We start from the raw sequence: 458,216 nt of genomic DNA on the forward strand, positions 1-458,216 counted from the left end.
TCGGCGTCTCGGACATCAGCCTCATCGGCCAGACCCTGGAGGTCGGTGCCCGCGGCGTGGGCGGAGCTGTCGCGTTCGTCGTCGTCGCCACACTCATGCTCGTCGCCTCCTGGCAGGTCGGCCTGCTGGTGCTGATCGCGGTGCCGGCCATCCTCTTCGTCACCACCCGCCTGGCCCGCACCCTGCGCAGCAGACAGAGCCGGCTCCGCACCCAGCAGCGCGAGCTCACCGACCAGGCCGTCGACATCGTGCGAGGACTGCGGGTCCTGCGCGGGATCGGCGGCGAGGAGCTGTTCAGCGGCCGGTACCGTGACGGATCGCAGCGCCTCCGGTCCGTCGCGCTGAAACAGGCGCGGGCCTCGGCGTTCCTGGGGGCGGCCAGAACGTTCCTGCCGAGCCTGCTGCTCGCAGGAGTGGTCGCCCTGGCAGCGGAGCTGGTGCTGACCGAGCAGCTGAGCGCCGGGCAGATGGTGGCCTTCTACGGGTACGCCACGTATCTGGTGGTGCCCATCAACCGGATCACCTTCGCCGTCTCCAAGGCCATGCAGGGCCATGTGGCCGCCGCGAACGTCATCCGGCTGCTCCGGACGGAGCCCGACGTCGGGCCGGGCCCCGAATCGGGTGCGGTGCCGGGCACCGGCGTCCTGGCCGACCCCGACTCCGGCCTGCGGGTACCCGCAGGCGGCCTGACCGCCGTCGTGTGCTCCGCGGGCGAATCGGCGGCACTGGCCGACCGGTTGGGGCGCTACGTCGAGTCCGGCGCGACGTACGCCGGGCAGCCGCTGGCCGGCCTTCCGCTGGCCGGGGTGCGCGAGCGGATCCTCGTCACCACAGCGGACGAGCACCTGTTCGCCGGCGCGCTGCGCCGCGAGCTGAATCCGGCCGGCAGGCCGGACGGCTCCGGCTCCGACGACCAGTTGTGGGCAGCCGTCGACGCGGCCGCCGCCCGGGACATCGTCGAGGCGATGCCCGAGCGGCTGGACACCCAGGTGGCCGCGGGCGGCCGGGAGTTCTCCGGCGGCCAGCAGCAGCGCCTGCGGCTGGCCCGCGCGCTGATGGCCGATCCGGAAGTACTGGTCCTGGTCGACCCGACCAGCGCTGTCGACGCGAACACGGAGAGCAGAATGGCCGAGGGGATGGAGCGCCTGCGCCGGGGCCGGGCCACCGTTGTGTTCACGACGAGCGTCCTGCTGCTGCACCGGGCCGATCACGTGGTGCTGGTCCTCGACGGAACGGTGGCGGCCGAGGGCTCCCACGAGTCGCTGATGGCGGACGCGCGCTACCGGTCCCTGGTCGAGCGCTGGACGGCCGCCGTATGAGCGCGCTGCCCGTCGCCACGAGCCGTGAACTCCGCGCGTATGTGCGGCGCGCCGTCCTGACCAACCGCGCCGAGTTCGGCCTGGTGATCGCCCTGCAGGGGTGCTCCGCGGCGAGCGGGCTGTTCGCCCCGTGGCTGCTCGGCACCCTGGTCGCGGACGTGACCCAGGGCAAGGACACGGTGGAACGCCTGGTCCTGCTGATCCTCGGCTGCCTGGCCGGCGAGGCCGTGCTGGTACGTCTCGCGGGGTACGCCGCCGCCGCGCTCGGCGAGAAGATCCTCGCCGCACTGCGCGAGGAATTCGTGACGGACCTGCTCGCCCTGCCGCCGGAGGTCGTCGAGGACGCGGACAGCGGTGACCTGATCACCCGGACGACCCGGGACGTCGACCTGCTCTCCAACGCCATCCGTGCCGCGATCCCGGCGACCCTGACCTCGATCGGCATCCTCGGGTTCACCCTCGGTGCCCTGGCGCTGATCAGCCCGGTCCTGCTGCTGCCGTGCCTGGTCTCGGTCCCGGTGTTGTTCGGCGCGGCCCGCTGGTACCTGCGACGGGCGCACCAGGGGTATCTGCTCCAGGCCGCCTCCTACTCGCGGCTGACCGAGAGCCTGGCGGAGACCGTCGAGGGCGCCCGTACGGTCGACGGGCTGCGGCTGACCGCCCGCCGGATGGACCAGCTCAACGAGGACATCGCCCGCGCCTATGCCGCCGAACGCCACACCCTGCGGCTGCGCAATGTCTTCCTCCCGCTGTGCGACGCCAGTTACGCCCTGCCGGTGGCCGCGATGCTGATCATCGGCGGCTCGCTCTATCTGCACGGAGTGGTGTCCCTGGCCGCCGTCACCGCCGGCACGCTGTACGCCTCGCAGCTGCTCAACCCGGTGGACCAGCTGATGTACTGGCTGGACGAGCTCCAGCAGGCGGGCGCCGCGCTGGCCCGGCTGCTGGGTCTCGCGCGGTTCAGGGAAGCCCCCTCCGTACCGGCGCCCCGGACGCCGGCCGCGGCTCCGTCGGACGGGCAGGGCGGTGCCCCGCCGCGGGACATCGAGGTACGGGATCTGCGCTACGCCTACCAGCCGGAGCAGGAGGTGCTGCGCGGCATCGACCTGACCATCGGGCAGGGCGAATGGCTCGCCGTCGTCGGGCCATCGGGCGCCGGCAAGTCGACGCTGGCCAAGCTGCTGGCCGGTATCTACCGACCGCCCACCGGCGGCATCACCGTGGGCGGCCGGGACATCGCCGGCCTGACCCCCGCCGAGCGGCGCGGCACGGTGGCGCTGGTGACCCAGGAGCACCACGTCTTCCGTGGCACGCTGCGCGACAACCTGACCATCGCGCGACCGGACGCGGGAGACGACGAGATGGCGGCCGCCCTGAGTGCGGTCGACGCGTGGGACTGGGCCGAGGCGATGGGCGTGGACACCGCGGTCGGTCCCGGGGGACAGGCGCTGGACCCGGCGAAGGTACAGCAACTGGCCCTGGCCCGGCTCATCCTGGCGAGTCCGGACGTCCTGATCCTGGACGAGGCGACCTCACTGCTCAATCCGTCGGCCGCGCGGCACCTGGAACGCTCGCTGGCCGCCGTCACGAGCGGCCGCACCGTGATCGCCGTGGTGCACCGGCTGCACACCGCCCGGGACGCCGACCGGATCGCGGTTCTCGACGACGGCCGGATCACCGAATTCGGCCCCCACGAGGAGCTGCTCGCCAAGAACGGCGCCTATGCGGGGCTGTGGCGCGCCTGGCAGGGATAGAGGGCGCGCCTGGCAGGGACAGAGCATGCCGGTGACCGCCCGTCCGCCGGCCGGGGGAGCGGTGTCACCGCGCCGGGCCGGCCGGCGGCCCGGCGTCGCCCGTCGGCCCGATCCGGTGTCCCGTCGCGGCCAGCCCTTCCGTGACGGCCTCGGTGAAGGCCGCCACCGCCTCGTTGTGCCGCTGCGCCACCCACACCACTGAGGTCAGCCAGGCCAGCGCCCGGCTGGTGACCGGGCGCCAGACGAGGCCGTCGGGCAGCTGGGTCGCCGGGCTCTCGTTGAGATGGATTCCGCGCCCGGCCAGCACCAGCCCATGGACGAATCCCGGGTTGCGCGCATGCCGGATCGCCCCGGGCAGGAACCCCTCGTCCCGGCAGACGGCGAGCATGTGGTCGTAGAGACCGGGCGCCATCTCCCGGGGAAAGATGATCAGCGGGGACCCGTCCAGGTCCCTCAGCCGTACGGGGCCCTGCGGGCCTGCCGCCGCCGGATGGGCGGCGGGCAGCACCACGCCCAGCTCGCGCCGGGCCACCGGGCCCGACTCCAGGCCCACGGTGTCGGCGGGGTGCCGTACCACCGCCACGTCCAGCTTGTCCGACCGCAGCCGCGAGAGCTGTTCGTCGGTGGTCAGCTCGTGCAGGTCGAGCAGTACGTCCGGAATCCGGCCGGCGAAGGCGGCCGTCAGCGTCGGCAGCGCCACCGGGTGGGTGTCCGGCGGGAATCCGGCCCGCAGCACCCCCGCCTCGCCGGGCCTGATCCGGCGCATGGCCTCGCGTGCCGTGGCCACCCCGGACAGCACCGGCCGTACGTGCTCCAGCAGGAGGGCGCCCGCCTCGGTGAGCCGCACATGGGGACGGGACCGGTCGAACAGCTGCACCCCCAGCTCGTGTTCCAGATCGCGGATGCGCTGGGACAGCGGCGGCTGGGCCATGTGCAGACGGCTCGCGGCCCGGCCGAAGTGCAGCTCCTCTGCCAGCACGGCGAAATAGTGCAGATGGCGTAGCTCCATGGCAGGACCATATCGCTGCGATATCGACGCAGGTCGTTATTGGTCTTGGCCCACGGACGCCTCCGGCTGCTTGCATGAGTGCCACGGACGCCCCGGCCCACGGGGTGGGCCGAACCGAACACTCCCCGGTCGGTGCAGCCCCTTCAGCGGGCTGTGCTGTCGCGCGCCGGGGAGGGCGACGGCGCGTTCCCCGCCTCTTCGTGCCGGGTGCGCGCCTCCTGAAGAAAGGGTTTCTCATGACGCAGACCGGTACCGACCACCACGGGGTTCTCGTCACCCGTCACCCGCTCCCCGGCGCTGACGGGGGCAGGGCCTACGTCGGCGAAGTGGCCCTCGACCGGCCCGCCAAGCTCAATGCCTGGACCGCGGAAGTACGTGCGGCTCTGGTGGCCGCACTCGGTGCCTTCGGCGAGGACCAGGACTGCCGGGCCGTCGTACTCACCGGCTCGGGGAACGCCTTCTGCGCCGGACAGGACCTCAGCGAGACCGCGGCCATCACCCCCGGGGACCACGCGGCCGCCGAAGAGTGGATCGACGACTTCGGCCGGCTCTACCGGGCCGTGCGCAACCTCGACAAGCCGACCGTCGCCGCCGTCAACGGCGTCGCCGCCGGGTCCGGCTTCCAGTACGCCCTGCTCGCGGATCTGCGGATCGGGCACAGCGGCATCAGGATGGGCCAGCCCGAAGTGCTCTCCGGCATTCCCAGCATCACCGGGATCTGGGCCATGTGGGACATCCTCGGCAGGGCGAAGACCACGGAGTTCGCCCTCACCGGCCGGCTGGTCGACGGCGTCGAGGCACACCGGCTGGGCCTGCTCACCCGGCTGGTCGACGTCGAGGGCGCCGATGCCGCCGCCGCGGGCGAGGCCGTGAAGGCGGAGGCCCGCGCGGAGGCGGCCCGCCTCGCCGAACTGCCGCCGGGCGCCGTGGCCCTCACCAAGGGCCGTATCCGTGAACTCGACGAAGCCGCCCTGGACCAGTCGATCAGCGCGGCCAAGAAGGTGCACGTCGCGGCCTACGCGACGGGGGAGCCGCAGCGCGAGATGGCCGCCTTCCTGGCAGGCAGGCGCCGCTGACGCCCGCCACGGCACGGCACGGCCGGACGGTATCCCGGCCACCCGCGCCCCGCATCCGCACCCGGGAGCGCTCCGGGACGGGCCGCGCCGCCCGCCCCGTAACGAAGAGAGGAACGACCCCGCATGACCACCCACGTCACGCCGCCGCCCAGCGCGCTCGCCGAGGGCGACCGCGTCTACCAGGGCCTGCTCGACGCCCACCGGTGGGACGTCCCCGCCCGCTACAACATGGCCGCCGATGTCGCCGACCGGCACCCGGGCGACCGGCTCGCCCTCATCTACGAGGACCACACCGGCCGGCGCGACGAGGTGACCTGGAAGCAGGTACAGGACCGCTCCCGCCAGGTGGCCGCCCATCTGCACCGCCTCGGGGTCCGCAAGGGCGACCGGGTGGCGGTCCTGCTGCCGCAGCGCCCCGACACCCCGGCCACCTACCTCGGAGTGCTGCGCACAGGAGCGGTACTGGTCACCATGTCCCTGCTGTGGGCGGACGATCCCATCCGCTACCGGCTGGCCGACTCCGGCACCGCGGTCCTGATCACCGAGGCGGACGCCGTCCACCGGGCCGGGGACTTCACCGGCACCCTCGTCGACGTCGACGATCCCGCGATCGGCGCGCTGCCCCCGGAGTTCGAGACCGCGGACACCGCGGCCGACGACCCCGCGCTGATCTTCTACACCTCCGGTACGACCGGCGCCGCCAAGGGAATCGTGCACGCCCACCGGACGCTGCTCGGCCACAACGAATTCCAGTTCTGCCACGGTCTGGCCACCGGCGACGTGTTCTACGGCGCGGGGGACTGGGCCTGGTCCATGGCCAAGCTGATGGGCCCGCTGCGGGCGGGTGCCGTCCACTACGTGCACCGCCCCGCGGCGGGCTTCGACGCGGCCGCGCTACTCTCCGGCATGTCCCGCAACAACGTCACCACCGCCCTCGTGAACCCCACGCTGCTGCGCAAGGTGATGCAGGACGTCCCCGACGCGGGCAGCCGCTATCCCCAGGCACTGCGTGTGGTGTGCAGCTCCAACGAGCCCCTCACATCGGACCTCATCGACTGGTTCGAGGACCAGTTCGGGGTGACGCTCCTGGACTACTACGGCTCCACCGAGTCGTACCCGCTGCTCGGGAACTTCCCCGGCGTCCCGGTCAAGCCGGGTTCCATGGGGCGTCCGCTGCCCGGCTGGCAGGTGGCACTCCTGGACGCCGAAGGCAAGGAGGTCCCGGCCGGCGAGACCGGCGAGATCGCCCTGCGGGCCCGCTCCAACCCGCAGTACCCGCTCGGCTACTGGAACAGGCCAGAGGCGAGCGCCGACACCTTCGGCGGCGACTGGTACCGCACCAAGGACCAGGCGCACCAGGACGAGGACGGCTATTTCTGGTTCCTGGGCCGCACTGACGACGTGATCAAGACCTCCGGCTACCGGGTCGGCCCGTACGAGGTCGAGGCGGCCCTGCGCAACCATCCCGCCGTGTCCGACGCGGGTGTGGCGGGCGTTCCCGACCCGGTGCGCGGCCAGGCGGTCAAGGCCTGGATCGAGCTGGCCGAAGGCCACTCGGCGAGCCCCGGCCTGGCGCGTGAGATCACCGAGCACGTCCGCGACAGTTATTCACGCTTCGCGTACCCCCGCAGCATCGAGTTCGTCGAGCGCCTGCCGCGTTCGGCGACCGGCAAGATCCAACGGGCCCGGCTGCGGGACCTGGACAGCGGCTCCGGGCAGCGAGCCGACGCCAACGCGGCCGCCGGGTGATCCGACCCGGCCCGAACAGAAGGAGGAAGGTGTCCATGACGACGCATCAGGCACCGGTACCGCAGGCGGCCACGGAGGCCGGACCTCCCGGGGGGCCGCCGGGACCGGCCGCGCGTGCGACCCGCCGCAGGGTGACGGCCGCCACGGCCATCGGCAACTTCGTCGAATGGTTCGACTCCGGTGCCTACGCCGTCATGTCGGCGACCATCGCAGGACTGTTCTTTCCGCAGTACGACAAGTCGGCGGCGCTGATGGCCACTTGGGCGATTTTTGCCGCCGGGTTCATCGCCCGGCCGCTGGGTGCCGCCTTCTTCGGGCGCTACGGCGACCGGATCGGCCGCAACCGGATGCTCGCCCTGAGTGTGCTGTGCATGAGCGGCTCGACCTTCCTCATCGGCCTGCTGCCCGGATACTCGTCCGCGGGGATCGCCGCTCCGCTGCTCCTGCTGCTGTTCCGTTCGGTGCAGGGGTTCTCGACCGGCGGTGAGTACACCGGAGCGTCCTCCTTCCTCATGGAGTACGCGCCGGACGGCCGCCGGGCCCGGTACGCGAGCGCCGTACCCCTGACCGTGGGTGTCGCCTCGGTGGCCGGTTCGCTGGCCGGGCTGCTGATCATCGACTCGCTCAGCGAGAGCGCACTGGACAGCTGGGGCTGGCGGCTGCCGTTCCTGCTCGCGGGACCGCTCGGACTGATCGGGCTGTATCTGCGCAGCAGACTGGAGGACACCCCGGTCTTCCGGTCGATGGAGCGGAACGACACGGTCCGCAAGGCGCCCCTGCGGGACGCCCTGCGGATCTGCCGCCGGCAGGTTCTGACGCTCTTCGGCTACAGCATCACCAACGCGGTCGGCTACTACCTGATGAGCAGCTACCTGATCTCGTACATGTCCGAGGAGGTGGGTTACAGCAAGTCGGACGCGATGCTCACCAGCGTCATCGCCATGCTCGCCTACTGCCTGGCCTGCCCGCTGATGGCCGCCGCTAGCGACCGCTGGGGACGGAAGCCGATGCTGCTGGTGGCGTGTGTGGGGTTCGTCGTGACCACACTTCCGGCGTTCTGGCTGATCGGCACCGGGCTGACGGGGGCCGTCGTGGGGGCGTCCGTGCTCGCCGTACTGGTGGCGGTCATCGGTACGTCGAACGTCCCGGCCATGGTCGAGATGTTCCCCGGCCAGCTGCGCTCCAGCGGCTCGGCCATGGGGTACACGGCGGCGTACGTCCTGTTCGGCGGCACCGCGCCGTTCGCCGCCACCGGTCTTGTCTCCCTCATGGGTACGCCGCTCGCGCCGGGCTACTACCTGATGGTGCTGGCAGTCGTCTCCGCTCTGGTGGTCGTCTTCGCCCTGCGGGAGACCGTCCACCTCCCGCTGAACCGCACGACGGTGCTGGAGAGCTGACCGCGGACCCGGCGGGGAGCCGTGGCAGCACGGGCAGCGGCAGGCCCGGCCCCCGTGGCCGGGCCTGCCGCGAACTCGCCACCGAAGGCGTCAACCGCCCCCGCTAGGGGCGTCCGCCCGGCGTGCCTGCCGACGTCAGGATGCGGTGGATCAGCCGGGCGCCCGCCCGTGCCGTGCGGCGGTCGACGTCGAGGCCCGGGTTCAGCTCGGCGACATCGACCAGCAGGGGAGCACCGGCGGCGGCGACTCGTGCGCAGACATGCTCGATGATCTCCATCTGCACGCCGTAGGCGGCCGGGGCGCTGACCCCGGGAGCCGTGCTGGCGGGCAGCACGTCGAGGTCGATGCTCAGATGGGCGACGTCGCAGCTCGCCAGGAACGCGTCGACGAACCCGTCGATGCGCGGCAGGTCGAACATGCGGCATCGGGTGTCCGGCAGGTACCGCACGCCGAGCTGGTCCGCGGTGCGGAACAACCGCTCGGTGTTGCTCGGCTGGCTCACGCCGAGCACCCAGTAGTTGAGCTTCTCACCGCGCTGCTGCTCACCGTGTGCCATCTGCAGGAACGGTGTGCCGGAGCTGGGCTGTACGTCGTCGCGCAGGTCGAAGTGCGCGTCGAGGTTGAGAACCCCGAGGCGGCCGCCCTCGCGCACCGCGCGCGTACCGGTCAGCCCGAGGTAACTGCCGTAGGCCACCTCGTGGCCGCCGCCGAGCACCACCACCGGATGGCCGCTGTCGATGAGCGGGGTGATCACCTGGCCCAGGCGGTGCTGCCCCTCTTCGAGGTGGCCGTCGGCCACCTCGACGTCGCCGAGGTCCACGGCCCGCATCGGCCTCGGGAGCGCCATGGGCGCGAGGGCGGCGCGCAGTTCACGCGGTCCGCCGGCCGCGCCCTGGCGGCCCTTGTTCCGGCGGACACCCTCGTCGCTGCGGAAGCCGACGAACGCCACGTCGCCCGGTTCCGCGTGCTCGGCGCCGAGGCCGACCACATGGTGCCAGCGCAGGTTGTCGGCCCCGGGGCCGTCGTCACGCCCCGTCCAGGGTCCGGGTGCCACGTCCGTCATCGACGGAGGTGTGTGGGTGGCTGTCATCGGTCGTCGCCCTCGGTCATCGGAATGCGCACACCGCGGTCGCGTGCCACGTCGGCTGCGTGGTCGTAGCCCGCGTCCACGTGGCGGATGACGCCCATACCGGGGTCGTTGGTCAGCACCCGGGACAGCTTCTGGGCGGCGAGTTCGGTGCCGTCGGCGATGCAGACCTGGCCCGCGTGGATGGAGCGGCCCATGCCGACGCCCCCACCGTGGTGGATGGAGACCCAGGACGCGCCGGACGATGTGTTCACCAGGGCGTTGAGCAGCGGCCAGTCGGCGATGGCGTCGGAGCCGTCGAGCATGGCCTCGGTCTCGCGGTACGGCGAGGCGACGGAGCCGGAGTCGAGGTGATCACGGCCGATGGCAACCGGGGCGGACAGTTCCCCGGAGGCGACCATCTCGTTGAACCGCAGGCCGGCGCGGTGGCGTTCGCCGTAACCGAGCCAGCAGATGCGGGCGGGCAGGCCCTCGAAGGAGACGCGCTCACCGGCCATCTTGATCCAGCGGTGCAGGTGCTCGTTCTCCGGGAACAGCTCCATGATGGCCTTGTCGGTGGCCTCGATGTCCTTGGGGTCGCCGGACAGGGCGGCCCAGCGGAAGGGGCCGAGGCCCTCCTCGAACAGCGGGCGGATGTGCGCCGGGACGAAGCCGGGGAAGTCGAAGGCGCGCGCGTAGCCGGCCTTGCGGGCCTCGTCGCGGATGGAGTTGCCGTAGTCGAAGACCTCGGCGCCGGCGTCGAGGAAGCCGACCATGGCCTCGACGTGCTTGGCCATGGAGGCACGGGAGCGCTCGGTGAAGTCGGCCGGGTCCTTGGCCGCCTGCTCGTGCCACTCCGCCATGCTCACGCCGACCGGGAGGTAGGCCAGCGGGTCGTGCGCGGAGGTCTGGTCGGTGACGATGTCGATGGGCGCGCCGCGCTTGAGCAGCTCCGGGAACACCTCGGCCGCGTTGCCCGCCAGGCCGATGGAGAGCGGTTTGCGGGCGTCGCGGGCCTCGGTGGCGAGGCGGAGCGCGTGGTCGAGGTCGTCGGCGGCAACGTCGAGGTAGCGGCGGTCGATACGGCGCTCGATACGGGTGGGGTCGACGTCGACACAGATCGCGACGCCGTCGTTCATCGTCACGGCGAGCGGCTGGGCGCCGCCCATGCCGCCGAGACCGGCGGTCAGGGTGATCGTCCCGGCCAGGCTGCCGCCGAACTTCTTGCGGGCGACCGCGCCGAACGTCTCATAGGTGCCCTGCAGGATGCCCTGGCTGCCGATGTAGATCCAGGAACCGGCCGTCATCTGGCCGTACATGGTCAGGCCGCGGGCCTCCAGGGAGCGGAACTCCTCCCAGTTGGCCCAGTCGCCGACCAGGTTGGAGTTGGCGATGAGCACGCGCGGCGCCCACTCGCTGGTGCGCATGACGCCGACGGGCTTGCCCGACTGCACCAGCATCGTCTCGTCGTCCTTGAGCGTCTTCAGGGTGCGGACGATGGCGTCGTAGGCGGGCCAGTTGCGGGCGGCCTTGCCGGTGCCGCCGTAGACGACCAGGTTCTCCGGGTGCTCGGCGACCTCGGGGTCGAGGTTGTTCATGAGCATGCGCAGAGCGCCTTCCTGCTGCCAGCCGAGGCAGGTCAGGTCGGTGCCGCGCGGCGCCTGGATCGTACGGGGGCCGGCCTCCGGAGTAACGCTGGTCATGGTGCCTCCTGGGGAAGGGTCTGGAGTGGGGCGCCGGTGGTGACGTACCGGCGTGTTCTCCCATGACAGGCGGCGGGCGGGGCGGGGACCAGCCCTCCCGCCCCGGATTCTCGGATCCGAGAACGGGAACCCGGCTCACCTATAATTTCTGCGGCGGGGCATACGGGGGCGGACCGGTGACAGGGATGGTGAGCGGCTTGACCGTGAGCGCTGCGGGCCTGGCCCGTCTCTACGGGGAGCGCTCGGCCGGCGCCGCCCCGGCGTACCAGCGGATCAAGGACCTGGTGGCGGAGCAGATCCGCAGCGGACGCTGGCGGGAGGGCGACGCACTGCCGTCGGAGAGCCAGTTCGTCGCCTCGCTCGGGCTGTCCCGGATGACGGTCAACCGCGCGCTGCGCGAGCTGGCGGCGCAGGGGCTGATCCGGCGGGTCATGGGCGTCGGCAGTTTCGTGGCCCTGGCCAAGGGCAGTTCGGGCCTTGTCGAGGTGCAGGACATCGCCGAGGAGGTCCGCCGGCGGGGCCACCGCTACGACGCACGGGTGCTGTCGGTCCGCGACGAGTCCGCCGATGCCAGGGCCGGCGCCGAGCTCGGAGTCGCCGCGGGGCGGCCGGTGTTCCACTCCCGGGTCGTGCACAGCGAGAACGGCGTGGTCATCCAGCTGGAGGACCGCTACGTCAACCCGGCCTTCGCCCCGGGGTACTTGGAGCAGGACTTCACCGAGCGGACCCCGTTCGCCTTCCTCTCCGACGTCGCCCCGCTCGACCGCGGGGAGCACATGGTGGAGGCGGTGCTGCCCAATGCCGAGGAGTGCGCCCTGCTCGGCGTCGCCGCATCGGAGCCCTGCCTGCTCATACACCGCCGCACCTGGTCGCGGGGCGCCCTGGTGAGCATCGCGCGGCTGCTGCACCCCGGCTCGCGCTACCGGCTCAAGGGCGCCTTCGAGCCGGAGTGACCCCGTCCGGCCCCCGGCCGGGAATCCCCGTACGCGGCGCCGCCTTCGGGCCGTCGGGCGTCCGGCCGGAGAGGGCGGAGGTCAGCCGGGACGCGCCCTGCTGGAGAACGTCCCGCACATGGTCGGGCCCGTGCGGGCTGTGGTGTGTGTGCCAGGTGCTGCTGAGCGCCGCGACCGGACGCCCGTGGTGGTCGAAGGCCGCCACCCCCAGCGAGCGGAAGCCCCTGGAGACCAGCTCGGTCTCCTCCGACCAGCCCCGCTCCCGGTCCCGGGCCAGCAGGCCCAGCAGCTCCGCCTGCGACCGCGGCCCCTTGCCCGTACGGGTGATGAGGTCGCCCGGCCGCGGGAAGAGCGCCCGCACCTGCGCCTCGGTGGAGTGGGCGAGGATGGCCCGGCCGTTGGCCGTGAGATGGGCCGGCAGCCGGACACCGATATCGGTGACGAGGTGGACGTCCACATCGCCGGAACGGCCTGTCGGCGGAAGCTCCTTGAGCAGATAGACCGTCTCGGCGCCGTGCAGGATGCCGAGGTGCACGGTCTGGCCGAGCCGGGCGGCGAGGGTGTGCAGAACAGGTCGGGCGAGCCGCTCTAGGGGCTCGTGGCGCAGATAGGCGGAGCCGATCTCGAAGGCGGCCATGCCGAGGCCGTACGCCTGCTCCTTCGGGAGATAGGTGACGAATCCGCGCTCGGCCAGCACCGCGAGGATGTGGTAGGCGGAGGAGCGCGGGATGTCCATGTCGCGGGCGATGGCGGCGGTCTTCACCGGTCCCGGGCGCCCGGCCAGGTACACCAGGATGTCCAGCGCGCGGCCGACCGCGGGCGATGTGCTCGACGCCGGGCCTTGTGCGGCCCCCTGTTCACTCACTGGATCACCTCTTGACATCACCTGTATATACAGGAATATACAGGGTGCTCCCCGCGGTGCGTGGCGCTCAAGGCCACGAAGAGCCCCCACTCCGCCGTGCCTCCCCCAGCGCCCGCATCCCCCCATCACCACTGGTCCCAAGGGAGGACACAGTTGGCTACCGAAAAGGCGACGCTGAGCCGAGGACTCAACTCTCGGCACATACGCTTCATCGCACTGGGTTCGGCGATCGGCACCGGACTCTTCTACGGGTCCTCCGAATCCATCAAAGCAGCCGGGCCGGCCGTACTCCTGGCCTATCTGATCGGCGGCGCCGCCGTCTTCCTCGTTCTGCGGTCACTCGGCGAGATGGCGGTACGCGCCCCGTGCGCCGGCTCCTTCGGCGAGTACGCCACGAAGCATCTCGGCCCGCTCGCCGGCTTCACCACCGGATGGACCTACGCCTTCGAGATGGTCATCGTCTGTATCGCGGACATCACCGCGGTCGGCGTCTACATGGGCTTCTGGTTCCCCGGTGTGCCGCGCTGGATCTGGGTGCTGGCCGCCGTCCTCGTCATCGGCGCGCTCAATCTCGTCAGCGTCAAGGTCTTCGGTGAGCTGGAGTTCTGGCTGTCCCTGGTGAAGATCATCGCCATCATCGCGATGATCCTCGGAGGCATTGCGGTGATCGCCTTCGGCCTCGGCAGCGGGAGCGCCCACGTCGGCGTCTCGAATCTCTGGGACAACGGCGGCTTCTTCGCCCACGGCGCCCACGGCTTCGTCGTCTCCTTCGCCGTGGTCATGTTCGCCTTCGGCGGCACGGAGATCATCGGTGTCACGGCGGGAGAGGCCGACTCCCCGGAGAAGACCATCCCGAGCGCGGTCAACTCCATCCCCGTGCGCATCATCCTCTTCTACGTACTGACCCTCGCCGTCATCATGTCCGTCAACCCCTGGCAGCACGTCGGCACATCGGGCAGCCCCTTCGTCCAGATCTTCACCGGCGTCGGCCTCAAGTCCGCCGCCACCGTGCTGAACGCCGTCGTCCTCACCGCGGCCCTCTCGGCGATCAACAGCGACATCTTCGCCGCCGGCCGCATGATGTTCGGCCTGGCGGAGCGCGGGCAGGGCCCCGCGGTCATGCGCCGGCTCAGCCGCAACGGCGTGCCGTGGGTGACCACCCTCATCATGATCGGAGCGCTGCTCCTCGGCGTACTGATGAACTACCTGATGCCGGGCAAGATCTTCCTGATCATCTCCTCGATCGCCACCTTCGCCACGGTCTGGGTGTGGCTGATGATCCTGCTGACCCAGGTGAAGGCGCGACGGGACATGCCCCGCGAGGAGCAGGCCGCCCTGAAGTTCCCCGTCCCCTGGTGGCCGTACGGGCAGATCGCCGCCATCGTCTTCATGGTCGGCGTGCTGGTGGTGCTCGGCTTCTACGGGAGCACCCGCGTCGCCCTGGTCGTCGGCGTCGTGTGGCTGGCGCTGCTCGCGGGCGTCCACCACTTCTGGGTGGGCCCGCGCCTCGCCGCCCGGCCGAGCCCGGACGCGGAGGGGGCGCCCGAGCCGGAGACCGTCCCGGCCGGGCAGCGGTAGCCGAACGGCAACGCCAGGTGTCCGGGATCCCAGACCTCATGATGTCTGGGATCCCGGACACATCTGTCTCGCCACCTGTCGCATCCGCCTCTGACATGCGGCTTCATGGAAGACATGAACATTGTTGTAGGTATCGGCCCGATCTCCGCCGAAGATGTTGTCTCCGTCGCACGCCACGACGCCCGCGTCGAGCTCTCCGCGGAAGCCCTCAAGGAGATCGCACGCAGCCGCGAGGTGATCGAGGGCCTCGCCGACGACGTGATCCCGCACTACGGCGTCTCCACCGGCTTCGGCGCCCTGGCGACCCGCCACATCCCCACCGAACTGCGCGCCCAGCTCCAGCGGAGCCTGGTGCGTTCGCACGCCGCCGGTTCCGGCCCGGAGGTGGAGCGCGAGGTGGTGCGTGCCCTCGTCCTGCTGCGGCTGTCCACGCTGGCCACCGGCCGTACGGGCGTGCGCACGGAGACCGCCGAGGCATACGCGGCGCTGCTCAACGCCGGCATTACCCCGGTCGTCCACGAATACGGCTCCCTCGGCTGCTCCGGTGACCTCGCGCCGCTGGCGCACTGCGCGCTCGCCGTCATGGGCGAGGGCGAGGTGCGGGACGCGGCGGGCGTACGCAAACCGGCCGGCGAGGCGCTCGCCGAGGCGGGCCTCACCCCGGTCACGCTGCACGAGAAGGAGGGCCTCGCCCTCATCAACGGCACCGACGGCATGCTCGGCATGCTCGTACTGGCCGCACACGACCTGCGGAAGCTGCTGCGCACCGCCGACATCGCCGCCGCGATGAGCGTCGAGGGCCAGCTCGGCACCGACGCCGTCTTCGCCGCCGACCTCCAGGCGCTGCGCCCGCACCCGGGCCAGGCCGACAGCGCGGCGAACCTGCGCGCGCTGATGGCCGACTCCGGCATCGTCGCCAGCCACCGCGGCCCGGAGTGCACCCGTGTGCAGGACGCCTACTCCCTGCGCTGCTCCCCGCAGGTGCACGGCGCGGCCCGCGACACCCTCGCCCACGCCGAGACCGTCGCCTCCCGCGAGCTCGCCAGCGCCATCGACAACCCGGTGGTGACCCACGACGGCCGGGTGGAGTCCAACGGCAACTTCCACGGCGCACCCGTCGCGGCTGTCCTGGACTTCCTCGCCATCTCCGCCGCCGACGTGGCCTCCGTCTCCGAGCGGCGCACCGACCGCTTCCTCGACGTGTCCCGCAACCACGGTCTGAACCCGTTCCTCGCCGACGACCCCGGCGTCGACTCCGGCCACATGATCGCGCAGTACACGCAGGCGGCGATCGTCTCCGAGCTCAAGCGGCTGGCCGCGCCCGCCTCGGTCGACTCCATCCCCTCCAGCGCCATGCAGGAGGACCACGTCTCGATGGGCTGGTCCGCCGCCCGCAAGCTGCGCCGCGCCGTCGACGGGCTCACCCGCGTCCTCGCCGTCGAGATCTACACCGCTGCCCGCGCGCTCGACCTCCGGGCACCGCTGACCCCGGCGCCCGGCACGGGCGCGGTGCTCAGCGCCCTGCGCGAGACCGTCGAGGGCCCCGGCCCCGACCGCTGGCTCGCCCCCGAGATCGAGGCGGCCGTGCGCTATGTCGCCGACGGCGCCGCTGTGGCCGCCGCCGAGTCGGCAGTCGGCCCGCTCAGCTGACAGCGGCCGGCCGGTCCGGTCCGTACGGCCGCTGCCGTACGACCGGACCGGCCGGCACACATACGGAGGGCCGGCGCGCCCGGTGGTGCTCAAACCCCGCGGGCCGGCCCTTCCTCCACGTTCCGTGGTGCCTCCAGCACGCCGCCCACCCGACGGGTCAACTCCCGGGCGGTACGGGAGACATGGCCCGCGATCCGCTCCCGCTCCTCCGGGCCCACGGCGGCGCCGGGGAAGGTGACAGCGACGCCCGCGATCGGGTGAGCGCTGTGGTCGAGCACGGCGGCGGCGACGGAGGAGAAGCCGCGGGTGACCTCCCCCTCCTCCGTCGCGTAACCGCGACGCCGCACCTCGACCAGCAGGTTGCCGAGCGCCGACAGCGAGTTCGGCCCGGTCTCGTTACGGGAGACGAACGCCGAGGCGTCGGGGAAGAGCGCACGCACCTGCGCCCGGGACAGCCGCGCCAGGACGGCCCGGCCGCTGGCGGTGAGGTGGGCCGGAAGCCGCACCCCCACATCGCTGACCAGCGGCGCCCGGCCCGGCGCGCGCTCCTCGATCACGTACAGGACCTCGCGCCCGTGCAGCAGCGCGAGGTGCGCGTTGTGCCCGGTGCGGTCGACGAGCTGCGCGAGCGGCAGCCGGGCCAGCCGCTCGAAGGGCGCCTGCCTGCTGTAGCCCGATGCGAGCTCGAAGGCGCTGACCCCCAGCCCGTAACGGCGCTCCTCCGGCAGGTGGATGACGAAGTCCTCGCGGGCGAGAGTGTCGAGCAGGTGGTACGTCGTGGACCGGGGCAGCCCGACGTCGCGGCTGATGGCGGCGGCGGGCACCGGGCCGGCCTGACGTGCGAGATAGCGCAGGACAGCGAGCACCTGGGCGGCAGCGGGCACAGTGGACATGCCGCGAGCGTACGCGCGCCGCGCGCCCCCGACGTGGACACCACCGCCACAAGTCTCGAATCCCAGACAGTAGGTACTCTGCCGCCGTGGCGGGACGGCCTCCGCCTGGGGCTTCATGGACACATGGCACATGCGACCACAACCCTCGTCACCAACATCGGCAGCCTCGTGACGAACGACCCCTCGCTCGGTGCCGGCCCCCTGGGTCTGCTCCGCGACGCCGCCGTCCTGATCGAGGGCACGGACATCGCCTGGGTCGGGCCCGCCGGCACGGCGCCGGCGGCGGAACACCGCGTCGACGCACAGGGGCGCGCCGTCATCCCCGGCTTCGTCGACTCGCACAACCACCTGATCTTCGCGGGCGACCGTACCGAGGAGTTCAACGCCCGTATGTCGGGCCGCTCCTACAGCGCCGGCGGTATCCGCACCACCGTCGCCGCCACCCGCGAGGCGAGCGACGACGAGCTGAGCTCCAATCTCGCCCGCCACGTCGCCGAGGCGCTCCGCCAGGGAACAACCACGCTGGAGACGAAGTCCGGTTACGGCCTGACCCCCGAGCAGGAGGCCCGCGCGCTGCGGCTGGCGAAGGAGTACACGGACGAGGTGACGTATCTGGGTGCGCACATCGTCGCGCCCGAGTACGCCGAAGACCCCGCAGGCTACGTCGATCTGGTCACCGGCCCGATGCTGGATGCGTGCGCCCCGTACGCCCGCTGGATCGACGTCTTCTGCGAGAAGGGCGCCTTCGACGACGACCAGGCCCGCGCGATCCTCACCGCGGGCATGGCCAAGGGCCTCATCCCCCGGGTCCATGCCAACCAGCTCTCCCAGGGGCCCGGCGTTCAGCTCGCCGTCGAACTGGGAGCGGCATCGGCCGACCACTGCACCCACCTGACCGACGCCGACGTCGATGCCCTCGCCCACGGCACCACCGTCGCCACACTGCTGCCCGGCTGCGAGTTCTCCACCCGCGCCACCTACCCCGACGCCCGGCGGCTCCTCGACGCCGGCGCCACCGTCGCCCTGTCCACCGACTGCAACCCCGGCTCCTCCTTCACCAGCTCCATGCCCTTCTGCATCGCCATCGCCGTACGCGAGATGGGCATGACCCCCGACGAAGCCCTCTGGGCCGCCACCGCCGGGGGAGCCCGGGCCCTGCGCCGCGACGACATCGGCCGCCTCGCACCCGGCGCCCGCGCCGACCTCGCCCTCCTCGACGCCCCCTCCCACGTCCACCTCGCCTACCGGCCCGGCGTACCCCTGGTCTCCGCCGTCTGGCAGGCGGGCCGACGCCATACGGACACCGTGTGAGCGGCAGACCGCGGCGAGCCGCACGACCTCACCCGAAGGGAACCACTCAGATGGGCGACAAGGCAGCCGACGCGGCAGCCGTGAACGCCGTTACGTACGCGGGGGATTCACCGGCCGCCGGCCGGCCGGACCCCGATCCGCTGACCGCGACCGTCCACAACAGCGTCCGCCAGCTGCGCGCCGACGCCTGGAGCTCGCTGGGCGAACTCACGCACCGGCCGTCCGGCGAACACGATGCCGCGCGTCTGGAGGAGCTCTTCGAGCTGCTCACCCCGATCGAGAACTGCTGGGCCTTCCCCGGCAAGGCCGGCCTCGCCGAACTGCGCCGGCTGCACGAGACGGGCGACCACCGGAGGCTGTCACAGCGCGCGGAGGAGCTGAACCGGGCGCTGAGCACCGACTCGTACCACTATGCCCCCTCCTCTCCGACACCGGCCGACGGGCCGGCGGAGGCCGACGACACAGCGGGGTACGACCCGGGCGCGGCGACATCGAAGCCGTACTTCGAGGTCCTGGTCGTCGGTGAACTCGACGACGACGAGGAACGGGCACTGCGCGAGGAACTGCGCCGGCAGCGCCGTGACGAGGACGAGTTCGTCTACAGCCTCGTCATCGCCCCCAGCTTCGAGGACGCGGTGGTCACCGCGCTGGTCAACTCCAGCGTGCAGGCCGTCGTCATCCGCCACCGCTTCGCCGACCGGTCCGCGCACGACCTGCAGGTGCTGCGGCGCTTCTTCGAGGGCGACGCCGGGCAGCACATCCCGTGCGGCCGACAGCCCGAGCAGCGGGCGCAGTTGCTCGGCGACCGGCTGCTGGCACTGCGGCCGGAGCTGGACCTCTATCTGATGACGGAGGCATCGGTGGAGCGGACCGCGGGTTCGCTCAGCCGCCGTTTCGCGCGGGTCTTCCACGCCCGCGAGGGCCTCCTCGAACTGCACCTGTCCATCCTGCACGGCATCGGCGAGCGGTACCGCGCGCCCTTCTTCAACGCGCTGCGGGCCCACAGCCGACGGCCCTCCGGCGTCTTCCACGCCCTGCCCATCTCGCGCGGCACCTCCGTGGTCACCTCCCACTGGATCCCGGACATGGCCCGGTTCTACGGACTGAACATCCTGCTCGCCGAGACCTCGGCCACCTCCGGCGGCCTGGACTCGCTCCTGGAGCCGACCGGACCGCTGCGTGAGGCCCAGGACCTGGCGGCCCGTGCGTTCGGCGCGCGCCAGACGTACTTCGTCACCAACGGCACCTCCACCGCCAACAAGGTCGTGGTCCAGGCCCTGGTCCGGCCGGGCGACGTCGTGCTCGTGGACCGCAACTGCCACAAGTCCCACCACTACGGGCTGATGCTGGCCGGTGCCCACGTCGTCTACCTCGACGCGTATCCGCTCGACCAGTACGGCATGTACGGCGCCGTACCGATCGAAGAGATCAAGCGGAAGCTGCTGATGCTGCGCCGCGAGGGCCTGCTGGACCGCGTCAAGCTGCTCCTGCTCACCAACTGCACCTTCGACGGAATCGTCTACAACCCCTCCCGGGTGATGGAGGAGTGTCTGGCCCTCAAGCCGGACCTGGCGTTCCTCTGGGACGAGGCGTGGTTCGCCTTCGCCCGCTTCCACCCCGTCTACCGGCGGCGCACCGCGATGGCCGCGGCCCGGGAGCTGACCGACCGCTACCGAGGCGCTGACTACGCGGAGCGGTACGCCGCACACCGCCGGGAGTTGGGGGAGGAACCGGACGACGCGACCCTGCTCGGCAACCGGCTGATGCCTGACCCGGACACCGTGCGGGTCAGGGTGTACGCCACCCAGTCCACGCACAAGACGCTCACGTCACTGCGCCAGGGGTCGATGATCCACGTCTTCGACCAGGAGTTCCGGCACAAGGTGGCGGAGACCTTCCGCGAGGCGTACATGACGCACACCTCGACCTCGCCCAACTACCAGATACTCGCCTCCCTCGACCTCGGCCGCAGACAGGCCGTGCTGGAGGGTTTCGAACTGGTCCAGAAGCAGCTGGAGCAGGCGGGGGTGCTGCGGGACGCGATCGACCAGCATCCGCTGCTCAGCCGCTACTTGCACTTCCTCACCACACCCGAGCTGATCCCCGCCCCGTTCCGTTCCTCCGGTGTGGAGCAGCCCCTGCGGACCGGGCTGGCCCGCATGTCCGCCGCCTGGCAGGAAGACGAGTTCGTCCTCGATCCCACCCGGGCGACGCTGCACATCGGCCGCACCGGGATCGACGGCGACACCTTCAAGCACGAGCACCTCATGGACCGTTACGGCGTACAGGTCAACAAGACCACCCGTAACACACTGCTGTTCATGACCACGATCGGCACCACGCGCAGCGCGGTCGCCTATCTCATCGAGGTCCTCGTGAAGATAGTCGAGGAACTCAGGGAGAACATCGAGGAGATGAACCCGCGCGAACGGGCCGTGCACCACAGGCGGAGAGCCGCTCTCAATGACCGGTCCGCCGCCCTGCCGGACTTCAGCGAGTTCCACGCCGCCTTCCGCCCGGGTGTGCACACCCCGGAGGGCGACCTGCGCACCGCGTTCTTCCTGGCCTACGACGACACGCAGTGCGAATACCTGCCGTCGCACGAGGTCGGCGAGGCCGTCGCCGGGGGCCGCGAGGTCGTCTCGGCCACCTTCGTCACCCCCTACCCTCCGGGCTTCCCCGTGCTGGTACCCGGACAGGTGATCAACGAAGCGGTGCTGCGGTACATGGAAGCCCTCGACACCCGTGAGATTCACGGATACTGGCCCGACACCGGGTACCGGGTCTTCACCGAATCCGCGTTGAAGGAACAGACCGCGCGTCCCGGTCACTTGACGACGGGCGGGGCCGGATCAACGGCAGCAGACACAGGCACAAGAGGAAGTGAACGAGCGTGACCAGAGAGTTCAGCGTGCTCCGGGCGCACGACCGGCCGGTGACCCCCTGGAAGAACGGCGGCGGCATCACCCGCGAGGTCGCCGCAGGACCTGCCGGGGCCGGACTGGACGACTTCTCCTGGCGGGTGAGCCTGGCCGAGGTCGGGCAGGGGGGACCGTTCTCCGCCTTCACCGGTGTCGACCGGGTCATCACCCTCGTGGAGGGGCCGGGGATGGAACTCACGGTCGACGGGGCCCCGCACACGATCGCCGCCCCCAACCAGCCCTTCGCCTTTCCGGGGGACGCGACCACCACCTGCCGGCTGCTCGGCGGTCCCCTCGTCGATTTCAACGTCATGACGCGGCGCACCGAGGCCACGGCGCAGGTCCGCGTGACCCATGAAGGCTTCTCCCTCGCCCCCCGCCGTGGAGAGCTGGTCCTCGTGATCGCCCTGATGGGTACGGCGACCTTCGAGGAGCCGGGTGTGACCCTCGACCGGCTGGACGCGGCCGTGTTCTCCGGCCAGGACGTCGGCGCGGTGCGCGTCGAAGGGGCGGCGGCGATCGTCACCCTCACCGCGGTCTCCGGTTCACCCGGCCTGTGACCGGTGGGGTACGAGGGCCTGAGGCGGTCCGCCGGCCGGCCGGGGCGCACATCCGACGGTGGGACGGCGGCGCCTGATGCATCCGGCGGGGGGCGATACAGCAGTGCCGGCACCCCAGCGCGCTGAAATACCCAACCCGGTCGCCACCCGGCTGCGGCAGTTGATGGAGGGCTGCCGGCTGACCCCCGCCCAGGGGCGCATCGCGCAGAGCATGCTGCGCCGCCCGGCCGAGGTGCCGTTCCTCTCCAGCGTCGCGCTGGCCGGGCTGGCGGGCGTCAGCCAGCCGTCCGTCACCCGGTTCGCCGTAGCTCTGGGCTTCGACGGCTACCCGGCCCTGCGCCGCCACCTGCGGGAGGTCGCCACCGCCGGGCCGGGGCCGGGTGTCGCCGAGGCGAACGCCTACCAGAAGCTGGTCCAGGCCGAGATCGACAACCTGCGCGGTCTGACCACCGCTCTCGCCGACCCGGCGTCCGTCGTCCGCGCGGGCCGGCTGCTCGCCGCCTCTGACCCGCTGCCGGTTCTGGGTCTGCGGGCCGCCGCCGCCCAGGCCGGCGACTTCGCCTGCATCGCTCGTACGGTGCACCCCGACATCAGGCTGCTCGACGAGGGCGGAACAGCGCTCACCGACCGCATCGGCGCCGCCGTGCGGGCCGGCGCATCAGCCCTGCTGTGCTTCGCCACGCCCGGGCACCCGCGCGAGGTCGTCGACGCCCTGGCCTACGCGCGAGGGGCCGGACTGACCATCGTCACCGTGACCGACAGCTCCTCAGCTCCGGTCGCCCCCCACACCGACCTCCTCCTGCCCGCCCCCGGCACGGCGCACCGGCTCGGTACCGTCTGCGCCCCTGTGCTGCTCGGCCGCGTCCTGCTGCAGGCCACCTGCCACGCACTCCCCGGCGGCCGGGCCGGCCCGGCCTGAACGCAGACGGACGCGGGTGAGGTCTTCGACCGGACCGTGCTGACGCCTCAGCCGTTGGCGAGGGCCTTCACGCGGGCGAGCTTCCCGTTGAACCGGTCGTGGTCACCGACCGCCGCTCCCTTGGAGGTGTACTGCCAGATGGTCTGGACCTTCCAGCCCGCAGGCAGGACTCCGACGGACGAACCGTAGTGCGGCACCCACAGCGGATTGGTCTTGCCGAAACCGGAGTTGTTCCCTGTGCAGGACTTCCACCAGTTGGTGGAGGTGTACACGACGACATCCCGGCTGGTCTTCGCCTTGTAGGTCCTGGAAAAGTCCCTGATCCAGTTGACCATGCCCTGGTGGCTCAGTCCGTAGCAGGAGGAGCCGTAGGGGTTGTACTCCAGATCCAGAGCGCCGGGCAGGGTCTTGCCGTCCTTGGACCAGCCGCCGCCGTGAGCGAGGAAGTACTTGGCCTGGGTGGCGCCGCTGGAGGTGTTGGGAGTGGCGAAATGGTAGGCGCCCCGGATGATGCCGGCTCTGTACGACCCGTTGTACTGCTGGGTGAAGGACGGGTTCTTGTAGCTGGTCGACTCCGTCGCCTTGACGTAGGCGAAACGCACGCCGGAGTTCCGCAGCGGGGCCCATGCGACGTTGTGCTGATAGCTGCTGACGTCGACACCCTCCGTGCCCCAGGCGGCGGTGAGGGCGACGCCGCTCCTGCTGGTGTCCTCATGTCTGAGGATCTGGGAGCCGGCGAAGTCATCCCCGGGGTGAGAGGGCTCGGGGACGCCGGTGGCGGCGCCTGCGGTACTGGACAACACGAGAGCCAGGGCCGGGATACCCACGGCCAGAGCGGCCAGGACTGTCGACATCTGGCGAGGTGTGGCGGGCACAGACATGAGACGCCTCCAAGGGTCGACCCCAGCCTGCGCGGAGTTCGGGGAACACACCGTGAGGGCGCGCGGAGGGCGCTGGTCATGTCACCCGAAAGGCCGTACCGCGGACGGTGGCCGACGCCCGGAACGGCGGAGGGAACGCGGTGCGACGTGGTGCAGGGGCGGAGACGGAACACCGCCCGCTGCGCCGCACGCGGCCGACGGCGCCCGGGGTGACCGTGCCGGAACCGTCGGAACCAGCACGATGAGACCCCGTCGGCCACGAGGGCTCACAGCACCTAACAGGAGGCCGTCACGAGGAAGTTGCGCGGAACATACGGCTTCGCCCGGGGCTGCACCTGGTAGGGCCAGCGTTGCTCGCCGGCCCCTGGCTCGCCTGGCTGCAGGACCTCCACCGGCTTCCAGCCACTGTCTTCCAGGAGCCCCTCGGGGTCGTCCGTGCCGAATCGCCAGGCGGTTCCGCTCTCACGCATCTCCCGGAAGAAACCCTGCGCCGCGGGGTTGCGCAGCGCCCATTCCCCCAGGATGTCGACGGCCAGAACGCTTCCGGGAGCCGAGACCGCGCGGAAGCGCCGCAGCAACCGCTCCACCTCCGGCCTCTCGAGAAAGAACAGCAGCGCCTCGGGGACCCACAGGACCGGTGCGCGCGGGTCGAACCCCGCGTCCAGGAGCGCCGGTTCCCAGTCCTGGGCGAGGTCCACCGCGACCGGCACGCGACGCACCGCGGGCTCGGCACTCAGCTCGTCGAGACGCTCCTGCTTGGCGTCGAGCAGGTCCCCGTGGTCGAGTTCGTACACCACGGCGTCCCGGGGCCAGGGGAGGCGGAAGGCGCGGGTGTCGAGACCGCAGGCGACCAGCGCCACCTGACGGACCTCCCCGTCACGGCAGGCGGCCTCGATCGCCCGGTCGAGATAGTGCGTGCGGATCGCGACGAAGTCGACGAGCCCGCCGGCCGGATGCTGCTCCAGTAAGTCGAACCCGTGGCGGCCCGCCAACGGGCGGGCGTGCGGATCCTGGAACAGCGCGTCCGTACGTTCGGATTCAAGCGCCCGGGCCGCCGCGGTCCACTGCGCTGTATGGGATACGGGTCGCACATCTCCTCCAAAGTCGGTGTGTCACGCTGCCGGGCGCTTGCGGAACATCGCGTGCAAGGTCATGGTCATCGTCTCCGTGCCGTCGTCCCTGACGAGGGCACAGTGGTTGTGCACGGTGCCGCAGCCCGGCCTGGTGAGCGAGAGGCTGCTTCCCGTGACGGTGATCGAGGCTGTGAACCTCTCGCCGGGCCGCACGGGCCGGAGCCAGCGCAGCTGATCGACTCCTGGTGAGCCCTCCGCCGCACTGTCGGCGAGTACGACCTCCACGTAACGCCTCATGAAGGCGGACGCCGTGTGCCATCCACTCGCCACCAGGCCGCCGAAGAGGGAGTCGCGACCGCCGCCGCTGAGGTGGTAGGGCTGCGGGTCGAACTGCTCCGCGAAGCGCACGATCTCCGCCTCGGTGAGTTCGATCGTCCCCAGAGCGTGGTGCTGCCCCGTGACGAAGTCGTCCCAGTACCTCATGGGCCACCGCCCTCGCTGCCGGGCGTGGGATTCATCGCGGCTCCAGGAATCGCTTCTCTATGTTGTCCAGAGTCCTGAAGTCGTCCACCGCCAGACTCTCCGGGTCGTACTGCCGGCCGGTCTCCTGCTCCACGAGGAAGAGGAACTCCGTGAGCGCGAGCGAGTCGAGTACGCGGTTCTCGATCAGGTCGAAGTCACGTGGGATCTCCGCCAGTTCGGGTTTGCGCCGGAGCAGCCAGTCGGTGATCACTGTGAGCTGTGACGAGGCGGGTTCGGGCATGGGGGTCTCCTCCGTAGAAGGTCTGCGGGGTGCGGCTCGGCCGGCCACACACGGGTACCGGCAGTGGACTACCGGTGCAGGGACGCTGTCGCGAACGCGACCGCGTAGTCGCCGTCGTGGCTCGTACTGAGCGCGACGCGGCCGAGACCGATGGATGCGGCCAGCTCGGCGGCCTTGCCGCGCAGAGCGGGTTCCAGGGCACCCGAGGGTGACCTGCGGATTTCGATGTCGAGCCACGGAAGGATCGTGCTCCCTTCGTGGAACAGCTTGAAGACGGCCTCCTTGGCCGCGATGCGACCTGCCACGGCGTGATAGGAGACGTCGCCCCTTCCCCCGCCGCTGTCGTGGAACTCGCGGGGCGTGAGCAGCCGGTGGAGCAGGTCCTGGCCGCAGCGGTCGACCATGCTCCGCACTCTGGCGATCGAGACCAGATCGGTGCCGATCCGGTCACACACGGGCCGCGCTCCCCGGCGCCGGCAGAGCGGGCAGCGACGCGTGCGCGGCCACGAGGTTGTCGCACACGGCCTGCCAGTCGCCCCGATGCCGCCTGCCCAGTGCGTGCAGCCATCGTTCGTACCCCCACCCGACACAGCTGGTGAAGGCGGACTCGCCGGTCGCCGCCAGCCGGATCGCGCAGCGCTCGCCGAAGAAGTTGCGGTGCAGATTGACCGAGGCGAGAGCCAGGCCGTCGTGGACGAACTCCTCCTTGACGGGAGAGAGTTTCTGCATGAGTGCGCGTGGGCCGCTCAGGTCGAAGAAGGGGTCTCCAGCGGCCTCGCGTTCCACCGGAATACCGAGCGCGGCGGCGAGTTCCACCGTCACGGCGGAGTGCCGGGCGAGCGTCTCGCGGACGTGCTCGGGGCTGCCGATGGCAACGATCTCCCGCATCTGGAAGCTGCGCAGCCGGCGCAGACCGTCGTACTCGTGCTCGTTGCGGAAGCAGCGGCCGAACGCTGTGACTGTGAGGTCCTCGGCCAACTCCGTTCCGGTATGGGCGAGATACACGCCGAAGCACACGCTGGAGGGCAGCAGCCACTGCGCGGGGGCGAGTGCCCCGGCCGGAATCGCCTCGCCGGTGTCGTGCACCGTGGACCGGCACTGCGGGACGATCTCCGTGGCGGGCGTGGCCAGGTGCGGAAAGTTGACGAGGATGTCCAGACGCTCGGCGTCCGGCACGGACAGCAGGGGCGGTGGGGTGAGCTCCTGTGCCCCGCAGGCGTGCGCCCAGTCGAGGAAGACGGCGTCGAGAAGCCTGAGAGCGCGGGTCTGTCCGGTGTCGAGGGTGGCAAGCCCGGTGGAAGTGGTGGTGCCGGGTGTGGGGGTGCCGGCGGAACTCATGGGGTGTCGTACCTCCTCAGTGCGGTCGGCCGACGAGCGGCAGTCGGTCACACGGCTTGGATGGTCTGGTCCTGGAAGATGCCGACCTTGGTCAGGAAGGTGAGCGGCCGCCGCAGGTAGCGCCTCTCCGCCTGCCTGCGGGTCTCGTCCCGCAGGATCCGGCTCCGCAGCGCCAGGGGTTCGGCCAGCCCCGCGTCCCGGTAGGCGGCGGGGCTGTACAACGACTGGACACACCAGGTCACATAGCGCTTGAGGTACTGCTCCAGCCGGGCGCACTCCTGGGCCGTCGCCTCGTCACGGACCCGGCTGTAGAGCACCTCGACCAGCTGCCGGCCGAAGGCTATGTGCCGTGACTCGTCCTTGTGGTGCACCCGGTTGACCTGGCGAACCGTCTCGGGGAGCGATGCGTCCTCAGCCATACGCTCGTTGAAGTAGTCGACGATCTCCTCGAAGATCAGGATCTTGGCGAAGACGAGGAAGTTCTCCGTGGTCCGGTCCGCCGGGTCCTGCGTCTTGAGGCCGGGGAGCGCGTACACCCGGCCGCCGTATCGACGGCAGAACTCCGCGAAGAACCAGGCGTGTTCATTCTCCTCGCCGATGAAGTGATGCAGAAAGTCGGTGAACTCCTCGAAGCCGGGGGCATACAGCCGGCTCGTCACCTCGGTGAGCAGTTCGCGAATGCCGTGCACGTTGACGCTGTAGAAGTTGATGCTCTCCCACTTGGCCAGCCGCAGCAGCTGTTCGCGGCTGAGCTCGTTCATCACCTCCGTACCGGAGACGGACAGCAGATCCTCACTCATCCACAGCTCGTCCTCGGGCAGAGTCTGCGGCCAGGAGAAGAGCCGGTAGGGGTTGTAGTAGTCCTCCGTCGCCATGCGCGAGAGGCGACCCGTGAGCTCGATGAGCCGTTGTTCAGAGTTCTTGTTGCGTAGATGCTGCAACGTTCCTCCCTGGGGCTTCGCCTGGGTTCCTGCCGCACCACCTAATTGCTTTCCAGACCTGTCAGTCAAGGGCTTTGCGGAACATTGCGTATCGACAAAACACGAGGTCACCGAGGGTGAGTGCGCTCCCAGTGCGGGCGGCGCGCGGTGCGGAACGGGTTGACTGACCTGTAAGACAACTCTACGGTGAGCAGCATGGACAGGAGGGAAGATGGGAGCTGCACCCGACGCGCGTGCCCACTCCGAGAACCCGTCATCGGAGACCGACAGCACTCGGACGGGCGGTCACGCATCACTGAGTGTTGCCTTGGGGCTGGCCGCCGGTCCCGCCGTGGGGCTGGGGCTCGCCCGGTTCGGATACGGCTTGATCCTGCCACCCATGCGAGCGGCTCTGCACTGGGACTACAGCGTGGCCGGGGCTCTCAACACGGCTAACGCCGCTGGGTACTTGGCTGGATCTGTCGGTGTCGTGGGGCTGCGCCGGCGCTTCAGCGACCGCACGTTGTTCCTCGTGGGCATCGTCGGCACGGTCTGCTCCCTCGCCGCGTCGGCCTGGGGCAGTGCTGTGGTCGTGGCGCTCGCCCTGAGGGCCCTGTCCGGGATCTTCCCGGCCGTCAGTCTGGTGGCCGGTGCGGCCCTTCTCGCCGAGGCGACGCGCGGAGCACCGCAGGGCCGTTCGGCCGTCCTGCTCGGTGTGTACTTCGGGGGCGGCGGTCTCGGTGTCGCGGCGAGCGGACTGCTCATCCCCGCCGTACTGGACGCCTCGGGTACCGACGGATGGCGGTTCGCCTGGGCCACCTGTGCCGCTCTCGGCGCACTGCTTCTCCTCTGCGCGCTCCCGGCCGTCCGTGCTCTGAAAGGCAGCGCAGGCCAGGGCGATGCGTGGCGCCGCCCCGCGGGCGCACCCTGGCCGGTCCGCTCCATCGGTCCGATCCTGGCCGCCTACGGGCTCTACGGCGTCGGCTACATCACCTATATGACCTTCATCGTCGCGCTCCTCCAGGAACGGGGCGCGGGACCGGGCGATGTCACCGTGTTCTGGGTGCTGCTGGGACTCGCCGCGGTGGGCGGGGGGTTCGCCTGGGGCCCGGTACTGGGCCGCCTCTCCAGCGGCCACGGACTGGCCGTCGTCCTCCTGTTCGGCCTCGTGGGCACGGTGATCCCGTTGCTGTCCTCGTCGACCGTGGCCTGGGTGCTGTCCTCGGCGGCCTTCGGGGTCTCCTTCCTCTCCGTGATCACCGCCGCGACCGCCGGCGCACGCCGGGTCCTGGGGCCGCACCTGCTGCCGGGAGCCGTCTCCGGGCTCACGATCGCCATGGCGTCGGGCCAGTGCGTGGGCCCCGTGCTCGCGGGTCTTCTCTCCGATCACGCCGGCGGCATCCGCTCCGCGCTCTGGCTCGGGGCCGGTCTTCTCGCGGCGGCGGTGCTCGCCGGTGCGGCACAGGATCTGCTTCCGGATCGCCGGGCATTCGCCGAAATTGACAGGTCGGTTAAATAGAGGCCATGGGAGCACATAGCAACTACGGCAAGGGCCGGGACCGGCTGGTCGCGGCGGCCGCCGAGCTGTTCTACGCCCAGGGCGTCACCGCGAGCGGCGTGGACATGGTGGTCGCATCGGCGGGCGTATCGAAGCCGACCTTGTACGCGCATTTCCGTTCCAAGGACGAGCTGATCGCTGCCGCGCTGGAGTGGCAGCACCGGCAGCGCCGATCGCAGGTGGAGGCCGTGTTCGCGGCCTCGTCGAGCGATCCCGTCCAGCAGGTCCTGGAGCACTTCGACTGGCTCGCCCAATGGCACGAGTCGAACGGCTGCCGAGGATGCGCATTCCTCAACGCCGCCCCCGAACTCGTCGGCCCGCAGCACGAAAAGGCCCGCCTGATCGTCCAGCAGCACAAGCGCTGGTGGCGCGGCCGCTTCGAGCACCTGCTCGCCGAGGCGGGTCTGGCAGAACCGGAACGCGTGGCAGACGAAGTCCTGCTCCTCTTCGAGGGCGCCAGCGCACGGGTCGCCGTCGAACAGACCACGGAACCGGTCCGCACCGCCCGGCGCATGGCGGAGGACCTGCTCGCCCGACTCGGCTGACGCGGCGAACGGTGGGGGCGATCGAGGTCCCGGATGGCGGAGAGAACGTGGTGCGGAGCCGTCACAGAACCACCACCGAGCGTACCGGGGTGATGAGGACGTGCCGGCAGGCCCTCGACACGGGTCAGTTCGTAGGCGGCCCCCTCCACACACCCGCCGGAGACCGACCCGATGGCTGTGCCGTCGGAGTCGACGGTAAGGGCCGCACCGGGCCGGCGGGGCGCGCTGCCGCTGGTCGCCACCACCGTGGCGACGGCGAAGTCGCGACCCTGCTCACACCACCTGTCGAGCTCTCCGGCGATGTCCAGCATGGGGGGCAGGTCTCCCTTACGGATTCCGGGCCCGGTGAGCGCCCGCCCCGGGCGTCGGCAGGTGTTCGCCGCGAACGTTGCTGAAGACCGCCTCAACACTGAACGGGCAGGGTCTACCGGCCACTTCCGTGACCGGGGCCGGCTCCTGGGGTGATGCTGGACAGCGACATGCCCATGGTCTCCGGCGCCCAGACCAGGGTCACCAGCCAGCCGAGCGCCGATATGCCGGCGCCGGCCAACAGCACGGTGGCCGAGCCACCGTGAAGCAGCGCGGAGGGCAGGAGGTACGTACCGGCCGCCGAGCCGATCCGGCTCACGGCAGTGCCGACGCCGACAGCGGTGGCGCGGACCTCGGTCGGGAACAGCTCGTTGGGGTACACCAGCGCGAGGAAGCCGGATGCTCCGTTGACGAGGGCGAATACCGCGAGCCCCAGGAAGAGGCCGATCGGGCCGATGCCCGGAATGACGGCCGGCAGTACGAGGGCCACCGTGATGACGGCGAACGACCAGAGCAGCAGCGCTCGGCGGCCGATCTTCTCTATCAGCCAGAGGCCGGGGAAACTGCCCACGACGAACAGCATCATGATGACGATGGATCCGCCGTAGAGGTTCGCGTCGCCGGTCATGCCGAAGGAGGAGAGCAGGTCCGGGGCGAAGATGTAGACGGCGAAGAGCGGTATGACCTGCGCGGTCCAGAACCCGGACACAAACATCGTCCGGGTGAGATAGGGCTTGCGGAAGATCGTGCCGAACGAGGTGGTGACAGCTGGTTCGTCGGGAAGGTGACTCACGTCGTACTGAGAGCCGTAGACCTTCTTGATCGCGGTGTTGGCCTCCTCGACCCGCCCCTTGCTGAGCAGCCACCGTGCGGACTCCGGCGTACCGACGCGCAGCAACAGCGTGACCACGGCGAAGACCGCCGGGCTGGCCAGCAGCCAGCGCCATGTGTCGGGTCCGAGGCCGTGCAGCAGGAATCCGACCGCGTACGCCGCCGCAGCCCCAATAGTCCAGAAGACGAGCGCCAGTCCGAGCAGCCTGCCCCGATGGCGCCGTGGCAGATACTCGGCGAGCAGGGCGGTCGCGATCGGGTAGTCGGCCCCGATGGCCACGCCCGCCACGAAGCGCAGTGCGATGAGCCACCACGCAGTCGGCGCGAACGCCGACCCGACCGAGGCCACCGCAAGGACGACGAGATCCGCGACGTACATGAATTTCCGGCCGACCAGATCGGTCAGATAGCCGAAGACCAGCCCGCCGATGAACACGCCGATCAGACTTGCGGCGCCGACGAGCCCGATGGCGACACCCGACAGGTGCAGTGCGGGCTTCGCTGTGAGGAGGGCGATACCGATGATCGTGAGGGCGTATCCGTCGATGAAGGGCCCGCCGCTCGAATAGGCGGTCAGTTTCTTGTGGAACGACGTCAGTGGTGCGTCGTCTATCAGGTGAGCCTGAGCAGTGGATGTCACAGGTAACCCTCTCTGCCAGTCTGCCAGTCGGGAATTGGGCCCCGGCTCGACGAGGTGAGAGCCGGGGCCCAAAAGGAACGTGGGCACGGCAGGACCAGCGAGTGCCGCTGCTGCCGGCGATCGATGAGTTGGAGGCAGCCGGCTCACCGCCTGGTGATGGGCCTAGAAAGGTGCGTCGCCCCTCAGCGTCACGCGGTGCATCTTGCGGTAGTGGGGGTGGTAGTCGCCGACGGCGTAGTGCTGCACCGCCCGGTTGTCCCAGATCGCGATCGCGTTCGGGTCCCACCGGAAGCGGACTTGGAACTCCGGGACGCGAGCGAGCCCCACGAGGTAGCGCAGCAGTGATTCGCTCAGCTGATGGTCGACACCGGCGATCCTTGTCGCGTAGAGCTCGTTCACGTACACGAGCTTGCGTCCCGTTTCGGGGTGTGTCCGCACCACCGGGTGCCGTCGAGGGCGGTACTTCTCCCGCGTCTCGGCGTACCGCTTCTCCCCGTCCTCACCGGAACGCACGTGGTCGCTGAGCTCCCGCTCCCAGTCATGCACCGCCTCAAGCGGATCGATCAGGCTCTTCACGTTCTCCGGCAGGGAGTCGTAGGCCGCCGTCATGCTCGCCCACAGGGTGTCGCCGCCACAGGGGGGCACTTCCTGTGAGTGCAGGCACGTAGCGGCGTTCGGCGTCGCCTGCCAGGTCAGGTCGGAGTGCCAGACGTCTGTTCCGGAGGCGCGGCCCCTGGATTCAAGGACCTCGATGTATTGATTGTCGGGAAGCGAGGGGAAGAACGCGCTCACCTCCTGCGGTTCACCGAAGATCCGGGCGAACCTCAGCTGGTCATCCGGATCGATCAGCTGGTCGCGCAGAAACACCACTTCACGCTCCAGAAGCGTCTGTCGCAGCTCCTCCTGGCATTTCGGCGACAGCTCATCCCGCAGGTCGAGCCCGTGGATGACACCACCGATTGCCGGAGTGAGCGACTCAAGTTTGAACTCCGTGGGATTTACGGATTCCATTGCGCAAATTCCTTTCTTGCCTCATTCGGGAGTGCAGTGAGGGAGATCAGCGTTCTGGGTGGTCAGGATGGGATTCGTCCAGGCGGCGAACTGCGGCCTGTTCACCGGCCGGAGCTGTCAATCCGAGCTGTCAGTCCGAGCTGTCAATCCGCAGGGGAAACCGGCGGTGCCGAGTGGACCGGACCTCAGGCCGCGGAACATGGCGCCGGCCTCGCCCTCCCCTAGGTAGCTAAGGGGTTAACTATCTCGGTGGAGAGTTTTTATCAGCAAGCGACAAGCCCCACAAGGGGGCTGTCGCACCGAAAAACCTCCGTCACCCCGGCAGGGGATCCCACCGGCACCGCCTGCTGGGTCGAGCGCTCCTGGGCCGAACGTCCCCGAGGCCGGCCGATCCGGTGGACCTGTGGCAGGAGTGCCGAGGGGAGTGGCTCTCCCGGGGGTCGCGCCGGTGCGGGATCCGGCCGGCGGCGAAGCCATTTCCAAAACATTAAGCGCATGATATTCTAGCGCTTAAGTAAATGTTTATGCTGGTCAGCGCCTTGTGGCGCCCTGGTTTCACTCACCTCTCGCTGATTTTCGAACCACCACGGTTGGACACACAACAGGAGGAGGGCTTCAAACATGCGCCAACAGGTCGGTGGCGCCGGACTGCTCGCGCCGACACAGGCGGCACTCCCACCCTTTCGCCTGTGCAGACCGAAGACACTCGACGAGGCGCGGCGGCTGCTCCTGGACAACCCTGACGCGACTCTCGCCGCTGGTTGCACGGACTTGGTCGCCGCGGTCCGTGAAGGGTGCTCCCCGAGCACACTCATCTCACTGCGGGGAATCGATGAGTTGCGCACCGCCGAGCAGCGTGCCGGAGAGCTCCACCTCGGTGGGTTGCTGACCCACCACGATGGTTCCCGGCATCCAGCAGTCAACCGGGTGCTGCCCATGCTCGGTGCGGCCTGGTCGAGCATCGCCACAGTCCGTATCCGCTTCCGGGCGACGGTGGGCGGAAACATCATGGCGCGCCGCCACCGGTACGAGATGGCCGTGATCCTGGGCGCCCTCGAAACACAGTTGCTGTTCTCCGGGCCGGCGGGGGAGTGGCGCTGCCGCGTCGACGAATTCGTTGACGGCCCCACGGCCGGACCCGCCCTGCTGCACCACCTCGTGGTCGACACCGAGTCACTGCACACATTCCACTACGACCGCTCGCTGCGCCCGCTGACCACGGTGGCGCTCGCGGTCCGGCGCACGGGTGGCGGGCTCCGCCTGACAGCTGTCGCCGGATCGGAGTATCGCCGGCCGGCCCTGCTCCGCGCCGAGATCGCGGGCGACCGGATGACTGCCGCCGACCGGGCCGATCTCGCCCACGACATGGCAGCCCAACTGCCGGAGCGGGCCGGGGACTACGCCGGCAGCATCGAATATCGCCGAAGGGTCGTCGAAGTTCTCCTGCGACGTCAGCTCACGCCCGGACCGGAGTCAATATCATGAGCAGCGGTACTCAACCGATCGAGAGCGTCGGCCCTGGTGAGGACGTCCGGGTCGCATTCATGCTCAACGGCCAGCAGCGCGACGTCGAAGTGCCCACCAGCACAGTCCTGTTGACGATGCTGCGCCGGGACCTGAACCTGACCGGTGTGCGCGGCTCCTGCGAGCGAGGCGTGTGTGGCGTGTGCACTGTCCTGGTGGACGACCGGCCCGTCGCATCGTGTTCACTGTTCGCCTTCGATGTTGATGGAACCAGCGTGGAGACCATCGAGGGCCAGCAGGACGGTGACCATCTGAGCCCGGTCCAGCAGGCATTCTCCGAGTGCGGCGGTTTCCAGTGCGGTTACTGCACACCCGGGATGATCCTGCTCACCACCGCGCTGCTGCGGACCAACGCGAAGCCGGACCGTGAAGAGGTACGGCAGTGGATCGGTTCGAACATCTGCCGCTGCACCGGCTACGAGATGATCCTGGAGGCGGTCGAGCGGGCCGGCGAGCTGGTGCGGGACCGCGACGAAGAGGACAACTTGTGAGCGGCATCGTTGGACGGGACGAACCTCGCCGGGACGCGTTGGCGAAGGTGACCGGCAGGGCGCGGTACGGGTACGACGTCAGCATGGCGGGAATGCTGCACGCCAAGGTGCTGCGCAGCCCGCACGCTCATGCGCGGGTGGTGTCGGTGGACACCACCAAGGCCGAGAACCTTGCGGGCGTACACGCCGTGCTCACCAGGGACCACCTGGACGGACTCGACCCGATGTGCGGCGCGTATGTGAAGGACCAGCCGTTCGTGGCGCTGGACACCGTCCGCCATGTCGGCGAGGTGGTGGCCGCCGTCGCCGCTCTGGATGAGCACACCGCGCTCGCCGCCCTGGATCTCATCGAGGTCGAGTACGAGAAACTGCCTGACGTTGCGTCAGTTCTGGACGCCCGCCACGATGAGGCGCCCGAACTCTTCCCGACCGCCCCGTCGGCCTTCGTCCCGCAGTACGGTCCGGGTGCTGTCGCCGCTGTGCGTACCGCGCGCAATGTCAGCTTCGAGTACCGCTACACCACGGGGCCGGCCGATGTGTGGCGCGAGTGCGACCACGTCTTCACCGACACCTTCACCTTCTCCCGGATGCAGCACATGCATCTTGAGCCGTTCGTCAGCGTCGCGGTCGCGCCGGGTGACCGGGTGGAAGTGTGGACGAGCACCCAGGAGCCGTTTCAGCTCCGCCAGGAGCTCGCCCGCATATTCAAGGTCCCGGACAATACCGTGCAGGTGCACGCCGAGTTGCTCGGTGGTGGCTTCGGAGCCAAGACCAACTGCCGCACCGAGCCCATTGCCATCCGCCTGTCCCAACTCAGCGGTGGGCGCCCGGTCCGGTACTGCCTGACGACGGAAGAAGCCTTTCTGACTGTCAGTCAGCACGAGGCGGTCCTGACGTTGACGACGGGGCTGGCGGCCGACGGCACGTTCCTGGCGCGCAAGAGCGAAGTACTTCTCAATGCTGGTGCCTATTCCGACTACAGCCCGCTGGTGGCCGAGAAGGCCGGTTATCGGATGCCGGGAAGCTACCGCTGGCGTCATATCGACACGGTGTGCCAGACCATCATGACCAACACCGTGCCGGCCGGCGCCTTCCGCGGATTCGGTGGTACGCAGGCGACCTGGGCCAATGAGCGGCAGCTGGACCTCATAGCGGCCCGGCTGGACATGGACCCCCTCGATCTCAGACTGAAGAACGTCCTCGACCTGGGTGAGAGGAGCGTGCCGGGCGAAACTCCCCTCGACAGCGACCTCGCATGGGGGCTGGGCCTGGTGGCCGACGCGATCGGCTACCGCGAGCGCGCCCACATCGACAACAGAGGTATGGGGATCGCGCTGACCTGCAAGGACGGTGGCGGCATGAACAAGGTGAGCGAGGCCCGGCTCACCATTGACGCTTTCGGCAATGTCTCTCTGCGATCCGCGCTGATCGAGATGGGCCAGGGAGGACAGAGCGCACTCACCCAGATCGTCGCCGATGTCCTGGGGACGGATCCGGGCAAGGTCACGTTCGCCCCTGTCGACACCGACCACTCACCGTTCGATTCGGGGACACACTCGTCCTCCGGAATCGCAGTGATGGGCCGAGCGGTCGAGCAGGCGGCGGAGCAGGCGCGGCGCAAGGTCCTCGACTTCGCGGCCACGGAGCTGAGGCTCCCGGCCCAAGAGCTGGAGCTGCGGAACTGGGAGGTGGTGGCCAGGGGGGAGGCGTATCCGCTCACCCCGCTGATCCGCCGGGCCTTCGACGGTACCGATGACGAGTTCACCGCCGATGGCTACTACAGGGCGGACTCCTCGGCAGAGTCACCTTTCGAGACGCCCTGCGCTTTCTGGGAGGTCGCCTGGGCGGCGGCCGAGGTCATGGTGGACCCGGAGACCGGGAAAGTGGAACTCCTCCAACTCGTGATCAGCGGGGACGCCGGGAAAGTGATCAATGCCCTGGGGGCGCGGGGGCAGGACGAGGGCGCGGCGGTCATGGGCATCGGACAGGCCCTCTTCGAAGAGCTGCGCTACGAGGGGAGTGAACTGCTCAACGGTGAAGCACTGGACTACCGCGTGCCCATGGCCGATGACATGCCGCGCTCGTTCATCTCCATCACCCAGGAACAAGGCCATGGATCAGGTCCTTTCGGCTCCAAGGGCCTCGGCGAGGGCGGAATGCTGCCCGTGCCGCCGGCCATCGCCGCCGCGATAGCCGACGCCGTCGGAGCGCAGATCACCGGCCTCCCCATGAGCCCCGAGCGAGTGCTCACCGCCATCGACGCCGCCCGCGCACACGACTCCAGGCCATGACGGTCCGGGTGCCGGGGGAGGGGGAAACCGCCCGCGTGTGGGCGGGTGTCGGCGAGGAGCGGTGTCCAGCCGTTTTCCTGGATTCCGGCAGTGAGCGGGCAAACGGTTTGGGGGGTGTTGATGGGGAACGGGGGCATGGTACTCAGCCAGCTGATGGCCGAAGGAGCCCCCCGTGAGACCGCGGATCCTGAGCGGCATGTTTGCATATGTTCATGATCATTAATGCATCGGAAGCAGATGAACCGCGGACGTACGTGGACCACATCCTGGAGCACTGGCACCAGGACGAGGAAGCCGAGGCGCTCGTCCAGGGTGCGCAGCGGCTGACCCGGGGAGAGGCCCGGCGGCGGCTGTTCCGGCTGGGGCACGCGCTGCGCCGCCAGGGGCTCGCGCCCGGCGACGGAGTGGGGCTGTTCCTGGCGAACCGGGTGGACTCCGTCCTGGTGCAGCTCGCGGTGCACCTCATCGGCTGCCGCGTCGTGTTCCTGCCGCCGGAGCCGGGCCCCGGCGAGCTCGCCGCGCTGGTCGAGCAGTCCCGGGCGCGCGCCGTGGTCACCGACCCGCTCTTCGCGCAGCGGGCCGCCGATGCGGCAGGCCGCAGCGTCCACGCCCCCGTGCTGCTCAGCCTCGGGCCCTGCGAGCAGCGGTGCACGGATCTGCTGGCGCTGGAGGCCGAGTGCCCGGCGGTGCGCCCCGACGGCGTGCCCGCGCCGGGCCCGGACGAGGCCGTGACCGTCCTCTACACCGGCGGCACCCTGGGCCGTCCCAAGCTCGCCGCGCACAGCCACCGGCTCTATGACGCGCTGGTGGACCTGGTGCAGGGCGCCCCGCGGGACTCCCGGCCGGCTGTCTTCCCGAATACGGATCCGGGCACGGGGCGAGTGCTCGCCTCCACGCTGCTCACTCACGGCAGCGGCCACCTCATGACAGTCCAGGCGCTGGTGACGGGGTCCACCCTCGTCGTACTGCCCGAGTTCGAAGCGGGCGCGGCGCTGGCGGTGCTGCGTGAGGAGCGGATCACCGCCACCATGTTCGTACCGCCGATGCTCTACGCGCTTCTCGACCACCCGGAGTGCGAGCCGGACGCCCTCCCCGCACTGCGGCGGATCGTCGTCGGAGGCGCGGCCTCGTCGCCCAGCCGGCTGCAGCAGGCGGTGAAGGTCTTCGGGCCCGTGCTCAGCCAGGGCTACGGGCAGTCCGAGGCGCTCGGTATCGCTGCGTTCGGTGCGGAGGATCTCGCGTCGGAGGGAGCCCAGCGGCCCGAGCTCTGGAGCAGCTGCGGTCGCCCGATTTCCGACACCGAGATCGAGATCCGTGGTGAGGACAGCGCGGTGGCGCTGCCCTCCGGGCAGGTCGGTGAGGTGTGTGTCCGGGGCGAGACGGTGATGCTCGGCTACTACGAGGACCCGGAGCGCACCGCCGAGGCGCTGCACGACGGGTGGCTGCGTACCGGGGACTTGGGCTACCTCGACGCCGAGGGGTACCTCTATCTCGTCGATCGGGCCAAGGACATCATCGTCACCGGCAGCACCAGCGACAACGTCTACTCCCGGGTCCTGGAGGACTTCCTGCTCACGCTGCCCGGTGTGCGCAACGCGGCGGCGCTGGGCGTCCCCGACGAGGAATACGGGGAGGCCGTACAGATCTTCCTGGCCACCGCCGAGGGCGCCGACATCGACCCGGACAAGGTCGGCGCCTCGGTGACCGCCGAGTTGGGAGAGCTGTACACGCCCCGGAGGACGGTCCTGCTGGACCAGCTGCCGACGACCAAGGTGGGCAAGGTGGACAAGAAGGCGCTGCGCGCCGCGTGGACGAGCGCCACCCTGGACACCACGCCGTAGGCGCCGCGATGGGCGACCAGCCGGCCTGATGTGCCCGGCGCTGCGCGAGCCCGGTGGTGCGGCCCGAAATGCTGCGGTCCATAACGCGTGAGTCGCTGCCGGCCCGGGTTCCTGCACTGGGCTGGTTGGTCCCATGCGATGGCATGCTTCCGCGGTCCGCCGCAGTATTGCCCGCACAACGCTCCCCGGTGCTACCGGCCCCGGGCTGTCAGGTCTCTCGGCAAGGACTGACGATGCAAGACCGGCTGGCACTGAATCCACTGTTGGGCCCCGTCCTCGGTCCGCCTCGCAGATCGTCGGGGCATTCACGTTGGCTGCTGGCCGTCGCGGCAGCCTTCACCGTCGTTCAGCTGATCGTGGTGGTACCGGGCTCGGGGCTGGGCTGGGACGAGGCGGTCTACGTCAGCCAGGTCGGCGGGAACGCCCCGCCCGCGTTCTTCAGCGCACCTCGAGCACGGGGCATCTCCTACCTCGTGGCACCAGTGGCCTCCTGGACGGCATCGACCACGGCGATCCGCGTCTACCTGGCCCTGCTGTCGGGCAGCGCGTTCTACGTCTGCCTGTGGATCTGGCGCAAGGTGCTGACCACAGCGGTGCTTGCCTGTGCCGGTGCGTTGTTCGCCACCCTGTGGATCACCCTGTACTACGGCCCCGAGGTGATGCCCAATCTGTGGTGTGCCTTCGGGGCCCTGGCTGCCGTCGGCTGCGTCCTGCGGGCCATCGGACGCGCGGGTGACCGGGCAGCCGTGGTCGGCGCCGGGGTCGCGGTGGCGGTTGTCGGGGTCATGCGCCCTGCCGATGGTGTGTGGCTCGCCCTGCCGCTGGCCGCGTCGACCCTGCTGGTGCCGGGCCGGCGACGACCGGCGGTGTTCGCCGCGATCGTCGGTGGCCTGGTGATCGGCGCAGCCCCCTGGGTGATCGAGGCGTACCTGCACTACGGGGGATTGAGTGCCCGGCTGCACCGTGCCAGCGAGATCCAGGGCGGGCTGGGCTGGAATGTGGCTGTGGACGACCAGGTGCGGACTCTGGCGGGGCGTTCGCTGTGCAGACCGTGCAACGTTCCCTGGAGGTATCCGCTCACGGCGGCTTGGTGGTTTGCGCTGCCGGTGGTTGTTGTCGGGGGCATCGTGGCGGCGTTTCGCGCGCACCGGGGCTCCGCGGCCCTGCTGGCCACCGTGACCGCGGCATCGATGGCAGTGCCGTACCTGTTCTTCATCGACTATGCGGCGCCCCGCTTCCTGCTTCCCGCCTACGCGCTCCTGGCCCTCCCCGCGGGCGAATGCGGCGTCTTCCTGCTCTCCGGCGTGCGGCTCGCTCCACGGCCGGTGACCGCCGCCGTGCTCGCCCTGGTTCTGGCGGGTCACCTCTCCATCCAGCTCGGGGTGCTTGCCCGTATGACGGCCGTCAACCGCTCCATGCGGGCCCACTACACGGCGGTCGCCGCCGGGCTGCACCGGCTGGGCGTGCGCCCGCCCTGCATGGTCACTGGGTACATGGCTGTCCCGATCGCCTACTACGCGGGCTGTTCCTCACGTCAGCCGAGCGGTCACGACGCCAGCATCACACCGGATGGGATCAGAGCCGCCCAGCGCGACATGCCGGTCGCGGTCATCGTGGCCGACAGCCACGTTCCACCACCCCGTTACGCGCGATCCTGGCGACCGGTGAGCCTTCCGGATGAGCGCGGCCGGCCTGCCTACCGCGTCTACCTGCCGCCCGGCTCCGCCGGCTCCGTCACGAGCAAGGACGCAACGCGCCGGCTTCCAACTCCTCCGGAAAAGAGGTCTCTTGGCGTGACTGGCGTCAGAACCATTTCTCGTGAACATTCGTGCACCCACCGGTCTCCAGGTGCTGCCCAAAATGCCGGACAAACGCTGCTGTTGAAAGTGGACGAAGCCACTGCTCGGGCAACGACGTCGATGTTCTGCTGGACGGACCCGCCTTCCTGACGGCCGACAGGTTCACGGTCGGGGAGCAGTCCTGTACGGATGTCTCCGACGGGAACGAGGGCAGGCCGCGTTCGGCTGTGGACGGCCTTCCCTCGCCCCTCTTGCGTCAACTCAGCGTGCCGACACCGCTGCCGGTTTCGGGAGCGTGCAGCCCGCGGCCGCGAGGTTGAGCTTGTTGCCCGTCGTGAAGCAGGCGGGGATGCCGTAGGTCTCTTCCGCGTATCCGATCCCCTTGCGGACGGTGACGGCCCCCTGCTCGTTCACCTCGCAGGGGTTGTCGAGGGTGCAGCTCTCACCGCTCTCGTTGATGGTGTTGTTGATCGCCGTGATCTGCCCGGTCGTCGTGTCGATGACCGGGGAACCCGAGGTGCCCCCGATGACCTGGCACTGCGGGGTGTAGCGGACGGAGTCCTTCCATGTCCACTGGTCTTCCTTCAGGCGGTACGCGAATCCGTCGACGGAGCAGGAGTAGACCCGCTTCCAGTATCCGGAGACCACGTTGATCGCGTGCCCCTGCACCGGGTGGGCCGAGGACAGCGTCAGTGGCCCGATGCCGGTGGACTGCTGTATCTGCGCGTAGGTCTTGGTCAGTTGGTACAGCGTGACGTCCGTGTCGGTCATCGTCGAGTAGACGACCTTGTTCGCCTTGAGTGTTCCGGCGGTGCCGGCCGAGGCGTTGAGCAGCGTGAAGCTACGGGTGGACGACTGGTCGGTGATGACCTGACCCGCGCTGGGGAAGCCGGTTTCGAGGCAGTGACCGTTGGTCATGACCAGACCCGGGTCCGTCGCCTGCGAGTTCGGCATGCGGACCAGGGAGCCCGAACAGTTGCTGAGTGCCACGGTGCCGGCGAAGGAGGCGGCTCTCACCGAGGCGTGCGCACTGTCAGGGTGCACGGCGGCCGTTGCGGCAGTGGGGGTTGCCCCGCCTGCGTGGTCGGGTGCTGCGGCTGCCGCGCCCGCGGTACCTGCCAAGGTGGCGGCACCGAGGGTGACAGCGGTGAGGGTGGCGAGGAGAGGCTTGCGCATGGTGGTGGTCGGTCCTCTCGGTTCGGCCCCGGGAGCCCTGTGGCCCCCGGACGGCGAAGGGTGACCGCATTGTCGGCGTACAGACAACGCCTCCGCTACCCCACCGCCCCGTCCTGACTCTTTCTGCCCCCTTGACGGCCACCGTGACGGGACTCTGTTTCCTGGGTCTGAGCACTGGAACAGGCAGCCCCGGCGCCCCTGTCCGGCTCGGCTGCCCGATGGTCGCGGTGCGCCCGGAGGCGAGCAACCGCCGCCCCGGCCGCCCTGGACGGGCCCGGATTCCCTGGATCGATGGCCACCGTCGAAGGGCGTCGCGCTGGAAGCCTGAGAGCCCGTCGTGGTCCTGGCTCGGTGGCTCGGACACTCGTCGCAGGTGATCACCCTTGGTTACTATGCTCACTTCATGCCGGAAGCCGGAAGCCGGAAGCCGGAAGCCGGAAGCCGGAAGCCGGAAGCCGGAAGCCGGCGGCCAGGGGCGCGGCGCCACCGACGGTCTGCTGGGGGAGCGGGGAGACCGGCCCGCCGGCCGAAGCTCCCCAGATTCTCCCCAGCGCCGTCGGCCGGTGATTCCTGCCTCTGCGCACCGGAGAGGTCGTCCGTGGATTGCATGACTGAAGAGATAGGTGGCCTGGGAAAGTGTTGGAAGAAGTCGTGGCGACCCGCTACGTCACGCCTCTGCGTGAGGGCGGATCGCTCCCCGGGATCGTCGAGGCCGACGACCTCGGTACGTACGTCATGAAGTTCACCGGGGCCGGGCAGGGCCGCAAGACGCTCGTGGCCGAGGTCATCTGCGGTCAGCTCGGCCGCAGGCTCGGGCTGCGTGTGCCGGAGCTCGTACAGATGCAGCTGGACCCCGTCATCGGGCTGTCCGAGCCCGACCAGGAGGTGCAGGAGCTGCTGAAGGCCAGCGGCGGGCTGAACCTCGGGATGGACTACCTGCCGGGATCGCTCGGCTTCGACCCGCTCGCCTACCAGGTCGGCCCCGAGGAGGCCGGGCGGATCGTCTGGTTCGACGCGGTGATCAACAACGTCGACCGCTCCTGGCGCAACCCCAACATGCTTGTCTGGCACGGCGATCTCTGGCTCATCGACCACGGCGCCACCATGATCTGGCACCACAACTGGCCCTCCGCGAAGAACTACGGCAGTAAGCCGTACGACGCGTCCGACCACGTCCTGGCGACCTTCGCCCCCGACGTGGCGTCCGCCGCCGCCGAGCTGGCGCCGCTGGTCACCGAGGAGCTGCTCACCGAGGTCGCCGCCGACGTACCGGAAGCCTGGCTGGAGGAGGAGGCCGGCTTCGGCACCACCGATGAGCTGCGGCGTGCATATGTGGAGGTCCTGCTGGAGCGGGCCGCATCCGTGCACACCCGGATCACGTTCGGGCCGCAGACCCCCACCGGGCCGTCCCGTGCACCGGGCTGGCTCTCCGAGCGCCTCGCGCCCCCCGCGCGGCAGCAGGACGAGAAGAAGGACGGCACCCGATGACCGGGCGTGATCCCGCTCACCGGGATGTCTACGAGTACGCGCTGGTGCGGGTGGTGCCGCGGGTCGAACGCGGCGAGATGTTCAACGCGGGGGTCCTGGTCTACTGCCGGGCCAGATCGTTCGTCGTCGCCCGTACGCATCTGGACGAGGCGAAACTGAGGATGCTCGACCCGCACGCCGACGTCGTCGGGGTACGCGCCGCGCTGCGCGCTGTCGAAGGGGTCTGCCACGGCGGTGATGCGGCCGGCCAGGCAGGGCCCGACGACGCGGGGCGCCGGTTCCGCTGGCTGATCGCCCCCCGTTCGACGGTCGTACAGCCCGGTCCTGTGCACACCGGGCTCACCACCGACCCGGCCGCCGAGGCCGACCGGCTGCTCGGGTTGCTGGTGCGCTGAGGGGGTGGCACCCGGTGTGACGTTCACTGCTGAACCCGTGTGCCGTTGACACCGGGTGCCAGGCCTTCTAGCGTCTCGTCTGCTGAAGGTACTAAGCGGTTGCTCAGTGATCGAGGGCCGCGATCCGAGGGCGAGGAGAGCCAGTATGTCCACCACCGAGCAGCGCGTTGCCATCGTGACCGGGGCCGCGCGCGGCATTGGCGCAGCCACCGCCGTCCGTCTGGCGGCGGAAGGCCGCGCTGTCGCCGTACTCGACCTCGACGAGGCGGCCTGCAAGGACACCGTCGAGCAGATCACCTCCGCGGGCGGCCGCGCCATCGCCGTGAGCTGTGATGTCTCGGACAGCGCCCAGGTCGAAGCGGCGGTTGCCCGGGTCGCGGCCGAGCTCGGCGCCCCGACGATCCTCGTCAACAACGCCGGTGTCCTCCGCGACAACCTGCTCTTCAAGATGAGCGAGTCCGACTGGGACATGGTCATGAACGTCCACCTCAAGGGCGCGTTCCTGATGTCCAAGGCCGTCCAGAAGCACATGGTGGACGCCAAGTTCGGCCGGATCGTCAGCCTGTCGTCCAGCTCGGCGCTGGGCAACCGCGGTCAGGCGAACTACTCCGCGGTCAAGGCCGGTCTGCAGGGCTTCACGAAGACGCTCGCCAAGGAACTCGGCAAGTTCGGCGTCACCGCCAACGCCGTCGCTCCGGGCTTCATCGTCACCGAGATGACCGCGCAGACCGCGGCGCGCGTCGGGATGGGCTTCGAGGAGTTCCAGGCCGCCGCCGCCACCCAGATCCCGGTGCAGCGTGTCGGCAGGCCCGAGGACATCGCCAACGCCATCGCCTTCTTCACCGGCGAGGACGCGGGATTCGTGTCCGGGCAGGTCATGTACGTCGCCGGCGGCCCGCTCAACTGATCAGGCAATCTGGGGAATCACGGGAATCACAAGGGAATCAACGGACATGACTGCACAGGACAGCGGGAAGGTCGCGCTGATCACCGGCGCGAGCCGTGGTATCGGATACGGCATCGCCGAGGCGTTCATCGCCCGCGGCGACCGGGTCTGCATCACCGGCCGCAATGAGGACGCGCTCAAGGCGGCGGTGGAGCGGCTCGGCGCCGACCGGGCGATCGGCGTCGCGGGCAAGGCCCATGACGAGGCGCACCAGGCGACGGCCGTCGAGCGGGTCATGGAGACGTTCGGCAGGGTCGACCACCTGGTCAACAACGCCGGTACCAACCCGGTGTTCGGCCCGATGGCCGAGCTGGACCTGAACGTGGCGCGCAAGGTCTACGAGACCAACGTCATCTCGGCGCTCGGCTTCGCCCAGCAGACCTGGAAGGCGTGGCAGAAGGAGAACGGAGGCGCGATCGTGAACATCGCGTCCATCGCCGGTATCTCCGCCTCGCCGTTCATCGGCGCGTACGGCATGAGCAAGGCCGCGATGGTCAACCTCACGCTCCAGCTGGCGCACGAGTTCGCCCCGGTCGTCCGGGTCAACGCCATCGCGCCCGCCGTGGTGAAGACCAAGTTCGCCGTGGCGCTGTACGAGGGCCGCGAGGAGGAGGCGGCCGCCCAGTACCCGATGGGCAGGCTCGGAATGCCCGCGGACATCGGGGGCGCCGCCGCGTTCCTCACGTCCGACCAGTCGGCCTGGGTCACCGGTCAGACCCTGGTGCTCGACGGCGGGATGTTCCTCAACGCCGGCGTCTGAGTCCCGGTCCCGTCCGGGCCTCCACCCTGAGCCCCGGAGCTCCGCCCGCGGAGCCGCTCACCGCACGGCCCCGGACATCCGTCCGGGGCCGTTGTCAGTGGTCGCCGGTAGGTTCTGTGATGAAGAACGATTCGCACACCGGAGGTTGTTGACGTGACCGGAACCGACATGCTGCCCGCATCCTGGAGCGGCGTCCTCGGCGATGAGCTGGAGAAGCCCTACTTCAAGGAGCTCACGGCGTTCGTCGAGGAGGAGCGGGCCAAGGGGCCGGTCTACCCGCCGCGCGACGAGGTCTTCGCCGCGCTGGACGCCACGCCGTACGACAGGGTGAAGGTGCTGATCCTCGGCCAGGACCCGTACCACGGCGAGGGCCAGGGCCACGGTCTCTGCTTCTCGGTGCGCCCGGGCGTCCGGACGCCGCCCTCCCTGCGGAACATCTACAAGGAGATGAAGGAGGAGCTCGGCCACCCGGTCCCGGACAACGGCTATCTGATGCCGTGGGCCGAGCAGGGCGTCCTCCTGCTCAACGCGGTGCTCACGGTGCGCGCGTCGGAGGCCAACTCGCACAAGGGCAAGGGCTGGGAGAGGTTCACGGACGCGGTGATCAGCGCGGTGGCCTCGCGCCCCGACCCCGCGGTCTTCGTCCTCTGGGGCAACTACGCGCAGAAGAAGCTGCCGCTGATCGACGAGGAGCGCCATGTGGTGGTGAAGGGCGCACACCCCTCGCCGCTCTCCGCGAAGAAGTTCTTCGGCTCGCGGCCCTTCACGCAGATCGACAAGGCGGTCGCCGGGCAGGGCCACGAGCCGATCGACTGGCGGATCCCCGACCTGGGCTGACGGGGATCACCGGAGGTTGCGGCTAGCGTCGGTGGTACGCCGGGACGAACCGGACATCCGTGTGTGTGCGGCTACAGGAGGCAGCGGTGACGGAGTCGCAGCGGGAGACGTCGGGGGACGTCGTCATGGGCAGGATCGGCCAAGTGATCATGCTGCTGCACGGAGGCGACCGGGAGGAGGCCCGCAACCGGTTCGCCGGGCTGTGGGACGAGATCGGCGAGTCCGGCGACGCGCTGCACCGCTGCACCCTCGCGCACTACATGGCGGACACCCAGGACGACCCCGAGGACGAGCTGCTCTGGGATCTGCGGGCGCTGGCCGCGGCCGAGGGCCTGGATGACGAGCGTGTCGGCCGCCACGATGCCGCGGCCGCCGTCCGCGGCTTCTATCCCTCCCTGCACCTCAACCTCGCGGCCGACTACCTGAAGCTGGAGCGCAGAGAGGCCGCGCGCGTGCATCTGGGGCGCGCGCGGTCCGCGACGGGTGAACTGGCCGACGACGGTTACGGGGACGGCGTACGGGCGGCGATCGAGCGGTTGGAGTGGCGGCTGGGGGAGGGGTGAGGGGGGAAGGGGGCGAGGGGGTAGCCGTGACCGGTGCGGGCCGGTTGAGGTGGCCCGTGCGTCACCGGCCGTGCGTCACCGGCCGTACGTCTGGTGGCAGATCCGCGCCTGGGGGCTGTCCTGCGGCCAGCCCCCGTAGCCCTCACCGAGCGCGCAGACGTCGGCCTTGGCGCCGGACGGGTGGGCCGCGTGCTTCGGATGCCGAGGCGGGGCCGGCTGCGCCGGGTGGGCACGGCGGGGGCGCGCCGTACGGGGGCGTGCGGGCCGGACCGTGTGGCGGGCCGGTGCCGGGTTCGCACCGGGACCGCGGCCCGGCCCGGCTTCGCCGCCCGGGCGGTGTGCGGGCGGGTGGTGCGCGGGCGGGTGGTGTGCGGACGGGGCGGCGGCCCGGTGGCCGGACCCCGTCCCGGGAGGCACGGTCTCCAGCGCCTCGACCGGGGGCCCCTGCACGATCTGCGGGCCGGTGTGCTGCGCGTGGTGACCGGGCGTCCGGGACGGTCCGGGTGAGGGCGGGGGCGCCGGAGGGACGGCCACACAGCCGGAAGCCGCCGAGACGGCTGCGCCCAGCAGGGCCAGCGTGATGATCTTCGTTCGGTGCACCCGCCCAACTCTGCTGCCCGCAGGGGCTGTTCCGGGTACCGGAAGCGCGGATTGGCCCCGCACGGGTGAGCGCGGTCAGTCGCCGGTGACGCCGTCGATCCGCTCCCGGAGCAGATCCGCGTGGCCGTTGTGGCGGGCGTACTCCTCGATCATATGCGTGTAGATCCACCGCAGACTGAAATGCTCGCCCCGCCGGCCGAGCCCCTTGGAGAGGTCGTCCAGCGAGTAGCGGGCCGCCACCTCGCGGGCGTAGGCGATCTCCCGCTGCCAGGTGCCGTACGCCTCGTCCCAGGTGTCCGCATCGGTGAGGTGGAACTCCCCGTCCGGGTCCTCCTCGGTGTAGTAGAGCGGCGGGGTGTCCTCGCCCTCCATTACCTCGCGGAACCAGCCCCGTTCCACCTCGACCATATGCCGTACGAGCCCGAGCAGGGACAGCTCCGAAGGCGGCACCGCTGCCTCGTGCAACTGCTTCTCGTCGAGTCCGGCGCACTTGTGGGCCAGGGTGGCGCGGTGGTAGTCCAGCCACCCTTCGAGCATGGTGCGTTCGTCGGCCCTGAGTGGTGGTTCCTGGCGTTCCTGTGTCGTCATGCGGAGCATCATCACCCACGGGTCGGCGGCCCCGCTACGCGATATCCGTGCCCGGCTCCGACGGCCGCGCCCATCTGCCGCGCGCGGCCGGGGTCGCGGTCGGCGGGGGGCTTTCACCTCCATCTCGGGGCGGAGCTGGAGGACGAGCATGAAGCGCGGGGTGTGTTACTTCGGGGCAACCTTGCCGCCGCGGGTACGGCAGGTGCCACCGGCGGGCACCTCGCATGTGGGGCAGCCGAACTGTTCGACGGCGGCGGCCGGTTCGACGGGCTGGGGCTTGCCGCAGGCTCCCGTATCGTCTCCCGATATCGGAGTACGTCACGTACGGCTGTGCCGCCGAGGGAGTGGGCCATGAGCAAGCCACCGACCGCCGCCGGGATGCCGGACGAACTTCAGCGGCGGCTCGGGGTGTCCGACGCCGTGGTGATCGGCCTGGGATCGATGATCGGCGCGGGGATCTTCGCCGCTCTGGCTCCGGCCACGCACGCCGCCGGGTCCGGGCTGCTGACCGGCCTGGCGCTGGCCGCCGTGGTCGCTTTCTGCAACGCCACCTCCTCGGCCCGGCTCGCGGCCCGCTACCCGGCCTCCGGCGGCACCTACGTCTACGGCCGCGAACGCCTCGGTGACTTCTGGGGCTATCTGGCCGGGTGGTCCTTCGTGGTCGGCAAGACCGCCTCCTGCGCGGCGATGGCGCTCACGGTCGGCTCGTACGTCCGGCCGGGCCAGGCGCACGCGGTCGCGGTCGCCGCGGTGGTGGCGCTGACCGTGGTGAACTACACCGGGGTGCAGAAGTCTGCGCTCCTGACCCGGGTGATCGTGGCCGTGGTCCTGGCAGTGCTCGCCGCGGTGGTGGTCGCTGCCCTCACCTCCGCCACGGCGGACGCGGCTCGCCTCGAGGTCGGCGCGGATGCCACGGCCGGCGGGGTGCTCCAGGCGGCGGGCCTGCTGTTCTTCGCGTTCGCCGGGTACGCGCGGATCGCCACCCTCGGCGAGGAGGTCCGCGACCCCGCGCGCACCATCCCCCGGGCCATCCCTCTCGCGCTGGGTATCACCCTGGTCGTCTACGCCGTCGTCGCCGTCGCGGCGCTGGCGGTTCTCGGCCCCGATGGGCTGGCGCAGGCTGCGGCCCCGCTGTCGGATGCGGTCCGGGCGGCGGGCGTGGGCCGGCTGGTCCCCGTCGTGCGGGTGGGCGCCGCCGTGGCCGCGCTCGGCTCGCTGCTCGCGCTGATCCTCGGGGTCTCCCGCACCACCCTGGCGATGGCCCGGGACCGGCACCTGCCGCACGCCTTGGCCGCCGTCCACCCCCGGTTCAAGGTGCCGCACCGCGCCGAGCTGCTGGTGGGCGCCGTGGTCGCGGTGCTCGCCGCGACGGCGGACGTGCGCGGGGCGATCGGCTTCTCCTCCTTCGGCGTGCTGGCGTACTACGCCGTCGCCAACGCCTCCGCCTGGACGCTCACTGAGAACGAGGGACGGCCGAACCGGCTGGTCCCGGCCGTGGGGCTGGCCGGATGCCTGGTGCTGGCCTTCGCCCTGCCCGTGTCCTCGGTGGTCTCGGGGGCCGCGGTGCTGGCCTTCGGCGCCGCCGCCTACGGGGTCCGCCGCGCCGTGACCGCGAGCAGGGCGTAACCCGCGCGGCTGCCGCTACGGGGCGTCGTCGCCGAGGACTTCGCGGGCCAGCTCCTTGAGGGCCCTGCGGTCCTCGGTCAGGGCTTGCTTTCTGGCTTTCGTCACCTTGCAGACACGCCGAGTGCGGCCGTCGACCACCCGCTGCTCGGAGACCAGCAGCCCGTCGGTCTCCAGCTGGTGCAGCGTCGGGTACAGGGTGCCGGGGCTGATCTGGTAGCCGTGGCGGGCCAGTTCCTCGGTCATCCACGCGCCGTGGATCTCCTTCTCGGCCGCGTGGCGCAGGATGTGCAGCCGCACCGCGCCCCGCTGGAACCCCGGCACCCTGGCCCCACCTCCGGCAGTGACGAAACCGATATCGGCATCCGATGCTACGCCGGCGCCGGATGCCGCCCCGGCCAGCCGGTGTGACGGACACCCCGCCCGCCGGGCCGCCAGGGGCGGTCGGCCGACCACGCTGCGCAGCGCACCGGCGGTGGCCGTGCGCACCGCGCTGATCAGTACGTTCTCCCTGCTGGGGCCCCATCTGGTGCTGCGCTCCTTCGCGGACATCGCGGGCTGGCGGCCGCCGCAGCGCACGTATGCTGCCCAGGCACACGGCACCGGGAACGGCACCGAGCAACAGGACAGGCCGGTCAGCAGCCGGCCGCCGGAGCGACAGATCCACAGAGCGACACATCGACAGACGGACAGATCGACAGACGGAGAGGGAGGCCCCTGTGAAGGTCGGCTGCATCGGGCTCGGGGACATCGCGCAGAAGGCGTATCTGCCGGTACTGACGACCCTGCCCGGGATCGAACTGCATCTCCAGACCCGGACCCCGGCGACCCTCACCCGTACCGCCGAGACCTTCCACATCCCGGCGGACCGGTGCCACACCGACCTGGACTCCCTGCTTGCGCAGGACCTTGACGCCGCGTTCGTCCATGCGCCGACCGGTGTGCACCCCGAGATCGTGAGCCGGCTGCTCAGGGCGGGCGTGCCGACGTATGTCGACAAGCCGCTCTCGTACGAACTCGCCGAGTCCGAGCGGCTGGTGGCCCTCGCCGAGGACCGCGGTGTGAGCCTCGCCGTCGGCTTCAACCGGCGGCTGGCGCCGGGCTATGCCCAGTGCGCCGACCATCCCCGTGACCTGATCCTGATGCAGAAGAACCGGACGGACCTCGCGGAGGACCCGCGCACCCTGGTGCTCGACGACTTCATCCACGTCGTCGACACCCTGCGCTTCCTGGCGCCGGGCCCGGTCGAGCACATCGACGTGCGGGCCCGGATCCGTGCGGGGCTGATGCACCATGTGGTGCTCCACCTCTCCGGTGACGGTTTCTCCGCGATCGGCTCGATGAACCGGGTGAGCGGCTCCACCGAGGAGATCCTCGAAGTCTCGGGCCACGGCACCAAGCGACAGGTCGTCAATCTCGCGGAGACCATCGACCACAAGGGGCAGCCGACGGTCCGCCGCCGCGGCGACTGGGTACCGGTGGCCCGCCAGCGCGGCATCGAGCAGTGCGTGCTGGGCTTCCTCGACGCGGTGGCGGCGGGCAAGCTGCTCAGCGCCAGGGACGCCCTGCTGACCCATGAACTCTGCGAGCGTGTGGTCCTGCGGGCTCAGGCGCAGGCCGTCTGACCGAGCGCAGCCCTTCGACGGCGCACAGCACGGCCAGCACGGCCAGGGCGCCGTGGACCGGCCAGTCGCCGAACCTGACGTAGAGCGTCGTGCCGTGGGCCAGCGGGATGTCGTACACCTGCGCGGTGCTGCGGCCGGTTCCCAGCAGGGGGCCGACCCGGTCGCCTCCGGGCCCGTACACCGCGCTCACCCCGGTGAGCGTGGCGTGCACCATGGGACGGCCGGTCTCGGCCGCCCGCAGCGCGGCCAGCGACGCGTGCTGCTCGGGCGCCCAGCTGTGCTGGAACGACGAGGTCGACGACTGGGCCACCAGGAGCTGCGAGCCGTCCCTCGTCAGCTGCCTGCTCATGTCGGGGAACGCCGTCTCGAAGCAGATCAGCGGTCCCACCAGGAGCCCGTGGGGCAGCTTCATGACGACCTGGTGCGTGCCGTGCCTGCGGTCCTCGCCCGCGGCCCGCCCCACCGATGTCGCCCAGCCGAGCAGCGAACGCGCCGGGATGTACTCGCCGAACGGAACCAGCCGCATCTTGTCGTAGCGGTCGCCGGTCAGCCCGGCAGGACCGACGAGTACGGAACTCTTGTAGATGCCCGGTGCGTCGGACCGTCTGGCATCCACATTGACCAGGATGTCCGCGCCGGTCTCCCGGGACAGCCGGGCGATACGCGCCGTCAGATCCGGGCGCGCCGCCAGATCCTGGCCGACGCTGCTCTCGCCCCACACCACCAGATCGACATGGCGGCCCGCCAGCTGCCGGGTCAGCGCCTCACTGCGGGCGAAGCGGGCGTTGATACCCGGTACGACTCCGGGCTGGACGACCGCGATCCGGGTGCCGCCCGATGTCTCGGGGCGCGGCGCCCACATCCAGACGGCCCCGGTGAGGACGGCGCACGCCAGCACCCCGGCCACCGCCGTCGTACGGGCCGACTCGACCACCAGCAGCGCCACGACTCCGGTGTTGACCGCCACCACGAGGAGGCTCACCAGCCAGACTCCGCCCACCGATGCGAGCCGCAGCGCCGGTGCGACCTGCCACTGGCTGGAGCCCAGCAGTCCCCAGGGGCCGCCGAGCCCCTGCCAGGACCTCACCAGCTCGGCCATCAGCCATCCGGAGGGGAGCACGACCAGAGCGGCCGCCACCCGCGCGGCGCTCGCCGCCCCGCCCAGCATCCAGCGGACCAGCCACCCCCACGGCGCCCAGAGCAGCCCGAGCAGCGCGGCCAGCACCACGATGAAGACATTGAGGCTGGGAATCAGCCAGTGGTGCACGGCGATCATGAACCCGGTTCCGCCGAGCCAGCCGTCCAGGGCGGCCCGCCGCCCGGTGGGCGCCGCGCGTACCAGCAGCATCCAGGGCACCAGGGCCACATAGGCGAACCACCAGAGGGACGGCGCCGGGAAGGCGAACATCGGCAGCCCCCCGGCCAGCAGCGCCGCGGCCCCCCGCCACCAGGGCGAGTGACCGGCCCTGCGCAACCAGGGCGGGTGACCGGCCCTGCGCAGTCGCCCCAGCGGAATCCGCATCCAGCGCCTCCTCGCTCCCGCCCGGTGAGCAGCCTCGTGCAGACAGTCTCCGCCGAGTTGTCGCTTCCCACAGTGTGGGGGAGCGCGACGGCTACCGACAGTGCGCCCGCACGCGCACGGCGTGTCAGATCCCGCCGGGCACGCGCCGCCACTTCTCCTGTACGACGACGCCGAGCAGCCGCCAGCCGCTCTCCGTACGCACCAGGCTGAAGGCGTAGCGGCCGCCCGAGACGAAGTCCGGCGCGGCCGGTCCCGCGGCGCCGCCGGAAGCGCTGTCGGCACCCGGACCACCAGCTCCATCGGCACCCGCACCGTCGGACGGCCGGGACTTCAGCCGCATCGGGTTGAGGTAGTCGGCCTGGAGCTCCGCCCGGTCTCCCGGGTAGCCGCCCAGATCCTGGAGCCGCAGCCGCCGGTTGACGATCAGGTGCTGGCGTACCGGAAAGAGCCGCATCATCTCCGCGAGCCAGTCGGCGACCTCTGCCGCGGGCCCCTCGACCCCGCCGGCCGCGCGGTAGTCGGCCCGGCCGTCCGGTGCGAACAGGGCCCGGTAGTCGGCCCATTGGCCGTCGTCCACGGCCACCGCGTATCCGGTGATCAGTTCGTCGATGTCCAGCCGGTCCATCACGGTAGCGAGTTCCACGCGCTGAGTCATCGGCCCAGTCTCCGGCACCCGGTGCCCCGGGCCAAGGGGTCTGCAGGACCGCCCCGGCCACCCCGCACGGGACCCGACCGGCCGCACCGGTGGACAGCCCGCTCGACATCCCACGCCGGACCCGGGGAGAGTGACGCGGATGACTGTACGTATCGAACGCAACGGCCCCGTCACCACCGTCGTGCTCGCACGGCCCGAGGCGCGCAACGCCGTCGACGGCCCCACCGCTCTCGCGCTGGCCGACGCCTTCCGCGCTTTCGACGCCGACCCAGGACGCGGCGGTCGCCGTGCTCTGGGGCGAAGGGGGCACCTTCTGCGCGGGTGCCGACCTGAAGGCCGTCGGCACCCCGCGCGGCAACAACGTCACCGCCACCGTCGGCGCAGGGGACGGCCCGATGGGGCCGACCCGGATGCGGCTCGGGAAGCCGGTGATCGCCGCCGTCTCCGGTCACGCGGTGGCCGGTGGACTGGAACTCGCGCTCTGGTGCGATCTGCGGGTGGCCGAAGAGGACGCCGTGTTCGGGGTGTTCTGCCGGCGCTGGGGCGTACCGCTGATCGACGGCGGGACCGTACGGCTGCCCCGGCTCATCGGTGAGAGCCGGGCGATGGACCTGGTGCTGACCGGCCGCCCGGTCGGCGCGGCCGAGGCACACGCGATCGGACTGGCCAACCGGGTGGTGCCCGCCGGCACCGCACGTGCGGCTGCCGAGGAACTCGCCGCGTCCATCGCCGCGTTCCCGCAGACCTGCCTGTGCGAGGACCGCCTGGCGCTGCTGGAGCAGGGCGGTCTGTCCGAGGACGACGCGCTGGCGGGCGAACTGAGGCATGGCCGGATCTCGCTCACGCAGATGCAGCGCGGAGTGGATGAGTTCGCCGCCGGCGCGGGAAGGCACGGATCGTTCGGCCCACCGCCCGGTGTGTGACGCGCGGGTGACGGGCCCGCACCTCGCACGGACGGCCAGTCGCTGACCTGGCCGCACGTCACCCGCTGGCAGTTTGCCGCCATGGCGCCTATCCGCCAGCCCATTCGCCCCACGGCCGCCGCGAGCGCCCCGAGACTCTTCGCAGTGCCCGGGACACCACCCCCGTCAGCCCGGGCCCCGGAGAGAGGGGCACCATGACCAGAGCACCTGCGTGGCGGAGAGCCAGATGGCTCTCCGCCGGACTCGCGCTCGCACTGCTCCCGGCAGGCCAGGCGCTCGCGATGACGGGGGCGGGCAAGAGCCCCGTGCCGTCCCGCACCGCGCCGCCGTCCGCCACCGCCCACGCGACACACACCGTCACGCTGATCACCGGCGACCGGGTGACCGTCACCGACCTCGGCGGCGGCAACAGCACGGTCTCCGTCGAACGCCCGAAGGGCGCGACCGGAGCCGTCCGCAGCCAGACGTCCAACGGCCGGGTCACCGTGCTGCCCGACGAGGCCCTGCCGTACCTCCGCTCGGGCGTCCTCGACAAGCGGCTCTTCGACGTCACCGGCCTGGTCGAGCAGGGCCTCGGTACGGCCAAGGACAAGGCCGGCGATCTGCCGCTGATCGTCACGTACGGCAAGGGCGTCCGCAGCGCCGCACCGAGCGGCGCCACGACCGTCCGGTCCCTGCCGAGCATCGGCGGCGCCGCCGTACGGGCGGCCACATCCGGCACCTTCTGGAAGTCGCTCACCGACTCCCGTACCCGGCAGGCCGGTTCGTTCGCCGACGGGGTCGGGAAGGTCTGGCTCGACGGCAAGGTCAAGGCCGACATGGCCGAGAGCAACGCGCAGATCGGCACCCCCGCCGCCTGGCAGGCCGGACTCACCGGCAAGGGCGTCAAGGTCGCCGTCCTGGACACCGGTGTGGACGCCGACCACCCCGACCTCAAGGGCCGGATCAGCGCGTCCAAGTCCTTCATCGCCGGTGAGGACACCACCGACCGCAACGGCCACGGCACCCACACCACGTCGACCGTGGGCGGCAGCGGGGCCGCGTCCGACGGCAAGGAGAAGGGCGTCGCGCCGGACGCCGACCTGGCCGTCGGCAAGGTGCTCTCCGACGAGGGCTCCGGCACCGACTCCCAGATCATCGCGGGCATGGAGTGGGCCGCCAAGGACATCCACGCCAAGATCATCAGCATGAGCCTGGGCTCCCAGGAGGCCAGCGACGGCACCGACCCCATGGCGGAGGCCGTCAACACCCTCTCCAAGGACACCGGCGCCCTCTTCGTGATCGCCGCGGGCAACACCGGCGCCCCCACCTCCATAGGCTCGCCCGGCGCGGCCGACTCGGCGCTCACCATCGGCGCGGTGGACTCCGCCGACCAGCCCGCGTACTTCACCAGCCAGGGCCCGCGGCTCGGCGACAACGCACTCAAGCCCGACCTGTCCGCGCCCGGCGTGGACATCCTGGCCGCCCGCTCGCAGTACGCCGCCGAGGGCAGCGGCCCGTACCAGACGATGAGCGGTACGTCGATGGCCACCCCGCACGTCGCGGGCGTCGCCGCGCTGCTCGCCCAGAAGCACCCCGACTGGACCGGGCAGCAGCTCAAGGACGCGCTGATGTCGACGTCGAAGACGCTGCCCGACTCGGTGTACACGCTGGGCGCGGGCCGGGTCGACGTCCCCGCGGCCACCACCGCGAGCATCACCGCGACCGGCAGCGCCGACCTCGGCTTCTACGCCTGGCCGTACGCGGACGACAAGCCGGTCACCCGCACGGTGACCTACGCCAACTCGTCCGACGCGCCGGTGACTCTGGCGCTCGCCGCCGACGGAGCAGCCGACGGCGTCGTCAAGCTCGCCGACACGAGCCTGACCGTGCCCGCGCACTCCACCGCGCAGACCACCGTCACCGGCGACGGCGCCAACGCGCCCGTCGGCAACACCTCGGGGCAGATCACCGCGAGCGTCGGCGGCAAGGTTGTCGCCCACACCGCCTTCGGCCTGGTCAAGGAGGAGGAGCGGTACAACCTCACCATCCATGTGAAGGACCGGGACGGCGCACCGGCCGCCGCCGACCTCGCCGTAAAGGAACTGGCCGAGGGAACCGACCCGTTCAACGCGTCCGTCGGTGAATCCGGCACCCTCACCCTGCGGGTGAAGCCCGGCACCTACTCCGTGGCGTCGTTCCTCGACGTACGCGGCGCCAAGGGCAAGGACTCGCTCGGCCTCGGCTTCCTCACCGACCCGCAGATCGTTGTGGACGGCAACCGTGAGATCACTCTCGACGGACGCCAGTTGCACCAGATCACGGCTCAGGTGCCCCGGCGCACCGAGAGCCGGCAGCTGCTGATGGAGTTCGACCGCAAGGCGAACGGGGCCGACTTCGGCGGCGCCGTACAGGTGCCCATCACCTACGACAGCATCTTCGCCGCGCCCACCAAGAAGGTCACCGACGGGACCTTCGAATACCGCACCGTCTGGCGCCTCGGCAAGCCCCTGCTCGAAGCGGCCGCGGGCGGCAAGCAGATCAGTGACACCGTCGTACAGGCCGGCTCCACCGTCCTCGAAGGCAGCCACCGGGTCGGCATCGCCGACCTCGGGACCGGCACTGCGGCCAAGTACCAGGGCAAGGACGTACGCGGCAAGGCCGTCCTGGTCCGCGCCACGGCCGGCGTCACCCCGCAGCAGCTCACCGCAGCGGCGTTGCAGGCCGGAGCGGTCTCGCTCTTCGTCACCGACGACGCGCCGGGGCGGCTGAGCAACTGGTTCGGCGCGGACGACGGCTCGGACACGCCCCTCCAGGTGGCGTCCGTGAACGCGGCCGACGGCGCCCTGCTGGCCGCCACCGCACGCCGCCACGGCACGGTGGACCTCACCGGCACCCGCTACACGCCCTATGTCTACGACCTCTCCGACGGTCACCCCGGTGCGGTCCCGAATGACCTGACGTACAAGCCGGGCAAGAAGGATCTCGCCACCCTGGACACCGAGTTCTACGCCGCCAAGCCTGTCGACGGCGGCGAGTTCCGCTACTCGGTCACCGATACCTTCCCGGTCGGCTTCGGATTCGCGGAGCGCATGCACTACCCGGCCAAGCGCACCGACTACGTCAGCACCAGCACGGGCCAGACCTGGATGCAGTCCGTCACCGCCGGCCCGGACTCGTCGCTGGAGGAGCGCAGCGGCCTGGTCGCGTACAAGGGCGGCAGCCGCAGCGGACTCGACTGGTTCAAGCCCGTGCTGCACCCGTGGCTCGGCACCGGACTCGGCTGGGGGCAGCAGCGCGCCGGCAACGACCTCCAGTTCAACACCCCGGGCTGGGGCGACTCAGGCCCCGACCACACCGGATTCGGCGACGTGTGGAACGACACGTCCATGACCCAGACCACCGATGTGTACGCGAACGGGGTCCAGGTCGACCACAAGACCAGCTCCGGCGCCTACGCCTGGGACGCAGACCCGGCCGAGACCACGTACAAGGTGGTCACCGACACCACGCGGGACCCGGCCACCTGGGTGCTGTCCACCAAGGGCCACTCCGAGTGGACCTTCAAGTCGGCCGAGACACCGGCCGACCACTACACCTACCTTCCGCTGCTCAACCTGGGCTTCGACGTGAACACCGACTCCGCCGGTGACGTCCGCGCCGGGCACACCCTGCCCGTCTCCATCAGCGCCGAGTACATCAAGGGCGCCGCGGACACCGGGACGATCAAGTCGGGGGCGCTGGAGGTCTCCTACGACGACGGCAAGACCTGGACATCCGTCGGGCTCAGCACGGCACACGGCGAATCCGCCGTCTGGAAGGGCTCGCTGCAGGTGCCCAAGGACGCCGGATACATCTCGCTGCGTGCCTCCGCCACCGACGACCGGGGCGGCTCGGTGAAGCAGGAGATCATCCGCGCGGTGGGGGTGAAGTAGGAGTGGGGGGCAAGCAGGAGTAGGGGTGAAGTAGCAGAAACAGCACATCTCCGGACCCTCAGGTCCGGACCGGGAGCCCGGTACGGCGCAGGCCGTACCGGGCTCCCGCACGGACCGGAGAGTCCAAGGTCACAGTGGTTCTCCCAACTGCACACCTGGCCCCCTCGCCTAGCATCTGAGCATGACGGTCCTGCCCGACAACGGGTTCCCCCTGGCCGCCGGATTCCCGCATGCGACCCATGAGCAGTGGCAGCGCCTTGTGGAAGGTGTACTGCGCAAATCGGGTAAGGATGTCCCGGGTACGGCGGCGGAAGCAGCGCTCTCCACCGAACTGGACGACGGGCTGGTGGTCCAGCCGCTCTACACCGCGCCGGACGGCGGCGGCGGTGAGCAGTCCGGGACCACCGCGTCCACAGAGCTCCCGGGGTTCGCCCCGTTCACCCGCGGCAGCACTCCGGCCGGCCGTGTGGCCGGTGGCTGGGACGTACGGCAGCGGCACAGCCGGCCCGACGCCTCGCGCACCAACGCGGCCGTGCTCGCGGACCTGGAGAACGGTGTCTCCTCCGTATGGCTCACCGTGGGCGATGCGGGTGTCCCGGTGCCGGGTATCGGCGCGGCTCTCGAAGGCGTCCATCTCGACCTGGCGCCGGTCGTCCTCGACGCGGGCGCCGAATTCGACGGCGCGGCAAGGGAGTTGCTGCGGCTCCTCGACGAGCGCGGCGTCGCCCCCGACGCGGCGCTCGGCGTCCTCGGCGCTGATCCGCTCGGCCACGCGGCCCGTACCGGTGCGTACGACGCCGTGGCCCGGCACACCGCGCAGGCCGTCGCACTGGCCGAGCTGTGCCACCAGCGGTACCCGCAGCTGCGGGCGCTCGTCGTGGACGCGCTGCCGTACCACTCGGCGGGCGGCTCGGCGGCCCAGGAGCTGGGCTGTTCGCTCGCCACCGCGGTGGCGTACCTCCGCGCGCTCACCGCGGCCGGACTCGACGTCGGAGCGGCCTGCGGACAGCTGGAATTCCGGTACGCGGCCACCGCCGACCAGTTCCTGACGATCGCGAAGCTGCGCGCCGCACGCCGCCTCTGGGCCCGGGTGGCCGAGGCGAGCGGCGCCCCGGCGGCCGGGGCGCAGCACCAGCACGCGGTGACGTCCCCGGTGATGATGGCGCGGCGCGACCCGTGGGTGAACATGCTGCGTACGACGGTCGCCTGCCTGGCGGCCGGTACGGGCGGCGCGGACGCGGTGACCGTCCTGCCCTTCGACCACACGCTTGGCCTGCCGGACGACTTCGCCCGCCGTATCGCCCGCAACACGTCGACGATCCTGGTCGAGGAGTCCCATCTGGCACGGGTGATCGACCCCGCGGGCGGCTCCTGGTACGTGGAGCGGCTCACCGACGAACTGGCGCAGGCGGCCTGGGAGTGGTTCCAGGAGATCGAACGCGCCGGGGGCCAGGAGCAGGCCCTGCGGTCCGGGCTGATCGCCGGACGGCTGGCGGCCACCTGGGAGCGGCGCAGCGAGAAGCTGGCCGGACGGAGCGAACCGGTCACCGGCGTCAGCGAGTTCCCTCAGCTGGTCGAGCGCGCCGTCGTCAGGGACCCCGCACCCGCCGGTCCCGGCGGCGGCCTTCCGGTGGTCCACCGCGACGACGCCTTCGAAGCGCTGCGGGCCCGCTCGGACGCCCATCTGGCCGCGACCGGGGCCCGCCCCCGGGTGTTCCTGGCCGCACTCGGCCCCGCCGCCGCGCACACCGCGCGGGCCACCTTCGCCGCCAACCTCTTCCAGGCGGGCGGCATCGAACCGGTCCACGGCCCGGTGCCGGGCGAACCCGGTACGGCCGCCGCGGCGTTCGCGGACGCGGGCACCACCCTGGCCTGCATCTGTTCCAGCGACGCCGTCTACGCCGAACAGGCGCCGGAGACCGCCGGCGCGCTGAAGGCAGCCGGAGCGCGGCAGGTGTTCCTCGCCGGCCGCCCCGGAGACCGGCGCGACGCGTATCTGGCCGCCGGGGTGGACGAGTTCGTCTTCGCCGGAGGAGACGTGGTGGCCGTGCTGACCTCCGTCCTCGACCGTATGGGAGTGGCGTAATGCAGATCCCGGACTTCACCGAGATCGAACTGGGGCCGGGTGCCTCCGCAGGGTCCACCGACGAGCAGTGGCGGGCGGCGGTGAAGGAGAGCACCGGCCACAGCGTCGACGACCTGGTGTGGCAGACCCCCGAGGGCATCCCCGTCAAACCCCTGTACACGGGCCAGGACACCGAGGGGCTCGACTTCCTCGGCACCTACCCGGGGATCGCGCCGTATCTGCGCGGCCCGTACCCGACGATGTACGTCAACCAGCCCTGGACGATCCGTCAGTACGCCGGATTCTCCACCGCCGAGGAGTCGAACGCCTTCTACCGCCGCAACCTGGCGGCCGGTCAGAAGGGCCTCTCGGTCGCCTTCGACCTGCCGACGCACCGCGGTTACGACAGCGACCACCCGCGCGTCACCGGCGATGTCGGCATGGCGGGCGTCGCGATCGACTCGATCTACGACATGCGGCAGCTCTTCGACGGCATCCCGCTGGACAAGATGTCCGTGTCCATGACGATGAACGGAGCGGTGCTGCCCGTACTGGCGCTGTACATCGTCGCCGCCGAGGAGCAGGGCGTACCGCCGGAGAAGCTCGCAGGGACCATCCAGAACGACATCCTCAAGGAGTTCATGGTCCGCAACACCTACATCTATCCGCCGAAGCCCTCCATGCGGATCATCTCCGACATCTTCGCCTACACCTCGCAGAAGATGCCGCGCTACAACTCCATCTCCATCTCCGGCTACCACATCCAGGAAGCGGGCGCGACAGCCGATCTGGAGCTCGCCTACACGCTGGCCGACGGCGTGGAGTACCTGCGGGCCGGTATCGCAGCCGGTATGGACGTCGACGCCTTCGCGCCGAGGCTCTCCTTCTTCTGGGCGATCGGCATGAACTTCTTCATGGAGATCGCGAAGCTGCGCGCGGCCCGGCTGCTCTGGGCCAGGCTGGTCAAGGAGTTCGAGCCGAAGAACGCCAAGTCCCTCTCGCTGCGGACCCATTCGCAGACCTCCGGCTGGTCGCTCACCGCGCAGGACGTCTTCAACAACGTGACCCGCACCTGTGTCGAGGCGATGGCCGCGACCCAGGGCCACACCCAGTCGCTGCACACCAACGCACTCGACGAGGCGCTGGCCCTGCCGACCGACTTCTCCGCCCGGATCGCGCGCAACACCCAGCTGCTGCTCCAGCAGGAGTCGGGCACCTGCCGGGTCATCGACCCGTGGGGCGGCAGCGCGTACGTCGAGAAGCTCACGCACGATCTGGCGCAGCGCGCCTGGCAGCACATCGAGGAGGTCGAGGCGGCCGGCGGCATGGCGCAGGCCATCGACGCGGGCATCCCCAAGCTCCGGGTGGAGGAGGCGGCCGCCCGCACCCAGGCCCGTATCGACTCAGGGCGCCAGCCCGTCGTCGGCGTCAACAAGTACCGGGTGGAGACCGATGAGGAGATCGACGTCCTCAAGGTCGACAACTCCTCGGTGCGCACCCAGCAGGTCGCCAAGCTGAAGCGGCTGCGCGAGGAGCGCGACGAAGCGGCCTGTCAGGAGGCACTGCGGGCGCTGACCGACGCCGCGGGCCGCGACCCCGGGCCGGACCTGGACGGCAATCTGCTGGCGCTCGCGGTCGACGCCGCGCGGGCGATGGCCACCGTCGGCGAGATCTCCGACGCCCTGGAGAAGGTGTACGGGCGGCACGCGGGGCAGATCCGTACGATCTCCGGTGTGTACCGGACCGAGGCAGGGGAGTCGCCCTCCGTGGAGCGGACGCGCCGGCTGGTGGACTCCTTCGAGGAGGCCGAGGGGCGCCGTCCGCGCATCCTGGTCGCCAAAATGGGCCAGGACGGCCACGACCGCGGCCAGAAGGTGATCGCCACCGCCTTCGCCGACCTGGGCTTCGACGTGGACGTCGGCCCGCTCTTCCAGACGCCGGGCGAGGTGGCACGGCAGGCCGTCGAAGCGGATGTGCACATCGTCGGAGTCTCCTCGCTCGCCGCGGGACACCTCACGCTCGTCCCCGCGCTCCGGGAGGAGCTGGCGGCGGAGGGCCGGGAGGACATCATGATCGTCGTCGGCGGGGTCATCCCGCCCCAGGACATCCCGGCCCTGCACGAGGCAGGCGCCGCCGCGGTCTTCCCGCCGGGCACCGTGATCCCGGACGCGGCCTACGACCTGGTGGTACGGCTCGCCTCCGCACTCGGGCACGAGCTGTAGGGCCTGGCCGATGGCACCGCACATCGATCCGGACCGCTATGCCCAGGGCGTCATCGACGGGTCACGGGCCACCGTCGCACGGGCGATCACGCTGGTGGAGTCGTCCCGGGCGGACCACCGGGCCCTCGCCCAGCAGCTCCTGACCGCGCTGCTCCCGCACTCCGGGAAAGCGCGCCGGATCGGGATCAGCGGGGTGCCCGGCGTCGGGAAGTCCACCTTCATCGACGCCTTCGGCACCCTGCTCACGGGCATGGGCCACCGGGTGGCGGTGCTCGCCGTCGACCCCTCGTCCAGCAGGACCGGCGGCTCCATCCTGGGTGACAAGACCCGGATGGAGCGGCTGGCCGTGGACCCGGCGGCCTACGTCAGGCCCTCACCGACCGCGGGCACCCTCGGCGGGGTGGCCCGCGCCACCCGGGAGGCCATGGTCGTGGTGGAAGCGGCCGGGTACGACGTCGTCCTCGTGGAGACCGTCGGGGTCGGCCAGTCCGAGACCGCCGTGTCGGACATGGTGGACTCCTTTCTGCTGCTCACCCTGGCCCGCACCGGCGACCAGCTGCAGGGCATCAAGAAGGGCGTCCTTGAGCTGGCCGACGTCATCGCCGTCAACAAGGCGGACGGCCCGCACGAACGCGACGCGCGCTCGGCCGCGCGCGAACTCGCGGGCGCGCTGCGGCTGATGCACCCGGCCGACGCCGCGTGGACCCCGCCGGTGCTCAGCTGCAGCGCCCGGGAGTCCCTCGGTCTCGACACCGTGTGGGAACGGCTCGAACAGCACCGCAAGGTCCTGGACGCGTCCGGCCGGCTGGCTGCCAAACGGCGTGACCAGCAGGTCGACTGGGCCTGGACGATGGTCCGCGACGGGCTGCTCAAGGAACTGCACGACCACCCGGACGTCAGACGGCTCGCCCCGCTGCTCGAACAGGAGCTGCGCGGCGGCACGTTGACGCCGACCCTCGCCGCCGAGCGGATCCTCGGCGCGTTCCGGGGGGCGTCACCCGGCTGAGTCGCTGCCGGGCCGGGATGCCGTTGCTCACCACCTGCTGCTCACCATCTGCTGCTCACCAGGTGGTGAGCAGCAGGTGGTTGACGAGCAGGGCGAGCACCGCCTGCGACGTCAGCCAGCGGCGCCGGTCCGTGGCCGGGAGCAGAGCCGCCGCGGGGAGCAACCAGAGCGCGAAGGGAATCCAGATGCGCTCCGTCTCCGCTTTGCTCATGCCCGACAGATCGGCGATGAGCAGCGCGAGCAGGACAGCCAGGGCGAGCACCCCGAGCCGGTCGGTGGCGCCGTCCCGCGTCCCGCGCCAGCGGCGTACCGCACCCGGGAGCGAGGCCACCGCCCGCCGCAGCCCGGCCACGGACGCAAGCCCGGTGATGATCACGGCGCAGGCGAGGTTGCCCCAGACCCAGTAACTCTGCGGCCGGTCGCCTCCCACGCCCTGGTAGTAGCGCTCCACCAGCAGGCCGTACGCCTCCCACCAGTTGAAGCCCACGAGCGTGAACGCGAGGGCGACGAGCGCCACTCCGGCCAGCGCGGGCGCCAGCGGCCGGGCAGTGCGGGCGAGGAGGAGGACCGCGAGGGCCGGGACCGCGAAGAGGGTCAGCCCGTACGAGAGATAGAGGGCCCAGCCGAAGAGCAGTCCCGCCGCCAGTGCGACGAGTGCGGGGGCACGGACCGTACGGGTGGCCGCCAGGGCGAGCAGGGCGACCGCCCAGGCGGCGACCGCCGCGAAGTAGCCGTCGGCCGACGTCCCGATCCAGACGGCGGCCGGTGCCAGGACGAGGAAGGGCGCCGCCCTGCGCGCGGTCCGCTCGTCGGTCAGGGCGCGCAGGGCCACCAGTACGGCGACCGCCGCCGATCCGCCGACCGTGATGCACCAGACGCCGGCCCAGCCACCGCCGCCGAGGCCGATCCGGTCCAGCCAGACGAAGGTCAGCGTGGCACCCGGCGGATGTCCGGCCACATGCGCGGGCCAGTTGTGCGGCTGTCCGATCAGGATGTGCTGGTCGAAGTCCCGCAGCGTCGGTCCCATGTGCGCGAACCGGTCGATGGCACTGAGGTACTCGTTCCGGTTGATGAGCCGGTTCGCGACGCCCCGCTGCCAGCCGTCCACCAGGGCCAGCGACCAGATCCAGGCCATCGACGCGCCGTAGACCACTGGCGTCAGCGTCCGCCAGGACAGCCGGGCGGCGAGCACCGGCCCGTAGACGATCACTCCGGCCGCGACGGCGAGAGCAGCGGGAGTGCCAGGACCCGCATGCGGGAACCAGGCGGCCAGCAGCGGCGGCCACGCCACGTGCAGGGTGCCGTCGGCGTTCTGGATGACGGTGCCGATGACGGCGGCCGCGGCGACGAGCAGTGCTGCGGCGACGGCGGCGATGACATCGGGCCGCCGTCCCCGGCGCGCCGGGGACACGGGCTCGGCGGACTTCTCGGCAAGGGGGGCGGGGGCTGTCACAGGCCCACGCTAGGCCGCCGGGCGGCGGGAAACCCCGAGGCGAAGCCGTCCGTCACCGAACCGTCAGATCAGTCCGCCGGTCGACACCGGAACATGGCCGGCACGGCGTACGTCTGCGGGATCCTGGCCGCCCTGGCCGCCCTGGCCGGCGCGGCGGACCGTCCGGAGAGCGGCCGGTTCCCTGCGCCGATCGCCGAGTGCGGCATTTGGGGCATATCGTGGGAGAGGTAAACGACTCGGGCACTAGGGGGTCGTAATGGTGGCAGCACTTCTGACCGCGATAGTGGTGATCCTCTGTCTCGCCGCTGTGTACGGAATCTCGGCGGCGCGCGTGGTCAAGCAATTCGAACGAGGTGTGGTCTTCCGGTTCGGCCGGCTGCGCGAATCCGAACGGCTGCCGGGTTTCACCACGGTGATCCCGGGCGTCGACCGGCTGCACAAGGTGAATCTGCAGATCGTGACCATGCCGGTCCCGGCCCAGGAGGGCATCACACGGGACAACGTGACGGTACGGGTCGACGCCGTCGTCTACTTCAAGGTGGTCAACGCGGCCGACGCGGTCATCGCCGTCGAGGACTACCGGTTCGCGGTCTCGCAGATGGCGCAGACCTCGCTTCGCTCGATCATCGGCAAGAGCGATCTGGATGATCTGCTGTCGAACCGCGAGAAGCTGAACCAGGGCTTGGAGCTGATGATCGACAGCCCGGCCATCGGCTGGGGCGTCCAGATCGACCGGGTGGAGATCAAGGACGTGTCGCTGCCCGAGACGATGAAACGGTCGATGGCACGGCAGGCGGAGGCGGCCAGGGAGCGGCGGGCCCGCGTCATCAACGCGGATGCCGAGCTCCAGGCGTCGAAGAAACTCGCCCAGGCCGCCGAAGTGATGTCCGAGCACCCGGCCGCCCTCCAGCTCCGGCTGCTGCAGACGGTGGCCGAGGTCGCGTCCGAGAAGAACTCCACGCTGGTCCTGCCGTTCCCGGTGGAGCTGCTCCGGTTCCTGGAACGGGCACAGCGCTTCCAGCAGATGCCGGGGGCGGTGCCCGATGGGGAGACCGGCACGGCGGAGCCCGGTACCTCCGCGGCCGAGGCGGTGGAGGCCGCCGTACCCGGGCTCTCCGCCGAAGAGATCGAGGCGGCGAAGGTGGACCTGTCGACGCTCGGAATCCCGCTGCCGGGGCTGGAGGCGCTGGAGCAGTCCGGGTCGGCGGAGCCAGGCCCGTCCGGGGAAGAGGATCCCGGGATGTCATCGGAAGCCGGTCCCGGCCGCTCCGCGGACGCGGGGACCGAGCCGCCCGGAGAGCCGCCCGACGGTCCGGAGAAGGAGTCAGGCACCGAGAAGTGAATCGGTACGTGAACCGGCAGGTGAACCGGTGAGGGACCGAGCCTGCCGGTTCAGTACCGCCCGGTCCGGTCCGTACTGAAGCCGCGCCGTGCTGCGGCACGGAGACTGCCGCCTCAGCCCCCGGCCGGACCCGCGTCCGGGCTCAGTACGCCCGTACCGACCAGGACGAACAGGGCGGCACCCAGGAGGATCCGGTAGACCACGAACGGCATGAAGCTCTTCGACGAGATGAACTTCATGAACCACGCGATGACCGCGTACCCCACCGCGAACGCCACGACCGTCGCGAGCAGCGTCGGCCCCCACGCCGTCCCACCGCTCCCGGCCGCGTCCTTGAGCTCGAAGGCCCCCGAGGCGAGGACCGCGGGGATCGCCAGCAGGAACGAGTACCGGGCGGCAGCCTCACGGGTGTAGCCCATGAGCAGGCCGCCGCTGATCGTGGCGCCCGAGCGGGAGACGCCCGGCACCAGCGCGAGCGCCTGGCACAGCCCGTAGACCAGCCCGTCCCGGACGGTCAGCTCCTGAAGTGACCTGCGCTCCCGGCCCGCTCTGTGCCTGCCGCCGCTCTCGTCGCGGTCGGCCAGCCGGTCGGCCGCGCCCAGCACGAGGCCCATCCCGATCAGGGTGCAGGCGATGACCCGCAGGTCCCGGAAGGACGTGTCGATCTGGTCCTTCAGCAGGATCCCCAGCACACCGATCGGGATCGTCCCGACGATGACGAGCCAGCCCATCCGGGCGTCGTGGTCGCCGCGCAGCGAGCGGTCGGTGAGCGAGCGGAACCACGCCGAGACGATCCTGGCGATGTCCTTGCGGAAGTAGATGATGACCGCGGCCTCGGTGCCTATCTGGGTGATGGCCGTGAAGGCCGCGCCCGCGTCGGGCCAGCCCGCGAAGGCCGAGGCCAGCCGCAGATGGGCGCTGGAGGACACGGGCAGAAACTCGGTCAGCCCCTGCACGAATCCGAGGACGAACGATTCGAACCAAGACATGGGTGGAGGCCGTCCAAAGGATCAAGGGGCTGATGCGCAAGGAACGTAACCGCCGCAGGTGTACGGCCGGTGACCCTCGCGCGTACGGCCGCCCAACTGCCCCCACCGCGGCCCTCGCCACGCTCCCGGACGGTGTCAGTGGCCGCGCAGCCGGTGCCGCTTGCGCCAGCCGATCCACGCCGCGCCCGCCCCGGACACCACGATGAAGCCCATCGAGACCAGGAACGCCGGTGAGGTGGGCGACGACGCCCGGCTGCCCGCCACCACATACGCCGCCGTGTTCGGGACCGACCCGAGCCCGGTGGCCAGCAGGAACGGCAGCCACCCCATCCGGGACACCGCGGCGCAGTAGTTGGCGGCGGCGAACGGCACCCCTGGGAAGAGCCGCAGTGCGAGCATCGAACGGAAGCCGTGCCTGCTCAACTGCCCGTCGGCCGCCGTCAGCCAGCGCCCGCGCAGCATCGGCCGCAGCGCGCTCTGCCCGAGCAGCCGGCCGAGACCGAAGGAGACACCGGCCCCCAGCACCGTCCCGGCGACGGCCGCGCCCAGGCCGGCCTGGCTGCCGAAGAGGGCGCCCGCCGCGAGATTCAGCAGCGGCCGGGGTACGAAGGCAGCCGTGCACGCGCCGTACGCGGCGGAGAACAGCACGACGGCCGAGACACCGCTGAGTTGCGGCGGCCAGCCCGCCGCGAGCAGCCGCTGCGGCTGGAAGAGGAGCATCAGCGTCGCCGCGGCCACCAGGAGCACCACGAGCAGGGAGAGCCGGGACCACGGCGAGGCAAGTGCTCTGACGCAGCGCGCGGTCAGGCCGGCGGAGGGTCGGGCAGCGGGCTCCAGCATCCCGGGAGACTAACCGACACCCGGGTGTGATCGTCGTAATGGCTCCGGCCTTCCCGGCGGCCCGGGGCGCTCCGCGGCTGCTCACGGCCCGTCACGGATCTCCGCACGGGCGGGAAAACCGGTCGACGTACCGGCGGCCCCGGGGGATCATCAGGGCATGTTCCGGTACGCCTTCCTCGCAGCGCCGTCCGCAGTCGCGGACGCGCCGAAGGCTGCCGGTCTCCCCGATCCCATCGCACTTGTCACAACGGCCGTGCACGGTACCGCGGTTGATGCAGCGCCGCTCGGCGGCGCCCGAAGCTGACCCTTCCCGGATTGTCCGGCGGACCCCGCAGGGGGAGGGTCGGCCGGCTCCGGGGGTCCCGCCACACTTCGGTGTTCTCCGAATTTCGCGAGGAAGAAAAAAGCCATGCCCAAGACGGCATACGTGCGTACCAAGCCCCACCTCAACATCGGCACCATGGGCCACGTCGACCACGGCAAGACCACCCTGACCGCCGCCATCACCAAGGTGCTCAGCGACCGCGCGGACAGCAGTACCTCCTTCGTCTCCTTCGACCGGATCGACCGGGCGCCGGAGGAGGCCCAGCGCGGCATCACCATCAACATCACGCATGTGGAGTACGAGACCGACACCCGCCACTACGCCCACGTCGACATGCCGGGACACGCGGACTACATCAAGAACATGGTCACCGGCGCCGCCCAGCTCGACGGGGCGATCCTCGTCGTCTCCGCGCTCGACGGGGTCATGCCGCAGACCGCCGAGCACGTCCTGCTGGCCCGCCAGGTCGGCGTCGACCACATCGTCGTCGCCCTCAACAAGGCGGACGCGGGGGACGAGGAGCTGACCGACCTGGTCGAGCTGGAGGTCCGCGAACTGCTCTCCGCCCACGGGTACGGCGGGGACGCGGCCCCGGTCGTACGGGTGTCGGGGCTGAAGGCGCTGGAGGGCGACCCGCGCTGGACGGCCTCGGTCGAGGCGCTGCTCGACGCCGTGGACACCTACGTCCCGATGCCCGAGCGGTACACCGACGCGCCGTTCCTGCTCCCGGTGGAGAACGTGCTCACCATCACCGGGCGCGGCACGGTCGTCACCGGCGCCGTCGAGCGCGGCAGGATCCGCGTCGGCGACCGGGTGCAGCTGCTGGGCGCCGGAACGGGCCCGGCCGGCACGGTCGTCACCGGCCTGGAGACCTTCGGCAAGCCGATGACGGAGGCCGAGGCGGGCGACAACGTGGCGCTGCTGCTGCGCGGGGTGCCACGCGACGCGGTGCGCCGTGGCGATGTGGTGGCGGCGCCGGACAGCGTCACACCGCGACGCCGGTTCACCGCGCGGGTGTACGTCCTGTCGGCGGCCGAGGGCGGCCGGACCACCCCGGTCTCCACCGGGTACCGGCCGCAGTTCTACATCCGTACCGCGGACGTGGTCGGTGATGTCGACCTCGGGGGGCTCGCGGTGGCCCGCCCCGGCGAGACGGTCACCATGACCGTCGGACTCGGCCGTGACGTGCCGCTGGAGCCGGGCCTCGGCTTCGCCGTCCGCGAGGGCGGCCGCACGGTCGGCGCCGGCACCGTCACCGAGGTCATCGGCGACGGGTCGTAACCGGCCTGTCCGAGGGCCGGGACGGGTGGTATCCGGCCCGTCCCGGCGCCCGCCTCCCGTACGCGGCGGGAGACGGGCGCCGGGCGCCGGGCGCGGACGGCACAATGGGACGGTGAACGAGGCGATACCGGTGATCCGGGACGTGGACCAGGGCACCGCGAGACTGCTGCCCGACGTCGACCGGGAGCGGGCCTGGCTGCTCACGGTCGACGGCGCGCCCCAGTCGTATGTGGACCTGGACGACCCGGAGTACCTGGAGTTCGAGTACGCACGCAGGCTCGGCCACGTGGTGGACTGCGCGGCCGGCCCCGGGGACCCGCTCGACGTCGTGCACCTCGGCGGGGGAGCGCTCACGCTGCCCCGCTACGTGGCGGCGCTCCGGCCGGGATCGCGGCAGGAGGTGGTGGAGGCGGACAGGGGGCTGCTCGCCCTGGTCGCCGAAGAACTGCCGCTGCCGCACGGCTCGGGGATCACCGTGCACGCCATGGACGCGCGTGCCTGGCTGGAGGGCAGGCCCGCGGCGTCCGCCGACGTACTGATCGCCGATGTCTTCGGCGGTTCCCGGGTGCCCGCCCACCTCACATCCGTCGAGTACGCGCGGTCGGCCGCCCGGGTGCTGCGCGACGGCGGGGTCTACGCGGCGAACCTCGCGGACGGCGCGCCGTTCGGCTTCCTGCGCACCCAACTCGCCGGTTTCTCCCAGGTGTTCGCCGAGGTCGCGCTCATCGCCGAGCCGGCCGTGCTGCGCGGCCGGCGCTTCGGCAACGCGGTCCTCGTCGCCTCGAACACCGAGCTGGACACCGCGGCGCTGAGCCGTCGTACGGCCTCGGACGCCTTTCCGGCGCGGGTCGAGCACGGAGCCCCGCTGGCCCGGTTCACCGGTGGCGCCCGGCCGGTCACGGACGCGGAAGCGGTCGCCTCACCCGAGCCGCCCGACGGAGCTTTCAGCATCGGCTGACGGCCCGGCGCCCGGTACGCGCTCCGGGGCGAGGACACCGGCAGCCGTATCCGTCGCGGCCGTGCCCGGAGCCGCGGGGCCGGCGGCTGCCCCGTCCGCAGCTGTCCGGCGCGTCAGATTCCGTACACCGGGCACACACAGCACCGCGGCCGTCAGCAGGACCACGAGCCCCGCGCACCCCCACAGCGACGCGGTCCGTCCGAACGCCTGCTCCGCGGGGCCCGCCAGCGCCGTGGCCAGCGGGAGCATCGCGAGTGAGCCGAGCCAGTCGTAGGCGGAGACCCGGGAGAACTTGTCCTCCGGTATCTCCTGGTGCAGCGCGGTCATCCAGGAGACGCCGAACGTCTCGACCAGTACGCCGCTGAAGAACATCACACAGACCAGGGCGGCGAACGGGACCGGCACGGCGAGAGCAGCCGACGGCAGCGCCAGCGGAAAGACGCACAGCGTCCCGGTCAGCAGCAGCCGGCGTGGTTTCCAGCGCGTCATGATCAGCGCCCCGCCGACCGTGCCCGCGCCGAAGGCGGCGAGTGACAGCCCCCAGGGGCCCGCGCCGCCCAGCGAATCCCGTGCGACCAGCGGCCCGTACACCGCCTCCGCGGCGCCGATGACCGCGTTGACCACGGCGAACTGCAGAATGATGCTCCACAGCCAGGGCCGTCCGGTGACCTCGCGCCAGCCCTCCCGTAGATCGGCGAGCATCCCGCCGCCCGGTGCGCGCGGCGCGATATGGCTGACGTCGAGGAAGGCCCGGAGCGACCCGGCGACGGCGAAGGCCGCCGCGTCGACGGCGAGCACCCAGCCCGGTCCGATGGCGGCGATCAGCGCCCCGCCCAGCGCGGCGCCGCCGATTCCCGCGCCCTGCATGGCCATCCGGTAGAACGCGAAGGCCCGGCCTGCCTCCTCGCCCCGGACGGTGGACAGCAGCATTCCCTCGGAGGCGGGCGAGAAGAACGCCTGGCCCGTGCCGCACAGCGCGGTGAGCACCATCATCTGCCAGAGCGGCGGGTGGCCGGTCAGGACCAGGACGGCGAAGGCGGCCTGGGAGACGCAGTTCAGGCCGTTGGCCGCGACCATCACCCGGTGGCGCGGCAGCCGGTCGGCCAGCGCTCCGCCGATGAGCAGGAAGAGGACGAGCGGCAGGGTGCGGGCCGCCGCGAGCAGGCCCACGTCGCTGCTGTCGCCACCCGTGTCCAGCACCGCGAACGCCGAAGCGATCAGGGCTCCGTTGCTGCCCAGACTCGTCACCACGGCGGCCGCCGTGAGCAGGGTGTAGTTACGCCCGGCCCACGAGGGGCGGCGGGAGTGCGGAGGGGCGGTGGCAGCAGACGTCACTCTGGGACTATCGCTGCCGCCGCCCCTCCATGCCAAACGCATTCGCGACACCGATCCGCCGAAAACTGGGCGCAATCAGGCGGATTGGGTCAGATCGGGTCGGGCTGGGTCGGATTCCGTCAGGAACCGGGCCTCAGCCGGCGCTCGCGCCGGTGGGCTTGCCTGCCAGCCGTACCGTGCTGAGGATCTTGTCGACCGTCGACTGGGGGATGGCCCCGGGGACGCCGGTGCTGTTGTAGAGCGAGAACGCCACGAAGTCGCCCGCGGAGTTCTTGAATCCGAAGGTGATGGCCTGGCCGTCGGTGGTGCACTTGGACTTCTTCGGCACGCCGGTCGCCCAGGCGCGGGCGAGGCTGCCCGTGACCCCGGACTTGGTCGTGTACGGCTTCGCCTTGGAGGTCTTCACCAGCTTCTTGTTCGGCTGGGTGTACGCGCCGTAGACCCACCAGGGCACCTGCTTCTCGGCGACGTCCTTGGTGCTCGTGGCGCCGTCCGCTCCCTTGGTCCCCGCGCCGCCGAGCCCGGTGTCCTCCGTGTAGCCGTCCTTGTCGGAGTCCTCCGTGCACCACTTCGACTTGTAGAACGCGGGCGCCGACTGGCCGATCAGTGTCTTGCCCTTGTCGTCCTCGAAGCCGCTGAACATGCCGGAGGACGCCACTTCCCAGTCCGGCGGCACGTCGAAGGCGGTGCCCCACTTCGGGTTCACGACGACCTTCCATCCGGCGACGACCGGCTTGGGTCCGTCGCCGCCGGCGCGCGGGTTGGGCGCGGGCGCCGGGTTCTTCTGGTCCGTGGACACGGAGGGGGACGGCGACTTGGCGGCCTGGACCGTACCGCCCTTGCCGCCGTCGTCCTTGAACACGACCACACCGGTGATCACCGCGGCGGCGACGACCGCCGTCGCGGAGATGATCGCGATGATCGTCGTCTTCTTCTTGTCCTCGGGCGAGCGGGGCGCGCCGGGCGGCGTTCCCACCGCGTACTGAGGCACCGTCGGCTGCTGGTACGGACTGGGCTGCTGGTAACCCTGCGGGGCTCCCTGCTGCGGAGGTCCTGGCTGAGGTTGTCCCTGCTGATAAGGGTTCGGCTGCTGGTACCCCGGCTGCTGATAGGGATTCGGATTCTGGTCCTGCGGGTTCTGCTCGCCCCCGGGCGGCTGCTGTCCTGGCCACATGGCGAGTAACCATAGAGGTGACAGGGCCACGTCGCTACGGCCGCCCCCGTCCCGGGATGGCCAAGTGACCTACTCGCGGGTAACCTCCCGTTCCATGACCGCAGACCAGATGTCCGCAGGCGAGCTGCTCGCTGCCACCGTGCCCATGGCGAGGACCCTCAACCTCGACTTCATCGAGACGACGCCGGAGCGGGCCGTCGTCCGGCTGCCGGACCAGGCCGACTTCCACAACCACGTCGGCGGCCCGCACGCGGGCGCCATGTTCACCCTCGCGGAGTCGGCGAGCGGCGCGATCGTCATCGCCGCGTTCGGCGAGCAGATGACGCGTGCCGTGCCGCTCGCGGTGCGCGCCGAGATCGACTACCGGAAGCTCGCGATGGGCGACGTCACCGCGACCGCCACGCTGGGCCGCCCGGTGGCCGATGTGGTGGCGGAGCTGGACGCGGGGGAGCGCCCCGAGTTCCCGGTCCACATCGCGATCCGGCGAGCGGACGAGGCGGTCACCGGTGAGATGACGGTGGTCTGGACCCTGCGTCCGAACTCCTGACTGTCCAGCTGCTGACTTGCTGAGGTGCCGGCTGCCGGTTCCTGGTCCCGGCTTCCCGTGTACGAGGCGCCCCCGCGCGGCGGGGGCGCCTTCCGCTGTTCGCGACCGCTGCCGGGCGAGCGGGTAGGCTTCCAGACAGGCGGCGCGGGGGGCGCGCCCCCCGGCAGATCACGGGTACTTCGAAGGGCAGGGGCCGGCGTTGCACGTCCAGGCATGGCTGGAGACGATTCCGGCGATAAGTATCTATCTGCTGGTCGCGGTGGTCATCGGGGTGGAGAGCCTCGGGATCCCACTGCCGGGCGAGATCGTCCTGGTCAGCGCCGCCCTGCTGGCCTCTCAGCAGGGCCATATCGACCCGCTCGTCCTGGGCATCTGCGCTTCGGGCGGCGCGATCATCGGAGACTCGATCGGGTACGCCATCGGGCGCAAGGGCGGACGCCCGCTGATCGCCTGGCTCGGCCGCAGATTCCCCGGACACTTCAGCGGGGCCAACATCGCCATGGCGGAGCGGTCCTTCGAGAAGTGGGGCATGTGGGCGGTGTTCTTCGGCCGTTTCATCGCCCTGCTCCGGATCTTCGCCGGGCCGCTGGCCGGCGTACTGCACATGCCGTACTGGAAGTTCCTCACCGCCAACGCACTCGGCGGCATCCTGTGGGCCGGCGGCACGACCGCCGCCGTCTACTACGTCGGCATCGTCGCCGAGTCGTGGTTCAAGAACTTCTCGTACGCGGGCCTGGCCGTGGCCGCCGTGATCGGCGTGGCCTCGATGCTCATCATCAAGAACCGGGCGAAGAAGGCGCACGCCAAGGCCCAGGCGGCTGCCGAGACGCCGGAATCCGTACCCGCCGACTGAACCGCGGGCCCGCACGGGGTCACGTACGGCAGCGGTTCAGCGGTTAGCAGCAGCTCAGCGGTCCGGCTGCCGCTCCGGACAGTGGATGACCTCGCAGTCGTCGAGAGTCACCATGCCCTCGGTGATCAGCTCATCGAGCTGGGGCAGGAACGCCCGGACCCTGTCGGCGGTGTCCACGATCACCACGGCCACCGGCAGATCCTCGCTCAGCGACAGCAGCCGCTGGGTGTGGATCAGTGACGAGGCGCCGAAGCCCTCGATGCCACGGAAGACACTCGCACCCGCCAGCCCGGCGCGGTGGGCCCGGTGCACGATCTCCGAGTACACCGGCTTGTGGTGCCAGAGGTCGGATTCCCCGACGAAGATGGTCGCCCGCAGGGCGGCGGTACCGCTCGGCCCGGTCATGTCTGCCTCCACGCCACTGCACGGCGTGACACCCACACCGCGCTCCACACCGCTGCGAGAGCCGCGAGCAGTGTCAGTCCGAGATACGCCAGGCCGGTACGGGCGTGGCCGCCGTCCACCAGCCGCTGGACGTCCACCGCGACGGTGGAGAACGTGGTGAATCCGCCGAGCACCCCGGTGCCGAAGAACGGGCGCACCAGCCGGTGCGCCGCCCACACATCGGTGATCACCACCATGAACACCCCGATCACGGCGCACCCCACGACGTTCACCAGCAGGGTCGTCCAGGGGAAACCGCCGGCCGCGGTGGGCCAGAGGAGCGCGGCGCCGTACCGGGCCGACGCTCCGGCGACGCCACCGAGTGACACCACCGCCAGAACCGGCCATGGGCCGAGCAGCGGGCCGCGGCGCCGCGCACGCCGTGCGGCGGGCAGCGGCGGCGTACCGCCCGGGCCCGGTCCGGGCGGCTGATCCACTGTGCGGTCCGCACCCATGGACATCCGTCTCCTGGTCGCAGGGCTCCCGCGCACGGCACGGCTGCGCTTTCAGGCTAGCCTCGGGCGGCCGGGCCCCGCCATCCGGACGTGACGGGTTCAGCCCACGTCGCGGTGGCTCTTGACCAGCTCCAGATACATCGCCGCGTTGAGCTTGATGCCCTCGCGCTCCTCGTCGGTCAGCTCGCGCTTGACCTTCGCCGGGATCCCCGCGACCAGCGAGCCCGGCGGGACCCGCATCCCCTGCGGGACGAGGGCCTGGGCGGCGATCAGTGAACCGGCGCCGATGTGTGCGCCGTTGAGGACCGTGGCACCCATCCCGACGAGTACGTCATCCTCCACCGTGCATCCGTGCAGCACCGCGTTGTGTCCCACGGACACCCGCTCGCCGACCGTGACCGGGAATCCCGGGTCGACGTGCACGGTGCAGTTGTCCTGGATGTTGCTGTCGGCGCCGACCACGATCGGCCCGCAGTCGGCCCGCAGCACCGTGTGGTACCAGACGCTGGAACCGGCGGCCAGCGTCACATCGCCGATGACGACGGATGTCGGCGCCGTGAAGGACTGCGGGTCGATCACCGGCTCCCGGCCGCCGACACCGCTGATCAAGGACTGCTCCGCCACTGCTGTCTCCTTGCTTCCCGCATCGCTTCCCGCATCGCTTCCCGCGTTACCGGGACCCGGGGATTGCTCCGTGTGGTGCGCGCCGCGCCCTCCGGCACCGTAAGCGACGCTGGGTCGAAGATCACAGCCCGCCCCTCTGATCGCCGCCCGGCCCGCTGAGTACGGTGTGGGGGTGGCCCGGAACAGAAACACGTTCTCATCGCTGACATCCCGTGCGCTGCACGCCGGATGGCAGTGGGTGCAGCGGGCGGGCGCGGTGACGGCGGAGCGGCCGGGGAAGCTGCGTTTCCGCCGGATCGGCACCGGAACGAGACTCGCCTTTCCGCAGGGCGCCGTCTTCGGCGAACCCTGGATCGAGCTGGGCGACCACTGCATCATCGGCGAACAGGTCACGCTCACGGCCGGGATGATGCCCGATCTGGACCTCGGTCCCGAGCCGATCCTGACGCTGGGCGACGGTGTCGTGCTCGGGCGCGGCAGCCATGTGATCGCCGACACCAAGGTCACCGTCGGATCGGACACCTACTGCGGCCCGTACGTCTACATCACGTCCACGAACCACAGTTACGACGATCCGCACGAGCCCGTCGGCAAACAGTGGCCGCGGACCGAGCCCGTGGTCATCGGGCCCGGATGCTGGCTCGGGACCGGCGCGGTCATCCTGCCGGGGGCCCGGCTCGGCCGCAATGTCGTGGTCGCCGCCGGCGCGGTGGTACGCGGCGAGGTGCCCGACCACGCGGTGGTCGCCGGAGCGCCCGCGCGGATCGTACGGAGCTGGGACGCGGAGAACGGGTGGCAGCCCCCACTGCGTACACCCGCCCCCGTGCCCATCCCGGAAGGCGTCACCCCGGAGCAGCTGCTCGCCCTCGGCAGCCTGGAGCCCGACGCTTCCTGACCGCCCGGGCTTCCCGCAGCTCTCCGTCAGCCGGTCGCGAGCAGTACCGTCCCCACCAGCGCGAGTCCCGCACCCGCGGCCTGCACCGCGCGCAGCCGCTCCTTGAGGAAACCGCGCGCGGCGAGCGCCGTGATCACCGGGTAGAGGGAGGCCAGTACGGCGGCGACGGTGACCGGCCCCGAGTGGGCCGCGAGCGAGTAGGTGCCGTTGGCCGCCACATCGGCGAGGCCGACGAAGGCGAGCGCCGGCAGCGACCGCAGGATCAGCCCCGCCCCGCCGCCCTCGGGCAGTGCCCGCGCCCCCCGCCGCACCGAGACGTACAGGGCGGTCCCGCCGACCGCCACATTGGCGACGCGCTGGACGAACAGCGCGAGGAAGAGGCCGGTGACGGTGGTGGACGCCTCGGAGATCAGGGACATCACCGTGCCGAAGCCCACGGCGGCGACCAGCGTCAGCGCGACGGCCTGCCGCTGCACCGGCGCTCCGCGCAGCTCGGGCCCGCCCGCGAGCACCACGCCCGCGACGGCCACGGCGATCCCGGCGAACTGCGGCAGGCCGGGCCGTTCACCGAGCACAAGACCGACGCCGACCGGGACGACGACGCCGAGTGAGCCGAGCGGTGAGACCACGCCCATCGGCCCGAGTGCGAGGGCCTTGTAGAAGCTGAGCATCGCCACCGGCCCCACCACGCCGGCCGCCACGGCGAACCAGAGCTGCGGGCCGGACTCGCTCCAGCCGCCGGTGGCCACCACGATCGAGCCGAGCACCACCACGGCCACCGACTGCGAGACGACGACCACCGTCAGGGCGGGTATCCGCCGGGTGAGGAGTCCGCCGCCGAAGTCGGCCAGCCCCCAGAGCAGGCTGGTCGCCAGGGCGAAGAGGGCAGTCATCAGGGCCTCGCAGTACAGTGCGGTGAATCGGTGGGTGCACCACACGGTAGTGCAAGATATTGAACTCTGTCATCCAAGATAATGGATGGCCAGGACGATGGACGGAATGTGTCGGACTTCGACCAGCTCACGCAGTCGCTCGCCCGGAACCTCAAGCGCTGGCGCGGCGAGCGGGGTTTCACACTCGACGCGCTGGCGGCCCGGGCGGGGGTCAGCCGGGGAATGATCATCCAGATCGAACAGGCCCGGACGAACCCCAGCGTCGGCACCACGGTGAAGCTCGCGGACGCCCTCGGGGTCAGCATCACCACGCTCCTCGACTACGAGCAGGGACCGCAGGTCAGAATCGTCCCGGCCGACCAGGCGGTCCGTATGTGGGGGACGGAGGCGGGCAGCCACACGGTCCTGCTCGTCGGCGACGAGACGCGCGGGCCGCTGGAGATGTGGGGCTGGCGGCTGATGCCCGGTGACGGCAGCGCATCGGACGCGCACCCGCCGGGGACGGTGGAGCTGCTCCATGTCACCGCCGGTGAACTCACACTGGTCGCCGACGGGGTGGCGCACTCCGTACCGGCCGGGACCTCGGCGACCTTCGAGGCCAATGTGGAGCACGCCTACCGCAACGAGGGCACGGAGCCGGTCGAGATGACGATGGCGGTCTCCATCCCGCCGGTCGGCCGACAGCGCCCGTAGTCCGGCCGCCGGTGGTCGCAGCGGTGGTCCGGCCTGCTGTTCCCGGGCGGGGCGGGCGTGCGGCTGCCCCGAACCGGGGTACGGGCGGCGGCTGTTAGCGTGAGCCGTATGCGCGCCCCCATCGGTACTTTCGAAGACGTCCGCCACGCCCAGGACTGCCTGGACCTGCTCACCGCACCGGTCGCCGACGCGGTGCGGAACTGGCAGGGGGACGTCCCGGTCCAGGACCTGATCTACGTGGACAGCGACCCGGCGATCGCCGACACCGCTGCCTTCGTGGCGCACTACGGTCCGGAGCTGCTCGATGTCTCGGCGAACTGTGTCGTCGTCGCGGGCAAGCGCGGCGGAGAGACCTCGCTCGCCGCTTGCCTGGTGCTCTCGCGTACCCGCCTCGACGTGAACGGCGCCGTCCGCAAGCAACTCGGCGCGCGCAAGGCGTCGTTCGCGCCCATGGACACGGCCACCGGCGAGACCGGCATGGAGTACGGCGGGGTCACCCCGGTCGGGCTGCCCGCCGCCTGGCCGCTGCTCGTGGACTCCGCCGTCGTGGACCTGGAATGGGTGCTGGTCGGCAGCGGCAGCCGCAGGGGCAAGCTGATCCTTCCCGGCAAGGCGTTCGCCGGGCTGCCCGGCGCGGTCGTCATCGAGGGGCTGGGCGGCTGAGGCGGCCGGGACCTCTTGCGGTCCCGCCCTGCCCCAGACGAAAGGCCCTGGGCACGTCAGCCCAGAGCAGGGATCTCTATGGCCGGGCAACGGTCCATGACCATGTCACGTCCGGCCTCCCGCACCCGCCCGAACGCCGCCTCGTCGACCACCCCGAGCTGGAACCAGACGGCCTTGGCGCCGATGGCCACCGCCTCGTCGGCGACCGCGCCCGCCAGACCGCTGTTGACGAAGACATCGACGACGTCGACCGGGAACGGGATGTCCGAGAGCGTCGCGTACCCCTGCTCGCCGTGGACCGTCTCCGCCTTGGGATGGACCGGCACGACCCGCTTGCCGAAACGCTGGAGCACTCCGGCCACGCCGTACGCCGACCGCCCCCTGTTGTTCGAGAGACCCACCACCGCCCAGGTGTCGCCGGTCGTGGTGAGGATCTTGCGGATGGTGTCCGTGTCTGCGTACATGACAGGACAACGGCGTACCGGCCAGGACTGTTCCCGCAGGGCCGCATAGGCTGGCCCGATGCAGGAGCAGTACCGGACAGTCGCCCGTGAGGGCGTGCACGAGACCGAGGTCAACAGGTCGCGCTTCATCTGCGCACTGGCGCCCGCCGCGACCGAGGAGGAGGCGCAGGCCTTCCTCGCACGCATCCGCAGGGAGCACCCCGGCGCGTCCCACAACTGCTTCGCGTACGTCATCGGGGCCGACGCCTCCGTCCAGAAGGCGGGCGACGACGGTGAGCCCGGCGGGACCGCCGGTGTGCCGATGCTCCAGATGCTGCTGCGACGCGAGGTGCGGTACGCCGTCGCCGTCGTCACCCGCTACTTCGGCGGGGTGAAGCTGGGGGCGGGCGGGCTGATCCGGGCCTACGGCGGAGCTGTCGGAGAGGCCCTGGACGAGCTGGGCACCGTCGTCAGACAGCGCTACCGGCTGGCCACGGTCACCGTCGACCACCAGCGCGCGGGCAAGCTGGAGAACGACCTGCGGGCCACCGGCCGCGTCGTGCGCGAGGTCCGCTACGCGGAGGCGGTGACGATCGGCATCGCGCTGCCGGACGCGGATGTCCCGAGCTTCCGGGCCTGGCTCGCCGACAGTACGGCCGGGGCCGCATCGCTGGAACTGGGCAGCGAGGCGTACGGCGACATCTGAAACCGGTGGCAGCTGAAACAGCCGACATCGGAATCAGCCGACATCCCTGTGTGCCGCTGTGCGGCGGTGACCAAGTCACCGGACCGCGCCTCAGCAGTGTGTCCTGAATACCTATGAGCTACCCAGCAGTACCCCGCACCGTTGAGGAACAGCGTCAAGCACGGCTGTCCCGTGCCGGGAGACGAGATGGGGTAGATCAATGTCTGGTGTTGCCCTGTACGCGCAAGACATGCAGAGAGAGGCGCACGCATCCCTCCACGCCGGAGCCCAGGAGGAAGTGCTCACCGAACTGTGCTCGGTGCTCTTCGCGTCCCTGCCGCGGCGCGACCAGCGCAGGCGGGGTGTGGAGTACGTACGCGGCCTCCTGGCAGCCGAGGGACGCAAATCGATCCGGAACATGGCCGCGCTGACCGGTGGTGCGACCACCGAACAGGGGCTGCACCACTTCATCAGCAGTTCCACGTGGGACTGGGCGGAGGTGCGCGGGCAGCTCGCCCGGTACCTGGCGCGGGTTGCGCTCCCCAGTGCGTGGGTCGTGCGGCCGATGATCATTCCGAAGGCCGGAGAGCACTCCGTCGGTGTCGACCGGCGGTACTTCCCCGCCTTCGGCCAGGTTCTCAACGCCCAGCAGGCTTTCGGGGTCTGGGCGGCGTCCGACCGGATGAGCAGCCCGGTCAACTGGCGGCTGCACCTGTCAGGGGCGTGGCTCGACGACGGGCAACGCCGGATCAGGGCTTCGATTCCCGAATCGCTGAGTCCGGAGGAGACGCTGGGCGAGTGCGCGATCGAGGTATGCCGCGAACTGGTGGCAGAACCCGGGCTGCCCCGTCTCCCGGTGGTGCTGGACGCACGCGAGGCGGACGCCGTCACCACGGTCCGGCAACTGCGCGCCGCGGGACTGCCGTTCCTGATCAGGGTGAGCGGCACCCAGCCGCTGATCGCGGCGGGCGCGCCGGCGCAGGCCCGGCGCAGCGAGCTCCCCGCGCACCAGATCATGGGCGCGGCCAAGGAGTTACGGCGCCAGGCCGCCTGGACCGACCACGGCCCGGCGGCCATGATGCGGACGAGCCTGGTCGCGGCCCTGCGCGTCGGACTGCCCTCCCGCGCCTCCCGATTCGGGGCTCCTGAGCAAGTCGGTGACGGGCGCGGTCTGTTGCTGCTCGGTGAGTGGAGGGACAGCGGACGCTGGCCCAGCGGGCTCTGGCTCACCGACCTGACCGACGCGCCCCCGGGCGCGCTGCTGCGGCTGAGCAAGCTGATCGGCCGGGTCGACCGCGACTGCGCCGAGATCGCCGATCAGGTGGGTGTCCGGGACTACGCGGGGCGCTCCTTCGGCGGCTGGCACCGGCATCTCACGCTGGCCTCGGCCGCCCATGCGATCACCGTCGTGGCCGGCGCGGCAGAACGGGAGTCCCGGGCTTCGTGACGTCGCGCGCCCGCCGCCGCGGCGGGCGCCAGACGTCCGGGCTCGCGGGAACGGCGGCGGCAGACGAGAGCCCCCCGCCCCGCAGGGCATGGCGGATACGGGAGAGGCGCAGGGCCAGTTGCACCTCGAACGCCCGCTCCGGCTGCTGCCAGCCGGCACCGAGCAGTTCGCCTATGCGCTCCAGCCGCCGGGTGACCGTATTGGGGTGCACGTGCAGCCGTTCGGCCGCGTACGTCGGGCTGGAGCCCGTCTCGAAGTACGCCTCCAGGGTGGGGACCAGTGCGGTGAGGCGCAGCCGGTCGTAGTCGGCCACCGGTCCGATCGTGGCGTCGATGAACGCGCCGACATCGTGACTGCCCGACAGGAGCACGCCGAGGCCGCCCAGTTCGCGCGGGGATGCGGCACGGCCGGTGGCTCCGAGTGAGGTCATCGCGTCGAGGCAGCGCCTGGCCTCCTGGTGGGCACCGGTGACCGGCAGGGCTTCGGTCACCGGGCCGGCCGCTGCCACCGTCACGCGCCGGTCGAGGAGCGGGGACAGCTCGGCGTGGACGGCACGGGCCGCGGCTCCCGCCTCGTTGCCCGGGAGCAGGAGTACGACGGAGCCCTCGCGCATACTCATGAGCCCGTTCACACGCTGTGTGTACGAGACCGCCCAGGAGCTCAGCTCCCTCCCGAATGCCCGCTCGGGGCGGGCGATGACCACGATGTGCGGCTTGTCCAGGTCGATGCCGCAGCGGCGGGCGCGCGCCTCCAGAAGATGGGAGGGGGGCCCGGAGAGCGCCAGCAGGTCGTCCAGGAGACTGTGCCGGATCCGTCCGTGGGCGCCGGCGCTCCGGCCCGCTTCCAGGAGCAGCGCGATGGCGGTGAACCGCGCGCCCAGCCCCAGTAACCGCTCGTCGAACTCGGTGAGCCGGTGCCCCGGGAACATGAGCAGGGTGCCGAGGTGCTCCTCACCCGCGACGATCGGTGCGGCCCAGGAGCCGTCGGCCAGCGCGACGGGTTCACCGGCGGCCCGCGCCTCCGGCGTGGCGGGAGACGGCGGTGCGGTAAGGGACGGTGCGGTAAGGGACGTTGCAGCAGAGGACGCGGCAGAAGGGCGAGCGGTCCCACCGAAGTCCGGCCGCTCGTCCGGCGGCTCACCGGCCGTGGCCAGGAAAGTGCCGTCCAGGGCGTGCACCCGCACCGCTCCGTCCAGCCGTCGGGCCAGCTCCGCGAGGAGGGGCTGCGGACCTCCGCCGTTCAGTACCAGTGCGGTGAACCGGCTCTGCGTCTCGCTCAGTTCGCGTTCCAGACGGAGAGCGGGCCCCTCCGGAGCCGTGGCCCTGGCCGCGTCGAGCAGGCGCGCCCTCTCGATGGCCGCGCCCGCGAGGTCTCCCAGCGAGCTCATCAGCGAGATCTCGTCGGCGCTGAAGTGCCGCACGTTCCGGGCAGCGGCGCAGAGAGCGCCGACCGGCCGCGCGCCCTGGCTCAGCGGCACCGCCACGATCGCGCGCAGTCCCTCGGCCCCCGCCACCTCGTCGAAGGCCGGGTGGTGGCAGAACCGTTTGTCGGCCGGGTAGTCGGGCGTCCAGAACGGGGCGGAGCTGACGAGGGCCTCACCGACCGGCCCGGTGCCGGCCGGCAGCCGCAGGCCGACCGTCCTGGTCGATGTGTGCCCGTCGGAGCTGCGGACGTGCACGAACCCCTGCTCCCCGGCCGGGAAGCTCACGAAGGCCAGGTCGAGGCCGAGCAGCAGACGTGCCCGGCGTGTGACGACTCTGAGGACGGCGTCCAGTTCCTGGGCCGTGGCGAGCTCGCGTGCGGTGTCGACGAGGGCGGACAGTCCCATCTCCCGCTGCTGACGCCGTCCCGACTGTGCGTGGATCCGCAGAGCCAGCCCCCTGGCCCGCTTCAGCGCATCCCGCCTCGCGTCGGCGACACCTCCCTCCAGGGCTCGCGTCACCAGTTCTTCCACCTGCTCGACCGGTGCCTCTTCGGCCAGTAACTCCAGCACGGCGAGCACGTCGGATCCCACCCTGATCTGCGACAAGTTGCTCCCTTTGTCATGTTCTCGCAGCTGCGTTCCCCTTTGCGCAGCCCCTCGGAACCTACGCAGCCGACCTAACAGAGTCAACAGTTTGTTGAACGATGGAGGGAGGTGCGAACGGGGCGCGGCACGGCGGACACCCGGCCCCCGGCGCCCGCCGAGTCCGCGCGGGGAACCTGATGGAGTACCCGCCACTTGACGGATTGCGCCGACGGTCCTTGGCGGGTGCTTCGTCCGCGCCACAGGATCGGGGCAGTGCGAAGCGGGCCTGCGCCTCCCGGCCGGCCGGGCCCCCGTGCGCCTTGTTCATCCACTGAGGGAGAGCGCCATGTTGAACGTCGCCGTGGTCTATTACTCGTCAACCGGGAACGTGCACCGGCTGGCCGATGCGGCAGCCGACTCCGCGAGGAAAGCGGGCGCCGAGGTGCGCCTGCGCCGGGTGGCGGAAGTGTTTCCGCAGTCGCAGGTCGCGGCGAACGACGCCTGGGCCGCACATCTGGAGGCCACCCGTGAGATACCCCCGGCCACCCTGGACGACCTGGAGTGGGCGGACGCGGTCCTCTTCGGCACGCCGACCCGATTCGGCCTCCCCGCCGCGCAGTTGAAGCAGTTCCTCGACACGACCGTGGGGCTGTCGCTCCAGGGCAAGCTGGTGAACAAGGTCGTCTCCTCGTTCACCTCATCGGCAGCCGGGCACAGCGGGCAGGAGAGCACCATCCTCGCGCTGAACAACACCTACTACCACTGGGGCGCGATCATCGTGCCGACCGGCGCGGTGGACCCGGTCCTGTCCACTCCGGGCAACGGCAACCCGTACGGGGTCAGCAGCGTCTCCGGCAACCGGCCCGGCCACGTCGGCGAGGAGAACCTCGCGGCCATGGAGTTCCACGCCCGCCGGGTCGCCGGGATCGCTGCCGCCCTCAAACGGGGCCTCCGGACCGGCTGACGTCTCCGCCGCCGTACAGACCGCGTCAGTGGGCGGCACAGCCCGCGTCAGCACGCACACCATCACAGGAGGTCCGACCCATGGAGAGAAAGATCGCCCTGGTCACGGGGGCAGCCGGCGGAATCGGTGCAGCCGTGGTCCGGGCACTGGGGGAGCGTGGTGCCCGGATCGCCGCAGTCGACCGGGACGGCGACCGCCTCCGGCGCACGGTGGACGGTCTCGTCGCGGAAGGGCACCACGTCGACGGGTTCGTCTGCGACGTGACAAGCAGCCAGAACGTCGAATCGACGGTCGAGCGGGTCGAGGCCGAGCTGGGGCCCGTGGACCATCTCGTCAACGCGGCCGGTGTGCTGCGCCTCGGGGAAGCCCGGAGCCTCACCGACGAGGACTGGGTGTCGACCTTCGCGGTCAACACCACCGGTGTCTTCCACATGTGCCGTGCGGTCGCCAACCGGATGGTCCCCCGCTCGCGCGGCGGCATCGTCACCGTCGCGTCGAACGCGGCCGGCACCCCCCGTACGGACATGGCCGCGTACGCCGCGTCGAAGGCGGCGGCGTCCATGTTCACCAAGAGCCTCGGCCTGGAACTGGCGCGGTACGGCATCCGCTGCAACGTGGTCGCGCCCGGCTCGACCGACACCCCGATGCTCACCTCGATGTGGCAGGACGAGAGCGGGCCCAGGGGCACCATCGAAGGCCGGCCCGAAGCCTTCCGGGTGGGCATCCCGCTCGGCAGGCTGGCCCGTCCGTCGAACATCGCCGACGCCGTCGTCTTCCTCCTCTCGGACCAGTCCTCGCACATCACCCTGCACGACCTGACGGTCGACGGGGGTGCCGCACTCGGTGTCTGACCGCCTCACTGACCCCAACCAGCGGAGAAGGATCTTGCCCGGCATACCCCGTATTGAGCCCTACCCGATGCCGACGTCGGCCGAGCTGCCCGCCAATGTCGCGGAGTGGACCGCCGACCCGGAGCGGGCCGTGCTGCTCGTTCATGACATGCAACGGTACTTCCTGCAGCCCCTGCCCGCCGCTCTGCGCGACGAACTCGTCAGCAACGCGGCGGCGTTGCGGGACCGGTGTGCGGCGCTCGGCGTCCCCGTGGCCTACACGGCCCAGCCCGGCGGCATGACCGCGGAACAGCGCGGCCTGCTCGCCGACTTCTGGGGACCCGGCATGCGCACCGCCCCCGCGGACCGGGCCGTCGTCGAGCCGCTGGCCCCGGTCCCCGGCGACTGGGTGTTCACCAAGTGGCGCTACAGCGCCTTCTTCCGCTCCGACCTGCTGAAGCACATGCGCGAGGCCGGCCGCGACCAGCTGATCATCTGTGGCGTGTACGCACACGTCGGTGTGCTCATGACCGCCGTCGACGCGTTCACCAACGACATCCAGACCCTCCTGGTCGCGGACGCCGTCGCCGACTTCTCCGCGGAACAGCACCGACAGGCCGTCGAGTACGCGGCGAGCCACTGTGCGATGGCGGTCACGACCAAGGAAGTCCTGCTGTGACCGGAACCCGACAGCGCGCCCCTCTGCCGCAGGGCCACCCCGACCTGCTCGGACGGGTGCTCGGCGACCGGCCGCCGCCGTTCGCGCTGCTCCACCGTCCCACGGTGTCGGGCCGGGAAACGCTCGACGTCCTGCTCGGTGAGGTCTCGACGCCCGCCACGCTCGCGGAGATCCCGCTGCCGGACGAGGCTGCCCGGCCGGGTGCTCCCCGGCACGAGATGCTGGTCCTCGTCCCCTACCGCCAGATCGCCGAGCGCGGCTTCGCCTGCGCCGACGACGGCGCGCCGCTGATCGCCATGACCGTCGCCGACCAGGCGACCACTACGGTCACCGATGCGCTGTCCCGGATTCCGGACACCGCCATCGAGCTGGCCGACGGGCACTTCGACATCGACGACGACACCTATGCCGACACCGTCCGCCGGGTGATCGCCGACGAGATCGGCCAGGGCGCTGGGGCCAACTTCGTCCTCAAGCGCACGTTCGTGGCCGACATCACCGGCTATACGCCACGCAGTGCGCTCACCCTCTTCCGGCGGTTGCTGCTGGGGGAGTCGGGCGCGTACTGGACGTTCATCGTCCACACCGGGACACGTACGTTCGTCGGTGCCACACCCGAGTGCCATGTCAGCCTGCGCGACGGAACCGCCGTGATGAACCCCGTCAGCGGCACCTACCGCTACCCGCCGTCGGGGCCCACCCTCCCCGGCGTGCTGGAGTTCCTCGCCGACCGCAAGGAGGCCGACGAGCTCTACATGGTCGTCGACGAGGAACTGAAGATGATGGCCCGGATCTGTGAGAAGGGCGGCCGGGTGACAGGCCCCCACCTCAAGGAGATGGCGCGCCTCGCGCACACCGAGTACGTCATCGAGGGCCGCAGCACCAGGGATCCGCGCGAGATCCTGCGCGAGACGATGTTCGCGCCCACGGTCACGGGCAGCCCGCTGGAGAACGCCTGCCGGGTCATCCACACGTACGAGCCGCAGGGCCGCGGCTACTACAGCGGGGTCGTCGCGCTCATCGGGCAGGACGGGGCCGGTGCCCGTGCCCTCGACTCCGCGATCCTCATCCGTACCGCCGACATCGGCGCGGAGGGACGGGTGAACATCAGCGTCGGCGCGACGCTCGTACGCCACTCCGACCCGGCTTCCGAAGTGGCGGAGACCCGGGCCAAAGCCGCAGGGCTGCTCGCGGCGCTGCAGGCCGACGCACCGACGACGCTGGCGTCGCACCCACAGGTGCGGGCGGCGCTGGAACGGCGCAACACCACCATCGCCGGCTTCTGGCTCGCCGGCGGAGGGACGGACCCGGCCCGCGGCCCCGTCGCGGACGCGGCGGACGACGCGCCGTCCGGCAGGGGCCGCAAGGTGCTCGTCGTCGACGCGGAGGACACCTTCACAGCGATGCTCGCCCACCAACTCCGGTCGGTGGGGCTCTCCGTGACGGTGCGGCGTTTCGACGAGCCGTACAGCCTCGACGGCTGGGACCTCGTCATCATGGGGCCGGGCCCCGGGTCCCCGCACGACAACGGCCATCCGAAGATCGCCCACCTGCGGGCGGCGATACGGACCCTGCTCGCCGAGCGGCGGCCCTTCCTCGCCGTCTGCCTCAGCCACCAACTCCTCAGCCGCGAGACGGGCTTCGAGGTGGTCCGCCGGGCCACCCCGAACCAGGGCGTGCAGCACGAGATCGATTTCTTCGGCGTCCGGGAGCGGGCCGGCTTCTACAACACCTTCGCCGCGGTCTCCTCCCACGACAAGGTCGACTGCGGTGCGGCCGGGATCGTGGAGGTGAGCCGTGACACCCGCACGGGCGAGGTGTACGGCCTGCGCGGCACCCACTTCGCCTCGATGCAGTTCCACCCCGAGTCCCTGCTCACCCAGGACGGCGTACGCATCCTGGAACGGCTCATGGCGGAGGTGCTGAACACATGAGCGCCGCGGACGCGATCACACCCGGCCCGACGGCATGTGCCGTACCCGCCCGGACGACGGACTCCGCACCGGTTCCTGTACCCGGGACCGCGCCGGCGGTGTCGTCTTCCCCAGCCCACCACCCATCTGTGCAGCCGCAGTCGAAGCCGAGGACATCCTGATGTTACGGATACCTTCCAGCAACAACGGCCTCTATCTCGGATCGGTGCCCGAGTCGGCCGCCGCGAAGAATGGCGGCACACTGATCACGCTCGACCACGACATGGTCACCCTTCCCCGCGTCGGTCGCACGCTGACCGTCGCCGAACTCGCCGAGCACGTCGACGACATGGCGGGCCGCCTGTGGGCCGCCGGGGTCCGGCCCAGCGAACACGTCGCCATCCATCTGAGCCCCGGGTTCGACATCTACGTGCTGGCGACGGCGGCGGCCCGTATCGGCGCCGTGCCGGTCATGCTGTCACCGGCTCTGGAGGGCGAGAGCGTCGCCGCGCTGCTCGAACGACTGGACCGGCCGCATCTGCTCACCGACCCGACGAAGCTGGACGGGACACTGTCCGGCTTCCCGGTCGCCGACCTCACCGACCGCGTCATCGTCACCACCGGCTCCCGGCCGGACGCCGTGTCCCTGGCCGGGCTGGCCGGGGCGCCGCGGCAGCGGCCCGTCAAGCTCCACCCCGACCAGCCCGCGCTGATGACGCACACCTCCGGCACCACAGGGCTGCCGAAGCTCGTCGTGCACTCCGCGCGCACCCTGCGCGGCCGGTACCGCCCGCAGGAGCGGCTCGCCTCCTTCGTCCACCGGCGCGAGACCGTGGCCATCCATGTGTCGTACGTGCACTCGCGGATGTATCTGGCGCTCGCCGTACTTCTGCCCCGGGCCATGCCGCTGGTCATCATGAACGACTCGGAGCCCGCCGGGGTCGCGGAGCTCTTCGCCGAGACCCGGCCCGGGTTCATCGAAACCCATCCGAACTCCTTCATGGAGTGGGAAGAACTCGTCGACCACCCGCGCAGACCGCTCGCCAACGTCCGTTATTTCAGCAGCACGTTCGACGCGATCCACCCGAGCACCATGGACCGGCTGCTGCGGGCGTCGGAACGCCGCTCGCCGCTGTTCTTCCAGATCTACGGCCAGAGCGAGTGCGGCCCGCTGGTGGGCCGCGGCTACACCCGGAAGAACGCGCACAAGGCCGACGGCCGGTGCCTTGGGTTCGCCATGCCCGGCGTGACGAACTTCCGGCTGGTGAGCCGCAACGGCGCCCGGCCGTCCCGGGACACCCCGGGGTACATCGAGGTGAGCACCGGCGGCCGCGCCCTGACCTACTTCGGGGAACGGGAGCGCTTCGAGCAGCAGGTGCGCGGCAGTTGGTGGCGCGGCGGCGATGTCGGGTACCGCTCCAGGTTCGGCTGCCTCCATCTGCTGGACCGTGAGGTCGACGTCATCCCGACCATCCACAGCACCCTTGAGGTGGAGGACACCCTGCTCGGCCGGCTGGAGGAGCTGACCGAACTCGTCGTGGTGGCGGGCCCGCGCCAGGAGCCCGTCCCGGTCGTGTGCACCAGGGACGACCGCCCGCTGGAAGCCGAACGGTGGCGCTCGGCGGTGGCCGATCTCGCGCCGATGGCAGCTCCGGTCCAGATGCCGCTGACGGAGCTGCCCCGTACGGCCACCATGAAGATCAAGCGCATCGAACTGTCCCAGTGGCTGAGGTCGCAGGAGGGCCCGGAATCGTGACAGAGCAGATGACCGGGGCCGACGGCCGGCCCCCCGCGGCGGACTTCGACGTGCTCGTGGTCGGCGCCGGACCGAGCGGGCTGATGGCGGCCTGCGAGCTGCTGCGGCGCGGGGTCCGGGTGCGCCTCATCGACCGGGCGCCGCAGCCCGTGCGGGCCCCGAAGGCCCTGTCGCTGTGGCCACGGGCGCTCGACATCCTGGAGGACGTGGGGCTGTACGAGGAGATCCGGCGGAGTTCCACGCGGATCGACGCCTTCAGCTACTTCTCCGAGCGCAGGCTGCTCGCCTCCTTCGGCTTCACCGAGGACCTGGCATCCCGGATCCTCCCGCAGTACGAGACCGAACAGGCACTCACCGGGCGGCTGGAGAGCCTCGGCGGCAAACCCGAACGCGGCGTACGGCTGCTGGCCCTCGACGACGTCGACCACTCCGGGGACATCGGGGCGACCGACGGTGTCACCGCCGTACTCGAGCATGCCGACGGTGGAGTGGAACGCGTCAGGGCGCCGTTCGTCATCGGGGCCGACGGAGCGGGCAGCTCGGTGCGCGGCCAGCTCGGCATCGGCTTCGACGGCAGCACATACGAAATGGCCTTCGCGCTGGTCGACACCCGTATCGAGGGCGACCTTCCGCCGGACGAGATCAGCTACTACCAGTCCCCGGCGGGGACGCTCGTGATCGTGCCGATGCCGGACGGTGTCTTCCGCTTCCTGTCCGTCATGCCCGGCGGCCAGGAGGTGAGCGCGCCCATGATGCAGGCCGTACTCGACGAACGGGGGCCGCGCGGGGTGCGGATCACCGAACCGGTCTGGCAGACGGTCTTCCGGGTCCATGCCCGGCACGCCACCGACTTCCAGCGCGGACGCGTCTTCCTCATGGGCGACGCGGCGCATGTGCACAGCCCGGCGGGCGGCCAGGGCATGAACAACGGGCTCCAGGACGCCAACAACCTCGGCTGGAAACTGGCTTCGGTGATCCAGGGCCGGGCGCCGGGTTCACTGCTGCGGAGTTACGGCCCGGAGCGCTCGGAAGCGACCCGCCGCATCGTCCGTGACACCGATCTCCAGACCCGGGCGTGGATGGTCGAGAGCCAGGTGCGCATCCGGGCCCGCGACGCCGCTTTCCGGCTGCTCGACAGGTCCGGCGCGGTGTCCCGGCTGTACGCACCCGTGATGGCCGGCCGGCGCCTGGCCTATACGCCGGCCCGCGACACCCAGTACCCGGCCCGCCGGTCGGGCTGTCCGCCGCGGACCCGCCTTCCCGGCGGTCTGAAGGTCGGCGCGGTCTTTCCCCGGGAGCGGGCGGTGCCCCTCGGTATCTCGGGCCCGGACGTGGACCCGTCGGCCTGGGCCCTGGCCGTCATCGCGCCCCGGGACGGTTCCGCCTGGCTGACCGAGCTCGGGCACCTGGCCGCCCGGTGGCCGCTGGTGCGCGTGGTGCGGATGTCGCGCGCGGATGTGGCGACGCACGGCGGCTGCGGCAGGCCGGGCTACTACCTCGTCCGTCCGGACGGGCACATCGCGGCTCATGGCCACGAGCGGGACCTGAACCGGCTGGAGGCCGAACTGGGTTCCGCGCTGCTGCCGCGACCCTGAGCATCTCCTGTCCGACGCAAGGCCGTTGGGGTTGCGTCGTCGTATCGCGGACATTTAATATCCGGGATATGAGGATGCATGAGGGCGTCGAATGGGCGCTGCACAGTTGCCTCAACCTGGCGTGGGCGGGGGACGAGCGGGCGATCACCGCTGCCCGGCTCGCGGCGTACCACGACCTGCCCGCCGCCTACCTCAACAAGCAGCTGCAAGCGCTGGCCCGGGCGGGCATCGTGTCGTCCGCTCCGGGCCCGCGGGGCGGGTTCCGGCTGGCCCGCAGGCCCGAGGACGTCACCCTGATGGATGTGGTGGCGGCGATCGAGGGGCCGGACCAGGCCTTCCGCTGTACCGAGATCCGGCAGCAGGGGCCGGGTGCGGGGATGCCGGACAACTACGGCGATCCGTGCACCGTCTCGCGGGCCATGCGCAGGGCCGAACTCGCCTGGCGCCAGGAGCTCGCGGGCCAGACCCTCGCGGACGTCAAGGCCACGGCCGAGCGCACCGCCCCCGGTGTGCCCGCCCGCGTACGCCGCTGGTTCGCCGACTCCCGCGTCTGAACCCGCACCGCCCCCGGGGCGGCGGCGGGAAGACCTGCACAGCAATTCTGGACATTTTTTATCCTGATACCCAAGGGGTTCAACCATGAGTGCTCAGCTTCAACTCGACTGTTTCTGCGAGGTGTTGCCCCGGTGGACGGCAGATCCGCGACCACTGCGGCAGGGAATCGGGGGCACTCCGTGACGGACCTCGAATCTCCGGTGTCCACCACCACTACGGACAGGTCGCCGCTGAAGGGGTGGCTCGCGGTCTCCGCCGTCACCCTGGGAATCTTCGCCCTGATGACGTCGGAACTGCTGCCGGTCGGCCTGCTCACGCCGGTCGGATCCGAGCTGAACGTGTCCGAGGGGACGGCCGGACTGATGGTGACGGTGCCCGGCCTGGTGGCCGCGGTATCGGCGCCGCTGATCACCGTCGCCGCCGGCCGGCTGGACCGCCGGTGGGTGCTGGCCGTACTGGTCGCCCTGGTCGGCGTGGCCAACCTGGCCGGCGCCTTCGCCCCGAACTTCGCCACCCTGCTCATCGCCCGCCTCTTCATCGGTGTGAGCGTCGGCGGCTTCTGGGCGATCGCGGGCGGCCTCGCCCTGCGGCTTGTCCCGGAGAAGCATGTCCCCCGGGCCATGTCGATCATCTTCGGCGGTGTCTCGACCGCATCCGTTCTCGGGGTGCCCACCGGTACCCTGCTCGGTGACATGAGCGGCTGGCGCACCGCGTTCGCCTCGGTCGGGGCGCTCGGCCTGGCAGCGCTGGTCTGCCTGGTCCTCATGGTCCCGCCGCTGCCGGCCACCCGGACGATCACCATGGCCGAACTGCCCGCGCTGCTCCGCGCCAACGCGGCGATCCGTATCGGCGTACTGGCCACTTTCCTGCTCATCACCGGCCACTTCATCGCGTACACCTTCGTCCGCCCGGTCCTCCAGGACATCTCCGGCTTCGACGGCGACATGACCAGCTCGCTGCTGCTCATCTACGGAGTGGCGGGCATCCTCGGCAACTTCGTGGCCGGCTCCCGGGCCGCTACGAACGTCCGGCGGACCCTGTTCGTCATCGCCGTCGTGCTGACGGCCGCGATGGTGCTCATCCCCGTCCTCGGCACCGGACACATCGGAGGGCTCATCCTCCTGGTGGTCTGGGGCCTCGGGTACGGAGGGGTCTCGGTGAGCCTGCAGACCTGGATGCTCAAGGCCGCGCCGGAGGCGGGCGAGGCCGCCTCGTCCCTCTTCGTCATGATGTTCAACCTGTCGATCGCCCTCGGCGCACTGATCGGCGGCCGTGTCGTGGACGGATCGACGGCCGGTGTGCTGTGGCTCGGAGGCGCCCTCGTCCTCCTGACCGCGGTGGCCGTGGGCGCGTCCAGGAAGGCGCAACTCGCCTGAGAGCGTGCGCCGTCGGGGCCCAGCGGGATCCGGTCCGGCACCCGCACCCCTCCATGAACCGCCGCGTTGCGCCGACCGTTCTCGGCGCAACGCGGCCCCGGCTCACGGGTCATCGCGGTGGGGTACCCGGGGGTGACGGCCCGGCTACACGACTACTCCCACGAGGTCGATGTCGGTGGTGACCGGGCGTACCGCTGCCGGGACATGAGCGACCGGGGGCAGCGCGAGTACGGCGCGGGCGATCTCGTCGGAGTCGCCCAGGGTCACCGAGTCCACTCCGGGCCGGATGCCGGCCGCGGTCACCCAGTGCACGGACTCGGTGGGAACCCCGTAGGCGAACCGGCGCGGGTGGGCGTGGCCCTGAGGGCCGAGGACGTGGTAGGGCCGCGGGGTCACGGCGAGCCCCCCGGTCTCGTAACCGCCCTCCTGGCCGCCCGGGATGCGGTACGTGGTGCACTGGCCGGTGTTCAGCAGATGCCGCAGCAGCGGATCGGCGGTGCGGCGCAGATCGGGCTCCGGCAGCCGGGCCTCGATCAGTATCTGCGCCCGCACCGGAGGGCCGGGCACGAGAGTGGAGTCGGCGACGAAGGCCGGGTTGCCCGTGTCGATGCGGATACGGGTGCCCGGGCCCGTGAGCTCCAGGATGCCCGCTTCGATGAGCGCGCCCATCTCCTCGATACGGGAGGCCGGCGGGCCGATGGAGAGGTAGGCGTTCAGGGGGGTGTACCAGCCTTCGAGGTCGTCCCGGTGCGAGTCGCCGTGCAGGCCCCCGTGGTCGACCGCCAGCCGGACCTCGTTCCGCAGGTCCCGCAGGACGTCCAGCGCGGCCTTGAGCGGGCCGCTGACGTTGCCGGCTCTCGCCTGCCGCACGTCCCGGGCCAGATACTCCAGCAGCCAGGACCGGAACGCGTCGCGATCGGCGAAGACCCGGTCCCCGTAGGGCTTGGTGAGCCGTTCCCAGCTCCAGCGGTCGGCGGCCCCGATACGCCAGGCGTCCAGCAGCGCCGCCGGGTCCTGCCCCAGCGGGAGGGCCAGGTACTGCTCGGTGAAGGGCTCGCGGTCCGCGCCCCGCCCCCTGGCCTCCAGCAGGGTGCCGTAGTACACGCTCTCGACTTCCCGGGAGATGACCGGCCACAGCTCAGCGGCGAAGCGGACCCCGCCGGACCCGGCCGGCCTGCTGCGGAGTCCGTCGATCAGTGCCGGGGTCAGGAGCCTGGGGAAGTACCGTCCGAACGCGCCCTTCTCGTTCTCCCCGCGGGCCTGGTACGGAACCCCGCGGCGCGAACTCGCGTACAGCAGCGGTTCCTGTCCCGAAGGCCGGTAGACCAGGCGCCCGCCCTCCCGGCCGAACGTCCCTCCGCGCCCGGCGGTGAACAGCGCCATGTGGTCGAAGAAGTTGAGGCCCAGACCTCGCAGCAGCACCGGGCGGCCCGGCTGGATCCCGCTGAGGTCGAGGTCCGCCGGGTTGGCGGGGGTGATGTAGGTGAGGTGGTGGATACGGGCGAGACTTGCCGTCCGCTCCTCCTGCGGGGTGAGACGGGCCGAGACATGGCCGAGCGCGAGAACGATGGCGTCCAGGTGGTCGAGTCTCGTACCGTCTTCGAGCCGGACGCCCTGCGGCCCGCCGGGAACGCCGTGTGTGTCGGCCATGGCGACCGCACGCGACCGGTGCACCCGGACCGTCACATGGGCCGGCGCGTGGGCGGCCATATGACGGAACCGGTCGGCCAGATAACTGCCGTAGAAGGCACGGGTCGGATACGTGTCGGGTCCCAGCCCCCGGGCCTCGGTGAGGGCCGCCGCGTCGATGACGTCCGGCGCCTCCCCGCCACCGTCGCCGGCCGGGGCCCGGACCAGCTCCTGGGCCCACTCGTAAAGGCTGGGGCCCGGCTCGACCGGCCCCTCGATCTGTGAACTGTCGTCCGTGTAGACGGTTATCTGTGAGGCCACGGTGTTCATCAGGAGGTGGCGGGACTGTTCGGTACGCCATACGGCGCCGGCGCCCGGAGTGGCCGGGTCGACGACGTGCACGGTCACCGACGGGTGCGACGGGGACTGCCGCTCGTTGGCACACAGCCGCTCCAGCACGGACAGTCCGCGGGGGCCGGCGCCGACGACACAGACTTCGATACGGCTGCTGCTCATAACGGGCGCTCCGCTCTCGGTTGGCCGATGAAGATCAGTGGGGTGGACCGCGGGGTGGTCATGCTTCCGCCCGGCGGGGGGCTCGTACGGCCGGGTCCTGGCCGGGGGCTCGTACGGCTGGGTCCTGGCCGGGGGCGGGCAGTGCGTCCGCCGAATCGAAGGACCGGGCGCCGTGCATCCAGGCCACCCGGTCGTGCAGTCCGGTCGCCGACAGGGAGGACAGCAGCGCGTTCCTCGCACGGGCCGCCTCCCCGGCCGGATGCCACAACTGCGTGCTCCGGCGGGCGAGAAGCTGGATCTGCGCGGTCCGGTCGCGCCGTTCGGCGTTGTACTTCTCGAACCGTGCGGGGAACTCATCGGCGGGGACGCCGAGCATCCCGCCGAGCAGCACGGCGTCCTCCAGTGCCTGGCAGGCGCCCTGGGCCGCGTAGTGCAGCATCGGATGCGCGGCGTCCCCCAGCAGGGCCACCCGCCCGTCCGTCCAGTCGCGCACCGGTTCACGGTCCACGAGCACCCAGGACCTCCAGTCCTCGCCCAACTCAAGGAGCCGGTGCGGGACTTCACCCAGGTCCGTGAACTCGCGGCGTACACGCTCCCGTGTCACGGACACACCGGCGAACGCCGTCGTCGCTCCGTCGTCACGGCTGGCGGCGAGATTGAGGTACTTCCCGCCGGCGATCGGATAGTGCACGAAGTGGCAGCCGGGACCGGCCCACCAGGTCACGGTGGGGGAGCGGAGTTCCTCGGGTACGCGGGTCATCTCGATGACGGCCCGGTAGACGGTGAGTCCGGAGACGACCGGCGCTCCGTCGCCGACGAGTTGCCCGCGCACCGCCGAGTGAATGCCGTCGGCGCCGATCAGTCCGTCCGCGCGGATGCGCCGGCCGTCGTCGAGGACGGCCGTCGCGCTCGCCCCGTCCTGTTCGTAGCCGGCGACGCCGCTGCCGCTGCGCAGTGCGACCCCACCGTGACGGCGGCACGCGTCCAGCAGCAGGCCGTGCAGTTCGGCCCGGTGCACGACGACGTACGGATTGCCGAAGCGGCGCCGGTACTCCCCGGTGAGCGGCATACTCGCCACGTGCTCACCGGTGACCCCGTCCATGAACCGCAGAGCGTCCATCCGTACGGCCGTCTCCCGGACAGCGTCCCCCAGACCGAGGCGGTCGAGGGCGTGCAGGCCGTTGGGCGCCAGCTGGATACCGGCGCCGATCTCGGCGAAGCGATCGGCCCGTTCGAGAACCAGGACCTGATGTCCCTGCCCGGCGACGGCGAGTGCGGCGGCCAGTCCGCCGATGCCGCCGCCGACGACCACTGTCTTCGTCATCCTGCTCCCTCCGCGCTCCGTCACGGGTGCTGTCCCTCCGCTGAGAGGAGCCGCGCGAGCTCAAGCCTCTTGATCTTGGTGGTGGCCGTCTGTGGCAGATCTCCCAGACGCTGGTGCACGGGCGCGGCCATCGGCGGCAGGTCTACCGCCGCGGCGTCCCACGCCGCCGCGTCCAGCGGTCTGTCGTCCTTGGTGCAGACGACGGGCACCGCTGTGCCGTCCGCGCCGCGCACGATGACGACCTCGTTCAGCTCCGCCAGCCTGCCGAGCAGGGTGTCCTCGGCGGCCAGGGTGCTGCCGAACCCCTCGATCAGATCCACCTCCCGGTCGAGGAGGTGGACGCATCCCCACCTCGTGCGGTAGCCGACGTCGCCCATCCGCCACCATCCGCCGTCGGAGACCTGCTGCTCATAGCGGTCGTGCTCGCCGAGATAGGTCACGATGCGGCCGTGGCTGCGCACCTCGATGTAACCCGGGCTGGACTCCGACGGCGGCCTGCCGTCACGGCTCACGACACGGGCCTCCGTCATACCGGGGAACGGCATTCCGACGCAGCGCCCGTCCGCATCCGGATGCCGCCGCCGGGTGAACGCGCGCACCACCGCCGGTCCCACCTCGCTCTGTCCGTAGAGCTGGCCGAAGACCGGGGCCGTACGCCGCGTCGCCTGCAGCAGCCGGCGCACGGTCCGGGGGTGAATGGCGTCGAAGGTGCTGCTGAAGAGTTTGACGTTCGCCAGTGGCTCACGCGGGTCGTCGGCCAACTGCTCCCACTCCATGAAGGAGTTGGGGTGTGCCTCCAGGACGCCGGGGCGGATACGGGCGAAGAGATCGCCCACCCGCCGTACGTCGGAATCGGCGAGCACGGCCATCGGGAATCCGCGCATCAGCGAGATGGCGAGCGCGGTGAAGAGCCGGGAGTGCACGAACGACACATGCAGGGCGATGGTCTCGCGCCTGACCAGGATGGGCGCGACGGCCAGCAACTGGGGCCGGTACCTCGCCTGCAGGCTGTGGCCCGTATGGACGGCGAGCTTCGGGGTACCGGTGGTCCCCGAGGTGTGGGTGATGAGTGCCGGGCGCTCGGGAGGCAGGGTCACCGGGGCGACGCGGCCGACTCCCGCCAGCGAGGTCAGGGAGACGGCCCGGTCGTGGTCTCCGGTGGTGAGCAGTACCCGCTCGGCCAGCTCGAAGACCGTGTCCGGCAGCTCCTTCGCGAGCTTGTCCGGGTCGGTCACCAGGAAGGGGCTGCCCACCCGCCGGACCAGTTCCGCGACCGTCGTGCCGTCCAGCGCGGGGGACAGGAGCACGGGTACGGCGCCGATGCGCGCCACCGCACAGGCGAGGAGGATGATGTCGAACCCGTCGGACTTGTGGACGACCACTTTCTGACCGGGGCGTACCCGCGCGGCCCACAGCCGGGAGGCGAAGTCGTCGACGATGTCCGCCACCTCGGCGACGGTCATCCGCAGACCTGCCGAAGGCGCGATGCCGAGTTCGTGGTCGAGAATCAGAATATTCGCCGGATGCCGGGCCGCCGCCCGCTCGAAAAGCGTCCCCAGCCGGAATCCGCGATTTCCTGCGCGTTGTAGAAGCATGCCGCCAAGCTCTCGTCGGTGGACATAGGAATCCGGCCGCCGCACGCTGGTCACCGCTTCGGCCGGAGAGTTCAGGAGGCTGGTGCGGTGCTGTTCAGCCCCTGTCGACAACGGCCTTGACGCGGTCGAGTGTGGCGGCCAGATCGCCCTTCACCTTGGTGCCCCATTCGGTGAAGAACCGCCGCTTCTCCTGCTCGTCCATATCCGCGACAATGCCGCGGATTCCTTCGGTCGCCTGGTCCATACGGAAATGGTGAGTGAGGGTGCAACCGCCCTCCGCAGGCTCGATGTCGAAACCCCAGACGCTCTGTTGCCGGTTCCCAGCGGTGTCGCGCATGGCCCAGCGGAACGTCAGACCGGGGTCGGCGGCGACGACTTCGGACTGGGTGATCCACTTTCCCCGTACGACAGGTGCCCAGGAAACGACACTCTCGTCGCGCAGGTTCTCCCCGCGGAAAACGGCGCCGACCGTGGCCGGTTCACCGGAGACCCATTCGCCTCCCAGACATTCCGGGCTCCATTCGCCACTGCGCGGCAGATCGCTGACGATCGCGTACACAGCGTCCGGTGCTGCGGAAAGGTCTATGCGGACGCGGAGTTCGAAGAGCGGCGATTCATTACTGGTGTCTCGGTCCATGCCCGGAAGCTTGCAGATGCCCCATGTCGCAGGTCAAAGGCCGGGGTGCGGGTCCGTCAAGTCGCCCCGCCCGGCACCGTCCCGCGCCCTCATTCCGCACTGAGGTCCCGGGCGAAGTGGTGGGCCGAGATCACCATGCGGTGGGAGTGGTAGAAGCGGTGGGCTCCGTGATTGGCGACCCCCGAGTCGAGTTCGATCCGGGTGCAGCCGGCCCGCCGGGCCCGCGCCTCCAGTTCCTCCATCAGCAGACTTCCGACGCCGCCCGACCGCACTTGGGGATCGGTGACCAGATCGTCGACGAACAGCAGACGGCCGCGGCTCGTCAGCAGCGTCCGGTGAGTCGCCACGCCCACGCACCGCCCGTCCGGGGTGTAGGCAGCGGTGAAGACGAGACCCTGCCGGTGGGCCTCCGCGGCGAAGGCCGTGAATGCCGCTTCGGTGAGATCGGGTCGCAACGTCCGCAGGAGGGGCCCTATCCCGGTCTGCATGGCTGCCTGTCCGGGCACGATGTCAGCTGTTGTCAGGTTCATACCGGCAGCCTATGACCCGGCCGCCGGGCCGTCGGAGTGTCTGCCGATGCTCGCCTCACCGGCCGCGGGAGCGAGTTGACGAACATCGGTTGCGGTTCGTGGCGGCCCGCGTCGGCCGTGTCAGGATGCTGAACCATGCGCGCCGCCTACATAGAACAGCTCGGCACCCCGGACGTCATCCGCTACGGCGAGCTGCCGCCGCCCCTGCCGGGCCCCACCGACGTACTCATCGATGTGCTCGCCACCACGGTCAATCCGGTGGACACCTTCGTCCGCTCGGGAGCCTTCCCCACGCCCGTCGACTTCCCGTTCGTGATCGGCCGGGATCTGGTCGGCAGGGTCTCCGCGCTCTCCTCTCCCTCCGCGACCGGTTCGGAAGCACCGGGCTTCGCGGTGGGCGACCTGGTGTGGAGCAACAGTCTCGGCCACGGAGGCCGGCAGGGGGCCGCGGCCGAGCAGGCCGTGGTGGCGGCCGACCGGCTCTACCGCCTCCCGGACGGGGTCGACCCGTACGAGGCGGTGGCCCTGGTCCACCCCGCCGCCACGGCCGCTCTCGCCCTGTTCACCCACGGCAGGATCCGCGCCGGTGAGACGGTCCTCGTCGCGGGCGGGGCCGGGAACGTCGGGAGCGCGCTGGTGGTCCTGGCCGTCCGGGCGGGTGCCCGGGTCGTCGCCACCGCCGGCGCGCGCGACGCCGAGTACTGCCGCTCGCTCGGAGCCTCGGAGGTACTGGACTACCGGGACCCCGACCTCTTCGGGCGCATCCGGGCTGCCACGCCGCAGGGCGTGGACCTCTACCTCGACACCGCGGGCGAGAACGACCTGACGAACGCCGTCGGCCTGCTGGCCCGCCGCGGCAGGATCGTACTGCTGGCAGGGGCCGGGTCCCGTCCTGTGCTGCCGGCGGGACCGCTCTACATGAACGACTGCTCGGTGGTCGGATTCGTCATCTCCCATGCGACAGCGGCGGAGCTGGCCGAGGTAGCCGTCACCGTCAACAGCTTCCTGAGCGATGCCCGCCTGCGCCCCCGCGCCATCGAGACGCTTCCGCTGAGCTCCGCCGCGGATACCCACCGCCGGATGGAGGCCGGCCGGCTCCACGGCAGAAGGGTCGTTCTCCGCCCGGACCACTGACGGCCTCCTTGGCGGCATCGCCCCGGCACCGGTGGCCCCGGCCGCCCGGCGCGGTGTCAGTAGAGTTCGATGACGAGCTTGTCGGACGCGGCTCTGGAGACACACAGGGCGATCTGGGTGTCCGATGCCTTGTCGGCTGCGGACAGGCAGTTGTCGCGGTGCTCGGGCGTTCCCTCCAGGACTCCGGAGACGCATGAGCCGCAGATGCCTTCCTCGCAGGACTTGAAGACCTCTATCCCGTTCTCCTCCAGTACCGAGAGGATCGACCGGCCCGCGGGTACCTCCCACTCCTCGCCGGTGACCAGTCCGACGGTGAAGGGCTGGTCGCCACTGGTGTCGATCGCCGCCGCCGTGAAGTTCTCGACGTGGACGTGATCGGCGCCGACCCGGGGTGCGAACACGGCGGATACCTGGTCCATGAAACCCTGCGGCCCGCACGTGTAGACGTGTGATCCGGGCGTTGCCGCGGCGGCCGGCTCCGCCAGGACGGCGGGCTGTCCGGCACGGGGCACACCCGGTTTCATGTGGACCCGGTCCCGGAACTCCGCCCGGTTCTCCAGCAGTTCGGCGAAGCACGCTTCCTCGCGGCTGTGTGCGAAGTAGTACAGCTGGAACTCCGCGCCACGGCGGTGCAGTTCGTACGCCATGCTCAGCAGCGGCGTGATGCCGATGCCGCCTGCTACGAGAATGTGCTGGTCGGCGTCGTCCGCGAGCGTGAGCAGGTTGCGGGGCTCACCGACTTCGAGCAGATCTCCCACGGCGACATGGTGCAGGGCTTCGGAGCCGCCGCGTGACGGAGATTCCCGCTTCACCGCGATCAGCAGGGACGCCGGGTCGTCCGGCGGACCGCACAGGGAGTACTGGCGCAGCACACCCGTCGGGCCCCTCACGTCGATGTGTGCACCGGCCCGGTACGGGGTGAACGGCACGCCGTCCGCGCGGGCCAGGCGAAGGGAACGGATCCGCGGGGTCTCCGACGCGACGGCGGAGACCCGGACCCTGATGGTCACAGCAGGAACCCGGAAGCCGGCACAGCGTCCTCGCTGTCCACCAGGCGGACGACCTTCCGCGCGATCCGGTCACCGTGATCCGACAGCCGGACGCGATGGGTGACTTCCCCGGCCCACAGGTCGTGCCTGCCGCGCTTGTAGGCGACGAGGACCTGCGCCGAGCGCAGCGTCACCTCGTCGTCGCCGGCTTCCTCGACCACGAAGCGGGACACGGTGCGGACGGTGCGGGCGGAGTCGACCGCGGCTATCGCGTAGCCCTCCGTCATCCGGGTCACGCGCATCTGCCGCATGCGCGCGTCGTCGTAGACCATGTTGAGGCTGTTGGCGAAGTCCACGGTCCGCGCATCGATCGGGATGATGTACAGGCCGTCGGCGCTGTAGAGGTCCTGCCATTCCCCGTACTGCTTCCGGTCGAGGAGGTCGGCCTCGCGCCAGACCAGTTGGATCGCCCGGATCACCCGGGAATCGGTGAGTCCGGCCGCCGGGCCGACGGAGTTCAGGAGGGTCTCAGTCATCGCTCATCATCCGCTTCCACTTGTTGTAGGCCGCGCGCATGCCGGTCTCGTCGGTGACATGGGAGGTGGGCCAGCCCTCGGGGCTCGCGTTCTCGCGTGCCAGACCCCGGTTGACCAGGATCGGCATGTCGGGGGCGGCCTGTGCGCCGCGCTGGACCCGGTCCCAGCCCTCGGCGTCGTCAGGGGTGCCGAAGCCGAACGGGCCCTGGAAGTGCTCGTGGATGCGCAGACGTTCACGATTGACCGGGTCCACGGTCCCGGCCGGGCCGTCCGGTCCGATGGCCACGTGCTCGATGATGGTTTCGTCGGCGGAGACGGGGCGCAGCACGCGGAGGAACGAGTTCGACATCGACACGTTCGGGAAGAGGTTCAGGTTGAAGCCGGTGCCGTGCACGGCGCGCACCAGCTTGCGGATCGCGGCGTCGTCGAGGCCGGCTTCCCCGAGCTCCGTGACGAGAGTGGCGAAGCGGGCCTGGAGCGGCTCACTGCCGTCGTCGGCGTCGAGGTCGGAGTGCCCGGGCACCATCTGCATGACGCTGTGCCCGTTGCCCAGATCGTGGGTGACCGCGGACGGGTCGGTCATGAAGGACATCATGTCCGCTGTCTCCGCGTCGACCGAGGCCATCCAGGACCGGTGCACGATCGGGAAGTGGTACCCGTCGGTGGTGTTCTCCAGCTGGATCTTCCAGTTGCCCCGGAACTTGAACCGATGCGTGCCGAGGACCTTGACCGGGTAGCCGCCGCCCTGCTTCATGAAGCGGTCGATCCACACCAGCACATCGCCGAGGAAGTCCTCCAGCGGCTCGATGGAGTCGTCGAGGGTGGCGAACACCATGCCGCCGTACGATTCGGTGCGCAGCTTGCGCAGTGACAGCTCGCCTTTCTCCAGGACGCCTTCGTAGCCTTCCGGGTACGGGATGCCGCGGAGCTTGCCGTCCAGGCCGTAGGACCAGGCGTGGTAGGGGCAGGTGAAGCCGTTGGCGTGCCCGGTGCGCTTCTCGCACAGACTGGCGCCGCGGTGCCGGCAGCGGTTGAGCAGGGTGTTGATGGTGCCCTTGCGGTCCTTGGCCACGATGACCGGCTGCCGCCCCACGTACGTGGACTTGAAGCTGCCGGCCTTCGGCAGTTCGCTCTCGTGGGCGACCCAGACCCAGGTCCGCTCGAAGATCCTCGTCATCTCCAGCTCGAAGAGCTGGGGGTCGGTGTACATCCGTCCCGCGACACCGTCCTCGGTCACGAGGTCGCCCGGCGGCAGATCACGGACATTGTCCGGTGTGAAATCGACTGGCATGGGAGTGTTCTCCAGGTTCGGGGGAGAGGGCTCGGTCGCGGGGAGCGTGGTGCTCCTTCCCTGTCGGTGCACCTGACGCTAAGCAAGCGCCGACCCCCGGCCAATTGGGAAAGGCATCGCCAGGCATAGGGGATTTCTTCAGCCAGGGCCCGAACGGCGCTCGCGGCAACGTGCCGACCGCACCGACCGCGAGGGTGCGCGGACCGGCTTCGGAGTAGGGGAAATCCTCAACGGCGCCGGAGTAAGTCTCGATACCGCTCGCGGTGCACGGCGCTCTACCGTCGAGGCATCCGGGGATGCCCCGGAGCGCCCAGGTCCCGGCAGGAGGAACGGTGGCAGAGAAACTCACCCAGCTGACCCCGACGCAGAGGCTGTTCCGCGATGCGATGGCCAATCTCTCCGCAGGAGTCAATATCGTCACCACGGACGGTCCCGGCGGTCGTGCCGGGATCACCGTGAGCGCGGTGTGCTCCGTCACGGACACACCGCCCACCATGCTCGTCTGCGTCAACCGGTCGAGCCGCAGTCACGACGTCTTCCGCGCCAACGAACACCTCTGCATCAACGTGCTCGGAACGGAACACGAAGACGTCGCCATGGCGTTCGCGGGCCGAGTACCGGCGGAGCAGCGGTTCACCGTGACCGGCGACGTGTGGGACCACTCCCACGGGGTGCCGGTGCTGCGCCGATCCGCCGCGTCGATTCTCGGACGTGTCACCGGGACCGTGGAACGCGGTTCGCACACGGTGATGTTCGTCCAGGTGGACCAGGTCGTCCCCGGACAGGACGGCGAGGGCAGCCTCGTCTACTACCGGCGCCGGTTCCACCCCGTGCCCACGCCGATGAGCGCGTGACGGGCGGAACGTGATGGAGAAGGACGCCACGTGCATGACGCTCACCTGCTACACCGACACCTTCAACTACGGCTGGCGACACGTGGATCTCTTCACCCACGACGCGGCCGGCCGCGAGCTCGACTGGGTCCACTGGACCGTGCCCGCCGACGGCCCGGAAGCCGCCGACGAAGCGACTCGCAGGGTGGAGCCGACGCTGCGCCGCACCACCGGATGGCGCCACAGTGTGAGCGCGGCGGGCATGGACTACTGGGAGGCCGATGCGGAGTGGAACGAGCAATGAACCTGTACGCACCCTGGTCCCTGCGGGCACTGGTCAAGGACCTGGCCACCGGCGCCACCAGCCCCCAGGCAGCTCTCGACCGGGCGTGCGCCCGGATCGCGGCGACCGAGTCCGATCTCGCCGCGTGGGTCGTCCGGGACCCCACACCGGATCTGTGCACGTCCGGCGGCGTGCTGGGCGGCGTACCGCTCGGCGTCAAGGACATCATCGACGTCGCGGGACTTCCCACGCGGTGCGGTTCCGCGCTGCGGGCCGGCACCGCACCCGCCCGGGCCGACGCGTCGATCGTCCGGGCGTGGCGCCGGGCCGGAGCCGTCGTCCTCGGGAAGACCGTCACCACGGAATTCGCGTTCTTCGCCCCCGGCCCCACGGACAACCCTGCCGCGCCGGGGCACACGCCGGGGGGCTCCTCCAGCGGCTCGGCAGCGGCTGTCGCCGCCGGCCAGGTGCCCCTCGCCATCGGCTCGCAGACCGCGGGCTCCGTCACCCGCCCCGCCGCGTACTGCGGTGTGGCCTCCCTGGTGCTGACCCACGGCCGGCTCCCCCTCGACGGAGTGGTCGGGCTCAGTCCCAGCCTGGACAGTCACGGTGTCTACGCCGCGTCCGCCGCCGACCTCGCGCTCGCATGGACGGCGCTCGACGGCGGCAGCCCCGCAGTCCCGCCCGGACGTCCGCCGCGTCTGCTGCTGTGGTCGGCCGAACCGCTCGGCGTGGTCGACGGAGGAATGCGCCATGCCCTGGACACGCTCCGCAGGCAACTCACCGACGGTGGAGCCGTGGTGGACGACTTTCCCGAGGAACGTCTCGTCGCCGAGGTCACCGCGGCGCATCCCGTCGTCATGGCATACGAGGCGGCGCGTGAGCGCGCCGATGAGCTTGCCGCTGCCGACCGGCTCAGCGAACCCCTGGCCGGACTCCTCCGCTCCGGGGAGCGGACGGCGGATGCCGAGTACCAGGCCGCCAGGAAGATGGTGGAGACCGCACGTGCGCGCATCGCCGAACTCCTGACGTCGTACGACGCGATCGTGGGCCCCGCCGCGCCGGGTTCCGCCCCCGAGGGGCTGTCGGCCACCGGAGATCCCGTCCTGAGCCGTGCCTGGCAGGCATGGGGCCTTCCTGTCGTGGCCATCCCCGGGCTGCGTGACGCCGACGGGCTGCCGCTCGGCATCCAGGCCGTCGGCCGTGCACGGGACGAAGGCGGCCTGCTCGCCCACGCCGCGTGGATCGAACGCCGGCTGGCCTGACAGGAGCCGCCGGACCCCGCATCACACGAAGCCGTGCGCCGATTCATCAGAAGGAGATGAGCCATGACCGACCAGGAGACGATCGCCGAACTCGCGCGACGCGTCGGCACGCTGGAGGCCGAGGCCGACATCCGCAGACTCCAGGCCCGCTACATGTTCCTGTGCGACACGCCGTGCCCCGAGTACGGCGTGCACGACGACGCTCGGCGCATCGACTTGATCATGGAGCTGTACGCTGAGGACGCCGTCTGGGAAGGCGTGGGCGAGTACTACGACAACCAGTTCGGCCGAGCTGAGGGACACGCGGCCGTACGGCGTCATTTCGAGGCGTTCTGGGGGCGGAAGAAGGACCCGGACCTGGTGCTCAACGCCCACTATCTGGCGTCGGAACAGATCCACGTCACCGGTGGCACGGCCACCGGTCAATGGATCCACCTGCAACCGTGGCTCTACTCCGACGGCACCGCGCTGCTCCGCTCCAGCAGGCTCAACAACACCTTCCGGCGGGTGCACGGGGCTTGGCAGATCACCCGTACCCGGACGGAGAACGTCTTCATCGCACCGTTGACCAAGGACTTCGCCCAGGACTTTCCCTCGGCGTCGGCACTGATGCGACCCTGACCTGCGCCCTTTCGGGAAACACCGTTGACGGCTTTCCACACTCGCGAGTAGGCGTCCTATCGTCTCGGTCTCCGATATGCAAGACCTTTACTCGACGCATCTTCGGTGAAACATTGCGGAAACACCCAGCCGCCCGGAAGCGAGGAACCATGACCGCGACTGCGTTCACCCCGAACAGTGACGGGGGACGGTCCCGAGCGGGTGGTGCGGCACGTGAGCCGGCCGACCTCGTCTATGTTCTGGACGACGACCAGCAGCTGTGCCTGTCGCTCGCCTGGTTGCTGGAGTCGGTGAACATCAGCACGGCGTGCTACACCGACGCGGAGGCATTCCTCGACGCCTTCGACCCCGAGCGCCCCGCCTGCCTGGTGCTCGATGTCCGTATGCCGGGCACGGGCGGGTTCCGGGTGCAGGAACTGCTCAACTCCCAGGAGTCCGTGCTGCCCGTCGTCTTCGTGTCGGCGCACGGCGACATCGCCATGTCCGTCAGGGCGCTGCAGCAGGGGGCCGTCGACTTCCTGGAGAAGCCGTACGACCCCCAGCGCATGCTCGAAGTCGTGCAGGGAGCACTGCGAACGGCGAGCGAGCGCTATGCGCGGCGGGCCGGCCGCCGGGCCGTCGAGGAGAGACTCTCCCAGCTGAGCCCTCGCGAGGGCGAGATACTCCGGCGGGTCATCGCCGGAGAGCCGAGCAAGACGATCGCCAAGGCACTCGGCATCAGCCTCAAGACGGTGGACGCCCACCGGGCCAAGATCCGGGAGAAGACCTCGGCGGACACCCTGGGCTCCCTCATCGGCGACATGATGCGCTGCGGGCTCGACCAGTCCACGGTGTGACGACCCGTGCCGCACCCACACCGAACGGCGGGCCCCGCTCACGTGTCTCCCTTCGAGCCGGCGGACTCGGCGCTTCTGTTCGCCGCGATCGACCACTGTGTGCTCGTCCATGACGCGCAGACCAAGAACATCCTCTGGGCCAACCCGGCGGCCTGCACGGCGCTCGGCTTCACCCTCGACGAGCTGATCCCGCTGAAGGCCCCGGACATGAGCTCCGGGGCCCGCCCGTACCGGCGGGAAATCGGGCTGGCGTGGCTCCAGCGCGCTGTCGACGAGGGCGTCAGCACCGTGGAGTGGTGCTACCGGTCGAAGGACGGGCACGACATCTGGAGCGAGGCGCGCGCCGTGCGAGTGGACCTGGCGCGCGGGCCGGTCGTCATGGTCCAGTTCCGCGACATCGCGGAGGAGAAGGCCACGCGCCGGGACCTGAGCCGCACCGAGGGGCGGCTCCAGGCATTTCTGCGCAACCTCGACGAGGGCATCGTCGTACTCGACGACGGAGGGCGCGTGCTCTTCGCCAGTGAGTCCGCAGGCAACCTGCTCGGCCGTGAGCCGGCAGCCCTCGCGGCCGCCGACTTCGCAGCCTTCCTGGCACCGGACTCGGCGGCTGTGCTCCAGGAGCTGCTCGCCACTTCGGGGCGCGGAGGCCAACCCACCGATGCGCGCTACCGGTTGTCCGTATCAGGTGCGCAGGACACCCTCGACCGCTGGTTCGCGGTCCGCTGCCAGTACATCGACATCCAGCACGACCTCCGGGGTCTGCTGCTCCTCTTCCATGACATCACGGCCACGGTGCGCGCCGAGGAGGAGCACCGCCGTGATGCGCAGTACCTCAATCACCTGGCCCGGTACAACGCCATGGGCGACATGGCCATGGCCATCGCGCACGAGGTCAGCCAGCCCATCTCCGCCGCGCACAATTTCGTGGCAGGCGTGCGGAGCCGCCTCGACCGGGACGGATCGGCCGGCCCTCAGCTCAACTGGGGACTCGATGCGGCCACACGCCAACTGGATCGCGCCGCGCAGATACTCCAGAGCCTTCGCGCCTACGTCGTACGGCTCGAACAGTCGCAGCAGCGCGTCGACCTGAACGACATCATCGCCGACTGCGCCTATTTCATCGACGTACGCGCCCGCCAGCACGCGGTGTCCCTGCGCTGGGAACGAACGGACGATCCGCTCCCCGTGCACTGCGAGAAGGTCCTGATCGGTCAGGTCGTGATGAACCTGGCGTTCAACGCCATCGAGGAGATGTCCCGTTGGCGCGCCGAAGAACGGTCGGTGGAGATCAGAACGGGCCGGCACGGCGACTTCGCCGAGGTCTGTGTCGTGGATACGGGGAAAGGGCTGTCCGACCTGCACGTCGACCGGATCTTCGACGGAGCGTTCAGCTCGAAGGGCAATGGCCACGGAATCGGTCTCGCCCTCAGCCACCGCATCATCACCCGGCACGGCGGAGAGATCGAGGCCGCCGACAATACGCGCCGCGGGGCGACCTTCCGCTTCCGGCTGCCGCTGGCCGACACGGACCAGCAGTGATGGTGCGAATGGGGGAAATCCCCAACACGGCACGCCTGATTCCCAATTGAGCCGCGCGGCGACCGGGCATAGCTTACGGGTGAGGCGAAGCGAAGGAGTCGCCCCGGCCGTTGTCGGAGGATTTTTATGACGCATACGCTGGACAATGTCAGGCCATCGGCTGCTCCGGTGGAGAAGCCGAACGAAGAGATATTCGACAACCTCCTTGAATTGGTGGCGCAGCGGCGCGACGAATTCGACGAGAAGCGGCATGTTCCCCGGGATGTGATCTCCGAGTTCAAGAGGGCGGGGATCTACCGGGCGAGTGCACCACGCCGGTTCGGCGGTGAACCACTCCCTCCGGCCCGCTTTCTCCGGCTGATCGAGCGGATCTCCGCCGTCGACGCATCCGCGGGGTGGGTCGCGAGCTTCGGCTCGTCCTTGGTCTATCTTGCCGCGCTTCCCCTGGACACCCAGGCGGAGCTGTACGCGAACGGCCCCGATGTGGCCTTCGCAGGCGGGCTGTTCCCCGTCCAGCAGGCCGAGTCCGTCGCCGGCGGCCACAAGATCTCCGGGTGTTGGAAGTTCGCCAGCGGCTGCCTGGGTGCGGACGTGCTGGGTGTGGGGATCAAGACCGGTGAGGACCGGGGAGGCCCGCCACGCACGGCGGTGCTACGACGCGACCAGGTTCGGATCGTCGAGAACTGGAACGTCATCGGCATGCGGGGGACCGGCAGCCACGACCTGGCTGTCGACGGCGTGGTGGTCCCCGAGGAGTGGACGTTCGTCCGCGGCGGAACACCCACCGTCGATGAACCGCTCTACCGCTACCCGGCGGTTCCCTACGCCGCGCAGGTGCTGGCGGTGGTCGGCCTCGGCGTGGCCCGCGCAGCCCTCGACCAGGTGATCGCCGAGGGCGGGCGGGCAAGTTACACGGGTGGGCCCATGGCCGCCGACCGTGCCTCCTACCGCATCTCCGCCGGGCAGGCGGAGGCCCAACTCCGTTCGGTGCGTGCCTTCTTCTACGACACCACCGAGGAGGTGTGGCAGACCGTCGAGCGCGGCGACATCCCGACCCCGCAGCAGGCCAGCCTCCTGCGCCTTGCCTCGGCACACGTGGCCAAGACCTCCTTCGAGGTCGTCCGCTCCGCCTATCAGCTTGCCGGGATCCGAGCCATCGCCGACGGCAGCACCATGCAGCGCTATCTCAGGGATGCCTCAGTGGTGCCTCAGCACGCGTTCCTCCAGGAGGGCATGTACGACGGCGCAGGAGCTGTCCTCATGGGCGCCCAGCCCTTCCCCGGATACCTCTGACCTCCCCAGCCACTCGTCTCCCCGGCATCCCGACCCATCACCGCCCGGAAAGGCACGATCGACATGTCTGCCACCCCTGACGCCGCCCTGCGCGTTCTCTTCTGCATCGGCGTGAACCAGAACTTCTTCGACCTCCCGACAGGGCAGCACAAGACGGTGTGGGACGGCACCGTGAACATGCTCACGCAGTTGCACGAGATGCCCGGAGTCGACGTGCTCGGCACGATGGACGACGACCAGCACATGGTCGGTCCGTCCGATTCCTGGCCGTGGACCTGCTATGTACTCGCCGATGTCGCGGACCAGGCCACGGTCGCCGATGCCTGCAATCTCTTCCGCACCGTCCAGGTCGGTGAGTACGGACTGTGGCGCTATATGAAGATCGAGGCCCGCGTCGGCCGCCCGCTGCCGGACGTGACGCGATGAAGCCCGGGACAGCCGGCGCGAGTGCCGACGACCGCACCCGTCAGGTGGCGCTGGTCACCGGTGCGGCGGGCGGACTTGGCGGGTGCATCGCCACCCGCCTTCACGACCGTGGCTTCCGGGTCGCCCTGACCGATCTGGACGCCGGCGCGGCCGTCGCAGCGGCGTCCGCACTGGACCCCACGGGCGGGAGGGCCGTCGGACTGGGCCTTGACGTCCGCGACAAGGATGCCTTCCGCAGCGTGCTCGACCAGCTGGTCGAGCGGTGGGGCGCCGTTCACGTACTGGTGAACAACGCGGGACACTCCAAGGTCGAGGCGCTGATGGACATCACGCCGGAGAGCTTCTCCGGCGTGGTCGGCACGAACCTCAACGGCACGTTCTACGGATGCCAGGTGTTCGGCCACTACTTCGCCGAGCGCGGCTATGGACGCATCGTCAACATCGCTTCTCTCGCCGGCCAGAACGGTGGCACGGCGACGGGCGCGCACTATGCCGCGGCCAAGGGCGGCGTCGCCACCCTGACCAAGGTCTTCGCCCGCGACCTGAGCCCGAAGGGAGTGACGGTCAACGCCATTTCACCCGGCCCACAGGACCTTCCCGTCGTGCACCGGACCGTCGATCCGGAGAAACTGGCGCAGACCGAGGCCATGATTCCGGTGGGGCGACTGGGACGTCCGGAGTTCATCGCGGACATGGCCGTGCTGCTGTCATCGGAGCACGCGGACACGGTCACCGGCGCGTGCTGGGACGCCAACGGCGGCCTCTACATGCGGTGACGCACAACAGAGTTCATCCTCTGCGGCGCCGGCCTCGGCTCCGCCCTCAACGGCGCCGCCGTCCGGCCCTTCCCGACAGGACCGAAGGAGCCTCATGAAGATCGTCCGTGTGGAGGCCATCCCCTTCGCCATCCCGTACGCCAAGCCCTTGCGGTTCGCCAGCGGTGAAGTGCGCACCGCCGACCATGTGTTGGTCCGCGTGCACACCGACGAAGGCATCGTCGGAAGGGCCGAGGCGCCGCCGCGTCCGTACACCTACGGTGAGACCCAGGAGTCCATCGTCGTGGTCATCGACAAGATCTTCGCGTCGCAGATCCTGGGCCTGACGGCCCTGGAACGCGAAGTCGTGCACGAGCGCCTCGACCGGACCGTCGGCAACCCCGCGGCCAAGTCGGCCATCGACATGGCGTTGTGGGACATCGTCGGCCAAGCCGCGGGCATGCCGGTGTCGGGGCTGCTCGGCGGATATACCGACCGCATGAAGGTCTGCCACATGGTCGGATTCGCCCCCGCCGCGGAGATGGTCGCCGAGGCGGAGCGGATCCGCGACCTGCACGGCATCACCACGTTCAAGATCAAGGTCGGACGCCGGCCGTACGGTGACGATGTCGCGGCCTGCCGCGCACTGCGCGACACGCTGGGACCGGACGCCGACCTGTACGTCGACGGCAATCGAGGCTGGTCGCCCTCCGAGTCCGCGCGCGCACTGCGCGCGATGGACGACCTCGACCTGCTGTTCGCCGAAGAACTCTGCCCGGCGGACGACGTGCTGGGGCGGCGATGGCTCGTGGAACGCTGTCCCGTCCCGTTCATCGCGGATGAGAGCGTGACCCGCGCCGCCGAAGTGACCCGCGAACTGCTCGCGGGCTCGGCAACCGCCATCAGCATCAAGACCGCTCGCACCGGTTTCACCGCTTCCCAGCGCGTGCTGCACGAGTGCGAGGCGCTGGGTGTGGAGGTTGTGATGGGCAATCAGATCGACGGTCAGATCGGCACCTTGTGCACGGCTGCTTTCGGAGCCGCCCATCGCACCACCGCGCGCCACGCCGGGGAACTGTCGAACTTCCTCGACATGACCGACGACCTGCTGACCGAGCCACTGACCATCGAGGACGGCACGCTGCGCGTCCGGGACGGCCATGGACTCGGCATCGACATCGACCCGGAGAAGCTCGCCCGCTACCGGCGGGACCGCTGAACCGTCACTCCGCAACGACACGGACAGGGACGCATCGCCATGACACAGACCGACACGGACACGGCCACAGGCACAGGCACAGGCACAGGCACAGGCACAGGCACAGACACGGCCACAGCCACCGCCGCGGCCTCCGGAGCCGCCGCCACCGAGCAGTTCCGCGGCCGCCGGAGCAGCGGGACCCCGGGGGCCGACACCCAGCGGGTCGACACCCTGGTCACCGAACTGCTCACCGCCACCCACGACATCATCCGCCGCCACGAGGTGACGTACGAGGAGTACAACGCCCTCAAGGCATGGCTGATCCAGGTCGGCGAGGACGGCGAGTGGCCCCTGTTCCTGGACGTGTGGGTGGAGCACGTCGTCGAGGAAGTCGCCGGGAAGACCCGCGAGGGCAGCGAGGGGACCATCGAGGGGCCCTACTACGTGCCGGACGCTCCCGCGCTTCCCGCCGATGCGACCCTGCCCATGCGGAAGGACGAGGCGGGCATCCCGCTGCTCTTCCAGGGGCGGGTCACCAGTGTGGACGGGAGTCCTCTCAGTGCGGCCAGGGTGGAGATCTGGCAGGCCGACGGTGCCGGCTACTACTCGCAGTTCGCACCGAACCTCCCCCAGTGGAACCTGCGGGGCACGGTGATCGCCGACGAGTCCGGCTCCTTCAGGATCCACACCATCCAGCCCGCGCCTTACCGGATCCCGACCGACGGAGCCTGCGGCAGCCTCCTGACCGCGGCGGGCTGGCACCCCTGGCGCCCGGCTCACCTGCACCTGAAGGTGTCCGCCCCGGGGCACCAACTCGTCACCACACAGCTGTACTTCAGGGACGGCGAGTACGTCGACGACGACATCGCCTCCGCGGTCAAGCCCGCGCTGATCCTCGACCCGAAGCCCAGCGGCTCCGGCAACGACCACGAAGTCACCTACGACTTCGTCCTCGACAGGGCGTGATGCATCGTGTTGTTCGCCGTGCGCATGGACGTGAACATTCCCCGGGACCTGGATCCGGATGAGCGAGCGAGCCTGGTGGCCCGCGAGAAGGCGTACTGTCACGACCTGCAGAAGTCGGGGGAGTGGGTCCATATCTGGCGATGCGTCGGCCAGTACGCCAACATCAGCGTCTTCGATGTCGCCGACAACGAGGCCCTGCACCGCCTGCTGTGGGATCTGCCCCTCTTCCCCTACATGAAGACCGACGTCACGCCACTCGCTCAGCACCCTTCCGACCTGGCTGCCGAAGAGGTGCGCGGGTGAGAGACAAAGTGGTGGCCACCGCCGCCGAAGCGGTGGCCGACGTGACCGACGGGGCCTCGCTCGCCGTCGGCGGATTCGGCCTGAGCGGTGTGCCGAACGTACTGATCAGAGCAGTGCACGAACAGGGCACGGGCGACCTCTCCATCGTGTCCAACAACTGTGGCGCCCTGGATTCGGGACTCGCGGTGCTGCTCGCGGCGGGCCGCATCACCCGGGTCACCGGCTCCTACATCGGCGCGAACAAGGAGTTCGCCCGGCAGTACCTGGCCGGTGAGATCGAGGTCGAGATGATCCCGCAGGGCACCCTCGCCGAGCGGCTGCGCGCGGGCGGCGCGGGCATCCCGGCCTTCTACACCCCTGCCGGTGTGGGCACTCAGGTCGCCGAGGGCGGGCTGCCCTGGCGCTACGACGGCACCGGGGGCGTGGCCGTGGCCTCACCGCCGAAGGAGGTCCGCGCGTTCGACGACGTCGAGTACGTCCTGGAGCGCGCCATCCGTACGGACTTCGCGCTGGTGCGAGCCGCGAAGGGCGACCGGCACGGCAACCTTGTCTTCAACAAGTCGTCCCGGAACTTCAACCCCCTTGCCGCACAGGCCGGCCGGATCACCATCGCCGAGGTGGAGGAACTGGTGGAGCCCGGCGAGATCGAGCCGGACGCGGTGCATCTTCCGGGTGTCTTCGTACAGAGGGTGGTCGCCCTCACCCGGGAGCAGGCCGCGGACAAGGGAATCGAGAAGCGGACGGTGAATCCCTGATGGCGTGGACCCGTGAACAGATGGCTGCCCGCGCCGCCCGTGAACTGCGCGACGGCCAGTACGTGAACCTGGGTATCGGCCTGCCCACGCTCATCCCCAACTACCTGCCGGCCCATGTGGAGGTGATCCTGGAGTCGGAGAACGGCATCCTGGGCACCGGCCCCTACCCGGCGGAGGACGCTGTCGACCCGGACCTGATCAACGCCGGCAAGGAAACCGTCACGGTCGTGCCAGGAGCCTCGTTCTTCGACTCGGCGCTGTCGTTCGGCATGATCCGAGGTGGCCACATAGACGTCGCCGTGCTCGGCGCCATGCAGGTCTCCGCCCGCGGCGACCTGGCGAACTGGGCCGTGCCCGGCAAGATGATCACCGGCATCGGCGGCGCCATGGACCTGGTGCACGGCGCACGCAGGGTGCTGGTCACCATGACGCACACCGCGAAGGACGGTTCGCCGAAACTGGTCGAGGAGTGCTCATTGCCGTTGACCGGCAAGAGCTGCGTGGACCGGATCATCACCGACCTCGCCGTGCTCGACGTGACGGAACACGGCATGGAGCTGGTCGGGACGGCGCCGGACGTGACCGCCGACGAGGTCGTCGCCAGGACCGCCGCGCACGTGCGCGTGCCCGAGGCGGCCAAGTGAAGGACGTCCACGCCGTCGACGCCGTGCGCACCCGCGCGGGTCACTACCAGGAGATCACTTGCCCAACGACTGCCCCATGCTCGACCACGACATCGCTCGCCTACGACATCGCTGGCCCGGCCGACGGGCCCCTGCTGGTCCTCGGGCCGTCCCTCGGCACCTCCCGGCTCATATGGGACGCACACAGCGACTTCCTGAACGAGCAATTCCGCGTGCTCCGCTACGACCTGCCGGGGCACGGTGGTTCACCGACCGCCGCACTCGGGCACCCGGTTCCCGGCACCACGACCGTGGCGAGGCTCGCCGATTCGGTGCTCGAACTCGTCGACCAAGTGGGCGGGGACACCTTCGCGTATGCGGGAATCTCCTTGGGCGGAGCGGTCGGGACCCAGCTCGCGCTCGCGTACCCCAACCGCATTACCGCGCTCGGCTTGATCTGCACCTCCGCCCATTTCGGAGGCCGGACCGCATGGCGGGAGAGAGCCGCCCTGGTGCGCCGGAGCGGCATGGCGCCGTTGGCGGAGAGCAGCCCCTCCCGCTGGTTCGCCGAACCCGCCACAGCTGATTCGCCCCTCGGGCGGTCGCTCCTGGACTCCCTGACAAGGGTGGAGCCCGACGGATACGCCGCCTGCTGCGACATGCTCGCGACGTTCGACCTGCGGACGGACCTGCACACCGTGACGGCACCCACCTGGGTGCTCGGTGGCACACGAGATGTGGCCACACCGGTCGTACACGCCCGTGAACTCGCCGACAGCATCCCGCGAGCCGGCCTACGGATCGCGGACTGCGCGCATCTGGCCCTGGAGGCACCGGAGGCGGTCGGGGCACTGCTCCGCCATCTGCGTACGGCGGCGGCCGGACCACCGCCCGATTGCGGAGAGTGACTCCGAGGGTCGGGGTGCGCGGGCCTTCTGCGACACACCTGCTCCATTGCAGGCCGATGCCACTGCGGATATTTGCGACAGTTCCCTGTTGGGGCGGGCGGTGCACCGCAACCCGTGGTGGATCGGCGCCACAGAGGCGCTAGCGTGGTGGCTGCTGACCAGGGGGCGGTGCTGGTCGGTGCTGGTTCACTGGGGTTGTCAGGAGGAAACGTGCAGGTCAGAGCGGTTTCATGAGAATTCTGCACACATCGGACTGGCACCTCGGCCGCTCCTTCCACCGAGTCGGACTGCTCGAAGCCCAGGCCGCGTACCTCGACCACCTGGTGGCGACCGTACGGGAGCACGAGGTGGACGCGGTCCTGGTGGCGGGGGACGTCTACGACAGGGCGGTGCCCCCGCTCGCCGCGGTGGAGCTCTTCGACCGTGCGCTGCACCGGCTCGCCGAAGCGGGCGTCGCGACGGTGATGATCTCGGGCAACCATGACTCGGCCCGCAGGCTCGGAGTGGGCGCGGGTCTCATCCGGCTGGCCGGAATACATCTGCGGACCGATCCGGCGGGCTGCGCCACTCCGGTGCTCCTCTCCGACGCGTACGGCGATGTGGCGCTCTACGGGCTGCCCTATCTGGAACCGGCCCTGGTACGCGACGAGTTGAAGGCAGCCAGGGCCGGGCACGAAGCCGTGCTGACCGCGGCGATGGACCGGGTGCACGCGGACCTCGCGGTACGGGCCCCCGGCACCCGCTCCGTGGTCCTCGCCCATGCCTTCGTCGCCGGGGGAGAACCCAGCGACAGTGAGCGCGACATCACCGTCGGCGGGGTGGCCGCCGTACCGGCCGGGGTCTTCTCCGGCGTCGACTATGTCGCGCTCGGCCATCTGCACGGCAGCCAGACCCTCACCGAGCGGGTCCGCTACTCGGGCTCCCCGCTCGCGTACTCCTTCTCCGAGGCCGCCCACCGCAAGACGATGTGGCTGATCGACCTCGGCCCCGCCGGGGAGATCGCCGCCGAGCGGATCGACTGCCCCGTCCCCCGGCGGCTCGCCAGGATCCGGGGCCGGCTCGACGCACTGCTGGAGGATCCGGCGCTGGAGCGGCACGAGGAGTCCTGGGTGGAGGCCACCCTCACCGACCCGGTGCGGCCGGCCGAGCCGATGGCCCGGCTGAGTGCGCGCTTCCCGCACATGCTCAGCCTGGTATTCGAACCGGACCGGAACACCGGGGACCCGCTCGCCTCCTACGCCCAGCGCCTCAAGGGACGCACCGACCAGCAGATCGCGGAGGACTTCGTGGCGCATGTACGGGGCGGTGCAGGACCCGACGCGGCGGAGCGCGGAGTGCTCTCCGGAGCCATCGACGACGTCCGGGTGGACGACGGGGCGAACGAGGTGGCGCGATGAGGCTGCACACCCTGCGCATCGCCGCCTTCGGCCCCTTCGCCGCACGCCAGGAAGTCGACTTCGACTCCCTGTCCGAAGCCGGGCTCTTCCTCCTCCACGGACCGACCGGCGCGGGGAAGACGTCGGTCCTCGACGCCGTGTGCTACGCGCTCTACGGAGCGGTACCCGGCGCGCGGCAGGGCCCCGGGACCACCCTGCGCAGCGACCACGCCCCGGTGGACGAGCCTACCGAGGTCTCGCTGGAACTGAGCGTCGGCGACCGACGTCTGGAGGTCACCCGGCTGCCCGCACAGCCGCGCCCCAAGAAGCGGGGCGACGGCTTCGTCACGGAGAAGGCGCAGAGCAGACTGCGCGAGTACGACCGGCTGACCGGCAGCTGGCGCTCGCTGAGCAAGTCCCACCAGGAGATCGGCGAGGAGATCACCCAGCTCATCGGGATGAGCAGGGAGCAGTTCTGCCAGGTGGTGCTGCTGCCGCAGGGCGACTTCGCCCGTTTTCTGCGGGCGGATGCCGAGCCGCGCGGAAAGCTCCTCGGCAGGCTCTTCGACACCCGGCGCTTCGCCGCCGTCGAGGAGCGTCTCGCCGCGCTGCGCCGGGCCGCCGAGACACAGGTGCTCGCCGGCGACGAACGGCTGCTGACCCTCGCCCACCGGATGGCCGAGGCCGCGGGCGACGCGGCCGACGACTGGCCGCTGCCCGGCGACCGGCCGGGTGAACCGGGCCTGGCCGAGGCCGTCCTGCAGTGGGCCGCGGTGGCGCGCTGCGGAGCCCGTGAACGGCTCGACATCGCGCAGGCGACCCTGTCCGCAGCGGAGAGCCGGCAGGCCGCGGCCCGGACCGCCGTGGAGGACCAGCGCGAACTGGCCAGGCTCCAGGAGCGGTTCGAGCAGACGCGCCGCCGCGCCGACGAGCTGGCGAGCCGCCGTGGCGAGCGCGAGGAGGTACGCGCCCGGCTGGACGGAGCGCGCCGGGCCGAACGGGTCGCCGACGCGCTGACGCGGCGCGACGAAGCGGCCCAGGAGCACCGCGAGGCGGTCGGCACCCGGGAGCGCGCCCGGCGCGAGCTTCCCGCCGAGCTGGCCGAAGCGGGCGCCGACCAGCTCCACGCCCTGGAGCGCAGGCTCCGCCAGGACCTCGGTGCGCTGGACGCGGCGCGCCGGGCCGAGCGGAGAAGCGCGGAGATCACCGCCGAGCGCGCGGGCCTGGACCGCCAGGCGCACGCCGACGACGAGCTGATCCGCGAGGCGGCCGGCTGGCTGGCCGACTGGGACGCCGTCCTGCGCCGCTGTCAGGACCGTATCGACGCCGCGCAGGAGGCCGCGACCCGTGCCGAGCAGCTGGCAGGACAGCTCGACCCGGCCCGCCGACGGCTGGAGGCGGCGCGCGCCCGCGACCGGCTCACCACCGAAGCGGCGGCAGCGGAGGGACGGCTGAGCGCGGCGCGCGAGCGGGCGAACGCCGCGCACGAGACCTGGCTCGACCTGCGCGAGCGCCGTCTGCGTGGAGTCGCGGCCGAGCTGGCGGCCGGGCTGCGGGACGGCGAGCCCTGCGCGGTGTGCGGCGCGGCCGAGCACCCGGCGCCCGCCCGCCCCGGGGCGGGCCATGTGGACCGCGCCGCGGAGGAGGCGGCGTACGAGACGTACACGCGCGCCGACGAGGAACGTGCCGAAGCGGAGCGCGCTCTCGGCGCCGTCCGTGAGACGGTCGCGGAAGCGCGCGCGGGGGCGGGCAGCGCCACCACCGGTGAACTCGCCGACCTGGTCGACCAGTTGCAGCGTGACCATGCCGAGGCCCACCGTACGGCCGCCGGGATGCACGCCGCCCGGGAGGAGCGCGGCCGGGCCGAGCGCGAACACACTGAGCGGACCGCCGCCCAGCAGCAGGCCGAACGCCGCTCCGCCGCCCGTACCTCGCAGCGCGAGGCCCTGGAGCGGGAGCAGTCCGCGATCGAGGAGGAGCTGGTACGGGCACGCGGCGGCGCGGGCAGCGTCGCCGAACACGCCACGCTGCTTGAGCACCGGCTGCGGTTCCTGGACCGGGCGGCCGAAGCCGTACGCGCGGTCGACACCACCGCCCAGCGCCTCAAGGAGGCCGACGACCGGCTCGCCGACGCCGCCTTCCGGGCCGGGTTCGACACCCCGCAGGCGGCCGCCGCCGAACTGACCGGCGACAGTGAACAGCGCCGCCTGCAGCAGCGCCTCGACGCCTGGCAGGCCGAGGAGGCCGCGCTCGCCGAGCGCCTCGCCGAGCAGGACGCGGCCGAAGCCGCCGGTCGCCCGGCGGCCGATCCCGGCGCCGCCCTGGCGGAGTTCGGCACCGCGGAGCGCGCCTTCCTGGAGGCGTCGTCCGTACTGGACGCCGCGGCCAAGCGCCGCACCGCGCTCCGGCGCCTCTCCGAGCAGGCCACCGACGAGCTCACCGGCCTCGGTCCGCTGCGCGCCGAGTACGACAGAGTGGCCCGCCTCGCCACGCTCACCGCCGGGACATCGGCCGACAACGAACGCAAGATGCGCCTGGAGTCGTACGTCCTGGCCGCCCGCCTGGAGCAGGTCGCCGCAGCGGCCACCGTCCGGCTGCAGACCATGTCGGCCGGGCGCTACACCCTGGTCCACTCCGATGCGAGAGCGGGCGGCCGGGGCCGCTCCGGGCTCGGGCTGCACGTCCTGGACTCCTGGACGGGGCGGGAGCGCGACACCGCGACGCTGTCCGGGGGCGAGACGTTCTTCGCGTCACTGGCCCTCGCGCTGGGCCTGGCCGACGTCGTCACCGACGAAGCGGGCGGCATACGGCTGGACACGCTCTTCATCGACGAGGGCTTCGGAAGCCTGGACGACCAGACGCTGGACGACGTGCTCGATGTCCTGGACTCCCTGCGCGAACGGGACCGCAGCGTCGGCATCGTCAGCCATGTCGGCGATCTGCGCCGCCGCATCCCGGCCCAGCTGGAGGTCGTCAAGGAGCAGAGCGGCTCGGCGGTCAGGCACCACTCGACCGGGCGCTGACCCTCCGTACGAAGCAGCTGTTCAGAAGCAGGCGACGATGAGAGAGCGGCGACCGCCGGGCCCGCGCATCCCGCGGGCCCGGCCGCCGCCGTACCGTGCCGGACGCCCCGCGCCGGCAGACGTGTTCCTACAGCTTCGAGATCTCGTCCACCAGGTCGTCAAGCCCCAGCGACCCCTGCGACAGCGCGGCCATGTGCCATGCCTTGGCGTCGAACGAGTCGCCGTGCGCCTTGCGGGCGTTCTCCCGGCCCAGCAGCCAGGCGCGCTCGCCCAGCTTGTACCCGATGGCCTGGCCCGGCATCGACAGATAGCGGATGAGCTCGCTCTCCACGAACTCCGCGGGCCGCCCGCTGTGGTTCCCGAAGAACTCCTGCGCCAGCTCCGGCGTCCAGCGCTCGCCCGGGTGGAACGGCGAATCGGCCGGAATCTCCAGTTCCAGGTGCATGCCGATGTCCACGATCACCCGGCAGGCGCGCATCATCTGCGCGTCCAGATATCCGAGCCTGCGCTCCGCGTCAGGCAGGAAGCCCAGCTCGTCCATGAGGCGCTCGGCGTAGAGCGCCCAGCCCTCCGCGTTGGCGCTGACCATGCCGACACTCGCCTGGTAGCGGGAGAGCTGGTCCGAGACGTGCACCCACTGCGCCAGCTGGAGATGGTGCCCGGGCACCCCCTCGTGGTACCAGGTGGAGACCAGGTCGTACACCGGGAAGCGGGTCTCGCCCATGGTCGGCAGCCAGGTGCAGCCGGGCCGCGAGAAGTCCTCGGACGGCGGTGTGTAGTACGGAGCGGCGGCGCCGCCGGGCGGTGCGATCCGGGACTCGACCTTCCGTACCCGCTCGGCGAGTTCGAAGTGGGTGCCGTCGAGCGCGTCCATCGCCTCCGACATCAGCCCCTGGAGCCACTTCTGGACCTCGTCCACGCCCTCGATGTGGGTGCCGTGCTCATCCAGGTGCGCCAGCGCCTCCCAGGGACTGGCCCCCGGCAGGATCTTCCCGGCCTCGGTCCTCATCTCGGCCAGCAGCCGGTGGTATTCGGACCAGCCGTACGCGTACGCCTCGTCCAGATCCAGGTCGGTGCCGTTGAAGTAGCGTGACCAGCGGGCGTACCGCTCGCGGCCGACCGTGTCCGGCGCGTCCTCGACCGCCGGCGCGTAGACATCACGCATCCAGTCGCGCAGCGAGGCCACCGCAGCGGTCGCGGAACGGGCCGCGGAGTCCAGCTCCTTGCGCAGCGAATCCGGGCCCGCGGCGGCGAACTCCTCGAACCAGCCGGTGCCTTCGCCGCCGGAGCCGGCCCACTCCGTGAGCTGGTCGATGAAGGTCTCGGTGGGGCGCGGACCGCCGAGCAGCCCCCGTTCCAGCCCGAGGGCCAGGGACTCGCGGTACCCGTCGAGCGCGGCGGGCACGCCGCCGAGTCGCTCGGCCACGGCCGCCCAGTCCTCGTCGGTCTCCGTGGGCGTCACGGTGAACACCTCGCGCACGGCATGGGCCGGGGAGTGGATGTTACTGACGGCGCGCAGCGCCTCATCGGCCTCATGGACGGCCAGTTCGGCGTTGAGCCGCTCGCGCAGCAGCCTGCCGCACCGCCGCTCGACGTCGCTGTCCCCGCCCGGCCGGCGCTCCGCCGCGTCGAGTTCGGCCAGGGTCGTCCGCGCGAGCGCGGCGAGGGCGGCCTGCCCGGCGGGGGAGAAGTCGGGGAGGCCGCCGGAGCTCTCGCGCACTCCGAGATAGGTGCCGGTGATCGGGTCGAGAGCGATCAGGGAGTCGACGTAGGCGTCGGCGACCTGACGGGGCAGCGGGCTGGTGAGAGTCTGTGACATGCGGACATCTTCGTACGGCGGGGAGTTCCGCGCCATCACGTTCCGGATCGTCACTCTCCGGGCTCTTGCTCTCCGGGCCCGTGCTCCCCGGAGCCGCTCACCCCGGAGGCAGCAGCGGTCCGCAGTCCCACTGCTGGAAGATCAGCCGCGTCTCCACCCGGGCGACCTCGCGGTGGGCCGTGAACTCATCCAGAACCAGGCGCTGCAAATCCGCGGTGTCCGCCACCGCCACATGCACCAGGTAGTCGTCCGGCCCCGCCAGATGGAAGACGGCCCTCGACTCGGGCAGCCTCCTGATCCGCTCCACGAACGGGCCGACCAGCTCCCGGCGGTGCGGCCGCACCTGCACCGAGAGCAGCGCTTCCAGGCCCCGCCCCAGTTTCGCCGGGTCGAGCCGCAGCTGATGGCCCAGCACCACTCCGGAGCGGCGCAGCCGGGCCACCCGGTCGAGGCAGGTCGACGCGGCCACCCCGACCTCGGCAGCCAGCTCCCGGTAGGTGGTCCGGGCATCGTTCTGCAGGAGGCGGAGCAGATGCAGATCGACCGGGTCGAGTACGACGGATTCGGCCATCAGCCGAACGTAACACGGGATGTGGCCTGAACTGCCCGGTAGGTGTTCAGGGTTCCCGCATGGAATCCGATGCCTCGACCACATCCAGGGCCCTGGCCACCGAAGCGGTGCACGCCGGACGCGAAGACCTCGCCGGTCTCGGCCTGCACGCCGTCCCGATCGATCTGTCGACCACGTACCCCTCGTACGACAGCAGGCAGGAGGCGGCCAGGATCGACGAGTTCGCCGCCACCGGGGCCCGCCCGCAGGGGCCGCCGGTCTACGCCAGGCTCGACAACCCCACTACCGCGCGCTTCGAGACGGCGCTCGCCCGGCTGGAGGGGGCCGCGAGCGCGGTGGGCTTCGCCAGCGGCATGGCCGCGCTCAGCGCGGTGCTGCTCGCCCGTGCGAGCCAGGGGCTGCGCCATGTCGTCGCGGTCCGCCCGCTGTACGGGTGCAGCGACCATCTGCTCAGCGCGGGGCTGCTCGGTACGGAGGTGACCTGGACCGACCCGGCGGGCGTTGCCGACGCGATCCGTCCGGAGACCGGCCTGGTGATGGTCGAGACGCCCGCCAACCCGACCCTCGCCGAGATCGACATCCGGGCGCTGGCGCACTCCTGCGGCTCGGTGCCGCTGCTCGTCGACAGCACCTTCGCGACCCCGGTCCTCCAGCGGCCGCTGGAACACGGGGCGCGGATCGTCCTGCACAGCGCGACGAAGTATCTGGGCGGGCACGGCGACGTACTGGCCGGGGTGGTGGCCTGCGACGAGGAGTTCGCACGGGTGCTGCGGCAGCTGCGGTTCGCGACGGGCGGTGTCCTGCACCCGCTGTCGGGGTATCTGCTGCTGCGCGGTCTCTCGACCCTGCCGGTGAGGATGCGGGCCGCCGCCGGGACGGCCGCTGAGCTCTCCCGCAGGCTGGCCGCCGACTCGAGGGTCGCGGCGGTCCACTATCCGAAGCTGGGCGGCGCCATGGTGGCCTTCGAGGTGCACGGCGATCCGCACCGGGTGATCGCCGGCGTACGGCTGATCACCCCGGCCGTCAGCCTCGGCAGCGTCGACACCCTCATCCAGCACCCCGCCTCCATCAGCCACCGCATTGTGGCCGAGGGAGACCGGCGGTCCGCAGGCGTGAGCGAGCAGCTGCTGCGGATGTCGGTGGGCCTGGAGGACGTGGACGACCTCTGGGCGGACCTGGACGGGGCACTCAGAGGCCGTTCTGCTCGCCCGGACCGTACGGCAGTTCATGCGGAAGGCCGTACGGCAGGTCCTGCGCCGGACGGGAGTGCGCGGGTGCCGTCGCCAGCCGTGCGGTGATCACCAGAGTGCCTTCCTCGATCTGGTAGTCGAGGGGCAGCCCGAGGCCGCGCATCGCCGCCACCATCCCGGTGTTGGACGCCTGCGTTACCGCGTACACGCTCTCGCACCCGGTCTCCTCGGCCAGCGCCACCAGCCGGCCGAGCAGCTCGGAGCCGATGCCGCGGCGCTGCCAGGCGTCCTCGACGAGCAGCGCGACCTCGGTCTCGTCGCCGTCCCACAGGAGGTGGCCGAGGCCGACGATGCGCCCCGAAGCGGTCTGCACGGCGAGGGTGCGGCCGAAGCGGGGGCTCAGCAGATGGCCGAGGTAGCGGTCCGCGTCGCCGACCGGGCCGTGGTAGCGCAGGCCGAGGGTCCGGTCGGTGCACCGGTCGTGCATCGCCCTGGCCGCCTGCGCGTCGTCGGGCCCGGCCCTGCGCACGCTGATCTCGTTGCCCTCGGGGAGGGTGAAGACATCCCTGCTGCGGGGCATCCGCGGGCCGAGGCGGGCGTCGAGTTCGATGAGGGCCCTGGCGCGGGCGAACTCCGTCGGGGTGAACGGCAGATGGGGCCGCTCGACGGTGATCGTGCCGCCGGACGGGTCGCGCAGCCGCATCACCCGCTCCTCAAGGACGCCGTCCGCGGGCGTCGGCTCCTCGTCGGGTGAGCCGCCGGCCGGCACCGCGGGCAGCGAGTGGATGGTGCAGCGGCCGAGCAACTGGCGCAGTGCCAGCGGGAGTTCGGCCGCGTCCAGAGCGGTGCGGGTGGCGAGGCCCAGGACGCGGGTCGGTGCGTCGACCAGGTCGTGGGCGTCCGCGCGCTCGATCCAGGTGTCGTGCCCGCCTGCCGCCGCGACCTCGTGGCCGAGCTGCCTGGACTGGAAGGCGGCGGGGGCGCGCAGCAGGAACTCGTCGACCGTGCCTTCGGCGAGCGGGTGGGTCTGGAGCGTCAGGATGTCGACCTGGTGGCGGGCCAGCGCCGTGCACAGCGCGGCCAGGCTGCCGGGCTCGTCCCGTACGGTCGTACGCATCCGCCACAGCACGGTCTCGGACCGCGCCATTCCGTTCGCGTCGCTGTCGCTGGTGTCGCTGTGCACGTGCTCGTCGCGGGGCGCGGCGGGCGTGCCGGACGCGTCGCTCGCGCCGGACTGTCCGGGCGGCCGTCCGGACGGTGGCGCGTGGCTGTGGCGCTGGGCCCACCAGAGGTGGAACGCGGCCGTGCCGGTGAGCGCCACCGCGGCGGCGACCAGGAGGAAGGGCCCGTCGGGCCCGTGCGCGACGAGATTGGCTACGGCGTCGGCGACAGCGACGGCGGTGAACAGGGCAGCCAGTTCGATGAGGTCCCGGCGCCAGTGGTGCGGGCGACGGGCGCTCTTCGCGGGATTCACATCGGTCATGCCCTCACTGTGACCGAGCGGTGTTGCCTGATCACGAACACCCTGTGACTGATGGGTTAAGTGTGATTTTGGTTGATTGATAACTTTTTCCCGCCGGAAAAGACGCGAAGCGTCCGGTCCGGTGCCCCATGGTGATGCAGTTGCCATTGCACGTACCCCCTCACCCCAAGTGAACCGACACGGGCCTCAATTGGTTCCTGCCAGCAGCCGGATACCGTGCTCGATCTCCGACGGCGCCAGATGCGCGTATCCGAGCACCAGACGTACGACGTCGTCCCGGGGCCTGGCGGTTCCGTAGTAGGAGAGCGGACGCACGGCGGCCCCCGCCCGGGCCGCCCGCTCCAGGAACCGGTCCTCCGGGCCGTGAGCCTCCGGCAGTCGCGCGATGACATGCAGTCCGGCGGCGATCCCGCTGACCGCGGACCCCGGGAAGTGCTCGGCGAGAGCCCTGACCAGGGCGTCCCGCCGCTCCCGGTAGGCGCGCTGGCAGCGCCGCAACTGACGGTCGTAACCGCCACCCCTGATGAACTCGGCCAGCAGCGCCTGGTCGATGGCGGGATTGCCGAGATCCATGGTGCGCTTGCGCGCGACGATCTCGTCGGTCACCCACTCCGGAGCGACCAGCCAGCCCAGCCGCAGGCCGGGCGCGAGGGACTTGCTCACCGAGCCGGTGTACGCCACCCGGTCGGCGTCGAGCCCCTGGAGCGCCCCGACCGGCGCGCGGTCGTAACGGAAGTCCCCGTCGTAGTCGTCCTCGATGACCAGCCCGTCCACCGAGCGTGCCCAGTCGAGGAGTTCGGAGCGGCGGGCCGGGGTGCAGGCGATGCCGGTGGGGAACTGGTGGGCGGGAGTGGTGACCACGGCGCGCACTCCGCTCGCGGCGAGTGGGCCCGGAGCAGGCCCTTCCGCGTCGAGCGGCAGCGCCACGGTACGCAGACCGGCGGCGGCGAAGAGGGCCGTGTGCTCGGGACTGCCGGGATCCTCCACGCCGACGGCGCGCACACCGCGCGCGTGGAGCACGAGGCCGAGCAGAGTGGTCGCCTGCGCGACACCGGAACAGACCACCAGGCGCTCCGGATCCGCCACCACTCCACGACGCCGGGTGAGCAGCTCGGCCAGTGCCCCGCGCAACTCGGGGAGGCCGCGCGGATCCGGGTAGCCGAGCGCGTGGTGCGGCAGCCTCGTCAGTACGGACCGGTGGGCGGCGCCCCAGGCGGCGCGCGGGAAGAGCGAGAGATCAGGTGTCCCCGGGCGGAAGTCCACCAGTACGCCGGGCGCGCGCGGCGCCAGGTCCCGCACGCCGCTCGCCGAGGGGCGCACGGCGCCGCCCACCCAGGTACCCGCACCCCGGCCGGCGCGCAGATACCCCTCAGCGGTCAGCTGCTCGTACGCCTCGGTGACCAGACCGCGCGAGACACCGAGGTCGGCTGCGAGCGCACGGCTGGACGGCAGCCGGGTCCCGGCCGGAAGCCGCCCGGCCCGGACCGCGGTGCGCAGGGCCTCCTGCAGCTGACGGCCACGGCGCCGGGGCGGCGCGGCCGTGACCGGCAGCAGCAGTTCCCAGGCCGGTGAACCGGCGGGGGGATACGCGGCCGTACCCGGCGGGGCGGCGTCGGCGGCGTCCGGCGGATTGGTCCCCGATAGCGTCATACGAGTGGACCCTAATACGGGCCACCGGCCGCTCTAGCGTCGTCCGTATGACGTCAACTCCCGTACGGGGTGCGCTTCTCGCGGCGCTCGCCTGTGTCCTGGTCGGTGGTTCGTTCACGGCCAACAGCGTGCTCGGCGACTACCCGTACGCGGGCGGTCAGGCCCTGCGGTACGCGCTGGCAGCCCTGTTGCTCCTGCCGCTGCTGGGGCGGGGCGGCGTGACGCGGCTGCGGGCACTCGGCGCGGGGCAGTGGGGGCGTCTCGCTCTGCTCGCCGCCGTCGGGATGGTCGGTTTCAACCTGGCGGTGCTGGCAGCGGAACGGACCGCTGAACCCGCAGTCCCCGGTGTCTTCGTCGGCTGCGCGCCGGTCGTCGTCGCGGTGCTCGTGCCGCTGGCCGGGGGGCGCCGCCCGGCCCGGCCGGTTCTGCTGGGCGCTCTGCTGGTGGCCGCGGGCGCCTTCGCGGTCCAGGGCTGGGGCCGCACCGACGCCATGGGGATCGGCTGCTCGGCGGGTGCGCTCGCGGGGGAGGTGGGCTTCGCTGTCCTCGCCCCTCCGGTGCTGTGGCACCTCGGTCCGAAGCTGCTGTCCGCCACGGTGTGCGCGGTCGCGGCCGTCGAATCCGCCGGGATCGGCATCGCCGTGGACGGAACCCGTTTCGTACGGGCGCCGGACACCGCGGAGGCGATGGCGCTCGGCTGGCAGGCGGTCGTGGTCACCGTCATCGGGTTCGTCTGCTGGTACAGCGGGATGCAGCGGATCGGCGCCGAGCGGGCCACCCTGTTCTCGGGCCTGATCCCCGTGGCCGCCGCGCTGACCGCGCCCCTGGTCGGCGCCGGGGGCTACGGCGCCGCGCAGGCGGGGGGCAGCGCTCTGGTCGCGGTGGGCGTGACCCTCGGATCCGGGGCGGCCGGACGCCGCTCAGCGGCTGGTGTCGAGGATGACGCGGGCCACCAGGGCGGGGTCGTCGTTCATCGGGACATGGCCGCAGCCGGGCAGCCGCACCAGCCGGGCGCCGGGGATGGTGTGCTTGGCCCGGATGCCCTGGCGGCGCAGCAGGATGCGGTCCTTCGTGCCCCAGGCCACGGTGACGGGTACGGCGCTGACCTCGGATGTGAAGAGCACGTCCCGGCCGGCGGCGAGGGTTTCGTCGAAGCCGGTCGCGCCACGCAGCGCTTGGGTCTCCGCGACGACGGCCTCCGGTGAACGGCGGCCCGGCCGGGCGTAGATGGTGCCGGTGAGGGCCGCCCGTCCGGCCGTCGAGCGCGACAGCCGCTCGACCACCGGGGGCGGCAGCAGCCGGGCACCCTGCCGCATCGCCGTCAGGGTCGAGAACGCGTAGCGCCGCTCGCCCGGCGTCCAGAATCCGGCCGGTGAGAGGGCGGTGACCGACCGTACGAGCCTCCTGCTGCCCAGCTCCAGCGCGAGCAGACCGCCCAGCGAGTTCCCCGCCACATGGGGCCGTTCGGCGCCGAGCGCCTCGCACATCGCGCCGAGTACGGGCACGACCGACGCGAGGTCGTACGGCACGCCTGCGGGCAGCGCGGGCGAGGCGCCGAACCCGGGCAGGTCGACGGCGATCACCTCGCGCTCGGCGGCCAGGATGTGCACCACGGGATCCCACGCCTGCCGGTGGTGGCCAATACCGTGCAGGAGCAGGAGCGGAGCGCCGGCTCCGGTGCGCTCGTACGCCACCGAGACCGGCTGCTGCCCCGTCGGAGTGTCGATCGTGAAGGAGACCTGGGCGGTCATGCGGCTGCTCCCTGGGGTGGGGGTCCCTGAGGGCAGGAACCGGCACTTAGACGTTGCGTCAGTAAGAATTACCCTTCAGTAGCTTGTACTTCAAGGGGGTGGCGCGAAAACGGGGTGGCGCGAGAGGGGAAGGGTGGTGCGGAGTGGATCCGGTCCCTTCCGGCGATTCCTTCTGGACACCGGAGGGCCGGTCGGCTGGGATGGGGGAGTGGCGATCGACACGGCAACCGACCTTTTCGAAGAACACCGCTCCGTACTGACGGGTGTGGCGTACCGGATGCTCGGCCGGGTCGCCGACGCCGAGGACGTCGTACAGGAGGCTTGGCTCCGCTGGTCGGCGGCCGACCGCGGGGATGTGCGCGAGCCGCGTGCCTTCCTCGTCCGCGTCACGACCCGGCTGGCGCTAGACCGGCTTCGGCATGTGCAGTCGCGGCGCGAGGCGTACGTGGGGCCGTGGCTGCCCGAGCCGCTGGCCACGGACTTCGGCGCGGCCGTTCCCGACACCGCGGAGCAGGCGGTGCTCGCCGAGTCCGTCTCGTTCGCCGTGCTGGTGGTGCTGGAATCGCTCTCTCCGCTGGAGCGCGCGGTGTTCGTGCTGCGGGAGGCCTTCGGATTCCCGTACGCGGAGATCGCCGTCGTACTCGATCGCGGCGAGGCGGCCGTGCGCCAGCTCGCCGGTCGCGCCCGGCGCCATGTGGAGGAGCGCAAGCCGCGGTACGACGTCGATCCGGCCGAACGCCGAGATCTGACCGAACGGTTCCTGGCGGCGGCCTCGGGCGGGAACCTGGACGAGCTGCTGGCCCTGCTCACGCCCGGAGTGCGCCTGGTGGGGGACAGCGGCGGCAAGTCCAAGGCGCCGCTGCGCGTCATCGAGAGCGCGGACAAGGTGGGCCGTTTCCTGTTCGGTGTCGCCGAGAAGGGCGTCGAGGACGCCGAGTTCCGCATCAGGGAGCTCAACGGGGCCCCGGCGATCGTCGTCCTCTCGGGCGGCACTGTGGACACCGTGGTGCAGGCGGAGATCAAGGACGGCCTGATCGCCGAGATCTACGTCGTGCGCAATCCTGACAAGCTCCTGCTGCTCTCCACGGAGTAGAGCTCTCCGACACCGCTGATCCGGGGCGCGCCCGCTTGTCCGGGGTGTGCCCTTGCTCGTTGGGTGTGCCCTCGGCCCTGGACGCCGTGCGCCGTCCGCGCCGCGGCGGCTCTTTGCTGTGCGCGGGCTCATTGCTCTGCGCGGACGTGCGGTTCCGGCTCCTCACTTCCGGCTGCCCGGCGCCGGTTGGCGTAAGTGGCCGCCGACCGATAACTTCCCGTGAACGCTCTGCGTCATGACTCGACTCCTCTCCGCTATCGGGTGAGGATTGGTCTTGACCAAGAAGGGGTGCCGTCCTACTCTCGCAGAGTTAGTGCAGGAACCTTTAATAAATAAGGGCACAGAAAAGCCGCCGGGCATACGGCGATTGCGGAGGATCAGGGTGGGGACCACGCAGCTGGAATCGGTGCCGGAGCCGAAGTACTGGCACCTCAAGACCGTGCTCACTGAGGCGCTGGACTCGGAGTTCGCGGTCGGGGAGATCCTTCCCAACGAGCGTGAACTGGCCGCTCGTTTCGGTGTCGCGCGCGCCACGCTGCGTCAGGCGCTGGAACAGCTGGAGCTGGAAGGGCGTCTGCAGCGCCGCCGGGGGGTGGGCACCACAGTCGCCCCGCCGCGCGTTGGTGTCGATGTGTCGACTTCGCAGCAGACCTGGCCCGGTGCGCCGGACGACGCCTGGCAGCCCGTCGAATGCGGCAGCGCCGCTCCGCCGGCCGCCGTGGCCCGGCTGCTCGACGCGGACAGCGACGACGCGGTGCACACCGTACGCAGGATCCGGATGACGCAGGGCCAGTCCGTCGCCACCGAGCTGGTGTACGTACCGGTCGCCTCCGTGCCCGAACTGTCCGCCATAGAAGCCCCGTCGGGCCCGGCGCGTGCCCGCGCCGTCCTGCGTGAGCTCCAGCATCTCGACCTCGACGGCCAGGACCGCGCGGTCGAACTGGGTTCGGCCCGCGCCGACGACGCCAAGGAACTCGACCGGTTGCCCGGTGCTCCCGTGCTCGTCGTCACCACCCGGTACATCGCGGGCGGCAGGACGGTCGCGGTGTCGGTGGCCACCTACCGGGCGGACACCTGCCGGCTCACCTTCGGTGACTCGGGCGACCTGGAGATCAGCGACCAGCTGCCCGGCGGCAAGAAGGCGTCCTGACCCGGACGTCCCTCGTCCGGGCCGAGGCGGCCGCCCCCCAGTCGCTGCCCATGCTTCCGGTGCAAGAGTGACGGGTCCTGGCGCCGCGTTGGTGGTGTTACGGGTCCTGCCGCCGCGATGGTGCGACGGGTTCGGTCGCCGCGATGGTGCGACGGGTTCGGTCGCCGCGACGGTATGACGGGTTCGGTCGCCACGATGGTGTGACGGGTTCGGTCGCCACGATGGTGTGTGACGGGACCCGTCGCCACGATCAGCGGCGGGCCGTCACCGTGCCTTCCACGGCGAAGAGTTCCTCCTCCACGTGGTCGAGCGCCAGCCGCAGCGCACCGGTCGCCACCGCGGCCTCACCGAGCACGGACAGCGCGACCCGGGGCGGGCGCAGGCAGTAACGCGCCAACTCGCCCCGCAGCGGCTCCAGTACCCCGTCGAGCCCGGCCGCCCAGCCGCCGATCACCACGAGCTCGGGGTCGAGCGCCAGCACCAGCGCCGCCACATCGTGGACCAGCCGCTGAATGAACCGCTCCACGGCGGCCCGGGCCCGGGTGTCGCCCTCCTTGGCATGGGTGAACACCTCGGCGACCGCGTGCTCGTCGAGCGGGTGGAGCGGCTCGTCGGTCGTGGAGAGCAGCTTCTCGGGCCTGACTCCGCGGCCCAGCAGATGCAGCGCCCCGATCTCGCCCGCCGCGCCGCCGAAACCGCGGTGCAGCCGCCCGCCGATCAGCGAACCCGCCCCAGGACTCAGCCCGGCGAGTACGAAGACGATGTCGTCGGAATCGGTCGCGGCACCCTTCCAGTGCTCGGCCACGGCCGCCGCGTTGGCGTCGTTCTCGACAAGGACCGGGCAGCGGAACGACCGCCGCAGCCGCTCGCCCAGCGCGAGCCCGGTCCACTCCGGAAGCGCGGTGCCCAGCCGGACCGTGCCGTCGGCCTCCACGATTCCCGGGCTGCCCACGCCGACCGCGCGCAGCGTGCTGCGCGCGACTCCGGCCCGGCGCAGCACATCGGCCACCGTGCTCCGTACCCGCTCGAGGCGCTCGTCAGCGGACGCCGTCTCCGGCACCTCGCGGGAGCCGGAGCCGATGATCTCCCCGTCGAGGCCGGAGAGCAGGGCGGCGACCCGGTGCGGTCCGATCTCGATACCGAGCAGATGCCCGGCCTCCGCACGGAAACGGAACCGTCGCGCCGGACGCCCCTGCCGCCGGGTCTCGCCCTCCGCCTCCGGAGCGTCCTCGACGACCAGTCCGGCCGCCATCAGGCCTTCGATCACGCCTTCGACCGTCGGGCGCGAAAGGCCGGTGATACGGGTGAGATCCGTCAGGGTCGGGAACACCTCGCCGCGCAGTGCGTGCAGCACCACGGAGGAGTTGATCCGTCGCAGCAACGAGGGATCCCCGCCGGTCAGCTGCCCCAACGTCTGTCCTCCCAGCTCAGCTCGTGCGTGTGTGCCGGATGGTACCGGGTGACAGGTCGGGCGGCGAGCGGCTGCCGGACCGGTGGGTCAGGCGGGCGCGACGAACCCCGACTCGTATGCGGCAATCACCGCTTGAGTACGGTCGCGAGCCCCCAGCTTCGCCAGCACCGCGCTGACGTGGGACTTCACCGTCTCGGCGCCGATGATCAGCTGCGCCGCGATCTCGGCGTTCGACAGGCCGCGTGCCATCAGCCGGAGCACTGCGGCTTCCCGTTCGGTGAGAGCCGCCCGGTCCAGCGCTTGTCGCGCAGCCTTGTTCCCGTACTCGGCGGCGAGCGCTCGAACCGCTGCTGGGAAGAGCAGCGACTCTCCCTCGGCGACCAACCGCACCGCGTGGACGATCTCGGCCGGCCGGGCCCGCTTCAGCAGGAACCCGTCCGCACCCGCGCGCAGCGCCTGATAGACGTACTCGTCGTTCTCGAAAGTCGTCACGACCAGGATCTTCGGCGGCGGCTGAACGGTCCGCAGCACTGCTTGGGTGGCCGCGATGCCGTCCAGCAGGGGCATCCGCACATCCATCGCCACCACGTCGGGGCGCAACTGGCGCACCAGCGGCACCACGGCCGCACCGTCAGCGGCCTCGCCCACCACCTGAATGTCGCCCTGGGCCTCAAGTACGGCGCGCAAGCCGGCACGTACGAGAGGTTCGTCGTCGACAAGCAGCACAGAGATCGGCACCCGGTCAGCCTAAGCCGTCGAGCGGCAATCGCGCATATACCCTCCAATCGCCCCCCTGCGGACCCGTCTCCGCCGTACCGCCGAGCAGCGCCGCGCGCTCCCGTATGCCACGCAACCCGCTCCCTCCATGGGGCCGTCCAACCGAACCGTTCAGCGGATTGGTCACCTCCAGATTCAGCTGCCCGGCAACGACAGAGATCCGTACCCGCACCGGCACGGGACCGGAGTGACGCAGCACGTTGGTCAACGCCTCCTGCAGCATGCGGTACCCCTCGCGTGAGATCGGACCGGGCACCAGCTCGACCGGACCACTCACCTCGGCATCCACTTTCGCGCCCGAGCTGCGCGCCGACTCCAGAAGCCGGTCCGCCTCGCTGAGCGACGGGCGCTGCCCCAGCGGGGTCGCCGACTCGCGCAGGATGAGCAGCACCCGCTCCAGATCTTCCAATGCCTCCCGCCCCGTCTCCTCGATGGCGGCCAGTGCCCGGTCGGTGAAGGCCGGGTCGTTCGCGGCCCGCGCCGCGCCTGCCTGCACCACGGCCACGGTGAGGGCGTGACCAATGGAGTCGTGCAACTCCCTTGCGATGCGGTTTCGTTCGAGGAGTTGCTCCGTACGCTCCTCCAGCGCGGTGAGGCGCTGTCCCTGAGAAGGGCCGAGCAGCAGGCGGGCGACGGTTGTGATCAGTGCGCCGGAAGCGACCACACAGACCGGTATCGCCACGATCGGCAGTGGTGCGAGAAGGGCGCCCCACCAGGGCGCGGCGTCGAACAGCCGGCGCGCAAGATAGATCAACTGCACGGGAGCGAGCGCCCCCAGGACGGTGGAGGCCAGCCGCGCTTCGAGCCACAACACGGTACGCCAGCGGTCCGCCCAGGTCAGAGACGGAGTGACCGAGATGGATGCTTCGGGCCGCCCCCGCTCGCCAGGCGTGAGCAGCAACTGGGCCTGCAGCGCCTCCTCCAGCCGGACGGCAGGGATCAGCCCGAGCGGAATGACCAGGAACACCGGCAGGTAGAACTGCTTCATATCGATGAACAGCCACACGGCGACGAACGCGAGTGGGACGCAGGCATGCAGCCATCGTGTGTAGGTGACCGGACGCAGCAGGGGCCGAATGAGGCGGAACATGCCGTAATCGTGCCAGCCGGTCACGCTCCGGCGGCTCCCCCGCACGGGGGAGCCGGTCCCCCCGGCCGGGGGAAGTCATGGACGGCGGGCCACCGGGAAGGTGGAGCCATGACCAGTATCGAAGTCTGCGAACTCACCAAGGATTACGGCTCGAACCGGGCAGTGGACGGGCTCTCGTTCACCGTCCTGCCCGGTCGGGTCACCGGCTTCCTCGGGCCCAACGGCGCGGGCAAGTCCACGACCATGCGACTGGTCCTCGGTCTTGACCGCCCTTCATCAGGCGCTGCCACCATCGGTGGCCGGCGGTATGCGGACGCCGCGGAGCCGCTGCGGCTGGCCGGCGCGCTCCTCGACGCGAACGCCGTGCACGGCGCGCGCACCGCACGCGATCACCTGCTGGCTCTGGCTGCCGCCCACCGCATGGGGCGACGGCGGGTGGACGAAGTGCTGGAGGAGGCGGGTATCGCGAGCGTCGCTGTCCATCGGATCAGGACGTTCTCGCTGGGCATGCGGCAGCGACTGGGGGTGGCCGCTGCCCTGTTGGGGGATCCGTCCGTGCTGATGCTGGACGAACCGTCGAACGGCCTGGACCCCGAGGGGATCATCTGGATACGGGAGCTGATGCGCAGATTCGCAGCGGAGGGAAGGACTGTGTTCGTGTCCAGCCATCTCATGAACGAGACAGCTTCCTTCGCGGACCATCTCGTGGTCCTGGGCAAGGGCCGGCTTCTCGCGGACACCCCGATGCGGAAATTTATCGACTCGCGGATCCGGCCACGGGTTCGGCTGCGGAGCACCAGTGGCGAGCGACTGCGATCCCTGCTGCTCCGGAAGGGCCTCATCCCGGTCGAACGCGATGACGGCAGCTGGGTCGTCGAGGGCGCGAGTGCCGAGGGCATCGGTCGTGCCGCAGCCGAGGAGGGCATCACGATTCTTGAACTCGCTACCGAGCAGGCCACGTTGGAAGAGGCATATCTCGACCTCACCGTCGGCGAGACGCAATTCTCGGCCCGCTCCGCGTCTCTTACTCCGGGGGTATGAGTCATGACGTTCTCCGCCGTGCTCCACGCGGAATGGATCAAGATCCGCTCGGTGCGCGCCCTCGGAAGTGCGCTACTGGCAGTCTTCTTCGCGACAGTCGTCTTCTCGCTCCTCGGCAGCGCGACCATCGGCCACGAGGACGCCGGCAAGCCCGGTTTCGATCCGGTCCTCGCCTTGTTCTTCGGCCTCAACTTCGGTCAGATCGCCGCCATCTGCTTCGGGGCTACAGCTGTCACCAGTGAGTACGGAAGCGGCGCCATCCGTACCTCACTCACCGCTGTGCCGCGCAGAGGCCTCTTCTACGCGGCGAAACTCTCCGTCATCGGCGTACTTGCCTGTGCGGTCGGCCTGATGACGGGCCTTGCCTGCTTCCTCGGAGGGCAGACTCTCATCGGTGCTCCCGGGGGTGGAGTCGGTGAGCCCGGTGGGCTGCGCGCCGCAGTGGGCTGTGCCCTGTATCTGACACTGATCACGCTGTTCGCCGCAGGCCTGGCAGTGGTACTTCGGAGCGGCCCCGCCGTCATGGGGATCCTCATACCCTTCCTGCTCCTGGTGTCGTTCGTGATCGGTGACGTGAATCACGGCGCGGGTCTCGGCGATTTCCTGCCGGACCGGGCCGGGCAGCAGGTCCTGCTCCAGCACCCGACCGGATCGTTGGGGCCGTGGAGCGGACTCGCTGTCACCGCGGGCTGGGCGGCTGCCGCGGTGAGCGCCGGCTGGGCGGCGTTGCGCCGGCGTGACGTCTGACGGCCCCGGCGGCCAACTGTCAGTGGCGGAGGGTTTACTGAGGTGATGACCACCGCTCAGTACGTCGCCACCATCGACCGGCTGCGGACCCTTGCGTTCCCCGCGCGGCGCGGATGGTCGGACACCGGACCGGGCGGCCCCGGGTACCACCTCGCAGCTCTGATCACCCGCGACCCGCTCCTGGGAGGCGACGACGCCGCCGCTCCGGAGGTACAGGCGGAGGACCAGTTCGGGGCCGAGTACGAGGCCCTTGTGGCCGTGCTCGACGCGCGGTGGGGCGAGGCGCGGATGTTCAGCCTCTGGAGCATGCTGACCCGCCGTATGGCAGGGGAGGATATACCGGAGCCCTGGGACGAGTTGTGCACCACCATGTCGGCCCTCCACCTCTGGAGGGCGGAGGGCCGCTGGATCGCCATCGGTGCCGTTCAGGGGAGCCAGGAGCAGGAGGTCCAGTTGATCGCAGCGGTGACCGACGTGGATCCGCCGTAGCTCGCGGCGCCCAGCCCGTGGGGTCCTGCCGGGTGCCGGGCGCCCGGTGCCACGGTGCCAGGAGGTTGCCTTTGGGCGGCTTTGGTGGTGTGCGGCCCGGTGCGCCCGGATCCCCGCCGGTTACGGCGCGGACTCGGACGTGGCTTGTGCGGGCGCGGTCTATGCAGGTGTGGGCGGTGCGGGCGCGGTCTGTGCAGGCGTGAGCTGTGCGGCTTCGCGCAGTCTGCCGTACTCCTCGGCCATCGTCGCCGCGGTCCAGTGGGCGTTGAGGCCGCTCGGGTTGGGCAGTGCCCAGATCCGGGTGGAGCCGATCGTCCGCGTCTGCGGTCCGATCCGCGCCTTGGGTTCACCGAACGCCGTGCGGTAGGCGGTGACCCCCACGACGGCGAGCCAGCGCGGCCTGAGCCTCTCCACCTTGGCCGTCAGAATGCGCCCGCCCTCGCGGTACTCCTCGGCGCTCAGCTCATCGGCGCGGGCCGATGCCCGTGCCACCACATTGGTGATGCCGAGGCCGAGCGCGAGCAGTTCGTCCTGCTCCGAAGGGGCCAGCCTGCGGGGCGTGAATCCGGACAGGTGCAGCACCGGCCAGAAACGGTTCCCGGGCCGGGCGAAGTGATGGCCGGTCGCGGCCGTCATCAGGCCGGGGTTGATCCCGCAGAACAGCACGTTCAAGCCCTCCGCGACCACATCGGGGACGATGCGGTCGCGGGCGGCTTCGAGCTCTTCGGGCTTCACCGGCGGGTCAGAGAATCGAGCCGGGGGCGTAGGCGGCGGCCTCCGGGTGCTGCTTGGAGACCTCCTCGATCCGCGAGACCACCGCGGCCACCTGGGCACCCGCAGCGCCGGTGAAAGAGAGCTTGTCGGCCATCAGCGCGTCCAGCTGCGCCCGGTCGAGGGGCATCCGCTCGTCGGCCGCCAGCTTGTCCAGTAGCTCGTTGCGCTCAGCACCCTGCTCACGCATGGCGAGCGCGGACGCCACCGCGTGCTCCTTGATGACCTCGTGCGCCACCTCGCGGCCGACGCCCGCCCGTACGGCACCCATCAGCACCTTGGTGGTGGCCAGGAACGGCAGATAGCGGTCCAGTTCGCGAGCGACCACCGCCGGGAACGCGCCGAACTCGTCGAGCACCGTCAGGAAGGTCTCCAGCAGCCCGTCGAAGGCGAAGAACGCGTCGGGCAGGGCGACGCGGCGGACGACCGAGCACGACACATCGCCCTCGTTCCACTGGTCACCGGCCAGTTCGCCGGTCATCGACGCGTAACCGCGCAGGATCACCATCAGGCCGTTGACGCGCTCGCAGGAGCGGGTGTTCATCTTGTGCGGCATCGCGGACGAGCCGACCTGTCCCGGCTTGAACCCCTCGGTGACCAGCTCGTGCCCGGCCATCAGCCGGATCGTCCTGGCCAGGGACGAGGGTGCGCCGGCCAGCTGTACGAGCGCGGTCACCACGTCGTAGTCGAGCGAGCGGGGGTACACCTGGCCGACCGATGTGAAGGCGTGCGCGAAGCCGAGGTGCCCCGCGATGCGCTGTTCCAGCTCGGCCAGCTTCGACTCGTCACCGCCCAGCAGGTCGAGCATGTCCTGTGCGGTGCCGACCGGGCCCTTGATCCCGCGCAGCGGGTAACGCCCCAGCAGGTCCTCAAGACGTCCGTACGCCACCAGCAGCTCGTCCGCGGTCGTCGCGAAGCGCTTGCCGAGTGTCGTCGCCTGCGCGGCCACGTTGTGCGAACGCCCGGCCATCACCAGCTCCGCGTGCTCACCGGCCAGCCTGCCGAGGCGCGCGAGCACGGCGACGGTCCGGTCGCGCATCAGCTCCAGCGAGAGCCGGATCTGGAGCTGCTCGACGTTCTCGGTGAGGTCGCGCGACGTCATGCCCTTGTGGATCTGCTCATGCCCCGCCAGGGCGTTGAACTCCTCGATCCGCGCCTTCACGTCGTGCCGCGTGACCTTCTCCCGCTCGGCGATCGACGCCAGGTCCACCTGGTCGAGCACCCGCTCGTAGTCGGCGACCGCGGTCCCGGGCACCTCGATCCCGAGGTCCTGCTGGGCACGCAGTACCGCCAGCCAGAGCTGTCGCTCCAGCCTGACCTTCTGCTCGGGGGACCAGAGGACAGCGAGCTCCGTGGAGGCGTAGCGGCCGGCCAGAACGTTGGGGATGCGAGGCTTTGCAGTCACGTGAAGTGATTCTACTGGCGGTTCCTGCAGGTCCGTGCCCCGGATCTCTTTGTGCATTGCTACGGCGTTCGGATCGGGTCACCGTGTTCGAATATGTGTTCGGGTATTCTGTGCGGTATGGCTGTCCACCTGCAGAGTTCCCTCTTCGACCAGGGCGACGCGACCGCTCTGCGCCCGCTGGGCGGTGTCCACCGCAGCCACTTGGGTCAGGGCGCCTGGACCGATGTACTGCCGCAGTGGCTCACCGGGGCGGACGAGCTCTTCGACGTACTGGCGCGGGACGTCCCCTGGCACGCGGAACAGCGCGTCATGTACGAGCGGGTGGTGGAGGTACCGAGACTGCTGTCGTTCTTCGGTGCTGACGACCCCCTGCCGCATCCGGTGCTCGACGAGGCCCGTGACGCACTCGGGGCGCACTACGCGGAGGAGCTCGGAGAGCCCTTCACCACCGCCGGACTGTGCTTCTACCGCGACGGACGGGACGGCGTCGCCTGGCACGGGGACACCATCGGCCGCGGCAGCCGGGAGGACACGATGGTCGCGATCCTCTCGCTCGGCGCTCCCCGGAGCCTGACGCTCCGGCCGCGCGGCGGGGGCAGCACCGTCCGTACACCGCTCGGGCACGGCGACCTCATCGTGATGGGCGGCAGCTGCCAGCGCACCTGGGAGCACGCGATTCTCAAGACGGCCAAGCCTGTGGGGCCGCGCATCAGCGTTCAGTTCCGCCCGCGCGGGGTGCGCTGAGCCGCACGCCGATGAGCGTACGGAGGCCTTCACGGCCGGTCCGCACCGTGCGGTCCCGGTCCGCACCTGGTCCGCGGTGTGCCGCCCCGCCCCGGACCGCCCCGCACCGGTCCGCACCGGGACACGACGGCGGAAAACGGGTACGGATACTCCGCCTTCGCCCAGTCTCATCCACCGGCCCGGAGTCCCGCCATGCTGCTTCATGAACTCGCCGCCACCTCCCGCGCCGTCGGTTCGGAATCCGCCAGGAACGTGAAGACCGCCCTGCTGGCCGAGTACTTCGAAAGCCTGGGACCGGACGATCTGCCGGCGGCGGTGGCGCTGCTCTCCGGCGAGTCCCGGCGGATGCGGATCGGGGTCGGCCCCGCGGCTCTGCGCGACCTTCCGGAGCCCGCGGCCGGTCCGTCGCTCGGTGTGCGGGAGACGCAGGACATCCTGGCCGCGCTGGCCGCCGTACACGGCCCGGGTTCGCGTGACGAACGGAGCGCCCTGCTCCAGGGGCTGTTCTCCCGGGCCACCGCTTCGGAGCAGTCCTTTCTCGGCGCCGTCCTCGTCGGCGAACTGCGGCAGGGCGCACTCGACTCCGTGGTCGCGGACGCGGTGGCGAAGGCCGCGGGGGTGGCGGCGGCGGACGTCCGGCGGGCCCTGATGTTCCGCGGCTCCGCCCGTGCCGTGGCTGCTGCCGCCCTGACGGGCGGGCAGGAGGCGCTGCGGGCCTTCGGTCTGGAGCTGGGCAGGCCGGTGCGGCCGATGCTCGCCGCGGGGGCGCCCGATGTCGCCGCGGCCCTCGAGCGGGTGCGGCCCGCCGCTCTGGAGTGGAAGCTGGACGGTATCCGGGTCCAGGTCCACCGGAACGGCGGCGACGTGGCCGTCTTCACCCGGAGCCTGGACGACATCACGTCGCGGGTGCCCGAAGTGGTCGAGTCCGCAAGGGAGTTGCCGGTGCACTCGGCGGTGCTCGACGGGGAGGCCATCGCGCTGGGACCGGACGGACGCCCCCTGCCCTTCCAGGTGACGGCCGCCCGTACCGCTTCGCGGCAGGATCCGGCCCGGCTGCGCGCCGAAGTGCCGTTGCGGGTGTACTTCTTCGACCTGCTGCACCGCGACGGCGCCGACCTCATCGACCTGCCCGCACGGACCCGCTGGGAGGCACTGGATGCGGTGGTGCCCGCTGAACTGCGCGTTCCGCGTACGGTCACCGGCGAGCCCGCCGAGGCCGAGCGGTTCTTCGCGGACGCCGTCGCGCAGGGGCAGGAGGGCGTGGTGGTCAAGGATCCCGCAGCGCCGTACGCGGCGGGGCGCCGAGGAGCCGGGTGGATCAAGGTGAAGCCCCGGCACACGCTGGACCTGGTGGTGACGGCGGCGGAGTGGGGGCACGGCAGGCGGCAGGGCGTGCTCAGTAATCTCCATCTCGCCGCTCGCGGGGAGGAGGGGGATCCCGGACCGTGGGTGATGCTGGGCAAGACCTTCAAGGGCCTCACCGACGAACTGCTGGCCTGGCAGACCCGCGAACTGCTGGCGCGCGAGGTGAGCCGGGACGGATATGTCGTACGGGTCCGGCCTGAACTGGTGGTGGAGGTGGCGTTCGACGGGCTGCAGCGAAGCCCGCGCTATCCGGCCGGTCTCGCCCTGCGCTTCGCACGCGTCCTGCGGTACCGCGAGGACAAGGGCCCCGCCGACGCGGACACCGTTTCCGCGGTCCGCGCGCTCGTCCCGGTCGCCCTGTGACCGGCGTACGCCACCCCTGCGCCTGCAACACCCCCGCGCCTAAGAACTCCTAACGAAATGATCTTCGAGGCGGTTGGATCACTACCGGACTGACGATCCGGGGGTGTGTGGTGGCTCGACCGAAGCCGTGGGAAGTAGATGACGAGTTGTGGGCGGTGGTCGAACCGCTACTGCCCAGGGTTGAGCGTCGGGCGCGTCATCCGGGACGCAAGCGGCATCCGGACCGGCTGGTGTTCCAGGGCATCCTGTTCGTCCTGCACACCGGGATCGCCTGGGAACACCTGCCGCAGGAGCTCGGCTTCGGGTCGGGCATGACCTGCTGGCGCCGCCTGGACGAGTGGGCCGAGGCCGGGGTGTGGCCCCGGCTCCACAAAGGCCTCCTTGCCAAGCTCCGCGGCGCGAACGCCCTGGATTTCTCTCGTGCTGCGGTCGACGGCTCCCATATCCGGGCGTTAAAGGGGGGAGCCAAGACGGGACGAAGTCCCGTCGACCGGGGCAGGACGGGCAGCAAGCATCACCTGATCACGGACGCCACGGGCATCCCGCTCGCCGCAACCTTGACCGGCGGTAATCGCAACGACGTTACCCAACTCATCCCACTCCTCCAGGCCGTGCCGCCTGTGTGCGGCAAGCGCGGCCGACCCCGGCGCCGCCCCGACGTGGTGCTGGGAGACCGCGGCTACGATCACGACAAGTACCGCCGACTCGTCTGGGACCTCGGCGTGAAGCCGCTGATCTCCCGCCGTGGCACCGAGCACGGTTCCGGCTTTGGCACCCAACGCTGGGTCGTGGAGCGCGCGTTCGCCCACCTGCACTGGTTCCGCCGCCTGCGGATCCGCTGGGAGATACGCGACGACATCCACGAAGCCTTCCTCACCCTCGGATGCGCACTCATCTGCTGGCGACGCCTGCAGGCATCACGGTAGGAAGTCTCAGGTGATGTCGTCGACAAGAGCCTCAAGGCGGCGCTCTCCGTCGCGGGTGTGCGCGCCGGCGGCCAGTGCAGCCTTGGCGAGACGGGCTGCAGCGGGCTCACTGAAGAGTCCGCTGAGGAGCTCGTTGGCCTTCCGCAGGCCGTGATTGGTCGACTCGACCGCGGTGTCGACCGCTTCGGTCGCTGCGCGGGCGACGCCGGGCGGCAGATCGGCGATGCGGGCGGCGATGGTGTCGACGACGTGGTCGAGGTCGGTGTCCGGCACGGCCCGGTTCACCCATCCGATCCGTTCCGCGGTCGCGGCATCGATCAGCTGCCCGCCAAGAATGATCTCCAGGGCGCGCGCGCGACCCACGAGGCCGGGCAGATATGCGGTGCCTCCCGCGCCCGGGATGATTCCCAGCCGGCACTCCATCTGGGCCATTCCGGCGCGCTCGAGCGATGCGAACCGCATGTCCATCGCGGACAGCAGTTCCGCACCGCCGCCGCGTGCCAGTCCGCGCAGCTTGGCGATGGTGAGCTGCGGCAGCGACCGGATGCGTTCGTGGAGCCGCATCATCGGGTTGAGGGACTGGTCCTGTTCGGGCGCGATGGGGAGGTCAACGAATGTCGCGGGGTCGTCGGCGGTCGTCATGTCGCCGTGCGCGACGAAGAAGTCCGGGTCCGCACTGTCAAAAACGATCACCCGGATGTCGCGGTCGCCGGACATGGCGTCCGCGAACCGGTCCAGGTCCGTCATCAGCGCGGCATCGAGCAGGTTGATGGGGGGGTTGTCGATCACGACGTGCGCCACGCCGCTGCTGAGAGAGATCTTTAGGGTCGAGTACGCGTCAGTCATGGTTCCCGCTTCGTCGTCAGAGCAGCTAGGTATATGACATATATCTAGTAGCGCCAGTACACTTCAACGAAATCAGGTATCGCGAAGGAGACCGACGTGCCCGAAGTGGAGCTCAACGGCGACGGCCGACAACTGCTCGACCAACTCTTCGACAAGTGGTCCTTGCTGGTACTGGCCGCGTTGTGCGACCGCCCCCGACGCTTCAACGAACTCCGACAGCACATACCCGCCATCACGCCGAAGTCACTGGTCGCATGCCTGCGACGACTGGAGCGCAACGGCATGGTCGAGCGAACGGTCGTGGCCACGGAACCGGTGGCGGTCGAATACTGCATCAGCCCCCTGGGCCGGACCCTTCGCCCCCCTTTGCACGCCGTACTGGAATGGACCGTCGAGCACCTCGGCGCGGTCGAAGCCGCCCGCTGTCACTACGACGGGCGACATGTGGAGAAGTGACATCCCGGCATGTCTCGCGCAAGACAGCGCCGGAACTCCCAACTGGTCATGCCGAGCCGCTCACTGTGTACGACCGGACCCGTACGAACGGCCAGTGTCCAGGACGAACCCGCATGCTCTCGGTCCTTGTCGCGACTTCCAAGGCGAACTGCTGCTCGGCTGCCACTGTCGCCCGAAGGCATTCCGTTAGGAGCTCTAAGACACGTCCGGTGCCGCCTCCAGCCGTCGCCAGCCGGTTACCGGGCCGGGGGCTCCGTCGTCCGCGGGCGTGATCCAGAACGCCCTTCCGCTGTCGGGGCAGAACTGGGCTCCGCTGCGCCCGTCACCCGATGAGCGTCCCGTCAGCCGACGCCCTATCCACGGCACCAGATGCTCGCGCGCGAACCGCAGGTCGCTGCTCCGCCGCGCCGTCCACCGGGCCGCCGATGCCGGGGGCAGCGGCGCCCGCCAGTCGTCCTCCGGCGCCAGTCCCAGCGTCTGCCATACCGCCTCGGCCACCCGCCGGTGGCCCTCGGCCGTCAGATGCAGCCGGTCCACATCCCACAGCCGCTGATCCCCGAGCACCGGAGCACCGTAGAGGTCGACGACCAGCGCGCCGTGCCGCGCGGCCAGGTCGTCGATGAAGGTGAACAGCTCCTCCATGCGCGGGCGGAAGCGTTCCATCACCGGTCCGTTCCGGCCCGGGCTGCGCATCAGCACCAGCTGCCCGCAGGCGGGAGCCAGCCGCCCTGCCGCCTCCTCCAGCCGCCCGCGCACCATCCCCATGTCGCACTTGGGGCGCAGGGTGTCGTTGAGCCCACCGACCAGCGTCACCACATCGGGCCGCAGCTCCGCAGCCGCTGCCGCCTGCTCGTCGGCGATCTGGCCGATGAGTTTTCCGCGTACGGCGAGATTCGCGTACCGGAAGCCGGGGGTCCGTGCGGCCAGGCGCGCGGCGAGCAGGTCGGCCCAGCCGCGGTACGAGCCGTCGGGCAGGGCGTCCGACATTCCCTCGGTGAAGGAGTCGCCGACCGCGACCAGACTGGTGTAGGAGGCATTCAATTTCATCGCCGGGCGATCGTACCGCGACGCGCCGCTGCCTCCCGGGGGATCTCCGAGCGGATCTCCAAGGGGATCTCCCCGGGGTGGCGGCGGCTCGCGGTCAGTCGCCGGTTCCGGCCGGCGCCGTCGGCCGCCCGACCAGTTCCCGCAGCACGTCCTCCATCGTGACCAGACCGGCGAGTGTGCCGTCGTCGGCCATCACCGCCGCCAGGTGAGTACGGCTGCGGCGCATCGCCGTCAGTACGTCGTCCAGCGGGCTGGCGGCACGCACCCGGGCGATGGCCCGCATCGCGGAGACCGTGAACGGCAGATCGCGCGGCAGTGCGTCCAGCGCGTCCTTGACGTGCAGATAGCCCAGGATCCGCCGGTTGTCGTCGACCACCGGGAAGCGTGAGAAGCCGGATTCGACCGACAGCTGTTCCAGCTTCTCCGGAGTCGTTCCGAGGCGTGCGTAGACCACCTGTTCCAGCGGTACGACCACATCGCGCACCGGCCTCCGGCCCAGCTCCAGGGCGTCGTGCAGCCGCTCGCTCGCCCGGTCGTCGAGCAGTCCGGCAGCCGAGGCGTCTGTCACCAGGCGGGACAGCTCGTCGTCCGTGAAGGTCGCCGCCACCTCGCTCTTCGCCTCGACCCGCAACAGCTTCAGCAGTGCGTTGGCGAAGGAGTTGATCGCGAAGATCACCGGACGCAGCGCACGCGCCAGCGCGACCAGCGGAGGGCCGAGCAGCAGAGCCGCCCGTACCGGTCCGGCCAGGGCGATGTTCTTCGGGACCATCTCGCCGAAGAGCATGTGCAGATACGTGGCCACGACGAGGCTGATGACGAACGAGAGCGGGTGGATCAGCCCGCCGGGCATCCCGACGGTGTGGAAGACCGGCTCCAGCAGATGGGCGATGGCCGGCTCGGCGACCACACCGAGCACCAGCGTGCAGAGCGTGATGCCGAGCTGCGCCGCCGCCATCAGCGCCGCCAGATGCTCCAGCCCCCACAGCACACTCCGCGCCCGCCGGTCGCCCTCCTCCGCCGCCGGTTCGATCTGGCTTCGCCGGACGGAGATCAGGGCGAACTCGCCGCCGACGAAGAAGGCGTTGACGACCAGCGTCAGCAGCCCGATGAACAGCTGGACCACAGTCATCGCGAGTCCTCTTCGTCGTCCTTGCCGACTGCCTTGCCGTCTGTCCTGCCGGCCGGCCTGCCGTCTGTGCCGTCGTCATCGCCACCGGCCGTCACCGGCGCGTGCAGCAGCAGCCGGGCGGCGCGCCGCCCGCTCGCGTCCACCACATCGATCCGCCAGCCGGCCACTTCGACGCTGTCGCCCTCGGCCGGGATACGCCCCAGCTCGGTGGCGACCAGACCCGCCAGCGTCTCGTACGGGCCTTCGGCCACCCGCAGGCCGATCGACTCCAGCTGGTCGGTCCTGGCTGCCCCCTCGACCGAGTAGACCGGCCGGCCGTCCGCGTCCTCACCCGCGCCGGCGAGATCGGGCGTCTCGTGCGGGTCGTGCTCGTCGCGTACCTCGCCGACGACCTCCTCGACGATGTCCTCCAGCGTGACGACACCGGCCGTGCCGCCGTACTCGTCGATCACGACGGACATCGTGCGCTTGCCGTACATCCGGTCGAGCAGCCGGTCCACCGTCAGGGTCTCCGGTACGAGCAGGGGCTCGCGGAGCAGCTCGGAGACGGGGAAGCGCGGCCTGCGCGCCACCGGGAGCGCCAGTACGTCCTTGATGTCGGCGACACCGACGACCTGGTCGAGGCTGCCCCGGTAGACCGGGAAGCGCGACAGGCCGGTGGCGCGGGTGGCGTTGGCGACGTCCTCCGCGCTGGCCTGCACGTCGAGCGCCACCACCTGGACCCTGGGGGTCATCACGTTCTCGGCGGTCAGATCCGCCAGGTTGAGCGTGCGGACGAACCTTTCTGCGGTGTCCTCCTCCAGCGCACCGGCCTTTGCCGAGTGCCGCGCCAGCGCTACCAGCTCCTGGGGCGAGCGGGCCGAGGCCAGCTCCTCCGTCGGTTCCATGCCGAGCCGGCGCAGCAGCCGGTTGGCGGTGTTGTTGAGATGGCTGATCAGCGGGCGGAAAACGGCGCTGAAGTACCGCTGGGGGGTGGCCACCACCTTGGCCACGGCCAGCGGGGAGGAGATCGCCCAGTTCTTCGGCACCAGCTCACCGACCACCATCAGGAAGACGGTGGAGAGGGCGGTACCGATCACCAGGCCCAGCGATGAGGCCGCACCGGACGGGAGGCCCATCGACTCGATGGGCCCGCGCAGCAGCTTCCCGATCGACGGCTCGGCGAGCATCCCGATGACCAGGTTGGTGACGGTGATGCCGAGCTGGGCGCCGGACAGCTGGAAGGTGAGGCCGCGCACCGCCCGCAGCGCGCTCGCCGCGCCGCGCTCCCCCCGTTCCGCGGCCGCTTCGAGTTCGCTGCGCTCGACGGTCGTGAGCGAGAACTCCGCCGCCACAAAGGCCGAGCAGGCCAGCGAGAGCAGCAGCGCCACGATGAGCAGAAGTACTTCGGTCATCGGTTCACCTCCGTCCCATGATCGGCCAGGGAGTGGGGGAGTGCGCGATGTCGGCTGCTGAGATGTCGGCTACTGGGGGGCTCGCCCATGGGCGGAGGCTCACACCTTCCGGTCGGTGGTACGGCGGACAGTCATCGTAAAGGAAAGGCAAAGGGCCGGTCGTGACGAGCCCGGCCGGCCGCTTTCACCTCTGCTTGCTCCGGTGCCCGGTCCGGCTGACCGCAACCGCCCGGCGGTCCTGTCCGTGGCTACAGCGGCTTGACCCACCGTCGCCAGTGGTCCTCGCGATGGTAGCCAGCCGCCGCCCAGGTGCGGTGGGCCCGTTCGTTGTCCTGCAGGACCATGGCGTCGCCCCGCCGCCCGCCCAGGGCGGCGAATCGCTGCTCCGCCGACTCCAGGAGGGCGGTGGCGATGCCCTGCCGGCGGCGGTCCGGGTGTACGGCGAGTCGGTAGAGCGAGCAGCGCCATCCGTCGAAGCCGGCTATCACGGTCCCCACGAGGAGACCGTCGCGCTCCGCGATCTGGAGGGCTCCGGGGTCCCGGGTGACGAGGCGGGCCACTCCGTCGTGGTCGTCGCTGACGCTTGTTCCTTCCGCGGCGAGCCGCCAGAACCGCAGTACGGCTTCGATGTCCGAGAGGGTGGCGCAGCGGATGTGAAGATCGCTCATGGGGCGAGCCAACCAGAACGCCCGGCCGCCGGGCGAGCGGTTTCGCGACGAGCGGGCCGGACTGTACGGCTGGCTCAGGGCGCCTCGTGGCGGCAGCAGTCCCGGCGCAGCCCTTGCCGGTGCTAGCGCTTGCGCGCTAGCGTGGTCGCGTGGCCAAAACTCAGCTGAACGTCCGCGTGGACGAAGCGACCGCCGAAGCGGCGCGGCAGCGCGCCCTCCAGCGCGGAGTGAGCGTGAACCGCTACATCGAGGAGCTGGTCAACCAGGACGCGGGCGAGGTGGGGCACACCTTCGTCGAGGCGGCCGCCGACTTCATGAAGCAGTACGCGTCGGTGTTCGCGGACGAGTCCGCCGCGGAGGGCAAGCGCCGCAAAGGCAGCCGTTGAATCTCAAGATCGATCTGGCCTGGCTGCTCATGGTCGCCGAGCACCGGACCCCCGGGGACCCGCCCGTCATCGACTGGGGCGCGCTGGTGGCCGCCGTCAGCCGGCACGATGCGGAGGTGTTCGGGGTCCCCGTCTACAGCGACCCGTACGCACGTGCCGCCGCCCTGCTGCAACTACTGCTCCACGTACCGGCGTTGGAGCACTCCAACGCGATGTTCGCCTCGGCTGTCGCCTACGGCTATCTCGTCGCCTGCGGGCTGAAGATCGTCACATCGCCCGAGCAGGTCAGAGACCTGGCGCAGCTGGTGAAGCAGGACAAGGCGGATGTCCGGACCATCGCGGACGAACTGCGCCAGTGGAGCCTGTGAGACCTGTGAGCCGCCTCTGGATCCATCGGGTGCGGTAGGGAGTCAGCAGTGTCCACCGCTGGGCGCCGCAGGGGCCGTCCGCAGTGTCCACCGCGCTGAGCCTCATGGAGCGACCGAGGGATCCGGCCGCCTCGCCCTGCCCAGTACGCAGGGCGAGGAAGGCAGTCGCAGACCCTTCTCCGGTACGTTCAGCCGCCGGTAGGCGCCGAGTTCGAAACCCGCCGCTTCGATCGCGGCCAGGGTGTCCCGCGCCGTGTGACAGCCGCCGAAGAGCAGCGGCCAGACCGTATGGTCCAGGGCCCGCTGGGTTGTGGCCATCGCATGTCCCTGGCCCAGACCGTGCTCGAAGAACCGCAGTTCACCGCCCGGCCGCAGCACACGCCTGATCTCGGCGAGCGCCTGGGGCAAATCGCGTACGGTGCACAGCACCAGCGACGCCACCGCCGCGTCGAACGTCCCGTCCGGCACGGGAAGAGCCTCCGCCGTCCCCGGCATCACGTCCACCGGGACAGCGGCGTCCATCGCGGACCGCACCGCCAACTGCCGCAGGGTGCGCTCCGGTTCGAGGGCCACCACCTCCGAGACCGCTGCCGGATAGTGGGCGAAGTTCAGCCCGTTTCCCGCGCCGATCTCGATCACACGGCCGGAGAGGCCCGCGAGCAGTTCGGCGCGGTGGGCCGCCACCCCCGCCGTGCGGTCGGCGTTGACACTGAACCGGGCGTAGAAACGGGCGAACAGCGGATGGTGCACGGTGTCGCTCGGGATCTTGCTGCTGCGCAGCGGCATCGCGGTTCTCCTCCGGCGGACGGGACGGCAGGGGTACACGGTGATGGTCTCCCCGCCCGCCCCGCTCATGCCCCGGATGGCCCGGCGCACTCCGGGAGCCGCGGAAGATTCCCGGCAGCGTAGCGGACAGCCGCGTCAGCTTGGCGGTGAGCCCGAAGCGGTGCCCCGGATCCCGCCCAGGCCGGGTGCCAGCCAGCTTCGCGCCCGGTCCCGGAAGACGGCCGGCGCCAGCCGGCCCGCACCCTCCGGCACCACGCCGACCAGCGGAGCCCCGGCGACCTCCGGGAGATCCAGCAGATTGCACCGAGCGTCCAGACCGGGTTCGGCAGGCCAGCTGCCGATCACGACACCAGCACAGTCCAGCCGCCGGGCGCGCAGCGCCTCGGCGGTCAGCGCGGTCGCGTTGAGCGTGCCGAGACCGGCGGGGGCGACCACCAGCACCGGCGCCCCCAGCAGCCGGGCCGCGTCCGCGAGTGTGCCGCCCTCGTCGTCGAACCGTACGAGCAGCCCGCCCGCGCCCTCGACCAGCACCAGATCGTGTTCGGTGGCCAGCTTCTGCGCGGCGTCCGCCACGTCCTGCGGACCCAGCGGGGCGAGCCCGGCTCGCCGGGCGGCCGTGGCAGGGGCCAACGGGTCCGGGAACCGCGCCAGTTCGACCGCGGTCACTGCTCCGGCCAGCCGTGCCACCTCGGCCGCGTCGCCGTGCTCGCCGGGCAGCAGCCCGGTCTGTGCGGGTTTCAGCACGGCGACGGACCGGCCGCGCGCGGCGGCCGCCACCGCGGCGGTCACCACCGTCTTGCCGATCTCCGTGCCGGTCCCCGTCACCACGAGAATCGTCATGTCATGCCTCCCTCGCCACCGCGCACACCGCACGGCAGATCCGTGCCACGTCCTGATCGCCGGTGACGTACGGCGGCATCGTGTAGACGAGATCGCGGAACGGCCGCAGCCAGACGCCCTCGCGTACGGCCGCCCGGGTCGCCGCCGCCATGTCCACCTCGTGGTCAAGCTGGACGACTCCGATCGCGCCGAGCACCCGGACATCCCGGACACCCGGCAGCTCCGCCGCCCCGGACAGACCGTCCAGGAGGGCCGTCTCCAGGCGTTTGACCTCCCATTCCCAGTCCTGCCCGAGCAGCAGCCCGACCGAGGCGCAGGCCACCGCGGCGGCCAGCGGATTGCCCATGAACGTCGGCCCGTGCGCCAGCACCGGAACCTCGCCCCGCCCGATGCCCTCGGCGACCCGCGAGGTGCAGAGCGTCGCCGCCATCGTCAGATAGCCCCCGGTCAAGGCCTTGCCCACACACATCACGTCCGGCGAGACCCCGGCGTGGTCCGCCGCGAAGAGTGTGCCCGTACGGCCGAAGCCGGTGGCGATCTCGTCGAAGACCAGCAGCACCCCGTGCGCGTCGCACGCCTCGCGGAGCACCCCCAGATACGCGGGGGAGTGGAAGCGCATCCCGCCCGCGCCCTGGACCACCGGCTCCACGATCACCGCTGCCAGTTCGTCCGCATGACGGCCGATCAGCTCATGGAGGTGGTCGGCGTACCCCTGCTCGTACTCCGCGGGAGGCGCGTCCGCGAAGACCTGCCGCGGCAGCACCCCCGACCACAGGTCGTGCATCCCGCCCTCGGGGTCGCACACCGACATGGGCTGCCAGGTGTCCCCGTGGTAGCCGCCCCGCCAGGTCAGCAGCCGCTGCTTGGCGGGACGGCCCACGGAACGCCAGTACTGTAGGCACATCTTGACGGCGACCTCGACCGACACCGAACCCGAGTCGGAGAGGAACACATGCTGGAGCGGTTCCGGGGTGATCTCCACCAGCTTCGCCGCGAGCCGGACGGCGGGCTCATGGGTGAGCCCGCCGAACATCACATGGCTCATCCGGTCCAGCTGGCCGCGCGCGGCCTCGTTCAGTACCGGATGGTTGTAGCCGTGGATCGCCGACCACCAGGACGACATGCCGTCCACCAGCTCACCCGCACCGGCGACCCGCAGCCGGACACCTGACGCCGACTCGACGAGCAGCGGCTCCTGGCGCCCCGGCATCGGTCCGTACGGGTGCCAGACATGGCGCCGGTCCAGGTCGAGCAGCTCGGCGGAGTCAGGCATTGGGCGCGAGATCCGTTCCGGCTCCCCTGCGGCGTACCGACACCAGACCCTCGCGGTGTTCGGGCAGCGTCGTCGTGTCCGAGCCCTCCACCTCGAATCCGGCATCCGCGATCATGTCCAGGTCGGTCCGGCCCGCCTGGCCCTCACTCGTCAGATAGTCGCCGAGGAAGATGGAGTTGACGAGGTGCAGGGCGAGCGGCTGCAGGGAGCGCAGATGCACCTCGCGTCCGCCGGCCAGCCGTACTTCCGCGTCCGGGCAGACGAACCGCACCATGGCCAGGATGCGCAGACAGCGCTGCGGGGTCAGATGCCACTCCCCGGCCAGCGGGGTGCCCTCCATGGGGATCAGGAAGTTCACCGGCACCGAGTCGGGGTCGAGTGCGCGCAGCGCGAAGACCACGTCGACCAGGTCGGCGTCGCTCTCACCCATCCCGGCGATCAGCCCCGAGCAGGCCGAAAGACCGGCGGCCTGGGCGTGCTGGACCGTATCGACCCGGTCGGAGAAGTCGTGGGTGGTGCAGATGTCGGCGTAGGTGGCCTCGGACGTGTTGAGGTTGTGGTTGTACGCGTCGGCGCCCGCCGCCCGCAGCCGCTCCGCCTGGCCGTCCTTGAGCAGCCCGAGGCAGGCGCACACCTCGATGTCCTCGTTCTGCTCCTTGATCGCCTCGATCGTCTCCGATACGCGGTCGACATCGCGGTCCGTCGGCCCGCGGCCGCTGGCGACCAGACAGACCCGCTTCGCTCCGCCCGCCACTCCGGCCGCAGCCGCCTTCGACGCCTCGTCCGGTTTCAGCCAGGTGTACTTGAGGATCTCCGCCTTGGAGCCCAGCCGCTGCGAGCAGTACGAGCAGTCCTCCGGGCAGAGGCCCGATTTGAGATTGACGAGATAGTTGAGCTTCACCCGCCGCCCGTACCACTTGCGGCGCACCTTTCCGGCTGCCGCCACCACGTCGAGCAGTTCGTCGTCGCTCGTCGCCAGCACGGCGAGCGCCTCTTCACGGGTCGGCAGTTCGCGCCGCAGCCCCTTGTCCACCAGCGTGTTCAGCAGGTCCATAGAGGTGATCCTGGCCTACCGCACCGCCTCCGGCCAAGGAGGAACCGAACAACACAGCCGACCAGGGGTGTGTGTATTGCCACACCCTGACCCCGCATCGCCCCGGCTAGGGTCTGTGAACTGCCTACAAAAAGGGACCGACCATGACTCCAGCCGTGCCCCGCGAGCCCTTCGACTGGACCGACGCCGCCGCGCGCCGCCGGGCGGACGCCGGGCTGGTGCGCGCGCTCCGGCCGCGCGCCGCGTCCGCGGATGTGCTGGACCTCGCGAGCAACGACTACCTGGGGCTGAGCCACCGGGACGTGATCACCGGAGCCGCGGCCGATTCGGCCCGTCGCTGGGGCGCGGGCGCCACCGGGTCCCGGCTGGTCACCGGCTCCACCGCGCTCCACGCCGAACTGGAGCGGGAGCTGGCGCGGTTCAGCGGTTTCGAGGCGGCACTGGTCTTCTCGTCCGGGTACGCGGCCAACCTCGCCGTGCTCACCGCGCTGACCGGCCCTGACTCGCTGATCGTCTCGGACGCCGCCAACCACGCCTCGATCATCGACGGCTGCCGGCTCTCCAGGGCGGCGACCGAAGTCGTCCCGCACAGCGATCCCGATGCCGTCGCCAAGGCGCTCGACGCGTATGGCGGCGGCCGCGCCGTCGCGGTCACCGACTCGGTCTTCTCGGTCGACGGCGACGCCGCGCCGCTGCCGGAACTGGCCGCGGTCTGCCGTACGTACGGAGCGGCGCTGATCACCGACGACGCGCACGGCTTCGGCGTGCTCGGCGACGGCGGACGCGGCGCCGTGCACGCGGCGGGACTCGCGGGCGCTCCCGACGTGGTCTCCACGGTCACCCTGTCCAAGTCGCTCGGCAGTCAGGGCGGCGCGGTGCTCGGGCCCGCCCGGGTCATCGACCATCTGGTCAACGAGGCACGCACGTTCATCTTCGACACCGGCCTGGCGCCCGCGGCGGTGGGCGCCGCGCTGGCGAGCCTGCGGCTGCTGCGGGACGAGCCCCTGCTCGCCGGCCGTACCCGTACGGTGGCGCACACTCTGTACGCACGTCTGACCGCGGGCGGACTCAGCGCGGTACGCCCGCAGGCCGCCGTCGTCTCCGTCCTCGCGCCCTCGCCCGGGCAGGCGGTGCGCTGGGCGGCCGACTGCCGTGCGGCGGGTCTTGTGGTCGGCTGCTTCCGTCCGCCGTCGGTACCGGACGGCATCTCACGGCTGCGGCTCACCGCACGCGCCGACCTGACGGACGAACAGATCGAGTGGGCGGTGGACACGGTGCTGCGGACCGCGCCCACCTGTTGACGGGTATCCGTTACCGCAGCCTGTTAACCGCAGCCTGTTAACCGCTGCCCGTTACCCGCTGCCCGCTCGATTCGCCGGTCAACGGCTCCCCGCGTCGGGCACCGAGGCCAGGAAGCAGCTCCAGGCGCCCGCTCCGAAGAGCAGCGCCGGGTGGTTCACGCGCTTGGAGTCACGGACGGCCAGCAGACCGCCGTCGAGTAACGCGGCCTCGACGCAGTTGTTCATCCCGGTGCTGCGGCTGCTGCGCCGCCACCGCGCGCCGTACAGAGAAGTACTGGAAGGGACGTTCGCAGGACGTGCGGACATGGTGCCTCCCTAGACGCCGTCACCGATCACGGCGATGAGATCCAACGATTGCTGCTGCGGAAGGGCGCGCGCCTGGATCCTGCGGAACGCGGCGCTGTACGCCTTGAGTTCTTCTTTCCGTTCCAGATAACGACTACTCATCAAATGGTCAAGAACGACCACATCCAGATCAATGATGTTCGAAAAAGAGAAGATAGTGAAAGATCCGGTGAGTCCGAGGTGCCCTCCGGCGGCGAACGGCATGACCTGCAACCGCACATGAGGCAGCCGGGCGACCTCCTGTACATGCCGTAACTGCTCCGCCATCACCCCGCGCCCACCGATCCGCCGGTGCAGGGCCGCCTCATCGACGACCGCGCTCAGCTCCAGCGGCGGATCCGCGTCCAGCACCCGCTGCCGGGCCAGCCGCACATCGACCAGTGAGTCCACGGTCCGGGCCGGCAGCCCGTCGAGCGAGGCCCGGGTGACCGCCTTCGCGTAGCCGGGCGTCTGCAGCAGACCGGGCATCACCGACGTCTCGAAGGTGTGCGCCGTGCACGCCTGGGACTCCAGCCTGATGAAGTCCCGGTACTGGGCGGGCAGCAGACGCCGGTAGCTGTGCCACCAGCCGGCGCTCTCGTCGGCCCCCGCGCCGCACAGCGCCTCCAGGAGTTCGCGCTGCGCCGTGTCCCGCACACCGTACGCATGGAGCAACAGGGCTACGTCGGACGGCTTCACACCACTGCGCCCGGTCTCGATCCTGCTCACCTTCGACTGATGCCAGCCGGCGAGCCGGGCCGCTGCCGCGCTGGTCAGACCTGCCAGGACACGCAGTCTGCGCAGCTCGGCACCGAGTTTGACGCGGCGCACCTCGGGGCTGCTCCGCACCGCGTTCTCCCTCCGGTCGGCCGTTTCTGCAAACGTGCCATCCCGGCCGTCAAATACGGTCTTCCGTCGCAGAGTTCATCACTTTGAGCGACAGATATATGCACATCTTTGTGGATGGCCCGTGCTGCGGTCACTATGAGTGTCACGCTCGCACGAAGCGCCACCTGAGGCCGTCTCGAAGTGCATCCGTCACGAGATCCGCGCCGGCAGCGGTGGGAAAGGGACAGGCCGTCATGGCAGACCACCAGGAAGCTTCAGTCACCCTGCCGAGCGAGCCGGCTTCGGTACCGGCCGCCCGGACGTTCGTGGCCCGTGTGCTCACCGGATGGGGGCTGCCTCCCGACGCGGAGCTGGCGGACACCATCCGGCTGATCGTCTCGGAGCTCGCGACCAACGCGGTGCAGCACACCTTCGGCACGTCCCCCACTTTCACGGTGCAGGCCGTCCTGGACCGGGACGAGCGGCTGTGCGTCGGCGTCACCGACAGCCATCCGCGCTGGCCGCAGCGGCTGCCCGCGGCGGTGCAGCAGGACAACGGCCGGGGCATGGTCATCATCCGCTGGCTGGCGGCCGAGAACGGCGGGCGGCTGTCGGTCACCCCGACGCGGGACGGCGGCAAGACCGTCTGGATCGCCCTGCCCTGGACCGCCGCGGTCCAGGGCTGAACGAACCCGCGGCCGACGACTCCCGGCGGCTTCAGCCCACCCGGCCGTACCAGACGCTGTGGGTCCAGATCCTCTCCAGCCTGACCACGGCGCCGGTCTTGGGGGCGTGCCAGATCTTCCCGTGCCCCGCGTAGATGCCGACGTGGTAGACGCTCCGGCCGTAGTGGAAGAACACCAGGTCGCCCCGGTGCCGGGCCCAGGCCGGGATATGGCTTACGCGGTTGTACTGCGCCTGGGCGGTGCGGGGCAGCTGTTTGCCCACCTGTTTGTACGAGTAGAGCGTCAGGCCCGAGCAGTCGAACCGGGATGGCCCTGTCGCCCCCCACTGATAGGGCGAACCCCTTTTGGAGGCCGCGATCTGCACGGCCTGGGAGGCGTGCGCGGCGGCCTGTGCCTCCGCGGTCGCGCCCGGTGCCAGCGAGGTCCCCGCGACAGCGGCGAGGGCGAGGGCCGAAGCTGTTCCGGCCCGGGTGAGAAGAGACGGGACATGAATCTGCGCAGTCATGCGCAACCCTTCGCAAACCGCCTGTGAAGGATGACCTGTCGGGTTCGGGCCGGCGAAGTTGCCCGGCCGCCCGGCAGGATGACCGACTGATCAAGTCGGCCGTCCCACCAGGCGGCTTCACCCCGAGGAGCGACGTCGCTGTCGCCCCGGACTGCCTGGGTCCTCCACTCCTGCCGATCCACTCGTGTCGACCAGACATCCGGGAGCGGCGGCAGGACTCGGCGTCCGCCCGGACCGCCCCGCCGTGGTGGCGGGGGCTTGTCGTCTCCCGGATCTTCACCCATGGCACGGTGGATTCCCGGCGTACGCGCCGATTTGTGATGCTTCGGGGTCACTGGCCTGTTCGAGTGGATGCCACCGGAACCGGACCAGGGGATTCTGTCGGCGCACGGCCCTCACCTGGGGCGCAGCAGGGGTCCCGGGCGGAGTGCCGGTCCGAAGTGCAACTCGGTGCGGCCACTGGATCTCCGCGTGTCTACGCCTTCCGGGGGGCGCCCATCGGTGTACCGGCAACCGCCCGAAAGCCGGATCCGCGCCGGTTTTCCCCCTGTGGGGATCTCTGTGCGGATGCCGCGCGAAGGTGTCATGGCCCGGATGCCGGTGATGTCGGCACGTCCGCACCAGGGTTGACGCACCGTCGGCCTCGTCGTGCGCCCTGAGGGGGCTGGGTCACCCGTAATCGGCAACGCGGGGCGGAGTGGCCCGAGTTCACCGGCGTCCGGCCAACTTGACCGCCCCCGTCCCCCCGTTGGGCGCGAGGGGATCCGCGCGCGTTGCACCGCTCACCGGGACCGGTCTCTCCGCATTTCGGGTTGGCAAAGAACGCCCATGCGGCCTGTTGTCAGGGACCGTTCACAAGAAAGGATCCCCGGTACGTACTGGAGAGCGCCGGACGAACGGCGCTTCGCACAGGGGGAGGTACCACGTGAGACGCACCGCAGTGCTCGGCTCGGCCGGCGCTCTGGCCGCGGCGACTCTCATAGCCGGCGCCATGGCAGCGCCGTCGGCCACCGCCGACGGCCGCGGCCACGCCGGCCCGGAGGCGCACGGTGTGGCCGTCGCCGCCGCTCGGGCGGCGACGGCCGGGATCGACTGGCAGGACTGTCCTGCGGACTGGGCGCTCGCGAAGCCCATCCAGTGCGGCTGGGTGACCGTGCCGGTCGACTACGCACACCCGGATGGCCGGACGATCAAGCTCGCGGTGGACCGGGCTCTGAGCACCGGCACCGCGTCGCAGCGGCAGGGCTCCCTCGTCTACAACCCCGGTGGCCCCGGCGCTTCGGGTATGCGCTTCCCCGCCAGGTCCACCACCGGGAGCGCGCTCTGGGTCAACACCGCCAAGGCGTACGACTTCGTGGGCTTCGACCCGCGCGGCGTGGGCCACTCGGCGCCGGTCTCCTGCATGGACCCGCAGAAGTACGTCAGCGCCCCCAAGGCCGATCCGGTCCCGGACAGTGCGGCCGACAAGCAGGTCCAGCGCAAGCTCGCAGCGCAGTACGCGGACGGCTGCGAGCAGCGCAGCGGTGCGATGCTGCCGTATCTGACCACGCCGAACACGGCGCGCGACCTCGACGTCATCAGGGCGGCGCTCGGCGAGAAGAAGCTCAACTACCTGGGAGTCTCCTACGGCACCTATCTCGGCGCCGTGTACGGAACGCTCTTCCCGGGCCATGTCCGCCGGATGATCGTGGACAGTGTGGTCGACCCGAAGCAGTCGAACATCTGGTACGAGGCCAACCTCAACCAGGACGTCGCCTTCCAGGGCCGCTGGAACGACTGGCAGAACTGGGTCGCCGCCAACGACGCCGCCTTCCACATCGGGAAGACGGCAGCCGCCGTCGAACAGCAGTGGGTGAAGCTGCGCGCCACAGCGAAGAAGCATCCGATCGGCGGGGTCGTGGGCCCCGCCGAACTGCTCGGGTTCTTCCAGAACGCGCCGTACTACGACTCCTCCTGGGTACCGGTCGCCAAGGCCTGGAGCCAGTACCTCGCCGGTGATCCGAAGCCGCTGATCGATGCCGCAGGGCCCGATATGGCGGACACCGCGGGCAACATCTCCGCGGAGAACGGCACAGCCGTCTACACGTCGGTCGAGTGCGCCGACGCCAAGTGGCCGACCGACTGGCGGACATGGGACCGGGACAACACCCGGCTCAACAAGGACAACCCGTTCCTCACCTGGTCCAACGCCTGGATGAACCTGCCGTGCGCCACCTGGCCCGCGAAGCAGCAGACCCCGGTGAACGTCCACACGGGCAAGGGGCTCCCGCCCGTACTGATCGTGCAGTCGACCCGTGACGCGGCCACGCCGTTCCAGGGCGCCGTCGACCTGCACCAGCGCTTCAAGGGCTCCCGCCTCATCATCGAGAAGGGCGCCGGATCGCACGGGGTGACCGGTCTGGTCAACCCGTGCATCAACACCCGGGTGGACAGTTATCTGCTCACCGGCAGCACCGACCGCCACGATGTGACGTGCACCCCGCACGCCACACCGACGCCGTAACAGCCCACGCTGGGGGACCGCTTGGTCAGCGGTTCCCCAGCCAGGCGTCCTCCGCCACGTAGTCGAAGAGATCGAGATGCGGGTCGTAGGTCTTCGCCATCGCGGGGAAGGCCTCGCGCCAGTCCCTGTCCCGGAGCCGGCCGGTGATCCACTCCACGGTCGCGGGCAGCGAATCGGCGTACCCGGTCACCGGGCGGTAGCCCAGCTCCCGCTCGGCGGCCGACATGTCGTACACCACGGGGTGGTCGACGCCCCATGGGGTCATGCCCCGTTCGGAGCGCCCCTCGACCAGCACCAACCGGCTCTGTACGCCCAGGATTTCGTCGATGGCCGTACTGATTTCGGCGACCGTCGGCGCCTCGGGGTCCCCGCCGTTCAGCACCCGCGCCCCCGGGCGCAGCGCGGCCAGCCGGATCATCTCGGCGAGGTTGGAGACATGCACCGGTTGGAAGCGGCTCCGCCCGCCGTGGGCCAGGATCCGCACCGGGCGGCCGTCGAGCGCGCGCTTGACGAAGTACAGCTCACGCGGTGACCGGCCGTGCGGACCGTGGATCGCGCCGGCGCGCACCAGCGTCACGGGCAGGGCCTCGGCTGCCGCCAGCAGCTCCCGCTCCAGCGCCACCTTGCGGGTGCCGTACGTGGCCGGGCCCGGCTCGACCGTGAGGTGGCTCTCGGGGATCGGCACCGGAAAGCGCGGGAAGCCGTCCGGCTCGTCCTGGGTATCGAAGCTGCGCCCATCGGCGTCGGCGTACACCGCGCCGCTGGATATCACCACCGCCGATCCGATCCGGTCCGCGAGGCCGGTCAGCTGCCGGGCGTGGTCCGCTCCGTACGCGACCATGTCGACCAGCACGTCACAGCCGTCGCCCAGGGCCGCCGCCAGCTCGCCGTCACCGTCCCGGTCGACGCGCACCGTACGCACGTCATCGGGCCAGCTGTCGTCGCGGCCCGCCCCGCGCGAAGCGGCCCGCACCTCCCATCCGTCCGAGACGAGCGCGCGCACCGCCGCGCGCCCGATCTGCCCTGTGGCTCCGAGTACGAAAACGCTTCCCCTGCTGCTCATGCCACCGACGCTACGGCCCGTGCTCAGGTCCGGGCCAGACGGTTCTGCCCACAGCCGATCCGGTGTCAGTGCGGCTTCCTCGGTGGTTTCTTCGCCTGTGCTGCCTTCACATCCGCGGCGTACGCGTCGACGTACTCCTGGCCGGAGAGCCCGAGGACCGCGTACATGATCTCGTCGGTGACGGCCCGCAGTGCCACCTTCTCGTTCTCCAGCCCCTCGTAGCGGCTGAAGTCCAGTGGCTTCCCGAAGCGGATCGTCACCCGCCTGATCTTCGGCATCCGCTGGCCGGGCGGCTGGATCTCGAAGGTGCCCACCATGGCGCACGGCACCACCGGAACCCGGCCCTTGACGGCCATCACGGCGACCCCGACCTTGCCCTTGTAGAGCCTGCCGTCGTGCGAGCGGGTGCCCTCCGGATAGATCCCCAGCAGTTCACCCCTGCCGAGCACGCCGAGCCCCTCGCGGACCGCGGCCTTGCCCGCTTCCCGGCCCGACCGGTCCACCGGGATCTGGCCGATGCTGCGGAAGAAGGCAGCCGTCAGCCGTCCCTTGATGCCCGGCCCGGTGAAGTACTCCTGCTTGGCGAGGAAGGTGATGCGCCGGCTCAGGACGACCGGCATCAGGAAATGGTCGGAGAAGGACAGATGGTTGCCCGCGATGATCGCGGCGCCATCCTCCGGGATGTGTTCGAGCCCTTCGATCCTCGGCCGGAACAGCAGCCTCAGCAGGGGCCCGAGCAGGGCATATTTCAGGACGTAGTAGAACAATCGCGGTACCGCCTCCCCGTCGCCCCGTGCCGACGCACAGTAGCCGCCGCACCGCCCGCTGCGAAACCCGTGCGGGCCTGTTCCGGACCTGTACTGCGCCTGTTCCAGGCATGTTTCGGGCTTCCCGGGCCTGCCCCCGTCCGGTCCTGGCCGGGCCCCGGCGGCAGGCCGTCCGGGAGCGGGGATCCGCGTCCGTACGGGTGGCCGGGCGGCGTGGTGGCTTGCCGGCGGGCCCGGTGGCCGGGTGCTCTGGCCTCCCACCCTCGTACCGAGTTCCAGGAGGCCCGGATGCGCCCCCGTACGATGCCCGCCGCAGCGGCCCTGCTCGCCTTCGCCGCGGCTGTGCCCGCGCAGGCCGCCGCAACGCCGCCCATCCGCCCGGCCGGACTCGTCCTCACCGTCGCTTCGCCGTCGCACCCCGACCGGGACCGCAGCGTACTGCTCCGGTGCGCACCGGAGGGGAGCGACGGCTCGCACCCGGACGCCGCAGCGGCCTGCCGGGCACTCGACCGGGCGGGCGGCAGTTTCGACCGCCTCGACGGGGAGCCCCGGCCCTGCACCCGGCAGTCCGACCCGGTCACGGTCACCGTCGGCGGGACCTGGGGTGGCCGCCCCACCCACTGGGACCGGACGTTCGCCAACGCCTGTTCGCTCGACGCGGCGACCGGCCCGGTCTTCCGCTTCTGAGCGGCTCGCCGGCCGGGCCGGTCAGCCGCTGCCGCGCGACGCGATCATGCCGACGGTCACGAGCCCCAGCACCACCCAGCCGAACCACAGCCAGCCGTTGCTGCCGAGCACAACCGTGTATCCCGTCACCGTGACCAGGGCTCCCACGGTGATGACACCCATCGCTTTCACAGAACCGGGCATGGCCCTCCTCCTCGGGGGTGGAGGGCCATCGTCGCCCGGCAGGGGCCTTCTCCGCTACTGGCCGCGTGCCTGGAGTGACGCCAGGTAGGCGTTGTAGGCCGCCAGTTCCTTGTCGCCGTTGCGGTCCTCGGCCCGGTCGGAGCGTCGTGAGACGCGCTGCTCGGAGCTGTACCACTGGAAGACCAGGGCGATCAGAACCAGCACGGACGGGATCTCGCTGAACGCCCAGGCGATACCGCCCGCGGCCTCCTGGTCGGAGAGCGCGTCGATCCCCAGCGAGACGGAAGGGTGCTTGTACACCTGCACCATCGGTTCGCTCGCCATCATCAGGGCGATGCCGAAGAACGCGTGGAAGGGCATCCCGGCGAAGAGCTCCAGCATCCGCATGATGTAGCCCGGCCGGTGCGGGCCCGGGTCGATGCCCATGATCGGCCAGAAGAAGACCAGACCCACGAAGAGGAAGTGCACCATCATCGCGATGTGCCCGGTCCTCGAACCCATCAGGAAGTCGAAGAGCGGCGTGAAGTACAGGCCGTAGAGGCTGGCGATGAACAGCGGGATGGTGAAGGCGGGATGCGTGATGACCCGCATGTAGCGGCTCTGGAGCAGCATCAGCAGCACCTCCCGCGGCCCCTTGCGGTTGCCCCGGCCCGCGACGGGCAGTGCGCGCAGGGCCAGCGTCACCGGCGCACCGAGCAGCAGCAGGATGGGGGAGAGCATGCTGATGATCATGTGCTGCACCATGTGCACGCTGAACATGACCATGCCGTAGTCGTTCAGCTTGGTGCACATCGTCAGACCGACGGTCAGCACCCCGACGGTGAAGAGCACGATCCGGTGGATTGGCCAGCTGTCGCCGCGCCGGCGCAGCCGCACCACGCCCCAGCCGTACAGCGCGAGCCCCGCCAGACAGCCGATCAGGAAGAACGGGTCCGCGGAGAACCCCAGCCCCCGTCCCAGCGTGAACGGCGGCAGATCCATGGTCATGCCGCCCATGGGCATGCCGTGCCCGCTGTGGTCCATCCACTCACTCCTGATTCGTGCCCGATGTCCGCACCAGCGTAGAACTGCCCCCGACCGCAGCTGCGGCCGGGGGCAGTTCGTACTGTATCGGGCGAATGGGGAACGCTCAGAGGACGCACTCGGCTTCGGCGTACCGCTCGGCGGGCACGGTCTTGAGGGTCTCCACGGCCTGGGCGAGCGGCACCATGGTGATCTCCGTGCCGTGCAGGGCGGTCAGCATGCCGAACGCGCCGCGGTGCGCGGCCTCCACGGCGTGCCAGCCGAACCGGGTGGCCAGGACGCGGTCGTACGCGGTGGGGGTGCCGCCGCGCTGCACATGACCGAGTATCACCGGACGGGCCTCCTTGCCGAGGCGCTGCTCCAGCTCGATGGAGAGCTGCCTGGCGACACCGGCGAACCGCTCGTGGCCGTACATGTCCTTGGCGCCCACGTCGAAACTCATCGAGCCCTCGCGCGGCTTCGCACCCTCGGCGACCACCACGATCGCGAACTTCTTGCCCGCCGAGAAGCGCCGCCCGACCAGCTCGGTGAGCTCATCGATGTCGAAGGGACGCTCCGGCACGACGATGGCGTGCGCGCCCGCGGCCATGCCCGAGTGCAGCGCGATCCAGCCGGTGTGGCGCCCCATGACCTCCACGATCAGCACCCGCTGGTGCGATTCGGCGGTGGTCTTCAGCCGGTCGAGCGCATCGGTCGCGACCCCGACGGCCGTGTCGAAGCCGAAGGTGACATCGGTCGACGCGATGTCGTTGTCGATGGTCTTCGGCACGCCCACTATCGGCAGCCCGGCCTCGGAGAGGAGGTGCGCCGCCTTCAGCGTGCCCTCGCCGCCGATCGGGATGATCGCGTCGAGCCCCAGGTCGGCGACATGGCCCCGGGCGCGCTCCACACCGTCGCGCAGATGCGCGGGCTGCACCCGCGAGGAGCCGAGGATCGTGCCGCCGCGCGCCAGAATGCCGCCCACCGCGTCGAGGTCGAGCTTGCGGTAGTCGCACTCGAGCAGGCCCTTCCATCCGTCGTGGAAGCCGATGACCTCGTCGCCGTGGTCGACGACGGCGCGGTGCACGACCGAGCGGATGACGGCGTTCAGGCCGGGGCAGTCGCCGCCGGAGGTGAGCACACCAATTCGCATTGCCCGACTTACCTTTGCAACGTGGGCTTGTGACCGGACCACGTCGTCCGGGCTGGATCCCCGTCAGCCTACCGGCGGAGGGTGACAGGGACGTAGCGGGCGTCCGCCTGCTGGACGCCGCTCAGATGTACGTATCGGGCCTCATGCGGGCTGTGTCGCCGCCGCGATCCGCTCGGTCCGCAGCGCCTCGTACCAGCGGTCGTCGGTCGGAGGCAGCGCGTTGACGTCCAGGGCCAGCTTGAGCAGCAGGTCGGCGATCTGCGGGTTGCGGGCCAGTACCGGGCCGTGCATGTACGTGCCGAAGACGGTGTCGTTGTACGCGCCCTCGGTGCCGTCGCCTGTGCCGTTCCCCCGGCCGAGCTGGACGCGGGCGAACGGGCGGGCCGTCGGGCCGAGATGGGTGATGCCCTGGTGGTTCTCGAAGCCGGTCAGCGGCGGCAGGCCCAGCCGCTGGTCGATGTCGCCGTACACGTCGCCGACGCAGCGGTCGCCCTCGCCGCGGGTGGAGATCACGTCGAGGAGCCCCAGGCCCGGTTCGCGCTCGCCGAGGTCGTTGATGAACTCGTGGCCGAGGATCTGGTAACCGGCGCAGACCGAGAAGATGATCGCGCCGTTGGAGGCCGCCCTGCTGAGGCCGCCGTCCCTGCGCAGCCGCTCGGAGGCCAGCCGCTGCGGGCGGTCCTCGCCGCCGCCGATCAGATAGATGTCACCGGATGTCGGCACCGGCTGGTCGCTGCGCACGTCGATACGGGTCACGTCGAGGCCGCGCTGGCGGGCCCGGCGCTCCACGACCAGGGCGTTGCCCTGGTCGCCGTAGGTGCTCAGCAGGTCCGGGTAGACCCACACCAGGCGCAGGCTGTTGTCGCTCATCATCGTTTCCTCTGAGGTCAGTTGCCGACGCGGCGGCGCACGTCCTGGAACGCGGTGTAGTTGGCGATCAGTTCGATCCGGCCGGGCGGCGCGTACTGGACCGCCTCGTCCACGGTCTCGCAGACCTGGAACTGGAGACCGGCCACTTCGAGCCGTACCGCGAGGTCCAGCTTGCGGTCGCCGATGACGAAGATCGGGTGGCCCGCGAGCCGGGTGTAGTCGACGTCCCAGAGCCAGGAGGTGTCCGTGCCGTCGGCGCCGCGGGCGTTGACGGCGAGGATCACCGGCGTGGGCGGCGGGTCGATCAGCGAGAACGTCTCCAGCCAGCCCGCCGGGTTCTTGGCGAGCAGCAGCCGCACCTCGCGGTTGAGGAACGACACCACGTCGTAGCGCCCGGCGACCGCCTGCACCCCGTACATCCGCTCCAGGGCGACCTGCGGCGGAACCCCGAAGGTGGCCGCGACGGCCGCCGACGTCGTCGCGTTCGCCTTGTTCGCCCGGCCCGGCAGCTGGAGGTGGATCGGCCAGGCGGAGCCGTGCGGGTCGAGGACGTAGTCGCCGGAGAGCGCCCAACTGGGCGCCGGACGGCGGAAACCGCAGTCCGCGCAGAACCACTCGTCGTTCGGCCACTGGAGCACACCGCCGCAGGACGGGCACGACCAGGCGTCGTCCTTCCACTCCTGGCCGGCCGCGACCCAGACCACGGTGGGGGAGGACGAAGCTGCCCACACGACGAGCGGGTCGTCGGCGTTGGCGATGACCACGGCCTTCGTCCCGGCCAGCCCCTCGCGCCACCTCTCGGCCAGCATGCGGGTCTCGCCCGCCCGGTCGAGCTGGTCCCGGGAGAGATTCAGCAGGGCGATCGCCTTGGGCGTCGTGTCGCGTGCGACCCCGGCGAGGTACTTCTCGTCGACCTCGATCACGCCGAAGCGCGCGTCGGAACCGCCGGCCAGCGCGGAGGTGATGCCCGCCGGCATGTTGGCGCCCAGGGCGTTCGACACGACAGGTCCCGCGGCCCGCAGCGCCTCGGCGATGAGCCGGGTCGTGGTCGTCTTGCCGTTCGTCGCCGAGACCAGGATCACGTCCAGATGCTGGGCGAGACGCCCGAGCAGGTCGGGGTCCAGCCTCAGCGCGACCTTGCCGCCGATCACCGATCCGCTGCCGCGCCCCGCGGCGCGCGATACCGCTGCCGCGGCCTTGCCTGCCGTCACGGCCAGCTTGGCCCGCGGCGACAGCGGCTCCGTGTTGCCGTCCATCGTCCTAGATCCTCCTTGCGTCGGCGCGGGGCTCAGCCTATCGAGATCCGGCCGTGCGCCCGACCTCGGCACCGCCGGGGGAGCGCCGTTCCGGTGGGAACGTACGCTTGCCGCCATGCGAAACCGCCCGATCCCCGGCAGTTCCGGAGCCGTGCGGACGATGAGTCCGCACGGCGATCCCGTGCTGCACGCGCCCTGCGAGCCCGTGGCCGCCTTCGACGCCTCGCTCGCCCGGCTCGTCGAGGACATGTTCGCGACGATGTACGCCGCACGGGGTGTCGGCCTCGCTGCGAACCAGATCGGTGTCGGGCTGCGGGTCTTCGTCTACGACTGCCCGGACGACGAGGACGTCCGCCATCTCGGGCACCTGGTCAACCCCCGGCTGGTGGAGGCGGACGGCGTCACCGTTCGCGGCGCCGAGGGCTGTCTCTCGCTGCCCGGCGTCGAGGCGGGCACCCCGCGCTTCGACCATGCCGTCGTGGAGGGCTTCTCCGTGACCGGCGAGCCGGTCACGGTCAGCGGTACCGGATTCTTCGCACGCTGTCTCCAGCACGAGTGCGACCACCTCGAAGGGCTGATGTACACGGACCGGCTGTCGGGCCTGCGCCGCGGCAGGGCGCTGCGGGCAGCCCGTAAAGCCGAACGGGCCCGCCAGGCCCCGCAGGTCCGCTAGGCCCCGCAGGTTCAGAAGCCCGGTCCGCCCACGCGGTCGGTGGCCAGGGAGAGCCTGCCCCAGAGGAGGTCGGCGAGACTGCTGACCAACTGCTCCCGGGAGCAGGGGCGTTCGCCCAGCCACCAGTCGCCCGCAGCATGCATCATCCCGACGATGCCATGGCCCCAGACCCGGGCCAGCTGTTCGCTGTCCGGCCCGAGGTCGACTCGTTCGGCGATGACTTTGGCCAGTTCCTCGCCGAGCCTGCGCAGCAGTGGCGCGGAGTGCAGCCCCACGTCGAAGGCCTGCTCGGGCTGCTGGCTGTCGTCGGCCGGGTGCATCAGGAAGCGGTAGACCTGCGGTCTGGCCTCGATCGCCGCGAGATAGGTGTCCAGCGTGGCCTCGACGCGCTCGCGGCGCCCGGCCGGAGCGTCCAGCGCGGCCCGCAGCGCGCTCAGCAGCGCGTCGGTGTGGCGCTTGGCGAGTGCCCGGTAGAGGCCGCCCTTGTCGCCGAAGTGCCGGTAGAGGATGGGCTTGGTGATCCCGGCCTCGGCGGCGATGGCGTTCATGGACGCCTTCGGGCCGTCCCGCAGCACGACCCGGTCGGCCGCCTCCAGCAGTTCCCGGCGGCGGCTGTGTGCCGACCGCTGCTGTGCGGTCTGTGCGGCCTGTGTGGTCCCCATGAGTAACTCTTCCCCACCCTGCGATTCTCGCTCTGTGACACGGACCCGTACTGCGTCCGCCGACTGATCCGGCCCCCGCCGAAAACGTAACACCCGGCCGGGGGCGCGCGCCGGGGGCGATCGTGGAGGTTGACAGGTTCTACTTGCCAGTAACAGACTGCGGTTACCGCAAGTAACAAACCGATGGAACGCAGTGCTGGAGGGGACATGGCCGAGTTCACGCTCGAACTCAACGATGACCAGAAGGAGGTCCGCGACTGGATCCACGGATTCGCCGCGGACGTCATCCGCCCGGCTGCCGCCGAGTGGGACGAGCGTGAGGAGACGCCCTGGCCGGTGATCCAGGAGGCCGCCAAGGTCGGCATCTACTCGCTCGACTTCTACGCCCAGCAGTTCTTCGACCCGACCGGCCTCGGTATCCCCATGGCCATGGAGGAGCTCTTCTGGGGCGACGCGGGCATCGCGCTGTCGATCGTCGGTACGGGCCTGGCCGCCGTCGGTGTCCTCGCCAACGGCACCGAGGAGCAGATCGGCACCTGGATCCCACAGATGTACGGCGACGCCGTCGACGTCAAGGTCGCGGCCTTCTGCTCGTCCGAGCCCGACGCCGGTTCGGACGTCGCGGCGATGCGGACCCGCGCGGTGTACGACGCGGCCAAGGACGAGTGGGTGCTGAACGGCACCAAGACCTGGGCGACCAACGGCGGCATCGCCAATGTCCATGTCGTGGTCGCCGTGGTCGACCCCGACGCCGGCTCCAAGGGGCACGCCTCGTTCATCGTCCCGCCGGGGACGCCGGGCCTCACGCAGGGCCAGAAGTTCAAGAAGCACGGCATCCGCGCCTCCCACACGGCCGAGGTCGTCCTCGAGGACGTCCGGGTGCCCGGCCACTGCCTGCTCGGCGGCAAGGAGAAGCTCGACGAGCGGCTGGCCCGCGCCCGGGAGCGCGCGAAGCAGGGCGGCGGCGAGCGTGTGAAGAACGCGGCGATGGCCACCTTCGAGGCCTCCCGCCCCGCGGTCGGCGCCATGGCGGTCGGCACCGCACGGGCCGCGTACGAGGTCGCGCTGGACTACGCGAAGACCCGCAGCCAGTTCGGCCGCCCGATCATCGACAACCAGGGCGTCGCCTTCCAGCTCGCCGACATGCGGACGCAGATCGACGCGGCCCGCCTGCTGGTCTGGCGCGCCTCCTGGATGGCATCGGCGAACAAGCCGTTCACCGCGGCCGAAGGCTCCATGTCCAAGCTGTACGCGAGCGAGACGGCCAAGAAGGTCACGGCCCAGGCCATCCAGATCCTCGGGGGCAACGGTTACACCCGTGAGTACCCGGTCGAGCGGATGCACCGCGATGCCGCGATCTACACCATCTTCGAGGGCACCAGCGAGATCCAGCGCCTGGTGATCGCCCGGACCCTGTCGGGCATGCCGATCCGCTGATCCGGCCCGGCCCGGCACACCTGACGGGCCGGACACCCGCATGACCGGCCGGACATCCGAACAGGCCCGCGGGGGTACGCCTCCGCGGGCCTGTTCGGATGTCCGGCCGGTCAGTCAGGTGTGTCAGGCCGGGAGCTGTGCCTCGATGGCCGCCACGACCTCCGGGGCCTCCGGCTCGGTACGCGGGCGGATCCGGGAGACGACCTCGCCCGTCGGGGAGATCAGGAACTTCTCGAAGTTCCACTGGACGTCCCCGGCCTCACCGGCTCCGTCGGCCACCTGCGTCAGCTCCGCGTACAGCGGATGCCGCCCGGCGCCGTTGACGTCGGTCTTCTCCAGCATCGGGAACGTCACGCCGTAGGTGGCCGAGCAGAAGGTCTGGATCTCGTCGGCGCTGCCCGGCTCCTGGCCGGCGAACTGGTTGCAGGGCACGCCGATCACGGCGAAGCCGCGCTCCCCGTACTGCTGCTGAAGCTTTTCGAGACCGGCGTACTGCGGGGTGAGGCCGCACTTGGACGCCACGTTCACCAGCAGCACCGCCTTGCCCCGGTAGTCGGCCAGGGATGTCGCGTCGCCGGTCAGGGTGCGCAGGGGGATGTCGTACAGGCTCATCGCCAGCTCCTGTCGTAGGTCAGTGGTACGTACTGTTCCAGAGACCTGCGGACGCCCGGGCGACGGCCCCGGCCTGCGGCCTTCCGCCGCCTCAGGCCGGCCCGCCCTGCCTGCGTGCCCGGCGCCGTGCGACCAGCAGAGCGCCGGCCAGCGCGGCGGCGGCCACCCCGCCCGCGAAGATGAACGCCGTCCAGCCCGAGACCGAGATGTGCGAGGTCTGCGACGCCGCGACCGGGGGTGTGTGCCCGGCCGGCGCCGGAGTGGCGGCGGGCGCCGAGGGGTGCGCCGGGCGGACGCCGGGCAGCACGCTCACCGGGGTCGCGGTGGGCGAGGTGGCGAACCCCCAGTCCAGCAGGGACCGCGTCTCGTTGTAGGCGTCGTTCGGCTGGCCCGACTGCGGGTTCATCACGGTCACCAGGAGGGTGCGCCCGTTCCGCTGGGCGGCGGTGACCAGGGTGTTGCCCGCTTGGGTCGTGTACCCGTTCTTCACCCCGAGCAGGCCGGGGTACTGCGCGACACCGTGCGACCCCACCAGCAGCCGGTTGGTGTTCTGGATCCCGAACGCGCCGGAGCCGCCCGAGGCCGGGAACCGGGCCGTCCTGGTCGAGGCGAACCGCCGGAACTCCGGATTCTCCATTCCCGCACGGGCGATCACGGACAGGTCGTACGCGGAGGAGTGCTGCCCCGGGGTGTCGTATCCGTCGGCGGACTTCACCACGGTGTCCCGCAACCCGATCCGGCGGGCGGTGTCCTGCATCTCCTTGATAGTGGCCGGCAGGCCGCCGTTCATCATCGCGAGGGTGTGCACCGCGTCATTGCCCGACGCCAGGAACACACCGCGCCACAGATCGGCGACCGTGTACCGGGTGCCCTCCTTCACCCCGACCATGCTGCTCCCCGGCTGGAGCCCGGTGATGTCGGTCTCCGCCACCCGGTGCACCTCGTTCGGCGGGAACTTGGGCAGCACGGTCAGCGCGAAGAGCGTCTTGAGCGTGCTGGCCGGCGGGAGGGGCCGGTGCGCGTCCCTGGCCGCCAGCACCTTGCCGGTCCGCAGGTCGGTCACCATCCACGACAGGGCTGTCGCCGCCGGCGGTCTGGCGGCTCCGGGGGAGACCTGGACGCCGCTGCCGTACAGCGCGGACTGCCCGCTGTGCGCGGCCGGTTCCGGCGTGGGCAGGCTGTCGGCCCGCGCGGCCGACGAGAGAGAGGCGAGTACCAGTGCGGGCAGGGAAACGGCCACAGCCGCACGGATCCTGACAGAACACCACATCGCTTGTGACATGATCATACCGTAGGAGAAGTCCGGAATGTCCGCTCCATGGCTTAGCCCGACCGGACCGGGCCCGGGGGCCCGGTCAGGCGCCGAGCCTGCGGAACAGTCCCTCCTGCACGACCGAGACCAGCAGATTCCCCGCGCGGTCGAAGATCCGGCCGCGGGCCAGCCCCCGGCCGCCCGTCGCGATAGGTGACTCCTGGTCGTAGAGGAACCACTCGTCCGCACGGAACGGGCGGTGGAACCACATGGCGTGGTCCAGCGAGGCCATGTCGAATCCGCGCGGCCCCCACAGCGGCTCCACCGGGATACGGACCGCGTCCAGCAGTGTCATGTCGCTGGCGTAGGTGAGCGCGCACGTGTGGATCAGCTGGTCGTCGCCGAGCGGGCCGACCGCCCGCATCCACACCGCGCTGCGCGGATCGGCGCCCTTGATCTCGTCGGGGGTCCAGCGCAGCCGGTCCACGTAACGGATCTCGAAGGGCTGCCTGCGGGCCATCCGCTCCAGCGCCTCGGGCAGCTTGCCCAGGTGCTCACGGATCTCGTCGGAGATCGTCGGCAGCGACTCGGGGTCCGGGACGTCGCGGGCCGGCGCCTGGTGCTCGATGCTGCCCTCCTCCGGCCGGTGGAAGGACGCCGTCAGGTTGAAAATGGTACGGCCCTGCTGGACCGCCGTCACCCGGCGGGTGGTGAAGGAGCGGCCGTCCCTGACCCGTTCCACCTGGTAGACGATCGGCACCCCCGGCCTGCCGGGACGCAGGAAGTACGCGTGCAGCGAGTGGACCGGCCGCTCGCCGTCGGTGGTACGGCCCGCCGCCACCAGGGCCTGCCCGGCGACCTGCCCGCCGAACACCCGCTGCAGGGACTCGTGCGGGCTGCGGCCGCGGAAGATGTCGACCTCGATCTGCTCCAGGTCGAGCAGGTCGATCAGCTTCTCGGTGGGGTTCGTCATACGGTGCCCTCCCAGGTCACGGCGGATTCCCCGGTCACAGCGGATTCCCAGGTCACAGTGGTTTCCCGGCTCACAGCTGGCCGACGGCGGTGACGCGGACGACCGCGCGGCCCTCCTCGTCGGAGGCCGCGAGATCCACCTCCGCGCTGATGCCCCAGTCGTGGTCGCCGTTCGGGTCGGCGAAGATCTGCCGCACGCGCCACAGCCCGTGCGAGGTGTTCTCCTCGTCCGCCTCGATGATCAGCAGCTTGGGGCCGCGGGCGTCCGGCCCCGTGCCCAGGTCGTCGTACTCGTCCCAGTAGGCGTCCATCGCCTCGCCCCAGGCGTCCTCGTCCCAGCCCGCGTCGCCGTCCAGCTCGCCGAGCGCGGCCACGTTGTCCAGCGCCGCCAGCTCCACCCGGCGGAACATGGCATTGCGCACGAGCACCCGGAAGGCCCGGGCGTTGGCGGTGACCGGCTTGACCTGGTCGGCCCGCTCGGCGGCCTGCTCCGCGGTCTCCACCTCCGGGTTGGCCAGCTGTTCCCACTCGTCGAGCAGGCTGGAGTCCACCTGGCGGACCAGCTCGCCCAGCCAGGCGATGAGGTCCTGGAGGTCCTCGGACTTCAGGTCGTCCGGGATGGTGTGGTCGAGCGCCTTGTACGCGCCCGCGAGGTACCGCAGCACGATCCCCTCGGTGCGCGCGAGCTCGTAGTGCGAGGTGAACTCGGTGAAGGTCATGGCCCGTTCGTACATGTCACGGATGACCGACTTCGGCGACACCGGGTGGTCGCCGACCCACGGGTGGCTCGTGCGGTAGACGTTGTACGCGTGCACCAGCAGCTCTTCGAGCGGCTTGGGGTACGTGACCTCCTGGAGCCGCTCCATGCGCTCCTCGTACTCCATCCCGTCGGCCTTCATCTGGCCGATCGCCTCGCCGCGCGCCTTGTTCTGCTGGGCGGCGAGGATCTGCCGCGGGTCGTCCAGCGTCGACTCGACCACCGAGACCATGTCCAGTGCGTACGAGGGGGACTCGGCGTCCAGCAGGTCGAACGCGGCCAGCGCGAACGTGGACAGCGGCTGGTTGAGCGCGAAGTCCTGCTGGAGATCGACGGTGAGACGGATGATGCGGCCCTCGGCGTCCGGTGCGTCCAGCTGCTCCACCACACCGCCGTCGAGCAGCGAGCGGTAGATCGCGATGGCGCGGCGGATGTGCCGCAGCTGCGCCTTGCGCGGCTCGTGGTTGTCCTCCAGGAGGTGGCGCATCGCCTTGAACGCGTTGCCCGGCCGGGCGATCACCGACAGCAGCATGGTGTGGGTGACCCGGAACCGCGAGGTCAGGGGCTCGGGATCGGCGGCGATCAGCTTCTCGAAGGTGGTGTCGCTCCAGGCGATGAAGCCTTCCGGCGCCTTCTTGCGGACCACCTTGCGGCGCTTCTTCGGGTCATCGCCCGCCTTGGCGAGCGCCTTCTCGTTCTCGACGACGTGCTCGGGTGCCTGCGCGACGACGAAGCCCGCCGTGTCGAACCCGGCCCGGCCGGCGCGGCCCGCGATCTGGTGGAACTCCCGGGCGCGGAGCGTGCGGACACGAGTCCCGTCGTACTTCGTCAGCGCCGTGAACAGCACTGTGCGGATGGGGACGTTGACTCCCACGCCCAGGGTGTCCGTGCCGCAGATGACCTTCAACAGGCCCGCCTGGGCCAGCTTCTCGACCAGCCGGCGGTACTTGGGGAGCATGCCGGCGTGGTGGACGCCGATGCCATGGCGCACATAACGCGAGAGGTTCTGGCCGAACTTGGTGGTGAAGCGGAAGTTGCCGATGAGATCGGCGATCCGGTCCTTCTCCTCCCGGCTGCACATGTTGATGCTCATCAGCGACTGCGCGCGCTCGACCGCCGCGGCCTGGGTGAAGTGCACGATGTAGACGGGCGACTGCTTGGTTTCGAGCAGTTCGGTCAGCGTCTCGGTGATCGGGGTCCGCCGGTACTCGTACGAGAGCGGGACCGGGCGGCTCGCGGAGCGGACCACGGAGGTCGGCAGGCCGGTGCGCCGCGTCAGGTCCTCCTCGAACCGGGAGACGTCACCGAGGGTCGCGGACATCAGGATGAACTGCGCCTGCGGTAGTTCCAGGATCGGGATCTGCCACGCCCAGCCCCGGTCGGGCTCCGCGTAGAAGTGGAACTCGTCCATCACGACCTGGCCGATGTCGGCGTACTTGCCGTCGCGCAGCGCGATCGAGGCCAGCACCTCCGCCGTGCAGCAGATGACCGGGGCGTCCGCGTTCACCGACGCGTCGCCGGTGAGCATGCCGACGTTCTCGGTGCCGAAGAGCTTGCACAGGTCGAAGAACTTCTCCGAGACCAGGGCCTTGATCGGCGCGGTGTAGAAGGTGACCTTGTCGTTGGCCAGCGCGGTGAAGTGCGCACCGGCCGCCACCAGGCTCTTTCCGGAGCCGGTGGGGGTCGAGAGGATCACGTTGGCCCCGGACACCACCTCGATCAGCGCTTCCTCCTGAGCCGGATAGAGCGTGATGCCCTGACCCTCCGCCCACGACGAGAAGGCCTCGAAGAGAGCATCGGGATCGGCGGTCGTGGGGAGCTGATCGATAAGGGTCACGCCTCCATCTTGCCTGCCTTACCCCCTCAAGGGGGAACCGGCTGCCCACGCGAAGATCACGAGCGATACGCTTCCCTCTCGAACAGTCCTCAACTGGGCTTAGGCACAACGGAAAACGGGGCGGAACTAACCATGATGGGACCGGCGCACTCGCTGTCAGGAGCAGCAGCCTGGCTGGGGGTGGGGGCGGCGGCGACCGCGTACGGGCATCCGATGCCGTGGCCGGTCCTCGTCATCGGAGCGCTGATCTGCGCCGGGGCGGCGCTGGCACCTGACCTCGATCACAAGGCCGCGACCATATCCAACGCGTTCGGCCCGCTGTCGCACGGGCTGTGTGCGCTCGTGGACGCGCTCGCGACCGTTGTGTACAAGGCGACGAGGGGCAAGGGCGACGCCCGCAAGGGCGGCGGCCACCGCACCCTCACACACACCGGGGTGTGGGCGGTCCTGCTCGGCTGCGGAGCCTCCGCCCTGGCGATCTACGGCGGTCGCTGGGCCGTCCTCGGCATCCTCTTCGTCCATGTGGTGCTCGCCATCGAGGGACTGCTCTGGCGGGCCTCACGCCCGTCCAGCAGCACCGTTCTGGTGTGGCTGCTGGGTGCTGCCGGTGCGTGGATCCTGGCCCAGATCCTGGCGGAGCCGGGCAACGGCTCGGACTGGTTCTTCACCGGCCCCGGCCACAACTACATGTGGCTTGGCCTGCCGATCCTCCTGGGCGCCCTGATCCATGACATCGGTGACGCCATCACGGTCTCGGGCTGCCCGATCTTCTGGCCGCTACCGCTCGGCCGCAAGCACTGGCGCCATGTGGGCCCGCCCAAGTTCATGAGGTTCCGCGCGGGCAGCTGGGTGGAGCTCAAGGTGCTGATGCCGGTGTTCATGGTGGTGGGCGGAGTCAGCTGCGTGTTCGCGCTCGGCGTCGTCTGAGCGAGCCGTGGGACGAGGGCTGTGACCTGCGGGCCGTGACGCGCGGGCTGTGACCGGGGCCGGAGGCTTCGCCGCCCCCGGCCCCCGCGCTCACCCGTGCCAGGACCGCCACAGCGCCGCGTACGCGCCGTCCGCCGCGACCAGCTCGTCATGGCTGCCCAGCTCGCTGATACGGCCCTCTTCGACCACCGCGATCACATCCGCGTCGTGCGCGGTGTGCAGCCGGTGCGCGATCGCCACCACGGTGCGCCCGTCGAGCACCCGGGCGAGCGAACGCTCCAGATGGCGGGCCGCCCGCGGGTCCAGCAGCGATGTCGCCTCGTCCAGCACCAGGGTGTGCGGATCGGCGAGCACCAGCCGGGCCAGCGCGATCTGCTGGGCCTGCGCCGGGGTGAGGGCCAGACCGCCCGAGCCGACCTCGGTGTCCAGTTCCCCGTCCAGAGCGGCGGCCCAGTCGTCCGCGCCGACCGCGCCGAGCGCCGCCCACAGCTCCGCGTCGTCCGCGCCCGCCCTGGCCAGCAGCAGATTGTCGCGCAGGGAGCCCACGAAGACGTGGTGCTCCTGATTGACCAGTGCGACATGTTCACGTACCCGCTCCGCGGGCATCCTCGACAGTTCCGCGCCGCCCAGCGTGACCTCGCCGGTGCGCGGCGCGTAGATCCCGGCCAGCAGCCGGCCCAGCGTGGACTTGCCCGCGCCGGACGGCCCGACCAGCGCCATCCGGGTGCCGGGAGCCACCTCCAGCGTCACCCGGTGCAGTACGTCGGCACCCTCCCGGTACCCGAAGTGCACCGCGTCGGCGCGCACCGCACGCCCGTCCGGGCCGATCGCCCCGTCACCCGCGTCCGGCTCGATCTCGCGCACCCCCACGAGCCGGGCCAAGGACACCTGGGCGACCTGGAGTTCGTCGTACCAGCGCAGGATGAGACCGACCGGATCGACCATCATCTGGGCGAGGAGCGCCCCCGTGGTGAGCTGGCCGACGCTGATCCAGCCCTGGAGCACGAAGACGCCGCCGAGCATCAGCACCGCGCCGAGGATGGTCACATAGGTGACGTTGATGACCGGGAAGAGGACCGACCGGAGCCAGAGCGTGTACCGCTCCCAGCTGGTCCACTCCCTGACTCGCTGCTCGGAGAGCGCCACCCGGCGTCCGCCGAGGCGGTGCGCCTCGATGGTCCTGCCCGCGTCCACGGTCTCGGCCAGCATCGCGGCGACCGCCGCGTATCCGGCGGCCTCCGAACGGTAGGCGGACGGCGCCCGCTTGAAGTACCAGCGGCACCCGGCCACCAGCACCGGCAGCGCGACCAGCACGGAGAGCGCGAGGGGCGGCGCGGTCACGGCCAGCGCGCCGATCAGCAGCCCCGCCCACACCACGCCGATCGCCAGCTGGGGCACCGCCTCGCGCATCGCGTTCGCGAGCCGGTCGATGTCGGTGGTGATACGCGAGAGCAGGTCACCGGTACCGGCCCGTTCCAGTACGCCGGGCGGCAGCGCGACCGACCGTACGAGGTAGTCCTCGCGGAGGTCGGCCAGCATCTCCTCGCCCAGCATCGCGCCGCGCAGCCCCACCAGCCGTACGAAAAGGGTCTGGACGGCCAGGGCGACGGCGAACACCACCGCGACACGGCCGAGATGGAGGTCGTGCCTGCCGTTCGACAGGTCCTCGACGAGACCGCCCAGGAGGTACGGGCCGACCAGCGAGGCGATCACCGCGATGGCGTTGGCCCCGATGAGCACGGCGAACGCCCGCCGGTGGCGGCCCAGCAGCTCGCGTACGTACGTCCGTACCGTCGTGGGCGTGCCGACCGGCAGTGTGGTCGCCGTCTCCGGTGCCGCCGGGTCGTGGGCCGGGGGCGCAACGCCGATCATGCCGACTCCTCGATGTCTGCGAAAGCTTGCGGGGCGGTGGGGGCAGCCGGGGCGGTGGAGGCGGCACCGGGCGATGTGTCCGCTCCGTCATCCGCTCCTTCGTCGGGATTGCGGGTGACGACCGCGCGGTACCGCACGTCGCCGTGGAGCAGTTCGCGGTGCGGTCCGGACGCGGCGACAGCACCCTCGTGCACGAAGATCACCCGGTCGGCGTGGTCGAGCAGCAGCGGCGACGAGGCGAAGACCACGGTCGTACGGCCTGAACGCAGCTCTTTCACACCCCGCGCGACCCGCGCCTCGGTGTGCGAGTCGACGGCCGACGTCGGCTCGTCGAGCACCAGCACCTCCGGGTCGGTCACCAGCGAACGCGCCAGGGCAAGTCGCTGCCGCTGCCCTCCGGAGAGCGACCGGCCGCGTTCGGTGATCCTGGTCCGCAGGGGATCGCCGCCCGGTTCGACGGCGGCCTGCGCCAGCGCCTGCAGGACGTCCGCGCACTGCGCGGCGGCCAGCGCCTCCGCGGCGGGCACCTGGCCGGACGACGGCACGTCGAGCAGCTCGCTCAGGGTGCCGGACAGCAGCACCGGGTCCTTGTCCTGGACCAGGACGGCCGTACGGGCCGTGTCCAACGGCAGATCGTCGAGCGCGACCCCGCCGAGCAGGACCGATGGCAGCTTCCCCGCGTCCTCCGCGGTGGCATGACCGCCGAGCCGTTCGGCCAGCGCGCCGGCGGCGTCCGGATCGCCGCACACCACGGCGGTGAACTCACCGGCCGACGCCAGCAGTCCGGTCACCGGGTCGTAGAGATCACCGTCCGGAGTCTCCGTGCTCACCGCTGTGCGGGCGGTCTCACGACCGGCCGTCTCCTCGTACGCGGTCCGTTCGAGCGCCAGTACCCGCGCCGCGCGTTTCGCCGAAGGACGGGAGAACGAGTACGCCATGGCGATCTCCTGGAAGTGCCGCAGCGGGAAGAGCAGCAGCGTCACCGCGCTGTACACGGTGACCAGCCGGCCGACCTCGATCCGTCCTTCTGCGGCCAGCCGGGCGCCGTAACAGACCACGCCGATCAGCAGCAGCCCCGGCAGCAGCACCTGGATGCCCGAGATCAGCGCCCACATACGGGCGCTGCGCACGGCGGCCCGGCGCACTTCCTGGGATGCGCCGCGGTACCGGCTGAGGAACAGCTCCTCACCGCCGATGCCACGCAGTACCCGCAGCCCCGCCACGGTGTCGGCCGCCAGCTCGGTGGCCCGGCCCGCCTTCTCCCGCTGGACATCGGCCCGCGCGGTGGCGGTGGACAGCAACGGCAGGACGGCCAGCGCCAGTACGGGCATCGCGAGCGCCACGACGATGCCCAGCGAGGGCAGATACAGCACCAGCCCGGCACAGATGACGACCAGTACGGTCGCGGCGGCGAGGAAGCGCGAGAGGGCCTCGACGAACCAGCCGATCTTCTCCACGTCCCCGGTGGACACCGCGACGACCTCACCCGCCGCGACCCGCCGGGTCAGTGCCGAACCCAGCTCGGCGGTCTTGCGGGCGAGCAACTGCTGGACACGGGCCGCAGCGGTGATCCAGTTGGTGACCGCTGTCCGGTGCAGCATGGTGTCGCCGACCGCGATCACCGCGCCGAGAAGCGCGATCAGCCCGCCGGAGAGGGCGAGCCGGCCGCCGGAGCGGTCCACCACCGCCTGGACGGCGAGGCCGACCGCCAGCGGCAGTCCGGCGATCCCGCACTGGTGCAACAGCCCCCAGGCGAGCGACCGGCACTGACCGCCGAGCTGGTTGCGGCCGAGCCAGTAGAGGAAACGGGGACCTGACCGTACGTCGGGATCGCCTGGATCTGGATAGGGAAGATCGCGAATCTGCATGGGATCCCAGAAGTCGAAGAGGGGCTCAAACCGTGCAAGGTTCGCGCTCCACCACGCTTCGGGGCAATCGATTTTCCGGCCGGGGGACCCGAACGCGACGCGATCGTGGAGACCGCGCCGCGCCGCCGCTCCGGCTCAGCCGCGCCGGGCCGGTCCGGCGCCGGGGCGGGTGGCCCGCTCCAGCTCCAGGAGTACGGAGTAGTAGTCGCGCCCCGTCGCACGGTCCATACCGACCTCGCACATCCGGTTCGCCGAGAGGTACGCGTCGAAGCTCCGGGAGTTGACCTCGGCCGCCTCCGGCGCCGTCGCGGCGGCGGTGAGCTCCTTGTGGAGCATCCCGCGGTCCCCGGCGAAGGCGCAGCAGCCGAGGCTGTCGGGGACGACGACCTCGTCGGCGCAGGCCTCGGCGACGGCCCTCAACTGCGGCTCGTCGCCCAGGTGCTGCATGGAGCAGGTGGGGTGGAGCACGGCGGAGCCGGTCTTGCGGAGCACGGTGAGACGGGGGAGGAGCTCGTCGGCGGCCCAGACCACGGAGTCGACGATCGTCAGCTCCTTGTGCAGCTCACGGTTGTCGTCGGTGAGGTAGGGGACCACCTCATGGGCGATGCCCAGGGTGCAGGACGAAGCGTCCACGACCAGCGGGTACTTGCCGCCACCCGTCCAGCCCCAGGCGGCCTCGACGATGCGGTTGGCCATCACCGTGTTGCCCTCGTCGTACCCCTTGGAGTGCCAGATCGTGGCGCAGCAGGTACCCGCCACATTGTCCGGAATCCACACGGGCCGTCCGGCCCGCTCGGCGAGTGCCACGACGGCCTGGGGGAGCGAGGGCCCCTGGAATCCGGCCGGTTCACCGAAGATCCGGTTGACGCAGGCCGGGTAGTAGACGGCGGTCGAGCCCTTGCGGGAGGTACGCGGGAGTTTGCGGGCGGCCGCCCCCGGGAGTTGTGGCAGCCACTCCGGTACCAGGTCGGGGCGGACGGCCCTGCGGGCGAGGCCGGTGACGGACTCGAGCAGCCGGTCGCTGATCCGGTCCGCCGCGCCGACCGCGAGCCGCGTCGCCGCCTCGACCGTCTTGAAGTTCCGTGCGGTCAGCGCGGCCACCCGTTCCTCGCGCGGGGTGTGCCGCCGGTGGCGGAAGTCCTTCATCATCGCGCCGGTGTCGATCCCCACCGGGCAGGCGAGCTTGCAGGTGGAATCGCCCGCGCAGGTGTCCACCGCGTCATATCCGTACGCGTCCAGCAGGCTCTCCTCGACCGGGGAGCCGGGCGACTGACGCATCATCTCGCGGCGCAGCACGATCCGCTGGCGCGGTGTCGTCGTCAGATCGTGGCTGGGGCAGGTGGGTTCGCAGAATCCGCACTCGATGCAGGGGTCGGCGATCAGCTCCACCTTGGGGATGGTCTTGAGCCCGCGCAGATGGGCCTCGGGGTCACGGTCCAGGACGATACGGGGCGCGAGCACCCCTTCGGGGTCGATGACCTGCTTGATCCGCCACATCAACTCCGTGGCCCTCGGGCCCCATTCGAGTTCGAGGAAGGGTGCGATGTTCCGGCCGGTGGCGTGCTCGGCCTTGAGCGAGCCGTCGAAACGCCCGACCGTCAGCCGGCAGAACTCGTCCATGAAGGCGGCATAGCGCGCGACGTCCTCGGGCAGCCCCGCGTCGAAGGCGAGCAGGAAGTGCAGATTCCCGTGGGCCGCGTGACCGGCCACGGCGGCGTCGAAGCCGTGCCGGGTCTGCAGTTCGAGCAGCGCCGTGCAGGCGTCGGCGAGCTTCGACGGCGGTACGGCGAAGTCCTCGGTGATCAGCGTCGTGCCGGACGGCCGGGCGCCGCCGACCGCGGTGACGAACGCCTTGCGCGCCTTCCAGTACCCGGCGATGGTCTTCGGATCACGGGTGAACGCATTGGTCACCGAGGCGACGGGCGCCACCAGTTCAAGACCGGCGACGGCCTCGGCCGCCACCCGCTCGTACGCCTCCCTGCCCTCCTCGTCCGGCGCCCGGAACTCGACCAGCAGCGCCGCCGTCTCCTTGGGCAGCGCGGCCCAGTCGGCAGGGACCCCCGCCACGCTCACCGAGGCGCGCAGCGTGTTGCCGTCCATCAGCTCGACGGCCAGGGCCCCGGCCTCGTTGAAGACCGGGACCGCGGCGGCCGCCGCCCGGAGGGTCGGGAAGAAGAGCAGCGCGGTGGAGAGCTTGCGGTCCAGCGGCAGGGTGTCGAAGACGACCTCGGAGATGAAACCGAAGGTGCCCTCGGAGCCGACCATCAGTCCGCGCAGGATCTCGACGGGGGTGGCGCCGTCCAGGAAGGCGTCGAGGCGGTAGCCGTTGGTGTTCTTGATCTCGTACTTGGACCGGATCCGGGCGGTCAGCTCCGCGTCCGCCTCGATCTCCGCCTTGACCGCGAGCAGCCCCGCGCACAGGCCGGGCTCGGCGGCGGCGAGAACGTCGTCGGCGGCCGGGTCGGCGGTGTCGACCACGGTGCCGCCCGGCAGTACGAAGGTCAATGAGGCGAGCGTGCGGTAGGAGTTGCGGGTGGTGCCCGCCGTCATACCGGACGCGTTGTTGGCGACGACACCGCCGAGGGTGCAGGCGATGGCGCTGGCCGGGTCGGGGCCCAGGACGCGGCCGTGCCGGGCGAGCGTCGCGTTGGCGCGGACGACGGTGGTGCCCGGCTGGATGCGGGCCCGTGCGCCGTCGTCCATGACCTCGATGCCGGACCAGTGGCGGCGGACGTCGACGAGGATGTCCTCGCCCTGCGCCTGCCCGTTCAGCGAGGTGCCCGCTGCCCGGAAGACGACCTGGCGGCCGTTGTCCCTCGCGTACGAGAGCACGGCCGAGATGTCGTCGATGTCCTCGGCGACCACCACGACCTGGGGGACGAAGCGGTACGGGCTGGCGTCGGACGCGTACCGCACGAGGTCGGAGACCTTCGAGAGCACCTTCTCCTCGCCCAGCAGTGCGGCCAGATCGCCGCGCAGCGGCTCGGGGGTCCCGGTCGACCGGGTGTCGGGCACCCGGTCGGGGGCCGGCGCCCTCTTCGTACGCGGTCGGAGAGCGCCGGGCTTCGGGTCGAGCAGCGGCATGGGCGGGGAGCCTCCTCGGCTGGAACGGCTACAAACGGCTGGCTGGAACGGCTGGACGGCAGGAGAGCTGTACGGGGCGGTGGCCGGGCGGGGCCGATGGGAGCGCGGGCGGCGGGTCAGGGACGGTGGTCGCCGGGGCCGTCCAGCAGGGCGGACAGCAGCTCGCCGAGCACGTCGCGCTGGTCGGCGGCCAGTGGGGCGAGGATCTCCTCAGCGGCCCGGCGGCGCGCGGCGCGCAGCGCGCGCAGGGTGGCCCGGCCGCTGTCCGTCAGCTCGATCCGCACCACCCGGCGGTTGCTCGGATCGGGCACCCGGCGGACGCTGCCGCCCTCCTCCAGGGCGTCGACGAGGCTGGTCACGGCGCGCGGCACCACTTCGAGCCGTTGGGCCAGGTCGGCCATGCGCGGCGGCTCGGCGCAGTGCGCGACCGTACGCAGCAGACGGGACTGGGCGGGGGTGATGCCGACCGGCTCCAGATGCTGCTTGTGGATCCGGTGGAGCCTGCGGGTCAGCCGGAGGAGCTGTTCGGCCAGCAGGCCGTCGGCGTCGGGGGCACCGGAGGGTGATGACATGCGGGGAACAATATCAGGACCATGTGCATTGTGAGCATAGGTAACAGTGCACTATGCTCTACGGACCGCGTGCTCTACGGACCGCGCGCTCCAAGAGCTGCCGTGTTCTACGGACTGCGGTGCTCTGTGAACTGCCGAGTCACTACCGAAGGAGCTCATGAAACCCGAACGCCCCGACTGGACGCCCCCACCCCGTGGGGACGGGCGGCCGCCCGCCGAAGTGCGGCGTATCGTCCGGCTCTTCCGCCCGTACCGCGGGCGCCTGGCGCTCGTCGGACTGCTGGTCTGCGCTTCGTCGCTGGTCTCGGTCGCCTCGCCGTTCATGCTGCGGGCGATCCTCGACACCGCGATCCCGCAGGGCCGCACCGGTCTGCTGAGCCTGCTCGCCCTGGGCATGATCGCCACCGCCGTCGTGAACAGCGTCTTCGGAGTGCTCCAGACCCTGATCTCGACCACGGTCGGCCAGCGCGTCATGCACGATCTGCGTACCGCCGTCTACGCCCAGCTGCAGCGGATGCCGCTCGCGTTCTTCACCCGGACACGCACCGGTGAGGTCCAGTCCCGTATCGCCAACGACATCGGCGGTATGCAGGCGACGGTCACCTCCACCGCGACCTCCCTGGTCTCCAACCTCACGGCCGTCATCGCCACGGTCGTCGCCATGGTCGCCCTCGACTGGCGGCTGACGATCGTGTCGCTCCTGCTGCTCCCGGTGTTCGTCTGGATCAGCCGCCGGGTCGGCCGCGAGCGCAAGAAGATCACCACCGAGCGGCAGAAGCAGATGGCGGTGATGGCCGCCACGGTCACCGAGTCGCTGTCGGTCAGCGGCATCCTGCTCGGGCGCACCATGGGCCGCTCCGACTCGCTCACCCAGGGTTTCGCCTCGGAGTCCGAACGGCTCGTCGACCTCGAAGTGCGCTCCAGCATGGCCGGACGGTGGCGGATGTCGACCATCGGCATCGTGATGGCCGCGATGCCGGCCGTCATCTACTGGGCGGCCGGTCTGGCGCTCCAGGAGGGCGGGCCCCAGGTCTCCATCGGCACGCTTGTCGCGTTCGTCTCGCTCCAGCAGGGTCTCTTCCGCCCGGCGGTCAGCCTGCTGTCGACCGGTGTGGACATGCAGACGTCGATCGCCCTCTTCCAGCGGATCTTCGAGTACCTCGATCTGCCGGTGGACATCACGGAACCCGAGAACCCCGTCCCGCTGGACCCGGTCCGTGGCGAAGTGCGCTTCGAGCACGTCGACTTCGGCTATGACGAGACGAGCGGGCCCACTCTGGAGGCCATCGACATCGCGGTGCCGGCGGGCGGCAGTCTGGCGGTCGTCGGCCCCACGGGTTCGGGCAAGTCCACCCTCAGCTATCTGGTGCCACGGCTGTACGACGTGACCGGCGGACAGGTCACGCTGGACGGTGTCGACGTGCGCGACCTCGACTTCGCCACGCTGGCGCGGGCCGTCGGTGTCGTCTCGCAGGAGACCTATCTCTTCCATGCGTCGGTCGCCGACAACCTGCGCTTCGCCAAGCCGGACGCCACCGACGCCCAGCTCGAAGAAGCGGCCAGGGCCGCACAGATCCACGAGCACATCGCCTCGCTGCCCGACGGGTACCGGACACTGGTCGGCGAGCGCGGATACCGCTTCTCGGGCGGCGAGAAACAGCGCCTGGCGCTGGCCCGTACGATCCTGCGCGACCCGCCGGTCCTGATTCTGGACGAAGCCACCAGCGCCCTGGACACCCGCACCGAACACGCCGTGCAGCAGGCCATCGACGGCCTGTCCGCGGGCCGCACCACCATCACCATCGCGCACCGGCTCTCCACGGTCAGGGACGCCGACCAGATCGTGGTGCTGGACGGCGGCCGGGTCGCCGAGCGCGGGACGCATGACGAACTGCTCGCTCTGGACGGCCGGTACGCCGCACTGGTCCGCAGGGACGGCGAGCTGACCCCGACCGTCTGACGCCAGGCGCCGGCACGCGACACGACAGCGCCGCCGCTCCCGTGGGACGGGAAGCGACGGCGCCGGTCGGAACGAGTGTCAGACGAGCCAACCCACGAAGTGGACGATGCCGGCGAGCAGGTCGGTGAGGAAGTTCATGGTGGTGCGTTCTCCTTGTGCATGGTTCATCAGTGGGACTGCGCAGTCGCGGTCTGCAGCCCGTCGCTTGCGCACAGTAAGCATGTTGCTTCGCGGGGTGGCCGGGCAAGCGAATCCGGTGCGACCACACGTTCCAGCGAACACCCGCTCCCCTGTTCGTGTGTTCGTCAACTCGCTGCCGTGTCAGGCGCCTTACGCGCCGACGGGAACGGGGGCCTCGGAGCGTTCCAGCAGCCGCCGGATGTCCCGGACCGCCGAGCGTCCCGCCCGGTTGGCGCCGATGGTGGAGGCCGAAGGCCCGTAACCGAGCAGATGGATCCGCTCGTCCCGGACCGCGCGTGTGCCGTCGAGCCGGATGCCGCCGCCCGGCTCACGGAGTCTCAGGGGTGACAGGTGGTCGATGGCGGCCCGGAACCCGGTGGCCCAGAGGATGGTGTCCGCGGCCACGGTGCGACCGCCGTCCCAGGCGACCCCGGCCGGGGTGATCCGGTCGAACATGGGCAGCCGATCGAGAACGCCCCGGTCGCGGGCTGCCCGGATCGCGTCGTTCAGCGGCAGCCCGGTCACCGAGACGACACTCTGCGGCGGCAGCCCCCGCCGTACGCGCTCGTCGACCATCGCCACCGCTCGCCGGCCCCACTCCTCGGTGAACGGCCCGTCCCTGAACACCGGCGGGCGCCGCGTCACCCAGGTCGTCCCGGCGGCGACGCCGGCGATCTCCATCAGATGCTGGGTGCCGGAGGCCCCGCCCCCGACGACCACGACCCGCTGCCCGGCGAACTCCTGTGGGCCGCGGTACCCCGAGGTGTGCAACTGCCGTCCCTGGAAGGTCTCCTGGCCCGGGTAGCGCGGCCAGAAGGGCCGGTCCCAGGTGCCGGTGGAGCTGATCACCGCACGGGCGGCCCAGACACCCTGCGACGTCTCGACGAGCAGCCGTCCGCCGTCGCCCTCGCGTACCGCGGTGACCTCGACGGGCCGGCGCACCAGAAGCCCGAAGGCCTCCTCGTACGCCGTGAAATACTCGCCCACCACCTCCGACGAGGGCCGGTCCCCGTCGGCGTCACCCAGCTCCATGCCGGGCAGCGAGTGCATGCCGTGCACCTTGCCGTACGTCAGCGAGGGCCAGCGGAACTGCCAGGCGCCACCCGGCCGCGGGGCGTGGTCCAGCACGACGAAATCCCGCCCGGGAGCCAGCCCGGCACGCCGCAGATGGTAGGCGCCGGACAGGCCCGCCTGCCCGGCGCCGATGACCACCACATCCACTGCGCGTACCCCGGAATCGTTCACGTTTCATCCAACAGCTCCGGCTTCCGGGATCTTCCCGCACTGGCCCCACGCGGACAGGACCCGCACGGGCAGGCACGCTCGCCCCGCGCGCGAGAGGATGGGACGCATGTCCGACACCACCTTCACGACGCGCATCGTGCACATCAGGACGGGCGACCGCGAGACCGTCACGGATCTGACGGGGGAGTGCGAGAACTTCCTCCGCGAGGCGGCGGCGGGCAGCGACGGCCTGCTCAACGTCTTCGTACCGCACGCGACGGCCGGTATCGCCGTCCTGGAAACCGGCGCGGGAAGCGACGACGACCTCATCGCGGCCCTGCACGGACTGCTGCCGGCGGACGACCGCTGGCAGCACAGACACGGCACCCCCGGCCACGGCAGAGACCACGTGGTACCGGCGCTGGTGGCACCGCACGCGACGCTTCCGGTGATCGGGGGGCGGCTGGCACTGGGGACGTGGCAGTCGGTGTGCTTGGTGGACACGAACGTCGACAATGCGGACCGCGAGGTCCGACTGAGCTTCCTGGGCTGACCCGGATCGCTCCCAGGGGCCGCGCTGCGGGCCGGTCTTGGGGGAAACCCCTGGAGCTCCGGGAACCGCTCCGTCGCCGCATCCTCGCTGGGGGCAGCCCGCAGGCACCAGAAGTACGCACCGCTCACGAGCAGCCACCCGACAGGCTCTACGGGCTGTCAGCCCGGGCCACGCTCCGTTCGGACCGTGCCCGCACAGGTCGGGCACAGCCCGCGGTACGTGATGTCGGCCGCCGTCACCGTGAAACCGAACCGCTCCGTGTCGGGCAGGTCGCCGAGCGGGGAATGGGTCGGATGGACGTCGCGGATGGTGCCGCAGCCGGAGCAGACCAGATGCTGGTGCGGATGACGGGCGTTGGGGTCGTACCGCTTGGCGCGCCCGCCGGTGGTGACTTCCATGACCTCGCCGAGGGAGACCATCTCGCCCAAGGTGTTGTAGACCGTCGCACGGGATATCTCGGGCAGCAGGCGAACGGCCCGGATCTGTACCTCGTCGGCGGTGAGGTGCACATGGTCGCCGTCGAGGACCTCCGCGACGACCCGCCGCTGCGCGGTCATCCGCCAGCCCCGCCCGCGCAGTCGCTCCACCAGGTCGCTCATCGCGGTCCACCTCTTCCGGTCGCACGGGCCCCGCAGCCGGACCGCCTTGCGGCCGGTCACCGAACTGGCGTACTTCTTGACTTGGACTGAGTCCATTGTAGGATATCTTCCGGCACTGGCCAAGGGAACGGACACTCTCGACGGAGGAGCCGAACACGAGATGGACCACCGCGGGCGGTCCGGCTGCGGCCGGCATGGTGCCTTCTCGCGTACGACACTCGTCGTTTCCGTCCGACCTGGTCACTCCGGTGCGTGCCCCGGCGCGCAGCTGGGTGTCTGATGTCCGGGAAGTCCCGGCCGCACTGCCACCGTCCACACATTCCCCAGCACCGCGATCCGCGCCGGTCCGGAAGGAATTCCATGACTGAGAACCACGACGCCATAGTCACCGATCCGAAGGCCGAGGAGGCGGGTGGGTGCCCGGTCGTGCACACGGCCCGTGCCCCGCACCCGACTCAGGGCGGCGGCAACCGGCAGTGGTGGCCGGAGCGGCTCAACCTGAAGATCCTCGCCAAGAACCAGCCCGTCGCCAACCCGCTCGGCGGGGAGTTCGACTACGCCGAGGCATTCAAGACCCTTGACCTGCCGGCTGTGAAACAGGACATCGCCGAGGTCCTGAGCACCTCGCAGGAGTGGTGGCCGGCCGACTTCGGGCACTACGGGCCGCTCATCATCCGCATGGCGTGGCACAGCGCGGGCACCTACCGCATCAGCGACGGCCGTGGTGGCGCGGGCGCCGGACAGCAGCGGTTCGCGCCGCTCAACAGCTGGCCGGACAACGTCAACCTCGACAAGGCCCGCCGTCTGCTGTGGCCGGTGAAGAAGAAGTACGGCCAGAGCCTGTCCTGGGCCGACCTGCTGATCCTCGCGGGCAACGTCGCCCTGGAGTCGATGGGGTTCGAGACCTTCGGCTTCGCCGGTGGCCGCGCGGACGTCTGGGAGGCCGAGGACGACGTGTACTGGGGCCCGGAGACCACCTGGCTCGGCGATGAGCGCTACACCGGTGACCGCGAGCTGGAAGAACCGCTCGGCGCCGTGCAGATGGGCCTCATCTACGTCAACCCCGAGGGCCCGAACGGCAATCCGGACCCGCTGGCCTCGGCCCGCGACATCCGCGAGACGTTCCGCCGTATGGCGATGAACGACGAGGAGACCGTCGCCCTCATCGCCGGCGGCCACACCTTCGGCAAGACCCATGGCGCCGGCCCCGCCGACCACGTGGGCGACGACCTGGAGGCGGCGGGCCTGGAGGAGCAGGGCCTCGGCTGGCGGAACACCTTCGGCACCGGCAAGGGCGCCGACACGATCACCTCGGGCCTGGAGGTGACCTGGACCAGCACCCCGACGCGCTGGAGCAACGGCTTCTTCGACAACCTCTTCGGCTACGAATGGGAGTTGACCCAGAGCCCGGCCGGCGCCAACCAGTGGACGCCCAAGGACGGAGCGGGCGCCGGTACCGTCCCGCACGCCCACGACGCCGCCAAGAAGATCGCGCCGTCGATGCTGACCACCGACCTCGCGCTGCGCTTCGACCCGGTCTACGAGCCGATCTCCCGCCGCTTCCACGAGAACCCGGCGGAGTTCGCGGACGCCTTCGCCCGGGCCTGGTACAAGCTCACCCACCGCGACATGGGCCCCAAGTCGCTCTACCTGGGCGCCGAGGTCCCGGCGGAGACCCTGCTCTGGCAGGACCCGCTGCCGGAGGCCGAGGGCGAGCCGCTCACCGCCGAGGACATCACGGCGCTCAAGGAGAAGGTCCTGGCTTCCGGCCTGAGCGTGGCGGACCTGGTCTTCACCGCCTGGGCCTCGGCCTCGACCTTCCGCGGCAGCGACAAGCGCGGCGGCGCCAACGGCGCCCGGATCCGCCTGGAGCCGCAGCGCGGCTGGGAGGTCAACGACCCGGAGCGGCTGGCCTCGGTGCTGCGCACTCTGGAGGAGGTCCGGGCGGACGTCAACTCGGGCCCGCGGAAGGTCTCGCTCGCCGACCTCATCGTGCTCGGCGGCACCGCCGCGGTCGAGAAGGCCGCCCGTGACGGGGGCCACTCCGTCGAGGTCGGCTTCACCCCGGGCCGCGTCGACGCGACGGAAGAGCACACCGACGCCGAGTCGTTCGCCGCGCTGGAGCCGGCCGCCGACGGCTTCCGTAACCACCTCGGCAAGGGCAACCGCCTGCCCGAGGAGTTCCTGCTCGTCGACCGGGCCAACCTGCTCACGCTGAGCGCTCCCGAGATGACCGCCCTCGTCGGCGGCCTGCGGGTGCTGGGCGCGAACACGGGGCAGTCCACGGCGGGTGTCCTCACCGCTACCCCCGGCGTGCTGACGAACGACTTCTTCGTCAACCTGCTCGACCTGGACACCACGTGGCGTCCGGCCACCGACGGCGGCAAGGGCTACGAGGCCGTCGACGCGTCGGGCAAGGTCGTCTGGACCGGTACCCGGGCCGACCTCGTCTTCGGTTCCAACTCCGAACTGCGGGCGGTCGCCGAGGTGTACGCGAGCGACGACGCGAAGGAGAAGTTCGTGCGCGACTTCGCCGCCGCCTGGACCAAGGTGATGGACCTGGACCGCTACGACGTCGCCTGATCCGTACGTCGCTCGATCCGTACGTTGCTTGATCCGTACGTCGTTTGAGTCGTACGTCGATTGATCCGTACGACGTCGTCCGGTCCGCCGGACGGCGCCCCGGCCCGTCGCCCCGCTGTCACAGTGGGGCGACGGGCCGGAGGCATGGCAGCCCACCGCGCGACTCCCTCACGGACTCTGGTCATCGCCTGCGTCGTCGCCAGGTACCCCGTGTTCGAGGAAGAGGTCGGCGAGGTCGAGGCTCACTTCCTCGATGCCGTCCTCCAGGGCCTGTTCGGTCCAGATGACCTTGCCGGTCGGGATGTACCGGGTGCCCCAGTGCTGCGCGAGTCTGGCCACCAGGAACAGTCCGCGGCCGCCCTCGTCGGTGGTCTTCGCCTGGCGCAGGTGTGGGGACGTGCTGGAACCGTCCGAGACCTCGCAGACCAGGGTGCGGTCACGCAGCAGGCGTACCCGTACCGGAGGCGTGCCGTACCGGATGGCGTTGGTGATCAGCTCCGACAGGATGAGTTCGGTGGTGAACGCGATCTCGTCCAGGCCCCAGTCCGTCAGCTGCCGGCTGGCATCGGCACGCACCGAGGCGACCGCCGCCGGATCGGACGGTACGTCCCAGTCGGCCACTTGCTCCGGGCCCAGGAGACGGGTGCGGGCCACCAGCAGCGCGACATCGTCGCTGGGCCGCGGCAGCGGGACGGAGTCGATGACCGCCTGGCAGGTCTGCTCCGGACTCCGCCCGGGGTGCCCGGTCAGGGCTTCCCGCAGCAGGTCAAGACCCACGTCGATGTCACGGTCGCGGTCTTCCACGAGCCCGTCGGTGTACAGCACCAGCCGGCTGCCCTCGGCAAGAGTCAGCTCGGCGGTTTCGAACGGCTGGCCACCGAGTCCCAGCGGTGGGGAGAGAGGCACATCCGGGAACGCGACCCTGCCGTCCGGATGTACGAGCGCGGGCCCGAGGTGGCCCGCCCGGGCCACGGAACAGCGGCCGGCCACCGGGTCATAAACGGCATACAGGCAGGTCGCTCCGGTCACGGCCGGCCATTCGTCCCCGGCGCCCTCGTCGGCATCGATCCTGACGACCAACTCGTCCAGGTAGGCCAGCAGTTCGTCGGGCGCCAGGTCCAGGGCGGAGAAGTTGTGCACCGCGGTCCGCAGCCGGCCCATGGTGGCCGCGGCGTGCAGCCCGTGCCCGACCACATCGCCCACCACCAGGGCCACCCGGGCGCCGGGCAGGGGGATGACGTCGAACCAGTCCCCGCCCACGCCGGCCTGCGCGGGCAGGTAGCGGTGGGCGACCTCCACCGCCGTCTGCCCGGACGGACCGCGCGGCAGCAGGCTGCGCTGCAGAGTGACGGCCACGGCGTGTTCCCGGGTGAAGCGACGGGCGTTGTCCACGCATACGGCTGCCCTGGCGGCCAGCTCCTCGGCGAAGGACAGATCGTCCGCCTCGAACGGCTGCACCTGCTCCGAGCGCCAGAAGCAGGCCCTGCCCAGCACCGTCCCGCGGGCCAGCAGCGGCACCGCGATCAGCGAGTGGAGGCCGTGGTCGAGGATTCTCTCCGCCCGCTGGGGATCGTGGGTCCGCCAGCCGCGCTCGGCACGCAGGTCGGCGATCAGGCCCCCGCGGTCCGAGGCCGGCGCCGCCGGCTGCTCTGCCCCGGGAATCAACTGCACCACATCGCCGACCTGGGCCACCGGTGCATCGGCCCGCACTCCCCGCAGGGCCACCCGGTGCATCTCCGCCCTCGCCCACCCCAGCTCTTCCCCCTGCACCACGGCATCGGCCAGGTCGACGGTGACGAGGTCCGCGAACCGCGGCATCGTCACCTCCGCCAGTTCCTCGGCCGTGCGCACCGCGTCCAGGGTGGTCCCGATCCGTACCCCCGCCTCGTACAGCAATGTCAGCCGCCCCCGTGCCAACTCCGCCCGCCCTGTCAGTGCCGCGAGCTCCGTGGTGTCCCGCAGGGTCGCCACATACATCGCCGGCCGCCCCCCGCCGTCCGCCGCCGGACGCACATTGACGCCCAGCAGCCGGTCTCCCGCCCGGTGCACCTCGTCGCTCGCCGGCCGCAGCGAGCCGAGCAGCTCCGCCACCCCGGCCGCCAGCCCCAAGTCCGCGATCTGGCGCCCCTCCGCGTCCGCCGGCAGCTCCAGCAGCCGCCGCGCCTCGTCGTTGGCCAGCAGCAGCCGTCCGTCCTGGTCGACGATCACCACGCCCTCCCGCACCGCGTGCAGCACCGCGTCGTGGTGCTCGTACATCCGCGTCATCTCCGCGGGCCCCAGTCCGTGGGTCTGCCGCCGCAGCCGCCGCGACACCAGCAGCGAGCTGCCCGCCGCCAGCAGCAGTACCCCCGCCGCCGCGGCCAGCAGCACCGGCAGGTGACTGTTCACCTCGTTCTGCACCTTCGACACCGTGATCGCGACCGACACCAGGGCGACGACTCTGCCGTGGGGTCCGGTGACGGGGGCGATCGAGTCCACGGCGAGGCCCCGGCTCGCGCTGAAGGTGCGGGTAAAGGCTCCGTGGGAGATGGCTGACTTGTACGGGCCGAGGACGTGCTTGCCGATCAGCTTCGTGTCGGGATGGGTGTAGCGGACCCCTTTCGTGCTGAACACCACGACGAGGTCGACGCCGGTCGACTTGCGGACCTCCTCGGCGCGCGGCTGCAGGATCGCGGTCGGGTGGGCGCTGGTCGCCGCCGCTGCCGTTCCGGGTGCCTCAGCAAAGGCCTGGGCCACACTGAGCGTGCGGTGGCGGGCGTCCCGCGTGCCGTTGCTGTGGGCCTGCAGTACCAGCGCCACCACCGCGGCCGCGATCAGCACCGCCGCGACGATCACCTGCAGGACGAACATCTGGCCCGCGACGCTGCGTAGACCCGGCAGAGAGCTGCGGCGCCCCCGCGAGGACCCGAAAGACGCCTTGCGCTCATCCATGGGCCGGTCCTGCCGATCGTTTTTTCGAGTACCCGGAAGGAATCGTCCGTCGGGGTGGCGACCCGCGGACGGAACAACAATAAGACCAAGAATCAACCGAAATGTTCTCTTGCTCGATGACTTGGCCGACTGGCCACCGAGCGGGCCGCCCCGCGCCGATCAGCAACCCCGTAACGCGGTCGTGGGTCTGCCGGCCCAGGGCGGAACACCCGTCTGCCCTGCTCGGCAGCCGGGCCGGACATGCCGGGGTGCGGGGTGGGTCGCAGAATGTGAGGGCGGGCCGTCTCCCTTTCGTCAGCCGCCCGCAACGGAGGCAAGGAGCCGGCATGTGCTCGCTGCAGGACCCCTCGGCCGGGAAGCCGGAGAGCCGCCCGGGGGAGGGGCATGCGGCCGGTGACGCAGACGAGTATGAGGTCGACGAAGAGGTGCAGCACGCACTCGACCGGCTCACTCTCCTCATCAACGCCGCCGAGGCCCTCGCCAGCACCCTCGACACGGACACGGGAATCCGGCGGCTCTGCCGCACCCTCGTTCCCGGTCTCGCCGACTGGTGCGCCGTCGACCTGCTGGACGGGGACGGACGGCTGCGCCGTGTGGCCGTCGAACACCGGGAGGCCGAAACGGAGGCCCCCGGCATGTACGAGGGGCTTCTGCCGTCGGACGAGGGATCCGAGGCCGGCTGGGCTCGTGCGTTGCGAGGTGTGGGGCCCGTGCTGCTCACGGACTTCCACCTGCCGCGGGGGACCGAGGACCGGCCGCTCGCGCGCGAGCTCGAACTCTTCCAGAGGCTGGCGACCGACACGGCGGTGGTCGCTCCCCTGAGAGCACGGCGGCAGGTCTTCGGAGTGCTGACCCTGGCACGTACCCGCCGCGAGGTGCCGCTGACGGATGACAGTCTCCCGCTCGTCGAGGACCTCGCACACCGGGTGGCCCTGGCCATCGACAACGCGCGCCTGCACTCGGAGGTGCAGCACACGGCGGAGCGCCTGCAACGCTCGCTGCTGCCCGACCTGCCCGTCCACGGGCCGCTCCAACTGGCCGCCCGCTATCAGTCGGCAGTGACCACCGCGAGGGTCGGGGGCGACTGGTACGACGCGTTCGTACTGCCCGAGGGCGCCCTGGCGCTGATCATCGGGGACATCGCGGGGCACGACCTGCGTGCGGCGATCATGATGAGTCAGACCCGCAACGTGCTCCGGGGCATCGCCTGCGATCGCAAGGAGCCGCCGGGCAAGATCCTGGCGAGGCTGGACGCCGCTCACCAGATCCTGTCCCCGCATCAGACTCTGACCTGCGTCTACGGGCTGGTCGAGAAAACGGCGCCCGACGAGTTCTGGCAGTTTCACTATGCGGTGGCGGGCCATCCCGCGCCGCTGTTGGTGACCCGCGAGGGGGAGACCCGCTTCCTCGACGGCGGCCGGAGCATGCTGCTGGGGATGGATCCCGAAGAGCACCGCCCGGGGGCCATCGAACGGCTGCCGGCCGAATCCACCCTGCTGCTGTACACGGACGGCCTCATCGAGCGCCGGGACGAAGGGCTGGACCGCGGCCTGGCCCGTCTCCGCCAGCACGCCGCGGCCCTCGCAAGGAAGCCGCTTGAGGCGTTCTGCGACGAACTGCTCAGTGGTCTGGCGGGTGACGGCACCGACGACGTCGCGATGATCGCGGTTCGCACGGGCCCGCCGAAGACGGGGCCCGCGCTGGCGGTTCCGTGAGGCAGCCACCGGCCGGCCGTTCGTGATCCGCGCCCCCGGCGCCGTGCCCAGCAGGAGCGTTCCCATCGTCCAGTTGTGGAGCGGTGAGGCGTGCTGCCGGACCGCCATGCAGATCAGGAACCGCTCGTCCCGGAGCGGCGGAACGGACCGGGCTGTCCAGCGGGGTGCTGAGGTGCGCCACGCTCTCCTGACGGGGCCGTGCCGGTGGTACCAGGCATGGCGGGAAGCTCTGAATGGTGGTTCACTTCTTTCATGGCCTACCGCAAGACCGGCGCCGAAATCGATCGGCTCGCAGCCGCCAGAGAGCACCTCGTCACGTGTGCCACCTCGGTGGTCACGGAAGTGGGCTGGTCACAGGCGTCGGTGACCGCTGTCGCCGATGCGGCGGGAATCGCGGCCGGTTCGGTGTACCAGCACTTCCCGTCCAAAGGGGCGCTCGCCGTCGAGGTGTTCCGACGAGCCGCAGGCCGCGAGGTCGACGTCCTCGGCGAGGTGCTCCAGGGGCCGGGGACGCCCGCCGAACGGCTCAGCCGGGGCGTCGGGGTCTTCGCCCGCCGTGCCCTGGAGAACCGCGGACTGGCATACGCGCTGCTCGCCGCACCGGCCGAACCGGCGGTCGGGGCCGAGCGCCTCGACTTCCGGCGCCGCTACCGGGCGCTGTTCGCCGAAGTCGTCCACCAGGGCATCGCGAACGGCCTGCTGCCCGCGCAGAACGGCGAGATCACCGCGGCCGCGCTCACCGGGGCGGTCGGCGAGGTGCTCGTCGACCCGCTCGGCACCCACGACGGGAAGGCCACCGAGGAACTCCTCGCCGAACTCACCGCCATGGCGTTGCGCTGCGCGGGCGTCCCCGCCGAGGTGCAGCAGCCCTGACCCGATCGTGCAAGCCCGCACCCGGAGGAAACCCGTGTCGACGACCGCCGCTCCCCGCAGCCGCCCCACCGCCCCGACCCACGAAGTGACCAATCAGCCACCACCGCTGGCCGGCCACGACGCCGCCCAGGACGCCGTGTTGCTGGAAGGCATGTGCCGTGAGGGTGCGTCGTGGCACACCGAGGACCTCCATGACCTCGGCCGCCTCGTCACGGGCGAGGAAGCACAGGACTGGGCCGACCAGGCCAATCGCCACGAACCCGTGCTGCGCACACACGACCGCTACGGCAACCGCATCGACGAGGTGGAGTTCCACCCCGCCTACCACCACCTGATGGACGCCTCGGTGGGGGCCGGGCTGGCCGGCGCTGCGTGGGCCGACGAGCGGCCGGGCGCCCATGTGGCCCGCGCCGCCGGCTTCATGCTGATGTCGATGGTGGAGCCGGGACACCTCTGCCCGGTCTCCATGACGTACGCGGTGGTCCCCGCGCTGCGCCACGCTCCCGGCCTCGCCGCCACGTACGAGCCCCTGCTCACCAGCCGGGTCTACGATCCCGGCCTGCGGACCCCCACCGGCAAGCGAGGGCTGCTCGCAGGGATGGGCATGACGGAGAAGCAGGGCGGCACCGACGTGCGCGCCAACACCACATCGGCCACCGAAGAGCCCGACGGGACCTGGCGGTTGCGCGGTCACAAGTGGTTCACCAGCGCGCCGATGAACGACCTCTTCCTCGTGCTCGCGCAGGCCCCCGGCGGTCTCTCCTGCTTCCTCGTGCCGCGCGTGCTGCCGGACGGCAGCCGCAACACCTTCCGCATCCAGCGGCTCAAGGACAAACTCGGCAACCGTGCCAACGCCAGCAGCGAGCCCGAGTTCGACGACACGGTGGCCTGGCTCGTCGGCCCCGAGGGCAAGGGCGTACGCACCATCATCGACATGGTGACCTCGACGCGCCTCGACTGCGTACTCGGATCCGCGGCGGGCACCCGCGCCGCGCTCGCCCAGGCCGCCCACCATGTGCGCCACCGCGCGGTGTTCGGCGCGAAACTGATCGACCAGCCTCTGATGCGCAATGTGATCGGCGACCTCGCGGTGGAGTCCGAGGCCGCCACCACACTCGCCCTGCGCCTCGCCGGGGCGGCCGACCGGGCCCAGCGCGGCGACGCCCGGGAGCGTGCGTTCCTGCGACTCGCCACGGCCGTCGGCAAGTACTGGGTGTGCAAACGGCAGCCCGCCGCGGTCGCCGAGGCGCTGGAATGCCTCGGTGGCAACGGATATGACGAGGCGTCCGGTATGCCGCGCCTCTACCGCGAGGCCCCGCTCAACGGCATCTGGGAGGGCTCGGGCAACGTCAACGCCCTTGACATGCTGCGGGCGCTGGCGCGCGAGACCGAGTCCGTCGACGCCTTCCGTGCCGAGATCGAGGCGGCATCGGGCGCCGACCGCCGACTGGATGCCGCCTGGCAGGAGCTGCGCGGCGAACTCGTCCTCACCGAGGACGCCCCGCTGCGGGCCCGCCGTCTCATCGAACGCGCGGCGCTCGTGCTCCAGGGGGCGCTCCTCGTACGGCACGCGCCGCCCGCCGTCGCCGACGCCTTCTGCGCGTCCCGGCTGGCCGGGGACCGGGGGCTGGCGTTCGGGACCCTCCCGCCGGACACGGATCTCGGGGGAGTGCTGGAGCGTCTCCCCGTCTGACGGCGGGTGTCGCGAGGCCGTACGGCGGGCGCCGGCCGTGGCTACGGCGGACGCCGGCCGTGGCCGGATTCAGGGGAGTTGCCCGTTGGAGTGAACGCAGCGGGTCAAACCTCGGCGGGCAGGGATACCGAAGCCGGATGAGGGCGTGCGGAGTCTCGCCGGCCACGCCTGTCGCTTCTGCTGCCCTCTGTGGCTCAGCACGTCACATCGCTACTTTCGGTGGTGAGTTGATTGCACACGGAGACGATCCACGTCGGTGGTGCGACAGCGGAACCGGAGGACAAGCATGAAGCTGTACCAGAAGTGGGCTGCGGGAATGGGCGCTCTCGCGATCAGCGCCGGACTCGTGTCGAGCACGGCCACCACGGCGGCAGCCAGTGACGCAGTGAGCCCCACGCCCCGGTCGGTCGTCGCCCAGCAGCTCACCCTCAGACTCGCCGACGACCCCGGTCAGGTTGCCAACGTACGCGGCGGGTCCACGGAAAACGGTGCCCCTGTCATCCAGTACCCCTGGTCCGGCAAGGCCAACGAGCGCTGGGAAGCGGACTCCGCCCTCGGCGGCTACTACCGGTTCAAGTCCGTCGGCAGCGGCAAGTGCCTCAACGTCAGGGGCGGCGGGAGCGAAAACGGCGCCCAGGTCATTCAGTACACCTGCGGAAACAGCGACAACGAACTGTGGAAGTTCGTTCCCAAGGGCATCGGCTACCAAGTCGTCGTCAAGTCCAGCGGCAAGTGCCTGAACGTCAGGGGCGGCGTCGGCGTCGGAAACGACCTGATCCAGTACGAGTGCACCCCACGGGGAGTGGCCAACGACGTCTGGCTGCCGGTCTGGGAACCCCACACCATCTGATCGCACGGCAGGGTGCCGCGCCCCCCGGGCCGGGACACGGCTGCTCACGCCATGCCGGCAGGGCGTAGGAGACCCGGTGGCCCCGACGCCGGTGAGGCATCGGGGCCACCAGCTGACGAAGGCTCAATGAGCCGTCACCCGGTCAGCAGGGGCCGACGGCGACGACGGCGACGAGCCCGGCCAGGTCTCCCTCGCGGCGGTTCCCTCCCGGCCGTTCAGTACCGCTCGCGCCGCCTCCTGCGGCGGCGGTTGTAGACAAGCAGGGCCCCGGCGAGGAGGCCGATCACGAACATGATCAGCAGCGCCGCGTACAAGGGCATGGTGACGACGGGAACCAGCAGCCGGATCTTCACTTCCCGGGTGTTCTCGGCGATGAGGACGATCGCGACCGCGGTCAGCAGCAGGGCGAGGATACGCGTAGGCGTCAGGGCCTGGCGCCACCGTGAACCACGGTTGGTCGCGGCGTCCGGTGCGTCTGGAGCCTGGTGTCCGCTCATCTCTCCAGAATCGGCCCCCGGATTGCGTGACGCCGCTCCGGGCTGCGCCATTCGGGTGACAGGCGGCCTGTGCCCGCGCATCGGTGCAGCTCACGGTTCCGGGCGACGCGTCCGACGGTCCGCCCCTCCGATGGGCTACCCCCGCTCGTGACGCCTCGCCCACGGGCCGAGGGTGGGCAGCACCGGCCGTACCAGGTGTGCGGCCCGCCGTATCCACGCCCCGCCAGGGAGGCCGTTGTATCCGTGTCACACCCCGGCACGCTGGTCCTGATCACGGCCGCCGCAGTGCTCGCTCCGCTGCTGGCAAGCGCGGCGGCCCGACGCCTCGCCGTCCCGCTCGTCATTTTCGAGATCGCGCTCGGCATCGTCATCGGCCCGGACGCCCTTGACTGGGCGCATTCGGACCAGGCCATCGACACCCTGTCGAACCTGGGGCTGTCCATGCTGATCTTCCTCGCCGGCTACGAGATCGACTTCGCGGCGGTGCGAGGCAGGACCCTGAACCGGGCTGCGGGAGCCTGGCTGGCCTCGCTGGCCGTCGCCATCGCGGTGGCCTTCCTGCTCAGCGGTGACGACGTGTTCAAGGCGTTCGTGATCGGCACGTCGCTGACCAGCACAGCTCTGGGCACAGTCCTGCCGATGCTCAAGGACGAGGGGGACCTGCACGGCCGCTTCGGCGCGGTGGTGACGGCCTTCGGAGCGGTGGGCGAGTTCGGCCCGGTCGTCGCCATCGCTCTGCTGCTGAGCGGCCGCAAACCCGGGGTGTCGGCCGCCCTTCTGATCGTCTTCGCGGCTGTCACGGCCGCGGCCATCGTCTGGGCGCTGCGGCCCAGGCGCCCCTGGTTCTCCCGCTTGATCGACAAGACCTTGCACAACAGTGCCCAGTTCGCAGTGCGCTTCGTCATGTTCCTGCTGGCGGGCATGCTGGGCCTCGCATCGGCATTCGGACTCGACGTCCTGCTGGGCGCGTTCGCGGCAGGCATCCTGGCCCGCCTGGTGCTGTACGGCGCCGCCCCCGACAGCAGCGCCGAGGTCCTGGGCAAGGTGGAGGCCATGGGCTTCGGATTCCTGGTGCCGCTGTTCTACGTGGTGACCGGCATCAACTTCGACCTCCACGCCCTGCTCCACGACGCCCGCTCGCTGGCGTTGCTGCCGGTCTTCCTGCTCCTGTTCCTCCTCCTGCGGGGCGGGCCCGTATACCTGCTCGCACCCCGCGACCTGGACCGCGGCGACAGGAGCGCGCTCACCCTGTTCGCGGCGACCTGCCTCCCCCTTGTCGTCGCCATCACCACCATCGGCGTCAGCCAGAAGATCGTGGACTCGGCCGTGGCGGCGGCTCTGGTCGGCGCCGCGATGGTCTCGGTGCTGGTATTCCCGCTGCTGGCCAGGCGCATTCGCGTCGGCGGTCGCGACCGAGCACCGTCGGGCTCCCGGACCGCAGAGGAGTCGGAGGCGTGGTAACGAGGGTGCCGGCAGCCGATGTTGAGGTGTGGAAGTTGATGCGTCGGCGTCACCCAGATCGACGGGAACGGAAGTGGCGCCGTACTTCTCGCACAGTGCGGCGAGCTCAGGCGCCCGCGGGCCTCACGCCGGGGACGGGCTGCCGGAGCGGCCTCATAGAAGCGGAAGAAGAGCCTCGAGTGCGGGGTTGTCGTTGCTTTTGCGCCACACGTAGTCGAGCTCAACGGGCTGCGGCTGGGCGGGCAGGTGCAGCAGCCGGTAGACGACACCCTGGTGCTGCATGGTCATCGCGGCCTCGGGGACCAGGGCGATGCCCCAGCCGGTGTTGACCAGGGCCAGGATGTTGTGGACCTGGCTGAGGTACTGGGTGAACACCGGCCGTACCCCTCCGGTGCGGAACGTGGTGAGCAGCAGTTCGTGAAAGTAGCGGGCCTCGATGGGGGGAGTACATCAGGAAGTCCTGACCGTCGAAGTCCGCCAGTTCGATGGGTCCGTCGACAGCTGCCAGCGGGTGGGCGGCGGGCAGCGCGGCCACCAGACCCTCCCGGACGGCGGTGCGTGCGGCCAGGTCGTTGCCGACTGCCGACGGGCGGATCAGACCGAGGTCCAGGGAGCCCTCGCTGAGAGCTTCCAACTGGTCGCGGGTGACCAGCTCGTGCAGCAGTATCTCCACCCCTGGCAGCGAACTGCGGGCGATGTCGAGGAGTTCACCGAGCGCGGAGTAGGCGCTCGCGGCGGTGAAGCCGACGGCGATCGCGCCCGTCTCTCCGGTCGGTACCCGGCGCACGGCGAGGGTGGCACGCTCGGCCTGGCGCACGATACGACGCGCCTCCGAGAGGAAGGCCCGGCCTGCGGGCGTCAGCCGCACCGTTCGGTTGGTGCGGTCCAGCAGCCTCACACCCAGGTCGTTCTCCAGCAGCTGGATCTGCCGGCTCAACGGCGGCTGGGTCATACTCAGTCGCTCCGCGGCACGGGTGAAGTGCAGCTCCTCCGCCACGGCCACGAAACACGACAGCTGAGTCAATGTGAACAATGATGCTCTCCTTGAATGGTCACATCCAAAACTTATGTTGGACGTGGATCAATCGCGCCCGTAGCGTTCGAATCCTGACGGTCAGACGTCGCCTTCCCGCTCCCGGACCCCTCGCTGACACATGTCCGGGCCGGCGTGCGGCCCTGTCCTCCACGCCCGCACCCTCCCCACCGCGCCGACCCAGGGACACGAAGTGGCGACCACGACGAACACGACAACTCACGCCGCACACACCGCACATGCCGCCCACGCCGCGGGTGAAGCCACCCTCGACCGCATCGCCTGGCTGCGTCTTTCTTCGGTGACCCTGCCGCTGGCCACGCCGATCAGTGACGCGAAGGTTCTGACCGGCCGCCAGAAGCCGATGACGGAGGTCGCCTTCCTCTTCGTGGAGGTCACCACTGAGCAGGGGCACGAGGGCATCGGCTTCAGCTACTCCAAGCGAGCGGGCGGCCCTGGCCAGTTCGCCCACGCCCGGGAGATCGCCGAGACCCTGCTCGGTGAGGACCCCAGCGACATCGGCAAGATCTGGACCAAGCTCGTGTGGGCCGGAGCGTCAGTGGGCCGCAGCGGACTGGCCACCCAGGCGATCGCAGCCTTCGACGTCGCCCTGTGGGACCTCAAGGCCAAGCGGGCCGGTCTGCCGCTGGCCAAGCTGCTCGGTGCCCATCGCGACTCCGTACGCTGCTACAACACCTCCGGCGGCTTCCTGCACACGCCGACCGGGCAGGTCCTGGACAACGCCACCTCATCCCTGGACAGCGGCATCGGCGGCATCAAGATCAAGGTCGGTCACCCCGACGGCACATACGACCTGGCCCGTCTCACCGCGGTGCGCGAGCACATCGGCGACGACGTGCCGCTCATGGCCGACGCCAACCAGCAGTGGGACCGGCCCACCGCGCAGCGCATGGGCCGCGCCATGGAAAAGTTCAACCTGGTCTGGATCGAGGAGCCGCTCGACGCCTACGACGCCCAGGGCCACGCCGCGCTCGCCGCTTCCCTGGACACCCCCGTGGCCACCGGCGAGATGCTGGCCAGCGTCGCCGAGCATGTCGAGCTGATCCGGCACAACGCCGCCGATGTCATCCAGCCCGACGCACCCCGCATCGGCGGTATCACCCAGTTCCTCAAGCTCGCCGCTCTCGCCGAGCACCACCAGCTGCAGCTCGCACCGCACTTCGCGATGGAGATTCATCTCCACCTCGCCGCCGCCTACCCGATCGAACCCTGGGTGGAGCACTTCGACTGGCTGGAGCCGCTGTTCAACGAGCACCTGGAGATCCGGGACGGACGCATGTACGTCTCTGCCCGTCCCGGCCTCGGCTTCACGCTCAGCGATCAGGCCCGGGCCTGGACGATCGCCGAGCACGAGGTCGGCGCCCGCCCCTGAGCCCGACCTGCAGAGGCGGCCGCCCACCGCCGAGACGTGCACGCTGCCCTGCCGGCGTGCACCACCGGAAAACGCAGAGAGTGAGAGGTGACCGACAGAGCGTCGGCATTGTCTGCTCCGGGGCGGCTGCGAGGTGCCGCGACTGTGAGCCTGCCCATAGGACCTATGTCATGTACGAGGCATGGCAGTAGGGCTGTGGAAAGCGTGGCGGATCGCGCACCAGGGCCGTCCACGCCGCTCCGGGCCCGCGCTACGTACACAGGTAGTAACGGGCCTCATTGCCCCTGCCTTCCAGCGGCGCTAACCATGGTCCGAGTCCCGGGGAGCTGAGTGCCGGACCGGTCGGGCCCCGCCCGCCACCGCTGCTCCGCCCACGACACGTAGCTGCATTCCGCTGTCGCCGGCCCCCGCGGCCTCCTACGACATCCCCGGACGAAGAGGTACCCCCGTATGCCCGCCATCACCCCTGGCGCCGGCAGCAGGACAGCAAGCCGAAGGACTGATAGCTGATGGCGTACGAGAGTGGGAACGCGATACCCGGCCCGGACGCCCCAGGGCCCGCCGGCCCCGAGCCGGCCGGTGACGGGCCGCCCGGACGGCGGCGCCCGCGTCGCAGGGCGCTGCGGATCACCGCCTGGGCCGCCCTCGGCGTACTGGCGGTGGGAGGAGCAGGCGCGGCCTACCTGTGGTCGCACCTCAACGGCAACGTCAAGGGCGTCGACATCAACGCCGCCCTCGGAAAGGACCGGCCCAGCGACGCGCACAACGGCGCGATGAACATTCTTCTCCTCGGGTCCGACTCGCGGGCGGGGACGAACGGCGCGTACGGAAAGGGCATCAGCGGCGCCCGGTCCGACACGACGATGGTTCTCCACGTCGACAAGTCCCACAAGAAGGCGAGCGTCGTCAGCATTCCGCGGGACACGATGATGGAGCGCCCCGCGTGCCCGAAGCCGCACGGCGGCACCGTGCCCGGCGCGCACCAGGCGATGTTCAACGAGTCCTACGAGGTGGGTGGCCCCGGCTGCACCGTGAAGACGGTCGAGAAGATGTCCGGTGTCCGCATGGACCACTATGTCGAAGTCGACTTCAACGGTTTCAAGAAGCTCATCGACCAGCTCGGTGGTGTGAACATCACGACCAGCCAGGCGATCGACGACAACGACAGCCACCTCAAGCTGTCCGCCGGCAAGCACACGCTCAAGGGCGAGCAGGCACTCGGTCTCGTACGGACCCGGCACGGTGTGGGCGACGGCAGTGACCTCGGCCGTATCCAGCTCCAGCAGGCGTTCATCAAGGCCCTGACCGAAAAGGTCGACAACATCGGCCTGCTCGGCAACCCGGCCAAGCTCTACGACCTCGCCGACACCGCGACCCGGACCGTCAGCGCCGACTCCGGGCTGGCGTCCGCGAACAAGCTGCTGGGTCTGGCCAAGGACCTCAAGGGCATCAGCCCGAAGAACATGAACATGGTCACGATGCCGGTGGCCTACGACCCTCAGGCCCCGGACCGGGTCCTGCCCCTCACCAAGGCATCCCAGCAGGTCTGGAAGGCGCTGCGGGACGACAAGCCGATACCGAAGTCCGCCGTGCAGAACTCGGTGGGCGACAAGGGCAAGTCGCCGGTCACCGCGAGCGCTTGACGTCGGCCGCCCCGGGGAGAAGGTTCTTCCTCGCTTCTCCTCCAGGGCCGGAAGCAGTGCGGTTCTCTCACTGCTTCCGGCCCGGCACACCGCCCCTTCGGGGCACGCGCTCAAGCGGGCGCCGGCGGTCTGCGCACCCGACGTCCAGGCAGTGGTCCCCGACCACCGTCACCGGAAGGCATCGGCGTTCTCCGAAGCCCACTGCTGAAACGCACGGGCCGGCGTTCCGGTGACCTGTGAGACCGTGTCGCGCACCATCAGCAACTCGTCGTTCACGTCTCCGCCCATGACGCGAGCACCGCGTCCGTGGCCTCGGCTCCCCATGCCGGGGCCATTTTGCGTGTGGGCCTCCTGGCGGCTGATCTCGGCGAAGGACACCTCCCGGCCCAGTCGAGGAAGCCGCGCGTCACTCCACCGCGGAAGCCAGGCTGAGTACAGGCGCGGCCTGGTCGGTGAGCTGGTGCAGTTGGTTGAGCTCGTTGAGGTGGTTCAAGCCGGCCAGCTGGTCCTTCACCTTCGGGAGCCGGGCCGCGTACGGCGCGGGGATACCGGTCGTGGCGATGGCGTCGAGCTCGCCGATGGGATTCAGCTTCGAGCCGGCCCGGCCGGAGGCGTCAGCGGCGTGTGCTGACGACATGGCAAGGCACGGGAGAGCGGCAGCGAGAGCAAGACATGCGGCAATTCGTCGTGTTGTGGTCATACATGTGCAAACGCGCCGAGGGGTCGATGGACACGGCGCATTCCTGCGCCTGGTGGCCGGGCCTCGTTCCTGGATCCATCTGGATCTATAAATCAGATCGCCTGCAACGGAAACATCTGTTGGACAGAATTTCCGGCACGCCTGAGGATTTCCCGTGCGGTAGCACAGTCAACGCGACAGGGATGAACTACCGCCTGAGTGGAGGCTGAAGTGCCAAGTGAAGAGACCGAAGTAGTCATCGTCGGGGCCGGCCAGGCGGGCGTGGCGATGAGTGAGCACCTGGGAGCCTGCGGCGTACCGCACATCGTCCTGGAGCGGCACCGGATCGCCGAGCGGTGGCGCTCGGAGCGGTGGGACTCCCTGGTCGCGAACGGGCCTGCGTGGCACGACCGGTTCCCGGGGCTGGAGTTCTCCGACGTCGCCCCCGATGCCTTCGCCTCGAAGGAGCAGGTCGCGGACTACTTCGCTGCGTACGCCGAGAAGATCGGTGCCCCGATCCGGTGCGGTGTCGAGGTGAACTCGGTGCGGAAGCACACCGGTCGGCCCGGCTTCCAGGTCGAGACGTCGGAGGGCTCCATCAACGCGCGCTTCGTCGTGGCTGCGACCGGACCGTTCCAGCGGCCCGTGATCCCGCCCATCGTCCCCGACGGCGCCGTCCCCGTACAGATTCATTCCAGCGGGTACCGCAATCCGGAGCAGCTGCCCGATGGCGCGGTCCTCGTGGTCGGGGCCGGCTCCTCGGGGGTGCAGATCGCCGACGAGCTGCGTCAGTCGGGTCGCCGGGTCTACCTCTCCGTCGGACCCCACGACCGTCCGCCGCGCGAGTACCGCGGCCGTGACTTCTGCTGGTGGCTCGGTGTGCTCGGGCTCTGGGACGCCGAGACGCCTCCCCAGGGCGCCGCACATGTCACCATCGCGGTCAGCGGCGCCCGGGGCGGCCACACCGTGGACTTCCGTGCCCTGGCCGGCACTGGCATCGAGCTCGTCGGCCTGACCGCGTCCTGCGACGACGGCGTACTGCGCTTCGCGCCGGATCTCGCCACGAACATAGCCGTCGGCGACGCCAAGTACCTCGCGCTCATCCAGGCGGCCGACGAGTACGTCGAACGCAATGGGCTCGACCTCCCCGAGGAGCCGGAGGCCCACGTCCTGGGCCCGGACCCGGAATGCGTGACCGACCCGCTCCTGGAGCTCGACCTGACTGATGCCGGTGTCACCTCGATCGTCTGGGCGACCGGCTTCGCCACCGACTACAGCTGGCTCGACGTCGACGCTTTCGACGAGAACGGCCGACCGGACCAGCGACGAGGAGTGTCCTCCGAACCCGGCGTCTACTTCGTGGGCCTGCCCTGGCTGTCCCGCCGCGGGTCGAGCTTCATCTGGGGCGTCTGGCACGACGCCAGGTACATCGCCGACCACATCGCGATCCAGCGGGGCTACCTCGCGTACAGCACCACCACCGACCGGTCCGGCGCCGTGCCGGCGACCCAGCAGAACTGAGGAGCAGACGATGACCTCCACGAGCGAGAGCCGCCCGGTGCGGGCCCCGATCACCGCGGGCGGCCACACCCGGATCAGGCCGTTCAACACCCGCGACACCTATCCCGAGCAGAACCTCGACAACGACCTCTGTCAGGCCGTCGTGGCCGGCAACACCGTCTATGTCCGGGGCCAGATCGGTCAGGACCTCGACACCAGCGAATCGGTCGGTATCGGTGACGCCGGGGCCCAGGCCGAGCAGGCGATGGCCAACATCAAGATGCTGCTCGAAGAGGCGGGCAGCCGTATGGAACATCTCGTCAAACTGACGATCTATCTGGTCGACCCGCGCTACCGCGAGGCCGTCTACCGCACGGTGGGCCGCTGGACCAAGGGTGTGCACCCGATCTCCACCGGCCTGGTGGTGTCCGCCCTGGCCCGTGCCGAGTGGCTGTGCGAGATCGACGCGGTCGCGGTGATCCCGGAGGGGGACCGGTCATGACCTTCTCCCTGGTGGCCCGTGACGGCGAGCGGTTCGGTATCGCGGTCAGCTCGTCGAGCCCGGCGGTCGCGGCCCGCGTCGCCCACCTGAAACCCGGCATCGGTGCGGCGGCTTCGCAGAACGTCACCGATCCCACCCTCGGTACGAGTCTGCTGGCCGGGCTCGCCGAACACGGCGACGCGCAGCGCGCCCTGACCGGCGTCACGGGCGCGGCGCGCAACGCGAAGACCATCGGCTACCGGCAGTTGACGGTGCTCGGCCGCTCAGGCCCCGGGTTCGCGTACAGCGGTTCGGGGACGCTGGGCACGTACGCGTCGGCCACCGCGGACGGTGCGGTCGCGGCGGGCAACATGCTGTCCGGCGAGCACATCCCGCAGGTACTTCTCGATGCGTACGCGGCGGCCTCCGGCGAGCTGGAAGAGCGCCTGATCGCCGCCCTGCGTGCCGCCGTCGCGGCCGGCGGGGAGGAGGGGCCGGTGCACTCGGCAGGCCTGGCGGTCGTCGCGGACGTGGACTGGCGGGTGACCGACCTGCGCGTGGACTGGGCCGACGACCCCGTCGACCGGCTCGCCGGACTCCTCGACGTCTGGCTGCCGCAGCGCGACGACTACGTGCGGCGCGGACTCGACCCGCAGGCCGCGCCCTCGTACGGCGTCCTGGGCGACCTGTGACGGGCGCGCTCAAAGCGGCCGCCAGGCGCCAGGTCGACCGCCACGCCGACGAGCTGATCGGTCTCTCCGAGCGGCTGCACGCCGACCCGGAGACGGCCTGGGAGGAGCACCGGGCCGCCGCCGCCGTACCGGAACTGCTCGACCGCGCCGGATTCGACGTCACCTCGTCCTACCTGGGCCTGGAGACCGCGTTCCTGGCACGGTTCGGCAGCGGGCCCACCCGGATCGCGCTGTGCGCCGAGTACGACGCGCTGCCCGGCCTCGGCCACGCGTGCGGGCACAACCTCATCGCGGCGAGCTCCGTCGGCGCCGCGCTCGGCCTGGCCTCTGTCGCCGACGACGCCGGCCTCACCGTGGAGGTCTACGGCACACCCGCCGAAGAGGGCGGCGGCGGCAAGATCGAGATGCTCGACCGGGGCGCCTTCGCCGGAGTGGACCTCGCCATGATGGTGCACCCGGCGCCGGTCGACGTCGCCGAGGCCCGCCCGTTCGCGGTCACCCACTCCAAGGTCTCCTACACAGGGAAGTCCGCCCACGCCGCGGCCTACCCCGAGGCCGGGGTCAACGCGGCTGACGCCTTCACCGTGGCCCAGGTAGCGATCGGGCTGCTGCGGCAGCAACTGCCGCCATCGGCCCGGGTGCACGGCGTGGTGACCCATGCAGGGGACGCGCCGAACGCCATCCCGGAGCGGGCCGCCGGCCGATGGTACGTACGCGCGGAGACGCTCGCCGAACTGGCCGAGCTGGAACCACGCGTCATGCGGGCCTTCGAAGCGGGTGCCCTCGCGACGGGCTGCGAGCTGGTGATCGAGCCGGAGAGCAAGCCGTACGCGGAGTTCCGCACGGACGAGACCGCTCTCGGGCACTACCGGGCGAACGCCCTCGCGCTGGGGCGCGAGTTCGCGCCGCCCGGCCAGGCGGCGCGGATGAACCGCGCATCCACCGACATGGGCAACGTGTCGCAAGTGGTGCCGGCCATCCACCCCTACATCGGCATCGGATCGCTGCCCGCCACCAACCATCAGCACGAGTTCGCGGCGTTCTGCGTGGGCGGAACGGCCCAGCGAGCCCTGCTCGACGCGGCGACCGCGCTGGCCTGGACCGGCCTGGACCGAAGCGGCACGGCCGGGGGAGCGATGGCGTGACAGGAGCGGCCGCCGCCGTGGGCACACGGACCGATCGCGTGCTGTGGACGGTCCCGGGCGCCATCCCGCCCGGGTCCGGCCCGGCCGCTTCCCTCATCGACCGGTTCGACGGGGTGTGCCGCCGTGGCTGTCAGCCGCTGCCCGCCGCAGCCCGGCGCCGCGCCGGCACCCTCGGCGTACCGGCCGGACCAGTCCCGCCTCCCTGACCGGCCCGCCCGCGCTCCGACGGCGCCCGCTGTCGGCACCCGCCGTCGGAACCCGCAACAGCTCAGCTTCTCCCCCCATCCCCAAGGAGGCGTGTATGTCCACCCGTAACACCGGCGCCACGACGACCGAGGTCGACGCGGCCACCGATGTGGTCGCACTGCGCAGGAACGTTGCAGCCGGAGCCATCGGCGTGTTCGTGCACTGGTTCGACTGGGCTGCCTACGCCTACCTCGCAGGCACCGTCGCGACCGTGTTCTTCCCGGCCGAGGACAAGACCACCGGACTGCTCGCCGTGTTCGGCGTGTTCGCCGTGTCGTTCGGCATCCGGCCGATCGGCGCCATGGTCTTCGGACCGCTCGGCGACCGGATCGGCCGCAAACGCACCTTGTCGCTGGTCATCTTCATGATGTCCGGCGCCACCCTGACGATCGGCCTGCTTCCCGGTTACGGGACGATCGGAGTCGCCGCACCGGTGCTCCTGCTGGTCCTGCGCCTGGTGCAGGGCTTCGCCGCGGGCGGCGAGTTCGGCAGCGCGGCGAGCTTCCTCGCCGAGAGCGCCCCGCGGCGCCGTCGCGGATTCGGGGTCAGCTGGCTGGAGGTCGGCTCCCTGCTGGGCTTCCTCGCCGGCTCGTTCGTCTTCCTGCTGCTGTCGACGGGGCTCGACGACAGCCAGCTGTCGTCGTGGGGCTGGCGCATCCCCTTCCTCATCGCCGCGCCCCTGGGCGTCATCGGCTTCATCATCCGCAACAAGATCGAGGACACCCCCGAGTACCGGGCGCTCGAAGCCAACGACACCGTCCCGCGCAGCCCCGTACGCGAACTGCTCCGTACCGAGAAGCGGCAACTGCTCCAGGCGGCGGGCCTCATGACCGCCATGCACGTGCCCTTCTACATCGTGCTGACCTACCTGGTGACGTACGAGACAGACCACCTGGGGCAGTCGTCCGGCGACGCCGCCCTGCTGTCCACGGCGATCTCGCTGCTGGGGCTGGTGTTCGTCCCGGTGTTCGGCCTGCTGTCGGACCGGGTGGGACGTAAACCGGTCTTCGTCGGAGCGACGGTAGCCCTGCTGGTCCTCGCCGTCCCCGCGTTCCTCCTGATGCGGACCGGGCTCGTCGGAACCTGGGTGGCGGGTCTCGTGCTCGGTGTGATCCTGGCGGCGATTCTCGGCACCTACGCGGTGTGGTCGGCGGAGATCTTCCCCACCCGCACCCGCCAGAGCGGTCTGTCCATCGCCTACAACATCACCGCCGCGCTCTTCGCCGGCACGGTGCCCTATCTGATGACCGTGCTCATCTCCGCGACCGGCAGCACCCTGCTGCCCGGCTTCTATCTGATGGTGTTCGCCGTGGGCGGCCTCGTCGCCGCGCTCTCCCTCCGGGAGACAGCCGGCTCCGCCATGCTGCGCCCCGAGGACGTGTCCGACCCCGTATCCGATGACGTGTCCGGTCCCGCACCCGAGGACGTGCCCGTGCCGGCCACCGAGCGTCGCTAGAGGCTCTCGTACGAGGCCGGGTACGGACACACGATCGCCAGGCGCGAGGTCCACAGAGGGCGCGAGGTTCACACATGACGTCACCGGTGGGCTTCACTCTCGTCCAGCTCCGCTATTTCCTCGTCGCCGCCGAGTGCGGCTCGATGACGGCGGCGTCGGCCGAGCTGCATATCGCGCAGTCCGCGGTGTCCGCCGCCATCCACCATCTGGAAAGCGACCTGCGGTCACAGCTGTTCATCCGCCGGCGCGGCCGCGGGCTGGTCCTGACACCGGCGGGGGAGAGGCTCCGGCACCAGGCGCGCGAGTTACTGGCCCGTGCGCGTGAGGTGGCGGGGGAGGCGCGCGGCAGCGGGCAGATCCTGTCGGGGCCGGTGAGCGTCGGATGCTTCATCACGCTGGCCCCGTACTACCTGCCCGCCCTGTTCAGCGACTGCACCAGCCGGTACCCGGGGATCGAGATCGACGTCGTGGAGGCCGAGGCCGAACACCTGCTCCAGGCACTGCGCGCGGAACGCATCGACTTCGCCCTCACCTACGGCCTCGGCCTGTCCGCCGATCTCGAAGTGCGCGGAGAGACGATCGCCCGCGTCCCGGCCCATGTCATCGTCCCGGCCGGCCATCGCCTGGCCGGCCAGACGAAGGTGGACTTGACCGAACTGGCCGCTGAGCCCCTGGTGTTGCTCGATCTGCCGTACAGCCGGGACTACTTCCGTGCGCTCGTGGCGGCCACCGGCACCGCGCCCGACGTGCGGTACCGCACCCGGAGCTACGAGACCGTCCGCTCCATGGTGGCCAGAGGCCTCGGCTACTCGGTGCTGAACCAGCGTCCGGCGACCAGAGAGACATACGGCGGCGGCGAGGTGGTGGAGTTGGAGCTGAGTGAGCGATACCCACCGCTGGAACTCAAGCTGGCGACGGTGCAGGGCGTGACGCAGACCGCCCGCGCCCGGGCCGTCATGGAGACGGTGCGGGAGATGGCGGCCAGAGGCACCCCGGCACTCTGACGTTCCTCAGCGACGGTTGTCCCCGTTCCGTCCGTGATGCCCACGGCGGACAGAAGTACGGGAGGACAGCAGCATGGGAGGTCAGACGTACCGGAGGACAGGAGCACGCCCGCCCACCACCGGACTTCGCCGGTCCCCGTCCCAACGGCCGTCTACTGTACGGACACGCCGCGCTGCCGGTCGCGGCCTCCTGAGGAGGATTCCTGTGTCATCGCCCTGCGATCCCCAGCACGCTCCCGTCGGCGATGTGGGTGTGGCCCTCATGATGATCGACTCCCGGCTCCGAGGCATCCACGAGGGAAAGTCCGGGACCGACCCCGAACAACAGGCGCTGATCGACGAGTTCACCGCGTCCCTGGGCCCCAAGGGAGCCGATGACGTACTGGACGGCGCGTGCACCCTCATTCTCATGTTCATGACCTGGCTGCGGAAGGCGCACGAGGAACAGGACAAGGACGTCATCGAGTACGTGGTGCCCAACCTCGTTGCCACGATGCGCATGATGCCCAGGAGCGTCCGACCCGAGGCCATCCCCACCATGGCCGGCCTCGTCATCGCCGCGGGCACCGGACTGAGCCCCAGCCTGTGGCGCCAACAGTACGGATACTGGACACGGGAGGAGATGACCCCCCTCGAAGTCACCGCCTTCCTGCTCGCGGAGCACATCAACCGCATCACCGACGACCCCGACTTCGCCACCCGCTTGATCACCGAAGCTCTGTCCAGTGCGGACGAAGCCTGACGAGCCGGGGCGGCCGGCGGTGCGTCGCCGGCCATGGAGATGGTCCTATCCCGCCCCGGGGAAGGCCTGTTCGGTCCAGATGGTCTTGCCGGAGCGGGTGTAGCGCGTTCCCCACCTCTGGACGAGCTGCGCGACGATGAACAGGCCGCGCCCGCCTTCGTCGTCCTCGCCGCTGTGGCGCAGATGCGGTGAGGTGTGGCCCGTGTCCGCGACCTCGCACAGGAGCGTCCGGTCGCGGATGAGGCGTACTTGGAGCGGTCCGTCGGCGTATCTGACCGCGTTGGTCACCAGCTCGCTGACGATGAGCTCGGTCGTGAACGACAACGCGTCGAGGCCCCAGTGGTGCAGTTGTCCGGTGGCCAGCTCCCGGGCGTGGCCCGCGGCGGACGGTTCTGCGGGCAGTTCCCATTCGATGACCTGCGAGGCGTGGAGTTCGCGGGTGCGGACGAGCAGCAGGGCGGTGTCGTCGGCCGTTGTTCCGCCCGGCAGGAGTTCTGCCACAGCCCGGTCGCAGAGTTCTTCGAGCGACGCGCCGCGGTCGCGGAGTACACGTCCCAGGGTGTCGAGCCCCCGGTCGATATCGCGGTCCCGGGCCTCGACCAGGCCGTCGGTGAAGAGGGCCAGCAGACTGCCCTCCGGCAGCTCGATCTCCATGGACTCGAACGGCAGGCCGCCGAGGCCCAGCGGCGGGCCTGCCGGCAGCTCCGGGAAGGACAGCCGGCCGTCCGGGTCGACGACAGCCGGCGGCAGATGCCCGGCCCTGGCCATCACACAGCGCCGCGAGACCGGGTCGTAGACCGCGTAGAGACAGGTCGCCCCGGTGGTCACATCGGTGTACGAGCGGTCGGATGTGGCCGGCTCGCCCCACTGTTCCTCAGCCGACTGCCCCACCAGGTCGTCGAGCCGGGACAGCAGCTCGACAGGATCCAGGTCCAGCTGGGCGAAGGCACGTACGGTCGTACGCAGCCGTCCCATGGCGGCGGCTGCCTGCAGGCCGTGGCCGACGACGTCCCCGACCACGAGTCCGACCCGGGTTCCGGACAGGGGGATGACGTCGAACCAGTCACCGCCGACCCCTGTCACGTCGTCCGCGGGGAGGTAGCGGTAGGCCAGGCCGACCGCTGACTGCTCCGGCACGTGTTGCGGCAGCAACTGGCGCTGGAGGGCCAGGGCGGCGGTGCGTTCACGGGCGAAGCGGCGGGCGTTGTCGATGGACACCGCTGTACGGGCGACCAACTCGTGGGCCAGCGCCACTTCGCCGCTGTCGAAGGGGGCCGAACTGCTGTCGCGGATGAAGGTGACGAGCCCCAGCATGCTGCTCTCGGTGCGCAGCGGCACGACCAGGGTCGTGTCCTCGAGTACGAGCCCGCCGGATGCGAGGCTGCGGTCCTGCGGCGAACCGGGCCGGTACGCGACGGGTGCGTGGTCCACGAGGGGAGGGGGAGGCGGCTGCTGTCCTGGCTGCTGCTGTTCCGGTTTCCCCCGGCCGGCTTCCCCGGCAGGGCGGCGGGCGACCCGCACCAGCGATATCGCCGCCGAGTCGCTGGTGGCCGGCACCTCGCCTTCCAGTACCGCCCTCGGCAGGTCGACCGTGACCGTGGCGGCGAACTCCGGTACCGCGACCTCGGTGATCTTCTCGGCAGTGGCCGGCACATCGAGGGCGGTGCCGATGCCGCGGCCCGCCTCGACGAGCAGGGCCAGCCGCCGCTGGGCCCTGTAGCGATCGGAGATGTCGAATGCGTCCTCGCACACTCCGAACACATGTCCGTTGGCGTCCTGGAGCCGGTAGTAGGCGCAGGACCAGAGGTGGTCGGTTTCCGGGTCGCTGGGCGGCCGGCCCAGGAAGTGCAGGTCCAGAAATGGCTCTCCGGTGTCCAGTACTTGATGCATGACCGCGTCGAGAGTGGGCGGGTGCCCCTTGGACACGAATACTCCCTCGGAGTACAGCTCGTCGGCCCGAAAGCCGCGGAACTCGGCGAACGGTCGTCCGATCTCCCGTTCGTACGCCGCGTTGCACCAGGTCAGACGGAGATCGGTGTCGTAGATGGCCAGCCCGACAGGTGACTGGGTGGTCAGTCCGTGCAACAGGGCCAGCTGGGATTCCCACTGCCGGAGATCCTTCAGTTCCGTCGCGACGAGGACGCGCTCCGCCGTGCCTGCGCCGGACAGGGGACACACCGCGGTGGCGACGATCAGCTCACGCCCGTCACGGTGCCGGGCGACGCGGATCTCGTTTCCGCGCAGCTGGGGAGGGAGGGGACGCGCGGGGGGCACCGGGCCGGGTGACAGGAACGCATTCAGGGGCCGGCCGAGGATCTCGTGCGGCTGGTATCCGAGGAGCTGCTCCGCCGCGGAGCTCCATCCGATGACCGTGTCCTGGGCGTCGACGACCGCCGTGGCCGCCCTGGTGATGTCGAGGGGACCACTGAAGTCGGTACTCTGCTCGGTGTTCCATGCAGTCATGGCGCCACACCAGCCCCGTTCATCCCCTACAGAATCCGCTCTCCCCGGGGCAGGCACAACCGCGGGTGACCACCGGCCCGCGCCGACGTGCTCGTGCAGCGGACCGAGCTGCGGCGGTGGACCGGCAAGAATGAGCTGCACGGACGAGCCCGCCGAGCCTCCAGAGCCCGCTGAGCCCGCCCGGCCGCCGCACCCCGCTCGGTGCGGGGTGGGCGGTAGCCGGGGGCGGTGCGGCAGGCGTCGGGTGTCAGCCCTGCCCGTATTTATTCTCAAGGGTTGACTAAAAAGTTGGCGGACTCGTACGGTGCCGATCGGCGGCCGGCCGGTCCCGAACGCCCCGGCGCCGTGCACACTGCCCATCCTGGAGACGCCCATGGCAAGCCGTGATCCGCTGCACCCGAACATTCTGGTCATCCTCAGCGACGATCAGGGCCATTGGGCGCTGGGCTGCGCGGGCAACGACGAGATCATCACCCCCCGGCTCGACGCACTCGCCGCCGGAGGCACCCGCCTGGAGAACTTCTTCTGCACCTCCCCGGTCTGCTCTCCCGCGAGGGCCAGCCTGTTCACCGGTCAGATCCCGTCCCGCCACGGGGTGCACGACTGGCTCTCCGGCGGCCACGCGGGGGAGGACGGTGTCGACTTCCTGGCAGGTCAGCGCCTGTTCACCGACGACCTGGCCGCAGCCGGGTACCGTCTGGCGCTGTCCGGCAAGTGGCATCTCGGCGCGAACGACCGGCCCCGGCCCGGTTTCACCCACTGGTACTCCCACGAAAGCGGCGGCAGCCCGTATCACGGTGCACCCATGTACCGCGACGGCGTACCGGCCCCGGCCGAGGGCTACCTCACCGACCTGCTCGCGGACGATGCCGTGGCCTGTGTGCGGGCCGAGGCCGGCAGTGACGACCCTTTCTATCTCTCTCTGCACTTCACTGCGCCGCACAAGCCCTGGAAGGGCCAGCACCCGCCGGACATCGAGGATCTGTACGCCGGCTGCGCCTTCGACAGCTGCCCGCAGGAGCCGCCGCATCCCTGGCAGCCGCTGGTCGACGGGGTGCCTGTCGGGGGCGAACCCGATGTACGGGCCGCCCTCGTCGGCTACTTCGCCTCGGTCACCGCCATGGACGCCGGCATCGGGAGGGTGCTCGACACGCTGGCCGAACAGGGGCTCACCGACAGCACGCTCGTCGTCTTCTCCAGCGACAACGGGTTCAACTGCGGCCACCACGGCATCTGGGGCAAGGGCAACGGCACCTTCCCGCAGAACATGTACGACAGTTCGGTCAAGGTTCCCGCGATCATCTCGCAACCGGGGCGGATCGCAGCGGGTCAGGTGCGCCAGGAGCTGCTGTCCGCCTACGACTTCGCGGCAACGCTCCTGGAGTGCGCCGGCCTGGACCCCGAGCCGTACGAACAGGGACCCGGCAACTCCTTCGCGGGTCTGCTCCTCGGCGACGGAGCACAGCGGTCCGGAGCACAGCGGTCCGGAGTGCGACGGTCCGCACCGTCCCGGCCTGTGGTGGTCTACGACGAATACGGGCCGGTACGCATGATCCGCACCACGGACTGGAAGTACGTCCACCGCTACCCGTACGGCCCGCATGAGCTCTACCACCTCGCCGAGGACCCGGGCGAGCGCTTCAATCTGGCCGAAACCCCGGCCCATCGCGAGCAAATCACGGCTCTGCGGCGCCAGTTGGACGCCTGGTTTCTGGAGCACGGGGAACCTGAACGGGACGGGAGCCGCCTCCCGGTCACCGGGGCGGGGCAGTCCGCGCCGCTGGACGGCGACCCGGCGGGAGCGTTCGACGCCCCGGACTGGCAGCTGCGGTATCCGCCGCTCAGCCCGCTCTGAACGGAGACCGTGCTGTTCGTGAACCCGGCCGGACCCGCCCGCAACGCGCTCTGCCGGTGCACCGGGAACACCCCGGTCACCGACTTCGCCGGGTACGACTTCTCGTACCTGAGGTCTCTCGTACCCGAGGTCTCTCGTATCTGAGGTCAGCGGGCAGGCCCGGGGCAACCGGACTCAGGCCGGTTCGGGTGCGCTCGTCTTGATGATCCCGAAGACGCCGCCCTGCGGGTCCTGCACCAGCGCCATCCGGCCCGCCATCATGTCGAACGGCGGCGTGAGGACGTTGCCGCCGGCCCGTACCAGCGCGTCGACCGTGCTGTCGGTGTCGTCGACGGCGAAGTACGTCAGCCAGTGCGAGGACACGTCCGGGCGCGGGCCCTCCATTTTCGCGAGGCCCTGCATACCGCCGACCATACGGCCGTCCACCGACAGCGCGAAGTAGTCCGGTGCGCCCTCCATGGGGGCGGCTTTGACCCCCAGCACCTTGGCGTAGAAGGGGGAGGCGGCGGCCGGGTCGGTGGTGTTGACCTCGTTCCAGATGACCGCACCCGGTTCGTTGACGATTCCGGCGCCGGGGAAGTCCCGGGCCTGCCACAGACCGAAGGCGGCGCCTGTCGGGTCGCTCGCGACGGCCATCCGGCCGAGCGTGAGCACGTCCATGGCGCTCATCGTCACCTGACCTCCGTTGTCCGTGATCGCCCTCTCGGCGGCACTCACGTCGGTGGTGGCGAGGTAGGTGGTCCAAGCGGCCGGGGGTGCCGGGTCGGGTTTGCTGCCGTCCGGGTTCATCGCGGTCATGATCCCGGCGACCGGCTTACCGTTCAGCGTGCAGACGGCGTATCCCCCGGTCTCGGGCGAGCCGGCCTCTCCCTGCCAGCCGAACAGGTCACGGTAGAAATCGAGAGCAGCCTGCTGGTCGGGGACCAGGAGATCGACCCAGCAGGGGGTGCCGGGTGTGTACGGACTGGTGACATCGGGCATGACGATCCTCCGTGGTGGTGGTGTTCCACCGCTATCCCTGCCCTGGCCGGGACCACCGCGACGTGGGAACTCGGGAACATCACCCGACCGTGGACCGGGGCGCCATCGGGCTCGCCGGCACGGTTCCGCTCTCATCCTGCCCGGTCGGCGGCGCCCGCACGGCCCTCGTACCCACGGGTACGGCCCCGGCCCGTCCGGGCCGGGGCCGGAGCTCCGGCAGAGCTGCGCCGTGCTCTCGGTCCGACGCGGTCAGGCCGTGCCGGAGCTCTTGAGGAAGTCGGCGTCGAAGGCCTTCTCGATGCCGCTGACCACTGCGGAGTCACTGACGATCAGGCCGAGTTCGCGGTTGTGGTTCAGCGAGTTGTCGGAGAAGTTCTCCGAGCCGGCGAACACCTTCGCGGAGGACGTGCCGTAGTCGGCGACGATCGCCTTGGCATGGATGTAGTAGCCGGTGGAACTCGTGTAGGTGGTCACCTTGCCACCCGCGGCTGTGACCTCCTGCAGCTCCTTGCTGTACTTCGAGGACTGGTTCTCCGCGACGACGCGAACGGTGACGCCGCGCTTCGCGTCAGCGACGACCGCGTTCACCAGGGCGGAGTCACCGAATTCCTCCTCCTGGACATCGAGGCTGCTCTTCGCCCCCGTAACCAGGGCCAGCAGATGGCTCTGCGAGTCGGTGGGCGACCAGACCAGGTCGGTGCCGTCGGACGGGGTCACCGAGGTCTTCGCGTAGTCGGCGTCGAAGACCTTCTCGATCGCCGCGACGTCGGCCTGGTCGGTGTCGAAGACGCCGTAGTCACGCGAGGTCGAGTAGTACGTCGTGTCGAAGTTTCCGGTGCTGATGTACGACGTGGCGCCGTCGACCGTGATCGTCTTCTGGTGGGTGTAGACGTACGCCGACGACGAGTACGTGACCCCGGCCCCGGCCGCGGAGAGCGCCTTGTAGGCGGCGGCGTCGATGGACGCGTGCTGGGAGTCGAAGACCACGCGGACCTTCACCCCTGCCTTCTGCTCCTTCACCAGATCGTTGACGAGGGTGGTGTCGCGCAGCTCATAGATCGTCACGTCGACCGACTTCTTGGCCGAGCTGACGAAGTCGTAGATCGCGCCTTCCTTCTGGTCCGGGAGGACCACCAGGGAGTAGGCGCTCGCGGCGTGGGCGGTGGCGGGCAGGAAGGCGCATGCTGCGGCCAGGGCACCTGCGGCCAGGGTGGGCATGAGGCGGTGTGTGGGGTTCACCGGGGCTCCTGTACGTCGTCTCGTGGGGGTGCGCGCAACGCGCGTAGCGCATCCCAGTAGGGCACAGCGCCGAGGCTCGCTGAAGCTCAGTTGAGTGAACAGAGGGGCAGCGTTGTGCAAAGCGTCACGGACGTCACTCCTGCATCAACTGCCCCAAAAGGGTGTGCAGTTGGCGCACCTCTGTCCGACGGATCCCGGTCCGGCCGGCAGCCCGTCCGTGGGGCGAGCCACAACCTCCCGTTGTACCAGCCTCCCGTTGTGCCCATAGGGTGGTCGCATGGATCTCGACGCCGTGCGCACCTTCGTCGCAGCTGCGGATGCCGGCCAGTTTCAGGAAGCCGCCGCCGCCCTCTCGATCACCCAGCAGGCCGTCTCCAAGCGCATCGCCGCGCTCGAAAAGGACCTGGAGGTACGCCTGTTCACCCGCACGGCCCGCGGAGCCCGGCTCACGATCGACGGCCAGGCGTTTCTGCCCCACGCCCGCGAACTTCTGCGGGTGGAGGAACGGGCCGGCGCGTCGGTGCGTCCCGGTCGGCGCGCTCTGCGCGTCGACGTCGTCAGCCGGCGGATCGCGCCCGCAGTGCTTCTGCAGGACTTCCACCGCATGCGTCCTGAGATCGAGCTGGATGTCGTGGCCCTGCTGAGCGCCGACGTCGACGAGGCAGTCGCCGCTGTCGAGGCCGGGACGATCGACGCCAGCTTCCACGCTGTTGCCCCGCACCAGCGGCTGCCGGCTGGGATCAGGACCGACCGAGTGATCGACGAGCCGCACCAGCTGCTCGTCGGGCCCCGCCACGCACTCGCCAACGCCCGCGCCGTCACACCTGCGCAACTGGCCGGACACCGGATCTGGATGCCCGGCATCGCCGCCGGGACCGAGGTGGCCGCGTACTTCGACGAGCTCGCCGCCACCTTCGGGCTCACCCTCGACCTCATCGGACCCGTCTTCGGCAACGAGGCATTGCTGGCCGAGATCGCCGAATCCCCGGAACTGGCCACCCTGGTCGGCGAAGGTACCCGGTATCTGTGGCCGGACAGCTACGACTTGCGGCGCATTCCGGTGCGCGGCCCGGCGCTGATCTACCCGCTGTCACTGATCTGGCGCGACGACAACCCCCACCCCGCGCTCGCCGAATTCCGCGACTACCTCGATGCCAGACGGCCGAAGCCGCCCAGCACCGAGGTCTGGACACCGACATGGGCGCACTGGCCGGCCTCCACGGCATAACCCTGGCCCGCTGCCCGCGTCGTTCGTGGCGGCCGCGCGCTACGTACTGGAACCGCTCGTGAGCGGAAGACGTGCGTACTGGTGCCGCCAGGGAGATGCCTCCTCCAGCTGGGCGCTGAGCGAGATGAGGGTGGCCTCGTCGGCCGGGCGCCCCACCAGGGAGACCCCGACGGGGGTGGTGCCCTGCGACCAGTACAGCGGTACGTTGACGACCGGCTGGCCCGTCATGTTGTACGGGCTGGTGAACGCGCTGAAGGCGCTCTGGCGCCGCAGGTTGACGAGGGGGTCGCCGGTCTCGGCGAAGAACTCCACCGGCTGCGGCAGCGAAGCCAGTGTCGGGGTGAGGACGACGTCGTAACCGGCGGTCGCCTCAACCGCGCGGCGGCTCGCCCGCTGCATGCCGGTGATCGCGGCCGCGAACTGCTCGGCGGTGACCGTCCTTCCGTACTCCCGCCAGGCGCGGGTCACCGGGCGCAGCAGCTCCTCGGCCTCGGGTTCCACGGTGTGGCCCAGTGACTGCACGCTCCACACGGCGGTGAAGAAGTCGCCGAGTTCAGGACCGAACGGCGTGGCGATGTCCTCGACGTCATGTCCGAGCTCCTCCAGGAGCCGCGAGGCGTGGTCCCAGGCCGCCAGGCACTTGGGGTCGACGTCCACACCCGGGGCTGCGGGCTTCGCGTACCGGCCGATCCGCAGCCGGCCGGGGCCGCGGTCGGCGTGGGCCAGGAACGTCTCGCCCGCCGGGAGCGGCGGCGCCCAGTGCGGGTCGCCGGGCATAGGCCCCGCCAGCACGTCCAGCATGGCTGCGGCATCCCGTACCGTACGGGCCAACGGACCTTGCACAGCAAGGCCGTTGACCTCCGACCCGCCCGGCCCGGAACTCACCCGGCCACGGGACGGCTTGATGCCGAACAGCCCGCAGGCGCTCGCCGGAATCCGGATGGAGCCGCCGCCGTCACTGGCGTGTGCGACCGCGACCATGCCGAGTGCCACAGCGACCGCCGCCCCGCCGCTGGATCCTCCGGCCGACAACGCGGGGTCCCAGGGATTACGGGCGGGGCCCGCCAGGTCGTTGTCGGTGTAACAACAGCAGCCGAATTCCGGGGTGTTGGTCTTTCCCAGGCTGATCGTGCCGGCCTCGCGCAACCGCGTCACCGTGTGGGCGTCCACCTCCGGAACGGACTCGGCGAAGGCCCGGGAACCGTACGTCGTGCGCACACCGGCGGTGTCGACCAGGTCCTTGACAGCCGTCGGTACGCCGAAGAGCGGTGAGAGACCCTCCTCCCCGAGCCGCTTCTGTGCCGCTGCGGCCTGTGCGACGGCCTCATGGCGGCTGACGGTGAGGAACGCTCCGTAGCTGTCGTTGAACTGCTCGATACGGGCCAGTTGGTGCTGTACGAGTTCCAGGGGGCTGACCTCGCCACTGCGTACGGCGGTGGCCTGGTCGAGGGCGCTGAGTCCGTCGAGGCCGTTCCCCTGCTGCGAGGCCGTTGCGGCCTCTCCCGTTATTTCCGGCATGCGCTGATCTCCTTCATCTCGGCGAGTTGCTGTGCCACCAGACGCTCGTGGGCTTCGGTGTCCCGGCGCGCTTCACGTGGGCGCCAGCGGCCGGTCATCACGGAGATGCACGGCAGGAACAGCACCTGGCCTCCCAGGCAGACCCACCACCAGCTCTGCCACTCGTGCGCGTTGTGTGCGGTGGCTCGCTGCACCTCCGGGCCGTGGGTGCGCAGGATCTTCAGTTGTGGAGCGGCCTTCCGGACGGTCTGCAAGCCTCCCGCACCGATCTCCTCCACCGCTCGGGCCAGCAGCGGTGCGGGTGCCTTGCCCGGGGGATAGGAGGAGAGCTGCGCGAAGAGCTGGGGATGGGCGCGCGTGATGGCCAGGGCGGGGGCGGCCTGCACGGAGGCCTGTTCGACCTCCGTGCCGTGTTCGATGAGCGGGGTCACGGTGCTCACGACCAGCGGCAGGCAGGCCGCGGAGGCGGCGACCGTGATCCGTATGAGCCACCCCCACACGGCCAGCCCGGTCGCGATGGCCGCGGGGTTGTGCCGCTCGACGGTCTCGGTGAAGCTCGCCATCCAGGGTGCGTACGCGACGCCGCTGGTGGCACCGATGCCTGCCACGATGAACGCGTAGGTGTAGTAGCCCGTGTGCGGCTGGGTGGTGTGCAGCACGAACGCGAGGGTGAAGCCGATCGAGCCGAGCGCACCGGCCAGCATGAACGGCTTGCGTACCCGCAGCCGGTCGGCGACGAGCCCGGCCGCCACCAGGAAGACGGCGTTCGTCCCCCAGTACCAGTTGAGCAGGGAGTTCGTGCGCTGCGCGGAGTATCCGGAGTTCGTGGCGAAATAGACCACGAAGTTGCCGACCGCGGAGAAGTACAGCAGGAGGTAGAGGCTGATGGCGAGGGCAGAGCCGAGGACATCGAGGCGGAGCATCCCGCGCCACTGTCCGTGCAGGGCCGACTCGGCGTCGATCCCCTTGGCGCGGGCCTCGACCAGGGCGCGGTCACGCAGGCTCACCATGATCTGGCCGCGCAGCGCGGGGGCGAGCTCCCGCAGTCCGAGGAGCGCGGCCACGAACACGGCCAGGCCGGCGGCGCCCGCGTACCGGATCTCGTCCTGCCAGGTGGTGGAGCCGGTGAAGGTGCGGCCGGTGACCGCAGTGACCACGAGACTCCCGACCACCGGGCCCATCGTCCAGTAGCCCATGGCCGAGGCGCGGCCGAGCTGCGGCGAGAAGTCGCGGATCAGGGCAGGGGTGGCTACCAGGATCATGCCTTCGACGAGTGCGACGCACGCGTAGATGACCAGGTAACTCACCTTGCCCGGTGCGTTCGGCAGGGCGAACGTGGTGAGCAGTCCGACCAGGAGCAGGCCGTACACCGCGATGTTCGCCCGTCCCCAGCGGTCGGCCACCCCGGCCACCAGGGAGGCGAAGGCGCCGACCGCGTTGGCGGCCACTGAGATGTAGACGAAGTACAGGAACGTCATGTGGTAGTGGCTGATGATGGCCGTCGACACGGCGTACTGGATGTAGAGCTGGTAGTACAGAACGACGGTGGCCAGCACCACGATTGCCAGATACCAGTAGCGGCGACGGCTCTCCGGATAGTGGTCCAGCCGACGGTTGCCCAGACCCCTCAACGCTGAAGTGAAGCCCTTGGGCCGCGCTGTCCCCGCCGGTGACGGAACCGTCATCCTGGCCTCCCTGCCGATGAGTGCGCGCGCCGTCGAGCGCCGCATGGCCGGGAGGGTAGTACCGACTGGTCGGTATGGGCTAGGGGTGCGGAGAGGATTGGTGATCCGGGAGTGCGGCGGGGATGGTGAGGGGGCTGTGGATGACGGGCAGCCGGCCTTTCTGCGGACGCAGTATCCTCGTCAAATGCGTATCGGTGAGCTGGCGCGGCGTACCGGAGTCCCGGTTCCGACGATCAAGTACTACTCGCGTGAGGGCCTGTTGCCGCACGGCGAGCGCACCAGCCCGAACCAGGTGAGCTACTCGGATTCGCATGCCCGCAGGCTCAAGCTGATCGTCGCCATGCTTGAGGTCGGAGGCCTGTCGATCGCGGCCGCCCGCGAGGTGATCGCGGAGATCGACTCGCCGGAGCGCACGGTCCACGGCATCCTCGGCGTCGCCCAGTCCGCGGTGACCAGAACCACGGTCGAGCGGGGCACCGATGGGGACCGGGAGAGCGCCGAGCAGCACGTGCGTGAGCTGGTGGAGCGGCGGGGGTGGTCCGCGAAGCCGGAGAACCCCGGCTGGCGGGCGCTGGTCCAGATCGTGGTGACGTACCGCGATCTTGGCCGGGACGACCTGCTGGTCCTGCTCGACGACTACGCCGGGGCCGCCGAGGAACTCGCGGCTTCCGAGCTGGCAGCGCTGGTCCAGGACGTCCCCAGCACCGACGGCAAGGTCGAGGGTGTGGTTCTCGGAACCGTGCTGGGGGACGCGGCGATGGCCGCGCTGCGCCGGATCGCCCAGGAGGACGCGTCCGGTCGCGCCACGGCCGGGCCTCACGCCGGGTAGGGCGCCATTGGTGCCTCCGGAGCAAGGGGGCACATCCGGGCCGGCGGCAGGTTGCCCGGGCGCGGTCTCGGTGCCGGACCTCTGTTGCCCGGCGGGCTCGGGAACTCCCGTATGAACAGCGGCAGATCAGCCATTGGCGTACCCGGATCGTTGGTGCGGCGACCGGCCTGCTGATTGCTGGTAGTGCAACTATCGATAGTGTAGGTTACGAGTAATGGCAGATCGCCTCGTTGCGCTGCCGTAAGGCCGCCAGTGTCGCCAGTGTCGATTTCCTGCCCAGCCCGAATGCATTTCTGGAGTCGAGAATGCCCAGCACATCAAATGAATCAGGGAGACGGAATTGTTCACCTCGGTCGGACGGTTCATCACGCGCCGCCGTAAATGGGTCGTCATCGCGGCAGTCCTCTTTACGCTGTTCGCCGGCGTCTGGGGTACCCAGGTCTTCGGTTCGTTCACCGGCGGCGCGGGATTCGACGACCCGGCGAGCGAGTCGGTCCAGGCGGACAAGATCCTCGACGGTCCGCTCGGACGCGAGTCCAACGACCTGATCGTCCTGTACGAGTCGACGGACGCCGGCCGAACCGTAGGCGCGTTCGGGGGCGCGGTCCGCACCGCCCTGGACCGGGTCCCGCGCGCGGGCATCGAGCGGCTGAACTCCTACTGGCAGCCCGGATCGCAGGACAGGAGCGCGTACGTCTCCAAGGACGGTCAACAGACCTATGCGACCGTCCAGTTCAAGAGCGATGCCGACCAGGAACAAGTCGAGGCGCTGGCGAAGATCAAGGAAGACTTCGCGGCCGACGGCGTCAGCGTGCGCTACGGGGGCGTCGCCGCTATGACCGAGCAGGTCAACACCCTCACCGGCTCGGACATCGCGCGCGCTGAAATGCTCTCGGTCCCGATCCTGCTTTTCCTCCTGGTGCTGATCTTCCGCAGCGCGATCGCAGCGCTGCTGCCACTCGCCGTCGGCACGTTCGTGGCACTCGGCTCCTTCGTCGTACTGCGCCTCCTGACGATGTTCACCGAGATCTCCGGCACGGTCATCAACGTCATCACGATCCTCGGCCTCGGACTCGCGATCGACTACGCACTGTTCCTGGTCAACCGCTACCGCGAAGAGCTGCACGCGGGTGCGGACATCGACACGGCAGTGGAGCGGGCCATGGCCACGGCCGGCCGTACGGTCGCGTTCTCCGGTGTCGCCGTGGCGATCTCGTTCGCGAGCCTGGTCTTCTTCCCGTCACGCTTCCTCTCCTCCATGGGATACGCGGCCGTGGCCGTCGTCGCCTTCGCGGTGGTGGGTTCGCTGACACTGCTGCCCGCGCTGCTGCGCTATACCGGGCATCGGATCGACAAGTGGCGGATCCCGCTGCCGGGCGGCGGGCGGCGCTCGCCCGAGCCGGAGACCGCGGGCCGCTGGTACCGCACCGCGCACGCGGTGATGCGAAAGCCCCTGCTCTCCACTCTCGCCATCGTCGCCGTGCTGGCCGGACTCGGCGCACCGCTGCTCGGGGCCAACTGGGCCCGGCCCGGCGAGTGGGTGCTGCCGTCGGACGCCGACGCGAAGGTCGTCAGCAGAACACTCGCGGCCGACTTCAGCACCGACCCCGGCCGGATCATGACCGCGGTCGTACGGTTCGACGGCCCGGCCGACAGAGCCGGACTGACCTCGTACGCACACCGGCTGGCGAAGATCGGCGGCGTCGGGTCCGCCACGGCGACGGGCCTCGCGGGCAAGGACGGGCGGGTCACCCTCAGCTACGCCCCTGACCCGATGTCCACCGCGGCGCGGCGCATGGTGCACGAGATCCGTGACACGCCCCCGCCGCACGGGGCCGGGACTCTGGTCACCGGCATGCCGGCATCGCGGGTGGACATCGTCGCCATGATCGGTGAACGCCTGCCGTGGATGGCGCTGTTCGTGGCGGTGGTCTCGTTCCTGATCCTCTTCCTGGCCTTCGGCTCGCTCCTGCTTCCGCTCAAGGCGGTCGTACTGAGCTTCCTCTCTCTCCTGGCGGCCTTCGGCGCGATCAAGTGGATCTTCCAGGACGGCCACCTGTCCGGGCTGTTCGGCTTCGAGCCGATCGGAGCGGTGGATGCCAACTTCCCGGTTCTGGTCGTCGCGATCGCGTTCGGTCTCGCCATGGACTACGAGGTGTTTCTGCTCTCCCGGATCCGTGAGGAGTGGGAGGCGGGCAACGACCCCGTCGAGTCGGTGGCTCTGGGCGTCCAGCGCACCGCGAAGATCATCACCAGCGCGGCCCTGCTTCTGGTGGTCGTCGTCGGCGGCTTCATGACCTCGTCCATCCTCTTCATGAAGATGATCGGTGTCGGGCTCGTCGTCGCGGTGCTCGTCGACGCGACGGTCGTACGGGGCCTGTTGGCACCCGCGACCATGGCTCTGCTCGGCAAGTGGGCCTGGTGGGCACCGGGGCCGCTGGCCCGCTGGTGGTCCGAGCACGGCATCCGGGAGTCCTCCGGCGCGGTGTCCGCGGCATCCGGTGAGGAGGACGCGCCGGTGGCAGGCCACCGCGGTCGTGCGACGCGGCAGACGGCCGGCCGATGATTCCACGGGGTGGGGGAGGGCCGGGTCTCCTGCCGTGGCTACGGTTGCCCCAGTACCGGCCGAACCACCTCTGGAGAACCCCGTGTCCGTACCCCTCGGCGAGGACGTGGTGGCGCTGCTGCGCCGCCCCAGCACCTGCTACATCGCTACGACGATGCCCGACGGCTCGCCCCAGCTCACCCAGACCTGGGTGGACACCGACGGCGAACACGTGCTGATCAACAGTGTCGAGTCGCATCAGAAGACCCGGAACATCGCGCGCGACCCGCGGGTGGCCGTCGCGGTCTCCGACCCCTCGGACCCGTCCTCCTACGTCCAGATCCGTGGCCGGGTGCTGCGAGTGACCACCGAGGGGGCCGTCGACCACATCGAGGCGCTGGCGCAGAAGTATCTCGGCGGCCCCTACCCGTGGTACGGCGGCCGGGACCAGGTCCGGGTGATCTATGTGATCCGGCCCGAACGGGTCAGCAGCCCCCGAGGCTGATGACCCGTACGGCGGGCCTCGTCGTAGCGGAGTGCGACGAGGCGGGCGAGCGCGTCGTGCGTGCCGAGCGGGGCGGAGGTGAGGCAGGCGCCGGAACGGGCGGCGCGGCGGGCGAAGAAGCCGGGGGCCAGCAGGTACTCGGCGACGGCGACCCGGGAGTGGCCGTCGGAGCGAAGGGCGGCGACGGCCTCGGCGGGGGTGGGGCCGTCGCCACCGAGGCAGGCGGGGACGACTCCGTACGGGCCGGGCAGCCGTTCGCGCAGCAGTGAGGCCATGGCCGCGGTACCGGAGTTGGCGTCGGGATCCGTGGATCCGGCCGCCGCGAGTACGACCGGGCCGTCCCCGGCGCGCCACCCGGCGTCGGCGAGACGGCAGGTGAGGGCCTCGGCCAGCAGCGGGTCCGGGCCGAGCGCGCGGGCGGTCCGGGCGCGCAGATGTGGCGCGGCCGCGAGGGCCCCGGGGATGTCGACGCGTACGTGGTACCCGGCTCCGAGCAGCAGCGGTACGACGACCACCTCCCCGCTCAGCCGGGCCAGGGCCTCCGGCAGGGAGGGGGCGGCCAGGCCGAGGAAGCACCGCTCCACGCGCAGGCCGGGACGGAGCGCGCGCACCCGGGCGACCAGCGCCTCGGCCACCGCGACACCCTCGGCGTCCCGGGTGCCGTGGGCCACCGCGAGCAGGGTCGGCGGAGCGCGGTGGGCGGGGCTGGGACAGACAGGCACGGTCATGCCGCAGCCAGACGGTAGCCGCGCTTGGGGACGGTCCTGACCAAGTCGCTGTGCGGGCCGAGCGAGGCGCGCAGCCGGGCGATCGCGGCCTCCACCGCGTGCTCGTCCGCATCGGAGTCCGCCCAGGCGCGGCGCAGCAGTTCGGCGCGGCTCAGCACCCGGCCAGGTCTCTCCGCCAGCGCGCGGAGCAGTATCGCGCCCTTCGGGGAGAGCCAGTGGCTCTCCCCGTCGACCAGCAGCGCGCTGCCCTGGAGCACCAACGCCCGCCCGGCGAGGTGGAGTTCCTGGCGGCTGCGGCCGGGCAGCGTCTCGGTGAGCGTGCGGACCAGCGCGCCGAGCCGGCCGCGTTCGGGCCAGACCGCCGGCAGCCCGGCGTCCAGCAGCGGCCGGCCGCAGACCGGGCCGACGCAGACCGGCAGGACGTCGCCGGACATCGCCTCCAGCACCAGCTCGTGCAGGCCGTCGGCCGCCGCGGTCTCCAGGAAGGCAGTGATCGCGGGCGCGCTGGTGAAGGTCAGGGCGTGGACCTCGCGGCGGACGGTCTGTTCGACCAGCCGTCGGACCGGGCCCGGGTCTTCCGGCGGAGCCCAGCGGTAGACAGGGACCGGGACGACCTCCGCGCCGCGCTCGCGCAGGGCCGCGCTGAAAGCCGTGAGAGGCAGGCCGTGTTCCTGCACCGCGATCCGGCGGCCGGCCAGCGGCCGGGCCAGCAGCCACGTCAGCAGTTCGCCGGTGACCTCGCTCCCGGGGGAGTACGCCTCGTCGAGCCCGCTGGCGCGGACCGCGCCGGTCGCCTTCGGGCCGCGTGACAGGACGACGGCGTTCCGGCAGGCGGCGGAGAGCGCGGCGCCGCGCCCCCAGCCGTCGGCCGCGCTCATCCAGCCCCGCCAGCCGACGCCGGTGGTCGCCACGACGTAGTCCAGCGGCGCGGTCAGGCACAGCTCGGTCGCCCGGCGCAGCGCGATGTCGTCCTCCAGCGGGAGGATGCGCAGCGCCGGCGCCTCGACCACGCGTGCTCCGCGCCTGGTCAGCAGCGCGACGAGCTCGTCGCGGCGGCGGGCGGCGGTCACGCCGACGGTGTAGCCCGTCAGCGGGCCCGGCGGCGCGGCCGGGGTGGGGTTGCCGGAGGTGCTCATGCACGCAGACTCGGTCCACCCGGTTACCGGGAGGTTGCCCGGCCGTCACGCGCGCGTGAGATAACGCCCTGCGGTGTTACGGCGCATGTCCGCGAGCGCACCCCGTCCTGACCCCGGCGTGAGGGACGCGTACCGCGGGCGCAACACGGGCGACAAGGCTGTGTAACGACCGGCGGCCAAGGTCGATGGCATGACGACCACCACCGACACCCACTGCCCGTACTGCTCGCTGCAGTGCGGCATGCGCCTCGCCGCGGCCGACGGCGCCGAGACGCTGGTCGTCGAGCGGCCCGGGTTCCCGGTCAACCGGGGCGCGCTCTGCGGGAAGGGCCGGTCCGCCGCAGCGCTGCTCGACCCGGCGAGCCGGCTGGGTACGCCGCTGGTGCGTGAGCGCGGCGAGTTGCGGGCGGCGACCTGGGACGAGGCGTTGAGCCGGGTCGCGCGGGGCTTCGCGGCGATCCGGGCCGAGTACGGCGCCGACGCGGTCGGAGTCTTCGGCGGAGGCGGGCTGACCAACGAGAAGGCGTACCAGCTGGGCAAGTTCGCCCGGGTCGCACTCGGCACCGCCAACATCGACTACAACGGCCGGTTCTGTATGTCGTCGGCCGCCGCCGGGAACAGGATCGCCTTCGGCCTGGACCGGGGGCTGCCCTTCCCGCTGGAGGACATCCCGCGCACCGAGTGCCTGATCCTGGTCGGCAGCAACCCCGCGGAGACCATGCCGCCCGCGCTGCGTTACTTCCGCGAACTGCGCGAGAACGGCGGCACGTTGATCGTCGTGGACCCGCGCCGCACCAGGACCGCCGAGCAGGCCGACCTCCACCTGCAGCCGCTGCCCGGCAGCGACCTGGCACTGGCGCTCGGCCTGCTGCACTTGCTGATCGCCGACGGGACGGTCGACACCGGGTTCATCGAGGCGCGGACCACCGGTTTCGGGCAGGCACGTGCCGCGGCGATGGCCCACTGGCCGGAGCGCGTCGAGCGGCTCACCGGCATAGCGGCGGACCGGCTCCGGGAGGTCGCCCACCGCTTCGGACGGGCCAGGACCGGCATGGTGCTGACCGCACGGGGCCCGGAGCAGCAGAGCAAGGGCACCGACACCGTGGGCGCGTGGATCAACCTCTGCCTGGCTTCGGGCAAGGCCGGCCGGCTGTACTCCGGGTACGGCTGTCTGACCGGCCAGGGCAACGGGCAGGGCGGGCGGGAGCACGGCCAGAAGGCCGACCAGCTGCCCGGCTACCGCTCGATCGAGGATCCGGCCGCACGCGAGCACGTCGCCCGCGTCTGGGGCGTGGACCCGGACACCCTGCCGCGTTCGGGCCGTTCGGCCTACGAGCTGCTCGACAGCCTCGGAGCGCCGGGGGAGGACGGCGTACACGGTCTGCTGCTGATGGGGTCCAACCCCGCTGTCTCCGCCCCGCGCGCGGCCCGGGTGACGCAGCGGCTGCGTTCGCTGGACCTGCTCGTGGTCAGTGACCTCGTGCTCTCCGATACGGCGCAGCTCGCCGACGTCGTCCTGCCCAGCGCCCAATGGGCGGAGGAGACCGGCACGATGACCAGCATCGAGGGCCGGGTGATCCTCCGGCAGCAGGCGGTGGACGTGCCCGACGGCGTACGCGGAGACCTCTGGCTGATGCGCGAACTCGCCGAACGGCTGGGCGTCGGGCGGGGGTTCCACGACGATCCCGAGACGGTGTTCGATGAGCTGCGCCGCGCATCGGCCGGTGGGCAGGCCGACTACGCGGGCATCAGCTACGACCGGATCCGCGCCGGGGACGGCGTCTTCTGGCCCTGCCCGGCCGAGGACCACCCCGGCACGCCCCGGCTCTTCCTGGACGCCTTCGCCACGCCGGACGGCCGCGCCCGTTTCGCCCCGGTCACCCACCGCCCGGCGGCAGAGGAGCCCGACGCCGCGTACCCGCTGTACCTGACCACGGGTCGCGTGCTCGCGCAGTACCAGAGCGGGGCGCAGACCCGGCGGGTCGAGGCGCTCAACTCCGCCGCACCGGGGCCCTTCGTGGAGCTGCACCCGCTACTCGCGCGGCGGCTGGCGGTGGCGGAGGGGGAGCTGCTCGCGGTCACCTCCCGGCGCGGCCGGGCGGTCGCGCCGGCCCGGATCACCGATGCGATCCGGACGGACACGGTGTTCATGCCCTTCCACTGGCCGGGTGCGGGCCGGGCCAACACCCTCACCAACCCGGCACTGGACCCGACATCGAAGATGCCCGAGTTCAAGGTCTGCGCGGTGCGGGTGGAAGCAGCGGGGGCCGCGGTGGTGCCGGCCGGAGCGGCGCGGTCCGGTCAGGGGGAACCCGTATGAAGGAGCGTCTCGACGAGGGCCTGAACAAGCGCCATATCGCGGTTGTCGGCGCCGGGATGGCCGCGGCGCGCTTCGCCGAGCGCTACCGCGCCCTCGGTGGCACCGCCCGGGTCACCCTGTACGGGGCCGAGGCCCGCGCTCCCTACAACCGGGTGCTCCTGGCCGATGTGCTGACCGGACGGTACGACGCGGAGGCGATCGCGCTGCCGGCCGGTGGTGCTCAACTGCGCCTCGGTACGGAGGCCGTGGCCGTGGACCCCGGCGCGCACACGCTGACGCTGGCCGACGGCCGCCGCGAGGGCTGGGACGAACTCGTCCTCGCGACCGGCGCCAACCCGCTGCTGCCCCCGGTCCGCGGCCTGCGCCGCCCCGACGGCACCGGGCTGCGCGACGGCGTGCACGCCCTGCGCACCCTCGCCGACTGCGCCCGGCTGGCCGAGGACGCAGGCCGGGCGCGACGCGCGGTGGTCGTCGGGGGCGGGGTGCTCGGTGTCAGCGTCGCCCGTGCGCTGGCCGCACTGGGCCTCACCGTCGAGATCGTGCACCAGGGACCGCATCTGATCGAGCGGCAGCTCGACGCCGAAGCGGCGGCCGCGCTGCGCGCCGGGCTGCGCCGGCTGGGTGTCGAGGCCTATCCGGGCAACCGCGCCCGCGCGGTCGTGGACCGGGGCCCCGGCGGCGGCGCCGTCGAACTGGCCAACGGCTACCGCCTCGGCACCGATCTGACCGTGCTCGCCTGCGGTGTCCGGCCGCGCACCGCGCTCGCCCACGCCGCCGGGCTTGACGTCGGTACCGGCATCGTCGTCGACGACACGCTGGCCGCGTCCGAGCCCCATGTGTACGCCATCGGCGACTGCACCCAGCACCGCGGCGCGGTGCACGGGCTGTCCGAACCGGCCTGGGAACAGGCCGACGTACTCGCCGCGCGGCTCTCCGGCGCGGACCCCGACGCACTGTACCGGGGCGCGCGCCCGCTGGCCCGGCTCAGCGCGGGACCGCTGGAGTACGCGGCCTTCGGCGAGGCCCACCTCGACGCCGACGACCTGGCCGCCGACCCGGGACTGGACGTACTGCGGCTGACGGACGCGACGCGCGGCACCTACAAGAAGCTCGTCCTGCGCGGCGGGCGTCTGGTGGGCGCGATCCTGCTCGGCGACCTGGCCACCGTGGGCGAACTCGCCCTCGCCTGCCGGCGCGACGACCTCATTTCCGACCGGCCCCTGCACCTGCTCACCCCTTACGGAGCCTCCCGATGACGCATCACCAGACATCCGGCCGGCTGCCCCGACGGCTGAAGGATCTCGTCCTGATCGGCCACGGCATGGTCGGCCAGCGCTTCCTGGAGGCGCTGACCGGGCAGCCCGGGGCCGCCGCGTGGCGGATCACCGTACTCGCCGAGGAGCCGCGCCCCGCCTACGACCGGGTCCATCTGACCTCGTGGTTCTCCGGCACCGGCGTCGAAGAGCTGTCGCTCGCTCCGCCGGGTTTCCTGACCGGGCACGGCATCGACCTGCGCCTCGCCGACCCGGCCACCGCGATCGACCGCGCCGCGCGGACCGTCACCACGGCATCCGGCGATGTACTGCACTATGACGCGCTGGTGCTGGCCACCGGCTCGTACCCGTTCGTGCCGCCGGTCCCCGGCCACGACGCGGCCGGCTGCCACGTCTACCGGACGATCGAGGACCTGGAGGCGATCCGCGCCGACGCCGACCGGGCGGACACCGGCGTCGTCGTCGGCGGTGGTCTGCTGGGCCTCGAAGCGGCCGGTGCGCTCGTGGCCCTCGGTCTGGAGACGCACGTCGTCGAGTTCGCGCCCCGGCTGATGGCCCTCCAGATCGACGAGGGCGGCGGTCGGCTGCTGCGCCGCAAGATCGAGGACCTGGGCGTCCACGTCCACGCCGGGGCGGGCACCCAGGCCATCGTCACCGGCGAGGACGGCCGGGTGCGCGGCATGGGGCTCTCCGACGGCCGCGAGCTCCCGGCCGGCCTGGTCGTCTTCTCGGCCGGGGTACGACCGCGCGACCAACTGGCCAGGGAGAGCGGCCTGCCGGTCGGCGAGCGCGGCGGCATCGTCGTGGACGAGCGCTGCCGCACCGGCGACCCGCATGTCTACGCCATCGGCGAGTGCGCGCTGGCCGCCGACGGCAGGGTCTACGGCCTGGTGGCCCCCGGCTACGCGATGGCCGGCACGGCCGCCCGTTCGCTCGCCGGCGAGTACCGCGACGAGGACGCCTTCACCGGCGCGGACACCTCGACCAAGCTCAAGCTGCTCGGCGTCGACGTCGCCAGCTTCGGTGACGCGCACGGCGCGACCGAGGGCGCGCTCGACGTCCTCTACAGCGACAGCCGCTCCGGCGTCTACAAGAAGCTGGTCATAGGACGCGACGGGCAACTGCTCGGCGGTGTGCTGGTCGGCGACACCGAGTCCTACGGCCTGCTGCGCCCGCTGGCCATCGGCGGCAAGCCGCTGCAGACGGCCCCCGAGCAGTTGGTGCTGCCCGCCGGTCTTGGGCCCGCAGGCCCTGTCGCGCTGCCGGACGAGGCCGTGGTCTGCTCCTGCCACAACGTCAGCCAGGGCGAGATCCGCGCCGCCGTCCGCGAGCAGGGCTGCACCACGGTCCCCGCGGTCAAGAAGTGCACCAGCGCGGGCACCGGGTGCGGCAGCTGCGTCAAACTGCTGGGCACCCTCGTGACCGAGGAGCTGGAAGCGAGCGGCGTCAGCGTCGACACAAGCCTGTGCGAGCACTTCGCGCACACCCGCGCCGACCTCTACGAGATCGTCCGGGCCACCGGGATCGCCTCCTTCTCGGCCCTGATCGACGGACATGGCAGCGGGGAAGGCTGCGACATCTGCAAACCGGTCGTCGCCTCGATCCTGGCCGGCCCGGACAACGGCCACATCCTCGACGGCGAACAGGCCGCGCTGCAGGACACCAACGACCACTTCCTGGCCAACCTCCAGCGCAACGGCTCCTATTCGGTGGTGCCGCGGATCCCGGGCGGCGAGATCACCCCGTACGGCCTGATCACCATCGGCGAGATCGCCCGGGACTTCGGGCTCTACACGAAGATCACCGGCGGCCAGCGGATCGACCTGCTCGGCGCCGGAGTCGACCAGCTGCCCGCGATCTGGCGGCGGCTGGTGGACGCGGGCTTCGAGTCGGGCCACGCCTACGGCAAGTCGCTGCGCACGGTGAAGTCCTGCGTCGGTGAGACCTGGTGCCGGTACGGCGTGCAGGACTCGGTCGGCCTCGCGATCGAGCTGGAGCTGCGGTACCGGGGTCTGCGCTCGCCGCACAAGCTCAAGTCCGCCGTCTCCGGGTGCGCGCGCGAGTGCGCCGAGGCGCAGGGCAAGGACTTCGGCATCATCGCCACCTCATCCGGCTGGAACCTGTACGTCGGCGGGAACGGCGGTATGACACCACGTCACGCGGACCTGCTGGCCGCCGACCTGGACCGGGAGACGCTGATCCGGAGTATCGACCGGTTCCTGATGTTCTACATCCGCACCGCCGACCGGCTGGAGCGGACCTCCGTCTGGCTGGACCGCGTCGAGGGCGGCCTGGAGCATGTGCGGGCGGTCGTCATGGACGACTCGCTGGGCATCTGCGCCGAGCTGGACCTGCAGATGGAGCGTCATATCGGCGGCTACCGCGACGAGTGGGCCGCCGTGCTGGACGACCCCGAGCGGCTGCGCCGCTTCGCGTCCTTCGTCAACGCCCCCGGCACACCCGACCCTGCCGTGGCCTTCATGCCGGAGCGCGGCCAGATCAGGCCGGCCCGCCCCGGCGAGAACGAGCAGAACCCCGCCCCGGCCCTCGTGGCCGGAGCCCGACTGGAGGTGCGTACCGCATGAGCACACTGGTGGAGATCTTCGACGGCACGGCGTGGACGCCTGCCTGCGACTACCGGGACCTGATCCCCGGGCGCGGTGTGGCCGTGCTCAGCGAGAGCGGCGAGCAGGTGGCGGTCTTCCGTGACCGGGCGGGCGCGCTGTACGCGGTCGACAACCGCGACCCGTTCAGCGGCGCGTACGTGATCTCACGCGGCATCCTCGGCAGCCGGGGTGATGCCCCGACGGTGGCGTCGCCGATGTACAAGCAGGTCTTCGACCTGCGGGACGGGCGCTGCCTGGACGAGGACACCGCCCCCGACGGCACCCCGGCGGAGCTGCGTATCTGGCCGGTGCGGGCCGGAGCGGCGGCGGTCTCACCGCTGGTCGGAGCGGCCGTGCACGAGCCGCAGCACGGTTGAGCGGCAGGCGGCACTTTGAGGGCAGACCCCAGCGCCGACGGCACACGTACCCCCCCACTCGGATACCTCCAACCCAAGTACCCCCCATCTCACGAACCAGCGGGTGACAGCTGATGAGCACTGCCGTCGGAACGGAAGGCCAGGCCGGGGACACGGCCGGGGACGCGGCCGGGGTGGTGGACACGGGCCGGTCCCGCTCCATCACGGACTGGCGTCCCGAGGACGAGGCGTTCTGGGCTGAGACCGGCGCGGGAGTCGCGCGCCGGAACCTGGCCTTCTCGGTCCTGTCCGAGCACATCGGATTCTCGGTGTGGAGCCTGTGGTCGGTGCTGGTGCTGTTCCTCGGACCGGAGTACCACGTCGACGCGGCAGGAAAGTTCACACTCACCGCACTGCCGACGGCGCTCGGCGCCGTGCTGCGCCTGCCCTACACCTTCGCGGTGGCGAAGTTCGGCGGCCGCAACTGGACCGTGTTCAGCGCGCTGTTGCTGCTGGTCCCGACGGTGCTGGCCGGGCTCGTGCTGCGGCCAGGTGTCTCGTACGGCACCCTGCTCGCCGTGGCGTGTGCCGCCGGTGTCGGGGGCGGCAACTTCGCCTCATCGATGGCGAACATCAACGCGTTCTACCCACAGCGCCTCAAGGGCTGGGCCCTGGGCGTCAACGCGGGCGGCGGCAACCTCGGCGTCCCGGTCGTGCAGCTGGTCGGCCTGCTGGTGCTGGCCACGGCCGGTGCGGCGCAGCCGCGGCTGGTACCGCTGGTCTACCTGCCGCTGATCGCGCTGGCCGCGCTGGGCGCGGCGCTGAGGATGGACAACCTGACGTCGCTGAGGAACGACAGGCGGGCGCTGCGGGAGGTGGCGGGGGAGCCGCACAGCTGGGTCATGTCGCTGCTCTACATCGGCACCTTCGGTTCGTTCATCGGCTTCGGCTTCGCCTTCGGGCAGGTGCTGCAGGTGCAGTTCCACCAGCAGTTCGACACCCCCGTGAAAGCCGCATACCTGACCTTCCTCGGCCCCCTGCTGGGGTCGCTGGTACGGCCGTTGGGCGGGAGGATGGCGGACCGGTGGGGCGGCGCCCGGGTGACGCTGTGGACCTTCGCCGCGATGGCGGCAGGCACCGGCGTGGTGCTGATCGCCTCGCAGCAGAAGTCGCTGCCGATGTTCCTGGCCGGCTTCGTCGCGCTGTTCGTGCTGAGCGGGATCGGCAACGGCTCGACGTACAAGATGATCCCGGCAGTCTTCCAGGCCAGGGCGCGGATCGCGGTCGCGGCCGGAGCCGACGAGGAGACCGCGGAGCGGGACTCACGGCGTCGGGCGTCGGCGCTGATCGGACTGGCCGGCGCGCTCGGGGCGTTCGGAGGGGTACTGGTGAACATCGCCTTCCGGCAGTCGTTCCTGGCCACCGGGGACGGCGACGCGGCGTACTGGGCCTTCCTGGCGACGTACGCGGTGTGCTGCGCCGTGACGTGGACGGTCTATCTGCGGCCCCGGGTGGGGCCGATGCCCGGGATCTGAGGGCGGCGGAAGGCGGCGGGCCGCGGGTTCGGCCGTCCCGGTTTGCCTCCCGCGTGGGATCCGGCGAGCGCAGAGCACGGCATCTTATGGTGATCCGATGCGACTTGTACCCTGGTGGGCCTTGCTCTCGTCCGGGTGCGCACCTGTGTTGCTCCTCGGAGGCTCGAATCTCGCGGAGCTGATGCAGGGGCCCGGCTACAACCCCAAGACCCGCACGATAAGTGTCCTGGCCGCGTACGGCATGCCCGGGTACGGGGTGATGACCGGGATGCTGCTCGCCCTCGGGGCCTGTTACGTCGTCACCGCGCTCGGGCTGCGCTCCGCCACGCTCCTGGGCCGGGCCGCGCTCGCCGGGGGAGGGATCTCCGCGATGGTGCTGACACTGGTACCCGCGCCCCCCAGCGGGGGTTCGTTCGGTCACGGGGCTGTGGTCACCGTGGGGTTCGCGCTGCTGGCTGTCTGGCCGGTACTGGCCGTCGACCGTGGTGCGGGCGCGCCGTGGGGGCTGCGGCCTGCCGCGGTCCGGGACGGGGGAGCGTCGTGGGGGCTGCGGCAGGACGTGGCGATCGCGGTCAGCGCCTCGATGTGCGTCTTCGCGGTCTGGTTCCTCGTCGGGCTCCAGCTTCACGGGCTACCGGGGATCGCCGAACGTGTCCTGACCTTCGCGCAGGCACTGTGGCCCTTCGTCGTCGTCATCTCCTGCTGGCCGCACCAGGTCAGCAGCGAACAGGCGTAGCGCGGCCGAACCGGGGCCCGGGCGGCATCCTGCGGGCACCTCACCCACTCACCCCGCCCAGCGCCCCGACAGGAAGGTCAGCGCGACGGCAGTCGTGACGGGCGTGGCAACGGCGAGGCAGAGGGTCTTGAACCGCGGCTTGCGCAGACTCCATCCCGCCAGGGTGATCCACAGCGGCCACCACAGGAGGGTGGAGCGGGGTATGGACATGTACCAGTACGAGGTCCCCAGGGCCCACAGGGTGAGGCCGATGTACAGGGCCTCGGCCCAGCGCCGCTGCCGTGCCAGGACGACGAGGAGGGCGAGTCCGACGGCCATGGCCAGGAGTTCGGCCTGGAACATGACGGCGTAACCGGTGGTCTGGGCGTGGGCGAAGGCGTTGTGCCAGGTGTTGGACCAGGCCTCCCACGGAGTGTGGAACGTGCGGTTCCAGCCGTGTTCCTCGGCGTGTTTCCAGGCCATCCAGTCGCCGGTGTGTGCGTGCAGGTAGCCGCTGTAGAGGGCCACGGGCACGGCGGGCAGGGCGAGCCAGGGGAGTTGGCGCCAGTGGCGGCCGGTGCGGGCGGTGAGGATGAAGTGCAGCGCGATGGCGGCCGCGAGGAAGAGGCCGTTCACCCGGACCGTGGTGGCCAGGGCGGTCAGGGCGGCGGCGAGCGCCCAGTTGCGCCGCTGGGCGGCGAGCCAGGCGGGCAGTGCGAGGGCGAGGAAGAGCGCCTCGGTGTAGCCGGCGGCCAGGAAGATCGCGCACGGTGAGAGCAGCAGGAACATGACGGTGCGCCGGCCGGCCCCGTGGTCGGGCAGGTGCAGCCGGGCGATGCGGGAGAGCGCCAGGACGGCAACGGCCCCGGCGGCGAAGGAGATCAGCAGGCCGGCCGCTGCCCAGTTCGGGACGACGGTGTGGACCGCCCGCAGGACGAGCGGGAAGCCGGGCAGGAAGGCCTCCCGGTGGTCCAGGGTGCTGTGCAGGAGTACGCCCTGCCCCGGGAAGTAGCCGTCGCGGGCTATACGCAGGTAGAAGTCCCAGTCCCACTGCTGGAAGGGGGCCAGCAGGGGACCCGCGTCGCGGGAGTTCTGGTCGGCGGGAAACAGCCAGCGGGCGCAGTAGGCCGTGGTCCAGATGCCCAGGCGGGTCACCAGATACAGCCACAGCACCTCACGGTCGGCAGGGCTCACCCTCGGAAGGCGCGACCGGAAGGCCCCTGGCCGGTGGCGGGGACCTGACGCGGCTCCGTACCACCGGCCCTTGTGCCACCGGTCCCCGCACGAACGGATTCCGTTCGTGCGGTCTCCGTCCGGCCTGGCTGCGCTCCCTGCCGGGCGCGGACGCCGGGGCCCCGGCGCACGGGAGGACCGGGTGGAAACGGGTGTGTTCTCACGCAGCCCGGACGGCAAGAACGGCATGGTGACTCTCTCCTGGTCTGCGGGGCGTGCCGGGGTAACCGGTGGCACCCGCGGTTCCTGCGTGTTCGGCTCTCCTTGGAATACGCAGGGGACCGGGCATCCGGCTGACACGGACCACCGGAAAATAGGCGTGACGATCGTCACGGAACCAGGGGCCGTGACTACGCGTCAGGCCTGCGGCCCGCGCCTGAGCGCCCCGGCGGGAAGCCGCATCGAGGCCCCAACCCAGTGCCGCCTGTGCCCCGTTGGCGTCCCCGTCCCCTGCCGCACCGGCGCTCCGGGTATCAGCAGGTCAGGCTGTTGCGTACTGGTGGGCTCGTCCGCCCCGCCACTTCACCCACGCCTCGTCGTCCAGCAGGGTGTCCGCGTCCAGCATTCCGGCCCGCCGCAGGAACTCGACGACGTCCGCGTCGTGGTGGGCCAGACCTGCGATCTCTCCCTGGATCGTCACCCGCCGTCCGCCGCTCGGGGAGGGCGGGTGCACCACTATCGGTGTGCTGTCCATGACCTCAGGGTGCGTCCGGCCGCCGGTTCCGGCACGCCGGGAGGGCAGCGCGCCCCGGCCTGTCCGGAGCCGCAGCCGTGCTGCCGGAGTGCGGGGCCTGTGCGCGTACGGCGGGGTGGCGCGCGCTCTCCGGGGTCCCGGGTGCGGTGCACCACGGGCTCCGGGCCCTTGGCCCATCGGGGTGACCGGCGAGCGGCCCGGTGGCGCGGCCCGGCTCCGGTACTGCCCGGTCTGCCTAGCGTGAGGTGCCCTCCTCCCGCGACCCCTGGAGTACGTCATGACCATGCCCGCCCTCGCCGACCTGACCGGTACGTATGTGCTCGACCCGGCGCACACCCGCATCGGCTTCGTGGCCAGGCACGCGATGATCACGAAGGTCCGCGGATCGTTCGCGGACTTCGAGGGCACGCTCAAGCTGGACGGCTCGGACCCGACCAAGTCGGGCGCCCTGGTCACCATCAAGTCCGAGAGCATCGACACCGGCAATGAGCAGCGCGACGGACACCTGCGGACCAACGACTTTCTCGATGCCCCGAACTACCCGCGGATCACCTTCACCTCGACCCAGATCAAGCAGTTGGACGGCAGCCACTTCCGGCTGACCGGCGACCTGACGATCAAGGACACCACCAAGCCGATCAGCATCGACTTCGAGCTCACCGGCACCGCCCAGGACCCCTTCGGCAACCAGCGGGTGGGCTTCGAGGGCGAGGTCGCCGTCAGCCGCAAGGACTACGGCCTGACGTGGAACGCCGCCCTCGAAGGCGGCGGCGTGCTCGTCGGCGACAAGGTGGTGCTGGAGTTCGACGTCTCGGCGATCAAGCAGAGCTGAGCTCTGAGCAGCCCGGAGCAGCCCGCAGCGGAACCGGGCAGAACCAGCGGGAGCGGCTGGGACCGGGCAGAGCCGCGCCGGCCAGTCCGAAGCACACGGCGTCCGAAGCGCCCGCCAGTCCGAAGCCCTGCCGTCCGGGGCGCGGGCGCGGGCCGGGCGAGGTAGGCCAGGAGTATGAGTTCGTTGCGCTTTCTGTACTCGCTTCAGGGGCCGCGACGGCATTCGAAGGCACTCATGGCGGTGCCGTTCGCTCTGATCGCCGCTGTCACGGTGGTGGACATCTTCACCCCACCGGCTGTGCATCTCGGCCCCTTCCTGGTGGCGGCGCCCGCCCTGACAGCGTCGTTCGCCGGTCCACTCGGCACCGCGTTCGTCAGTGTGGTGGCCCTCGCGGCCGACGCGTTCGTGGCCGGTACGCGGGGCAGCGTCACCGATCTCAATCACATCTACCAGCTCGCCGCGCTCTTCCTGATCTCCGTCTTCGTCACCCTCTTCGCGTATCTGAGAGTGCAGCACGAACGTGAGATGACCCATCTGCGCTGGGTGGGGCGCGCGGTGCAGCGCGTGGTGATGAGGCCGCTGCCGGAACGCAGCGGGCCGCTGCGGATCGGCTCCGTCTATCTGGCGGCGGAGGCGGAGGCGCAGCTCGGCGGCGATCTGTACGCCGTCACGCGCACGGCGGGCGGAACCCGCGTGATCATCGGCGACGTACGCGGCAAGGGCCTCGATGCCATGGGCGAGGCGGCCGGTGTCCTCGGCGTCTTCCGGGCGCTGGCCCACTACGACCCGGAACTGCCCGAAGCCGTGAACCAGCTGGAGGCGGGTGTCGTGTCCGACCGGAGCTACACGGCCCGGGCGCAGGGGGCCGCTGAGGACAGCGGGGAGGCCTTTGTCACCGCGGCCGTGCTCGACATCCCCGACGCCGAACCGGAACTCGAGCTGGTCAGCTGCGGACACCCGCCGCCGCTGGTGGTACACGCGGGCCGGGTCCACACGCTCGGCGTACGGGAGCCGGCCCCGCCCCTCGGGCTCGGCCATCTGCTCAGCAGCGTGTTCACCGCGGAGACGTTCGCCTTCGGTGTCGGCGACATCCTGCTCCTGTACACGGATGGCGTCATCGAGGCCCGGGACACAGCGGGCCGGTTCTACCCGCTGGCCGACCGGATCGCGTCCTGGGCGGCCGACGGTCCGGACGCGCTGCTCCAACGGCTCTGCGCCGACCTGCTGCGCCATGCCGGCGGCAGCCTGGGTGACGACGCGGCGATGGTCGCCATCGAACGGCTGCCGGCCGACGAATGAGCGGTCGGTCCCGTCGCCGTGTTCCCCTCACGTGCAGCTTGGTCCAGACCTATTGACCGCAGGTCTGGACCACTTTACTTTGACAGGTACGTGACATCGCTTGTGCCTGGGTGCGTGACAGGTGTGTGCCAGGTGCGTGACGTCCATGCTCCGTCTGTTCGTTGGGCCAGGAAGGGACACGACATGATCGGTCGGACCGCACGTCTTCTGGGGGTCGGTCTCGCGACGGCGGCCATCGTGCAGATGCTGGTCGCCGCCGCGCCCGCCGGCCCGCAGGCCGTTGACACCTGCGCGGTCAAGTCGAAGCCCGCGGGCAAGGTGCTCCAGGGCTACTGGGAGAACTGGGACGGAGCCGCCAACGGTGTGCACCCGCCGCTCGGCTGGATTCCGATCACCGACCCCCGTATCCCCGCCCACGGTTACAACGTGATCAACGCGGCCTTCCCGGTCATCCGCTCCGACGGCACCGCCCTGTGGGAGGACGGGATGGACTCGACGGTGAAGGTCCCGACCCCGGCCGAGATGTGCCAGGCCAAAGCCTCCGGCCTCACGACGCTGATGTCCATCGGCGGCGCGACCGCCGGTATCGACCTGAACTCCACCGCGGTCGCCGACCGGTTCGTGGACACCGTGGTGCCGATCCTGAAGCAGTACAACTTCGACGGCATCGACATCGACATCGAGACCGGACTCACCGGCAGCGGCAACATCAACCAGCTCTCGGCCTCCCAGTCCAACCTCATCCGCATCATCGACGGCGTGCTCGCCCGGATGCCGTCGAACTTCGGTCTGACGATGGCACCCGAGACGGCATACGTCACCGGGGGCAGCGTCACCTACGGCTCGATCTGGGGCGCGTATCTGCCCATCGTGAAGAAGTACGCGGACAACGGCAGGCTCTGGTGGCTGAACATGCAGTACTACAACGGCAGCATGTACGGCTGCTCCGGTGACTCGTACTCCGCCGGGACGGTCGAAGGCTTCACCGCGCAGACGGACTGCCTGAACAAGGGGCTCGTCGTCCAGGGCGCCACGATCAAGGTCCCCTACGACAAGCAGGTGCCGGGACTGCCCGCGCAGCCGGGTGCGGGCGGCGGGTACATGACGACCGGGCAGGTGGCGCAGGCGTGGAACACTTACGACAACGGTCTCAAGGGGCTCATGACGTGGTCCCTCAACTGGGATGGCGCCAAGGGCTGGACGTTCGGCGACAACATTCCGTGGGCCAGGTAGCACGCACCGGACGGCTGACTTGGCGAACACGCAGGGCCAGGCAGCTGAACCGGGGCGAAGATGTCGGGCCTCCCCCTGAATACCGCGGCCTTCCGCCTCGACACCACGCGCGCCCTGTTCGACGGAACGTACAGGCATGCCGCGGGCCGCGTGCGGGATCTCGACGTGGCCGCCGGAATGAGCGTGTCCACCGTCGAGATGAACACGCACACGTTCACGGCGGGCCCGTGGGCCGTCCAGGCCGAGCGACGGGAGAACGAACTGGTCGACATGATCACCCGTCACCTGCTGGGCGGTCGGTAGCCGTATCGTCGGCCATTGATCTGCGGATGGCATGGTGACGCGCCTCCTGCGGGCCGGGTGCGCCCTTGAGGGGCCCCGGCGGGCCGGGCGCGATGGCCCGCCGGGGTCGGAAGGCGGCGTTTGCTGGTTCAGACGTGGGCCGGCGCGGAGATGCCGGTCCCGCCTGGGAGGTCGGCGCCGAACTGGGCGATGACCGCGTCCAGGTCGAGCGGTGCGAAGGCCACGGGGGCCACCTCGCTGATCCTTTCGGCGGGTACCAGCCAGCAGACTTCGAACTCCAGGCCGTCCGGGTCGCGGGCGTACAGTGATTTGGTGGTGCCGTGGTCCAACTCGTAGGCCAGCGAGCCTGCTTGCAGCAGCTTGCCGCGGATCTGCTGGAACTCGGCCAGGGTGTCCACCTCCCACGCCAGGTGTGCGAGCCCGGGGCGCCGGCCGGGGCTCTGCGGGGAAGCCGGGCCCTCGATCTGGAGGAAGGCCAAGTCGTGGTCGTTGGTCGAATCCTCGGCCTGCAGGAACGCGCCCTCGGGCACCTTGCCGCCGTCGGCGTGGACGCGGAATACGGTGCGGAAGCTCAGTAGATCGGTATAGAAGGCGACGCTGCGTTCGACGTCGCGGACGTAGAGCACGGCGTGGTTGAGACGCTGGACCGGCATGTCGCTCCTTCGCATACTTACGATTAGTGCGTAGCCCCACCATAGGGATGCAACGAGGGGCCTCACAAAAGGAACATTGATGTACGCAACGCACACCACTGACCCTGACCGTGCCGCCGCCCCGCAGTCGGGCGACGCCTGGTCTGCCGATGCCCCCCACCCGTGCGAGAGCCGGCCGGACAACGGCCGAAGGTTCCGGGAGACCCTCGACCGGATCGGCGACAAGGGGTCGGTCCTGGTCATCGGCGTCCTCAGCCGCGGTCCCTAGCGGTTCGGTGTCGCTGCGGATCCGGGTGTGTTCAGGGGTCTGCCCGTCCTGGACTGACCGGATCCGGCGCATGAGCAGGAGCGCGGCGCCCGGTCCGGCCGTTGCCCGTCCGTACCGCAGCGATCGCCGGGTGGCGGTACGGCGTGGACGGGGTGCGGGAGCGGTAGACGACGTACGGGCGCACGAGATAGCCGACCGGAGCGGTGAAGGCGTGCACCAGGCGGCTGAAGGGCCACAGGGCGAACAGGGCCATGGCGAGCAGGGCGTGCACCTGGTAGATGAGCGGTGCGTGGGCCATGGCCGTTACGTCCGGATCGAGGGTGAACAGGCTGCGGAACCACAGCGAGACACCGAGCCGGTAGTCGTAGGAGCCGGCAGCCATCCCGGAGGCCGTGGCGGTCAGGCCCGCGAGGATCACCGTGGCGAGCAGCGGGTGGACGACCCGGTCGCCGCGGCTGGTCGCCGCCCGCACCGCCGGAACACGCAGTCTGCGGTACAGGAGGATGGCGAGCCCCACCGCGGTCGCCAGGCCCGCCGCACCTCCGACGATCAGTGCGTTCGCGTGGTACAGCTCATCGTCGACGTACAGCCGGTCGGTGAGCCACTCGGGGACCAGCAGTCCGGCGATGTGTCCGGCGATCACGAAGAGCAGGCCGTAGTGGAAGAGCGGTCCGCCGGTCCGCAGCAGCCGGCTCTCGTGCAATTGGCTGGAGCGGGTGGCGAATCCGAACCGGTCGTAGCGGTAGCGCCAGGCCGTGCCCCCGGCGAGGAGGACAGCGACGAGGTAGGGCAGGACACCCCACAGTGCGATGTGGAAGTGGGTCATCGGCGGGCTCCTTGGCCGTTCGGTGCCGGTTGTGCGGGAAACGGCTCCAGGCCCACGCTCTCTGCCGGTGGCCCGTTGCGGGCGAGCCTGAGGGCCGCCTCCCTGCTGGCCGGCGATGCCCCCGGCAGGCAGTGGCAGACGGCCTGGAGGAGATCGGCGTACGGGCTGCGGTACGCGAGCAGGGCGAAGCGCAGCACCTCCAGAGCGGCCCGGTACTCGGACAGCAGCGGGACACCGGCCGCCGGGGCGCGCGCGGCGAACTCCAGCATCAGGGGGAGGTAGTCGGGCAGCTCGTCCTCGGGCGGGAGCCAGCCGTGGTCGCGGTAGAGGGACTTGACGCGGGCCAGCGAGGCTCCCCGGCGGCGGGTGTCGCCGTCGGTGTAGTACGTCGGGTACAGGCAGCGTCGCCGGCTGCGGTCGAAGGTGGCCACGTACTGGGCCGCGAAGCCGAGAGCAGCCACTCGTCGGCGAATTTCGTCGCGTCCGCGTAGTCGGGCGAGACGACCACGACCTTCTGGCCCCGGTAGCGCGCCTCGGCCATCCAGTGCGCGTCCGGTGTGCGCGTGACCGGCACATTGGAGCCCCACAGCATCAGATACGCCGCGTCCCACCAGTCTCCCGACTCCGGCACGTCCGTCTGGTCAACCCGCGTGCTCCGGACAGGTGTGCCGGGTTGGTGGGCGAGGGGTGCGCCGAGGTACGGGGAAGCGGGGGCCAATGAGTGGCAACGGCCTGACGGAGATTCCGACTGATCCGTACTTTCGGCCTGTCGAGGGCGCGGCGGATCGCGCTGCGGCCGCGTTGTCGCGGATGCTTCCCGACGGCGATGCCTGCCGTGGGCTGGAAGCCAAGTGGCGCCACGGTGTCGAATTGGTCCGGTGCGGTTCCGGCGTGGAGAGGTTCTTCTGCCCGCACCGCGGTGCGGAGTGTGCACCCGGCCGATGGGGTGAGGCCGTCTCGCAACGTTACGACGAGGGTTTTCTGACGTTCGTGGTGACGGTTCCCTGTTGTGACGTTGAGATGTCGCTCAACGAGCTGGTGTACGGCCGGCCGATGGGGTCCGCGCGGTTCAGTGTCGAGGCCCTGGGTCCGCAGCCACCGCATGCGCTGCTACAACGCCTCCGCAACCTCGCCGTGCTGGACGGGGTCTCAGGTGGCCGGGTTGCCACGGCCGGGCAGCTGTCCGCCCGGCGAGACGTACCTCATCCGGCCGAGCTTGTCGGTAACCGGTATGAAGCCTGCGGCCCGCAACCGGGCGCCGTACCTGTCGCGTTTGCGTCGGACGGACGCGAGCCCGACAGGTACGAGGAGCATGAATGCGGCCCAGAGGAGGCCCGCGACGAGGGCGGCGGTGCTGTGCAGGCCGAACCGGACGCAGGGGGCCGCAGTCAACACCGTCGCCAGGGGAAGTCCCAGCGCCAGCCGCTGCTTGGCCGTGTACTGGCTGGCGAGGTCGAAGGAGATGCGGGCCTTGAGCAACTCGACCTCCTCGCGTACCGGGGGAGGCAGTGAAACCCCGTCGTCCGCGTTCGGATACAGCGCACGGTTCCGGTCGGCGCGTGCCTGTGCCTCGGGGCTCGGGTCAGGCACGAGTTCCAGCATGAGCTGCTCGGACTTGAGTCCTCCGAACCCCGCTCCGGCGTACGCGTAGCCGAACTGCTCGGCGATGAAGGCGAGTTGAGCGAAACCCCCGATCGACCCCGCCGAGCGGGCGATCACCACTCGTTCCCCGTTTGCTATTTTCCCCAACATCGCGCGCACATGCTTTTTACGCACCCGGCATCCCCCCATCACGAACAATCCACGAAGTATTCCATGCGTGGATACCCGCCCGGGCTAAGGGAGTTGCGTTGTCGGTCCACGGCAACACTTGGTGACGTTCGCCGCGGAACGAACGGCCTACCTCAGCCCCAGACAACTCCACCGCACGCCTGACCGCCCATGGGGATCCTCGTGCTCGCTGAGATGCACCAGGCTCAGCCCATGGCCGCGGGCGAGCCGCACCGTCTCATCCGGCGATACGTCGAACATCCGCCGCCCCGCTGGGATCGGACCGTGCCGCAAGGACAGGACCACCTGCCCCCCGGCCGCGAGCAGACCGGCGATGCCCTCCATCGCCGACTCCCGCTGTAGACCGTCCAGATGCATCCACACGGCCGTCAGCAGGATCAGGTCGAAACGCTGGTCCCGGCCGCGAAGCACCCGCAGCTCCGGCAGTGAGTCGTCGATCCACTCGATGGCCTGGCCGGCGTGGACCTGCTGACCCAGCGAGCGCAGCTCGGCAGTGGGCTCGACGGCGAGGACTCGGTGCCCCTGGCCGGCCAGTGCGGCGGCATCGCGCCCGCTGCCCGCGCCGATGTCCAGGACCACGCTCGGCCGGGAGGGGAAAAGATGCAGCACATCACGGTGGACGTCGGCGAAGGACACGCTCTCGTACTGCTCGACGAGCGCATCGGCGGCATCGGCGTAACCCGCAGTACTGGTCAGGCTCTTCGGATCGACCATTCGCACAGCCTAGCGAGCGGGCGCCCCAGGTGTTCGCGCCGACGAAGTACAGGTTCAGGCGTACGCGCCTTACTTCAGCCCCTCCATCTCGGAGACCCGCGCGGTGTTGGCGATCAGTACATCCGTGGCCTTGCGGATCCAGCTCAGGATCGCGCGCAGCTCTGCCTCGTCGTACCCGGCCGTGGTCGACCCCATGTCCGCCCCGAACGGGCCGAAGACGGCTGCCTGCAGAGCGTTCAGTCGCTCGTTGGGCACCAGCTCGATGAGCACCCTCCGGCGGTCGCCGGGGTCGCGGGTGCGGCGCGCGTAGCCCGCGCTCTCCAGCCGGTCGACGAGCCCGGTCACAGCTCCGCTGGTCAGACCCGTGTGCTCCGCAATGGTGCCCGCTGTGACCGGACCGAGCCGCATGAGTGTGTCGAGGCATTTCCGCTCGCTCGCGCGCAGTCCCATCAGTTTGCCGACGGTTTCGTGGAAGTTGACCACCGCACTGGCGAACTCGCGACCGAGCAGGGTGGCTGCCGTGGCCGCCTCGGCCGATCCGTCTTGCGTCATGGCCTCAATGTAACTTAGCCTCTCGCTATCTTAGTAACTAAGATACTTAGCGGGTGATGGAAAGTGGTGGGCAGATGTATGTCGTCGTCGGCGTGGGACTGGCCGGCCCGTGCCCCGGGAAGGGGCTGCGCGGCTCGGGCGCGGAGGCCGAGGCGCGCGAGGCGGGGCGCGGCATGCGGGTGCCGGCGGGCGCGGCGCTGCGTAGGTCGGCCGCGTACGCCGCCGACCGCGACGAACGTCCCGAGGAGACCCCCAGTGCCTGATGCCGGAACCCGCGCCAGGATTCTGATGCCGCTGGCCGTGCTCGCCAACGCCTTCGTCGACATCCTCCTTCCCGTCATCGCGCTGATGGTGCTCGCGCCCACCGGCCTGTCCGCCCCCCTGCGGCTGACCGTCGGCGGCACCCTCGTGGCGGCGAAGGCCGTGGCCGGAACGATCGGGTCCGCGCGGTACCGGTGGCGGCTGGGTGCCGTGTCGGCGGCCGTACCGATCGCGGCCCTGCTCGGCTGCCACGCAGCCGGCCTGGCCGACGTCGCGTGCATGGTCGTGGCCTCCGCCGTGGCCGCCGCGATCATCTGCGGCGACCTCGTACGGAGTCGCCTGAGGGGCGGGGCCGGACCCGGCCTCGACCGGTTCGCGCTGCTGGTCCTGATCGAGGTGGGGGCCTCTGTCGTCATCTCCTCGATCAGTGGCGATCCGCGGTTCGTGCTCGCTCGAAGCTCGATCTACCCGGGGGCGGCCGGTGTCTACGTGCTCGCGACGGCCTGGTCGAAGCAGCCGCTCATGCGCGTCGCGCTCAAGCCGGTGGCGACCGAGGGGGACCCGGTCCGTGGCGAGGCGTTCGAGCGTGCCTGGTGCCGCTCCCGGCGGTTCCGGACGGTCTACCGTGGCCTGACCGCGGGGCTCGGGGTGGTCCTGCTCGTCGAATCCGTGCTGCGGATCGTCGTGATCTACAGCCTGCCGGCCGGGGCCATCGTCCGGTCCGGGCTCACCTCGCAGCTGCCCGGGATCGTGCTGCTCGCCCTGTGGTTCGTCACCGGCCGCGGTGTGGTCGTGCCACGCGCCATGCGGATCCTGGAGGCCGAGATGCCGGATCGGCAGCGCCCGGAACCGGACAACGCGCCTGCCCGGTGAGCCCATGAGGGGGCCGCCGGGACCGGATCACGACTCGGCCAATCGCGCACCGCGAGTGCCCCCCGGTGCCTGTCCCGTCCCGACTCTCCCGCGCGTCGGTGGAGAGGTGACTCCACCTGTCCGCCCGGCGCGGTGACGTGAGACATCGCTCGTCTGTTCGAATATTTTTGGGGGATCCGGAAGGGACTTGGGTGGCTCCGGAGCGTTGGACTATGGGTGCGAGGTGGCGCCAGACTGGGTCGTGAGCCCAGCGCGCTGTCTGTGCGAAAGGGAACGGCCATGGCCTCCAGGTGGTCGGACACGAAGCCCCAGGTGGACCGGGCCCGTGAGAGGGCCCAGCCGCTGACCGGCTCCGCGTCGTTCGGCCCGTTGCTGGAGCGGATCGGCGACGCACGGTACGTGCTGCTGGGGGAGGCCTCCCACGGCAGTGCCGATTACTACCGCTGGCGGGCGGTCCTGACGCGTCGGCTGATCGAGGAGAAGGGCTTCTCCTTCGTCGCGGTGGAGGGTGACTGGCCGGACTGCCAGGCCGTTCACCGCTCGGTCACGGCGGCGCCGGGCGCCCCCGATGACCCGTTCGACGCGCTGATGGAGTTCGGCCGCTGGCCGACCTGGATGTGGGCCAACACCAATGTGCTCCGCTTCGCCCGGTGGCTGCGTGGGCACAACATCGGCCTGCCGACGGGTAGTTCGCCCGTTGGATTCTTCGGCCTGGACGTCTACTCCCTGTGGGAGTCGCTGGACGCCGTGATCGGCTACCTCGACGCACACGCCCCGGCCGGACTGGCGGGCGCGCTGGAGGCCTACCGCTGCTTCGAGCCGTACGCCGGGGATCCCCGCTCCTACGCGCACGCCACCCGGGTCGCGCCGTCCGGTTGCGAGCCCGAAGTACGCGCCCTGCTGGTGCAGTTGAGACAGTCCATGGAGGACGCCGAGGCGGCCGATGGCAGCTTCGCGCAATTCGCCGCTCGGCAGAACGCGGAGGTGCTGGCCGGCGCCGAACGCTACTACCGGGCCATGGTGGGTGGTGGTCCGGAGTCCTGGAACATCCGTGATCACCACATGGCCGACACCCTCGACCGGCTCATGGAGCACCACGGTCCCGATGCGAAGGCTGTGGTGTGGGCACACAACACCCATGTCGGAGACGCACGGGCCACCGACATGCCCGCGGCCGGAGTGGTGAATCTCGGCCAGATCGTTCGCGAACGCCATGCCACGGAAGGCGTCGTGCTGGTCGGTTTCGGCTCCTACGACGGAACGGTGGTCGCCGCCGACCACTGGGGGGACGCCCCGAGCATGATGCGCGTACCTCCCGCGCGGACGGACAGTGTGGAGGAACTGCTGCACCGGGCACTTCCCGGCGGCGCGGGACTGTTCGTCTTCCCGGAGGGCGTCCATTACGCGGTGCCCGCCGGTCACAGCCCCGACTGGTTCGACGAGGAGCGGGACCACCGTGCCATCGGAGTGGTCTACCGGCCCGATCCCGAGAATCGGGGAAACTACGTCCCCACCGTGCTCGGCGAACGCTACGACGCCTTCGTCTTCCTCGACCGCAGCCAAGCCCTCGCCCCGCTCCACGGGGCTCTGCTGGGCGCCGGCGAGAAGGAGACCTGGCCCACCGGGATGTGACACCGGCGCACGATCATTGAGAGCCGTAACTGCCGGAGCCGTCGCAGCTACGGAAGAGAGGAAGGATCATGCGATTCCGTGACCGCCGGGAAGCCGGGCGGGACCTCGCCGCGGAGCTCCTCACAGCGGCGGCCGCCGGCGACATCCTCCGCCCCCTGGTGCTGGCGCTTCCACGGGGCGGTGTGCCCGTCGCGGCGGAGGTCGCCCGGGCCCTGAAAGCGCCGCTGGATGTGCTCGTCGTCCGCAAGATCGGCGTACCGGGACACCCGGAGACAGGGGTCGGAGCGATCGCCGACGACGACCCGCCCCTGTTCGACTCGCGGTCCCTGCAGTGGCTCGGCCTGAGCGAAGACGCGCTCGCGCCCACCGTCGCCGACGAGCGCACCGAACTCCACCGTCGGGAAGACCTCTACCGGCACGGCAGGCCCTCGCTGGTGTGCGGTGGCCGGACCGTGATCCTTGTCGACGACGGACTCGCCACCGGCGTCACGGCACGCGCGGCCGTACGCCACCTGCGCCGGCAGGCACCCGAACGTCTGCTCCTGGCGGTCCCCGTGGGCGCGGCCGACGGCATCGCGGCGCTGCGCCAGGAGGCCGACGAGGTGATCTGCCTGCAGCAGCCGGAACTCTTCCAGGCGGTGGGCCAGTGGTACCTGGAGTTCGACCAGACCTCCGACGGCGAGGTGATCGAGATCCTGCGGGAGTTCACCGTTCCGGCCTGAGTCGGAGCAGTGGGCGGAGGCCGCGCGACGGGGTGGCTCGGGCCGAGCGGTACGCCACCGAGAGCACCCCGTACGTACCGGGACCGCGCCACGTACGTACGGGATGGCTTGCGGCTGCCCCCGTGCGTACCCCCGTGATCCCGGGCGCGTGCCCCGCACGGACCGCGTCCAGTGGCATGCGGTGGCTCCGTGGCATCAAGTGGGAGCGGCGGCCGTTCGGCGCGGGTGCCGGATCCAGCGAGTGGATCCGGGTACCTGCGCATCCGCAGGCCGCACCGACCGATCCGCGACCCACCGCAGAGCAGAAAGGGTGTGAAGCACGGATGCAGCCGAGCACCGGACGGCCCCGGCCGCACGACCCGGCAGGGAAGACGCCCGCGTGGTCGACCGTGACCCTGCGGGTCAACGGGATGGCGCACACCCTGGAACTGGACCACCGCACCACGGTCCTGGACGCCCTCAGGGACGAGATCGGGCTCACGGGTGCGAAAAAAGGCTGCGACCACGGGCAGTGCGGCGCCTGCACGGTACTGGTCGGCGGACGCCGGGCCAACAGCTGCCTGCTGCTGGCCGTCGCCCACCAGGACACCCCCATCACCACCATCGAGGGCCTCGCTTCCGCGGGCGCCCCGCACCCCGTCCAGGAGGCATTCCTGGACCGGGACGGATTCCAGTGCGGCTACTGCACCCCGGGGCAGATCTGCTCGGCGGTCGGCGTGCTGGCCGAAGCCGCCGCGGGCCACCCCTCCCATGTCACGGCGGCGGCCGACCTCGCCGACGAGGGACCCGCCGAACTCACCCCGGACGAGATCCGGGAGCGGATGAGCGGCAATCTGTGCCGGTGCGGCGCCTACCCCCGTATCGTCGAAGCCGTCGGGGACGTGGTCGCGTGAAGCCGTTCGGTTACGTCAGGGCCCGCAGCACCGAGGACGCCGTGCACCACTTCCTCTCGCTGCCGGACGCCCGCTTCCTCGGCGGCGGTACCAATCTCGTCGACCTCATGAAGCTCGGTGTGGAGACCCCCGGCACCCTCGTCGACGTCAGCGGGCTGCCCCTGGACACCGTCAGCGAACTTCCCGGTGGTGGGCTCCGGATCGGGGCGACCGTGCGCAACAGCGATCTCGCCGCGCATCCGGCGGTGCGCCGCGACCTGCCCGTCCTGGCCCAGGCCCTGCTGTCCGGTGCGTCGGGCCAGCTCCGCAACATGGCCACCACCGGGGGCAACCTCCTCCAGCGGACCCGCTGCCCGTACTTCCAGGACACCGGGCAGCCGTGCAACAAGCGCGAACCGGGCTCCGGTTGCGGGGCCGTCGACGGCGTCAACCGCGACCACGCGGTGCTCGGCCACTCCGCGCACTGCGTGGCCACTCACCCCTCCGACATGGCGGTCGCCCTGGCGGCCCTCGACGCCGAAGTCGAACTCGTCGGCCCCGGAGGCGAACGGACGGTCCCCGTGGCCGACTTCCACCGCCTCCCCGGCGACCGCCCCCAGCAGGACACCGTCATCCGGCCCGGAGAACTGATCACCTCGGTGGTGGTCCCGGCGTCGTCCGGGGGGATGCCCTCCGCGTACCGCAAGGCGCGCGACCGGTCCTCGTACGCCTTCGCGCTCGTCTCCGTCGCCGCCGTGCTGGCCGTCGGCGACGACGGGCTGATCCGCTACGCGCGCCTCTGCTTCGGCGGCGTCGCGCACAAACCCTGGCGCGCGGTGACCGCCGAGGCGCTCCTCGTCGGAGCACCGGCCGGTGCGGACACCTATCTGCGCGCCGCCGAGGCCGAACTGGCACAGGCCGCACCGCTGTCCGGCAACGCGTTCAAGGTGAGGCTCGCCCGCCGTCTGGCGGTCGACACCCTGGCCCGTCTCGCGGACCGCGGCTGAGGAGGAGAGCACCCTGTGAACCCCCGACTGCCACTGACCGCATGGCCCGTGTCCGAAGTGCCCATGACGGGCGCCCCCGTCAGCCGCCGCGAAGGCCGGGCGAAAGTCACCGGCGCAGCGGCCTACGCGGCCGAGCACGCCCCTTCGGGCCGTCTGCACGCCTGGCCGGTCCCGGCCGCGATCGCCTCGGGCCGGGTCGGTGCCGTACACACCGAGGACGCCCTGGCGCTGCCCGGCACCGTCGCCGTGCTCACCAGCGAGAACGCGCCCCGGCTTGGCGCCACCGACGACCCGGCCCTCGCCGTTCTGCAGAACGACCGGGTGCCGCACTACGGCTGGCCTGTCGCTCTCGCCGTGGCCGAGACCCTCGCGGGGGCCCGGGCCGCGGCGCACGCCGTGCGGGTGGAGTACGAGAGGGACTCCCACGAGTCCGTCCTGAAGGCCGGCGACCCCGCGATCTACGCGCCGGAGGCCGTCAACGGCGGCTACCCCGCGGACCGGGCGCGCGGTGACTTCGCCACCGCGCACGCCTCGGCTCCGGTCCGCATCGACGTGTCGTACACCGTCTCCCCGCTGCACAACCACCCCATGGAGCCGCACGCCAGCACCGCCGAGTGGACCGGCGGTCATCTGACCGTGCACGACTCCAGCCAGGGTGCGACAGCCGTCCGCGAGGCCCTCGCCACAGTGTTCGCCGTGCCGGAGCGCGACATCACGGTCGTCTCCCAGCACGTCGGCGGCGGGTTCGGGTCCAAGGGCACCCCGCGTCCCCAGGTGGTGCTCGCCGTCATGGCAGCCCTGCACACCGGGCGCCCCGTGACGCTGGCCCTTCCCCGGCGGCAGATGCCCGCGTTGGTCGGGCACCGCGCCCCCACCCTGCAACGGGTGCGGCTGGGGGCGGGCGACGACGGTGTCATCACCGCCCTGGCGCACGAGGCGATCACGCACACTTCGCGGATCACGGAGTTCGTTGAGCAGGCCGCCGTTCCCGGGCGGGTCATGTACCGCTCACCGCACAGCCTGACGACCCATCGCGTCGCGGCCCTCGACGTGCCGAGTCCCTCCTGGATGCGGGCGCCCGGCGAGACTCCCGGCATGTACGCGCTGGAATCCGCGATGGACGAACTCGCCGTCGCGGCCGGCCTGGACCCGGTGGAACTGCGGCTGCGGAACGAGCCGGACACCGAGCCGGACAGCGGCCTCCCGTTCAGCAGCCGGCATCTCACCGAGTGCCTGCGGGAAGGCGCGCGCCGCTTCGGCTGGAACGACCGGGATCCGCGCCCGGGGGTACGGCGCGACGGCGCGCTGCTGGTCGGAACCGGTGTCGCCGCCGCGACCTACCCCGTCCTGGTCTCCCCGTCCCGGGCGACCGCGCACGCGGCGCCCGACGGCACCTTCCTGGTACGGATCAACGCCACCGACATCGGCACGGGCGCCCGTACGGTCCTGGCGCAGATCGCCGCCGACGTGCTGCACGCACCGCTGGCCCGGGTGGCCGTCGACATCGGCAGCAGCGATCTGCCCAGCGCCTCCCTCGCCGGCGGTTCATCGGGCACCGCGTCCTGGGGCTGGGCGGTCCACCAGGCCTGCACCTCGCTCGCGGCGCGGCTCGGGGAACACGAGGGAGAGGTCCCGGCCGACGGCCTGGACGCCACCGCCGACACCAGCGGCCAGGCCGGAGAGCCGGTGCCCTATGCCCGGCACGCCTTCGGGGCCCACTTCGCGGAGGTGGCGGCGGACACGGTGACGGGCGAGGTCCGGGTCCGGCGGATGCTCGGCGTGTACGCGGCCGGACACATCCTCAACTCCCGTACGGCCAAGGCTCAGTTCATCGGTGGCATGGTGATGGGCATCGGGATGGCTCTCACCGAGGGCAGCACTGTCGATCCCGCGTCCGGTGCCTTCGTGGAGTGCGATCTCGCCTCGTACCACGTACCCGTCTGCGCCGACATCCGCGACATCGAGGCGCACTGGATCGAGGAGCAGGACGAGCACCTCAATCCGATGGGCAGCAAGGGCATCGGCGAGATCGGCATTGTCGGCACGGCCGCGGCGATCGGTAACGCCTTTTACCACGCCACCGGCGTCCGGGTGCGCTCGCTCCCGATCACCGCCGACAAGGTGCTGGAGGCGATGGACGGCGCCGGGCTCTGAGAGGTCCGTTCGCCGCAGGGGCGGCTTCCATGATCCAATCGCCTTCCCCCGCCCCCTCCCGAAAGTCCTTGCGTGCCTGCCGTGTTCCGCCGTGCCGCCCGTGTTCTCGCCCCACTGCTGATGGTCCTCGCCGCCGGATGCTCCTCCGGCGCCCCCGCCGACGATCCCACTGGGTCCGCCCCGGCCGCTTCGCCCTCCGCCCGCGACGGCGGCGTCCGCAAGCCCCCGGCCCGGGCGTCCTTCGACTACCAGCTGGGCGGGCCGTACCGGCCGCCGGCCGGGGTGCGGGCGGTCTCCCGCGACCGCACCGCGGACCCCGCACCGGGGCTCTACAACATCTGTTACGTCAACGCCTTCCAGTCGCAGCCGGGTGGCGCGATCGGCTGGTGGCAGAAGCACCACCCCGACCTGCTGCTGCACGACCGCCACGGCAAGCCGGTCGTCGACGAGGACTGGCAGGAGCCCCTCCTCGACATCTCAGGCGCCGCCAAGCGCGAGAAACTCCTGGGCATCGTCGGCCGCTGGATCGACGGCTGCGCCGAAGCCGGGTTCGACGCGGTGGAACCCGACAACCTCGACTCGTACGAGCGCTCGGACCACCTCCTCACCGCCGACGACGCGGCGTCCTTCGCCCGGCTGCTGGCCGAGCGGGCGCACCGGCGGGGTCTGGCCATCGCCCAGAAGAACACCACCGACCTGCTGGACCGGCGCGTGCACATCGGGTTCGACTTCGCCGTCGTCGAGGAGTGCGGCCGCTTCCAGGAGTGCACCGACTTCGCCGACGCCTACCGGGGCAGGGCCTTCGACATCGAGTACGGCGCCAAGGACTTCGACCGGGCCTGCCACTCCTGGGGCAGGAAGCTGTCGGTCACGCTTCGCGACCGGGACGTGAGCCCGGCGGGCGAAAAGGCCCACGTGTACCGGCGGTGCGACGCAGCCGGCTGAGGGGTGCGGTTCCGGGAGACCCGCGAGGCCGGGACCGGACCAGGGCCGGGCCGCAGCGGTGCTGGGGGAGAGCCGGTCGTACGTCCGGGCCGCCCGCGCCCGCGGCCTGATGCGTGCGGCTCCGCCGTCCCGGGGCGGGGCCCTGTCGAGAGGGGGGCGCTCAGGAGATATCTTGATGTCGAGCAATGTTGCAGACGTGGAGCGGAGCACCCGGTGACTGACTCGACCATCATCTATACACATACCGACGAGGCCCCGGCCCTGGCGACGTATTCGTTCCTGCCGGTGATCCAGGCGTACGCCTCGACGGCCGGTGTGACCGTGGAGAGCCGTGACATCTCTCTCGCGGGGCGGATCATCGCCAGTTTCCCCGATCGTCTTGACGAGAGCCGACGGGTCGAGGACGCACTCGCCGAGCTCGGTGAGCTGGCCAGGACGCCCGGCGCGAACATCATCAAGCTGCCGAACATCTCGGCGTCCATCCCCCAGCTGAAGGCCGCCATCGCGGAGCTGCAGAAGCTGGGCTACGCGCTGCCGGACTACCCGGACGACCCGCAGACCGACGAGGACAAGGACGTCCGCGCCCGGTACGACAAGGTCAAGGGCAGCGCCGTCAACCCGGTGCTGCGCGAGGGCAACTCGGACCGCCGCGCCCCGGCGTCGGTGAAGAACTACGCCAAGGCGCACCCGCACCGGATGGGCGCCTGGTCGTCCGACTCGAAGACGAACGTCGCCCACATGGACGCCGACGACTTCCGCTCCACCGAGAAGTCCGCCGTCATCGGCGACGACGGCTCGCTCCGTATCGAGCTGGCCGGGGACGACGGCACCACCACCGTCCTGCGCGAGTCGGTACCCGTACTGGCCGGCGAGGTCGTCGACGCCTCGGTGATGCGCGTGGCCGCGCTCCGTGAGTTCTTCACGGCGCAGATCGCCCGCGCCAAGGCCGAGGACGTGCTCTTCTCGGTGCACCTGAAGGCCACGATGATGAAGGTCTCCGACCCGATCATCTTCGGCCACGTGGTGCGCGCCTTCTTCCCGAAGACGTTCGCCGAGCACGGTGCGGCACTCGCCGCCGCCGGGCTGACCCCGAACGACGGTCTCGGCGGCATCCTCAAGGGCCTGGAGGGGCTGCCCGAGGGCGCGAAGATCAAGGAGTCCTTCGAGGCCGAGCTGGCCGACGGCCCGTCCCTGGCGATGGTCGACTCCGACCGCGGCATCACCAACCTGCATGTGCCGAGCGATGTCATCGTCGACGCGTCCATGCCGGCCATGATCCGCACCTCCGGCCACATGTGGGGCCCGGACGGCGGCGAGGCCGACACCCTGGCGACCATCCCGGACAGCAGTTACGCCGGGATCTACCAGGTCGTCATCGACGACTGCCGCGCCAACGGTGCCTACGACCCGTCGACGATGGGCTCCGTGCCCAACGTCGGTCTGATGGCGCAGAAGGCCGAGGAGTACGGCAGTCACGACAAGACCTTCGAGATCCCGGTCACCGGCACGGTGCGGGTCCTCGACGGCCAGGGCAACGCCGTACTGGAGCACGCCGTCAGCGCCGGTGACATCTGGCGCATGTGCCAGACCAAGGACCTGCCGATCCAGGACTGGGTCAAGCTCGCGGTGACCCGCGCCCGCGCGACCGGCACCCCGGCCGTGTTCTGGCTCGACGAGGGACGCGCGCACGACGCCGCCCTGATCGCCAAGGTCAAGGCGTACCTCCCCGAGCACGACACCGACGGTCTGCAGATCGAGATCATGACGCCGGCGGACGCCATCGCGTTCTCCCTGGAGCGCATCCGCCGCGGCGAGGACACGATCTCCGTCACCGGCAACGTGCTGCGCGACTACCTGACCGACCTGTTCCCGATCCTTGAGCTGGGCACGAGCGCGAAGATGCTCTCCGTCGTCCCGCTCATGAACGGCGGCGGCCTGTTCGAGACGGGCGCCGGCGGTTCCGCGCCGAAGCACGTCCAGCAGCTCGTCAAGGAGAACTACCTGCGCTGGGACAGCCTGGGTGAGTTCCTCGCGCTGGCGGTCAGCTTCGAGCACCTCGCGCAGACGACGGGCAACGCACGCGCCCAGGTCCTCGCGGACACGCTCGACCGCGCGACCGGCACGTTCCTCAACGAGGACAAGTCGCCGAGCCGCAAGCTCGGCGGCATCGACAACCGCGGCAGCCACTTCTACCTGGCGCTCTACTGGGCCCAGGAGCTGGCCGCGCAGACCGACGACGCCCAGCTCGCCGGGGCGTTCTCGGCGCTCGCCAAGACGCTCGGTGAGCAGGAGCAGACCATCGTCGGCGAGCTGATCGCGGTCCAGGGTTCCCCGGCCGACATCGGCAGCTACTACCAGCCCGACCCGGAGAAGGCCTCGGCCGTCATGCGCCCGTCGGCGACCTTCAACCAGGCCATCGCGACGCTCGGCTGACGTCCGTCCGGCCGGCCGCCCCTGCGGCTGACGGCCGCCGTCCCGCACCCTGGCCGCCCCGGCCGGCATCCCGCCGGCCGGGGCGGCCGCGTTGTGCTCCGGGCCGCCGCCGGACGGGCCCTGACCCGGCCCGGAGCGACGCCGGATGCCGGGGACCGACTTGCGTGGTTCCATGAGAGATGTCAGTGCCTGATGCTCCCGCCGAATCCGTCGAACGGAGGCAACGGGGTTGCACATCAGGCTGATCCACGACTTTCAGGGCGGCGTGCGGCTGTCCGGCCGGACCGGTGCCAGCCGGCCGCCCTCATGGACACGCGCCGTGAATCCGCCCCGCGTACCCCCCCCGGGCGCGCGGGCCGGCGGTCCTGAAAGGAGATGCGGTATGTCCACAGCGATCCTCACCGTGTTCAGACACCTCATACGGCTGGTGACAGGCTCGGCCAGGGCCATCGGCAGCTACGTCGCACACCGCTTCGGGACCCAGGGGGCCCCGGCGGACCACGCCCGGCATCCCCGCCCCGCCGATCTGCTGGCCGGCCGGGTGGAGCAGGCCGAGTACCAGGCGGACCAGGAACGGCTGGCGCTCGCCGACGCGTCCGCCCATCCCCTGCATGTGCCGCCGCTGCCGAGACGATGACCCGTCCCGCAGACCGGGAGCAGCAGAGCAGTCCGGCGCACGGCAGCGCCACCGTCATCCGAGCTGCCGGGCTCACCAAGGCGTACCGCAAGTCGGCCGCCCCAGCGGTGGACGGAATCGACCTCAGGGTGTGCCAGGGCGAGATCTTCGGACTGCTCGGCCCCAACGGGGCGGGCAAGACCACCACCGTCGGCATGCTGACCGCCAGGGTGGTGCCGACGGCGGGGTCGGCGTACGTCGGTGACATCGACGTGGTCGCGGAACCGACGCTGGCCAAGCAGCTCATCGCCGTCGTGAGCCAGCAGAACACGCTGGACCGTTCGCTGACGGTGTGGGAGAACCTTTACTTCCACGGTCTCCTGTTCGGCATCCCGCGCCGGGAGTCCCGCCGTACCGCCGACGCACTCCTCGAACAGTTCCATCTGTCCCGCTGGGCCAAGGCGTCGGTGTTCGCGCTGTCCGGCGGGATGGCACAGCGCCTGATGGTGGCGCGCGCGATCTTCCACCGTCCCGCCGTGCTGTTCCTGGACGAGCCGACGGCCGGACTGGACCCGCAGGGGAGGCTGGCCCTCTGGGAGGCGCTGGACGGGCTGATCGCCGACGGCCAGACGATTCTGCTCACCACGCACAACATGGACGAGGCCGACCACCTCTGCGACCGGGTGGCGATCATCGATCACGGGCGGATCCTCGCCCTGGACACGCCCGCGGCCCTCAAGCAGGGGCTCGGCGCCGACGCCGTGGTCACGGTCGCCACCAGCGGCAGCCAGGAGGGCCTGGCGGCCCGGCTGAACAGCGACATCCACGGCGTCGTCCGCACCCGGCTCGTCGACGGAGCCGTCGAGCTCCAGGTCAAGGGCGCCGAACGGCTGCTGCCGCGGGTCGTCACGAGTGCGGAGGCCGGCGGGTTCGAGCTGGTCGACCTCTCGATCGCCGAGAGCACCCTGGAAACGGTGTTCATCAGCCTGACCGGACAGGAGTTGAGGGACTGATGGCTGCATCGAGTGCCGTCCCGCCGCCCGGGGACGTCCCGTCCGCGGGCGGGTCCGGGCACCCCATCGGCGTAGGGCCCACCCGGTCGGCCGCGGCCTCCAGCCGCTCCGCGCTGAGCGCGCTGATCCAGCGGGATCTGACCGTGCTGATGAAGAACTTCGGCGAGTTCGCGGGCCGGACCGTCATGCAGCCGTTCCTGCTGGTCTTCGTGTTCCTGTACGTGTTCCCGCTCATCGGCCAGGGCATCGGATCGGGCGGCGGCGCCAGGGGGGAGTCGGCGTTCGCCACCGTGCTGGTCCCGGGGGTGGTGTCCATCGCGATCATGTTCCAGGGCATTCAGTCGGTCGCCATCCAGATGTCCCAGGAGTTCGGCTTCACCCGCGAGATCGAGGACCGGGTGCAGGCCCCGTGCCCGATCTGGCTGGTGGCGGCGGCGAGGGTGCTGTCCGGGTCCGCCCAGGGGCTGATCTCGGCGGTCATCGTGCTGCCCATCGCGGCCGTCGTGCACGCGCCCGGGGTGCACCCCCAACTCAGCATCCACTGGTGGATCGTGGTCACTCTGATCCCGCTGTCCTGCCTCACGATGACCTCACTCGGACTGCTTCTGGGCACCACGTTCGAGCCGAGGAACATCGGCGTGATGTTCGGCTTCGTCGTGCTGCCGCTCGTCTTCCTCGGCGGCACGTACTACCAGTGGACCAAGCTGGGTTCCGTGCAGGTGGGCGGATTCCACTGGCTCCAGGTGCTGGTCCTGGTCAACCCCCTGATCTACATGAGCGAGGGGATGCGGGCCGGCTTCACGGACCTGTCCCACATGCGCCTGTACATCGTCTATCCGGTGCTCGCCGGATTCTGTGCGCTCTTCCTCACCCTCGGGCTGCGCAACTTCCGCCGCCGCGTGCTGTCCTGACCGTGCGGCGGCGCGAGCGAATTGGTCCAGACCCTTCCTGCTACCGTCTGCCGGAGCCCGGCCACGCACGGACCGGGCGCGGGCGGAGAGGGGGAGCACGGTGGTCACCACAGGCGCCGGGCGGGCGTTCATCGGGTCGTTCACATCGGCGGGGGGACCGGGGGTCGTCGCCGCTTCGGTGGACGCGGCGGGGGCGCTGACCCTGCTGGGCGCGGCGGACGCCCTGCCGAACCCCTCGTTCCTCGCCCCGGCCCCCGGCGGCTCGGTCCTGTACGCCGTATCCGAGACCGGCAAGGGCGCGGCGGCGGCCTTCGACATCACCGGAGCCCGGCCCCGGATGATCGGTGTGCCGGTCGCCGTGGGCGGCGCCGACCCCACCCACCTCGTACACACCGGCGGGCATGTCGTCACGGCCAACTACAGCTCGGGAAGCGTCAGCGTGCTGCCGGTCCGAGCCGCGGACGGCGGACTGGACGCGCCCGTCTCCGTACTGCGGCACGAGGGCCGGGGACCGGATCCGGCTCGCCAGGAGGGCCCGCACGCACACCAGGTGCAGCAGGACCCCACGGGGCGCTGGGTGCTGAGTGTCGACCTGGGGACGGACTCCGTACGGGTCTGCGCGCTGGACGGCGTCACGGGCGCGCTGACGGTGCACGGAGAGACCGCGCTGCGGCCCGGCAGCGGTCCCCGCCACCTGGCGTTCCACCCGGCGGGGACGCATGTCTACGTCCTGAACGAGCTGGAGCCCACGCTCACGGTCTGCCGCTGGGACGCCGGGACGGGCACGCTGGAGCCGGCCGGCCGGACCGCGCTGCTGCCCGGGGGCGCGGTGGGGGAGAGCTACGGCTCGGGGGTGGCCGTCGCACCCGGCGGACGCTTCGTCTGGGCGGCGAACCGGGGGCAGGACAGCATCTCGGTCCTCGCCGTCGACGAGAGCCGGGAGAAGCCCGTCCTGACCACCACGGTGGGCTGCGGCGGCCGGTGGCCGCGCGACCTCGTGGTGGATCCCGGCGGGAGGCGGCTGTACGCGGCCAATGAGCACTCGGGGGACGTGACCTGGTTCGACATCGACCCGAGGACGGGGATTCCCAGCCGCTCCGGCTCCGTGCAGGTGGCCGCCGCCTCGTGCGTGGTGTTCGTCTGACCGCTCCGGTGGCCTGCCCGGGTCTCCTGGACAGTTGGGCGCGCGCGGGACGTACGGAGGGCCCGCACCGGCATCCTGTGCTGCCCCGGTGCGGGCCCTTTCCCGTATGTGGCTGTGTCCGTCCGGCAGGTCAGCCGACCGGGGCCCCCTGGGACGGCTGCTGCGGGGTGATGCCCAGCGCCGTCGTGTACTTCGAGAGGACCAGCTTGCCGACCGCCGGGTAGGCGCCGAGCGGCTCGGCAGCGGCGCAGTCCGCCTCCTCGGCAGCCCCGGCCAGCAGCTCCGCGCTGACCTCGGGCCCGATCAGGTACGGCGCGAGCGCCAGGTGGGCCGACCCCGAACCCCGCAGCTGCTCCGCGATGGCGGAGACCGAACCGTCCACATCGAGTGCGGCGGCCATCACCGGCACGGCCAGGCGCGCGGCCAGCAGCATCCCGGTGATCCCGGCCGCCTGCACGGCCTCGTCGCCGCCGACCGTCGCCAGGATGATGCCGTCGGCCGCGGTGGCGACCGTGAACAGCCTGGCCCGGTCGGCGCGGGAGAGACCGGCCTCCGAGAGGCGCACGTGCAGACCCTCCGCGAGCAGCGGGTGCGGTCCCAGCACCTCGGTCAGGTCGGCGGCGGTGGTGCTGTCCATCACGGCCTGCCGTATGCGCCGCTCGGTGGCCGCGTCGGGGCCGGCGAGCAGGGGCACCACGACGGCAGTGGCGCCCGTCGGCTCGGCCACCTCACGTCCGGCGGCCCTAGCCAGCTCGTAGCGGGCCACACGCTCGGCCGCGGTGTGGGAAAGGACCGCGTCAAGGGCGGGAAACTCGTCGTCGGCGCCGTCCAGGTAACCGATACGGGCATCCAGGCCGGGCAGCTCGGAGCGGGCGATGGAAATAACCTCTTCCGCCAGGCTGCGGACAGCGGCGGAAGGCGTGCCGGGAACAGCGAGAACCAGCGCGGGCGCGCCCTCAGGAGCCACCGCGGGTTCCGGGCGGCGATGCCGTCCGGTCTGGCGAGGTCGCGGCATTCGTACAGGCAGGCCGGATGCGGGCCCATTGGGGGAGCTCATGGCGCCGCATGCTACTGGCTTTGCAGGCCCGGCTGTTCGGGGAGGGTGCGTTCGCGCGGCGTCTGTCCTCATTTATCCGTTGCGTCTCGGCCTCATCGCGTATCCTGTTCCGCCACCACGCGCAAGAGCTGTGGATGCGGTGGCAGCCGGAGGCTCTCCGTGGCGAGCGCGGAGGCGATGAGTACCGCTCCCACCAGCGGATCCCCGGCCGCCGGTACAGGTCTGGCATACGGGAGCAGGGCGGCGAACTCCTCGCGCACAGGAGTGAGCAGCGGGTCTCCCATCTTGAACAGACCACCCGTGAGGGCTACTTCACAGCCCGGGCGTGACTCCGACGACCCGGACGACCCCGGCGGCTCCGGCGGGCAGACGGCGGCGGCGGCTTCGGCGATCTGCCGGGCCGCGTCCCGCAGAATCGCGGCCGCCACGGGGTCGCTCTCCGCGCACCGGGCCACCTCCGGGGCGAACGAGGCGAGCACCGCGGGCCGGTCCGAACGCGGGTAGAGGACGCCCGGCAGGCCGGCCGCCGGTCCGAAAACCGCCTCCAGCCGCTCCAGCAGCGCGGCCGAACCACCTCGCCGTCCGTCGTGCGCGCGCATCCCGGCCTCCAGGCCGGCCCGGCCGATCCAGGCCCCGCCGCCGCAGTCGCCCAGCAGATGCCCCCAGCCGTCCGCCCTGCGCCACCGGGTGAGGTCGGTGCCCAGCGCGATCATCCCGGTACCCGCAGCGACGACCGCTCCGGGCCGCTGGCCAAGGGCTCCCGCGTACGCCGTCACCGCGTCCGCGGCGAGCGCCAGCCGCCGTACACCGAGCGAGCGCTCAAGCGCCGCAGGCAGCTCCGCGCGCAGCTCGTCCCCGAGCGTCGCCATCCCGGCGGCGCCGATCGCCACCGCCGACACCCGGGCACCGCCTGCGCGCCCGAGCAGTTCCCCGGCCATGGGCAGCAGCTGCTCCAGCAGATGGGCCGCTTCGATACCGCGGGGGCCGGTGCGCACCGGAACCCGGGAGACCAGGGACTCGTGGACCGGGGACTCGTGGACCAGTGGTTCGTGGACCGGGGACTCGGAGGCCGAGGCCCTGGAGGCGGTGGATTCGGTGAGCGCCGGATCCGCCTGCGCCGCGGCGAGCGCGACCCGGAGTCCGGAGCCGCCGGAGTCCACCCCCAGCACCCAGGTCACGGCAGCCGCCAGTCCACGGGCTGGGCACCCTGGCGCACCAGCAGGTCGTTGGTCCGGCTGAACGGGCGCGAACCGAAGAAGCCGCGATCCGCCGACATGGGGGAGGGGTGGGACGACTCGACCGCCGGAAGGTTCCCCAGCAGGGGCCGGAGGTTACGGGCGTCGCGGCCCCACAACACCGAGACCAGCGGCTTTCCCCGCGCGGCCAGGGCCCGGATGGCCTGCTCCGTCACTTCCTCCCAGCCCTTGCCGCGGTGTGCCGCCGGTTTGCGCGGCGCCGTGGTCAGTGCCCTGTTGAGCAGCAGTACGCCCTGCTCGGCCCAGGGCGTCAGATCACCGTTGGAGGGGCGCGGCAGACCCAGGTCCGCATGCATCTCGCGGAAGATGTTGTCGAGACTGCCGGGCACCGGACGCACCTCGGGCGCCACCGAGAAGCTCAGCCCGACGGCGTGCCCCGGCGTGGGATACGGATCCTGGCCGACGATCAGCACACGTACCTCGTCGAACGGCTGCTGGAACGCACGCAGCACGTTCGCCCCGGACGGCAGATAGGTGCGTCCCGCGGCGATCTCGGCGCGCAGGAACTCGCCCATCGCCGTGATCCGTTCGGCTGCGGGAGCGAGCGCCTGCGCCCACCCCGCTTCGACAATTTCATTCAACGGTCGTGCTGCCACGGGGCGTCACTCTACTGGCACACCGCACCGGCGCCGTCCCGGGTGCTGTCAGGCGATCACCGCCGCCCGTACACAGAGCACGTCGGGCAGGTGCGAGGCGAGCTGCTGCCAGGTGTCGCCGTCGTCCGCGCTCGCGTACACCTCGCCGTTGCGGTTGCCGAAGTACACCCCTGCCGGGTCGGCGTCGTCCGTACGGAGCGCGTCGCGCAGCACCGTGCCGTAGTGCGCGCCCCCGGGCAGCCCGGCCGAGAGCGCCTCCCAGCTCGCACCGGCGTCACTGGTGCGGTAGACGCGGCACTTGCGGTCCGCCGGGACGCGGTCCGAGTCGGCCGTGATGGGGAAGACATAGGCCGTGCCGGGGCGGTGCGGGTGGGCGGCGACCGCGAAGCCGAAGGTGGAGGGCAGCCCCGCGCCGATGTCGGACCAGGTGGCGCCCGCGTCGTCACTGCGGTAGACGCCCCAGTGGTTCTGCAGATACAGCCGGTCCGGGTCCCCGGCATCCTGTGCGATCTTGTGGACGCACTGCCCGAACTCCGGCTCGGGGTCAGGCAGGAACACCGCTGACACGCCTTTGTTCGACGGCTCCCAGGCCGAGCCGCCGTCCCGGGAGCGGAACACCCCGGCCGTGGAGACCGCGACGGTCACGGCGTCGGCGCTGCGGCCATCGGTGACCACCGTGTGCACCGCCTCACCGCCTCCGCCCGGCACCCACTTCGACCGGGTCGGGTGCTCCCAGAGCGGCCGCACCAGCTCGAAGGTCTCCCCCCGGTCCTCGGAGCGGAAGAGCGCGGCGGGCTCGGTGCCCGCGTAGACCACGTCCGGAGCCGCCGGCCCGGCCGGATGGAGCTGCCACACCCGCTCCAGCGACGCGCCCGTGTCCTTGGGGAACTTCACCGCGGGTTTCCTCGCCTCGGTCCAGCTCGCCCCGAGATCGTCGGAGTGGAACACCGACGGACCCCAGTGCGCGCTGTCCCCGCCGACGAGCAGTCTCGGCCGGGAGTGGCGCGTGTCGATGGCGATGGAATACACCGCCTGTGCGTTGAAGTGCGGGCCGTCGAACCGCCAGACCCCGCCGGATCTGCGGCCGATGAAGAGGCCCTTGCGCGTGCCCACTGTCAGCAGTACCTCGGTCATGGACGACACCTCTCGTACGGTTCCGGTACGCCGCTTACGTCGCCTGCACCGACCACGTGGTGCAGTGGATTACGGCCAGTCTGCCGCGCCCCACTGACAGTGACCTCCCGAGTGCTCATCCGCCCAGGTCACCGGCGTTTCCGGGGGCGGTGGGCCGCGTCGCCGCGCCGCCGCCCGCGACCGGCGAACCCGCCGGGCCACGAACCCGCCGGACTCACCGGGCCGACCGGACGCAGGGCTCGGAGCACCCTGACTTTGCATGACCATGCGTTGTGGCGCATACTCTTTCCATGTCTAAGGTTCTTACCTCCCTGCCCACCGGCGAGCGCGTCGGCATCGCCTTCTCCGGTGGCCTCGACACCTCCGTCGCGGTCGCGTGGATGCGCGACAAGGGTGCCGTCCCGTGCACCTACACCGCCGACATCGGCCAGTACGACGAGCCCGACATCGCGTCGGTGCCGGGCCGCGCGCTCGCGTACGGCGCCGAGATCGCGCGCCTGGTCGACTGCCGTGCGGCGCTGGTCGAGGAGGGCCTGGCCGCGCTCACCTGCGGTGCGTTCCACATCCGGTCCGGCGGCCGCTCCTACTTCAACACGACGCCGCTCGGCCGCGCCGTCACCGGCACCCTGCTGGTCCGGGCGATGCTTGAGGACGACGTGCAGATCTGGGGTGACGGATCGACGTTCAAGGGCAACGACATCGAGCGGTTCTACCGCTACGGTCTGCTCGCCAACCCGCACCTGCGCATCTACAAGCCGTGGCTCGACGCCGACTTCGTGACCGAACTCGGCGGCCGCAAGGAGATGTCGGAGTGGCTGGTCGCCCACGACCTCCCGTACCGCGACAGCACCGAGAAGGCGTACTCCACCGACGCCAACATCTGGGGCGCCACCCACGAGGCCAAGACCCTGGAGCACCTCGACACCGGCGTCGAGACCGTCGACCCGATCATGGGTGTCCGGTTCTGGGACTCCGAGGTCCGGATCGCCGCCGAGGACGTGACGATCGGCTTCGACCAGGGCCGCCCGGTGACGATCAACGGCGCGAAGTTCGCCACCGCGGTCGACCTGGTGATGGAGGCGAACGCCGTCGGCGGCCGCCACGGCATGGGCATGTCCGACCAGATCGAGAACCGGGTGATCGAGGCCAAGAGCCGCGGTATCTACGAGGCCCCGGGTATGGCGCTGCTGCACGCCGCGTACGAGCGGCTGGTCAACGCGATCCACAACGAGGACACCGTCGCGCAGTACCACAACGAGGGCCGGCGCCTCGGCCGCCTCATGTACGAGGGCCGCTGGCTCGACCCGCAGGCGCTGATGATCCGCGAGTCGCTCCAGCGCTGGGTGGGCGCGGCGGTCACCGGAGAGGTGACGCTGCGGCTGCGGCGCGGCGAGGACTACTCGGTCATGAACACCTCGGGCCCGGCCTTCAGTTACCACCCGGACAAGCTGTCCATGGAGCGCACCGAGGACTCGGCGTTCGGCCCGGTGGACCGGATCGGCCAGCTCACCATGCGCAACCTCGACATCGCCGACTCCCGCGCCAAGCTGGAGCAGTACGCGGATCTCGGCATCGTCGGCAACACGCACGCGACGCTGATCGGTGCCGCCCAGGCCGCATCGACCGGGCTGATCGGCGCGATGCCGCAGGGCGGCGCCGAGGTCATCGCTTCCCGCGGCAAGGTCGACGGCGACGACCAGATGCTCGACCGCGCCGCGATGGAGTTCGGCACCGACTGACCGACTGACCGACGGGCGGCGGCAGGACACCAGCCGGAGAGGCAACAGCTTCCGGCCCGTCCTGCCGCCGCCCCGCCGCCCCGCCGTCCCGGAGCCGGTGGTCGTCAACCGCCTAGGAGCGGGCGGCGGGCAGGGTGACCTCGAAGCGGCAGCCGCCGGTGACGTTGCGCACCGCGGCCTGACCGGCGTGCGCCTCCACGATGCCGCGCACGATGGCCAGGCCGAGACCGGCGCCCGCCGGGGGTGTGCGGGCCTCGGTGCCCCGCCAGCCGGTGTCGAAGACCCGCGCCAGATCGTCCTCCGGGATGCCGCCGCAGCCATCGGTGACCGAGAGGACGACGGAGCCTGCCCGCTGCTCGGCCGCGATCGCCACCGTGCCGTCGGCCGGTGTCCGGTGGATGGCGTTGACCAGCAGATTGGCCAGGACCCTGGTCATCTCCTTGCCGTCCACATCGACGGGCAGGGGCTCCACCCCACCCCCCTCCAGCCGGACACCGTGCTCGCGGGCCAGCGGGTCCGCCCCGGCCAGCGCGTCGCCCACCAGGTCGTACACGGACATCCGGATCGGTGTCAGGGTGAGTGCCCCCGCATGGATGCGGGACAGCTCGAAGAGGTCGCCGACCATGGTGTTCATACGGTCCACCTCGGTGCGGATCTGCCGGAAGTAGCGCTCGGGATCGGCGGCCATCCCGTCCTCCAGCGCCTCGGACATCGCCCGCAGCCCGGCGAGCGGAGTCCGCAGATCGTGCGAGATCCACGCGACCAGCTCACGCCGCGAGGTCTCCAGCGCCTGCTCGCGGCGGCGCGACGCCGCCAGCTTCTCGCTCGTCGCGGCGAGTTCCCTTCCCAGGTCGGCCAGTTCGGCGGTGGGCGCTCCACCCGGTACGGCGAAGTCGCCCCCGTCGCCGAAGGACCGCGTGGCCAGCGTCAGCGCCCTGCTGCCCGCGACGACCCAGCGCCCGAGCAGCAGGGCGGTCGCCAGCGAGACCATCGCGGCCATGGCCACCACCAGGGTCACCACCTTGAGGTCGTGCGACGACAGGAACATCGCCCTGGCGACCGCCAGCGTCCCCGCGAGCATCGCGGTCACCGCGACGGCCGAGATGACAGTGAGCGACAGGGCGACCGAGCGGTGGCGCAGCCGCCACAGGGCACCCGCCCCGACCAGCCCGGCCGCACCGGCACCGAGGAACGCGTACAGGGCGATCAGCAGCAGATCCTTCATCGCGCGCCCGCCTCTCCGGACCGCGACGTGGCCTCTTCCGCACCGGACCGGACAGCGTCCGCCGTACCGGACCGGGCCTCTCCGCCCCCGCCCCCGGCGTCCGGACCGTCCATCCGGTCCGTACCGTCCTCGAACCGGTACCCGACCCCCCACACGGTCCGGATCAGCCTCGGTGCGGCGGGATCGTCCTCGATCTTGCCGCGGAGCCGGCGCACATGGACCGTGACCGTCGACAGATCGCCGAACTCCCAGCCCCACACCTCGTGCATCAGCTGCTCCCGGCCGCAGGCCTGCCCCGGGTGTCCGACCAGATAGGCCAGCAGATCGAACTCCCGCAGAGTCAGGGACAGTTCGCGTCCGTCCTTGGTGGCACGCCGGGCCGATGGATCCACCGTGACCCCCGCGGCGTACAGCAGCGGCCCCGGCCGACCGCCGCCCGTACGGCTGCGCCGCAGCACCGAGTCGACGCGGAGCACCAGTTCACGCGGGCTGAACGGCTTGGTGACGTAGTCGTCCGCGCCTACTTCGAGCCCGAGGATCCGGTCGTCCTCGTCGCCGCGCGCGGTCAGCATGATCACCGGGACCGGGCCGCGGCTCCGCAGCACCCGGCACACCTCCAGACCGTCCATGCCCGGCAGCATCAGATCGAGCACCACCAGATCGGGCCTGCGCCGCGCCGCGCACTCCAGAGCGGCCGGGCCGTCGGCCGCGCGGTCCACGGAGTACCCGGCCCGGTCGAGATAGCCGGCGACGACTTCGGAGACGGTCGGGTCGTCGTCGACGACCAGCACGCAGGGCGGGGGGAGGGCGGGGCGCGGGTTCAGCATGACCCCAGCGTGTCACCGAGCCGGGGCGCACGGTCGGGCGAGCGGGTGGTTGCGTGCGGACGTCCGCGTTTCGTAAGGAGCGGAAGAGCCATCACGCTCCGTTTGCTTCGTACGGTGAGGGACGTGACCGACCTGACGCCTCTGAGGCCCCCGAACCCCGTGCCCCCCATGGCGGTGGACGTCGTCCTCCCCTGCCTCGACGAAGCCGGAGCGCTGCCCCGGGTGCTGGAGCGCATCCCGTCCGGCTGGCGAGCGATCGTGGTCGACAACGGCTCCACCGACGGTTCGGCCGCCATCGCGGCCGGCCTGGGGGCCACCGTCGTCCACGAATCCCGCCGCGGCTTCGGCGCTGCCTGCCACGCGGGTCTGCGCGCCGCGACGGCTGAGCTGGTGTGCTTCTGCGACTGCGACGGCTCGCTGGACCCCGGGCTGCTGACCGGCCTCGTACGCCGGGTCGCCGACGGGGAGTCCGACCTCGTGCTGGGCCGCCGGCGCCCCACCGGGCGCGGCGCCTGGCCGCTGCACGCCCGCGCGGGCAACTACGCACTCTCCCGGATGCTGCACACCCGCACCGGGCTGCGCCTGCGCGACCTGGGCCCGATGCGCGCCGCCCGCCGTACGGCGCTGCTCGGCCTCGGGCTGACCGACCGGCGCAGCGGCTACCCGCTGGAGATGGTCGTACGAGCGGCCGACGCGGGGTGGCGGATCACCGAGCAGGACGTGCCCTACCGGCCGCGCACCGGGAAGTCCAAGGTCACGGGCACCTGGCGGGGCACCTGGCAGGCGGTGGGTGACATGCGCTCCGTGCTGAACTGCCCCGCGCCCGCCGTGACGGCGGTGCGATGACCACGCTGCTCGTCATCGCCAAGGAGCCGCTGCCGGGCCGGGTCAAGACCCGGCTCACGCCGCCCTACACCCCGCAGCAGGCGGCGCACATCGCCGAGGCCGCGCTCAGCGACACGCTCGCAGCGGTGCTGGACTGCCCCGCGAGCCGCCGGATCCTGGTGCTCGAAGGCGCGCCGGGGAAGTGGCTGCCGCCCGGTATCGAGGTCGTACCGCAGAGCGGCGGCGGACTCGACGAACGGCTCGCCGCGGCGTTCGCCCTCTGTACGGGCCCCGCACTGCTCGTCGGTATGGACACCCCGCAACTCACCCCGGCCCTGCTGGCCCCCGCGCTCGGACCCGACGGCTGGAGCGGCTGCGACGCCTGGTTCGGTCCGGCCGCCGACGGCGGGTTCTGGGCACTCGGATTCGCCGAACCCCGCCCCGGACTGATCCGCGGCGTTCCCATGTCGACCCCGGGGACCGGCGCTGCGCAGCGGGCCAGGCTGACCGGCGCCGGGCTCACCGTCCGTGATCTGCCGGAGCTGCGCGATGTCGACACCGCCGACGACGTACGGGCAGTGGCGGCCGCCATTCCGCACAGTGGCTTCGCGGCAGCCGTCGCGGGCATCGCGGGCGCGGCGCCGGCTTCCGCCCCTGCCGCCCCGTCCGCGCACGGCACCGGAGCCCGGACGTGAGCGCACCCGTACGGGCCCCCTGCTGGCAGTCCGATCCGTACACCGACGCGCTGCGCACCGGACGCGGCCCGCTGTTCCTGCGCCGCGCCGACGGCTGGCTCCTCCCGCTCGACGTGGAACGCTGGTGCGCGGGCGCCGACCGTGCCGACATGTCCGTGCTCGCCCGGTGCGAGGGGACCGTCCTGGACATCGGCTGCGGCCCGGGCCGGCTGGTCGCCGCACTGGCCGGTCTCGGCCACCGGGCCCTCGGCGTCGATGTCAGCCGGGAGGCCGTCGCCCGCACCGCACGCGCCGGAGCGCCCGCCCTGTGCCGCTCCGTGTTCGACCGGCTGCCGGGGGAGGGGCGCTGGGGTACGGCGCTGCTCATCGACGGCAACATCGGCATCGGCGGCGACCCGCGTGCCCTGCTCGGCAGGGCCGCGCAACTCGTCGCCCCCCGCGGGCTGTTGCTGGCCGAGGCCGCCCCGGTCGATGTCGACGAGTGCGTATGTGTCCGGGTCGACGACGGCAGAGGCGGCGCCGGTTCCGACTTCCCCTGGGCCAGGGTCGGCGTACGCGCGCTCCTCGGCCACGCGCGCGCGACCGGCTGGAGCGCGGCCGGGCAGTGGCAGGAGGAGGGCCGCCCCTTCATCGCGCTCCGCCGGTCCGGTGCCGTCGTGCACCAGGCGCACTCGGCTGCGGAGGCGCCGGCCCACGGACTCTGAGCACCGGTCGCACCGCACGGAATCGGCCGACTCCGGAGCGCAGGTACAGAGTTGGTAAAGTCCGGTGCCATGGCGGTCATACCGACAGATCCGGGCACCCCCGACAGCCGGAGTGCCGCTCGCTACCTGTGGTGGCTGGTCGTCGCGCAGCGCCGCAGGATCGCCGCGGGCTCCCTGCTGGGCAGCGCGTGGATGATCGGTCTCACGCTGCCGCCGTATCTGCTGTCCCGGGCGATCGACGGAGGGCTCCGGTCCGGCAGTCCGGGGGCGCTGCTCCGCTGGACCGCCGCGCTGCTGGCCGTCGGAGTGCTGAACGCCTGGCTCGGCATCATGCGCCACCGCACCATGACCAAGGTCAGGATGGACGCCGCCTTCCGCACGGTGCAGATCGTCGTGCGGCACTCCACCCGGCTGGGCGCCGAGCTGCCCCTGCGGGTGACGGCCGGTGAGGTCGCCGCGATCGGGGGCAGCGATGTGGCGCGCATCAGCGAGTCCCTCACGGTCACCGGCCCCGGGGTCGGGGCCGTGGTGGCGTACTTCGTGGTGGCCGCTCTGCTGTTCTCCGTGTCGCCGCTCCTCATGGCCGTCCTGCTGCTCGGTGTACCACTGCTCGCCGTCCTGATCGGGCCGCTGCTCGGGCGTCTGCAGGGGGCCGAGTCCGCCTACCGGCAGAGCCAGGGCGAGCTGACGGCCCTGCTCACCGATCTCGTGGGCGGACTGCGGGTGCTCGGCGGCCTCGGCGGGAAGGGCCTGTACGCCGACCGCTACCGCGCCGGTTCGCAGCGCCTGCGCGCGGAGGGGTACCGGGTGGGCGTGGTGACCAGCTGGATCCAGGCGCTCGCGGTGGGGCTGCCCGCGCTCTTCCTGGCAGCAGTCACCTGGCTCGCGGCCCGGATGGCGGCCGAAGGGACGATCACCGTGGGCCAACTGGTGGCGGTGTACGGCTATGTGGCGGTTCTCGTGGCGCCGGTGGCCTTCTTCATCGAGGGGGGCTACGGCATCAGCCGTGGCTTGGTCGCGGCCCGCCGGGTGGTGCGGTTCCTCGCGGTGGAACCACATGCGGGACCCGCCGTCCGGCACGGCCCCGAGTCCGCCCCGGAGCGGCCGTCCGTACTGTGCGACCCGGCCTCCGGTACCGAGGTCACGCCCGGGCTGCTGACGGCACTGGTCAGCGCCCGGCCCGCGGAGGCGGCCGCGGTGGTCGACCGGCTCGGCCGCTTCACCGCTTCGGACGTCACCTGGGGCTCCGTACGGCTCGACGCGGTTCATCCGGCGCAGCTGAGGGAGCGGATCCTGGTCGCGGACAACGAGGCGTACCTGTTCGCGGGAACGCTGCGTGAGGCCCTCGTGGGCCGGCAGGACCGGGGCGAGGACGCCATCGCCCGTGCGCTCCACACCGCGGTGGCCGAGGACATCGTCGCCGGCCTCCCCGAGGGGCTCGGCTCCGCCCTCGACGCCCTGGGCCGCAATCTCTCCGGCGGCCAGCGGCAGCGGATCCGGCTCGCCGGGGCCCTGCTGGCCGACCCCGAAGTACTGCTGGCGGCCGACCCCACGTCGGCGGTCGACGCGCACACCGAGGCGGCCGTCGCGGCCCGGGTGAAAGAGGCCCGCACCGGCCGCACGACTCTGGTCACCACCACGTCACCGCTGTTCCTGGAGCGGGCCGACACCGTGTACTACCTGGTGGACGGCGTGGCCGCCGCTGTCGGCAGCCACGCCGAGCTGCTGCGCGACCATCCCGGCTACCGGGCGCTGGTCGCCCGCAGCACCGGCGAGGAGGAGGCTGCCGGAGCCTGTGGCGAGGCAGTCGGTGCGGCCACGTCGAAGGAGGCCGTGCTGTGAGCAACCCGCTGCCCGTCGCCGGGAAGCGCGAGGTCCGGGCGGCGGCCGGACGGCTCATCCGGGCCGACGGCCGCGCCTTCACCGCAGTCATCGCTCTCAACGCGCTGGCCGCCGGGACGGGACTCGCCGGACCGTGGCTCCTGGGCCGCATCATCGACCGCGTCAGTGCCGGAGGCGGCGTCGGCACGGTCGACCGCCTCGCCCTGGCCATCCTGCTCTTCGCGCTGGCCGAGCTGCTGCTCACCCGCTTCGCCCGGTACCTCGCCCACCGCTTCGGCGAGCGCACATCGGCCCGGGTCCGCGAGCAGTTCACCGACCGGGCGCTCGCCCTGCCCGCCACCGTCGTGGAGAGCGCGGGCACCGGCGATCTCGGCGTCCGGGGCACCTCCGACGTCGCCACCGTCGGCTCGACCCTGCGGGACGCGGCCCCGGACGTCCTCATCGCCGTCGTCCAGGTGCTGTTCATCCTCGGCGCGGTCTTCGCGGTGAACCCGCTGCTCGGCTGCTGCGGGGTGGTCGGTCTTTCGGGCATCTGGTGGGCGACGCGCTGGTATCTGCGCCGGGCCGGCCCCGCCTATCTGGCCGAGGGCGCCGCGTACTCGCAGCTCACCGAAGTCCTCACATCGACGGCGGCCGGCGCCAGGACCGTCGAGGCGCTCGGCCTGGAACTGCGGCGCATCGCCGCGTGCGACGAGGCGGTCGGCACCTGGTGCGGCACCCGGCTGCGGACGCTGCGGCTGCGCAGCGTGCTCTTCCCGGCCGTCGACGTCTCGTACGTACTGCCGGTGGCCGGTGTGCTGCTGCTCGGGGGAGCGCTGAACGACCGGGGCATGCTGTCGCTGGGGGCGGTGGTCGCGTCCGCGCTCTATCTCCGCCGGCTGTCCGCGCCACTCGACACCGTCCTCCAATGGGTCGAGCAACTGCAGAGCAGCGGGGCCGCCTTCGCCCGGGTGGAGGGGCTGGCGCAGGCCCCGGCGCCCGTTCCACCCGCGGTGCCCGGTGTGCCCGCGGACGACCGGATCGAGGTGACGGGGGTCAGCTACGCCTACCCGGGCGGCGGCGATGTGCTGCACGGGGTCGACCTGACCGTACGGCCCGGTGAACGGCTGGCCGTGGTCGGGCCCTCCGGGGCCGGGAAGTCCACCCTGGGCAGGCTGCTGGCGGGAATCGACGCCCCGCGCACGGGCGCGGTCACGGTGGGCGGAGTGCCGCTCGCGGACCAGCCGCCCGGACAGCTGCGCCGCCAGGTCGTCCTGGTCACCCAGGAACACCATGTCTTCCTCGGTACGTTGCGGGACAATCTGCTGATCGCCGCACCCGGCGCGACCGACACCGAACTGACCGGCGCCCTGAACGCCGTCGGCGCCGAGTGGGCGGCCGGTCTGCCCGACGGGCTCGCCACCGGACTGGGCGCGGGCGGCCGACTGCTGGACGGCGCTCAGGCTCAGCAACTGGCCCTGGCCCGGGTCGTGCTGGCCGACCCGCACACCCTGATCCTCGACGAGGCGACCGCCCTGCTCGACCCGGCGACAGCACGCCACACCGAGCGCGCTCTGGCCGCGGTCCTCGAAGGCCGCACCGTGATCGCCATCGCGCACCGTCTGCACACCGCGCACGACGCCGACCGGGTAGCCGTCATGGCGGAGGGCAGGCTCGCGGAACTCGGCACCCACGACGAACTCGTCGCGGCAGGCGGAGCGTACGCCGCGCTCTGGAACACCTGGCACGGAGCCCCGCCGGACCGTCGCTCAGCCCCTGAGGACCCGAGCCACTCGACGCCCGTGTGATGTCGGTCGACGCCTCGTGTACTGCCTGCACCTGCGCCACCTGGTTCTCGGTGAATCACAGGAGGCCGCCCACTGGCTCAACCAGCTGCAGGGGCCAGGCCGTACCGGCTCCGCTACGACGAATCGTGCGACGTCCTGGCAGCCGGCATACCGCGCGTCCGCCCGGGCGTCTTCTTGGAGCACACCGCTCCGGTTCTCCCAGTGGATCGGCTTCGGCAACCGCGGCTTTCCGGTGAACGTGGGCGAACGCGCCCCTGGTTCCCGGTATCAGGGGCGCGGGTGCGGGGCGGTCAGTCGGCGGATGTCCCGGATGCCCCGAGGGGGGAGAGGTGTTGAGCCACGATTCCCTCGACGATTCTCATCAGGCGGTCTCCCGCTTGATCGATGCTTCCGTTGTGGGTGCTGACCTGCGCGCCTTCCAGTACGAAGGTGATCGCGGCGGCGGCCTGCTCGGGGTCACGCAGCCCGGCCTCGGTGCACATGCCGACCAGTCTGCGGGTCTGATGGGCCTTGTGCTGTTCGATGACTTGCCGCGCGGGGTGTGAGCGGTCGGGCAACTCGGCGATGGAGTTGATGAACGGGCAGCCCCGGTGCGAGATCGACGGCAATCCCTCGGCGATGAAGCGGGCCAGGCCCAGGATCTGCTCCCGGGGTTGGCCGGGGTGTTCGGCCTCAACCCGGTCGAAGGCCGCCTGGTAGTCGGCGGCGACGATGCGCAGCCACTCCGCGACCAGCGCGTCCTTGGTGTCGAAGTGCCGGTAGATCGCCATTTTGGTGGTCTCGGCCCGCTCGGCGATCTTCTGGACACCCACCCGCCGGATCCCCTCGCTCTGGAAGAGCTCTTCCGCGGCGTCGAGGATGCGCTCACGAGGCGGCAGTTTGGCCACCCTGCTCGGTCTGATGGCGCTTGCTGCCATGACTCCTCCGTGACGTCCGGTCCGTTGCGGGGCCCTTTGATTCCTCCTGTACGGTACCAGTCGGTGCTGCGCGATACCGTTGGGTATCGCACGGGACCCAAGGGTATCGTTTTTTCGGATGGGAGTGACAGTGAGAATCACCGAGTATGTGACCTTCGACGCGGTCGGGCTCGCGGAGCTGGTAGCCAGAGGCGAGGTGACCCCCGCCGAACTGCTAGCAGCCGCACGTGAGGCCGCGCAGGCAGTCAATCCGCGGATCAACGCCATCGTGGAGACATGGCCGGGTGACGACGAGCCCCGCCCCGGCAGCGCACCGCTGGCCGGAGTTCCCTTCCTGATCAAGGACATCGCAGTCTCCATGGCCGGGAAACGCATGGAGCTGGGCAGCCGTCTCGCGGCCGGCAACGTCTCCGGCGCCGACTCCTCCCTGATGCGCCGCTTCCGCCGCGCCGGGCTCGTGACGTTCGGGCGTACCGCGACACCGGAGATGGCCTACAGCAACACGACGGAACCCGTGCTGTACGGCGCGACCCGCAACCCGTGGGACCCGGCGCGCAGCGCGGGCGGATCCAGCGGGGGCGCGGGCGCGGCTGTCGCGGCCGGCGTGGTCCCGATCGCGCACGCCACCGACGCCGCCGGCTCGCTCCGTATCCCCGCCGCCTTCAACGGCCTCTTCGGATTGAAGCCCACCCGCGGCCGGGTCTCCCTGGGCCCCTACTTCGACGAGCTCTTCAACGGCCTGGTCGTGCACGGCAGCGTCAGCCGCACGGTACGTGACAGCGCGACGCTGCTCGACCAGATCCGCGGCCCGGAACCGGGTGACCCGTACTTCGCCCAGGAGCCGTCCCGGCCGTACGCGGAGGAGGTCACCCGCCATCCGGGCTCGCTGCGGATCGGTGTCCTGACACACGCGTGGGGCGGGCACCGCACGACCACGCCCGTGGCCGACGCGCTCTCCCGCACCGTGCGCCTGCTCGAATCCCTCGGTCATCAGGTGGAGGAGGTCCAGGTCGGCCTCGGGGTCGGCTGGGAGGAGTTCGTCCTGGCCAGTGCCCGTCAGTGGACGGCGAATCTCACGGCCTCGGTCGACGAGCTGTCTGCCGCCTTCGGCCGGCCCGTCGACTCCTCGACCCTGGAGCCGTCCACCCTTGCCAGCTACCACTACGGGCAGCAGGTCAGTGGCGCCCAGTTCGTCACCGCTCTCGAAATCCGCAACCGGATCGCCCGAAGCCTGGCACGCTACTTCGGCACTCACGACATACTGCTCACCCCGACCGTGCCGGAGCTCCCCTCACCCTTGGGCACTCATGCGGAGGGCGTGGAGGCGCTGGACGGCCTTGGCTGGCTTCGCCGCCTCTTTGACCTCTCGCCGTTCAGCGCGGCATTCAATGTGGCCGGCACGCCCGCCATGTCCGTGCCTGTGACGGCCGACGCGGAGACGGGGCTCCCGATCGGTATGCAGTTCGCCGCCGGATACGGGCTCGAAGGCCGCCTCTTCCGCCTCGCCGGCCAACTCGAACAGGCAAGCCCATGGTCGGGCCGGACCCCCACGGTGTGGGCAGGGAACCACACAGGCCACTGAGGAGTCCTCCTGGAGCCGGGAGTCCGCGGGCCACGCGCTGAGCGAGTGGGAGAATCACTCGTACATCTCGGCGATCCGACGATCGGCATCGAGCCGCGGCCGGCGCCGTCGGACCGTACCAAGGCCCTGGCCGAGAACCGGATCGCCGCCCTCTGGCGCCTGGAACAGGATCCGCAGATCCCGCGTCACGCCACACACCCCCGGAAGAGACCACCAGCGGTCTCCGATCCATGCGTCGCTGCCCCTGCTTCGGAGGCCGTTGCGGTGCCCCGGGCCCTGTCCCGCCTCTTCCCGGCGTCCTCAGGTCAGCGCTGCTGCTGGCGGCTGCGCTGGCGTTCGATGCTGCGGCGCAGATGGTCCGTCATCGCCTCCGCCGCGCGCTCGGGGCTGCGGCGCAGCACGGCGCGCAGGATGCGGTCGTGCTCGGCGAGGGTCGGCTCGGCAGCGCCCTGGATGCTGCTGAGGCGGAAGATGTGGAGGTGCGAGTGGAGCCGGCTCACCGCGTCCGCCAGCAGCGGGCGGCCGGCGGCGCGGGCGATCGTGTCGTGGAAACGCTGGTCGCCCGCCGCGAACTCCCGGTAGACGGCGTAGCGTTCACCCGAACCCGGGCGGTCGCGCATCTCCTCCACCAGGCTCTCGATGCTGTCGAGCTGCTCGTCGTCCGCGTTGGCCGCGGCCAGCGCCGCCGCGGTCGGCTCCAGCAGCAGACGCATCTCGAACAGCTCCTCCAGGCCCTGCGCGGTGAGCAGTTCGGTGGCCCGGTACCCCGCGAGTGACCGCTTGGTGACCAGGCCGTCCGACTCCAGCCGTGCCAGCGCCTCGCGTACCGGCGTCGGAGAGACCTGGAGCGTACGGGCGAGCGCCTCGATGCCGACCCGGGCGCCCGGCCTGATCTCGTGGTCCATGACCATCGCCTTGACAGCCTCGTAGACGCTGTCGCCCAGCACCTGGCGCTGCGGCGTCGGAGCTCCTTCGTCCGACAGCATCCGGCCCTCCTCCAGCCCGTCGGACAGCGACCTCACAGAGACTTCATGGCGACTGCCGCGCGGGGCCACCGATTCTATAGGAATTGCGCGTCCCTACTCCATGAGGAAGACCTGCTCCAAGGGGGTCCACCAGTCGTCGGGTCCCGCCTCAGGCACCTTCTCCTGGCAGGGATCCGTCAGCTCCCACCACGCGCGGGTCGCCTCGTCCCGGCCTATCGCCGCGAGATCGGCGGCCAGGTCGTCGCCGTGGTACTCGTAGTAGCTGAAGAGCCGGTCCCCGAGCAGGTGGATCGAGTAGTTGGCGATATGGCTCGCGCGCAGCCGGGCGAGCACCGGCTCCGGGACCGCCCGGTGCAGCTCGCGGTAGTACTCCAGCTTCTCCGGACGTACTTTGATCACCTGCGCGATCCGCCGCATCAGCCCGCCACCGCCGCTCGTACCGTCTGGCGCTGCGCGCCGAGCTCGTCGATTTCGAGCTCGACCACATCGCCCGCCGAAAGATACGGGAAGCGCCCGGAGAGCGCGACGCCCTCGGGGGTGCCGGTGTTGATGACGTCGCCGGGTTCCAGCACCAGATAGTGGCTGAGGTGGCGGACCAGTTCATGCGCCCCGAAGATCATGTCCGCGGTGCTGGAGTCCTGGCGCGGCTCGCCGTTGACCCGGCTGCGGAGGTTCAGGGCCTGCGGGCCTCCGGCGAGGTCGCCGGCCGGGACGAGCCACGGCCCGAGCGGGTTGAAGGTCTCGCTGGACTTGCCCTTCGACCACTGGCCGCCCGACTCGTCGAGCTGGTACGTCCGTTCCGACACGTCATGGGACACCGCGTATCCCGCGATGCACTCCGCAGCCGCTTCCGCCGAGTCCAGATAGCGGGCGGTGCGTCCGATGACGATCGCCAGCTCGACCTCCCAGTCCACGGTCTTCGCCCCGGGCGGGATCAGGACGTCGTCGTACGGTCCGACCACGGTGTTGGGGTGCTTGAAGAAAATGATCGGTGCGGTGGGCGGCTCGCTGCCCGACTCCGCCGCGTGGGCCGCGTAGTTCTGGCCGACGCAGAGGACCGCGGCGGGCCGGGCGACCGGTGCGCCCACCCGGAGCCGGTCCGCTCCCGCGAGTTCGGTGAGCGACCCCGCCCGGAGGGCTTCCCGTACCCGGGCGATCCCGCCGCCGGCGAGGAAACGACCGTCGATGTCGTCGGTCAGCGGGCCGAGATCGTAGAGCACACCGGCTTCGCGTACGGCGGGGCGTTCGCTGCCCGGATCGCCCAGTCGCATGAACTGCATGACAGCAGCCTCCTCAGGTGTCGGACTCTTCGGTCTCGTCGGACTCAGAGGTCTCAGAGGTCTCAGAGGTCGGATGTTAGTGAGACGAAAGCTATAGGAAAAACCGGGCGGGGAGAACCCCGGCGGCACAACAGCCCATGCGGCCCCAGAAAATCGCGGTTCAAGGGTTGACGGCCGCCAGGGCTTCATGGCTAACCTCCGATGATCCTCAAATTCCTATAGGAAAATTCCGGCTGTTCTGGAGGCGCCATGGCCGACTCCCCGCACTCCGTCCCCACAGCGCGCCAACCGTCCGGTCCCGGATCCACCGGCGCGGTCACCCCGCCGCTTCCCCGTTTCGTCAAGGCCGTCGCCGTGCTCGGCGGAATGGCCGGACTGCTGTACGGCTACGACTCCGGCGCCATCGCCACCGCACTGCCCTTCGCCACCGACCGGTTCGGCCTCTCCTCCACCGAACAGGGCCTGGTCACCAGCCTGATCCTGCTCGGTGCGCTGCCGTCGATCGTCGTCGGATCGCTGGCCGCCAAGCGGTTCGACCGCAGGCATCTGCTGATCGTCGCCGGGGTCGTCTTCGCCGTGGGGTCGCTCGGCTGCGCGCTGTCGACCAGCGTGGCGATGCTGCTCGTCTCCCGGTTCGTACTCGGCCTCGCCGTGGGCCTGGCCAATATGTTCGGCCTGATCTATCTGACCGAACTGGCACCGAAGCGCATACGCGGCCTGATCAGCGCGCTCTACCAACTCAGCGTCAACGTCGGCATCCTGATCGCCTACGGCGCCGGTGACGCCCTGCGCGGATCGGGCGCCTGGGAGTGGATGCTCGGGCTGGGGGCGCTGCCCGCCCTGCTCTTCCTCGTCGGCATGGTGCTCAGCCCGGCCAGCCCGCGCTGGCTGAGCCTGCGCGGCCGGGAGGCCGAAGCCCATGCCGTACTGATGCGGCTGCGATCGTCGCGCGACGAGGCGGACGCCGAAGCGGCCGAGATCCAGCAGAGCCTCGGGATGCAGGAGGCCGGTCTGCGGGAGCTGCTGCACCGCTACCGCCCCGCGCTGCGGATCGGACTTGTCCTGACCTTCTTCCAGGTGTTCACCGGGATCAACGCGGTCGTCTACTACGCGCCCACCGTCTTCGCCGGCGCCACCGGGCACTCCGCCGACACCGGCATCATCGCCAACTACAGCGTCGGCGGCGCCCTGGTGATCTCCACCGCGATATCGCTGCCCCTGATCGACCGGCTCGGCCGCGTCAGGATGCTCGCCTGGAGCCTGGGCGGCCAGGTGCCGCCGCTGATCCTGCTGGCCCTGTTCCCGCACTCGTCCGCTCTCGACGTCGGCTGCGTCTTCGTCTTCACCTTCGCCTTCGGGTTCGGTCTCGGCCCGGTCTTCTGGCTCTACATCCCGGAGATCCTGCCGCTGCGCGCCCGCGCTCTGGGCATGGGAGTCGTCACGTTCACCCAGTACCTCTTCAACTTCCTCTTCTCCTTGACCTTTCCTGACATCCTCGATGCGATCGGCTTCTGGGTCTTCGGGATCTACGCAGTGATCTCCGCACTGGGGCTCGCATTCGTCCTGACCGGGGTACCCGAGACGGCGAACCGCTCGTTGGAGGAGATCGAGGCGGAATGGCGGCGCAAGGACGCAGCGCCGGCCCCCGCCCCGGCCTCCGCCTGACCACATCCGCCGCGGCCCCGAGCCGTGGACGACCCCGAGAAGGACACATGCGGGTAGGACTGTTCGTGACGTGTGTGAATGACGCGTTGTATCCACGGACCGGCATCGCCGTGGTGAAACTGCTGGAGCGGCTGGGGGTGGAGGTCGGCTTCCCCGCCGGACAGACCTGCTGCGGGCAGCCGCAGTTCAACACCGGCTACCGGCGCGAGACCGAACCCCTGGTCCGGCGCTTCGACCGGGAATTCGCCCCCTACGACTACGTCGTCACGCCGTCGGGCTCGTGCGCGGCGATGGTCCGCGACAACTATCCGCGGATCGGCCGCAAGGCGGCGGCGGAGCACCGCGGTCACGAGCTCGCAGACGCGGCTGCCCGCTCCGTGCCCAAGACGTACGAGCTGACGGAGTTCCTGGTGGATGTGCTGGGGGTCGTCGACGTGGGGGCGTACTTCCCGCACACGGTGGCGTACCACCCGTCCTGCCACGGTCTGCGGATGCTGGGGCTCGGCGACCGGCCGCGCCGGCTCCTCGACGCGGTACGCGGCCTTGAGCTGCGGGAACTGGAAGGGGCCGAGGAGTGCTGCGGTTTCGGCGGGACCTTCGCGGTGAAGAACGCGGACGTGTCGGCCGCCATGGGTGAGGACAAGGTCCGCAACGCGGTGTCGACAGGCGCCGATGTGCTGTGCGGGGCCGACAACTCCTGTCTGATGCACATCGGCGGCATTCTGCGCCGCCAGGACGCGCCGCTGCGGGCGCTCCACCTGGCCGAGATCCTGGCGAGCACCGAAGAGGAGCCCCACGTATGAGCGGTACCTATCTCGGGATGCCGTCCTTCCCGAAGGCGGCCGGGGAAGCCGTGCACAACGAGACCCTGCGCGGGAACCTCCGGCACGCCACCCACACCATCCGCGACAAACGGGCGAAGGCGGTGGCGGAGCTCTCCGACTGGGCGCAGCTGCGGGAGGCGGGGCGGCAGATCAAGGACCGGACGCTGCGTCACCTGGACGAGTACCTGGTGCAGTTGGAGAAGTCGGTCACGGCCGCCGGGGGCACCGTGCACTGGGCGGCCGACGGCGACGAGGCCAACCGGATCGTCGCCGGACTGGTCAAGGCCACCGGTGAGCGCGAGGTCGTCAAGGTCAAGTCGATGGCGACCCAGGAGATCGGTCTCAACGAGGCCCTGGAGGCCGAGGGGATCGCCGCGTACGAGACGGACCTCGCGGAGCTGATCGTGCAGCTGGGCGAGGACCGCCCCAGCCACATCCTGGTCCCGGCGATCCACCGCAACCGGGGCGAGATCAGGGAGATCTTCGCCCGGACGATGAGCGAATGGGGGCGGCCTGCCCCCGAGGGGCTCACCGACAGCCCGGCCGAGCTGGCCGAGGCCGCCAGGCTGCACCTGAGGGAGAAGTTCCTCCGGGCCAAGGTCGGGATCTCGGGGGCCAACTTCATGGTCGCGGAGACCGGCACCCTCGTCGTGGTGGAGTCCGAGGGCAACGGTCGGATGTGCCTGACGCTGCCCGAGACGCTGATCTCGGTGGTGGGCATCGAGAAGACTGTGCCGACCTGGCAGGACCTGGAGGTCTTCCTGCAGACGCTGCCGCGCTCGTCGACGGCCGAGCGGATGAACCCGTACACCAGCACCTGGACCGGCACCACCGACGCGGACGGCCCGCGCGACTTCCATCTGGTGCTCCTCGACAACGGCCGCACCGACACCCTGGCCGACGAGGTCGGCCGCCAGGCGCTGCGCTGCATCCGCTGCTCCGCCTGCCTCAACGTCTGCCCGGTGTACGAAAGGGCGGGCGGCCACGCGTACGGCTCGGTCTACCCGGGCCCCATCGGCGCCATCCTCAGCCCGCAACTCCGGGGAATTGAGAGCGAGATCGACGCCTCGCTGCCGTACGCCTCCTCGCTCTGCGGCGCCTGCTACGACGTGTGCCCGGTCGCCATCGACATCCCCGAAGTCCTGGTCCACCTGCGCGAGCGGGTCGCCGGCCAGGGTGGCAAGGGACACCGTCTGGAGAAGGCGGCGATGAAGGCGGCCGGCTGGGTGCTGAACCATCCGGCCGCACTCGCCGCCGGTGAGAAGGCCGCATCGAAGACCCGCGGACTGCACCCCAAGCGGCTGCCTGGCGCGGCGGCCTGGACCGACAGCCGCGACCTGCCCGATGTGCCGCCCGAACCGTTCCGCGACTGGTGGAAGAAGAACCGCACATGAGCTCCCGCGACCAGATCCTCGCCCGCGTACGTGCCGCGGTCGCCGACGCGCCGGAGGCCCCCGAGGTCACCCGCGACTACCTCACCACGCACACCGCCGACGACCCGGCGGCCGTGCTGGACCTCCTCCACGAGAACCTCGCGGACTACCGCGCCCTCGTGCACCGGACCCGGCCCGACGGGCTGCCCGCGCTCCTCGCCCGGCTGCTGGCCGAGCGCGGCGCGACGACCGTACTGGCACCTCCCGGACTGCCCGCCGGATGGCTGGCCGAGTCCACCGCCACCCGGACCGATGACACACCGGCGTCGACCGCGCAGGAACTCGACGCCGTGGACAGTGTGGTCACCGGATGCGCGGTGGCCATCGCCGAGACCGGCACCATCGTCCTGGACGGCAGCGCAGGCCAGGGGCGCCGCCGGATCACCCTCGTCCCCGACCACCACATCTGCGTCGTACGGGCCCCGGAGCAGGTGGTCGCCTCGGTACCGCAGGCACTCCCACGTCTCGACCCGGCGCGCCCGCTCACCTGGATCTCGGGCCCTTCGGCCACCAGCGACATCGAACTCGACCGCGTCGAAGGCGTCCACGGTCCCCGCACCCTCGAAGTCGTCCTCGTCGAGGAGCGAAGTGAGTGAAGTGAAGGACCGGGTGAAGGACGGGACAGCGGGGCCACCGACGAGCGACGCAACCAGCGGGAGACCACATCCATGAGCAGAATCACCAGCGTCGACTGCCGGCTCGTCTTCATCGAGCCCGAGACACTGCGCACCGACGCCACCCAGACCTTCGTCCGCCAGGAGACGATCCTCGTCACTGTCGGGACCGACGACGGGCTGAGCGGCACCGGGTACTCCTACACGATCGGCACCGGCGGCAGCTCCGTACTGGCGCTGCTGCGCGACCACCTCGGCGCCACTCTGCTGGGAGCCGACGCCCGTAACGTCGAGGCGGTCTGGGCCCGGATGCTCGCGGCGACCCGGGCCACCGCCTTCGGGCTGCTCACCTCACTGGCGCTGGCCGCCGTCGACACCGCCCTGTGGGACCTGCGGTGCCTGCGCGCAGGTGAACCGCTCTGGCGGCTCGCGGGCGGTGCGCACGACCGGCTGCCCGTGTACGACACGGAGGGCGGCTGGCTGCATCTGAGCACCGAGGAACTGGTCAAGAACGTCTCGGCGGCGCAGGCTTCGGGGCTGCGTGGCGCCAAGCTGAAGGTCGGCAAGCCCACCGCGGTCGAGGACGCGGAACGGCTCGCGGCGGTCCGCGAGGCGACCGGGCCCGCCTTCGAGATCATGGTCGACGCCAACCAGTCGCTCACCGGGGCGGAGGCGATCCGCCGGGCCCGCACCTACGAGCCGCTCGATATCGCGTGGTTCGAGGAGCCGCTGCCGGCCGACGACGTCGCGGGGCACCGCAGACTGGCACGTTCGACCACGGTGCCGGTCGCGGTGGGCGAATCGATGTACAGCGTCGGCCACTTCGCCGAGTACCTGTCGGCGGGCGCCGCCGGGATCGTGCAGGCCGATGTGGCCCGCGTCGGCGGCATCACCCCGTGGCTGAAGGTCGCACACGCCGCCGAGGCCTGCAATGTGCGGGTGGCCCCGCACTTCCTGATGGAGCTGCACGCGAGCCTGGCGTGCGCGGTCCCCGCCGGTATGTACGTGGAGCACATTCCGCAGCTCGGTGCGATCACCCGCAGTGAACTGGTCATCGAGGACGGCTGTGTCGTACCGCCGGAGACGCCCGGCCTCGGCATCGAGTGGGACGAGGACGCCATCGCGGATCTGCGGGTCGCGTAACTCCGTGGCCGCGTGGGGGACACGAGGCGGCCGGGAGGGCGCCAATGCCCTCCCGGCCGGTGCTCAGACGGAGCGGTGGTACTGCTGCGGTACGTGCACGTCGGCGCCGAGCTCCCGGGCCGCGTGCCGGGCCCAGGACGGGTTGCGGAGCAGCTCGCGGCCGAGCAGTACCGCGTCCGCCTCGCCGTTGGCCAGGATCTTCTCGGCCTGTTCGACCTCGGTGATGAGGCCGACGGCGGCGACGGGAAGCGGTGTCCCGGCCTTGACGCGTGCCGCGAAAGGCACCTGGTAGCCGGGGCCGACCGGGATGCGCACCCCGGCCGCGTTGCCGCCGGTCGACACGTCGAGCAGGTCGACGCCGTGCTCCTTGAGCAGCGGTGCGAGGCGTACCGTGTCGTCGGCAGTCCAGCCGCCCTTGTCCAGCCAGTCGGTGGCCGAGATACGGAAGAAGAGCGGCAGCTCGTCGGGCCACACCGCCCGTACGGCGTCCACGACTTCGAGCGCGAAGCGGGTGCGGTTCTCGAAGGATCCGCCGTACTCGTCGGTGCGGTGATTGCTGTGCGGCGAGAGGAACTCGCTCACCAGATAGCCGTGTGCGCCGTGGATCTCGGCGACCTGGAACCCCGCGTCGAGCGCACGCCGGGCGGCATCGGCGAACTGTCCGACGATGTCCCGTATCTGAGCTGTCGTCAGCTCAGCGGGCACATGCTCGCCCGCGGCGAAGGGGATCGGGCTGGGCGCGACCGGCTGCCAGCCGTCCTGGTCGGCGCCGACCGGACCACCTCCGTTCCACGGGCGGTCCGTCGACGCCTTGCGTCCGGCGTGTGCGAGCTGGATTCCGGGCACCGTGCCCTGTCCCTTGAGGAAGCCGGTGATCCGGCGGAGCGCCTCGACCTGGGTGCCGTTCCAGATGCCCAGATCGGCGGGGGTGATCCGGCCCTCGGGGCTGACTGCGGTCGCCTCGACGATGACCAGGCCGGCGCCTCCGGCGGCCCGTGCGGCGTAGTGCGCGAAATGCCAGTCGTCGGCGGTGCCCGTGCCGGGCCCCGAGGTGGCCGCCGAGTACTGGCACATCGGCGGCATCCACACGCGGTTGGGGAAGGTCAGCGACCGCAGGGTGTACGGCTCGAAAAGGGCGCTCACGACAGGCTCCATTCACAACGGCGTCGGGATGCTCGTACGATACCCGTCGTAGTACGGTGAATGTCAAACTACGATGGAACTCGTACAATGGAGCGATCCCCGGATCCGCCCGGGCCCGAATGAACCGGACCCGCCCGGGCCCGAATGAAGGAGAGCCGTCGTGGCGACCGCAACGAGCAGCCGTGCACTCGCTCATCCGGCGCGTGACGAGATCCGCCTGGACGGCGTGCTCCATGCGCTGGCCGACCCGATGCGGATGTGCGTGGTGCGTGAACTGGCTTCGGACGGCGGGGAGTTGTCCTGCTCCCGGTTCGTGCTCCCGGTGACCAAGTCGACCACCACCCACCACTTCAGGGTGCTGCGCGAGAGCGGTGTGATCCGGCAGATCTACCGGGGGACCGCGAAGATGAACGTGCTGCGCAGGGATGACCTGGACGCGGTCTTCCCCGGTCTGCTGGACAGCGTCCTGGCCGCGGCCGAGGCCGAGGCGTCACGGGAGGCGTGAACCTCCGCTGCCGTCAGCGCGGCGGCGTGGCGGCCGGGCGGGCCCTGTCGGCTCCGTCGGTCCCGTCGGTCCCGTCGGTCCCGTCGTTCGGGGGCGTCCCCAGCTCCCAGTCGAGTCCGTACCGCTGGAACAGTTCGGCGCGCAGCCGCGCGTACGGCATCGGCGCCCCCGGCAGCAGCTGGGCGAAGACCGCGCCCATCAGCTGGGCGCGCAGCAGCGGGTAGTCGGTGTCCGGGTCGGGTGACCCGTACCGTTCCACGGCCGAGCGCAGCACCCGGGCGAGCTGCTGCTGCTCGGGGCACTGGACGAATCCCTGTTCCTGGAGGATTCCGGCCATATGCGTCCGCATCAGTACGGGGTGGTCGGCGGCCAGCCCCAGGATCGCGTCGATGGCCCGTGCCAGCAGCTCCTGCCCGTCGTCGGTGTGCGGCTCGCGCTCCATGGCCCCGGAGAGCGTGCGGTGCATCAGGCGGTGCACGGCGGACTGCAGCAGATACCGCTTGCCCGGGAAGTAGTACGAGACGAGGCCGCGGGCGGATCCGGCGCGGTCGGCGATGTCCGCCAGCGTCGTCGCCTCGTATCCGCGCTCACCGACAAGATCCACTGTGGCCTGCAGAAGCCGCTCGCGGGAACGCCGCCGCAACTCCTCATTGACCGATTGGCTGCGCGGGGACATGCTTTACTCCTGCGTTGACTGGCTCTCAGCCAACTATACTCAGCGCAACCTGCAAAGGGCCCCGTCAGGGGCCGTTCTGCGGGCATCGTCCGGACCGGGCGGCGCGGGGGACCGTCCGGTCCGGGTGTCCTGCTGTCTCCATCCGGTGATCGCCGGCTCGATTTGGGTGGTTCCGGGTGATTTCCCGGGGGCTGGGTCCGGTCGCGCCGCCGTGTCAGCCGACGAGATCCAGGACCGGACGGAGTGCGTCCGGGCGCTCGGCGGCCGGGAGGTGGTCCACGAAATGGACCGCGCAGCCCAGCTCCCGGGCACCGCCGTCGGCGCGGCGGTCGTCGCCGACCATCAGGGTCTCGCCGGGATCCTGGCCCAGCGCCTCGCAGGCGGCGCGGAAGAGCCGGACGTCGGGTTTCTGGATGCCGTGCTCGTACGACAAGGTGTACTGGTCCACGTACGGATCGACGCCATGGGCGCGGAACACCGGCCGGAGGTCCCAGCCGATGTTGCTCACCACGCCGACCCCGGTCCCGCGGGCGTGCAGGGTGCTGAGCACCTCGGCCGCGTCCGGGTAGGGGCTCCAGGCGTCCGGTGTCATGTGGCGTGCGTAGAGGGCGTCGTACAGCGCCGGATCCGGCAGCTCGACCTGGCGGGCGAGACCCGTGAACGCGGCGCGGTGCTGCTCGGCGCTCTCGTCGCGGGATGCCCACAGCGCGGCGAGCGAGGGCGGCACCTGCTGGGGGCCCGGGCCGCCGGGTTGTGCGCCCGCAGCTGTCAACTCGGCTGCGCGGAGGGCGAATTCATCCTCGTTCAGCGTGCAGCCCGTCTCGTCCAGGGTGGCGCGCAGCCACGTCGTGACGGGCTCGATCCTGAAGAGTGTCCCGGAGAAGTCGAAGAGTACGGCTTTGATCGTCATGGGTACATTCTTTCCCGTCCGGCCGATGCGACAGGTATCGGTGTCATCGCCACCACCGGCCGCGACCGCTATCCCAGCGCGCGCAGTCCCGGGATGAACGCCACCAGCAGCGGCACGACCGGCACCAGTGAGGCGGCGGCGGTCAGCCGCAGCCTGCGGCCGGCGGTGAGGCGCGGGGCCGCGTTCAGCAGCCGGTCGACTCGGTGCGGAAGCTCCGCGTCGGGGGTCGGGCAGGGGCCGAACACCCCGCGGTGCTCGTTGAGCTGTACCAGCGCCAGCGCGATGGTCAGCCGGCCGAACCGGCGCGAAGCCACATCGTCGGCGGCCAGTTCCACCAGCCGGTGCATCTCGTTGCGGAAGGCGGCGAAGACCGGAATCTGCGGGAAGCCCACGGCCAGCGCGGCCGAGCAGTGCAGCAGCCAGTCGTGACGGGCCCGTGCGTGGCCCTGCTCATGGGCGAGCACGGCATCGAGCTGACGGCCTTTCAGCCCTCGAAGTGCCGCCGTGGTGATGACCAGTTGGGGAGCCGCGCCGGGCAGCCACCAGGCGTCGGGGCGCTCGCCCTCCAGGACGACGAGGCGCTCGCTGCCGGGTTCCTCGCCGGGCAGCACGGGGGAGCGCACCAGCAGTTCCGTGCGGCTCTGCCGGCGTGCGGCGCGCGTGCGGCGGATCTCCCGGGTGAGCATCACGGCCGTCCAGACACCGCAGGCGGCCAGCACCGTCGCGGTCGCCGCCGACCACTGTGTGTACGTGCCGAGGGCGTACGCCTCCACCACGGCGTGCGGGGCGGGGGCGAAGAGATGGCCCCGTACGAGCTGCCAGGCCGCCGACGCGCTGAAAGTCATCGCCAGGGCGAAGCAGAGCAGTACGGCGGCCACCACGCACTGCCACACCCACAGCGCCACCACGGGCTCCCGCTCGGGCCACTGCGCGCGCGCCAGAAGCCGCGGTGCCGCAACAGCAGCCACGGCTCCGAGTAGCAACAGCGCTAGGGAGACCACCATGGTCGTCAGTTTATGGAGTCGGTGTGTCGCCGGGGTATGGCCTGGCTCCGCAAGTGACGCAGGACACGGTCGGGTTCCGCCGGAGAATGGGAAGAATCTTCCGCCGGAGAACGGCCGGAGAACGGGAAGAGCCGTGGGAAGGGCGGCCGTTGACCGTTTCGGCCGGTTTCGCTCCGGTCGAACGTCGCGGGCAGCCGGGGTCAGATCGTCAGCAGCATCGCGAACATGGCCATTCCCATGGCCAGCCGGCAGGCGAGCGCCAGCTCCGGACGGGCCCCCCAGGCGATGACGCCGCCCGGCCCGCCACCCGCCGCGGCTCCGGCCACCGCCGCCGCAGGCGTAGGGACCAGGGTGGCTCCCGCGCGCAGGACGTACACGGCGTAGTAGACGAGCAGCGCCCCGGTGAGCAGCGGGACCCCGCCTGCCGAGTGCGACATGTGATCCATGGTTCCGCCGTGCGCTCCGCCCGTTGCCGTCCCCGCGGTCCCGGGCGTCATCGTGAGCGCCATGTAGACCATGGCGAGCGAGCCGACCAGATGGTGCAGATGGTGAGCGCTCGTGCGGAGCTGCCACAGCGCCCGGAGGCCACCCGCGGCGAAGACCGCGGTGAGCACTGTCCACCCCCACTCGGGGAGAGTGGCGACCGCGGCGGGCAGAGCCATCGCCGCCATGCCGAACCCCATCACCGCGTCGCTCCCCGCAGCCGCCCTTGCCTGCTGTGACCTGCTGCGCATCCGCAGCAGGCAGTAGGCTCCGGTCGTCGCGCTCAGTGCCATCAGCAGCCAGCCGGACATCGCTGATCCGTGCACGGCGTACCTCCCCCGTTCGACGCGTCAGCCCGTACGGGCGTCCCCCTCGACGCATCGATGCCCCTGCCGGGCGGAGCGCACGCAAGCGCAGGGGGGCACGGGGGAGCGCGTCGCGGGCGCGTTACTGTCTGGACAGCACCGTCCGGACAGCTCCGGACGGTCTGTGCAGCACCGTCCGGACGGCTCCGGACCGCCCGGATCCGCCTTCGACGGGAGATATCACCCCATGGACACCGCCCCCGACCGGATCACTTTCAGGGACGCGGCAGAGACCGACGTACCGGCGCTCGTCACCTTGATCGAGTCGGCCTACCGCGGGGACACCAGCCGCACCGGCTGGACCACGGAGGCGGACATCCTGGACGGCCGGCGCACCGACCCTGACGGGGTGCTCGGAGTCATCGCCGCGCCCGCCAGCCGGCTGATGGTGGTGGAGCGCGACGGGGAGCCGGTCGCCTGCTGCCAGCTGGAGCGGCGCGGCCACGCGGCCTACTTCGGGATGTTCGCCGTGAGCCCGGCCCTGCAGGGCGCGGGGCTCGGCAAGCGGATCATCGCGGAGGCCGAACGCCGGGTGTCCACGGAGTGGGGCGCCGATGAGATGCACATGACGGTCATCTCGGTACGGGACGACCTCATCGCCTGGTACGAGCGTCGCGGCTACCGCCGTACGGGGAGGATGTTCCCCTTCCCGTACGGCGACGAGCGGTTCGGCATCCCGCTCCGCGACGACCTCCAGTTCGAGCTGCTGGTCAAGCTGCTTCCCGCTGAGGTCCCCGGCGCGGGAACGGAGTACGCGGGAACGGAGTAGCGGCAGCCGGGCCGTGCACCGCCCGGGCGCGGCGCTCAGGCCGTGAACCGCCCGGTGCGCCGGATCTCCGGGTAGTCGGTGGTCGCACCGTCCAGATCCAGCGCCCGGACCAGCCTCAGATGGTCCTGGGTGTTCACCACCCAGCCGAGCACCTTCAGGCCTTCCGAGTGCGCCTTCTCGACGGTCTCCAGGGTCAGCCTGCGGATGTTCAGCGCCACTGTCGCGGCGCCGACGGCCTTGGCGCGGGCCACGATGTCCGGGCCCCAGCGGCTCGCGATGAGCACCGTCCGTACGCCCGGCACGAGTGCCGCGATCTCACTGACCGCCTCGTCGTGGAACGAGGAGACCTCGACCCGCCCGGCCAGGTCGCGCCGGAGCATCACCTCGGCCAGTGCCCGCGCGGCGGCGGCGTCCTTGATCTCGGCCTGAATCGGTGAGCGGACCGCGTCCAGCACCTCTTCGAAGACCGGGATCCGCTCACCCTGGCCGGCGTCGAGCTCACGCAGCTCGGCGAGCGTCTGGTCGGCGATGGCTCCCTTGCCGTTCGTCGTGCGGTCCACGTCCGTGTCGTGCATGACGACGAGTGAGCCGTCCTTGCTCAGATGCAGGTCGAGCTCGATGGCGTCCATACCCGCCTGTTCCGCGTGGCGGAAGGACCGCAGGGTGTTCTCCGGCTCGACGCCCATGACCCCGCGATGTCCGATGATGAGGAGACTCAAGGTTCTCTCGCTTCCGTCGACGGCAGCTCTCGCGTGGCATTGCTACCCAGCTGGCAGAGCCGCAGCCTAACGCTCCGCCTCCGCCACTGTCCCCGGCTCCCGCGATGCCGCGCAGTGCCCGTGTTTCCGGCCGGCGGGCGGACCGGACGATGAAATGTGACGAAGCGCAGTTTTTCCGGGCCCCGTGGGGTGAAAGCGGTTTCATATGGGGCAGGCGGCAGGAAGATTCGCTGCGATCAAGGGGGTTCGGCGGGACAATCTACTGAGTGCGGCCTTGAACGAGTGTTCCGAACATGGATACGGTGTCCCAGCGGTTTGACGGCAATTTCTGCTGTGGAGGAAGTGACATGACGAAAATTCTTGTGCAGGACGCAGTCGACGGCGGTATATCCGGCGATCGGCGGGTGGTCGAGCACCCGGCCTGGCCCGTGCTCAAGAACGCCGTCGAGGAGATCAGGCCCTGGCAGTCGAAGGACGGGTCCATCGACTTCGAGGCCGACGGAGCCCCCTCCCGTGCCGCCGCCGACGCCGCGATCGCGCGGGTGACGGACGCTGTCGAGGAGCTCTCCCCGCTGCTGCCGCACGACGCCGCGTACCACCGGGCGCTGGTCGCCGACCTCCGCAAGTGGGCCGGCAGCGGTTTCGACGTCCCGGACTTCCTGGACTCGCTGCTCGCCTTCCACCCGGCCGACCTGCGCGCCGACGGACTCCAGCACCTGGTCGTCTTCGCGATGTACACGCAGAACGGCAACCCGGACCGCAACCTCGAAGCGGTCGTGCTGCGCATGGTCTGGCCGGACTGGCTCTCCGAGCTGGAGGCCACCCGCTACGACAACCCGCTGTTCTGCGGCATCACCTTCGAGGACTTCACGTCCGGGTACGACACCAACTCCGCGGTGCTCTTCCCGGAGACCATCGCCGTACGCGAGGCCCCCGACCGCTTCACCTGGGGCGGCATCTTCTGTGACCGCGAGGCGGCACGATTCCGGGCCGTCACCGAGGCCGCCGTGAAGGTCCTGCGGCTCGAACTGCCCGAGGAAATCCAGGAGATGGTCTCCGACCAGGAGCGCTGCCAGCAGGCGTTCGTGCTGTGGGACATGGTCCACGACCGCACCCACAGCCACGGCGACCTGCCGTTCGACCCCTTCATGATCAAGCAGCGCCAGCCGTTCTGGATGTACGGCCTCGAAGAGCTGCGCTGCGACCTGACCGCCTTCCGGGAGGCCGTGCGCCTTGAGGCCGACGGCTTCGGGCAGGGCCGCGACGTCCAGTACGCCGTGCTCTTCGACCGGATGTTCCGCTTCCCGGTGACCGGTGAGCGCGTACGCAACTACGACGGGCTCGGCGGCCAGCTGCTCTTCGCCTATCTGCACCAGCACGACGTGGTGCGCTGGACCGACAGCACCCTGAAGATCGACTGGGAGCGGGCCCCGCAGGTCACCAACCAGCTCTGCGCGGAGATCGAGGACCTGTACCGGGCCGGCATCGACCGCCCCAAGCTCGTCCACTGGTTCGCCGCCTACGACCTGGTCTCCCGCTATCTCGCCCCGCACCCGGGGTCGCGCTGGGCCAAGGGTCCGGACGCCCTGGATCTGAGCCAGCCGCCGCGTAAACTTGTGGATGACGTGCTTGCGGACGAGTTTCCGCTCAGCATGTTCTATGAGGCCCTCGCCAAGAAGCTGAAGAGTGTGGTCGCCTCGACGAAGGGCATCACCGCGGCGGGCACCCACGAGCGGGAAGCGGCGTGAGCGCCCGCAGGCAGGAGGCGGAGACGATGAGCAAGGGATCGCTGGACGGAGCCGTGGTGGCGGTGGCCGGGGCCGCGGGCCCGGCGGGCCGCGCTGCGCTGCTGAGGCTGGCCGAGGCCGGTGCGACCGTGGTCGGCGCCGACTCCGACGTCGCCCGGCTCGCCGAGGCGGTGGACGCGGCGCGCTACGCGCACGGCGGCGCCACCGTTACCGGAGAGACGGTCGACCTGCTGGATCTGGAGGCCACGCGGGCCTGGGCCGACCGTACGGAGGCCGAGTTCGGCCGTGTCGACGGTCTGGTGCACCTGGTGGGCGGCTGGCGCGGCAGCGCCACCTTCACCGATACCGACATCGCCGACTGGAACCTGCTGGAGAAGCTGCTCATCCGAACGGTGCAGCACACCTCCCTGGCGTTCCACGACGCGCTGCTGCGCAGCGACCGCGGCCGCTATGTGCTGATCAGCGCGGCCGGTGCGTCCAAGCCCACCGCGGGCAATGCCGCCTACGCGGCGTCGAAGGCCGCGGCCGAGGCCTGGACGCTGGCGCTCGGCGACGCCTTCCGCAAGGCGGGCGGTGAGGACGGTCCGCGGACGGCCGCCGCCGTCCTGGTGATCAAGGCTCTGGTACACGACGCGATGCGTGCCGAGCGTCCGAATGCGAAGTTCTCGGGCTTCACCGACGTCGCGCAGCTGGCCGAGGCCATCGCCGGTGTCTGGGACCAGCCCGCCGGAGAAGTGAACGGAAAGCGCCTGTGGCTGACACCCGCCCCGTGAGGACCGATGCCGTACGCCACCACGACCCGCAGGTCCGTGGGTTCGCCAGTGACAACTACGCGGGTGCCCACCCGGAGATCCTGGCCGCGCTCGCCGTTGCCAACGGCGGGCACCAGATCGCGTACGGCGAGGACGCCTACACCGACCACCTCCAGCGGCTGATCCACAGCCACTTCGGCCAGAGCGCCGAGGCGTTCCCGGTCTTCAACGGCACCGGGGCCAACGTCGTCGCGCTGCAGGCGCTCACCGACCGGTGGGGCGCCGTCGTCGCGGCCGAGACGGCCCACATCAACGTGGACGAGGGCGGCGCCCCCGAGCGGGTCGCCGGGCTGAAGCTCCTGACCGTACCCACGCCCGACGGCAAGCTCACACCCGAGCTGATCGACCGTCAGGCGTTCGGCTGGGACGACGAGCACCGGGCGATGCCGCAGGTCGTCTCGATCACCCAGAACACCGAACTCGGCACGGTCTACACCCCCGACGAGATCCGGGCCATCTGCGAGCACGCCCACGGCTACGGAATGAAGGTGCATCTCGACGGTGCCCGGATAGCCAACGCCGCGGCATCGCTCGACGTGCCGATGCGTGCCTTCACCAACGCCGTGGGCGTGGACATCCTCTCCTTCGGCGGCACGAAGAACGGCGCGCTCTTCGGCGAGGCCGTCGTCGTGCTCAACCCGGACGCCGTGCGGCACATGAAGCATGTGCGGAAGATGTCGATGCAGCTGGCGTCCAAGATGCGCTTCGTGTCGGTGCAGCTGGAGGCGCTGCTCACCGGCGACCTGTGGCTGCGCAACGCCCGCCACGCCAACACCATGGCCCAGCGCCTCGCCGCGGGGGTGCGCGAGACGGACGGGGTCGAGATCCTGCACGACGTGCAGGCCAACGCGGTGTTCGCACGGCTGCCGCACGACGTCAGCGAGCGGCTGCAGAAGCGCTACCGCTTCTACTTCTGGGACGAGCCGGCCGGCGATGTCCGCTGGATGTGCTCCTTCGACACCACGGAGGAAGACGTGGACGGCTTCCTGCTGGCGCTGAAGGAAGAACTGGCCCGCTGAGCCGCTACACGCCGAACCGATCCGCGGATGCGTAAGAACGTGCGCAGATACGCAAAGGTGCGATCGACCGGAAAGTGATGGATTCCGGTCGGTCGCACCTTCGTGTGCTCACGGTCCACCGCACCCGGCCGTCGGCGGTCCTGCGGGCCGGGTCCTGGTGTCAGCGGTCCGGTGTCAGCCCGCTCCGGCTTCCCGCACCTGCGCGGGGGTCGGTGCCGTGCCGCCGAGATGGGCCGGGATCCACCAGGTGTCCGCCGCGTTCTTCGGGCGTACCGGATAGGCGCGCTGCGCCGCTTCCAGCAGCTCCTGCATACGCTCGCGGACCCTGCGGGTGATCGCTCCCGCGTACTCGTCGGCGGGCGCCTCCATGGGCTCGCCGACCCGGACCGTGACCGGGATGTGGCTGCGCTTGAGGTTGCGCGGCCTGCCCTTGGTCCACAGCCGCTGGGTGCCCCACAGCGCGATCGGGATCAGCGGCACGCCCGCGTCCTGGGCCAGCCGTGCGGCGCCCGACTTGAAGCTCTTGAGCGTGAAGGACTCCGAGATGGTGGCCTCGGGGAAGACACCGATGATCTCGCCGGAACGCAGGGCCGTGAGGGCGTGGCGGTAGGCGGCCTCGCCCTGCTTGCGGTCCACCGGGATGTGCTTCATACCGCGCATCAGCGGCCCGGAGATCCTGTGGCGGAAGACCGACTCCTTGGCCATGAAGCGCACCAGGCGCTTCTGCGGGAGTGCGGCCAGACCGTTGAAGATGAAGTCCAGATAGCCGATGTGGTTGCTGACGAGTACGGCCCCGCCCGAGCGGGGGATGTTCTCGGAACCCTGTGTATCGATCTTGAGGTCGAGCGCCTTGAAGAGCCCCCGAGCGGCGCCGATGACCGGTCGATAGACGAGTTCTGCCATCTGGAGAAGACCCTTCTGTGCCCGGGGACGTGCCCCCCGGCGGAAGTTACGCTGCCGTAGGTTTGCGGCATGGGGCAGATCGTGCCCCATGCCGACCAGAGTAGCCACCCCTGGTGACGTGGGACCGCGAGATCCTCGTCACGTCGTGCGTAAACCGCCCGCACCACTCCCGAGCAGCGCATACACCGCTCGGCACGACCCGCGCGCCTCGGGTGCGGCTCCGGGAATCTTCCTGGCGGCGGAGGCGCTGCACCCGGACGGAGGCCGTGGCTGCGGCGGCCGGGCGGTATGCGCGGCCGGGCCGGCGGCTGTGGAACCGTACGGCTTCCGGCCGGTACGGCGGCGGAGGAACGGAGAGGGACGTGCACGGGCAGGACGGCGAAAGGCGGCTGGGGGCCGCGGAGTTGGGCGAGGAACTGGGGGAGCGGGCGACGCTCGTCCAGTTCTCCAGTGCCTTCTGCCGGCCCTGCCGGGCCACCTGGCGGACGCTGCGGGAGGTGGCCGGCATGGTCGACGGTGTCACCCATGTCGAACTCGACGCCGAGGCCCGGCTCGGACTGGTACGGGAGCTGGGCATCCTCAAGACCCCCACGGTGCTGGTGCTCGACGCGCAGGGCCGGATCGTCCGCCGGGCGTCGGGGCAGCCGCGCAAGGCCGACGTCATCGCCGCCCTGGGACAGGCGGTCTGACTCACCGTGAGCGATCTCCCACATTCCGGAACGCCCTTGACGGGGCGTCCCTTGAATCGTCAACCTGACGCTATGTCGCAGCTCTCTTCTCCTGACGGCCGGTGTCTCCCTCGCCAGGTCCCTGTGGACCTCGCCCGGAACGCCGGCGCGGGCTGTCCGGGTGTCTGAATGCCCCCGGCCCCGTTCGCTCACACCGGAGAAGGACACCCGCATGACGACGACCCGCACACCGGCCCCGGCCCCGGCGCCGAGGACGCCCGCGGCGCGCGCCGTCCCGGCGGCTTCCACGGACTCCGTCACCGGTCCGCTCGCCGCCCCCGCACTGCTCCGCTCGGTCTTCCGCCGCCACGCTTCGGGAGTCGCGGTGGTCACCGCGGCCGGTGAGCGGCCGGTGGGCTTCACCGCCACCTCGGTCAACTCCGTCGCCGCCGAGCCGCCGCTGATCTCCTTCGGTGTCGCGACCGGCTCGTCGAGCTGGCCGGTGATGGCCCGGGCCGAACACGTCGGGGTCCACATACTCGGCGAGCACCAGCAGGAGCTGGCCGCCACCTTCGCGCGCAGCGGAGCCGACAGGTTCGCCGCGCCCACCGACTGGCGCAGTGGCCCCGAAGGCGTGCCGCTGCTGGACGGCGTACTGGCCTGGCTGGTCTGCCGGGTGGTGGCGCGGGTACCCGCCGGGGATCACCGCATCGTGATCGCCGAGGTCGTCACCGGCGACCCGGCCGGGACCGGGCGCCCGCTGCTCTACCACCAGGGGCGCTTCAACGCGCTGCGGGACTGAGACTCTCCCGGATTCCCCGGCTACGGAGCGTTGCTCACGTCACAGTTCAAAGCGCTTGCTTACTGGGTACATTCTGGATGTACTGGCGAGTAATATTTCGGTGGGGGCGTCGGAACCCCCAGGCGGAAATCGCCCCATCAGGCGCCTATGCTGCGAGCAACAAGGCAGCCCGGAAAAGACGATGCAGTAGGAGAGCCGGCGTGAGCTTGAGGATCGTTGTCTGTGTGAAGTACGTGCCCGATGCCACTGGTGACCGGCATTTCGCCGATGACCTGACGCTGGACCGTGAGGATGTCGACGGGCTGCTGTCGGAGCTCGACGAGTACGCGGTGGAGCAGGCGCTCCAGATCGCGGGCGAGGCTGACGACGCGGAGATCACTGTCCTGACGGTCGGTCCTGAGGACGCGAAGGACGCGTTGCGCAAGGCGTTGTCGATGGGGGCGGACAAGGCTGTCCATGTCGAGGACGACGATCTGCACGGCTCGGATGTGATGGGTACGTCGTTGGTGCTCGCGAAGGCGATCGAGAAGACCGGGTACGACCTGGTGGTCTGCGGTATGGCGTCGACGGACGGCACGATGGGCGTGCTCCCGGCGCTGCTCGCGGAGCGGCTCGGCGTCCCGCAGGTCACGCTGTTGTCTGAGGTGTCGGTCGAGGGCACCACGGTCCGGGGCCGCCGTGACGGCGACACCGCCAGTGAGCAGCTGGAGGCTTCGCTGCCGGCCGTCGTGTCGGTGACGGACCAGTCGGGTGAGGCCCGCTATCCGTCGTTCAAGGGCATCATGGCCGCCAAGAAGAAGCCGGTGGAGTCCCTGGACCTGGAGGACCTGGACCTGGAGGCGGACGTTGTCGGCCTGGAGGGTGCGTGGACCAAGGTCGACTCCGCGGCGCAGCGTCCGGCCCGTACCGCCGGCACGATCGTCAAGGACGAGGGCGAGGGCGGCAAGCAGCTCGCGGAGTTCCTCGCGGGCCAGAAGTTCATCTGAGGCTCTCCGAGCCTCTCGACCGCCCGAGTCTCTTGACCGCCCCCGATTCTTCGCATTCGCAGGAGAGCAATTCCATGGCTGAAGTTCTCGTCTATGTCGATCACCTCGATGGTGTTGTCCGTAAGCCCACGCTGGAGCTTCTGACGCTGGCCCGCCGGATCGGTGACCCGGTCGCCGTCGCGCTGGGTGCCGGTGCCCAGGAGACCGCCGCCGTGCTCGCCGAGCACGGTGCCGTGAAGGTCCTCACGGCCGACGCCCCCGAGTTCGCCGACTATCTCGTCGTCCCGAAGGTCGACGCGCTGCAGGCGGCGTGCGGGGCGGTGTCGCCGGTGGCGGTGCTGGTCCCGTCCTCTGCCGAGGGCAAGGAGATCGCGGCGCGTCTCGCGGTGCGTATCGGCTCCGGGATCATCACCGACGCCACCGATCTGGAGGCCGGTGAGGAGGGTCCGGTCGCGACCCAGTCGGCGTTCGCGGCGTCGTTCACGACCAAGTCCCGGGTCTCGCGGGGTGTTCCGGTGATCACGGTCAAGCCGAACTCTGCGCCGGTCGAGGCGTCCCCGGCCGCGGGCACCGTCGAGGCCCTGGCGGTCTCCTTCGGCGAGAACGCCACGGGGACGAAGGTTGTTTCGCGGACGGCGCGTGAGTCGACGGGCCGCCCGGAGCTGACCGAGGCCGCGATCGTGGTCTCCGGTGGCCGCGGGGTCAACGGTGCGGAGAACTTCCACATCATCGAGGCGCTCGCCGACTCGCTCGGCGCCGCTGTCGGTGCCTCGCGTGCCGCGGTCGACGCGGGCTGGTACCCGCACTCCAACCAGGTCGGCCAGACCGGCAAGAGCGTGTCCCCGCAGCTGTACATCGCCAACGGGATCTCCGGCGCGATCCAGCACCGCGCCGGGATGCAGACCTCCAAGACCATCGTCGCCGTCAACAAGGACGCCGAAGCCCCGATCTTCGACCTCGTCGACTACGGCATCGTCGGCGACCTCTTCCAGGTCGTCCCCCAACTCACCGAAGAGATCACCGCCCGCAAGGGCTGACCAGCCTCTTCTCAGCAGCAGGGGGCCGCGCGGCGACTTTCGCCGCGCGGCCCCCTGCTGTTTCGGCCAACCATTGACGCAGGTCATGACCGCCCGTTAACTTCGCTATGCGGATTGTTGATTCCGTGAAGCGGAAAATAGGAGGGTGCAGGAATGGGTCAGCAGGAGAAGGTGGCAACGAGCCTCGCCGGTGCGGTCAGCGAGGACATCAGCGCTTCCCTGGTCGCGGTCGACGAGGAGCTGGCGAGCCGCTACCCGGGGGACCCGGGCACCCGCCAGCCCGTCCACACCGTGTACGTCCCCGGTGACGCATTCGACGCGGGCACCATCCGCTCCTGGGGCGACCAGGCGCTGGCCGCCCTCGACACACACGCCCCCGACGCCGCCTCCTTCGCCGGGGTTCTCGGCATCGACGAGGACCTCGCCACGGCCGTCCACGACAGGGTGCGGGCGAAGCTGGAGCGCGAGCCCGTCGAGGACCTGCGCATCGACTTCGAGGACGGCTACGGCCCCCGCCCCGACACCGAGGAGGACGAGGCCGCGGCCCGCGCCGCCCGGCTGGTCTCCGAGGCCTTCGCGAACGGCACGGCCGCTCCGTACATGGGTATCCGGATGAAGTGCATGGAGGCGGCGGTCCGCGACCGCGGCATCCGCACCACCGACATCTTCCTCACCGGCCTGATGCAGGCGGGCGGGCTGCCCGAAGGGCTCGTCCTGACCCTTCCCAAGGTGACCTACCCCGAGCAGGTCACCGCCTTCGTGCGGCTCCTCGAAGCCTTCGAGAAGACGCACAGCCTGCCGGCCGGCCGGATCGGCTTCGAGATCCAGATCGAGACCAGCCAGTCCATCCTCGCCACCGACGGCACCGCGGCCGTCGCCAGGATGATCGGCGCCGCCGAGGGCCGGGCCACCGGACTCCACTACGGCACCTTCGACTACAGCGCCTGCCTCGGCGTCAGCGCTGCCCACCAGGCCAGCGACCACCCGGCGGCCGACCACGCGAAGGCCGTCATGCAGGTCGCGGCGGCGGGCACCGGCGTACGGGTGTCGGACGGGTCGACCAACGTCCTGCCGATCGGTACGACCGAGCACGTGCACGAGGCCTGGCGGCTCCACTACGGCCTGACGCGCCGCGCGCTGGCCCGCGCCTACTACCAGGGCTGGGACATGCACCCGGCGCATCTGCCGACCCGCTACGCCGCCGTCTTCGCCTTCTACCGGGAAGGCCTGGAACCGGCCGCCGCCCGCCTTGCCGCGTACGTGGCCAAGGCCGGCGGTGACGTCATGGACGAGCCGGCGACCGCCAAGGCCCTCAGCGGATATCTGCTGCGCGGCCTCGACTGCGGCGCGCTCGACGACGCCGAGGTCACCCGGCTCACCGGTCTGACCCGCGCCGACATGGAGGGCTTCTCGGGACCGCGCCGCGCGGACCTGACCATCACCGCTCCCTGACCGCATCCCGGCTCGCGCGCCGCCGGACCCGTTCCCGCCGCCGTGCCGACCGGACAGCGCTGCCCCCGCCAGGACAACCGGCGGGGGCAGCGCTGTGCCGGTTTGTCGCCCCGCTACGCCGGCGGGATCTCGCCCGAGCCGCGCGCGATGAGCCGGGTCGGCAGCACCTTCTGCGCGGGCGCGTCGTCCGCGCCGTCCAGCCTGCGGAAGAGCGTCTCCGCCGCCGTACGCCCCAGGGCCGCCGAGTCCTGCGCGATCACCGTGATCCCCAGCAGGTCGGCCAGCTCGATGTCGTCGAACCCGACCAGGGCCACCTGCTGTTCCCGCTCGGCCAGGACGCGCACTGCGGTCACCGTCACCCGGTTGTTGCCCGCGAAGATCGCGGTGACCGGGGAGGGGCCGTCCAGCAGCGTCTCCACCGCGGTACGCACCCGTTCGGCCTCTGTGACACCGAGCGAGACCCAGGCGTCGTTCACCTCGAGGCCGCCGTCCGCCATCGCCGCGTGGTAGCCACGCAGGCGCTCGGTGGCCGTGTGGATGCGCGGCTGGTCACCGACGAAGCCGATCCGGCGGTGGCCCCCCGCGATCAGATGGGCGACGCCGTCGCGGGCGCCGCCGAAGTTGTCAGAGAACACCATGTCCGCGTCGATCTTCCCGGCGGGACGGTCCACGAAGACGGTGGCGACCCCGGCGGCGATCTCCGGCTCCAGATAGCGGTGGTCGTCCCCGGCCGGGATCACGATCAGCCCGTCCACCCGGCGCGCGCAGAGTGCGAGGACCAGCTCCTGCTCCCGCTCGGGGTCCTCGGCGCTGGAACCGTTGATGAGCAGTGCTCCGTGGGCGCGGGCCACCTCCTCCACGGCCCGGTTCAGCGGACCGTAGAACGGGTCGGCGAGGTCTTCGAGGACCAGCCCGATGCTCGCGGTGCGGCCCTTGCGCAGCACGCGCGCGCTGTCGTTGCGGCGGAATCCGAGGGCCTCGATGGCCTCCTGCACCCGGCGCTCGGTGTCGGGCGTGACGCCCGCCTCACCGTTCACCACCCGCGACACTGTCTTGAGGCCGACTCCGGCGCGCGCGGCGACGTCCTTCATCGTCGGCCGGTTGCCGTAGCGGGGCTCGGAGTGGCTGGCGGTCCGGTCCACGGTGCGCTGTCCTGTCGTCGGCTGGCGTGCGGTGAGAGATGCGTGTCGAGCATAGGGCCTGGACAACGTTGTCAGGTGAATGGAGACTGACCACTTACACTCCTCATCACCCCTTGCCACCTGGAGATCCGACAGCAATGCACAACCACCTCGTAGCCGCGCTGGACATCGGCGGCACAAAGATCGCCGGCGCGCTGGTGGACGGCCGGGGGCGGATTCTCGTACGCGCGCAGGCACCGACGCCCGCCAAGGAGGACGGCGACACGGTGATGGGCGCCGTCAAGGAGGTGCTCGACGGACTCGCGGCCGACCCCCGGTGGGAGCGCGCGACCGCTGTCGGGATCGGCAGCGCCGGGCCCGTGGACGCGTCGGCCGGCACCGTCAGCCCGGTCAACGTGCCCGGCTGGCGCGACTACCCGCTCGTCGACCGGGTGCGCGGCGCGGTGGGCGGACTGCCCGTCACGCTGGTCGGGGACGGTGTCGCGATGACGGCGGCCGAGCACTGGCAGGGCGCGGCCCGCGGGTACGACAACGCGCTGTGCATGGTCGTCTCGACGGGCGTGGGCGGCGGTCTGGTTCTGGGCGGCACCCTGCGCCCCGGCCCCAGCGGCAACGCCGGGCACATCGGCCACATCAGTGTCGATCTGGACGGGGACGCCTGCCCGTGCGGTTCGCACGGCTGCGTCGAGCGCATCGCCAGCGGCCCGAACATCGCCCGCCGGGCGCTGGCGGGCGGCTGGCGCCCCGGCCCGGACGGCGACGCCAGCGCCGCCGCCGTGGCCGCATCGGCGCGGGCGGGCGACAGCACCGCCGTCGCGTCCTTCGAGCGTGCGGCCCAGGCGCTCGCCGCCGGGATCGCCGCCACCGCGACCCTGGTCGAGATCGACATCGCGGTGATCGGCGGGGGAGTGGCGGGCGCGGGCGATGTGCTCTTCGTGCCGCTGCGCCGCGCGCTGCGGGACTACGCCACGCTCTCCTTCGTACAGCAGCTGAAGGTGGCTCCCGCCCTCATGGGCAATGACGCGGGTCTGGTCGGTGCGGCGGCTGCCGCCTCGCTCGGCGAACCGGACGGGGCGGCAGCGGGCGTCAGCAGCTGAGCCGTGCTCCGGCCCAGTCGGCGTGGTCCGAGTCGTTCCCGTCCCCGCCGTCGGTGACTACAAGGCGCACCGTCCGTGCGCCACTCACATCGGCCGAGAGCGGCTGCGCCGGCATGTCGCCGGTGAGGACGCCGGTCGACGCGGCCTTCCTGCCGTCGGCCCAGATCTCGAAGGTGACCGTTCCCTTGGTGCCCGTCTCGTCGTCGACCCCCACCTGGGCGCTCAGCTTGGAGCAGGCGCCGCCCGTGTAGTACTCGACGGCGCTCGGCGCGTGCACCCCGAGCCCCTTGGCGTACACGGTCCCGCCGATGGTGATCGGCTTTCCGTCGCCCGCCTGCTGCTCGCCGTTGCTGGTGTCCTTCTCCACCGGGCCCCAGCCGTTGGCGGACGACACCGCCGGCAGATCGCTGAGGTACGGGCTCCCCGGCGGCGGTGCCACGACGACGTGGACCGGGACGGACTGCCCGGAGCTGACGCGTTCACCGGTTGGCGAGCGGTACGCCGAAGCCAGCTTCAGGTCGTAGGCGCCCGCAGGCGTCCCCGGAGGAGCGGTGAGCTGCCAGGAGGTGCGCAGCGACTTTCCGCCCGCCACAACGGGCGCTGAAGCCCCGGAGAGGGCCTTCACGGTCCAGCCGGCCGGCCCGGTGAGCGAGGCGCTCACCCGGAGGGTCGGGAGGCTGCCCAGGTCGGTGACCGTGGTGGTCACCCCGACGGCCTTGCCGGCCTCGGCCAGAAGCGGGCCGCTGATGCCGGTGTCGACGGCCGGCGGGTACTTGGCCCACTCGTGGTCGGCGGCGACGCGCAGCAGCACCGTGCCGTGCGCGGGCACGGTGGCCGAGAGGGTCCCGGCGGTGCTGTACGTCCGGTGCTGCCACAGGTCCCGCTCGGTGTACGCGGCGGCCTTCGGCAGCCCGGCCGCGGCCGCCGTGGTGGAGATGCGCTGCGGGCTGTCCGACTCGTTGAAGAGCGCCACGGCGCGGCTGCCGTCCTTCATCTCCTTGGCGACCACCCAGCGCCCGCCGTCGGACGAGACCACGGTGCCCTGCCTGCCGAGCGGGTCCTGGTCGACGGCGATGACCTCCTTGTTGGTCACGATGCCGTAGGTCTCGTCGGACGCCTTGCGCAGGTCCGTGCCGATCAGCAGCGGCGCCGCCATGACCGACCACATCGAGAAGTGCGTGCGGTACTCGGTGTCGGTCATCCCGCCGTTGCCGACCTCCAGCATGTCCGGGTCGTTCCAGTGTCCCGGCCCCGCGGCCGAGGCGAGCGGCAGGTTCTGCTTGATGATCGACAGCATCGAGGACCAGTTGTCGCTGATGTCACCGGTCGTGCGCCAGAGGTTCCCGATGTCACCGGCCCACTCCCAGGGCTTGTTGGAGCCCCATTCGCAGATGCTGTAGACGATCGGGCGTCCGGTGGCGGCGAGCGCGTCCCGCATGGCCGTGTAGCGCTGTACGGCGTCCACGCCCTGGTTGTTGCAGTTGTCGTACTTGAGGTAGTCGACGCCCCAGTCGGCGAACTGCTGGGCGTCGCTGGCCTCGTGGCCCAGCGCTCCGGGCAGCCCGGTGCTGTCGCACGTCCTGGTGCCCGCGCTCGTGTAGATGCCGAGCTTGAGCCCCTTGGAGTGGACGTAGTCGGCAACTGCCTTGATGCCGTTGGGGAAGCGCACCGGATCCGGCACCAGTTTCCCGTCGGCGTTCCGCTGGGGGAGCGCCCAGCAGTCGTCGAGGTTCACATACTGGTATCCGGCGGCCTTGAGGCCCTTGTCCACGAAGATGTCGGCGATGCCCTCGACCATCGCCTCGTTGAAGTCCGCGCGGCAGTGCGTGGAGTTCCAGTTGTTGAAACCCATCGGAGGTGTGAGCGCCAGGCCGTTGTCGGCCTTCGGCGTCACGGTGTCCGGCGCGCTGCTCGCTGCGGCGGGTGCGGCGAGTCCACCGGCGCAGAGCAGTGCGGTGACCAGTGCTCCGAGGATTCTTCGACGGATGGGACGGGAGTGACTGGGGGGAAGGTGACGCATCGTTACGTTCCTCCGTACGACCAGTGATCGGATGTCTTCATGTGCGTGTCATAGCGAGCGTTTACGGTAGGGCTTGTTCGAGTCTGTTGGAAGAGGCGCGGTAACGGTTGTTCGATATCTCGCTTAAACCCTTGACTGGCACGTCACTTGGGAGTGAGATCCAATCCTCGCGTTCGGTTGTGTTGGGTTTCACCCTGGAGGAGGGGGACATGGCGCAGTCTTCGTACAACGGTTCAGTCGTGCCCGGAAGTGTGGCTGGACATCGGATGTCCCGCCGGAATCTTCTGCGCGGCGCGGCAGTCGGTGCCGGCGCTGTGGCGCTGCCTTCGCTCCTGACCGCATGCAGCAGCGGCCCCGGAGGCGACTCCAAGACCATCAAACTGGGGTCGAACTCCTCGGACGCGGTACCGAAGAAAGCTTTCGCGGACGCGTTCGACGCCTACGAGAAGCAGTCCAAGGAAGGCCGGAAGATCAAGGTCAACACCGTTGACCACAACAGCTTCCAGGAGAACATCAACCGCTATCTGCAGAGCGACCCGGACGAGGTCTTCATGTGGTTCGCAGGGAACCGTATGCAGTACTTCGCCAAGAAGGGCCTGCTGTACGACATCAGCGACCTCTGGCAGGACTACAAGGGCTTCACGCCCGCGCTCAAGGCCCAGTCGACGGGGGCGGACGGAAAGCAGTACTTCACGCCGTACTACTACTACCCGTGGGCGGTCTTCCACCGGAAGAGCGTCTTCGCCAAGTACGGCTACCAGGCCCCGAAGACGCTCGACGAGTACATCGCACTCGCCAAGCAGATGAAGAAGGACAAGCTCGTCCCCATCGGCTCCTGCGACAAGGACGGGTGGCCCGCGATGGGCACCTTCGACTACATCAACATGCGGACGAACGGCTACGACTTCCACAAGTCCCTGATGGCGGGCGAGGAGGCGTGGACCGACAAGCGGGTCAAGGACGTCTTCGACACCTGGCGGCGCCTCCTCCCGTACTGCCAGCCGGGCGCCAACGGCCGTACCTGGCAGGAGACGGGACAGAGCCTCCAGAAGCGCGAGATCGGCATGGTGGTCCTCGGAATGCCGCACCCGGGCCAGCAGTTCCCCGCCGCAGAGCGGTCCGATATCGACTTCTTCCCCTTCCCCGAGATCAACCCGGAGCACGGCCAGGACGCCGTAGAGGCGCCGATCGACGGGTTCCTGCTGGCGAAGAAGTCCAAGGAGCTCAAGAACAAGAAGTCCATGGAGAGCGCCAAGGACCTGCTCAAGTGGCTTGCCACGCCCAGGGCCGAGGACATCTATCTGGCAGGCGACCCCAACAACATCGCGGTCAACAGCGGGGCCGACCTGTCGAAGTACACCGCACTGCAGAAGAAGTCCGCCCAGCTGATCGCCGGGGCGAAGCAGATCTCGCAGTTCATGGACCGCGACACCCGCCCGGACTTCGCGTCGACGGTGATGATCCCGGCCATCCAGAAATTCCTCTCCACCCCGAACGATGTCGACGGACTGTGCAACGACATCGAGCGGCAGAAGAAGACCATCTTCGCTTCCGAGTGAACAGCCCCCTGGAGTTCAGACCGTGGCGCTCAACACCGCGCGGCGCTCCGCACGACGAGGCCGCCGCCGCTTCACGCGGCGCGACCTCGTCGTTCTCGGGCTGCTGCTGGGCATACCCGTCCTGCTCGACATCGCCATCGTGTGGGGACCGACCCTCGCTTCCGTCGTGCTCTCCTTCACCAGCTGGGACGGCGTCGGATCCATCAAGTGGGTGGGTACGCAGAACTACGCGAACCTCTTCACCAATTACCCGCCCTTCTGGCCCGCGGTCCGGCACAACCTGCTGTGGCTCGGCTTTCTCGGTCTCGTCTCGGTACCGTTCGGGCTGCTGCTCGCCGTACTGATCGACCGGGGCGTGCGCTTCAGCCGCTTCTACCAGTCGACGCTCTACATGCCGGTGGTGCTCTCGCTCGCCGTCGTCGGCTTCATCGCACAGCTGGTCTTCTCCCGCGACCAGGGAGTGCTCAACGCCCTCATCGGCAACACCAAGAACCCCACCGACTGGCTCGGCGACCCGAAGCTCAACATCTGGATGATCCTGCTGGCCGCCGCCTGGCGGCACACCGGATACGTGATGATCCTCTATCTGGCCGGGCTGAAGGCCGTGGACCCCTCGCTCAAGGAGGCGGCGGCCATCGACGGCGCGAGCGAGGCGCAGACCTTCTTCCGGGTCGTCTTCCCGACCCTGCGGCCGGTCAACGTCATCGTCGGTGTCATCACCGTCATCGAGTCGCTGCGCGCCTTCGACATCGTCTACGCGGTCAACCACGGCCGCAACGGCCTGGAAGTGCTCTCGGTGCTCGTCACCGACAACATCATCGGCGAGGCGAGCAGGATCGGCTTCGGCTCGGCCATCGCCGTGGTGCTGCTGGCGGTCTCCATGGGCTTCGTCGTGACGTATCTGGTGCAGGAGATCCGAGGAGAGAAGTCCCGATGACCGTCGACACCGCGCCGCCGCCCACCGCGGTCCCGGCGTCCGCGCCCGCCGTACGCCGAAGGGGGCTGCGGCCCGGCCGCATCGGCTTGCACGTCTTCCTGATGGGCGTCTCGATCGCGTTCCTCGCGCCCCTGCTCCTCGCCGTCTACGCCTCGCTCAGGCCGTACGACGAGACCTCCAAGTACGGCTACTTCTCACTGCCGCGGCATCTGTCCTTCCACTACTACCAAGAGGCCTTCAGCGACTCGGGGATGACGAAGTACTTCGTCAACACCCTGATCATCGCCGTGCCCGGAGTCATCGTCACGCTCTTCCTCGCGTCGTTCGTGGCCTTCGCCGTGTCCCGGCTGAAGATGCGCGGCGGCATCGTCCTGCTGATGCTGTTCACCGCGGGCAACCTGCTGCCGCAGCAGGTCATCGTCACCCCGCTGTACGTCGTGTTCAACCGCATCCCGCTGCCGTACTGGATGTCCGACTCGATGACCATGTTCGACTCGTACTGGGCGGTCATCCTGGTCCAGGTCGGCTTCCAGATCGGCTTCTGCGTCTTCGTCCTCGCGAACTTCATGCGCACACTGCCGCAGGAGATCCTGGAGGCGGCGATCGTCGACGGCGCGGGGGTGTGGACCCAGTTCTGGCGGATCACCCTGCCGCTGTGCCGCCCAGCCATCGCGGCGCTGTGCACCCTTGAGTTCACCTGGATGTACAACGACTTCCTGTGGGCGCTGGTCTTCATGTCCGACGGCGACAAACTGCCGATCACCTCGGCACTGAACAATCTGCGCGGGCAGTTCTTCACGGACTACAACCTGCTGGCCGCGGGTTCGGTGATCGTGGCACTGCCGACGCTTGTGGTGTTCCTGCTGCTGCAGCGGCACTTCATCGCCGGGCTGACACTCGGATCCACCAAGTGAGCTGCCGGTAGCCGAGGTTACGGGGAGGGGGCGCCGCCGGCTGTTGCGACGTCCCCTCCCTGCCCCCTCACCCCCCGGCCGCCTCCACCGCCCTGAGTACGGCCCCCACCCCGTCCTCGGCGGCCATCAGCGCGGCCCCCCTCCGGGCCGCCCTCCCCAGGGACGCGTCCCGTACGGCGGTGCGGACCGCTTCCGTGAGGCGCGTCCCTTCGGGGTCCCCGGTCAGGGCCGGGAACGGCAGCGGAGCGGTGGCCGCGCCCGCGGCGGCGAGCCGGGACGCCCAGAACGGCTGGTCGGCCGTCACGGGTACGGGCACCGACGGGACCCCCGCCCGCAGAGCCGCCGCCGCGGTGCCCGCCCCCGCGTGGTGGACCACTGCCGCGAGCTGCGGGAAGAGCAGCTCGTGCGGCACCTCGCCGACCGTCAGCATGTCGTCCCCGGCCCCGCAGTCCCCAGCCGAGAGCCCGGCCCGCCCAGACTGGAGCACGCCCCGGACCCCGGCGCGGCGCAGCGCCCGCACCGCGAGGGCGCCCAGCCGCTCGCCCTCGCCGTACCCCATGCTGCCGAAGCCGACGAAGACCGGAGGCGGGCCGGCGGCGAGGAACTCCGCCAGCCGGCCGGGCAGTTGGGCGCCGGGCGGTACCCGGGGCCACCAGTTCCCGACGACCTCAAGTCCGGGGCGCCAGTCCGCCGGGCGGGGGACCAGTGCCGTGCTGAAGCCGTGCAGGACGGGCAGCGGGTCCGCCTTCCTGCGGCGGTGCAGGGCCCCGGCGCCGGCGCGGGGGAGCCCGAGCTCCGCGCGCAGCGCGCGTACCGCGTCCCGGTACAGCCGGTCCACCACACGCTGCGAGAACAGCCCCGCCGCGCGGTTGCCCCACCGGCCGAGGGAGCGGGCTCCGCCCACCGCGGGTGCGAACTCGCCGGTGGGCTCCACGGGTTGCAGGTACACACCGAGCGCCGGTATACCCAGCGCCTCCGCCAGCTCGACCCCCAGCGGCGCCGTGGTGGTGGACAGCAGCAGCAGTCCGGTGTCCTGCGGCACCGCACCGGCGAGCCCGGTGCCCAGCTCCCGTACGAAGCCCGCGGCCGTCCGCAGCATCGAGCCGCCGCCCTGTCCCCGGTACGGGTCGGCCGGAAGTGGCCGGAGCGTGAGCCCGGCGGCCTCCACGAGCGGCGCGAAGGACGCGTCGGCGGCCAGTGCGACCTCGTGCCCGGCCTCCTGGAGACCGGCGCCGAGACCTGTGTACGGGGCGATGTCCCCGTACGATCCGGCGGCTGCGACAAGAATCTTCATGACTGCCCCCGCGCAGGTCCCGGCCGGTGGTTCTGCCGGTGCTGGAGCTGCCCCGACGCCAGTCGTACGGCGTTGGCGTGGACCGCCGTACGCAGGAACCCGGCGAGCCCCGGCCGCTGTTCGGATGGCGGGACGACAAGCGCGAACGCGCGGGGGTCGGTGGCGAAGTCGTCGGCGATCCTGGTGTGGACGGTGGTGGAGCAGGGGGTGAACCAGCGGCCGATGTGCTGCCTGTGTTCCTCCGCCAGTTCCACGGCGGCCCGGCCGTCCGGCGCTTCCCCGGCGTCGAAGGCCGTGGTGAGCCGGTTCCGCCAGGACTCCGCCTCGGCCATGATCCGCTTCCAGTCCTCCTTGGTGTGTGCGGCGGCACTGGACATGGAGTGCTGGTGGGCCTCGCTGTCCTGCCACTTGAGCTGCGCCTCGGTGGCGTAGCTCAGATCGAAAGTGACCTCACCGAACACCTCGGAGCGCTCCTCGGGCGTCAGCTCGACTCCCGTGCGCTGCACCTCCAGGGCGCGCTCGGTGAGGTTCACCAGCCGCTGGAGTTCGGCGATCTGCTCGGTGAGCAGCCGGTGCCGGGCGCGCAACCGGTCCACTGCCCCGGCCTGCGGGTCCCGGAGGACGGCGGTGATCTCGTCCAGCGAGAAGCCCAGTTCGCGGTAGAAGAGGATCTGCTGGAGCCGGGCCAGGTCGGCGTCGTCATAGAGCCGGTACCCGGCGGGACTGCGGGCACCCGGTGAGAGCAGCCCCGTCCTGTCGTAGTGGTGCAGGGTGCGAACGGTGACACCGGCGAGGCCCGAGACCTGCCCTACCGAGTACGCCATGTGACGACCGCCTTCCGTACGGCGACCGCTCCCCGGTGCGGGAACGGATCGGTCCCCAGCGTGGTCCCTGACGTCGGGTCAGGGTCAAACCGGCCTCTGCGGACCGGAATGTTCCGGCAAAGTCTTGGCGGGTGCAACCATTGCGCGCTCTCGTGTGTCAGGGGAGGAGAAGCAGTTTTCAAGAGATCGGAGTTCGTGTGCATTCCCGAGCCCTGGGCGCAGGTGTGGCCATCGCCGTAGCAGTGGTGTCCGCCGCTGTCGCCGCGCCCGCATCCCAAGCCGCGTCCCCGTCGTCCATACGGGCGGCGCAGTCCGCACCGGCCGCCGGAGCCGTCAAGAAGGCCGACTTCAACGGTGACGGTTATGCGGACATCGCTGTCACCGCGCCGTCGGCCACCGTCGACGGCAAGAAGGGCGCCGGATACGTCGGTGTGATGTACGGCTCCAAGTCCGGTGTGAACAAGGCCTCCAAGCAGGTCATCAGCCAGAACACCGAAGGTGTCCCGGACTCGGCGGAGTCCGGCGACGCGTTCGGCAGCGCCATCGCCTCCGCCGACCTCGACGGAGACGGCTACACGGATCTCGTCGTCGGTGCGGCGGACGAGGACGCGGGCGTCGGGAAGCTCGGCACGCTCACCGTGCTCTGGGGGAGCCCCACCGGCCTCACGGGCGGTGCGGTGCTGGCCAAGGGAGACACCGACACCGGGAGCATCGGCGACAAGCTGGCGGTCGGCGACTTCAACGGCGACGGCGGCCAGGACGTGGTGACCGTCGCGGGCAACCAGCATCTGCGCGTGTTCTCCGGCCCGTTCAAGCGGGACGGATCGGCGAAGAGCACGTCGATCGTCCGTGACACCGAGGACACCCGGTACCTCGACATCGCTGCGGGCGACATCACGGGCGACGGCATCACTGACCTGGTCGGCACCATCCACGACGGTGACGAGTACGACGCCCGCCGGGTGCGCTTCCTGCCCGGGACGGCGAACGGTCTCGGCGCGCCCAAGATCGTCGAGGACGCGAAGGGGGACCGGGTCCAGGGCGGCGAGCACGTCGCCACGGGTGATGTGAACCACGACGGCTATGCGGACATCGTTGTCGGCCGTCCGGTGGAAGGCTACGACAGCGACCTCAACCTGCCCCTCGCCAAGGGCGGCATGATCATGTACATACCCGGCGGCGCGTCCGGACCGCAGGGCACCAAGGCCAAGGCCTTCAGCCAGGACAGCGCGGGCGTCCCCGGGGCGTCCGAGGTGGGCGACAGGTTCGGCGAGGCGGTTTCCGTCGGTGACACCAACGGCGACGGCTACGGTGACATCGCCGTCGGCCTCCCCGGTGAGGCCCTCGGCACCAAGGCGAAGGCCGGACAGGTGATCGTCCTGCCCGGCAGCGCGACCGGACCCACCGGCACCGGCTCCAAGGCGTTCAACCAGGACACCCCGGGCGTCGAGGGTGCCGTCGAGCCCAATGACGCCTTCGGCGGGGCGACGTCGCTGATGGACGCCAACAGCGACGGCCGGGCCGATCTCGTCGTCGGCTCGCCCGGCGAGAACGACAACGCCGGATCCGTCTGGGTCCTGCCGGGCAGCACCGCCGGCACGACCGGCACCGGTTCGATGACCTTCGGCGCAGGCACGCTCGGGACCGACCCGACGAACGCCATGCTGGGATCGTCCTTCAACCGCTGACCCGCAGGCAGCACCAGCCGCTGACACAGGATGCCCAGGGCCCCGCCCTGGGCATCCCTGCTGTCCGGTGCACAGGGCGCCGTACACCGGCGGGCCCGGCACGGTCCGTACGGCGAATCGCCCGTCCGATGCACCATGCCGCCCAACCGGGTTTCCGTGGCAAGGTGTTGCGGGCAAACCACTGGGGCCCAGGCCGGGAAGAGGGGGAACCGTGATCGTCTGGATCAACGGTGCGTTCAGTGCGGGCAAGACAAGCACCGCGCGGGAACTGATCGATCTGATCCCGAACAGCACCTTCTACGACCCCGAGGTGCTCGGCGGGGCGCTGCGTCTCCTGCTGCCGCAGAAGAGACTGGCCGAGGTGAACGACTTCCAGGACCTGCCGGTCTGGCGGCGCATGGTGGCCGACACGGCGGCCGCGCTCCTCGCGGATGTCGGCGGGGTGCTCGTGGTGCCGATGACGCTGCTGAGACAGGAGTACCGCGACGAGATCTTCGGCGGGCTCGCCTCCCGCCGGATTCCGGTCTGTCATGTGCTGCTGGCAACAGAGGAAACGATCCTGCGGGAACGGATCGCCGGGCGCGTGGAGCTGCCCGGCGACCCGGAGGGCAGCGAACGCGTCCGGCAGTGGTCCTACGAGCACATCGAGCCGTACCGGACGGCGCTCGGCTGGCTCACCGCTGACGCCCACACCGTCGACAACACCGCGCTGACCCCCGCCGAGACCGCTGAGCGGATCGCCGAGGCGCTGCGCTCCGGGGCTGCCGGGGCCTGCGAGATCGTCCAGACCCCGGAGCCGACCGCCGAGACGCTCGCCGCGGGCGTCCTCCTCTTCGACGAGCAGGACAGGGTGCTGCTCGTCGACCCGACGTACAAGCCGGGCTGGGAGTTCCCCGGCGGGGTGGTCGAGAACGGCGAGGCCCCGGCGCAGGCCGGCATCCGGGAGGTGGCCGAGGAGATAGGGATACACCTCGGGCAGGTGCCCAGACTCCTGGTGGTCGACTGGGAGCCGCCGAAGCCACCCGGCTACGGCGGTCTGCGGCTCCTCTTCGACGGCGGCCGCCTCGACAGCACCGAAGCCGGGCGGCTTCGGCTGCCCGGCTCCGAGCTGCGCGGCTGGCGCTTCGTCAGCGAACAGGAGGCGGCGCACCTGCTGCCGCCCAACCGTTACCAGCGGCTGCGCTGGGCGCTGCGGGCCCGGGAACGCTCAGCCGTACTCAACCTGGAGGCCGGGGTGCCGGTCGGCTGACGGGCACCCCGGCTGCGCCTACCGGGCGGGTTGTGCCTACTGGGCCTGCTGTGCCGTTTGGGAACGCGCGTAGTTGACGAGGAAGTGCGCCTCGGCGACGGAGAGCCGCTCCAGCTCCTCCGGGGAGACGCTCTCGTTGACGGCGTGGATCTGCGCCTCCGGCTCGCTCAGCCCGATCAGCAGGATCTCCGCCTCCGGGTACAGCGTGGCCAGCGTGTTGCAGAGCGGGATCGAGCCGCCCATGCCCGCCGACTGCATCTCCTCGCCCGGGTACGCGACGCGCATCGCCTCGGCCATCGAGGCGTACGCGGGGCTGCTGGTGTCGGCGCTGAACGGCTGGCCCTGGCCGACCTGTTCCACCGAGAGCCGTGCGCCCCACGGGGTGTGCGCCTTCAGGTGCGCGGTCAGCAGCCCGGTGGCCTCGGCGGCGTCGGTGCCCGGCGGCACCCGCAGGCTGACCTGGGCCCGCGCGCTCGCCTGCACCGACGGCGTCGAGCCCACGACAGGCGGACAGTCGATACCGATGACGGTGACGGCGGGGCGCGCCCAGACGCGGTCCGCCACGGTGCCGCTGCCGATCAGCTCCACACCGTCGAGGACCTTCGCGTCCTGACGGAACTCGTCCTCCGGGTACTGGAGTCCGTCCCACGCGGCGTCCGCGGCCAGCCCGTCGACCGTCGTCGAACCGTCCTCGGCGCGCAGCGAGTCCAGCAGCCGGATCAGCGCGGCGAGCGCGTCGGGCGCCGCGCCGCCGAACTGGCCGGAGTGCAGGTTGCCTTCGAGGGTGTCCAACTGGACCCGGAGCATCGTCATCCCGCGCAGGGTGGCGGTGACGGTCGGCAGACCGACGCGGAAGTTCCCGGTGTCGCCGATGACGACCGCGTCGGCCGTGAGCAGCTCGGGGTGTGCCTCGGCGTACCGCTCAAGACCGCCGGTGCCCTGTTCCTCCGAGCCTTCCGCGATCACCTTCACGGAGACCGGGACGCCCCCGTTCGCCTTGAGGGCGCGCAGCGCGAGCAGGTGCATGATGAACCCGCCCTTGCAGTCGGCGGCCCCGCGCCCGTACCAGCGGCCGTTCCGCTCGGTCAGCTCGAACGGCGGGGACAGCCAGGCGTCCTCGTCGAGCGGCGGCTGGACGTCGTAGTGCGCGTAGAGCAGCACGGTCGGCGCGCCCTCGGGGCCGGGCAGGAGACCGTAGACGGACTGGGAGCCGTCGGGGGTGTCGAGGAGCGCGACGTCCTGGAAGCCCTCGGCGCGCAGCGCCCCCGCGACCCAGTCCGCGGCGCCCTCGCACTCGCTCCTGGGGAAGACCGCCGGATCCGCGACCGACTGGAAGGCCACCAGCTCGGTCAGCTCAGCCCGTGCGCGGGGCATCAGAGAGGCGATGGACTCGGCAATCGGATTCGCGGTCATGGGCACGCTCCTCGTGGGTGCGACGTTGAAGTACGTGTACGTGTGTGCACACATGCGTTCGTTTGCGGGCTGACCGATCCTCCCACAGCGGGGTCGGCCGGCAGCGCGCCGTAGTATGCCGTCGACAAGCACGGGCCACTGGTCGGATCAGGAGCAGCAGCACATCGTGAGCAGCGAGAACGCAGACGCGGGCACGGAACACGACCAGCAGGTATGGGATGTGGTGGTGGTCGGCGCAGGTCCGGCCGGGGCCTCGGCGGCGTACGCCGCGGCGGTGGCGGGACGGAGGGTTCTCCTTCTGGAGAAGGCCGAGTTGCCGCGGTACAAGACATGCGGCGGAGGCATCATCGGGCCGTCGCGCGACTCGCTGCCGCCGGGATTCGAACTGCCGCTGCGCGACCGGGTGTACGCGGTGACGTTCTCGATGAACGGCAAGATGACCCGGACCCGCCGGTCCAAGCAGATGCTCTTCGGGCTCATCAACCGCCCCGAGTTCGACCAGGGGCTGGTCGAGGAGGCGCAGAAGGCGGGTGCCGAGATCCGTACCGGCGCCGCCGTCTCCCGTGTCGAGCAGCACGGGTCCGCCGTGCCCGACCGGCGCACGGTCGCGGTCGTCCTGGCCGGCGGCGAGACGGTGCTGGCACGCGCGGTCGTCGGTGCCGACGGCAGCGCCAGCCGGATAGGGGCCCATGTCGGAGTGAAGATGGATCAGGTGGACCTCGGCCTCGAGGCCGAGATCCCGGTCCCGCCGACGGTCGCCGAGGACTGGGCCGGACGGGTGCTCATCGACTGGGGCCCCATCCCGGGGAGTTACGCATGGGTGTTCCCCAAGGGCGACACTCTCACCGTCGGTGTGATCTCGGCACGCGGCGAGGGCGCGGCCACCAAGCGGTATCTGGAGGACTTCATCGCCCGGCAGGGGCTGGCCGGTTTCGAGCCGTCCGTCTCGTCCGGCCACCTCACCCGGTGCCGCAGCGAGGACTCGCCGCTGTCCCGCGGCCGGGTGCTGGTGTGCGGGGACGCGGCCGGACTCCTTGAGCCGTGGACGCGTGAGGGGATCTCGTTCGCGCTGCGCTCGGGACGGCTGGCCGGTGAGTGGGCGGTCCGGGTCGCCGAGGCGCACGACGCGGTGGACGCCCGCCGCCAGGCGCTGAACTACGCCTTCGCCATCAAGGCCGGTCTTGGTGTGGAGATGGCGGTCGGGCGCCGGATGCTCAAGGTGTTCGAGCGCCGTCCGGTGATGCTGCACGCGGTGATCACCGGGTTCCGGCCGGCCTGGAAGGCGTTCGCCGGGATCACCCGCGGTTCGACGTCACTGGGCGAGCTGGTCCGTACGCATCCGCTGGCGCAGCGCGCACTCGGAGTGCTGGACCGCAAGGAGGCCGCCAGGACGGCCGGGAAGGCACCGGGCCCGGACGCGGAGGACGAGGCCGCCGAGGACAGTGGCGAGGACGCGGGCAGGGAAGTCAGCCCGGTCGACTAGCCGGCCAGGCCGTGCCCGGCCGATCATGGCTGTCGCGTCATCGGGCCGTTGTTTCCAGCCCGTTGTTTCCGGCATGGCTGGGGACGGGTGTGGTGAGCGGACGGATGCCGAGTGGGAACGGTTGCGGCCGTTCCTGCCGGCGGATCGGCGGATCGGCGAGTGTGGACGGTGTGGTGTGGCCATCGACAGGTGGTGGCCGGGGCAGCGGCGCCCGATCGGCAGACCGGACGCCGCTGCCGCTCACCTTCAGGCCGGTGAGGTGGCCGCCCTGCCGAGATGCCGGGCGAAGAACCGGGTCGCGCTGTCGGCCTCGAACCTGGGCATCTCCATGTGCTTGCCCGCGTTGGCGTGCAAGGACTTCTCCTTCGATGCGAAGGCGTCGAACAGCGCGAGACTGCCCTCGCGGGGGATGCGCTCGTTGTCCCACTGCAGGTCGAACTCGATCGGGACGGTGATCTGCCGAGCCGCCTCGACCAGGGCGTCGGGCCACATCATGCCGAAGACCGCGGCTGTGATCCTGGGCTCGGCTGCCACCAGCGGCACCCCGATCGCCATGCCCAAGCCGATGCCGACGTAGCCCACCGGCCCGTCGGCGCCGATCTCGGGAAGTTCCTGAAGGGCGTCCAGGGTCGCCTGCCACTCGGGCACGGCAAGCTCCGCCAGGCGGGCGTTGTAGCGCACGACGATCGGGCCTTCCGGCTCGCCCGCCGCCTGCGCCTTGCGCAGCTCGGCGATCTCCTGCTCGTCGTGCGCGGTGCGCGGCCGGTCGCCGTGACCGGGCGCGTCGATGACGGCGGCATGGAAGCCGCAGCCGGTCACGAGAAGGCGGGCGCGGCCCGCCATGGCGCGATGCTTCTTGTGGGCGCCGCCGCCGTGGCCCATCAGGACCAGGGGCGCGCGATCGGCGCCGGAGGCCGGCGACCAGAGAACTCCGGGGATGCCGCCCACGGTGAAGTCGCGCTCGACCATGCCGTTCGAGGACGACTCGGCGGTGAACTGCAGAGAGTGCATAGGTGTTGCCTTTCGGGAGTGCCTTGTTGTCGAGGCGCTCCCGGCGATACCTACGTCAATCGCCCGACCGTGACGGCAAGGGGGAGCACCCACATCGATACAGCGTTCATGGGTCTCACCTCCTGGGGCGGTGTCGCGGTCAACTGCAAGTTACCAGCCCCGGTCATCATTACTCCAACCCTTTTCCCCACCGCTGATCACAACTCCGGAGTCGTGAGCGCAACTACGGCTGAACCCAAGGGTCATGGCAAAGAGACAGGAGACAGAGGGGTGATGGGGCAGGCTCGGGACCTGCGCCCCGGGCCGGACCTCACTCCGACGCCGTGATCCGGAAGACGGGGTGGTCGGGGGCGATCCGGTCGAGCTCCTCGGCGGTCGAGTCGGCGTCCACTCCGTCGAAGAAGGCACCGACCTCCATCTTCCAGCGCTTGAGATAGGCGCGAAGGATCTCCGGCTTCTCCTCGTCGGGCACCTCGACCGCGCGGAAGGGCTGCGATCTGCGGCCGAGCAGCAGCTCACCGCCGCCGGCCGCGCGCATGTTGTGGGTCCACTGGACGTGCCCGCGCGCGGCGACCAGATACTGCCCGCTCTCCAGCTTCAGCGGGTTGACCGGGGTGCGGCGCCACTGGCCGCTCTTGCGTCCGCGCACCGCGAGGACCCGGGATCCACGGATGCTGAGACCGTGCCTGGTCAGCCAGGCGACTGTCCGGTTGAGCACCTTGACCGTGAACCAGCCGGGCTGCTTGACGTAGGTGGTCATGGGGATCCTCTTCAGTGGAGTGTGAGCAGTGCTCTCGTTCGTGAGCAGTCTGCCTCGGATTGGTGATCCAAAGCAAGAGCACTGCTCTCGTTATAGGTCGGTGATCTGAAATCTGGCAGACTGGCCACCATGAGCGCTGTCCGAGGAGCCAGAGAACGAGCCCGCACCGAGATCACCGCAGCCATCAAGGACGAGGCGCGCAGACAGCTCGCCGACCAGGGAGCCGCGAAACTCTCCCTGCGTGCGGTGGCACGCGAACTCGGCATGGTCTCCTCCGCGCTCTACCGCTACTTCCCGAGCCGTGACGACCTCCTCACCGCTCTCATCGTCGACGCCTACGACGCGATCGGCGACACCGCGGAGACGGCTCTCGCCGGAGCCGGCCCGGGGGCCTCCGCCCGTACCCGCTGGGTCACCGTCTGCAGGGCGATACGCGGCTGGGCCCTCGCCCGCCCGCACGAGTACGCGCTGATCTACGGCTCCCCGGTCCCCGGCTACACCGCACCCAGTGCGACCATCGGCCCCGCCTCCAGGGTCGCCCTGGCCCTGATCTCCATCGCCGGCGACGCCTACCGCAGCGACGGCCTCGCGCTCCCGCGGGTGGCCCCCGCGCTGCGGACCGAGGCGGAGCGCCTCGCCGCCGACATCACCCCGGATCTCCCGCCCGCCGCGGCCGTCGCGCTCGCCGCCGCCTGGGCGCAGCTCTTCGGGCTCATCTCCTTCGAGGTCTTCGGCCAGTTCAACCGGGTGGTGACGGACCGCGACGCCTTCTTCGAGCAGGCCGCGGAGAACCTCGCCGACTCCGTCGGGCTACTCCGCCGGGAGTAGAGGTGACCGCCACGCCGGGCTGACGTCCCGGGAGCCCCCGCCGGTCTAGCGTTGCCTCCATGGACGAGCCCGGCACGGAAGAGCGACACGGACCCCTGAGGGGCGGGCCGCCGTGGGCGCACAGCCGGTCCGGCCGGGGCCGTGCGGCGCGAGGGCGTGGTGAACGCGGCGGACGTGGCGGGCGCGGCGAATACGGCGAATACGGCGGACGTGGTGGGCGCGGTCGCCGGCATCCGGCGTGGGAGCACGGCGGTCCGGGCCGGTGGCAGCCGCCGTGGGAAGGGGCGCCCGCACACCGGGTGCCGTGGCGCTCCACCCTGGTCCTCACCGTGATCGTCCTGGTGGGGACCACCATCGCCGCCCACGGGCAGTCCGGCTACCGCGCCCCGCTCGACGTCTGGGCCAGGCTGCTGCTGCTGGCCGGGCAGGCGTTCCTGCTGCTCCGCCTCAAGTACCCGGTCCTCACCGCCTTCGCCACCGCGGCCTGCGCGATGGTCTATCTGGGCGCCGGATATCCGTACGGACCTGTCTTCCTCACCGTCGCCGTCGGCTGCTTCGCCGCCATCGTCGCGGGCCACCGCTATGCCGCCTGGTCCGCCGTCGCGATGCTCTGGGCCGGGCACGTCCTGGTCGCGCACTGGCTCTACCGCTGGCTCCCGCCCGCCGGTGACCACGCCGCCCCCTGGGGACAGGAACTCGTGGTCACCGCCTGGGTGGTGGCGATCCTCGCCGCCTCCGAGCTCGCCCGGGTACGGCGCGAGCAGTGGGCCCGGGAACGGGCCGAACGGCGCGCCGCCGAGAAGCGCCGCGCCGACGAGGAACGGCTCCGTATCGCCCGTGAACTCCATGACGTACTGGCCCACAGCATCTCCGTCATCAATGTGCAGTCGAGCGTCGGCCTCGCCCTCCTGGACTCCGACCCCGAGCAGGCGCGTACCGCCCTGACCACCATCAAGGCCGCGAGCAAGGAGGCGCTCGGCGAGGTGCGCCAGGTGCTGGACACCCTGCGGGCGCCCGGCGCGGCCCCGAGGGCGCCGGCCCCCGGACTCGACAGGCTCGCCGAACTCGTGGAGCAGGCCTCCGCCACGGGCCTCACGGTGGACACCGTGACCGAAGGCGTACGCAGGGAGCTCCCGCCCGGCGCCGACCTCGCCGCCTTCCGTATCGTCCAGGAGGCGTTGACCAATGTGGTGCGCCACTCCGGGTCCCGTTCCGCCCGCGTCACCCTCGCCTACGCCCCGCGGCAGTTGGTCCTGCGGATCGAGGACGAGGGGCCGGCCACCGGCGACGACGCGGGCGGCAGCGGCAACGGGCTGGTGGGGATGCGGGAGCGGGCGGCCGCGCTGGGTGGCACGATCGACGCGGGCCCGCGCCCCGGAGGCGGGTTCCGGGTCGAGGCCGTCATCCCGTTCACCGGCGGAGCCTCCGCGCCCCGTTCCGCACCGCCCGCCGAACCGCCCCCCGAACCGGAGGAGTCACCGTGATCCGTGTCCTGCTCGCCGACGACCAGTCACTGGTCAGAGCCGGATTCCGGGCGCTGCTCGGGGCTCAGCCGGACATCGAGGTGACCGGCGAGGCCGCCGACGGCGCCGAGGCGCTCGCGCTGGTACGGGAACTGCGGCCCGACGTCGTGCTGATGGATATCCGGATGCCGCTGCTCGACGGCCTGGCCGCCACCCGGAAGATCACCGCCGACCCGGAGTTCGACGGGGTCAAGGTGGTCATGCTCACCACCTTCGAGCTCGACGAGTACGTCTTCGAGGCGATCCGCTCCGGAGCCTCCGGCTTCCTGGTCAAGGACACCGAGCCGGAGGAACTGCTGCGCGCGGTACGGGCGGTGGTCGACGGCGACGCGCTGCTCTCGCCGGGAGTGACGCGCAGGCTCATCGCCGAGTTCGCCGCGCGTTCCAAGGAACCGGCCGCGGCCGTCGGCCTCGGCGGACTCACCGAACGCGAGCGGGAGGTGATGGCCCTGGTCGGTATCGGCCTGTCCAACGACGAGATCGCCCGCAGACTGGTCGTCAGCCCGCTCACCGCCAAGACCCACGTCAGCCGCGCCATGGTGAAACTCGGCGCCCGCGACCGGGCCCAACTCGTGGTCCTGGCGTACGAGTCGGGGCTGGTGCGCCCCGGCTGGCTGGGCTGAGCACGGGCCGCCGCCGTACCGCCGCATCGCCCACCCCGCTCAGGACCAGGTGAACGCGGGTTCCGGAGTCCGCGGCGGACGGCATCGATGAACTGCTGTGCGCGTTCCACGGTTTCAGGCGGACCGGGGGGCCGATGCGTTGCGGGTGGCGTATCCGATCAGGGCGGCGGCCGCGGCGAGCAGCGCCACCGTGGTGAGGGCGACGGGCAGCGAAAGCCAGTCCGCGACGAAGCCGATCACGGGCGGGCCGATGAGCATGCCCCCGTAACCCAGGGTGGACGCCGTGGCGACCCCGCCGGGACCTGCCAGCGCGCCGGCCCGGGCCACCGCGACGGGGAAGCTGTTGGCGAGCCCGAGCCCGGCCACCGCGAAGCCGGCCAGTGCCAGCCAGACCGTGGGTGCGAGCGCTCCCAGCAGCAGGCCGGCGGCCGCGACGGTCGCACCTCCGACCAGGGCGCGGGTCTGGCCGAGACGTTCCAGGAGTGCGGTGCCGGAGAGCCGGCCGACCGTCATGGCCAGCGCGAAGAGCGAGTACGCGGCGGCCGCGACCCCCGGATGCGCATGCAGATCCTGTTTCAGATGCAGGGCGCTCCAGTCGGCCATCGCCCCCTCCCCGTACGAGGTGCACAGGGCGATCGTGCCGAAGACCAGCACCAGCCGCCCGGTGTGGCTGCCGAGGCGCAGCGGCGCCGTGTCCCGTACCGGGGTCCGTGTTGTCGCCGCGGGCGGGGCCGGGACCGGGTGCCGGAGCAGGCCACGTCCGGCGACGCAGGTCACCAGCAGTCCGATGACGGTCAGGCCGAGCAGATGGGACGCCGCCGACAGCCGGCCGGCGACGAGTCCGCCCACGCCCGCTCCGACCATGCCGCCGAGGCTGAACGCGGCGTGGAAGCTGGACATCACCGGGCGGCGCAGCGCGGCGACCAGATCGACGGCGGCACTGTTCATCGCGACGTTGAGCCCGCCGTACGCGGCGCCGAAGACCAGCAGGACCAGGCCGAGGGCGAGCGCCGAGTGCGTCTGCGGCGGCAGCGCGATGCTCAGCGAGAGGAGGGCCGCGCAGGCGACGGTGACCGGATGGTTGCCGAAGCGCCGGCACAGCCGCCCCGTGAGCATCATCGTGATCACGCCCCCCGCGGACACCCCCAGCAGCGCCAGGCCGAGTGCGCTCGCCGAGGCGCCGGTCTGCTGCTTGATCGCGGGGATGCGGACCACCCAGCCGGCGAACACGAAGCCGTCCAGGGCGAAGAAGACGGTGAGGATGACCCGCAGACGGAGCAGGGAGGGTATGGCGCTGATTTCGCCGGGGCCTCCCGAGAGAGCCGTCCCGACTTTGTTTAGATTCGGCACAAAAGAAGGATAGGGGGAGCGGTGGCAGGGAACAAGGGCGGTACCGGATCGTCTTCCGCCGCCCGGGATCATGGGAGACTCGCCCCCATGAACGGCAAGGTGACGACCAACCGGACCAGACTGGAGCGTGGCCGCAGCGCGCTGGGACCGGCGCTCGAGCTGGTCCACACGGGCCGCGCGCCCACCCGGGCGGTGCTCACGGCGGAGTTGGGTGTCACCCGCGCCACCGCCGGCGCGGTCGCGGCCGAGCTCGAATCGCTCGGGCTGATCCAGGTCGACTCGCGCCCCGGCGCCGCCGCCGGCTCCCAGGGCAGGCCCTCGCACCGGCTGTCCGTCAACGACAGCGGGCCCGTCGTGCTCGCCGCCCAGGTGCACGCGGACGGTTTCCGCGCCGCCCTCATCGGGCTCGGCGGCCGGGCGGTCGCCACCTCGCCCGGCTGTGTCACGGTCTCCGCCGACCCCGCGCAGGTCCTCGGCGCGGTCGTCGACGAGGGGGCCGCGCTGCTGCGTGACAGCGGTCTGCGCTGCGTCGGAGCGGGACTGGCGGTGCCGTCGGCCGTCGCCGAACCGGAGGGCACCGCGCTCAACCCGCTGCACCTGGCGTGGCCCGCGGGTGCCCCGGTCCGTGACATCTTCGCCGACCGGGTCCGCGCGGCGGGCATCACGGGGCCCGCCTTCACCGGCAACGACGTCAACCTCGCGGCGCTCGCCGAACACCGGCACGGAGCGGGCCGCGGCGCACAGCATCTGCTCTGCGTGGCCACCGGGCACCGCGGGGTCGGCGGTGCACTGGTCCTCGACGGCCGTCTGCACACCGGGAGTTCGGGCCTGGCCCTGGAGGTCGGGCACGTCACCGTCAACCCCGAGGGCCGCCCCTGCTACTGCGGAAGCCGGGGCTGCCTCGACGTCGAGACCGACCCGCTCGCCTTCCTGACCGCGGCCGGACGCACCCCGGGCCCCGAGGTCTCGCTGCTCCAGCAGTCCCGCGACATTCTCCGTACGGAGTACGACGATCCGGGGGTACGGATCGCCGCACAGGAGATCGTCGACCGCCTCGGGCTCGGCCTGGCCGGGCTTGTCAACATCCTCAACCCGGACCGCATCATCCTCGGCGGGCTCCACCGCGAACTGCTCGACGCGGACCCGGAGCGGCTGCGCGCGGTCGTGGCCGACCGGAGCCTGTGGGGGCGCAGCGGCGGGGTGCCGATCCTGCCGTGCACGCTGGAGCACAACAGCCTGGTGGGGGCAGCCGAGTTGGCCTGGCAGCCGGTCCTCGACGACCCGCTCACGATCACCGGCTGAGGGCGGGGGAGGCGCCCGGGCCCTGCGTACGTCCCTCCGGCGCCCGGCTCACGCGGACCACTCGGGCTCACGCGGACCACTCAGGTCTATACGTGGGCTGCTCAAACTATGCGCCCTGGCCGGGGTGTTGGTGTTCCCTCCCCGTCCCGGGCGGAGCAGCGGTCCCGTTCAGGAGGGCCAGCCGCGCGGCCGCCGCCTCCAGCAGCAGGTCGAGGCTCTGCGCGTAGGCGGTGCGCCGCATCTCCGCCAGCAGCAGCGCCGAGGTCGCCGCGATATGGGGATGGGTGCCGGCCGGCAGCACCGCGTAGGTGCGGTGCCAGACCAGCCGTTCTGCCTCCCGCGCCTGCGATGGCAGGGCCGTGGTGGCCGCGTCCAGTGCCGCGAAGGCGAGACTGGTGTCGACGAAGCTGTGGTAGATCCGCACCGCTTCCGGGTCCGGGAAGCCGCCATCGCGCAGCACCCCCAGGATCGACTCGACCGCGTGCACCTCGTGCGGCCGCCCGGTGACCCGGTGCGCCGCCAGCATCGCCGCCTGCGGATGCTCCTGGTAGGCGGCGTGCATCCGGAGTCCCAGCTCCCGGAGGTCCTTCCGCCAGTCGCCGGTCGGCGCCCAGCCCGCGAAGGACTGGCCGATCAGCTCGTCGGCGACGGCCAGCAGCAGCCCGTCGGTATTCGGGAAGTAGCGGTACAGCGCGCTGGGGTCCGCCCCCAGGGCCGCGCCCAGCCGCCGCACGGTGAGCGCCTCCGCGCCGTGCTGCCGGATCAGCCGCAGCGCGGTCTCCACGATCAGTTTCTCCGAGAGCACCGTGCCCTGCTTGGTGCGCCGCTTCCGTGCTCCGGTCGTGACCTGCCGTCCGCTTCCGTCCGCCATGGCCCAGACCTTATGTCAACGCCGTTGACTTGGTAAGAGGCGGCGCGCTTCCATGTGGCTCCGGCAGGCGAAGGCAGTGTCTGTCGAGGCACTAGCGAGAGCAGCGGTGGCCCGATGACAGCAGACCTGCGAAAGTCCCTCGGCGTGGTGGACGGCGTGGTGATCGCCGCGTCCAGCACCGCCGCCACATCGAGTATCGGCATCGGTCTGGGCCTGATCGCCGGAGCGGTCGGGCTCCATCTGCCCATCATCATGCTGCTGGCCTTCCTGCCGGTCCTGGGCATCGCCGCGGCCTTCGGCCGTCTCAACCGGACCGAGCCCAACTGCGGCAACAGCTATGTCTGGGTGGGGCGTTCGCTCAGCCCGTGGCTGGGATTCCTGTCCGGCTGGGTGAACATCGTCGGCACCGTGGTCTTCCTCGCGTACACCACCACCGTCACCGGCTCGGTGCTGCTGCAACTGGCGGGCGAGGCCGGACTGCACTCCGCGGCCGGGCTCCTCCTGGACCCCGGGAACACCCTGCAGACCACCCTGATCGGGATGGTGGTCCTGGCCCTCGTCACCGCCGCCGCGATCACCGGCATCGACGTCGCTGCCCGCATCCAGCGCTATCTGCTGGCGTTCGAGTACCTGGTACTGCTGGGCTTCTGCGGGTACGGGCTCTTCGCGGGCACCCATCCCTTCACCTTCGACTGGTTCAACCCCCTCACCATCCCCTCCCTCTCGGGGCTCGCCCAGGGGATGGTGCTGGCGGTCTTCTGCTACTGGGGATTCGACGCCGCGTTCAGCGTCTCGGAGGAGGTCCGCGACCCGCGCGACGCCTCCCGGGGCGGGATGATCGCACTGGTCACCATGCTGGCCCTGTTCCTGCTCGGCGGTACGGCCTTCCAACGGGTGCTCTCGCCCGGGCAGTTGGCCGACCACGGCGCCGAGGGGCTGACCTTCTTCGGCAACCGGCTGGCCCACCAGCCGCTGGCGGCGCTCCCCCTCGTCGCGCTGATGTTCTCCGCCGTGGCCTCACTGCAGTCGGGCGTCATCCCGACCGTGCGCGGGATGTTCGCCATGGGCCGCGACCGCACCCTGGGCCGGGTCTGGACCCGGATCGACCCGAAGTACGGCACACCGGCCCTGGGTACCCTCCTGGTCGGCGCGATCGCCGCGCTGGTCGCCGTGGCGTCGCTGGTCATTCCCAGGGTCAGCGACCTGATCAGCGCGGCGGTCAACGCCATAGGCATCGTCGTCGCCCTGTACTACGGTCTCACCGCGCTCGCGGCAGCCGTACGCTTCCGCGGCCTGCTGCGCAGCGCCCCTCTGGAGGCGCTGGGCTCCGTCGTCGCCCCGGTGCTGAGTGCGATGGTGCTGTTCGCGCTGGGCGGCTATATGTGCTGGGGGTACGCCACGTCCACCGACCACTTCGCGCTCAACGCCGACAACGGCTGGTTCGCCCTGATGGTGCCGGTGCTGATGGTCGTGTCGGGTGTGCTGGCGGCCGCCTGGGCCAAGTGGGGCCGTAAGTCCCCGTACTTCAGCACCGGCCTGGCCACCGACGCCGACGCCCTCGACCTGCTCGGCCCCGGGCCCACCACCGTCTGACCCCACCGCGACCGGCCTCACCGGCCGACCTGCATCAGCCGAACCGTCCGCATCACCTGCATCACCCGCATCAGCCGCATCAGCCGAGGAGTACCGCATGACCACCTACGCCGATCTCATCTTCACCGGCGGCCCCGCCTTCACCAACGACCCGGCCCTCCGCGGTGCGGACACGGTGGCTGTCCGCGGCGACCGGATCGTGGCCGTCGGAGGGAGCGAGGTGCGCGAGCTGGCCGGACCCCGTACCGAGGTGGTCGGACTGGCCGGGCGGCTGCTGGTCCCCGGCTTCACCGACGCGCATGTCCACGCCGTATTCGCGGGCGTCGAGCTGGGCGAGTGCGACCTCACCGGCACCACCGACCTCAAGGAGTACCTGAGCCGGATCGCCGCTTTCGCCGCGGCCCACCCCGAGCGGGAGTGGATCACGGGCAGCGGCTGGTCGATGGAGTCCTTTCCCGACGGGGTGCCCACCCGGCAGCTCATCGACTCGGTCGTCGCCGACCGCCCGGTACTGCTGTTCAACCGCGACCACCACGGCGCCTGGGCCAACACCCGTGCCCTGGAACTCGCCGGCCTCACCGCCGTATCCACCGACCCGGCCGACGGCCGGATCGAGCGCGAGCCCGACGGCACGCCCGGTGGGATGCTGCAGGAGGGCGCCACCGGCCTGGTCGCACGCCTCGTCCCGCAGACGACCACGGCCGAGCGCGTCGCCGGGCTGCTGCGCGCCCAGGCCGTACTGCACTCGCTGGGCATCACCGGATGGCAGGACGCCATCCTCGGCGTCTTCAACGGCGGACCCGACGTCTCGGATGCCTACCTCGCCGCCGCCCGCGACGGACGCCTCACCGCCCGCGTCAACGGGGCACTGTGGTGGGACCGTTCGCGGGGCGCCGAGCAGATCCCCGAACTCGTCGAACGGCGTGCGAAGTTGCGCGCCGGGCGCTTCCGGGCCGACTCCGTCAAGATCATGCAGGACGGCATCACGGAGAACTTCACCGCCGCCATGACCGCCCCCTACCTGGACTCCTGCGGCTGCGCCACCGCCAACAGCGGCCTCAGCTTCGTCGACCCGGTCGCGCTGCGGGACCATGTCACCGCGCTGGACGCACTGGACTTCCAGGTCCACTTCCACGCGCTCGGCGACCGCGCCGTCCGCGAGGCGCTGGACGCCGTCGAGGCGGCGCTGACCGCCAACGGCCGTCGCGGCAACCGGCACCACCTCGCCCACCTCCAGGTCGTCCACCCCGACGATGTGCCGCGCTTCGCCCAGCTGGACGCGATCGCCAACCTGCAGCCGCTGTGGGCGACCCACGAGCCGCAGATGGACGATCTCACCATCCCCTTCCTGGGCGGCGAACTCGCCTCCCGGCAGTACCCGTTCGCCGATCTGCTGCGCGCCGGGGCCACCCTGGCCGCGGGCAGCGACTGGCCGGTGAGCAGCCCCGACCCGCTCCAGGGCATTCATGTCGCGGTCAACCGGATCGCCCACGGCGAGGACCGGCCGCCGTTCCTGCCCGGGCAGCGCCTCGACCTCGGCACCGCGCTGGCTGCCTACACGGCGGGCTCGGCCCAGGTGAACGGCCTCGACGACGGCGGTGCGATCCGTGCCGGAGCCCTCGCCGACCTGGTTGTGCTCGACCGCGACCCGTTCGCAGGCCCGCCGGAGGAGATCGGCGGAACAAGCGTGGCGCTGACGTACGTCGGCGGTGAGCTCGTCCACGCGAGCTGAGACGGACCGGGCGGGGGCGAGCCGGACACAGCCGCCCTGCTCCCGGCAGGGGAAGCCTCCCGCACTCCCTGTCTCCCCGCACTCCCGAAGAGCCTCCTCGTACGCCCGCCGGACCTCCTAGTACTCCCGTCGGACCTCCTCGTACGCCTGCCGGACCTCCTCGTACTCCCGTCGGAGCAGGCGCACAGCCGCTGGCCGTACGACGCCGTGGGCGGCTCGTCGAGAGAGGCTCGATGTCAGTAGGGAACCAGTTGGGAACCTTCCCACCGAGGAGCTGAACCGACATGAACACGCTGGCCTTCGCAGGACCCGGACCGTGGATCCTGCTCTTCCCGTTCCTCTGGGCGGCGGTCATTTTCACGGTCGTCACCGTGCTGCGCCGTACCGTGTGGCGCGGCAGGCGCGGCGGCCCGTGGCAGGGCCCCGGCCGGATGAGCTCCGCCCAGGGCGAGCACGCGCCGATCGCGATTCTCGGCCGCAGGTTCGCCTCCGGCGAGATCGACGAGGAGGAGTACTGGCGCCGGCTGTCCGTCCTGGACGAGCAGTTCGGTCCCACGTCCAAGGGCGGGTCTCTCTGACCCGTCACCTCGTCCCGGCCGTGGGGGCCCGCAGTGACGCTGCGGGCCCCCACGGCCGTGCGGCCTCCGGTCAGCTGACCAGGGCCGGCCGGTCCACCGGGCGGTCGTCGGCGAACGGCCCGGATGTCGTCGCGCCGTACACCGGAGCGCGGTGGGCGAGTGGTGTGGCGGGCGGCGCGGCCGGCAGCGTGAACCACACGACCTTCCCCGTCGCCCCGTGCGGCCGTACGCCCCAGCACTCGCTGACAGCGGCGATCATCGACAGGCCGCGCCCACAGGTGGCGAACTGCTCGGCGTCGCGCACCAGGGGCATCCGGGGGTCGTGGTCGTGGACGGAGACCGTGAGCCGGTCGAGCAGCAGATCCATCTCGACGGTGCACAGCTTGTCCGGCTGGGCGTGCCGGTGGACATTGGTGAGTAACTCGGTGACGCCCAGCGCTGCTTGGTCGATCAGGGGATCGAGATGCCAGTAGCGCAGTTGCGCCGATACGATTCTGCGGACTTGCCCGATGCGGGACGGCAGCGCTTGAAGTTCTACCGCGCAGTGCCTGGTTGGCTGGGTGATCACGGCAGCGACTCCCCGAATGAGGTCCGGAAGAAGGCGAAGTGGCCCGGCGGAGAGCTGGTCTCAGCGTGACTGCCGGTAAACCGTTAGTGATGTGACACCAGAGTCACCCAGGGGGTGCCGCTTCGCAACTCGCGCCGGGCTCAGCGCCTGCTGCCCCTGTGTACCGCGTCCAGGAACCTGGAGACCGACCTGGAGCTGTCGAGCGGCATGTTCCGCTGGCCCATCGTGAGCCGGTAGCGGGTGCCGTTGACGGTCGCCACCATGCGGCCGACCTTGGCGAACCACGGCTTTCCCGCGCTGACGGTGGTCAGCGGCGCGCTGTCGATCTCGCGTCCGCTGCTGGTGAGCAGCGCCAGCCTGCCGTCCTTGATCAGTACCTGTCCGGCCCGGGTGAGCGAACGGGTCCACCGCTCGATCCGTACACCCGTCGCAGTGAATTCAGCCTCCGACATTGTGCTCCCCGCCCTCTTCGGTTCGTCTCCCTCCGGGAAGTGTGCCGGGGCGCGGGCCCGCGCACCAGTACACCGGGGGTAACCGGGCCGCATTGGCATGTGCCGGTATGTCCCGCAGTTCCGCAAGTCAGCCCTATGGGTGGTCAAAGTGAATGTTTGTGCAGGTGGGGCGGGTATGGTCACGGACGGAGACCGGAGCGGAACCATGAGGGGCGGCACGCGTGAGTACCAGCGCACAGGGACCGGAGGGCGGAGCCGCGGCGACCGCCGATGTGGACCGCAGCGACCCGGAGTACCGGGCCTGGCTGAAGGAGGCCGTCCGCAAGGTCCAGGCCGATGCCAACCGGTCCGCCGACACCCATCTGCTGCGGTTCCCGCTCCCGGAGGAGTGGGGCATCGACCTCTATCTCAAGGACGAGTCCACCCACCCCACGGGCAGCCTGAAGCACCGGCTCGCCCGCTCGCTCTTCCTCTACGGGCTCTGCAACGGGTGGATCCGGCCCGGGAAGCCGGTCATCGAGGCGTCCAGCGGTTCCACGGCGGTCTCCGAGGCGTACTTCGCCAAGCTCATCGGCGTCCCCTTCATCGCCGTCATGCCGCGCACGACCAGCCCGGAGAAGTGCCGGCTGATCGAATTCCACCGCGGGCAGTGCCACTTCGTGGACGACTCCCGGAAGATGTACGAGGAAGCCGCCTCGCTCGCCGCGTCGACCGGCGGCCACTACATCGACCAGTTCACGTACGCGGAACGGGCCACGGACTGGCGCGGCAACAACAACATCGCCGAGTCCATCTACCAGCAGCTGAGGCTGGAGCGGTACCCCGAGCCCGCCTGGATCGTGGCGACCGCGGGGACGGGCGGCACATCCGCGACGATCGCCCGCTATGTGCACTACATGCAGCACGACACCCGGATCTGCGTCCCCGATCCGGAGAACTCCTGTTTCTTCGACGGCTGGACCCGGAACGACCCGACCGCGACCAGTGACTGCGGCTCACGTATCGAGGGCATCGGCAGGCCCCGGATGGAACCGAGCTTCGTGCCCGGTGCCATCGACCGGATGATGAAGGTCCCGGACGCGGCCAGCGTCGCCGCCGTCCGCGCCCTCGACCGGGCCGTCGGCCGCAAGGCGGGCGGATCGACCGGTACGGGGCTGTGGAGCGCGCTGAAGATCGTCGCCGAGATGGTGGCCGACGGACGTACGGGCAGCGTGGTCACCCTGCTCTGCGACCCGGGCGACCGCTATCTGGACAAGTACTACTCCGACAGCTGGCTGGAGGAGCAGGGCCTCGACATCACGCCGTACGCCGCGGCCATCGAACGGCTGCTGGCCACCGGCGTCTGGACCGACTGAGGGCCGGCCGGGCCGGCCCGGCTGAGGATCTGCTCCGGCCGGCCCGGCCGTGGGCCCGGTCTACGCGGTGGCCGCGGCGATCCTGCCGTCCAGCTTGCGCGCCGCCTCGCGGAAGGCCCGCCCCAGACCGGACCGGCCGAACCGGATCCCGGCGAGCAGCGGTCCGGGCCCGTCCGCAGCGAACGTCCACTGGACGCGGGTCCCGGAGTCTGTCGCGGTGAGCCGCCACTCCTCCAGCAGGGCCCGCAGGCCCGGTGTGTTGCTCTCGTCGACCCGGTAGGCGTACCGGGTTGAGGGATCCGCGGCGAGCACCGACTCCTGGAAGCGGGTGCCGCCCTTGAGGCGCACCTCGCGGCCGCCCTCGGTGGCGCGGCACATGGTGACCGCGGTGAACCAGGACGGCCAGTCCGCGATGTCCTCGGCCAGCGCCCGGTAGACGGCGTCGGGGGCGGCGGACACCCCTGCGGCGAAGACCAGGCGCAGCGGTGCGGTCTCGACGAAGTCGAGGCCGACGGGGCGGAGTCGGTGAGCCATCGGGCCGCACCTCCGGAGGTCGGTGGGGGACGGGCCCGGATACCATAGCTGACGCTTTATCAGCTGTCTGTACCGGCTCTTCAGCCGTCCGTACCGGCGGGAAGCCGCAGTTGCCGCGGACTCCGGCGAGCCGCTTCAACTGCCGCCCGCCTTCCCCCCTTTCGCTACTGGGCGGTAAGAATCACTCCGTACGACTGGCGCGCCGGCCCTCAGACCGTCTGCGCTGCCCCGGAGTCCAGCGCCTGTTCCACCGCCCGGGGCAGCGGGGCCAGCTCCAGCAGACCCGCTACCGTGCCGGCCGTGAGCGCGTGCCAGACGCCGGGTCGGCGAAGCATCGCGTGATCCCCGCCCGTGATCGTCAGAGCACACGCCCGGGTGCCGGATTCCCGCGCCCGGCGCACGAAGTCGGCGCTCCCCCTGGCATCGGTCGTACGGTCCCGGTCCCCGTGCAGCAGCACGACCGTGCGGCCGCCCAGATGACCGGCCGCCTCGTCCGGCGGGCACCAGGGGGCCAGGCCGACCACCGCCCGTACCAGCGGGTGCGATGCCGCGCTCAGCGCCGCACGGCCCCCCATGGAGTGCCCGACGAGCAGCACCGGGATCTCGCCCGCGGTCGCGGCGAGTTCGTCGAGGGCGCGACGTGCGTCGTATGCGGCATCCGCGCGGGTGCCGTTCCAGCCGCGGTGGCGGTAGCGGACCCGTCCCAGCAGCACGGAGTGCCCCGCGGTGGCCTCGGCGATCCGCGCGCCGATGGGCCGCATCCGGGCCTCCGGCAGATTCCATGGCGGCGGCGGACGCAGCCCGTCGGCCCGGCCGCCGTGCAGCAGCAGAACCGCGGCCGCCGGGGCCGCGCAGGGCCTGGTGACCATCAGGGCGGGCCGCTGCACGCCGTCATTCCGCGGTTCGGACACGCGCGGGATTTCCTTTCCTGGCCGGTTGCTCGCCGGGGCCCGTACGGCGCTTCGTGCGGACCCCACCCGGTCCTTCGTGGCCGGCGGCGTTCCGGACTGGTCCCCGCCGATCACGAGGGGCGCGGCCGCGACCGTCAGCCGGTGTCCTCGCGGCCACCCGCCACGACAAGCCCCGGCAGATACTCGGTGATCTCCTCGCGCGCCCCTCCGGTCAGCCCGGAGTCGGTGACGAACGCGTCCACGTCCTCCAGCGTCGCGAACGAACTCAGCCCGACGGTGCCCCACTTGGTGTGGTCGGCGACCACCACCACCCGCCGCGCGGACTGCACGAACCTGCGGTTCGTCTCCGCCTCCGCGAGGTTGGGCGTGGAGAGCCCCGCCTCTGCCGATATGCCGTGCACACCGAGGAACAGCACATCGAAGTGGAGCGACCTGATCGCCTGGTCGGCCACCGGGCCCACCAGCGAGTCCGACGGCGTACGCACCCCGCCGGTCAGCACCACCGTCGCGGCGCCCGGCCGCTGCCCGCCCCCGCCCATGACCCGCTGGGCGGTGTGGAAGACATCGGCGACGCGCACCGAGTTCGTCACCACGGTCAGATCCGGAACGTCCAGCAGGTGCTGGGCGAGGGCATAGGTCGTGGTCCCGCCGGACAGGGCGATGGCACTGCCCGGCGCGGCCATCGCCGCCGCGGCCCGCGCGATGTCCTCCTTGGCGCTCAGTTCGAGACCGGACTTGGCCTCGAACCCCGGCTCGTGCGTGGACGCCTCGACCACCGGCACCGCGCCGCCGTGCACCTTCTCGATGACACCCTGACGCGCCAGCGCGTCCAGGTCCCGGCGGACCGTCATGTCCGAGACGTTGAGTTTGCGGGTGAGTTCGTTGACGCGGACGCCGCCCCGCCGCCGTACCTCGTCGAGGATCAGGGCGCGACGCTGCTCCGCGAGCAGATTCTGATTGTCGCTCACCGCAGAGTCCGGTCCTTCCACGCGCCGATGCGGTGGCCAGGAGCCAGGTTCTTCCGTCTGGACCGTGCCGGGCCCGCGGGGTCCGGCACGGTCCGAAGAGAAGACCCTCACCCCCGGCCAACGGGGATCCCTCATCCTCGCACGCAGAGTTCCCGGCCGCGCCACTGGTTGCCTGTCCTCTTCCGGGGGGAGATTCAGTGAGAGCCGTGCGGCGGGCCGCAGCCGTCCAGGATTCTGGACACACACCGCCGGCCGTCCCCTCCACGAGAGCGAGTCACCGCAGTGTCCCCATCCCCGTCCCCCGGTGAGAGCGGTGCCCCCGCCCTCGAACTCCTCGTTCACGGCGTCGGCGGAGCCACCCCGCAGGGGATGCTCGGTGACGCGCACACCGTCCGGATCACCGGCGACGAGACGGCGGCCGTCTACCGCCGTGCCGCCGACGCCGACGCTGAGGCGCACCCGCATGGCACCCGGGACCGGCCGGTCCCCGAGGCGTACGTCTGGTCCAACCTCACTTCCGGCAACAGCGCCCGCGCCCTGTGGCTGCTGCTGCTCCCCTTCATGGTCGTCAACCTCGCCCACTGGATGCTGCCCTCCGGCCGCGGCGGGGTACGGGCGGTCCGGCTGTACGGCGTGCTGGTGCGGCTCGTCGCGCTGAGCCTCACCGTGCTGCTGGTCGCGTCGGCCTGCGAGGTGGCACTCGATCTGACGGCCTGGCAGTGCGCCGGATCGCCCGGCTGCTCCGACGGCAAGTCCTGGCTCGGGTTCCTGGCCGCCGCGCACGGCGGCTGGTGGGCGCAGCCCGGCCGGAGGCTGGCCGTGGCCGCGCTCGTCCCCTCGGCTCTGACCGCGCTGCTCTGGTACCTCTCCAACCGCACCTGGAGCGCGTACGAGTCCCAGCAGCCGCTGGGCGACGACGCCCGTGCGGCGGATGCCGGAGACCCGGACGACGGCGAGGGCGCGGGCGCCGGGGCCGGCTCCGGGCCGGCGCTCGGCAGGCCCGGGTTCTGGTACGGGCGCAGGCTCGTGGCCCGGCTGCGCGCGGCCCACACCGCCGCGGGATTCCTGACCGTCGCCGCCGCGCTCACCGTCGCGGCCGCCGCCTTCGACCGCCGCTCGTCGGCGACACTCCTGGAGGCCATCGGCTGGCTTCTGGAGGCAACAATCCTTGTAGCGGCCGGAGTTGTGGTGTGGGTGGTCTGCCGCAGGGGCCGCACGGAGACCCGGCTCGACGAGGAACTCGACCGGGCGGTCGTCACCCTGCTGCCGGGCGGCGCACTGACCCTGCTCGGACTCTCCGCCCTCTACGCCGCCTGGTCACGGCCCGGCTGGGAGTCGGGCGGCACCCTCCCGGGCGACCGCAGCTTCGGCATCCTGACCCTCGCCCAACTCGCCCTCGTCGTCGTGCTGGCCGCCGTCGCCATGGCGATGTACCGCCGGGCCCCCCACACCCGTACCGCACTGCGCGGACTCGCCGGACCCGCGGTCGCCCTGCTCGCCTGCGCGCTCGGCGGCGTGATGACCGGCGGTGTCGCCCAGCGCGTGGCCGACTGGCTCGACGGGCCGGGCACCCCGGGGATGGGCAGGAAGAGCTCCATCGCGGGACCGCCGGTGCTGCTCAGCTGGCAGGCGTCCGTCATCCCGGTGCTGCTGCTCCTGCTGCTGCTCCCGGTCGCCTACTACGCCCTGCGCACCCTGCACCGGGAACGCCTGATCGCGGGGACCCTCATGGCGGACTACCCGCACGAGAAACCGGACACCGTGCGCACCCGGCAGATCGCCGGGGTCCGCGCCCGCGCCCAGCTCACCGACGCCGCACCGCCGTTCGTCGGCATCGTCTCGGCGGCCACCCTGCTGCTCGGAGGGGGCGCGCTGGCTGGCTCCTGGCTCAGCGACCAGGTGCCGGGCCGGGCGGCCGACGAGGCGCCCTCCTTCATCGCGTCCGCCACCGACGCCGCACAGGCGGCAGGGTCCTGGCTGGTCGGTCTCGGCTTCATACTGTTCGTCACCCTGGGCAGGCGCGCGTACCGCGACGCGTCGGCCCGGCGCAGCGTCGGCATCCTCTGGGACGTCGGCACCTTCTGGCCGCGCGCGGCGCACCCCTTCGCGCCGCCCTGCTACGCCGAACGCGCGGTCCCCGACCTGACGTGGCGCATGTTCACCTGGACCGACCGCACCGGCGGCAGGCTCGTCATCTCGGGCCACTCACAGGGCAGCGTCCTGGCGGCGGCCGCGGTCTGGCAGCTGCCCGCCCGTACCCGCCGCAGGGTCGCGCTGCTCACCTACGGCGCACCGTTGGAGCGGCTGTACGGGCGGTGGTTCCCGGCGTACTTCGGGCCCGACTGCCTGGACGGGCTGCACCGGGAAGTGCCCTGCTGGCGCAATCTGTGGCGGGCCACGGACCCCATCGGGGGCTGGGTGCTGCGCGACGGTGACGTCGACCGGGGACCACTGCTCGATCCGGCGGCCTACGGCAGAACCCGCGAACACCCGCTGCCGGACCCGGTCCTGGGCCACTCCGACTACCAGGCAGACCCGGCGTACGCCGAGGAGCGCGCGGCGCTGCTGGACCGGCTGGCGACGACGGTGCCACGCCAGGCACTGCACCAGAACCCGGGCCGGCCTCCCGGGGGAGACCCCGGAGCCGGACAGGCCGGAACACGCCAGGCCGCATCCGGAGAGGCCGGTTCATCCAGAGAAGCCGGTTCCGGTCAGGTCACGGCAGTTCCGGCAGATCCTCCGGAAACAGCAGACTGAGATCGTCGGTCGACATCTCGGAGAACTGGGCCACCCGGCCGGCGTGCCGTTCCACCATGGACTCGAACGTCTGCCGGGCGGTCCTGCCGTTGCCGAAGGCGGGCCCCTTGGGCAGCACCGTGAAGTACTTCAGCAGGGCCTCCGGCGCGCCGTCGCCGAGCCGGTACTCGTGCTCCTCCGCCTGCTGCTCGACGATCCGCAGCAACTCCTCGGGCGCGTAGTCGCCGAAGGTGATGGTGCGCGAGAAACGGGACGCCACACCGGGGTTGACGCCCAGGAAGCGCTCCATCTCCGCGGTGTACCCGGCGACGATCACCACCACCGCATCCCGGTGGTCCTCCATCAGCTTGACCAGTGTGTCGATGGCTTCCTTGCCGAAGTCCCGCCCCGAGTCCTCGGGGGAGAGGGCGTACGCCTCATCGATGAAGAGCACCCCGCCCCTGGCCCGGTCGAACGCCTCCTGGGTGCGGATGGCCGTCGAGCCGATGTGCTCGCCCACCAGGTCGACCCGGGAGACCTCGACAAGATGTCCACGCTCCAGCACTCCGAGCGAGGCGAGGATCTCGCCGTACAGCCGGGCCACCGTGGTCTTGCCGGTGCCGGGGGAGCCGGTGAACACCAGATGGCGGCGGGCGGATGCCGCCTTGAGGCCGGCGGCGGCGCGCCGCCTGCCGATCTCGATCATGTCGGTGAGGGCACGCACCTCACGCTTGACGCTCTCCAGACCCACCAGGGCGTCGAGTTCACCCAGGACGTCCACCGAGGAGCGTATGGGCTCGGCTGCGGGGCCGGGAGCGGCGGCGGACGGCTGCGCGGCGGACTGGCCCGGCCGGGGACCGGGCAGCGCGCCGAGCAGACCGGGCGTCTGCGTCGCGGTCGCCACGGCGGGAGCCTCCACGGCGGGCGCCCCGTGCACCTCGGTGAGCAGGGCGCTCTCGTCGCTGGCGCAGTCCTCCACCACCGGGCCGCCCCCGCCGCCCTCACCCAGGGTGCCGTCGGCGAACTCGTAACCGCTGCGCGCGCACCGCTCAGTACGGCAGCGGGTCAGGGTGGTGCGGCAGCCGTCTATGACATGGAAGCCGTACCCGGCGCTGCCCGTCACCCGGCAGTTGTGGAACGTGCCGCGCCCCCCGGCCGAGACATAGAAGCCCGCCTCGGCCGGCGAGGTCACGGTGCACCGCTCGATCCTCGGATCGGCGCCCTTGGTGACGATGACACCGGTCTGCGCCGCGTCGATGGTGCAGCCGCTGAGCGTGCCGCCGCTGCCGTGGTCGCGGAACCAGGCACCGGTGGACGCGTCCCGGATGCGGCAGTCGTCCAGCTGCGCTGTGGCGCCGTCGCTCACCGAGACCGCCGTGTTCCGCACCTGTGAGAGATCGCTGTCGACCACGTCGGCCCGTGAGCCGCGGTCCAGTACGAAGATCGCGTCCGGCACGTCGTGCACCCGGCAGGAGTCCAGCACCACCGTCGCCCCGTCGCTGACCCAGACGGCCGGGTAGTCGCCCGTACTGTCGTGGATCTCGCACTGGTTGGCATCCACCCGGGTGCCCGGATCCCAGACCGACAGCCCGTTGCGCCCGAAGCGCCGGACGGTCGAGCGCGTCAGCGTGAGCACCGAACGGGACCGCAGATCGACCGCGTTCTCCGGGATGTCATGGATGTCGCAGTCCGACAGCGTCAGCACCGCGTCCGTGTCGAGCGTGACGCCGTCGGCCGATGTGCGGTGCACGGTGCAGTCGGTGAGATGGGCCGACGCGCGCGCGGCGACCTGCACACCGGTGCCCTTGACCTCGTAGATCTCGCAGCCGAAGGCCTCAAGGCCGCTGCCGTCGCCGGAGACGCTCAGCCCGGCCCCGGACGCGTGGTGGACCCGGCAGCCCTCGATCCTGGGGTGCGCCCCGCCGTGCACCGAGATGCCCGACTGGCCGGCCGCGACCACCTCGCACTCCTCGAACACCCCGCCGGCGCCGTCCAGTACACCGATTCCGACGCCCGCCGGATTGTCCACCGTGCAGCGGCGCACGGTCGGCCGGGCCGCCCCGCGCACCTCGATGCCGACGGCGGAGCGAGTGACGATCCGCAGCCCCAGCAGTTCGGGGGTGCCCTCCTCGACGAGCAGCGCGGGCGCCGACGAGTCCTGCCCCTCGACCTGGAGGTCCTGGACGACCGCGGACGCCCGCACGGTGAGCGGGATGCCGTCGGCGGGCGCGATCCGCACCGAGCCGACCGCACCGTCCGCGCCGCGCAGCGTGATCGCGTGCTGGACGACGAGGTTCTCGCGGTACGTGCCGGGAGCAACCGTGAGGATGTCACCGTCGCCTGCGGCCTCCAGGGCTGCGGCGAGGGAGACGTACTCGCCTGTGCGGCGCCGCCACCTCGATGTTCCGGTGTACGTCACCTGGACCGTGCCCTGTGCCATGGCGCTGTTGTGCCCCCACCTCGTGTGCCCGACGGATGTGGCCCCACCGTAGCGCGCGCGGGACGCGGGAGTTGACGCGAGAGGCGGTCTCAGCTGCCTGTGCCCGTGCGTCCCCAGTCGGGACCGGCTTCACTCCAGGCGCGGTCGAGTCTCACGTACCGCCGCCGCACCAGACGCCATACGACGAGACGCCGCCCGGCCACGATGAGCCCCGCCGTCCCGGCGGCCGCCCCGAAGCCCGCGAGCACCGCGCGGGCCCGCACCGTGCGGGGCCTCATGGGTCTGTTGACGAGGTGTCCGCGGTCGTCGGTCCAGATGCGCAAGCGGTCACCGGGCAGATTGCCGCCCTTGAACGTGGAGAGCACCCCGCTGTGCCGACGGCCGTCCGCACCGGTCCATACGACGGCGGCCCGGCCCCGCGGCACGGCGTCCGAGATCCCGTCGGGGTTGGCGGCCAGTGCCGACCGGTCCGGCAGCGCACGCACCACCGTGGCGGTCGCCGTGTGCCGGTGCCGGCGCTGGGCCCTGGCGGTGTCCTGGAGGGCGCTGCCGGTGAGGGAGCCGCAGAGCCACCCCACGAGCGGCGCCGCGACGGCGATGAGCAGCAGCGCGACGAGCGCCACCCACGCCTCGGCGAGATCGGTCCCACGGCGCAGGGGATTGTGCCGCCAACGCCACACACCGACTGCTGCTCGCACCGTCCCGCACCCCCTTCCGCTTCCGTCCCGACCCCACCGCACGGCCTGCCCACGACGGGGCGCGGCGAGATCAATCTCACCCCGTACAACGAGCCTGCCGTAGCTGTGAGTTCCCTGGGAAACCGTCTCATCCGAGGATGTGCGCCGGATCACCGGCGTGCGGGGCGCCGGTCCTCCCGGGGACGGTATTCCGCCGCCCAGCAGGTCATTGTCCACGCGGTGGAGGGCGAGGGTTCTCCGGCGCGGCCGTCCTCGGCCCGGGCCTGCGAGCCGGACGCGACAATATTTGGCCGGAACTGGTCCATCGGAAGGGGACCTTCTTCCGGTGGACCGCCGCCGCGACGAGGGGGCCGAGGGCGCGTCGGGCGAGGAGAGCGCCGTCGGCGGCAGCGTCTCGCGCCCCCGGCGCGGACAGCCTGACCACGGCCGCCGGGCAGTGCTCGGCGGCTGCCAACGCCGGCCGTGGGTACCGGCGTTGGGTGACGGCGCTACCGTCCTCGTCCACGGGCATCCACCGCTTGTCCCCGGTCAGTCCCCAGGGTTCGACCGCGGCCGAACCCGACGTACACCCCGTGAGGGACGTGACCGGATGGATGTGGATTCTGTGCAGAACCGCAGGAACCGGTTGCGACACGGCAGTCGCCCTGCCATCCGGTCCTGAGGTGCCGGAAGGACCGTCAGTATCCGCGGCCCTGGTAGGGGCGGTTGTACGGATCCTCGTACGGCGAGGGCGCGGGCCGCTGCGCCGCGGGACGCATCGCCTCGTAACCGGCGCCGCCGACGGGCCGCTGCGGCTGTTGCTGCGGTCCCGGGTAGCCGCGCGGCGACGTGGCCTGCTGCGGAATGTACGGGGCCGGCGTGTGCTGCATGGGCGCGGGCTGGGCCATGGGCTGCGGATAGCCGTAGGACGGCGCCTGCTGCGAAGGACCGGCCGGCAGCGCGGGAAGCGCCGACGGCAGTGCCGGCAGATAGCTGTTGCCGGTGTCGTAAGCCGAAGGGACTCGGATCGGAGCGATCTGAGGAGTGCCCCGCTCTGCGACAAGAGAATCGTAGATAGGGGTGTCCGGGAAGGATGGTGCGGAGTAGTACCCGCCACCGTAGGTCGCACGGGGGGACGTCATGGCACATAAGTAAAGCCCACGATGTGCTGATTGGGGAGCCCGATAAGAGGGTTGTTTTGCGCGTTCCGGGTGACTGTGGATCCCCAATGCGAGCGAACTTGCCAAAAACGGTCGTCAGGCCCGACTCTGATGGGGTAGTGGCCTGCTCGCGGGCGGGTTACCGGCGGGTTGCCATCAGATGGCGCAACGATCTTCCCGTGCTCGCCGGGGGCGCTCACCGGTGGCTGGGATTAGGTTGGCCGTACGGAAATCTACGGCTTCACGACGCCAGTTGGGGGCGAGCATGTCAATGCTTAAGGGAACCAATGTTCCGGTGTCGGCTCAGGCCGTGCGGGTCGAATTGGGATGGCGGCCGGGTCCGGGGGTGCCGGATGTCGATGCCTCGGCCCTGTTGCTGGCATCGGGAAAGGTTCGCACGGACGCCGACTTCGTCTTTTACAACCAGCCGCAGCACGCATCGGGTGCCGTCCGCCACGAGGGCAAGACGACCACACCGTCCACCGCGACCGACACCCTCTCGGTCGACCTCTCGCTGGTGGAGCCCGCCATCGAGCGGGTGGTCCTCGCGGCATCGGCCGACGGGGGCAGCTTCGGACGGGTGCCCGGGCTGTACATCCGGGTGTCCGACGCGGCGGACGGTACGGAGATCGCCCGGTTCGACAGCCAGGACGCGACGGTGGAGACGGCCTTCCTCCTCGGTGAACTCTACCGGCGACAGGGCGCCTGGAAGTTCCGTGCCGTCGGGCAGGGGTACGGCAGCGGGCTCGAAGGGCTGGCCACGGACTTCGGGATCACCGTGGACGACTCGCGGAAGCCCGCCCCGCAGAGCCCGGCCGCCCCACCGGCGCCTCCTGCCCCACCCGCGGCCCCGCAGGCCGCTCCCGCCGCGCCGTACAGCGCCCCCGCACCCCCGCCGCCGCCCGCCGCACCGCCCGCCCCGGTACGGCTGAGCAAGGTCACCCTCACGAAGGCGGCGCCGGCGGTCTCCCTCGCCAAGCAGGGCGGGACATCGGGGGCCATGCGGGTCAACCTCAACTGGGTGACCCGCCAGCAGCAGCCCAAGGGCTGGGCGGCCAAACTCGGCAAGGCCGTCGCCGGGAACTCCGGTATCGACCTCGACCTCTGCGCGCTCTACGAGCTGACCGACGGCCGCAAGGGCGTCGTACAGGCGCTGGGCAACGCGTTCGGATCGCTGAGCAGGCCGCCGTACATCCATCTCGACGGCGACGACCGCACCGGCTCCGTTTCGGCCGGGGAGAATCTCACCCTCAACCTCGACCAGAAGAACAACATCAGACGGGTCCTCATCTTCGTGACGATCTACGAAGGGGCGAAGAGTTTCGCCGATCTGCATGCGACGGTCACGCTCCAGCCGCAGAACGGCGCGGCCATCGACTTCTCGCTCGACGAATGCACCGTGCCCTCCACGGTCTGCGCGCTGGCGCTCATCACCAACAACGCCGGGGATCTCGTCGTCCAGCGCGAGGCCCGCTATCTGGTGCCCGACCGTGGCGTCAGCCCGCAGCGCACCATCGACCAGGCGTACGGCTGGGGCATGAACTGGACACCCGGCAGGAAGTGAGCACCCAGGGCCCGCGGTCCGCCGGGGACGATCGCGGCGGACCCCGTGGAGCGGCGCTCAGAGATCCTGCGCCGCTCCGGGCGGGACGTCGGGTCCGGTCCGGGCGTCCGCGGCGCCGACCGCACCCGGTCCCGGCTCCGGTCGCGGTTCCGGTTTCTGTTCCGGTTCCGGTTCCGGCCTGGAGTAGGTCCGCCCCTTCCAGGCGGCGCCGCGCCCGCGGTAGTGCTGCACCGCCGAGTCGACCGTCATCAGCAGATACAGCAGCGCGGTGAACGGCAGGGCCAGGGCGAGCAGCGGCGACTGGCGGTAGTAGCGCAGCATCGGCAGATAGCTGCCCGCCATCACCAGCCAGGCGAGCCCGCCGGCCCACGCGGCGGGCTCATCACGCCACAGAAGACCGGCGACCAGCGTGAGCGGCGGCGCGAGATAGATCAGCGCGAGACCGAGCACCGTGCCGGTGAGCAGCAGAAGGCTGTGCCGGAGCTGGGCGTACGCGCTGCGCGAGACCATCCGCCACAGCTCGCCGAGCCCCGGATAGGGGCGCACGCTGTCCACCCGCTCGGCGAGCCCCAGCCAGATGCGGCCGCCGCTGCGCTGCACCGCGCGGGCCAGCGACACGTCGTCGATCACCGCCTGCCTGATGGACTCCGGAACACCGGCCCGCTCCGCCGCCTCGGTCCGCAGCAGTACGCAGCCCCCGGCCGCGGCCGCGGTACGGGCCCCTGGCCGGTTGATCCACCGGAACGGGTACAGCTGGGCGAAGAAGTACACGAACGCGGGTACGACCTGCCGCTCCCAGAAGCTCGCGACGCGCAGCCGCGCCATCTGGGACACCAGGTCGAGCCGGGCCGAACACGCGGCGGCCACCAACTCGCGCAGGCTGTCCGGCTCATGGGCGATGTCGGCGTCCGTCAGCAGCAGATATTCGGGCTCCCGCGCACGCGCCAGTCCGATCCCGTACCGCAGCGCCCACAGCTTCCCCGTCCAGCCGGGCTCCGGCTCGCCGGGGGAGACGACGGTCAGCGGGAGGCCGCCGTGGCGTGCCGACAGCTGTACGGCCAGCTCTCCGGTGCCGTCGGAGCTCCCGTCGTCGACCAGGAAGACCTCGGCGTCGCCGGGATAGTCCTGGGCCAGCAGCGAGGGGAGGCTCAGCGGCAGGACCCCGGCCTCGTCCCTGGCCGGCACGATCACCGCTACGGACGGCCAGACGGCGGGGGCGGCACGCGGTGGCAGGCGCTGGTCCGTCCGCCAGAAGAACCCCTGCCCCAGCAGCAGCCACATCCACACGGCCAGCGAACACACGGCGATCCAGGCAATGGCGCTCATCCGCCGAAGTCTGCCCCACCGGGGTGGGCCAGGACGAGCTGTCGACTAGGGTGACCGGGTGAAGATCGCGCTCATGGACTCCGGAATCGGCCTGCTCGCGGCTGCCGCCGCGGTACGCCGTCAGCAGCCCGACGCCGATCTGGTGCTGTCCAGCGACCCCGGCAGCATGCCGTGGGGGCCACGTGCGCCCCACGACGTCACCGCGCACGCTCTGGCGGTGGCACGCGCGGCCGCCGCTCACCGGCCGGACGCACTGATCGTCGCCTGCAACACCGCGAGTGTGCACGCCCTGCCGGCCATCCGCGCCGCGCTCGAACCGGACATCCCGGTCATCGGCACGGTGCCCGCCATCAAGCCGGCCGCCGCCGACGGGGGGTCCTTCGCGATCTGGGCGACCCCGGCGACCACCGGCAGCGACTACCAGCGCGCGCTGATCCGCGAGTTCGCCACCGGCGCCGACGTCACGGAGGTGCCCTGTCCCGGCCTCGCCGACGCCATCGAGCGCGCCGACGAGGCCGCGATCGACGAGGCCGTGGCCGCGGCAGCGGCGCTCACCCCGTCCGGCGTAAGGGCCGTCGTCCTTGGCTGCACCCATTACGAACTGGTCGGTGAGCGGATCGCCGACGCCGTCCGGCAGCACGGCAGCCCGGCCGTCGAGCTGTACGGCTCGGCCGGGGCCGTGGCCGCCCAGGCTCTGCGCCGCACCGGGGCCGGGCCCGTGTCCGACAGCGCTCCGGGCCCCCGGCTGACGGTGCTCCTCAGCGGACGCGAGGGACCACTTCCCACCGCCGCACTGACGTACGCGGAAGGGCGCCTGCTCCAGGCCGTCAGCCCCGCGTACTGAGCGCCTCGTCCTCCGCCGGACCACCGCCGCCTCCGCGGAACGTGGGTAGGCTGCTACGCATGAGGGACCACAGCGAGCCCGGCCCCCGGGTCTGGACCGGCCATGCGACCAACCGTGTGCAGTGGCTGCTCTCGTTCGCCGGGGCCGCGTGTCTGGCGCTCGGGATCGAACTGGCTGTGGACTCCACCTGGACCGCCGACAGTGTGCCGCTGCTGATGGCCGTGATCGGCTGTGTGCTGGCCGGCCTGATGATGCTCTACGGCACGCTCGCCTTCGTACATGTCTCGGTGAAGGTCGACGAGCACTCCTTCGAGGTCCGCTGCGGCTACATCGGTCTGCCGCGCCGCCGCATCCTGCTCGACCATGTGGTGGGCGCCGACTTCGATCCGGCCGTGACTCCGCGCCAGTGGGGCGGCTGGGGGTACCGGTGGCGCCCCGAGATGGGGACCGCCGTGGTGGTGCGCCGCGGGGAGGGCCTGGTCCTCACCCTGGGGGACGGCCGGAGTTTCACTGTCACGGTCGACGACGCGGAGGCGGCCGTCCGGATCATCCGCGACCGGCTGCGGCTCTCGCCCGGCTGACCGGCCGCCCGGGGCGCCGCTCCGGGCGTGACCGCCCCGTCCGCCGCCGCTGCCTGCGGGCCGCGTCTGCCGGACGCACAGCGCCGCACTTGCCGGACGCACAGCCCGCCACCGTAGACTCCGCCTGGTGAGCGCCCCCACCACACCCACGGCCGAGTCCGAGCGGCTCGCCCCGCAGCCCGCCGAAGAGTCGCGCGGACGGCGGCTGACCCGCCGCCTCGCACGGCCCGCCGCCGCTGCCGCGTCCGGCCTGCTGCTGTACGCCAGTTTCCCGCCACGGCCCTTGTGGTGGCTGGCACCCGTCGCCTTCGCCGTGCTGGGGCTCGCCCTGCACGGACGCCGGGCCCGGGCCGGATTCGGCCTCGGCTACCTCGCTGGCCTCGGGTATCTGCTGCCGCTGCTGGTCTGGACGGGTGTCGAGGTCGGACCCGGCCCCTGGCTGGGCCTGGCGGCGGTCGAAGCGCTCTTCATCGCTGTCGCGGGTGCGGGCATCGCGTACGTCTCCCGGCTGCCGCTCGGCCCGCTCTGGGCCGCCGCGGCGTGGATCGCCGTCGAAGCGGCACGCGCCCGGGTGCCGTTCGGCGGGTTCCCCTGGGGGAAGGTGGCCTTCGGGCAGCCCGAGGGCGTCTTCCTGCCGCTGGCCGCCGTCGGAGGGACGCCGCTGCTCGGCTTCGCCGTCGTCCTCTGCGGCTTCGGCCTGGGCGAGCTGGTACGCCGCTGGGTCACTCTGCGGCACTTCGCGGACCGCCGGATCGTCACCGCCGCCGTCCTCGCCGTCGCGCCGGTCGCGGGCGGGTTCGCCGCGCTGCCGCTGGTCAGCACCAGCGCCCAGGACGGCACGGCCACGGTCGCCCTCATCCAGGGGAACGTCCCCCGGATGGGACTCGACTTCGCCACCCAGCGCCGCGCGGTGCTCGACCACCATGTGAAGGAGACGCTGAAGCTGGCAGCCGATGTGAAGGCGGGCCGGGCCAAGCAGCCGGACCTGGTGCTGTGGCCGGAGAACTCGTCGGACATCGACCCGTACCTCAACGCCGACGCGTACGACGAGATCGACGAGGCGGCCAAGGCGATCAAGGCGCCCATCTCGGTCGGCGCCGTCGTCACCCCGGACAACGGGGCGGGTGCGCCGCTCAATCAGCAGATCCTCTGGGACCCCAAGAAGGGCCCCGTCGACACGTACAACAAGCGCCGGCTCCAGCCGTTCGGCGAGTACATGCCCGACCGGTCGTTCTTCCGGCTGTTCAGCTCCGACGTGGATCTGGTCCGCAAGGACTTCGTCCCGGGGCACAAGGCAGCCGACTTCGACATGGCGGGCACCAGGGTCGGGCCTGTCACCTGTTACGAGGCCGCGTTCGACTGGACCGTAAGGGACCAGGTGAAGGCGGGGGCGCAGATCATCTCCGTACCGAGCAACAACGCCACCTTCGACCGCAGCGAGATGACCTACCAGCAGCTCGCGATGTCGCGGGTACGGGCCGTCGAGCACAGCAGGGCCGTGATGGTCCCCGTCACCACCGGGGTGAGCGCGGTCATCCGGCCGGACGGATCGGTCGCGCAGCAGACCAAGATGTTCACCGCCGCCGCGCTGGTGGCCGATGTGCCGAAGCGCTCGTCGGAGACCCCGGCCACCCGGATGGGGACGCTTCCCGAGTGGCTGCTCGTCGCGCTCGCCGCCGGCGGCGTCGGCTGGGCGGCCACCCGCTCGGTGCGGCGGCGCAGGCCCTGAAGGAGCCGGCCGGGGCGCCGGTTAGGGTCGGGGCATGGCTACTCCTGACTTCATCCGCGAGATCCGGGCCACCGCCGGCCACCAGCTGCTCCTGCTGCCCGGTGTGAGTGCCATCGTCTTCGACGACGAGGGGCGGGTGCTGCTCAACCGGCGCGCCGACACCGGTAAGTGGTCGATCATCGGTGGCATCCCGGAGCCGGGTGAGCAGCCCGCCGACACGGCCGTCCGGGAGGTCTACGAGGAGACAGCCGTACGGTGCGTGGTGGAGCGGGTGGTCCTCGTCCAGGCGCTCAGGAAGATCCAGTACCCGAACGGCGACCACTGCCAGTTCATGGACATCAGCCTGCTCTGCCGGGCGACGGGGGGAGCGCTCCGGGTCAATGACGACGAGTCCCTGGATGTCGGCTGGTTCGCCGTCGACGCTCTTCCGGAGCTGGCCGACTTCGCGCTGACCCGGATCAAGCGGGCCCTCGCCGACGGCCCCACCTGGTTCGAACCGGCCACCTTCGCCCCCGGACCTGACGCCTAGGCTGTGGCCCCATGACCACGCACCCCGCTCCCGCGTCCGCATCCGCCCCGCTCGGCCTCGATCTCGCGGGCCGTACCGCACTCGTCACCGGGGCCGCGAGCGGCATCGGCGCCGCCTGTGCGCTCCGCCTCGCCGCCGCCGGTGCCACGGTGCGGGCCGTGGACCGCGACGAGGCGGGGCTCGAAGCGCTCGCCGGACGGGCTACCGGGCTGCCCGGCGCCGTCGAAGCGTACGGACTCGACCTGACCGACCTCGACGCCGCGGAGCGGGCCGCCGCCGGTACGGACGTCCTCGTGAACAACGCGGGCCTGCAACTCGTGCGGCCCATCGAGGACTTCCCGCCCGAGGTCTTCCACACCATCCTGACCGTGATGCTGGAGGCGCCCTTCCGGCTGATCAGGGGCGCCCTCCCGCACATGTACGGACAGGGCTGGGGCCGGATCGTCAATCTCTCGTCCGTGCACGGGCTGCGGGCCTCCGCGTACAAGTCCGCGTATGTGTCGGCCAAGCACGGGCTCGAAGGGCTCTCCAAGACGGCAGCGCTCGAAGGCGCCCCGCACGGTGTGACGTCGAACTGCGTGAACCCCGGCTATGTGCGCACCCCGCTGGTCGAGCGGCAGATCGCCGACCAGGCCGCCGCCCACGGGATCCCGCGTGAGCAGGTGGTCAGCGAGGTACTGCTGAAGGAATCGGCGCTCAAACGGCTTGTCGAGCCGGACGAGGTCGCCGAGGCCGTGGCCTATCTCTGTACGCCGCAGGCCGCGTTCATCACCGGTACCTCACTCTCGCTCGACGGCGGCTGGACCGCGCGTTAGTCGCGCGGTCAGGGCCTTCTCGCGACATAGGCGCGCGCGCCGTTCTCCAGCCGGGACTGGAGCGTGAAGAACAGCTCGGCGGCCCGGATCCCGACCCAGTCGTCCGGAAGCAGCTCCGCCGGGAGTCCCGGATCGAGGTACGGGAGCTGCCGCCAGTCGGTCAGCACCCGGACGTAGTCCACGAACGCGTCACGCTCGGCTGTGCCGGTGCCGCCGTTGCTGTCGTCATCGGCCTGCAGGCGGTCCGGAACCCCCTCGTGCTTCCGGACGAACTCGCCGTACAGCAGCTCCAGTTGGTCGAGATCCCACCACTCCCTGACCTTCTCCTCCAGCGGGCCGAACGCCAGGTGATCGGCGTGGAAGAGGTCGGCGTAGCCGTCCAGTTCCAGCCGGCGCAGCATCTCGGCCGTGGCGTCGTACAGATGCGCCGGAGCGATGTAGACCCCGGCGGAGGCCGTACCGAACCCGAGCCGCGTCAGCCGGGAGCGCATCAGGTGCCGCTTGCTGCGCTCGGACTCCGGTACCGAGAAGACCGCGAGGAGCCACCCGTCGGCCGGTGTCGCGCGGTCCCGGCGGAAGATCCGGTGGTCGCCCTCGCGCAGGACCGAAAGGCCCTCGTCGGAGAGTGCGTACCCCGCCGAGCCGTTCCGCCGTTCGGCCCGCAGGAGGCCCCGCCGCTTCAGCCGGGAGATCGACGACCGTACGGCGGGAGCCTCGATGCCCAGGTCCGCGAGCAGCTCGATCAGGGTGGCCACCGAGAGCCAGCCGCCCTCGGTCCTGGAGTACAGGCCGTACACCGTCACGATGAACTGCCGTGGCTGCGCGGAACCGGCTGCGGGCTCGCCCCTCGCGGGTTCATCCGCCTCTGCTGCGATCGTCACCCGGGGAGGTTATCAACGGGGCCGGTCACAGGCCGGGCCGGTTGACAGAACCTCTTGCCAGGACGGCAAATGAGGGTGACAGGCCGGACGACCGTGAAGGGGCAGGGCATGGCCGGAGAGACGACAGGCGACGACTTGGCATCCGTGCTGACGGCGGTGGGACCCAGGCTGCGCGTGCTGCGCAGGGACCGCGACATCACCCTCGCCCAACTGGCCGAGGAGACCGGGATCTCGGTGAGCACTCTGTCGCGGCTGGAGTCCGGGATGCGCAAACCCACGCTGGAGCTGTTGCTGCCGCTGGCGAAGGCGTACGGCGTGCAACTGGACGAGCTGGTCGACGCCCCGCCGACCGGCGACCCGCGTATCCACCCCCGCCCGGTCAAGCGCCATGGGACGACCTTCATCCCGCTGACCCGCCACCTCGGCGGGCTGCACGCCTACAAGCAGATCATCCCGGCCGGACAGCGGCGGCCGGGGCAGCTGGAACCGCGGGTGCACGAAGGGTACGAGTGGCTCTACGTCCTGTCCGGGAAGCTGCGGCTCGTCCTGGGCGAGCAGGAGTTGGTCCTCGGCGCGGGTGAGGTGGCCGAGTTCGACACCCGTACCCCGCACGCGTGGGACGGCGCGGGCCCGGAGGCCGTGGAGTTCCTCAGCCTGTTCGGCAAGCAGGGGGAGCGGATGCACGTACGCGCCCGTCCGGCCGGAAAGCGACGGACGGACGGGGAGGACGGCGTGCGGTGAATCCCGGCTGTGCCCGGGGCTGTTGATCCACCACGGTCTACGATGTCGTTCTTCCGCGTGCGCGTGCTGCTGCGTCAGGAGGCCGGTGTGCCGGACAGGAAAGGCGTACGTCGTCCGCGCCGTGCGGTGATCGCGGGCGGCGCGGCGCTGGCAGCAGTGCTGGCGCTCGCGGGCGCCGGAGCAGCCGGGCTGCTGGGCGGTCACGGACACTCCACCGCCGGGCACTCCGACGGTCTGCCGCACACCGGTGTCGAAGCGTCGGCGGGCAGCTGCGGTACCGGCTGGCACGACCCGCGCCCCGGTACCCAGGTCTTCGATGTGCACAACACGTCGGGCACGCCGGTCGAGGTGTATCTGAAGGACGCGTCGAGCGGCGCCGTGTACGGCGAGCTGGAAGGGCTCGGGCCCGGCACCACCCGGGCGCTCCGGGTGACCATCGCGGCCGGCTCCTACGCTTTCGGCTGCTTCCCGGACGACGCCGCTTCCGTCACGGGGCCCACCGTGCGGGTGCCGGGCGGCAGCGGCCGTGGCGGCCCGGCGGCGGTGCCCGTCAGCCAGCACGATCTGATCCCGCCGACGCTGAGCTACCAGAAGTGGGTCACCGGCCGGATGGGTTCACTCGTCGGCGCCGCACGGAAGCTCGACACCGCGGTCCGCGCGGGCGACCGGGCGACGGCCCGGAGGGCCTGGCTCACCGCGCACCTCGACTACGAGCGGCTGGGCGCCGCCTACGGCACGTTCGGTGACGCCGACGCGGCGATCAACGGAACGACCGCGGGCCTGGCCGGCGGCGTACACGACAAGGACTTCACCGGCTTCCACCGCATCGAGTACGGGCTGTGGCACGACGAGTCCGCCACCGCTCTGCGCCCGTTCGCCGACCGGCTGGTCAAGGACGTACTGACCCTGCGTACGGCGTGGCGGCAGGCCCGGATGGACCCGCTCGACCTCGGGCTGCGGGCGCACGAAATCCTGGAGAACACCGTGCAGTTCGAGCTGACGGGCCGCACCGACTACGGCAGCGGCAGCAATCTCGCGACGGCCCGTGCCAATCTCGACGGCACCCGGGTGGTCCTCTCCCGGCTGCGCCCGGTACTCACCGGCAGGTACCCGCGGCTGAAGCAGCTGGACGGTGAACTCGACCGGACCGGGGCGGTGCTGGACCGTCAGGAGCACGGCGGGCACTGGACCCCGCCCGCCCGGCTCGGCCGCGCACAGCGCGAGAAGGTGAACGCGGCCGTGAGCGGACTGGTGGAGCGGCTGGCGGACATCGCGGCTCTCTGCGACGTACGCCGGTCGTCCTGACTCCGCGCCCTGACGGGCCGTCCGGTCGGCGGGTGGTCCAGGCGGTTGACTCAACAGTTTGTTTGCTGAATTTTGTTTTCCCACCGGATGCCAGATGTTCACTCCCGTGTCATCGTGATGCATCGTGTCAGCATGATGAGCGGTGCATGACAGGGTGCACGGCCGAAGCGGAAGGCGGAAGCGCATGGGCAGCAAGGGCAGAGGAGGGGGCGCGCGCCGCTGGGGAGCGCTGGCCGGCGCCGCCGCGCTGACCGTACTCGGCGGCGCCGCACCCGTCTGGGCCACGGCGCCCGCCGCAGCGCACCACGGGAGTTCCACGGCGACGCCGGTGAAACACCTGGTGGTGCTCTTCGACGAGAACATCTCCTTCGACCACTACTTCGCGACCTATCCGCACGCCGCGAACACCGACGGTACGAAGTTCACCCCCTCCCCGCACACGCCGCGCGACATCGACAATCTCCGTACGGCCGGTCTGCTCGACAAGAACCCCAACCAGTACCTGCCCAAGCGGCTCACCCCGGACCAGGCCATGACCTGCGACCAGAACCACTCGTACGGTCCCGAGCAGTACGCATACAACGGCGGCAAGGCCGACAAGTTCGTCGAGAACACCGACTCGGGCAAGTGCTCGGGCAACCTCTTCGGCGAACCCGGCCTGGCGATGGACTACTTCGACGGCAACACCGTCACCGCGATGTGGAACTACGCCCAGCACTACGCCCTCAACGACAACTCCTTCGGCTCGGCGTACGGCCCCTCGTCACCCGGCGCCATCGAACTGGTCTCGGGCCAGACGCACGGGGTGGTGTCCACCGACCCCACGTCCTCCACCGAGAATCCGAAGCGGACCGACAAGCCCGATCCCGCAGCGGTCGCATCGCCGGACGCGCACGGCGTCGGCACCATGATCACCGACCCGGATCCGGCCTACGACGACTGCTCGGGCAACGACCACACCAGCAAATCCTCCCTCGCCGAGCTGGGCGGCAAGAACATCGGCGACCGGCTCAACGAGAAGAACGTCAGCTGGGGCTGGTTCCAGGGCGGCTTCCGGCCGAGCACCCCGTGGGACGGCACGACGGACCACCTCGCCAAGTGCGGCGGCACCACGCACGCCAACGTCGGCGGCGAGCAGGTCGTGGACTACAGCCCGCACCACGACCCCTTCCAGTACTACAGGTCGACGGCGAACCCGCACCACGTGGCCCCGAAGTCGGTCGCCGAGATCGGTCACGCCGGACAGGCCAACCACAACTACGACCTGACGGACTTCGACGCCGCCCTCAAGTCCGGCAACCTGCCGGCGGTGAGCTTCCTCAAGGCGCCCTCCTACCAGGACGGGCACGCCGGATACTCCGACCCCCTTGACGAGCAGGACTTCCTGATCGGCCAGATCAACAAGATCCAGCAGGCCCCGCAGTGGAAGGACACGGCGGTCGTTCTCGCCTACGACGACTCGGACGGCTGGTACGACCACGTGTACGCCAAGCCGCTCAACGGCTCGAAGGACATGACCAAGCAGACCAACGGCAGGACGGTGGACTCACCGGCCTGCCAGAAGGGGCCGGCGGCGGCGGGCGGCTATGCCGACCGGTGCGGTCCCGGTGCCCGTCAGCCGCTGATGGTCATCTCCCCGTACGGCAAGGTCAACAAGATCGACCACACCCGGACCGAGCAGACCTCCATCATCAAGTTCGTCGAGGAGAACTGGCACACCGGGCGTATCGGGGACCACTCCTTCGACACCCGGGCCGGATCGCTTTCCGGGATGCTCGACTTCCGCCACCCCAACGGCAAACAGGTGCTGCTGAACAAGGACGGCTCCGTCAGGTCGGCCGGCCCGATCCGGCCCGTGGCACCGGTCGCCGCGCGGATCACCGACCCGCAGCCGCAGGGCGTCGCCCTCCAGGAGCTCTCCGGGAGCGGAATGTCCCAGCCCGGTCTGCTGACCGCGGGCGTGCTGGGGGCGGTGGCGGTCGGTGGCGCCGGTGTCGTCCTGGCAGTCCGCCGCCGCTCCGGCCGGGGCGCGGCCTGAGCCGTACGGCATGACGTGGAGGACCGGGCCTCGGCCGGCCCGGCCCCCCGCGCAGCTGTCCGGCAGGCTGCCCCGCCCTGGTCCGGCCGCTCTCAGGTGGAGTTGGCCGGGCCGACCTGAGTCCGCAGCCTGGAGATGTCCACCGTCTGGTCGGCCGACGGAGTGCTCGATGGTACGGGTTGGTCGAAGCCGGAGAACCCCACGGTCGCCAGCGTGGTCCCGTCCTTGGCCTTCACCGCGACCTGGACGGGATAGGGCTTGCCGTGCGTCGCCACGTACAGGGTCTCCAGCTGGCCGCCGCGCACCCCGCTGACCGGGACGACGTCGGTTCCGTGGAGCTTCGTCACCTTGCCCTTGGTGAGGTGACCACCACCCGAAGTGCCCGATTCCGTACTCGTCTTGAGGAACGAGTTCAGATCGCAGACCTGCGCCAGGCCCTGCAGCGGCAGGTTGTTCGACGAGCCTTCGAGATAGCGTCCGTTGAGGGCCGTGTTGGCGGCGTTGCCTCCCGGCACCTGGTTCTTCCAGAACGCGGCGTCCGGCTTGATCCAGATCTTGGGGCCCCGCTTGATGATCTGGACGGAGCCCTGGCCGCCCAGGCTCACCGAGCCCCGGCAGTTGGCCTGCCGGTCGAGGGTGAGTTCCATGGAGGTGGGGGTGCCCCTCGAACCGAACCTCCCGTGGACGCTGATGTGCAGCGACGAGGTTCCGAAGAGGGCGTCGTGTGCCTTGTTGGCGATCTCCTGGGCCGGCAGCGATGCTGTCCCGCCGTCCGCCACGGCTGAGCTGCCCGCGGCGATCGTCAGAACGACTGCTGCCGCACCTGCTGCCAGTGGCCTGGCCGTGCGGTGTCCTGTCAACGTCGCCTCCTGAGATGTGCCTGGTCAAGGCCTGTGAGACGTACACGACGAGGCTACGCCCGCCATGCGGGTGACGCACGGCGGGCGGTTCGCGGAGGCCCTGGGGGCGCCCGCACCCGGCCCCTGAGCGTGTCTCCTGGGCGGTGCGGCCGGGGGAATCGGGCGGGGGACCGGCTGGGGGACCGGCCGGGCGGGCGGCTACCCGGCGAAGACCCCGCGCAGCGCCTTGATCTTGCGCGGCAGGTCGTACTCGGCGCCGCCCTCGTGCCCGTTGTACGGGAACACCTCGATCTCGGCGGGACCCGCATAGCGGTGATAGGCGGCGAAGACCGTGGACGACGGGCAGATCCTGTCCATCAGCCCCACCGAGAACCACGCGGGCGCGGTGGCACGCGCCGCGAAGTTGACCCCGTCGAAATAGGAGAGCGTCTCCATCGCCTCGCCGATCCGGAACCGGTGCCCGGACAGCCAGCGCGCTATCTCCGCGTACGGCCCCGAGTCGGTGATCTGCGAGGCGCGGCGGTAGTGGCAGAGGAACGGCACGTCGGCCACGGCCGCCACCACGTCGTCGCGCAGCCCCGCGACCGCCAGTGACAGGCCGCCGCCCTGACTCCCGCCGAGGACCGCGACCCGTGCGGCGTCCACCGCCGGATGGGACCGCACCGCGTCGACCGCCCGCACCGCGTCCGTGATCAAGCGCCGGTAGTAGTGCAGATGCGGGTCCTCGATACCGCGGGTGAGGAAGCCGGGCGACGACGAACCGTGCCCGTCGGGGCCGATGTCCGGGGTGTCGGCCGTCTGCTTGCCGCCACCGCCCTGGCCGCGGTTGTCCATCACCAGATGGGCGTGGCCCAGCGCGCTCCAGGTCAGCCAGGAGTAAGGGATGCCCCGGCCGCCGTTGTAGCCGATGTACTGCACCACGGCGGGCAGCGGCTCCGCCCGGTCGCGGGGCAGCAGCAGCCAGGCCTTCACCGGCTGCCCGCCCCAGCCGCGGAACGTCACGTCGAACACGTCGACGGTCGCGAACCCGGCGTCGTACGGGACGAACCCGGCGTCCACCGGGTGCCGGGCGCTCTCGCCCAGCGTCTTCTCCCAGAACGCGTCGAAGTCCGCGGGTTCCTGCGGCTCCGGCCGGTACTCGCGCAGCCGGTCGAGCTCCATGTCGAACAGCACGGGACTAGCTCCTCTTCAGAGTGAGACCGAGGGTCGCGCCGTGGCGGCCCGAGGTGTCGGCGGTGATCCGGATGCCGTCCGGCGTGGGGGCCGTGCTCACGCCGGGGTCGGCCGATGCGACGGTGAGGCCGCGCTGCGCCAGCGTGACGGTGACCGAGTCGCGCAGCTGGGTCGGGTCGGAGAGCGCCACGGCGACCGTCTTCCCGTCCGGCCGCACCAGCACCGACGCCGGCCCGTCCGACGCGAGCTCCTGCGCCGTGCCCGCGGTCCAGAAGTTCGCCGCGAGCAGACCGTCCGCGACGCGCCGTACCGCGTGGACCGCGGGGGTGGCCGCGGTCAGCTCGACGGGCGGGGCCTGCGACCACAGCCGGGTACGTTCGGCCGACGCGGCGGGGGCCTGGAGCCAGAAGTACCCGGCGCCGTCCGGCGCCTCGCCGTGGTCCTGCCACAGCGTCAGATAGGGGCGGGTCACCGGGGTGTCCGTGCCGTATTTGGTGTTGATCTCGCGCCAGGCCGCCGTACGTTCCTCACGCAGGCCGCGCAGTGTGGCGGGCGCCGGGAAGACATAGCCGCCGGTGCCTTCCAGATGCAGCCAGCTCACCTTGTCGAGCCCGGCCGACCAGCCGGCGTCCGTGGCCGCCGGCACTCCGTCGACCAGCAGCGCCGCTCTCGCGTCGCGCAGCTTGCGGTTCTCGATGACGGTCTCGGCCCGGCCCGCGTCCGCGGTGATCCCGGAGCCGGTGCAGGCGATCACGTCGTCCAGACAGAACCAGCTCTTGAGCCCGGTCAGCGTGGAGCCGTACGCCCGCAGCTCCATGCCGTACGCGCCCAGCGTCGTCCCCGGCAGCGCGGTCCCGCCCGCCCAGTCCGCCGTACTGGTGGTGCGCTGCCCGGCGGCGTCGGCCGGACGGCCGGCCACGACGGTGGTGCCGGGCAGCCGCGCCGGGTCGACGGTCGGCCAGTAGTCCTCGCTGTAGTGCCCGAGATCATCGGTGTACAGCAGCACCATCCCGTCCGAGAGGTGCCAGCCGTGCAGGTTCTCGTTCTGGATCGACTCGTAGTTGTAGATCCGCGTCGAGTAGGCGGAGACACCGAGCGCGAACGACGGCCGGTGGTGCGCCGCCTTGTCCATCCGCGGGTACTGCTGATGCGCGACCAGCCGGCCGCGCGCGGGGACCGCGGACGCGATGACCTGCCGCGCGGCGACCAGCGACGCCAGATCGGTCACGCCGAGGAAGTCCCGGTACGTGTCCTCGGCGATCCACTGCTTGACCAGCGCGGTGAAACGGTCGGCGGTCTCGCCGGGGAAGCCGGGAATCAGCCGCACCACCGCCTCGATGACCGTCTGCGCCGAGACATGGCCCTGCTTGCTGGGCCGGGCGATCTCGCGCCCGCAGACCGAGGCCATCACGTCGCCGCGCGCGATCAGCGGGTCGAACCCCTCGTCGACCCAGCGGCGGACGTTGTCCAGGTCGGGATCGGTGACGGCCCAGCCGGTCCCGGCGAGCAGATGCAGAAGCCGGGAGAGGTTGTTGAGCAGCTCCTTGCCGTACCCCCCGTTGTACGGGTGCTTGTAGTGCTGGAGGAACGACCCGTCGGAGTAGAAGCCCTCACCGGTGCCCTCCGCCGCCGCGCTCACGTCGTTGAAGGCGAGCACGCTGTTGGCGCCCGAACCCTCGGTGTCCGACAGGGCGTCGCGCACCCGCACCAGGTCGTCGCCGTCGTCCCGCAGCACGGCGTTGACGGCGACCACCGTCGAGATCCACACCCGGTTGGCGCCGGTCGCGATCTGCCGGTCGGCCCGCCAGAGGTTCGGGTCCGGGGTGTAGTGCCGCACCGCTTCGGTGATCCGGGCCAGCCGGTCGGCGCCGAGCGCGTCGTGGAGGAGCACCGCAGCGTCGTTGAGGGCGAGCGCCGAGCCGATCTCCCAGTCCCAGTCGTTGTCGTACCGGGTGTGGGCGGCTCCGTACCGGTTCGTCAGCATCCAGTCGACCCCGGCCAGCAGCAGATCGCGCAGCGCGGTGTCGCCGTACTGCGGGGTGCCGGGGACCGCCCACGCGGTCGCGGCCGTGGCGAGCCGCTTGAACGCCGTCGTGACCTGGTTGGAGAGCGTCGTGCCGGTCAGATCGGGGAAGAGGCCGTCGGTCCGGGTGGGGTCGAGCCCCTTCACCGCGGTGGCCCCCGCCTGCCCGGCCCGCTCGACGGCCGCCGCGATCCGCTGGTCGCCCTGGTCCAGGTCCGGGCCGCCGGTGAGCAGGGTGTGCCAGCGCTCCCGCAGCGCGGCGGCGCCGCCCGTCGCGGCCCGCGCCGGGCTCGCTCCCAGGGCGGCGGGCAGTACGGCGGCCGCGCCGACCGCCGCCGCTCCGGCCAGGACGGTACGCCTGCTGGTCGCTCCCGGCAGAGCGTCGGCACGCTGCCCGGGATCTCCGCGGTGCGAGTGGTCTCTGTGGTTCAGCACGCTGGCCCCTTACTGCGGGTGAAGGCGGTATGGATCGGGGACGGACTGTCGCCGAAGGAGAGGGCGAGCAGTACCGGAACACTGGGACCGAGCAGCAGGGGACCCAGCGGTACGACGAGCGAGAGGAGCGCTGCCGAGACCACCGCGCCGAGGAGCGCGGTGCCACGGCCCGCCGAGCCGAAGCCGAGTACGAGCGCGCTCCGGGTCCAGGCGCCGGCCGAACCGTCCGGGTCCCGGCCCGCCTCGGCGGCGAGCGCCACATGGTGGATCACCGCGGCGGCCGCGATCCCCACCTGCGCGGCCAGCACCACGAAGGTCCAGGGCTCCGAACGGCCCAGCAGATGAACGATGTTGGCGGCGAGCACCCCAGCGGCCGCGGTGGACACCAGACCGTGCCGCCACAGGGACCGCCAGTACCGGGGGAACGCGGTGAACGTGTGGACGAAGCACCGGCTGTCGCCGTCCACCCGCCACCGCTGCAGGGCGTGCGCCATCGCGGCCAGCGCGGGCAGCCAGGTCACCACACCGAGCGAGAGCACGGCGAACGCCGCCCCGGCCGCCGCCGGGTACGCGACGAACTCCAGCCGGCGCAGCAGCGTCGGCCAACTGGACGAGAGGGTCCGGGCCATGGTCAGCCGACCTTTCCGGTGTACGGCTCGGCCGAGTCGAGCAGTACCCGGCCGTCCAGTTCGAGCCGCCGGGCCGCCACCACATACGGCGCCGAGCCGTCGGCGAGCAGCACGGCCGCCGCGTCGGCGGTGACCCCGGCCGCCCGGATCCGGCGGGCGGCGGGGGACAGGAGCACCCGCTCACCGTCCAGGGCCACGCCCTCGCCCGCCGCGCACTCCAGGGCGCGGGCCGTGGCCACCGCACCGGGTTCGACCGCGGTGAGGAACAGTCCGGACGCGGTACGCGCGGTGGTGGAGCGCAGTGTGTGCAGGGTGCGGGTGAGTTTCAGCTCCGGGGTACTGGACGTCGGGTTCGCCTCGACCTCCGTGACCTCCGAGGTCCACGCGGCGTCGTCCGGCGCGAACTGCCGTACGTGGGCGGTCGCTTCACCCGACCTGATCAGCCGGGTGCCGTCCGGCAGCTCCTCGGTGGGCGCGTCGGTCTGGAGCAGGAACGACCACTCCCGGCCGGTGTCCGCCTCGGCGAGGTCCAGCAGCACCAGCCGGCCCGCCGGGGTGAACACCAGAGTGCGGTCGAGCCTGCGCACCCCGAGCGCCGGACCGTACATCGCGGCGATCTCCGCCGTGGCGTGCGCCCAGCCCCCGGCCAGCAGCACATCGCGCTGTCCGGCCTGCCGTTCGTGGGGGATGTCCGCGTAGACGTGGTAGCGGTCCTCGTCCGCGTACCCCTGGCCGTCGACCAGCAGCAGATTGTGGTGCGCGGCCCGCTTGCGGTTGCTGTAGCCCTCGTCGACCGCGAGGAAAGCGCCCTGCGAGACCAGTACGAAGGAGCCCGAATCGGGGTGGTGGTGACCCTGGTTCAGCGTCTCCCAGCCCTGTTCGGCCCGGTGCTTCGCCGAGGTCTCCCATGCCTTGTGGCCACCGCCGGGACTCGCCTTGAACGACACCAGGGTGTCGCCGTCGTCCCAGCCGGTACGGGCGGTGAGCAGCCCCAGATCGGGGAAGAACGCCCGCGTGGCGGTGGGCCTGCGGGCCGGGACCGACGGGTCGTACCAGAGGTACTCCAGATACGCCTCCGGGAGGATTCCGGGCCGGACTCCGCTCTCCGCGGCCTCCGCGTGCAGCAGTTCGCCCGACGCCAGATCGCCCATCCACTGCGCCTCGGCGATGCCGTACTGCGCGGCGAGCCGGTAGTAGAGCCCGGCGCTGTGCCCGCTGCGCCGGTCGTGGCAGTCGCCGTGGTCCACATTGAGCGCGAACCCCGGTGCGGTCTGGTGCAGCCGGTAGTCGAACGTACGGGACAGGAACCCGCCGCGCTCCCACCAGTTGATGCCCTCCGCCTCCTGGAGCAGGTCCAGATGGATGGCGAGCCAGGGCACGCCGTAGCGCCAGTAGACGACGCCCTCGGCGTGCGAACCGTCATCGGGCAGCAGGTCGAGCACCCGGCCGAGGTTGTCCCTGGCCCGGTCGGTCCACTCCTGCTTGCCCAGCACGTATCCTGCGGTGGCGAGCCCCGCGTAGCAGATCCAGTTGTGGTTCTGCCAGTACGACGACGACCACCAGCGGCCCTCGGACGCCACCGCGAACTCGTGGAGACGGCGCCCCTGGAGGAGCAGTTTGTACTTGAGGAGGGCGCTCGTCCCGTCGGGCAGCACGTCCCCGGTCCAGCGGTACGCCAGGGAGAGATGGTGCAGCAGCCAGCCCGCGTCCAGATCGTGGTCCGGCATATGGGCTCTGCCCCAGTGCGGCAGCCGCACCGCGGCCTCGATCCAGCGGCGGCTCTCCGCGAGGTGCGCGGGGTCACCGCCCGTCCGGTACGCCAGTGCCGGGTTGGAGGCGGCGGGACCGAGCCAGGTGATGCTGGCCGACGGATGGCCGGCCGGCGGGGACAGCCCGCGCAGGCGGGCGGCCTCCTCGTACAGCCGGGCTTCCTGCGCGGGGCGCGGGCCGGGCGGCGGGGTCGCGGAGAGCAGCACGGTCAGTCCTCCGTCCGGAACAGCGCGGTCGAGCCGTCGGCCAGCCCGACCGTCAGTACGTCACCGTCCAGCCGTACGACGGTGACGTCCGGACCCGCACCGTCCGCCTGGTACACCGAGGCGAAGGTCACGTGCCGGGCCCCGGCGGTGAAGTCGACCCGGGTGCAGACGCGTTGCGGATCGTCGGCCGGACCAGGGCCCGGCACGGTCAGCGGGCGTACCGGGACCCCCGGGGTGTGGGTGTGCAGGCCGTGCAGCGTCTCGTCGCCGTGCCAGGTGGTCCGCACCGGTCCGGCGGCCGCGACCAGGACGTCCAGCGCGGTACCGGGCCGCAGCTGCGCGGTGAACCGGTGGGCGCTCCCGGCGTCCACCGTCAGCAGGTCCACCAGATAGCAGCTGCCGAGGGCGAGCCGCCGGACCGCGCGCACCCCCTCATAGGCCCCGCTCACCTCCGCCGTGACCGAGGAACTGTCCGAGCCGAGCAGCAATCCCGCGCACTCGGCCTGTTCCGTGCCGTCCGCGCGGAACGCCGGGTGCGCGTCGGACGACGCGTACAGGTCCCGGAACTCGACGTGTCCGTAGGGGACTTGGCCGGGATCCGGCTGCCAGGGCGTGGTGTCGCCGTACAGGTAGAGCGACAGCTTGTCGCGGTGCCCGTGCGAGCCTCCGTGCGGGCCGAAGTCCAGTACGGCGTGGATCCCCGCCCCGCGCAGCACCGCGTACCCGGTCACCGGGAACACGGTGACCGCGCCGGGCGCCGGGCGCTGCGGCAGCGGGGGTCCCGCGAACCAGCCGGCCAGCTCCCGGTCGAGCCCGTCGTCGCTGTCCCCCAGCTCCTGCCTGGCCCGGGCCGCGACCGCTTCGAGCCCGGCGGACGGCACCAACTGCTGAGCCAGCGCGACCAGTTCGAGCCATTCCAGGGCGAGCGGGCCGCGCAGATACGGACCGTCGTGCAGGGCGGGCAGAATCCCGCCCGCAGTCGCGACGGCCGCCAGCACATCCGCCATCCCGGCCAGTACGTCCAGGACATCGGCCGGGACGGCCGCCGGATCGGTCGCACGCAGCGCGAGCAGCGCGGCCCGCAGCACGAAGCCGTGGTAGTAGGTGCTGCCCTCCCACTCCCAGCCGTCGTCGGCGACCGCGGCCCGCAGATGCTCGTACAGGCCGTGCTCGCCCTCCAGCCACTGCTTCGCACCGTCCCACTCCCGGCCCCGCACCGCGGCCGACGCGCGCCCGGCTGCCGAGCCCGCCGCGTTCAGCCAGGCGGTGTAGTTGGATGCCAGGAGCCCCTGCCCGGTCAGCACCCCACGGGCGTCGAGAGCGGCCTGCTCCAGGGCGTCGAGCAGCGGCAGCAGCGGAGCCAGGTCCCCGGTGCCGCGCTCGGCGAGCGTGCTCACCGCGTGGCCGGTGTTCACCGCCCAGATGGCGTCGGTGAGCGCCTGGTGGAAGAGCCGGCCGCGCAGCATCCAGTCCTGGGCCTCCCCGTGCTGACGGTCCGCGAGCTCCGCGTAGAGCTGGGCGTACTCGGTCAGCCGGGCGACGGCCTCGGCGCGCTCGCCACGGTGGGCGAGCAGCCGCAGCCGCCGCGCCCACGCCTGGTGCGACAGCACCAGCCAGGCCCCGCGCACCTTCTCGTCGTCCACCCGGCAGCCGTGCGCGCAGCGCGCCCCGCCGTCGGGGAACACCCCGGCGAGCAGATCGCCGTGGTCGAGCTCCACCCCGTGGGCCGGGCAGACGTACGCGTGCCACCAGCCGCCCCGCTCGCGGGCGATCCGCTTCAGCGGGGCCATACGCCACCGTCGATGTCCACCGTGGTGGCGGTGAGGAAACCGGATGCGGGCGACGCCAGATGCACCACGGCCGCGCCGACGTCCTCGGGGGTACCGGCCCGGCCGACCGGGATGCCCGCTTCCATGGCCTGCTGGGCGGCGGGCGCGGTGAACGTGTCGTGGAAGGAGGTGCCCTTGATGAAGCCGGGGGCTACGGCGTTCACGGTGATCCCGTCCGCCGCGACCTCCTTCGCCAGCCCCTTGGTGAAGCCGCGCACGCCCGCCTTCGCCGCCGCGTACGCCACCGAGCCGGGGCCGCCCCCGTTGTGCGCGGCGAGCGACGACATGGTGATGATGCGGCCCGCCGACGACCGCGCGAGGTGCGGCAGCGCGGCGCGGCAGGTGCGGAACATCGACGTGAGATTGGTGGAGATGACCTGGTCGAAGTGCGCGTCGGTCATCTCGGTGATCTTCGCGCGGCCGATCAGATGGCCCGCGTTGCAGACCAGGATGTCGAGGCCGCCGAGGAAGCCGGTGGCCTCCTCCACCAGCCGGTCCACATCTGTGCTGACAGTCACGTCGGCGCGGAACGCCTTGGCCCGGCGGCCCAGCGCCTCGACCGCGGAGACGGTCCGCCCGGCCTCGTCGGCGGACGAGTGGTAGTGCACGGCGACATCGGCGCCCGCGTCGGCCAGGGCGACGGCGATGGCCCGGCCGATGCCGTGGCCGGCTCCCGTCACCAGGGCGCGGGAGCCGTTGAGATCAGCAGACATGGGTGAAGCCCTTTCTGGAGCCGGTCACTTGAGACCGGCGGTTGCGAAGCCCTGCACGAAATAGCGCTGGCCGATGAGGAAGAGGACGACCATGGGGAGGGTGGCCAGGGTGGTGCCGGCCATCAGGTACTGCCACTGGGTGCCGTTCTCGGTCTTGAAGACGGAGAGCCCCACCTGGATCACCCGCAGGTTGTCGCTGCGGGTCACCAGCAGCGGCCAGAGGAAGTTGTTCCACGACGCCTCGAAGGTGAGCAGCGCGACGGTGGTGAGCGCGGGCTTGACCTGCGGTGTCATGATCCGGGCGTAGATCCGGAGCTCGCCGAGCCCGTCGAGCCTGGCCGCCTCCTCCAACTCCACCGGCAGATCGAGGTAGAACTGCCGGAAGAGGAAGACCGCGAACGGGGTGACGGCGCCGGGCACGATCAGTGCCCACCAGGTGTCCAGCCAGCCGCTGCCGCCCTGGCCGAAGAGATTGTTCCCGCCGGCCAGCGGCATGAAGCGGACGATCAGGAACTCGGGCAGCACCTTGGTGTACGTCGGGATCATCAGCGCGGCGACGAAGAGGTAGAAGATGACCTCGCTGCCGCGGAACCTGATGCGGGCCAGCGAGTACCCGGCCATCGAGGCCACCACCACGTTGATCAGTGTGTGGCTGATGGCGATGACGAAGCTGTTCCGGGCGTACGTGGCGAACGGCGCGGCCTTCAGCGCGTCCGCGTAGTTGCTGAACTGCCAGTGCTTCGGGAGCAGTTCGGTGTGGGACGAGGCGATCTCCACCGGGGTCTTCAGTGAGGTGAGCACCATCCAGACGAACGGCACCACCATCAGCAGGGAGACCACGGCCAGTGTCACATGGAGTGCCACCCGGCCCGGCGCCACCGGCGCACGGCGGGGTCTCGGCCTGCGGAGCTCAGCTGTGGCCACGGGTGCCTCCCATGATCCGCCGGTTGACCAGGGTGAAACCCATCAGCAGTACGAAGAGCACCAGCGACTGCGCGCAGGCGTATCCGACGCGGAACTCCCGGAAGGCGGACTTGTAGATCTCGTACGTCATCATCGTGGTGCTGTCGGCGGGGCCGCCGTCGGTGAGGATGTAGATCTGGTCGAAGGACTGGAACGCGTTGATCATCGAGGTGATGAGGACGAAGAACGTCGCGGGATTGAGCAGCGGCACGGTGATCGAGAAGAACTGCCGTGCCCTGGAGGCGCCGTCCACCGAAGCCGCCTCGTACAGCTCCCTCGGCAGGGTCTGCAGCGCGGCCAGATAGATCAGCATCTTCATGCCGATGCCCTGCCAGATGCCGACGAGGATGACCGAGGGCATCGCCCAGGACGTCGAGACCAGCCAGGCCGGGCCGCTGATCCCGGCGAACGAGAGCAGCGTGTTGAAGAGGCCGTTCCCCGGGTTGTAGATCCACAGCCAGACCAGGGCGATGGCCACCGTCGCCGTCACCTGAGGCAGGAAGACCGCGGTGCGGAACAGACCGCGCGCCTTGAGCCCGGTGTGCAGGGCCAGCGCCAGCAGCAGCCCCAGCACCATGCCGACCGGCACGGTGAAGAAGGTGTAGACGACGGTGTTCACGATGGACTTGCGGAAGACCGCGTCGCCCAGCATCTCCCGGAAGTTGTCCAGGCCCACGAAGCGCGGTGCGGTCAGCACGTCGTACTTGGTGAAGGCCAGCACCACCGAGGCGAGTACCGGCAGACCGATCCAGAGCGAGGCGTGCAGCAGCGCGGGCGCCACCATCAGCATCCCGGCGCGGCGGCGTCTGCGGCCGGGGCCCGCCGGGGTGCGACGGGTGCGTACGGGGGTGGTGTTGCCCGGAGGGGAGGGCGGCCGGGCGGGCCGCGCCTTGAGTACGGATGGTGCTCCCACAGTGACGGGTCCTTACATCCGGCCGATGGCGGCCTCGGCGAGCCGGCCGAGTTCCGCGATGGCGTCCTTCGCGGACTGGCCGCCCACGATGGCGGGTTCCAGCGTCGGCTTGATCTTTTCGCGGATCTCCATCCAGGCCGCGGTGCCGCCCTCGGAGCAGGCGGCGCCCATGTTCCGGAGGGAGACGTCGACGAACTTGTTCTGCCTGACGTAGCCGGTCTTGTTGAGCTCGTTGAGTCCGGGCACCGAGCCGCGCTGTTCGGCGGCGCCGAGGATGGACGCGGGCGTCGCGAGGTACTCGACCAGGGCACGGGCCGCGGCCGGCTGCTTGGAGCTCGCGGACTGGGTGACGAGCGTGCCGCCCTGGAGCATCGCGGGCTTCCGGTTGGCGAGGACGAACGCGCCGACCTTGTCCTCCTTGATGAGCTCGGGGTTCTGCGTTTCGAGCTGTTTCCAGAGGGCGCTGCTCGTCATCATCATCGACGCCTTGCCGGTCTGGACGTTGGTCGGAGCGCCCAAGTCGGTCTTCTTCGTGTAGTCCGCCGAACCGTCGGCGATCAGGTCCTTGAAGAACTGCAGGGCCTCGACCCCGCGCGCGTCGGTGAACTGTGCCTTCTTGCCGTCGGCGCTGAACAGCGAGCCGCCGTTGGCGTAGAGGAAGGTCTCCCAGCACTGCCGCAGTTCGATCGAGAAGGGGTCGAAGCCCATCCGGCCGTTCTTCGTCAACTGCTTGGAGACCGCGCGCAGTTCCGCCCAGTTCGCGGGTGTCTTCCTGATGCCGGCCTCGGCGAAGTGGTCCTTGCGGTACACGACGATCCGGGTGTCGAGGACGACCGGCAGCGCGTACAGCTTCCCGTCGTAGCGGGACGGCTCCAGCACCCGCTTCTCGTAGTCGTGTGCGGTGGCCAGCTTCTCGGGCAGCGGGGCGATCGCCTGCTTGGCGGCGAACGGCGGGATCCAGCCGACGCCCATCATCAGGACGTCCGGCAGCAGCCCGCCCGCGAGGCCGGTGGTGATCTTCTCGTTGAGCTGGGTGTACGTGGTGTAGTCCACGTTGACCTTGACGTGCGGGTACTTCTTGCGGAACCCGCCGAGGATCTTCTGCTCCAGCAGCTGCTTGCCGTCGGAGCCTTCGTAGATCGGGGTGAGGAGAGTGATCTCGCCCTCGGCGGGGCCGTCGGCCGAACCCGCCGTCGTGGCGCCGGCGCCGCAACCGGTGAGGGCGACGGCGGTCCCCGCGCCGATGACCGTGAGCATCGACCGTCTGCTGAGTTCCATGGGGCACCCCTTTTGAGGTGAAGGTGGTGGATCGATCCAGTGCGTAGCACCCAAGCGAATGCGCCTAGCACCCCAGCAGATGGCTGAGATGTGCTTGTAAATCGATGCACTGAGACTAAGAACGCCTCCGGAACGACGTCAACAGCTGGTGCACAAGAATTTTTCGGAGAAGTTAACTGCTGTATCGGTGAAGACCGTTCAGTAAATCGGTACACTAATCCCGCTAGGGCGGTCCGAACCGGAGGTGGCATGAGCCAGGTAACGATCCATCAGGTCGCGGAGGCCGCGGGGGTCTCCGCAAGTACGGTCTCCAACGTCCTCAACGGGCGTACGGACCGGATGCAGGCCGCCACGCTCGCCCGGGTGGAGCAGGCGATCGAGCGGCTCAGCTACCGGCCCAACCGGGCGGCCAGGATGCTGCGCACCGGCCGCATCAAGGTCATCGGCCTCATCGTGCCGTCCGTGGCCAACCCCTTCTGGGGGTCGCTCGCCCGGGAGCTGGAGGCCATCGCGCTCGCCGAGGGCTACCACGTGCTGCTCTGCAACAGTGAGCGCGACCCGGCCCGCGAGCTGAAGTACGGCGAGGAGCTGCTGGCCGACGGGGTGAGCGGGGTCGTCCTCTGCTCCTCGCTGCCGTCGCTCGACCATGTGACCCCGCTGCTCAGCCGCGGGCTGAAGATGGTCGCCTTCGACCGCACCGCGCAGGCGGGCGACCCGCCGTCGCTGGCCAGTATCAGTGTGGACAACGCGATGGGCGCTGAGCTGGCCACCCGTCATCTGATCGAACTCGGCCACCGCAGGCTGGCGTTCGTCTCGGGTTCCGTGCACAGCGTCAACCGCCGGGAGCGGTTGCGCGGCTTCCGCGCCGCGCTGGAGGCGGCGGGGCTCGACCCCCGGGACGCGGTGGTCTGGCCGGGCGCGGTCACCACGGAGTTCGGCGACAAGGACGCGGCCGAGCTGGGCCGCAATGCCGCGCGGGAACTGCTGGCCGGGGACCGGCCGCCCACCGCGTTCGTCGCCATCAACGACATGTGTGCGATCGGGATCTGCCGGGGCGCCAAGGACGCGGGTCACCGTGCGGGGCAGGACATCTCGGTGGTCGGCTTCGACGACATCCTGCTCGCCGACCTCTTCGAACCGCCGCTGACCACCGTCCGCCAGCCGCTGCCGGAGATGGCGGCCGAGACCTTCCAGCAGCTGCGGGCCTGCATCGAGTCCGCGCCCGCGGCCGGGCGGTCCCTGCTGATCAGGCCGCGCCTGGTGGTACGGGAGTCGACCGCACCGGTGCACGGCGGGCGGCGGCTGCTGGACAGCCCGACCGGCTGACCCGGCGCGAGCCCGTTACCTGGATGTAATAGAAATTACAGTAGAGCGTTTATTACGGAAGTGTGTAACGTGCGGGATGCCATCCGGCGGTGAATCCACCGCACGGCACAACCGTGGGAGGCGCTTGTGTTGCACACCCGCTCATTCCGTCGCGCAGCAGCGGCAACCGCACTGTCCATCTCGTCGGCCCTCTCGCTGACCGCGTGCGGCGAGCACACGGACAGCGGGGGAGCCGCTCAGCCGGCCACCGCGAACATCGCGGGTGTGCACGTCACCCGCGACGCGGCACTGCACGCCGCTCTGCCCGAACCGGTCAAGTCCTCCGGCACGGTCCGGGTCGCCACCGACGCGCCGTACGCGCCGTTCGTCATGTTCGTGACCGATGGCGAGCCCGCGCTCACCGGCCTCGACTACGACCTCGGGCAGGCACTCGGCGCCAAACTCGGCGTGCGATTCGTCTTCAAGGCGCAGCAGTTCGACGGCATCGTGCCCGCGATCCAGGCGGGCAAGTTCGATGTGGTGATCTCGGCCATGACCGACAGCAAGGCGCGCCGGCGGGTCCTCGACTTCGTGGACTACTCCGTCTCCGGCTCGGGGATTCTCGTCACCAGGGGAAACCCGCACAGGATCGCCCGCCTGGACGATCTCTGCGGCAGAAAGGTGGGTGTGGAGGCCGCCGCCCATCAGCTGGACGTGCTCAAGGCGCACCAGTCCACGTGTGCTCACCTCGGCAGGGGCCCCATCGCGATCCAGAGCTTCCCCAAGGACTCCGACGCACAACTCGCCCTGCGCTCCGGGAAGGTCGCCGCCGATCTGCTGACCGAACCCGCGGCCGGATGGACGGCGCGGACCGCCGACGGAGGCCAGGCCTTCGCACTCGTCAAGGACCCGGCGCACGGCGCGGGTTACGACGCCACCCCCAACGGTATCGGCGTCACCCAGCGGCTTCCCCGGCTGACCGGCGCGATCCGCAAAGCCCTTCAGGAACTGATCGGCGACGGCACACTCAGGAAGATCTGCGCGAAGTACGGCGCGGCCTCCATCGCCGTGAAGGACGCGACCAGGAACCCGGCGGTGTCCTGATATGCGCGCCATCACACCGTCAGGAGCCGCGCAGGGCAGTGCCGCCGCCCCGCCGCCGCCCGCCCCGCAGAGCCTCACCCTCGTACCGGTCCGCCACTGGGGCCGGTGGATCGCCGCCGCGGTCGCGGCCGTCGCCCTCGCCGGACTGGTCGGTTCCGTTGCCCGGAACAGCAACCTGCACTGGCCCGTTGTCGGACGCTACGTCTTCGACGGCCTGGTCTTCCGCGGCCTGGCCACCACACTCTGGCTCACGGCTGCCGCGATGGCGCTCGGCCTCGGCCTCGGTGTCCTCGTGGCCGTGCTGCGCCTGTCGCACAACCCGGTCCTGAGCACTATGGCGACCTCGTTCGTCTGGTTCTTCCGCAGTACTCCGCTCCTGGTCCAGATCATCTTCTGGGGATATGCGGGCGCGCTCTACCACCACGTACTGATCGGAGTGCCGTTCACCCACATCACCTTCCTCACGGCGGACACCAACGCGGTGCTGACCCCCGCCGTGGCCGCGCTGCTGGCCCTGGGGCTGAACGAGGCCGCGTACATCAGCGAGATCGTCCGGGCCGGTATCCAGTCCGTCGATCCGGGACAGGCCGAGGCGGCCCACTCGCTGGGGATGGGGCCCGCCCTGACCACCCGGCGCATCGTGCTGCCCCAGGCCATGCGGGTGATCATTCCGCCGCTGGGCAACGAGACGATCAACATGCTCAAGATGACCGCTCTGGTCTCCGTGATCTCGGCGCACGACCTGATGTCCAACATCCAGGACGTGTACGCCCAGAACTACCAGGTCATGCCGATGCTCGTGGTCGCCGCCATCTGGTACCTGATCCTGGTCACCGCGCTGAGCCTGCCGCAGGCCTGGCTGGAGCGGCGGTACGGCCGCGGCGCGGCGGCACCTGCCGCAGGGCCGGTGAAGCGCCTCCTCACGGGCGCCGTCCTGCGCTTCGCCCGGCCCGCCCGCCCCGACGTACCGGAGATGGAGCGATGACAGTGGGAACACCGATGGTGCACGCCGACGGCGTACGCAAGAGCTTCGGGAAGGCCGCCGTACTGCGGGGCATCGACCTCACCGTGGAACGCGGCCAGGTCTGCTGTCTGCTGGGCCCCTCGGGTTCGGGCAAGTCGACCTTCCTGCGCTGCATCAACCACCTGGAGAAGCTCGACGGCGGCAGCCTGACCGTCGACGGATCCCCGGTCGGCTATCGCCAACAGGGCAGCAAGCTCCACGAACTGAGAGAGCGTGAAGTCGCTCTGAGGCGGCGGCACATCGGGATGGTCTTCCAGCGGTTCAATCTCTTCCCGCACATGACGGCGGTGCAGAACGTGATGGAGGCCCCCGTGCGGGTGGCCGGCGTCCCGAGGGCCGATGCGCACGCCGATGCGCTGCGCCTCCTGGACCGGGTCGGCCTCGCCGACCGTGCCGACCACTACCCCTCCCGGCTCTCGGGCGGCCAGCAGCAGCGGGTGGCGATCGCCAGGGCCCTGGCGATGCGGCCGGGACTGATGCTCTTCGACGAGCCCACATCGGCCCTGGACCCCGAACTGGTCGGTGACGTACTCGACGTCATGCGTCAACTCGCGGCGGACGGTATGACGATGATCGTCGTCACCCACGAGATCGGTTTCGCCAGGGAAGTCGCCGACACGGCCGTCTTCATGGACGGCGGCGTCGTGGTCGAGTCGGGGGATCCGCGGCAGGTGCTCGGCGAGCCCCGGCACGAGCGCACCCGCGCCTTCCTCTCGAAGGTCCTGTGATGTCCCGCGTACGGAAGCGCAGCGCGGCGGCGCAGGCCGCGGCCCTGCTGCTGCCCGACGCCGTCGCCCGTCAGGACCGGTATCTGGCCGATCTGGCACACCTCGTGTCGATCGACTCCGGCTCCTACACCCCCGCAGGAGTCAACCGGGTCGCGACCTGGACCGTTCACCGGCTGGCGGCCATGGGATTCGAGACGGAGCGGATAGCCGTAGCCGCAGACAGCGCAGACAGCGCAGACAGCGCAGGCAGCCCCGACCGCCCCGGCCAGGAGTCCGGTGATCTGGTGGTGGGACGGCTGCGCGGCCGGCTGCCGGTGGAGCGCGGCGGGCGGCGCATCCTGCTGGCCGGGCACATGGACACCGTCTTCGAGGAAGGAACGGCGGCGCAGCGGCCCTTCGCCGTGGACGGTGGATTCGCCCGCGGCCCCGGAGCCAGCGACGACAAGGGCGGCCTGCTGGCCGGTCTCGCCGCGGTCGAACTCCTGGTGCACCGGCGGATGCTGGACTTCGCGGAGATCGTCTTCCTCGCCACCCCTGACGAGGAGACCGGTTCCCCGGCCAGCCGTCCGGTGACGGCCTCGCTCTGCGCGGGCATCGACTATGGACTGGGCCTGGAGTGCGCCCGGGAGAACGGCGACCTGGTCATCGCCCGCAAGGGGGTGGTGGACCTCCTCGTCACCGTCACAGGACGGGCGGCCCACGCCGGTATCGAACCGGAACGCGGCGCGAACGCGGCGCTGGCCGCCGCGCACCTCCTCATCGCCTGCCAGCGGCTGAACGGACGCTGGAGCGACGTCACCGTCAATGTGGGGATCGTCAGGGCGGGCAGCCGCATCAATATCGTGTGCCCCGAGGCCGAGTTGCACGTGGAGATACGGTCGTCGACCGCCGAGGGCATCCGGTGTGCGAAGGAGGCGGTCGGAGCGGCCGCCGCCCGGCTGTCAGTGCCGGGCACCACCGCGACCGTGCGGCAGACGTACACCTGTCCGCCGATGGAGGACACCGCGCGGGCCCGCGCCATGCTCGGCCAGGCACGGGAGGCGGCAGCGGAGCTGGGGATCGGCCTGGGAGCCGCTGCCACCGGCGGTGTCGGGGACGCCAACACCATCGCCGGCACCGGAGTACCCGTCCTCGACGGCCTCGGCCCGGTCGGCGGCGGCGATCACGGCCCGGACGAGTGGCTCGACGTCACCACGGTGCCCGCCAGAACCGCCCTGCTGGGAGCCCTGATCGTGGCGCTCGGGGACGCACGCCCCGGCTGACCGGCCGCGCGGAGCGGGCCGCCGCCGGGCGGCCCGCCCACGCGATGTCACGGGGAGCGGCCCGCCTGCGTAATCTGAAGCCTCTGAAAGGTGGCGTGGCCCATGTCCTCACTTGCCGAAGAGATCCGGCACAGACTCGGCGACCTCAGTCCCGCCGAACGCAAGGTGGCCCGGGTACTCCTCGCGGGCTACCCGTCGGCGGGTTTCGAGACCGTGGCCACGCTCGCCGAACGGGCCGGAGTGAGCGCCCCCACCGTGATCCGCTTCGTCAACAGGCTCGGATACAAGGGGTTCCCCGGCTTCCAGGCAGCGCTCCGCGACGAGCTGGAGGAGCGCAGCGCCTCGCCGCTGGAGCTGTACAGCACGCGCGGATACGGCAGCGGTCCGCTGCTCCCGCAGCCCGGCGACGGGCCGGGCGAGGGAACGCGGAAACAGGAAGGGGAGCAGGGCAAGGGCGACCGGGAACAGGACGTGTTCAGCGCCGCGGTGGCCCGTACTCTGCGCGAGCTGCCGCCGCACGACCTGCAGGCCGCGGTCGGGCTGCTCAGCCATCCCAAGCACCGTGTCGTCCTCGTCGGCGGCCGGTTCACGCATCTGCTGGCCCAGTACCTGGCACTGCACCTGATGCAGCTGCGCGACGACGTGGTGCTCCTCCCCGACCGTGACGTGGAGCGGACCGCCGTACTCGCCGGGCTCGGCAAGCAGGACGTCCTCGTCGTCTTCGACTACCGCCGCTACGAACCGGACAAGAGCGTCATCGGCGAGATGGCACGGCGGCGCGGCAGCAAGATCGTGCTCTTCACCGACACCTGGCTCTCCCCGGTGACCAACGTCGCCGATGTCGTCCTGCCGAGCCAGGTCGCCGCCCCCTCTCCGTACGACAGCATGGTCCCCACGCTGGCCACGGTGGAGACGGTCCTGGCCGGTGTGCTCGGGCAGTTGGGCGAGGCGGGACGCAGCCATCTCGCGGACAGCGAGGCGGTGGCCCGGCAGGCAGGGCTCCAGCCGGAAGGCGGCAGCTGATGGCTTCCCGGGCCAGGGCCGCGCTCTCGGGCCTGCGGCGGCCGTTCACCCCGCAGGGTCCGACCCTCCGGGAGCTGACCGTGCAGGCGCTCTCCTCGATCGAGCGGGGTTACGACCTGCTGGCGCCGAAGTTCGACCAGACCCCGTTCCGTACGCCCGACCGCGTCCTGGACGCGGTCGGCTGCGCGCTGCGCCCGCTCGGCCCGTTCGGGGCGGGACTCGACGTCTGCTGCGGTACGGGCGCGGGCGCCCGGGTGCTGCGCACCCTCTGCACGGAGCGTGTCACCGGGGTGGACTTCAGCGCCGGGATGCTGGCCGCCGCCCGCCGGGCGGAGACGGGTGCGGGCGTACCGGTGGCCGAGTGGGTACGCGCCGATGCCCGGGACCTGCCGTTCCGGAGCGCCTTCGACCTGGCCGTGAGTTTCGGGGCTTTCGGCCACTTCCTGCCCGCTGAACGCCCCGGCCTGTTCGCCGGGGTCCACCGGGCGCTGCGGCCCGGCGGAGTGTTCGCCTTCCCCATCGGGGCGCCGCAGTCCTTCAGCGACCCGCTGTACTGGACGCTGCTCGGCTTCGACTCGGTGATGCGCGTGCGGAACCTGGTGTGGCGGCCGCGGTTCGTCATGTACTACCGGACGTTCCCGCTGGGCGCGGTGCGGGACGATCTCACCCGGGCCGGATTCTCGGTGGAGCTCCTGCCGCTGGAGGAGTTCGGCCGCCGGCCGGACGGCAGCCCGCGCTGGCGCCTCGTCGTGGCCCGGCGGACGTGACCGGGGTGAACTGACAAACTGGGTCCGACGATCGATACGGAGGAGTGGGCAGATGGCGCACGAACGGGCTGGGCAGCCGGCGCGGCCGGAGGACCTCACCGATGTCGCCCGGCTGGTGACCTCGTACTACGCGCTGCACCCGGACCCCGACGAGCCCGCCCAGCGGGTGGCGTTCGGCACCTCGGGACACCGCGGCTCGTCCTTCGCCACCGCGTTCAACGAGGACCACATCGCCGCCACCAGCCAGGCGATCTGCGAGTACCGCGCCCGGCAGGGGACCGACGGCCCGCTCTTCCTCGGCGCCGACACCCATGCGCTCTCCGAGCCGGCCAGGGTCACCGCCGTCGAGGTGTTCGCGGCCAACGAGGTGACCCTGCTCATCGACTCGGCCGACGGCTACACCCCGACCCCGGCCGTCTCGCACGCCATCCTCACGTACAACCGCGGCCGGACCTCGGGGCTCGCCGACGGTGTGGTGGTCACCCCCTCGCACAATCCGCCCGCCGACGGCGGGTTCAAGTACAACCCCCCGAGCGGCGGCCCCGCCGGATCCGACGCGACCGGCTGGATCCAGGACCGCGCCAACGAGATCATCGCCGCCGGTCTCAAGGACGTACGCCGGCTGCCCTGCGCCCGCGCGCTGGCCGCCTCCACGACCGGGCGCTACGACTTCCTCGATACCTATGTGAGCGACCTGCCCGCCGTGGTCGACCTGGACGCGGTGCGCGCCGCCGGTCTGCGCATCGGCGCCGACCCGCTGGGCGGTGCGTCCGTCGCGTACTGGGGCCGGATCGCCGAACAGCACCGGATCGACCTGACCGTGGTCAACCCGCTCGCCGACCCGACCTGGCGGTTCATGACCCTGGACTGGGACGGGAAGATCCGGATGGACTGCTCGTCGCCGTACGCGATGGCGTCGCTGATCGAGCGGTGCGACGAGTACCGGATCGCCACCGGCAACGACGCCGACGCCGACCGGCACGGCATCGTCACCCCGGACGCCGGGCTGATGAACCCCAACCACTACCTGGCCGCGGCGATTTCGTACCTGTTCACGCACCGCGAGCAGTGGCCCGCGGGTGCGGGCATCGGCAAGACGCTGGTCTCATCGGGGATGATCGACCGGGTGGCGGCCGGCCTGGGCCGCGAACTGGTCGAAGTACCCGTCGGCTTCAAGTGGTTCGTGGACGGTCTGGTGGGCGGTTCGCTGGGCTTCGGCGGCGAGGAGTCGGCGGGAGCCTCATTCCTGCGCCGCGACGGGTCGGTGTGGACCACCGACAAGGACGGCATCATCCTGGCCCTGCTCGCTTCCGAGATCCTCGCGGTCACCGGGAAGACCCCGTCCGAGCACTACACGGCGCTCACCGAGCGTTTCGGCGCGCCCGCCTACGCCAGGATCGACGCCCCTGCCGACCGTACGGAGAAGGCGGTGCTCGCCAGGCTCTCGCCCGGGCAGATCACCGCGGACACCCTGGCGGGGGAGCGGGTCACGGCGGTGCTCACGGAGGCGCCCGGCAACGGCGCGCCCATCGGCGGCATCAAGGTGACCACGGAGAACGCCTGGTTCGCGGCCCGGCCTTCGGGTACCGAGGACGTCTACAAGATCTACGCGGAGTCCTTCCTCGGGGCCGGCCATCTCGGCCAGGTCCAGGAGGAGGCGAAGGCTGTCGTCTCGGCGGCCCTGGCCGGCTGACGCCCGCAGCGGGAACCCGTGCGCCGGGAGGTCAGGCGCCGGGGACCGTGCGGTGGATCTGACGCAGGAAGGCGGCGTTGTCGGGTGTGTGCCGGATCTTCTCCAGCAGCGCTTCCAGCGTCGCCTGCCCGTCCCGGGAGCGCAGCGCCCGGCGCAGCCCCTGTACGGCGGCCAACTCGCCCTCGGCGAGGAGCAGTTCCTCGCGCCGAGTGCCCGAAGGTGTGATGTCGACGGCCGGGAAGACGCGCCTGTCGGCCAGTGCGCGGTCCAGCCGGAGCTCCATGTTGCCGGTGCTCTTCAGCTCCTCGAAGAAGTAGTCGTCGGCGCGGGAGCCGGTGTCGACCAGCGCGGTCGCGAGGATGGTCAGGGAACCGCCCTCCTCGGCGAGGCGCGCGGCGCCGAAGAGCCGCTTGGGGCCCTGCACCGCGGCAGCGTCGACACCGCCCGACAGGGTCCGGCCGCCCGATGACGCCGCGTTGTTGTGCGCCCGGCAGAGCCGGGTCAGGGAGTCGAGCAGGATGACGACGTCCTCGCCCTGTTCGACCAGGCGCTTGGCACGCTCCACCGCGAGGTCGGCGAGTGCGATGTGCTCCTTCGCCGGCCTGTCGAAGGTCGACGCGAGGACGTCGCCCCGTACGGAGCGGCGCATGTCGGTGACCTCCTCGGGGCGTTCGTCGAGCAGCACCACCATCAGATGGCACTCCGGGTGGTTGGCCGCGATGGCGGCCGCGAGCTGCTGGAGCAGCACGGTCTTACCGGTCCTGGGCGGCGCGACGATCAGACCGCGCTGCCCCTTGCCGATCGGGGCGATCAGGTCGATGAGACGGGTCGACGCCGCGCCGCCCGCCGTTTCGAGGCGCAGCCGCTCACGCGGGTGCAGAGGTGTTAGGTCGCGGAAGTGCCGACGGCCCCGAAGGGCCTCGGGCGGGCGGCCGTTGACCCGGTCGACCCGGACCGGGGCGCCGGGCCGCGGACAGGTCCCTTCGACGAAGTCGCCCGCACGCAGGCCGAACTGGCGGATCCGGTCGGCGGTCACCTGGACATCGTCGGGCGACGGGCGGGAGCCCGGGCCGGCGTGGGTGCGCAGCAGGCCGTGCCCCCGGCCGGTGACATCGAGGACGCCGGAGGCGGTGACGGACAGGTCCTGTTGGACAGGAGGGCGTTCGAGTGTGGTGGTCATGGTGAGTCCTTTCGCGGGCATGCCGTCTCGGGACATGCGGATGAGGGACCCGGCGGGGGCGGTGTGTCGGCACGCCCCGTGCGACGGGCAGAGAGCCCGGGCCGGGAGAGGTGGTGCTTGTGAGCCGGATCGCCGATCATGAGAAGAAAGGCGCAGCAGCAAGAGAACGCGAGACGCGGTAAATGCGATAACTGGCACCGGCGCCCATCGAGGGGCGTACACAAGTGCTGGTCGCACCGTACCACACATCCCGCACGGTGCCGCCGGGCCGTATCGGCCGGTACGGCTGCGGCTCCCGTGGGGCCGTCCGGGACCTGCGGCGTTGTCCTGGCACGGATATGCGAGCACGCTGGAAGGAAGAGAGGTCCTGCCGGGCGAGCGGCCCGGAGGCACGAACGGACGCACCGAGGGACGGACGAAGGAGCACACCGTGGCGATGGGAGCGAACGACGCCAGGGGTGACGACGTCTACCAGCCGGACGGCAGTGAAGTCACCGAGGACTCGGGCATTCTCGACCGCGAGGACACACTCAACGGCCGTGCCTCCGATCCGTACGACGAGGGCTGGTCCCCGCCGGAACGGCCGCTGGGCGTCGACCACGCGGCAACCACGCAGGAGGAGCAGCAGGAGGGCGAGACGCTGGACCAGCGCCTGGCCGAGGAGCTGCCCGACCCGGCGCTGCTCCGCGCACCGGGCGGCGACGGCATCGGCGACGCGTCGGACAGCGACGGGGAGCCGCTGGACGAAGAGGTCGGCGGTGACCGGTCGGGCCGACTCGTCGCGCCCGACGAAGGGGCGCACGAGGAGGCCGAGAAGGACATGCTGGCGGAGGACGTGGGCGTCGACGGCGGCGCGGCCTCCGCCGAGGAGGCCGCGGTGCACCTCGTCGGTGACCCGACGGCCGACGGCGGCGGGCCGCGGGGCCAGTAGCGCGGACCGGGGCCAGTGCCGGCCGGCCGATCGCCGGCCGACCGGGGTCAGCCAGCCGCGACCGGGGTCAGTAGCGCAGATCGGCCGCGATGCGGTCGTGGTCGGCGAGTGTGCCGTCGGGTACGAAGACGACCTCGGCCCCGGTGTCCAGGGCCAGCTCCACGAGCTCGTCGACGATGTCCTCACGGACGGCCTCGCCATCGGGAGAGGGCGCCCCCGGTTCCGGCGGATCGACCGGTACCAGATGCCCCTCCTTCACCCGTACGGTCCGCTGGAAGTTCTCCTCGACCGCCACCAGGGCGACCCGGCCCTCCCGTACCGACTCCCACACCTCGTCGAGACCCGCGGCGAAGGTCCGCCTGCCGCGCGCGGCGTCCAGCCGGTCCGCAGTCCGTTCGGCCGTCCGCGCCCGGAACTCGCGCAGGCTCGGCTCCAGCTCCCGGAACAGCTCGGGTGCCGGGCCGTTCACCAGCCCGCCGGTGAGGATCTTGGCCGCCGCGTGCCGGGTGGCGGTCCCCACGTCCTCCAGGAGGCTCAGCGCGGGGGCCAGACCCACCACGAAGAGCGGCCGGGGGGTCGCGGCGAGGACCGCGGCGAGCGCGCTGTCCACGTCACGGAGGTACCGGCGGGTCTCCTCGTCCTGGAACGTACTGGCCACGTCACCGATGCGTTCCTCGCGCTGCACATCGGTCTGCAGCTCGTCAGGGGTGACCGGGAAGCTGTTGCCCGTGTGCTCGCGCACCGTCCCCTGGTATCCGTGCCAGAGCGTGGCGCGGGTCGCGGCCACGACGAGCACCCAGTACGGGGTGGCCCGGGCCCGGGCGGCGACCAGGTTCCTGGTGAGGTAGCTGTCGCTGATCACCACGCGTTCCGGGACCTCCCTCGGCAGCACCCAGGTCTGGTACGTGTCGGCACTCGCGAAGATCACCAGCCCGTCCTGGGAGTACCGCAGGTCGATGTCCGTGTGCGCCCGGTCGAGCTGGGCCCTGAGCCCGGCCCGCACCTCCCGCTGCAGCGGTTCGCCGCCGTTGGTCCAGGTGTCGATCCGGCGGCCCGCCTCGGCCACGAGATTGCGCAGCCGCACCGCGTCCTGGGCGTTGTCCGTCTCGCGCCGGTGCGTCGGCATACTCACGGACACCACCGGATGGGGCTGCTTCTTGCGCAGGCTCTGCAGGACCGCAGGCGTCAGAGCGTTGGTTTCCATGACTCCCTTTCTGGTACTGGTGCCCTTCACGATCCACCAGCCGCCGCACGGCTGCATCCGGACGCGGCCCGCCCGCATCCGTGATTAGCATGGCGAATGGCGAAGGACAGCCCCGTACTCGACGTGGTGACGGAATCCCTGGCGGAGCTCCATGACCGGCTCGGCGCACTGCGGGACGGCGCCGTCGCCGGCTACATCCCGCAGCTGGCGCTCGCGGACCCGGACACCTTCGGGCTCTCACTGGTGAGCATGTACGGACACCGGTACCGGGCGGGCGACGCGGAAGTGCCGTTCACCGTCCAGTCGGTGTCGAAGCCGTTCGTGTACGCGCTCGTCCTCTCACTCCTCGGCCTCGACGAAGTGACCCGGTGGGTGGGTACGGAGCCGAGCGGCGAGGGCTACAACGCGATCAGCCTGGAGCCGGACACCGGGCGGCCGGACAACGCGATGATCAACGCGGGGGCCATCGCCACCACCGCCCTGGTGCCCGGCCCCACCGACGCGGAGCGGTTCGAGCGCATCCTGGACTGCCTGAGCCGCTTCGCGGGCCGCCGGCTGGACGTCGACGAGACCGTGCACGCGTCGGAGGCGGAGACGGGCGACCGCAACCGCGCGCTCGCGTATCTGATGAGCAGCCTCGGGGCGCTGCCCGGTCCGCCCTCGGTCGTGGACACCTACTTCCGGCAGTGCGCGGTACGGGTCACCACCGGCGACCTCGCGGTGATGGCGGCGACCCTGGGCAACGGAGGTGTCAACCCGGTGACCGGCGAGAAGGTGGTGTCCGAGACCGTCGCCTGCCAGGTACTCGCGGTGATGGCGTCCTGCGGGATGTACGACGCGTCCGGTGCCTGGCTGCTTCGGGTGGGTCTGCCCGCGAAGAGCGGGGTGTCCGGCGGGCTGATCGCCGTGAGCCCGGCGCGGTTCGGGGTCGCGGTCCACAGCCCGCCCCTCGATGCCACGGGCACTCCGGTGCGCGGTATCGAGGCGCTGCGGGAGCTGTCCGAGCGGTTCGGGCTGCATATGATGCGCCATCCCACGCTGTCCGCCCCCACCATCACGGAGGCGGACCACGGGACGCGGACGGGGCTGGTGGCCGCACAGGGCGCCCTGGACTTCACCGCGGCCGAACGGCTGCTGCACGGGCTGTCCGAAGTGGCTCCGGAGTCCGGCGGCTGGGTGGTGCTCGACCTGCTCGACGTCACCAGTGTGGAGCCCTCCGGCGCCTCGCTCGTGGCCTCCGCACTGGCCCGGCTGGAGGGGGAGGGGCACCGGGTGGCCGTCGTGGTCGATCCGCGCGCGCCGGGTGGAGCGCGGCTGACGCCCTGGCAGAGGTTCCCGTCCCGCGAGGAGGCCGTCGCCTGGTGCGAGCGGGGGAGGTCCGCGGGGGGCGCGAACGACCCTCGTCCCGGGGCGGACTGAGTGACTCAGGACCGCTGCCGGTGGCGGACGAACTGCTCAGGGGCGGACCCGCGCGGTCGCGGATCCGCCCCTGCGGTGTCCCGGTGCTGTGGTCTCAGCGCGGTGGTCTCTCAGTGCCGGCGGGCCGTCCCGGCCGCTGGTGCGGTGTTGCTGGTGGTGACCTGCACCTCGTCGACGACCAGCTGCTGCGGGAAGGCGGTGCTGCCGTCCGGGTCGCCCGGCCAGTATCCGCCGACGGCCAGGTTGAGGATCAGGAAGAAGGGTTTGTTGAACACCCACTGGTTCCCGCCCACATCGGCGGGCGTACGGGTCTGGTACACGTTGCCGTCCACGGACCAGGTGATGGAGTCGGGCGCCCAGTCGACGGCGAAGGTGTGGAAGCCGTCGGAGAACGCCTGGCCGCCCGGGAGCGAATAGGGGGCGCCGATGCCGGCGGAGCCGGAGTAGCCCGGGCCGTGGATCGTGCCATGGACGGTCGACGGTTCGAAGCCGACGTTCTCCATGACGTCGATCTCACCGGAGTTGGGCCAGCCGACCTGTCCGATGTCGTCGCCCAGCATCCAGAAGGCGGGCCACATGCCCTGCCCCTTGGGGATCTTCATCCGGGCCTCTACATGGCCGTACGCGGCCGAGAACTTGCCCGAGGTGTTCAGCCGCGCCGATGTGTACTCGCACGAGCCGTACCAGCACTGGTAGTTGTTCGGGTTCTCCTTGCGCGCCGTGATGACCAGATGGCCCTGGCCGTCGAGCGCGGCGTTGGCGTTGCCCGGTGTGTAGTACTCGCGTTCGTGGTTGTCGACGTTGTCGCCGGTCTCCGTCTGCCACTTGCTGCCGTCGACGGCGGAGCCCGCCGGACCGTCGAAGGTGTCGGAGAAGGTTCCGCCGGCCGCCACTGCCGGACGGCCGGCGGCGGAGGGGTTGTCGGCGCTCGCGGTGGACGCGACGACCGGGGCGAGGAGCAGGGCTGACGCGGTGGCGACGAGGAGCCGCCGGGCCAGGCGTGTGGAGGCCATGGTTCTCCTTCCGGTGCACGGATCAGGTGCACTGAAGGCATGTATGACATGGATATGACAGACATGCGCAGCGAGGCCGCCCGGGGGAGCGTGGCGGCCGGGGTGGGGGGTGCGCGGTTCACTTCGAGATTTAAGAAGTGAACCAACCCGCTGTCAAGGTCTTGGTATGTACCACTCCGGGTAAAGGTGAATTCATGCCTGAACGCATGGAAATGAAAAGGGATATGTGTCCGAGTTGTGTGTTCGACAACTGAAAGGAACGCGTACTGGAGGGGTTTGACGACTGGTCCGGACCTGACCTGGAATTCACCGGGGTGACAGAGGTCGGTACCCCGTATGCCAACTGCCCGGTGATCCCCGGTGGTTGGTTACCGGAGTGAAGCACGGGGCGCCTGTGTGACAGGTGGCACGAGGGCGATACCCTGCGCGCGCACCGCCAAACGGGCGGCGCAGCATGTGTGGAGGATTTTGTGACCGTTTCCAATAGATCGTGGCGGCTCCGGGGGGCCTTCATAGCCGCAGCGGCGAGTGTGGTCGGCGTCGGTCTGTGTGCTGTCCCGGCTCAGGCGCACACTCCGACGTGGAGCGTTTCGTGCTCCGAGGTCACCCTTGACCTGACGGCGTACAACCCTGGCGTCACCAACACCGTGACCGTCAGCGTGGACGGGAAGGACATCCTTCCCACGGAGAAGTTCGGCTCGGCGGTCAACAGGACGCTGCCGCTGGGTGAGCACACCAAGCCGCTCACCGTGCACCTGGTCGTGAAGGCCGGCGACGGGGACCAGTTCTCCAGGGACGAGACGAAGACGGCGCCCGTCTGCGCCACGCCGCCGCCCGCCTCGCCGCCGCCCGTCACGCAGCCCCCGACGGCGGCCCCGAGCTCCGCGCCCCCCGTCCCGAGCAAGGCCCCGAGCTCCGCGCCCAGTAGCCCGGCAGCCGCGGCCCCCGCGCCGTCGCCGAGCTCGAGCGCGCCGTCGGACCTGGCCGAGACCGGTTCCTCCAGCTCCACGCCGCTCATCGCGGGTGCGGCTGCCGTGGTGATCCTCGCCGGTGGCGGCATCATGTTCGCCGCGCGCAAGCGTCGCAGCAGCCAGAACTGATCCACCACGACTGCCGGCGCCTCCGTGTGAGCGCCGGCAGTTCTGTGTACGGGCGGTTTCCCGTCCGGAGCCTCCTGGCTGCCGGCCCAGCAGGGCACCGCCGTTGACCTGCGGGATCAGCCCGGTCGTGTACGCGCCGGGCGCCGCGGGACAACAGCGGAGGCCCTCACACCTTGCGGTAGTCGTACGCCTCCACGGCCGCGGCCTCCACCGCGTCCAGGTCGCCCCCGGCCGAAGCGGTGACCATGGCCGCCACCGAACCCTCCAGGAACGGCGCGTCCACCAGCCTTGTGTTGTCCGGGAGTTCATCGCCCTCGGCCAGCAGCGCCTTCACGGTCAGCACCGCGCTGCCGAGATCGACGAGGACCGCCACACCGGCACCCCGGTCCACCGCCGCGGCTGCCGCCGAGATCAGCTCCGAACTGGTACCGAGGCCGCCGTCCGGGGTTCCGCCCGCTGCGGCGACCGGAGCGGTCGTAGCCCCGCCCGCCAGCCCGGTCGCCAGTTCGGCCACGGCCGCCGCGACCGGCGCGCTGTGGGACACCAGGACGATCCCCACCAGCGCGCTCATGCGGCAGCCTCCGCCAGGGCGCCGAACAGCAGCGCCGACGATGTCGCCCCCGGATCCTGGTGGCCGATGCTGCGCTCACCGAGATAGCTCGCCCGGCCCTTGCGCGCCAGCATCGGTACGGTCGCGACCGCCCCGGCATCCGCGGCCTTCGCCGCCGCGGTGAAGGACTCCCCGAGCGCGTCGGCAGCGGGCAGCAGCGCGTCCAGCATCGTCTTGTCGCCCGCGGCGGCGCCACCGAGCCGGCCCACCGCCTCCGTCCCCGCCTTCAGTGCGGCGGACAGCTGCTCCCGGTCCACGGAAGGGGAGTCGCCCAGCGACTTGCCGGTACGGCGCAGCAGCGTCCCGTACAGCGGTCCGGACGCCCCGCCGACGGTGGAGATGAGCTGCCGCCCGGCCAGTGTGAGGACCGCGCCCGGGGTCTGCGGGGCCTCCTTCTCCAGCGCGTCCCGCACGGCGGCGAACCCGCGCCGCAGGTTGCTGCCGTGGTCGGCGTCGCCGATGGCCGAGTCCAGTTCGGTCAGCCGGTCCGCCTCCCTGTCGACGGCCGCGGCCGTACCGGCCATCCAGCGGCGGAAGAATTCGGCGTCGAGCACAGGTCCTCCTTGATGAGTCGGTACACGGGACGGTCAGCAGCCCCAGCGCAGCGCGGCCGTACTGACCGGCGCGTCCCACAACCGCAGCAGCTCCTCGTCCACCTGGCAGAGCGTCACCGAGCAGCCTGCCATGTCGAGTGAGGTCACATAGTTGCCCACGAGGGTACGGGCGACGGTCACGCCACGCTCGGCCAGTACCCGCTGCACCTCGGCATTGAAGCCGTACAGCTCCAGCAGGGGAGTCGCCCCGGCGCCGTTCACCAGGGCGAGTACCGGAAGCTCCGGCCGCAGGTCCTCCAGGACGGCGTTCACCGCGTAGTCCGCGATCTCCCGCGAGGTCATCATCGCGCGCCGCTCCCGCCCCGGCTCGCCGTGGATCCCGACACCCAACTCCAGCTGACCGGAGGGAAGATCGAAAGTGGGGCCGCCCTTGGCCGGCGTACTGCAGGCGCTCAGGGCGACCCCGAAGGACCGCGCACCGGCACATACCTTCCGGGCGATGGCCTCGACCCGCTCCAGCGGCGCGCCCTCGTCGGCCGCGGCCCCCGCCAGCTTCTCCACGAAGAGGGTGGCCCCCGTGCCGCGCCGGCCGGCCGTGAACGTGCTGTCGCTCACCGCCACGTCATCGTTGACCAGCACCTTGGCGACCCGTACGCCCTCGTCCTCCGCGAGCTCCGCCGCCATGTCGAAGTTGAGCACGTCACCCGTGTAGTTCTTCACGATGAACAGCACGCCTTCACCGCTGTCGACGGCTGCCGCTGCCCGCACCATCTGATCGGGCACCGGCGACGTGAACACCTCGCCGGGACAGGCGGCGGAGAGCATCCCGCGCCCGACGAACCCGCCGTGCAGCGGCTCGTGCCCCGACCCGCCGCCCGAGACCAGCGCGACCTTCCCCGCCACGGGTGCGTCGCCCCGTACGATCACGCGGTTCTCGACATCGACGGACAGCTCCGGATGCGCGGCGGCCATTCCGCGCAGGGCGTCCGCTACCACGGTTTCCGGGACATTGATCAGCATTCTCATAGTGTCCTCCAGTCGCGCAAGCAGGTAGGCCTGTGAGCTGTATCTTCCCTGTTCAAGGAGGTTTCAGCAGCTATTGATACGGGCGGTTCGCGGCGGCGATCGGCGGGTTTCGGCGAAGCTGGTGCCGACCGAATGCTGACTTTATGACGGCCGCTCCGGACTTGGCGAGCGGTGCCCCGGACCTGTTCGGTGCTGTGTTCGCCGGGATGGGTGGCCGCGGTGAGCAGGGCCAGGCGGGCGCCAGGCAGCGGCCTACCTCCGCGGAAACACCGGTGGGAAGAGTTCGTCCGCCGTGCGGTGGCGGTGGTCGCGCTCCGGGTACGCCGCCCTCATCACGTCGAACAGTTGCTGCCCCGCTCGCCTCAGGGCGGGGAGGTCGACCCCGGGGATCGAGCCGTCGCGCATCACCACCCTGCCCGCGACCATCGTCAGGACGGCGTCGCGCGCGGAGCCGTTGAGTACGAGCGTGCGCAGCGGATCCTCGGTGACGCCCATGCAGAAGTCGTCCAGGGCGAACGCCGCGAGATCGGCGGTGGCCCCGGCGGCAAGGCGGCCGAGGTCCGGCCGGTGCAGTGCGGTCGCGCCGCCTGTCCACAGTGCTTCGAAGTAGCCGGCGAGATGGCTCCGACCCAGGTCGCCGGCCTGGATCTTGGCGACCTGGGTGCCCACGTCGATTCCCCGGATCAGGTCCGGCGGGAAGGAGTCAGTGCCGAGACACAGGTTCACCCCCTGCGCCCGGTAGCCGCCGAACGTGTGGAGGTTGTGGGCGTACCGGGCGTTGGTCAGCGGGCAGTGCACGATCGACACACCCGCGCCGGCCAGCACCGCGACATCCCCGGTGTCGTTACCGAGCACTTCCGGGTGTACGTCCAGTACCACGCCGTGCGGGACGATCAGTCGGTCCGACAACAGTCCCGATTCGGCGATGAGTTGGAGCGGTGTACGCCTGTAGGTGTGCTGGATGAAGTCGCGTTCGGACATCCCTTGCAGGGCATGGAGGCGTACCAGCACGCCGCGTTCGTGTGCCGCCTCGGCCACGTCGCGGAGGAGGCCGGGGGTGAGTGTCTCGATCCGGCAGGGGAGCAGTACCCCGGTCACCAGCGGGTCGGCGAGCCGCGTGCTGTGGTCCAGGAAGCGCAGCGCGTCCGCCAGGCCGCGCCGGCCCGCCTCCTCGTCGAACGCGACCGTGCGCCTGCCGCCCGCGCCGATCACGTTGACCCCGGACCGGAACGACGGCCCGAGGAAGGCACGCAGACCCAGCTTGGCGGACACCTCGGCCATCGCCACGGAGTCCTCGTACGTCTCGGCCCAGTCGCTGTGCACCTCGGAGGCGATCGGCATATAGCTGGTGACGCCGTGCAGGGCGAGCTGGGTCAGTGCGTACTCGCGCACCGTGCGCCGTTGTGCGTCGTCGAACACCGCGCGGGGCGCCGCGAAGTACTCCGTCGACCAGGTGAAGCCCGAGGACAGATCCGGGGACGCCCAGGAGTCCAGGATCAGGTGGTCGATGTCGGTGAGGGCGTCCAGGTCGATGAGGCCGGGGGTGATCACCGCGTCACCGAGGTCGATGCGCTCGTCGGCCTGATGGTGGTCGAGTTCGGCGCGCGCACCCACGTCGACGATCGTGTCGCCGTCGGTCAGCACGGCACCGTCCGGGATCTCCACGTGCGAGCGTCCGTCATGGGCGATCACCCAGGAAGCGGTCACCAGGGTCTTCATCGGCAGCCCTCTCAGATTTGGTACACCAAGTAGGAGAATCAGCCACCAGGGTCCCGAGTACGGGTGGCTGCGGCGCGGTGCGGACGCGTCACCGGCGCCGGGCTCGCACCACGCTTCGCCTGACCATAACCTGCCGATGACTAGGGAAGTAAGACTGATTTACGGTCTGCGGGGCGGCGCTGACCGGATCGCGGATCGCTCTGGTGGAAACCGTGATTCTTGGTATACCGTTCCGGCCACCCGCACCCCCGAGCACCGAAGGACCGACGTGCCGGATACCCATGAGTCGCCAAGTCGGACGCGCCGCGCCGGCGCGCCGGAGCCCTCCGACGGGCAGGTGGCCACCCTGCCTTCACCGGAGTCCGGGGCCGCCCTGATGGTGCTGTTCGCCGTACTGGCACCGGTGTTGGTGGCCATCGAGGGCTCCGACCCGTTCACTGCCAGGACCGGGCCCGACTTCCTGGATAACTTCGACACGCCGGGCCTGCCGCTGTCGTACTACCGCTTCCCGTCCGGCGAGCACTGGCTGGGTCTCGAACCGGGGCTCGGGCGCGACATCTTTGCCCGCCTGGCCTACGGGGCGAGGATCTCCCTGACCATCGCGCTGCTGTCCACAGTGGTGTCGGTGGTACTCGGTACGGTGCTCGGCGCGGCCGCCGGATACTTCGGCGGCAAGGTCGACATGGTGATCAGCCGTGTGATGGACCTGTTCCTGGCCTTCCCGCACCTGCTGCTCGTGCTGTCGCTGACCCCGATCATGCAGTCCCGGCTGCGTGGCACGAGCCTCGACTCGGGAAGCCTGGTGCCGATCGCGTCACTGGTGATCATCCTTGGCTTCTTCGGCTGGGCATATCTGGCGAGAGTGGTGCGCGGCCAGGTGCTCTCGATCCGCCGGCAGGAGTTCGTCGAGGCCGCACAGGCCTACGGCGCCTCCCACCGGAGCATCATCTTCCGGCAGATCATCCCGAACGTGATGGGGGTCGTGCTGGTCTACGCGACCATGATGATCCCCACCAACATCACCGCGGAAGCGGCCCTCTCCTTCCTCGGCGTCGGCGTCAAGGACCCCACACCGTCCTGGGGCCAGATGCTCAACGCGGCCCAGTCGGGGAACTGGTACCTCTCCGACCCGTGGTTCCTGGCCGTCCCGGCCGGCGCACTGGTGATCACCGTGCTCGCCTTCAACCTGCTCGGCGACGCGGTCCGGGACGCCCTCGACCCCAAGTCCTCCCGAAGCTGATCCAGCCACCTTTGCCCCTTTGCCCCTTGGCCCACCACGGCCCGTTGACCCTCCACGGTCCTTTGACCCGCCTCGGATCCTTTGATCCGCCTCGGATCGGCCCCTGACGTGCGCCAACCCCTTCCCGTCCGCAAGGAGACGCAGTGAATCGAAGCACCAAGGCGGCGCTCGCCCTGACGGTGAGTGCCGGGCTGGCCCTCACCGCCTGCGGCGGCCCCAAGCCCACACCCGGTGACAGGACCGCCGCCAGGGCGGACGCCTACGCGCCGGTGACGGTCGGGAAGGGCTACAGCACCAAGGGCGGGAACATCAACGTCCTGATGTCGTCGGACTTCCAGACTCTGGACCCGGGCAACAGCAACTACGTACAGACCGCCGACGTGGGGCAGCTGTACTACCGCACCCTGACCATGGCCAAGGAGACCGCCGGCCGGCCGCCGACCATCGTGCCGGATCTGGCCACCGACCTGGGAAAGGCCTCCACCGACGGCCTCACCTGGACCTACACCCTCAAGAAGGGGCTGAAGTTCGAGGACGGCACACCGGTCACCAGCAAGGCCGTCAAGTACGGCGTCGAGCGCACCTACGCCCGCGACGTCTACACCCAGGCGCCGCAGGAGCTGAACTCGGCCCTGGCCGACGACAGTTACAAGGGCCCGTACGCCGGCGGCGACTTCAAGGGGATCGACACACCGGACGACCACACCGTCGTCTTCCACCTCAAGCAGCCGTTCGCCGAGTTCCCCGCGCTGGTGTCCCGTTCGAACACGGCGCCGGTGCCGAAGGCCGACGACACCAGGCTCGACTACACCAACCACCCGGTCTCCTCCGGCCCGTACAAGATCAAGTCGTACGACCGCGGACGCTCGATGAAGCTGGTCCGCAACGACCAGTGGGACCCGGCCACCGACCCCAACAGGCCCGCCCTGCCGGACACGTTCACCTTCACACTGTCCACGGCCCAGGCCACCATCAGCCAGCAGCTGCTCGCCGACTCGGACCCGACCGCGATCACACTGGACAGCAACGGCGGACTGCAGGCCTCCGACGCCGCCGAGCTCAACGACCCGAAGGTCAGGACGCGCACCGCGGCCGGTCTGCTGGGCTGCACGGACGTGCTCGACTTCAACACCGAGACCATCGAGGACCCCGACGTCCGCAAGGCGATGGCACTCTCCATCGACCGCGGCGCCATCCAGGTCCAGTACGGCGGCGCACGCTTCGGCATGGTGGCCCAGTCGTACATCAACCCGGCCCAGCGCGGCTACGTCACCCAGCACACCGACCTGGACCCGGCGGGCAAGCCGAAGCTGACCGAGGCCAGGAAGCTACTGAAGGGCAAGAAGGTCCCCAAGAAGCTGGTGTACGGCTACGCGGACGCCAACGCCCGGTACAAGAACGTCGGCACCGTGCTCCAGCAGAACTTCAAGAAGCTCGGCATCGACCTGCAACTGCGCCCGATCCCGGCCGCCAACTACTACACGGTGCTGGCCGGTGACCAGATGCCGGACATCGCCCGCAGCGGCTGGTGCGGCGGCGCGGACAGCGGTTCGGTCCGTACCACCGTCGACCCGAACGTGGGGCCGAGCCTGGACGGCAAGACCTACGGCTTCTCCAACATCCCCCGCTTCCACGACCCGGAGATCTCCCGCGCCATGTACAAGCTGCGCGGCACCAACGGGACCAGCGAGGAACTGGGCAGGAAGTGGGCCACCCTGTTCGACCGGACCATGCAGAGCTACCCGCTGGTCCCGCTGGTGCGCAGCTACACCAGCAGCGTGGTCGGCTCCAAGGTCCGAGGCGCTCAGATGGGCTACTTCTTCGGCGCCATAGACCTGTCGACCGTCGGCGCCGAGCGCTGACGCCCGCTCGCCCGCTGCACAAGAGAGGTAATTGAACGGTGAGTTCATCCCGAGCCGGCAGGTCGCACCCATGACCAGATTCCTGATGCGGCGCTTCGTCGCGATGATCGTGCTCTTGTTTGTCATCAGCTTCGTGACGTTCACGCTGTTCCAGCTCGGTCCTGCGGACCCGGCCGCGGCGGCCTGCGGCCAGGAGTGCACTCCGCAGCGCATCGCCGAGGCCCGGGTCGCGCTCGGGATGGACAAGCCCTTCCTCACCCAGTACTTCACGTATATGTCGGGGCTGGTGAGCAGCCACACGGTCGGCGCACCCGGCGCCGGGACGCTGTGCGACTGGCCCTGCCTCGGCAAGTCGTTCCAGACCAACGAGGACGTCACCACGATCATCGGCCGGGCCCTGCCGTACACCCTGTCGGTGGCCAGCGGTGCGATCGTGCTGTGGACCATCGCCGGTGTCGGCCTCGGCCTGCTCGCGGCGCTCCGCAAGGGCCGGTTCGCCGACAAGCTGATCGTCGGCGGCGCCTCCGTCGGCGTATCACTCCCCATCCCGGTGACGGGCCTGTTGCTGCTGCTCCTGTTCGTCAGCACGCTGAACCTGCTGCCGTTCACCACCAACGAGATCGCCACGCCGTTCGACGCGGCCGGTCCCGGCGGCTGGATCCTGAACTACCTGCTGCCGTGGGTGGCGCTGGCCGTGCTGTTCAGCGCGCAGTACATCCGGGTCACCCGCAGCAACATGCTGGAGACCCTGGGCGAGGACTTCATGCGCACCGCCCGCGCGAAGGGACTGTCCAGGCGGCACATCGTGTTCAAGCACGGCGCGCGGGCCGGCCTCACTCCGGTGGTCACCATGCTCGGCCTCGACATTGGCGGCCTCCTGGGCGGCGCCGTGCTCACCGAGCAGATCTTCTCGGTGCCGGGCGTCGGATTCACCGCTGTGCACGCCGCGCAGGCCGGAGACCTGCCGGTCACCATGGCCATCACCATGATGGCCGCGTTCTTCATCATTGTCGCCAACGTCCTGGTCGATATCGCCTACGCGGTGATCGACCCGCGAGTGAGGGTCGCCTGATGACCACGCCCGAAGCCGCGCCCATGCTGGCCATCCGCGACCTGCGGGTGAGCTTCCCGACCGACGACGGCGTGGTCCACGCGGTCAACGGGATGGACCTGACCCTGGCGCGCGGGGAAACCGTCGGAATCGTCGGCGAATCCGGCTCCGGCAAGACCGTCACGAGTCAGGCGCTCATGGGCCTGCTCAAGGACACCACTGCCGACGTCACCGGACAGATCCTTCTCGACGGACAGGATCTCAACACGCTCACCGAGACGCAGATGCGCGCCTACCGCGGCAAGAAGATCGCGATGATCTTCCAGGACCCGTTGTCGGCCATGCACCCCTTCTACCCCGTCGGCGCCCAGATCGCCGAGGCCTACCGGGTGCACAACGCCGTGTCCAGGAAGGCCGCGGCACAGGTCGCCGTCGACATGCTCGGCCGCGTGGGGATCCCCGGCCCGAAGCGCCGGTACTCGGCCTATCCGCACGAGTTCTCCGGCGGTATGCGCCAGCGCGCGATGATCGCCATGGCGCTCGTCTGTGAACCCGAGCTGCTGATCGCCGACGAACCCACCACCGCCCTCGACGTCACCGTGCAGGCCCAGATCCTCGACCTGCTCAACGAGTTGCAGAACGAGACGGGGACCTCGGTGATCCTGGTGACCCACGACCTCGGTGTGGTCGCCGAGGTGTGTCACCAGGTCGTGGTGATGTACGGCGGGGAGTGTGTGGAGCGGGCGACCGTCGCGAACCTGTTCAAGGACCCGCGACACCCCTACACCCAGGGGCTGCTGGCTTCGATGCCGTCGCTGGCCGGCCGGTCCGAGCGGCTCAGCCCCATCCCGGGCTTCCCGCCCTCGCTGCTGGCGCTGCCCGACGGCTGCCTCTTCGCCGACCGCTGCCCCCAGACACACCTGGTGCCCGACGGTGCCTGCGGAACGCGCCGCCCGACACTGACCGGCCTCGACGGGCACCCGTCGCGGTGCCACCTGGAGACGCTGCAACCGACCGGAGAGGTGACCCGATGACGCCGCTGCTGGAGGTCACCGACCTGACCAAGCACTTCCCGGTCCGCTCCCGTGGCTTCAGGCCCGGCGGCGGCGCGGTCAAAGCCGTGAACGGCGTCAGCTTCTCGGTCGATGCCGGACAGACCCTCGGCCTGGTGGGGGAGTCCGGCTGCGGCAAGTCGACCACCGGCCGCCTGCTCATGCGCCTCCTCGATCCGACGTCCGGGAGCATCCGGCTCGACGGCCGTGAGATCGCCGAACTGAGCCGGTCCGAACTGCAGGAATACCGGCGCCGGGTGCAGATGGTGTTCCAGAACCCCTCGTCCTCGCTCAACCCCCGGCAGACCGTCGGCAGCGCGATCGCCGCACCGCTCCTCGCCCAGCGGATCACACCGGCCGACGGGGTCAAGGCCCGGGTGCGGGACCTGATGGACCGGGTGGGGCTGCGCCCCGACCACTACAACCGTTTCCCGCACGAGTTCTCCGGCGGCCAGAAGCAGCGCGTCGGCATCGCCCGGGCGCTCGCCCTGGACCCGCAGCTGATCATCTGCGACGAACCGGTGTCCGCACTCGACGTGTCGGTGCAGGCGCAGGTCATCAACCTCCTTGAGGACATCCAGCGGGACACCGGGGTGGCCTACCTCTTCATCGCCCACGACCTGTCCGTGGTCCAGCACTTCGCCGACCGCATCGCCGTGATGTACCTCGGAAAGATCACGGAACACGGCGACACCACGAGGGTTTTCGGTGCTCCGGAACATCCCTATACGCGGGCACTGCTGTCCGCCGTACCGCAGCCCGACCCGACGGCGGACCGGAGCGGGCGGATCCGGCTGAAGGGCGATCTGCCCAGCCCCGCCGACCCGCCGCGCGGCTGCGTGTTCCGGTCCCGGTGCCCCGTGCATACGAAACTGGAGCCGCAGCGCCGCCAGTTGTGTACCGACAGCGTGCCGGGTGGCGACATCGCCTGCCACCACACCGACGTCACCGCCGAGACACTGGCCCTAGCCCGAGCCGAATCCACCTGACCAGCAGTACCGCGCAACAGAGCAGAACAACGCAGAGCAGAAAGGTGACAACAGTGCTGATCCGTGACGTCCGTCCGTGGGGTGGCGAGCGCAGCGACGTCGTCCTGTCCGGCGACCGCATCGCAGCCGTCCGCCCGCACGACCCGGCCGCGCAGCCGTCCGGCGAAGTGGTGGAGGGCCGTGGCCGGCTGCTGCTGCCGTCGTTCAGTGACGTGCACGTGCACCTGGACTCGACCCGGATCGGCCTGCCGTTCCGGCCCCACACCGGCGGCCCGGGAGTGTGGACGATGACGATGAACGACCGGGAGAACTGGCGCTCGGCGGAGGTCCCGCTCGTGGAGCGCGTCGCCGGCACGCTGGAGCGGATGATCGCCCGCGGCACCACCCGCGTGCGGTCGTACGCCCAGGTCGACGTGGACTGCAAGCTTGAGAAGTTCGAGGCGGTGGTGGCCGCTAAGGAGAAGTTCGCCGGTCAGGCCGACGTTCAGATCATGACGTTCCCGCAGGCCGGCATCCTCCGTGAGAAGGGCACCGTCGACTACCTGGAGGCCTCGCTGAAAGCGGGCGCCGAGGTGATGGGCGGCATCGATCCGTGCACCCTGGACCGGGATCCCAAGGGCCACCTGGACGTCGTCTTCGGGCTCGCCGAGAAGTACCAGGTCGAGGTGGACATCCACCTGCACGAGCCCGGGGAGCTGGGCGTGTTCTCCACCGATCTGATCCTTGAGCGCACCCGGGCACTCGGCATGCAGGGCAAGGTCACGATGTCCCATGCCTATGAACTGGGCTCCGTGTCCGAGTCGGTGAGCCGCCGCATCATCCACGACTTCGCCGAACTGGACATCGCGATGGCCACCGTGGCGCCGTCGGCGCGCGGACAGCTGTCGCTGGTGGACCTGGTGGAGGCCGGTGTACGCGTGGGCCTGGGCGAGGACGGCCAGCGTGACTACTGGAGCCCGTACGGCAACTGCGACCTGCTTGACCGCACCTGGCAGCTGGCTTTCACCAACAACTTCCGCCGTGACGAGCTGATCGAGATGTCCCTGGCGGTCGCGACGATCGGCGGCGCCTCGATCATGAGCCACGACGTCGCGCGCCCGGCCGGGATCGCCGACCGGCCCGGTCTCGCGGTCGGCGACCGTGCCGACCTGCTGCTGGTCGACGGCGAGACACCGACCAGCACGGTGATGGACCGCTCCACGGACCGCACCGTCCTGCACGACGGAGTGGTCGTCGCCGACCAACTGGCCCTCGTACGAGGCTGATCCGGCCCTGGGCCCGCGGTCGGCACCGACGGCGGGCCCCTCGGGATCGCGCGGTCGGTGCCGACGGCCCGGTCCCGGAAGTGCCGGAGCGTACCGGCCGGCCACTGAGCCCGGCGTGGAGCTGCGGTCAGCGGCGCTTGTCGGCGATGGCGCGGCGGCTGCTCTCCAGGTGCTGGACCACGAGTTCCTCGACACGTGCGACATCGCGCTCCGCGACAGCGGCGTAGAGGGCCTCGTGCTCCAGTGCCATCGCCAGGAGGTCGTCGTGCCGCCCGAACAGCCAGCGCATCCGGCTGCGCAACGTGCCTTCGAGTTCGGTCAGCAATTCGTTGGCCGCCATCGACGTCACGGTCTCGTGGAAGTCCGCCGCCGCGCGGCGGGCACGCACCGCGTCACCCGACCGGGCGGCCGCGAGTTCCTCGTCGAGGTTCGAGCGGAGCCGCTCGATGCCGTCGCGGTCACCCCGCTGAGCGGCGAGACGGAACGTCATGACCTCCAGAGCCTCGCGGACCTCGTTCACATCCGCGATGTCCGTAGGCGTGAACTCCCTTACGACCGCCCATGTCCGCGGTCGCGGAGTGACCAGACCCTCGGCGACCAGCACGCGCAGGGCGTCGCGAACGGGTACGCGGCTCACCCCTATCTGCGCCGCCAGCTCGCGCTCGACGAGCTTGCTGCCGGGCTTGCGCACACCGTCGAGAATGTCGTCCCGGAGCTGCCGTGTAACCCGCTCCGACTCCGGCTCGAACTCCCCAGAACCTGCCATGCCCACGAGTCTCGCACGGGGGCGGAACCTTATGGCGTGCGGTCGGGGCAGCGCGCAGGGGAATGAGCGACGCCCTGCGCGACAGCGTCAACGCCGACCAGTGGCCGGACGACCTGCGACGCAGTGCGAGAATAGGGTCATGGCAGGGGATGACACTTTTGAACCCGAGTCGGAGCGGGTCACGCGCACGCTGCGCGATCAGATTCTCGACGGTGTGCGGGCGCCGGGCAGCAAGCTCGTGGAGCGGGAGCTGGCGGCCGAGCTGGGCGTGAGCCGCCTGCCCGTGCGTGACGCCCTCAAGGACCTGGTGAACGAGGGGCTTGTCACTCCGCGCCCGCGGAGCTGGGCGGTGGTACGTGAGTTCACCGCCTCCGACGTCGAGGACCTCGACGAGGTCAAGGCCGCCCTGGAGACGCTGGCCTTCCGGCTCGCCGCCCAGCGGCGCACCCGCGCGGGACTCGCGCGGCTGAGGGCGGACCTGGACGCCGAGCTGAGAGCGGCGGCCAGGGGCGAGGCCGTGCCGGCGCGGCGGGCCGCGGCCGACTTCCACGAGACGGTGACAGCTCTGGCCGACAACGAGCTGCTGAACGAGCTCGGCCGCACCCTGAGCAGCCGGATGCGCTGGCTGCTCGGCCAGCACGACGACATCGCCGGCGTCGCCAAGGAGCACGAGGAGCTGTACGAGGCGATCGAGGCCCGGGACGTGCCGCGCGTCGAGGAGCTGGCCCTCAAGCACCTGGCGACGGGACGCAGCGAAGCCGCCGCGCACCGCGAGCGCACCCCGGAGCAGTAGACACACGCGGCGGCGTGCACCGCCGGGCCCGCGTCCGCCATCACTCACCGCGGCCCCGTACCGGCAGGCTCTCCCGTACCGGCAAGCTCTCCAGTACGGCATACGCGATCAGGCCGGCGGCCAGGCCGGTGACCGCGTCGGAGAACTGCGGCGCGTACCAGTGCACGAGCCCGCCGGCCGCCGCTCCGGCAGCCATCGGCCCGATGACCGGCTGGGCCGGGCCCGTGAGCCACTGGTTCCCGGGCAGGCCGCTGACCCGGAGGCCGAATTCGACGCCGTTGCGGGCCATCGTGGTCACGATCGTCGAACCCTCGATGCCGTGAGCGGCGTCCAGGGCGGCCTTGGCCACGGCGAGCCAGGTGGGCCCGGAGAAGTAGTCCGAACCGGCGATGAAGTCGAAGACGTCCTTCTTCTGCCCGGTGGTGAAGCCTGTCTGCAGCAGGGACGGAGTCAGCGCCTGCGTGAGGAGCAGGGTGCCCGCGATGTTGCGGTTGTGGCACTCGTCGCCTACTTGCAGCGCCTGGGAGAGCAGGAGGCGCAGGTCGACAGGGCCGCCGATCTCCATGGCTTCCTTGAGCATGGGGCCGAGGACGTCCCGCATCCAGACCAGGCGCTCGATGACGCTCTCGTCGTTCGCCCCCATGCGGAGGATCTTCGCCATCTGCTCGGAGAGGTTCGTGAAGGCGGTGTTGCCATGGGTCTCGTTGTGGACGATGTGCATGTGCATCGACGCGGACGTGACACCGGCCATCGAACCGACGCAGGCGTGCTCGTGGCAGGGCGAGAAGGTGATCTCGCCGGAGGCCGCGAGCCGTTCGGCCTCGTCGAGGTCGCGTGCCAGTCCCTCGAACACGAGGGCGCCGGTGACAGCCCCCTTCATGGCACCCGCCATCCGGTCCCAGCTGATCGGCGGACCGGCGTGCAGGATCGTCGTCGGGGTCATCCCGGGCACCACGTCGATGGCCCGGCCGAAGCCGGTCAGCATCGGGCGGGCTCCGACGATACGGGCGACGGCCTCGGCATTGGCCGCATCGGTCCGCTCGGCGACGCGCGGGTCCTCCAGCGCGTCGAGTGCCGGGAGAACCCCGGGGCTGCCGCTGCCGGGCGGAGTCCAGTCGAGGGTCGTGACCTGTGCGCCCTGGGCGGTGATGTCCCGGTCGAACATGGCCAGTCCGACGTTGATGACGCTGAGGTCGCTGGTGAAGAGGCTGCTGGCCCTGGTGCTCATGCGCGGTGTGCCTTCCGGGCGGTCTCACGGGCGAAGCGGCCCGTCTCGGTGCTGCTGCGGGTGACGGTGACTCCGGCGGCCTCCAGGGCCGCGACCTGCTCGGCGAGGGCCGGGGTGTCGAGGTCGGTGCCCAGGACGTAGCCCACGATCTCCAGATGGCGGCCCGCGTCGGATGCGGTCTTCCGAGCCTGCGCGATGGCGGGGAGCGTGACCCCGACCGGGTCCTCGTGGGCGCCGAAGCCCAGTACGAAGTCCATGACGATGACGGCGGCTTCGGGGTCCTCCGCCTCTTGGACCAGGCGCTCCAGGCGCAGCGACGGGTCGATCATCGGGTGCGGGCGGCCGTTGGTGAAGTCGTCGTCGCCGAAGTCGAGGAAGGTGTGCCCGACGCTGGGACTGCCGGCCGTCAGACGGCGCCCGGGGTCCTTCTGAATGTTGCTCCACACGTTGTCACTGACTTCGAGGAGCGCGTACATCGACTCGTCGCACAGGGTTCCGCCGCAGAACAGGCCGCGCACGTAACGCTGTCCGGGTGCGAGACGGGCGCAGACCTCGTCCACCTGCCCGGCGGCCAGTTCCTCGACGGCCGCGTGGGGGTCGACCCCGAGGCGGACGGCCTGAAGTGCCGCGTCCTGGGTGCTCGCTGCGAAGTGTCCGCCGGCCGCGGTCACGGCCTCCTCGGAACCGCCGACGAAGTAGACGACCACGGGGCTTGCCCGCGCCCGCGATCCCGGCCAGCACCTTGTCCTGCACCGCCGCGGCGGGCGGCTTGGAGACGAGCACGATCACGCTGGTCCCGGGATCGTCGGCAAGCGCCCGGATCCCGTCGGCCATCATGATGCCGCCGACCTCCTCGCTCAGATCGCGGCCACCCGTGCCGATGAGCTGGGAGATGCCCGCGCCCAGCGCGTGGATACGGACACTGACCTCCTGCGCGCCGGTGCCGGACGCCGCGACGACACCGACGGTGCCGGGTCGCGGGGCGTTCCCGAAGCACAGCGCGACATTGTTGATGATCGCGTTACCGCAGTCGGGCCCCATCATGAACAGGCCCTTCTGTGGGCCAGTTGCTTGAGGCGAACCTCTTCCCCGATCGGGACGTTGTCGCTGAAGACCATCACATGGAGGCCGTTCTCCAGCGCTTTGCGGGCTTCGCGGCCCGCGTACGCGCCGTTGACCGCGACGATCGCGAGGTTGGCCTCCGGGATGGCGCGCGCCGCGCGGTCGAGCGTCCGGTACGTGACCGTGTGCGTACTGCTCGCGCCGGGCGCCTTCTGTACGAGGAGTGCCTCCACCTCTGCCAGCAGGGCCACCTGGTCGGCTTCCTCGGCGGCCTCCACGACGATCATGAGATCCCCGGTGCCCGCGGCGTCGAGATCCGCCGTGAGGAGGCCGAGGCTGCTCAGCACGCCCTTGTTCATCTCGGTGCCTATGGCGACGAACGCCTGCTCCACGCCGGGCAGTTGGTTCGCCCTGGTCGAGATGGACATCAGTGACACCGAGTCGAAGTAGGTGTTCTTCTTGACGACTGCTGTGCTGCTCACAGCGGACCTCGCAGTTCTCTCTCCAGGCGGAGCCCGGTCACGAGACCGGACAAGGTGTCGGTGCCGGACGTGTGGCCGATGGCCAGCACCTGTCGGACCGGGGTGCGGATGGATTCCCACGCCTCGCTCCACGCGGAGGGGTGGGCCAGCGCGTGCAGGACGTCGAGCAGTGAGGCGCGGGCCCGTCCCGCGAGGGCCTCGTCGAGCGTGGTGACGCTCAACCGCGTGGTGCGCCCGGGGTGTTCACGCAGGACGTCCCGGAGCGACCGGGCGAACGGGCCGAGTCCGCTGCCGGGGAGCGAGGACAGCAGTGCAGGGGCGGTCAGGAAGTCGTCGCCCGCCGGGGTCAGTCCCGGGCCGAGCCCGAGGAGTGACAGGATGCCGCGGCGTATGCCGGCGTCGTCCGCGGACGTGATCGCGCTGACCAGCACATCACGCCCGTCGGCGAGCGCCTGGGTGACGGCCCACTCCATCGAGGACGCGGCGGGGGCCGGCCCGATCATGCCGCCGCGTGAGCCGTGCGCCTGTACCAGCCGGTCGAGCGCGGAGGCGGCGCCTGCGAGGTCGCCGGGCCCGAGGACCGCGAGTGACGGCAGAATGGAATGCCATTCCTTCGCGCTGTCCGTACGGATCCGCAGATGTCCGCCCACCGCGTGGACCGCGACGACGCCCGGCGCGAACTCCACGGCCTGCCCCGCGGAGATGCCCCTGCCCGACCAGTTGTCCGCGTCCGTGGCGAGGGTCAGCGGAGCGTCACCGCCGCCCCGGGCGGCGAGGGCGACGAGCCTGTCACCAGGGTCCAGCGCGTTGACAGTCCGGTGGAAGGCGCTTTCGACGACGCCCTGCCCGCGGAGCGCGCGCAGCCGCGTCAGCAGCGCGGCGTCACCGGAACGGGCGCGCAGCCCCTTGGGTGTACGCAGAGGACACAGCACTCTCCTCGCCCTCAGCGTACCCATGGGGCGTGATGGGTTCCCCTCAACATTCGCTCACTGGTATACCATTTGACAATGGGGACGCGAACAAGTCTGTGGAGGGAATCCATGCGCATCGTCGTGGCTCTCGGAGGCAACGCGCCGGCCCGTCGAGGGGAGCCGATGACGGCCGACCGGCTCCGGGCGAATGTGAGGTCCACGTGCGAGGCGCTCGCCGGCCTCGCCCGTCAGCACGAACTCGTGATCACTCACGGGAACGGACCGCAGGTCGGTCTGCTCGCTCTGCAGAATCTGGCCTACCAGGACGTGGCGGTGTACCCGCTGGACATCCTCGGCGCGGAGACGCAGGGCATGATCGGCTATGTCATCCAGCAGGAGCTCTCCAACGCTCTCGCCGGCGAGCGCGAGGTCGCAGCGGTCGTCACGACCACCGAGGTCGACGAGACGGATCCGGCGTTCGAGCGTCCGACGAAGCTGATCGGTCCCCAGTACTCCGCGCGGGACGCAGCGGAGGCCGCGGCCGAGTACCGGTGGACGATCGCGCGTGACGGCGCGGCGTTCCGGCGCGTGGTGCCGTCCCCCGCCCCTCGGCGCATCGTCCAGGCGCCGCTCGTGCGCATGCTCCTGGAGAACGGCCTGCTCGTTGTCTGTGTCGGCGGCGGAGGTGTGCCCGTGAAGATCGACGGCAAGGGCTGTCAGACCGGTATGCAGGCCGTCGTGGACAAGGATCTCGCCGGCGCGGCCCTCGCCGCCGAACTCAAGGCGGACATGCTGGTCATGCTCACGGACGGCGACTACGTCAGCGGGAACTGGGGGACACCCGGGCAGCGGGACATCCTGACGGCATCCCCGGAAGCGATCTCCGAACTCGCTTTCGCCGAGGGGTCGATGAAGCCGAAGGTCGATGCCGCGGTACGGGTCGCGAAGGCCGGCGGACGCGCACTCATCGGCCCGCTCGACCGGATCGACGACCTGCTGGAGCGCCGGGTGGGTACGGAGATCCGGGCCGACGTGCCGGAGGGGATCGTCTTCGCCTGAGCGGACGAAGCCCCTTCGGTGCATTTTCTCTTTTCGGATGGTGTGGTCCGGCTATCCGCTGGGGAGTCGGACCACACCATCCGGATTCTTTGATATCCCTTCGTCAAGCGCCATGATGTGCGCTTCGCTGCGCTTTTCTGAATTCTCCTGGATTGCTGGGAGAAGTATTTGCGCACGCATATATGCGAGTGGAACGGCGGCCGGCCAGCGTGGCCGTCGCGACGGCTGCCAGCAGGAGCAGGACGAGGGGGATCCAGATCGCCGAGGTGAAGCCGTGCAGGGTCGCGGCCCGCCTGCTCCCGTGGAAGGCCGTTGCCGCGCTCGCCGCCACCGTGTTGAAGACGGCCGATCCGACCGAACCACCCATCTGCTGTGCGGAGTTGACCGTCGCCGAGGCGATGCCGGAGTCCTGGGCGGGAACGTCCGATGTGGCGCCGGTCATGATGGCCAGGAAGCTTCCGCCCATGCCGACGCTGAAGGTGATCAGCGCGGGGAGGACGTTCGCGGCGTACGTGGAATCCGGGTCCAGGAGCGTCAGCTGGAACAGTCCGCACGCGGAGATGCACAGACCGGCCGTCATCATCACGCGCGGGCCGAGCCTGGGCAGGAGGCGCGTGCCGAGCTGGGTGGCGGTCGTGGTGGTGACGAGGCTGATGGGCAGGAATCCCAGGCCGCTGGCCAGCGCGGACCAGTCCAGGACGGTCTGCAGGTAGTACGTGAGATAGAGCGAGACGGACAGCTGGCCGGCCATCAGCGCGCCACCGGCCAGCAGGGAGGCGACGCGGCGGCGGTCGCGCATCAGCCGCGGAGGCAGCAGAGGGGCGGCGGCCCGGGTCTGCCACCAGGCGAACGCCGTCAGCAGGGCGGCCCCGGCGAGCAGTACGCCGAGCACGCCGGGGGACGTCCACGCCCGGGCCTCCGCCCGGCTGCACGCGTACACCACCGCCGTCAGGCCGCCGCAGCCGAGCACCGCACCCGCGATGTCGATACGGCCGGTGAGGCGCTGGGCGCGATCGGGCGGAGTCCACCCCGTGCCGAGCAGTGCGAGGAGGGCGATGGGTACGTTGACCAGCAGGCACCAGCGCCAGCCGAACCACTGCGTGAGCAGCCCGCCCAGGACGACGCCGAGGGAAGCGCCGGCGCCGCCGAGGGCACCGAAGACGGCGATGGCCTTCCGGCGTTCGCGCGGGTCGGTGAAGGTCGTTGCCACCAGGGCGAGGGCCGAGGCCGCCAGAAGTGCGGCGAAGGCGCCCTGCACGGCACGGGCGGCGAACAGGGCCTGTGGGGTGGGAGCGGCACCCGCAGCCGCGGAGGCGACCGCGAAGCCGACCAGGCCCCAGGTGAAGACGCGCTTGCGCCCCGCGTGGTCGGCGATGCGGCCGGCGAGCAGGAGCAGCCCCCCGAACGCCACCGTGTAAGAGGTGACCACCCACGGGCGGTCGCCGTCCGCCATGCCCAATTCCGTCTGCATGGACGGCAGGGCCACGTTCACGATGGTGCTGTCCAACAGGATCATCAGCTGGGCCAGACCGAGGACGCAGAGCGCCCACCAGCGCCGGGGATCCGGGTGCTGGTGATGAGGGGTGTGAGGTGCGGACGGCGGGACTGGCATACAGATTTTGTATACCAAAACACGGCTGAACGTAAAGGTAAGACCCGTGGGCCAGGTGTGATGCTCGCATCGGTATGCAGAATGCCCGCCTGGGGACCCGCGAGGTGGTGACGGGTGGCCGAAGGGTCTGCGCCGCGTGGAAGTAATTTGCTCACGCAATCTTCACCGTGTGGGAGACGTGCGATCGAGCGTCCGGCGATGGCGCATAAATTCTGGGCAGTCACCTATTGACCACCCCTACCGCCCCCCGTAATCTCCCTTTCCGAAGCAGGGAAATATTGTTCCGCAATACGGAAATGCCGGGAGTGTCATGGCCGCCGTACACGAAACGCCACCCACCACAGCGGTCGACGGGGAACCCCGGACGAGCCCCGGGCTGTACAGCCCCGACCTGGCCCCCACGAAGAAGGAAGGGCGCAGGTGGGGCGCCTACAACGTCTTCACCCTCTGGGGCAACGACGTGCACAGCCTCGGCAACTACGCCTTCGCGATAGGCCTGTTCGCCCTGGGGATGAGCGTCTGGAACATCCTGGTCTCGTTCGCGATCGCGTCAGCGCTGCTGTTCCTGCTCCTGACGCTCTCCGGGTACATGGGAAACAAGACGGGTGTCCCCTTCCCCGTCATGAGCCGCATCGCCTTCGGTATCAAGGGAGCGCAGATCCCGGCCGTCGTCCGCGGTGTCGTGGCCATCGCCTGGTTCGGCATCCAGACGTACCTGGCGGCGTCGGTGCTGCGCGCGCTCGTCAAGGTGCTCCTCCCCGGGCTGCGCTCCCTCGACAAGAACTCGGTCCTCGGGCTCTCGACCCTGGGCTGGGCAACGTTCCTGACCCTGTGGGTCATTCAAGTCGTCATCGTCAGCTACGGCATGGAACTCATCCGCAAGTACATGGCGTTCGCGGCACCGACGATCCTGATCACGATGTCCGCGCTGGCGATCTGGATGTTCGTCCGCGCCGACGGCTCCATCTCCATGTCGACCGGGCACGCGCCGACCGGCCTCGACATGTGGCGTCAGATCTTCGAGAGCGCCGCCCTCTGGGTCGTCATCTACGGCACCTTCGTGCTCAACTTCTGCGACTTCACGCGCTCCGCCAAGAGCCGCCGGGCGATCGTGCGCGGCAACCTCGTCGGCATCCCGGTCAACATGCTCTTCTTCGCCGGCATCGTGGTCGTACTCAGCGGGGCCCAGTTCAAGCTGAACGGCGCGGTCATCACCGGCCCCGAGGACATCGTGCGGTCCATCCCCAACACATTCCTGATGGCGGCGGCATCACTCGCGTTCATCACGCTGACGATCGCGGTGAACCTCATGGCGAACTTCGTGGCGCCCATCTACGCGCTCGTCAACCTGTTCCCGCGCACGCTCAACTTCCGCCGCAGCGGCGTGGTGAGCGCCGTCATCGGCCTGGTCATCCTGCCGTGGAACCTCTACGACAACCCGGCCGTGGTCAACTACTTCCTCGGCGGCCTCGGAGCTCTGCTCGGCCCCATCTTCGGCGTAGTCATGGCGGACTACTGGCTGGTCCGCAAGACCCGCGTGAACGTCCCCGACCTCTACACCGACGACCAGCAGGGCGACTACTTCTACCAGCGCGGGTTCCATATGAAGGCCATCGCCGCCTTCGCCCCCGCCGCGGCCGTCGCCGTCGTCGTCGCGCTGGTCCCCGGCTTCAAGTCCGTCTCCGGGTTCTCCTGGTTCATCGGCGCGGTCCTCGCCGCCGTCATCTACCTGGTACTCGCCGACCGCAAGAAGCCGGTCAGCGACGTCGACGGTGAGGCCATCGCCGTCGCCGCCGGCTGACCACTCCGCCACCACCTTTCACCCGCTCCGCACGGCTTTCGCACCACCTCCGGCCCCGGCCGGCCCCAGCAGAGAAAGTCCAGAAATGCGCATCCTTGTCGTCAACGTCAACACCACCGCCTCAATGACCGACAGCATCGGAGCGCAGGCCGCCGCCGTCGCCTCACCCGGGACGGAGATCGTGCCCCTCACGCCGCCGTTCGGAGCGGAGTCCGTGGAGGGCAACTACGAGAGCTACCTCGCGGCCGTCGCCGTGATGGAGGCGGTCCGCTGCTACCCGCACCGCTTCGACGCTGTCATCCAGGCCGGGTACGGCGAGCACGGACGGGAGGGGCTCCAGGAACTGCTCGATGTCCCGGTCGTCGACATCACGGAAGCCGCCGCGAGCACCGCGCAGTTCCTCGGCCACCGCTACTCCGTCGTCACCACGCTCGACCGGACCGTGCCGCTCATCGAGGACCGGCTCAAGCTCGCCGGTCTCTCCGACCGCTGCGCGTCGGTGCGGGCCAGCGGAATAGCGGTACTGGACCTGGAGAGCGACGAGGAAACCGCCGTCGAGGCCATCGTGGAACAGGCGGCACAGGCCGTCGAACACGACAGGGCCGAGGTGATCTGCCTCGGGTGCGGCGGCATGGCAGGCCTCACGGAACGAGTCGTCGAGCGCACGGGTGTCCCGGTCGTGGACGGCGTCGCCGCGGCCGTGACCGTCGCCGAGTCCCTCGTCCGCCTCGGCCTCTCCACCTCGAAGGTACGCACGTACGCGGCGCCGCGCCCCAAGACCATCAGGAACTGGCCCCCGCGGGCAGCGTGAGCCGGGGCGGGAAACGCCTTCGCCCGTCCCCGTCCGTGCTGCGGCCGGGAGGCCCTGCGGCGCTCACACCCGTACGGCCGCTACGCGAAGCCGCCCGGCTCACCGGCCCGCTGTCCGAGCCGGTCTCTTGAGCCGTAGGTGGCAAGGTGTCCCGCCCCGCCTTGTGCCTGCCGCCCAGCCGCCCGCGTCCGGCCCACAATCCCCCTTGTCAGAAGGCATGGGCAGGTGTGGGCGGCCAGCGGCTCACGGCACCGAGGGGAACGAACCGATGGACACAGCAGGATCTCTGGATCGCAGAGTTCTTCTCGCTGGTGCACTCGCGAGCGCCACGGTCGCGCTTGCGGGGTGCTCGCCGACCGGCGCCGTCAGCGGGGCGGCCGGCGCCACGCCGACTCCGACGGCGCCGCCGTCCACTCCCGCTGCGGCATTCGCGAGACTGATGCAAGGCAACAAGCGCTGGGTCAGCGGAGACCTCCAGCACCCCGACCGCGATCCGGACCGGCGCGAGCTCCTGGCCCAGCATCAGGAGCCGTTCGGGTCGGTCCTGTCATGCATCGACTCCCGGGTACCGCCTGAACTCCTCTTCGACACCGGGCTCGGTGACCTCTACGTGATGCGCACGGGCGGGGAGGCGATCGGGCCGGTGGTCACCGGTTCCGTCGAGTACGGACCCATGACGAGCGGCACCCCGCTCATCGTGGTCCTCGGCCATCAGCGGTGCGGAGCCGTCAAGGCGGCGTACAAGTCCCTCCATGAAGGCAAACCGCTGCCGGGCAACCTGCGGGCGATCGTCCGGGCTCTGCAGCCGGCCTACCGTCAGGCGGTCCGCCAGGGCGGTGCCGACCCGGTCGAGACCATGGCCCGTGCCCAGGTCACGTTGACCGCGAACGATCTGCGCACCAACAACGACCTTGCCCCACTGGTGAAGAAGGGCGCCCTTGCCGTGGTCGGCGCCTACTACTCACTCGACACCGGCAAGGTGGAAGTCCTGACCGGCGCCCCTTCCTGACCCGTGCGCACCGCGGCCTCCGACTCGCTGCGGCCGGGCCGGCCCCGGGAGGGTGACGGCGCGGGATAGGACCATGGGTCTGTCGGGAGCCCGAGGAGAGAGGACCGGCCGTATGCCTGCCTGGATCTGTGTGACCTGTGCCGTGCAGTACCCGGACACGGAACAGCCGCCGGCGCACTGCCCTGTCTGCGAGGACGAGCGTCAGTACGTCGGCCCTGGGGGACAGCGCTGGACCACGATGGGCGAACTGGCCCGCGACCACACCAACGAACTGCGGGAGGAGGAACCGGACCTCGTCGGCATCGGTGTGAGCCCGTCGGTCGCGATCGGCCAGCGCGCGCTTCTCGTCCGTACACCGCACGGCAATGTGCTGTGGGACTGCGTCCCGCTGCTCGACGACGACGCGAAGCGGCGAATCGCCGCCCTGGGCGGTATCGACGCGATCTGTATGTCCCACCCGCACTTCTACGGCGCCCACATCGAGTTCGCCGAGGCTTTCGATGCCCGTGTCCTGATCCCGCGCGCGGACCAGCAGTGGATTCAACGGCCCTCGCCCCGCGTCGAGTTGTTCGACGACGACATCGAGCCCGTCCCCGGGGTCACCCTGGCACGGATCGGCGGCCACTTCGACGGTGCCGCAGTGCTGCACTGGCCCGCGGGCTCCGCCGGCAGCGGTGCGCTGCTGACGGGCGACACCGTCGCCGTTGTCCAGGACCGGCGCTGGGTCAGCTTCATGTGGAGCTTCCCCAACTTCATCCCTCTCGACGAGCACACCGTGGACGACATCGCCCGCCGGGTCGGGCGCTTCGCCTTCGACCGCGTCTACGGCGGCTGGTGGGGACGCGTCGTGATCGGCGACGGCGCCGCGGCCGTCCGCCGCTCGGCCGACCGCTACATCGCACGGCTGAGGGGGGAACGGCCGGCTGTGCGCGACCCGCGTTCGGAGCAGGACGAGGACTGAAGCGCTCCGGCTGCCGGTCCGGTCCGCGCACCGGTCCGGACCCTGCCCGTACGGCGCCGTGCAGATGCGGGACGGCGCGGCACCGGCCGGCCGGGGCCTGCCCGGGAACGCCCGGGCCCGGGACACCGTGCAACCCGAGGTCCCGGGCGGCCAGCCCGGCCAGGTAGGTGCGTACGGCGTAGTCCGCAGGCCGGCCCGGTGTTCCACAGCGGGATCCCCGCGCCGGCCGAGTGCAGCGTTTCGTAAGCGGTGCGCACCTGTTCGTACAGCTGCTCCGGTGGCTCCACCCCCGGCCGCTGCCGCAGCTTCAGACCGCCGCATCGCAGAACCGGTAGCCGCCGAGCGCCGCGAACCGGCGTACGAAGCCCTGTCCGGACGGTTCACCGGCCCGCTCCATGGACGGACACACGACAGCCGCGTGCGGATCGGTGTGCCGGATGATCCCCGCCGCACGCTGGACCATCTCCACGAGCCGCTCGGCGCTTCCGGTGTAGAAGTGCCTGTCGTCGGCGGTGTCCCACAGCTCATGGGCCGCGATCCTCCCGCGGTCCCGCCGGACGAGCGCGCGATGGCGTCCGGGCTACCTGAAGGAGCGCAGCCGGAGGCTGTTGGTGACCACGAAGACCGACGAGAAAGCCATCGCGGCCCCGGCGATCATCGGGTTCAGCAGCCCCGCCGCGGCCAGTGGCAGCGCCGCCACGTTGTAACCGAAGGCCCAGAACAGGTTTCCCCTGATGGTGCCGAGGGTCCTGCGGGAGAGCCGGATCGCGTCCGCCGCCACGCGCAGGTCGCCGCGTACCAGCGTCAGGTCCCCGGCCTCGATGGCCGCGTCCGTACCGGTGCCCATCGCCAGGCCCAGATCGGCGGTGGCGAGGGCGGCGGCGTCGTTCACGCCGTCGCCGACCATCGCCACCGAACGCCCTTCGCCCTGCAGGCGCTTGATGACGTCCACCTTGTCCTGCGGCAGTACCTCGGCGATGATCTCGTCGATGCCGACGGCGCGGCCCACCGACTCGGCCACCGCCTTGTTGTCGCCGGTCAGCAGTACGGGGGTGAGGCCGAGCGCGCGCAGCTGGGCGACCGCTTCGGCGCTGGTCTCCTTGATGGCGTCGGCGACGGTGAGGACGCCCCGGGCCTCGCCGTTCCAGGCCACGACGACCGCCGTACGGCCCTGCGCCTCCGCTGCGGCCTTCGCGTCCGCCAGCTCGGGCGGCAGTTCGATGGCCCACTCGGCCAGCAGCTTCTCCCGGCCGACGAGCACCGCGTGCCCGTCGACGACGCCCTGTACGCCGAGCCCGGCGACGTTCTCGAACGTCTCGGGTACGGGGAGGGAACCGGCGAGTTCTCCGGCGCCCGCCGCGATGGCCCGGGCGATCGGGTGCTCGGACGCGTGCTCCAGGGAGCCGGCCAGCCGCAGCAGTTCCTTCTCCTCGGTGCCCGGCGCGGTGAAGACGTCCCGGAGGGCCATCCGGCCGGTCGTGACGGTGCCGGTCTTGTCGAGCACGACGGTGTCGACCCGTCGGGTGGACTCCAGCACCTCGGGGCCCTTGATCAGGATGCCCAGCTGGGCGCCGCGCCCCGTACCGACCATCAGCGCGGTCGGTGTGGCCAGGCCCAGGGCGCACGGGCAGGCGATTATCAGCACGGCGACGGCGGCGGTGAACGCGGCTGTCGCGTCCCCGGTCGCCAGCAGCCAGGTCAGCAGGGTGCCCAGGGCGATGACGAGGACGACGGGCACGAAGACGCCGGAGATCCGGTCGGCGAGGCGCTGCACCTCGGCCTTGCCGTTCTGGGCCTCCTCGACCAGCCGCGCCATCCGGGCCAGCTGGGTGTCCGCGCCGACCCGTGCGGCCTCGACGACGAGCCGTCCCGAGACGTTCACGGTGGCCCCGGTGACGGTGTCGCCCACGGTCACATCGACCGGTACCGACTCACCGGTCAGCGTCGAGGCGTCAACGGCCGACGCACCCTCGGTCACGGTGCCGTCGGCGGCGATCTTCTCCCCGGGGCGTACGACGAAGCGGTCGCCGACGGCGAGCCCCGAGACGGGGATACGGGACTCGCGGCCGTCCCGGAGCACGGTCACGTCCTTGGCGCCCAGCTCAAGGAGTGCGCGCAGCGCGGCGCCGGCCTTCCGCTTGGACCTCACCTCCAGATAGCGGCCGGCGAGGATGAAGGTGGTCACCCCGGCGGCGGCCTCCAGATAGATGGAGGACGATCCGTCCGCGCGCTCCACGGTGAACTCGAATCCGTGCCGCATGCCGGTCATCCCGGCCGTGCCGAAGAAGAGTGCCCACAGCGACCAGCCGAGCGCGGCGAGAGTGCCGATGGACACGAGGGTGTCCATGGTGGCGGCGCCGTGCCGGGCGTTGGTCCAGGCGGCCCGGTGGAACGGCAGCGCGCCCCAGACGACGACGGGGGCGGCAAGCGTGAGGGAGAGCCACTGCCAGTTGTCGAACTGCAGGACCGGCACCATCGCCATCAGGACGACGGGTGCGGAGAGTGCCAGGGAGACAAGCAGCCGCTGCCTGAGCGCGACCGGTTCACCGTCGGCGGCCGGGGGAGCGGATTCCGCGCGGTCCTCGGTTGTCGGTGGCGCGGGCTCCTCGGCGGTGTAGCCGGTTCTCTCGACGGTGGCGATGAGGTCCGCGACGTCCGTTGTCCCGCCGTACGAGACCTTCGCCTTCTCCGTGGCGAAGTTGACCGTCGCGGTGACCCCGTCCAGCCGGTTGAGCTTCTTCTCGACGCGTGCCGCACACGACGCACAGGTCATGCCGCCGATGGAGAGCTCGACTTCGGCGGCCGGGGCCACCGATTCCTCGTAAGCCGTACTGGTCATTGCGTGTCTCCTGGGGGAGGCCGGTACGTACGGCTTTCCGTATCAGCGGGGCGGTACGGACCGGCGTGGGATCCGCGGCCCGGGGCGGAGCGGCCCCGGGCGGGAGAGAACGTCAGAGACGGCCGGCGAGCTCGTAGCCCGCTTCGTCGACGGCGGCGCGGACGGCTTCGTCGTCCAGTACCGCGGAGGAGATGACCGTGACCCGGCCGGTGGAGGCGACGGCCTCGACCGAGGTGACACCGCCGATCGCCGAGATCTCCTCGGACACCGCTCCTTCGCAGTGGCCGCAGGTCATGCCCGACACCTGGTACGCGGTGGTGACGGGACCGCCCGCAACGTCGGTTGCGGCGCCGGAGCGGGAGTCTGCCTGGGAGGTCATCGCATCGTCCTTAGGATCGCTGTGGGTGGGGCAGTCGTGCGGAACACGGTCTTCCGTGTCTTCCCGAAGATGGGAACATCATACCCAAGGGGGGTATTCCCTCATCTGCGGCCCACCTTACTGAGCGGGTGGGCGGAGCGCTCCGGACGCTGCCTCCGGGGGATCAGTGGTCGTGCGGACCCGCGTGGTGCGTGGGGCCGTGGGCGTCCTCGCAGTGCGCGGCGGCGCCGGCCGGCGGCGGGGCGGCGCCGATGGTGAGGTCCTGCCTGGCCGCGGCCGTGTGGGCGTGGTCGACCTGGAGAGTGGTGTGGGTGATGGCCCACTGGTCGGCCAGGAGGCGTTCGAGGCCCCGGCGTACGGCGTGGCAGTCACCGGCGGGGGTGACCAGTACATGTGCGGACAGGGCGGTCTGCTCGGAGCTGATCTGCCAGACGTGCAGATCGTGGACCTCCACGACGCCTTCCTGGGTGGCGAGTTGATCGCCGAGCGCGTCGGGGTCGGTGCCCGCGGGTGCGGCTTCGAGGAAGATGCGGCCCGAGGCCCGGGCGAGGCCGGTGCCGGCGCGGAGCATGAGTCCCACCACGACCAGGGTGGCGATCGCGTCGGCCCTGGCGAAACCGGTGGTCAATACGACCACACCGGCGACGGCGGTGGCGATGAAGCCGTACAGGTCGGTGAGGATGTGCTGGTAGGCGCCCTCGACGTTGAGGCTGGTGCGGTTGGCCCTGGAGATGCACCAGGCGGCCAGCAGGTTGACGGCGACGCCGACGAGCGCGGTGACCAGGACCGGTCCGCCGGTGACCGGGGGAGGGTCGATCAGGCGCCGCACGGCTTCGTAGGCCAGCCATGCGGCGAGTACGAGCAGGGTGATGCCGTTGGCCTGGGCGGAGAGGATCTCGGCGCGTTTGAGGCCGAAGGTGTAGCCGCCCCTGGCGGGGCGCGCGGCAAGCCGCATCGCGACCAGCGCCAGGACGATGGACGCGGCGTCGGTGAGCATATGGGCCGCGTCGGAGAGCAGGGCCAGCGAGTGCGATGCCAGCCCGACGACGACTTCCCCGGCCATGAAGGCGACGATCAGGGCGAGTGCCGCGCCCAGCCAGCGGCGGTCCGCGTCCTGGGCCACGCCGTGGCTGTGCCCGTGGTCACCCGAGCCCGGATGGTCGTGATCGTGGCTGCTCACGTGCTGCCCCCTGTGTGGTCGGAGACGGGCAGTGAACCTCAGTCCGGGCCATTGGTGCAAAGGCTGCATCGATGTCGGTTACCAGTGTCAATACCGGCCGCACCGGCGCAGGGTCCGCGGGGCCGGGCAGGACGGCCGCCACGCCTATCGCCGGGCACCGGGTGGCGGAGCCCGGTCGGACGGCGGATACCAGGCCGGGGTATCGTCAGCCGGGCGGCTGCGGCTGCCCGGAACGAGCGGCAGCCGGACTGCCGGAACGCACAGAAGCACAGAGGCACAGCAGCACGGAACGGGAGTCGGGTGAGCGGCGGAGCGGCACGCGGACCGGCCACGGCCCGGCTGGTCGTGGTGTGCGGGGTGCTGTTCGGCCTGTTCCTCATGCACGGCGCTCCGGCCACCGCCGCCGGCGGTTGCCACGGCTCCCTCTCCTCCGTCTCCATGAACGCCGCGATGACCGGCGGTACGGATACCGCGATGACCGGCGGTACGAATCCCGCGATGACCGGCGGCGCGGACGCCGCGATGCCCCGCGGCCACGGCGATGCCGCGATGGCGCCCGCAGCCGTTCGCCCGGTCACCGCCCACCCCGGGCCCGCGTTCCGGGCCGGGACCGGGCCGGGGGAGCACGGGGCGGTCTGTGTCTCGACCCCCGCACGTGATCGCAGCCTGTTCGGGCCGGCCGGCCTCAGCGGTCTGGCCGTCCTCGCGCTCCTGGCCGTCCGGCCGTTGCGTGTCCGGCCGGTGCTGCTGGGCGGGACCGGGCGAAGAGGGCCGCCGGCAAGCGGGCGAAGTCTGCTGCTGCGGGTGTGTGTCGCGCGGGTGTGACAGGGCCGCGCCGGACCCGGCCGACACGGCCAGGGCTTCCGGCAACGGTTCCCGCTCACCCGCGCGCCATGGGGCGCGCCCATCCGGAAAGACCTGACATGTCTGTTCTCCCGTACTCCTCCGCTCGCCGTCGCGCCGTCGTGTCCACCGGTGTCGTCGCCGCTCTCGGGCTCGCGGCCTGCGGCTCCGGCGACAAGCACACGTCCGCACCCGCCGCACACCACGGAAGCAGTCCCTCCGCCGCCGCGTCGGGGACCTTCGACGCAGCGGACGTGACGTTCGCGCAGATGATGATCCCGCACCACCAGCAGGCTGTATCGATGGCGAGGCTGGCCGACGGCCGGGCCTCCGACCAGGAGATCAAGAGCCTGGCAGCGGACATCGAGAAGGCTCAGGGCCCTGAGATCAACACGATGCAGGGCTGGCTGGCGTCATGGGGCAAGCCCGCTTCCCCGTCCATGGACCACAGCATGCCGGGTATGGGCCACGGCGGCGGCTCGTCCATGCCCGGGATGATGTCCGGCAAGGACATGACCGGACTCAAGGCCGCCAAGGGCAAGGACTTCGACAAGAGGTTCACCGAGATGATGATCGGTCACCACAAGGGTGCGATCACCATGGCCGAGGACGAGCAGAAGAACGGCCGCAACGCCGCGGCCAGGAAGCTCGCGGTGGCCGTGGTGAAGAACCAGCAGGCCGAGGTCGACAAGATGCAGAAGATCCTCGACCGGCTCTGAGCGGCTCCGGCGCATGACCGGTACGCCGTGACCAGTCTGCGTAACCCTGTTCCGGGCCCTCTCGGCAGAGGGCCCGGAACAGCGCCGTCGCGCAGCTGTCCTCTCCGGTCAGGTACTGGCCGCTCCCCGGCCCGGCAGCAGCCGTGTCTCCGGGGCCCGGTGAGGGCGCAGGTCCCTGAGGACGGACTCGACTTCGACCAGGAGGGCTTCGTAGGAGACGAGGCGCTGCCATTCGGGGTCGGGGGCGCCGGGCACCGTGGCGCCGCGTGCCATCCACTGGGCGGCCAGCTCGGAGTACAGCGGCGTCCGGGCGTCCATTCGCCCGAATGCGTGCGCCCCCGCATGCCTCCCCGGCGGCGGAGGAGGGCCTGGAGGTGCCATCAGCTGCGGCGTGGGTACCCGCTGGGCCTGCGCGGGAGGCGGAATGAATACCGCTGAGCCTCTGGCCGTGGTGGTAGCGGGCGCGCGTGCGTTCATGACGGGGGTAACGACCGCCGACCGTCCGGGTAACTCCCAATGCCACAGAACGATAAGCTGGGATTTCACCTTTTGCAGTGCAATTCATTGTGAAGTCGCTCCAAAACGGTCAATGCGGCGTTGGTGCGGGCATGGATCCAAGGGAGCTGTGGGAGCGTCATGCCGTCCTGGCACAGGCGTTCTGCGCGAATGACGAAGAGGTGCGCCGTGCGCAGGGTGCGCTGGACGAAGGGCACGCGGTGCGTACGCGGACGCTCGCCGCGTTCGCCGTGACGCTGGGGAGCGACGGGACCGTCGCGGGGCTGCTGGGGCTCACCGAGCGTGAAGTGCGCCTCGCCCGGCGCACCGTGGGCAAGGACGACGCCCGGGCGGTGGCGCAGGCGCTTCTGGCGGAACACACGGCCGACCAGCGCCCCGAGCCGTCTCCGATGGACTGTGCGGACAGTGTTCAGGCGCAGCCGGAACCGGACACCACTCAGTCGTTCCACGCCTCCATCCCGGGGCCGCGCCCCGCGCAGGTTCCCGGAGTCGCTCCCGTTCCCGAGGAGCTGGTCCAGGAACCCGCCGCATCGCCTGCCGTGGACGCCGTCCTCGTCGGTGCCTGGAGCACCGGGGTCGATCTCACCGTACTGGCGAACGAACTCGGTCTCGATCTGGCCCACCTGGTCGCCAGGGCGCGCTATCTGGAGACCCAGGGCCGTCTCTCGTACGCCCCGCAGCCTCCCGCCGACCGCTCCGGGCGCCACCGCCGCTCCGGAGCCGAGGCGGCTGCCGCCGCACCGTCCCAGCAGTGGTACCACCCTGCCCAGCACCAGTCGGTCCACCAGCAGAACCCCTGGGACCAGCAGCCCCCGCTCGCCGATTTCACCACCGGTCCGATGCACGACTGGGACGGCATCCTCAACCAGTGGGACGCGAACTCCAACCCGACGATCAGCTGGTGACGGCGCGCTCCGGGGAGCGCCGGACGCCGTCCGCGCAGGGCAGCCGGAGACCGTGCGGGGAAAGCCTGCCGTGGTCCGGCGCCGTCCAGGTGGTGGTGCGGTGCGTCTCGTGCAGACTTGCGGTGTGGCCACAGACGACGCGGAGGACCGGCTCGCGGCGGTCAGACAGGATCTGGAGCGGGCGACCGCCCGTCTGCGGCTGCTCGCCGACGCCAGTACCGCCCTGTCGAGTGTTCTCGACGCGGACGAGGCGCTCAACCGGCTGGCGCGGCTGATCGTCCCTCAGGTGGCCGACGCGTGTGTGGTGGATCTGATCGTGGACGGCGGGGTGCGCCGGCTGGCCGCCGTGCACCGCGACGCGGCACGGGAGCTGCCACCGGCGCCGGAGGGCCTGCCCTGGTCCGACGAGTTCGCCGCACCGCTGGCCCGGGTGCTGCGCGGCGCCGGGCCGGTGACGGTGACCGACTTCGGGGCGCACGCGGCGGCGGGCTCCCTCCAGTCCGCGCAGCTGGAGCTCTACCGTGCTCTCGATGCCCGGACGGTGCTGATCGTGCCGCTCCAGGTGCGCAGGGAGGTGTTCGGCGCACTCAGCCTCGTCCGTACCGTCTCCACCGAACCGTTCGGAGAAGAGGAGATCTCCCTCGCGGCCGACCTGGGGCACCGGGCCGGGCTAGCCGTCGAGAACGCCCGGCTGTACGCGATCCAGCTGCGTACGGCTGAGCAGTTGCAGCTCTCGCTCCTGCCCGACCTGTCGGGAATCGAGCACCTGGAACTCGCGGCACGGTATGTGCCCGCCCGGGAGGGGGCCGAAGTCGGTGGTGACTGGTTCGACGCCTTCAGGCTCTGCGACGGCTCCACCGTGCTGGCCATCGGTGACGTCGTCGGCCATGATCTCAGCGCCGCCGTGGGGATGGGGCAGCTGCGCAACATGCTGCGGTCGCTGGCGTACGACAGCGGAGACTCACCCGCCGGGGTGATGCGCCGGCTGGACAACGTCATGCAGGGGCTGAGCACCACCGAACTGGTCACGGGCGCCATCGCACGCGTCTACACGCCCCCGACCGGGCCGTGGTTCCTGCACTGGACCAACGCCGGGCACCCGCCCCCTGTGCTGACCAGCCCCGCCGGCGTCAGCAGACTGCTTGAGGAGGGGCTGGCCCCGGTCCTCGGTGTGGACCCTGCCATCGAGCGGGAGGACGCGCTGGCCCTGCTGGAACCTGGCTCAACCCTGCTGCTGTACACGGACGGGCTCATCGAACGCCCCGGTGAGGACATCGGCCGGGGGTTCACCAGGCTGCGGCAGCACACGGCCAGTCTCGCCGGCGAGCCCCTCCAGACCTTCTGCGACGAGCTGCTGGTGCGGCTCACGGACGGCCACTTCGACGACATCGCGGTACTGGCGCTGCGCGTTCCCCCGACACCGTAGGACGCAGGGCCCGGGTGCTCAGTCGCCGTGGTGCGCGGTGCCGGTGCTGTCGGCGGCGCCGTCCTCCGGCTCCGCTGATGTGTCGCCGCCGCCTTCGCTGTCGTCGCCTTCGCTGTCGTCGGCTTCGCCGTCCCTGCGGCGCCGTCGGACGTGCCTGACCACCAGTACGACGACGATCAGCGCCACGAGCACCAGGGCGGCGCCCCGGCCGACGAAGTGCTCGATGCTGCTGTACGCGTTGCCCGCTGCGTAGCCGATCAGGGTGAAGCCGACGCCCCAGACGAGGCCGCCCAGCGCGTTGAACAGCAGGAAGGTGCGGTAGGGCATGCCCGAGGCACCGGCGAGCGCCGGCATGACCGCACGGAAGAACGCCACGAAACGGCCCAGGAACACAGCCACCGGCCCTCTGCGGCGGATCAGGTCCCGGGCGGACTCGATGCCGGCCCGGTGCCGGCGCAGCGACCGCGCCGCCAGCAGCCGCGGGCCGAATCGGCGGCCGATCTCATATCCGACGGAGTCTCCGGCAATGGCCGCTGCCACCACGATGAGAGCGAGCCAGAAGATGGACACCTGGTGCCGTGCGGCGATGACGCCTCCGATCACGGCAGCGCTCTCGCCGGGGATGACGAAGCCGAAGAACAGCGCGTCCTCGCAGAAGACCAGACCGCCGACGACGGCGTAGACAGCGGCGCCCGACAGCCCGGACAGCCAGTCGGTGATCGTGCCCACCGGGTCTCCTCCCTGCCGTCTTGTCCTCGCCGTCGCGCTTTCCGAAGCGTGCTCGCGACCCTCGAAGCGATCGACGGCCGTGGTGTCCGAGGCTTTCAGCCGACACGGTGTTCCGCACCACGAGGCCGCCCACCACGGGCCGCCGGCGCCTGGGGCGGGCCACTGGCCGCACGGTATGATCCGGAGCAGCGAGGGGCCGGTGGCCTCGCGCGCGGCGGTGGGGCCCGCCGTAACCGAACCGCGGCGACCGTGCCGCCAACGGTCCCTACTTGCGATGGTGTGCGCCCCGGTGCGCGCGGTGACCGCCGAGTAGGAGAACCACATGGCAGAGGCCCCTCTTCCCACGACGGACGACCCCGTCAGCTCCGGCCCCGGTGCGGGCCTCCCCATCCCCGCGCAGTCAGGACCGGCCGCTGGGCCGCGGGCCGCGCAGTGGCCGGTCCTGGCCGCGGTGTCACTCGGCGGTATGGCCGGGGCGTCCGCACGGTACGGCGCCGCGCTCCTGTGGCCCACGGCGGGCGGGGCCTTCCCCTGGACCACGTTCGTGGTCAACACCGCGGGCTGCGCGGTCATCGGGGTGTTCATGGTGGTCATCGCCGAGGCCCGGTCGGTCCACCGGCTCGTACGCCCCTTCTTCGGCACCGGGGTCCTGGGCGGCTTCACCACCTTCTCCACGTACGCCGTGGACATCCAGGGGCTCGTCAACGGCGGACATGCCCGCACCGCGCTCGCGTATCTGGCGCTGACGCTGCTCTCGGCGCTGGCGGCCGTCTGGGCCACGGCCTCCCTGACCCGCCGCTTCGTCGTACGGAGACGCTCATGACCGGGCCCGCGGCCAACCGTGAGAACGCCGGCATCCGTGAGAACGCCGACCGCACTGGCTGCGAGGAGGAACGTTGAACTGGCTGCTCGTGATCGTGGGGGCCGCCGTCGGCGCCCCGTTGCGCTATCTCACCGACCGCAGGGTCCAGGCGTCGCACGATACGGTCTTCCCCTGGGGGACCTTCGCCGTCAACGTCTCCGCCTGCCTGATCCTGGGGCTGGTCACCGGCGCGGTAGCGGCCGGGGCCGCGTCGTCCCAGGTGCAGCTGCTGATCGGGACGGGGCTCTGCGGGGCGTTGTCGACGTACTCGACGTTCTCGTACGAGACCCTGCGCCTGGCGCAGGACGGAGCCCGCTTCTTCGCCGCCGTCAATGTCACGGCGAGCGTGGTGGCTGGGCTGGGTGCGGCGTTCGTGGGAGCGTCCCTGGCTCAGGCGTTCTGGGGCTGAGGCCGCCGCGCGCCGGCACACCGGCCGGCCGGTGTGCCGGCGCGCGGTGTGCCAGTAGCCCGGTGTGTCAGCCGGCCGCGTGGGCCCCGGCCGGTCCTGCGGTCAGGACAGGGGCCAGGACTCCGGTACGCAGCCGCTCGACCAGCGGGGTGCCGAGGCGGCGCAGGGCCAGGCTGGTCAGGAACGCGATGGGCAGGGCGAGGACGGCCGAGCCGAGGACGTCGTGGGGGTAGTGCGCGCCCACGTAGACGCGGGTGAAGCCCTCGAAGAGTGCGAAGAGCGCGGCGATGGCGCACAGCTTCCGGTTCAGCAGGTAGAGCGCCGCGACGGTCGCGGCGGCCGTCGTGGTGTGGCCGCTGGGGAAAGCGAAGTCGGACGGGGCCGGACAGGTCTCGACGATGAACGCGTGCGGCATCGAGCGGCAGGGCCGCACTTCCGACACGAGCTTCTTGACCACCTCGGCCGCGGCGAAGGCGACCACGACACTCACCGGCACGGCCAGAGCGAGAGCCATCGACGCGCTGTCGCGGCGCCGGGCCTGCCACCACCCGACGATCATGAGGATCGCGAACACGCCCAGGCCGATGTCGGTCCACGATTCCAGGGGCGCGTTCAGCCACCGGGTGTCACGTGCGAAATCCGTGACGGTGGTGAACAGCGAACCGTCGATGTGTGAGCCGTTGAAGGCCAGCGGCATCGGGGAGACAGCAGTCATCAGGCGGGAACTCTCAGCTCGGTCGGGGCTGCCCGCTCCGCGGAGACGTGCGGCATCCACGGTCTGCGTGTATCTACAGGACTGTAGACGGTGCCCTGGGGGGAGCCAAATCATGGAGACCGGGTGACGTCCGGCCGAACGGCGGGTGGTGCCGGGGCCCGGCGGGGCGCGGTCTGCGGCCGGGCGGCCGGTGCCGCGCCCCGCCGGCCCTTCACGGTGCGGTGCCCCTCACGCCGCCGGTGAGTCGAACCGCGGCTCGGTGCCGAGCAGCTCGGAGACATCGGTGTCCACCGGCAGCTCCCGGGCGGGCGCGCCCCGGGTGAACAGGACACCCGGGCGTTCCCCGGAGAGCGTCGCCACCGCTCCGTCCACCCGCAGCCAGCTGCCCTCGCGCAGCCCCAGCACGGGCACGTCGTTCTCCTCCAGGAACTCCGTCAGACGCTCCGCGCGCGTCTCGCCCTTGTGCGTGCTGCCCGGGTCCGGGTCGAGGTAGTGCGGGTTGATCTGGAAGGGCACAAGGCCGAGCGCGTCGAAGGACGGCGGCTGCACGATGGGCATGTCGTTGGAGGTACGGAGCGTGGGCGCGGCCATGTTGGTGCCCGCGCTGGCGCCCATGTAGGGGAGCCCGCCGCGCACCGCGTCGCGTACGGCCTCGCGAAGGCCCGTACGGTACAGGGCGCTCAGCAGCCGGAAGGAGTTCCCGCCGCCGATGAACACGGCGTCCGCGGCGGCGAGTTCGGCCAGCGGGTCGCTGTTCTCGTGGACGCCGCGCACGGAGATCCCGGCCGGTTCCAGGGCCCCGCGCACCCGTGCGGTGTAGGTGTCGTGGTCGGCCAGGGCGTAGGGGACGAAGGCGAGCCTGGCGCCCTGCGGCAGGAAGCCGGTGACGGTCTCCAGGGCGTGTTCCAGGTAACCGCGTCCGTACTGGGTGGAGTTGGACAGCAGCAGGAGATTCACGGTGGCGCTCTTTCAGTGAAGGGGCAGTGTTCCGGGGGAGGTTCGGTTGTCTCAGGCGCGTGGGCGCCGGGTGCGCTGGGGTGGGTGGGTGAGCCGCTTCTCCAGGAGCTGGGCGGCCTTTCTGAGGCTGTCGAGCCGGGGCTCGGGGCCGTCGGCGAAGAGCTGCTCGGCGCCGCCCAGACTGAGGCTGCCGTACGGCTCGCGGCCGAGGAACACCGGGACGGCGAGCGTGGCGATCCCGTTGTCGTACTCGCCGATCGTCCAGGCGTATCCCTGGGCGCGGATGCGCCGGAACTCCTCCTCCAGCAGATCGGCGTCGGTGACCGTGCGGTCGGTGAAGCGGGCCATCGGTCGGCCGCGGAAGAGCCGGTGGCGCTGGTCGTCCGGCAGGAACGCGTAGTACGACTTGCTGGTGGCGCCCGCGTGCGCCGGATACAGCTCGCCGACCAGCGGGTAGTACCGCAGCGGTCCCGCCTCGCCCTCCTCCGCCGCCACGCAGCGCATGTGGAAGCTGTCCGGCAGGCAGAACAGCACGGTGTCGCCGGTGGTGTGGCCCAGCTCTTCCAGCACCGGCCCCGCCAGCAGTTCGAGCGAGCCCGAGCGCTCCCACTGACGGCTCAGCCGCAGTACGGCGGGGCCGATGCGGTAGCGCCTGGTGGCCGGGTCGGAGACCAGGAATCCGCGGCCCGCCAGCGTCGACAGCAGGCGTTGGGCGACGGAGGTGTCCCAGCCGAATTCGGCCGCCACCTCGGTCACCCCCCAGTCGGGCCGGGTCCGCTCGAAGGCCAGCAGGACGAGCAGCGCCCGGTCGACGGTCTGCAGCGCGCCCGCGGGCTTGCGACGGTCCAGATCGATTTCGGCCATCGTCATCTCACCATCCAGACCCGAATTGCAAATAGAGGGAAACAGTTGCGCTCAACGCTATCGGATCCCGAATCTGCTGTCAGCACCCCCGGAACTCAGCGGGTGCGACGCAGCGAGAAAGGCCCCTCATGTTGAAGTACGTCCTGGACATCGTGGATCTGCTGGACGATCCCGCGGCCGACGGCAAGCGCGTCGTCGAGTACCTCGACGCGGTAGCGGGTCCCGAGGGGTCGGGCGCCGGGATCACCACGGTGGCCGGTGAGCGCGGCTCCACCGACTTCGTGCAGATCCGCATCCCGGGCAGCCATGGCCGCTCGTCGGGCGGTACGGCCCGCACCCTCGGTGTGGTCGGCCGGCTCGGCGGGGTGGGTGCCCGGCCCGAGGTCACGGGACTCGTCTCGGACGCGGACGGGGCGGCCGCCGCACTGGCCACGGCCGCCAAACTGCTCGACATGCGCCGCCGGGGCGATGTCCTGCCCGGCGATGTCATCGTCGCCACCCACATCTGCCCGGACGCGCCCACCGAGCCGCACGACCCGGTGCCGTTCATGGGCTCGCCGGTGGACATCGCCACCATGAACCGCCACGAGGTGACGGGCGAGATGGAGGCGGTGCTCTCCATCGACACCACCAAGGGCAACCGCATCATCAACCACAAGGGCCTCGCCCTGTCGCCCACCGTCAAGGAGGGCTGGGTGCTGCGGGTGAGCGAGCAGCTCGGCGAACTGCTCGCGGTCGTGACGGGTGAGCCGTTGGTCACATACCCCGTGACGACACAGGACATCACTCCGTACGGTAATGGGGCACACCACATCAATTCGATCCTGCAGCCCGCCACCGCGACCGCCGCTCCGGTCGTCGGCCTCGCGATCACGTCGGCTGCCGCGGTGCCCGGCTGCCAGACGGGTGCGAGCCACGAGACGGACATCGCGTCCGCCGCCCGCTTCGCCGTCGAGACCGCCAAGGTCTACGCCGCCGGGCAACTCGACTTCCACGACACGGTGGAGTTCGACAACCTCGTCAACCGCTATGGGTCGCTGTCGCATCTGCAGACCCTCGGCCGCCAGCCCAGGGAGTCATGAATGGCAACTTCATCACCTGCTGACGAAGCCACCACGGGCATCGGCAGCGACGACTACGCACTGTCCCGCGTCCCGCGCGACAAGCGCTTCGGTTTCGGCAGCATGCTGCTCCAGTGGCTGGCCCAGTCGGGGTCCATCTCCCAGTTCACGCTCGGCGCCACCATCGGCGTCGGTATGACCTTCGGCCACGCGTTCCTCGCCTTCACGCTCGGCGCGGTGACCCTGGAGATCGTGATCTTCGCGATCGGCCTGGCCGGAATGCGCGAGGGTCTCGCGACCCCGCTGCTCACCCGCTGGGTGGGCTTCGGCCGCAACGGCTCGGCGCTGGTCAGTTTCGTCATCGCGGTCAGCCTGGTGGGCTGGTTCGGTGTGCAGAACACGATCTTCGGAGACAGCGTCTCCTCGCTGGTCGGCGGCCCCTCCTGGATGTGGTGCGTGCTGGCCGGGCTGGCCGTCACGCTGCTGGTGATCTTCGGCTTCAAGTACATGGCCGTCTTCGCCAAGATCGTCACTCCGCTGTTCTTCGCGCTGGTCGCCTGGTCGGTCATCTCCACCCTGACCAAGCACTCCTTCATGGACCTGGTCCACTCGCCGGCGCCCGCCGCACCGATACCGCTGGCCGTGGCCGCCACCGCCATCGCGGGCGGATTCATGACGGGCGCGATCGTGGCCCCGGAGATGACCCGCTTCAACCAGAAGGGCTCGCACGTCTTTCTGCAGAGCGCTTCGTCCATGATCCTCTCCGAGTACATCGTCGGGATGACGGGCGTCCTGCTCGGCCATCTCGTCAAGAGCAACCAGGTCTCGCACATCGTGCTGAGCACATCGGGCGCGATCGGCGTGATCGTGGTGCTGATGTCCACCGCCAAGGTCAACGACTGGAACCTGTACGGCTCCTCGCTCGGCGTCGTCAACTTCTTCCAGGTCGTCTTCGGTAAGCGTCTGCACCGCGGCGCGGTCACCATCGTGCTGGGGCTCGCGGGCACCCTCCTGTCGGCGGTCGGCATCATGACCCACTTCACGGACTTCCTGTCCCTGCTGGGCGTCGCCATCCCGCCGATCGGCGGGATCATCGTGGCCGAGTACTGGGTCGTCCGCAGGATGCGCAAGCCACTGGACGAGACCCGCGAGGCGCAGACCCTGCCGGCCACCTCGCCCACCTGGGTCCCGATGTCCCTGGTCATCTGGATCGCGGCGTTCTGCGTCGGCAAGTTCTACGACGGCGGCATCCCCGCGCTGAACTCCCTGATCACCGCATTCGTGCTGTACGCGGCGCTCGGCCTGCTGGGCTGGATCAAGCCGTACGGCACATCGGCGGTGGAGGCCTCCCCGGACCTCCCCGTCGCCGACAACAACACCCCCGTGGGAGCGGCATGAACACCCCTGACACCGACACGGTTCCGGCCGGACCGGTCCCCGCCTCCGAAGAGGCACAGCGCGAGGTGGTCGACCTCTGCGCCGAACTGATCCGCTTCGACACCTCCAACCCCATCAGCAATGAACGCGCCTGCGCCGACTGGGTCGTGGCCCGGCTGGCCGAGGTCGGTATCGGGTCCGAGCTCATCGAGAGCGCGCCGGGCCGGGCCAGCGTCATCGCCCGTATCGAGGGCGCGGACCGCGAGCGCGGCGCGCTGATGGTCCACGGCCACCTCGACGTCGTCCCGGCGGACGCCTCGGAGTGGCAGGTGCCGCCGTTCTCCGGAGAGATCCGCGACGGCTACCTCTGGGGCCGCGGCGCCATCGACATGAAGGACACGGTGGCCGTCATGCTGGCCACCGCCCGGCACTTCGCCCGGACCGGCACCCGGCCCTCCAGGGACCTGGTCCTGGCCTTCCTCGCGGACGAGGAGGCGGGTGGCAAGTTCGGCGGCCACTGGCTCGTCGAGCACCGGCCCGAGCTGTTCGAAGGGGTCACCGAGGCGATCGGCGAGGGCGGCGGATTCTCCTTCGCCATCGACGACACCCGCAGGCTCTACCCGATCGAGAACGCCCAGCGCGGGATGGCCTGGATGGAGCTGACCGCCACCGGCCGGGCCGGTCACGGCTCGTCGCCCAACGACGAGAACGCCGTCACCGATCTCGCCGAGTCGCTCACCCGCATCGGGCGCCAGACCTTCCCCATCCGTCTCATCGAGCCGGTGCGGGCCCTGCTCGTCGAGGCCGCCCGGCTGTACGGGGTCGAGTTCGACGAGGACGACATCGAGGGCACTCTCGCCAGGCTCGGCCCGGTCTCGGAGTTCATGCAGGTGGTGCTCCGCAACTCCGCGAACCCCACGATGTTCCAGGCCGGCTACCAGACGAACGTCATCCCCGGCCGGGCCACGGCCCGGGTCGACGGCCGCTTCCTGCCCGGTCACGAGCAGGAGCTGATCGACACCATCGACTCCCTGCTGCTGCCCTCGGTCAGCCGGGAGTGGGTCAACCACGACCTCGCGATGGAGACCACGTTCGACGGCCCGCTCGTGGACGCGATGTGCGACGCGGTGCGCGCCGAGGACCCGGACGGCCACCCGGTGCCGTACTGCAATCCGGGCGGTACGGACGCCAAGGCCTTCACCCACCTGGGCATCCGCTGCTTCGGCTTCAAGGGGCTCAAGCTCCCGCACGACCTGAACTACGGGCGGCTCTTCCACGGAGTGGACGAGCGGGTGCCGCTCGAAGGACTGCGGTTCGGTGTACGGGTGATGACCCGGCTCTGGCAGAGCGCCTGACTCTGCCACGGGACCCGCACCGGGTCCGTATACGCGTACGCCCTCGACGTCACGGACGCCGGGGGCGTACTGCGTGCAGGGGCGGGGGAGCGGGGGAGCCTCGTGACCGGGCCATTCGTCCGCGCCGCCCGGCGCCTGCCTCCGCTCAGGGGTTGCGGTACGCCTCGACGACACGGCTGATCACCGCGGCCGCCGTGGTCAGCTCGTGCGGGGCAAATCCCCGCAGGGCGTCGTCGAGCCAGCGCCGGCCGGCCTCCTCGGCCCGCTCCACGACCTCGCGGCCCTCCTCGGTGACGGCGATACGGCGGGCCCGGTGGTCGTCAGGTTCCCGGACCGTGCGCACCAGGCCGCGCTCCTCCAGGCCGCGGATCTCCCGGGTGACATGAGGTGCCTGCACCAGCAGGGCCTGCGCGATCTCGCCCATCCGCAGCGGGGACGGCGCCGCCGTGAGGGTGCGCAGCAGGGCGAGGGAGGCACGGTCGACCGTGACTTCCGCCTGGACGCGCAGCCGCATGTGCGCGCGGTTCCCGGCCATCGTGTAGGCGAGGTCGGCGAGTGATCTGTAGAGGTCTTGGGCGGCGGAGCCGCCGGGTTCGGGATGGTCCACGCCACGATGATCCCGTACGGCGCCCGCTCGGGCTCCCCACTCGCACGGACCGGCCGGGACCGGCGGCGTGCCCGGACCGTCCCGGCGGCCGGTCCGGGAAGTGGCCAGAAAGGTGCCCTATGCATGGACTGGGGGTTCCCCGGGACGCGAACCGAGTACTACCGTCCGCGAGGGAAGTTACTTTTGTTAAGTAACGCGCTCATCCCCTAGTGCTGGAGGAACGACGTGCAGATCACCGTGGACACCGACAAGTGCTGTGCTGCGGGCCAGTGCGTACTCGCCGCCCCCGACGTGTTCGACCAGCGGGACGAGGACGGGATCGTCGTCGTACTGAACAGCAGCCCGCCCGCCGAACAGCACGACGCAGTGCGGGAGGCCGCGCAGATCTGCCCGGCCGCTGCCATCACCCTGTCCTGACCGGACGGCCCGGCTCCCCGAACACCTCACACCCCCACTGTGGAAGGACGACGATGACCGAGGTCCCCACCGCATCACCCGCGTACACCACCCGCCGCGCTGCCGGATGCCCCTTCGACCCGCCGCCGGAGATGGCCGGCCTGCTCAGCTCGGAGCCGATCTCCAAGGTCACGCTCTGGAACGGTGCAACGGCCTGGTACGTCACCCGGCACGCGGACCAGGTGGCGCTGCTGCGCGACGAGCGCATCAGCGCCGACAACAGGCGGCCCTCCTACCCGAGCTTCAGCGCGGGCAGCGAGGCGACCCGCGCCCACAACCGCACGTTCATCACGATGGACGAACCGGAACACAACGAGCAGCGCAAGCGGTTCACCGGTGACTTCACCATCAAGCGGACCCAGGCCCTGCGGGACCGCATCGAGCGCATCATCGGTGAGCTGCTGGACGAGATGGAGAAGGCCGGACCGCCCGCCGACCTGGTCACTTCCTTCGCGCTGCCGCTGCCCTCGCTGGTCATCTGCGAGCTGCTCGGCGTCCCGTACGAGGACCACGGGTTCTTCCAGCGGGCGAGCGCCGTCATCGTCGACACCCGCAGCAGCGCGCAGGACGCCCTGGACGCCTCCCAGGAACTGGTCGACTACCTGGGCGACCTGGTGCAGAAGAAGGCCGAGCACCCCGGCGACGACCTGCTCAGCCGGCTCGCCGCGGACTATCTGGTCACCGGGATCAGCACCCGTGACGAATGCGCCAAACAGGCGCGGCTGCTGCTGGTCGCCGGGCACGAGACCACGGCCAACATGATCGCCCTCGGCACCTGCGCGCTGCTCCAGAACCCCGAGCAGCTGGCCGCGGTCCGCGACGGCAGCCCTCAGCGGGTCGCGGGCGCGGTCGAGGAACTGCTGCGGTACCTGTCCATCACCCACCTGGGGCGCCGCCGCGTCGCCACCGAGGACATCGAGGTCGGCGGACAGCTCATCAGGGCCGGTGAAGCGGTCATCTGTGCCACCGATGTCGCCAACCGCGACCCGGAGGTCTTCGAGGAGCCCGGCCGGCTCGACATCGACCGGCAGGCCCGCAGGCACCTCGCGTTCGGCTCGGGCCCCCACCAGTGTCTCGGCCAGAACCTCGCCCGCGTCGAGCTCCAGCTGGCCTACCCCGCCCTGCTGCGCCGCCTGCCCGGGCTGCGGCTCGACCGCCCGCTCGACGAGATCAACTTCCGTACCGACATGGCCGTCTACGGCGTCCACGAACTGCCCGTCGCCTGGTGAGACCGCCGGTGCCGCGGCCCGTCCCGACACCCGGGGCGGTCCGCGGCACCGGCGCGCCCCGCCGTTCGTCCGGCGCTGATGCCGGGGCCGGAGTCCAGTTCTGCGCCCGGGCCGGCGTCCGGCAGAACCGGGATTCCCTGAACTCGCCGCATACCCTGCCTTTACGTGGAAGGAGGACAATTGACGTAGGGGGGAGAACCTCTACAGGAGACAAAGATGACCCGAAGCCGCTTCACTCTCGACCGCGGTCTCACCACGCGCATGGTGACCACCATGTTCCTGATCGGGCTGCTGTACGTCGTCCTGGTCGGCGTGCTGCTCGTTCTGCTGCACGGTGCCTGGCTGGTCATCGCGGTGGTCGCGGGTGTGCTCTTCATTGCTCAGTTCTGGTTCAGCGACAAGATCATCGCTCTCTCCATGGGGGCGCACGAGGTCACCCCGGAAGAGGCCCCTGAACTGCACGGCGCGATCGACCGGATCTGCGCGCTGGCCGACATGGCCAAACCGCGGGTGGCCGTCGCCCGGAGCGACATCCCGAACGCCTTCGCCACCGGCCGCAGCGAGCGCACCGCGCTGGTCTGTGCCACGACCGGTCTGATGCGCCGGCTGGAGCCCGAGGAACTGGAGGGCGTGCTCGCGCACGAGATGTCGCACGTCGCCCACCGCGACGCCGCGGTGATGACGATCGCCTCCTTCCTCGGCGTGCTGTCCGGACTCATCACCCGGGTCGCCCTGTGGAGCGGATTCGCGAGGAGCGCCAGGAACGCGGGACCGCTCGGCCTCGCGATCGTGCTCGTACCGCTGGCCAGCGCCGTGGTGTACGTGCTCAGCTTCCTGCTGACCCGGCTGCTCTCCCGCTACCGGGAGCTCTCCGCAGACCGGGCCGCCGCCCTGCTCACCGGCCGCCCGTCGGCCCTCGCATCGGCGCTCACCAAGGTGGAGGGCCAGATGGCGCGGATCCCGACCGAGGACCTGCGGAAGGCGGAGCCGTACAACGCCTTCTACTTCATGCCCGCGTTCTCCTCGAAGGACAGCCTGAGCCGGCTGTTCTCCTCCCACCCGACGCTCGAACAGCGGCTTGACCAGCTCGCGCGTATCTCGACCGAACTCGCCCGCCCGTGACACCGCGGCCCGCGGTTCGTCGTGCGGGCCCGGCGCATCCTTGTGTGACCGACGAACGGCGTCCGCCCGTCGTCCGCCCGTGCTGACCCCGTAGGAGTACGTCTCGTGGGATTTCTCGACAGCATCCTCGGCCGGAGCAAGCCGGTCCGCCCCGATCTGGACCAGCTGTTCGCCGTGCCGTCCGCCGCCCTCACCCTCCAGGCGGGTGCTGGGTTCACCCCCACCGGGATGGGGTCCGTCTGCTTCGCGGGTGTCGAGGGTGGCGGCTTCGCCCGGATCAAGCAGGACGTCGAGGAACTGCTCGACGCGGACACGGGGCGCGGCGGCGCCCCGGTCCGGTTCAGCCAGGACTCGTACGGCTACACCTGGCTGCTGGCCCAGCAGCCGCCCGACGACACGGCGGCGCTCGTCAACGACCTGCACGCGGTCAACTCACTGCTGGAGGACGGCGGGTTCGGCCCGCAGCTGCTCTGCTCGCTGGTCGCGTTCAAGGACGCCGAGCAGCGGCCGCTCGCGCTGGTCTACCTGTACAAGCGGGGCACGTTCTTCCCCTTCGCGCCGATGCCCGACGGTGCGGAGAAGCGGGACAGCGCACTGGAACTCCAGGTCAAGGCGGTCCTGGGGGATGACCTGCGCGTCGAGCCCGACCTGGCCCGGTGGTTCCCGGTCTGGGGTGCGCCCGGCCTGTAGCTGCTCCGCCGCCTTCCGGTCAGCGGCGCCACCAGCGGCCCTTCGGCCTGCGGTGGCCCGGCGGGGTGGGCGGCCGGTCGGCCGGCGGGGGTGGGGGAGCGGGAGCACCCGGGGCGTCCGAGGGGAGATCCTGCTCGCTCACCCCGCCTGTGCTCGTGCTGCTCGTGCCTGTGCCCGTAGCCGCGCCGGGGCCCGCACCCGCACCCGTGCCGGTCTCGGTGCCGGTCGGCGGGCGGAGGCCCTCCGTCGAGTAGCTCGTCGTCGCGATGGCCTCGACGAGCTGCTGTTCGGTGAACTCCTCCGAGCCCCCGATGTGGGGGACGAACCCCACCAGCATCCCGTCGCTGAGTACCTGCGCGTCGAGCCCCGCCGCCCCGTCCGTGTCCCAGAGCGCCTCGATGTTCCAGTCGATGACGACGCGGACCCCGAACTGGTAGACACCCACCTCGGCGACATGCGCCATCACCCCGCGGGCGCGCAGCGCGGTCACCAGCCGTTCGGCGCGTTCGGAGTTCATAGGCGGCACAACCTCCCTGGGTCGCGGTCCCGGGAGCCGGGAACGGCTTCAACAGGCAGACAAACCGGATAAATCAATATCCCGACTCCACTGTATTCCCCGCACGACGGCAACGGCAGCGGCACGGATCCGGACACGGACCTGGACAGGGATCCGGGCTCGGGCACCCACAGATACAGGCTCGGACACGGGCTCGGACATGGACTCGGATTCAGATGTGGAAGGGCACCGTCGTCACCACGATCTTCGGCAGGGGCCGCAGCGCGCGCCGCAGCCGCCCGCCGAGCGGGCTGTGCAGCAGACGGTGCCGCCAGTGGCGTACGACGATCTCCGGCAGGATCACCGTGATGGTCAGGTCCGGGCGCTGGTGGTGCAGTGACTCGATGTAGCCGACGAGCGGAGCGACGGTCGCGCGGTACGGCGAGATGACGATCCGCAGCGGAAGGTGGTCGCCCCACAGGAGCCAGGCCTCGCGGAACCGCTCGGCGTCCTCGTCACCAGCGCTGACGTGCAGCGCGAGAACCGGCTGCTGCAGGGACGCAGCATAGGCGAGCGCGCGCATGCTCGCCTGGTGCAGGGCGTCGATCAGGACGACGGAGAGATGGCTGATCGACTCGGGCGAGTCCTCGGACTCCCGGTCCTCCTGGGTGGCCTCGGACGATGGCTCCGCCGCGCCCGCCGCGCCTGCCGCATCCGGCGGGCGCGCGGGCCGCACGGCGGGCAGCGAACTGCCGGAGCGCGGTGTGATCGTGCGGCTGGGGACCTCGATCGTCTGCGGGTGCAGCCGCAGCGCCTCGCCCACCCTGTCGTAGTGGCGCCGGATCCGCGTGGTCACCAGCAGGAACAGCGCCACGGTCACCAGTGCCAGCCAGGCGCCCTCGGTGAACTTGGTGATTCCGGCCGTGATGAAGACGACCGCGGAGAGCAGTGCCCCGGTGGCGTTGAAGCACAGGCTCTTGCGCCAGTGCCGGCTGCGCGCGCGCCACCAGTGCACCACCATGCCGCTCTGGGAGAGCGTGAAGGCGAGGAAGACCCCGACGGCGTACAGCGGAATCAGCGAGTCCGTCCTGCCGTCGAAGGCCACATAGACCACCGCGGCGGCGACCGAGAGCAGGATGACCCCGTTGCTGAAGGCCAGCCGGTCGCCGAGCCGCAGGAAGACCCGGGGTGCGTGATGGTCGCGGGCCAGCAGGAAGAGCACCCGGGGGAAGTCGTTGTACGCGGTGTTCGCGGCGAGGAGGAGTACCAGCGCGGTCGCCGCCTGAGTGAAGACGTACATACCGCCGGACCCGAAACTGCGGTGGGCCAGCTGCGAGAGCACGGTCTCGCCGGACTCCGGTACGACGCCCTCCAGATGGACCATGGCGACCGTCCCCGCGAAGAGGGCGACCAGCAGCCCGATCATCCAGGAGAGCGTGGTGCGCGCGTTGCGCCAGGCGACCGGCTGGAAGGCCGGTACGGCGTTGGAGATCGCCTCGATACCGGTCATGGCCGTCGAACCCGATGCGAACGCCCGCATCACGAGCAGCACGCCGACCCCCTCGACCGCGTGCTGCGGCGGCGTGGGCACCACGGCGAAGTCCCGGCCCGCCGCGTGGTAGAGACCGAAGGCGACCAGCGCGGCGATGGCGATGACAAAGGCGTACGTCGGCGCGGCGAAGAGCGCGCCCGCCTGCCGGACACCGCGCAGATTCCCGGCGAGCAGCACCGCGATGACCAGGACACCGATCGGTACGGCATCGTTCGCGAGCCCCGGAATCGCGGAGGTCACAGCGGCCGTACCGGACGAGATGGAGACGGCGACGGTGAGGATGTAGTCGGTCATCAGACCGGCCGCGGCCACCAGCCCGGGCAGCCGGCCGAGATTGTCCGTCGCGACGATGTACGAACCGCCGCCCTGGGGGTACGCGCGGATCGTCTGGCGGTACGAGACCCCGACGGCCAGCATCAGGAAGACGATCGCCAGCGCCACCGGCACCGAGTACCGGAGCCCCGGCGCGCCGGCCAGCACCAGCACTGCGAGCAGCGCCTCCGGGCCGTACGCCACCGACGACAGCGCGTCCGCCGACAGCACCGGCAGAGCCACCAGCTTGCGCATCCGCTCGCGCGCGACCGCCGAACTCCGCAGTGGCGCCCCCAGCACCGCGCGCCGGATCCGGGCGCGTGCCCTGCCCGCACCGCCCGCCTCCTCCCAGCCGACCTCGACCTCGCGGGCGCCCGAACCGGCCGGCCCGCCGACGAGCGAAGCCACCGGCACGAACCGTCCGAAGCGGGCCGGCACGATCTGGGCGGGTTCCGGGAAGCTGCCCACATCGGGATCGACGGGCAGGGCATGGCGCCAGGCCGCGGGCGCCGCGGACACTCGCCCCCACTCGTGCCCGACCAGCCGCAGCAGCGTCGACTGCTCCTCGCTGAGCTCCGGGACCGAGACCAGCGAACTGTAGGTGCTGTCCCGTTCCTGGCGGTCGTCCGGCCGGGCCTTCCGGCCCCGCGCTCCGCTCACAGGGGCTCGCCCCCACCGCCCGCCGGGCAGCGACGGATCCGCCCTGCCCGGTCCGTGCCGCACCCGCCGGTGCGCCCGGGGGCGGCGTACGCGGGCGGCTCCGGTGGGCGGCCCGGTGGCGGGGCGGCGCCGGCGGGGGCCGTGGGCAGTGTGGCGGTGGTGATGGTCATCGGTTTGTCGCTCACCGCGATCAGATAGAACCGGGCGCCGTTGCGGGGCAGGCTGCGGAATCCGCCCGGCGGGCTGACGACGTACGAGGCGGAGGCGTGCGGGGCGATGGTGTGCGGACCCGAGCGGATGGTCCACCAGCCGGACGCCCCCTGACCGGTACGGCTGGCGAAGTGCGGGGAGAGCGCGTGGTCCGTCGTGTTCACCGCGTGCACCAGCACCGATGTGATGCCCCGGTGCGGCCGGTCGGCCAGCCGCGGCGTCACGCTCATCCGCAGCGGCGGCGGGCTCGCGGCAGCCACTGTCAGGCAGAGCAGTGACGGTACGACCAGAACGGTGGCCACCACGGCCTTGGCCCGGTGCGAGCGCACGCGCGGGATCAGCGGCTGCCAGGCGGTCGCCAGCGCGGAGGCCGGGACGGTGGCGGCCGCCGCCAGCCACAGCGGCGTCATCAGCAGGAAGTAGCCGTCCTGCGAACGCGTGGCGAGGTAGAAGGGCAGCCAGGGCAGCACCGTGAGAGCGGGGCCCAGCCTCCGTACGAAGAGCAGCGTGGCGCCGAGCAGGCCCAGGAGCAGCAGCAGACTCGCGTACGAGTAGAAGTCCAGGTGGCTGCTGCCGTCGGTGAAGTAGTAGGAGAAGCCCATGGCGCCCTGGCCGTGCAGGATCGCGCCCTGGGTGATGGGCAGCAGCGAGCCCTCCAGCCAGCCGTGGAAGTCGTCGGCGGCGAAGTAGGCGTTCAGCGCGGCCCAGGTGAGGGCGGCCGTACCGGCGTACCGGGCGACCACGCCGAGTGCGGCCCGCCCGCCCAGCTCGCCGCGGCGCACGGCGTGGATGCCGATCAGCAGGAACGGCACGACGAACCAGGCCAGTTGCTGGCTGGCGCAGGCCGCGCCGAGGCAGACGGCCCGGAACACTCCGTACCGTCCCAGACGTCCCCCCGCGCCGGTGTCGGGCCAGCGGACGACGACCGGGACCAGGAAGGCCAGGGCCAGGACGGCCGGATAGCCCGAGCGCGCGTAGCCGGGCAGCAGGCCGAAGCCCAGGCAGACAGCGGTGACCGCCGGACGCCACGGCGCGGGGAGCAGCGCCCAGAGGGTCACGGTGCCGACGAGCAGCGCTGTGACGGTCACCAGGGTCGCCGCGGCCGTCGAGTGCACCACGGCGTGGATCGGGGCGGCGATCAGCGCGGTCAGCGGCGGATAGGCGTAGGTGTAGTCGACGCCGCCCGACATGGTCTTGGTGACCCCGACCTTCGGCGTGCCGAAGAGCCACGGCCACGGCTGGCCGTAGACCGGCTGGCCGTGCAGGATCGCGTTCGCGGCCTGAGCGGTCAGCACACCCTCGTCCGAACCGGCGTGATCCAGCCAGTAGTGGCAGAGCACCAGGGCGATCGCGAGACCCAGCACGGCCAGGTCCACCTTCGCCAGGGTGCGGCGGCCGCGTACGGAGAGGGCCAGGACACCGCACGTCAGGATCCCCGCGTAACAGACCGTCACGATCGCCGCGACGACCGGGTGCGACATGGTGGCCTGGGTCCAGAGGGTGCGGGTGCCGATGAAAAGGCTGACCACCGCGACCACGGTCAGTCCGCGGTGCCACTGCGGCGGCGCTGCGTCCGGCAGCCGTTGCGCGCGCGGCAGCCGTACGGGACCGCCCACCGGCCGACGTGTTCCGGTGGCCGGGCCGGGCGTGGGCAGGCCGTCGTCCATGGCAGCTTCCTTCATGGTGAACCCGGACCGGAACGCGGCGGCAGTCATCACGCGGACGTACGTACCTTGCCCGCGTCCGCCGTGTGGCCTTGGGGCCTTGGTGCTTCGAAGGCTAGGACGGAAGTCGGCACCAGGGCCTGCGATGCCTGGTGTCCTGTGCCGATTCCGGGTCGCAAAAGGCCAGGTGGGAGGGGTGATTGCCGTTCATCGTCGCATTGCGCCGAACGGCTGTCCCCGCGGTGTGAGGACGTGAACCGCCCAGTGGTTACGGCTGGTTGATAAGCCTATTGTTATTACCCGGACCGGCATGACTTGGACGGGCATGACTTGGACCGGCATTGCTTGGACCGGCGCTTCGCCGGAACGACAGCGGGGGGTGATGGCGTGACCGGGACCTTGGGGGACAGCGCGGAACCGGCGGACGCCGCAGCGGCGGCGACGTCCATACGGCTTGCGGTGGCCCGGATCGCCCGCCGGCTCAGGCAGGCGCACCGGGTCGGCGACGTGACGCTCTCCGAGGTGTCCGTGCTCTCCCGGCTGAGCCGGGACGGAGCGGATTCCCCGGGATCGCTCGCCGAGCTGGAGCGGGTGCGCCCGCAGGCGATGGCATCGACGCTGGGCGCACTGGAGGAGCGCGGACTGGTGAGCCGCGAACCGGACACCCGCGACGGCCGGCGCGCGGTGATAGCGGTGACCGACGCCGGCCGCAAGGTACTGATCGACCGCAGGTCGGAGTCCGTCCAGCGGCTCACCGAGGCCATCGACGGGGAGTTCACGCCCGCTGAGCGGCAGCGGCTTCTCGCGGTCGTGCCGCTGCTCGACAGGCTCGCGGAGCGGCTGTAATGCCCGCGACCCGGAGCGGGAGCCCGAGCCCGAGCCGCGGCCCGAGCCGGACCGGGAGCGCCGAGGCCGGGGAGCGGTACAAATGGATCGCTCTCTCCAACACCACGCTCGGCGTACTGATCGCGGCCATGGACGCCTCGATCGTGATCATCTCCCTGCCCGCCATCTTCCGGGGCATCGGGCTCGATCCGCTCGCCCCCGGGAACATCGGCTATCTGCTCTGGATGATCCTCGGCTATCTGCTGGTCTCCGCGGTGCTGGTGGTCGCACTCGGCAGGCTCGGCGACATGTTCGGCCGGGTCCGGATGTACAACATGGGCTTCGCGATCTTCGCGTGCGCCTCGCTCGCCCTCTCGCTCGATCCGCTGAAGGGCGGTCCGGGCGCGCTGTGGCTGATCGGATTCCGTGTCGTGCAGGCGGTCGGCGGCTCGATGCTGACGGCGAACTCGGCGGCCATCCTCACCGACGCGTTCCCCGCCCGGCAGCGCGGCATGGCCCTGGGCGTCAACCAGATCACCGCCCTGGCCGGGCAGTTCCTCGGTCTGCTGGCGGGCGGCCTGCTGGCCACCATCGACTGGCGCGCGGTGTTCTGGGTCAGCGTGCCCATCGGGGTGTTCGGCACGATCTGGTCGTACCGCAGTCTGCGTGAGACCAGCGCCCGCACAGCGGGCCGTATCGACTGGGCGGGCAATCTCACCTTCACGGGCGGCGCCGGCCTGCTGCTCGCCGCCATCACGTACGGAATCCAGCCGTACGGTGGCCATCCGACCGGCTGGACCAACCCCATGGTGCTGGGCGGGCTCGGCGCTGGAGTGCTGCTGCTTGTGGCCTTCTGCCTCATCGAGACCCGGGTCGCCGAACCGATGTTCCGGCTCGGCCTGTTCCGGGTGCGTGCCTTCGCCGCCGGGAACCTCGCGGCGCTGCTCACCGCCATCGCCCGTGGCGGACTCCAGTTCATGCTGATCATCTGGCTGCAGGGCATCTGGCTGCCGCTGCGCGGATACGACTTCGAAAGCACCCCGCTCTGGGCGGGCATCTTCATGCTGCCGCTGACCGTCGGATTCCTCATCGCGGGACCGGTCTCCGGCATCCTCTCCGACCGCTACGGCGCCCGGCTGTTCTCCACCACCGGACTCCTTCTCGTGGCCGGTGGATTCGTCGGTCTGCTGCTCCTGCCGGTGAACTTCTCGTACCCCGCATTCGCCGCTCTGCTGCTGCTCAGTGGCCTCGGCCAGGGGATGTTCTCCGCCCCGAACACCTCGGCGATCATGGGCAGTGTGCCGCCGGAGCAGCGCGGGGTCGCGTCGGGGATGCGCTCCACCTTCCAGAACTCGGGCACCGCCCTGTCGATCGGCCTTTCGTTCTCCCTGATGATCTCCGGCCTGGCGGTGACGCTGCCGCACACGCTGAGCAGCGGTCTGCAGGGGCAGGGCGTGCCCGCGGGGACGGCACAGCAGGTGGCCGGACTGCCGCCGGTGAGCACGCTGTTCGCCACCTTCCTCGGCAAGAACCCGATCAGCCAGCTCCTCGGACCCAGCGGGGTGCTGGACACGCTGCCCACACACAACGTCATGACGCTGACCGGCAAGGAGTTCTTCCCCGGACTGGTCTCGGGCCCGTTCCACCACGGACTCGTCACCGTCTTCGGCGTCGCCACCGTGATGGCACTGGTCGCCGCGCTCGCCTCGCTGCTGCGTGGCCGGCACTACAAGGCGGGACCGGGCGGCCGGCCCACCGGCGCCGGGAGCCCGGTCGGCTCCGGTGCGCCCGACAGCGCCCCTGACTGCCCGAACGACTGACTGCCCGAACGACTGACTGCCCGAACGGTTGACTGCCCGAACGACGGCGCCCCCCGATCCCCGAACGACGGCTCCACCGAGAAGTGGGTCGCGGACCGCGGCCGGTGAGCGGCGCGCCCGGGGCGGCGCTCCGGCGGGCGGGAACCCGCCTCCTCAGCCGCTGTCGCGCCGGCGGGTGGCCGTCGACGGCCATCCGCGCCGCTGCTCCGCGGGCGCGAGCTGGTCGACCACGTCGGCCAGCTCCTCGCAGGCCCGCTCGATCCGGCGGCGGACGTTCTTGTGCTCGGTGACGATCGCGGCGAGCAGCAGCGCGGTCAGCGCCACTGATCCGTTGAGCGCCGTGAGACCGACCATCGCCTCGAACAGGGTGAGACCCATGAAGGGCCCCGCGCGCCCGGTGGCCGCCACGACCGCCAGCACGGCCACCAGGAGCGCGCAGGGCGCGCTGCCGGCCAGCTCGAAACGGAGTGCTGCCCAGATCAGCAGCGGAAAGACCAGGAAGAGCAGGGCGTACTGGGTCTCGGTCGCCACCGGGACTACCACGGCGGCGGCCACCACCAACGCACCGCCCTCCACCCACCGGTCCGTTCGCCAGGGCAGCCGGGCCCGGCGCAGGACCAGCAGCAGCGGGGTCACCATCAGCACACCCATCGCGTCCCCGGCCCACCACGCGAACCAGACCGGCCAGAAACCGCTCTTGGGGAGTTTGTCCTCAAGGAGCAGCACAACGCTGCCCGTTGTCGCGCTGATGAGCATGGCGCCGAGCGCCCCGAGGAAGATCAGGGCGGCGCCGTCCCGCAGCCGGGACAGATCCATCCGGAAGTCCGCCCGGCGGAGCATCAGCAGGGCGCACACGGGGGCGAGCGTGTTGCCCGCGATGATGCCGAAGTCGCCGGCGCCGAACGAGGAGCCGCCCGTCGACGCGACGGCGAGCAGGGCCCCGACCGCGATGCCCGGCCAGATGCGGAGGCCCCAGTACAGCAGGCAGCCCAGCGCGACTCCCGTCGGCGGCCACAGAGGTGTGACCACCGCGCCGTGGACGGTCACCTGCCGCAGCAGTCCGATCCGGCCGGACACGTAGTACGCGACAGCGACGGCGAGAATCCGCAGGGCGGTCGCCGTCGCGCCTCTGGCTGTCTCACTGCGGATCACGGCGCCCATCAGACACCGTGTCCCGAGCCTCGGCCGGGCAAGACACGCGTGCTCCAGCTGTCACGCGGTTCTGCCGGGTGCGCTGTCGTGGCACAGCACGAGTACGGCGGCGTCGTCCTGGTGCCCCGTGAGCACCGCTGCCTTGATGATCTCGTCGGCCAGTACGTCGGCATCGGCACCCGCATGGGCGACCGCCCGGTGCATCACGGCCTCCAGCCCCTTCTCGATGGGGAAGGACGGTCCTTCGATCACCCCGTCGGTGATCAGTACGAACGCGCCCGCCTCCGTCAGCCGCCGCCGGGTGACCGGGTAGTGCTCGCTCTCCTGGACCCCCAGCGGCAGGCCCCCTTCGTCATCGATGACGCCGGCCCGTCCGTCCGCCGTGGCCCAGACCGCCGGGACATGTCCGGCGCGGGCGCTGTCGATCTCCCAGGTGACGGGGTCGAAGCGGAGGAAGGTGCAGGTCGCGAAGAGGGTGGAGTTCACCGAGAGCAGCAGGTCGTTGGTCCGGCCGATGATCTCGCCGGGGTCCGCCGCGGTCCTGGCGATGGCCCGCATCCCGATCCGGATCTGGCCCATGAAGGCGGCCGCCTCGACATCGTGTCCCTGTACGTCGCCGATGGCGAACCCGAGCGAACCGTCCGGGAGCGGAAACCCGTCGTACCAGTCGCCCCCGATGTCCAGCCCGCTGCGGGCCGGGGTGTAGCGGGCCGTGGTACGCAGACCGGGCAGACCGGGCAGGCCGGACGGGAGCATTTCGCGCTGCAGGGCCTCGGCCAGTTCCACCCGCGCCTGATGGAGCTCCACTTCCCGCCGGGCCCGGGCAGTGAGCTGGTGGAGCGTGGTGAGGAGCTCGTCGGCGCTTGCGGAACGAGGAGGACGACGCCGGTTCATGAGCGGCTCCGCGGTGCGTTTGTTCCCGGGCCGCGACCGGGGCCCGTGGTCGCGGGTCAGGCCGTGTACTGGCCCGTCGGGCCTCTCCTCTCCGACGGTCACGGTCCGTGGGTCCGGTGACCGATACCTGCATTTTATTTCCGGAGCCGGGATCCCGCAGCCGCCAGCGGTGGGCGAGCTCCCCGAAGCTGTGGATACCGCGCTCTCGGAGTGGGCCGCGGCGGTGCGTGGCCGGAGCCGGTGATCAGGGCCATGGCGGCAAATGAAGCTCCTCCGGGCACGTTGGTGAAGCGCGACGCGACGGAGCCTGAATTTCTTCTGTCCTGATCTTCAATCGCACTTTCGAGTGCTCGGAGGCGGGGGCGAGTGGGACATTGATCGTCATATCGAACGCAATGAAACGGCCGGATGTGTGCCAGGAGGGGCTCAACGGATGAGCCGACGGGGTCGCCGCGCGTTCGGCCGTGTAGCGTCTCACCCAGCTGTCGTGGTTCCGAAGTACCTCTCGCCCGTGCGTACATGCACGGGCGGGTCTGCTGTTCGGCGTCTCCGAGGACCAGGGCGATCACCTCCGGCTCCCGCGAAGTGCGGGAGCCGACTTCGAGTCCCCTTGGAGGGCAATCATGGCCAGTGGCACCGTTAAGTGGTTCAACGCGGAAAAGGGTTTCGGCTTCATTGAGCAGGATGGTGGGGGCCCGGACGTCTTCGCCCACTACTCCAACATCAACGCTCAGGGCTTCCGCGAGCTGCAGGAGGGCCAGAAGGTGAACTTCGACATCACGCAGGGCCAGAAGGGCCCGCAGGCGGAGAACATCGTCCCCGCCTGATCCGGCGGTGTGCCCGCCTCCGGCCTGTGCCGGGGGCGGGCACTGTCGTTTCCGGATCTTCACGGTGTGTTCGCCCCTGACGCGGCCGTCGCACCGGGGCGTACGCCGGTGCGCGATGGACCGCACGGGTGTGTTCCGCAGGCGCGCCCTCCTGTTTGTGTGGATGATCTGCTGGGAAGCGGGTGAATCTCCGCTGCCCCGGAGCCGCCGTACGCAGGAGGAATCTGATGAGCAGCGCCGGAGGCCCCGCCATCGGCACCATCACCACCGAGGTGCCCGCGCGGCTCGACCGGCTGCCCTGGTCGCGCTGGCACTGGATGATCGTGACCGGGCTCGGGACGGTCTGGATCCTCGACGGTCTCGAAGTCACGGTGGTGGGCAACATCGCCGGCCGGCTCTCGGAGAGCGGCAGCGGACTGTCCATCAGCGACTCCCAGGTGACCGGGCTCGGAGCCGCCCTCTACGTGGCGGGTGCCTGCTCGGGTGCGCTGGTCTTCGGCCGGCTCACCGACCGCTTCGGCCGCAAGAAGCTCTTCCTCATCACTCTCGCCGTCTATCTGGCGGCGACCGCGATGACCGCGCTCTCCTTCTCGGCCTGGTGGTTCTTCCTCTTCCGGTTCCTCACCGGCTTCGGCATCGGCGGCGAGTACGCGGCCATCAACTCGGCCATCGACGAACTGATTCCCAGCAGGTACCGCGGCCGGGTGGACCTGATCATCAACGGCAGCTACTGGCTCGGCGCCATGGGCGGCGCCCTCCTCTCGGTGCCGGCCCTCGACACCGGCATCTTCCCCGAGAACATCGGCTGGCGCCTCACGTTCGCGCTCGGCGTCGTCCTCGGCCTGGTGATCCTGCTGGTGCGCAGGCACGTACCCGAGAGCCCGCGCTGGATGTTCATCCACGGACAGTCCGACGGCGCGAACGCGATCGTCGACGGTGTCGAGAAGAAGATCGAGGAGGAGACGGGCGCGCCGCTGCCGGAAGCGGGCCCGGCCATCACCATCGAGCAGCGCGGAAGCGTCAGTTTCGTCGAGACCGGCCGTACGCTCTTCCGCGCGTACCCCGAGCGCGCGACGCTCGGCTTCTCGCTCTTCATCGGCCAGGCGTTCCTGTACAACGCCATCACCTTCGGGTTCAGCTCCATCCTGGTGAAGTTCTTCGGTGTCTCCAGCGGTACGACGGGGTACTTCTTCGCGGTCATCGCGTTCGGGAACTTCCTCGGCCCGCTGCTGCTGGGCAGGCTCTTCGACACCGTCGGGCGCCGGAAGATGATCTCGGGTACGTACATCCTCTCGGGGCTGCTGCTCTTCCTGACCGCCTGGTTCTTCGACCAGGGGTGGCTCAACGCGGCGACCATGACGGTGTGCTGGTGCGTGGTGCTGTTCTTCGCGTCGGCCGGGGCCAGTTCGGCCTACCTGACGGTGAGCGAGATCTTCCCGATGGAGACCCGGGCCATGGCGATCGCCCTGTTCTACGCGCTCGGTACGGCGGCGGGCGGAATTTCCGGGCCGCTCATCTTCTCCGGTCTCACATCGAGCGGTGTGGTCTCGGACGCCGTCATCGCGTTCTGTATCGGTGCCGCCCTGATGGTCGCCGCCGGGGTGGTGGCCGTGCTGTTCGCGGTGAACGCGGAGGGCAGGTCACTGGAGGACATCGCGCGCCCGCTCTCCCAACGGGCCCCGGCCGCCGGCGGACCGGCCGCGCCGCCGAGAGCCGCCGCCGTATGAACGCGAGGAAGGCACCGGACATGAGCGGCGACGAACCTCTGGAAAAGTACCGGGGCAAGCGGGACTTCGGTACGACGTCGGAGCCCCGCGGCGGGACGGCGGGGCAGGGTGACGCACCCTGCTTCGTGGTACAGATCCACGACGCGCGCCGGATGCACTTCGACTTCAGGCTCGAAGTGGACGGCGTACTCAAGTCCTGGGCCGTGCCGAAGGGGCCGTCCGCCGAGCCGAAGGACAAGCGGCTCGCCGTCCCCACCGAGGACCACCCGCTGGAGTACCGGGAGTTCGAGGGGGTCATTCCGCAGGGCGAGTACGGCGGCGGCACGGTCATCGTCTGGGACGAGGGCACCTACCGCCCGCTCAGCCACGACCGCCGCGGCCACAGCATCCCGTTCGGGGAGTCCATCGAGCGCGGGCATGCGACGTTCTGGCTGGACGGGACCCAACTGCAGGGTGAGTACGCGCTGACGCGTTTCCACGGAGGCGGCGACAGCACCGACCCCGAGGCCTGGCTGCTCATCAAGGCGAGAGAGAAGACCGGCACGGCGCGGGGCAGGGCCGGCGGGACCCGGACGGCGGCCCGGGAGAGCCACGGCGCCACGGATCCCCGCCGGGCGCGCTCGGTCCGTACCGGAAGAACGCTCCAGCAGGTAGCCGACAGCGCGGCGGACGACGGCAGCGGGAAGCCCTGAGCGAGGACCCGTACGGGACGCACTGACGGCTTCCCCGCCTCCCTGGCCCTGCCGCCGTCCTGCGCGGTCAGTGCGGAAGGCTGCCGGGCGCGGTCGCCCAGGTGGTGTCGGGGCGGTCCGACAGCCGGTAGACCAGGCTCCCGCCCGAGGTGACGAGTGCCGCGTCCGTCCAGGAGCGGTCACTGCCAAGGCCGTTGACGGAGAGTCCGCTGATGTACGGATGCGACGCGTCCGCCGCGGGCGCGCTGAGGGTGATGTCGCCCCTGCCTGCGCGGCTGACGACCGCCTCCGGGAACAGCGGGGCGCCCACCAGCATCGACGCGCTGCCCGGTGTCTGCGGATACAGGCCGAGCGCGGAGAACACGTACCACGCGGACATGGTGCCCAGGTCGTCGTTGCCCGGAAGTCCTGCCGGACCCGTGCCGTACACGGTGTCGAGGATCTGCCGGACGGTGGCCTGCGTCTTCCAGGGCTGCCCGAGCGCGTTGTAGAGCCATGGGGCGTGGATGCCGGGCTCGTTGGTCGGGTCGTAGCGCAGGGCGTCGCCGCCCTTGACCGACCAGGCACCGTCCGCCGTGTGGAAGAACCCGTCGAGCCGCTCGGCCGCGGCCGGCCGTCCGCCCATCGCGGCGGCCAGCCCCTGGACGTCCTGCGGCACCATCCAGCTGTAGGTCGCACTGGTGCCCTGGGCGAACCCGAGGTCGCTGCCCGCACTGAACGGCGTCACCCATGAACCGTCCGCGTCGCGCGCCTGGATGTAGCCGGCGTCCGCGGTGGCCAGCGGGTTGAAGACGTTGCGCCACCACCCGCCGCGTGCGGTGAACTCGGCGGCCTCGTCCGTCCGGCCGAGCAGCTTCGCCCATTTCGCCAGTGCCGAGTCCGCGACCGCGTCCTCCAGCGTCTCGGCGGCGCCGCCCCAGCAGTGGCAGACGTCCTGGGGCGCGTAGTGCGAGACCAGATACTGGGCGAGGTTGGGGCGCTGGCCCGTGCACTGCCCCGGGCACCCGGCGTCCGACAGGCCGTCGGGCCGTGGAACGGTGGCCTGGCGCACCAGGGAGTCGAAGGCGCCCCGGTAGTCGAAGTTCCGTACGCCCATTGCGTAGAAGGTCGCCAGGGTCGCCGCGGTCGGGTCGCCAGTCATCACATGGGTGGCCCCGCTGATGTGCACCCAGCGGTCCCACACACCGTCGTTCTGGCGGGAGAAGTTGTAGAGCGACTGGGCGAAGTCACCGGCCACCTCGGGTTTGAGGACGGCGAGCAACTGTATCTGCGCGCGGTACTGGTCCCAGCCGGAGAAGTTGCTGTACTGCGCCCGCTGGCCCCGTTCGATCCGGTGCGGGGCGCCGTCCATGCCGGGGTAGCGGCCGTCGGTGTCGCTGATCAGGTTCGGCTGCATCAGCGAGTGGTAGAGCGCCGTGTAGAAGGTGGTGCGCTGCGCGGTACTGCCGCCACCGGTCCGTACCGCGCGCAGCTCGCGGTCCCAGGCGCGGCTGGTGCTCCGCGCGACGTCCGCGACGCTCGCACGGGGCGCTATCTCCTTGCGCAGGTTGGTCTCGGCGCCCCCGAGGCTGACGTACGAGATGCCGAGGCGCATCCTGACATCGTTGTCGGACGAGGTGTCGAAGCCGACCCAGCCGCCCGAACCGCGGCCCGCGCGGTCCGCTCCCGTCGCGTAGCCCTCGCCGCCCGAACCGGAGACGGACCCCGGCGAGAGCGTTCCGTCCCGCCAGGTCCCGTATGTGGAGAAGGCCCGGTCGAAGGAGGCGCTGAAGTACAGCTTGTAGTAGCTCTTGCGGTTGTTGGTGCCGCCGTTGGCGCGGCGGCCGCAGAAGGCGCCCGTGAGGACCCAGCCGGTCACCTTGCGGTGGGCGGTGTCGATGTCGACATGGGCGTCCTCGCTGCCGTTGAGCGAGTTGGAGACGCGGAAGAGCAGACTGGCGGGCTTCCCGGCCGGGAAGGCGAAGTCGGCCACGCCGGCCCGCGGGCTGACGGCGAGGTCCGCCGACGCGCCGGAGTCCAGGCCCACCCGGTAGCGGCCCGGAGTGGCGCTCTCGTTCTCGTGCTCGAAGCCGGAGGCGTAGACCGCGTCCTTGGCGTCGGCCGACGGAGAGGACGTGACGTCACCGACGAACGGCATGACCGGTACGTCGCCCGCGGCACCCGGCGCACATCCGGCGCCGTTGACATGGGTGAGGCTCAGCCCCCGCATCCGTGTCGTGTTGTAGTCGTAGCCGTTGGCGGCGGCCGTGTTGGTCTGGTCGCCCTTGGTGCTGGTCGGGGACCAGCCGATCATTCCGTACGGGGCGGTGGCCCCGGGGTAGGTGTTGCCGCCGTTGGCCGAGCCGATCAGCGGGTCGACGTAGGCGGTCGGCCGCTGCACCATCGGCGCGGCCTCGGCCGACGGCGCGAGCAGAGCGGCCGCCAGGGCGGTGGCGACTCCCACGGCTGCGGCCGATGCGCGGGTCCGGCGGGAGTGCGGTGGTCTGAAAAGCATGGAACGGGCCTTCCGGCGGGGGCGGGTGGACAGCGCCCGTGCGCCGGCCCGTGGTGCTGCCGCCACGCGGGGCGACGCGATCATAAGTCGCCCGAGCAGTACGGGACATGACGCGGACAGCCCGTTCGGTGAACGGCGGGTGAAGGGGCCCGTGCGGGTTGTGCGCCGCGGCGCGTGTCGAACACTCTGCCGGGGCCGGTGACCGGCGAAGGTGATGGCAGGCAGGCAGACAGGCAACACCGTTCCGGGCCCGGCCGACCGGCGCGGTCCCACTCGTACGGCCGAGGAGCAGCGGATGAACACCGCAGATGTTCTGGCAGACGCGTTCGACCGTATCCAGGAGTCCGTGCACGAGGCCGTCGACGGCCTCCCGGCCGGGGATCTCGGCGTACAGCTGGACAGCGGGGCGAACTCGATCGCCTGGCTGGTCTGGCATCTGGCCCGGGTGCAGGACAACCACGTGGCCGACGCGGCTGGTCTTGAGCAGGTGTGGCTGGCGCAGGACTGGGCCGGCCGGTTCGGGCTGCCCTTCGCCGACACGGCGACCGGTTACGGCCAGAGCGCCCGGCAGGTCGCCCAGGTGCGGGCCGACGCCGCCCTGCTGACCGGGTACTACGACGCGGTCCACGAGCAGACCGTGGGCTTCGTCCGGGGACTCGACGACGCCGCACTCGACCGGGTGGTCGACGAGGCGTGGTCGCCGCCGGTCACGCTCGGTGTCCGGCTGATCAGCGTCATCGGCGACGACCTGCAGCACGTCGGCCAGGCCGCCTTCGTCAGGGGAGCCCTGGAACGCCGGTAGCGCGGCCGGGCCACGCCCCCGGGTGCCTGGGCCGCCCCGTTCCGGGGGCCCGGCCGCACGGCCCAGGACCGCAGCCCTGATGCGGGGACAGCCGCGAAAAGTTAAGCTTTGGCCACCTCAGCCCTCCTCCGGAGCGACCGTATGGCAGGACGAGATCTTCCCCTGATCGGGCCGGGCGAGCGACTGGCCCTCAACCGTATGGGCAGTTTCGACTGGGACCTGCGCAGCGGGACGCTGGAGTTCGACGAGCCCGGTCTCGCCGTGTTCGACCTGCGCCCCGACGAGTTCGACGGCCGCCCCGAGTCCCTGGGCAGCCGCATTCCGCCCGAGGAGGGCAACCGGCTCGACGCGGCGCGGACACAGGCCATCCGGACCGGCCGTTCCTCGTACGGGGTGTACTTCCAGCTGCGGCGCCGCAACGGAGTCCGGCAGTGGACCCACACCCGCGGCCGGATCCTGCGGGACGAGCAGGGAACCCCGTACCGCGTCATCGGAATCGTGCGCAACGCGACGACCGAACTGACCGAATTCGTCACCGTCAGCCCCGTCGAAGCGGGCCGCCGACGGCTGACCACCATGGTCCAGGGCACCACCGACGCGCTCTCCCGCGCTGTCACTGTCGACGATGTGACGGCAGTCCTGACCGGCGAGAACGGGCTCGAACGCTTCGGGGCCGACGGCCTCGTCCTCGGCCTCGTCGCGGGCGGGGCACTGGAACTCGTCGCGCTCTCCGGGGACTCGATGCACGTCCTGGACGACCTGGGGCGCCACCGGCTCGACGGCTCACTGCCGCTCGCCGCCGCGGTCCTGTCCCAGCAGCCGCGGTTCGTCACCTCGCTGACCGATCTCTCGGACGAGTTCCCCCGGCTGCGCCCGTACGCCGAGCGGATGGGGTTCGACGCGGCGGCCTTCCTGCCGCTGATCGCGCAGGCCCGGTCCATCGGCTGTCTGGCGCTCTTCTACCGGGGCCGCAGCCGCTTCTCGTCGGAGGACCGCAACCTCTGCCTGGGCCTCGCGGCCATCGTCGCCCAGTCCCTGCAGCGCGCCGTCCTCTTCGACCAGGAGAGGGAGTTCGCCACCGGGCTCCAGTCCGCCATGCTGCCCCGGCGCATCCCCGAGTTCCCGTCCGCCGAGATCGCCGTGCGCTACCACTCGGCGTGGAGCGGCAGGGAGGTCGGCGGCGACTGGTACGACGTCGTCGCCCTGCCACGCGGCAGGGTGGGCGTCGTGGTCGGTGACGTACAGGGCCATGACACACACGCGTCGGCCATCATGGGCCAGCTCCGTATCGCCCTGCGCGCGTACGCGGGGGAGGGGCACACCCCGGGCAGCGTGCTGGCGCGCGCCTCCCGCTTCCTCGCCGAGCTGGACACCGACCGCTTCGCCACCTGCACCTACGCCCAGGTCGATCTGGCGTCGGGTGCGGTCAGGGCGGTCCGCGCGGGGCATCTCGGACCGCTGATCCGCCACACCGACGGGCGGGTCGGCTGGCCGAACGTGCGCGGCGGTCTCCCGCTCGGCCTGGGCACGGAGTTCGGGCAGGAGGAGTACCCCGAGACCCGCCTCGACCTGGTGCCCGGCGAGACCCTCCTGCTCTGCACCGACGGCCTGGTCGAGGAGCCCGGCACCGACATCGGTGTCGGGATGGACGCGCTCGCCGACGCGGTACGCCAGGGTCCCGACGAGGCGGAGGCGCTCGCCGACGACGTGGCCACCCGGCTCTGGGAGCGCTGGGGCACCAGTGACGACGTCGCCCTGCTGGTACTGCGCCGGGTGCCCGACCCGGGGACCCCGCACGCACCCCGGGTCCACCAGTACATCCACCAGGCCGACCCGGAAGGGCTCGCCGAGGCACGTGCCGTCCTGCGCGGCGCGCTAGAGGCATGGGGGCTCGAAGAACTCGTCGACGATGTGGAACTCGCCGCGGGGGAGCTCCTGGTGAACGTGCTGCTGCACACGGAGGGCGGCGCTGTTCTGACGCTGGAGGTGCTGCCCGAGCCGGTGCGGCGGATCCGGCTCTGGGTCCAGGACCGCTCCAGCGCCTGGCCGCGCCGCCGCACCCCCGGGGAAGCGGCGACCTCGGGGCGCGGCATGATGCTGATCGACGCGGTGTCGGCCCGCTGGGGCGTGGAACCGCGCGGGGACGGCAAGGCCGTCTGGTGCGAGTTCGAGCCCTCCGGCACCGGCGCCTGAGCGACCTCCGCTCACCTTGAGCTCCGACCTCGGACCTCTCGGTGGGTGATCGAGCCGCCGCTGTGCCCATGGGAGGCGGCGCGCCAGGAGCCGCGTCGGTGAGCCCGGCGAGCCCGGCGGGCAGATCTCGGCGGACTGATAGCTTGCACGGATGATCAGCGGTGCACACACGGTCGTCTACGCGAGCGATGCCGAGGCGGCGCGTGCCTTCTTCCGCGATGTGCTCGGGTTCCCGTACGTCGACGCCGGAGCCGGCTGGCTCATCTTCAAGTCCCCGCCTGCCGAACTGGCCGTACACCCGGCCGATCCGCAGGCCGCCGGCGCCGCCGAGCTGTTCCTGATGTGCGACGACCTTGCCGTCACGGTCGCGGATCTGAAGGCCAAGGGCGTCGAATTCACCACGGACATCACCGAACAGCGCTGGGGACTGGTCACCTCCCTTGTGGTGCCGGGCGCGGGTACGGTCGGTCTGTATCAGCCGAAGCACGACACCGCGTACGACCTGTCCTGATCCGTAGCACCTGTAGCACCCGTAGGTCGCGGCGCCGTGCGGACGGCCGCCCTACGGCCGCGCGATGACCTTCACGCCCGCTGTCCGCCGTCGACCGGCATCACGGTCCGGTGACGTAGGACGCGGCGTCCGAGCAGAGCCGGACTGCCGCCGCGGCTTCCTCCGGCGTGGCCGGCCGAGCGGCGTGATCGCCTCCTGCTGCGTGATCATCTCGGTGGTCCCGGCCATTTGTGTGTTCGTCTGTGTGTTCGTCGATGTCGAGTACGGCGACCGCGGCGCCGCTCCGGGCGAGCTCCAGCGCCGTCGAGCGGCCGGTCGCACTGCCGGCGCCGGACTGGGACCGACTGCGTGAATCCGGAGTCGGGCATGGCCCGTTCGATGGCTGTGAGGTACCTGGTCGCGTCGTTCGTCGGCCGCCGCGCTCGGGTCGCGCCGGTCCCGGACCTGATCACGTCCCGGCGAGCCCGGAGTGCCGCCCGCCCGGACAGCAAGTGGCTCGTGCCGGAGGAAGTCCGCTGACCGGGGCGGGCGGGTCGGCTCCGAGGAGGGCGGGTCCTTTCGTGCTGTGCTTGACAAGCATCCGTAACAGCTTCACTCTTCAGTTAGAGCCTATAACCAAGAAGTGATGATGAAAGGCAGTGGCGTGATGACGAACGCCGAGAACGCCGGCCCCCTCAGGAGCGCCACGGTCACCGAGGTCGTCCTGCCGGGTGTGGTCGAGCCGGAGGGCCTGGAGGTGCGGACCCGGCCGGCGCCTGCCCCCGGGCCCGGTGAGGTGCTGCTGGAAATGGAGGCCACCGGCGTCTCGTTCGCCGAGCAGCAGATGCGCCGTGGCAAGTACTACGACCAGCCGGCGTACCCCTTCGTGCCTGGTTACGACGTGGTGGGCACGGTCGTGGGGACCGGGCCGGGCGTGGACTCCCGGCTCGCGGGACGCCGGTTCGCCGCGCTGCTCAAGACCGGGGGCTGGGCGGACCGTCTGCTGGTCGGCGCCGCCGATCTGATCCCGGTGCCCGACGGTGTCGATCCGGCCGAGGCCGAGACCCTCGTCGTCAACGGGATCACCGCCTGGCAGATGCTGCACCGCGCCGCCCGGATCCGCGCCGGGCAGACCGTCCTGGTCCACGGTGCGAACGGCGGGGTCGGCTCCACGCTCGTACAGCTGGCCCTGCTCGCCGGGGCCCGCGTCATCGGTACGGCTTCGCCCCGCCACCATGAGGCCCTGCGCGCCCGGGGCGTCGTCCCCGTCGACTACCGGGCGCCCGGTCTGGCGGACCGGCTGCGGGCCGCCGCCCCGCACGGCGTGGACGCCGTCTTCGACCATGTGGGCGGTGACGGCGTCGTCGACTCGTTCCGGCTGCTGGCGCCCGGCGGCACCCTCGTGTCGTACGGCACCGCGGCCACCCGCGACACGCCGGGATCCTCCAGGCTGCCGGTGCTCCTGCTGATCGGGCGGCTGACGCTCTGGAATCTGCTGCCCAACCGCCGCAGCGCCACCTTCTACAACATCTGGGCGGGGAGGCGGCGCGCCGCGGCGTTCCGGGCGCGCACGCAGTCCGATCTGACCCAGGTGCTGGATCTGCTCGCCGACGGCTCGCTCACCGCCCCCGTCGCGGCCCGCGTCCCGCTGGACCGCGCGGCCGAAGCGCTGCGGCTGGCCGAGTCGGGAACAGTCGCGGGAAAGGTCGTCCTGATCCCGTCCTGACCCCGCCCTGACCCCGTGCCGCAGCCGGGGCGCCGGCGGACCCGGGAGGCTCGGCGGCCGGGTCCGGGACTCCCGGGAACCCAGAACCCCCGCGGACCCGCCGCGCTACGGGACGTAGTTGAAGGTGTCCGGGTCGGGGCCGGTGCGCTCACCGCGGTCCAGGCCGGTGATGGCGGCCATGTCGGCCTCGGTGAGCTCGAAGTCGAAGAGCGCGAAGTTCTCCTCGACGCGCGAGCGCGTGACGGACTTCGGGAACACGATGTCGTTCCGCTGAATGTGCCACCGCAGCGTGACCTGGGCCGGAGTGCGGCCGACCCGGCGGGCGATCCCGGTGATCGTCGGGTCGTCCAGGACCTTGCCCTTGGCGATCGGCGACCACGCCTCGGTGGCGATCCGGTGCCCGGCGCCGAACGCGCGTACCTCGTCCTGCGTCAGGTAGGGGTGGACCTCGATCTGGTTCACGGCCGGCGCGATCTCGGTCTCCTGGAGGAGCCGGCGCAGATGGTGCGGCTGGAAGTTGGAGACCCCGATCGCCTTCGCGCGGCCCGAGCGGTAGATCTCCTCCATGGCCGTCCACGTCTCGACGAAGTCGCCGACGCCGGGCAGCGGCCAGTGGATCAGGAACAGGTCCAGATAGTCGAAACGCAGCTCGCTGAGTGTCCGGTCGAAGGCCTTGAGCGCGTCGTCGTGGGCGTGGAAACCGTTGTTCAGCTTGCTGGTGACGAAGACGTCCTCGCGGGCCAGACCGGAGTCGCGTACCGCCTGCCCGACCTCCTTCTCGTTGCCGTACATCTCGGCGGTGTCGATGTGCCGGTAACCGGTCTCCAGGGCGGCCAGCGTCGCCGCGACGGTGTCGGCCGGCTCGATCTGGAACACACCGAAGCCCAGCTGGGGGATCTGGACGCCGTTGTTCAGGCTGATGGTGGGAACCGCGTTCACAATCATTCCTTGCCTCGTCCGGATGATGCCTCGGTCAGGGGGCGGCCCGCGCCGCACCCTGGAACCAGGGTGCAACGGTGCGGGCCCCCTGTCGCATCGGCTGCCCGGCACAGCTGCCCCCATGCGGGGGCGGCGGCGAAGACGGGACGGTCATCGCCATTCCAAAAGAATGGAACACGTTCTACTGTGCCCCTCGATCCGACGCCGCACCGAGGAGGGGCCGTGCACCTCGAATACACCCCCGAACAACAGCAGTTGCGTACCGAGCTGCGCGCGTACTTCGCCGACCTGGTACCGGACAACGCCTACGCGCGGTACGCGGACCCGGCGGCCCAGAAGCGCTTCTACCGGGAGACCGTCCGCCGTCTGGGCGGTGACGGCTGGCTGGGTGTCGGCTGGCCGAAGGAGTACGGCGGGCGCGGGCTCTCCCCGATGGAGCAGTTCATCTTCTTCGACGAGGCGGCGCAGGCCGGTGTGCCGCTGCCGCTGATGGCGCTCAACACGGTCGGCCCGACGCTCATGCAGTTCGGCACCGATGAGCAGAAGTCGTACTTCCTGCCGAAGATCCTCAAGGGCGAGATCGACTTCGCGATCGGCTACAGCGAGCCCGACGCCGGCACCGACCTCGCCGCGCTGAAGACCCGCGCCGTGCGCGAGGGCGACGAGACCACCGGCCATTACACGGTGAACGGCCAGAAGATCTGGACGACCAACGGTGACACCGCCGACTGGGTGTGGCTCGCCGTCCGCACCGATCCGGCGGCCCCCGCGCACAAGGGCATCACCATGCTGCTGGTGCCGACGGACGACCCCGGCTACTCCTGCACCCTGATCAACACCCTGGCCTCGCACGACACCACCGCCAGCTACTACGAGAACATCAGGGTCCCCGCCTCCCGCCGGGTCGGTGACGAGAACAAGGGCTGGCGGCTGATCACCAACCAGCTCAACCACGAGCGGGTCACCCTCGCCGCCCACGGCACCATGGCCATCCGGGCCCTGCACAACGTCCAGCGGTGGGCCGCGGAGACGGAGATCGACGGCGGGCGCCGGGTCATCGACCTCGGCTGGGTGCGCGGCCGGCTGGCCACCACCCACACCCGGCTCGACGCGATGAAGCTGCTGAACTGGCAGATGGTCAACGCCGTACAGAACGGCACGCTCACCCCGCAGGACGCGTCCGCGGTCAAGGTGTACGGGTCGGAGGCCCGCAGGGACGCCTACGCCTGGCTGATGGAGGTCATCGGCGCGGCGGGCCCCCTCAAGGAGGGCTCGGCCGGCGCGGTGCTCCACGGCGAACTGGAGCGCGGCTACCGCTCGGCCGTCATCTTCACCTTCGGCGGCGGCAACAACGAGATCCAGCGGGAGATCATCTCCTGGATCGGGCTGGGGATGCCGCGGGTGCGGCGGTAGCCCCGCCGCTTCACCTGGGTACGGCGGCTGGTGGGGCGAAAAGGCGAGAGTGCCTTCCTGACCTGGGACGATGAACCTTGCTGAGGGGTTCAGTCGGTCCAGGCGGAGGGCGCTTTCTGTGTGCAGAGTATCGGGTTGCGTCCCATGGTCCATGTCAGTGCCGATGGGCCGGGGTTGGTCGGTCGTGCCGGGGCATCGTTGTCGGCCGATCTCGCTGATGCCGCCGGGCCGGCTGCCGCGTACTCCACTGAGCTCTGGCCGCTTCGGCCGTGCGGGACCGGGCATGATCCTGGCCGGACTGCCCCCATGCGGTGAGTAGCCGGGTAGCCGGTTCAGTCGACGCCGGGTCGAACGGCGCTGTCGAGGCCGCGAGGGCCCGGCCCCCGGCTGAAGAGTTCAACCGGCGGTGAGCGAGACCGGCAGTTCCTCAGGCCTGGGCAGTCGCAGCGGCAATGATCCAGTTCCTGAACTCGACGGCGTAGTGCCGGAGGTGGTGGTCCAGGACCTCGTCCGGGCAGGTGGCGGGGAAGTAGACAGTCAGGTTCGCCGTGAAGCCGTCGGGGGTGTCTCCGAACTGGATCAGTGCCCGGCCGACGACGGTGCCGTCCTCCAGGAAGAGGTTCGAGGACATCTTGCGCGGGAACTCGGACTCCGGGAGGAGCTCGGCGGCGTCCGCGGCCCAGGCCATCGCGTCCGTTCCCCAGCCGCCCATGTAGAAGGAACAGATGTGGGGGCCGATGTTCTCCACCACGCGCGCCCCGATGGCATCGGTGCCCATCGCGTAGTGCTCGGGGTGCGCGGCGAGGAGTACGCGCTCGTCGTCGCCCGCGAAGGCCCCGTCCATCCAGGCCAGGAACTCGCCCGAGGTGAGGCCCTGCGCGGCGAGCACGGTCGTGCCTGCCTTGAAGTTGCCGTCCGATGTGCGGGCGCTCTCGCGCAGGAAGGCATTGCCTTCCTCGATGTCCGCCGCCAGGAGGTCGAGCAGGCCCTGGCGTCCCAGCCGCGTCCGGAAGCGGTCCAGGGCACGGCGGGCGTAGAACAGCTCGAAGTCGTCGATGCTCCCGGCTCCGGCGGGCCCCGACTCGAGCGTCACGGTCACAGGCGGGGACGTCTGGGTGTCAGTCATGTGCAGCCTCCCATTGGATGCGAATGCAAGTTCACGTTCGCATTTGAAGAGTACTCAGAGGGACGCCTCACTTGTCAAGGACACCTGTCGAGACTGCCGCCGATACCATGAGGGGCGTGACTGATGAGCCGGGCCGCCCAGCGCCCTACAGGGAGCCCCGGCAGGCGCGCAGTGCCGCGACGCTGGCGCGCGTGCTGCGGGCGGCCGAGGAGATCGCCTCGTCGGCCGGCCTGGAAGAGATGACGATCACCGGCGTCGCGGAACGCGCCGGGGTCTCGGTGGGCACGATCTACCGCCGCTTCGAGGACAAGGAACAGCTGATCACCGCCCTGGCCGAGCGGATGCTGGAACGCCGTGAGCAGTACATGGCCGAGCGGCTGGGTGCGGCCGAGCCTTCGCTCTCCGGAGTCATGGACGCTTATGCGCACGCACTGCTGGAGTCCTTCGCCGACAGCAACAGTCTCTTCCCCGAGCTGCTGCGGGTGCGGGGGGTCAAGTCCCTGGACCGTGGTGCCCGCACCATCACCGAAATCCACCGCCTCCTGCTCGAAGCCGCGGCCCCCTACGCAGGCCAGATCCGGCGTTCGCATCCGGAGGCGGCGCTGGACACCGCGGCCCGCGCGATCCTCGGCGCCTGCTTCCACAACTCCGTACGCCCCGACCCCGCCACCGGCGAGACGGCGCTACGCCGGTACGCGGACGAACTCAGCGACATGGCACTCGCGTACCTGCTGGCCCCTGACCGCCGCCGCGCCGCCTCCGCCTGAGCAGCTCTCACCCGGGCGGGGCGAGCGGAGATTCCATGGGATGGAGGCCTCGATCGTGTTCAGCCCATCGGGCGCGCCTTGCGGAGCCGGTCGGCTCCTGCTCCGGTTGGATCCGGAACTCCTCGATGGCGGGGCCGAGGGAACTGATGCCGGTGGGTCAGCTCAGCGGACGGCAGAGCAGTACGTCGGGGACCCCGCCGTGGTTCCGCTGCCAGGTGAAGGCGACGCCTGCGATGTACTCCTTGTCGGTGCACTGGCCCTTGTAGTAGCCGGGAGCCCAGTCGCTCTCGACCGAGCCGCCCGTGGCCGGGCGGTTGTCGCCCTGGTCGAACCAGACATTGCGGCCGGTCAGTGGCAGCGGTGCGGCGGACGGCGCGCAGAGCAGGCCGGCCATGGAGTTGCCGTTGACGCTGTAGCCGACGGCGAAGGTGTTGTCGGGGCACTGGAGTTTGTTGTAGCCCGAGGCCCAGTCGCCGTGGGTGACGTAGCGGTCGTCATGGACGGCCACCCAGTCACCGGTGCCCTTGGCGGGCTGGTTCGCGTCGGTGCACAGGCCGCGCTTGTCGCTGCGGCCGAGGCCGGTCAGGCGCTGGCTGTCGGGACAGTTGCCCTTGCGGTAGCCGGGGCTCCAGTCGCCCTGGGCGAGCATGTGGGAAGAGACGTTATGGTCCCGGAAGTCGAGGTCGAGCATGTTCCAGTGGTCGACCTGTGCGACCGGACCTGAGACGCCGCGGGCATTGACCAGCTTGTTCCAGTCGGCGGACCGCCAGTCGCCGGGGTCGCCGAGGCTCTGCCGTTTGCCGGCGGCGTCGTAGGAGATCAGGGCCCAGTTGTCCTGCGGCGTGCCGTTGGCGTCGGTCCATCCGACCATCGGCCAGATCGCGAAGTCGGTGTCGTTCTGGACCAGGATGTCGGTGAAGTTGTCGAACCACGTCTTCTCCTTGGCATCATCCGACCCTCGGCCGGCCGCGCCGAACTCGCTGATCCATACGGGGGCAGTGAAGTGCTGGCCGGCCTGGGTGACGAACAGGGCTTCGTCGTGCACCAGTTGCTTCAGCTGGTCGAGCGGGAAGTCCTCGTACGGCCAGTCGTTGGTGTGCCCCGGTCCGCTGTCGGCGCCCGTGTAGTTCGGCCCGGTGTAGCCGTAGAAGTGCGCGGCGTAGACCAGCTTCCCCGAGGAGATCAGGGTGTTGGAGAGGTTGCGGACCGGGGTCAGCATCGGCCTGCCGTAGTTCAGCCCGTTCAGCGGGATGCCCTGCCAGTTGATGCCCTCCATGATGATCAGCATGTCGGGGTCGGCGCCCAGGATGCGGGTACCCGCCAGCTCGAAGGCCGCGTACGCGTCGTGATCGTCGCCCTGGCCCCAGTTGGGGTTGTCCCAGGTGTCGCGGCGGATCTCGTTGCGCAGGTCGGCGCCGACGACACGCTTGTTCGCCTTGTAGCGGTTCACCAGGAAGAGCCAGTCGTCCTGCCACTGCTGGGCGGTCTGGCCGCTGTTCCAGCGCTCGTTGCCGTCCAGGCCGCAGCAGAAACGGTAGGTGGTTGTGTGGTTGTTGAGGATGACAGCGAACCCCTCGGCGGTCAGGGCCGCCACCACCGCGTCGTACACCTCCAGCGGGGTCTTGCCCTTGAGTTGCGGGTTGGCCGCGACCGCGGAGTCCGGTACGACCGTGGAGTCGTGCATCATCGCGTTGGCGAACGGCAGCCGGATGCTGTTCAGGCCGAGCTCGTGGAAGTCGTCCGTGATCTGTTTCAGCGGCGCGCGGTCCAGGCCCAACGGGATGTTGTTCGACATCTGGTTCGCCTGGTGGTTCGCGGGGTCGTTGACGTCGCCGCTGCCCTCATAGGTGCCCTGGGCCCCGGACCAGTTGCCGGACTTCAGCTTGAAGCGGTTGCCGTTGGCATCGACGATGTACCGTCCGCGGGTACTCAGCGGCCCCGTCCAGGAGGCTGCCAACTGTGGTCCGGTCAGGGGAGTGGCGGTGGTGGTGGCGCTGGGGGGCGCCGCGACGGAACCGGAGGTTCCCGCGAGAACGAGGGTGACCGCGGCTGCAGTGGCAGGCAGGATTCGGGAGAAGAATTTCCTGACGGCGGGGGCCGGCCCAGTGGATCTCAAGATTGTCCCCTCCAGGGGCGAGGTGGGTGTGGGGGGTGGATCTCCAGGTGGTGCGGCCCGGACGGGTTCTCCACGATGACGGCCGGGCTGGTTGTCTCGGCGAGGCTGCCGGTCATCGGCACGTCGCACCAGCGGGGGAGCACGGAGTGGTGGCCCACGGCTTCACGGGGCGCCCGGCCCCTGGAGCGGTGCGCTCCTGGGGGGCTCGTGCAGGTAGCCGTCGTCGATGAGTGGTCGGGCGGCGTTGGCTGCAGCGGTCGAGGGCAGACCCGTCCGGCGGGCCGGCGCCACCCGGCTGAGCGGGCACTCCGCCAGCGGCAGGGCGAGGACGGCGGCTTCGGCCGGTGCGGTGACCAGTGGCCGCGAGTGGTTTGGAAACACGGCGGCAACTTACCGGGAAGTAATAACTTCGTCCAGAGCTAATCTTCCTGTTCGGCCGGTTCTGCGTTCCGGCCCAACTTCCGTCAATTCAAACGTTGTTCGGCGTAACGGTTGCCCCGTTGGCGCGGACGGCAGCCGCGGCATCTGCACTGCGCCGGGGACGACGCCGGCATCGACCACCTTCCGTCCGACGAAACCATCCGTCCGACGGATGTGGCCGCACCTTCATCGACCTTCAGCCTCCAGGGAGGACTGTCGCGGATTGCGCCATGGTCGATGCGCCACCCGGACGCGAAGCTGTCGACCGAGGACATCCCGGCCCACACCTTCGACCGGGTCGAGAAGCTCTCACCCGGCGAGATCGTCGACGTCGAGATCGATCTGCTCCCGGTCCGGCTCATCTTCCACCCCGGTGAACAGCTCCGCCTCGTCATCAGCGGCCGGTCGCTCCTGGGCACGATGTTGCCCGGAATCCGCGAGTACACCCCGGCCAACAGCGGGCAGCACATCATCCACACAGGGGGCGACCACGGAGCCGGCCCGATTCCTGGGCGAGGAAGGCGAGTTCGGTCGTGTGGTGACCGGTATGCCTGCCGACTTGGTGCTGCTGGACGAGGACCCGCTGGAGGACCACACCGCTCTCCGTGAGATCGCGGGAGTGATGAGGGAAGGCTCTTGGTGGTCCCGCGCCGAACTCGACGCCATTCTGGAACGCATTGCCGCCAGGCCAGGCGCCCACTGATCGCAGCAGGCCCCCTGCCCCCAACCACCGCGGCTTCGGCGATGACGACCCCGGGGGCACCGGTTCTACGTACGCCGACAGCTCCCCGTACCGTCCACCGCGGACCTGGGTGAACACGGTCGCGGTACGGGTCGCGCCCGCCTGCCGCACGTAGCCGCTGGGTCCTATTCGTCGTGCTGCGAAGGCCCGGCCGTGCCGGTCGCGTGGCGGCGGAAGGCCTCCGCGGCCTCGTCCTCCCGGCCGTTGACGAGGATGTCGAGCAGGCGGGCGTGTTCGTCGACGAGCTTGTCGCGGCTGCCGGTGTAGAACGGATTGGACACCACGCGCAGGGTCCAGAGACTGGGCTCCATCACCTCCCACAACCGCGGCAGCAGGTGGTTGCCGCTGGCCTGGCAGACGAGGCGGTGGAAAGCCATGTCGCTGTCGCGGAAGCTGCTCGGGTCGTCGTGCAGGGCTGCCCGTCGCATGTCGTCGATCACCGAGTTCAGCTGGTCGACGTAGCCCTCGGCGCGGCGCTCGGCGGCGGCCCGGGCGGCGAACTCCTCCAGCAGACCCCGCAGTTCACGTGCCTGCTCAGCCTGCTCGATCGAGATACTGGCGACCCGGCTGCCCAGCCGCGGCACATGAGTGACCAGGCTCTCGTGCACCAGCCGCTTGACGGCCTCGCGCACCGGAGCCTGGCTGATGCCGAGGCGTTTGGCGATGTCGGATTCGACGATCCGCTGATCCGGCGCCATCTCGCCGCTCAGGATGGCCGAGCGCAGCAGCCGGTACACGCGGTCGGACAGCAGCCCGCCGGACGTCATGCCCTTGTTCTGTTCGAGCAGATCGTTCAGACCAGTCATCAGTGCTCCCTCTGCCGGATCATTGTCATCCTGTCGCCGGCGGACGTGTCCGCCGGCTCAAGTCCGTAGGCCCTGACGGCCGTTCCGCCCAGGACCGCGGCGGCTTCGTCGGGGCTCAACCCGTTCAGCATCCGGGCCGTGGCCCCGGCCACGTCCTCGTACGGCGACCACTGGGTGCTGACCGGCCAGTCGGACCCGAACATCAGCCGGCGCGGCCCGAACACATCGAGCAGTACCCGGACCACGGCGTCCGGGCGGACTCCGCCCGGTTCGGCGGTGGCCCTGCCGAGTCCGGACAACTTGCACACCACGTTGGGCAGTCGGCCCAGTGGCGCCAGCTGCGCTGCCCATGCGCCGAGGCCCTCGCGCCGCACGTCGACGGCCGAGATGGCGGCGTGGTCGACGACGAACCGCACCTGCGGCAGGTCCCCGGCCGCTGCCTGTGCCTCGCGCAGGGTCCCGTGCCCCAGCAGCAGGTCCATCGTCAGGCCCCGCTCACCGAGGGCCGCGAGTGAGCGCCGCACCTGGGGCAGTCCGAGGCGGGTGCCCTCGCCCGCCCCGACCGGGTCGCGGACTCCGACCAGTGCTGAACTCCCGTCCTCCGCACGGAGTGCGTCGATCGTGTCCACAGCGGCCGGATCGGCGAGATCCGCGTGGACGACGACGCCCGCGAGCCGTGCGGACCGCGCCGCCAGGCCCAGCAGCCAGCGGGCCTCGTCCACCGTCCGCCCGGCCTGCACGACAACAGCCGTCACCGATCCGGCGGCCGCGGTGAGGTCGTCGAGAAGGAAGGGGCGATGCAGATCGCCCGCGGACCGCAGCCACGCGTGGTCGTGCAGGCCGGGGTCCCACAGGTGGACGTGTGCGTCGATGACGGTCACGGCGTGGGCACCTCCTGCGGGAGCAGCCCCGCCGCGCGCAGCTCTTCCCACAGGCCGGCGGGAACGGTGGTTCGCGCCATGGCGAGGTTCTCCCGCACTTCATCGGCCGTCCTGGCTCCGACGACCAGAGTGGACACGGCAGGATGCCCCCACGCGAACCGCAGGGCCGCCGCCTTCATCGGCACCCCGTGACGGGCACAGATCTCCGCGATGGCCAGCGCGGCGGCAACCTGGTGCGGCTCGGCCGTCCGGTAGTCGTACCTCGCACCGGGCCGCGGATCGGCCAGCAGGCCGGAGTTGTACACCCCGCCCAGCACGACCCCGACACCGCGGGCCTCGCACGCGGGGAGCAGGCCCGTCAGAGCTTCTTGGTCGAGGAGAGTGTACCGACCGGCCAGCAGTACGCAGTCCACGTCGGCCCGCGCGACGATCCGTTCCAGCATGGCGCTCTGGTTCATGCCCGCGCCCACCGCCGACACCACGCCCTGCTCCCGCAGTTCGACCAGGGCGCGGAAGGCCCCCGCGAGGGCCTCCTGCTCATGGTGGTCGGGGTCGTGCACATGCGCGATGTCCACCCGGTCCAGGCCGAGCCGGGTCAGGCTCTCCTCCAGGCACCGCATGGTGCCGTCATAGGAGAAGTCCGGCTCGGCGCCGTCGTCGGTGAGGAGGTATCCGACTTTGGTCGCGACGACGACCTCGGACCTGGGCACCTCGGCCAGCGCCTGGCCG

At 70.9% G+C, this 458,216-nt stretch carries 409 protein-coding genes, 8 pseudogenes and 1 riboswitch (2 of these 418 only partly in view); of the genes and pseudogenes, 231 read left to right on the plus strand and 186 right to left on the minus strand.

Annotated features, from left to right (window positions below; all coding sequences use genetic code 11):
- Together OG210_RS28710 and OG210_RS28715 are read left to right on the plus strand one after the other, a co-directional pair.
- A protein-coding gene (locus OG210_RS28710; protein ID WP_371539390.1) for an ABC transporter transmembrane domain-containing protein crosses the window boundary here: on the plus strand, nt 1-1,319 show its 3' portion. Its footprint begins 325 nt before the window's first position; only the last 1,319 of its 1,644 coding nucleotides appear in the window; its start codon lies beyond the left edge, outside the window; its stop codon occupies nt 1,317-1,319.
- Nucleotides 1,316-3,073, plus strand: a complete 1,758-nt coding sequence (locus OG210_RS28715; protein WP_328324345.1) for an ABC transporter ATP-binding protein — start codon at nt 1,316-1,318, stop codon at nt 3,071-3,073. The genes OG210_RS28710 and OG210_RS28715 overlap by 4 nt, the downstream gene beginning before the upstream one ends.
- Before the next feature lie 64 nt (nt 3,074-3,137).
- Here the strand turns inward: OG210_RS28715 and OG210_RS28720 are convergent, their stop codons facing one another.
- On the minus strand, nt 3,138-4,082 hold the full coding sequence (locus OG210_RS28720) for a LysR substrate-binding domain-containing protein (RefSeq protein ID WP_328324343.1): 945 nt from the start codon (nt 4,080-4,082) through the stop codon (nt 3,138-3,140).
- 236 nt (nt 4,083-4,318) lie between these two features.
- On the opposite strand from OG210_RS28720, the gene OG210_RS28725 reads away from it, so the two are divergent.
- The 3 genes from OG210_RS28725 to OG210_RS28735 all read left to right on the plus strand — a co-directional run bounded on the left by OG210_RS28725 (nt 4,319) and on the right by OG210_RS28735 (nt 8,304).
- A complete protein-coding gene (locus tag OG210_RS28725; protein ID WP_328324341.1) occupies nt 4,319-5,158 on the plus strand; it encodes an enoyl-CoA hydratase/isomerase family protein in 840 nt (279 codons plus the stop codon).
- A gap of 123 nt (nt 5,159-5,281) precedes the next feature.
- Nucleotides 5,282-6,907: an acyl-CoA synthetase gene (locus OG210_RS28730; RefSeq protein ID WP_371539395.1), complete on the plus strand. Its 1,626-nt coding sequence runs from the start codon at nt 5,282-5,284 to the stop codon at nt 6,905-6,907.
- Between the two features lie 35 nt (nt 6,908-6,942).
- On the plus strand, nt 6,943-8,304 hold the full coding sequence (locus tag OG210_RS28735; protein ID WP_371539397.1) for an MFS transporter: 1,362 nt from the start codon (nt 6,943-6,945) through the stop codon (nt 8,302-8,304).
- A gap of 103 nt (nt 8,305-8,407) precedes the next feature.
- On the opposite strand, the gene hutG is transcribed toward OG210_RS28735, so the two are convergent.
- Both hutG and hutU read right to left on the minus strand, forming a co-directional pair.
- Nucleotides 8,408-9,394: a formimidoylglutamase gene (gene hutG / locus OG210_RS28740; protein ID WP_328324335.1), complete on the minus strand. Its 987-nt coding sequence runs from the start codon at nt 9,392-9,394 to the stop codon at nt 8,408-8,410.
- Nucleotides 9,391-11,073, minus strand: a complete 1,683-nt coding sequence (gene hutU / locus OG210_RS28745) for a urocanate hydratase (RefSeq protein WP_328324333.1) — start codon at nt 11,071-11,073, stop codon at nt 9,391-9,393. Before hutU ends, hutG begins: the two co-directional genes overlap by 4 nt.
- Before the next feature lie 203 nt (nt 11,074-11,276).
- On the opposite strand from hutU, the gene hutC reads away from it, so the two are divergent.
- The gene (gene hutC, locus OG210_RS28750) at nt 11,277-12,026 is read left to right on the plus strand and encodes a histidine utilization repressor (protein WP_328335329.1); all 750 of its coding nucleotides are present in this window, start codon (nt 11,277-11,279) and stop codon (nt 12,024-12,026) included.
- Here hutC and OG210_RS28755 read toward each other — a convergent pair.
- Complete coding sequence (locus tag OG210_RS28755) at nt 12,001-12,891, minus strand: IclR family transcriptional regulator (RefSeq protein WP_328324331.1); 891 nt, start codon at nt 12,889-12,891, stop codon at nt 12,001-12,003. The two genes, hutC and OG210_RS28755, sit on opposite strands and share 26 nt — an antisense overlap.
- Nucleotides 12,892-13,044: 153 nt before the next feature.
- On the opposite strand from OG210_RS28755, the gene OG210_RS28760 reads away from it, so the two are divergent.
- Both OG210_RS28760 and hutH read left to right on the plus strand, forming a co-directional pair.
- A complete protein-coding gene (locus OG210_RS28760; RefSeq protein ID WP_328324329.1) occupies nt 13,045-14,469 on the plus strand; it encodes an amino acid permease in 1,425 nt (474 codons plus the stop codon).
- Nucleotides 14,470-14,574: 105 nt separating this feature from the next.
- Nucleotides 14,575-16,119: a histidine ammonia-lyase gene (hutH, locus tag OG210_RS28765; protein WP_328324327.1), complete on the plus strand. Its 1,545-nt coding sequence runs from the start codon at nt 14,575-14,577 to the stop codon at nt 16,117-16,119.
- An 89-nt stretch (nt 16,120-16,208) separates the two neighbouring features.
- Here hutH and OG210_RS28770 read toward each other — a convergent pair whose 3' ends face one another.
- Entirely contained in the window at nt 16,209-17,012 is an 804-nt protein-coding gene (locus OG210_RS28770) for an IclR family transcriptional regulator (RefSeq protein WP_328324326.1), read from the minus strand.
- A gap of 123 nt (nt 17,013-17,135) precedes the next feature.
- On the opposite strand from OG210_RS28770, the gene hutI reads away from it, so the two are divergent.
- From hutI to OG210_RS28790, 4 genes are all read left to right on the plus strand, one after another.
- Complete coding sequence (gene hutI, locus OG210_RS28775) at nt 17,136-18,323, plus strand: imidazolonepropionase (RefSeq protein ID WP_328324324.1); 1,188 nt, start codon at nt 17,136-17,138, stop codon at nt 18,321-18,323.
- A gap of 50 nt (nt 18,324-18,373) precedes the next feature.
- Nucleotides 18,374-21,220, plus strand: coding sequence for an aminotransferase class I/II-fold pyridoxal phosphate-dependent enzyme (locus OG210_RS28780; protein WP_371539404.1), 2,847 nt, complete (start codon nt 18,374-18,376; stop codon nt 21,218-21,220).
- Nucleotides 21,217-21,804 (plus strand): HutD family protein, encoded by a 588-nt coding sequence (locus tag OG210_RS28785; protein ID WP_371539407.1) that lies wholly within the window; start codon nt 21,217-21,219, stop codon nt 21,802-21,804. Before OG210_RS28780 ends, OG210_RS28785 begins: the two co-directional genes overlap by 4 nt.
- A 163-nt stretch (nt 21,805-21,967) precedes the next feature.
- Nucleotides 21,968-22,723 (plus strand): MurR/RpiR family transcriptional regulator, encoded by a 756-nt coding sequence (locus OG210_RS28790; RefSeq protein WP_371540529.1) that lies wholly within the window; start codon nt 21,968-21,970, stop codon nt 22,721-22,723.
- A 47-nt stretch (nt 22,724-22,770) separates the two neighbouring features.
- On the opposite strand, the gene OG210_RS28795 is transcribed toward OG210_RS28790, so the two are convergent.
- From OG210_RS28795 to OG210_RS28825, 7 genes are all read right to left on the minus strand, one after another.
- On the minus strand, nt 22,771-23,604 hold the full coding sequence (locus OG210_RS28795; protein ID WP_371539410.1) for a lysozyme: 834 nt from the start codon (nt 23,602-23,604) through the stop codon (nt 22,771-22,773).
- Nucleotides 23,605-23,879: 275 nt separating this feature from the next.
- Nucleotides 23,880-24,695 carry a class I SAM-dependent methyltransferase gene (locus OG210_RS28800; RefSeq protein WP_371539413.1) on the minus strand — a complete coding sequence of 272 codons (816 nt, stop codon included), beginning with the start codon at nt 24,693-24,695 and terminating at the stop codon, nt 23,880-23,882.
- Between the two features lie 21 nt (nt 24,696-24,716).
- On the minus strand, nt 24,717-25,160 hold the full coding sequence (locus OG210_RS28805; protein WP_328324314.1) for a MaoC/PaaZ C-terminal domain-containing protein: 444 nt from the start codon (nt 25,158-25,160) through the stop codon (nt 24,717-24,719).
- Between the two features lie 31 nt (nt 25,161-25,191).
- Nucleotides 25,192-25,440, minus strand: a complete 249-nt coding sequence (locus tag OG210_RS28810; protein ID WP_328324312.1) for an acyl carrier protein — start codon at nt 25,438-25,440, stop codon at nt 25,192-25,194.
- Between the two features lie 68 nt (nt 25,441-25,508).
- Nucleotides 25,509-25,895: a holo-ACP synthase gene (locus OG210_RS28815; protein ID WP_328324310.1), complete on the minus strand. Its 387-nt coding sequence runs from the start codon at nt 25,893-25,895 to the stop codon at nt 25,509-25,511.
- Nucleotides 25,888-26,778, minus strand: coding sequence for a hypothetical protein (locus tag OG210_RS28820; RefSeq protein ID WP_328324308.1), 891 nt, complete (start codon nt 26,776-26,778; stop codon nt 25,888-25,890). The genes OG210_RS28815 and OG210_RS28820 overlap by 8 nt, the downstream gene beginning before the upstream one ends.
- 47 nt (nt 26,779-26,825) lie before the next feature.
- Nucleotides 26,826-27,719, minus strand: coding sequence for a diiron oxygenase (locus tag OG210_RS28825; protein ID WP_371539418.1), 894 nt, complete (start codon nt 27,717-27,719; stop codon nt 26,826-26,828).
- A gap of 211 nt (nt 27,720-27,930) precedes the next feature.
- On the opposite strand from OG210_RS28825, the gene OG210_RS28830 reads away from it, so the two are divergent.
- Nucleotides 27,931-29,217 (plus strand): YbfB/YjiJ family MFS transporter, encoded by a 1,287-nt coding sequence (locus OG210_RS28830; RefSeq protein ID WP_328324304.1) that lies wholly within the window; start codon nt 27,931-27,933, stop codon nt 29,215-29,217.
- A 5-nt stretch (nt 29,218-29,222) separates the two neighbouring features.
- The gene (locus tag OG210_RS28835) at nt 29,223-29,801 is read left to right on the plus strand and encodes a TetR/AcrR family transcriptional regulator (protein WP_328324302.1); all 579 of its coding nucleotides are present in this window, start codon (nt 29,223-29,225) and stop codon (nt 29,799-29,801) included.
- Nucleotides 29,802-29,920: 119 nt separating this feature from the next.
- On the opposite strand, the pseudogene OG210_RS28840 reads toward OG210_RS28835, so the two are convergent.
- From OG210_RS28840 to OG210_RS28850, 3 genes and pseudogenes are all read right to left on the minus strand, one after another.
- Nucleotides 29,921-30,112, minus strand: a pseudogene (locus OG210_RS28840) (XdhC family protein); the annotation flags it as partial.
- Between the two features lie 113 nt (nt 30,113-30,225).
- Nucleotides 30,226-31,581 carry an MFS transporter gene (locus OG210_RS28845; protein ID WP_328324300.1) on the minus strand — a complete coding sequence of 452 codons (1,356 nt, stop codon included), beginning with the start codon at nt 31,579-31,581 and terminating at the stop codon, nt 30,226-30,228.
- A 162-nt stretch (nt 31,582-31,743) separates the two neighbouring features.
- On the minus strand, nt 31,744-32,592 hold the full coding sequence (locus tag OG210_RS28850; RefSeq protein WP_328324298.1) for a TauD/TfdA family dioxygenase: 849 nt from the start codon (nt 32,590-32,592) through the stop codon (nt 31,744-31,746).
- A gap of 621 nt (nt 32,593-33,213) precedes the next feature.
- Here OG210_RS28850 and OG210_RS28855 point away from each other — a divergent pair.
- The 5 genes from OG210_RS28855 (at nt 33,214) to OG210_RS28875 (ending at nt 40,688) form a co-directional block, all read left to right on the plus strand.
- On the plus strand, nt 33,214-34,077 hold the full coding sequence (locus OG210_RS28855; RefSeq protein ID WP_328324296.1) for an FAD binding domain-containing protein: 864 nt from the start codon (nt 33,214-33,216) through the stop codon (nt 34,075-34,077).
- The gene (locus OG210_RS28860; protein WP_328324294.1) at nt 34,074-34,607 is read left to right on the plus strand and encodes a (2Fe-2S)-binding protein; all 534 of its coding nucleotides are present in this window, start codon (nt 34,074-34,076) and stop codon (nt 34,605-34,607) included. The genes OG210_RS28855 and OG210_RS28860 overlap by 4 nt, the downstream gene beginning before the upstream one ends.
- Nucleotides 34,604-36,898, plus strand: coding sequence for a xanthine dehydrogenase family protein molybdopterin-binding subunit (locus tag OG210_RS28865; protein ID WP_371539423.1), 2,295 nt, complete (start codon nt 34,604-34,606; stop codon nt 36,896-36,898). The genes OG210_RS28860 and OG210_RS28865 overlap by 4 nt, the downstream gene beginning before the upstream one ends.
- 212 nt (nt 36,899-37,110) lie before the next feature.
- On the plus strand, nt 37,111-38,739 hold the full coding sequence (locus OG210_RS28870) for a class I adenylate-forming enzyme family protein (RefSeq protein WP_371539426.1): 1,629 nt from the start codon (nt 37,111-37,113) through the stop codon (nt 38,737-38,739).
- 233 nt (nt 38,740-38,972) lie between these two features.
- Complete coding sequence (locus OG210_RS28875) at nt 38,973-40,688, plus strand: hypothetical protein (RefSeq protein ID WP_371539430.1); 1,716 nt, start codon at nt 38,973-38,975, stop codon at nt 40,686-40,688.
- Between the two features lie 111 nt (nt 40,689-40,799).
- On the opposite strand, the gene OG210_RS28880 is transcribed toward OG210_RS28875, so the two are convergent.
- Entirely contained in the window at nt 40,800-41,714 is a 915-nt protein-coding gene (locus tag OG210_RS28880) for a serine protease (RefSeq protein WP_328324287.1), read from the minus strand.
- A 636-nt stretch (nt 41,715-42,350) separates the two neighbouring features.
- Between OG210_RS28880 and OG210_RS28885 the strand changes: the two genes are divergently transcribed.
- The 6 genes from OG210_RS28885 (at nt 42,351) to OG210_RS28910 (ending at nt 46,703) form a co-directional block, all read left to right on the plus strand.
- Nucleotides 42,351-43,202: a HipA family kinase gene (locus tag OG210_RS28885; protein WP_328324286.1), complete on the plus strand. Its 852-nt coding sequence runs from the start codon at nt 42,351-42,353 to the stop codon at nt 43,200-43,202.
- Complete coding sequence (locus tag OG210_RS28890; protein ID WP_328324284.1) at nt 43,199-43,597, plus strand: DUF3037 domain-containing protein; 399 nt, start codon at nt 43,199-43,201, stop codon at nt 43,595-43,597. Before OG210_RS28885 ends, OG210_RS28890 begins: the two co-directional genes overlap by 4 nt.
- A 145-nt stretch (nt 43,598-43,742) precedes the next feature.
- A complete protein-coding gene (fabG, locus tag OG210_RS28895) occupies nt 43,743-44,504 on the plus strand; it encodes a 3-oxoacyl-ACP reductase FabG (RefSeq protein ID WP_328324282.1) in 762 nt (253 codons plus the stop codon).
- Nucleotides 44,505-44,550: 46 nt separating this feature from the next.
- The gene (locus OG210_RS28900) at nt 44,551-45,303 is read left to right on the plus strand and encodes an SDR family oxidoreductase (RefSeq protein ID WP_328324280.1); all 753 of its coding nucleotides are present in this window, start codon (nt 44,551-44,553) and stop codon (nt 45,301-45,303) included.
- Nucleotides 45,304-45,456: 153 nt separating this feature from the next.
- Nucleotides 45,457-46,140: a uracil-DNA glycosylase gene (ung, locus tag OG210_RS28905; protein ID WP_328324278.1), complete on the plus strand. Its 684-nt coding sequence runs from the start codon at nt 45,457-45,459 to the stop codon at nt 46,138-46,140.
- Between the two features lie 125 nt (nt 46,141-46,265).
- The gene (locus OG210_RS28910; RefSeq protein WP_328335326.1) at nt 46,266-46,703 is read left to right on the plus strand and encodes a hypothetical protein; all 438 of its coding nucleotides are present in this window, start codon (nt 46,266-46,268) and stop codon (nt 46,701-46,703) included.
- Between the two features lie 75 nt (nt 46,704-46,778).
- On the opposite strand, the gene OG210_RS28915 is transcribed toward OG210_RS28910, so the two are convergent.
- Both OG210_RS28915 and OG210_RS28920 read right to left on the minus strand, forming a co-directional pair.
- Nucleotides 46,779-47,303 (minus strand): hypothetical protein, encoded by a 525-nt coding sequence (locus OG210_RS28915; protein WP_371539434.1) that lies wholly within the window; start codon nt 47,301-47,303, stop codon nt 46,779-46,781.
- A 75-nt stretch (nt 47,304-47,378) separates the two neighbouring features.
- Nucleotides 47,379-47,891, minus strand: a complete 513-nt coding sequence (locus OG210_RS28920) for a DinB family protein (protein ID WP_328324274.1) — start codon at nt 47,889-47,891, stop codon at nt 47,379-47,381.
- Between the two features lie 351 nt (nt 47,892-48,242).
- Here OG210_RS28920 and OG210_RS28925 point away from each other — a divergent pair, with 351 nt between their 5' ends.
- Entirely contained in the window at nt 48,243-49,517 is a 1,275-nt protein-coding gene (locus tag OG210_RS28925) for an APC family permease (RefSeq protein ID WP_328324272.1), read from the plus strand.
- 15 nt (nt 49,518-49,532) lie between these two features.
- On the opposite strand, the gene OG210_RS28930 is transcribed toward OG210_RS28925, so the two are convergent.
- Nucleotides 49,533-49,838 (minus strand): PadR family transcriptional regulator, encoded by a 306-nt coding sequence (locus OG210_RS28930; protein ID WP_371540533.1) that lies wholly within the window; start codon nt 49,836-49,838, stop codon nt 49,533-49,535.
- 395 nt (nt 49,839-50,233) lie between these two features.
- On the opposite strand from OG210_RS28930, the gene OG210_RS28935 reads away from it, so the two are divergent.
- The gene (locus tag OG210_RS28935) at nt 50,234-51,139 is read left to right on the plus strand and encodes a Gfo/Idh/MocA family oxidoreductase (RefSeq protein WP_328324269.1); all 906 of its coding nucleotides are present in this window, start codon (nt 50,234-50,236) and stop codon (nt 51,137-51,139) included.
- Here OG210_RS28935 and lnt (OG210_RS28940) read toward each other — a convergent pair.
- Both lnt (OG210_RS28940) and OG210_RS28945 read right to left on the minus strand, forming a co-directional pair.
- Nucleotides 51,063-52,661 (minus strand): apolipoprotein N-acyltransferase, encoded by a 1,599-nt coding sequence (lnt, locus tag OG210_RS28940; protein WP_328324268.1) that lies wholly within the window; start codon nt 52,659-52,661, stop codon nt 51,063-51,065. The genes OG210_RS28935 and lnt (OG210_RS28940) overlap by 77 nt on opposite strands.
- Nucleotides 52,662-52,785: 124 nt before the next feature.
- Nucleotides 52,786-53,316, minus strand: coding sequence for a nuclear transport factor 2 family protein (locus OG210_RS28945; protein WP_371539438.1), 531 nt, complete (start codon nt 53,314-53,316; stop codon nt 52,786-52,788).
- A 139-nt stretch (nt 53,317-53,455) separates the two neighbouring features.
- Here OG210_RS28945 and OG210_RS28950 point away from each other — a divergent pair.
- The 5 genes and pseudogenes from OG210_RS28950 to meaB all read left to right on the plus strand — a co-directional run bounded on the left by OG210_RS28950 (nt 53,456) and on the right by meaB (nt 63,446).
- A pseudogene (locus OG210_RS28950) lies at nt 53,456-54,239 on the plus strand (crotonase/enoyl-CoA hydratase family protein).
- A gap of 194 nt (nt 54,240-54,433) precedes the next feature.
- A complete protein-coding gene (locus OG210_RS28955; protein WP_371539440.1) occupies nt 54,434-58,153 on the plus strand; it encodes a S8 family serine peptidase in 3,720 nt (1,239 codons plus the stop codon).
- Between the two features lie 181 nt (nt 58,154-58,334).
- A complete protein-coding gene (locus OG210_RS28960) occupies nt 58,335-60,239 on the plus strand; it encodes a methylmalonyl-CoA mutase family protein (protein WP_371539442.1) in 1,905 nt (634 codons plus the stop codon).
- A complete protein-coding gene (gene scpA / locus OG210_RS28965; RefSeq protein WP_328324258.1) occupies nt 60,239-62,440 on the plus strand; it encodes a methylmalonyl-CoA mutase in 2,202 nt (733 codons plus the stop codon). The genes OG210_RS28960 and scpA overlap by 1 nt, the downstream gene beginning before the upstream one ends.
- Before the next feature lie 10 nt (nt 62,441-62,450).
- Nucleotides 62,451-63,446, plus strand: a complete 996-nt coding sequence (gene meaB, locus OG210_RS28970; RefSeq protein WP_328324255.1) for a methylmalonyl Co-A mutase-associated GTPase MeaB — start codon at nt 62,451-62,453, stop codon at nt 63,444-63,446.
- Between the two features lie 55 nt (nt 63,447-63,501).
- Here meaB and OG210_RS28975 read toward each other — a convergent pair whose 3' ends face one another.
- On the minus strand, nt 63,502-64,899 hold the full coding sequence (locus OG210_RS28975; protein WP_371539445.1) for a hypothetical protein: 1,398 nt from the start codon (nt 64,897-64,899) through the stop codon (nt 63,502-63,504).
- A gap of 256 nt (nt 64,900-65,155) precedes the next feature.
- Between OG210_RS28975 and OG210_RS28980 the strand changes: the two genes are divergently transcribed.
- Nucleotides 65,156-66,241: a slipin family protein gene (locus tag OG210_RS28980; RefSeq protein ID WP_328324251.1), complete on the plus strand. Its 1,086-nt coding sequence runs from the start codon at nt 65,156-65,158 to the stop codon at nt 66,239-66,241.
- Between the two features lie 113 nt (nt 66,242-66,354).
- Here the strand turns inward: OG210_RS28980 and OG210_RS28985 are convergent, their stop codons facing one another.
- Nucleotides 66,355-67,230 carry an undecaprenyl-diphosphate phosphatase gene (locus tag OG210_RS28985; protein ID WP_328324249.1) on the minus strand — a complete coding sequence of 292 codons (876 nt, stop codon included), beginning with the start codon at nt 67,228-67,230 and terminating at the stop codon, nt 66,355-66,357.
- 135 nt (nt 67,231-67,365) lie between these two features.
- Nucleotides 67,366-68,070, minus strand: coding sequence for a TVP38/TMEM64 family protein (locus OG210_RS28990; RefSeq protein ID WP_328324247.1), 705 nt, complete (start codon nt 68,068-68,070; stop codon nt 67,366-67,368).
- 409 nt (nt 68,071-68,479) lie between these two features.
- On the opposite strand from OG210_RS28990, the gene tuf reads away from it, so the two are divergent.
- Together tuf and OG210_RS29000 are read left to right on the plus strand one after the other, a co-directional pair.
- On the plus strand, nt 68,480-69,676 hold the full coding sequence (gene tuf, locus OG210_RS28995) for an elongation factor Tu (protein WP_328324245.1): 1,197 nt from the start codon (nt 68,480-68,482) through the stop codon (nt 69,674-69,676).
- Between the two features lie 112 nt (nt 69,677-69,788).
- Nucleotides 69,789-70,634 (plus strand): fused MFS/spermidine synthase, encoded by an 846-nt coding sequence (locus OG210_RS29000; protein WP_328324243.1) that lies wholly within the window; start codon nt 69,789-69,791, stop codon nt 70,632-70,634.
- On the opposite strand, the gene OG210_RS29005 is transcribed toward OG210_RS29000, so the two are convergent.
- Together OG210_RS29005 and OG210_RS29010 are read right to left on the minus strand one after the other, a co-directional pair.
- Nucleotides 70,596-71,969: an MFS transporter gene (locus OG210_RS29005; protein ID WP_371539451.1), complete on the minus strand. Its 1,374-nt coding sequence runs from the start codon at nt 71,967-71,969 to the stop codon at nt 70,596-70,598. The genes OG210_RS29000 and OG210_RS29005 overlap by 39 nt on opposite strands.
- Nucleotides 71,970-72,102: 133 nt before the next feature.
- Nucleotides 72,103-73,143, minus strand: a complete 1,041-nt coding sequence (locus OG210_RS29010) for a hypothetical protein (RefSeq protein ID WP_328324239.1) — start codon at nt 73,141-73,143, stop codon at nt 72,103-72,105.
- Between the two features lie 109 nt (nt 73,144-73,252).
- Here OG210_RS29010 and OG210_RS29015 point away from each other — a divergent pair, with 109 nt between their 5' ends.
- Together OG210_RS29015 and OG210_RS29020 are read left to right on the plus strand one after the other, a co-directional pair.
- Nucleotides 73,253-73,690 (plus strand): DUF4442 domain-containing protein, encoded by a 438-nt coding sequence (locus OG210_RS29015; RefSeq protein ID WP_328335324.1) that lies wholly within the window; start codon nt 73,253-73,255, stop codon nt 73,688-73,690.
- Nucleotides 73,691-73,889: 199 nt separating this feature from the next.
- Nucleotides 73,890-74,543 carry a DedA family protein gene (locus tag OG210_RS29020; RefSeq protein ID WP_328324237.1) on the plus strand — a complete coding sequence of 218 codons (654 nt, stop codon included), beginning with the start codon at nt 73,890-73,892 and terminating at the stop codon, nt 74,541-74,543.
- A gap of 54 nt (nt 74,544-74,597) precedes the next feature.
- Here the strand turns inward: OG210_RS29020 and OG210_RS29025 are convergent, their stop codons facing one another.
- The 3 genes from OG210_RS29025 to OG210_RS29035 all read right to left on the minus strand — a co-directional run bounded on the left by OG210_RS29025 (nt 74,598) and on the right by OG210_RS29035 (nt 76,066).
- The gene (locus OG210_RS29025; protein ID WP_328324235.1) at nt 74,598-74,948 is read right to left on the minus strand and encodes a DUF190 domain-containing protein; all 351 of its coding nucleotides are present in this window, start codon (nt 74,946-74,948) and stop codon (nt 74,598-74,600) included.
- The gene (locus tag OG210_RS29030) at nt 74,945-75,442 is read right to left on the minus strand and encodes a CrcB family protein (protein ID WP_371539455.1); all 498 of its coding nucleotides are present in this window, start codon (nt 75,440-75,442) and stop codon (nt 74,945-74,947) included. The genes OG210_RS29025 and OG210_RS29030 overlap by 4 nt, the downstream gene beginning before the upstream one ends.
- Before the next feature lie 99 nt (nt 75,443-75,541).
- A complete protein-coding gene (locus OG210_RS29035; protein ID WP_371539458.1) occupies nt 75,542-76,066 on the minus strand; it encodes a gamma carbonic anhydrase family protein in 525 nt (174 codons plus the stop codon).
- A 172-nt stretch (nt 76,067-76,238) separates the two neighbouring features.
- Between OG210_RS29035 and OG210_RS29040 the strand changes: the two genes are divergently transcribed.
- Nucleotides 76,239-76,961 carry an acyltransferase gene (locus tag OG210_RS29040; RefSeq protein ID WP_371539461.1) on the plus strand — a complete coding sequence of 241 codons (723 nt, stop codon included), beginning with the start codon at nt 76,239-76,241 and terminating at the stop codon, nt 76,959-76,961.
- A 26-nt stretch (nt 76,962-76,987) separates the two neighbouring features.
- On the opposite strand, the gene OG210_RS29045 is transcribed toward OG210_RS29040, so the two are convergent.
- Nucleotides 76,988-77,854, minus strand: coding sequence for a DMT family transporter (locus OG210_RS29045; protein WP_328324227.1), 867 nt, complete (start codon nt 77,852-77,854; stop codon nt 76,988-76,990).
- 108 nt (nt 77,855-77,962) lie between these two features.
- On the opposite strand from OG210_RS29045, the gene OG210_RS29050 reads away from it, so the two are divergent.
- Nucleotides 77,963-78,547 (plus strand): XRE family transcriptional regulator, encoded by a 585-nt coding sequence (locus OG210_RS29050; protein ID WP_328324225.1) that lies wholly within the window; start codon nt 77,963-77,965, stop codon nt 78,545-78,547.
- Nucleotides 78,548-78,655: 108 nt separating this feature from the next.
- Nucleotides 78,656-79,210 (plus strand): YbaK/EbsC family protein, encoded by a 555-nt coding sequence (locus OG210_RS29055; RefSeq protein ID WP_328324223.1) that lies wholly within the window; start codon nt 78,656-78,658, stop codon nt 79,208-79,210.
- A gap of 56 nt (nt 79,211-79,266) precedes the next feature.
- Here OG210_RS29055 and OG210_RS29060 read toward each other — a convergent pair whose 3' ends face one another.
- Complete coding sequence (locus OG210_RS29060; protein ID WP_328324221.1) at nt 79,267-79,674, minus strand: CoA-binding protein; 408 nt, start codon at nt 79,672-79,674, stop codon at nt 79,267-79,269.
- Nucleotides 79,675-79,732: 58 nt separating this feature from the next.
- On the opposite strand from OG210_RS29060, the gene OG210_RS29065 reads away from it, so the two are divergent.
- Together OG210_RS29065 and OG210_RS29070 are read left to right on the plus strand one after the other, a co-directional pair.
- Nucleotides 79,733-80,359: a YigZ family protein gene (locus OG210_RS29065; RefSeq protein WP_328324219.1), complete on the plus strand. Its 627-nt coding sequence runs from the start codon at nt 79,733-79,735 to the stop codon at nt 80,357-80,359.
- A gap of 229 nt (nt 80,360-80,588) precedes the next feature.
- Complete coding sequence (locus OG210_RS29070) at nt 80,589-81,785, plus strand: IS701 family transposase (RefSeq protein WP_371539466.1); 1,197 nt, start codon at nt 80,589-80,591, stop codon at nt 81,783-81,785.
- Here the strand turns inward: OG210_RS29070 and OG210_RS29075 are convergent.
- A complete protein-coding gene (locus OG210_RS29075) occupies nt 81,739-83,814 on the minus strand; it encodes a helix-turn-helix domain-containing protein (RefSeq protein WP_371539470.1) in 2,076 nt (691 codons plus the stop codon). The genes OG210_RS29070 and OG210_RS29075 overlap by 47 nt on opposite strands.
- 325 nt (nt 83,815-84,139) lie before the next feature.
- Here OG210_RS29075 and wrbA point away from each other — a divergent pair, with 325 nt between their 5' ends.
- The 8 genes from wrbA (at nt 84,140) to OG210_RS29115 (ending at nt 93,461) form a co-directional block, all read left to right on the plus strand.
- Nucleotides 84,140-84,757 (plus strand): NAD(P)H:quinone oxidoreductase, encoded by a 618-nt coding sequence (gene wrbA / locus OG210_RS29080; RefSeq protein WP_371539473.1) that lies wholly within the window; start codon nt 84,140-84,142, stop codon nt 84,755-84,757.
- A gap of 80 nt (nt 84,758-84,837) precedes the next feature.
- The gene (locus tag OG210_RS29085) at nt 84,838-85,608 is read left to right on the plus strand and encodes a 2,3-dihydro-2,3-dihydroxybenzoate dehydrogenase (protein WP_371539477.1); all 771 of its coding nucleotides are present in this window, start codon (nt 84,838-84,840) and stop codon (nt 85,606-85,608) included.
- Between the two features lie 34 nt (nt 85,609-85,642).
- On the plus strand, nt 85,643-86,266 hold the full coding sequence (locus OG210_RS29090) for an isochorismatase family protein (RefSeq protein WP_371539479.1): 624 nt from the start codon (nt 85,643-85,645) through the stop codon (nt 86,264-86,266).
- Entirely contained in the window at nt 86,263-88,200 is a 1,938-nt protein-coding gene (locus OG210_RS29095) for an anthranilate synthase family protein (RefSeq protein ID WP_328324210.1), read from the plus strand. Before OG210_RS29090 ends, OG210_RS29095 begins: the two co-directional genes overlap by 4 nt.
- Nucleotides 88,201-88,360: 160 nt before the next feature.
- A complete protein-coding gene (locus tag OG210_RS29100; protein ID WP_328324208.1) occupies nt 88,361-89,935 on the plus strand; it encodes an AMP-binding protein in 1,575 nt (524 codons plus the stop codon).
- A complete protein-coding gene (locus OG210_RS29105) occupies nt 89,932-91,530 on the plus strand; it encodes an FAD-dependent monooxygenase (RefSeq protein WP_371539482.1) in 1,599 nt (532 codons plus the stop codon). The genes OG210_RS29100 and OG210_RS29105 overlap by 4 nt, the downstream gene beginning before the upstream one ends.
- Before the next feature lie 74 nt (nt 91,531-91,604).
- On the plus strand, nt 91,605-92,084 hold the full coding sequence (locus tag OG210_RS29110; RefSeq protein WP_371540536.1) for an Rrf2 family transcriptional regulator: 480 nt from the start codon (nt 91,605-91,607) through the stop codon (nt 92,082-92,084).
- A gap of 180 nt (nt 92,085-92,264) precedes the next feature.
- On the plus strand, nt 92,265-93,461 hold the full coding sequence (locus OG210_RS29115) for an MFS transporter (RefSeq protein WP_328324204.1): 1,197 nt from the start codon (nt 92,265-92,267) through the stop codon (nt 93,459-93,461).
- Nucleotides 93,462-93,605: 144 nt separating this feature from the next.
- Here the strand turns inward: OG210_RS29115 and OG210_RS29120 are convergent, their stop codons facing one another.
- The 5 genes from OG210_RS29120 to OG210_RS29140 all read right to left on the minus strand — a co-directional run bounded on the left by OG210_RS29120 (nt 93,606) and on the right by OG210_RS29140 (nt 99,692).
- Nucleotides 93,606-95,606: an FAD/NAD(P)-binding protein gene (locus OG210_RS29120; RefSeq protein WP_328324202.1), complete on the minus strand. Its 2,001-nt coding sequence runs from the start codon at nt 95,604-95,606 to the stop codon at nt 93,606-93,608.
- 58 nt (nt 95,607-95,664) lie between these two features.
- Nucleotides 95,665-96,930, minus strand: a complete 1,266-nt coding sequence (locus tag OG210_RS29125) for an FAD-dependent monooxygenase (RefSeq protein ID WP_328324200.1) — start codon at nt 96,928-96,930, stop codon at nt 95,665-95,667.
- A 20-nt stretch (nt 96,931-96,950) separates the two neighbouring features.
- Nucleotides 96,951-98,525 carry a class I adenylate-forming enzyme family protein gene (locus OG210_RS29130; protein ID WP_328324198.1) on the minus strand — a complete coding sequence of 525 codons (1,575 nt, stop codon included), beginning with the start codon at nt 98,523-98,525 and terminating at the stop codon, nt 96,951-96,953.
- A 94-nt stretch (nt 98,526-98,619) separates the two neighbouring features.
- Nucleotides 98,620-99,162, minus strand: a complete 543-nt coding sequence (locus OG210_RS29135; RefSeq protein WP_328324196.1) for an SRPBCC family protein — start codon at nt 99,160-99,162, stop codon at nt 98,620-98,622.
- A gap of 89 nt (nt 99,163-99,251) precedes the next feature.
- A complete protein-coding gene (locus OG210_RS29140; protein WP_328324194.1) occupies nt 99,252-99,692 on the minus strand; it encodes a GNAT family N-acetyltransferase in 441 nt (146 codons plus the stop codon).
- Between the two features lie 135 nt (nt 99,693-99,827).
- On the opposite strand from OG210_RS29140, the gene OG210_RS29145 reads away from it, so the two are divergent.
- Nucleotides 99,828-100,826: an NADPH:quinone reductase gene (locus tag OG210_RS29145; protein WP_328324192.1), complete on the plus strand. Its 999-nt coding sequence runs from the start codon at nt 99,828-99,830 to the stop codon at nt 100,824-100,826.
- Nucleotides 100,827-100,882: 56 nt separating this feature from the next.
- On the opposite strand, the gene OG210_RS29150 is transcribed toward OG210_RS29145, so the two are convergent.
- Genes OG210_RS29150 through OG210_RS29160 form a run of 3 tightly spaced genes read right to left on the minus strand, consistent with a single transcriptional unit; the run spans nt 100,883 to nt 103,642 of the window.
- Nucleotides 100,883-101,836 (minus strand): 2Fe-2S iron-sulfur cluster-binding protein, encoded by a 954-nt coding sequence (locus OG210_RS29150; protein ID WP_371539488.1) that lies wholly within the window; start codon nt 101,834-101,836, stop codon nt 100,883-100,885.
- Entirely contained in the window at nt 101,833-102,351 is a 519-nt protein-coding gene (locus OG210_RS29155; RefSeq protein ID WP_371539491.1) for an aromatic-ring-hydroxylating dioxygenase subunit beta, read from the minus strand. The genes OG210_RS29150 and OG210_RS29155 overlap by 4 nt, the downstream gene beginning before the upstream one ends.
- The gene (locus tag OG210_RS29160) at nt 102,344-103,642 is read right to left on the minus strand and encodes a Rieske 2Fe-2S domain-containing protein (RefSeq protein ID WP_371539494.1); all 1,299 of its coding nucleotides are present in this window, start codon (nt 103,640-103,642) and stop codon (nt 102,344-102,346) included. The genes OG210_RS29155 and OG210_RS29160 overlap by 8 nt, the downstream gene beginning before the upstream one ends.
- A 332-nt stretch (nt 103,643-103,974) precedes the next feature.
- On the opposite strand from OG210_RS29160, the gene OG210_RS29165 reads away from it, so the two are divergent.
- From OG210_RS29165 to OG210_RS29245, 17 genes are all read left to right on the plus strand, one after another.
- Entirely contained in the window at nt 103,975-104,496 is a 522-nt protein-coding gene (locus OG210_RS29165; protein ID WP_371539497.1) for a flavin reductase, read from the plus strand.
- A 34-nt stretch (nt 104,497-104,530) separates the two neighbouring features.
- Nucleotides 104,531-104,779 (plus strand): hypothetical protein, encoded by a 249-nt coding sequence (locus tag OG210_RS29170; protein ID WP_328324182.1) that lies wholly within the window; start codon nt 104,531-104,533, stop codon nt 104,777-104,779.
- Nucleotides 104,776-106,023 (plus strand): amidase, encoded by a 1,248-nt coding sequence (locus tag OG210_RS29175; protein ID WP_328324180.1) that lies wholly within the window; start codon nt 104,776-104,778, stop codon nt 106,021-106,023. Before OG210_RS29170 ends, OG210_RS29175 begins: the two co-directional genes overlap by 4 nt.
- Nucleotides 106,024-106,086: 63 nt before the next feature.
- Entirely contained in the window at nt 106,087-106,644 is a 558-nt protein-coding gene (locus tag OG210_RS29180) for a nuclear transport factor 2 family protein (protein ID WP_328324178.1), read from the plus strand.
- A 149-nt stretch (nt 106,645-106,793) separates the two neighbouring features.
- Nucleotides 106,794-107,480 carry a response regulator gene (locus tag OG210_RS29185; protein ID WP_328324175.1) on the plus strand — a complete coding sequence of 229 codons (687 nt, stop codon included), beginning with the start codon at nt 106,794-106,796 and terminating at the stop codon, nt 107,478-107,480.
- Between the two features lie 42 nt (nt 107,481-107,522).
- Nucleotides 107,523-109,019: an ATP-binding protein gene (locus tag OG210_RS29190; protein WP_371539500.1), complete on the plus strand. Its 1,497-nt coding sequence runs from the start codon at nt 107,523-107,525 to the stop codon at nt 109,017-109,019.
- Between the two features lie 126 nt (nt 109,020-109,145).
- Complete coding sequence (locus OG210_RS29195) at nt 109,146-110,312, plus strand: acyl-CoA dehydrogenase family protein (protein WP_371539503.1); 1,167 nt, start codon at nt 109,146-109,148, stop codon at nt 110,310-110,312.
- A 63-nt stretch (nt 110,313-110,375) separates the two neighbouring features.
- On the plus strand, nt 110,376-110,738 hold the full coding sequence (locus tag OG210_RS29200) for a hypothetical protein (RefSeq protein WP_328324170.1): 363 nt from the start codon (nt 110,376-110,378) through the stop codon (nt 110,736-110,738).
- Nucleotides 110,735-111,514, plus strand: coding sequence for an SDR family NAD(P)-dependent oxidoreductase (locus tag OG210_RS29205; protein WP_328324168.1), 780 nt, complete (start codon nt 110,735-110,737; stop codon nt 111,512-111,514). Before OG210_RS29200 ends, OG210_RS29205 begins: the two co-directional genes overlap by 4 nt.
- 94 nt (nt 111,515-111,608) lie before the next feature.
- Nucleotides 111,609-112,712: a mandelate racemase/muconate lactonizing enzyme family protein gene (locus OG210_RS29210; RefSeq protein WP_371539505.1), complete on the plus strand. Its 1,104-nt coding sequence runs from the start codon at nt 111,609-111,611 to the stop codon at nt 112,710-112,712.
- A 39-nt stretch (nt 112,713-112,751) separates the two neighbouring features.
- Nucleotides 112,752-113,660: a catechol 1,2-dioxygenase gene (gene catA / locus OG210_RS29215; RefSeq protein ID WP_371539508.1), complete on the plus strand. Its 909-nt coding sequence runs from the start codon at nt 112,752-112,754 to the stop codon at nt 113,658-113,660.
- A 6-nt stretch (nt 113,661-113,666) separates the two neighbouring features.
- Nucleotides 113,667-113,963: a muconolactone Delta-isomerase gene (catC, locus tag OG210_RS29220; RefSeq protein WP_328324163.1), complete on the plus strand. Its 297-nt coding sequence runs from the start codon at nt 113,667-113,669 to the stop codon at nt 113,961-113,963.
- Nucleotides 113,960-114,718, plus strand: coding sequence for a CoA transferase subunit A (locus OG210_RS29225; RefSeq protein WP_371539511.1), 759 nt, complete (start codon nt 113,960-113,962; stop codon nt 114,716-114,718). The genes catC and OG210_RS29225 overlap by 4 nt, the downstream gene beginning before the upstream one ends.
- Complete coding sequence (locus tag OG210_RS29230; protein ID WP_371539514.1) at nt 114,718-115,362, plus strand: CoA transferase subunit B; 645 nt, start codon at nt 114,718-114,720, stop codon at nt 115,360-115,362. The genes OG210_RS29225 and OG210_RS29230 overlap by 1 nt, the downstream gene beginning before the upstream one ends.
- Complete coding sequence (locus tag OG210_RS29235; protein ID WP_371539517.1) at nt 115,359-116,249, plus strand: alpha/beta fold hydrolase; 891 nt, start codon at nt 115,359-115,361, stop codon at nt 116,247-116,249. The genes OG210_RS29230 and OG210_RS29235 overlap by 4 nt, the downstream gene beginning before the upstream one ends.
- Nucleotides 116,250-116,479: 230 nt before the next feature.
- Nucleotides 116,480-117,646, plus strand: coding sequence for an exonuclease SbcCD subunit D (locus OG210_RS29240; RefSeq protein WP_371539520.1), 1,167 nt, complete (start codon nt 116,480-116,482; stop codon nt 117,644-117,646).
- Nucleotides 117,643-120,648, plus strand: a complete 3,006-nt coding sequence (locus OG210_RS29245; RefSeq protein WP_371539523.1) for an AAA family ATPase — start codon at nt 117,643-117,645, stop codon at nt 120,646-120,648. The genes OG210_RS29240 and OG210_RS29245 overlap by 4 nt, the downstream gene beginning before the upstream one ends.
- A gap of 127 nt (nt 120,649-120,775) precedes the next feature.
- Here the strand turns inward: OG210_RS29245 and OG210_RS29250 are convergent, their stop codons facing one another.
- Both OG210_RS29250 and OG210_RS29255 read right to left on the minus strand, forming a co-directional pair.
- The gene (locus tag OG210_RS29250) at nt 120,776-122,467 is read right to left on the minus strand and encodes a DUF885 domain-containing protein (protein ID WP_328324152.1); all 1,692 of its coding nucleotides are present in this window, start codon (nt 122,465-122,467) and stop codon (nt 120,776-120,778) included.
- 97 nt (nt 122,468-122,564) lie between these two features.
- Nucleotides 122,565-123,038: an Lrp/AsnC family transcriptional regulator gene (locus OG210_RS29255; RefSeq protein ID WP_328324150.1), complete on the minus strand. Its 474-nt coding sequence runs from the start codon at nt 123,036-123,038 to the stop codon at nt 122,565-122,567.
- 59 nt (nt 123,039-123,097) lie between these two features.
- Here OG210_RS29255 and OG210_RS29260 point away from each other — a divergent pair, with 59 nt between their 5' ends.
- Complete coding sequence (locus OG210_RS29260) at nt 123,098-124,336, plus strand: PLP-dependent aspartate aminotransferase family protein (RefSeq protein WP_371539526.1); 1,239 nt, start codon at nt 123,098-123,100, stop codon at nt 124,334-124,336.
- Here OG210_RS29260 and OG210_RS29265 read toward each other — a convergent pair.
- Together OG210_RS29265 and OG210_RS29270 are read right to left on the minus strand one after the other, a co-directional pair.
- Entirely contained in the window at nt 124,227-125,711 is a 1,485-nt protein-coding gene (locus OG210_RS29265; protein WP_371539530.1) for a GNAT family N-acetyltransferase, read from the minus strand. The two genes, OG210_RS29260 and OG210_RS29265, sit on opposite strands and share 110 nt — an antisense overlap.
- A 186-nt stretch (nt 125,712-125,897) precedes the next feature.
- Nucleotides 125,898-127,361: a PLP-dependent aminotransferase family protein gene (locus OG210_RS29270; RefSeq protein WP_328324144.1), complete on the minus strand. Its 1,464-nt coding sequence runs from the start codon at nt 127,359-127,361 to the stop codon at nt 125,898-125,900.
- Between the two features lie 47 nt (nt 127,362-127,408).
- Here OG210_RS29270 and OG210_RS29275 point away from each other — a divergent pair.
- Nucleotides 127,409-128,197: pseudogene (locus OG210_RS29275) on the plus strand (EamA family transporter); the annotation flags it as partial.
- Nucleotides 128,198-128,281: 84 nt separating this feature from the next.
- Here OG210_RS29275 and OG210_RS29280 read toward each other — a convergent pair.
- Nucleotides 128,282-129,112, minus strand: a complete 831-nt coding sequence (locus OG210_RS29280; protein ID WP_371539533.1) for an alpha/beta fold hydrolase — start codon at nt 129,110-129,112, stop codon at nt 128,282-128,284.
- A gap of 208 nt (nt 129,113-129,320) precedes the next feature.
- Between OG210_RS29280 and OG210_RS29285 the strand changes: the two genes are divergently transcribed.
- Together OG210_RS29285 and OG210_RS29290 are read left to right on the plus strand one after the other, a co-directional pair.
- Nucleotides 129,321-130,205 (plus strand): RNA polymerase sigma-70 factor, encoded by an 885-nt coding sequence (locus OG210_RS29285; RefSeq protein WP_328324140.1) that lies wholly within the window; start codon nt 129,321-129,323, stop codon nt 130,203-130,205.
- 382 nt (nt 130,206-130,587) lie between these two features.
- Nucleotides 130,588-131,355 (plus strand): GntR family transcriptional regulator, encoded by a 768-nt coding sequence (locus OG210_RS29290; RefSeq protein ID WP_328324138.1) that lies wholly within the window; start codon nt 130,588-130,590, stop codon nt 131,353-131,355.
- Nucleotides 131,356-131,605: 250 nt separating this feature from the next.
- Here the strand turns inward: OG210_RS29290 and OG210_RS29295 are convergent, their stop codons facing one another.
- From OG210_RS29295 to OG210_RS29305, 3 genes are all read right to left on the minus strand, one after another.
- Nucleotides 131,606-132,766 carry an ROK family protein gene (locus OG210_RS29295; protein ID WP_328324136.1) on the minus strand — a complete coding sequence of 387 codons (1,161 nt, stop codon included), beginning with the start codon at nt 132,764-132,766 and terminating at the stop codon, nt 131,606-131,608.
- An 87-nt stretch (nt 132,767-132,853) separates the two neighbouring features.
- Nucleotides 132,854-133,504 carry a response regulator gene (locus OG210_RS29300; protein ID WP_371539537.1) on the minus strand — a complete coding sequence of 217 codons (651 nt, stop codon included), beginning with the start codon at nt 133,502-133,504 and terminating at the stop codon, nt 132,854-132,856.
- Between the two features lie 4 nt (nt 133,505-133,508).
- Entirely contained in the window at nt 133,509-134,633 is a 1,125-nt protein-coding gene (locus tag OG210_RS29305; protein WP_328335320.1) for a histidine kinase, read from the minus strand.
- Between the two features lie 108 nt (nt 134,634-134,741).
- Here OG210_RS29305 and OG210_RS29310 point away from each other — a divergent pair, with 108 nt between their 5' ends.
- The 3 genes from OG210_RS29310 to OG210_RS29320 are packed head-to-tail and all read left to right on the plus strand — an operon-like array spanning nt 134,742 to nt 136,910.
- Entirely contained in the window at nt 134,742-135,674 is a 933-nt protein-coding gene (locus OG210_RS29310; RefSeq protein ID WP_371539539.1) for an ATP-binding cassette domain-containing protein, read from the plus strand.
- A 3-nt stretch (nt 135,675-135,677) separates the two neighbouring features.
- Nucleotides 135,678-136,421 carry an ABC transporter permease gene (locus tag OG210_RS29315; protein WP_328324130.1) on the plus strand — a complete coding sequence of 248 codons (744 nt, stop codon included), beginning with the start codon at nt 135,678-135,680 and terminating at the stop codon, nt 136,419-136,421.
- Nucleotides 136,422-136,466: 45 nt separating this feature from the next.
- Entirely contained in the window at nt 136,467-136,910 is a 444-nt protein-coding gene (locus OG210_RS29320; protein WP_328324128.1) for a hypothetical protein, read from the plus strand.
- A gap of 159 nt (nt 136,911-137,069) precedes the next feature.
- Here the strand turns inward: OG210_RS29320 and mug are convergent, their stop codons facing one another.
- Together mug and purB are read right to left on the minus strand one after the other, a co-directional pair.
- Nucleotides 137,070-137,645, minus strand: a complete 576-nt coding sequence (gene mug, locus OG210_RS29325) for a G/U mismatch-specific DNA glycosylase (protein WP_328324126.1) — start codon at nt 137,643-137,645, stop codon at nt 137,070-137,072.
- A 7-nt stretch (nt 137,646-137,652) separates the two neighbouring features.
- On the minus strand, nt 137,653-139,086 hold the full coding sequence (gene purB / locus OG210_RS29330) for an adenylosuccinate lyase (RefSeq protein WP_328324124.1): 1,434 nt from the start codon (nt 139,084-139,086) through the stop codon (nt 137,653-137,655).
- 117 nt (nt 139,087-139,203) lie between these two features.
- On the opposite strand from purB, the gene OG210_RS29335 reads away from it, so the two are divergent.
- The 3 genes from OG210_RS29335 (at nt 139,204) to OG210_RS29345 (ending at nt 142,484) form a co-directional block, all read left to right on the plus strand.
- Complete coding sequence (locus OG210_RS29335) at nt 139,204-139,830, plus strand: alpha-ketoglutarate-dependent dioxygenase AlkB (RefSeq protein ID WP_328324122.1); 627 nt, start codon at nt 139,204-139,206, stop codon at nt 139,828-139,830.
- A gap of 192 nt (nt 139,831-140,022) precedes the next feature.
- Entirely contained in the window at nt 140,023-141,558 is a 1,536-nt protein-coding gene (locus tag OG210_RS29340) for an ATP-dependent DNA ligase (RefSeq protein WP_328324120.1), read from the plus strand.
- A gap of 110 nt (nt 141,559-141,668) precedes the next feature.
- Nucleotides 141,669-142,484 (plus strand): IS5 family transposase, encoded by an 816-nt coding sequence (locus OG210_RS29345; RefSeq protein WP_328324118.1) that lies wholly within the window; start codon nt 141,669-141,671, stop codon nt 142,482-142,484.
- 6 nt (nt 142,485-142,490) lie between these two features.
- Here OG210_RS29345 and OG210_RS29350 read toward each other — a convergent pair whose 3' ends face one another.
- Nucleotides 142,491-143,330 (minus strand): enoyl-CoA hydratase/isomerase family protein, encoded by an 840-nt coding sequence (locus OG210_RS29350; protein ID WP_371539545.1) that lies wholly within the window; start codon nt 143,328-143,330, stop codon nt 142,491-142,493.
- A gap of 96 nt (nt 143,331-143,426) precedes the next feature.
- Here OG210_RS29350 and OG210_RS29355 point away from each other — a divergent pair, with 96 nt between their 5' ends.
- Nucleotides 143,427-143,786 carry a helix-turn-helix domain-containing protein gene (locus tag OG210_RS29355; RefSeq protein ID WP_328324115.1) on the plus strand — a complete coding sequence of 120 codons (360 nt, stop codon included), beginning with the start codon at nt 143,427-143,429 and terminating at the stop codon, nt 143,784-143,786.
- A 195-nt stretch (nt 143,787-143,981) separates the two neighbouring features.
- On the opposite strand, the gene OG210_RS29360 is transcribed toward OG210_RS29355, so the two are convergent.
- The 4 genes from OG210_RS29360 to OG210_RS29375 all read right to left on the minus strand — a co-directional run bounded on the left by OG210_RS29360 (nt 143,982) and on the right by OG210_RS29375 (nt 148,024).
- A complete protein-coding gene (locus OG210_RS29360; RefSeq protein WP_328324113.1) occupies nt 143,982-144,833 on the minus strand; it encodes an SGNH/GDSL hydrolase family protein in 852 nt (283 codons plus the stop codon).
- Nucleotides 144,834-144,927: 94 nt separating this feature from the next.
- Complete coding sequence (locus OG210_RS29365) at nt 144,928-145,962, minus strand: hemolysin family protein (RefSeq protein ID WP_328324111.1); 1,035 nt, start codon at nt 145,960-145,962, stop codon at nt 144,928-144,930.
- Nucleotides 145,959-147,356 carry a hemolysin family protein gene (locus OG210_RS29370; protein WP_328324109.1) on the minus strand — a complete coding sequence of 466 codons (1,398 nt, stop codon included), beginning with the start codon at nt 147,354-147,356 and terminating at the stop codon, nt 145,959-145,961. Before OG210_RS29370 ends, OG210_RS29365 begins: the two co-directional genes overlap by 4 nt.
- A gap of 248 nt (nt 147,357-147,604) precedes the next feature.
- Nucleotides 147,605-148,024 (minus strand): GNAT family N-acetyltransferase, encoded by a 420-nt coding sequence (locus OG210_RS29375; protein ID WP_328324107.1) that lies wholly within the window; start codon nt 148,022-148,024, stop codon nt 147,605-147,607.
- Nucleotides 148,025-148,173: 149 nt separating this feature from the next.
- Here OG210_RS29375 and OG210_RS29380 point away from each other — a divergent pair, with 149 nt between their 5' ends.
- Both OG210_RS29380 and OG210_RS29385 read left to right on the plus strand, forming a co-directional pair.
- Nucleotides 148,174-148,410, plus strand: coding sequence for an antitoxin (locus OG210_RS29380; protein WP_164265086.1), 237 nt, complete (start codon nt 148,174-148,176; stop codon nt 148,408-148,410).
- Nucleotides 148,407-148,778, plus strand: coding sequence for a fic family toxin-antitoxin system, toxin component (locus OG210_RS29385; RefSeq protein ID WP_328324105.1), 372 nt, complete (start codon nt 148,407-148,409; stop codon nt 148,776-148,778). The genes OG210_RS29380 and OG210_RS29385 overlap by 4 nt, the downstream gene beginning before the upstream one ends.
- Before the next feature lie 102 nt (nt 148,779-148,880).
- Here OG210_RS29385 and OG210_RS29390 read toward each other — a convergent pair whose 3' ends face one another.
- The 4 genes from OG210_RS29390 to bioB all read right to left on the minus strand — a co-directional run bounded on the left by OG210_RS29390 (nt 148,881) and on the right by bioB (nt 152,731).
- Nucleotides 148,881-149,564 (minus strand): class I SAM-dependent methyltransferase, encoded by a 684-nt coding sequence (locus OG210_RS29390; RefSeq protein WP_328324103.1) that lies wholly within the window; start codon nt 149,562-149,564, stop codon nt 148,881-148,883.
- A 135-nt stretch (nt 149,565-149,699) separates the two neighbouring features.
- A complete protein-coding gene (gene bioD / locus OG210_RS29395) occupies nt 149,700-150,404 on the minus strand; it encodes a dethiobiotin synthase (protein ID WP_328324101.1) in 705 nt (234 codons plus the stop codon).
- Nucleotide 150,405: 1 nt separating this feature from the next.
- Nucleotides 150,406-151,677 carry an adenosylmethionine--8-amino-7-oxononanoate transaminase gene (locus OG210_RS29400; RefSeq protein ID WP_328324099.1) on the minus strand — a complete coding sequence of 424 codons (1,272 nt, stop codon included), beginning with the start codon at nt 151,675-151,677 and terminating at the stop codon, nt 150,406-150,408.
- Nucleotides 151,670-152,731 (minus strand): biotin synthase BioB, encoded by a 1,062-nt coding sequence (gene bioB / locus OG210_RS29405; RefSeq protein WP_328324097.1) that lies wholly within the window; start codon nt 152,729-152,731, stop codon nt 151,670-151,672. Before bioB ends, OG210_RS29400 begins: the two co-directional genes overlap by 8 nt.
- Before the next feature lie 155 nt (nt 152,732-152,886).
- On the opposite strand from bioB, the gene OG210_RS29410 reads away from it, so the two are divergent.
- Nucleotides 152,887-154,032 carry an 8-amino-7-oxononanoate synthase gene (locus tag OG210_RS29410; protein ID WP_328335318.1) on the plus strand — a complete coding sequence of 382 codons (1,146 nt, stop codon included), beginning with the start codon at nt 152,887-152,889 and terminating at the stop codon, nt 154,030-154,032.
- A 78-nt stretch (nt 154,033-154,110) separates the two neighbouring features.
- On the opposite strand, the gene OG210_RS29415 is transcribed toward OG210_RS29410, so the two are convergent.
- Nucleotides 154,111-154,338, minus strand: a complete 228-nt coding sequence (locus OG210_RS29415) for a DUF397 domain-containing protein (protein WP_328324096.1) — start codon at nt 154,336-154,338, stop codon at nt 154,111-154,113.
- Nucleotides 154,339-154,347: 9 nt separating this feature from the next.
- Complete coding sequence (locus OG210_RS29420) at nt 154,348-155,205, minus strand: helix-turn-helix transcriptional regulator (RefSeq protein ID WP_328324094.1); 858 nt, start codon at nt 155,203-155,205, stop codon at nt 154,348-154,350.
- Nucleotides 155,206-155,438: 233 nt separating this feature from the next.
- Between OG210_RS29420 and OG210_RS29425 the strand changes: the two genes are divergently transcribed.
- Entirely contained in the window at nt 155,439-155,870 is a 432-nt protein-coding gene (locus OG210_RS29425; protein WP_328324092.1) for an ATP-binding protein, read from the plus strand.
- 31 nt (nt 155,871-155,901) lie between these two features.
- Here OG210_RS29425 and OG210_RS29430 read toward each other — a convergent pair whose 3' ends face one another.
- Nucleotides 155,902-156,375 (minus strand): C40 family peptidase, encoded by a 474-nt coding sequence (locus OG210_RS29430; RefSeq protein WP_328324090.1) that lies wholly within the window; start codon nt 156,373-156,375, stop codon nt 155,902-155,904.
- Nucleotides 156,376-156,378: 3 nt separating this feature from the next.
- A riboswitch (cyclic di-AMP (ydaO/yuaA leader) is annotated at nt 156,379-156,596 on the minus strand.
- Nucleotides 156,597-157,300: 704 nt separating this feature from the next.
- Between OG210_RS29430 and OG210_RS29435 the strand changes: the two genes are divergently transcribed.
- Complete coding sequence (locus tag OG210_RS29435) at nt 157,301-158,878, plus strand: alpha/beta hydrolase (protein WP_328324088.1); 1,578 nt, start codon at nt 157,301-157,303, stop codon at nt 158,876-158,878.
- Nucleotides 158,879-158,903: 25 nt separating this feature from the next.
- On the opposite strand, the gene OG210_RS29440 is transcribed toward OG210_RS29435, so the two are convergent.
- Both OG210_RS29440 and OG210_RS29445 read right to left on the minus strand, forming a co-directional pair.
- A complete protein-coding gene (locus OG210_RS29440) occupies nt 158,904-159,941 on the minus strand; it encodes an NAD-dependent epimerase/dehydratase family protein (protein WP_328324086.1) in 1,038 nt (345 codons plus the stop codon).
- Between the two features lie 65 nt (nt 159,942-160,006).
- Nucleotides 160,007-160,708 carry a lysophospholipid acyltransferase family protein gene (locus OG210_RS29445; protein WP_371539555.1) on the minus strand — a complete coding sequence of 234 codons (702 nt, stop codon included), beginning with the start codon at nt 160,706-160,708 and terminating at the stop codon, nt 160,007-160,009.
- Between the two features lie 288 nt (nt 160,709-160,996).
- Between OG210_RS29445 and OG210_RS29450 the strand changes: the two genes are divergently transcribed.
- Nucleotides 160,997-161,395 (plus strand): SSI family serine proteinase inhibitor, encoded by a 399-nt coding sequence (locus OG210_RS29450; protein WP_328324082.1) that lies wholly within the window; start codon nt 160,997-160,999, stop codon nt 161,393-161,395.
- 21 nt (nt 161,396-161,416) lie between these two features.
- On the opposite strand, the gene OG210_RS29455 is transcribed toward OG210_RS29450, so the two are convergent.
- The 5 genes from OG210_RS29455 to OG210_RS29475 form a co-directional block, all read right to left on the minus strand.
- Nucleotides 161,417-161,578, minus strand: a complete 162-nt coding sequence (locus OG210_RS29455; RefSeq protein ID WP_327298942.1) for a hypothetical protein — start codon at nt 161,576-161,578, stop codon at nt 161,417-161,419.
- 54 nt (nt 161,579-161,632) lie between these two features.
- Nucleotides 161,633-162,601 carry a cytochrome c oxidase assembly protein gene (locus tag OG210_RS29460; RefSeq protein ID WP_328324080.1) on the minus strand — a complete coding sequence of 323 codons (969 nt, stop codon included), beginning with the start codon at nt 162,599-162,601 and terminating at the stop codon, nt 161,633-161,635.
- 106 nt (nt 162,602-162,707) lie between these two features.
- On the minus strand, nt 162,708-163,733 hold the full coding sequence (locus OG210_RS29465; protein ID WP_328324078.1) for a 6-phosphofructokinase: 1,026 nt from the start codon (nt 163,731-163,733) through the stop codon (nt 162,708-162,710).
- A 141-nt stretch (nt 163,734-163,874) separates the two neighbouring features.
- Nucleotides 163,875-164,603 (minus strand): type 1 glutamine amidotransferase, encoded by a 729-nt coding sequence (locus OG210_RS29470; RefSeq protein WP_164265137.1) that lies wholly within the window; start codon nt 164,601-164,603, stop codon nt 163,875-163,877.
- Nucleotides 164,604-164,620: 17 nt separating this feature from the next.
- Complete coding sequence (locus tag OG210_RS29475; protein WP_266859407.1) at nt 164,621-165,859, minus strand: MurT ligase domain-containing protein; 1,239 nt, start codon at nt 165,857-165,859, stop codon at nt 164,621-164,623.
- A 115-nt stretch (nt 165,860-165,974) separates the two neighbouring features.
- Between OG210_RS29475 and def the strand changes: the two genes are divergently transcribed.
- Nucleotides 165,975-166,532, plus strand: coding sequence for a peptide deformylase (def, locus tag OG210_RS29480; protein ID WP_328324074.1), 558 nt, complete (start codon nt 165,975-165,977; stop codon nt 166,530-166,532).
- Nucleotides 166,533-166,543: 11 nt separating this feature from the next.
- Here def and OG210_RS29485 read toward each other — a convergent pair whose 3' ends face one another.
- Nucleotides 166,544-167,194 (minus strand): TetR family transcriptional regulator, encoded by a 651-nt coding sequence (locus OG210_RS29485; protein ID WP_328324072.1) that lies wholly within the window; start codon nt 167,192-167,194, stop codon nt 166,544-166,546.
- 207 nt (nt 167,195-167,401) lie between these two features.
- Here OG210_RS29485 and OG210_RS29490 point away from each other — a divergent pair, with 207 nt between their 5' ends.
- Nucleotides 167,402-168,631: an acyl-CoA dehydrogenase family protein gene (locus tag OG210_RS29490; RefSeq protein WP_328324070.1), complete on the plus strand. Its 1,230-nt coding sequence runs from the start codon at nt 167,402-167,404 to the stop codon at nt 168,629-168,631.
- 123 nt (nt 168,632-168,754) lie between these two features.
- Here OG210_RS29490 and OG210_RS29495 read toward each other — a convergent pair whose 3' ends face one another.
- The 4 genes from OG210_RS29495 to OG210_RS29510 all read right to left on the minus strand — a co-directional run bounded on the left by OG210_RS29495 (nt 168,755) and on the right by OG210_RS29510 (nt 174,061).
- Complete coding sequence (locus OG210_RS29495; RefSeq protein ID WP_328324069.1) at nt 168,755-169,243, minus strand: glutathione peroxidase; 489 nt, start codon at nt 169,241-169,243, stop codon at nt 168,755-168,757.
- Nucleotides 169,244-169,334: 91 nt separating this feature from the next.
- Nucleotides 169,335-170,483 carry a D-alanyl-D-alanine carboxypeptidase family protein gene (locus tag OG210_RS29500; RefSeq protein ID WP_371539563.1) on the minus strand — a complete coding sequence of 383 codons (1,149 nt, stop codon included), beginning with the start codon at nt 170,481-170,483 and terminating at the stop codon, nt 169,335-169,337.
- Nucleotides 170,484-170,598: 115 nt separating this feature from the next.
- Entirely contained in the window at nt 170,599-171,468 is an 870-nt protein-coding gene (locus OG210_RS29505; RefSeq protein WP_328324067.1) for an acyl-CoA thioesterase II, read from the minus strand.
- Between the two features lie 70 nt (nt 171,469-171,538).
- Nucleotides 171,539-174,061, minus strand: coding sequence for a DUF3516 domain-containing protein (locus OG210_RS29510; RefSeq protein WP_328324065.1), 2,523 nt, complete (start codon nt 174,059-174,061; stop codon nt 171,539-171,541).
- Nucleotides 174,062-174,193: 132 nt separating this feature from the next.
- On the opposite strand from OG210_RS29510, the gene OG210_RS29515 reads away from it, so the two are divergent.
- Entirely contained in the window at nt 174,194-174,988 is a 795-nt protein-coding gene (locus OG210_RS29515) for a metal-dependent hydrolase (protein WP_328324063.1), read from the plus strand.
- Nucleotides 174,989-175,078: 90 nt separating this feature from the next.
- Here the strand turns inward: OG210_RS29515 and OG210_RS29520 are convergent, their stop codons facing one another.
- The 4 genes from OG210_RS29520 to OG210_RS29535 all read right to left on the minus strand — a co-directional run bounded on the left by OG210_RS29520 (nt 175,079) and on the right by OG210_RS29535 (nt 182,384).
- Nucleotides 175,079-176,860 (minus strand): ABC transporter ATP-binding protein, encoded by a 1,782-nt coding sequence (locus OG210_RS29520; protein WP_328324061.1) that lies wholly within the window; start codon nt 176,858-176,860, stop codon nt 175,079-175,081.
- The gene (locus OG210_RS29525) at nt 176,857-178,728 is read right to left on the minus strand and encodes an ABC transporter transmembrane domain-containing protein (protein ID WP_371539568.1); all 1,872 of its coding nucleotides are present in this window, start codon (nt 178,726-178,728) and stop codon (nt 176,857-176,859) included. The genes OG210_RS29520 and OG210_RS29525 overlap by 4 nt, the downstream gene beginning before the upstream one ends.
- A 135-nt stretch (nt 178,729-178,863) precedes the next feature.
- A complete protein-coding gene (locus OG210_RS29530; RefSeq protein WP_328324057.1) occupies nt 178,864-181,812 on the minus strand; it encodes an FAD-binding and (Fe-S)-binding domain-containing protein in 2,949 nt (982 codons plus the stop codon).
- 116 nt (nt 181,813-181,928) lie between these two features.
- Entirely contained in the window at nt 181,929-182,384 is a 456-nt protein-coding gene (locus OG210_RS29535) for a MarR family transcriptional regulator (RefSeq protein WP_328324055.1), read from the minus strand.
- Nucleotides 182,385-182,541: 157 nt separating this feature from the next.
- Between OG210_RS29535 and OG210_RS29540 the strand changes: the two genes are divergently transcribed.
- Nucleotides 182,542-184,344 (plus strand): ABC transporter ATP-binding protein, encoded by a 1,803-nt coding sequence (locus OG210_RS29540; RefSeq protein ID WP_328324053.1) that lies wholly within the window; start codon nt 182,542-182,544, stop codon nt 184,342-184,344.
- A gap of 330 nt (nt 184,345-184,674) precedes the next feature.
- Here the strand turns inward: OG210_RS29540 and OG210_RS29545 are convergent, their stop codons facing one another.
- Nucleotides 184,675-185,769: an NAD(P)-binding domain-containing protein gene (locus tag OG210_RS29545; RefSeq protein WP_371539573.1), complete on the minus strand. Its 1,095-nt coding sequence runs from the start codon at nt 185,767-185,769 to the stop codon at nt 184,675-184,677.
- 106 nt (nt 185,770-185,875) lie between these two features.
- Between OG210_RS29545 and OG210_RS29550 the strand changes: the two genes are divergently transcribed.
- Nucleotides 185,876-186,301 carry a secondary thiamine-phosphate synthase enzyme YjbQ gene (locus OG210_RS29550; RefSeq protein WP_328324049.1) on the plus strand — a complete coding sequence of 142 codons (426 nt, stop codon included), beginning with the start codon at nt 185,876-185,878 and terminating at the stop codon, nt 186,299-186,301.
- A 158-nt stretch (nt 186,302-186,459) separates the two neighbouring features.
- Here the strand turns inward: OG210_RS29550 and OG210_RS29555 are convergent, their stop codons facing one another.
- Nucleotides 186,460-186,900 carry a transcriptional repressor gene (locus OG210_RS29555; RefSeq protein WP_328335316.1) on the minus strand — a complete coding sequence of 147 codons (441 nt, stop codon included), beginning with the start codon at nt 186,898-186,900 and terminating at the stop codon, nt 186,460-186,462.
- A 360-nt stretch (nt 186,901-187,260) separates the two neighbouring features.
- Here OG210_RS29555 and katG point away from each other — a divergent pair, with 360 nt between their 5' ends.
- Nucleotides 187,261-189,483 carry a catalase/peroxidase HPI gene (gene katG, locus OG210_RS29560; RefSeq protein WP_328324047.1) on the plus strand — a complete coding sequence of 741 codons (2,223 nt, stop codon included), beginning with the start codon at nt 187,261-187,263 and terminating at the stop codon, nt 189,481-189,483.
- 168 nt (nt 189,484-189,651) lie between these two features.
- On the opposite strand, the gene OG210_RS29565 is transcribed toward katG, so the two are convergent.
- Entirely contained in the window at nt 189,652-192,414 is a 2,763-nt protein-coding gene (locus OG210_RS29565) for a SpoIIE family protein phosphatase (RefSeq protein ID WP_371539577.1), read from the minus strand.
- 326 nt (nt 192,415-192,740) lie between these two features.
- On the opposite strand from OG210_RS29565, the gene OG210_RS29570 reads away from it, so the two are divergent.
- The 4 genes from OG210_RS29570 to OG210_RS29585 all read left to right on the plus strand — a co-directional run bounded on the left by OG210_RS29570 (nt 192,741) and on the right by OG210_RS29585 (nt 197,545).
- Entirely contained in the window at nt 192,741-194,129 is a 1,389-nt protein-coding gene (locus OG210_RS29570) for a GAF domain-containing SpoIIE family protein phosphatase (protein WP_328324043.1), read from the plus strand.
- A 252-nt stretch (nt 194,130-194,381) separates the two neighbouring features.
- Nucleotides 194,382-195,002 carry a TetR/AcrR family transcriptional regulator gene (locus tag OG210_RS29575; protein WP_328324041.1) on the plus strand — a complete coding sequence of 207 codons (621 nt, stop codon included), beginning with the start codon at nt 194,382-194,384 and terminating at the stop codon, nt 195,000-195,002.
- 34 nt (nt 195,003-195,036) lie between these two features.
- Nucleotides 195,037-196,695, plus strand: a complete 1,659-nt coding sequence (locus OG210_RS29580; protein ID WP_328324039.1) for an acyl-CoA dehydrogenase family protein — start codon at nt 195,037-195,039, stop codon at nt 196,693-196,695.
- A 286-nt stretch (nt 196,696-196,981) separates the two neighbouring features.
- A complete protein-coding gene (locus OG210_RS29585; RefSeq protein WP_328324037.1) occupies nt 196,982-197,545 on the plus strand; it encodes an RICIN domain-containing protein in 564 nt (187 codons plus the stop codon).
- A gap of 215 nt (nt 197,546-197,760) precedes the next feature.
- Here the strand turns inward: OG210_RS29585 and OG210_RS29590 are convergent, their stop codons facing one another.
- The gene (locus OG210_RS29590) at nt 197,761-198,042 is read right to left on the minus strand and encodes a LapA family protein (RefSeq protein WP_328324035.1); all 282 of its coding nucleotides are present in this window, start codon (nt 198,040-198,042) and stop codon (nt 197,761-197,763) included.
- Nucleotides 198,043-198,285: 243 nt separating this feature from the next.
- Between OG210_RS29590 and OG210_RS29595 the strand changes: the two genes are divergently transcribed.
- On the plus strand, nt 198,286-199,503 hold the full coding sequence (locus tag OG210_RS29595) for a cation:proton antiporter (RefSeq protein WP_328324033.1): 1,218 nt from the start codon (nt 198,286-198,288) through the stop codon (nt 199,501-199,503).
- A gap of 153 nt (nt 199,504-199,656) precedes the next feature.
- Here the strand turns inward: OG210_RS29595 and OG210_RS29600 are convergent.
- Nucleotides 199,657-200,506: pseudogene (locus tag OG210_RS29600) on the minus strand (LysR substrate-binding domain-containing protein).
- A gap of 223 nt (nt 200,507-200,729) precedes the next feature.
- Here OG210_RS29600 and OG210_RS29605 point away from each other — a divergent pair.
- Both OG210_RS29605 and OG210_RS29610 read left to right on the plus strand, forming a co-directional pair.
- Nucleotides 200,730-201,929 (plus strand): mandelate racemase/muconate lactonizing enzyme family protein, encoded by a 1,200-nt coding sequence (locus OG210_RS29605; protein ID WP_371539582.1) that lies wholly within the window; start codon nt 200,730-200,732, stop codon nt 201,927-201,929.
- Nucleotides 201,930-202,438: 509 nt separating this feature from the next.
- Nucleotides 202,439-203,572: an LCP family protein gene (locus OG210_RS29610; RefSeq protein WP_371539585.1), complete on the plus strand. Its 1,134-nt coding sequence runs from the start codon at nt 202,439-202,441 to the stop codon at nt 203,570-203,572.
- 168 nt (nt 203,573-203,740) lie between these two features.
- Here OG210_RS29610 and OG210_RS29615 read toward each other — a convergent pair whose 3' ends face one another.
- Nucleotides 203,741-203,950: a hypothetical protein gene (locus OG210_RS29615; protein WP_371539587.1), complete on the minus strand. Its 210-nt coding sequence runs from the start codon at nt 203,948-203,950 to the stop codon at nt 203,741-203,743.
- Between the two features lie 28 nt (nt 203,951-203,978).
- Nucleotides 203,979-204,209: a hypothetical protein gene (locus OG210_RS29620; RefSeq protein ID WP_328324027.1), complete on the minus strand. Its 231-nt coding sequence runs from the start codon at nt 204,207-204,209 to the stop codon at nt 203,979-203,981.
- A gap of 273 nt (nt 204,210-204,482) precedes the next feature.
- On the opposite strand from OG210_RS29620, the gene OG210_RS29625 reads away from it, so the two are divergent.
- The 7 genes from OG210_RS29625 to OG210_RS29655 all read left to right on the plus strand — a co-directional run bounded on the left by OG210_RS29625 (nt 204,483) and on the right by OG210_RS29655 (nt 211,517).
- Entirely contained in the window at nt 204,483-205,772 is a 1,290-nt protein-coding gene (locus OG210_RS29625) for an NAD(P)/FAD-dependent oxidoreductase (protein WP_328324025.1), read from the plus strand.
- A gap of 10 nt (nt 205,773-205,782) precedes the next feature.
- On the plus strand, nt 205,783-206,253 hold the full coding sequence (locus tag OG210_RS29630) for a RidA family protein (RefSeq protein WP_328324023.1): 471 nt from the start codon (nt 205,783-205,785) through the stop codon (nt 206,251-206,253).
- The gene (locus OG210_RS29635; RefSeq protein WP_328324021.1) at nt 206,250-206,924 is read left to right on the plus strand and encodes a DUF1028 domain-containing protein; all 675 of its coding nucleotides are present in this window, start codon (nt 206,250-206,252) and stop codon (nt 206,922-206,924) included. The genes OG210_RS29630 and OG210_RS29635 overlap by 4 nt, the downstream gene beginning before the upstream one ends.
- Nucleotides 206,921-208,069, plus strand: a complete 1,149-nt coding sequence (locus OG210_RS29640) for a M20 family metallopeptidase (protein ID WP_328324019.1) — start codon at nt 206,921-206,923, stop codon at nt 208,067-208,069. The genes OG210_RS29635 and OG210_RS29640 overlap by 4 nt, the downstream gene beginning before the upstream one ends.
- 301 nt (nt 208,070-208,370) lie before the next feature.
- Nucleotides 208,371-209,771, plus strand: coding sequence for an MFS transporter (locus OG210_RS29645; RefSeq protein ID WP_328324017.1), 1,401 nt, complete (start codon nt 208,371-208,373; stop codon nt 209,769-209,771).
- 74 nt (nt 209,772-209,845) lie between these two features.
- On the plus strand, nt 209,846-210,775 hold the full coding sequence (locus OG210_RS29650; protein ID WP_328324015.1) for a LysR family transcriptional regulator: 930 nt from the start codon (nt 209,846-209,848) through the stop codon (nt 210,773-210,775).
- 205 nt (nt 210,776-210,980) lie between these two features.
- Nucleotides 210,981-211,517 (plus strand): hypothetical protein, encoded by a 537-nt coding sequence (locus OG210_RS29655; protein WP_328324013.1) that lies wholly within the window; start codon nt 210,981-210,983, stop codon nt 211,515-211,517.
- Nucleotides 211,518-211,562: 45 nt separating this feature from the next.
- Here OG210_RS29655 and OG210_RS29660 read toward each other — a convergent pair whose 3' ends face one another.
- Nucleotides 211,563-213,980, minus strand: a complete 2,418-nt coding sequence (locus OG210_RS29660) for a SpoIIE family protein phosphatase (RefSeq protein ID WP_328324011.1) — start codon at nt 213,978-213,980, stop codon at nt 211,563-211,565.
- A gap of 373 nt (nt 213,981-214,353) precedes the next feature.
- On the opposite strand from OG210_RS29660, the gene OG210_RS29665 reads away from it, so the two are divergent.
- Nucleotides 214,354-215,835, plus strand: a complete 1,482-nt coding sequence (locus OG210_RS29665) for a sulfatase-like hydrolase/transferase (protein WP_328324009.1) — start codon at nt 214,354-214,356, stop codon at nt 215,833-215,835.
- A gap of 9 nt (nt 215,836-215,844) precedes the next feature.
- A complete protein-coding gene (locus OG210_RS29670; protein ID WP_328324007.1) occupies nt 215,845-215,979 on the plus strand; it encodes a hypothetical protein in 135 nt (44 codons plus the stop codon).
- A 30-nt stretch (nt 215,980-216,009) separates the two neighbouring features.
- On the opposite strand, the gene OG210_RS29675 is transcribed toward OG210_RS29670, so the two are convergent.
- Nucleotides 216,010-216,816, minus strand: coding sequence for a VOC family protein (locus OG210_RS29675; RefSeq protein ID WP_328324005.1), 807 nt, complete (start codon nt 216,814-216,816; stop codon nt 216,010-216,012).
- A 249-nt stretch (nt 216,817-217,065) separates the two neighbouring features.
- Nucleotides 217,066-218,055 (minus strand): phospholipase D-like domain-containing protein, encoded by a 990-nt coding sequence (locus OG210_RS29680; protein WP_328324003.1) that lies wholly within the window; start codon nt 218,053-218,055, stop codon nt 217,066-217,068.
- A gap of 277 nt (nt 218,056-218,332) precedes the next feature.
- Between OG210_RS29680 and OG210_RS29685 the strand changes: the two genes are divergently transcribed.
- On the plus strand, nt 218,333-219,283 hold the full coding sequence (locus OG210_RS29685; protein ID WP_328324001.1) for a LysR family transcriptional regulator: 951 nt from the start codon (nt 218,333-218,335) through the stop codon (nt 219,281-219,283).
- A 39-nt stretch (nt 219,284-219,322) separates the two neighbouring features.
- Here OG210_RS29685 and OG210_RS29690 read toward each other — a convergent pair whose 3' ends face one another.
- Nucleotides 219,323-220,801, minus strand: a complete 1,479-nt coding sequence (locus OG210_RS29690) for an amidase (RefSeq protein ID WP_371539596.1) — start codon at nt 220,799-220,801, stop codon at nt 219,323-219,325.
- The gene (locus OG210_RS29695) at nt 220,789-222,531 is read right to left on the minus strand and encodes an MFS transporter (RefSeq protein ID WP_371539599.1); all 1,743 of its coding nucleotides are present in this window, start codon (nt 222,529-222,531) and stop codon (nt 220,789-220,791) included. Before OG210_RS29695 ends, OG210_RS29690 begins: the two co-directional genes overlap by 13 nt.
- A gap of 139 nt (nt 222,532-222,670) precedes the next feature.
- On the opposite strand from OG210_RS29695, the gene OG210_RS29700 reads away from it, so the two are divergent.
- The 3 genes from OG210_RS29700 to OG210_RS29710 all read left to right on the plus strand — a co-directional run bounded on the left by OG210_RS29700 (nt 222,671) and on the right by OG210_RS29710 (nt 226,365).
- The gene (locus OG210_RS29700; RefSeq protein ID WP_328323995.1) at nt 222,671-223,315 is read left to right on the plus strand and encodes a MerR family transcriptional regulator; all 645 of its coding nucleotides are present in this window, start codon (nt 222,671-222,673) and stop codon (nt 223,313-223,315) included.
- 340 nt (nt 223,316-223,655) lie between these two features.
- Nucleotides 223,656-225,881, plus strand: a complete 2,226-nt coding sequence (locus OG210_RS29705; RefSeq protein ID WP_371539603.1) for an MMPL family transporter — start codon at nt 223,656-223,658, stop codon at nt 225,879-225,881.
- A gap of 82 nt (nt 225,882-225,963) precedes the next feature.
- Nucleotides 225,964-226,365, plus strand: a complete 402-nt coding sequence (locus OG210_RS29710; RefSeq protein WP_328323991.1) for a PPOX class F420-dependent oxidoreductase — start codon at nt 225,964-225,966, stop codon at nt 226,363-226,365.
- Here the strand turns inward: OG210_RS29710 and OG210_RS29715 are convergent.
- On the minus strand, nt 226,323-227,093 hold the full coding sequence (locus OG210_RS29715) for a sirohydrochlorin chelatase (RefSeq protein WP_328323989.1): 771 nt from the start codon (nt 227,091-227,093) through the stop codon (nt 226,323-226,325). The genes OG210_RS29710 and OG210_RS29715 overlap by 43 nt on opposite strands.
- Nucleotides 227,090-228,229: a uroporphyrinogen-III synthase gene (locus OG210_RS29720; protein ID WP_328323987.1), complete on the minus strand. Its 1,140-nt coding sequence runs from the start codon at nt 228,227-228,229 to the stop codon at nt 227,090-227,092. Before OG210_RS29720 ends, OG210_RS29715 begins: the two co-directional genes overlap by 4 nt.
- Before the next feature lie 190 nt (nt 228,230-228,419).
- Between OG210_RS29720 and OG210_RS29725 the strand changes: the two genes are divergently transcribed.
- The 6 genes from OG210_RS29725 (at nt 228,420) to OG210_RS29750 (ending at nt 237,056) form a co-directional block, all read left to right on the plus strand.
- Nucleotides 228,420-230,549 carry a molybdopterin oxidoreductase family protein gene (locus OG210_RS29725; RefSeq protein WP_371539607.1) on the plus strand — a complete coding sequence of 710 codons (2,130 nt, stop codon included), beginning with the start codon at nt 228,420-228,422 and terminating at the stop codon, nt 230,547-230,549.
- A complete protein-coding gene (locus OG210_RS29730; RefSeq protein WP_328323982.1) occupies nt 230,546-231,805 on the plus strand; it encodes an FAD-dependent oxidoreductase in 1,260 nt (419 codons plus the stop codon). The genes OG210_RS29725 and OG210_RS29730 overlap by 4 nt, the downstream gene beginning before the upstream one ends.
- On the plus strand, nt 231,802-234,408 hold the full coding sequence (nirB, locus tag OG210_RS29735; RefSeq protein ID WP_328323980.1) for a nitrite reductase large subunit NirB: 2,607 nt from the start codon (nt 231,802-231,804) through the stop codon (nt 234,406-234,408). Before OG210_RS29730 ends, nirB begins: the two co-directional genes overlap by 4 nt.
- Complete coding sequence (nirD, locus tag OG210_RS29740) at nt 234,405-234,806, plus strand: nitrite reductase small subunit NirD (protein WP_328323978.1); 402 nt, start codon at nt 234,405-234,407, stop codon at nt 234,804-234,806. The genes nirB and nirD overlap by 4 nt, the downstream gene beginning before the upstream one ends.
- Before the next feature lie 113 nt (nt 234,807-234,919).
- A complete protein-coding gene (locus OG210_RS29745; RefSeq protein ID WP_328323976.1) occupies nt 234,920-236,320 on the plus strand; it encodes a nitrate/nitrite transporter in 1,401 nt (466 codons plus the stop codon).
- 97 nt (nt 236,321-236,417) lie between these two features.
- Nucleotides 236,418-237,056 carry a DUF998 domain-containing protein gene (locus OG210_RS29750; protein WP_328323975.1) on the plus strand — a complete coding sequence of 213 codons (639 nt, stop codon included), beginning with the start codon at nt 236,418-236,420 and terminating at the stop codon, nt 237,054-237,056.
- A gap of 48 nt (nt 237,057-237,104) precedes the next feature.
- Here OG210_RS29750 and OG210_RS29755 read toward each other — a convergent pair whose 3' ends face one another.
- Together OG210_RS29755 and OG210_RS29760 are read right to left on the minus strand one after the other, a co-directional pair.
- The gene (locus OG210_RS29755) at nt 237,105-238,457 is read right to left on the minus strand and encodes a mannosyltransferase family protein (RefSeq protein ID WP_328323973.1); all 1,353 of its coding nucleotides are present in this window, start codon (nt 238,455-238,457) and stop codon (nt 237,105-237,107) included.
- 292 nt (nt 238,458-238,749) lie between these two features.
- Nucleotides 238,750-238,962, minus strand: coding sequence for a hypothetical protein (locus OG210_RS29760; protein ID WP_328323971.1), 213 nt, complete (start codon nt 238,960-238,962; stop codon nt 238,750-238,752).
- Nucleotides 238,963-239,239: 277 nt separating this feature from the next.
- Here OG210_RS29760 and OG210_RS29765 point away from each other — a divergent pair, with 277 nt between their 5' ends.
- From OG210_RS29765 to OG210_RS29780, 4 genes are all read left to right on the plus strand, one after another.
- On the plus strand, nt 239,240-239,794 hold the full coding sequence (locus OG210_RS29765; protein ID WP_328323969.1) for a YceI family protein: 555 nt from the start codon (nt 239,240-239,242) through the stop codon (nt 239,792-239,794).
- 234 nt (nt 239,795-240,028) lie between these two features.
- Nucleotides 240,029-241,093: a PP2C family protein-serine/threonine phosphatase gene (locus OG210_RS29770; protein ID WP_328323967.1), complete on the plus strand. Its 1,065-nt coding sequence runs from the start codon at nt 240,029-240,031 to the stop codon at nt 241,091-241,093.
- Nucleotides 241,094-241,276: 183 nt separating this feature from the next.
- On the plus strand, nt 241,277-242,326 hold the full coding sequence (locus tag OG210_RS29775) for a chitinase (RefSeq protein ID WP_328323965.1): 1,050 nt from the start codon (nt 241,277-241,279) through the stop codon (nt 242,324-242,326).
- A 60-nt stretch (nt 242,327-242,386) separates the two neighbouring features.
- Entirely contained in the window at nt 242,387-242,629 is a 243-nt protein-coding gene (locus OG210_RS29780) for a hypothetical protein (protein WP_328323963.1), read from the plus strand.
- Between the two features lie 128 nt (nt 242,630-242,757).
- Here OG210_RS29780 and OG210_RS29785 read toward each other — a convergent pair whose 3' ends face one another.
- Entirely contained in the window at nt 242,758-243,282 is a 525-nt protein-coding gene (locus OG210_RS29785; RefSeq protein ID WP_328323960.1) for a VOC family protein, read from the minus strand.
- 79 nt (nt 243,283-243,361) lie between these two features.
- Here OG210_RS29785 and OG210_RS29790 point away from each other — a divergent pair, with 79 nt between their 5' ends.
- Nucleotides 243,362-243,550 (plus strand): hypothetical protein, encoded by a 189-nt coding sequence (locus tag OG210_RS29790; protein WP_328323958.1) that lies wholly within the window; start codon nt 243,362-243,364, stop codon nt 243,548-243,550.
- A 31-nt stretch (nt 243,551-243,581) separates the two neighbouring features.
- On the opposite strand, the gene narI is transcribed toward OG210_RS29790, so the two are convergent.
- The 6 genes and pseudogenes from narI to OG210_RS29820 form a co-directional block, all read right to left on the minus strand.
- Complete coding sequence (narI, locus tag OG210_RS29795; protein ID WP_328323956.1) at nt 243,582-244,376, minus strand: respiratory nitrate reductase subunit gamma; 795 nt, start codon at nt 244,374-244,376, stop codon at nt 243,582-243,584.
- Nucleotides 244,373-244,837: a nitrate reductase molybdenum cofactor assembly chaperone gene (gene narJ / locus OG210_RS29800; protein ID WP_371539616.1), complete on the minus strand. Its 465-nt coding sequence runs from the start codon at nt 244,835-244,837 to the stop codon at nt 244,373-244,375. The genes narI and narJ overlap by 4 nt, the downstream gene beginning before the upstream one ends.
- Nucleotides 244,831-245,022: pseudogene (locus OG210_RS29805) on the minus strand (molybdopterin-dependent oxidoreductase); the annotation flags it as partial. The pseudogene OG210_RS29805 and the gene narJ, both read right to left, overlap by 7 nt.
- A 503-nt stretch (nt 245,023-245,525) precedes the next feature.
- Nucleotides 245,526-246,095 (minus strand): hypothetical protein, encoded by a 570-nt coding sequence (locus tag OG210_RS29810; RefSeq protein WP_371539619.1) that lies wholly within the window; start codon nt 246,093-246,095, stop codon nt 245,526-245,528.
- Nucleotides 246,096-246,275: 180 nt separating this feature from the next.
- The gene (locus OG210_RS29815) at nt 246,276-246,881 is read right to left on the minus strand and encodes a class I SAM-dependent methyltransferase (RefSeq protein WP_328323950.1); all 606 of its coding nucleotides are present in this window, start codon (nt 246,879-246,881) and stop codon (nt 246,276-246,278) included.
- Nucleotides 246,882-246,950: 69 nt separating this feature from the next.
- Complete coding sequence (locus tag OG210_RS29820; protein WP_328323948.1) at nt 246,951-247,433, minus strand: MarR family transcriptional regulator; 483 nt, start codon at nt 247,431-247,433, stop codon at nt 246,951-246,953.
- 74 nt (nt 247,434-247,507) lie between these two features.
- Here OG210_RS29820 and OG210_RS29825 point away from each other — a divergent pair, with 74 nt between their 5' ends.
- The 13 genes from OG210_RS29825 (at nt 247,508) to OG210_RS29885 (ending at nt 262,016) form a co-directional block, all read left to right on the plus strand.
- Nucleotides 247,508-247,696: a hypothetical protein gene (locus OG210_RS29825; protein WP_371539622.1), complete on the plus strand. Its 189-nt coding sequence runs from the start codon at nt 247,508-247,510 to the stop codon at nt 247,694-247,696.
- Complete coding sequence (locus OG210_RS29830; RefSeq protein ID WP_328323943.1) at nt 247,689-248,567, plus strand: VC0807 family protein; 879 nt, start codon at nt 247,689-247,691, stop codon at nt 248,565-248,567. The genes OG210_RS29825 and OG210_RS29830 overlap by 8 nt, the downstream gene beginning before the upstream one ends.
- A 279-nt stretch (nt 248,568-248,846) precedes the next feature.
- Nucleotides 248,847-250,199, plus strand: coding sequence for an erythromycin esterase family protein (locus OG210_RS29835; protein WP_371539625.1), 1,353 nt, complete (start codon nt 248,847-248,849; stop codon nt 250,197-250,199).
- 68 nt (nt 250,200-250,267) lie between these two features.
- On the plus strand, nt 250,268-250,921 hold the full coding sequence (locus tag OG210_RS29840; RefSeq protein ID WP_371539628.1) for a phosphoribosyltransferase: 654 nt from the start codon (nt 250,268-250,270) through the stop codon (nt 250,919-250,921).
- 323 nt (nt 250,922-251,244) lie between these two features.
- Nucleotides 251,245-251,814, plus strand: coding sequence for a 2Fe-2S iron-sulfur cluster-binding protein (locus tag OG210_RS29845; protein ID WP_371539631.1), 570 nt, complete (start codon nt 251,245-251,247; stop codon nt 251,812-251,814).
- On the plus strand, nt 251,811-252,800 hold the full coding sequence (locus OG210_RS29850) for a xanthine dehydrogenase family protein subunit M (protein ID WP_328323935.1): 990 nt from the start codon (nt 251,811-251,813) through the stop codon (nt 252,798-252,800). The genes OG210_RS29845 and OG210_RS29850 overlap by 4 nt, the downstream gene beginning before the upstream one ends.
- Before the next feature lie 63 nt (nt 252,801-252,863).
- The gene (locus tag OG210_RS29855; RefSeq protein ID WP_371540539.1) at nt 252,864-254,954 is read left to right on the plus strand and encodes a xanthine dehydrogenase family protein molybdopterin-binding subunit; all 2,091 of its coding nucleotides are present in this window, start codon (nt 252,864-252,866) and stop codon (nt 254,952-254,954) included.
- Nucleotides 254,955-255,026: 72 nt separating this feature from the next.
- Complete coding sequence (locus OG210_RS29860; RefSeq protein ID WP_328323933.1) at nt 255,027-255,899, plus strand: endo alpha-1,4 polygalactosaminidase; 873 nt, start codon at nt 255,027-255,029, stop codon at nt 255,897-255,899.
- Nucleotides 255,900-256,112: 213 nt separating this feature from the next.
- Nucleotides 256,113-258,332, plus strand: coding sequence for an NADP-dependent isocitrate dehydrogenase (locus OG210_RS29865; protein ID WP_328323931.1), 2,220 nt, complete (start codon nt 256,113-256,115; stop codon nt 258,330-258,332).
- Nucleotides 258,333-258,714: 382 nt separating this feature from the next.
- A complete protein-coding gene (locus OG210_RS29870; protein WP_328323929.1) occupies nt 258,715-258,969 on the plus strand; it encodes a hypothetical protein in 255 nt (84 codons plus the stop codon).
- Nucleotides 258,966-259,961, plus strand: a complete 996-nt coding sequence (locus OG210_RS29875) for an ATP-binding cassette domain-containing protein (protein WP_328323927.1) — start codon at nt 258,966-258,968, stop codon at nt 259,959-259,961. The genes OG210_RS29870 and OG210_RS29875 overlap by 4 nt, the downstream gene beginning before the upstream one ends.
- Nucleotides 259,961-260,872, plus strand: a complete 912-nt coding sequence (locus OG210_RS29880; RefSeq protein WP_328323925.1) for an ABC transporter permease — start codon at nt 259,961-259,963, stop codon at nt 260,870-260,872. The genes OG210_RS29875 and OG210_RS29880 overlap by 1 nt, the downstream gene beginning before the upstream one ends.
- Nucleotides 260,873-260,972: 100 nt before the next feature.
- Nucleotides 260,973-262,016 (plus strand): lactonase family protein, encoded by a 1,044-nt coding sequence (locus OG210_RS29885; RefSeq protein WP_371539636.1) that lies wholly within the window; start codon nt 260,973-260,975, stop codon nt 262,014-262,016.
- Between the two features lie 130 nt (nt 262,017-262,146).
- Here OG210_RS29885 and OG210_RS29890 read toward each other — a convergent pair whose 3' ends face one another.
- The 4 genes from OG210_RS29890 to OG210_RS29905 all read right to left on the minus strand — a co-directional run bounded on the left by OG210_RS29890 (nt 262,147) and on the right by OG210_RS29905 (nt 266,059).
- Nucleotides 262,147-263,073 (minus strand): hypothetical protein, encoded by a 927-nt coding sequence (locus OG210_RS29890; protein ID WP_328323921.1) that lies wholly within the window; start codon nt 263,071-263,073, stop codon nt 262,147-262,149.
- Between the two features lie 92 nt (nt 263,074-263,165).
- Complete coding sequence (locus OG210_RS29895) at nt 263,166-264,251, minus strand: N-acetylglucosamine kinase (protein ID WP_371539639.1); 1,086 nt, start codon at nt 264,249-264,251, stop codon at nt 263,166-263,168.
- Complete coding sequence (locus OG210_RS29900; RefSeq protein WP_328323917.1) at nt 264,248-264,925, minus strand: uracil-DNA glycosylase; 678 nt, start codon at nt 264,923-264,925, stop codon at nt 264,248-264,250. Before OG210_RS29900 ends, OG210_RS29895 begins: the two co-directional genes overlap by 4 nt.
- Nucleotides 264,926-264,973: 48 nt before the next feature.
- The gene (locus OG210_RS29905) at nt 264,974-266,059 is read right to left on the minus strand and encodes an exo-alpha-sialidase (RefSeq protein WP_328323915.1); all 1,086 of its coding nucleotides are present in this window, start codon (nt 266,057-266,059) and stop codon (nt 264,974-264,976) included.
- Between the two features lie 290 nt (nt 266,060-266,349).
- Here OG210_RS29905 and argG point away from each other — a divergent pair, with 290 nt between their 5' ends.
- A complete protein-coding gene (gene argG / locus OG210_RS29910) occupies nt 266,350-267,798 on the plus strand; it encodes an argininosuccinate synthase (protein WP_328323913.1) in 1,449 nt (482 codons plus the stop codon).
- Nucleotides 267,799-267,910: 112 nt separating this feature from the next.
- Here the strand turns inward: argG and OG210_RS29915 are convergent, their stop codons facing one another.
- A complete protein-coding gene (locus OG210_RS29915; protein ID WP_371539643.1) occupies nt 267,911-269,023 on the minus strand; it encodes a sensor histidine kinase in 1,113 nt (370 codons plus the stop codon).
- Nucleotides 269,020-269,850: a response regulator transcription factor gene (locus tag OG210_RS29920; protein WP_328323909.1), complete on the minus strand. Its 831-nt coding sequence runs from the start codon at nt 269,848-269,850 to the stop codon at nt 269,020-269,022. The genes OG210_RS29915 and OG210_RS29920 overlap by 4 nt, the downstream gene beginning before the upstream one ends.
- A 168-nt stretch (nt 269,851-270,018) precedes the next feature.
- On the opposite strand from OG210_RS29920, the gene OG210_RS29925 reads away from it, so the two are divergent.
- From OG210_RS29925 to OG210_RS29945, 5 genes are all read left to right on the plus strand, one after another.
- On the plus strand, nt 270,019-270,696 hold the full coding sequence (locus tag OG210_RS29925; protein ID WP_328335312.1) for a glycosyltransferase family 2 protein: 678 nt from the start codon (nt 270,019-270,021) through the stop codon (nt 270,694-270,696).
- Entirely contained in the window at nt 270,693-271,370 is a 678-nt protein-coding gene (locus tag OG210_RS29930; RefSeq protein WP_328323907.1) for a TIGR04282 family arsenosugar biosynthesis glycosyltransferase, read from the plus strand. Before OG210_RS29925 ends, OG210_RS29930 begins: the two co-directional genes overlap by 4 nt.
- The gene (locus OG210_RS29935; RefSeq protein ID WP_328323905.1) at nt 271,367-272,074 is read left to right on the plus strand and encodes a methyltransferase domain-containing protein; all 708 of its coding nucleotides are present in this window, start codon (nt 271,367-271,369) and stop codon (nt 272,072-272,074) included. The genes OG210_RS29930 and OG210_RS29935 overlap by 4 nt, the downstream gene beginning before the upstream one ends.
- 69 nt (nt 272,075-272,143) lie before the next feature.
- Nucleotides 272,144-273,916 carry an ABC transporter ATP-binding protein gene (locus OG210_RS29940; RefSeq protein ID WP_328323903.1) on the plus strand — a complete coding sequence of 591 codons (1,773 nt, stop codon included), beginning with the start codon at nt 272,144-272,146 and terminating at the stop codon, nt 273,914-273,916.
- Nucleotides 273,913-275,703, plus strand: coding sequence for an ABC transporter ATP-binding protein (locus OG210_RS29945; RefSeq protein ID WP_328323901.1), 1,791 nt, complete (start codon nt 273,913-273,915; stop codon nt 275,701-275,703). The genes OG210_RS29940 and OG210_RS29945 overlap by 4 nt, the downstream gene beginning before the upstream one ends.
- Before the next feature lie 290 nt (nt 275,704-275,993).
- On the opposite strand, the gene OG210_RS29950 is transcribed toward OG210_RS29945, so the two are convergent.
- Entirely contained in the window at nt 275,994-276,620 is a 627-nt protein-coding gene (locus OG210_RS29950; protein WP_328323899.1) for a TetR/AcrR family transcriptional regulator, read from the minus strand.
- A gap of 130 nt (nt 276,621-276,750) precedes the next feature.
- Here OG210_RS29950 and OG210_RS29955 point away from each other — a divergent pair, with 130 nt between their 5' ends.
- Nucleotides 276,751-278,202, plus strand: a complete 1,452-nt coding sequence (locus OG210_RS29955) for an amidase (protein ID WP_371539648.1) — start codon at nt 276,751-276,753, stop codon at nt 278,200-278,202.
- Between the two features lie 54 nt (nt 278,203-278,256).
- Here the strand turns inward: OG210_RS29955 and OG210_RS29960 are convergent, their stop codons facing one another.
- From OG210_RS29960 to OG210_RS29975, 4 genes are all read right to left on the minus strand, one after another.
- A complete protein-coding gene (locus tag OG210_RS29960) occupies nt 278,257-278,391 on the minus strand; it encodes a hypothetical protein (protein WP_328323895.1) in 135 nt (44 codons plus the stop codon).
- Between the two features lie 116 nt (nt 278,392-278,507).
- Complete coding sequence (locus tag OG210_RS29965) at nt 278,508-279,188, minus strand: GntR family transcriptional regulator (RefSeq protein WP_328335310.1); 681 nt, start codon at nt 279,186-279,188, stop codon at nt 278,508-278,510.
- Between the two features lie 93 nt (nt 279,189-279,281).
- Complete coding sequence (locus tag OG210_RS29970) at nt 279,282-279,605, minus strand: L-rhamnose mutarotase (RefSeq protein WP_328323893.1); 324 nt, start codon at nt 279,603-279,605, stop codon at nt 279,282-279,284.
- The gene (locus OG210_RS29975) at nt 279,605-280,468 is read right to left on the minus strand and encodes a fumarylacetoacetate hydrolase family protein (RefSeq protein WP_328323891.1); all 864 of its coding nucleotides are present in this window, start codon (nt 280,466-280,468) and stop codon (nt 279,605-279,607) included. Before OG210_RS29975 ends, OG210_RS29970 begins: the two co-directional genes overlap by 1 nt.
- Before the next feature lie 249 nt (nt 280,469-280,717).
- On the opposite strand from OG210_RS29975, the gene OG210_RS29980 reads away from it, so the two are divergent.
- The 5 genes from OG210_RS29980 to OG210_RS30000 all read left to right on the plus strand — a co-directional run bounded on the left by OG210_RS29980 (nt 280,718) and on the right by OG210_RS30000 (nt 286,147).
- Nucleotides 280,718-282,133 carry a sugar porter family MFS transporter gene (locus OG210_RS29980; protein WP_328323889.1) on the plus strand — a complete coding sequence of 472 codons (1,416 nt, stop codon included), beginning with the start codon at nt 280,718-280,720 and terminating at the stop codon, nt 282,131-282,133.
- A gap of 47 nt (nt 282,134-282,180) precedes the next feature.
- Nucleotides 282,181-282,936 carry a (Fe-S)-binding protein gene (locus tag OG210_RS29985; RefSeq protein WP_328323887.1) on the plus strand — a complete coding sequence of 252 codons (756 nt, stop codon included), beginning with the start codon at nt 282,181-282,183 and terminating at the stop codon, nt 282,934-282,936.
- The gene (locus OG210_RS29990; protein ID WP_328323885.1) at nt 282,933-284,351 is read left to right on the plus strand and encodes a LutB/LldF family L-lactate oxidation iron-sulfur protein; all 1,419 of its coding nucleotides are present in this window, start codon (nt 282,933-282,935) and stop codon (nt 284,349-284,351) included. The genes OG210_RS29985 and OG210_RS29990 overlap by 4 nt, the downstream gene beginning before the upstream one ends.
- Complete coding sequence (locus OG210_RS29995) at nt 284,348-284,986, plus strand: LUD domain-containing protein (protein ID WP_328323883.1); 639 nt, start codon at nt 284,348-284,350, stop codon at nt 284,984-284,986. Before OG210_RS29990 ends, OG210_RS29995 begins: the two co-directional genes overlap by 4 nt.
- Before the next feature lie 72 nt (nt 284,987-285,058).
- The gene (locus OG210_RS30000) at nt 285,059-286,147 is read left to right on the plus strand and encodes a mandelate racemase/muconate lactonizing enzyme family protein (RefSeq protein ID WP_328323881.1); all 1,089 of its coding nucleotides are present in this window, start codon (nt 285,059-285,061) and stop codon (nt 286,145-286,147) included.
- A gap of 63 nt (nt 286,148-286,210) precedes the next feature.
- Here the strand turns inward: OG210_RS30000 and OG210_RS30005 are convergent, their stop codons facing one another.
- Nucleotides 286,211-287,290, minus strand: coding sequence for an NADH:flavin oxidoreductase/NADH oxidase (locus OG210_RS30005; protein WP_328323880.1), 1,080 nt, complete (start codon nt 287,288-287,290; stop codon nt 286,211-286,213).
- A gap of 160 nt (nt 287,291-287,450) precedes the next feature.
- Between OG210_RS30005 and OG210_RS30010 the strand changes: the two genes are divergently transcribed.
- Complete coding sequence (locus OG210_RS30010; RefSeq protein WP_328323878.1) at nt 287,451-287,795, plus strand: transcriptional regulator; 345 nt, start codon at nt 287,451-287,453, stop codon at nt 287,793-287,795.
- Between the two features lie 13 nt (nt 287,796-287,808).
- Here OG210_RS30010 and OG210_RS30015 read toward each other — a convergent pair whose 3' ends face one another.
- The 4 genes from OG210_RS30015 to OG210_RS30030 form a co-directional block, all read right to left on the minus strand.
- A complete protein-coding gene (locus OG210_RS30015) occupies nt 287,809-288,471 on the minus strand; it encodes a TetR/AcrR family transcriptional regulator (protein WP_328323876.1) in 663 nt (220 codons plus the stop codon).
- 214 nt (nt 288,472-288,685) lie between these two features.
- A complete protein-coding gene (locus OG210_RS30020; protein WP_328323874.1) occupies nt 288,686-289,381 on the minus strand; it encodes an HAD family hydrolase in 696 nt (231 codons plus the stop codon).
- Between the two features lie 68 nt (nt 289,382-289,449).
- Entirely contained in the window at nt 289,450-290,385 is a 936-nt protein-coding gene (locus tag OG210_RS30025; protein ID WP_328323872.1) for a M56 family metallopeptidase, read from the minus strand.
- Between the two features lie 200 nt (nt 290,386-290,585).
- Entirely contained in the window at nt 290,586-291,194 is a 609-nt protein-coding gene (locus OG210_RS30030; protein ID WP_328323870.1) for a DUF5134 domain-containing protein, read from the minus strand.
- 226 nt (nt 291,195-291,420) lie between these two features.
- On the opposite strand from OG210_RS30030, the gene OG210_RS30035 reads away from it, so the two are divergent.
- Nucleotides 291,421-292,002: a GNAT family N-acetyltransferase gene (locus OG210_RS30035; RefSeq protein WP_328323868.1), complete on the plus strand. Its 582-nt coding sequence runs from the start codon at nt 291,421-291,423 to the stop codon at nt 292,000-292,002.
- Between the two features lie 35 nt (nt 292,003-292,037).
- On the opposite strand, the gene OG210_RS30040 is transcribed toward OG210_RS30035, so the two are convergent.
- Entirely contained in the window at nt 292,038-292,688 is a 651-nt protein-coding gene (locus OG210_RS30040; RefSeq protein ID WP_328335308.1) for a glycerophosphodiester phosphodiesterase family protein, read from the minus strand.
- 380 nt (nt 292,689-293,068) lie between these two features.
- Here OG210_RS30040 and OG210_RS30045 point away from each other — a divergent pair, with 380 nt between their 5' ends.
- From OG210_RS30045 to OG210_RS30055, 3 genes are read left to right on the plus strand one after another with little or no spacing between them, the layout of a single operon-like run.
- Entirely contained in the window at nt 293,069-294,469 is a 1,401-nt protein-coding gene (locus OG210_RS30045) for a DUF6421 family protein (RefSeq protein ID WP_328323866.1), read from the plus strand.
- Between the two features lie 26 nt (nt 294,470-294,495).
- Entirely contained in the window at nt 294,496-295,242 is a 747-nt protein-coding gene (locus OG210_RS30050) for an SDR family NAD(P)-dependent oxidoreductase (RefSeq protein ID WP_328335307.1), read from the plus strand.
- Nucleotides 295,221-296,300 carry a low specificity L-threonine aldolase gene (locus OG210_RS30055; protein ID WP_328323865.1) on the plus strand — a complete coding sequence of 360 codons (1,080 nt, stop codon included), beginning with the start codon at nt 295,221-295,223 and terminating at the stop codon, nt 296,298-296,300. The genes OG210_RS30050 and OG210_RS30055 overlap by 22 nt, the downstream gene beginning before the upstream one ends.
- 174 nt (nt 296,301-296,474) lie before the next feature.
- Here the strand turns inward: OG210_RS30055 and OG210_RS30060 are convergent, their stop codons facing one another.
- Complete coding sequence (locus OG210_RS30060) at nt 296,475-297,203, minus strand: lysophospholipid acyltransferase family protein (RefSeq protein WP_328323863.1); 729 nt, start codon at nt 297,201-297,203, stop codon at nt 296,475-296,477.
- Nucleotides 297,204-297,513: 310 nt separating this feature from the next.
- On the opposite strand from OG210_RS30060, the pseudogene OG210_RS30065 reads away from it, so the two are divergent.
- The 5 genes and pseudogenes from OG210_RS30065 (at nt 297,514) to OG210_RS30085 (ending at nt 302,148) form a co-directional block, all read left to right on the plus strand.
- A pseudogene (locus OG210_RS30065) lies at nt 297,514-297,892 on the plus strand (TlpA family protein disulfide reductase).
- Nucleotides 297,893-298,103: 211 nt separating this feature from the next.
- Entirely contained in the window at nt 298,104-298,673 is a 570-nt protein-coding gene (locus tag OG210_RS30070) for a flavin reductase family protein (RefSeq protein ID WP_328323859.1), read from the plus strand.
- Between the two features lie 200 nt (nt 298,674-298,873).
- Nucleotides 298,874-299,659: an electron transfer flavoprotein subunit beta/FixA family protein gene (locus tag OG210_RS30075; RefSeq protein WP_328323857.1), complete on the plus strand. Its 786-nt coding sequence runs from the start codon at nt 298,874-298,876 to the stop codon at nt 299,657-299,659.
- A gap of 74 nt (nt 299,660-299,733) precedes the next feature.
- Nucleotides 299,734-300,696, plus strand: coding sequence for an electron transfer flavoprotein subunit alpha/FixB family protein (locus OG210_RS30080; RefSeq protein WP_328323856.1), 963 nt, complete (start codon nt 299,734-299,736; stop codon nt 300,694-300,696).
- A gap of 153 nt (nt 300,697-300,849) precedes the next feature.
- Nucleotides 300,850-302,148: an aldolase gene (locus OG210_RS30085; RefSeq protein WP_328323854.1), complete on the plus strand. Its 1,299-nt coding sequence runs from the start codon at nt 300,850-300,852 to the stop codon at nt 302,146-302,148.
- A 113-nt stretch (nt 302,149-302,261) separates the two neighbouring features.
- On the opposite strand, the gene OG210_RS30090 is transcribed toward OG210_RS30085, so the two are convergent.
- Nucleotides 302,262-303,290, minus strand: a complete 1,029-nt coding sequence (locus OG210_RS30090; RefSeq protein ID WP_328323852.1) for a LacI family DNA-binding transcriptional regulator — start codon at nt 303,288-303,290, stop codon at nt 302,262-302,264.
- 137 nt (nt 303,291-303,427) lie between these two features.
- On the opposite strand from OG210_RS30090, the gene OG210_RS30095 reads away from it, so the two are divergent.
- Nucleotides 303,428-304,387 (plus strand): ROK family protein, encoded by a 960-nt coding sequence (locus OG210_RS30095; protein WP_328323850.1) that lies wholly within the window; start codon nt 303,428-303,430, stop codon nt 304,385-304,387.
- On the opposite strand, the gene OG210_RS30100 is transcribed toward OG210_RS30095, so the two are convergent.
- Nucleotides 304,377-306,407 (minus strand): NPCBM/NEW2 domain-containing protein, encoded by a 2,031-nt coding sequence (locus tag OG210_RS30100; protein WP_371539663.1) that lies wholly within the window; start codon nt 306,405-306,407, stop codon nt 304,377-304,379. The two genes, OG210_RS30095 and OG210_RS30100, sit on opposite strands and share 11 nt — an antisense overlap.
- Before the next feature lie 266 nt (nt 306,408-306,673).
- Between OG210_RS30100 and OG210_RS30105 the strand changes: the two genes are divergently transcribed.
- The 3 genes from OG210_RS30105 to OG210_RS30115 are packed head-to-tail and all read left to right on the plus strand — an operon-like array spanning nt 306,674 to nt 309,817.
- Complete coding sequence (locus OG210_RS30105; RefSeq protein ID WP_371539666.1) at nt 306,674-307,966, plus strand: ABC transporter substrate-binding protein; 1,293 nt, start codon at nt 306,674-306,676, stop codon at nt 307,964-307,966.
- 22 nt (nt 307,967-307,988) lie between these two features.
- Nucleotides 307,989-308,903 carry a sugar ABC transporter permease gene (locus OG210_RS30110; RefSeq protein WP_328323845.1) on the plus strand — a complete coding sequence of 305 codons (915 nt, stop codon included), beginning with the start codon at nt 307,989-307,991 and terminating at the stop codon, nt 308,901-308,903.
- Nucleotides 308,900-309,817, plus strand: a complete 918-nt coding sequence (locus OG210_RS30115) for a carbohydrate ABC transporter permease (RefSeq protein ID WP_328323843.1) — start codon at nt 308,900-308,902, stop codon at nt 309,815-309,817. The genes OG210_RS30110 and OG210_RS30115 overlap by 4 nt, the downstream gene beginning before the upstream one ends.
- Before the next feature lie 67 nt (nt 309,818-309,884).
- On the opposite strand, the gene OG210_RS30120 is transcribed toward OG210_RS30115, so the two are convergent.
- Entirely contained in the window at nt 309,885-311,111 is a 1,227-nt protein-coding gene (locus OG210_RS30120; protein WP_371539670.1) for a glycosyltransferase, read from the minus strand.
- Nucleotides 311,108-311,935 carry a MerR family transcriptional regulator gene (locus OG210_RS30125; protein WP_328323841.1) on the minus strand — a complete coding sequence of 276 codons (828 nt, stop codon included), beginning with the start codon at nt 311,933-311,935 and terminating at the stop codon, nt 311,108-311,110. Before OG210_RS30125 ends, OG210_RS30120 begins: the two co-directional genes overlap by 4 nt.
- Before the next feature lie 197 nt (nt 311,936-312,132).
- Between OG210_RS30125 and OG210_RS30130 the strand changes: the two genes are divergently transcribed.
- Together OG210_RS30130 and OG210_RS30135 are read left to right on the plus strand one after the other, a co-directional pair.
- A complete protein-coding gene (locus OG210_RS30130; RefSeq protein WP_371539673.1) occupies nt 312,133-313,623 on the plus strand; it encodes an FG-GAP-like repeat-containing protein in 1,491 nt (496 codons plus the stop codon).
- A gap of 211 nt (nt 313,624-313,834) precedes the next feature.
- Nucleotides 313,835-314,872: an NUDIX domain-containing protein gene (locus OG210_RS30135; RefSeq protein WP_328323837.1), complete on the plus strand. Its 1,038-nt coding sequence runs from the start codon at nt 313,835-313,837 to the stop codon at nt 314,870-314,872.
- A 36-nt stretch (nt 314,873-314,908) separates the two neighbouring features.
- Here the strand turns inward: OG210_RS30135 and OG210_RS30140 are convergent, their stop codons facing one another.
- Nucleotides 314,909-316,285, minus strand: coding sequence for a dipeptidase (locus tag OG210_RS30140; RefSeq protein WP_328323835.1), 1,377 nt, complete (start codon nt 316,283-316,285; stop codon nt 314,909-314,911).
- Between the two features lie 166 nt (nt 316,286-316,451).
- On the opposite strand from OG210_RS30140, the gene OG210_RS30145 reads away from it, so the two are divergent.
- On the plus strand, nt 316,452-317,768 hold the full coding sequence (locus OG210_RS30145) for a geranylgeranyl reductase family protein (protein WP_328323833.1): 1,317 nt from the start codon (nt 316,452-316,454) through the stop codon (nt 317,766-317,768).
- Nucleotides 317,769-318,014: 246 nt separating this feature from the next.
- Here the strand turns inward: OG210_RS30145 and OG210_RS30150 are convergent, their stop codons facing one another.
- Nucleotides 318,015-318,779 (minus strand): alpha/beta hydrolase, encoded by a 765-nt coding sequence (locus OG210_RS30150; protein ID WP_371539678.1) that lies wholly within the window; start codon nt 318,777-318,779, stop codon nt 318,015-318,017.
- 310 nt (nt 318,780-319,089) lie between these two features.
- A complete protein-coding gene (locus OG210_RS30155; RefSeq protein WP_328323829.1) occupies nt 319,090-319,539 on the minus strand; it encodes a nitroreductase family deazaflavin-dependent oxidoreductase in 450 nt (149 codons plus the stop codon).
- A gap of 129 nt (nt 319,540-319,668) precedes the next feature.
- Between OG210_RS30155 and OG210_RS30160 the strand changes: the two genes are divergently transcribed.
- The 3 genes from OG210_RS30160 to OG210_RS30170 are packed head-to-tail and all read left to right on the plus strand — an operon-like array spanning nt 319,669 to nt 322,513.
- Nucleotides 319,669-320,367: a TetR/AcrR family transcriptional regulator gene (locus OG210_RS30160; protein WP_328323827.1), complete on the plus strand. Its 699-nt coding sequence runs from the start codon at nt 319,669-319,671 to the stop codon at nt 320,365-320,367.
- A 59-nt stretch (nt 320,368-320,426) separates the two neighbouring features.
- Nucleotides 320,427-321,851: a sensor histidine kinase gene (locus OG210_RS30165; protein WP_371539683.1), complete on the plus strand. Its 1,425-nt coding sequence runs from the start codon at nt 320,427-320,429 to the stop codon at nt 321,849-321,851.
- Nucleotides 321,848-322,513, plus strand: coding sequence for a response regulator transcription factor (locus OG210_RS30170; RefSeq protein WP_328323825.1), 666 nt, complete (start codon nt 321,848-321,850; stop codon nt 322,511-322,513). Before OG210_RS30165 ends, OG210_RS30170 begins: the two co-directional genes overlap by 4 nt.
- Nucleotides 322,514-322,627: 114 nt before the next feature.
- On the opposite strand, the gene OG210_RS30175 is transcribed toward OG210_RS30170, so the two are convergent.
- Nucleotides 322,628-323,863 (minus strand): MFS transporter, encoded by a 1,236-nt coding sequence (locus OG210_RS30175; RefSeq protein ID WP_328323824.1) that lies wholly within the window; start codon nt 323,861-323,863, stop codon nt 322,628-322,630.
- A gap of 87 nt (nt 323,864-323,950) precedes the next feature.
- Here OG210_RS30175 and OG210_RS30180 point away from each other — a divergent pair, with 87 nt between their 5' ends.
- A complete protein-coding gene (locus OG210_RS30180; protein ID WP_328323823.1) occupies nt 323,951-325,165 on the plus strand; it encodes an ROK family protein in 1,215 nt (404 codons plus the stop codon).
- A 106-nt stretch (nt 325,166-325,271) separates the two neighbouring features.
- Here the strand turns inward: OG210_RS30180 and OG210_RS30185 are convergent, their stop codons facing one another.
- Nucleotides 325,272-326,036: a TetR/AcrR family transcriptional regulator gene (locus OG210_RS30185; protein WP_371539687.1), complete on the minus strand. Its 765-nt coding sequence runs from the start codon at nt 326,034-326,036 to the stop codon at nt 325,272-325,274.
- A 114-nt stretch (nt 326,037-326,150) separates the two neighbouring features.
- Here OG210_RS30185 and OG210_RS30190 point away from each other — a divergent pair, with 114 nt between their 5' ends.
- The 3 genes from OG210_RS30190 (at nt 326,151) to OG210_RS30200 (ending at nt 329,939) form a co-directional block, all read left to right on the plus strand.
- Nucleotides 326,151-327,629, plus strand: coding sequence for an APC family permease (locus OG210_RS30190; protein WP_371539690.1), 1,479 nt, complete (start codon nt 326,151-326,153; stop codon nt 327,627-327,629).
- Between the two features lie 97 nt (nt 327,630-327,726).
- Nucleotides 327,727-329,361 carry an amidohydrolase gene (locus OG210_RS30195; protein ID WP_371539693.1) on the plus strand — a complete coding sequence of 545 codons (1,635 nt, stop codon included), beginning with the start codon at nt 327,727-327,729 and terminating at the stop codon, nt 329,359-329,361.
- Nucleotides 329,362-329,645: 284 nt separating this feature from the next.
- A complete protein-coding gene (locus tag OG210_RS30200; RefSeq protein ID WP_328323818.1) occupies nt 329,646-329,939 on the plus strand; it encodes an SHOCT domain-containing protein in 294 nt (97 codons plus the stop codon).
- A gap of 70 nt (nt 329,940-330,009) precedes the next feature.
- Here OG210_RS30200 and OG210_RS30205 read toward each other — a convergent pair whose 3' ends face one another.
- Together OG210_RS30205 and OG210_RS30210 are read right to left on the minus strand one after the other, a co-directional pair.
- A complete protein-coding gene (locus OG210_RS30205; RefSeq protein ID WP_328323816.1) occupies nt 330,010-330,507 on the minus strand; it encodes an ATP-binding protein in 498 nt (165 codons plus the stop codon).
- Nucleotides 330,508-330,647: 140 nt separating this feature from the next.
- Nucleotides 330,648-330,959 (minus strand): hypothetical protein, encoded by a 312-nt coding sequence (locus OG210_RS30210; RefSeq protein ID WP_327299092.1) that lies wholly within the window; start codon nt 330,957-330,959, stop codon nt 330,648-330,650.
- Nucleotides 330,960-331,180: 221 nt separating this feature from the next.
- On the opposite strand from OG210_RS30210, the gene OG210_RS30215 reads away from it, so the two are divergent.
- Nucleotides 331,181-332,314 (plus strand): PLP-dependent cysteine synthase family protein, encoded by a 1,134-nt coding sequence (locus tag OG210_RS30215; protein WP_328323813.1) that lies wholly within the window; start codon nt 331,181-331,183, stop codon nt 332,312-332,314.
- Between the two features lie 60 nt (nt 332,315-332,374).
- Here OG210_RS30215 and OG210_RS30220 read toward each other — a convergent pair whose 3' ends face one another.
- From OG210_RS30220 to OG210_RS30230, 3 genes are all read right to left on the minus strand, one after another.
- Complete coding sequence (locus tag OG210_RS30220; protein ID WP_371539699.1) at nt 332,375-332,848, minus strand: SRPBCC family protein; 474 nt, start codon at nt 332,846-332,848, stop codon at nt 332,375-332,377.
- Between the two features lie 209 nt (nt 332,849-333,057).
- A complete protein-coding gene (locus tag OG210_RS30225; protein WP_371539702.1) occupies nt 333,058-333,759 on the minus strand; it encodes an alpha/beta hydrolase in 702 nt (233 codons plus the stop codon).
- A 134-nt stretch (nt 333,760-333,893) separates the two neighbouring features.
- Nucleotides 333,894-334,727, minus strand: coding sequence for a DeoR/GlpR family DNA-binding transcription regulator (locus OG210_RS30230; protein ID WP_371539705.1), 834 nt, complete (start codon nt 334,725-334,727; stop codon nt 333,894-333,896).
- A 369-nt stretch (nt 334,728-335,096) separates the two neighbouring features.
- Here OG210_RS30230 and OG210_RS30235 point away from each other — a divergent pair, with 369 nt between their 5' ends.
- On the plus strand, nt 335,097-337,484 hold the full coding sequence (locus OG210_RS30235) for a hypothetical protein (protein WP_328335303.1): 2,388 nt from the start codon (nt 335,097-335,099) through the stop codon (nt 337,482-337,484).
- Here OG210_RS30235 and OG210_RS30240 read toward each other — a convergent pair.
- The 4 genes from OG210_RS30240 to OG210_RS30255 form a co-directional block, all read right to left on the minus strand.
- Entirely contained in the window at nt 337,444-339,903 is a 2,460-nt protein-coding gene (locus tag OG210_RS30240) for a right-handed parallel beta-helix repeat-containing protein (RefSeq protein ID WP_371539708.1), read from the minus strand. The genes OG210_RS30235 and OG210_RS30240 overlap by 41 nt on opposite strands.
- A gap of 89 nt (nt 339,904-339,992) precedes the next feature.
- Nucleotides 339,993-340,601, minus strand: coding sequence for a hypothetical protein (locus OG210_RS30245; protein WP_328323805.1), 609 nt, complete (start codon nt 340,599-340,601; stop codon nt 339,993-339,995).
- Nucleotides 340,602-340,806: 205 nt separating this feature from the next.
- On the minus strand, nt 340,807-341,235 hold the full coding sequence (locus OG210_RS30250; protein WP_371539711.1) for an MOSC N-terminal beta barrel domain-containing protein: 429 nt from the start codon (nt 341,233-341,235) through the stop codon (nt 340,807-340,809).
- Between the two features lie 43 nt (nt 341,236-341,278).
- Complete coding sequence (locus OG210_RS30255; RefSeq protein ID WP_328323803.1) at nt 341,279-341,722, minus strand: DUF6643 family protein; 444 nt, start codon at nt 341,720-341,722, stop codon at nt 341,279-341,281.
- Between the two features lie 283 nt (nt 341,723-342,005).
- Between OG210_RS30255 and OG210_RS30260 the strand changes: the two genes are divergently transcribed.
- Nucleotides 342,006-343,304, plus strand: a complete 1,299-nt coding sequence (locus OG210_RS30260) for a TerD family protein (protein ID WP_371539715.1) — start codon at nt 342,006-342,008, stop codon at nt 343,302-343,304.
- A gap of 57 nt (nt 343,305-343,361) precedes the next feature.
- On the opposite strand, the gene OG210_RS30265 is transcribed toward OG210_RS30260, so the two are convergent.
- Complete coding sequence (locus tag OG210_RS30265; RefSeq protein WP_371539718.1) at nt 343,362-344,630, minus strand: glycosyltransferase; 1,269 nt, start codon at nt 344,628-344,630, stop codon at nt 343,362-343,364.
- Between the two features lie 58 nt (nt 344,631-344,688).
- On the opposite strand from OG210_RS30265, the gene OG210_RS30270 reads away from it, so the two are divergent.
- From OG210_RS30270 to OG210_RS30290, 5 genes are all read left to right on the plus strand, one after another.
- The gene (locus OG210_RS30270) at nt 344,689-345,474 is read left to right on the plus strand and encodes a glutamate racemase (protein WP_371539720.1); all 786 of its coding nucleotides are present in this window, start codon (nt 344,689-344,691) and stop codon (nt 345,472-345,474) included.
- Between the two features lie 59 nt (nt 345,475-345,533).
- Nucleotides 345,534-346,055 carry a hypothetical protein gene (locus OG210_RS30275; protein ID WP_328323795.1) on the plus strand — a complete coding sequence of 174 codons (522 nt, stop codon included), beginning with the start codon at nt 345,534-345,536 and terminating at the stop codon, nt 346,053-346,055.
- A 127-nt stretch (nt 346,056-346,182) separates the two neighbouring features.
- Entirely contained in the window at nt 346,183-347,784 is a 1,602-nt protein-coding gene (gene lnt / locus OG210_RS30280) for an apolipoprotein N-acyltransferase (RefSeq protein ID WP_328323793.1), read from the plus strand.
- Nucleotides 347,785-347,818: 34 nt separating this feature from the next.
- Nucleotides 347,819-348,313 carry an NUDIX domain-containing protein gene (locus OG210_RS30285; protein WP_328323791.1) on the plus strand — a complete coding sequence of 165 codons (495 nt, stop codon included), beginning with the start codon at nt 347,819-347,821 and terminating at the stop codon, nt 348,311-348,313.
- A gap of 11 nt (nt 348,314-348,324) precedes the next feature.
- Nucleotides 348,325-349,128, plus strand: coding sequence for a 3-hydroxybutyrate dehydrogenase (locus tag OG210_RS30290; protein WP_328323789.1), 804 nt, complete (start codon nt 348,325-348,327; stop codon nt 349,126-349,128).
- Between the two features lie 8 nt (nt 349,129-349,136).
- Here OG210_RS30290 and OG210_RS30295 read toward each other — a convergent pair whose 3' ends face one another.
- Nucleotides 349,137-350,003 carry a PaaX family transcriptional regulator C-terminal domain-containing protein gene (locus OG210_RS30295; protein ID WP_371540544.1) on the minus strand — a complete coding sequence of 289 codons (867 nt, stop codon included), beginning with the start codon at nt 350,001-350,003 and terminating at the stop codon, nt 349,137-349,139.
- A 114-nt stretch (nt 350,004-350,117) separates the two neighbouring features.
- Here OG210_RS30295 and OG210_RS30300 point away from each other — a divergent pair, with 114 nt between their 5' ends.
- The 3 genes from OG210_RS30300 to OG210_RS30310 all read left to right on the plus strand — a co-directional run bounded on the left by OG210_RS30300 (nt 350,118) and on the right by OG210_RS30310 (nt 354,093).
- Nucleotides 350,118-350,750 carry an XRE family transcriptional regulator gene (locus OG210_RS30300; RefSeq protein WP_328323786.1) on the plus strand — a complete coding sequence of 211 codons (633 nt, stop codon included), beginning with the start codon at nt 350,118-350,120 and terminating at the stop codon, nt 350,748-350,750.
- A gap of 42 nt (nt 350,751-350,792) precedes the next feature.
- Nucleotides 350,793-352,055 carry an EfeM/EfeO family lipoprotein gene (locus OG210_RS30305; RefSeq protein WP_328323784.1) on the plus strand — a complete coding sequence of 421 codons (1,263 nt, stop codon included), beginning with the start codon at nt 350,793-350,795 and terminating at the stop codon, nt 352,053-352,055.
- Nucleotides 352,056-352,239: 184 nt separating this feature from the next.
- The gene (locus tag OG210_RS30310) at nt 352,240-354,093 is read left to right on the plus strand and encodes an alkaline phosphatase family protein (protein ID WP_328323782.1); all 1,854 of its coding nucleotides are present in this window, start codon (nt 352,240-352,242) and stop codon (nt 354,091-354,093) included.
- A 92-nt stretch (nt 354,094-354,185) separates the two neighbouring features.
- Here the strand turns inward: OG210_RS30310 and OG210_RS30315 are convergent, their stop codons facing one another.
- The 10 genes from OG210_RS30315 to OG210_RS30360 all read right to left on the minus strand — a co-directional run bounded on the left by OG210_RS30315 (nt 354,186) and on the right by OG210_RS30360 (nt 366,885).
- Entirely contained in the window at nt 354,186-354,953 is a 768-nt protein-coding gene (locus OG210_RS30315; RefSeq protein ID WP_328323780.1) for a hypothetical protein, read from the minus strand.
- 198 nt (nt 354,954-355,151) lie between these two features.
- A complete protein-coding gene (locus OG210_RS30320; protein ID WP_328323778.1) occupies nt 355,152-356,126 on the minus strand; it encodes an acetylxylan esterase in 975 nt (324 codons plus the stop codon).
- A 4-nt stretch (nt 356,127-356,130) separates the two neighbouring features.
- The gene (locus OG210_RS30325) at nt 356,131-358,584 is read right to left on the minus strand and encodes a polysaccharide lyase 8 family protein (protein ID WP_328323776.1); all 2,454 of its coding nucleotides are present in this window, start codon (nt 358,582-358,584) and stop codon (nt 356,131-356,133) included.
- A complete protein-coding gene (locus OG210_RS30330) occupies nt 358,578-359,213 on the minus strand; it encodes a DUF624 domain-containing protein (protein ID WP_328323774.1) in 636 nt (211 codons plus the stop codon). Before OG210_RS30330 ends, OG210_RS30325 begins: the two co-directional genes overlap by 7 nt.
- A 2-nt stretch (nt 359,214-359,215) precedes the next feature.
- Nucleotides 359,216-361,189: a hypothetical protein gene (locus OG210_RS30335; protein WP_328323772.1), complete on the minus strand. Its 1,974-nt coding sequence runs from the start codon at nt 361,187-361,189 to the stop codon at nt 359,216-359,218.
- 2 nt (nt 361,190-361,191) lie between these two features.
- On the minus strand, nt 361,192-362,979 hold the full coding sequence (locus tag OG210_RS30340; protein ID WP_328323770.1) for a heparinase II/III family protein: 1,788 nt from the start codon (nt 362,977-362,979) through the stop codon (nt 361,192-361,194).
- Nucleotides 362,967-363,731: an SDR family NAD(P)-dependent oxidoreductase gene (locus tag OG210_RS30345; protein ID WP_328323768.1), complete on the minus strand. Its 765-nt coding sequence runs from the start codon at nt 363,729-363,731 to the stop codon at nt 362,967-362,969. Before OG210_RS30345 ends, OG210_RS30340 begins: the two co-directional genes overlap by 13 nt.
- Before the next feature lie 24 nt (nt 363,732-363,755).
- Nucleotides 363,756-364,655, minus strand: coding sequence for a carbohydrate ABC transporter permease (locus OG210_RS30350; protein WP_328323766.1), 900 nt, complete (start codon nt 364,653-364,655; stop codon nt 363,756-363,758).
- Nucleotides 364,642-365,607 carry a carbohydrate ABC transporter permease gene (locus tag OG210_RS30355; RefSeq protein WP_371539729.1) on the minus strand — a complete coding sequence of 322 codons (966 nt, stop codon included), beginning with the start codon at nt 365,605-365,607 and terminating at the stop codon, nt 364,642-364,644. Before OG210_RS30355 ends, OG210_RS30350 begins: the two co-directional genes overlap by 14 nt.
- A 12-nt stretch (nt 365,608-365,619) precedes the next feature.
- Nucleotides 365,620-366,885: an ABC transporter substrate-binding protein gene (locus OG210_RS30360; RefSeq protein ID WP_328323762.1), complete on the minus strand. Its 1,266-nt coding sequence runs from the start codon at nt 366,883-366,885 to the stop codon at nt 365,620-365,622.
- Between the two features lie 249 nt (nt 366,886-367,134).
- Between OG210_RS30360 and OG210_RS30365 the strand changes: the two genes are divergently transcribed.
- The 8 genes from OG210_RS30365 (at nt 367,135) to pgm (ending at nt 375,791) form a co-directional block, all read left to right on the plus strand.
- Nucleotides 367,135-368,211: a LacI family DNA-binding transcriptional regulator gene (locus OG210_RS30365; RefSeq protein ID WP_328323760.1), complete on the plus strand. Its 1,077-nt coding sequence runs from the start codon at nt 367,135-367,137 to the stop codon at nt 368,209-368,211.
- Nucleotides 368,212-368,340: 129 nt separating this feature from the next.
- Complete coding sequence (locus OG210_RS30370; protein ID WP_328323758.1) at nt 368,341-369,294, plus strand: ABC transporter substrate-binding protein; 954 nt, start codon at nt 368,341-368,343, stop codon at nt 369,292-369,294.
- Between the two features lies 1 nt (nt 369,295).
- Nucleotides 369,296-370,279, plus strand: a complete 984-nt coding sequence (locus tag OG210_RS30375) for an amino acid ABC transporter permease (protein ID WP_328323756.1) — start codon at nt 369,296-369,298, stop codon at nt 370,277-370,279.
- A gap of 14 nt (nt 370,280-370,293) precedes the next feature.
- Entirely contained in the window at nt 370,294-371,046 is a 753-nt protein-coding gene (locus tag OG210_RS30380; RefSeq protein ID WP_328335302.1) for an amino acid ABC transporter ATP-binding protein, read from the plus strand.
- Nucleotides 371,046-372,308 (plus strand): M20/M25/M40 family metallo-hydrolase, encoded by a 1,263-nt coding sequence (locus OG210_RS30385; RefSeq protein ID WP_371539733.1) that lies wholly within the window; start codon nt 371,046-371,048, stop codon nt 372,306-372,308. Before OG210_RS30380 ends, OG210_RS30385 begins: the two co-directional genes overlap by 1 nt.
- Before the next feature lie 102 nt (nt 372,309-372,410).
- Complete coding sequence (locus OG210_RS30390) at nt 372,411-373,331, plus strand: MurR/RpiR family transcriptional regulator (protein WP_328323752.1); 921 nt, start codon at nt 372,411-372,413, stop codon at nt 373,329-373,331.
- Entirely contained in the window at nt 373,331-374,098 is a 768-nt protein-coding gene (locus tag OG210_RS30395) for a class I SAM-dependent methyltransferase (RefSeq protein ID WP_328323750.1), read from the plus strand. The genes OG210_RS30390 and OG210_RS30395 overlap by 1 nt, the downstream gene beginning before the upstream one ends.
- 52 nt (nt 374,099-374,150) lie before the next feature.
- Nucleotides 374,151-375,791 carry a phosphoglucomutase (alpha-D-glucose-1,6-bisphosphate-dependent) gene (pgm, locus tag OG210_RS30400; RefSeq protein ID WP_328323748.1) on the plus strand — a complete coding sequence of 547 codons (1,641 nt, stop codon included), beginning with the start codon at nt 374,151-374,153 and terminating at the stop codon, nt 375,789-375,791.
- Between the two features lie 31 nt (nt 375,792-375,822).
- Here the strand turns inward: pgm and rho are convergent, their stop codons facing one another.
- Nucleotides 375,823-376,971, minus strand: a complete 1,149-nt coding sequence (gene rho / locus OG210_RS30405; RefSeq protein ID WP_328323746.1) for a transcription termination factor Rho — start codon at nt 376,969-376,971, stop codon at nt 375,823-375,825.
- Between the two features lie 436 nt (nt 376,972-377,407).
- Here rho and OG210_RS30410 point away from each other — a divergent pair, with 436 nt between their 5' ends.
- Entirely contained in the window at nt 377,408-377,902 is a 495-nt protein-coding gene (locus OG210_RS30410; protein ID WP_371540547.1) for a DUF5709 domain-containing protein, read from the plus strand.
- Between the two features lie 67 nt (nt 377,903-377,969).
- Here OG210_RS30410 and OG210_RS30415 read toward each other — a convergent pair whose 3' ends face one another.
- Nucleotides 377,970-379,106, minus strand: coding sequence for a chemotaxis protein (locus OG210_RS30415; protein WP_371539737.1), 1,137 nt, complete (start codon nt 379,104-379,106; stop codon nt 377,970-377,972).
- A 96-nt stretch (nt 379,107-379,202) separates the two neighbouring features.
- On the opposite strand from OG210_RS30415, the gene glsA reads away from it, so the two are divergent.
- On the plus strand, nt 379,203-380,525 hold the full coding sequence (glsA, locus tag OG210_RS30420) for a glutaminase A (RefSeq protein ID WP_328323742.1): 1,323 nt from the start codon (nt 379,203-379,205) through the stop codon (nt 380,523-380,525).
- Between the two features lie 119 nt (nt 380,526-380,644).
- On the opposite strand, the pseudogene OG210_RS30425 reads toward glsA, so the two are convergent.
- Nucleotides 380,645-381,538 (minus strand): annotated as a pseudogene (locus OG210_RS30425) (family 16 glycosylhydrolase); the annotation flags it as partial.
- Between the two features lie 470 nt (nt 381,539-382,008).
- Between OG210_RS30425 and OG210_RS30430 the strand changes: the two are divergent.
- On the plus strand, nt 382,009-382,638 hold the full coding sequence (locus OG210_RS30430) for an LAETG motif-containing sortase-dependent surface protein (RefSeq protein ID WP_328323740.1): 630 nt from the start codon (nt 382,009-382,011) through the stop codon (nt 382,636-382,638).
- Between the two features lie 166 nt (nt 382,639-382,804).
- On the opposite strand, the gene OG210_RS30435 is transcribed toward OG210_RS30430, so the two are convergent.
- The 4 genes from OG210_RS30435 to OG210_RS30450 all read right to left on the minus strand — a co-directional run bounded on the left by OG210_RS30435 (nt 382,805) and on the right by OG210_RS30450 (nt 386,547).
- Nucleotides 382,805-383,209 carry a PTS fructose transporter subunit IIA gene (locus OG210_RS30435; RefSeq protein WP_328323738.1) on the minus strand — a complete coding sequence of 135 codons (405 nt, stop codon included), beginning with the start codon at nt 383,207-383,209 and terminating at the stop codon, nt 382,805-382,807.
- Nucleotides 383,206-383,802 (minus strand): dihydroxyacetone kinase subunit DhaL, encoded by a 597-nt coding sequence (dhaL, locus tag OG210_RS30440; protein WP_328323736.1) that lies wholly within the window; start codon nt 383,800-383,802, stop codon nt 383,206-383,208. The genes OG210_RS30435 and dhaL overlap by 4 nt, the downstream gene beginning before the upstream one ends.
- A gap of 33 nt (nt 383,803-383,835) precedes the next feature.
- Complete coding sequence (gene dhaK, locus OG210_RS30445; protein ID WP_371539742.1) at nt 383,836-384,828, minus strand: dihydroxyacetone kinase subunit DhaK; 993 nt, start codon at nt 384,826-384,828, stop codon at nt 383,836-383,838.
- 252 nt (nt 384,829-385,080) lie between these two features.
- Nucleotides 385,081-386,547 (minus strand): chlorohydrolase family protein, encoded by a 1,467-nt coding sequence (locus OG210_RS30450; protein WP_371539746.1) that lies wholly within the window; start codon nt 386,545-386,547, stop codon nt 385,081-385,083.
- A 337-nt stretch (nt 386,548-386,884) separates the two neighbouring features.
- Here OG210_RS30450 and OG210_RS30455 point away from each other — a divergent pair, with 337 nt between their 5' ends.
- The 6 genes from OG210_RS30455 to OG210_RS30480 all read left to right on the plus strand — a co-directional run bounded on the left by OG210_RS30455 (nt 386,885) and on the right by OG210_RS30480 (nt 394,006).
- Nucleotides 386,885-387,787 carry an ABC transporter permease gene (locus tag OG210_RS30455; protein ID WP_371539748.1) on the plus strand — a complete coding sequence of 301 codons (903 nt, stop codon included), beginning with the start codon at nt 386,885-386,887 and terminating at the stop codon, nt 387,785-387,787.
- A gap of 143 nt (nt 387,788-387,930) precedes the next feature.
- The gene (locus OG210_RS30460) at nt 387,931-389,649 is read left to right on the plus strand and encodes an ABC transporter substrate-binding protein (protein WP_328323728.1); all 1,719 of its coding nucleotides are present in this window, start codon (nt 387,931-387,933) and stop codon (nt 389,647-389,649) included.
- 70 nt (nt 389,650-389,719) lie between these two features.
- Nucleotides 389,720-390,721, plus strand: a complete 1,002-nt coding sequence (locus OG210_RS30465) for an ABC transporter permease (RefSeq protein ID WP_328323726.1) — start codon at nt 389,720-389,722, stop codon at nt 390,719-390,721.
- Nucleotides 390,721-391,734, plus strand: a complete 1,014-nt coding sequence (locus OG210_RS30470; RefSeq protein ID WP_328323724.1) for an ABC transporter ATP-binding protein — start codon at nt 390,721-390,723, stop codon at nt 391,732-391,734. The genes OG210_RS30465 and OG210_RS30470 overlap by 1 nt, the downstream gene beginning before the upstream one ends.
- A complete protein-coding gene (locus OG210_RS30475) occupies nt 391,731-392,741 on the plus strand; it encodes an ABC transporter ATP-binding protein (RefSeq protein WP_371539753.1) in 1,011 nt (336 codons plus the stop codon). Before OG210_RS30470 ends, OG210_RS30475 begins: the two co-directional genes overlap by 4 nt.
- Nucleotides 392,742-392,794: 53 nt before the next feature.
- Nucleotides 392,795-394,006, plus strand: coding sequence for an amidohydrolase family protein (locus OG210_RS30480; RefSeq protein WP_328323720.1), 1,212 nt, complete (start codon nt 392,795-392,797; stop codon nt 394,004-394,006).
- A 127-nt stretch (nt 394,007-394,133) separates the two neighbouring features.
- Here OG210_RS30480 and OG210_RS30485 read toward each other — a convergent pair whose 3' ends face one another.
- Entirely contained in the window at nt 394,134-394,772 is a 639-nt protein-coding gene (locus OG210_RS30485) for a GntR family transcriptional regulator (protein ID WP_371539756.1), read from the minus strand.
- Nucleotides 394,773-394,911: 139 nt separating this feature from the next.
- Between OG210_RS30485 and OG210_RS30490 the strand changes: the two genes are divergently transcribed.
- Nucleotides 394,912-395,565: a GntR family transcriptional regulator gene (locus OG210_RS30490; RefSeq protein WP_328323716.1), complete on the plus strand. Its 654-nt coding sequence runs from the start codon at nt 394,912-394,914 to the stop codon at nt 395,563-395,565.
- Between the two features lie 40 nt (nt 395,566-395,605).
- Here the strand turns inward: OG210_RS30490 and OG210_RS30495 are convergent, their stop codons facing one another.
- The 5 genes and pseudogenes from OG210_RS30495 to OG210_RS30515 all read right to left on the minus strand — a co-directional run bounded on the left by OG210_RS30495 (nt 395,606) and on the right by OG210_RS30515 (nt 399,269).
- Nucleotides 395,606-396,793, minus strand: coding sequence for a DUF1116 domain-containing protein (locus OG210_RS30495; RefSeq protein WP_328323714.1), 1,188 nt, complete (start codon nt 396,791-396,793; stop codon nt 395,606-395,608).
- The gene (locus OG210_RS30500; protein ID WP_371539758.1) at nt 396,790-397,500 is read right to left on the minus strand and encodes a hypothetical protein; all 711 of its coding nucleotides are present in this window, start codon (nt 397,498-397,500) and stop codon (nt 396,790-396,792) included. The genes OG210_RS30495 and OG210_RS30500 overlap by 4 nt, the downstream gene beginning before the upstream one ends.
- A 76-nt stretch (nt 397,501-397,576) precedes the next feature.
- A pseudogene (locus tag OG210_RS30505) lies at nt 397,577-397,837 on the minus strand (FdrA family protein); the annotation flags it as partial.
- Nucleotides 397,834-398,337 carry a hypothetical protein gene (locus OG210_RS30510; RefSeq protein WP_371539760.1) on the minus strand — a complete coding sequence of 168 codons (504 nt, stop codon included), beginning with the start codon at nt 398,335-398,337 and terminating at the stop codon, nt 397,834-397,836. The pseudogene OG210_RS30505 and the gene OG210_RS30510, both read right to left, overlap by 4 nt.
- Entirely contained in the window at nt 398,334-399,269 is a 936-nt protein-coding gene (locus OG210_RS30515) for a DUF2877 domain-containing protein (RefSeq protein ID WP_328323710.1), read from the minus strand. Before OG210_RS30515 ends, OG210_RS30510 begins: the two co-directional genes overlap by 4 nt.
- A 108-nt stretch (nt 399,270-399,377) precedes the next feature.
- On the opposite strand from OG210_RS30515, the gene OG210_RS30520 reads away from it, so the two are divergent.
- Entirely contained in the window at nt 399,378-400,307 is a 930-nt protein-coding gene (locus OG210_RS30520; RefSeq protein ID WP_328323709.1) for a carbamate kinase, read from the plus strand.
- 103 nt (nt 400,308-400,410) lie between these two features.
- Here OG210_RS30520 and OG210_RS30525 read toward each other — a convergent pair whose 3' ends face one another.
- Nucleotides 400,411-401,919 carry an MFS transporter gene (locus tag OG210_RS30525; RefSeq protein WP_328323707.1) on the minus strand — a complete coding sequence of 503 codons (1,509 nt, stop codon included), beginning with the start codon at nt 401,917-401,919 and terminating at the stop codon, nt 400,411-400,413.
- 310 nt (nt 401,920-402,229) lie between these two features.
- On the opposite strand from OG210_RS30525, the gene OG210_RS30530 reads away from it, so the two are divergent.
- The 4 genes from OG210_RS30530 (at nt 402,230) to OG210_RS30545 (ending at nt 406,501) form a co-directional block, all read left to right on the plus strand.
- Nucleotides 402,230-403,720 (plus strand): NCS1 family nucleobase:cation symporter-1, encoded by a 1,491-nt coding sequence (locus tag OG210_RS30530; protein ID WP_328323705.1) that lies wholly within the window; start codon nt 402,230-402,232, stop codon nt 403,718-403,720.
- A gap of 85 nt (nt 403,721-403,805) precedes the next feature.
- The gene (locus OG210_RS30535) at nt 403,806-404,531 is read left to right on the plus strand and encodes an aspartate/glutamate racemase family protein (RefSeq protein WP_328323703.1); all 726 of its coding nucleotides are present in this window, start codon (nt 403,806-403,808) and stop codon (nt 404,529-404,531) included.
- A 439-nt stretch (nt 404,532-404,970) separates the two neighbouring features.
- A complete protein-coding gene (locus OG210_RS30540; RefSeq protein ID WP_328323701.1) occupies nt 404,971-405,540 on the plus strand; it encodes a carbonic anhydrase in 570 nt (189 codons plus the stop codon).
- A gap of 112 nt (nt 405,541-405,652) precedes the next feature.
- Nucleotides 405,653-406,501 carry an MBL fold metallo-hydrolase gene (locus OG210_RS30545; protein ID WP_328323699.1) on the plus strand — a complete coding sequence of 283 codons (849 nt, stop codon included), beginning with the start codon at nt 405,653-405,655 and terminating at the stop codon, nt 406,499-406,501.
- Between the two features lie 307 nt (nt 406,502-406,808).
- Here the strand turns inward: OG210_RS30545 and OG210_RS30550 are convergent, their stop codons facing one another.
- The 4 genes from OG210_RS30550 to OG210_RS30565 form a co-directional block, all read right to left on the minus strand.
- The gene (locus tag OG210_RS30550; RefSeq protein WP_328323697.1) at nt 406,809-406,964 is read right to left on the minus strand and encodes a hypothetical protein; all 156 of its coding nucleotides are present in this window, start codon (nt 406,962-406,964) and stop codon (nt 406,809-406,811) included.
- A 117-nt stretch (nt 406,965-407,081) separates the two neighbouring features.
- Nucleotides 407,082-409,340, minus strand: coding sequence for a heavy metal translocating P-type ATPase (locus OG210_RS30555; protein ID WP_328323695.1), 2,259 nt, complete (start codon nt 409,338-409,340; stop codon nt 407,082-407,084).
- A gap of 112 nt (nt 409,341-409,452) precedes the next feature.
- Nucleotides 409,453-409,719, minus strand: coding sequence for a heavy-metal-associated domain-containing protein (locus tag OG210_RS30560; protein WP_328323693.1), 267 nt, complete (start codon nt 409,717-409,719; stop codon nt 409,453-409,455).
- Between the two features lie 163 nt (nt 409,720-409,882).
- Entirely contained in the window at nt 409,883-410,968 is a 1,086-nt protein-coding gene (locus OG210_RS30565) for a cation diffusion facilitator family transporter (RefSeq protein WP_371539766.1), read from the minus strand.
- Between the two features lie 231 nt (nt 410,969-411,199).
- Between OG210_RS30565 and OG210_RS30570 the strand changes: the two genes are divergently transcribed.
- Together OG210_RS30570 and OG210_RS30575 are read left to right on the plus strand one after the other, a co-directional pair.
- Entirely contained in the window at nt 411,200-411,724 is a 525-nt protein-coding gene (locus OG210_RS30570) for a hypothetical protein (protein ID WP_328323689.1), read from the plus strand.
- Nucleotides 411,725-411,822: 98 nt separating this feature from the next.
- Complete coding sequence (locus tag OG210_RS30575; RefSeq protein WP_328323687.1) at nt 411,823-412,461, plus strand: DUF305 domain-containing protein; 639 nt, start codon at nt 411,823-411,825, stop codon at nt 412,459-412,461.
- 108 nt (nt 412,462-412,569) lie between these two features.
- On the opposite strand, the gene OG210_RS30580 is transcribed toward OG210_RS30575, so the two are convergent.
- Entirely contained in the window at nt 412,570-412,779 is a 210-nt protein-coding gene (locus tag OG210_RS30580; protein WP_328323685.1) for a hypothetical protein, read from the minus strand.
- Between the two features lie 290 nt (nt 412,780-413,069).
- On the opposite strand from OG210_RS30580, the gene OG210_RS30585 reads away from it, so the two are divergent.
- Both OG210_RS30585 and OG210_RS30590 read left to right on the plus strand, forming a co-directional pair.
- Nucleotides 413,070-413,882 (plus strand): hypothetical protein, encoded by an 813-nt coding sequence (locus OG210_RS30585; RefSeq protein WP_328323683.1) that lies wholly within the window; start codon nt 413,070-413,072, stop codon nt 413,880-413,882.
- A 124-nt stretch (nt 413,883-414,006) separates the two neighbouring features.
- Nucleotides 414,007-415,308, plus strand: coding sequence for a GAF domain-containing SpoIIE family protein phosphatase (locus OG210_RS30590; RefSeq protein ID WP_328323681.1), 1,302 nt, complete (start codon nt 414,007-414,009; stop codon nt 415,306-415,308).
- A gap of 18 nt (nt 415,309-415,326) precedes the next feature.
- Here OG210_RS30590 and OG210_RS30595 read toward each other — a convergent pair whose 3' ends face one another.
- The gene (locus OG210_RS30595) at nt 415,327-416,037 is read right to left on the minus strand and encodes a DedA family protein (protein ID WP_328323680.1); all 711 of its coding nucleotides are present in this window, start codon (nt 416,035-416,037) and stop codon (nt 415,327-415,329) included.
- Between the two features lie 322 nt (nt 416,038-416,359).
- On the opposite strand from OG210_RS30595, the gene OG210_RS30600 reads away from it, so the two are divergent.
- Both OG210_RS30600 and crcB read left to right on the plus strand, forming a co-directional pair.
- Nucleotides 416,360-416,860, plus strand: a complete 501-nt coding sequence (locus OG210_RS30600) for a CrcB family protein (RefSeq protein ID WP_328323678.1) — start codon at nt 416,360-416,362, stop codon at nt 416,858-416,860.
- 73 nt (nt 416,861-416,933) lie between these two features.
- Nucleotides 416,934-417,308: a fluoride efflux transporter CrcB gene (gene crcB, locus OG210_RS30605; protein ID WP_328323676.1), complete on the plus strand. Its 375-nt coding sequence runs from the start codon at nt 416,934-416,936 to the stop codon at nt 417,306-417,308.
- 67 nt (nt 417,309-417,375) lie between these two features.
- Here the strand turns inward: crcB and OG210_RS30610 are convergent, their stop codons facing one another.
- From OG210_RS30610 to OG210_RS30620, 3 genes are all read right to left on the minus strand, one after another.
- Nucleotides 417,376-418,023, minus strand: coding sequence for a phosphatase PAP2 family protein (locus OG210_RS30610; RefSeq protein ID WP_328323674.1), 648 nt, complete (start codon nt 418,021-418,023; stop codon nt 417,376-417,378).
- A gap of 228 nt (nt 418,024-418,251) precedes the next feature.
- Entirely contained in the window at nt 418,252-418,980 is a 729-nt protein-coding gene (gene pepE, locus OG210_RS30615) for a dipeptidase PepE (protein ID WP_328323672.1), read from the minus strand.
- A gap of 51 nt (nt 418,981-419,031) precedes the next feature.
- Nucleotides 419,032-419,844 (minus strand): IclR family transcriptional regulator, encoded by an 813-nt coding sequence (locus OG210_RS30620; protein ID WP_328335300.1) that lies wholly within the window; start codon nt 419,842-419,844, stop codon nt 419,032-419,034.
- A gap of 128 nt (nt 419,845-419,972) precedes the next feature.
- Here OG210_RS30620 and OG210_RS30625 point away from each other — a divergent pair, with 128 nt between their 5' ends.
- Genes OG210_RS30625 through OG210_RS30635 form a run of 3 tightly spaced genes read left to right on the plus strand, consistent with a single transcriptional unit; the run spans nt 419,973 to nt 423,637 of the window.
- On the plus strand, nt 419,973-420,926 hold the full coding sequence (locus tag OG210_RS30625; protein WP_328323670.1) for a DUF1177 domain-containing protein: 954 nt from the start codon (nt 419,973-419,975) through the stop codon (nt 420,924-420,926).
- Nucleotides 420,927-422,303, plus strand: a complete 1,377-nt coding sequence (locus OG210_RS30630; RefSeq protein ID WP_328323668.1) for a cytosine permease — start codon at nt 420,927-420,929, stop codon at nt 422,301-422,303. It abuts the gene before it with no gap.
- The gene (locus OG210_RS30635) at nt 422,300-423,637 is read left to right on the plus strand and encodes a M20/M25/M40 family metallo-hydrolase (protein WP_371539774.1); all 1,338 of its coding nucleotides are present in this window, start codon (nt 422,300-422,302) and stop codon (nt 423,635-423,637) included. The genes OG210_RS30630 and OG210_RS30635 overlap by 4 nt, the downstream gene beginning before the upstream one ends.
- Nucleotides 423,638-423,782: 145 nt before the next feature.
- Here the strand turns inward: OG210_RS30635 and OG210_RS30640 are convergent, their stop codons facing one another.
- Complete coding sequence (locus OG210_RS30640) at nt 423,783-424,244, minus strand: MarR family transcriptional regulator (protein ID WP_328323664.1); 462 nt, start codon at nt 424,242-424,244, stop codon at nt 423,783-423,785.
- Between the two features lie 225 nt (nt 424,245-424,469).
- Between OG210_RS30640 and OG210_RS30645 the strand changes: the two genes are divergently transcribed.
- The 4 genes from OG210_RS30645 (at nt 424,470) to OG210_RS30660 (ending at nt 427,741) form a co-directional block, all read left to right on the plus strand.
- Nucleotides 424,470-424,661, plus strand: coding sequence for a ferredoxin (locus tag OG210_RS30645; protein WP_328323662.1), 192 nt, complete (start codon nt 424,470-424,472; stop codon nt 424,659-424,661).
- Nucleotides 424,662-424,714: 53 nt separating this feature from the next.
- Entirely contained in the window at nt 424,715-425,929 is a 1,215-nt protein-coding gene (locus tag OG210_RS30650; RefSeq protein ID WP_328323660.1) for a cytochrome P450, read from the plus strand.
- Between the two features lie 216 nt (nt 425,930-426,145).
- On the plus strand, nt 426,146-427,051 hold the full coding sequence (gene htpX, locus OG210_RS30655) for a zinc metalloprotease HtpX (RefSeq protein WP_371539778.1): 906 nt from the start codon (nt 426,146-426,148) through the stop codon (nt 427,049-427,051).
- Between the two features lie 105 nt (nt 427,052-427,156).
- Complete coding sequence (locus tag OG210_RS30660; protein ID WP_328323656.1) at nt 427,157-427,741, plus strand: hypothetical protein; 585 nt, start codon at nt 427,157-427,159, stop codon at nt 427,739-427,741.
- A 19-nt stretch (nt 427,742-427,760) separates the two neighbouring features.
- Here OG210_RS30660 and OG210_RS30665 read toward each other — a convergent pair whose 3' ends face one another.
- From OG210_RS30665 to OG210_RS30675, 3 genes are all read right to left on the minus strand, one after another.
- Nucleotides 427,761-428,258 carry a hypothetical protein gene (locus OG210_RS30665; protein ID WP_328323654.1) on the minus strand — a complete coding sequence of 166 codons (498 nt, stop codon included), beginning with the start codon at nt 428,256-428,258 and terminating at the stop codon, nt 427,761-427,763.
- A gap of 211 nt (nt 428,259-428,469) precedes the next feature.
- Complete coding sequence (locus tag OG210_RS30670) at nt 428,470-430,356, minus strand: APC family permease (protein WP_328335299.1); 1,887 nt, start codon at nt 430,354-430,356, stop codon at nt 428,470-428,472.
- Between the two features lie 401 nt (nt 430,357-430,757).
- The gene (locus OG210_RS30675; RefSeq protein WP_328323652.1) at nt 430,758-432,686 is read right to left on the minus strand and encodes a hypothetical protein; all 1,929 of its coding nucleotides are present in this window, start codon (nt 432,684-432,686) and stop codon (nt 430,758-430,760) included.
- A gap of 336 nt (nt 432,687-433,022) precedes the next feature.
- On the opposite strand from OG210_RS30675, the gene OG210_RS30680 reads away from it, so the two are divergent.
- Entirely contained in the window at nt 433,023-433,481 is a 459-nt protein-coding gene (locus OG210_RS30680) for a MarR family transcriptional regulator (protein ID WP_328323650.1), read from the plus strand.
- A gap of 128 nt (nt 433,482-433,609) precedes the next feature.
- Nucleotides 433,610-435,280 (plus strand): MFS transporter, encoded by a 1,671-nt coding sequence (locus tag OG210_RS30685; protein ID WP_371540550.1) that lies wholly within the window; start codon nt 433,610-433,612, stop codon nt 435,278-435,280.
- A gap of 153 nt (nt 435,281-435,433) precedes the next feature.
- On the opposite strand, the gene OG210_RS30690 is transcribed toward OG210_RS30685, so the two are convergent.
- Together OG210_RS30690 and OG210_RS30695 are read right to left on the minus strand one after the other, a co-directional pair.
- A complete protein-coding gene (locus OG210_RS30690) occupies nt 435,434-436,441 on the minus strand; it encodes an MASE1 domain-containing protein (RefSeq protein WP_328323646.1) in 1,008 nt (335 codons plus the stop codon).
- Between the two features lie 51 nt (nt 436,442-436,492).
- Entirely contained in the window at nt 436,493-437,326 is an 834-nt protein-coding gene (locus OG210_RS30695; RefSeq protein ID WP_328323644.1) for a PP2C family protein-serine/threonine phosphatase, read from the minus strand.
- A gap of 623 nt (nt 437,327-437,949) precedes the next feature.
- Here OG210_RS30695 and OG210_RS30700 point away from each other — a divergent pair.
- The 3 genes from OG210_RS30700 to OG210_RS30710 all read left to right on the plus strand — a co-directional run bounded on the left by OG210_RS30700 (nt 437,950) and on the right by OG210_RS30710 (nt 440,572).
- Nucleotides 437,950-438,153 carry a cold-shock protein gene (locus tag OG210_RS30700; protein ID WP_164262258.1) on the plus strand — a complete coding sequence of 68 codons (204 nt, stop codon included), beginning with the start codon at nt 437,950-437,952 and terminating at the stop codon, nt 438,151-438,153.
- A gap of 227 nt (nt 438,154-438,380) precedes the next feature.
- Entirely contained in the window at nt 438,381-439,880 is a 1,500-nt protein-coding gene (locus tag OG210_RS30705; RefSeq protein ID WP_328323642.1) for an MFS transporter, read from the plus strand.
- 20 nt (nt 439,881-439,900) lie between these two features.
- Nucleotides 439,901-440,572, plus strand: coding sequence for a DNA polymerase ligase N-terminal domain-containing protein (locus OG210_RS30710; protein WP_328323640.1), 672 nt, complete (start codon nt 439,901-439,903; stop codon nt 440,570-440,572).
- 67 nt (nt 440,573-440,639) lie between these two features.
- On the opposite strand, the gene OG210_RS30715 is transcribed toward OG210_RS30710, so the two are convergent.
- Entirely contained in the window at nt 440,640-443,066 is a 2,427-nt protein-coding gene (locus tag OG210_RS30715) for a GH92 family glycosyl hydrolase (protein ID WP_328323638.1), read from the minus strand.
- Between the two features lie 295 nt (nt 443,067-443,361).
- Between OG210_RS30715 and OG210_RS30720 the strand changes: the two genes are divergently transcribed.
- The 4 genes from OG210_RS30720 (at nt 443,362) to OG210_RS30735 (ending at nt 448,277) form a co-directional block, all read left to right on the plus strand.
- Nucleotides 443,362-443,868: a DinB family protein gene (locus tag OG210_RS30720; protein ID WP_328323636.1), complete on the plus strand. Its 507-nt coding sequence runs from the start codon at nt 443,362-443,364 to the stop codon at nt 443,866-443,868.
- A gap of 141 nt (nt 443,869-444,009) precedes the next feature.
- Nucleotides 444,010-446,061 carry a SpoIIE family protein phosphatase gene (locus OG210_RS30725; protein WP_328323634.1) on the plus strand — a complete coding sequence of 684 codons (2,052 nt, stop codon included), beginning with the start codon at nt 444,010-444,012 and terminating at the stop codon, nt 446,059-446,061.
- A 151-nt stretch (nt 446,062-446,212) separates the two neighbouring features.
- Nucleotides 446,213-446,572, plus strand: a complete 360-nt coding sequence (locus tag OG210_RS30730) for a VOC family protein (protein WP_328323632.1) — start codon at nt 446,213-446,215, stop codon at nt 446,570-446,572.
- 628 nt (nt 446,573-447,200) lie between these two features.
- Nucleotides 447,201-448,277, plus strand: coding sequence for a medium chain dehydrogenase/reductase family protein (locus OG210_RS30735; RefSeq protein WP_328335297.1), 1,077 nt, complete (start codon nt 447,201-447,203; stop codon nt 448,275-448,277).
- A gap of 105 nt (nt 448,278-448,382) precedes the next feature.
- On the opposite strand, the gene OG210_RS30740 is transcribed toward OG210_RS30735, so the two are convergent.
- Nucleotides 448,383-449,216 (minus strand): aldo/keto reductase, encoded by an 834-nt coding sequence (locus OG210_RS30740; protein ID WP_328323630.1) that lies wholly within the window; start codon nt 449,214-449,216, stop codon nt 448,383-448,385.
- A 222-nt stretch (nt 449,217-449,438) separates the two neighbouring features.
- Between OG210_RS30740 and OG210_RS30745 the strand changes: the two genes are divergently transcribed.
- A complete protein-coding gene (locus OG210_RS30745; protein WP_328323629.1) occupies nt 449,439-450,629 on the plus strand; it encodes an acyl-CoA dehydrogenase family protein in 1,191 nt (396 codons plus the stop codon).
- Nucleotides 450,630-451,056: 427 nt separating this feature from the next.
- Here OG210_RS30745 and OG210_RS30750 read toward each other — a convergent pair whose 3' ends face one another.
- Nucleotides 451,057-451,755 (minus strand): hypothetical protein, encoded by a 699-nt coding sequence (locus tag OG210_RS30750; protein WP_371539789.1) that lies wholly within the window; start codon nt 451,753-451,755, stop codon nt 451,057-451,059.
- A 107-nt stretch (nt 451,756-451,862) separates the two neighbouring features.
- On the opposite strand from OG210_RS30750, the gene OG210_RS30755 reads away from it, so the two are divergent.
- Entirely contained in the window at nt 451,863-452,522 is a 660-nt protein-coding gene (locus OG210_RS30755) for a TetR/AcrR family transcriptional regulator (protein ID WP_328323625.1), read from the plus strand.
- A gap of 157 nt (nt 452,523-452,679) precedes the next feature.
- Here OG210_RS30755 and OG210_RS30760 read toward each other — a convergent pair whose 3' ends face one another.
- Nucleotides 452,680-454,638 (minus strand): glycoside hydrolase family 5 protein, encoded by a 1,959-nt coding sequence (locus OG210_RS30760; RefSeq protein ID WP_371539792.1) that lies wholly within the window; start codon nt 454,636-454,638, stop codon nt 452,680-452,682.
- A 162-nt stretch (nt 454,639-454,800) separates the two neighbouring features.
- Nucleotides 454,801-455,019 carry a hypothetical protein gene (locus OG210_RS30765; protein ID WP_328323621.1) on the minus strand — a complete coding sequence of 73 codons (219 nt, stop codon included), beginning with the start codon at nt 455,017-455,019 and terminating at the stop codon, nt 454,801-454,803.
- A gap of 276 nt (nt 455,020-455,295) precedes the next feature.
- Between OG210_RS30765 and OG210_RS30770 the strand changes: the two genes are divergently transcribed.
- A complete protein-coding gene (locus tag OG210_RS30770; protein ID WP_371539795.1) occupies nt 455,296-455,667 on the plus strand; it encodes a CocE/NonD family hydrolase C-terminal non-catalytic domain-containing protein in 372 nt (123 codons plus the stop codon).
- A complete protein-coding gene (locus OG210_RS30775) occupies nt 455,606-455,761 on the plus strand; it encodes a hypothetical protein (RefSeq protein WP_328323617.1) in 156 nt (51 codons plus the stop codon). The genes OG210_RS30770 and OG210_RS30775 overlap by 62 nt, the downstream gene beginning before the upstream one ends.
- A gap of 164 nt (nt 455,762-455,925) precedes the next feature.
- On the opposite strand, the gene OG210_RS30780 is transcribed toward OG210_RS30775, so the two are convergent.
- The 3 genes in view from OG210_RS30780 to OG210_RS30790 are tightly spaced (each overlapping or abutting the next) and all read right to left on the minus strand, a layout consistent with a single transcriptional unit that may run on beyond the window.
- On the minus strand, nt 455,926-456,606 hold the full coding sequence (locus OG210_RS30780; RefSeq protein WP_266859979.1) for a GntR family transcriptional regulator: 681 nt from the start codon (nt 456,604-456,606) through the stop codon (nt 455,926-455,928).
- Nucleotides 456,606-457,487, minus strand: coding sequence for an amidohydrolase (locus tag OG210_RS30785; RefSeq protein WP_371539797.1), 882 nt, complete (start codon nt 457,485-457,487; stop codon nt 456,606-456,608). The genes OG210_RS30780 and OG210_RS30785 overlap by 1 nt, the downstream gene beginning before the upstream one ends.
- Nucleotides 457,484-458,216 carry the 3' portion of an aldo/keto reductase gene (locus OG210_RS30790; protein WP_371539799.1) on the minus strand. The gene runs 206 nt beyond the window's last position, so 733 of the gene's 939 nt are visible here — the last part of the coding sequence; the start codon falls outside the window, past its right edge — the gene reads right to left on this strand; it ends in the stop codon at nt 457,484-457,486. The genes OG210_RS30785 and OG210_RS30790 overlap by 4 nt, the downstream gene beginning before the upstream one ends.

The sequence above is a fragment of the Streptomyces sp. NBC_00466 genome, assembly GCF_041433995.1.
Classification (GTDB): Bacteria; Actinomycetota; Actinomycetes; order Streptomycetales; family Streptomycetaceae; genus Streptomyces.

Coding starts and splice junctions, on each gene's coding strand:
- OG210_RS28715 (WP_328324345.1), top strand. CDS start 1,316: ATGAGCGCGCTGCCCGTCGCCACGAGCCGTGAACTCCGCGCGTATGTG.
- OG210_RS28720 (WP_328324343.1), bottom strand. CDS start 4,082: ATGGAGCTACGCCATCTGCACTATTTCGCCGTGCTGGCAGAGGAGCTG.
- OG210_RS28725 (WP_328324341.1), top strand. CDS start 4,319: ATGACGCAGACCGGTACCGACCACCACGGGGTTCTCGTCACCCGTCAC.
- OG210_RS28730 (WP_371539395.1), top strand. CDS start 5,282: ATGACCACCCACGTCACGCCGCCGCCCAGCGCGCTCGCCGAGGGCGAC.
- OG210_RS28735 (WP_371539397.1), top strand. CDS start 6,943: ATGACGACGCATCAGGCACCGGTACCGCAGGCGGCCACGGAGGCCGGA.
- hutG (WP_328324335.1), bottom strand. CDS start 9,394: ATGACAGCCACCCACACACCTCCGTCGATGACGGACGTGGCACCCGGA.
- hutU (WP_328324333.1), bottom strand. CDS start 11,073: ATGACCAGCGTTACTCCGGAGGCCGGCCCCCGTACGATCCAGGCGCCG.
- hutH (WP_328324327.1), top strand. CDS start 14,575: ATGGAAGACATGAACATTGTTGTAGGTATCGGCCCGATCTCCGCCGAA.
- OG210_RS28770 (WP_328324326.1), bottom strand. CDS start 17,012: ATGTCCACTGTGCCCGCTGCCGCCCAGGTGCTCGCTGTCCTGCGCTAT.
- hutI (WP_328324324.1), top strand. CDS start 17,136: ATGGCACATGCGACCACAACCCTCGTCACCAACATCGGCAGCCTCGTG.
- OG210_RS28780 (WP_371539404.1), top strand. CDS start 18,374: ATGGGCGACAAGGCAGCCGACGCGGCAGCCGTGAACGCCGTTACGTAC.
- OG210_RS28790 (WP_371540529.1), top strand. CDS start 21,968: ATGGAGGGCTGCCGGCTGACCCCCGCCCAGGGGCGCATCGCGCAGAGC.
- OG210_RS28795 (WP_371539410.1), bottom strand. CDS start 23,604: ATGTCTGTGCCCGCCACACCTCGCCAGATGTCGACAGTCCTGGCCGCT.
- OG210_RS28805 (WP_328324314.1), bottom strand. CDS start 25,160: ATGAGGTACTGGGACGACTTCGTCACGGGGCAGCACCACGCTCTGGGG.
- OG210_RS28810 (WP_328324312.1), bottom strand. CDS start 25,440: ATGCCCGAACCCGCCTCGTCACAGCTCACAGTGATCACCGACTGGCTG.
- OG210_RS28820 (WP_328324308.1), bottom strand. CDS start 26,778: ATGAGTTCCGCCGGCACCCCCACACCCGGCACCACCACTTCCACCGGG.
- OG210_RS28830 (WP_328324304.1), top strand. CDS start 27,931: ATGGGAGCTGCACCCGACGCGCGTGCCCACTCCGAGAACCCGTCATCG.
- OG210_RS28835 (WP_328324302.1), top strand. CDS start 29,223: ATGGGAGCACATAGCAACTACGGCAAGGGCCGGGACCGGCTGGTCGCG.
- OG210_RS28850 (WP_328324298.1), bottom strand. CDS start 32,592: ATGGAATCCGTAAATCCCACGGAGTTCAAACTTGAGTCGCTCACTCCG.
- OG210_RS28855 (WP_328324296.1), top strand. CDS start 33,214: ATGCGCCAACAGGTCGGTGGCGCCGGACTGCTCGCGCCGACACAGGCG.
- OG210_RS28860 (WP_328324294.1), top strand. CDS start 34,074: ATGAGCAGCGGTACTCAACCGATCGAGAGCGTCGGCCCTGGTGAGGAC.
- OG210_RS28870 (WP_371539426.1), top strand. CDS start 37,111: ATGATCATTAATGCATCGGAAGCAGATGAACCGCGGACGTACGTGGAC.
- OG210_RS28875 (WP_371539430.1), top strand. CDS start 38,973: ATGCAAGACCGGCTGGCACTGAATCCACTGTTGGGCCCCGTCCTCGGT.
- OG210_RS28880 (WP_328324287.1), bottom strand. CDS start 41,714: ATGCGCAAGCCTCTCCTCGCCACCCTCACCGCTGTCACCCTCGGTGCC.
- OG210_RS28890 (WP_328324284.1), top strand. CDS start 43,199: ATGACCGGGCGTGATCCCGCTCACCGGGATGTCTACGAGTACGCGCTG.
- fabG (WP_328324282.1), top strand. CDS start 43,743: ATGTCCACCACCGAGCAGCGCGTTGCCATCGTGACCGGGGCCGCGCGC.
- OG210_RS28900 (WP_328324280.1), top strand. CDS start 44,551: ATGACTGCACAGGACAGCGGGAAGGTCGCGCTGATCACCGGCGCGAGC.
- OG210_RS28910 (WP_328335326.1), top strand. CDS start 46,266: ATGGGCAGGATCGGCCAAGTGATCATGCTGCTGCACGGAGGCGACCGG.
- OG210_RS28920 (WP_328324274.1), bottom strand. CDS start 47,891: ATGACGACACAGGAACGCCAGGAACCACCACTCAGGGCCGACGAACGC.
- OG210_RS28925 (WP_328324272.1), top strand. CDS start 48,243: ATGAGCAAGCCACCGACCGCCGCCGGGATGCCGGACGAACTTCAGCGG.
- lnt (WP_328324268.1), bottom strand. CDS start 52,661: ATGCGGATTCCGCTGGGGCGACTGCGCAGGGCCGGTCACCCGCCCTGG.
- OG210_RS28945 (WP_371539438.1), bottom strand. CDS start 53,316: ATGACTCAGCGCGTGGAACTCGCTACCGTGATGGACCGGCTGGACATC.
- OG210_RS28955 (WP_371539440.1), top strand. CDS start 54,434: ATGACCAGAGCACCTGCGTGGCGGAGAGCCAGATGGCTCTCCGCCGGA.
- OG210_RS28960 (WP_371539442.1), top strand. CDS start 58,335: ATGACGGTCCTGCCCGACAACGGGTTCCCCCTGGCCGCCGGATTCCCG.
- scpA (WP_328324258.1), top strand. CDS start 60,239: ATGCAGATCCCGGACTTCACCGAGATCGAACTGGGGCCGGGTGCCTCC.
- meaB (WP_328324255.1), top strand. CDS start 62,451: ATGGCACCGCACATCGATCCGGACCGCTATGCCCAGGGCGTCATCGAC.
- OG210_RS28980 (WP_328324251.1), top strand. CDS start 65,156: ATGGTGGCAGCACTTCTGACCGCGATAGTGGTGATCCTCTGTCTCGCC.
- OG210_RS28985 (WP_328324249.1), bottom strand. CDS start 67,230: ATGTCTTGGTTCGAATCGTTCGTCCTCGGATTCGTGCAGGGGCTGACC.
- OG210_RS28990 (WP_328324247.1), bottom strand. CDS start 68,070: ATGCTGGAGCCCGCTGCCCGACCCTCCGCCGGCCTGACCGCGCGCTGC.
- tuf (WP_328324245.1), top strand. CDS start 68,480: ATGCCCAAGACGGCATACGTGCGTACCAAGCCCCACCTCAACATCGGC.
- OG210_RS29010 (WP_328324239.1), bottom strand. CDS start 73,143: ATGTGGCCAGGACAGCAGCCGCCCGGGGGCGAGCAGAACCCGCAGGAC.
- OG210_RS29015 (WP_328335324.1), top strand. CDS start 73,253: ATGTCCGCAGGCGAGCTGCTCGCTGCCACCGTGCCCATGGCGAGGACC.
- OG210_RS29025 (WP_328324235.1), bottom strand. CDS start 74,948: ATGACCGGGCCGAGCGGTACCGCCGCCCTGCGGGCGACCATCTTCGTC.
- OG210_RS29030 (WP_371539455.1), bottom strand. CDS start 75,442: ATGGGTGCGGACCGCACAGTGGATCAGCCGCCCGGACCGGGCCCGGGC.
- OG210_RS29045 (WP_328324227.1), bottom strand. CDS start 77,854: ATGACTGCCCTCTTCGCCCTGGCGACCAGCCTGCTCTGGGGGCTGGCC.
- OG210_RS29055 (WP_328324223.1), top strand. CDS start 78,656: ATGCGCGCCCCCATCGGTACTTTCGAAGACGTCCGCCACGCCCAGGAC.
- OG210_RS29060 (WP_328324221.1), bottom strand. CDS start 79,674: ATGTACGCAGACACGGACACCATCCGCAAGATCCTCACCACGACCGGC.
- OG210_RS29065 (WP_328324219.1), top strand. CDS start 79,733: ATGCAGGAGCAGTACCGGACAGTCGCCCGTGAGGGCGTGCACGAGACC.
- OG210_RS29070 (WP_371539466.1), top strand. CDS start 80,589: ATGCAGAGAGAGGCGCACGCATCCCTCCACGCCGGAGCCCAGGAGGAA.
- wrbA (WP_371539473.1), top strand. CDS start 84,140: ATGTTGAACGTCGCCGTGGTCTATTACTCGTCAACCGGGAACGTGCAC.
- OG210_RS29085 (WP_371539477.1), top strand. CDS start 84,838: ATGGAGAGAAAGATCGCCCTGGTCACGGGGGCAGCCGGCGGAATCGGT.
- OG210_RS29100 (WP_328324208.1), top strand. CDS start 88,361: ATGTTACGGATACCTTCCAGCAACAACGGCCTCTATCTCGGATCGGTG.
- OG210_RS29110 (WP_371540536.1), top strand. CDS start 91,605: ATGCATGAGGGCGTCGAATGGGCGCTGCACAGTTGCCTCAACCTGGCG.
- OG210_RS29120 (WP_328324202.1), bottom strand. CDS start 95,606: ATGAGCAGCAGCCGTATCGAAGTCTGTGTCGTCGGCGCCGGCCCCCGC.
- OG210_RS29125 (WP_328324200.1), bottom strand. CDS start 96,930: ATGACGAAGACAGTGGTCGTCGGCGGCGGCATCGGCGGACTGGCCGCC.
- OG210_RS29130 (WP_328324198.1), bottom strand. CDS start 98,525: ATGCTTCTACAACGCGCAGGAAATCGCGGATTCCGGCTGGGGACGCTT.
- OG210_RS29135 (WP_328324196.1), bottom strand. CDS start 99,162: ATGGACCGAGACACCAGTAATGAATCGCCGCTCTTCGAACTCCGCGTC.
- OG210_RS29140 (WP_328324194.1), bottom strand. CDS start 99,692: ATGAACCTGACAACAGCTGACATCGTGCCCGGACAGGCAGCCATGCAG.
- OG210_RS29145 (WP_328324192.1), top strand. CDS start 99,828: ATGCGCGCCGCCTACATAGAACAGCTCGGCACCCCGGACGTCATCCGC.
- OG210_RS29155 (WP_371539491.1), bottom strand. CDS start 102,351: ATGACTGAGACCCTCCTGAACTCCGTCGGCCCGGCGGCCGGACTCACC.
- OG210_RS29160 (WP_371539494.1), bottom strand. CDS start 103,642: ATGCCAGTCGATTTCACACCGGACAATGTCCGTGATCTGCCGCCGGGC.
- OG210_RS29170 (WP_328324182.1), top strand. CDS start 104,531: ATGACGCTCACCTGCTACACCGACACCTTCAACTACGGCTGGCGACAC.
- OG210_RS29175 (WP_328324180.1), top strand. CDS start 104,776: ATGAACCTGTACGCACCCTGGTCCCTGCGGGCACTGGTCAAGGACCTG.
- OG210_RS29180 (WP_328324178.1), top strand. CDS start 106,087: ATGACCGACCAGGAGACGATCGCCGAACTCGCGCGACGCGTCGGCACG.
- OG210_RS29185 (WP_328324175.1), top strand. CDS start 106,794: ATGACCGCGACTGCGTTCACCCCGAACAGTGACGGGGGACGGTCCCGA.
- OG210_RS29195 (WP_371539503.1), top strand. CDS start 109,146: ATGACGCATACGCTGGACAATGTCAGGCCATCGGCTGCTCCGGTGGAG.
- OG210_RS29200 (WP_328324170.1), top strand. CDS start 110,376: ATGTCTGCCACCCCTGACGCCGCCCTGCGCGTTCTCTTCTGCATCGGC.
- OG210_RS29205 (WP_328324168.1), top strand. CDS start 110,735: ATGAAGCCCGGGACAGCCGGCGCGAGTGCCGACGACCGCACCCGTCAG.
- OG210_RS29210 (WP_371539505.1), top strand. CDS start 111,609: ATGAAGATCGTCCGTGTGGAGGCCATCCCCTTCGCCATCCCGTACGCC.
- catA (WP_371539508.1), top strand. CDS start 112,752: ATGACACAGACCGACACGGACACGGCCACAGGCACAGGCACAGGCACA.
- OG210_RS29230 (WP_371539514.1), top strand. CDS start 114,718: ATGGCGTGGACCCGTGAACAGATGGCTGCCCGCGCCGCCCGTGAACTG.
- OG210_RS29240 (WP_371539520.1), top strand. CDS start 116,480: ATGAGAATTCTGCACACATCGGACTGGCACCTCGGCCGCTCCTTCCAC.
- OG210_RS29245 (WP_371539523.1), top strand. CDS start 117,643: ATGAGGCTGCACACCCTGCGCATCGCCGCCTTCGGCCCCTTCGCCGCA.
- OG210_RS29250 (WP_328324152.1), bottom strand. CDS start 122,467: ATGTCACAGACTCTCACCAGCCCGCTGCCCCGTCAGGTCGCCGACGCC.
- OG210_RS29255 (WP_328324150.1), bottom strand. CDS start 123,038: ATGGCCGAATCCGTCGTACTCGACCCGGTCGATCTGCATCTGCTCCGC.
- OG210_RS29260 (WP_371539526.1), top strand. CDS start 123,098: ATGGAATCCGATGCCTCGACCACATCCAGGGCCCTGGCCACCGAAGCG.
- OG210_RS29265 (WP_371539530.1), bottom strand. CDS start 125,711: ATGACCGATGTGAATCCCGCGAAGAGCGCCCGTCGCCCGCACCACTGG.
- OG210_RS29270 (WP_328324144.1), bottom strand. CDS start 127,361: ATGACGCTATCGGGGACCAATCCGCCGGACGCCGCCGACGCCGCCCCG.
- OG210_RS29280 (WP_371539533.1), bottom strand. CDS start 129,112: ATGACCGCCCAGGTCTCCTTCACGATCGACACTCCGACGGGGCAGCAG.
- OG210_RS29305 (WP_328335320.1), bottom strand. CDS start 134,633: ATGTTCCGCCTCATTCGGCCCCTGCTGCGTCCGGTCACCTACACACGA.
- OG210_RS29310 (WP_371539539.1), top strand. CDS start 134,742: ATGACCAGTATCGAAGTCTGCGAACTCACCAAGGATTACGGCTCGAAC.
- OG210_RS29315 (WP_328324130.1), top strand. CDS start 135,678: ATGACGTTCTCCGCCGTGCTCCACGCGGAATGGATCAAGATCCGCTCG.
- OG210_RS29320 (WP_328324128.1), top strand. CDS start 136,467: ATGACCACCGCTCAGTACGTCGCCACCATCGACCGGCTGCGGACCCTT.
- OG210_RS29335 (WP_328324122.1), top strand. CDS start 139,204: ATGGCTGTCCACCTGCAGAGTTCCCTCTTCGACCAGGGCGACGCGACC.
- OG210_RS29340 (WP_328324120.1), top strand. CDS start 140,023: ATGCTGCTTCATGAACTCGCCGCCACCTCCCGCGCCGTCGGTTCGGAA.
- OG210_RS29350 (WP_371539545.1), bottom strand. CDS start 143,330: ATGACTGACGCGTACTCGACCCTAAAGATCTCTCTCAGCAGCGGCGTG.
- OG210_RS29360 (WP_328324113.1), bottom strand. CDS start 144,833: ATGAAATTGAATGCCTCCTACACCAGTCTGGTCGCGGTCGGCGACTCC.
- OG210_RS29365 (WP_328324111.1), bottom strand. CDS start 145,962: ATGACTGTGGTCCAGCTGTTCATCGGGCTGCTGACGCTGGTCGTCAAC.
- OG210_RS29370 (WP_328324109.1), bottom strand. CDS start 147,356: ATGACCGAAGTACTTCTGCTCATCGTGGCGCTGCTGCTCTCGCTGGCC.
- OG210_RS29375 (WP_328324107.1), bottom strand. CDS start 148,024: ATGAGCGATCTTCACATCCGCTGCGCCACCCTCTCGGACATCGAAGCC.
- OG210_RS29390 (WP_328324103.1), bottom strand. CDS start 149,564: ATGCCGCTGCGCAGCAGCAAGATCCCGAGCGACACCGTGCACCATCCG.
- bioD (WP_328324101.1), bottom strand. CDS start 150,404: ATGACGATTCTCGTGGTGACGGGGACCGGCACGGAGATCGGCAAGACG.
- OG210_RS29400 (WP_328324099.1), bottom strand. CDS start 151,677: ATGCCTGACTCCGCCGAGCTGCTCGACCTGGACCGGCGCCATGTCTGG.
- bioB (WP_328324097.1), bottom strand. CDS start 152,731: ATGGACCTGCTGAACACGCTGGTGGACAAGGGGCTGCGGCGCGAACTG.
- OG210_RS29415 (WP_328324096.1), bottom strand. CDS start 154,338: ATGTCCGCACGTCCTGCGAACGTCCCTTCCAGTACTTCTCTGTACGGC.
- OG210_RS29425 (WP_328324092.1), top strand. CDS start 155,439: ATGGCAGACCACCAGGAAGCTTCAGTCACCCTGCCGAGCGAGCCGGCT.
- OG210_RS29430 (WP_328324090.1), bottom strand. CDS start 156,375: ATGACTGCGCAGATTCATGTCCCGTCTCTTCTCACCCGGGCCGGAACA.
- OG210_RS29440 (WP_328324086.1), bottom strand. CDS start 159,941: ATGAGCAGCAGGGGAAGCGTTTTCGTACTCGGAGCCACAGGGCAGATC.
- OG210_RS29450 (WP_328324082.1), top strand. CDS start 160,997: ATGCGCCCCCGTACGATGCCCGCCGCAGCGGCCCTGCTCGCCTTCGCC.
- OG210_RS29455 (WP_327298942.1), bottom strand. CDS start 161,578: ATGCCCGGTTCTGTGAAAGCGATGGGTGTCATCACCGTGGGAGCCCTG.
- OG210_RS29460 (WP_328324080.1), bottom strand. CDS start 162,601: ATGGACCACAGCGGGCACGGCATGCCCATGGGCGGCATGACCATGGAT.
- OG210_RS29465 (WP_328324078.1), bottom strand. CDS start 163,733: ATGCGAATTGGTGTGCTCACCTCCGGCGGCGACTGCCCCGGCCTGAAC.
- OG210_RS29470 (WP_164265137.1), bottom strand. CDS start 164,603: ATGAGCGACAACAGCCTGCGCCTGGTGTGGGTCTACCCGGACCTGCTG.
- OG210_RS29475 (WP_266859407.1), bottom strand. CDS start 165,859: ATGGACGGCAACACGGAGCCGCTGTCGCCGCGGGCCAAGCTGGCCGTG.
- def (WP_328324074.1), top strand. CDS start 165,975: ATGCGAAACCGCCCGATCCCCGGCAGTTCCGGAGCCGTGCGGACGATG.
- OG210_RS29485 (WP_328324072.1), bottom strand. CDS start 167,194: ATGGGGACCACACAGGCCGCACAGACCGCACAGCAGCGGTCGGCACAC.
- OG210_RS29490 (WP_328324070.1), top strand. CDS start 167,402: ATGGCCGAGTTCACGCTCGAACTCAACGATGACCAGAAGGAGGTCCGC.
- OG210_RS29495 (WP_328324069.1), bottom strand. CDS start 169,243: ATGAGCCTGTACGACATCCCCCTGCGCACCCTGACCGGCGACGCGACA.
- OG210_RS29505 (WP_328324067.1), bottom strand. CDS start 171,468: ATGACGAACCCCACCGAGAAGCTGATCGACCTGCTCGACCTGGAGCAG.
- OG210_RS29515 (WP_328324063.1), top strand. CDS start 174,194: ATGATGGGACCGGCGCACTCGCTGTCAGGAGCAGCAGCCTGGCTGGGG.
- OG210_RS29520 (WP_328324061.1), bottom strand. CDS start 176,860: ATGATCGGCGTTGCGCCCCCGGCCCACGACCCGGCGGCACCGGAGACG.
- OG210_RS29525 (WP_371539568.1), bottom strand. CDS start 178,728: ATGCAGATTCGCGATCTTCCCTATCCAGATCCAGGCGATCCCGACGTA.
- OG210_RS29530 (WP_328324057.1), bottom strand. CDS start 181,812: ATGCCGCTGCTCGACCCGAAGCCCGGCGCTCTCCGACCGCGTACGAAG.
- OG210_RS29535 (WP_328324055.1), bottom strand. CDS start 182,384: ATGTCATCACCCTCCGGTGCCCCCGACGCCGACGGCCTGCTGGCCGAA.
- OG210_RS29540 (WP_328324053.1), top strand. CDS start 182,542: ATGAAACCCGAACGCCCCGACTGGACGCCCCCACCCCGTGGGGACGGG.
- OG210_RS29550 (WP_328324049.1), top strand. CDS start 185,876: ATGTCCGACACCACCTTCACGACGCGCATCGTGCACATCAGGACGGGC.
- OG210_RS29555 (WP_328335316.1), bottom strand. CDS start 186,900: ATGAGCGACCTGGTGGAGCGACTGCGCGGGCGGGGCTGGCGGATGACC.
- katG (WP_328324047.1), top strand. CDS start 187,261: ATGACTGAGAACCACGACGCCATAGTCACCGATCCGAAGGCCGAGGAG.
- OG210_RS29565 (WP_371539577.1), bottom strand. CDS start 192,414: ATGGATGAGCGCAAGGCGTCTTTCGGGTCCTCGCGGGGGCGCCGCAGC.
- OG210_RS29570 (WP_328324043.1), top strand. CDS start 192,741: ATGTGCTCGCTGCAGGACCCCTCGGCCGGGAAGCCGGAGAGCCGCCCG.
- OG210_RS29575 (WP_328324041.1), top strand. CDS start 194,382: ATGGCCTACCGCAAGACCGGCGCCGAAATCGATCGGCTCGCAGCCGCC.
- OG210_RS29585 (WP_328324037.1), top strand. CDS start 196,982: ATGAAGCTGTACCAGAAGTGGGCTGCGGGAATGGGCGCTCTCGCGATC.
- OG210_RS29590 (WP_328324035.1), bottom strand. CDS start 198,042: ATGAGCGGACACCAGGCTCCAGACGCACCGGACGCCGCGACCAACCGT.
- OG210_RS29610 (WP_371539585.1), top strand. CDS start 202,439: ATGGCGTACGAGAGTGGGAACGCGATACCCGGCCCGGACGCCCCAGGG.
- OG210_RS29620 (WP_328324027.1), bottom strand. CDS start 204,209: ATGTCGTCAGCACACGCCGCTGACGCCTCCGGCCGGGCCGGCTCGAAG.
- OG210_RS29630 (WP_328324023.1), top strand. CDS start 205,783: ATGACCTCCACGAGCGAGAGCCGCCCGGTGCGGGCCCCGATCACCGCG.
- OG210_RS29635 (WP_328324021.1), top strand. CDS start 206,250: ATGACCTTCTCCCTGGTGGCCCGTGACGGCGAGCGGTTCGGTATCGCG.
- OG210_RS29645 (WP_328324017.1), top strand. CDS start 208,371: ATGTCCACCCGTAACACCGGCGCCACGACGACCGAGGTCGACGCGGCC.
- OG210_RS29650 (WP_328324015.1), top strand. CDS start 209,846: ATGACGTCACCGGTGGGCTTCACTCTCGTCCAGCTCCGCTATTTCCTC.
- OG210_RS29660 (WP_328324011.1), bottom strand. CDS start 213,980: ATGACTGCATGGAACACCGAGCAGAGTACCGACTTCAGTGGTCCCCTC.
- OG210_RS29665 (WP_328324009.1), top strand. CDS start 214,354: ATGGCAAGCCGTGATCCGCTGCACCCGAACATTCTGGTCATCCTCAGC.
- OG210_RS29675 (WP_328324005.1), bottom strand. CDS start 216,816: ATGCCCGATGTCACCAGTCCGTACACACCCGGCACCCCCTGCTGGGTC.
- OG210_RS29685 (WP_328324001.1), top strand. CDS start 218,333: ATGGATCTCGACGCCGTGCGCACCTTCGTCGCAGCTGCGGATGCCGGC.
- OG210_RS29690 (WP_371539596.1), bottom strand. CDS start 220,801: ATGCCGGAAATAACGGGAGAGGCCGCAACGGCCTCGCAGCAGGGGAAC.
- OG210_RS29695 (WP_371539599.1), bottom strand. CDS start 222,531: ATGCGGCGCTCGACGGCGCGCGCACTCATCGGCAGGGAGGCCAGGATG.
- OG210_RS29700 (WP_328323995.1), top strand. CDS start 222,671: ATGCGTATCGGTGAGCTGGCGCGGCGTACCGGAGTCCCGGTTCCGACG.
- OG210_RS29715 (WP_328323989.1), bottom strand. CDS start 227,093: ATGACCGTGCCTGTCTGTCCCAGCCCCGCCCACCGCGCTCCGCCGACC.
- OG210_RS29720 (WP_328323987.1), bottom strand. CDS start 228,229: ATGAGCACCTCCGGCAACCCCACCCCGGCCGCGCCGCCGGGCCCGCTG.
- OG210_RS29725 (WP_371539607.1), top strand. CDS start 228,420: ATGACGACCACCACCGACACCCACTGCCCGTACTGCTCGCTGCAGTGC.
- OG210_RS29730 (WP_328323982.1), top strand. CDS start 230,546: ATGAAGGAGCGTCTCGACGAGGGCCTGAACAAGCGCCATATCGCGGTT.
- nirB (WP_328323980.1), top strand. CDS start 231,802: ATGACGCATCACCAGACATCCGGCCGGCTGCCCCGACGGCTGAAGGAT.
- nirD (WP_328323978.1), top strand. CDS start 234,405: ATGAGCACACTGGTGGAGATCTTCGACGGCACGGCGTGGACGCCTGCC.
- OG210_RS29745 (WP_328323976.1), top strand. CDS start 234,920: ATGAGCACTGCCGTCGGAACGGAAGGCCAGGCCGGGGACACGGCCGGG.
- OG210_RS29750 (WP_328323975.1), top strand. CDS start 236,418: ATGCGACTTGTACCCTGGTGGGCCTTGCTCTCGTCCGGGTGCGCACCT.
- OG210_RS29755 (WP_328323973.1), bottom strand. CDS start 238,457: ATGCCGTTCTTGCCGTCCGGGCTGCGTGAGAACACACCCGTTTCCACC.
- OG210_RS29760 (WP_328323971.1), bottom strand. CDS start 238,962: ATGGACAGCACACCGATAGTGGTGCACCCGCCCTCCCCGAGCGGCGGA.
- OG210_RS29765 (WP_328323969.1), top strand. CDS start 239,240: ATGACCATGCCCGCCCTCGCCGACCTGACCGGTACGTATGTGCTCGAC.
- OG210_RS29770 (WP_328323967.1), top strand. CDS start 240,029: ATGGCGGTGCCGTTCGCTCTGATCGCCGCTGTCACGGTGGTGGACATC.
- OG210_RS29775 (WP_328323965.1), top strand. CDS start 241,277: ATGATCGGTCGGACCGCACGTCTTCTGGGGGTCGGTCTCGCGACGGCG.
- OG210_RS29780 (WP_328323963.1), top strand. CDS start 242,387: ATGTCGGGCCTCCCCCTGAATACCGCGGCCTTCCGCCTCGACACCACG.
- OG210_RS29785 (WP_328323960.1), bottom strand. CDS start 243,282: ATGCCGGTCCAGCGTCTCAACCACGCCGTGCTCTACGTCCGCGACGTC.
- OG210_RS29790 (WP_328323958.1), top strand. CDS start 243,362: ATGTACGCAACGCACACCACTGACCCTGACCGTGCCGCCGCCCCGCAG.
- narI (WP_328323956.1), bottom strand. CDS start 244,376: ATGACCCACTTCCACATCGCACTGTGGGGTGTCCTGCCCTACCTCGTC.
- OG210_RS29815 (WP_328323950.1), bottom strand. CDS start 246,881: ATGGTCGATCCGAAGAGCCTGACCAGTACTGCGGGTTACGCCGATGCC.
- OG210_RS29820 (WP_328323948.1), bottom strand. CDS start 247,433: ATGACGCAAGACGGATCGGCCGAGGCGGCCACGGCAGCCACCCTGCTC.
- OG210_RS29825 (WP_371539622.1), top strand. CDS start 247,508: ATGTATGTCGTCGTCGGCGTGGGACTGGCCGGCCCGTGCCCCGGGAAG.
- OG210_RS29835 (WP_371539625.1), top strand. CDS start 248,847: ATGGCCTCCAGGTGGTCGGACACGAAGCCCCAGGTGGACCGGGCCCGT.
- OG210_RS29840 (WP_371539628.1), top strand. CDS start 250,268: ATGCGATTCCGTGACCGCCGGGAAGCCGGGCGGGACCTCGCCGCGGAG.
- OG210_RS29845 (WP_371539631.1), top strand. CDS start 251,245: ATGCAGCCGAGCACCGGACGGCCCCGGCCGCACGACCCGGCAGGGAAG.
- OG210_RS29855 (WP_371540539.1), top strand. CDS start 252,864: ATGACGGGCGCCCCCGTCAGCCGCCGCGAAGGCCGGGCGAAAGTCACC.
- OG210_RS29870 (WP_328323929.1), top strand. CDS start 258,715: ATGTCCACAGCGATCCTCACCGTGTTCAGACACCTCATACGGCTGGTG.
- OG210_RS29875 (WP_328323927.1), top strand. CDS start 258,966: ATGACCCGTCCCGCAGACCGGGAGCAGCAGAGCAGTCCGGCGCACGGC.
- OG210_RS29880 (WP_328323925.1), top strand. CDS start 259,961: ATGGCTGCATCGAGTGCCGTCCCGCCGCCCGGGGACGTCCCGTCCGCG.
- OG210_RS29890 (WP_328323921.1), bottom strand. CDS start 263,073: ATGAGCTCCCCCAATGGGCCCGCATCCGGCCTGCCTGTACGAATGCCG.
- OG210_RS29905 (WP_328323915.1), bottom strand. CDS start 266,059: ATGACCGAGGTACTGCTGACAGTGGGCACGCGCAAGGGCCTCTTCATC.
- argG (WP_328323913.1), top strand. CDS start 266,350: ATGTCTAAGGTTCTTACCTCCCTGCCCACCGGCGAGCGCGTCGGCATC.
- OG210_RS29915 (WP_371539643.1), bottom strand. CDS start 269,023: ATGAAGGATCTGCTGCTGATCGCCCTGTACGCGTTCCTCGGTGCCGGT.
- OG210_RS29920 (WP_328323909.1), bottom strand. CDS start 269,850: ATGCTGAACCCGCGCCCCGCCCTCCCCCCGCCCTGCGTGCTGGTCGTC.
- OG210_RS29925 (WP_328335312.1), top strand. CDS start 270,019: ATGGCGGTGGACGTCGTCCTCCCCTGCCTCGACGAAGCCGGAGCGCTG.
- OG210_RS29930 (WP_328323907.1), top strand. CDS start 270,693: ATGACCACGCTGCTCGTCATCGCCAAGGAGCCGCTGCCGGGCCGGGTC.
- OG210_RS29940 (WP_328323903.1), top strand. CDS start 272,144: ATGGCGGTCATACCGACAGATCCGGGCACCCCCGACAGCCGGAGTGCC.
- OG210_RS29950 (WP_328323899.1), bottom strand. CDS start 276,620: ATGGCAGCAAGCGCCATCAGACCGAGCAGGGTGGCCAAACTGCCGCCT.
- OG210_RS29965 (WP_328335310.1), bottom strand. CDS start 279,188: ATGCTGTCGGACGAAGGAGCTCCGACGCCGCAGCGCCAGGTGCTGGGC.
- OG210_RS29970 (WP_328323893.1), bottom strand. CDS start 279,605: ATGCGGCGGATCGCGCAGGTGATCAAAGTACGTCCGGAGAAGCTGGAG.
- OG210_RS29975 (WP_328323891.1), bottom strand. CDS start 280,468: ATGCAGTTCATGCGACTGGGCGATCCGGGCAGCGAACGCCCCGCCGTA.
- OG210_RS29980 (WP_328323889.1), top strand. CDS start 280,718: ATGGCCGACTCCCCGCACTCCGTCCCCACAGCGCGCCAACCGTCCGGT.
- OG210_RS29985 (WP_328323887.1), top strand. CDS start 282,181: ATGCGGGTAGGACTGTTCGTGACGTGTGTGAATGACGCGTTGTATCCA.
- OG210_RS29990 (WP_328323885.1), top strand. CDS start 282,933: ATGAGCGGTACCTATCTCGGGATGCCGTCCTTCCCGAAGGCGGCCGGG.
- OG210_RS29995 (WP_328323883.1), top strand. CDS start 284,348: ATGAGCTCCCGCGACCAGATCCTCGCCCGCGTACGTGCCGCGGTCGCC.
- OG210_RS30000 (WP_328323881.1), top strand. CDS start 285,059: ATGAGCAGAATCACCAGCGTCGACTGCCGGCTCGTCTTCATCGAGCCC.
- OG210_RS30015 (WP_328323876.1), bottom strand. CDS start 288,471: ATGTCCCCGCGCAGCCAATCGGTCAATGAGGAGTTGCGGCGGCGTTCC.
- OG210_RS30020 (WP_328323874.1), bottom strand. CDS start 289,381: ATGACGATCAAAGCCGTACTCTTCGACTTCTCCGGGACACTCTTCAGG.
- OG210_RS30025 (WP_328323872.1), bottom strand. CDS start 290,385: ATGGTGGTCTCCCTAGCGCTGTTGCTACTCGGAGCCGTGGCTGCTGTT.
- OG210_RS30035 (WP_328323868.1), top strand. CDS start 291,421: ATGGACACCGCCCCCGACCGGATCACTTTCAGGGACGCGGCAGAGACC.
- OG210_RS30040 (WP_328335308.1), bottom strand. CDS start 292,688: ATGGGCGTCGAGCCGGAGAACACCCTGCGGTCCTTCCGCCACGCGGAA.
- OG210_RS30045 (WP_328323866.1), top strand. CDS start 293,069: ATGACGAAAATTCTTGTGCAGGACGCAGTCGACGGCGGTATATCCGGC.
- OG210_RS30050 (WP_328335307.1), top strand. CDS start 294,496: ATGAGCAAGGGATCGCTGGACGGAGCCGTGGTGGCGGTGGCCGGGGCC.
- OG210_RS30060 (WP_328323863.1), bottom strand. CDS start 297,203: ATGGCAGAACTCGTCTATCGACCGGTCATCGGCGCCGCTCGGGGGCTC.
- OG210_RS30070 (WP_328323859.1), top strand. CDS start 298,104: ATGACGACGACCCGCACACCGGCCCCGGCCCCGGCGCCGAGGACGCCC.
- OG210_RS30080 (WP_328323856.1), top strand. CDS start 299,734: ATGGCTGAAGTTCTCGTCTATGTCGATCACCTCGATGGTGTTGTCCGT.
- OG210_RS30085 (WP_328323854.1), top strand. CDS start 300,850: ATGGGTCAGCAGGAGAAGGTGGCAACGAGCCTCGCCGGTGCGGTCAGC.
- OG210_RS30095 (WP_328323850.1), top strand. CDS start 303,428: ATGCACAACCACCTCGTAGCCGCGCTGGACATCGGCGGCACAAAGATC.
- OG210_RS30100 (WP_371539663.1), bottom strand. CDS start 306,407: ATGCGTCACCTTCCCCCCAGTCACTCCCGTCCCATCCGTCGAAGAATC.
- OG210_RS30105 (WP_371539666.1), top strand. CDS start 306,674: ATGTCCCGCCGGAATCTTCTGCGCGGCGCGGCAGTCGGTGCCGGCGCT.
- OG210_RS30115 (WP_328323843.1), top strand. CDS start 308,900: ATGACCGTCGACACCGCGCCGCCGCCCACCGCGGTCCCGGCGTCCGCG.
- OG210_RS30120 (WP_371539670.1), bottom strand. CDS start 311,111: ATGAAGATTCTTGTCGCAGCCGCCGGATCGTACGGGGACATCGCCCCG.
- OG210_RS30125 (WP_328323841.1), bottom strand. CDS start 311,935: ATGGCGTACTCGGTAGGGCAGGTCTCGGGCCTCGCCGGTGTCACCGTT.
- OG210_RS30140 (WP_328323835.1), bottom strand. CDS start 316,285: ATGACCGCGAATCCGATTGCCGAGTCCATCGCCTCTCTGATGCCCCGC.
- OG210_RS30150 (WP_371539678.1), bottom strand. CDS start 318,779: ATGCACTCTCTGCAGTTCACCGCCGAGTCGTCCTCGAACGGCATGGTC.
- OG210_RS30155 (WP_328323829.1), bottom strand. CDS start 319,539: ATGACCACCTACGTCAAGCAGCCCGGCTGGTTCACGGTCAAGGTGCTC.
- OG210_RS30160 (WP_328323827.1), top strand. CDS start 319,669: ATGAGCGCTGTCCGAGGAGCCAGAGAACGAGCCCGCACCGAGATCACC.
- OG210_RS30165 (WP_371539683.1), top strand. CDS start 320,427: ATGGACGAGCCCGGCACGGAAGAGCGACACGGACCCCTGAGGGGCGGG.
- OG210_RS30180 (WP_328323823.1), top strand. CDS start 323,951: ATGAACGGCAAGGTGACGACCAACCGGACCAGACTGGAGCGTGGCCGC.
- OG210_RS30185 (WP_371539687.1), bottom strand. CDS start 326,036: ATGGCGGACGGAAGCGGACGGCAGGTCACGACCGGAGCACGGAAGCGG.
- OG210_RS30190 (WP_371539690.1), top strand. CDS start 326,151: ATGACAGCAGACCTGCGAAAGTCCCTCGGCGTGGTGGACGGCGTGGTG.
- OG210_RS30195 (WP_371539693.1), top strand. CDS start 327,727: ATGACCACCTACGCCGATCTCATCTTCACCGGCGGCCCCGCCTTCACC.
- OG210_RS30200 (WP_328323818.1), top strand. CDS start 329,646: ATGAACACGCTGGCCTTCGCAGGACCCGGACCGTGGATCCTGCTCTTC.
- OG210_RS30210 (WP_327299092.1), bottom strand. CDS start 330,959: ATGTCGGAGGCTGAATTCACTGCGACGGGTGTACGGATCGAGCGGTGG.
- OG210_RS30220 (WP_371539699.1), bottom strand. CDS start 332,848: ATGGCTCACCGACTCCGCCCCGTCGGCCTCGACTTCGTCGAGACCGCA.
- OG210_RS30235 (WP_328335303.1), top strand. CDS start 335,097: ATGCTCGGTGACGCGCACACCGTCCGGATCACCGGCGACGAGACGGCG.
- OG210_RS30240 (WP_371539708.1), bottom strand. CDS start 339,903: ATGGCACAGGGCACGGTCCAGGTGACGTACACCGGAACATCGAGGTGG.
- OG210_RS30255 (WP_328323803.1), bottom strand. CDS start 341,722: ATGACGTCCCCCCGTGCGACCTACGGTGGCGGGTACTACTCCGCACCA.
- OG210_RS30260 (WP_371539715.1), top strand. CDS start 342,006: ATGTCAATGCTTAAGGGAACCAATGTTCCGGTGTCGGCTCAGGCCGTG.
- OG210_RS30265 (WP_371539718.1), bottom strand. CDS start 344,630: ATGAGCGCCATTGCCTGGATCGCCGTGTGTTCGCTGGCCGTGTGGATG.
- OG210_RS30275 (WP_328323795.1), top strand. CDS start 345,534: ATGAGGGACCACAGCGAGCCCGGCCCCCGGGTCTGGACCGGCCATGCG.
- OG210_RS30285 (WP_328323791.1), top strand. CDS start 347,819: ATGGCTACTCCTGACTTCATCCGCGAGATCCGGGCCACCGCCGGCCAC.
- OG210_RS30290 (WP_328323789.1), top strand. CDS start 348,325: ATGACCACGCACCCCGCTCCCGCGTCCGCATCCGCCCCGCTCGGCCTC.
- OG210_RS30300 (WP_328323786.1), top strand. CDS start 350,118: ATGGCCGGAGAGACGACAGGCGACGACTTGGCATCCGTGCTGACGGCG.
- OG210_RS30305 (WP_328323784.1), top strand. CDS start 350,793: ATGTCGTTCTTCCGCGTGCGCGTGCTGCTGCGTCAGGAGGCCGGTGTG.
- OG210_RS30310 (WP_328323782.1), top strand. CDS start 352,240: ATGGGCAGCAAGGGCAGAGGAGGGGGCGCGCGCCGCTGGGGAGCGCTG.
- OG210_RS30330 (WP_328323774.1), bottom strand. CDS start 359,213: ATGGCCCGGACCCTCTCGTCCAGTTGGCCGACGCTGCTGCGCCGGCTG.
- OG210_RS30340 (WP_328323770.1), bottom strand. CDS start 362,979: ATGGCCCCGCTGAAGCGGATCGCCCGCGAGCGGGGCGGCTGGTGGCAC.
- OG210_RS30345 (WP_328323768.1), bottom strand. CDS start 363,731: ATGTCTGCTGATCTCAACGGCTCCCGCGCCCTGGTGACGGGAGCCGGC.
- OG210_RS30360 (WP_328323762.1), bottom strand. CDS start 366,885: ATGGAACTCAGCAGACGGTCGATGCTCACGGTCATCGGCGCGGGGACC.
- OG210_RS30365 (WP_328323760.1), top strand. CDS start 367,135: ATGAGCCAGGTAACGATCCATCAGGTCGCGGAGGCCGCGGGGGTCTCC.
- OG210_RS30375 (WP_328323756.1), top strand. CDS start 369,296: ATGCGCGCCATCACACCGTCAGGAGCCGCGCAGGGCAGTGCCGCCGCC.
- OG210_RS30380 (WP_328335302.1), top strand. CDS start 370,294: ATGGTGCACGCCGACGGCGTACGCAAGAGCTTCGGGAAGGCCGCCGTA.
- OG210_RS30385 (WP_371539733.1), top strand. CDS start 371,046: ATGTCCCGCGTACGGAAGCGCAGCGCGGCGGCGCAGGCCGCGGCCCTG.
- OG210_RS30390 (WP_328323752.1), top strand. CDS start 372,411: ATGTCCTCACTTGCCGAAGAGATCCGGCACAGACTCGGCGACCTCAGT.
- OG210_RS30395 (WP_328323750.1), top strand. CDS start 373,331: ATGGCTTCCCGGGCCAGGGCCGCGCTCTCGGGCCTGCGGCGGCCGTTC.
- pgm (WP_328323748.1), top strand. CDS start 374,151: ATGGCGCACGAACGGGCTGGGCAGCCGGCGCGGCCGGAGGACCTCACC.
- rho (WP_328323746.1), bottom strand. CDS start 376,971: ATGACCACCACACTCGAACGCCCTCCTGTCCAACAGGACCTGTCCGTC.
- OG210_RS30410 (WP_371540547.1), top strand. CDS start 377,408: ATGGGAGCGAACGACGCCAGGGGTGACGACGTCTACCAGCCGGACGGC.
- OG210_RS30415 (WP_371539737.1), bottom strand. CDS start 379,106: ATGGAAACCAACGCTCTGACGCCTGCGGTCCTGCAGAGCCTGCGCAAG.
- glsA (WP_328323742.1), top strand. CDS start 379,203: ATGGCGAAGGACAGCCCCGTACTCGACGTGGTGACGGAATCCCTGGCG.
- OG210_RS30435 (WP_328323738.1), bottom strand. CDS start 383,209: ATGAGCGCGCTGGTGGGGATCGTCCTGGTGTCCCACAGCGCGCCGGTC.
- dhaK (WP_371539742.1), bottom strand. CDS start 384,828: ATGAGAATGCTGATCAATGTCCCGGAAACCGTGGTAGCGGACGCCCTG.
- OG210_RS30450 (WP_371539746.1), bottom strand. CDS start 386,547: ATGAAGACCCTGGTGACCGCTTCCTGGGTGATCGCCCATGACGGACGC.
- OG210_RS30465 (WP_328323726.1), top strand. CDS start 389,720: ATGACCAGATTCCTGATGCGGCGCTTCGTCGCGATGATCGTGCTCTTG.
- OG210_RS30470 (WP_328323724.1), top strand. CDS start 390,721: ATGACCACGCCCGAAGCCGCGCCCATGCTGGCCATCCGCGACCTGCGG.
- OG210_RS30475 (WP_371539753.1), top strand. CDS start 391,731: ATGACGCCGCTGCTGGAGGTCACCGACCTGACCAAGCACTTCCCGGTC.
- OG210_RS30485 (WP_371539756.1), bottom strand. CDS start 394,772: ATGGCAGGTTCTGGGGAGTTCGAGCCGGAGTCGGAGCGGGTTACACGG.
- OG210_RS30490 (WP_328323716.1), top strand. CDS start 394,912: ATGGCAGGGGATGACACTTTTGAACCCGAGTCGGAGCGGGTCACGCGC.
- OG210_RS30495 (WP_328323714.1), bottom strand. CDS start 396,793: ATGAGCACCAGGGCCAGCAGCCTCTTCACCAGCGACCTCAGCGTCATC.
- OG210_RS30520 (WP_328323709.1), top strand. CDS start 399,378: ATGCGCATCGTCGTGGCTCTCGGAGGCAACGCGCCGGCCCGTCGAGGG.
- OG210_RS30525 (WP_328323707.1), bottom strand. CDS start 401,919: ATGCCAGTCCCGCCGTCCGCACCTCACACCCCTCATCACCAGCACCCG.
- OG210_RS30530 (WP_328323705.1), top strand. CDS start 402,230: ATGGCCGCCGTACACGAAACGCCACCCACCACAGCGGTCGACGGGGAA.
- OG210_RS30535 (WP_328323703.1), top strand. CDS start 403,806: ATGCGCATCCTTGTCGTCAACGTCAACACCACCGCCTCAATGACCGAC.
- OG210_RS30540 (WP_328323701.1), top strand. CDS start 404,971: ATGCAAGGCAACAAGCGCTGGGTCAGCGGAGACCTCCAGCACCCCGAC.
- OG210_RS30545 (WP_328323699.1), top strand. CDS start 405,653: ATGCCTGCCTGGATCTGTGTGACCTGTGCCGTGCAGTACCCGGACACG.
- OG210_RS30550 (WP_328323697.1), bottom strand. CDS start 406,964: ATGGTCCAGCGTGCGGCGGGGATCATCCGGCACACCGATCCGCACGCG.
- OG210_RS30555 (WP_328323695.1), bottom strand. CDS start 409,340: ATGACCAGTACGGCTTACGAGGAATCGGTGGCCCCGGCCGCCGAAGTC.
- OG210_RS30560 (WP_328323693.1), bottom strand. CDS start 409,719: ATGACCTCCCAGGCAGACTCCCGCTCCGGCGCCGCAACCGACGTTGCG.
- OG210_RS30565 (WP_371539766.1), bottom strand. CDS start 410,968: ATGCAGCCTTTGCACCAATGGCCCGGACTGAGGTTCACTGCCCGTCTC.
- OG210_RS30575 (WP_328323687.1), top strand. CDS start 411,823: ATGTCTGTTCTCCCGTACTCCTCCGCTCGCCGTCGCGCCGTCGTGTCC.
- OG210_RS30580 (WP_328323685.1), bottom strand. CDS start 412,779: ATGGACGCCCGGACGCCGCTGTACTCCGAGCTGGCCGCCCAGTGGATG.
- OG210_RS30585 (WP_328323683.1), top strand. CDS start 413,070: ATGGATCCAAGGGAGCTGTGGGAGCGTCATGCCGTCCTGGCACAGGCG.
- OG210_RS30600 (WP_328323678.1), top strand. CDS start 416,360: ATGGCAGAGGCCCCTCTTCCCACGACGGACGACCCCGTCAGCTCCGGC.
- OG210_RS30610 (WP_328323674.1), bottom strand. CDS start 418,023: ATGACTGCTGTCTCCCCGATGCCGCTGGCCTTCAACGGCTCACACATC.
- OG210_RS30620 (WP_328335300.1), bottom strand. CDS start 419,844: ATGGCCGAAATCGATCTGGACCGTCGCAAGCCCGCGGGCGCGCTGCAG.
- OG210_RS30625 (WP_328323670.1), top strand. CDS start 419,973: ATGTTGAAGTACGTCCTGGACATCGTGGATCTGCTGGACGATCCCGCG.
- OG210_RS30630 (WP_328323668.1), top strand. CDS start 420,927: ATGGCAACTTCATCACCTGCTGACGAAGCCACCACGGGCATCGGCAGC.
- OG210_RS30635 (WP_371539774.1), top strand. CDS start 422,300: ATGAACACCCCTGACACCGACACGGTTCCGGCCGGACCGGTCCCCGCC.
- OG210_RS30650 (WP_328323660.1), top strand. CDS start 424,715: ATGACCGAGGTCCCCACCGCATCACCCGCGTACACCACCCGCCGCGCT.
- htpX (WP_371539778.1), top strand. CDS start 426,146: ATGACCCGAAGCCGCTTCACTCTCGACCGCGGTCTCACCACGCGCATG.
- OG210_RS30665 (WP_328323654.1), bottom strand. CDS start 428,258: ATGAACTCCGAACGCGCCGAACGGCTGGTGACCGCGCTGCGCGCCCGC.
- OG210_RS30670 (WP_328335299.1), bottom strand. CDS start 430,356: ATGCGCAAGCTGGTGGCTCTGCCGGTGCTGTCGGCGGACGCGCTGTCG.
- OG210_RS30675 (WP_328323652.1), bottom strand. CDS start 432,686: ATGACTGCCGCCGCGTTCCGGTCCGGGTTCACCATGAAGGAAGCTGCC.
- OG210_RS30685 (WP_371540550.1), top strand. CDS start 433,610: ATGGACGCCTCGATCGTGATCATCTCCCTGCCCGCCATCTTCCGGGGC.
- OG210_RS30690 (WP_328323646.1), bottom strand. CDS start 436,441: ATGGGCGCCGTGATCCGCAGTGAGACAGCCAGAGGCGCGACGGCGACC.
- OG210_RS30695 (WP_328323644.1), bottom strand. CDS start 437,326: ATGAACCGGCGTCGTCCTCCTCGTTCCGCAAGCGCCGACGAGCTCCTC.
- OG210_RS30700 (WP_164262258.1), top strand. CDS start 437,950: ATGGCCAGTGGCACCGTTAAGTGGTTCAACGCGGAAAAGGGTTTCGGC.
- OG210_RS30705 (WP_328323642.1), top strand. CDS start 438,381: ATGAGCAGCGCCGGAGGCCCCGCCATCGGCACCATCACCACCGAGGTG.
- OG210_RS30710 (WP_328323640.1), top strand. CDS start 439,901: ATGAGCGGCGACGAACCTCTGGAAAAGTACCGGGGCAAGCGGGACTTC.
- OG210_RS30715 (WP_328323638.1), bottom strand. CDS start 443,066: ATGCTTTTCAGACCACCGCACTCCCGCCGGACCCGCGCATCGGCCGCA.
- OG210_RS30720 (WP_328323636.1), top strand. CDS start 443,362: ATGAACACCGCAGATGTTCTGGCAGACGCGTTCGACCGTATCCAGGAG.
- OG210_RS30725 (WP_328323634.1), top strand. CDS start 444,010: ATGGCAGGACGAGATCTTCCCCTGATCGGGCCGGGCGAGCGACTGGCC.
- OG210_RS30730 (WP_328323632.1), top strand. CDS start 446,213: ATGATCAGCGGTGCACACACGGTCGTCTACGCGAGCGATGCCGAGGCG.
- OG210_RS30735 (WP_328335297.1), top strand. CDS start 447,201: ATGAAAGGCAGTGGCGTGATGACGAACGCCGAGAACGCCGGCCCCCTC.
- OG210_RS30750 (WP_371539789.1), bottom strand. CDS start 451,755: ATGACTGACACCCAGACGTCCCCGCCTGTGACCGTGACGCTCGAGTCG.
- OG210_RS30755 (WP_328323625.1), top strand. CDS start 451,863: ATGAGGGGCGTGACTGATGAGCCGGGCCGCCCAGCGCCCTACAGGGAG.
- OG210_RS30770 (WP_371539795.1), top strand. CDS start 455,296: ATGCGCCACCCGGACGCGAAGCTGTCGACCGAGGACATCCCGGCCCAC.
- OG210_RS30775 (WP_328323617.1), top strand. CDS start 455,606: ATGCCTGCCGACTTGGTGCTGCTGGACGAGGACCCGCTGGAGGACCAC.
- OG210_RS30780 (WP_266859979.1), bottom strand. CDS start 456,606: ATGACTGGTCTGAACGATCTGCTCGAACAGAACAAGGGCATGACGTCC.